This window comes from Pseudomonas sp. 5P_3.1_Bac2, assembly GCF_025465995.1.
Classification (GTDB): Bacteria; Pseudomonadota; Gammaproteobacteria; order Pseudomonadales; family Pseudomonadaceae; genus Aquipseudomonas.
On the sequence record NZ_JANLNY010000030.1, the window covers coordinates 111,695 to 438,227 of the forward strand.

Consider the following 326,533-nt stretch of genomic DNA (forward strand, 5'->3'; position numbering starts at 1 on the left):
GCTTGGCAAATGGAGTTTGTGGCAATGGGCTATGACATTGACGCAGCTGTCTGACAATGTCCAGAACAGCCTTTTCAGATCACGCGGCTGGCGCGGTGCGGCGCGTCTGACTAGTCTTGCCCGTTGATTGTGTGGCAATCAACCGCAGAGTACCGACCATCATCCGATTCCGAGCATGCTAAAGTTGCGCGCCATGAACCTACGCCGAACCGATCGCCGTCTGCTTGCTGGGTTGCTCTATTGCAGCCTGCTGTTCAGTGCGCTCGCCTGCAGTATCGGCCACGGGCAAATGGCTGCGCTGAAACTCAGTGGCTTGGCTGCGCAGTTCTGCGCCCTCGACGCCAAGGCCGGTGCGCCGCTGGATCTGAGCGCTGGCGACAGCCAGCACCTGCTCGCCGCCGCTGACGGCGGTTGTGTACTCAGCTCGGTGTTCAGTTCAGTGCTGCTCGCCGCGCTGTTCGGGCTGCTCGGCCTGCTGCCGTTATGGCGCGCGCTGCCGCTGCCAGAGCGGTGGCAAGGCTGGCGCGCACCGCGCGATGTATGGCCTTCCGCCAACCCTCGCGCCTCTCCTTGCTTGGCCTAATCAGCCGGGTGGCAGCCTGAGGGTTGCTGCCCAGCCTGCTTGAGCGCCGTGCGCAGATCATCCCTAGTGCCGGCGTTTGATTGAAATACGCAGCCTGTACTGCGTCAGCAATTAGCCATTTATGCCTGTGGGTCAGACCCACGCAGGAGAGCACCGATGTTTAAGCAAATCTTTCTGGCCAGCGCTTTGCTGGTCCCCAGCCTGTTCGCCAGCGCCCATGAATACCAAGCGGGCACTATCCATATCGATCACCCGTGGTCGCGCGAGATGCCGCCGGTAGCACCGACCGCAGCGGCTTATTTCGTCTTGCATAACCAAGGGCAGGAGGCGGATCGTTTGCTGGGTGCCAGCACCCCGGTGGCGCAAAAGGCCGAGATCCATGAACACCAGCATGTCGATGGGCTGATGAAAATGGGTCAGGTGGACAGCGTGGCGATAGCCCCTGGCGCCGAGGTGAAGTTCGCCCCCATGGGTTATCACGTCATGCTGTTCGGCCTTAAACAACAGGCCAAGGCGGGTGAGCGCTTCCCGCTGACCCTGAACTTCGAGAAGGCCGGCAAGGTTGAGGTGCAGGTGGCCGTGCAGAAGGATGAACCTGCCGCGGTGATGCCTGAACACCACCAGCACGCGCAATAACTCAGCGGGCGCCAGCGTGGCCATCATCACGGGTAGATATGGGCCAAATATGCTGCTGCAAAAAACGCCATATAGGGCGCAATCGCCGCACAGGCGCTTGCACCGATAGCGTCACGCAGAGGCTCGACTAGGGTGGACAAGACTGCACAGCGGTCTTGTCCACCGTTTTGGCAGCGCACAATAACGGCTGTAAACGTGCGAGCAATCCATCACCCGAGTGCTCACACCGCTCGACATTATTTACCGCGAAAGACGGCCTGCCATGTAGGGCGCAATCGCCGCACAGGCGCTTGCACCGATAGCATCTCGCAGAGGCCCGGCTAGGGTGGACAACGACCGCACAGCGGTCTTGCCCACCGTTTTGGCCGCGCACAATAACGGCTGTAAACGTGCGAGCAATCCATCCCCCGAGTGCTCCCGCCGCTCGCCATCACTTACCGCGAAAGACCAAGGCCAGCCCGGCCAGGATCGCCAACATGCCGAGCAGGCTTAAGCCCGGCAGGCGGTTATCCAATACCCAGTAATCGAGCAAGGCGGTGACCACCGGCATGAGGTAAAACAAGCTGGTGACGTTGACCAGATTACCGGCGCGGATCAGCCGATACAGCAGAATCTGCGCCAGTACCGAGATCATCAACGCCAGCCACAGCCACGGCACGATAAAGCCCCAACTCCAGTCGACGCTAAAGGGCTTAAACGGCACGAACAGCAGGCACAGCACCAGGCTCACCGCGTACTGCAAGGGCAGAATCTGTTGCGGCGGTTGCTGCAGTTTTTTCTGCAAGATCGCCCCCCAGGTCATCGCCGCCAAAGCCAGCAGCGCACAGCCCATGCCCCACGCCGACAGATGCGCGCTGAGTAAGCCTTGCAGCACCACCAGGCTTAGACCGGCCAAGGCCAGCAACAACCCCAGCAGGCGCAGCAGGGAAAAACGCCGTTCCATGATCACCAGGGTCAGGATCGGCTGCACCCCCAGCACCGTGGCCAGCACGCCGGGGGTTACCCCTTGTTCCAGGGCGAGGAAATAACAGATCGAGTAGGCGCCGATCAGCAGCACGCCGGTAACGGCCACCTGTTGTCGCGTGCCCGCTTGTGGCAACAGTGGCCCAAGCAAGGGTGCGAGCAGTAGCAAGGTGGCTAAGGCCAGGGCAAAGCGCAGGGTGAGAAAGGCAAAGGCCGAGCTGTGGTCGAGCCCCCAGCGCGAAAAAATCGCGCCGCTGCCCCACAGCAAAACAAACAAGCAGGTGCTGGCCAGGCTGGCCCACGTGGAAGTACGCAGAGTCATAGATAAACCTGTAAGTGTCGATGAACGACATCCAGCGAGCAGGAGAGCCTCAGGCAAACCGAACAGGAGCTGGACGTAAGTAACGCGCCGTTAGCCGTGGTTTGGCGGTGGCGGCGAGCCCGGTGGTGGGGCCATCGATACAGGTGGGGAAACACTGAACAGGCACGACAGCGCGGCTGCACTAAAGGCAGGCTGCAAGGTAATGCGGCGGCTGGCGTGGTTGGACATGGAGGCAAACTCTAATGCGCAGTGTCGGGCAACTGTAGTTGGCTTACCTGTGCAGGTCAAACGCCTAGTGCCGGCGTTTAGTGGCCGTGTGGACGGTGTCGATTGCAGGGTAACGCCCATGGTGGATGGATGAAGCGTCATCCCCCCTACGTTCTGATCCACACTATGGGCGCGGGGCATGACGTAAGGTGCAGTCGCCGCACAGGCGCTTGCACCGATAGCTTCACGCAGAGGCTCGGTAGGGTGGATAACGACCGCGTAGCGGTCTTATCCACCGTTATCGGCCAGGCACCCTGGGCTCAGGCCAAGCGTGCATCCAGGCTGTTTTGCGCCAGACGCAGGGCTTGCTCTTTGCTCATCTTGAGGCTGTCGTAAAGCGCGGCGAAGTTCTCTCCGACATAGCCGCCGAAGTACGCCGGGTCGTCGGAGTTGACCGTCACCTTCACGCCGCGCTCAAGCATGTCGAGGATATTGTGCTGGGCCATATCATCGAATACGCACAGCTTGGTGTTGGACAGCGGGCACACGGTCAGCGGGATTTGCTCGTCGATAATGCGCTGCATCAGACGCTCATCTTCAATGGCGCGCACGCCATGGTCGATACGCTGCACTTTGAGTAAATCTAGCGCCTGCCAGATGTACTCGGGCGGGCCTTCTTCACCGGCATGGGCCACCGCCAATAAGCCTTCGCTACGGGCCTTGGCAAACACTCGCTGGAACTTGCTTGGCGGGTGGCCCAGCTCCGAGCTGTCGAGGCCGACGGCGATAAAATCGTCACGAAACGGCATGGCTTCGGCCAGGGTGGCAAAGGCTGCTTCTTCGCTTAAATGGCGCAAAAAGCTCAGGATCAAACCATGGCTGATGCCCAGTTTGCTTTGCCCATCGCGCAGTGCCTGTTTGATCCCGCGCAGCACCACCTCAAAGGCAATGCCACGATCAGTGTGGGTCTGTGGATCAAAGAACGGCTCCACGTGGATCACGTTCTGTTCTTTGCACTTAAGCAGGTAGGCCCAGGTCAGGTCGTAAAAGTCCTGCTCGGTGCGCAGCACATTGGCTCCCTGGTAATACAGGTCGAGGAACTCTTGCAGGTTGTTGAAGGCGTAGGCACTGCGCAGGCTGTCGACGTCCTGCCAGGGCAGGGCGATTTTATTGCGCTCGGCCAAAGCGAACAGCAGCTCAGGCTCCAGCGAGCCCTCCAAATGCAGATGCAGTTCGGCTTTGGGCAAGGCGTTGAGCCAGTCGTACATGGATAGATCTCGTTATCAGGCAGATTCGCCGTAAAGTTTAACCGCTCAGCCAGGATTTATCCGCGCCGCTGGCCGGAAGGCCGCGCTCAGGTCAGGTGTAAATGCGTAAGGCGAAGGGCTCGGGCAGGGCGCGCAGAGGCGTTTACTCAGCGCTGGGGATAAGGCTTAACTGCGCACGGCCACGGCTGATATCGGCAACTAGCTGCGCCAAAGCCGGCTGCTGCTGAGGCGCCACCGCCAGACTCAGTTGAGCACCCTGGCCGTCGTAATCTTCTGCTTCAAGCAGGCAGTCGAACTCGGCTAAACGTGCCTTAAGCAGCGGTAACTCAGCAAACAACAGATGGCACTGATAGGTATCACGAGTAATCAGCAACTGCCGCTGTGCCCCTTGCAGGCACTTGTTGGCGCTGCCGCCATAAGCGCGGGCGAGGCCGCCGGTGCCCAGTTGGATGCCGCCGTACCAGCGGATCACCAGCACCGCCACCTGATCGCAATCTTGCGCCTCTATTGCCGCGAGAATCGGCCGGCCTGCGGTGCCGCCGGGTTCGCCGTCATCGTTAAAACGATATTGCTGACCGATCTTCAACGCCCAGCAGTTGTGGCTGGCGCTGGCATCGCTATGGCTGGCGATAAAGGCCATGGCCGCTTGCGCGCTGGTCACTGGGGCCGCGATGGCGAGGAAGCGGCTTTTGCGGATGTCCTCGCGGTAGTCGCAAGGTCCGAGCAGGGTAAAGGGCATTAGGCCGTAGTGGGCGGCGTCAGACCGCAGCCTCTGAGGATGATGCTGATCAGGTTAGCGGTGGCCTGGTCATAATCAACCTTAGTCAGCCGCGAGCGGCCGGTAACCCGGCAGATTTGCGAGCTGAAGTCGGCGTAATGCTGAGTGCTGCCCCACAGCAAGAAGATCAAATGGGCCGGGTCAACCGGGGCCATTTTGCCGCTGGCAATCCAGCGCTCAAACACCGCGGTGCGACCTTTAAACCAGTCTTGGTAATCCTGACCGAGGACCTTGGCCAGAGTCTCGCCGCCACTGATGACTTCCATCGCGTAAATCCGCGAAGCCTTGGGGTAACGCCGTGAATACTCCATTTTGGCGCGGATAAAATCTGCCAGCGCCTGGGCGGGATCGCTGTCGACGGTGAGGCTGTCGAAGGCGCCGTCCCACAGTTGCAAGATATTCAGCAGCACCGCCTGATACAGCCCCTGCTTACTGCTGAAGTAGTAGTGCAGGTTGGCCTTAGGCAGGCCAACGTTCTGCGCGATGGTGTTCATGCTGGTGCCCTTGAAACCGTGGCGGGCAAACTCTTCCTCGGCGGCCTTGATGATTGCTTCTTGGTTTTTCTGGCGGATACGCCCAGCAGGTTTTTCGGTGCTTGGTGGTACTGAGGCTGCGAGGATCATGGCAAATCTTTAAAGCTCTGATGACGGAATGACTGAACAGATACCGCAGCGCGCAGTGCATATCAAGCCTTTTGATGTCAAAAAGACATCATTGCGTGCTGGCTGTCTCTACAGGGTGGTTAAAACGGGTGCAATCATAGGGCGGCTTGAATCTTTTTGGTGCTTAAACAGTTGCTTACAGCACCAAACTTAGGTTTGGTGCGTTAGCCATTATTGCTCAGTATCAGACCTTAAAGGCGGCAATCAGACCATGCAGGTCACGGGTCATGCCCGCCAGTTCATCACTGATCTGCACCGCGTTGCAGGCTTCAGTGGCGTTGCTATCACTGAGCGCTTTGATCTGCAGCGTGTTTTGCTCCACGCCTTGCACCACCGCCGCTTGTTCCTCGGCGGCCGAAGCTATCTGGATATTGTGATCGATGATCTGCTCCATGCTACCGGTTATCTGCTCGAAGATGTTCGCCGTCAGGGTGATCTGCTCAACGCTCTGTGCTGCGCTCTGGTGACTGTCGTGGATGGTACGCACGGCATTGTTGACCTGCTGGCGCAGGCGCTCAATGGTCTGGTCGATTTCGCCGGTCAGTTGATGGGAGCGAATCGCCAGGCTGCGCACCTCATCCGCTACCACGGCAAAGCCCCGTCCTTGCTCGCCGGCGCGGGCGGCTTCGATAGCCGCGTTAAGCGCCAGCAGGTTGGTTTGCTCGGCCACGCTTTTGATCAGGTCGACCGCTTTGGCGATCTCGTGGCTTTCTTTTTCCACCGAATTAATCGCCGCGATGGAGTTGTCCATTTCGTTAAATAGCTGATTAATCCGCGCCACGGCGCCGTCCACTTGGGTACGCCCCTCGCGGCATTTGTCGCCGGCGGCATTGGCTTTGTCGGCGGTGATGTGGGAGTTCTGGCTGACCTCCTGGACGTTGCTCACCAGCTCGCTCATGGACGTGGCGATCAGCTCCAGTTCACGGGCCTGCTGCTGGATGCTCGACTGGCTGGTGGCGGCAATGCGGCTGACGTTTTGCGCCTTGCCTTGGGTCGATTCGGAGAAGCCGGCAACCTTACTGATCAGGCCGCTCATGCGCCGCTGCATCTCGTTGAAGTCGTCGGCCAGGTCGCCCAGTTCATCGCGGGCCTGGGTTTTGATTGGGTGTTGCAGGTCGCCTTCGGCCATCTTGCGGGTGGCGCCGGTGATGTTATGGATGGCCATGCGCACCGAGAGGAAGAAGCCAACAAACAGGTACACCAGCAACAGCACCACCAACAGCAACACGCTGAGCCAAATCAGCAGCGCGCTGCTGTTGGCGTCGATCCGCGCTTGCAAGCGGCTGCGCGTGTCTTGCAGCAGCACCTGCTCGGCGCGCTGCAAGGTTTCGACTTGTGGCAGCAGACGGTCGTATTGAGCGTGCCATTGATCGACGGCATCAAGATCGAAATAGCCGCTCTGGGTAAAGGTGCTGACCACCTCTTTTTGATAGTAACTGAGGGCTTGCTGCGCGGCCTCGGCCATCAAGCTGCGTGCCTGCGCATTGCCCTTGCCGTCATTGAGGTCGACGTACTGCTGCAAGCTGCCCACTTGATTGAGGATGCTCGAGGTGGAGGTGGCCTCCAGATAACCGTAAGCCGTCAGGTAACCGGTAAAGGTCCGGGTCTGGCTCAGCACGTCGTACAGCGGAATCAGCTTGTTGGTGAGCAGGGCGACGTTGCGGTAAATCTCTGCATCGCTGTCCTGGCTGAGTTTGGCCGTGGCGGCGATCTCATTCATGTTGCCGATCAGGGTGCTGAGCGAGCGACCGTGCTCGATCATCTGCGAGCTAAGGCCCTGCACGCGCAGTTTGTTTTTCTCGGCCTTGAGTCCGGGATCGTTCTCCGGGCTTTGCTGGTCGGCAAAACCCAGGCCGCTCAACTGCTGATTAAGGGCGCGGGCGTCGGCGATAAAGTCTTCGCCATGCTTAGCGATGGCTTGCTGTACGTCCGGCTTGTTGCGGCCGTAACTGATCACGTGCAGGCCGGACAACTCCAAGGATTTGCGATACACCGGCAGGTACTGCTCGATGGCGTCCAGACCATGCATCTCCTGGCGTGATTGTTCGAGCAGGCGATACATATCAGAGAGCTTACTGACGGCTAAACCGCAGTAAGGCAGCATAAAAACCATGAAGATCAGCATGAACTTATGTGCATAACGTGCACGGTTCATTAACTGCAGAACCGGGTTAAAAAAAAGCATCGTTTCTCTCTGTCTTATTGGCGTTATTGGCAGGCAAGCCCAGTGCTAGAGGGCTTGCTGATGAGGGCAGGGCGCTTATGTGCCACACCTGTGTGGCGAATTGCCAGCAAAAAGCTTGCCGCCAGCCAATTGGCGTCATCCACTCGACAGCGATTTTGCCGCGCGAAGCCTTAGCCGGCGCTGGCTAGTTCGGCGAGAAAGCTCTCCAGAACTAAATGCGGCCGGCGCCCTTTGCGGGTCACCGACGCCAGGCTGATGTCATAGAAGCGGCTCTGGGTTTTTAGCGCGCGCAAACGTCCTTCCTGCACCCAAGGTTTGGCGTAGTGGTCGGGCAGGTAGCCGATATAGCGTCCGGTCAAAATCAAAAAGGCCATGCCTTCGCGGTCCGAGGCGCTGGCGGTGCAATTGAGCGCTTGGTAGTGACTCAGCGCCTCGGGCGGCAAGCGGAAGGTCGGCGCGATGGCGTCCTGATCATTCAGGCGCTGGTCATCCAGTTGCTGGTCATCGGCATAAAACAGCGGGTGGCCGACGGCGCAATACAGCAGCGAGCGCTCGTCATACAGGGTTTGGTATTCCAAACCGGACAGCGCGCCGGACTGTGGCACCACGCCGATGTGCAAGCGGCCATCGAGTACGCCTTGCTCCACCTCACTGGGCGCTGTCATGCGGATATGGATCTGCACATCCGGGCCGGATTGCTTGAGCCGCGCCAGGGCGTTGGTGATGCGCATGTGCGGCACCGTTACCAGGTTGTCTGTCAGGCCGATATTCAGCTCACCGCGCAAATGCTGGTGCAGACCATTGACCTCGGTGCGAAAGCTCTCCAGCGCCGCCAGCAGTTGCAGGGTGCTCTGGTACACCTCGCGGCCTTCTTCGGTCAGGGCAAAGCCGGCGCGGCCGCGTTGGCACAGGCGCAAACCGAGGCGCTGTTCCAAGTCACTCATCTGCTGGCTGATGGCCGAGCGGCCAATGCCGAGGGCGCTTTCAGCGGCGGAAAAGCCGCCGCATTCCACCACGGTGCGATACAGCTTGAGCAGGCGGATATCAAAGTCGCTGACTTGCGCCAGAGGGTCGGGGCGGCGGCCATTCATTGTTTAGTGCTCGCTTAACTAAAGATAAGAAGAGTCATGTTTTACTGACTCTAAGCCTCTGGCACCTTTGCCTGCAACTCGGTTCTGTACGAGTCTGTGCTGCGCTGGCAACCCTGAGCCGGCTGGCAGCTGTTCGCACAGAACCTAAAAATAACAGTCAGCCTCGCGAGGTCGCCTCCATGAACATGCCGCAGACCGCTGTGCCGTCCATTACCAGCCAACTGAAGTTGGACGCCCACTGGATGCCGTTCTCCGCTAACCGTCAGTTCAAGCGCGACCCGCGCATGATCGTCGGTGCCGACGGTAACTACTTTATCGACGACAAAGGCCGGCGTATTTTCGACAGCCTGTCGGGGCTGTGGACCTGCGGCGCAGGGCACAACCGCACGGAAATCCAACAAGCGGTGGCCAAGCAACTGAGCACCCTGGATTACGCGCCGGGCTTCCAATACGGCCACCCGCTGTCGTTCCAACTGGCGGAGAAAATCGCCGAGCTGATGCCGGCCGGTCTGGATCACGTGTTCTACACCGACTCCGGCTCCGAGTGCGCCGACACCTCGGTGAAGATGGCCCGCGCTTACTGGCGCCTGAAAGGCCAGCCGAGCAAAACCAAATTTATCGGTCGCGCCCGTGGCTATCACGGCGTCAACATCGCCGGTACTGCGCTGGGCGGCATTGGCGGTAACCGCAAAATGTTCGGCCAGATGATGGACGCCGATCACCTGCCGCACACCCTGCAACCCGGCATGGCCTTCACCAAAGGCATGGCCGAAACCGGCGGCGTGGAGCTGGCTAACGAGCTGCTGAAACTGATCGAACTGCACGACGCCTCCAACATCGCGGCGGTGATCGTCGAGCCTATGTCCGGTTCGGCTGGCGTGCTGGTGCCGCCGGTGGGCTACCTGCAGCGTCTGCGTGAAATCTGTACGCAGCACAGCATCCTGCTGATCTTCGACGAAGTGATCACCGGCTATGGCCGTATGGGCAAGTGGAGCGGCGCGGAATACTTCGGCGTAACCCCAGACATCATGAACACCGCCAAGCAGGTCACCAACGGTGCCATCCCGCTCGGTGCCGTGATCGCCTCCAGCGAGATCTACAACACCTTTATGAATCAGGCCATCCCTGAGCATATGGTCGAGTTCGGTCACGGCTACACCTACTCCGGGCACCCGGTGGCCATGGCCGCTGGCCTGGCGACCCTGGAGCTGCTCAAGCGCGATAACCTGATCGAGCAATCGGCGGCGCTGGCGCCAATATTTGAAGACAAGCTGCACAGCCTTAAGGGCAGCAAGAACGTTATCGACATTCGTAACTGCGGTCTGGCTGGCGCGATCCAAATCGCCCCGCGTGACGGCGACCCGGTGATCCGTCCGTTCGAGGCCGGCATCAAACTGTGGAACGCTGGCTTCTACGTGCGATTCGGTGGCGACACCCTGCAATTCGGGCCAAGCTTCAACACCACGCCTGAGCAGCTCGACACCTTGGTTAACGCCGTCGGTGACGTGCTGGCGGAGCTCGATTAATGACCCAGCGCCCACAAGCAGTGCCGACCGTACAGGTGGATAACGATGAGGTGATCGTCACCGAGTGGCGCTTCGCCCCCGGTGCCGAAACCGGTCATCACCGCCATGGCTATGACTACGTGGTGGTGCCGATGACCAATGGCACCCTGCTGCTGGAAACCCCGGAGGGCGATAAGCGCGCTCCGCTGGTGGCCGGGCAGGCTTACTTCCGCAAGGCCGGGGTATGCCACAACGTGATTAACGACACCGACCATGAAGTGGTCTTTGTCGAAACCGAGATCAAGTAATTTTCCCGGGCTGCGCCAGCGCAGCCGGTACTAAGAACAAGTTAAGTGAGGTTTGCATGAGCATCGTTGGCCATTTGATTAACGGCGAAGTCGTCCAGGGCACGGGTCGCAGCGTCGACGTTTACAACCCTTCCACCGGCGCCGTAACCAAGAAGGTCGCCCTGGCGGATCGCGCCACCATCCAGCAAGCCCTGGACGTGGCCAAAGCAGCCTTCCCAGCCTGGCGCAACACGCCACCGGCCAAACGTGCTCAGGTGATGTATCGCTTCAAGCAATTGCTGGAGCAAAACGAAAGCAAAATCGCCCAGCTGATCAGCGAAGAACACGGTAAAACTCACGAAGACGCTGCCGGTGAGCTCAAGCGCGGCATCGAAAACGTCGAGTTCGCCTGTGGCGCGCCGGAGATTCTTAAAGGTGACTACAGCCGTAACGTCGGCCCGAACATCGACGCCTGGACTGACCTGCAACCGGTCGGCGTCGTCGCTGGCATCACCCCGTTCAACTTCCCGGCCATGGTGCCGCTGTGGATGTATCCGCTGGCCATCGTCTGCGGCAACTGCTTTATCCTCAAGCCGTCCGAGCGTGATCCAAGCTCCACCCTGTACATCGCGCAACTGCTGCTGGAAGCCGGCTTGCCGAAGGGCGTGATGACCGTGATCAACGGCGACAAAGAGGCGGTAGACGCGCTGATCGAAGCGCCGGAAGTCAAAGCCCTGAGCTTTGTCGGCTCCACCCCCATCGCCGAATACATCTACAGCGAAGGCACCAAGCGCGGTAAGCGCGTGCAGGCTCTGGGCGGTGCAAAAAACCACGCCGTACTGATGCCCGATGCCGATCTGGACAACGCCGTCAGCGCACTGATGGGCGCCGCTTACGGCTCCTGCGGCGAGCGCTGCATGGCCATCTCGGTAGCCGTGTGCGTGGGTGATCAAATCGCCGATGCGCTGGTGCAAAAACTCATCCCGCAAATCAAAGCGCTGAAAGTCGGTGCCGGTACTTCCTGTGGCCTCGACATGGGCCCACTGGTCACTGGTGCGGCGCGCGACAAGGTCAAAGGCTATATCGACGCCGGTGTGGCGCAGGGCGCTGAGCTGGTGGTCGACGGTCGCGATCTGGTGGTGGCCGGTAATGAAAATGGCTTCTTCGTCGGCGGCACCCTGTTCGATAAGGTGACCCCGGAGATGACCATCTACACCGACGAAATCTTCGGCCCCGTGCTGTGCATCGTCCGTGTTGGCAGCCTGGAGCAGGCCATGCAACTGATCAACGATCACGAGTACGGTAACGGCACCTGCATCTTCACCCGCGACGGTGAAGCGGCGCGGCTGTTCTGCGACGAAATCGAAGTGGGCATGGTCGGCGTCAACGTGCCGTTGCCCGTACCGGTCAGCTACCACAGCTTCGGCGGCTGGAAGCGCTCGCTGTTCGGCGACCTGCACGCTTACGGTCCGGACGGTGTGCGCTTCTACACCCGCAAAAAAGCCGTCACTCAGCGTTGGCCGCAGCGCGCCAGCCACGAGGCTGCGCAGTTCGCCTTCCCGAGCAACGGCTAAATGCACATGGCTTTGTCTTGCGACCTGTCGCTGAGTCAGGGGCTGGCCGGTACGGGCCAGTTCACAGGCCGCGCCATGGCGCAGGCAAAGCGCCAATATTTTTGCTAAAACAGCAGGGCTGCTCGCAAGAGCGGCCCTTTTTTTGCTGCATTAACCGCAGCAGCGATAACAAAAACCAGCCGCGCGGGCGCGGCGTTGGTGCAGTGGCCTCAGGTTAGCGTTGAGCGCTTGGCTTAAAGCGAATCTGGGTTATGGCACCCCTTGCGGGAACGGGCTCGAAGTATGCCCGTCACGCTTTTGAGACCGCTCCCCCAAGGGCAGCCCACTTCAATTAACAAGAGCTTGTTGGCAGTACCGAGGCACAGGGTTTAACGCACGCGGGCAGGGCAGTCGTCCTGCAAATGCGTCACGTTGAATCACTAATTGCCAAGGCGCGCCGCGACTCTTCAGAAGAGGACACCCTTGTAATGAGCAAACCCATGATTGGCCTTCCCCTGTGCCGCTGGCAGCTAACCGACCGCGATATCGGTTGGTTTCATCTGGTCGGTGAAAAGTACATCCAATCGGTCACCGGCTACGGCGCCTTCCCCCTGATGATCCCGGCCTACGGCGATGATCTGGATTTGGAAACCGTGCTGGATAACGTCGACGGCATCATGTTCGGCGGCTCCCTCTCCAACGTTCACCCCAGCTTCTACGGTGACGACCATCCCGGCCTCGGCCAGGCCGATATCCCCCGCGATAAAACCGTGCTGCGCCTGATGCGCGCCTGCATCGATCGCGGTATTCCATTCCTCGGCATCTGCCGTGGTGTGCAGGAGCTTAACGTGCTGCACGGTGGCACCTTGCACCGCGAAGTGCACAAAGTCCCCGGCCGCCTCGACCACCGCGAACGCAAAGACGTCCCCGACGACGTGGCCTACGGCCCGATGCACGACGTGACCTTCACCGAAGGCGGCATCATGCATCGCTTGATCGGCGAACGCGTGGTCAAGGTCAACTCCCTCCACGGCCAGGGCATCGACCGTTTGGGCGAAGGCCTGCAAATTGAAGCGGTCGCTGAAGACGGCCAGATCGAAGCCGTCAGCGTGATCGGCGCGAAGGCGTTTGCCTTAGGCGTGCAGTGGCATCCGGAGTATCGCTATTGGGAGAAGAGCGATTACAACGCGCTGTTGCAGGCGTTTCATGATGCTTGTGTGGAGTATCAGGCTAGTAAGAAGCAGAAGAGGGTGGTGGCGGAGGTGGCATAGATAGTGACTCTTCTATGAATGTAAAAGCCCGCCATTTTGGCGGGCTTTTACATTCATAGAAGCTTTAAAAATTGTCAATTAATAGATTTGCCTTTTTACTTATTAAAGCTATTTCATCCTGTGTAAATCCGATATCTTTTAGGATGTTTAAGGTGATGAAGTCTTTTAGTCTTTTGTTTAGCAAGTATAGTTCAAATCCGTAAGCTGATTTTGCTTTTATTTTTTCATTGTAGTGGGTGAGATAGTTTCTTGTGTTTGTTGTTGTATCTAAAAAGTCACCTAGATCGAATTTGAACAAGTGTGTGAAGGGTGTGGTGAGCGCTTCTATTCGGTTTCTGAAGTTTATGTTTTTTGTTTTTGATATGTTTCGTTGGTACGATTCACTAGCCTGTGATAGTGAAAGAAATGTGCTCTCCATATATCTGTGTGTTCCGTTGAGGGTTGAGATATATAGCCAGAATGAAGGGGTGGATGTTTCGTACAATTCAAGAAATTTATTAATTTTAGCTTCAAGCGTTTTTAAGACTTCTGATGTAGTGAATAAGACATGTTCTTTTTTAGTTTCTGCTGTTTCTGCTACTGAGGGAGGGCTTTCATAGTACCAGCTAACAGGAAACGGATATTCAGTTTCTTCGGCTTCGAGCCCGGTGATAAGTGTAGCCTTAATGTTTTTTATAGTAACTGTTTTCTGGATGGCGAAAGTTAAAAAATCTTGAATTTTCCTGATTAATCGAACTGCGTTCTCCATGTCTATTGGGTGTGTCGGTTCAATTTCAAAATAGGTAATCTGTCTTGAGTTTATCTCGGTTTTTAAAATAATTGGTCTGTTTGTGAATCCAATATTAAAAGCTCCTATATTGGTAAGTTCGGCTTGTATTTTTTCTGGCAAATTGTACTCAATGAGGAAGTTGTTTTGATTTTGTGTATGTGTTCTCTTAAATCCTGATATGTCCACCCATGATTCGGTGTTGGTAAATTCAAATCGTATTTTCTTATATTTTGGGGTGGGGTTTAAATCGTCAAAAGCTACTCCTAATATAACTCTTTGAGGTTTAATTATTGAGCTCGTTATGCCGCTATTGAAGCTCATGTTGTTTTTCTTGTAGTGGCAGTTGTAAAGGGTTGCGTAGTCGTCTGTATCTATGTTTCCGCAGATTGTAAAATTGGTTTCTAGGTTTCCTTCGAGGAATTTATATTGATCTTCATCAAGGCTTCCAATTATTTCTAGTTCGCACGTGCCACCGTTTTTTATGGTCAGTATTCCTGACGCTTTATGATCCTCACACCCTGCTTTCCAGAAAAATCCTTTTCTGATAATTGGCTCCGGTACGTACATAGCTCTCCTTTAAATTTAATTTTTTGAATGATAAGTGAGTTGATGGATAACGCCGCAGGCTTGTCCACAATGTCTTTAATTTTTCTCGTATTTATCATGTGTTCTTGCGAATGCCTTTCGCCTTTACGGCGAGTCACTTTCTCTTGCTTGCCCAAGAGAAAGTAACCAAAGAGAAGGGCACCCCGGCATTCGGGTTTGCCGGCTGCGCGGGCAAACTTCCCTCGTTGCGGTATTGCTCCGGGGGCCGGTTCGCAAGGGCCATCCATGGCCCTGCAAACCTCTCGCCGCATCCATGCGGCTCGTCCCCCTACACAACACCTCCACTCGGCCTGCTGACGGGGCTCGCGGTGTTTTCTCGCTCCGTAGGGTGCATGCGCCTGCGGCGCATGCACCATGGTTATGTGGCCACGGTTTGGGGCGCGGATTGGTGTTGGGGCACTAGTATTAGTGCGCTTGGTGGACTTTTATGTATATGCCATTTGCTTACATTGATTCTATCTCGCGCATCCGGCGAACATACTCTTCGTACGGCGGACTATCGTTATTCAACTGCTGAATGAGCTGTTGCTTGTACTGGTCTTTACTAAGTGCGGTGTTCTCTTGGTGGATTGGAACGCCGTGGCCGGCTCTCAACACCTCAAGGGCATCGGAAAATATCTCAGCGGACGATTGCGTCCTGAAGAATACTCGCCTTGCCGTAAATCCTGGTGATTGCCGAATAATTACGGCAAATCTGCCCTCACGCATATTCTTTTTCATGACCATTGAAGGCAGCAGCGTATCAAGATAGATGTGCTGTCCAGCGGCTATAGTCTTGCTATTACTAGCACCAATAACCACTGCGGCACCGTATACAGGAATCGCAGTGCCTGAATAGCTGCCAGTTGTAATGCTGCCATCGGAAAGCACAATGGCTTTGTCTGTTATCAAAATCGACTGCGTTTTTTGATCTCCGTAGTCTTCATGGAATCCACGCTCAACAATGGCCACAGCTTGATCCCAAGTCATGTTACCTGCGGATGGAGAGTACCCGATATTGGAGTGCCCACAGCCCGCAAGTAAAACGATAGCCAAGCTAGATACCAGCGCCTTTAACATCATATGCCTCCAATTACACGTGTTTAGCAGAGCGTAGGGTGGGTGGCGCTCCATTCATCCCCTATTTGTGAATACAACACAGTGGTGTGTGGCGCATGCACCATGGTCACTTGGCCTCGGTTTTGGGTACGGCGTGGTGCTGTGACACGCGGTGCAATATGCCGCTTCGCGGCTATTGGCACCCTACGGGTGGTGGTGGACCCGTAGGGTGCATGCGCCTGTGGCGCATGCACCATGGTTATGTGGGTACGGTTTGGCGCGCTGCTTGGTGTTGCGGCACGCGGTGCAATACACCGCGCGGCGGCTATTGGCACTCTAAGGGTTATGGCGGACATAGGTCTTCCTTGAGGTCTTGTCTGACAATAACTCGCAAAAGTGGCCTTATGCCATATAGCAATTGGTCGTGTTTGTTTAACTGTGCGCTTGTGGGCATTTCGTAGGGCGGGGCGCGTAGCTGGAGCTTTATCCGTCCACCGTTGTTGAGGGCGTGGGGCGGTGGTAAGGCGTGCGGTTACGACTGCTGGGTATTGCGGCACGCGGTGCAATACGCCGCGTTGCGGCTATTGGCACCCTACGAGGGGTAGGGATTGGGGAGGGCGGGGTTGGATCAGGCGCCAATGCCCTGTCAGGTAGGGCATTGGCGATGCGGCTGAGGCGGGCTATCAATAATCTTTAAGGGCGACGTCTTTGGCGGCGATGGGTTCGAGCAGCCATTCACTGTTGCCTTGGCCAAAGCCTGGGCCGCCGGGCACCATAAAGTAGCCGCTTACGCCCAATACGCCGTCGTCGTTACCATTTTTGCACACGCCAAATTTATCCCAACCCCAGACGTTGGCTTTGTCATCGTCGAGGCTGGCGAAGTAATAGGTGTCGCCGGTGCACATGGTCTCCCCGCTGGGGTCGCAGTCATCGTGGTAAACGTGCAGGGAGTCGTTATTACGCTGCACGCGTGGCAGGGCTTGGCCTGTGTCGCGGCTGCCGCACAGGGAAACATTCAATTGCACCAGCTTGTTGGGGTTGGCCGTTAGGAACTCATCCAGGGCGTCGACATCGGCGCGGCTATCAATCTCAACCTCAAAGGTTTTGATTTTGTTTTTCTGCAGGTTCAGGGCGTCAGGAAAAAAGATCGTGACCACGCCCGCAGCGCTCGCCAAAACCCCCAACAAAGACCCAATCTTTACGGCCAATTTCTTCATCGTGCCCTCTGTGCAATGACTTCTTATAGGTAGTGCGGCCGGCTTACAGCCGTTGCAGCTCGATGCCCAAGGTGGATGTTGGCGTTAGCAGGCAAAGAGTGGCCCTATGATGGCATAACGGCGCCCTGATTTTGTTGGATTGTCTGTCTATATGGATCTGGCTTGCCCTTGGCTGAGTGACGGCATTAGGGCGTGTCCGTGACCGGCTTATCCTCCTTTAGTCGTATAGCTTCGTCTGGGACAAAAGCGGCTTGGGTTTAGGGCGTGCGATCTGAGCCTTATGGGCTGGGGCTTACAAGACTTTGACCTGGATGGCGGGGCTGAGTCCGTGGGGAGCATTTGGCAATGTGGTTAATATTTTCTTCTAAGTGGCTGAAATTTTTTACAGCGGTGGCGGGTCGGATACCCATCGGCAGCAGCCGACTGCAAGCCGTGCAGCTCAATACGGCCGTAGACGAGCGGGCCCACAAGGCCGGCTGAGACTACCCAATAACAATTAAAGGGCCATCCCCATGTCAAAAGTTGTTCTCGCCTCCCAACTCAAATCTCAGGGCAGCACCTCACTGGCGCCGGGCCTCAAGCAGCGACACGTGACCATGTTGTCGATTGCCGGGGTGATCGGTGCCGGGCTGTTTGTCGGCTCCGGCCATGCCATTGCCGCCGCTGGCCCTGCGGTTTTACTCGCCTATTTGATTGCCGGCACCTTGGTGGTGTTGGTGATGCGCATGCTCGGTGAAATGGCCGTGGCCTCGCCGGATACCGGATCGTTCTCTACCTATGCGGATCGTGCCATCGGGCCCTGGGCGGGCTTCACCATCGGCTGGCTGTATTGGTGGTTCTGGGTGTTGGTGATTCCACTGGAAGCCATCGCTGCTGCGGCCATTTTGAACGCCTGGTTCCCGCTGATTGATACCTGGGTGTTTGCCTTGGCGGTGACGCTGCTGCTAACCGTAACCAACCTGTTTAGCGTGGCCCGTTACGGCGAGTTTGAGTTCTGGTTTGCCTTGCTCAAGGTGATCGCCATCATTGCCTTTATTGCGCTGGGTGCGCTGGCCATGGGCGGCGCGCTGCCGGATAGCCACGTCAGCGGCTTGGGCAACTTGATGAGCAGCTTTGGCGGGTTTTTCCCCAATGGCTATGCCGCTGTGGTGGGGGCGCTGCTGACCACCATGTTTAGTTTTATGGGCACCGAGATTGTCACCATCGCCGCTGCTGAATCGAAGGACCCGGCCAAGCAAATCACCCGCGCCACCAACTCGGTGATCTGGCGTATCGCCCTGTTTTATCTGGTGTCGATCTTTATGGTGATTTCCATCGTGCCGTGGAATGACCTGCAATTGATTGAGGTGGGCTCGTACCAGCGCGCACTGGAGTTGCTGAACATTCCCCACGCCAAGTTGATTGTGGATGTGGTGGTCTTGATCGCGGTGGCCAGCTGTTTGAACTCGGCGATTTACACCTCCTCGCGCATGGTCTTCTCCCTGGCCAAACGTGGCGATGCCCCGGCGCGCTTGGGCCGCACCAATGCACAACACGTACCGCGCGCGGCGGTGTTGGCCAGTACTGCGGTGGGCTTTTTGACCACCATCGCCAACTACTTTGCCCCGGATCAGGTGTTTACCTTCCTGTTGGCGACTTCGGGTGCGGTGGCCTTGTTGGTGTATTTGGTGATCGCCGTGGCGCAGTTGCGGATGCGTAAACAGTTGCTGGCCAGTGGCACGCCACCGCAGTTCCGCATGTGGTTGTACCCGTGGCTGACCTGGGCGGTGATCGTGTTTATCGTTGGCGCCCTGACCACCATGTTGATCATGCCCGAGCACAGCAGCGAGGTGCTGGGCACGGCGCTGCTGACGGTGTTGATCGTGTGCATCGGCATACTTAACGCCCGGCGCAAACGTAAGCTGGAAGGCAACCACAACCCAAGCCGCAACGTGCCATCGCCTAAGCCTCTGGCGCATTGACCTAAGAGGTCGGGTGCAATACGCCGCTGCATGGCTGTTGCACCTTGCGGAGGATCGGCAATTCCTGCCTTGAAACGTCGGCGATCCGGGTAGGGTGCAATCGCCGCACAGGCGCTTGCACCGTGGTGTCGTGGCGAGGTTTGGTGTGTGGTGTGGGGTTGCGATGTGTTGGTGCAATACGCCGCTGCGCAGCTGTTGCACCCTACGCGATTGCGTTGGCTGCGCACCAATCCCACCCACCACCGAAACCGCATCCTGCGTAGGGTGGACAACGCGAAGCTTGGCCACCATTCACGCCGAGCCTCGGCGAAGCCTTCATGGTTGCGGTTTTAGCCGGGTAGGGTGCAAGCGCCGCACAGGCGCTTGCACCGTGGTTTCGTTGCGAGGTTTGTTGTGTGGTATGGGGTTTCGATGCGTTGGTGCAATACGCCGCTGCGCGGCTATTGCACCATACGGGAGAGCGCAACCTACGAGCGCGCGCAGCCTGCGTAGGAGTCCCAAATTACGCGGTTTAGCCTGAGGCCGAGGAGCGTTGGTTGTTGCGGCACTGGCTCATATCCACGTTGCCTACATACCGATTGCCATGGCCCATCACGCAGGCCACTTGCTGGTTACGCCAGCGTTCCCACTGCGTCACCGGATACTGGCGGTTCCACGCTTCGTAGATGCGCCGGTCCTGCTTGGACAGGCGCAGCCTGTAACGCTCGGCCATATACAGATAAATTCGCGCCGCCGGGCCACGGGCGCGCTCCGGCGGCATGGCAGTCTTCGCTTTAAAGTCCACCACCATGGGGCAGGCACCATATTGGCTGGGTTTGCGGCTGAGCATGCCTAAGGCGAAGTTGGAGCGGTCGCCATTCACCTCGCCAATGCTCGGCACCAGGTTATGCAGGTCGGCCTCGGCGGCTTGGAATACCGGGTCTTTTCTTGCGCAATTCTTGCGTCCGCCTTTTTGCCAGCATTGCAACTGATGGCCGATCACCCAGGCCGGAACAATATGTTCCCACTCCACTCGCTTGGCGCGATTTAATTGTTTGCGCGGGCTGTAACCACAACTTTTTAAATCGACTCGGTTGCCTTGGTATTTGCAGCCGCAATAGAAAGTGGTCGGTTGCTCGGCATAAATCTTCCAAGCAACTTTTTTCGCGGCACTAAAGGTTTGGGGGGCGGCGGCATACGAGACGGGACAAATTAATAACAGGCTTAACAGGACACGCAACAACGGCATTGGTTAATCAACGGCAGGTAATAAGGGCGTGCATGATACAGGCTTGGCTGCTCTAGGACGGTGCTTTGGCCGCTTCGGGAAATTAATCGTCTAACTTTTTCCGCACAGTGCGGTCTGTTCACACACAACCTGAGCTTGGATGCGCAGGTCATTGAATTATCGAACAGACTTGATTTGTGAAGAAAAACCAGCCAAATATGGGGTTATTGCAAGCTTTTTCCCCGATTCAGCACAGCGGATAACCTCCACTGATGAACACTGTGAAGCGATTGCAAGGAATGATAAATCGCAGCGGTAGGCCGCCAGGCCGTACCGCGTTTTTCCAGTGCTGTCTGTTATTGCTGGTCATGAGCGTGACCGGTTGCTCCACCCGCCAAGACCACCAAACCATCGTAAGTAACCGCAGCTCGGCCAAGGCCAGCGAATTCTTCCAGTCTCACGCCGATCGCATGGCCACCTTGGGCATGCGCAACAATCTCAACAGCCTCTATCGCCTGATGGACAAGCTGTACCTGCGAAACCCCAGAGAGTGGCGCAAAACCGGCTTACCCAATGCTGCCGCCGCTGCCGCTGCGGTGCATAAAGCCATCGAAACCGACCAGCCATTAGCGCAGCTAGGTGGGCGTAAGGATGTGGTGGCGCTGAGTTACACCTTAAGCGCGCAGTACCAAGGTGACCGCGTCGGCGCTTTTATCTACTCCCTGGCGACGATGTTGATCACCGCCCACGGTGGCCGCACCGAGTACTACATGAGCGATACCCTGAACGTGGAATTTATCCACAACGCCGCGCGCAATTTGGAGAAAGCCAGCTGGATGTTGGCCCAACGCACCGACGCCGAGGGTCAGCCGTGGTTACTCTCCAATGAGATTTCAGCTGATGCGCGCAACCTCAGCTATGCCGTGGAGTTCGGCAAGATGGTGGCCCGCCTCGACCTGCTCACCGATGTGCTCGATGAGCGCTACCGGCGCATGGGCGTCAGCTATGCCCAGGGTCTGCTGTTTATGAACTTCTTGCCGGTGCAATAAGGCTCCATAGCGGCGGCGCTGCCCCCTCGGGATGCTCGAATTAGCTGTCTAACCAGCGCGCTTGCCGTGCCACTCGCCAGTTCAGCGCGCTCAGGGCCAGTAGCAGGAGCAGCAGGGTGTAGATGGCATAGGTGCCGATCTGATCATAGGCCCAGCCTGCCAGCAGGATGCCGACCAAGCCGGCAAAGCGACTGATGAAGTCGATTGAGCCATACCAGCTGCCGATGATTTCTTTCGGCACACTGAGCTGGATGGTGCTTGCCGTGGTGCGAAAGTACAGGGTGGCGCCGAGCTGGAAGATAAACATACCGCCCCCGGTGAGCCATAGATTGCCACGCAGACACAGGCTCAGGCTGATGCCTAAGATCATCACCCAGTGACTTCGCCACAGTGTCTGCGCCGTAGTGCTTGCGCCACCACTGCCGCGCAGTAACAGCCCGCCGGCAATTGAACCCAGCGCTGCGGCCGAGAACAGATAGCCGGTCTGCACCGCGCTAAATAAGTGAAAGCCGCGCAGCAGCGGCACCCATAGCAGTGTGAGCACACTGATGACCAGCAGGCAGGTGGCATACGCGGCGAGGAAGGCGCGCCAGCGCGCTGAGCGCAGCAGCTGCCAAGTGGCCCGTGAGGCGCCGCTGACGCCTTCTTGCAGGCGCTGGGCTAAGGAGCTGTGAGTTGTGTCCAGGGTGAGGGCTGAGTCATTCCGCACCCTAAGGCTGAGGCTTAACGCCAGGGCGACGAACAGAAATGCAATCGACGCCAGCAGCGAGATCGACAAGCCGAAATTAAAAATCACCACTGCGCCAATCACTGGGCCCAAGGCCCGGGCCACGCCGTTGAATGTCGCGAGCTGGCCATTAACGCGGGGAATTTGCTGCGGCTGGAACAGAAATGGAATCAGGGCAAACAGGATCAGCCGTGAATATTGGTGAACCAGGTCGATCATAAAGGCAAACACCCAGACCCACTGCACCGAGCGGGTATTGTTGCCGAGCACCAGCACTGCCAGGGCGAACAGCAAAATATTCAGCAACTGACAGGCAACAAACAGTCGCCACTTATCAACCCGATCAATAAACCCGGCGCCCAGCAGGGTGACGAGAATCTCGGCGCTGTAGCCAATGGCATAGGTGGTGGTCACGGCCAGGCTGCTGCCGGTGATGGAGTAAGCCAGGTTGGCAAACACCAGGTCATAGATAGCTTCGGCCAAGAGGATGCACACCCCTAAGGCGACGAAAAGTCCTGCTGGTGCTTTGCGCGAAGTGTGCATAGAAATTTAATCCATTAAATTTTTACGCTTAGGGTCCGTTGGGCCCTGAGCTGGCCCGCCGTGGCAGCCCATCCCAGGATGCCGTCGCTATGGTTGGGCGGTTGCGCGGCGTCTGTCCAGCGCTATCTGAAAACGAGTGCCCGCCGTGGTCGAGCCTGGCTGTGCTGAACTAACGGGCGTGGCGTGGCTCACTGCCAACGCTGGCTGATTTCCTGCAAGGTGCCGGCCTGGCGCAGGCGTTCGAGGGCTTCGGCGAATTGTTTGGCGCGCAGGTTATCGCCTTTGCTGAAGGCCACGTAGCGGGGCATTTTTACCAAGGGTGTCGGCAGAACGCGCACGCGCTCTGTGGCGTTCTGTTCTTGGGCAAAATACTTCAGCTGGGTTTCGTCGCCGACGATGATGTCGATGCGCCCGGCCAGCAGCATGGTGACTAACTGGCGTGGGGTTTGCGCGATGCTGTCGCGCTGCAGGGGGGCTCGATCAAAGTCCGCCGCGTAAGAATAACCACGCACTTGGCCGATGGTGTACGGCTCTAAGTCGGCGAGGCTGTGCCAGTCGTTGAGGGCTAGTTTGTCGTTGACCATAAACACCGTTGAGCCACTGCGCAGCGGCCCAACCAGCTCATATTGCTGGAGGCGTACTGGGGTGCCGGCGAACTGAAACGCCATGGTCACTTCTTGTCGTTCGAGCAGGCGTTTGACCCGGCCCCAGGGGTACAGGCGCAGCTCATAGTTAATGTGCGCCTCGGCCATGACGGCGTTAATCAACTCCACATCTAGACCTTGCGGCTGCTGGTTAAAAGCGGAGAGAAAGCTGTAGGGCGCGAACTGTTCGGCACCGACCACTAGCCAGTCTTGGGCACTGCCGGGGGTGCTGGCGAGCAGCAGGATTGAGCAAAGCAATCTGCGCATGGACAAACTCCTGAATGTTAGCTCAGCCAATGCTGAGCACTACTAACAACAAGCGGCCATTGCAGCGCAGTGGTGGGGCTGGTGGTATCAGCCTATTTTAGCGATAAAGCGATTAACGGCATTGAGCATATCTTCGTAGGAAGTGGAGTTCATCACAAACACCACAAAGCCTTCGATGTTTTGCGTTTTCAATGCAAAACGGATGTGAATCAGCAGCACCACGTGGTTTTGTACCCGGGTGCCGAGCACTCTGCGGGTATCGCCGGAGTCCACCGTCGGCAGGCTGCATTCAAAGGGCGTGTTGGTCATTTCTGAAAGCGACGCCAAACAGGCATTGAGCACCACGTTGCCGACTTCCAGCAGGGCATCGCGTTGTACTTGCAGCAGCTCGGTGCCGGGCGGGATGTCACCGATCAGCACCTTGACCATTTCCAGGCTTTTGTCCTCGGGGAAAATCAGCAAGGCATTGCCGGAGAAGGTGCCGTTGAAGGGCTGGCGGATGCAGTACATCGAGCGGCTGCGTTTGCCTAGGTGATCGGTCACTTCACTGACGGTAATGAAGTGCACTTCCGGCACGCTGAGCAGTACTTCATCTTGCAGCATCTCACTCATCGCCGCAGCCGCGCGGCCAATGCCGATATTGAACAGCTCACAGAGCAGGTCGGTTTGCAGTGAGGTGAGTTTGAGCATGTCAGTCTCCCAGCGCTTTTAGTAACGCCGGCCCCTTATCCGCAGTGATGGGTTTGGCCAAAAAAGGCAGGCCGAGGTCTTGGATTTGACTCTGAATTGCCGTTTGTACGTTGGCGGTGAGCATGACGATTTTGATGTGCGGGTGTTCCAGCAAAATCAGCGTGGCGGCTTCCAGGCCGCTTAGGCCAGGCATGTTGAGGTCCATGCTGATCAGCTCAATCGATTGTTCGCGGCACAGCTCAATGGCGGCCTGGCCGCTACCGGCTTCGAAGATGTTCCAGCGCGGCTGAAGGTTGGCGATGATGCTTTTGGTCATCATGCGCGAGACCATGCTGTCGTCGACTATCAGTAAGTTCTTGCTCATGGTTCTATAAAATCTCCACACGGTTGCGCCCGGCAATTTTGGCGCGATAGAGGGCTTTGTCTGCGTTGAGCAGCATCAGCTCAAGCGTAGCCAGCCGATCGGCATCAAACACGGCCACTCCGATAGAAATACTCATGCGTACTTGATGCTGTTCGGCGCTGATGGTTTTTTCTTCTACGGCGCGCCGCAAACGCTCGGCACTTTCCAGTGCCTGCTGCAAATCGGTGTGGGGCATCAGTACGGCAAACTCCTCACCGCCCATGCGGCCGATGATGTCGGCATCGCGCAGGCTCGCGCGCAGGGTTTGGCTCAGGCTGCAAATGGCCAGATCACCAGCGGCATGGCCGTAAGCATCGTTGATTTGCTTGAAGAGGTCGATGTCGACCATCAGCAAACTGCACGGGTGGCCATAGCGCTTGCAGCTGTCCAGCACCTGCCCGCCGAGTTGGTAAAAGGCGCGGCGGTTGTACAGCTGGGTCAGGGCGTCGGTGTTGGCTTGCTGTTCGAGCAAGTGCATGAGCTTGCGGTGCTCGGTGATGTCAAAGCCCCAGAGCAGATGGGCCAACTTGCCTTCGATCTCCACCAGCTTCACCGATACCGAGCACCAGTACGGCTTGTGCGGCATCAGCAGGGCCTCCCAGTTATCCACACGGCCGTAGGTTTCCACCTCGTCGATAAATTCCAGGCCCTTTTGCGGGTCGGCCAGCAGGTCTTTGAGGAATAACTGATCGGGTGCTACTTGCAGCTCCAGGCGATCAAGCATGGTTTTGTTGATAAACAGCACATCGCCGGTATCGGCATTGACCAACGCGGCTTCGCTGGGGCTGGCATCGAGAATAAACATCAGCAGCGCTTTGCTCTCGGCCAGTTGGCGGGTGCGGCGCTCGACGCGGCCCTCCAGGCGTTTATTCAGCGAGTGCATGTGTTTGAACAGGCGCTTCATCACCTGGCGGTCTTTGATCAGCTTGACCACCAGCAAAATAATACCGGCCAGCAGTGCGCAGAGAATCCAGTTCAGCAGGGCGAATTTATCGTGCAGATTGAGGCGCATTTGGTCCTGTTCCATCACCGTGGCGATGTGTACCGCGAGGACGATTTGGCGCATCTGCTCGGTCATGTCATCGACTTGCTCGGTGATCTGCCGGGCGATTGGGCCGGCATCTGCACCGCCCAGCAGAGCTTCACTCCAGGCCACTAAGCGCTGGTTGAGGTCCGTCAGCACCTGCTTGGTATCCGGCTGGCTGCTGCTGAGCATCTGCATAAAGTTGTTATTGAACTCGCCGGGGTTAAGCATGCTGGCGGCAACGTCCAGCTTAATGCGCAGATCGTCGTAGGCGTTGTCTGGGCGCGGCTGTTGTTGGGTGGTGCGGGCGGCGTGGCCTAAGTCATACAGGCCCAGAGTGGCATTGGTGATATGCCAGCGATCACTGAGCTGATGGGGTTGGGCCAGGGCGTGCATCTCTTGCTGGGTGATGCGCAGGGCGAACAGGGTCGCGATGGCCAGGGCGATGACAATCAGCAGCAGGCATTCGGTGAGCCAGCCGAGGCGCCCGTATTTATGGCCAGGATTGAATAGAGAGGATTTATTCAATATGGATTTCATTGATCTGCCAGACCGAGCGATTCATATAGAGTTGTTGGTTGAGCTCGTTGTACTGCTGAAACGGGTAGATCAACATGAATGGACCTTTGTCGCGAATGCTCAGTTTGTTGCCGTCGCGGTAATTGGCCAGCACTGGGTTGTAGTGCTCAATATCGCTGCGAGGCATGACGGTGTAATAGCCGTTAAGGGCCTGGATGCGCAGATTTTGCCCGTTACTGTCAGTGAGTTTGAGCAGGTCCTGCACGCTCACCCCGTGCCAGCTATGAAAACCTTCGATCCCCAATGCTTGTGGCAGTTGCAGGCTGATGCTGTGCGGCGGCAGGGCGTCGATTTGCGCTTGTTTAAGCTCCAGGCTGGTGGCTTCACCCAAGGGATTGAGCCAATGCAGGGTCAGCACGGTGCGCTCGGTCAGCGGGGCGCTGGTGGCGTTCTGCGCATGGACGAACAGCGGGCACAGCGCGGCAATTAAGGCGATAACTGCGAGTAACGGCAACCTGACTCTATCGATCATTAATGGTTCTACCCTTGGATTGGCTGACGCGGCCCGCATATGTGACAACAGCTGTACTTGCGTGTTGGCTAACGCACAGAAATTAGACGATGTGTAGACGAGCCCCATTGCAGCAAGACTAGCCGAGAATTTCCTCGGTGGTAGCGGCGCCCGCGCTTTAATCGGCGGGTTTGTTGCGGCTGGGGCATGGTTTGCGCGCATAAAAAACCCCAGCACTTAGGCTGGGGTTATGTGTCGCGGGGTCATCAGACCTTGCGGACAAACTCGGACTTGAGCTTCATCGCGCCGATGCCGTCGATCTTGCAGTCGATATCGTGATCGCCGTCACACAGGCGGATGCCCTTCACCTTAGTGCCGACCTTCACCACCAGCGACGAGCCCTTGACCTTGAGGTCTTTGATCACGGTGATGGTGTCGCCGTCTTGCAGCACATTACCCACCGAGTCTTTGATCACTTTGACGTCATCGCCGCCGTCCTGTGCAGCGTCTGCCGACCATTCGTGGGCACACTCCGGGCACACCAGCTGGCTGCCATCTTCATAGGTGTATTCGGAGTTGCATTTGGGGCAGGGTGGAAGAGTGCTCACTGTTATGTCCTTGAGGTTTCCAATAGAAAAGGCCGCATATTGTATAGGGTTTTGCGCCGGCGTGTTTTGCAGCCCTTGGCCTGCGTCCTAAGGCGCCACAGGACTGGGCCAGTCAAGGTTGCCACGGTCGCTGAAACGCACGCTGCCGAGCAGGCCGGTGGACAGTTTGCCGTTGAGCTCATAGGGCAGACTTTGCCCAGCGCGGTAGTTGCTCGCGGCCATGACCTGGCGCAGCGCCGAGTACGCCGAGAGGCTGACTGGAATGCGCAGCAAGGTTTCGCCATAACGCGGCACTTGGCCACTTTGATCACTCACCCCACTGAGCAACGGCTGCTGGTTAACCCGCAGGTTAAAGGCCATGCCGTTGAACTCGATGGCGCTGTCGTTGGGGTTTTGCACGCGCAAGGTCAGGGCAAAGCGCATCTCCAGGCCTTCGCCCGGCAAGGGCTCGACATTGACCAGTTGGATCTGCAGCGGATCGCGCAGGGGCCAGCTGCTGCAGGCCGCCACGCCTAGCAGCAGGCTGGCAAGCAGCAGATAACGCAGCAATGAGGGCAAGGTATGGCGCATGGTGAAAATCCGTAACCAATTGAAGTGAGGCAGAGGAACGCGTCCGCCGCCGCTGGGTCTATCCACTTTGCCTGAACAATAGCGCCTAAGGGGCTAATAGCTGAGGATTTCTCAGGTCGGCGATTAGCTCAGACGCCAAGCGTCACCTATAGTTTTTGCTGGCATGGTGCGCGACAGTGGCAGGCGCACGGACGTGACCAGGGCGAGTGATGTTCACAGGGAGCAGGACAATGGCCAAGCAGATCTTGGTTGTGGATGATTCCAGCAGTATTCGCCAAGTGCTTAGTCAGGCGTTGCAGGATGCTGCTTATGAGGTGTTGCAGGCCGACGATGGTCAGGCCGGCTTACGGCTGATGGATGGGCGCAAGATCAATCTGATCATCTCTGATCTCAATATGCCCAACATGGACGGCCTGAGTTTCGTCAAAGCCGCCAAGCAACTCAGCGCCTACCGCTTTACTCCAGTGATTATGTTCACCACCGAAACCAGCGAATCCATGCGTGCCGCGGGGCGCGCTGCCGGGGTTCGGGCGTGGTTGGTCAAACCCTTTCAACCTGCGGTGTTGCTCGATGCCGTGGCTAAGTTGATTGCACCTTGAGGGCATCAACGTGGCGCTGATCAATACTTACGAGACCGCTGGCCGCTGCATCTGCGCCCTGAGCGGCGAATTTAATATCTACAGCGCCCAGCGCCTTAAAGGTGAGTTGCTGGCGTTATTGGCCGAGCAAAACAGCCTCGATATCGACCTCAGCGGCGTCGACGATTTCGACAGCGCGGCCTTGCAGTTGCTCTTATTACTCAAGCGCGAGGCGCTGCAGGGCGAGCGCGAATTGCGTCTGACCGGCCACTCACCGGTGATCTGTGAGGTGTTGGATTTACTCAACCTGCGCGCTGAGCTGGATGCCCCGGCACAGGCCGGCGAGGCCCAGCCATGAATCTGGATCAGGCCCGCGCCATCTTGGTTCAGGAGGCTCGCGAGCTGCTCGCCGAGATGGATGCGGCGTTGCTGCAGATCGAGAGTGGCGGTTACGACCGCGAGCAGATCAATGCGGTGTTTCGTGCAGCGCACACCATCAAGGGCTCAGCAGGGATCTTTGCCCTAGACGGCTTGGTGGGTTTCACCCATGTGCTGGAAAGCCTGCTGGAGCAGGTGCGTGCCGGTCACACGGCGCTAGATGGCCGTCTGCTGTCACTGCTGCTGCGCTGTGGCGACTACATCGGCAGTCTGGTGACGGCGGTGGAACAGTCGCAGGAATCCCTAGAGCCCAACCCGTTACTGCGGGCGCAATTGCTCGAGGAACTGCAGGCCTATTTGACGCCCGCGCCGGCCACTGTTGCGCCACCTGCTCCAGTCAGCGCAGCGCCAACCGCGCTGAGCGGCCGTTGGCATATTTCTCTGCGGCCCTACGCCGATGTGCTGCGCAATGGCCTCGATCCGCTGTCGTTTTTGCGTTACCTGAGCAAGCTCGGGCGCATTGTCAGCCTGCATACCCTGAGCGATAACCTGCCCGAGGCGCAGCACTTCGATGCTGAGGCCAGCTACTTGGGCTATGAAATTGAGTTTGAAACCAGCGCCGATCAAGCCGCGATTGAGGCCGCTTTTGAGTTTATCCGCGACGACAGCCTGCTGTTGCTGTTGGCGCCGCACAGCTCTCTGGCCGACTACGAGCGGTTGCTGAGCCGCTTGCCTGAACCGCGGGCGCGCCTGGCGCAGATTCTTCATGACAGCGGCGCCATCACGGCCGCGCAGTTGCAACGACTGCTGGCCCAGGTCGAGGCGTCAGCGGGTATTACGGCCAGCGCCGGGCCTAAGCAGAGCAAGCCAGGCAAGCAACCGCGCGGCCAGGAGCAGCTGTTTGTCAAAGTTGAGGTGTGCAAGCTGGATGAGCTGATCAACCTGGTCGGCGAGTTGGTGATTGCCGGCGCGGCGGCCAGTTTATCGTTGCGCCAGGGCAGCCCGGTGGCGATGCAGCAAGCCAATGAGGTGGTCACCAGTCTGGTCGAGGAGATCCGCGATGTGTCGCTGTCGCTGCGTATGGTCGCCGTCGGCGAGGTGTTCCAGCGTCTGCCACGGGTGGTGCGCGACCTCAGCAAGGAGCTGGATAAAGACGTTGAGCTGTTGATTACCGGCGCCGATACCGAGCTGGATAAATCCATGGTCGAGCGTTTGGCCGAACCGCTGCTGCATATCGTGCGCAACGCCCTGGACCATGGCATCGAACGCGCGGCGCAGCGTGTGGCCAGTGGTAAGCGGGCGCGTGGGGTGCTGCGTCTGAATGCCTATCACGAGTCCGGCAGCATCGTTATTGAAGTCAGTGACGATGGCCGCGGTCTGGATCGCCAGCGCATCGCCGCCAAGGCCATCGAACAGGGCCTGCTGGCGCCAGAGCAGAACCTGAGCGACAGCGAGCTGTACCGGCTGATCTTCGCCGCCGGCTTTTCCACCGCTGAAGAGGTGACCAACCTCTCCGGGCGCGGGGTGGGCATGGATGTGGTGCGCAGCCATATCGAGCGCCTGCGCGGTGAGGTCGAGGTGCTCAGCCAGCCGGGGCAGGGCACCACGGTACGGATCCGGTTGCCGCTGACGCTGGCGATCATCGATGGCTTTCAGGTGCGCGTGGCCGATGAGGCTTTTGTCCTGCCGCTGGAGCAAGTCGTGGAGTGCGTGGATCTGGGCCAGCACCGCGATCTTAACGACCTGCTCAACCTGCGCGGCGAGCCGCTGCCCTTTGTGCGTTTGCGCAGCCTGTTTGGCCTGACGGCGCCGGCAGGCGGCCGGGAAAGTTTAGTGGTGGTGCAGTTCGGCAACAGTCGCGCCGGGGTGGTGGTCGATCAGTTGCTGGGCGAGCTGCAGGCGGTGATCAAGCCGTTGGGCCACATCTTCGCGCAAAACAAATTACTTAGCGGTTCGACCATCCTGGGCGACGGCAGCGTAGCCCTGATCCTTGATGTCGGCCATTTGATTCAACGCGCGGTCAGCCGCGCCGAAGCCTTTGCCCTCAGCCAGAGCGCTGCGGGCACAGGGCATACAACAGTGGGGTAATGCTTATGTTCGATAAGATGAGGGTGGCGACGCGCCTGCTCCTGCTGGCCGGAGTATTGATCCTGTTTTTGCTGCTGATTGGCGTGATGGGCATCTACGGCATGCGCGAATCCAATCAAGGCATGGAAACCGTCTACAACGACCGTGTGGTGCCGCTGCGTGAGTTGAAGATGCTGGCGGATAACTATGCGGTGAGCATCGTCGATACCAGTCAAAAAGTCCGCGTCGGGCTGTACAGCTGGGAGGATGGCCTGCGCAACGTGAACAAGGCGCAGGAGGCGATCAAACTGGATTGGCAGCGCTACACCAACACGCGCCTGGTTGGCCGTGAGCGTGAGCTGGTGGAAGAGCTGAAACCGCTACTCAGCGATGCCGATAACGCCACCAGCCAGCTGCGCCAGATTCTTGAGGACAAAGACCAGGCCGCCCTTGAGCAGTTTGTCGAAACCCAGCTGTATCAAAGTATCGATCCCGTCTCCAGACGCTTTGAGCAACTGGTGGAGGTGCAGTTGCTGGTGGCCAAGAGCGAGTACGACCAGGCGCACGAACGCTTCGGCGTGATTCTGGTGGTGGCGATCATCGGCGTGGTGCTGAGCATTCTGCTGGCGGTGTTGTTGGGCGCGTTGATTACCCGCAGCCTGCTGCGTCAACTCGGCGGCGAGCCGTTTACCGCCATGGAGTCATTGCAGCGGGTGGCCGCTGGTGATCTGACCGTGGATATCAAACTGCGCGATAACGACCAGGTCAGCATGCTCTACAGCTTGCAGCAGATGGTGCTGCGCCTGCGCGGGATTATGGCTGATGTGCGCATGACTTCCGACGCGCTGGCTTCGGCTTCCGAGCAGGTCGCGGCGTCGGCTCAGGCACTGAGCCAGAACGCCTCGGAGCAAGCCGCCAGCGTTGAGGAAACCAGCGCCTCGGTGGAGCAGATTGCCGCCACTGTGGCGCAGAACAGCGACAACGCCCGGGCCACCGATTTGATGGCGAGCCAGTCGTCTCAAGATGCCGTGCAGGGCGGCGCAGCGGTGCGCGAAATGGTCGAGGCCATGCGCCAGATCGCCGGCAAAATCGGCATCATCGATGACATCGCTTACCAAACCAATTTGCTCGCCCTCAATGCCGCCATCGAGGCCGCCCGTGCCGGTGACCACGGCAAAGGCTTTGCCGTGGTCGCCGCCGAGGTGCGCAAGCTGGCCGAGCGCAGCCAGGTGGCGGCGCAAGAAATCAGCGCGGTGGCTGCCGCCAGTGTCAACTCGGCCGAGCGCGCCGGGCAGTTGCTGGAGCAAATGTTGCCGTCGATTCGCAAAACCGCCGACCTGGTCCAGGAAATCTCTGCCGCTTCGCGCGAGCAAAACACGGGCCTGGAGCAGATCAATCTGGCCGTCAGCCAACTGGCGCAGATCACCCAGGTCAACGCTTCCGCCTCCGAGCAACTGTCCTCCACTTCCGAGGAAATGAGCAGCCAGGCGGTGCAGCTGCAGGACATGATCCAGTACTTCCAGTTGGCCGAGCACAGCTTGCGGCAGGCCCCGTTTGTGCCGCCTAAAGCCAGCAACAAAATGACCCAGCCGCTGCGCCGTCTGCCCCCGGATGAGCCGATTGATGAGTCGGCCTTTACCCGCTTTTAGGAGGCCGGGCCATGACCAGTCTGTTAGACCCGGTTGCCAGCGCTGCTGCTGCCGAGGTGCGGCAATACCTGACCCTGTCGTTGGGCGAGGAGCTGTTCGCCCTGCCGATTGAGCAGGTGCGGGAGATCATCGAGTTCAGCGCGCTGACGCACATCCCGCTCATGCCTGAATTTTTGCGCGGGGTGCTCAACCTGCGTGGCGCCGTGGTGCCGGTGATTGATCTGGCGGTGCGCTTTGAGCGTGAGCCGATGCGGATCGGCAAGCGCACCTGCATCGTGATCGTTGAACTGGCCCAGGGCGATAGCGTGCAGAGCCTGGGCATCATGGTCGACACGGTCAACGCCGTGCTCGATGTGCCGCTGAACCAGGTGCAGGCGCGGCCGACTTTTGGCGCGCGGCTGCGGGCCGACTTTATTGCCGGCATCCTCGAGCATCAGGAGCAGTTTATGGTGGTGCTGGACATCAACCAGGTGCTGTCCCTGCAAGAGCTGGCCGCCTTAGTGGCGAGCTACGCATGAGCGCCATGCCTAGCCCGCAACCACTGCATGCCTTTGGCTTGCCCGTTGCTCTGAGCGATGGCGAGTTTGTGCTGTTGCAGGCTTTGTTTTATGAGCAAATCGGCATCCAGCTGCCGCTGGTAAAAAAGCCCTTGGTCTGTGGCCGCTTGGCCAAGCGTTTAGCCGCACTGGGGCTGAGCAGCTATCAGCAGTATTACCAATATCTGCTGGCGCCCCAAGGCGCGGCCGAGCTGGAAATTGCCATCGATTTGATCACCACCCACGAAACCTATTTTTTTCGTGAGCCGAAGCACTTCGAGTTTCTTCAGCAGCGCATCCTCCCAGCCTATGCCCAGCAGACGGACTTTCGCGTTTGGAGCGCGGCCTGCTCGACCGGCGAGGAGGCTTATACCCTCGCCATGCTGCTGCACGAGGCTAGAAGCCATGCGCGCTGGCGGGTGCTGGGCAGCGATATCAGTCGTCCGGTGCTGGGCATGGCGCGCCGTGGCCTGTACCCACTGGAGCGTGGCAGCAAGATCCCCAATCCGTACCTCAAGCGTTATTGCCTGAAGGGCCAGGGCCAGTACCTGGGCTATTTTTTGCTGGAGCAGTGCCTGCGCGATGGCGTTGAGTTTGCCCAGGCTAATCTCAATTTAGCGATGCCGGCGCTGGGTATGTTTGACCTGATTTTGCTGCGCAATGTGCTGATTTATTTCGATCAGCCGACCAAGCTGCGCGTGCTGCACAACGTGGTGCAGCACCTAAAGCCCGGCGGCTGGTTGATGGTTGGCCACTCGGAGGCGCTGCACCAGCACGACTTACCGTTACAGCAGGTGGCGACCTCGATCTATCGCCGGGTTGGGCCATGAGCCGCAGTTGCTTTCTTAATCCTGGCGAGCTGTATTTCGGCGGCGGTGATGTGCGCGTGGAAACCTTGTTAGGCCCGTGCGTGGCTATCGTCCTGTGGTTTCCCCATGCCAGCAAAGGCGGCATCTGCCACTTTCAGTTACCGGGTACGGCGCGTAGCCAGGAGCCTAACCGCGAACTGGATGGCCGCTACGGTGTCGATGCCTGGCTGTGGTTGTGTCGGCAGATGCGACTGCATGGCCTGCGCCCGGAGCAAGCGCAGATCAAATTATTCGGCGGCGCGCGCAGCATAAGCAGCACTGACAGCAGCCTGCACAGTGATATCGGTGCGCAGAATATCGCCTTCGTCGAGCAGCTGCTGGCTGACCAGGGGCTTAAGGCGCAGGCCATGGATCTGGGCGGCGAGGGCAGTCGTTTTTTACGCTTTGAACTCGCCAGTGGAGAGCTGTGGCTGCGCCGTGGCGCGCCCTTGACGGTGGACAGCGGAGAACCCAGCTGATGACGATCAAGGTACTTATCGTCGATGACTCCGCGGTAATGCGTGAAGTGATGCAGCAGATGCTGGCGCCCTATGCCGACATCGAAGTGATTGGCGCGGCCTTCGATCCGTTACTGGCCATGCAACGCATGCAGCAGCAATGGCCGGATGTGCTGGTGCTGGATATTGAAATGCCGCGTATGGATGGCCTGACTTTTTTACGCCAGATCATGGCCAGCCGGCCGACGCCTGTGGTGATTTGCTCCAGCCTTACCAGCCAGGGTGCGGCCATGACTCAGCAGGCGTTGGCGGCGGGCGCAGTGGAGGTAATCGGCAAGCCCAGTGTCGGTCTGCGCGACTTTCTCCACGGCAGTGGCAAGCAGTTTGTGGCGTCGATCCGCGCGGCAGCAAAAGCGCGGCTAGCGCCTACACTGACTAAAGCGGCTCCGGATGTGGCCAGCCTTGCTGTGCCTGCACGGCACGCGCTGCCAGTGCCCTCTAGCGAGCGCTTGGTGCTGATGGGCGCGTCCACGGGCGGCACGCAAGCGTTGGAATATGTACTGCGGCAGTTGCCGGCCAGCGCCGCGCCGGTATTGATCGTGCAGCACATGCCCGAGGGCTTTACCGGCAGCTTTGCCGAGCGCCTTAATGGCTTAGCGGCCATCGAGGTGCGTGAGGCGCAGCACGGCGACTCCCTGCGCAGCGGTCTGGCGCTGATTGCGCCGGGCGGCCGGCATATGTTGCTCAAGCACGATGCCGGACGTTATTGGGTGGAGATCAAAGATGGACCCTTGGTCAGTCGGCATCGGCCGTCTGTGGATATGCTGTTCCGTTCGGCAGCGTTGCTGGGCGGGCGAAATGTGTTGGCGGTCTTGATGACAGGAATGGGCAATGACGGCGCGCGCGGCTTATTAGCTCTGCACGAGGCTGGGGCAAGCACCGTGGCTCAGGATGAGCACAGCTGCGTGGTATTCGGTATGCCCAAAGAGGCGATTAAATTAGGTGCCGCTGATCAGGTCTTAGGCTTGGATGAGATCGCTGCGCAGCTTTTGGCTTGGGCCTAGGGTGGGAGTTTATAACGCGATGTCCAACGGCTTGCCGCAGCATGTACTGGTGATCGATGACAGCGTGCTGCAACGCCAGTTTACTGCGGGCCTATGCCGCAAGCTGGGGATTGCCGAGGTGCTGCTGGCCGAAGATGGCCTCGATGGCATCGCACAGATGAGCCATAACCCGCAGATTGAAGCCATTGTGCTGGATCTGGAAATGCCCGGCTTAGATGGCGTGCAGGTGCTCAATGAAATGGCCCGCTTGCAGCTCAACCCCGCCGTGGTGGTGGTCAGTGGTCGTGAGAGTGTGCTGCTCAACGTGGTGCAGAGCATGGGCCATAGCTTGGGCCTGCGCCTGCTAGGGGTGCTGCAAAAGCCCATCAGCGAGCAGCAGTTAAGTGACAGCCTCAGGCGCTTTGCCATCGAGCCAACCCAGGCACAATCCAGCCTAAAAGTGGCGCAAGGGCCGCAGCTCAGTGAGCAGGACATTGTCCAGGCGCTGCATGAGCAGCAGTTCACCGCTTATTTTCAGCCCAAGGTGCGCCTCAGCGATGGTCTGGTTAAAGGGATGGAAGCCTTGGCGCGCTGGCAGCATCCGCAGTTCGGTGTGCTCAGCCCACTGCTGTTTATCGAGATGGTCGAAGGCAGCCCGTATATCTCTCAACTAACCTTGCAAATGCTCGACTTGGCTTTGCAGCACTGCCAGAGCTGGCATAGCGCCGGGCAAATGCTAACGGTGTCACTAAACATCAGTGCGCACTCTCTAGCCGATAGCAGTTTGGCCGATGAGATTATTGCCCGCGTTAGTGCCAGTGGCATTGCTGCGCAGTACCTGATTTTGGAAATCACCGAGGGGGCGTTAATCACCGACTTGGGGGTGACCTTGGGGACGTTGGCGCGGTTGCGCCTGCATGGTTTTGGCTTGTCGGTGGATGATTACGGCACTGGCTTTTCCAGCATGTTGCAGTTGGCGCGGGTGCCCTGTACTGAGTTGAAGGTCGACCGCGCCTTCGTCAATGGTGCCAGCGATAGCCACCAGTTGCGCATCCTCCTGGAGAGCGCTTTGGATATCGCTGACAAGCTAGGTTTAGGGGTAGTCGCCGAGGGAGTCGAAACCCTCGCGGACTGGAAGTTATTGCGTAATTTGGGCTGCGCCGAAGTGCAGGGGTTTTTCATTGCGAAACCCATGCCCGGTGAGCAAGTGCTGAGTTGGTTGCATAAGCACCAACCGCATTTGCAGGCCCTCACTAAGGAGTAAGGATCCATAGCTAGGCGGTAGGTCTGATGGAACAGGCTGCGGGCTAATAAGAAAGTACTTTGAGGGCAGCCCTATGTTCAGTTCCATCTCGGTAAAATTCCGTCTGCTATTACTGTTTGTCCCGCCGTTACTGGTGTTGGTGTTATTAGCCGGCGTGTCGTTGCAACAAATGGCTCAGCTTAATTCGGGCATCGACAGCCTGTATGTCGACCGTGTTGAGCCGATGCAGCAACTCAGCTCGGTGACCAATAACTACGCCAATGCGTTGATCGACCTGCCCAGTAAATTTCGGGCCGGGCTGATCAACGACGTCACCTATCGCACAGAGGTACAGGCTTCGCTGGAACGGGCCAATAAGTCGTGGAACGACTACTTGGTGACCTCTATTTCCGGTGAGGAGGCGCGCTTATTAGACGACGCCAAAGGGGTGCAGCCGGTAGTGCTGAAGTTGATTGAGGAGCGTCTGGCGCAAGTGGCCGATGGCTCCCTTCAAGGTCTCGACGACGCCAGCTTGAACCGCGAAACCTATGCTGTGTATGACCAGTGGTTGGGCGTGTTCGATGCCCTGTTTAACTATCAGGTGCGAATCGCCAGCGCATTCAATCAAGACTCGCGGCAAAGCTTTCATACCCTCTCGGCCAGCTATGTGATTGGCTGCGCCGTGGTGGTGGTGGTATTGGCTCTGCTGGCTTGGGCGATTTACCGCTCCATCAGCGCTCCGCTCAGCCATATGCACAGGGTGATCAGCGCCATTGCCGAAAACGCCGACCTGACTCGGCGCGTGGAGGTGGTCGGCAGCGATGAACTGGCCAGCACCGGGCGTGCCTTTAACCACATGATGGAACGCTTCCAGCGCTTGATCGCCGATCTGCGTGGCGCGGTCGAGCAACTGGCCTCGTCATCCGAAGAGATGAGCGCGATCAGCCAGCAGGTCAGCCAATCCGCCGGCGATCAGGAGCATCAGGTGGTGATGGTGGCGACGGCGATCAATGAAATGAGCGCCGCGATCCAGGAGGTCGCCGGTAACGCCTTGAGCGCCGCCCAACAAGCCACCTCGGCCGATGAGCAGGCGCGCCAGGGCAGCACTACGGTGCGCGGTAACGTGCAGGCCATGCAGTTGTTGGCCGAGAAGGTGGACAGCGCCACCCGCGTGATCGAGCGCTTGAATACCCAGTCGGAGAACATCAGCCAGGTGCTGACCACTATTCGCGGGGTGGCCGAGCAAACCAATTTGCTGGCCCTTAACGCGGCAATTGAAGCGGCGCGGGCTGGTGAGGCCGGGCGCGGGTTTGCCGTGGTGGCCGATGAGGTGCGCAGCCTGGCCGGTAATACCCAGCAAGCCACCGAGTCGATTCGCGGCATGATCGATGAGTTACAAAACTCGGCCCGCCAAGCGGTGGGCGCTATGGATGAGGCGCGCGGGCAGGCCCAGCGCAGTGCCAGCCAGGCGGCCGAGTCCGGCAGTTTGCTGGAGGCGATTACCCGGGCGGTGGAGATCATCGCCGATATGAACGCGCAGATTTCCACCGCCACGGAGGAGCAAACGTCGGTGGCCAACGAGATCAATGAAAACATCACGCGCTTTCAAAGCGGGATCAGTGAGGTGGGCGAGGGCTCCCGGCAAAGTGCGATTGCCAGCCAGGCGCTTGCCGAATTGTCGGTGCGTTTGCAGCAGCAAATCTCTTTATTCCGCGCCTAAAGGCCGCCGCACCGCCGCCGCGACATGCAGTTGGTCGGCGGTTGTGCAGCCTCTGTTGGCCTGTGCTTTGCTTTAAAAGGGCATCCATTATTTAGAGTGCAACCCGGTTGCTTGTTGGGTTGCACTTTTTTCTTCAGGGCTTGGCAGATGCCAGTAATGGTGGCCCGGTTATGGCCCTGAAGGCCGCTCTGAGGCCGCCTGTAGAGCCTTTTAGACTAAGGTCTGGCTGCGTATTAAGGTTATTTTCGACAGAATTCGACGGGTTGCACCTAGTTGCACCTTTGCCCGAAGTGGGTTTACTCTCTGCGCCGTTTTGCTACGCCCCACATCCCTAGACAGGACAATCCAATGGCTACCACCACCCTTGGCGTAAAGCTCGATGAAGCAACCCGTGAGCGCCTCAAACTGGCTGCCCAAGCCATTGACCGCACGCCGCACTGGTTGATCAAACAAGCCATCTATAGCTACCTCGAGCAGCTTGAGGGCGGTCTTACTCCTCCAGAGCTAAGCGGCTTGGCCGTGGCCGCGGGTGATGAGCCGTTAGAAACCCTGACCGAGCAAGGCTTGCAGGTGTTCCTCGACTTCGCCGAAAGCATTCTGCCGCAGTCAGTGCTGCGCGCGGCGATCACCTCGGCCTACCGCCGTCCAGAGCCAGAAGCCATTGCCATGCTGCTGGAGCAGGCGCGCCTGCCAGAAGACACCGCCGAAGCGGCCAACAAGATGGCCCTGGGCATTGCCGAAAAACTGCGCAACCAGAAGAACGCCGGCGGCCGTCAGGGCCTGGTGCAAGGTCTGCTGCAAGAGTTCTCGCTGTCTTCGCAAGAAGGTGTGGCACTGATGTGCCTGGCCGAAGCGCTGCTGCGTATTCCCGACAAAGCCACCCGCGATGCGCTGATCCGCGACAAAATCAGCGGCGGCAACTGGAGCCAGCATCTGGGCCAGAGCCCGTCGATGTTCGTTAACGCGGCCAGCTGGGGCCTGCTGATCACTGGCAAGCTGGTGGCCACGCACAACGAAGCCGGCCTGATGACGTCGCTTAACCGCATCATCGGCAAGGGCGGCGAGCCGCTGATTCGTAAGGGTGTGGACATGTCCATGCGCCTGATGGGCGAGCAGTTCGTCACCGGCGAAACCATTGCTGAAGCCCTGGCCAACGCCACCACCTTGGAAAACAAAGGCTTCCGCTACTCCTACGACATGCTCGGCGAAGCTGCGCTGACCGAGGAAGACGCCAAGTTCTACCTCAGCTCTTACGAGCAAGCGATTCACGCCATCGGCAAGGCCTCCCACGGCCGTGGCATCTACGAAGGCCCGGGGATCTCGATCAAACTCTCGGCCCTGCATCCGCGCTACAGCCGCGCCCAGCACGACCGCGTGATGGACGAGCTGTACCCGATCCTGCTCAACCTCACCGTGTTGGCTAAGCAGTACGACATCGGCATCAACATCGACGCCGAAGAAGCTGATCGTCTGGAAATCTCCCTCGACCTGCTTGAGCGTCTGTGCTTCGCCCCGGAACTGGCCGGTTGGAACGGTATCGGCTTCGTCATTCAGGCTTACCAGAAGCGTTGCCCCTATGTGATCGACTATGTCATCGACCTGGCCAAGCGCAGCCGCCATCGTCTGATGATCCGTCTGGTGAAGGGCGCGTATTGGGACAGCGAAATCAAACGCGCCCAGGTCGAAGGTCTGGAAGGCTATCCGGTGTATACCCGCAAGCCTTACACCGACGTGTCCTACATTGCCTGTGCGCGCAAACTGCTGGCCGTGCCGGAGGCGATCTACCCGCAGTTCGCCACCCACAACGCCCACTCCTTGTCGGCCATTTATCAAATCGCCGGGCGCAACTACTACCCCGGTCAGTATGAGTTCCAATGCCTGCATGGCATGGGTGAGCCGCTGTACGAACAAGTGGTGGGCAAGGTCGCGGACGGCAAATTTAACCGCCCATGCCGCATCTACGCCCCGGTTGGCAGCCACGAAACCCTGCTGGCCTATCTGGTCCGTCGCCTGCTGGAAAACGGCGCCAACACCAGCTTCGTCAACCGCATCGCTGACCACAGCATCTCCCTCAACGAGCTGGTGCAAGACCCCGTCGTTCAGGTTGAGCAGATGGCGGCGCAAGAGGGCGGCGTTGGCTTGCCCCATCCGCGCATTGCTTTGCCGCGCGATCTGTACGGCGCGGCGCGGCTTAACTCCAGCGGCATCGACCTGAGCAACGAACACCGCTTGGGTTCCTTGTCGTCGGCGTTGCTGAGCAGCGTTAACAGCGAATACAAGGCCCAGCCTCTGCTCGGTTGTGAACTCAGCGAGCTGAGCCCGGCGCAGCCGGTGCGCAACCCGGCCGATCAGCGCGACATCGTCGGCTATGTCCACCAAGCCACTGCCCAGGACGTGGAAAACGCCGTGCTGTGCGCCATCTCCAGCGGACAGATCTGGCAGTCGACCTTGCCGGCTGAGCGCGCCACTGTGCTGGAGCGCGCCGCCGACCTGATGGAAGGCGAGATTCAACAACTGATGGGCCTGCTGGTGCGCGAGTCGGGCAAGACCTTCGCCAACGCCATCGCCGAAGTGCGTGAAGCGGTGGACTTCCTGCGCTACTACGCGGCCCAGGCCCGTGAGCACTTCAGCAACGACAGCCACCGTCCGCTGGGCCCCGTGGTGTGCATCAGCCCGTGGAACTTCCCGCTGGCGATTTTCAGCGGGCAGATCGCCGCTGCGCTGGCCGCCGGTAATACCGTGCTGGCTAAACCGGCTGAGCAAACCCCGCTGATCGCCGCGCAAGCCGTGCGCATCCTGCATGAAGCTGGCGTGCCGGCGGGTGCTGTGCAACTGCTGCCAGGTGATGGTGAAACCGTCGGTGCAGGCCTGACTGGCAATGAGCGTGTACGTGGCGTGATGTTCACGGGCTCCACTGAAGTGGCCGGGATCATCCAGCGCGGTTTGGCGGGTCGTCTCGACGCCCAAGGTCGCACGCTGCCACTGATCGCCGAAACCGGTGGTCTGAACGCCATGATCGTCGACTCCTCAGCCCTCACCGAACAGGTGGTGGTCGATGTGGTGGCCTCGGCCTTCGACAGCGCCGGTCAGCGTTGCTCGGCACTGCGCGTGCTGTGCGTGCAGGAAGACGTGGCGGATCGCGTGGTCACCATGCTCAAAGGCGCCATGGCGCAGTACAGCCTGGGTAACCCTGAGCGTTTGAACACGGATATCGGTCCGGTGATTGATGCCGAAGCTAAGGCGGGTATCGATAAGCACATCGAAGCCATGCGCAGCAAAGGCCGTAAGGTTCACCAGCTGGCGCGGGTTAAAGGCGAAGAGATCAAGCACGGCACCTTCGTGATTCCGACCTTGATCGAGCTGGACAGCTTCAGCGAACTGCAGCGGGAAATTTTCGGCCCGGTGCTGCACGTGGTGCGTTATGCCCGTGCGGATCTGGCGCAACTGCTGCAGCAGATCAACGACAGCGGCTATGGCCTGACCCTGGGCGTGCACACCCGTATCGACGAGACCATCGCGCAGGTGGTGGACAGCGCCAAAGTCGGCAACCTCTACGTCAACCGCAACATTGTCGGGGCCGTGGTGGGGGTACAGCCGTTCGGTGGCGAAGGCTTGTCCGGCACGGGGCCGAAAGCGGGTGGCCCGCTGTATATGTACCGCTTGCTGGCGACCCGTCCGCAGGATGCCGTGGCCAAGCAACTGCAGCGCTCGGCAGATGAAACCCAGCGTCCGGCCGAGCACGCGGCGTTGCTGCAAAGTCTGCAAACCTGGGCCAAGCAGCAAGAGCCCAACCTGCTCAGCCTGAGCCAGCGCTACGCCGAGCTGGCCCAGTCCGGCACTGTGCAAGAGCTGCAAGGTCCGACTGGCGAACGCAACACCTACAGCTTGTTGCCCCGTGAGCACGTATTGTGTCTGGCGGATGAGCGTGCGGATCTGCTGGTGCAATTGGCTGGCGTGCTGGCCGTGGGTTCCCAGGTGCTGTGGCAGGACAGCCAGCTGACCCGCCAACTGCTGGCCGAGCTGCCGCAGGACGTGCAACGCCGCATCACTCTGCTGGCGCAGTGGCACGAGAGCGAGCTGAACTTTGATGCGATCATCCACCACGGTGACTCCGATCAGCTGCGTGAAGTTTGCCAGCTGGCCGCCAAGCGTCGTGGTGCCATTATCGGGGTCAGTGGTCTGGCCAAGGGCGAAACCGACATTGCGTTGGAACGTTTGCTGATTGAGCACGCTCTGAGTATTAACACCGCGGCCGCAGGCGGTAACGCCAGCCTGATGACCATCGGTTAACCCTGTATTGGCTGGGCTTGCTACAGGCTCAGTCAAGACGCGCGAGGGGCGTCATCTACGGGTCATTTCGCTGCGGCCATTATCTGGCGCAGTGGGTGACTGTGATGGTGCTCTTAGCGACTAAGCAAGAGTAGGAAATGGTGGGCATTGCTCGCCGAGCAGTCAGTAATCGCTGTATGCAACATCGGCTTACCGCCACCCTCAGGCGCTTTCGGGAGCCTGAACCCCACAGACTGTTATGCAACTTGGGTTATCCACCCGTTACAGCCTGTTTCTATCCGTGCATGTCTATGCACATCTGTGTGCAGCATTGGCTTACCGGTCAATGCGGGAACGGAGCTATCCGCTCCGTTCCAATCGCACTGCAGCCATTTAGGCCCAATTACAGCTTGGCAATCGACACTTCTGTGGACTTCACGAAGGCGATTACTTCGCTGCCTACGGCCAGCTCCAGCTCACGTACCGAACGGGTGGTGATCACCGAAGTGACGATGCCCGAAGCGGTTTGTACGTCGATTTCCGAGAGCACGTCGCCGAGTACGATTTCTTTGATGGTGCCTTTGAATTGGTTACGAACGTTGATGGCTTTAATAGTCATGGTGTAGCTCCTTTAAAATCACGATTTAGGGTTTAGAGCGCCCAACGCAGTTGCGTGGGCAAAGGGGAAACAGGATCAGGTTGGGGCGGCAACTCCGGCAGGGCCAGTACCCGGTTCAACACAAGTTCCTCGTAGGCCGCCAGGCGTGCCGAAGCGCGCTGACGTGGACGCGGCAAATCGATTTCAATATCCAGCCCAACCTGGCCGTCCTCGATCAGGATCACCCGGTCAGCAATGGCCACGGCCTCGCTGACATCATGGGTCACCAGCAACACGGTAAAACCATGTTGTTGCCACAGACGTTCGATCAGCTGCTGCATCTCGATGCGGGTCAGGGCATCCAGCGCGCCCAACGGCTCATCAAGCAGCAGCAAGCGCGGTTGATGGATCAGCGCCCGGGCCAAGGCCACGCGCTGCTTTTGTCCACCGGAAAGCGCCGCCGGCCACTCATGGGCGCGATCAGCCAGGCCGACAGCTTCCAGCGCTTGCTGGGCTTGCGGGCGCCAATCACCGGTCAGACCTAAACCGACGTTATCGATCACGCGTTTCCACGGCAGCAGGCGCGAGTCCTGGAACATCAGGCGGATGTCATCACGCACGTTGTTCAAGGTTGCCGCTCCGGCCAATAGCGCGCCTTGGGTCGGCTCATCGAGGCCCGCGAGCAAGCGCAGCAGGGTGCTCTTACCGCAGCCGCTGCGGCCTACCACCGCGACAAATTGGCCAGCCGGAATATTCAGTTGAATGTCGTTGAGAACTTCTCGTTCACCAAAGGCCTTGTGGATATTGTTAATCGCCAGCGGAATACCGCGTTTCAACGTATGCAGCGCGGTCATTGCTGATTCCCCTTGCTCTGATAAGCCGGATGCCAGCGCAACCACACACGCTCCAGACCCCGGGCGGCCACGTCAGCCAGCTTGCCCAACACGGCGTAGAGCAGAATCGCCAGCACCACGACGTCGGTCTGCAAAAACTCCCGGGCGTTCATGGCCAAGTAACCAATGCCTGAGCTGGCGGAAATGGTTTCCGCGACGATCAGGGTCAGCCACATAAAGCCCAGGGCAAAGCGCACGCCGACCAGAATCGAGGGCAGGGCGCCCGGCAGAATCACCTGGCGGAACAGGCTGAAACCAGACAACCCGTAGCTGCGCGCCATTTCCACCAGCGCCGGGTCGACGTTACGAATACCGTGGTAGGTGTTGAGGTAAATCGGGAACAGCGTGCCTAGGGCGACGAGGAAAATCTTCGCGCTTTCATCAATGCCGAACCACAGAATCACCAGTGGGATCAGCGCCAGGTGCGGCACGTTACGGATCATCTGCACCGAGCTGTCGAGCAGGCGTTCGCCCCATTTCGACAGGCCAGTGATGAAACCCAGTAGCAGACCTAAGCCGCCACCGATGCCAAAGCCGATACCGGCGCGCCAGCCGCTGATGGCCAGGTGGGTCCAGATTTCACCGCTGCTGATCAGTTGCCAGCCAGCACTCAGCACGGCGCTGGGGGCCGGCAAAATACGGGTGGACAGCAGGCCGCTGACCACCGCGATCTGCCAGAACGCCAGTAAGGCGATGGGCAGGGCCCAGGGCGCTAAGCGCAGCGCCAATTGTTTGGTTTTCGATGTGCTCATTGCCGCCCCTTAACTCGCCGAGGCCGATTTGGGCAGCAGATCGCTGGACATCATTTCACCAAACGGGCTGACGTAGCCGACGTTCTCCGGCAGCTGTGGACGGTTAACGTCCAAGTGCGGGAACAACAGCTCGGCGACTCGATAGGACTCTTCCAAGTGCGGGTAGCCGGAGAAGATAAAGGTGTCGATGCCCAGGTCGGCGTATTCCTTCACCCGTGCCGCAACAGTCGGGCCGTCACCGACCAGGGCCGTACCCGCACCACCGCGCACTAGGCCGACCCCGGCCCAGAGGTTCGGCGACACTTCCAGATTGTCTTTGCTGCCGCCGTGCAGGGCGGCCATACGCTGTTGCCCGACTGAGTCAAAGCGCGACAGCGAGGCTTGGGCGCGGGCAATGGTGTCGTCATCCACATGGCTGATCAGGCGGTCAGCGGCGGCCCAGGCTTCTTCGTTGGTCTCGCGCACAATCACGTGCAGGCGAATCCCGAAGCGCACTTCGCGGCCTTGCTTGGCGGCTTTCTCGCGCACTTGGGCAATCTTCTCGGCCACGGCGGCTGGCGGCTCACCCCAGGTCAGATAGAACTCCACTTGCTCGGCGGCGAGATCCTGCGCAGCTTCTGAAGAACCACCGAAATACAGCGGTGGACGCGGTTGTTGCAGCGGTGGGTAAAGCAGCTTGGCGCCTTTGACTTGAATATGTTTGCCGTCGTAATCGACGGTTTCGCCTTCCATGACCCGGCGCCAGATGCGGGTGAACTCCACCGAGGCTTCATAACGCTCGGCGTGGTTCAGGTTCAAACCATCACCGGCCAGTTCTTCCGGATCACCCCCTGTCACCAGGTTGAACAACGCGCGGCCACCGGACAGACGATCCAGGGTTGCTGCCTGACGCGCCGCCACGGTCGGCGAAATAATCCCTGGGCGCAGGGCGACCAAGAACTTCAGGCGCTGGGTTACAGGAATCAACGAGGCGGCGACCAGCCAGGAGTCTTCGCAAGAGCGTCCGGTTGGGATCAGTACGCCGCCAAAGCCAAGGCGGTCTGCGGCTTGGGCAATTTGCTGCAGGTAACCATGATCGACGGCGCGTGCGCCCTCGCTGGTGCCCAGGTATTTGCCGTCGCCATGGGTTGGTAAGAACCAAAAAATATTTAAGCTCACGGAGTGGTCTCCTTAAGAAATTAATGCCGCGTGGCCTGCCTGCGCAGGCCGCGCGGTTGTCTTACTGGGCTTTGGCGATATTGGCCGGCGGCGTCCAGATAACGTCCTTGATAACCAAGGCTTTAGGTAGCAACTTCAGTTGGGTGAAAGCATCGGCGATTTGTTGTTGCGCAGCGGTGACTTCAGGAGTGATGAACTGCGCACCGTATTGCTGGCGCTCCACCGAGGTACGGGTGATTGCTTCTGACAGGCCAAGGATCGGCGCGATTTGTTTGGTGGCGCTGGCGTAGTCAGATTTGATCTGCTCGCCGACTTTGCGTACTTCATCCACCAGCACGCTGAGCACTTGTGGGCTGTTCTTGGCGTATTTGCCGGTGGCCAGATAGAACTGGAAGTTGTTCACTAGGCCTTTGCCATCGCGCAAGGTGCGCGCTTGCAGCTGTTGCTCAGCGGCGGCGAGGAAGGGGTCCCAGATCACCCAGGCATCGACACTGCCACTTTCAAAGGCGGCGCGGGCATCTGCGGGCGGCAGGTACACCGGTTGGATATCGCTGTACTTCAGGCCCGCTTCTTCCAAGGCCCGTACCAGTTGGTAGTGAACGTTGGAGCCTTTGTTCAGGGCCACACGTTTGCCCTTGAGTTCGGCCACCGATTTGATCGGCGAATCCTTGCTCACCAGAATCGCCTCAGAGGTTGGCGAGGCCGGTTCGTAAGCGATATACAGCAGGTCCGCGCTGGCGGCCTGGGCGAATACTGGTGGGGTTTCGCCGGTCAGGCCGAAGTCCACTGAACCGACGTTAAGACCTTCAAGCAACTGCGGGCCACCGGGGAATTCGACCCACTTTACGTCGACATCCTGATCCGCCAGACGCTTCTCCAAGGTGCCGCTGGCACGCAGCAGGCTCAGGGTGGCGGCGGATTTTTGGAAGCCAATGCGCAGGGTTTCTGCCTGGGCCTGGCTAAAGCCGCTGATGGATACTGCCGCAACGAACAGGGCGGCCAAACTACGACGCGAAATAATGCTGCGCATAACGCACTCCTTATAGGTTTTGTGTTGGCGACCTGCTCGTCCGTTAGCGGACCAGTAAGGTGGTGTTGCGGTGTTCAGATGCTAAAGCGGGCGTTGATCAGTCGATCGTTCAACACCCCTGGTTCAATGACGCTGCTGCGTCTGGCCAAGGTCTGCTGGAAGTGCTGTAAGGCATCATCCAAACGCTGGGCCAGGGCCGGTGCCACCTGCACCGGTGTGTCGTGGTCGGCGTAGGCGATCTGGCTGTCTTCAGCAAAAATCGCATGGAGCATTTCTTGCGCTTTCAGGGCGGCTAACACCGGCTTTAAGGCGTAGTCCACAGCCAGCATGTGTGCGCTGCTCCCGCCGGTGGCGATGGGCAACACCACTTTGTGCTGCAGGGCGCGTTCGGGTAGTACATCCAACAGGGTTTTCAATGCCCCGGAAAACGAGGCCTTGTACACCGGTGTGGCAATGATCAAACCGTCAGCGCGCTCCACCTGTTGAATCAGTTGCTGGACTGCTGGGCTTGCGAAGTTGGCGAATAACAAATCTGCTGCGTCAAAGTCGCGAACCTGATAACTCACCACCTCAATGCCGTGTTGCTGGAGCCAAGCTTTGCTGCGATCCAACAAAATATTGCTACGGGACTTCTGGCTTGGGCTGCCACCCAGGGTAACCACCAGCATGCTGGCTCCTTAACGATTCGGTTGCGGGGTCAGACGCAGGTAAGGTTTAACGGCGCGGTAACCTTTGGGGAAACGCTGCTTGATTTCTTCTTCGTCCTTGAGCGACGGCACAATCACCACGTCATCGCCATCGACCCAGTTCGCTGGGGTGGCCACTTTGTGGTTGTCGGTCAGTTGCAGGGAGTCGATCACCCGCAGGATTTCGTTGAAGTTGCGCCCGGTGCTGGCCGGATAAGTGATGATCAGGCGGACCTTTTTGTTCGGGTCGATGATGAACAGCGAGCGCACGGTCAGGGTGTCGTTGGCGTTCGGGTGGATCAGGTCATAGAGGTCAGACACCTTGCGATCGGCGTCGGCCAGAATCGGGAAGTTGACCTTGGTGTTTTGTGTTTCGTTGATGTCATCGATCCAGCGCAGGTGCGAGTCGACCGGGTCAACGGAGAGGGCGATGGCTTTGACCCCGCGCTCGGCAAATTGCTCTTTGAGCTTGGCGGTATAACCCAGCTCGGTGGTGCACACCGGGGTGAAGTCGGCAGGGTGGGAGAACAGAATGCCCCAGCTGTTACCCAGCCACTCGTGGAAACGGATGCGGCCTTCACTGGAGTCTTGTTCGAAGTCAGGGGCGATATCGCCTAAACGGATGGACATGGTTGAGCTCCTAAGGTGAGTCGTTGCGTGGCGCTCACTATGCTTAGGCTCGTTAGATTTTAAAAAGAATAAATAACAATTTGTTTATAACTTTAAGGAATATTTATTGTGGGAAAATCCCCGGGAAATTTGGCCGCTAAGGCTCTACCGCGAGGTATGGCTGGCGCAGTGCCGGGCGGCTGGGATGGGCCGGACACGCCGGCGTGTCGATCGGCTTGCGTTAACCTGCTGCGCGCTGAACGTGGCCTGCCGATGAAGGCACTAGTCGCCGCCGCCCTGGTAGCTGTCACGCCAACGCAGTGACCGCGTCTCGACAAACTTGATGAGGCCATCACTCAGTTTGCCCAACACCGCCAGCAGCAAGATGGCCGCGATGACCAGATCCGGTCGCGAGGTTTCGCGGCCATCACTGAGCAGGTAACCGAGGCCGCGAGTGGCGGCGATTAATTCTGCCGCCACCACAAACATCCAGCTCAGACTCAAGGCGCCGCGCAGGCCGGTAAACAGATTGGGCAGAGCGGCTGGCAGCAACACGCGACGGACTAAGCCTAAGCGGCTCAAGCGATACAGCTGACCGACCTCGACCAGTTTGCGGTCAACGTTACGAATCCCGGCGAGTAAGGCCAGATACACCGGAAAGAACGCACCCAAGGCGATCAAGACCACCTTGGGTGTTTCATCAATGCCCAGCCACAACAGCAGCAGCGGCACCCAGGCCAGGCTGGGAATGGCACGCAGGCCTTGGAAGCTTGGGTCTAGGTAGGCCTCTGCACGGCGGCTGAGGCCGACCCAAATGCCAAACGCAATGCCTAAGCCTGCACCCAAAGTAAAACCTGTCAGCACCCGCAACAGGCTGGCGCCGACGTGTTTGCTCAGCTCGCCGCTGAGGGCCAGGCTGTAGAGGGTTTGTGCCACCTGCGAGGGCGCCGGTAATTGATGCGCCGGCACTAGATTGCTGCGTACCAATAGCTCCACCAGCAGCAGTAGGGCGATTGGCAGCAGCCAGCCGCGCAGCGCTTTAAGGCGACTGCGCTTGGCCGGTTGTGGCGGTTGCTGCGTCGTCGACATCAACATGCCTTATTGGCTCACCGCCTGGGTTTGCTTCAGGCTTGCGGCAAACTCTGGGCTGATCAACTCATCCACCACCTTGAGCACATCGGTGCCTGGGCGGACCAACTGTTCTTCCAGCAGAATCGGCGCAGCGGTTTTAAGTGCGTTGATGTGCTCGGCGCCCGGCACCGAGTTGCTGAAGTCCGTACGCGACAGTTGCAGCTTGGCCACTTCCAGCGGCAGCTTGGCTTCATTGGCGAGTAACTGCGCCAGCGCCTCGGGGTTGGCGATGGCCCACTGGCGCGCCTGTTCGTAAGCGCTGAGTACTTGCTTGATCAGCTCGGGCTGCTCGGCGGCAAACTTCTCGCTGACGCTGAGTACGCCATAGCTATTGAACTGCACATTGCGATAGAGCAGGCGCGAGCCGGCCTGCACTTGGCTGGCGGCCATCAACGGATCAAGCCCGGCCCAGGCATCCACATCGCCACGTTCCAAGGCGACGCGGCCATCGGGGTGCTGCAGATGAACGATCTCCACGGCGTTTTTGTTCAGCCCGGCTTGTTGCAAGCTTTGCAGCACAAATAGAAATGGATCAGTGCCTTTGGTGGCCGCGATTTTCTTGCCTTTGAGGTCGCTCAGGCTGTGGATCGGCGAGTCCTTGCCCACCACTAAGGCGGTCCATTCCGGGCGGCTGGCGATGTAGATGGTTTTGATCGGGCTGCCATTGGCACGGCTGAGCACTGCGGCCAGGCCTGCGGTGGAAGCAAAGTCAGTGCTGCCGCCGTTAAGGTATTCGAGGGAGCGGTTACTGCCTTGGCTAAACACCCACTTCACGGCAATGCCTTGTGGCTGCAAGGCTTTTTCCAGCAGGCCTTGTTGCTTCAGAACCAAACTGGTGGGGGCGTAATAGGCGTAGTCCAAACGGACTTCGTTAGGTGTGGCGGCATGGGCGCCGGCAGGCAGAATCGCCAAGAACAGGGCGGTCAGCCCCCGACGCAGATTGAACAGACCCATGGTCGTTTCCTCTGGTTAGGGTTGGCGCCTGTCGACCCGTGGTCGGGCACTTCAGGGCTGTTACAGCTACTAAGAAAACCGGCCTGATGACAGGCCGGTAGACAACGCTTGTAGGCAGCGCAGGCCCTTAGAACAGGGGCAGGCTGTAGCTGACGATCAGACGGTTTTCGTCTTGGTCGGTGCTGTCGTTGCCGCGCAGACTGGCGTTACGCCAGGAGAAGCCCAGACCTTTGAGGGCGCCATCCTGCAGCACGTAGTCGAGACGGAAGTCGCGTTCCCACTCTTTGTTATCACCGTTAGCGGCGTCGATATTGTCGCCGGACAGGTAAGTGATGGTGGCTTTCAGGCCCGGTACGCCGAGGGTGGCGAAGTCATAGCCGTACTCGGCCAGCCAAGTGCGCTCACCGGCATTGAGGAACTTACCGATCTGACGGTCAGTGATCAGGTAAGCAGTAGCACCTTCACCCTGGTTGAGGAACGGGAAGTCGCTCTTACCCGACAGTTGCTGGTAGCCGAGGCTCGCCGCATGACCGCTCAGGCTATAGGTGAACATGGCGCTCCAGGCTTGGTTATCCACTTCGCCGGATTTGCTGTCGCCAGCATGCCAGTAACCGTTGCTTCTGTAGCCCTCGCTACGGCCGCTGCCGCTGCCGTTTTTGCCGTCGGAGCTGCTGTTGAAGTAGCGCAGATCCGTCTTCAACGCACCAACCGGCAGAGCCCAGTTGTGGGTCAGACCCAGGAAGTGCTGTTTGTAGAAGTCTTCGAGGTTGCCGTAGTAGTACTGCAAGGTCAGATCTTTAGTCAGCTTGTAGTCGCCACCGGCGTAGTAGAACTTGTTGGTGTCAGCGTTAGCGCCGGCACCGGCCACTTTCAGCTGTACGTCATCGGTGGAGCTACGGCCTTTGCTGCTTTCCAGCTTACCGCCGAGCAGGGTCAAACCATCGATGTCGTTGGAGGTGACCTGGCCACCTTTAAAGGTTTGTGGCAGCAGGCGACCGTCGTTATAGGTCACCACAGGCAGCTTCGGCAGCAGGGTGCCGACTTGAGCCACGGTTTTGGCAAAACGCACTTTACCGGTTACCCCGGCTTTGCCGTAGCTATCTACCGCGCTGCCATCGTGGTCAGTTGGGAACACTTGGCCGGGGGTGCGGTCGCGACCGACTTTATTGTTGCGGCCACCACTGTCCAAACGAATACCGACCAAACCAATGGCGTCCAAACCGAAGCCCACAGTGCCTTCGGTGAAGCCGGAGGTGTAGTTAAAAATTAAGCCCTGGCCCCATTCGCGGGCTTCGCCGTTGTTGTTGTCGGTGTTTTTGTCGTTACGGTCGTAATAAAAGTTGCGCAGTCCAAGGGTGGCGGTGCTGTCTTCGATAAAACCAGCAGCAGTAGCTTGGTTTGCGAGTGCCGCTAGAGTTACTGCCACTGCCAGAGTGGATTTGTTCATTTCTAAGCTCCAAATGCAGGTCTATTACTGTTATTGATGGGCGCTGCAGAGGGGCTAAGGTGTGACGAAGGTAGGCGTCTGCCTTAGCAAAACACTAATGCCCCTTATTTTTCGGCCCGACTGTCCTGTGTCGGCTGGGGCGAACATTAAGGATTAATGAAAAGTCCCGAAAAGAATTTATTTTCACTTTGTAAGATCAAAACGGAATAAATCCTTTTAAGCAGGACACCTCTAAGCTAATAACCAAAAAATACTTGCTAAGGTTTTTTTAGATCATTTAGCTTGTGTTACAGCCGGATCACCGTGCTTCCCTATCCTAAGAAGTTGTCGTGAACCGGTTTGTAGAAATGGCCGGCACGCTAGTAATGAGGTCTGCCATGACACAACACTCCCAATTCTTTCTGCGGCCAATACTGGCTATGGGCCTAGTCGCAGCACTTTCCTTATCTTTTTCACTGCCTGCCACAGCAGCCGAAAAACTGCGTATCGGTTATCAAAAGTCTTCGACACTTATCAGCCTGCTTAAGGCCAACGGTAATCTTGAGCAAGCGCTGGCTAAACTCGACATTAGTATCAGTTGGCACGAGTTCTCGAGCGGCCAGCCTTTGTTAGAAGCTTTAAATGTCGGCAACATCGATTTATCCGCTGATGTGGCTGATACCGTGCCGGTCTTCGCGCAAGCCGCCGGGGCTGATTTAACTTACTTTGCCCAGGAAAGCCCGTCACCAACGGCACAGGCCGTGATCGTGCGTAATGACTCAGCGATTAAAAATCTACAACAGTTAAAAGACAAAAAGATTGCAGTGACCAAAGCCGCTGGCAGTCATTATTTGTTGATTGCCGCCTTGGCTAAGGCCGGCCTTAAGTTTTCGGATATTCAGCCAGCCTATTTAAGCCCGGCCGACGGACGCGCCGCGTTTGAAAACGGCAAAGTCGATGCATGGGTAACTTGGGAACCCTTCTTAAGTGCGGCGCAGCAACAGTTGCCTACGCGCACTTTGACGGACGGCACAGGTTTGGCTAACTACCAGCGCTACTACTTAACCAGCACCAGTTACGCCAAAGATCATCAGAAAGCGCTGAAGATAGTGTTTGCTGAATTGGTTAAAACCGGTGACTGGCTGCGGGCTAACCCGAAACAAGGTGCCGACATTCTTAGTCCGCTGTGGGGTAACTTGCCGTCGCAGATTGTTGAACTGGCTAATAGTCGCCGCAGTTATCAAGTTACTCTGGTGCAACCAGACAGTTTGAATGAGCAACAAAAAATCGCCGATGCGTTTGTCAGTGAGGGCGTGTTGCCCAAGGCTATTGATGCGCACGCAGTACCAATTTGGACGGATCATTAATCATGTCCATGCAGTTGCGGGGCAGCCCGGTGGCACTTGAGAGTACGGCCTCCTTATTTGACTCGCGACTGTTTCCCAGGGATTTCGTCAGCCGTAATGGCAAAGTCGAGCGCTTGGCCCGTAAGCTTGCCGCCACCGTGGTGCAACGGGAGCGAGAGGGCGGCAGTGCGCGGGCCGAACGGCAGTTACTGCGTGAAAGTGGTCTGCTGACCTTGGCCATCCCGCAACAATTCGGCGGCCAAGGTTTGGTCTGGCCTGAAATCTACCGCATCGTGCGCTACCTGGCGGCGGTGGACAGCTCCTTGGCGCACCTGTTTGCCTTCCAGCATTTACAGGTGGCGACCATCCTCCTTTATGGCAACCCAGAGCAGCAGCGCCATTGGCTTAGCCGCACAGTGCAAGAACGTTGGTTTTGGGGCAATGCCACCAATAGCCGGGGCAGTCGCCTACAGCTGACCCGGCGTGAAGAGCACTACGAACTTAATGGGCGCAAATCCTTTTGTTCTGGCGCGCTGGGGGCGGATGCCCTGGTGGTGAGCGCGCAGCGCAGCCATAACCCGGAAGACCGCGCTTTTATCGTGCTCCCCAGTCAGCGTGAAGGGGTGGCGGTGAATGATGATTGGGACGCCTTCGGCCAGCGCCAAACGGACAGCGGCACGGTGCAGTTTGAAGGGGTGTTTGTCGATAGCAACGAGGTGCTCGGGCCTAGTGGCAACAGTCCGCGGATTGGCCTGCGGGCTTGCCTGTCGCAACTGGTGCTGATTCAGCTCTACCTGGGCAACGCCCAAGGCGCGTTGGACGCGGCGCTGAATTACACCCGCGAGCACAGCCGCGTATGGCCGGCGTCTGGGGTGACGATCGCCACCGATGATCCTTTTATTCAGCAGCGCTATGGCGAGCTGTGGCTGCTTTATCGCAGTGCTTATCTGTTGGCTGAGCATGCTGCGCAGCGCTTGCAGCAGGCTTGGGAGAAACCCGCATTAACCGCGGCGGAGCGCGCCGAAGTGGCATTGGCGGTTAACGAGGCAAAGGTGGTGTCGGCGCGTTCGGCGCTGGAAATTACGTCGCGCATCTTCGAGAGCATGGGCGCCAGTTCCACCAGCGGCCAATACGGCTTCGATCGCTTCTGGCGTAACGTGCGGGTGCACAGCCTGCATGACCCGCTCGATTACAAAGTGCGCGACCTCGGTAACTGGTTGCTCAACGCCAAGCCGCCGACGCCTTCGCTGTATGGCTAAGCGCGTTAGCTGGTGGCTTCAGCGCGTTGCATCAGGTGGCGTTGGCGCCATTCCATAAAGGTCTTCAACAACAGCGTCAGCAGCGCCATGCAGGCCAGCAAACCAGCCGCGGTGAAGGCTGCCGCGGGCTTGTAGTCGTTGTTGAGCTGATCGACCAACAGTGGCAGGGTCAGGGTCTGGTTGATGATGGTGCCGGACACCACTGATACCGCACCGAACTCGCCGACTGCGCGGGCGTTAGTCACCACTACGCCATACAGCAGCGCCCATTTGATCTTCGGCAAGGTGATGTGGCGGAAGATCTGCCAGCCGTTGGCGCCTAGGCACAGGGCGGCGGTTTCTTCATCCTGACCTTGGCTCTGCATCACCGGAATCAGAATACGTGCGACATAGGGCGCGGTGACAAACACGGTGACCATGACGATGCCCGGCCAGGCGAACATCAGCTGCAGGCCGTGATCGTAAAACCAGCGCCCCAGCGCGTGCTCCAGACCGTACACCACCAAGTAGCAGAGGCCGGCCACCACGGGCGACACCGCATAGGGAATGTCGATCAGGGTGGTTAGCACTTTGCGCCCGCGGAAGTCGTAGTGGGTCACGCACCAGGCCAGCAAAATACCGAAGCACATATTGATCGGCACGGTGATGGCCGCCACCAATAAGGTCAGGCCGATGGCGTGCAGCATATAATCTTCATTGAGGTTGGCCCACAGCAGATCAAGCCCGCCGGACAGCGCCTTGGTGAAGATCAATGCCAAAGGAAAAAGCAGCAGCAGGGTGACCAGGCTTAAGCCCAGAGCAATCAGCAGCCATTGATGCCAGTGTTGAGGTTTTTTCATTTGCCTTGCCGTTGCCATTTAAACAGGCGGCCTTGCAGCACTTGCAGGCTGAATAACAGCAGCAGTGAGGCCAGCAGAATCACCGAAGCGATGGCCGCTGCGGCGGTGTGGTTGAACTCTTGCAGGCGGACAAAAATCATCAGCGACGAGACTTCGGTTTTAAACGGAATATTGCCGGCGATCATGATCACCGCACCGAACTCCCCGAGGCTGCGGATAAAGGCTTGCGAGGCCCCCGTGACCAGGGCCGGGGTCAGCGTCGGTAGCACCACATAGAAGAACGTTTGCAGGCGGCTGGCGCCGAGGGTGCGCGCGGCTTCTTCGTAGTCGCTGCCTAAGTCCTGCAACACCGGCTGCACGGTGCGCACCACAAACGGCAGGCTGGTGAAGACCATGGCAATCAGAATCCCGGGGTAGGCATAGGCCACCTTCCAGCCCAAAGGCTCCAGCCACTGGCCTAACCAGCCGCCGGGGGCGAGCAGGCTGGCCAGGGTCAACCCAGCCACCGAGGTGGGCAGGGCAAAGGGCAGGTCGACCAGAGCATCGACGATGCGCCGGCCGGGGAAGTCGTAGCGGGTGATGATCCACGCCAGCAACAAGCCGATCAGCACGGCGCCGATGGTTGAGTAGAACGCGCCACTGATGGTCACCTGGTAGCTGTGCAGCACCCGCGGATCACTGATCGCGCGCCAGTACTGGGCCCAGCTCATATCGCTGACATACAGCAGCAGCGCCGAAAGCGGGAACAGCAGCACTAATGACAGGTAGAAAGTGCTAAAGCCAAAGCTCAAACCAAAGCCCGGCAGCAACGGATTCTGTAAAAAGAAACGGGGGGTTTTAGACACGCAGCAAGCCCTAAATGCACAGGCCGCCGTAAGAACGGCGGCCTGTTGTTATTTCACCCTAGGGGCCTTGGTTGGCTCAAGAGCGGCGCTTGCAGCAGCACCACTCTCAGCTAGGCCTAGCGACCTTCGGCTAACAGTTGGTCAAGGATACCATCGGCATCGAAGTGCTTGGCAGTGATCTCATCCCAAGTGCCGAGAACTTCGGTGGGATTGATCAGGCGGATATCCGGGAACTGCTTGGCGGTTGCGGCCACCACTTCCGGGTTATGCACGCGGTAGCTGTACTTGGTCAGCAGTTGCTGGATTTCCTTGGTGTACTGGAAGTCCAGGTAGGCTTTAGATACTTCGCGGGTGCCTTTCTCGTCGACCACTTTGTCCACCAGCGCCACTGGGAACTCAGCCAATACGCTGACTGGCGGCACGACGATTTCGTATTCGCCGGATTTGAACTCAGCGCCGTTGGCGATGTTGACCACTTCCGACTCAAAGGTCAGCAGCACGTCACCTTGGCCGTTCTGGGCGAATGCCACGGTTGCCGCGCGGCCACCGGTGGGGAAGTTCTCCACGTTGTGCAGCACTTTGCCAACGAACGCTTTGATTTGCTTCTCGTCGCCCTTGAACTTCTCATTGGCATACAGCCAGGCGCCCAAGTAGCTGTAACGGGCGTTGCCGGAAGTTTTCGGGTTCGGGAATACCAGCTTCACATCAGCACGGGCCAGGTCGTCCCAGTTCTTGATGTTTTTCGGGTTGCCTTTGCGCACCAAGAAGGCCGTGGTGCTGTAGTAAGGCGAGCTGTTGTTGGGGAACTGCTTGGCCCAGTCCTTACGCACCAAGCCGCGCTTGGCCAGAATGTCGACGTCAGTGACTTGGTTAAAGGTGACGATGTCGACCTTTTTACCTTGGATGATGTCCTGGGCTTGGCGCGAGGAGCCGGCAAAAGACTGGTCAATCTTCTGCTCTTTGCCGCTCTTCTCTTGCCAGTAGGCGATGAACTTGGGGTTGATCTCAGCGAACAGCTCCCGGGCGATATCGTAGGAGGCGTTCAGAATTGGCTTATCAGCCGCCAGCGCTGCAGCGCTGCTCAGCAGGCTGGAAGTGATAGCAGTGGCCAGCAAAATTTTCTTTAGCATGGGGCAGACATTCCTCGTCACTGAGCCTGTGGGCAGGCGTCATATTGTTGTCTGGCTGTTGGCCAGTGTTCGCGGTGGATACTGCACATATTTTATATGCAGAAATAGTAATTTTTAACGCTATTTATATAGCTTTTCAGTAGGTGGTAATCCTTCCCCTTAAGCGCCGAGTTTTTCTTGCAGACGTTGCGTGCTGAGCTGTAGCACTTGCTGTAGGGCTTCAAGTTGCTCGCGACTGCCGTGCTCAAGCAGTTGCTCCAGGCTTTGGCTAACGCTTGCCAGTGGGGTTGACGATGGCGCGGCGCTGTTGAGCAGGTTGAGATGCTCGCTGCGGATCTCGTCGTTGGCGCATACCAGCAGGGCAAAGTGGATCACGTTTTCCAGCTCGCGAGTGTTGCCGGGCCAGTAGTGCTGTTCCAGGCTCCGTTGGGCGTCTTCGCTGATGACTGGCAGCGGCAGGCTTAAACGCTGGGCATAAATACCGAGGAAGTATTCGGCCAAGGGCAGAATGTCGCCGATCCGCTCGCGCAGCGGCGGCAGCGTTAAGCGGCCATCGGTGAGATAGCCGTAGAGGCGCTCGTTGAATTTACCGGCGGCCACCGCTTGCGCCAGATCGATGCTGGTGGCGGCGAGCAAACGCACAGTGGCTGGGCTGGGCTGCTTAGCGCCCACGCGCCAGGCTTCACCCGTCTCTAAGGCGCTGAGCAACTCGGCCTGCAGGGGTAGGGGTAAGTCGCCAATTTCATCCAAATACAGGGTGCCGTTATTGGCTGAACCGAACCAGCCGGCGCGGCTGCTGGCCGTGCCTTGATGGGCGCCGGCGGCATAGCCAAACAATTCGGCTTGGGCGTGTTGCGGACTTAAGCTGCTGCAACTGAGGGCGACAAACAGACCCGGCAGGTCGCTTTCACGATGAATGTGGCGGGCGAGTAATTCTTTACCGGAGCCTGATTCGCCTTCTATTAATAGGGCGATGGGTTGGGCGGCGAGCAGCTCGACCTGATCGCGCAGTTGCTTCGAGCGCGCATCAATAAATACCAAGGCCTTGGCGCGGATGCTTAACGGGCTTTTATCTGCGTCTGGAAAGGTCAATAGGGCCTGATTAGTAAAGCTATTCGGGTTCATCAAAAAAATCTCCGGCACAGGCGGCTAGTGATCAAGGTAGCAGGCCTGCCGGCGCTGTTTTATGTGGCCGCTGTTGCCGCTCAAGCGCGGCGACGGGCAGCCTGCTCAATACGGTTTTGCAGGCGATAGAGGTAGGCAAAACCTTGCTCCCAGCGTTGGTGCCCGGACTTCACATTGATATGTCCGGCGCCGCTGAGAATGGCCGCTTCGCTGTCCCAGTGGCGCGCCAGCTCAATGGCCCGCGCCGGGGTGGCGGCGCTGTCATTGTCCGAACCCACCACTTGGCTAGGGAACGGTAAGGCGTGGGTGGGGATCGGCGCGAAGTTACGCAGCTCGGCCGGGCAATTGCTGCGCTCCACATCTGCCGGGGCCACTAATAAAGCCGCACGGACACGACGGACTAATTCAACGGGTGCTTGCTGCGCCCAATGGGCCACAGTGATGCAGCCTAAGCTGTGGGCAATAAGGATGGTGGGGCGCGGATCGTTAGCGATATGACGCTCCAGTTCGGCCACCCAATCAGTCAGTTTTGGGGTTTGCCAATCGGTTTGTTCGACCCTGACGCTGTTCGGCAAACTGCGCTGCCAATGGCTCTGCCAGTGGTCTTCGGCCGATCCTTGCCAACCCGGGACGATCAGATAGCGGATGATTTCATTACCCATCACAGGTACTCCTGCACGTTTCAATGGGTGCAGTGTAGGTAGTGATTTTCCATATCAAAAAGAATAAGAACTTATTTGCTTATGCATTTATGTGTTTTTTCTGGAGGGGGTTGATCAGCTCCTCATATGTCTAAAACGAATATAAATGTGATCAAATAATATTTTTAAGAATATTCGTGGCTCACTACTATCCGCTCCACGCTCACTGACGACGGCATCTTGCGCCAGTTGCAGGGGGGGCAATTCAAGGAGCTAATAAAATGACAGCAACCCTGCGTAACCTTGAAACTCAAGATGACAGCAGCATCGTGCGTGAAATTCAGGCCGCCTTGCATGCCCTGAAGTTCGGCTCGGTAGAGATCACTGTGCACAACGGCCAAGTCGTGCAGATCGAGCGTAAGGAGAAGTTCCGCCTGCAATCGCCAGCCGGTCGCAGCGGGCAGTAACCAGCGCGACTCACCTGCTCAGCAGCAGTGAGGATTAATGTGCAGGGTTAAGCGCCTGCTCTGATCGTGCCGCAACGACTCACCAATGCGTTGTAACCACTAAACAAAAAACCAACACATTCTTGATTGACGATTTAGGAGCTACATCCATGTCCATTCGCCGTTTTGCTCTTGCCGCTCTAGCCAGTGCCCTGTTGGCAGGTCCAGTGGCCGCCGCTGAAACACTGCTCAACGTTTCTTACGATCCAACCCGTGAGCTGTACAGCGACTACAACGCTGCGTTCAACAAATACTGGCAATCCCAAGGCCACGAAGCCGTCACTATTCAACAGTCCCATGGTGGCTCGGGCAAGCAAGCCCGTGCGGTGATTGATGGCCTGCGTGCCGACGTGGTGACCCTGGCCCTGGCCGGTGACGTGGATGAGCTGCATAACATCGGCAAGCTGATTCCAGAAAACTGGCAGGAGCGTCTGCCACAGTCGAGCACGCCCTATACCTCGACCATCGTGTTCCTGGTACGTAAAGGCAACCCGAAAAACATCAAGGACTGGGACGACCTGACCAAGGCGGGTGTTGAAGTGATCACACCTAACCCGAAAACCTCTGGTGGCGCACGCTGGAACTTCCTCGCCGCATGGGCTTATGCCAAACAGAAGTTCGGCAGCGAAGAGAAGGCTCAGGAGTACGTAACCAAGTTGTTCAAGCAAGTGCCTGTACTGGATACCGGTGCTCGCGGCTCGACCATCACCTTCGTTAACAACGGCATTGGTGACGTGCTGCTGGCTTGGGAAAACGAAGCCTTCCTGGCGCTCAAAGAAGAGGGCGGCGAGAACTTTGAAATCGTCGCACCGTCGATTTCGATTCTGGCTGAGCCACCGGTTTCGGTCGTCGATGTCAACGTCGACAAAAAAGGCACGCGTAAAGTGGCTGAGGCTTACCTGAACTACCTGTACAGCGAAGAAGGCCAGCGCATTGCCGCCAAACACTTCTACCGTCCACGTAACCAGGACGTCGCGGCTGAGTTCTCCAAGCAATTCCCATCCTTGAAGCTGGTCACCATCGACCAAGACTTCGGTGGCTGGAAAACGGCACAGCCGAAGTTCTTTAACGACGGCGGTGTGTTTGACCAGATCTATCAAGCCCACTAAGCACGGGTGCTGGCGGTAGCGACTCGCTAGCCTTGCCAGCCAAGTACGGTCGGCCCTGTTACGCAAAGCATTGACGCTGAGCTGTGACAGGGCTGATTTGTGTCAAAGGTTAATTTAATTAAGGACAGCACATGTCTCGTCGTACGTCCCCCGTCATACCCGGCTTCGGGCTGACGCTGGGCTACACCTTGGTGTACCTCAGTTTGTTGGTGTTGATTCCGCTGGGTGCCATGTTTGTTCACGCAGCACAGCTTACCTGGGCAGAGTTCTGGTCGATTATTTCGGCTCCCCGGGTGTTGGCTGCACTTAAGTTAAGCTTTGGCACTGCCTTTGCGGCCGCGGTAGTCAACGGCATTATCGGCACCTTATTGGCATGGGCGTTGGTGCGTTACACCTTCCCCGGGCGTAAGGTTATCGAGGCCATGATCGACCTGCCTTTTGCCCTGCCGACCGCTGTTGCCGGTATCGCCCTGACGGCCCTGTATGCCCCCGGCGGTATGGTCGGCCAGTTCGCCACCGCGCTGGGCTTCAAGATTGTTTACACCCCTATCGGCATCACCCTGGCGCTGACTTTCGTCACCTTGCCCTTTGTGGTGCGTACCATCCAGCCAGTGCTGGCGGATATTCCCCGTGAAGTGGAGGAGGCCGCCGCTTGCCTTGGCGCCAAGCCTTTGCAGGTGTTCCGTTATGTGCTGCTGCCGGCCTTGTTGCCTGCTTGGCTCACCGGGTTTTCCCTGGCGTTTGCCCGGGGTGTCGGCGAGTACGGTTCGGTGATTTTTATCGCCGGTAATATGCCGATGAAAACTGAAATTCTGCCGCTGCTGATCATGGTCAAACTTGACCAATATGATTATCACGGTGCCACGGCCATCGGCGTATTGATGCTGGTGGTGTCCTTTATCCTGTTGCTGCTGATCAACTTGCTGCAGCGCAAAATTTCCAAGTCCTGAGGAGGTTGATATGTCTTCTGTATCCGTGACTGCAACAGCCTCAGCCAATGCCGCAAGGCGTGGCAACGTGCTGGGTCGGCGCCTGCTGATCGGTGCGGCGTGGCTGGTGTTTATCCTGTTTTTGCTGCTGCCTTTGGTGGTGGTGGCCAGTGAAGCGCTGAAGCAGGGCTTTGGCGCGTTCTTCACGGCTATCACTGAGCCTGATGCGATTTCCGCACTGAAGCTGACTCTGCTGGCGGTGGCCATCTCGGTGCCGCTCAACGTGGTGTTCGGCGTCGCCGCCGCTTGGTGTGTGAGCAAGTATGACTTTCGCGGCAAGAGCATCCTGGTCACGCTGATCGACCTGCCGTTTTCGGTGTCGCCAGTGATCGCCGGTTTGATCTATGTGCTGTTGTTCGGTGCCCAGGGCTTCTTCGGTGGCTGGTTGCGTGAGCACGATATTCAAATCGTGTTTGCTTTGCCGGGTATCGTGTTGGCGACCATCTTCGTCACCGTGCCCTTCGTTGCCCGTGAGCTGATCCCGCTGATGCAGGAGCAGGGCACCCAAGAGGAGGAGGCCGCGCGCTTGCTCGGCGCTAACGGCTGGCAGATGTTCTGGCACGTGACCTTGCCGAATATTAAATGGGGGCTGATCTATGGCGTGGTGCTCTGCACCGCCCGGGCCATGGGGGAGTTTGGTGCAGTATCGGTCGTATCGGGGCATATTCGCGGTTACACCAATACGTTGCCGCTGCATGTCGAGATTCTCTATAACGAATACAATCACGTTGCCGCTTTCAGTGTAGCCAGCCTGTTGTTGCTTCTGGCGCTGTTTATCCTGCTGCTCAAGCAGTGGAGCGAGTCACGCATTAACCGCCTGCGCCACAAGGCTGAGGACGAATAACCATGTCTATCCAGATTGCTAACGTCAGTAAAAACTTCAACGCGTTCAAGGCGCTGAACAACATCAACCTGAACATCAATAGCGGTGAGCTGGTGGCTTTGCTGGGCCCGTCGGGCTGCGGCAAAACCACCTTGCTGCGCATCATTGCCGGTCTGGAAACGCCAGACAGCGGCAGCATTGAGTTCCACGGTGAAGATGTCTCGAACCACGACGTGCGGGATCGCAACGTCGGCTTCGTTTTCCAGCATTACGCCTTGTTCCGCCATATGACCGTGTTCGATAACGTCGCTTTCGGCCTGCGCATGAAGCCCAAGGGCGAGCGCCCGAACGAAAACGTGATCAAGAAAAAGGTCCACGACTTGCTCGAGCTGGTGCAGCTCGACTGGCTCAGTGATCGCTACCCGGAGCAGCTCTCCGGTGGTCAGCGCCAGCGTATTGCCCTGGCTCGTGCCTTGGCGGTTGAGCCGAAAGTGCTGCTGCTCGATGAGCCCTTCGGCGCCCTCGACGCCAAGGTGCGTAAAGAGCTGCGGCGCTGGTTGGCGCGTCTGCATGAAGAAGTGCATCTGACTTCGGTGTTCGTTACCCACGACCAAGAAGAGGCCATGGAAGTGGCTGATCGCATCGTGGTGATGAACAAAGGCGTGGTCGAGCAAATCGGCTCGCCGGGTGAGGTGTATGAGAACCCGGCCAGCGACTTCGTCTACCACTTCCTCGGGGATGCCAACCGCCTGTATGTGGGCGAAGAGAAACACGTGCTGTTCCGCCCCCACGAGATTCACCTCTCGCGTCAGGCCGAAGAAGGCCATCAGGCCGGTGAGGTGCGTGATATTCGGCCGTTGGGCGCGATCACTCGGGTCACTCTGAAAGTGGCTGGGCAAAGCGAGCCCATCGAAGCCGAGGTGGCCAAGGATCACCTCAGCCTGGACAACCTCAGCCGTGGTCAAACGCTGTACTTCAAGCCTAAGGCCCAGTACAGCAACAGCGGCGTCTGAGGCCAAGCAGCGCACTAACAGGGCCAGCTTTCGCTGGCCTTTTTAGTGCAGCACACTCAGTGTCTCGCCCCTGGCCGCAGTGACTCCATGCAGGCCCATATAGGCCTGGAGTTGTTCCGCAGGCATGGGCCGGGCATAGATATGACCTTGTGTCAGGGTGGCGCCCAAGGCGAGGACTTGGGCGTGTTGCTGCTCGGTTTCGACGCCTTCGATGACCAGGTCGATCTCCAGCTCTTCAGCCATGATGATGCTGGCTTGAATAATGGCGCGACCGCGTGGTTGCTGCTGCAAGTTATGGACAAAGCTGCCGTCGAGTTTGATCTGGTTAAAGGGCAGTTCGCACAGGCGACGCAAGGACGAATAGCCGGCACCAAAGTCGTCCATGGCCAAACCACAACCGAGTAAGCGTAAGCGCACCAGATTTTCAAAACTGGTCGCGGGGGCGGTCAACAAGCCACTTTCGGTCACCTCTAGCATCACGGCGCCGGCGGGTAGGCGGTGTTCGAGCAAGGCCTGGCGGATGCTGTTAACCAGCTCGCGGGAGGCCAGTTGCGCCGGGTGCAGGTTGTACGCCAACTGCAATTGCTGGCCTTGGCGCTGCAGCTGTTGCTGTAAGGCACAGCCCTGCTTGAGCAGGCAGCTAAACAAGTCGCCATACAGGCTGTAGGCATTGATCACCGGCATAAACTGCTGGGGCGTGAGTAAGCCCCGATGCGGATGCTGCCAGCGTGCAAGGACTTCAGCGCCCTGGATGGCATTGGCGCGGATGTTCATTTTCGGTTGGAAATAAGGCTGGAACTCACCGTCGATGAGGCCCCGGATCACTTCCGTGATATCTGGCAGCTCTTGCAGCTCGGGCAGCAGTGGCTTGGGCAGGTCCCGGTTAAGTTGATACTGCATGAGGGATTTTTGCAGTTGTTCAGCCGGCATCGGTTTGCCCAGGTCGCCCAGAAACTGCAGACCGAGGAACTTGAGCATGCTCACCACGCCTTGGCGCACGCTCGGCTCTACGCTGCTGCTGATAATCACGGCTTTGATCAGGCCCAAAGAATAGGCCTGGCGCAGAAAGCTGGGACCGTCGCAGCCGGGCAAGTGCAGATCACAAATCACCACGTCGGCACCCGCGCAAGCTTGCAGTTGCTCGAGGGCTTGCTGGCCATCAGCGGCTTCAATGATGTGGTTGATACCGATTTGTTTGAGCGCCCCTACAGCCAGAGCGCGCTGGAAGCTGTGATCTTCTAAAACCAATACTTTAAGGGGCAGCATTTTCTAGTCTCCTGTTGCGTAGAGGCATGAGTCTAGGGGGCTGCCCGCAAGCAGTCTGTCGGGGGCGGGGTTATTCCTTGTAGGGGGTTTCGCAAGCGTGCTCAACCGGGTTTCAGTTCATTGGCAGCGCTTTGCGCAAGGATGGCCTGCTCCAGCTCCTGCAGCGCTTGAGCCACGGTCGTTGCGGCGCTTTGTAATTGGCTGGCACTGCAAGTGGCATCCTGGGCCAAGCGCTCCATGGCTTCACAGGCGGCGATCACATGGCGGGCCTGCACAATGCGCGCGGCGCCGCGGATTTTATGGGCGACGGCGCTGATGCCAAGGCGATCCTGTTGCTGGGCAAGCTGTATAAGCTCGGCAAGATCGTCACGGTTGCTGCTTAGCAGCTGCCCCAATAACTGCTGGCTACGGGCATGATCGCCTTGGGTCAGTTGCAGGGTCGTGGTCAGGTTAACCACCTCACTGCTGAAGGTCTTAGCAGGTGTTGCCGGTGCTACGAGCGGTGGCACCGTCGCGGTGTGGGCGGTCAGTTCGGTGAGGCTAATGGGTTTAAACAAACATTGATTCATTCCGGCTTGCAGGCAGCGCTCTTGCTCCTCCGGTTGGGCATTGGCGGTGTAGCCGAATATCGTGCAGGGCGGCAATTGGCGCTGCGCCTCGGCGGCACGTATGGTTTCGGCAAGCTGGTAGCCATTCATGTTGGGCATGTTGCAGTCGGTGATGACCAGATCGAAAGTCTGCTTGTTCCAACACTCCAGGGCCTGCGCGCCATCTTTGGCCTGGCTTACATGGTGGCCGAGAAACTCCAATTGCTGCGCCAGTAGCAGCAGGTTAGCGGGGTGATCATCAACGATCAGCACTTGCAAACTGCTCGCGGTGATTGGGCCCGCTTCAGCGGCATGTTGATCCCGTGGGCCTAGCGCCGGCATACAGCTGAGGGTCAGTTGCAGGCTGACTTGGGTGCCGGTGCCTGGCTCACTGTTAAGGCTTAATGTGCCTCCCATCATCTCGCACAGCGCGCGGCAAATGGCTAAGCCCAGACCCGTGCCGCCACGGGCTGCGCTGGTATGGCTACCGGCTTGGGCGAAGGGCTGAAATAAGCGGGCTTGATCCTTGGCCGAGATGCCAATGCCGCTGTCGCTGACCTGTATGTCCAGCTGAATGCGCTCCTCGGCGAGGAGGGTGCCGTTGATACGCAACTGCACCTGACCTTTGTCAGTGAATTTAATCGCATTGCTGATCAGGTTGGAGAGGATCTGTTTAAAGCGCACTGGATCGATCAATACGTCGATGGCGCTACCACTTTCAAAGTCGAAATCCAGGGTCAGGTTGAGCCCCTTTTGCCGGGCCAGGCCATCAAATACCCGCACCACCGACTCGGCCAGCTCGCGCAGATTGCTGCGCCGTGGGGCGAGGTTAAGGCGCCCGGATTCAATGCGCACGATATCCAGAATGTCGCCAATCAGCTCCAGCAAACCCTTCGCCGAGGCATAGGCTACTTCGATAGTGGAAGGATCAAAGCGGCCATCGCTGGCGCGTTTTTTCAGGGCCAATTCGAGCATGCCGATAATGGCGCTCATGGGCGTACGAATTTCGTGGCTCATGGTGGCGAGGAAGGTGGTTTTCGCCCGGCTGGCCTCGTCGGCTTCTTCTTTAGCCGATTGCAATTGCTCAATCAGTTGCTGGCGCTCGCTGATATCCAGCCAACCACAAATCACCCCTTGCACTTCGCCCTGGCGGTCGCGGTAAGGGTGAATCCAGTGATAAATGCGTAGCACCTGGTCGTTGAGGGTCAGCGTGCGATCCTGGGCCGAGGCCTGACCTGTGGCCATGGCTTGCAGGTATTCAGCATGAAAACTGCGCGCCTGTTGGTGATTGTTTTTCACCCCCTGCATGCTGGTTTTGCCCACGACATCGGCCTCGTCTAAGTCGACGGCGTTGAGATAAGACTGATTACAACTGAGCAAACGGCCTTGGCGATCACGCACGTAAATAGGCAGTGGGGTGCCGTCAATCAACGTGCGCATAAAGTGCAGTTGATCTCCCAGCGCTTGTTCGGCGGCGCGGCGTTGGCGCACTTGGCGCTGCAGGTTGAGATTCCACAGCACGGCTGCGCCAATCAGTAAGGCGATGCTGCCGGCGATTTGCAGAATCAAGGTGTGGTAGTCCATCAAGCTGGTATCGCGCAACGAGGTGTTAGCCCGCCAGCGGGTGCTGATGACATTCAACTCATCGGGCGGAATGTCTTGCAGGACCTTGTTCAAAATGGACTGCAACTCGGTGTCGGCGCGGCGCATGGCAAAGGAAAATAACGCGCTGTCCGGCTCAATAATGCCGACGATTTTTAGCTCGAGATCTTTGCCGTGCTGCAAGTAGTAGCGCGCGACATTCAAGGGCGCGATGGTCACGTCGGCTTGGTTGTTATGCACCAGGTTAAGGGTGTCGACGAAGTTCTTTGACTCCACAATGTTGACGTCATGGAGGACCGACTGCAGCCGCTCGAACAGGATGTGACCTTTGGAAATAGCCACACGATGGCCCCGCAAACTGTTCAAGTCGCTGAACTCGGTCCGGCCATCACGGGTGACCAAACAAAAGGGCATGGTCGAGAAGGGCAGGCTGAAGCGCATGGTCGCTTCGCGCGCCAGACTTTGCGTCAGCACCGTGAGATCGGCGCTGTTGTTGGCGAGGGCCTCGGACAAGTCGGTGATCTCATCAAAGCGCGTGGCTTCAAATTTTTGCCCGGTGCGCAAACTCACCATTTTGAGGATATCGGACATAATTCCGGCGAAGTTGTCGTCCTCATCAATAAAGGCCACCGGCGCCTGATCAATGCTCATGGCCACTCGCACAATGGGATGGCGATTGACCCAGTTCTGCTCGCTGGGCGAGAGATCCAGCTGTTGCCGGGTAAAGGTGCCACTGCCACCGCCCCAGCGCCTGATGATCTCGCTGGCCTGTTGCGGCGTGACCAACTGCAGGGCCTGATTGATGATCTGGCGTAACAGCTCGTCACTTTTGCGCAGGGCGAAGCTGGTGCCGCCGGGGGATATTTTGATAATCCGCTCGATGGTGACGTAGTTGAAATACTGCTCGTTGATCAACAGGTTGGCCGACAACGTATCCCCCAGGTAGAGATCGGCATGACCAAATGCCAGGGCCGCCAGCGCTTCTTGAGGGGTGTTGAAGGTTTGCAGCAGGGCGCTGGGGAAATACTCGCGAATGGCGCCGGGGGTCAGGTAATTGTCCGCCACGGCGATTTTGACCCCGGCGAGGTTCGCCGGAAACATGCGTTTTTCATTGAGCCGGCTGTACAGTGCGGTTTGCTCGGGCACATAGCTGTCGCTCAATACCCGTGACTGTTGCTCGGTATCCGTGAGGTTGGCGCTGGAGAGCAGGTCGATCTCGCCATTTTTCAGCGCCTCCCTGGCTTGCAGGCGATTATTGAATAGCGTGACTGAAATCGGCACGCCCAGCAGCTGGGCCAGTAACGCGGCATAGTCGGCACTCAAGCCTTCATAGCGCTGACCGCTGATGGTGATGTCGAAGGGACGGTTGTTTGGCTGCGAGACGCCCAGGCGCAAGGATTCCTTGTTACGCAGCCAGCGCCACTGTTGTTCGCTTAAGTTGAGCTTTTGCGCCTGCTTGTGACTGCGCCCCCATAGTTCGAGCTGCACAGGCGAGCTGAGGGCATAGCTGAGGTTGGGCAGGGCTAGGCACAGTACGATAAACCACGACAACGTTTTCATAGGGCACCGGGCTATATCGTACAAATAAATGGTTAGATGGCTTAGTTGTTAGCTTTTAGTAAATGCCTGTTTGGTTTTGCTATTAAGTTTAATCTTCGGCAGGGGCTGGCTTAGATAATTGAGTTGCGTTTGGCTATTTCAATTAATTCCGCCAGGTTGCTGACCTGAAGTTTAGTGATAAGCCGGGATTTGTAAGTGCTAATGGTTTTTTCACTGAGCAATAAGGTCTTGGCGATATCACGCACCCTTTGCCCGCGAGCCAAGTGGCGCAGCACCGTAATTTCCCTGGAAGACAAATGCTTGATGGCGTCCTGCTCGACACTGGAGTGGGTAGGCACACTGCTGGTCGATTGCGATAACTGGATGGTCGGAAACAGGGTGTAGCCGGCCAGAATAATTTTCACCGCTGTGAGTAATCCGTCCAGGTCATCGTCTTTGCTGACAAAGCCGGAAGCTCCGGCCCGTGAGCAGCGCACGGCGTACTGATCGGCGGCCATCCCTGAAAACACTAGGACTTTAGGTGCATCTTCGGCGTCGCAGAGGCGCTGCAACACGGCAAAGCCATCCAGTTTGGGCAGGTCGATATCGAGGATGATCAACTGCGGCTTGAGGTTACGTACTAAGCCAATGACGTCGACGCCACAGTCCGCCTCGCCGACTACTTGGTGGCCTGCATTTTCCAAGAGCATCCGTACTGCCATGCGCACTACTGCATGGTCATCGGCAATAAGTATTTGTGCCATTTAAAACCTATTTATCTAACGGCGAAGGATGTTTGACTGTTTGGGCTTGACGCGATTGGCGTATTAACTATTTGGCTTAATTTATAGATGAAGTAAAAGGTGCCTTCAATTTAGTGGGGAGTAAATAGTATGGAAGTGTGGGCGCGCAGTGTGCCTGCCCCGGTTTTTATCTGCCAGTGCTGTTCCAGTAGTTTGCGTTGAATAGGGAAATCCCTACAGGGCTGTCAGGCGTAGCCGGCTTATTAATTAAACCGGCTTGCCAATAATTCTCGCCATTGAAATTGCAGCAGAAATGGTGAAGACAGTGAGCAAACTACATCAGCAACACGGTGCACTGCGCCGCGATTGTTCAGCGAGTGGCCAGCGAGCTAAATGCAAACGCGCTTCGGCATGGGCGGGTATGGCCCTGTTTTTTTACGGCTATGAAGTGACCGTTGCGCCTTTGGCTATGGCTTCTGCTGCACTGGATAGCAGTAGCGAGCGTACGGCGTTGGATTCCCAACGGCAGTTTATTTTGCATGTGGCGCAGTCGGAGAGTCTGGCCCAAGTCGCCCAGCGTTTTGCCGTGAGCGAGGCGCAATTGCGCACGCTACAGGAGCAGAACCAAGCCCGTGGCTGGTCGCAGTCATTATGGCTGGTGCCGAAAAGCAGCAGTGGTGAGACGGCCAGCTATCCCGGTTATGTCCTGCATCAGATGCGCGCTGGTGAGAGTCTGGCGTCCCTGGCCCTGGCGAATAACCGCTCGGTGGCGGAGTTGCGCCGGTTGAATGCCATGGTCATGGGCGACTCCGCTGTGGCCGGGCTCAGTACGGGTGGCTGGTTGTTGTTGCCGGCCCCGGTGGCGAGTGTGGATCAGACTGCCCAGCAGGGTAATCAGCGCCAGTACCAAGCCTACGAGCAGCGGGTGGCGCAGCTGATGGCGGCGATTGGTGAGACCCATCAAAACCGTGCCGACAGCGATGTGGCAGGGCAGTCGGTAAGCGGCATGCTCGGTCAGCAGTTGGCCAGCGGTGCGGGCAATGCACTGGCCAATGAGGTGGAAGAGCTGCTGGGTAACCATGGCCGCGCCAGGGTGAATGTCAGCACTAACCTGGATAGCAAAGACGTCAACCTCGAGCTGGATTACCTGCACCCCTTGCTGCAGCACGATAAGGGCATCGCCTTCGCTCAGGTCGGCACCCGGCGTGTCGCTGAGCGGCATATCGGCAACCTCGGGGTGGGCTATCGGCATCAAGTGAGCGACAAGCTGATGTTGGGGGTGAACACCTTCATTGATCAGGACTTTACCCGTGACCACACCCGCGCCAGCATGGGCGTTGAGGCCTGGGGTGAAAGTGCGCGGCTGGGGGCCAACCTGTATGCACCGGTTAGCGGTTGGAAAGCCTCTGATGAAGACAGCCTGAATAAGGATCCTGAACTGTACGACCTGTTCGAGCGGCCGGCCAAGGGCTGGGATGCACGGGCGGAAATCGCCTTGCCGGGCGCGCCACAATTGGCCCTGACCGGTAAGTACTTCCAGTGGCAGGGGGAGTCTGTCGACGTTAGCGGCAGCGGCAGCCTGGAAAAAAATCCCAAGGGTTATAGCGCCGGGATTAAATGGCAGCCCGTGCCGTTGCTGGGCTTTGCGGCCGAGCACCAGAAAATCCAAGGTGGCGATTCCAGCTGGCAAGTGGGCGCCAGCCTGAACTGGAGCTTTGACCTGAGCCTGGATGAGCAACTGGACAGCAAAAAAGGCCGCGCCGTACTGCCGTTGGCGCAAGCGCGGACCGACTTTGTGCAGCGTGATTACAGCGTGGTGCTGGAATACAAACACAAAGATAAGAAGTTCGAGCCCTTTGTCTTCGCCCAAGCCCAACTGGAGCTGACCGCACCGTTGCCATCGGCTACAGGGCCCTTGGTCAGCCCTGGGCCAGAACTGCGTGGGGTGATCCCGAGCGCGCAGATTCGTTATGAAAAAGGTGCTGAAACCTTAGACACGACAACCCGTGGTGCTAAGGACGGTGAAGTGAGCGTAGATCCCGCAACTGGCTACGTCAGTGTGCCGCCCGGCTTAAGTGGGCGCACCGTACAGGTCATCGCCTACCGTGAAATCAGCGGTACGTTGAACGCCACGGCCAGCTATCAGCTGGTGGTGAAGACGCCGCTGGATAGCGATGGTGACGGTCTGTTCGACCTTGAGGAGGAGCAATACGGTACCGATCCGCATAATCCTGACTCCGATGGTGACGGCATGACGGATAAAGAGGAAGTTGATGCTGGCTTTAACCCGCTCGACCCTAGCGATCCAGGCCCCGCGCCGGAAGTGGATGTCACCGACATCCAAGGCACCCTGGAAGTTGGGCAAAGCCTGACCGGGGTGTACAGCTTCGACGACAAGGGCGGCGATGCGACAGATGCTTCGACTGTGCGTTGGCTTAACGGCGCCACTGTGGACAGCGATACCACCTACGAGCTGAGTGCAGAAGATGTGGGCCGGGTGCTGACCTTTGAAGTCGAGGCGAAAAACGCCAAGGGTGTGGTCGGCAATACTGATCGAATCAGCACTGCTGAAGCTCCAGGCGTGAGCGGTGGCGATAACGGCAGCATTGGCAAGAAAACACCTAAGGTCAGCAACCTGAGCATCAGCGGTTTGTTGGAGCCTGGGCAGACCCTGACCGGCAGCTATGACTTCATCGATAACGATGACGACAGCAGCAATGACGCAGCCAACGATGCCTCGGTGGTGGCGTGGCTGAATGGGGCACAAGCCGATAGCGATACGCAATATCTGTTGCATGCAGACGACGTGGGCAAGGTGCTGACCTTTGAAGTTACGGCCAAGCGTAAGAGCGATGGTTTAAACGGCAACGTCGAGCGAGTCGATACCGCGACGGCTATTGCCCCCCCGAGCGTTGATCCGCAAGCACCATTGGCGGTGGCCGTTAGTGGCCTGCAGCAAGGGCATCCGATCGTGGGTCAGGCGGTTACGGCAGAAGTCAGCTGCTCCGGGACCTGTGCGGCAGAGCTGCTGTATGACTGGCAGATCGAAACGGCTGAGGGCAGCGAGAGCTATACCAGCATTGGCCAACCCAGCAACAGCAACACCTATCTACCGCTGGGGACTGAACAGAAGCGCCGAATCCGGGTTGAGGTGACTAAGCCTTAAGTGTGGAGGCGATCAAAGGCGCGTGGAGCACATCCACCCATAGCTAAGCTCAAGGCTGTGGGTGGCATTAAAGACAAGTGCGTACGTTGAGCGATGACAGCACAACTTAAGCAGCTGCAGTGCCGCAGCAACAAAGAGGTAGGCGTTATGAAAAAGATTGTACTAACAACTGGCTTGATCTTGATCAGTAGCAGCTTGCTGGCCGCTAACCTTACGGAGCGAACCAGTACGGTTAAAGGCAGTAAGCCCGCCATCACCAGCACTGTCGGTATTTTCAACTACTCGATGCGGGGCTGGCCACCCACTGTGGGTGACGAGCTGCGTCATTACACGATTTCGGCCAAAGATCCCGATGGTGACCCTGTTTCCACCCGCATTGAGTGGCTGCGCGATGGGGTCGTAATACCGGGGGCTACGGCGCTTGCCTATAAAACCGTCAGTGCTGATATTGGCAGCAACTTAGTGGTGCGTATGTACGTCTGGTCACCCTCGGCCACGACTGATCCCTCTGAGGGAGATGTGGTTACCACGCCGACCTTGGGCGAGGTGCAGGGCGCTGAATTGCTGTATCCGCCAGCGCCGATCTATCGCCTCAATCTTGCGGCAACCACCGGCGAGGCGGCGAATGCAGCTTGTCAGGCCGATGGCGCACGTTTGCCCACCTCGGGGGAAACCTATCGCACTTATATGCAGTCCACGAGTGCCACTGGATCTACGGGCAATAACACGGATATGTGCACGCAATGGGGCTGGCCGCTCAATGGCCAGTGCGGTGGGACCACCGACACATATTGGATTAACTACAACGGCTATAAGGCCTACAGCATGCGCACGGGGTCCCAAGGCGGCACTACGGGCTATGTCATGTGTGTGAAAAACTAGTCTGATTGGCGCGGCACACCTTAACGGCGCCGGTGCGGTTGCCGTTAAGGCCTGTGGGCGGGTCTTGACCGCCTGTGAATGAGCGCGAGCCCCGCGCCGTGTGGCGCGGGGTGAAAAGCAGCACAGGCTATTTAGCTGCGGCCAAACTCAGCGGTTGAGATCCGCAAAATATTGCCCATCAAATACCAGGCCTTCCAGCAGCGGCGAGGGTTGCCAGAACAGGGGGTCGGTCTTGGCGTAGCGCTGGATATTGCTCAGCACCAGCTCCAAACCCTGGTGGTCGGCGTACCACATGGGCCCGCCTTGGTGGCGCGGGAAGCCATAGCCGTTGAGCAGCACCACATCCACATCCAGGGGGCGCAGCGCGATGCCTTCGGCCAACACATTGGCGCCTTCGTTGATCATCGCGGCCAGATAACGCTCGACGATTTCAGCGGCGCTGAAGGTCTTCGGCGTGATGCCAGCCTCGCTGCGCACTTGCGCGATGATCGCCTCCACCTCCGGATCCGGTGTGCCTTGGCGTGAGCCCGTGCTGTAGCGGTAATAGCCGCGTCCGCTCTTTTGCCCGAACCAGCCGCGCTCGCACAGCTGGTCGGCCACGCTGACATAACGCAGGCGCGGGTCGCGTTGCGCGGCTTTGCGCTTGCGGGTGGCCCAGCTGATATCGCCGCCCGCCAGATCGACCACTTCAAAGGGCCCCATGGCGAAGCCGAAGTCGCGAATGGCTTGGTCGATGGCATAGGGCGAGGCACCGTCGAGCATCATCAGCTCGGCTGCCTCGCGATAGACCGCGAGCATGCGGTTGCCGATGAAGCCATCACACAGGCCGGCGCGTACCGGCGTTTTGTTGAGGCTTTTAGCCAGGTTAAAGGCCGTGACAATGGTGCGTGCATCGGCCTTGCTGGGCACCACCACCTCGACCAGTTTCATGATGTTGGCCGGGGAGAAAAAGTGGATGCCAATCACCCGCTGCGGGTGCTTGAGATCCTGGGCCATGGCATCGATATCCAGGTACGAGGTGTTGCTGGCGATGATGCAATCGGTGCGGCAGCAAGCCTCCAGCTTGGCCAGCAAGGCACGCTTGACCGCCATGTCCTCGAACACCGCCTCGATCACCAGGTCAGCATCGGCCAGCACACTGTAGTCGGTATGGGTAATCAGCCGGGCCAGGCGTTGGTTTTTATCCTCAACGCTGATGCGCTGGCGCTCGACCAAGGTTTGATAGGTGGCGCTGATGCGCTCACGGCCATGTTCGAGGGCCGGTTGATCACGCTCTAGCAGCAGCACCTCGTAGCCGCCATCGAGCAGGGCGAGGCTGATTCCGACGCCCATGGTGCCCGCGCCGATCACGCCAATACGCTTGAGTTTGGCGGGGGTGGCGGTGCTCTGTTCGGCGATTTTGTCGCAGGTTTTTTCGGCAAAAAACGCATGCACCAGTGCCGCCCGTTGCGGACTGTTGAGGCATTTGCCAAACAGCTCGCGCTCGGTGCTCAGGCCTTCGGCGAAGGGCTGATGCAGCGCGGCGCTGACGGCGGCGACGATATTTTGTTGCGCCAGTCGGTCCGGATGACGCTTGGTTTTTTCTTGCGCTTGGGCAATTTGCTGGGCGGCCAGCACCTGATCGGCCAGACCTTGCTCATTGCAGGTGCGGCGCAGCGGCTCGGGATTGTGGCGGGCCTGCTGGGCATAGTTCAAGGCGCTTTGATGCAGGTTGTCAGCCGGCACTAAGCGATCAACCAGGCCTTCGGCCAAGGCTTGGCTGGCATTCAGGGGCTTGCCGCCGAGCATGAGCTCCAGGGCTGCTTTCGCGCCGATTAAGCGCGGCGCCCGTTGGGTGCCGCCGCCCCCTGGAATCAAACCCAAGTTCACTTCCGGCAAGCCCAGCTTGGCCAGCGGTGTGGCCAGCCGGTAATGGGCGGCTAAGGCCAGCTCCAGACCGCCGCCTAAACAGGCCCCGGTGATGGCGCAGATCACCGGTTTAGTGCAGCTCTCAATCGCTTGGCAGAGGTCGCTGAGGCTAGGGTGGGAGGTGCGGCCAAACTCGCTGATATCGGCGCCAGCGCAAAAGTGCCGGCCGGAGCCGTGCAAGATGATGGCCTGCACCTGCTCGTTGGCTTGGGCCGTTTCTAGGGCCGCACTCAAGCCTTGTTTGACCGCCGAGCTAAGGGCGTTGACGGGTGGGTTGTTAAGGGTGATGACGGCGATACCTTGTTCAAGCGTCACCAGAATGCAGTTTTGCGCGGGAGTTGTAGACATGCTCTTCACCGACTGAGTGCATGAAAGGGAAGGGCTGGGCAGTGACACTAAACCACTACCCAATCACTCGTGGCCTAGGCGCGTTGTGGCACGCCATGCTCAAGGTTAGGGGGGGTACCGGCGAGGTCCTTGGCATCGGCCTGCTCGGCGGTGGACAGGTCACTGGCGCGATGCCCGGTTTTACTTAACAACACCAGGGTCGCGAGCAGAGAAATCACCGCATAGCTGCCGGCGGCAATCGCCACCCAGAAAATTTCCCCGGTGGTGTTGAGAATCCACTGCGCCAAGACCGGGGTGCCGCCACCGATTAACAACGAACATAGTTGGTACGACATCGACAATCCCGTGTAGCGAATGCGGGTGGGGAAGGCACGGGCCAAAATGCCGCCCACGGCGCCGTAAAACATGGCATGGGGAATGGTCGCCAGTGCCATACCGAGGGCCGCTACCCAGTAGATGTGGGTTTCGATGGCGAAGAACATGGCCGGCATAAAGATCAGCTCCGGCACCAGCATCAGAATCACCGCCTTACGCATATCAATCTTAGTCGTAAGTAAGGCGCCAATGGGCTGGGAAATAAACTGGACGATTAACGCAATAATAATAATGCTGAGGAAAGTTTCCTGTGAATAACCCAGGCTCTTAGTTGCCCAAGATAAAGCGAAGGTGGTTTTAAAGTAAGTAACATGGATCGCCGGAATAACTAATGCGCCAATTAATACCAAGCGCCAGTGATTGCGCAGTACTTCAATGATGGGCATCTTTACGGTTTTGTTTTCGGCAATCAGTTTCTTCATATCGGCGGCTTCTTCCAGGCGCAGCCGGATCACCATGCCAACAATTACCAGCACCGCGGATAACAGAAACGGAATCCGCCAGCCCCACAGGATGAACTCGGGGGTGGGGATCGCACTTAAGGCCAGAAACACCACCGTGGCCAACAGGTTGCCAGTGGGTGAGCCTTGCTGCGCGAACGCCGAGTAGAGAATGCTTTTGCCCTTGGGCGCCTGCTCGCTGGCGATCAGCACCGCGCCGCCCCATTCGCCGCCGACGGCGACGCCCTGGACGATCCGCAGCAGCACCAGCAGCAGGGGCGCCCAGTAGCCTAGGGTGTCATAGGTGGGCAGCAGGCCAATCCCGGTGGTAGCCACCCCCATCATGATCAGGGTGATAACCAGGGTGTTCTTACGGCCGATCTTGTCGCCTAAGTGACCAAAGATCAGGCCGCCGATGGGCCGTGCGACAAACCCCGACCACAGGGTCAAGAAGGCCAGCAAAGTGGCCACGCCCGGTTCCAGGTCGGGGGAGAAAAAGATCTTGCCGAAGACTAACGCCGCGGCAAAGCCATAGATATAAAAGTCATACCACTCAATGGTGGTGCCAATAAAAGACGCAATACCAGCTTTGCGTGCTTTGGCTGCTTGAAGCTTGTATGCAGGGTCGGCGGTTTCGCTCATAAGTTTGACTCGTTATTGTTTTATATGCAGTGCCGCAGCCAGGCAGGTACGGCGTTGGATCGCTGGAGTCTAGGGGGGTGTTTTGTAAATAAATAATCTTTATTACTTATCGTTTGATAAGCGCAGCAGTGCAGCCACAGTCTGCTGTGGTGTGGCTGGGTTTATATAAGAGGATTCTTAATAAGTTGCCGGGGTGTATTAACCCGGCACTTACAGGCGCTTTACGCGCTGGCGGCGGGCAGGCATTGGCGCAGGGTGTCGATAAAGCACTGGTTGGCCTGCGATTCGTTGCCTTCAGCATAAATGGCGTGGGTTTCCGCCGGCATTCCAGGCTGCGCAATGGTGGCGTAGTGCACCGCCGCGGGCCAGGCGTGGCAAAGGGTTTGCGGCACCAGGGCGACCCCCATACCGAGGCTGACCATGCTGACAATGGTCTGCCACTGGCGCGCTTCGTGGCGGATGGCCGGGCTGAAACCGGCGCTGACGCAGCGCGCCACGATCAGGTCGTGGTAATGGGGCGAGGCGGTGCGTGGGAACAGGATAAAACCGTCGTCATGCAACTGACTAAGGTCCAGCTCCGTTTGCCCGGCGCAGCGGTGATCCTGTGGCAAGCAGCAAACGAAAGGATCGGTCATCAGCAATTGCGACGAAATCCCCGGCGCCGCCCGGCCCCAGTGCACGAAGCCAAGGTCGATCTGACCACGTTGCAGGGCGTGGGCTTGTTCTGAGCTGTTGAGCTCCATCAGCACCACTTCGATATCGGGCTGCTCACTCTGGAAACGGGCAATCGCCGCGGGCAGGCCGCGATGCAGCATGGAGTTGACGAAGCCGATACGCAGGCGTCCGCTTAGGCCTTGCGCCGAGCGCACGGTCAGGCGGCGCACTTGCTCCAGTTGCACCAGCAGGCTGCGGCTTTCGTTGAGCAAGGTTTCGCCGGCGCTGGTCAGCTTGACTGACTTGTTGTTGCGCAGCAGCAGCTGCACGCCGAGCTGTTCTTCGAGCTTTTTGATGTCGAAGCTCAGCGCCGGCTGGGAAATAAACAGGCGGGCGGCGGCCCGGCCGAAGTGCAGCTCCTCAGCGACGGCGATGAAATAGCGCAGCTGTTTGAAGTCCATGTCCGCTCTCCTTCGATTTAGATTGCTTATCGTAGAAGCCTTTTTTTGTATTGGATAGTTATCAATGTGACTCCTAGCATCAGGTCATTCCGAGCCACTAGGAGCAGCACAATGACTAATCACAGTTCCGTTTCGCTCAACCCCTCGAATGTTCCCGATAGTCACGGCATCAACCTGTTTAACGCTGACCGCACCTTGGCGCGCCTGCTGGCGGTGTATCTCAGTGAGGCCGAATTGACCCAGTGGACGCCGACCTTGGAGCGCCTGGGCGCCCGCGCCGGGGGGGAGTTGGATAGCCTGGCGCTGTCGGCCGATAAGAATCCGCCCGTGCTGCACCAACGCACCCGCAGCGGGGGCGATACGCAAAGCATCGAGAAGCATCCGGACTTTATCGCCCTGGAAAAAGTCGCCTACGCCGAGCTGGGTTTGTCGTCCTTAAGCCATATGGCCAACGCTCCGGCGCCACTGGTTAAGTACGCCCTCACGTATCTGTTTGTACAAGCCGAGTTTGGCCTGTGCTGCCCGGTCAGCATGACCGATTCGCTGACCCGTACCCTGCGTAAATATGGCGACCCGCAACTGGTGGCGCGTTATCTGCCGTCCTTGGCTAACCGCGACTTCGATCAGCTGTATCAGGGCGCCATGTTTATGACCGAGCAGGATGCCGGCTCCGACGTGTCGCAGACCGTTACCCAAGCCCGTCATGAGGATGGCCAGTGGAAGCTGTATGGCGAGAAGTGGTTCTGCTCCAACCCTGACGCCGACCTGGCCATGGTCTTGGCCCGCGCTGCCGACGGCCCGGCAGGGCTTAAGGGCGTCAGCCTATTTCTGCTGCCCAAGCGCCTTGAGGACGGCAGCCACAACGCCTATCGCATCGTGCGCCTGAAAGACAAATTAGGCACGCGCTCCATGGCCAGCGGCGAGATCAGCCTGGAAGGCGCCACGGCCTATCTGGTCGGGGAAATGGGCCGTGGTTTCCAACAAATGGCCGACATGATCAACATGTCGCGCCTATCCAACGGCGTGCGGGCGGCCGGCATGATGCGCCGCGCGGTGACGGAGGCGCTGTATATCGCGCGCAATCGCATGGCCTTTGCCAAGCACCTGATCGAGATGCCGCTGATGCAGCGTCAGCTCCTCAAGATGCAGGTGCCGACCGAGCAGGCGCGTTCGATGTTTATGCACACCGCAACGCTGCTGGCCAAGGCCGATAAGGGCGACGAGCAGGCGCAAAAATGCGTGCGCATCCTCACCCCGCTGATCAAGTTTCGCGCCTGCCGCGATGCCCGCCGGGTGACTGGCGATGCCATGGAGGTGCGTGGCGGCGTCGGTTATATCGAGGAATTCAGCGATGCCCGCCTGGTGCGCGACTCGCATCTGGGGTCGATCTGGGAAGGCACCAGCAATATCGTCGCGCTGGACATTGCCCGCGCCGTGACCCGCGAAGATGCCCTGCAACCCCTGCAGGATTATTTACACACGCTGCTCGCCGACAGCCTCAGCCTGGGCCTGCCCAACGCCAGTGCTAAATGCCTGGAGCACGTGCTGGAGCGGGCTTTCGCCGGCATGAACTACATGGCCCAGAGTCACTGCAGTGAAGACGTGCGCCGCGCCGGCAGTGCGGTGTACAACATCAGCAGCGCCATCTTTATGGCTTGGGAAGCGATGCAGGCCAACGACTTCGCCCGCTTGGGGCTGGTCCATCTGCTGCTGCAACACAAGCTGTTGCCCAAAGACCCATTGGTGCCTGGCTACACGCAAAAGCAGTTGGCCATTCTGGCCTTGTTGGCGGACGAGCAAACGCTTACCTCGGCGCAAGCCCTAGAGCTGCTGCCCGCTGTCGCGCAGAACGCCGTCAGAGCGGCGCAGCCCGCATAAGGACTATGCATGAGTATTCAAACTGGAGCCCTGGCGGGCATTAAGGTGCTGGATCTGAGTCGCGTCTTGGGTGGCCCTTACTGCACCCAGGCGCTGGCCGACCACGGCGCACAGGTGATCAAGCTGGAACCCCTGCGCGGTGATGAAACCCGTGGCTGGGGGCCGCCCTTTGTCGGTGACACGGCTGCCTATTACCGTGGCGTTAACCGCAATAAGCAAGGCATTGCCGTGGACCTCTCGCAGCCCGCCGGGCAGGAGGTGTTTCTGCGCCTGCTCAGCGAGGCCGATGTGCTGGTCGAGAACTTCAAGCCCGGTACTTTGCAGCGCTGGGGCTTGGGTTATAACGAAGTGCTCAGGGAGAAATTCCCGCGGTTGGTGCATTGCTGCGTCAGCGGTTTTGGCGAGCAAGGGCCGCTGGGTGGGTTGCCCGGTTACGATGCGGCAATCCAGGCCATGGCCGGGCTGATGAGCGTTAACGGCAGCCACCATAGCGGGCCGATGCGGGTCGGTTTGCCGATCGTGGATATGGTCACCGGGCTTAACGCCATGAACGGCATCCTGCTGGCCCTGCAAGAGCGTGAGCGCAGTGGACGCGGCCAGTTTGTCGACATCACCCTGTATGACTGCGCGGTGTCGCTGCTGCATCCCCATGTGCCCAACTACCTGGCCTCGGGCCACGAGCCGGTATTAACCGGCAATGCTCATCCCAATATCGCTCCTTACGACTGCTACCAAACCGGTGGTGAGCCGGTGTATTTGGCCGTGGGCAACGACAACCAGTTCGCCATCCTCTGCCAGCACATCGGCGCGCCGGACATGCCGCAGGATGGGCGCTTCGCCAATAACCGCGAGCGCTCGGTGCATCGTCAGGTGCTGAAGTACGAGCTGGAATTACATCTGGCCAAGCAGCTTGATGCGCAGCAGTTGGTGACGGCGTTAATCAACAAGGGCGTGCCCTGCGGTGTGATTAGCAGCGTGAAGCAGGTGATCAACCATCCGCACACCCAGTTCCGCCAGATGATCCAGCAACTGGGGGATTACCAGGGCATCGCCTCGCCGATCAAGCTGTCGCGCACTCCGGCGCAGTACCGCCTGGTGCCGCCAGCCTTGGGTGAGCACACCGTCGCGGTGTTGCAGGCCCATGGTTACAGCGCCGAGGACATTGCCGCGCTGGCCGAGCAGGCCGTGATCAACCGCTAAGCCATCTATTCAGCGTGCCGCGTGCCTGCATGGGGCGCGGTTTTTTTGTGAGAGTCCCTATGTCTGAAGCTTTGATTATTGATGCGATCCGCACGCCCATCGGTCGTTACGCCGGGGGCTTGAGTCAGGTGCGCGCCGATGACCTTGCCGCAGTGCCGATCAAGGCCCTGATGCAGCGCAACCCCGGTCTGGATTGGGCCGCCGTGGATGACGTGCTGTACGGCTGCGCCAACCAGGCCGGTGAAGATAACCGCAACGTCGCCCGAATGGCTGCCTTGCTCGCAGGCCTGCCGGTGACGGTGGGCGGTAGCACCATCAACCGCCTGTGTGGTTCCGGCATGGATGCCGTGGCCATGGCTGCCCGGGCGCTGCGCTGCGGCGAAGGGCAACTGATGATCGCCGGTGGCGTTGAGTCGATGACGCGCGCGCCTCTGGTCATGGGCAAAGCACAAACCGCTTTTGATCGCAGCGCTCAGGTATTCGACAGCACCATTGGCTGGCGCTTTGTAAACCGCCTGATGCAGGAGCAGTACGGTATCGACTCGATGCCGGAAACCGCAGAGAACGTGGCGGCGCAGTTTGCTATTAGCCGTGCCGATCAAGATGCCTTTGCCCTGCGCAGTCAGCAAAAGGCTGCCGCGGCCATGGCCGCAGGTTTTCTCGCCAGCGAGATCACCCCGGTACGGCATCGGCCGCGCAAGGGGCCGGCGGTTGAGCTGCTGGCAGATGAACATCCACGGCTCACCACCCTTGAGCAGCTCGCCAAACTGCCCACTCCGTTTCGCCAGGGAGGCAGCGTCACCGCCGGCAATGCCAGCGGGGTCAACGATGGTGCCTGCGCTTTACTGCTGGCGTCGGGCGCGGCGGCGCAGCGGCATCAATTGCGCCCCCGGGCGCGCATCGTCGCCTGCGCCACCGCCGGAGTCGAGCCGCGGATTATGGGCATTGGTCCAGTGCCTGCGGTGCAGAAGGTGTTGCAACTGGCAGGCTTAGGTCTGACGCAAATGGATGTGATCGAGCTTAACGAAGCGTTCGCCGCCCAAGGCTTAGCCGTACTGCGCGAGCTGGGGCTCAAGGATGATGATCCACGGGTCAACCCTTACGGTGGCGCCATTGCCTTGGGCCACCCGCTGGGCATGAGCGGTGCGCGGCTGATCACCACCGCGCTGTATCAACTGGAACGGCAAAACGGCCAATACGCCCTGTGCACCATGTGCATTGGCGTTGGCCAAGGTATCGCGCTGATTATCCAGCGCGTTTAAAGCATCGCCCGCGCGAGGGCACCTTTAGCAGCACCCCTGAGCTTGGGAGGACAGCTACCTGTCTGTTGCCTCTACCCGCTCCGCCAGCCCCAACCCACCCAGGGGCTGCCGGAGCGTTTTTTTTTGCCTGTGATTTAGCGCTTCAGAATTCCCCTACATGGGCGTAGGGGTTAACTGCTATTGACCATCACCGGGGTCGATGAAAATGAGCCCACATTGTGCAGCAGGCCGTGACTTAGCCGCCACACAGGGCCCATGTAGTTTGGGTCGCAAAGATCATCGCCAGCGTCAGCGCGCTAGCCTGAACAACCCTTGGAGAACGCTAAATGAAAGCTCAACTGTCGAAGAAAACCAGCCAACTGCTTGCCCTGAGCTTCGGTCTGGCTTTTACCGCTTCCTCGTTTGCCGCTGTAACTTCCAGCCCTACCGCAACCGTTATGGGCCACGCGCCGGAAGTGATCACCCCAGCGGTGATCAGCCTGAAAACTGACGCCGATGGCAACGGTTTGATCAACGCCGGTGACACCCTCAAGGCCGAGTGGAACATTGCCACCGACGTGACCGACGCTGACGGCGATGACATCTCCGCTAGCTCCTACGAGTGGTTTGCTGATGGCGTGTCGGTCGGCGACAGCACTGAACTGGTGATCACTGAGGCCCATCGCGGTAAGCAGATTACCCTCAAGACCACCGCGCTTACCGACCCGAGCATCACCGATCCGGTAATGAGCGAACCTGCCCTGGCCTCGATTGATCCGGCCATTGGCCCAGAGATCAGCATTCCGGGTGAAGGGACTGCCTTGGGTGTAACCATCAACGGTATGGTCGATGGCTCGCCTAAAGTCGGCACTGCGCTGACCGCCGTTGTCGCCTGTGAAGGCAGCTGTGGCACCTTGACCTACCAATGGCAGATTGAGTCGGCCGTGGGCAGCGGTAGCTTCAACAATATCGCTGGCGCTACCAGCCAAGCCTATACCCCGCTCAAAGGCGACCAGAAACGCCAGATTCAGGTGGTCGTAGGCAACTAAGCCAAGCCCCTGCGCTTAACAAGCCGGTGATTGCTCATGCAGTGACCGGCTTTGCCGCTGCCCAGGCCGGCATGGCACGACCTGGGTTTTGCGCTGCGAAGCGCTTTCGCCGCTCCCAACTTAGTGAGGTGCGTGATGCTGTCAGCATCCCCAGCAAAGTCATCAAGCGCTCGCCACACCTGGTGGGTAGCGCTCACTCTGTTGCTCTTGGCTGAGCTCGCCAGGCTGATCTGGCTGGAGTTGACGCAACTATGACTATCTCTCAATTAGTGCGCGGCTTAACCCTGGGCTGTGTATGTATGAGCGGGCTCGCAGTAGCCGAACCCGCCGCACGCGAGGCGCAGCTGCATCTGAATTTTCATATGGCGCTGGCCAGTAAAGGGCAGCGTATCGTTGGCGCCACCTTGATTAACCAAGGCGCTCAAGCCATCAGCCATGGCTACGTGGTGGTCACCTTGATCGACGACCACTGCCGGCCACTCAAAAGTATCCTGCACAGCTTTGGCAAAATCCCCGCGCAAGCCAAGGTGCAACTGCAAGTGCCCATTGATCAGGATTTCTACAGTTATCGCCTAGCCAGTCTGGCGGGCTTTGACAGCCAAGGTTTTAGCGTGCCGACAGTGGATGATAACCAGGCCATTCTTCAGGCCCGTGAGCCCGAAGCGCGGGAATATTGCGCGGCGATGAATGGCCAGGCGTGAGGTTGGTCATGGGCTTTATGCCGCCTAGGCAAAGGCCAGGCGGGCGACTGGCGCACGCTTAGATTGGGCTAAAGGTTTCCACTGGGCACGTGCATCGGTAGAGTCTGCACGATGTTATTGCTGCACTAATCAGCACCGGCGACAGCCCTAGTCGTCTACAGTGCTGCGCAGCCCTCCCGATGCCCAGCAGGAAACTTACCCATGCAGCAACTCAGCCCCGGCCTAATGGTGATCCACGGCAACCGTCTGGAGGCGCTGCGCACTCTGGCCGTGACCTGGATGCGCGAGCAGCCGCTGCGGCCGCTGGAAAACGAAGTGCTGCTGGTGCAAAGCAACGGCATCGCCCAGTGGCTTAAATTAGCCCTGGCTGAGGATGATGGCTGCGGCATTGCGGCGGCGCTGGATGTAGGCTTGCCAGCGCGATTTTTGTGGCAGGTGTATCGCGCGGTGTTAGGCAGCGAGGCGATTCCCAAGGTTTCGCCGCTGGATAAAGCGCCGCTGACCTGGCGCTTGATGCGCTTGCTGCCCAGCTTATTAGCCGAAGAATCCTTTGCGCCGCTTCGACGCTTTTTGGCCGACGACCATGACCTGCGCAAACGCTATCAGTTGGCCGAGCGTCTGGCGGACTTGTTTGACCAGTACCAGGTCTATCGCGCCGATTGGCTGGCCGACTGGAGCGAAGGCCGTGATCAACTGCGCAACGCCCGTGGCGAAGCGCGACCGTTGGATGCCGCGCTAACCTGGCAGCCGGCCCTGTGGCGCGCGCTCTTGGTGGACGTGGGCAGCGAGCATTTGGCCCAAAGCCGCGCCGGGGTGCATCCACGTTTCGTGCAGCGCATGGCCGAGTTAAACGAGGCGCCGCCGGGGTTGCCACGGCGGGTCAGCATCTTTGGTATTTCCTCATTGCCTGCGCAGGTACTTGAAGCCCTGGCCGCTATGTCGCGCTTTAGCCAGGTCATGCTCTATGTGCAAAACCCCTGTCAGCACCACTGGGGCGATATCGTCGAAGGCAAGGATTTACTGCGTCATGAGTACCGCCGTCAGCAGCGTAAGGGCGGGGCGGCGTTGGCCCTGAGCGAACTGGATTTGCACCAGCAAGCGCAACCTTTATTGGCCGCTTGGGGCAAGCAGGGCCGCGACTACATCAACCTGCTCGACCAGTACGATGAGCCGCAGCGTTACCGCGATCACTTTGATCGTATCGACCTGTTTATCGGCGCCGCACAAGACAGTCTGCTAGGCCAGCTGCAGAACGATATCCTTGAGCTCCGTCCGCCGGCGGAAAGCCGCAGCCATTGGCCTGCGGTGCGGCCAGATGATCACTCGCTGCGTTTTCATATCGCCCACAGCGCCCAGCGCGAAGTGGAGGTGCTGCACGATCAACTGCTGGCCAGCTTTAGTGCCGACCCCAGCCTGCGCCCGCGCGATGTGATCGTCATGGTGCCCGATGTAAATACCTATGCCGCCCATATCCAGGCAGTGTTCGGTCAATACGCCAGCGATGATCCCCGGCATATTCCCTTCACCTTGGCCGACCAAGGCCTGCGCGGTAAAGAGCCGCTGCTGATCGCGCTGGAGCATTTGCTGCAATTGCCGCAGAGCCGCTTTAGCGTCAGCCATGTCATGGACCTGCTGGATGTCGCCGCGCTGCGCGCGCGCTTCGCCATCGATGAAAGTGCCTTGCCAACCCTGCGCCATTGGCTTGAGGGCGCCGGCGTGCGCTGGGGTCTGAATGCCCGGCAACGGGCTGAGTTGGGCTTGGGCAGTGATCTGGAGCAAAACACCTGGCGCTTTGGCTTGCGTCGCATGCTCTTGGGCTACGCCATGGGCAGCGCTGGGGCTTATGCCGGGATCGAACCCTACGATGAAATCGGTGGCCTCGATGCCGCGTTGATCGGCCCCTTGGTGCGTCTGCTCGATGCTCTGGAGTTGCATTGGCAAGCCTTGGCCGAGGCCGCGCCGGCCGAGCAGTGGGGCGAGCGGCTGCGGCAGTTGCTGGCAGACTTTTTCCTGTCGCAGAACGAGCATGATGAACTGCTGCTCAACCAACTGCATGAAGGCCTGGAGGGCTGGCTGGAGCTGTGCGCCGAGGCGCAACTGGCCGAGGCCATCAGCCTGCCGGTGGTCCGCGAGGCCTGGCTGGCGGGGCTGGATCAGGGCCGCATCAGCCAGCGCTTTCTGGCCGGCGCGGTCAACTTCTGCACCCTGATGCCGATGCGCGCCATCCCGTTCCGCCATGTCTGCCTGCTCGGCATGAACGACGGCGACTATCCACGCAGCCCGGTGCCCCTGGACTTCGACCTGATGGCCGGCGACTATCGCCCCGGCGACCGCTCGCGGCGCGAGGACGACCGTTATCTGCTGCTCGAAGCGTTGCTCGCCGCCCGCGATCATCTGTATATCAGCTGGATTGGCCGCAGCATCCGCGACAACAGCGAGCGCCCGGCCTCGGTGCTGGTCGGCCAACTGCGTGACCACTTGGCCAGCGCCTGGACTTTAGCCGGTGGCGGCGACCTGCTGCATGCGCTGACTCTGGAACATCCGCTGCAACCCTTTAGCCTGCGTTACTTCAGCCAGCAACCGGGGCTGTTTAGTTATGCCCATGAATGGGCCGCGCTGCATCAACAGGCCAGCCCGGTCACGGCGGATGAGCCGCTGCCTTATTGGCCCGGCACCCAAGAACTCAGCCCAGAGCTGTTGCAAAGCTTTTTGCGCGATCCGCTGAAGTGTTTCTTCACCCGCCGGCTCAAGGTGTTTTTAGACGAACAGGAGCAGGCCGATTTGGATATCGAGCCCTTTGCTCTGGATGGCTTGCAGCGTTATCAACTGCAAGAGCGCTTGCTTAACGATGCCCTGCCACACGCCGACCGCGACAGCGCGCTGCTGGCCAGTGCCGAGCGTATGCAGCGCCAGGGCGTGCTGCCTCTGGCCGGTTTTGGCCAGCAATACCGCAGCGCTTTGCTGGCGCCTTTGCCCAAGCAGTTGCAGCGCTACGCCATGCTCTGTGAACTATGGCCACAGCGCCTGGATTCACCTCGGCAACTGAGCTTGCAGTGGGGCGAGGGCGCGTCAGCGATTCGCTTGGAGGGCTGGCTCAGTCATTTGCGTGAACGCGGCGATGGTGCTCTGGCGCAGGTGCAGGTCGTACCCGGTGCCTTGGCCAAAGGCAAAGCGCTGAAATGGCATCGCCTGCTGCGGCCCTTTGTGTTGCATGTGCTGGCGGCCGCCTGTGGCGTGCCGATCCATACCTTGCTGGTGGGGGAGGATCAGGCGCTGCATTTTGTCCCGCTTGAACAGGACGCCGCCGCGGCGATTGCCCACGGCTGGTTGCAGGCCTGGCAGGCGGGGATGCAAGCGCCGCTGCCGGTGGCACTGAAAACCTCGCTGTGTTGGTTGCAGGAGGACAGTCACGATAAAGCCCAGGCGATATATGAGGGTGGTTATCAGGTCAATGGCGAGGTGCAAAGCAGCGCCAGCCTGGCCCGGCAGTTCCCTGATTACGCGGCCTTAAGTCAGGGGGAAGGTTTTACTTATTGGAGCGAACAGTTGTATCGAGCATTACTGGTCAGTAACCCGGCGGTGGTCGATGACCTGGAGGTGCAGGCATGAGTAGCCCACGTCCGCTGGCCTTAACCTTTCCGCTGTTTGGCAGCCGCTTGATCGAAGCCAGCGCCGGCACCGGCAAGACCTTCACCATCTCGGCCCTGTACCTGCGCCTGATCCTCGGCCACGGTGGCGAGCTGGGCTTTAAGCAAGCGCTGCTGCCCCCGCAGATTCTGGTGGTGACCTTTACCGACGCGGCCACCCGCGAGCTGCGTGATCGGATTCGTGCGCGCTTGGTTGAGGCGGCCAAGGTGTTTCGCGCTGAGGCCGGGGGCGATGACCTGCTTAAGCTGCTCTGCGCCGATTTCCCCGCTGAACAGTGGCCAGCCTGCGCCCAGCGTTTGGAGCTGGCGGCGCAGTGGATGGACGAAGCCGCGGTGTCGACTATTCACGGTTGGTGCCAGCGCATGCTGCGTGAGCACGCCTTTGATAGCGGCAGCCTGTTTAGCCAAACCCTGGAAACTGACCACAGCGAACTGCTCGCCGAAGTGGTGCGCGATTACTGGCGCCAACACTGCTATCCGCTCAAGGAGTTGCCGCTGGATTGGGTCGCCGCTCACTGGGGCACGCCGGATCATTTAGGCCCGCGTTTGCGCCCGTTACTGGGCGAAGAGCTGCCTGTGGGGGCGCAGTCTTTAGCCGTGCTGCTGGAGGGCGCCTTGCAACAACGCCAGCAACGTCTGGCTGAGCTGAAAGCACCCTGGGCGGCTTGGGCTGATGAGCTGGAAAATCTGCTGGAACAGGCCGTTGAGGCCAAGCAGGTCGACGGTAAAAAAATTCAGCGGCGTTACTACCAGCCTTGGTTCAACAAGCTGCGCGACTGGGCCAGCAATAACGAGCTAACGCTGGATTTAGGCGGCGGTTTTAAGCGCCTGACCCCCGATGGTTTGGCCGAAGCCTGGAAGGGCAGTGCGCCGCAGCATCCGGCGTTGGATGCCATGCAATCATTGCCGGAGGCTTTGGCGGCGCTGCCTGACCCGGCCCATGGCGCCTTGAGCCATGCGGCGGCCTGGGTGCGCGAGCGCTTTGATCAGGAAAAACGCCAGCGTGCGCAGATGGGCTTTGACGACATGCTCACCCGTCTGGATCTTGCCCTGCGCGGCGAGGCCGGGCCGCGTTTGGCCGAGGTGATTCGTCAGCAGTTCCCGGTGGCCTTGATCGATGAATTCCAAGACACCGACCCGCTGCAATACCGGATTTTCGACAGCCTCTATCAGGTCGAGGCCAATCGCAGCGACTGCGGCCTGTTTATGATCGGCGATCCCAAACAGGCGATTTATTCCTTCCGTGGCGCCGATATTTTCACCTACCTCTGTGCTCGGCGCGCGACCGAAGGGCGCCACTACAACCTGGAGAAAAACTTCCGCTCCAGTGATGAGATGGTCGCTGCCGTCAACCGGGTGTTCGAGTTGGCCGAGCAGCGCGAAAGCGGTCAGGGCGCGTTTTTATTTCGCAGCCCTGAGCACAATGATCTGCCCTTTATTGCCGTGGATGCAGCCGGGCGCAAGGAGCGCTGGAGCGTCGATGGCACGGCGCAAAGCGCGCTTAACCTGTGGCATCTAGAGAGCCCCGAGCCCATTGCCAAAGGCGGCTATATCCAAGCCCTGGCCAGTGGCGCCGCCAGCGAAATCACCCGTCTGCTGAACCTCGGCCAACAGCGCCGTGCCGGCTTCGTTAAAGACGAGCAGCTGGCAGCGCTTAAGCCCAGCGATATTGCCGTACTGGTCCGCGACTTTAGCGAGGCCCAGGCCATCCGTGGCGAGCTGGCGGCGCGTGGCGTGCGCAGCGTGTACCTGTCGGATAAAGACTCGGTGTTCGCCGCTCAGGAGGCGCACGACCTGCTGCTGTGGCTGCGCGCCTGCGCCGAGCCGGATCAAGACCGGCCCCTGCGCGCGGCCTTGGCCAGCGCCACGTTGGGCCTGGAGTTAAGCGAGCTGGAGCAGCTCAATCTGCATGAGCGGCGCTGGGAGCAGCGCGTCATGCAGTTTCGCGAATACCGCCAGCGCTGGCAGCGCGTCGGTGTGCTGCCGATGCTGCGCAAGCTGCTGCAAGACTTCCATTTACCGCAGCGACTGATGCAGCGCGACAGCGGCGAGCGGGTGCTGACTAACTTGCTGCACCTGGCCGAGTTGCTTCAGCAAGCGGCCCTGGAGCTGGATGGCGAGCAGGCGCTGATTCGGCACTTGGCCGAACTGATCAAGGGCCACAGCGCTGGTGCCGATGAACAGGTGCTGCGCCTGGAAAGCGACGAAGCCTTGGTGCGGGTGGTGACCATCCACAAATCCAAGGGCTTGGAGTACCCGCTGGTGTTCCTGCCGTTTATTTGCGCTATGCGCCCGGTGGACGATAAAAAGCCGCTGCAAGTGCACGATGGCGAACGCCGTCGCTTGGTCTTGCAGGCCGATGAAGCAACCTTGCAGCGCGCCGAGCAGGAGCGCTTGGCCGAAGACTTGCGTTTGCTCTACGTGGCCCTGACCCGTGCCCGGCATGCCTGCTGGTTGGGCCTGGCGGACCTGAAAATCGGCAATGCTAAATCCTCACGCCTGCATGCCAGCGCCATCGGCTATCTGCTCGGCGGTGGTGCACAACTGGCGAGCAGCGCGGAGCTTTCGAGCTGGTTGGCGCCGCTTAATCAGCCCCTGCAAAGCGTGGTGCAAGCGGCGCCGCTGGCCACTGACGAACACTTCCAAGCGGAGCAAAACGGCCCCGTTGAACTGTCCTGGCGTAGCCCGCAACGACCCGCTGCGGAGCATTGGTGGATCGCCTCTTACAGCGCCTTGCGTGTGGCTGAAGGCGCAGAAACGCCGGGCCTGCGCCACGATGACGCGGCCCCGGATAGCCCGAGCCTGTACAGCGCCAGCGATGATGAGCGCTCGCTGAGCGAGCAGACCCCGGCCCAGCAACAGGCTCAGCAGCAAGCGCTGTTGGCCGCCTCCAGCGAAGGCCTGCACCGGTTTCCCCGTGGTCCCAATCCCGGCACCTTTCTCCATGGCTTGCTGGAGTTAGCTGCCACCGAGGGCTTCGCGCAAGTCGCCGGGCAGCCTGCGCAACTGCGCGAGTGGATCGCCCAGCGCTGTCAGCGTCGTGGCCTGGAAGTGTGGATTGAACCGCTGTGCCAGTGGCTGTTGGATCTGCTCAAACAGCCGCTGGCCTTGGGCGATGGGCGCAGCGTCAGCTTGGCGCAGCTGGCTGAGTACCAGGCGGAGATGGAGTTCTGGTTTGCGGCCAGCAAAGTCGATGTGCGCCGTCTCGATCAACTGGTGCAGCAGTATGAGTTGCCGCAGCTGGCGCGACCGCCGCTGCAAGCCGATCGCTTAAACGGCATGTTCAAGGGCTTTATCGACTTGGTGTTTGAACACCAGGGGCGTTATTACCTGGTGGACTACAAGTCCAACTGGCTCGGCGCCGATGACGCTGATTACAGCCAGGCGGCCATGGCCGAGGCGGTGGTGAGCCACCGTTACGACCTGCAATACGTGCTCTACGTGCTGGCCCTGCATCGCCAGTTACGCTTGCGTTTAGCCAACTACGACTACGACCTGCATATGGGCGGTGCTGTGTATTTGTTTATGCGTTCGCCGGGCCATGGCGTGTATTTCGCCAAACCCGAGCGGCACCTGATTGAACAACTGGATGCGCTGTTTCGCGGCGCCGCCCTGGAGGCCGCGCAATGAGTCCATATCTTGAACAACGGGGCGCGCTGTTTGAGCTGCTGGCGATCTGGAGTGAGCGCGGCTGGCTGCGCGAGGTGGATCGCGCCCTAGGGCAACTCTTAGCCGAGCTGGACCCGGCGGCCTCACCATTGCTGTTGCTGGCCGCCGCCCTAGCCAGCCACCAGCTGGGCAAGGGCCATGTGTGTCTGGATTTAGCCAGCACCCTGGCCGACCCGGACTTTGCTCTGTCGTTGCCGCCGGAAGGGGAGGAGGCCGCGCTATTGGCGCTGCTGCCTTCGCAAGTCCTGGCCGGTGTCAGTTTGGATTCTTGGCTGGCGGCCTGCGCCGGCAGCGGTTTATTAAGCGCAGAAGCTGGTCCCGTCGCCCCCTTAGTGCTGGCCGACAGCTGCCTGTATCTGCGCCGCTATTGGGATTACGAGCGGCAGGTGGCCGGGCATATCGCCGCCCGCTTGCAACAGGCCAGTGACGCGCCGGCGCAATTGGCTCAACGCTTACAGCAACTGTTCCCCGAACCTTTGGTGCTGGATGGCGAGCGCCTCACCGACTGGCAAAAGCTGGCCTGCGCCTTGGCCAGCCGCAGCCGTTTTACCCTGATTACCGGCGGCCCCGGCACCGGTAAAACCACCACGGTGGTGCGCCTGCTGGCGCTGCTGCAAGAGGCCGCCATGAACACGGGCGCGCCGCTGCGCTTAAGTTTGGCGGCGCCCACCGGCAAAGCCGCCGCACGCTTAACCGAATCCATCGGCGCCCAGGTCGCCAGCCTGCCGGTCAGTGATGCCGTGCGCGGGCAAATCCCCAGTCAGGTCACCACCTTGCACCGCCTGCTCGGCAGTCGCCCGGACAGTCGGCACTTCCGCCATCACCACGGCAACTTGCTGCCGCTGGATGTGCTGGTGGTGGACGAAGCCTCGATGATCGACCTGGAAATGATGGCCAATCTGCTGGATGCCTTACCGGCCCACGCCCGCTTGATTCTGCTCGGCGATAAAGACCAGTTGGCCTCGGTGGAGGCCGGGGCGGTGCTCGGTGATCTGTGTCGCGATGCCGAAAGCGGCGGCTACAGCGCGGCCACCTGCGCCTGGCTGACTGAGCAAACCGGTGAGGCGATCAGCGCGCCGCAACTGCAGAGCAGCAACCAAGCGCTGGCGCAACATATCGTCATGCTCCGTCACTCACGGCGCTTTGCCGGGGGCTCGGGGATTGGCCGTTTGGCGCGGGCAGTGAATGAGCGCAACAGCAGCGGCGCCCGCGCCATTCTCGCTGCCGGTAGCGCGGATTTGCATGACCTGCGCCTAAGCGGCGAACAGGACCGCAGCTTTGAGCGCTTGGTGCTGGATGGTCTGGCCGCTAAAGCCAATGGCCAAGGCCAGGCGCCGGTGGGCTATCGGCATTACTTGCAGGTGCTCAGCAGCCAGCGTCCCGCGCCTGAGGCGCCAGCGTCCGAGTGGGATGGCTGGGCCAAGCAGGTGCTCAGCGCCTTCGATCAATTCCAGCTGCTCTGCGCTGTGCGCAAAGGTCCTTGGGGCGTCGAGGCGCTGAATGAGCGGATCAGTCAGGCCCTGCAACGCCAGGGCCTGCTCAGTCAGGACCAAGGTTGGTATGAGGGCCGTCCGGTGCTGGTGACGCGCAATGACTACAGCCTGGGCTTGATGAATGGTGATATCGGCATCGCCCTGCGCCTGCCGGAGCCGGCCAGTCAGCCAGGCAGCGAGCCGCGTCAGGTGCTGCGTGTGGTATTCCCGCGCAACGATGGCAGTGGCGAGCTGAGCCATATCCTGCCGAGCCGGTTAAGCGCGGTGGAGACGGTGTTTGCCATGACGGTGCATAAGTCCCAGGGCTCGGAGTTTGCCCACTGCGCCTTGATTCTGCCGGATAGCCTCAACCCGGTGCTGACCAAGGAGCTGGTGTACACCGGCATCACCCGCGCGCGCAGCTGGTTTAGCCTGATCGAAAGTCGTGCCGGCGTGTTTGAGCAAGCCGTGGCGCGTCAGGTGGAACGGCGCAGTGGCCTGCGTGCGGCATTGCTGACGCAAACGCTGTAGCGCCTGCGAGTAAAACCAGGCGCCCATAAACAACAACCCCCGCACTTGGCGGGGGTTGTTGTTTAGTTGCTGGCGACCGGGCTGGCCGGCACCGGGGTGGTCCAGTCGCCGCCTAAGGCGGTGTACAGGTTCACCTCGCTGACCAACTGCGCCAAGCGGTCGTTGACCAGCGACAGACGTGCGCTGAACAGCTGACGCTGGGCATCGAGCAAGGTCAGGTAGCTGTCGACGCCGGATTGGTAGCGGCGTTCGGCTAGGTCAAAGTACGTCTCGTTGGTCTTGACCAATTGCCGCTGCGCCTCGACCTGGGACTGGTAAGTGGTGCGCGATACCAGTCGATCCGAAACCTCGCGGAAGGCCACCTGAATACTCTTCTCGTACTGCGCGACCTGCACTTGTTTCTGCAGTTTGGCGTAGTCGAGGTTAGCGCTCAGGCTGCCAGCGGTGAAGATCGGCAGGTTGATCTGCGGTTGGAACAGCCAGGTCCCGGAACCCCCCTCAAACAGACCGGACAGTTGGTTGCTCGCGGTCCCGGCATTGGCGGTCAGGCTGATGCTGGGGAAGAACGCGGCCCGCGCGGCACCGATGTTGGCGTTGGCGGCCAGCAACGAGTGTTCGGCTTGCAGCACGTCGGGGCGACGTTGCAGCAGGTCCGAGGGCAGGCCAGCCGGCACTTCGGCCAGCAGCGTGGCATCCAGCGGCAGGCCTTCTGGCAGGTTGTTAGGCAGGGTCGTGCCGAGCAACTGCACCAGGGCGTTGCGATCCAGCTCAACCAGACGCTGGAACTGGGTCAGGCTGACGCGGGCGCTGTCCACTGCCGACTGCGCTTGGCTCAGGGCCATGGCATCGGCGACGCCGACATCAAAGCTGCGCTTGGTCAGTTGATAGCTGTCCTCGAACGTCTTCAAGGTGTCCTGGGTCACTTGCAGCTGGGTGCGGTCGGCCTGCCATTGCAGGTAGGCCTCGGCAACGCTGCCAATCAGGCTGAGTTGCGCGCCGCGTGCGGCTTGCTCGGTGGCGAAGTACTGTTGCAGCGCCTGCTCATTGAGGCTGCGGATGCGGCCAAAGAAGTCCAGCTCCCAGGCGCTAACGCCCAGGGTGGCGCTGTACTGGCCGTTAATCCCGGCACTGCCACCGTTCAGGTCAGCCGGCATACGCTGCCGGCTGCCATTGACGTTGGCGCCCACTTGCGGGAACAGCTCGGCGCGCTGAATGCGATACAGCGAGCGGAAGGCATCCACGTTCAGGGCGGCAACGCGCAGGTCGCGGTTATTCTGCAGCGCGACATCAACGAGCTGGCGCAGGGCCGGATCAAGGAAGAACGCCTGCCAGCTCAGGGGCTGTGCGGCATCTTTTTGCTGGGCATTGACTGCTTGTTGTGCCGCGCCTTCCGGCCACTGCTGCTCGATCGGAGCAGCAGGGCGCAGGTAGTCCGGAATCAGGCTGCAACCGCTGAGCAGGCTAGCGCTCACGGCCAAGGCTATAAGCGACTGCTTCATTGCAGGGCCTCCTTATCGTCATCGCCATCCTTGGGCTTTGTCTTAAACAATGAGCTAACCAGTACGTAGAACATGGGCACCCAGAAAATGGCCAGCACCAGTGCGGTCAGCATGCCGCCGATTACCCCGGTACCGATTGCGTGTTTACTGCCCGAGCCGGCGCCAGTGGAGATCGCCAGCGGCACCACGCCGAGGATAAACGCCAGGGACGTCATCACAATCGGGCGTAAGCGCATGCGGCAAGCTTCGGCGGCGGCCTCGACCAAACTCATGCCCTGTTCGTGCAAATCCTTGGCGAATTCGACGATCAAAATGGCGTTTCGTGCTGACAGACCGATGGTCGTCAGCAAGCCGATTTTGAAGTACACGTCGTTGGTTAAGTCACGGCCGTAGGTAGCGAGCAGGGCGCCAATTACCCCCAGCGGCACCACCAGAATCACCGCGAACGGAATCGACCAGCTCTCATACAGTGCGGCCAGGCAGAGGAACACTACCAGCAGCGACAGGGCATACAGCGCGGTGGTTTGGTCACCGGCCATACGTTCCTCGTAAGACAGCCCGGTCCAGGCGATGCCCACACCCGGCGGCAGTTGCTTGGCGATTCTTTCGACTTCGGCCATGGCCTCACCGGTACTGTGCCCAGGCGCCGCGGCACCGAGGATTTCCGCAGCCAGTACACCGTTGTAACGGGCTAGCTTCGGCGAACCGTAGATCCACTTACCGCTGGCAAAGGCGCTGAAAGGCACCATTTTGCCGTCGGCATTGCGCACATACCATTTGTTCAGGTCTTCCGGGTTCATCCGTGCTTCTTGGATGCCCTGGACATACACCTTCTTCACCCGGCCACGGTCGATAAAGTCGTTGACGTAACCACTACCCCAAGCCGTCGACAGGGTTTGGTCGATATCGGCCAGGGACACGCCTTGGGCGCTGGCTTTTTCGTTATCGATCAACAGTTGGTACTGCGGTTCGTCAGCCAGGCCGTTAGGCCGCACCTGCGCCAGGATCGGGCTTTGCGAAGCCATGCCGAGGAACTGATACAACGCCGCGTTGAGGGCCTCGTGACCAATGCCGGAGCGGTCTTGCAGGAACAGGTTAAAGCCGGTGGCGTTACCCAGTTCCATTACCGCTGGCGGAGCGAAGGCAAACACCATGGCATCGTTAAAGCCAAAGAAGTGTTTTTGTGCCCGTTGCGCCAAGGCAAATACCGTGGATTCGGGGTCTTCACGGTCAGCCCAAGGCTTGAGACCGATAAAGGCCATCGCCGAGCTTTGTCCACGACCAGCGAAGTTAAAGCCGTTGACCGCAAACACCGAGCGCACGGTGTCAGTTTCTTCGGTGAGTAGGTAGTCGCGCATTTTGCTCACGACTTCATAGGTGCGTGCCGCACTGGAGCCTGCCGGCGTTTGTACCTGGGCGAACAGTACGCCTTGGTCTTCGTCGGGGAGGAACGAGGACGGGATCTTGGCAAACATCCACACCATGATCGCCACGATCACCAGATACAGCAGGACATAGGGCGCCTTGCGGGTAACCACGTGGCGCACGCCATTTTCATAACGCTGCACGCCGCGTTCAAAGGTGCGGTTAAACCAGCCAAAGAAGCCGCGCTTGCCTTTCTCATGGCCTTCATCGTGGGGCTTGAGCAAGGTGGCGCACAGCGCCGGAGTGAACACCAGAGCCACCAACACCGACAGGGACATGGCCGAGACAATGGTGATGGAGAACTGTTTATAGATCACCCCCGTAGAGCCGGGGAAGAACGCCATGGGGATAAATACCGCCGACAGCACCAGGCCGATACCGACCAGTGCGCCTTGGATCTGGCCCATGGATTTACGCGTGGCTTCGACTGGCGAGAGACCTTCCTCGCTCATCACCCGTTCGACGTTTTCCACCACCACAATGGCGTCGTCCACCAAGAGGCCGATGGCCAGAATCATGGCGAACATGGTCAGGGTGTTAATGGTGAAGCCAAATGCCGCGAGGATACCGAAGGTACCCAGCAATACGACCGGTACCGCCAACGTCGGGATGATGGTGGCGCGGATGTTTTGCAGGAACAGGTACATCACCAAGAAGACCAGCACGATGGCTTCGAACAGGGTGTGTACTACGCCTTCGATCGACTCGGAGATAACCGGAGTGGTGTCATACGGGTAAACCACTTTCATCCCTGGCGGGAAGAATGGCTCCAGCTCACCGATGGTGGCCCGTACTGCCTTGGCGGTTTCCAGGGCGTTAGCGCCGGTGGCCAGCTTCAGTGCGATACCCGTCGCGGGTTTGCCGTTGTACTCCGCATCGATACTGTAGTTTTCGCCGCCCAGTTCGATTCTCGCCACGTCGCCCATACGTACCAACGAACCGTCGGGGTTGGCTTTGAGGATGATCTTGGCGAATTCTTCCGGGGTTTGCAGGCGGGTCTTACCGATGATCGTTGCGGTCAGTTGCTGATCTTTAATCGCCGGCTTGCCACCCAGTTGGCCGGAAGAAATCTGTACGTTCTGCGCCAGAATGGCTTGGCGTACATCCACCGGAGTCAGGGCAAAGTTGGTCAGCTTGGCTGGGTCGAGCCAGATACGCATGGCGTACTGGGTACCGAACACCTGGAAGTCACCCACACCCTTGGTCCGCGACAGCGGGTCCTGCAGGTTGGATACGACGTAGTCCGCCAGGTCGTTCTTGTCCATGCTGCCGTCTTCGGACACCAGGCCAATTACCATCAGGAAGTTACGCACCGACTTGGTCACGCGGATACCCTGTTGCTGCACTTCTTGCGGCAGCAGCGGGGTAGCCAGTTGCAGTTTGTTCTGCACCTGGACCTGAGCAATGTCCGGGTTAACCCCTTGCTCGAAGGTAACGATGATCTCCATGCTGCCGTCGGAGTTACTCGACGAGCTGATGTAGCGCAGACCATCGATACCGTTCATTTGCTGTTCGATCACCTGGACCACGGTGTCCTGCACGGTTTGCGCAGAAGCACCTGGGTAGGTCACGGCGATACTGACAGCGGGTGGCGCGATGCTGGGGTATTGGTTGATCGGCAGCTTGAGGATCGACAAGCCGCCCGCCAGCATAATCACCAGGGCAATTACCCAGGCGAAAATGGGGCGATCAATAAAAAACTTCGACATCAGTTGCTCTCCGTCGCGCCTTCGCTGCTAGCTGGTTTCGGCTCGGATTGAGGCTTGCCGAGGTTGTCCGCAGGTTGTGCGTTCACTTCAACCCCCGGCTTGATGTACTGCAGACCTTGGGTGATCAAACGGTCACCACTTTTTAGACCTGCATTGACCAGCCAGGTGCTGCCGCTGGTGCGCTCGGCTTGCAGGACGCGGGCTTCAACGATGTTTTTGTCGTTGACCACCATGGCTGTCGCTTCGCCTTTGGAGTTACGGGTGATGCCTTGTTGCGGTGCCAGGATGGCTTGTTGATTCACCCCGGTGACCAACTCCGCCTGCACATACATGCCGGGCAGCAGCAGGTGATCAGGGTTGGGGAACACGGCCCGCAGGATTACCGAGCCAGTGCCTTCATCCACGCTCACATCGGAGAACTCCAGCTTGCCTTCGTGGGCGAAGGTGCTGCCGTCTTCCAGTTTCAGGCGTACTTTAGCGGCGTTGTCACCGGCTTGGCTCAGGCGGCCATCGCTCAGTTCTTTGCGCAGCGTCAGCAGCTCTTTGGTCGACTGGGTAACGTCGACGTAAATCGGATCGAGCTGTTGGATGGTGGCCAGGGCGTTCGCTTGGGCGTTGCTGACCAGCGCACCTTCAGTGGACAACGACCGACCGATACGACCGCTGATAGGTGCAAGCACCTTGGTGTAGCGCAGGTCGATCTGCGCCTGCTCTACCGCTGCTTGGGCTTGCAGGGCGGCGGCGCGGGCTTCGTCGTAGGCTTGTTGGCTGACTGCTTTGTCTTTAACGAGCAGCTCATAACGTTTGGCCAAAGCGCTGGCGGAAAGCTCAGTAGCTTGGGTGCTTTTATAAGTAGCTTGATAAGTTGCGGGGTCGATCTGATACAGCTGTTGACCCGCTTTAACGTCCGATCCTTCGGAGAATAGGCGCTTCTGCAAAATACCGTTGACCTGTGGCCGCACCTCGGCGATGCGATAGGCGCTGGTGCGCCCTGGGAGTTGGGTGGTCAAAGCGTAGGGTTGAGTTTGCAGCGTAACCACACCCACTTGAGGAGTCTGCTGTGGGGGCGGTGCGGAAGCTTCTTTACAGGCTGTAAGGGTAAGAGCCGTCAGCGTGACGGCGGAAACCAATACGGCGAAGGTTGGCTTCGAGAGCATCTAAGGAACCTCATTGTTCTGATCGACCCCGAATGGGCTGGAGAAGGCGGTGGTTCGCCATGGGCGGCGATTATACAGACAATCTTGTATGTTTGTTAGCATCCAAGTTCGCCTAATACTTGCAGCAAAGCCTGTATTTGAGCCATGTTCAAGGCAACTACTGGTGTATTCCCAGCTCTTGAAAGCGGTCTGTTGCCCCGCAATAAAAAGGCTTCAGTGGTGCATCCCGCGCACATAAAAGGTTAGTGATTGGGTGTGACAGAATGTTCACGATAGAAATTTAGCGTTACAAATCGTTAGTTTGCAGAAATATCTGCTTGGTTTAGCGGTGCCGTCAATCTTCAATTAAGAAGTGCAGTTAGATGTGCAACTTTTCAGTGTAGATCAGCCGTCGGCCAGCCATGTATGACATTAGGGTTGTGCGACGACTGGCGGCTCTGTTTCAGAACCACCAGTCAGCTATTGCGCGTTAGCCACTGCGCCCGGCTTGCCGCCAACGGCTGGCACTTAGCTCCAGCCGTTGGCCAAGAGCGGAGAGTAAGGCACCCAGCAAACCAACCACCACCATGCCGGCAAATACCTTGGCCATTTCAAACTTCTGCTGTGCGCCGAGCATATAACTGCCGATGCCAATGCCAGAGTTCATGAAGTATTCCGCGCCCAATGAACCCAGCCAGGCATATATAAGCGCCAAACGCAGACCTGCGAAAATCGATGGCAGCGCGCCGGGCAAAATCAAGCGAACCAAGCGCTGAGCAAAACTTAGGCGCAAGGTGCTGGCGACTTCATCCAGTTGCTTCGAGCGGTTGGCCACGCCGCGCCAGGTCGCTAGATACACCGGCAAGAAAGCGGCAAGGGCAATAAACACCACCTTGGCGAAGTCATAAATACCGGCCCAAGCGGTGATTAACGGCACCCAGGCGAACAACGCCACTTGCCGAAATGCCGCCAAGCTCGGCGCCAGCAGATGCTCCAGAGGGCGCCATAAGCCCAATAGCAAGCCGACGATAATCCCCAAACTGCTGCCCAGCAGCAAACCGAGCAAGCTGCGCCACAGGCTCCAGCCAATGGCGGCGCTCAGGCTGCCGTTGAGCAGTTCTTGCCAGGCGGTATGCAGGATGATCGCCGGCGAGGGCAGGATTGCCGGATTGACCCGGCCGCTATTGACCAGCGCACTCCAGCCGCCAATAAACAGCACGGGGATCAGCCAGCGGCGGATTTGCTGCGCCCACCACGCCCAGCCTTGAGTATTGCCGCGCCGCCCGTGGGCCGCTAAAGGCGGGCGTGGCCAGCGGATCAGCAGGCTGTCGAGGCTATGGATGCCGCGATCCATCAACCAGCCGGTCAGGCCAATGATCAGGATGCAGACGAACACCAAATCCAGTTGAAACAGTTGCCGCCCCCAAACCATCAGGTAGCCGATGCCATTGCTGGAGGCCAGCAGCTCCACCGCAATCAGGGTCATCCAGGCGGCGGTCAGGGCCAGGCGCAGGCCCGTGAGCAGCGCGGGCAGCGCCGCAGGTAAGGTCAGCCGCCACAGGCGCAGGTACCAAGGCAGACGCAACACTGCCGCCGACTCGCGCAGCAGCGCCGGCACATCGCGCACGCCCACTTGCACATGCACCGCCACCGGCACCACCACTGCTTTAAAGATCAAAAACAATTTGAGTCCGTCGCCAATGCCTAGATAGACGATCAGCAGGGGAATCCACGCCAGCGAGGGAATCTGCGCGAAGGCGTAAAAGCTCGGGGCGATAAGGTCTTCGGCGCGCCGGCTTAAGCCCATGGTCACGCCAATCAAGGCGCCGCCGATCACGCCATACAGCAGGCCCTTGACCAGTAACAGCAAGCTGATGCCCAACTGCGCCAAGCCGCCGCTGTGCCATAGCTGCTGCGCGGTGTGCCAGACCAAGGACGGCAGTGGCAGGATTTGTTGCGGCATCCAGTAGCGGCTGGAGGCCAGCCACCACAGCAACAACAACGCCAATGGCAGGATGAGTCCGAGCAGGGCCGGGCTTGGCTGGACCTGCCAGTGAGGCAGGCGCAGGCTGCGCGTTTCAGTGCCAAGGATCGACATACGCCTCCCGTTGCTGCCAGTAATTCGTCAGATTGAGTTGGTTTAAGGCCTGCTCAAGAAAGCGCGGCTCGGCCCATTGCTGCACATCCACCGGGCGCCGGATCAGCTGCTGCTTAAGCGCCGCGTTGGCGCCGAATTGCAGGTGCTGAATAAAGTAGCTATCCAGCAGCGGCGAGTTGCGCTGGGCCAAGGGTTCGCCTTGCAGCTCCTGGCTCATGATGTCGCGCGGCAGGTTGATCTGCTGGGTGAGCAAATCCACCACCGCCTGCTCGTTGCCGGGGATCGAACTCCAGTGCGCCGCCTCGACCTGCAAGCGCACCAAGCGCGCGACTATCTCGGGGTAGCGCTCAACAAAGGGCGTGGCGCCGAGCATGGTCCCCGCCAAGGTGCCGGCGCCATCGCCGCCTTGGGTCGACAGTGGAATTTCCGCCAGGCCGCGGCTGCGCAAGACCAACATGCCGGCAGCGCTCCACACCGCATCCACCCGCTTGGCCGCCAGTGCCGCCAGTGCCGCGCCGCCGTCCAAGTTGATCAGATTAAAGTCGGCATCGGTAAAGCCCTGACGGCTAAGCATTGCCTCAAAGGACAAGTGCATGGCCGTGCCCAGCCAGACACCGATGGTTTTACCGCGCAGCGACTCCAAACTCGTATGGCCGCTGCCCGGCACCACACCGAGGTAGCCATTGAGGCCACGGCTGCTGGCAGCGAGCAGGCGGGTTTGATTGCCGGCGGCCGTGCCAATAATCGCCGCCAGGTCGCCCAGATAGGCAATGTCGACTTGCTCGTTGGCCAGTGCTTCGTTGATCGCGGGGCCGGCGTTTTTAAAGAAGGCCCAGCGGATCTCGATGCCGTCCTTGGCAAACTCCTGCTCGAACAAGTGCTTTGTGTAGAGGTAATCCAGCGCCGCCGTGCCGCTGCTGGGGTGTGCGCCGGCGCTGGCGTCGGGCACGGCGATACGAATCACCTTGGGCGTCTCGCTGGCTTGGGCAGAGCCTAAGCCCAGCGTGGCGAGTACAGCGAACAGCAGCGCGGCGAAAAGTGGTGCGGGACGGGCCATGGTCAGAGCGTCCTCGGTTGGCGGGTAAACAAGCGGATGATGCCGCGCCCCAGTTCACGCAATAAACGCCCCGGATAGCCAAACTCGACCACCCCGGTTTCATCGACATAGCGTTGCCACTGCTCGATGAGTTTCGCCAAACGCTGCGGCTCAGTCTCGGCTAAGTCGTGGATCTCGCCGGGGTCATTTTTCAGGTTGTACAGCTGCCAGCGTCCGGGACCATTGGGCTTGGGGATAAACAACGCCTTCCATTGCCCCTGGCGAATCGCGCGGCTGCGGAACAGCTCCCAGCCGGTGCTGACCTCATCGTCATGTACCTGGGGGCTATGGCCTTGCAGGTAGCTGAGCATGGAACGGCCGCGTACGGGCAGCACCGCCCGGCCCTGGTACTGCGTGCCGGGATGCTCGGCACCGGCCAGCTCTAATAAGGTCGGCACGATGTCCATCACCGTGGCGAAGTCATGGCTGATCGCCCCTTGGCGCTGCAAGCCCGGCCAGGTAATAAAGGCCGGCACGCGGATGCCGCCCTGACTGGTAAACAATTTGAACTGCCGCGACGGCGCGGTGGCCGCCTGCGCCCAATGGGGGCCATACCACACATAGGAGTTGGGCCGGCCAATATTGCCGATGCTGTTGTCGTAGTGCTTGTGGATAAAGCTCTGCACCCGCTTGCCAATAATGGGCAGGGCTTCCAGCGCTGCACCTTCGGCGCCGTTATCGGAGAGGAAAATCACCAGGGTGTTGTCCAGCTCGCCGCTGCTGCGCAGGTACTCGACCACGCGGCCAACGTTCTGGTCGAGGCTCTCGACCATCGCCGCGTACACCTCCATAGCCTTGGCCGATTGCTGGCGGCCCTGTTCATCCAGCGCATCCCATTCCGGGGTATTGGCCACCACCGGGTGCGCCTCAACCTCCTCTGCTACTAAGCCCAACTCTTTGAGCTTGGCCAGGCGCTCCTCGCGCAGCACGCCGGGGCCGGCGTCATAGCGGCCACGGTATTTAGCGATCAGTTCATCCGGCGCCTGCAAGGGAAAGTGCGGCGCCGAAAACGGCAGATAAGCAAAGAACGGGCGCTGCTCATCTTGCGGGCGCTCCTGTAAGTACTGGAGCAGGCGCGTAGTGAAGCTCGTCGAGGAGTAGAAGTCCTGGGGCAGTTCGCTGATCGCCTCTAACCCTTCGCGGTAGGTGCCATCCACCGCATGCAACAGGCGCGGCATCTTGTGTGGCGGCACCGGTGGCGACCAGTTGAAGTGGTTATGCGCCGCGCCTTCGAGAATAAACGAGCGCTCAAAGCCCCGGGCCGCGGCGGAGGTTTGCGCGCTGCGGCCCAGGTGCCATTTGCCCGAGATCAGCGTGTGATAACCGGCATCGCGCAGCAGCTCGGCGATGGTCACTACGCGTTGGTTGAGATGGCCTTCGTAGCCAGGATGGCGGCGAATGGTTTCATCGCTGAACTCGGCCATGGCGCCGATCCCGGCCAGGTGATGGTCGGTGCCGGTGAGCAACATGGCGCGGGTGGGGGAGCAGGCGCTGGCGGCGTGGAAGTCAGTCAGGCGCAGGCCCTGCAAGGCCAAGGCATCGAGGTTTGGCGTAGCGATTTCGCTGCCAAAGGCACCGAGATCGGAAAAACCCAAATCGTCAGCGACGATCAGCAGAACATTAGGACGGCTGCTCATACAGTTCTCATTCTTCTAAGCCCGTGCACTGGGCTGATGGGTGGCGATGGGGAGCAAGGGATAAGGGGTGGGGGCTTAGCGCTGCCGAGCAGGCCTATCTAGCTAAAAAGCATATAAAAACCCTAGCCAATGCTTTCTGGTACTAAGGCGTCTTTTTTAAAGGGCTGCCGCTGACCAGGCCAATGCTTTGGCGGAATATTTTTAATGCGCCACGGGCATGCCCAGTCTGCGGCCTAGGGCTAGCGCTCTAGAGCGGGCTTGCGACCGTTTGCGGGCAGGGCAGAACAGGCGGGCGCGTTAATGCCTGGCTCGCCAATAGGCGGGCTAGGCGCTTTCCCGGGCGATTAGCTCGCAGTGCAGCAGATTCAGCCGTTGCAGCTCATCCTCTAACGGCGCGCTGTCCAAGGCTTGCAGCACACGCAGGGCGGCCAGCTCGCCGATCTCGCGTGACGGCGGGCGCACGGTGGTCAGGCTCGGCAACAGCATCTCGGCAAAGGGATAGTCACCAAAGCCGACTACGGCGATGTCCTCGGGCATCTTCAGGCCGGCCCGCTGTGCGGCGAGCAGACCGCCAGCGGCCAGGTTGTCGTTGGCGAAGATAATCGCATCGGGCCGTGGCGAGCGGCGGGTGAGGGCGTCCATGGCTTGCTTGCCGGCCTCAAAGGCACTGGCCGAGGCGGCCGGGACGAACACCCAGGGCTCGCGGCCCGCGCTACGCAGGGTGGCGGCATAACCGTCACGGCGCTCCAGCGCGCTGTAGTCGCCGGCGGCGCTGTTCTGCACAAAGGCGATGCGCTGATAACCCTTATCCAGCAGGTATTGGCAGGCCTGCACGCCGACTTGGTAATGCGCGAAGCCGATCTGCAGCGGCGCACGCTCGGGGCGGTAATCCCAGATTTCCACCACGGGGATATCGGCCTCGCTAAGCAGTTTCTCGGTGCCCGCACTATGGAAGTGACTGGTCACCACCAGCGCTGCCGGCGACCATCCCAGAAAGGCGCGCACTGCGCTTTCTTCTTGCTCTTCGCTGAAATAACTGGAGGCCAGCAGCAGTTGGTAGCCGTGGCGGCTCAGGGTGTCGCTAAAGGCTTGGATGGTCTGGGCAAAGATCGGCCCGGAGATATTGGGGATGACCATCCCGACAATCTTGCCCCGCGCCGAGGCCAGGCCGCCGGCAACCATATTCGGTACATAACCCACATCCGCCACCACCGCCTGAATGCGCTCGCGCAGCTGCGCTGAAACCTGCTCGGGCTGGTTGAAGTAGCGCGACACGCTAATCGCCGAAACACCGGCCAGCTTGGCCACTTCAGCCAAGGTCACACGGCCGGCGCCACGGCGTTTGCGGATGGGGGATGGAGCCTTGCTCATGCTGAATTCCTGCCCTAGGGAAGCCAACCTTAACCCATTGTTAGCGCTAACAAAAGATTGCGAAATGGCACGCAAAATCCTGTTTAGTGGAATAAGAATAAAATTTTTAAATATTGGACGGCCTAAGAGCTGTATCCAGATACTGATGATGTTAGCGCTAACAAGCGCATCGCAGCCGCATCCTCAGCACTGCCACTCGTACGAGCGAGACCAGACCCGGTAGCGGTAATTAAAGGCCCAGCACTAGGGCTTCGTCTGGCACAACAGGGCAGAGCATTTATGAGCATCCCCGCTAACTTTCTTCTTCCTCATCCGCCAAGGCACTTGGCCCGGCGCAGCGCCTTGGTCAGCACGGTATTACTGAGCGCGCTCGGGCAAAACCTGCACGCCGAGGACGCCAATCAAGAACAACTGACCAGCCTCAACACCGTGACTGTCACGGCCACCCGTCGCGAGGTAAGCCTGCAAGAAGTGCCGGTGGCGGTATCGGTGGTCGACGGCGAGCAACTGGAGCGGGAGAACCGCAACAGCGTGGCCAGCATCGCGCAGCAGGTGCCGACCCTGAATTACCGCGCCAGTGCCTCGAACAAAGACACTTCGCTGTTTATCCGGGGTGTCGGCACCATTTCCACTTCACCGGGGGTTGAACCGACCGTGGCCACGGTGATCGATGGCGTGGTGCTTGGCCGTCCGGGCCAGTCGACTCTGGACTTGCTCGATGTGCAGCGCATCGAAGTGCTGCGCGGCCCGCAAGGCACGTTGTTCGGCAAGAATGCCTCGGCGGGCGTGCTGAACATCATCAGCCAGGATGCGCCGGAGCAAACCCACGGCTATGTCGATTATTCCCACTACGGCGGCGGCAACGAAAACCGTCTGCGCTTTGGCATCGGTGGGCGCCTGACCGATACCCTCAAAGGTTCGCTGAGCACCCTGTGGGGCGACTACGACGGCAACGTGAAGAACGTCTACAACGGCCATGACGTCAACGGCTATAACCGCAAGGGCGTGCGCGGCAAGCTGGAGTTTGAGCCGAATGAGGCCTTCAAATTCACCCTGATCGGCGACTATCTAGACAGCGAAGACACCCTGCCCAATGGCGTGATCACGTCCTCCAGCAGCGCCGCCTTTACCAATCAATTGCGCCCCGTCAGCCCCGGCACCCATAGCCGCAAAGTGGTCAACGACTTCAACACCCACGTCAACGACACCAACACCGGGCTTTCCGGTCAGGCCGACTGGCAACTGGGTGACTACACCCTGACCTCCATCACCGCTTGGCGCGGTTGGAAAAACACCCAGTATCAGGATGGCGATCGCACCGCGCAGTTGCCGGTCACCGCCTCCCATGACAAAGGCGAAGTGGACTACAACCAGTTCTCCCAAGAGCTGCGCCTGACTTCACCCAAAGGCGAGTTCAACGAGTACGTGCTCGGCGCCTATTACTTCCATGGCCGCTCCGAGGAGACCTACCAGCGCTGGTCGACCAACGCCAGCGTGCTCGACCACGGCCGGGCTGATTACAAGGTGACCAACGACAGCTTCGCCTTGTTCGGCGAGAACACCTTTAACTTCACCGATGACCTGCGCGCCATCCTCGGCCTGCGCTGGACCCATGACGACCTCAAGTACGATCACCGCCGTGTGTCCACCTCGCCTGTGGCCGTCACCGGGATTCAGCCTTCGACGTCGAGCAAAGGTTCGGTGGATGAAGACGGCTTTAGCGGCCGCACCGGTTTGCAGTATGACTTTACGGCTGACCTGACCGGCTACATCACCTATTCCCGTGGCTACAAAGGCCCGGCCTACAACGCCTTCTTCAATATGCAGCCGCGTGACACCGCAGCGCTGAAGCCCGAGAAGTCCGACTCTTACGAAGTGGGGTTAAAGGCCACGGCGCTGGATAAACGCCTGAGCGCCAATATCGCGGTGTTCCATACCGACTACGACGACTACCAGGCCAACTTCTTCGACACCGTGGCCAATCAGGTGGTGACCCGCCTGATCAACGCCGGCAAGGTCAAGACCCAAGGCGTCGAGCTGGATGCCAGTTGGCAGGCCACGCGCCAACTCAAACTGTCGGCAGCGGCGGCCTACACCAAAGCGCGGATTGATCACTTCAACTGCCCGGCGGGCGCTGCCGCCAGCTGCAATATCGATGGCGGTCACTTGCCCTATACCCCGGATTGGAAGACTTACGTGCGCGCCGACTACAGCATCCCGCTGGGTAACGGCTTGGACGTGGAACTGGCCACCGATTACAGCTGGCAAGACAAGGTGCAGTTCAGCCTCGACCAGAACCCCGACACCGTGCAAGGCGCCTATGGCATCTGGAACGCCAGCGTCGCCCTGGCCAATTACAACGATGGCTGGCGCGTGGCGGTGCTGGGCAAGAACTTGGCGGATAAGTCCTACGCGCAGTCCTTGGCCAGCGGCGGCAGTTATATCTACCGCGCCGTCGCCCGGGACGATCAACGTTACTTCGGGGTGCAACTGCGCAAAGACTTCTAAGCCTGCGTGCTCACGCCTGCCGCGCGCCCACAGAGCCGTCGGCAGGCCTTTATGGATGACTCAGGAGCGATTATGAGCAGCACACGACAGATGAGTTTGGGCGCCTTTTTAATGGCCGGCGGGCACCATATCGCCGCCTGGCGCCACCCCAGCGTCAACCCTAATCCGTTGCAGTTTGCCGATTACCGCCGCGCTGCCCAGGTGGCCGAGGCCGCCAAGTTTGATGCGGTGTTTTTGGCCGACAGCGTGGCCGCGTCGAGCCATATCATCGCCAGTCGTCTCGCGCGTTCGGTGAATTTTGAGCCGCTGACCTTGCTGGCCGCCTTAAGCTCGGTGACTGAGCGCATCGGCCTGATCAGCACCGTCACCACCAGCTACAACGAACCCTTCCATGTGGCGCGTAAATTTGCCTCGCTGGATCATCTTTCCGCTGGCCGCTCCGGCTGGAACTTGGTGACCTCCGACGATGCCGCCGAAGCCTTTAACTTTGGCCGAGAAGCCCATATCCCCCACGCCGAACGCTACGCCCGGGCCCGCGAGTTTGAGCAGGTGGTGCGCGGTCTGTGGGACAGCTGGGCGGATGATGCCTTCGTGCATGACCAAGCCAGCGGCCAGTTTTATGACCCAGCCAAGTTGCAGGTGCTCAATCACACAGGCGAGCACTTTCGCGTAAAAGGCCCGCTCAACGTCGCCCGCTCGCCACAAGGTCGGCCCGTGTTGATCCAAGCGGGCTCTTCGGAAACCGGCCGCGAGCTGGCCGCGCAAACCGCCGAAGTGGTGTTTACCGCGCAAACTTCGCTGGCCAAAGCTCAGGCGTTTTATACCGACGTAAAAGGCCGCCTGGCCAAGTTTGGTCGTGCGGAGCATGAACTAAAAATCATGCCCGGCGCCTTTGTCGTGGTCGGCGCCAGCGAGGCCCAGGCGCGGGAAAAATTCGAGGAGTTTCAGGAACTGGTCGAGCCCCGTGTCGGCGTCGCCTTGCTGGGGCGCATGCTGGGTAATTTCGATCTGTCGGCATATCCACTGGACGGCCCACTGCCGGACTTACCGCTCACCGACAACGGCCAGCGTAGCCGCCAGCAATTGCTCACTGAGCTGGCGGGGGATGAAAACCTGACCCTCGCGCAACTGGGCCGGCGCATCGCCGGTGGCCGTGGCCACCATATGCTGATCGGCACCGCCACGCAGATTGCTGACGAGCTGCAAAGCTGGTTTGAAGGCCGCGCCGCCGATGGCTTCAACATCCTCGTGCCGCACTTGCCCCTGGGCCTGGAGGACTTCGCCCAGCAAGTGGTGCCCGAGCTGCAACGCCGTGGCCTGTTCCGCACGGAATATGAGGGCAGCACCCTGCGTGAGCATCTGGGCCTGCCGTATCCGCGTAACCCCTACTTCACCTGAGTGCTCGGGCACGGCGGCGCTGGGCTGCCGTGGGAGCCATCATCATTAAAAGGACTGTTATGAGTTATCTAGCCGCTGCTGATCGCTACAACCGTATCCCTTATCGTCGCGTGGGCCGCAGTGGCTTGCAGTTGCCGGCGTTGTCCTTAGGCCTGTGGCATAACTTTGGTGACGCCACGCCCATCGACACCCAGCGCGCCTTGCTGCGCACCGCCTTTGATCTGGGCATTAACCACTTTGATCTGGCCAACAACTACGGCCCGCCCTATGGCAGCGCCGAGACTAATTTTGGCCGCTTGCTGGCGGAGGATTTTGCCGCCTACCGCGATGAATTAATTATCTCGACCAAAGCGGGTTGGGACATGTGGCCGGGCCCGAACGGGCAGGGTGGCGGCTCGCGCAAATACCTGCACGCCAGCCTCGACCAAAGCCTTAAACGCCTAAGGCTGGATTATGTGGATATCTTTTATTCGCACCGCTTCGACCCCGACACGCCGCTGGAAGAAACCGCCATCGCCTTGGCCGATATCGTCCGTCAGGGCAAGGCGTTGTATATCGGTATCTCATCCTACTCACCGGGCAAAACCCGCGAGATCAGCACGCTGCTGCGTGAGTTGAACGTGCCGCTGCTGATCCATCAGCCGGCCTATAACCTGTTTAACCGCTGGATCGAAACCGAGCTGCTGAGCACCACCGATGAACTGGGCGCCGGCGTGATCGTCTTCACCGCTTTAGCCCAAGGCCTGCTCAGCGATAAATACCTAAACGGCGTGCCGCAGGATGCCCGGGCCAATCGCCCAGGCGGCGCGTCACTGCGCCCCGAGCATTTATCCGCGGCCAATATCGAGCGGGCGCGGGCGCTCAATGAGATCGCCCAGCGCCGTGGCCAGAGCCTGGCGCAACTGGCTCTGGCCTGGAGCCTGCGCGATCCGCGAGTGACCTCCGCGCTGATCGGCGCCAGCCGCCCGGAGCAAATTATCGAGAACGTCGCCGCGTTGGATAACCTGAGTTTTAGCCCAGCGGAGCTGGCTGAGATCGACCGTTATGCGGTGGAAGGTGGCATCAACCTTTGGCAGAAGTCCTCCACGGATTGGCAGGAGTGAGTATGAAAACCCTAACCACCGCCTGGCTGCTGTTGCTGTTCAGTGTTTGCAGTTATTGCGCGCAGGCCGCCCCGGCGCAGCTACGCATCGGCTTTCAAAAGGGCTCCAGCGCCTTGGTGTTGGCCAAGCAGCATGGCTATTTGGAGCAGCGTTTTGGCGATACGCAGATCAAGTGGATCGAGTTCCCCGCCGGCCCGCAGATGCTTGAGGCGCTAAATATCGGCAGTCTGGATATCGGCGCCACCGGCGATATTCCACCGCTGTTTGCCCAGGCAGCCAATGCCGATCTGGTCTATATCGGCGCCGAGCCGCCCAAGCCTAAAGCCGAAGCGATTCTGGTCAGCAAAGACAGCCTCATCAGCAGCGTGGCCGAGCTCAAGGGTCAGCGCGTGGCGGTGCAAAAGGGTTCAAGCTCGCATAACGTGCTGCTGCGCGCTCTGGCCAAGGCCGGGGTTAGCTTTAGCGATATCGAGCCCATCTACCTGCCACCTGCCGAAGCCCGCGCCGCCTTTGAGCGCGGTAGCGTGGCCGCCTGGGCCATCTGGGACCCGTTCTACGCTGCCATCGAGCTCGAAGGCAAAGCACGGGTCCTGGCCAATGGCGAAGGCTTAGGTTTAAGCGGGGCGTTTTATCTGGCGGCGCGCGCTTATGCCGAAGCCAACCCCGAGTTTATTGGCCAGGTGCTGGAAATCATCAACCAAGCCGAAGCCCTGACTCGCAGCGACGAGGCGGCCAGCCAAAAACTCCTGGCGGACTTTATGGGCCTCGACCCACAAGTGCTGGCCCGCGCCTTTAGCCGCCGCCCACCATCGCCGATTGGCCCGCTGACACCTGAGATAGTCGCGGCGCAGCAACAAACCGCCGACCTGTTTTTTGCCAACCGCCTGCTGCCGAAAAAGCTCAATGTCAGCGAATTGATCTGGCAGGCCAAGCCCTAGCTTGGCGCGCTTTACGCCTTGGGGTTAAGCTCGCGGGCCACCCCCAGGCGTACCCAACTGATGTGCGAAACCCCAGCCACCCCTGAGCCCAGCCCCAGCAAACCTTGGTTTGTCTACTTGGTGCGCGCGGCCAACGGCGCCCTCTACTGCGGCATCAGCGACGACGCCCATAAACGCTTCGCCAAACACCAAAGCGGCAAAGGCGCCCGCTTCTTCCACTCAAGCCCGGCCCAAGCCCTGGTCTATATCGAACCCTGCCCCGACAAAAGCACGGCACTGCGCCGTGAACGGGCGATTAAGAAGATGGGCAAGGCGAGTAAGGAGGCGTTGGTGGTGGGGTATGAAAAAGCCCCGGCTAGGTCTGGGGTAGTGAGGGGGGATAAGGCTGGTATCGACCAAGAGCGGTCATTAATCCCAACTGGTTGACATAGTGGGGTGCACCTCGATGGCACCGGGTGTTTTTGAGCAGCCAGCGGAGCACCGATGCGATGTTATAGAGCTCGCTTACGACGTGATCGCGTAAGTTGGCGGTGCCTTCGGGTTATAAGTGAGGGCCGCACGAACTTCCTAGGACTCCACTCCACCGCAGTACGTGATGCACGGCTGATTTCCCAACATCTGATGGCCGGTCACGGAGTTTTACGTTACCTTTTGATGGCATGAGGCCATGTTCACAGCGGACGCACTTCCACGGCTCGGGCCAATAGCTCCTTGCCGGTACCGTTCCTGAGAATTCATTTCGTGATAGGAACGACCATGTCAGGCGGCGAAACCGAAAAAATTGCGAGGCTCGCGGAGCTCGTTTCCAACGACATTTTCAATTTCTTCAGGTGGAAGAGAGAAGGGCCCGTTAGCCTCAACTTCTGCTGTGTGAAGCAGGAGACTCACGCGCCCTTGAAGAGGTCAGAGCACACGCACCCGGCTGACGTGGTGTTCAAGTACGCAGATCCTTACCTGAACAAGGTCATCTATCTTCATACCGATTTGAAAAGCTATGCGGTTGGCTCCATCACGCTGGACTCGATCAAGAAGGCCCTGAAGTCTCTGGGCAAGACCATCGACTGTGCCCGTGCTTCGGCGGAATGGCAGACTCGCTACCATTTAGCCAAGCGTGAGAAGTATGAAATTCGTGGGATGCTATTCGTCTTTAACCACGATGATGAGTACGACAAGAATTTCTACGATCACTTCAAGGATTACAAAGGTGAGAATCTGCACATCAAAGATTCTCAACAGGTTCATATCGTCGAACCTTCATTGATCAATTACCTGAAGACGCTGCAGCTCGATGTAAACACCCTCAGAGCAGAAGGGAAATTCCCGAAGGAGAATTACACCTTCTATTACCCTGACCTCGTCTTGCACAAGGCCAGTGGCGAGTACTGGGATCGTGCGGCAACCGCAGAGCTGATCGCCTCGCCGTATATGATCATTCACCACAAAGAGGTGATGTCGTACTGCGAGAAAGCCAAAGACGTGACTGAAACGTATAGAGAAGGCTATCTGATCTATTATCGCCGCGATGGCAGCTCCGAGATCGAGTTCAGATACCTTTTTGACGCGTTGTCTAGGTTCCAAATTCTTAACGCCAACAAGGACTTGAAGATCCGAATCAGGGTTGCCAATCGCTACCATCACAGCAGCATCCTCAGCAATTTCAATGCTGCCATTAATAGCTATGTGACCGAGTGGGGCGAAGACGAAAACCGCAAGCGGAAATTGCAGGCGATCGAACTGGAAGTCGTAAATCACGCGATTCCAAACTATAAGCCCGAAGTAATCGGATGGGAGCGAGACTGACATGAGAATGGGTAGTTTGTACTTTGCATCTGACAAAGCGATCTACGATGCTCTCACGCAGCGAAGCCTGACGAGCGCTGAGCTCAGGAAGGTCTTCCTCACAAGAGGGATCGTGATCTCCAATGAATCGGACAAAAAATTCCTAGCCAATCGATTCAGTGCCCTATTCCATGATTACTACGACTATCGAAACCTGTCCCTCTTGGTGGGTGGGCGTGACAGTCGTGAGAAAACCACCAATGTGCTCGTCACGACAGCGGTCACTAAAGGCCAGTTGACCGACGCTCTCACCTCCGTCAAGGAATGGCTGGTGGATGACCAGCATGAGCAGGCTGAGGTGGCGGTCCATGGTGATCAACTCAAGCTCACAGTTAAATACCAAAAGCTTGATCTGAGTCAGGCAGAGTTCCGCCAGGTGGTTGAGAAGACGGCGGAGGTGACCCTTGAGAAGCAGGGCAGTGGCTGGAAGATCACTGGCCCCATGAACGACAAGTTCAAGGACATTACAGATCAGTTGTATTCCCAGATCGAGATCGTCACTGATCAGGATGTGGCGACCCGAACCATTTCCTTGGAGGCGATCCCTGATGCGGGCATTAGAACGAATTTCCTTCGCAGCTTGATCCGCAATCTTAAGGACATGGAGGTGGTCGATGTTGTCGACGTCTCCATGTTCAATCCTAAAGACCAAGAAGATGATGACCTTGATCTCAGTGACGATGCGTTGGTGATCGAGGATTCGATTGAGGTTGAGTCAGACGGTGAGGGTGAGGAGGGAGAGGATGGCGACCCTGAAGTCGAACTGGCCAGGCCGCAGCCTGAAGCCAGGATTCACAAGATCATCCGCATCGATAAGGCGTCCCTGAAAGGTAAGGGGGTCTTGGAGTCGACGCAGTTGCTTGAGCTTGAAGGCCACGGGTTCTATATGTGGAAGATTCGATGGAAAGCTCGTGAGAAGCTCGTTGGGTCTGAGCTAGTCCTGTTTGAGGCGCAATTTGGTAACCAGGCTAAGTACTGCGATTTCTCTTACATCGTCAAAGGTGTCTACAACTATAACAACGGGAAATACGCCAAAAACCTGGTACGTGCCGAGCCAGTGTTCGAGAAGAGGCTCAAGATCCGCTTGGAGGAGGCGGCGCAGAAGACCTTGGATGAAATCGAAAGGAGTCTGAAAATATGAAGTCAAAGCGGCTGAAACTTTGGGTTCTGACCGCTCGCATAGACTTTCAGACACTAGTGCATGGGCTTCGACAGCAGCCATTCAACAACCAAAACCGGATCGGTGTCGAGGCTATTGAGATCTTGGATGGCAAGGCCACCTTTCGGTACCACGAGCAGCGGGATATCACCCAGTCGTTCACGAACCCTCTGGGCGAAACCGTCGAGTCCAGTTACTCCACGTTCATCAGCTTTGATATGGTGTTTGAAATGCTTGGGTCGGATCGTTATTCGATCTGCATGGGATCGCCACCGAAGGATCTGAAGCCGTTCGTGGAGCTTATCCGAGTGGCAACTGGGAGGAGCTTCGCGCTGGAGGTCGTGAAACTGGACATCTCTACGGTCTATCAGCAACTCAAGGCTGATAAGCGCTTCATGCGCGTCATGGCTAAACGGATCGTTTCTGGTGCGGTGACGTTTGATATCGAGAGCAGCTACCGGGTCGATATTGCATCGACGGGGAATGCGATGACTAAGTTGTTGGAGATCACAGGTGGCCGCGTTGCACCGATCGACAAGATAAAAATCGTATACACGTACGACTCAAGGCCTGTTCAAATTGAGCTTTCGCGCTCAGGTTCGATTGCCGTGTCCTGGGATGATGAGGAACACCTTCATCTTCTGACGGGACTCTTGATCCGTTAGATAGGCTGAGATTACGAGAAGTTGTGCGGGATGGGTCAATCTTACCTCCACTGGCTCGGTGTTTGGGGGCGCTCATACATCCGACTCCACCCGTTACATTTAGACTGCCTTTAACCAGAAGGGCGCTAATTTAAATTCTCCAGTCCCCCCTAGTAGCCGTTTGCTGCCAGTCATGATTGGAAAGCGACTAACTAAATTCGAAGCCCCTCGGCTCAAACCGAATACACGTGGCTGGTTAGTTCAAGTGAAGTCCTTCACTCGGTAGTCTGTAAGTAAGGTGGATTTGCCATTCAGGATGAGTTTCGAGTGGCTGGCGCAAACGGGACCACCGCGAAACAAATTCGCCGCTGTCCTAACCCTATGCCAAACTCCCTAAGCCAGTAACCACTTGGCCTCCAGCACTTACACAACGGATGGTTAGCGCTATGGATGATCTGATTCTGCACCATTACCCCACCTCGCCCTTTGCCGAGAAGGCGCGGTTGATGTTTGGTTTTAAGCAGTTGGCTTGGCGTTCGGTGGTGATTCCGGCGGTGATGCCGAAGCCGGACTTGCTGGCGTTAACCGGGGGCTATCGCAAGACGCCGGTGTTGCAAATCGGTGCCGATATTTATTGCGACACTTCCTTGATTGCGCGCCGCTTGGATCAGCAAAAGTGCACGCCGGCGCTGATCCCTGAGGGACAGTCGTTAAACGTCTTGAGCTTTGCGCAGTGGGCTGACAGCCAGGTGTTTTTAACGGCGGTGAGTTTGGCCTTTGCTCCGGATGCGGTGGAGGCGCGCTTTGGCCAGTTGCCGGCGGACTTTGTGCAGGGTTTTATTCGCGATCGGGCGGCGTTGTTCAGTGGTGGTACGGCCAGCCGCGTGCCATTGAATGTGGCGCAGCAGCAGTGGCCTACATTAATGACACGCTTGGAGCAGCAATTGCAGCAGCGCCCCGGTGAGTTTCTGTTTGGCAGTGTCAGCTTGGCCGACCTGGCCTTGGCCCACCCGTTATGGTTCTTGCGCGCTACGCCGGTAACGGCGCCTTGGGTTGATATTTATCCGACGGTGGCGCAGTGGTTGGATCGGGTGTTGGCTTTGGGCTATGGCCAGCCCTCGGTGTATAGCGCCGAGCAGGCTCTCGCTGTGGCTAAGGCGGCGACGCCCGCGCCGTTGCCTACTGCCGCGCAGCTTGTGTTCAATGGCTTAGCAGTGGGCCGGCAAGTGAGTGTGGCGGCGCTGGATTACGGGGTTGATCCGGTGGTGGGCGAGCTGCTGTACAGCAGCGCGGAGGAGTTGATTGTGCGCCGCGAAGACCCTCGCGCCGGTGTGTTGCATGTGCACTTTCCGCGTTTGGGGTTTGCCCTGACGGCGGTTTAGCGCGGTGGTGCGCGGCTAATAGGCAGCGCGCATCGCCGTGGGGTTATAGCCGTGGATCAGCTTGCCGTTGATCTGTAGCAGCGGTATGCCGTTGCCGCCGAGGGCTTTGTACTGCGCGGCGCCTGCGGCATCGCGCTCAATATCAATCTCTTGGTAGGGCACGCCATCACTGCTCAGTTGCTGGCGCGCTTTGGCGCAGTAGCCACACCACTGCGTGGCATACAGCACCACCTGCGGCGTGCCACGCACAGCGGCGGGTTGCAGCCAGAATTTGACGGTGGGCCAGTGCTGATACAGCGCACCGAGGATCACCAATAAAGCCAGTTTTTTCACAGGCAGCCCTGTCGTAGGTGGATAACGCAGCAGCTATAGCAGGGGCCGCTAATACACGCTGCGCCTTGGTTCGCAGCCTGAGCGATTTATCCACAGGCGCAACGCGCGGCAGGGGTTGTTGGCCGCGGTCAGTAAAGCGTCCATAGCACCGGGGCATGCTTGTGCATGCGTCTTGGAGGCGATTCCCTGAAGTGGCTGCCAATAGCAGCGCAGCAGGTCTTGGCGCCGTTGTTCATCCATTCGCGCGCGCTCTTCGACCGCAGTGGCGGCGTCTCTGGTTGGGCCATAGCGCCACTCTTTGGGCCGCTAATGTCTTAGCGCATGGGCTTTAACCCTGGGTAAATTGTTTGACCGACGGTAGTGATGATGGGGATTGTCTGATTGTTGAGTTATTGGTGGCGAGTAGGCTGGCAGGTGCTGGAACTAACCCTGTTGGTCGCCAAGGAAGCTCGCCATGACACTGCCCAAACCAACCAGCCGTCGCTGTGGATTACTGCTGTTGCTGATGTGTTGCCTGCCGGCCTTTGCCCATAACGACCCCGGCTATTTTCACGACAGCAGCGATCTGCCGGCGCAGAGTGACTGGATGCTGGCGTTCGATAACAACCAGCCGCTGCGCACCTTTAGCCTGCCGGGCAGCCATGACTCCGGCGCAACCGTCGGCGGGCCTATCGTGGCTACGCAAACCCTGTCGATCCGGCAGCAGTTGGAGGCTGGCGTGCGTTTTCTCGATATTCGCCTGCGCGCCACCGGCGACTCCTTGGCCATTCACCACAGCTTGGTGTTCCAGAAGCTGATGTTCGGTGATGTGCTCAATGCGGTGCAGGATTTTCTCGCCGGGCATCCCGGTGAAACCGTGCTGATGCGGGTCAAGGAGGAATATAAAGCGCAGAGTGGCAGCCAGCCTTTTGTGCAGATCTTCCACCGCTACTTCGAGCGTTACCGCCCTATGATCGCCGTGCCCGCGTCGCTGGATGTGCCGCTGGGGCAGGTGAGGGGCAAGCTGGTGTTGCTAATTGACTTTGCTGGCGGCAATGACATGGGCATTGCCTATTCATCCGCCACCTTGGCGATTCAGGATGATTACCAGATGAAGACCAATTGGAGCCTGTATGCGAAGTGGCTCAAGGTCAAAAATCATTTGCTGGCGGCGCAGCAAAACCCCAGGCAGATGCATATCAACTACCTGAGCGCCTCGGGCGGCAGCTTTCCCTATTTTGTCGCCAGTGGTCACTCCGACTCGCGCACCGGCGCGCCGCGATTACTCACTGGGCTGGTGACGCTAAAAGCCACGCGTTACCCGGATTTTCCGCGAGTGGGCTGTTTGGGCGCGTTGTGCAGCATTGCCTTTGAGGGCACGAATATCCTGACCAAGGACTATCTGAACGGGCATGTCGAGCTGACCCAGGTTGGCATTGTGGTGGCCGACTTCCCCGGGGCGGGGCTGATTCAGAGTGTGATTGCGCTCAACTTGCGCCTGGCCGCGCAGGGCGGCTGGCAGCGGCACGCGCGCGGGCTTTAGGTGTGGAGCAGGGCACGCCGGCGCGTGCCCGTTGGCGTTGGCGTTGGCTTAGCCTTTGCGGCGTTTCAGTTGATCGACCAACTGCGTCGGCAGATTACGAATCACCAAGGTGTCGCTGCTTTCGTCGTACTCGATCTTCGAGCCCAACAGATGAGCTTCAAAGCTGATCGACAGACCTTCGGCGCGGCCGGTGAAGCGCTGGAACTGGCTTAAGGTGCGCTTATCCGCCGGGATCTCTGGCGACAGGCCGTAGTCCTTGTTGCGGATATGGTCGTAGAAGGCCTTGGGCCGTTCTTCGTCGATCAGCCCGGAGAGTTCTTCCAGGGTGATTGGCTCGCCCTGCTTGGCCTGGCTGGTGGCGTAGCTGACCAAGGTTTTGGTTTTATCGCGGGCCTGTTCTTCCGGCAGGTCTTCGCTTTCGACGAAGTCGCTAAAGGCTTTGAGCAGGGTGCGGGTTTCGCCGGGGCCATCGACGCCTTCTTGGCAGCCGATAAAGTCGCGGAAGTATTCCGAGACCTTCTTGCCGTTCTTACCTTTGATAAACGAGATGTACTGCTTGGAGTTGGCGTTGTTGCGCCACTCGGAGATGTTGATCCGCGCGGCCAGGTGCAACTGGGCCAGGTCCAGGTGCTTGGCGGGAGTCACGTCGAGGGCGTCGTTCACTGCCACGCCTTCGCTGTGGTGCAGCAGGGCAATGGCCAGGTAATCGGTCATGCCTTGCTGGTAGTGGGCGAACAGCACGTGGCCGCCGGTGGAGAGGTTGGATTCCTCCATCAGCTTTTGCAGGTGCTCCACCGCTTGGCGGCTAAAGGCGGTGAAGTCCTGACCTTCGTCGAGGTAGTGCTTCAGCCAGCCACTGAACGGATAGGCCCCGGACTCTTCATGGAACAAGCCCCAGGCTTTGCCTTGCTTGGCGTTGTAGCTTTCGTTGAGGTCAGCGAGCAGGTTCTCGATGGCCTGGGAGGCGCCTAGCTCGGTATCCCTGGCGTGGAGCACGGCAGGGGTACCATCGGGCTTCTTGTCGATCAGGTGAACGATGCAGTGGCGGATCGGCATGGTGGTCTCGTGATGCGTAAGCGAAAGGCGGCCATGTTACCCGACCTGGGCCTCGTCAGTCCTGCGTTGCTTGTAGGCGGTGAGGCGCTCGATCATGTAGCGCACGTGCACATGCAACTGGTACAGCTCGCTGGAATAGGACAGCGGCACTTCGACCCGACCGAGTTCTTCCTCCAGGGCTTCGAGGCGTTCAATTTCGGCGTCCAGGCTGTTATTGAGCTGGCCTTTATAGAGCTGCTGATCGATCTCGCGCAGGTGCTTGTACCAGCGATAAATGCGCGCGCGGATACGCCACTGGTAAATCGGCCCAATGGCCTTAAACAGCGGGAAGAGCAGCACCAGCAGGGGGATGGCGAGGATGATGTAGCGATCCGCCAGGGAGGCAATACGAAACGGCACATAGCGCTGCAAAATCGGCAGGCCTTTGTCGTAGTAGTAATCGGCTTCGCTTAAGGTCTTTAGCGAGCGCGGCGGCTTGGCCGGATAGCTGCCCGCGGCGTCGAGCAGGCTGCCGGAGGCCAACACGGTTTTCGCGGCTTCAAGAATCAGCGGCGTCAGCGACGGGTGGAAGGATTCGCCAGCCACCAGCGTGGCCAGCGGGCCGACGGTGGTGATGTCGTGATCGGGGCTGTTGTGGGCCAAACTGAGCATGCCTTCGCCCACTGCCACTTGGCTCAGGTAAGGCAGGCGCGCCAGGTAGGCGGCGCTGCGCCCGAGGCTGATCAAGCGCACGCTGGGCTCGGCGGCCAACTGTTGAATCAAGGCGTTTTGCGCCGGGCCAATAAAAAACGCGCCATCCAATTCATCACTCAGCAGACCTTGTACCGCCCGGCTGCCACCGACTTGCTGCCAGGTGGCGGGGTACTGTTCGGCGCTCAAACCGTTGGCATTAAACAGCGCGCTGGTGATGGCCAAGGTGCCGCTATTGGCCGAGCCGATGGCCAGGCGCAGCTTGCTGAGGTCATCGAGTTTGGCAAACTCAACCGTGCTGCGCACAAACAGCCACAGCGGTTCCTGATACATCACGCCGAGGCCGCTCAAGGTCTCGCGCACCTTCGGTGGTAGCGTCAGTTCTTGGCCGCTTTGCACCAAGGCCAGATGCACCTCGCCCTGTACCAGCTTATTGAGGTTGTCTTGCGAGCCGCTGCTTTCAACTAAATCGAGGGTAAAGCCCTGATCCTTTAATTCGGCCTGCAACAGCTTGGCAAAAGCGTGATAGCCACCATTGGCGCTGCCGGTGGCCATGGTGGCATGCATAGGCGGTGGCGGTGCGACGAAGTAAAACAAGGCACCGACTAAACCGGCTAAGACTGGGACTATCCACAGGTTAGTGAGGATGAGAATTTTCAGGTCGTGCAGTATTCGGCGCATCCAACAATCCTTGTATTGAGCAAGTCTGGGAGCTAATTACTAGGACAGGCTATAGAGGGATATTTGTCTTTTGTCTAAAAAATAGGTTGTATGTCATATTGGCATTAGTTAATTTTGCTTTTTTTGAAATGGTTCAACGACATGTCCTTGTATAGGTTTATGGGGCGTTTATTCCCATTTGTCCAACAACAACAGAATTTACATATTTTTTCCGATGCAAACAGCAGCGCGAACGCCGTATTTAACGCTTTAGCCAACCCGCAAAACTTTGAAGAACGTCGCGCCTGCAACTTTATTACTGATGGCCAAGGCCAGTTATTTGTCAAAACGGTGACCTTGAAGAGCCTGGCCTCGCGCCTGCGAGTCACCTTTGGCTGGCGCCGCCGCAGCGGTCAATACGATTGGCCGGTGGCGGAGTTGTTGAATAACTTAGGTGCACATAACCAAGGTTCGCCGACGCCGAAACTGCGTGGCTTTGGTTTTAGGCGCAGCAGCTTGGGCTTGGTTCATGAGTTTTATCTGATTACTGAGGCCTTGGCCGGCTATCAAGATGCTCGGCATGCTTTAGCTTCAGGCGAAGTGGATGTGCTCAAGGCTGTTGAGTCGATCTTCAACCTGATGGTCGAGTTGCATAGCAAGAATGTTCACCATCTGGATTTGTGGTGCGCCAATATCATGCTCGACCCCCAGGGGCAGGCGCAGATTAAGGCCATCGACTTAGAGAACTGCTATGTCGGCGCTACTGAGCACCTCAGCCAAGTATTAGCCTTCCAGTTTGGCTTTTTATATTACGAGGGGCTTAAGGCTTATCTTTCTGAAGAGGAGTACGACGAGTTAGTTAAGCAAGCGCTGGGTTATTTCAGTCACATTGATTTAGCGGTATTTATGCCGATTTATAGCATCTGCAAACACCGGCATATCAGCCGCAAAGGGCGGATTAAACTGCTTAAGCGCGGGCATTTACCCTAACTCACCCTTGGCTGTCGGAGCAGGTTCAATCCGACTGAATCAGTGGTAGCCTTGTCGATTTATTGGCCCAAGCACAGCAGCAATTGCTGAGTCGGGCACTTAGGTTCAAGGCCAGCCCATGCGTATTCTGCACACTTCCGATTGGCACCTAGGCCAACACTTTATGGGCAAGACCCGCCAAGCCGAGCATCAGGCATTTTGTGCCTGGATGATCGAGCAGGTGCGCGCCCATGGGGTGGATGCGCTGCTGATTGCCGGGGATATTTTCGACACCGGCGCGCCGCCCAGCTATGCCCGCGAGCAGTACAACCGCTTTATCGTCGAGCTGCGTGCCACTGGCTGTGAACTGGTGGTGTTGGGCGGCAATCACGACTCCGTGGCCATGCTCAGTGAAAGCCAAAGCCTGCTGGCCGAACTGGGCACGCGGGTGATTCCGGGTGTGTGTAGCGAGCTCAGTGAGCAACTTTTAGTGCTGCATCAGCGTGACGGTCAGCCGGGCGCGCTGCTGTGTGGCATCCCCTTTATTCGGCCGCGCGATGTGCTGCACAGTCAGGCCGGGCAGAGCGCGCAGGACAAACAGTTGTCGCTGCAACAAGCCATCGCTGAGCATTATCAGCAGCTGTATGCCTTGGCTGAGGCCAAGCGAGTGGAGCTGGGCGGGCAGCTGCCGATTATCGCCACTGGCCATCTCACCACTGTCGGCGCCAGCGCCAGTGATTCGGTGCGGGAGATTTATGTCGGCAGCCTTGAGGCTTTTCCCACCAGTGCCTTTCCGCCAGCGGCCTATATCGCCTTGGGCCATATTCACCGGCCGCAGAAGGTCGGCGGCTTAGAGCATATCCGCTACAGCGGCTCGCCGCTTGCCCTGAGTTTTGATGAGGCTAGGCAACAAAAAGAAGTGCTGTTGGTTGAGCTGGATGCGGGCGGCCTGCGGCAGATTACGCCCTTACCGGTGCCGTGTTTTCAGCCATTGTTGTCGCTGCGCGGCTCGTTAGCCGAGTTGGCTGAGTCAATCAAACAAGCCGCCAGCCAAGGCACTGCCGAAACCCCGGTGTGGCTGGAAGTGCTGGTCACTAGCGATGATTATCTAACCGATCTGCAAGTGCGTATCGAGGCGCTGTGCCAAGGTTTGCCGGTGGAAGTGCTGCGGGTGCGCCGTGAAAGGGGGAGCGCCAGCGCAGGTTTAACCGCCAGCGCCGGGGAAACCCTGGATGAACTCAGCGTGAGCGAGGTGTTTAGCCGCCGCCTGCAGCAGGAGCAATTAGCTCCGGCTGAGGTGACGCAGCTCGAGGGTTTATACGGCGCGGTGCTGGAGCAACTGCGCAGCCCCGACAGTTAAACCGGCTAAGCCGCGCCTAAGTTACACGCGCACTGGCGGCAGTTTTTTCGGCAGGTACAAAAACAGCGTGGTGGCCAGCAAGGTCATCACCGCGAGGCCGATGTAAGTGCAGGAGAACGCATCCATCAGGCTGTCTTGCGCCAGGCTGCCTTGCGCGGGATTAAAGATCGCCAGCATGGCCCCGGCCAAAGACACTGCCAGACCAATTGCCAACTGAATGGTCACCGACATCAAGCTGGTGCCGCTGCTGGCCTGTTGGTTATCCAGATCGGTGAGGGTGAAGGTGCCGAGCGAGGTGTACTGGATATAGGTGCTGGCGCCGATCAAGCACAGCAGCAGTAACAACACGGGCCATGGCGTGGTGGGGCTGACCAGGGCCATGCAGGCCAGCAGCACGCTTTGGATCGGCGTGTTGAGCAGCAGCACTCGGCGGTAGCCGAAACGGGCAATCATCCAGTTCATCATGGTCTTGCTGGCCATGCCGGCGAGGGTCAGCGGGATCATGCTCATACCCGCCACCGATGGCGAATAGCCCAAGCCCACTTGCAGCATCAGCGGGGTGAGGAAGGGCATGGCCGAGCTGCCCAAGCGCGACAGCAGGTTGGCCAGAATGCCAACGGTAAAGCTGCGCACGCGAAACAGCGACAGGGCAAACAGTGGGTGTTTCTTGCGTGCGGCATGCAGGCCGTAGAGCAGCAGCGCCGCTAAAGCGATCAGCACCATCCACAGTGGGCTGAACATGGTGTTGCCGGCCAGGCTTTCGATGCCGAGGATGATCGACAGGGTAAAGGCGCCGAACAGGACAAAGCCCACTGTGTCAAAACGCCAGGTTTTTTCCGGGCGCAGATCAGGCATCAGCTTGTAGGTTGCCAGCGCGCCGAGCAGGCCGATGGGCAGGTTAAGGGCAAAAATCCAACGCCAGCTGGCGAACTCCACCAGCCAGCCTCCGATGGTCGGGCCGATCAGAGGGCCGACCAAGCCGGGCAGGGTGATAAAGCTCATGACCTTGACCAGCTCGCTGCGCGGATAAGCCCGCAGTACGACTAAGCGACCCACCGGCATCATCAGGGCGCCGCCGACGGCTTGGACGATCCGCGCCGCCATCAGGGTGTTAAGGCTGTTAACGAAGGTGCACAGCAGCGAGCCGAGGGTAAACAGCATGATCGCCATAAAGAAAATGCGCCGGCTGCCAAAGCGATCCGCCAGCCAGCCGGAGGCCGGAATCAAAATGGCCACGGTAATTAAATAAGCCAGAATCACCCCGTGCATGCGCAGCGGGTTTTCTCCCAGCTCGTGGGCCATCGCCGGCAAGGCCGTGTTGAGGATGGTGCCATCCAAGGCTTGCATAAAAAACGCCACCGCCACCAACCAGGGCAGAAAGCGCGCAGTGCGTGGGTCAAGCAGGCTATGCAGAGACACGAAGTACCTTGTCAGTCTGGGGATGAGGCCTGACTTAAGTGCACAGCCAGGTTTGCTCGGGAGGGCTAGGCAAACCTTGGAGTGCGATTAGTAGCCAGAGTTGCTTGCTGCGGGAGTGCCAGCGTCAGTTTTAAACTTAGCTAACAATGCCTTGGCTGCGTTGTTGAGCAGGGAGCTATCGACGCCTACGGCGACGAACTGCGCGCCTTGCTCGATATAGTGTTTAGCCAGCGCCTCGTTGGCACACAGGATACCAGCGGCCTTGCCGGCCTGGCGAATACGCTGGATGGCGTCATCAATCACCGCGCGCACGGCCGGGTGATCGGCCTGACCGGCATAGCCCATCGACGCCGACAAGTCCGCCGGGCCGATAAACACACCGTCAACGCCCTCGGTAGCGGCGATGGCATCTAGGTTGGCAATCGCCTCGCAGGTTTCCACCTGCACCAGCAAGCACACCTGCGCGTTAGCCTCGCTGATGTAATTGCTGAAGCGGTGCCAGCGCGAGGAGCGCGAAATGCCACTGCCCATGCCACGCACGCCTTGTGGCGGGTAGCGCATGTAGCTCACGGCCGCCCGGGCCTGTTCGGCTGTGTCGATCATCGGCAGCAGCAGGGTTTGCGCGCCGATGTCCAGATACTGCTTAACCAAGGTCATATCGCTGACCGGCAAACGCACCACGCCATGGCTGCAGACACTGCCCGGCACCGCTTGGGCGCCGCTGGCGATGGCTTGCAGTTGGCCGAGGGTACTGCGCAGATCGTTGGGCACGTGCTCGTTATCGATCAGCAGCCAGTCGTAGCCGGCGCCGCTGAGCAGTTCGGCTGAATAGCTATCGGCCAGGCCCAGCCACAGACCGATCTGGGTCTGCCCGGCGGCCAGGGCCGCTTTAAACGGGTTATGTAGACGCGGTGCGCTCATGATCAGCCCTTAGACGAAACGGAATGAGACGTTGCCCAGCGGGCCGTAGTCCGCATGGATATGATCGCCGGCCACGCAACCGACCGGGCGGGTGAAGGAGCCCGCGAGGACGACTTGTCCGGCTTCCAGACCCTCGCCATAAGGCGCCAGTTTGTTAGCCAGCCAGGCCACCCCCGTGGCCGGATGGTTGAGCACTGCAGCGGCCACGCCGGACTCTTCAATCACCGCGTTTTTGTACAGCAGCGCGCTGACCCAGCGCAGGTCCACCGCATCCGGCTTAACCGGACGCCCACCCAAGACGATGCCGGCGTTGGCGGCGTTGTCGGAGATGGTGTCGAAGACCTTGCGTGGCGCTTTGCTATGGCGATCGAACTGCTCGATGCGCGAGTCGATGATTTCCAGCGCCGGCACCACGTAATCGGTGGCGGCCAGCACATCAAAGATGGTCACGTTCGGGCCTTTGAGTGGCTTCGCTAGAATAAACGCCAGCTCTACTTCCACCCGTGGTGCGATAAAGCGCGATACCGGGATATCGCTGCCCTGATTGAAGAACATGTCATCAAGCAGGGTGCCGAAATCCGGCTCGTTAATCTGGCTGCTGATCTGCATGGCGCGGGAGGTCAGGCCGATTTTATGGCCTTTGATTACGCGCCCCTCGGCCAGCTTGAGTTGCACCCAAGCGCGGGAAATGGCGTAACCATCTTCGATGGTCATGTCCGGGAAGCGCTTGGAGAAGTGCTCGGTTTGTACCCGTTGTTGTTCGGCCTGATGCAGTTCGGCGGCCAGTTGGGTGATTTGTGCTTGCTCGAGCATGGTCAATCCTTAGGCGCAGGGTGGTGCCTGCGCGAATAAAGTCAGGCGCGCAGAAAGTTAATCGCGGCGGCGTTAAAGGTGGCGGCTTGCTCGTAGTGCGCCCAGATGCGGCACTCGGCGATTTCCAGCAGTTGGGCGTTGGGTGCCAGTTCAGCAATCTTGCGCGCGTTATCGACAAACATGTGTTGGATGCTCACCGCGGCGATGACCAGAATCGGTGTTTGCAGCGCGCGCCACTGGGCGTGACTCAAGAACTGTTCCGGCTGCGCCGAAGACATCATATTGGCCATGCGCACCGGCAGGTTGTCGCACTCATAGCAGTCGAGGCGGGCACTGACCAAGTCGGGCATCAGGCTTTTTTCGGGGTTATAGAACAGCGCCGAGACGATTTTTTCGACGTTTTCCCACGTCAGGTTTTCCGTAGCGGCGCCACGGCGCTCTTTGACCCCGGAGATAAACTTGCCGACTTCTTCTTCGTTCACCACCACGGCGCCCGGCGACACCATCACCACTTTATTGACCCGCTCCGGGTGGTGATGGGCCATATGGATGGCGATGGCTGAGCCTAGGGCCACGCCAATAAACGAGGCCTTGTCGATGGCCATGGCATCCATAAAGTCGCGCACGTGGGTGCGGTACACGCTGGGCGTGTAAGGGTAGTCCGGCGCTTCACTGAGGCCGTTGCCGATCATGTCCAGGGCGATCACCCGGTAGTGCTCGGAAAGTGCAGCAATGTTGGCGCAGAAGTATTCCAGGCTGCCGGTGGCGCCGTGCAGCAAAATCAGCACGGGCGCATCGGCTTTGCCGGCTTCCAGGTAGCGCGTGCTGACGCCTTGCACGTCGATCCAGGCCAGCTGGTGGGGCGTGCGGAACAGGTGTTTCCAAATGCTCTGATAGGACGACATAAATTTCGTATCCAAACACAGCCCGGGCGTCCTAAGGCTGGCTTAGGACGGGCAGGCTTTAGTCAATTAGGCCTGGGCTTGCAGGAACTCGATGCTCAGCTGATTAAACTGCTCAGCCTGTTCATACTGTGCCCAGTGGTCACAGCCGTGCATTTCCACTACTCGCGCATTGGGCGCGGTGTCACCGATGGCGTAGGCGTTACGCAGGAACATATTCGGTGCATCCACTGCGGCAATGCTCAGAATCGGCTGTTTAAGTTCAGCCCACTGCGCCGGTTGCAGATCCTGGCCGCCCAGGCTGAAGGCCAGCAGATGGGGCATGGCCGCTTGCATACGCGGGTCTTGATAGATGTCCAGGCGAATGGCGATGAGGTCGTCGATCAGGTCGGCGGGCTTGAGCATCAAACCGCTCATGGCTGTGCGCACTGTTTCCCAGGTCGGCGTGGTGGCCGCGGCGCTGCGCCGTTTACGCACGCCTTCGGCAACCCGGCGCTCTTCTTCGGCATCGACGATGATGCCGGCGGGCGCGACCATGATCAGTTTATTCACCCGCGCAGGTGCACTGTGTGCCAGTTGCGCAGCGACCCATGAGCCCAACGACACGCCAATTAAAGAGGCGCTGGCGATGTGCAGGGCATCCATAAAACCGCGGACGTGTTCGGCGTAATGCTCGATCAGGTAGTCGTAATCCGGTTTGTCGGTGGCGCCGCAGCCGAGCATGTCGATGCCAAACACATGGAAGTGCTCAGCGTAAGCGGCGTAGTTGGCGCAGAAGTTTTCCAGGCTGCCGGCGGTGCCGTGCAACAGAATCAGCACCGGTGCACCGGGCTTACCCGCTTCTAGATAGCGGGTGCTGACGCCATTGACGTCGACCCAGTTGAGGCGGTGGGGCGTGCGGAACAGGTACTTCCAAATGCTTTTATAGTTATCCATGGGGCGACCTTTTGGCTAAGCCTGTGCCCGGCACCTTATTCGTGGTGCCTGCACAGGTGACGGCATGGCTGTGCTCGCGCGAGGCTGGCAGTGCCAAGCGCGCGATACAGCGCAAATCTCATGCTGTGTATGGCATGTTTCGACAGTAGCCAAGTCGCTTATCGGGCTGCAACGCATACCGTATTTTTAGTGCACTGGGTGCACGTACTCCATCTGATCGGCCTCCAGCAGCAGCTTGTTGGAACTGTTCCCGGTTTCGAATTCTTTCCAGCTGGATTCGATCTGGCTGACGGCGTCTTTGAGCATCGGCAAATAGCGCCGCGCCGCATCGGGAATACTCATGGCTTTGGCCACGTAGACCAGGCTCAAGCAGGCCATGACTTGCTGCCCATTGGTGACCGGCAGGGCAATGGCGGCGATGCGTTTTTCCGATTGCCAGTGGGCGTAGTTCTCGCCGTAACCGGCTTTGCGCGTGTGCTCGATCAGGCGGCGGATGTAACTGGCGTCGCGGGCGAGGGCGCCTTCTTCGTCTTCACGGGCGCGCAACAGATCGAGTATGGCCTCGCGTTCTTGATCCGGGCAGAAGCTCAAATAGGCCCGGCCCACCGAGGTGTAAAGCATCGGCAAGCGCCGTCCGATCATCGCGCTATTGAAGGATAAGCGACTGAATTTATGGGTGGTTTCGCGGACCAGCATGGCGTCGCCATCCAGCGTGCAGAGGTCGGTCGGCCAGTGCACTTTTTGCAGCAGGCTGCCCAGCACCGGCGAGGCCATGGAGGAAATCCACTGGTCATCGCGGAAGCCCTCGCTCAGCTCACGGACTTTCAAGGTCAGCTGATAAAGGCTGTCCTCTGAGTTGTGGCGCTTGATGTAACCCTCCTGCTGCAAGGTCTCTAGCAAGCGGCGCACCGTGGTGCGATGCAGGCCAGTTTCCTGGCTGATTTGGCTAATGGCGGCGGAGCCATTAGCGCGGCTCAGGTAGTGCAGGACGCTGAGGCCACGAATCAAACCGCGGACGGATTTGTACTCAGTTTCTTTTTCTTCTTGTGCCATTTCTTATTATCCAAGCTGCGTGCACTGGGTGCACAACGTGCGGCTTTGTGATTGCTGCGTTTTTTTTCTTGTTTCTATACTCCGGCCCATCCCTGAGCAAGGGCTCTGGCACTAAGGCTGCAACCTTATGTGTCCGCGCCCCAACCGCTAAGACTGCTTTGCCTGGGCATGCAGGCTTCAACGCAACCTCGGTGATCCACTTTTAGCGCCTCCCCTGCGGCAGTCGAGCTGTGCTGACACAGTTCGCCGTACCACGGCGCGTACAACTCTGGCGGAGAATAATAATGAACCCGAGTCCACAACAGCCTAACGAATCGAGCTTGCAAGCTGAAGTCGTAGTGCTGGGCGCAGGCCCTGTAGGCCTAGCCATCGCCAACTATCTTGGGCAGATGGGTGTGCAAGTTCTGCTGATCGAAAAACTCGACGCGCTGATCGATTACCCACGGGCCATCGGCATCGACGATGAGTCGTTGCGCACCATCCAGTCCTTCGGTTTGGTTGAGCACGTATTACCGCACACAACGCCGTGGCATGCCATGCGTTTCCTGACGTCTAGCGGTCGTTGCTTTGCCGATATCCAACCGATGCTGGATGACTTCGGTTGGTCGCGGCGCAACGCCTTTATTCAGCCGCAAGTCGACGGCGTGATGTACGAAGGGCTCAAACGCTTTACCAATGTACGCTGTCTGTTCTCCCGCGATATGTACGACTTTAGCCAGGATGATCAGGGCGTCAGCCTGAGCCTGCGCAACAGCGATGGCACTGAAGAGCAGGTGCGCGCCGCGTATATGGTCGCCTGTGACGGCGGTAACAGCTATGTACGGCGCACCTTGAACGTGTCGTTTGACGGCAAGACTGCCCCCAATCAATGGATCGTGATCGACATTGCCAACGACCCGTTGGGCACGCCGAATATTTATCTGTGCGCCGACCCGGTGCGCCCGTATGTGTCGGCAGCGCTGCCCCATGGCGTGCGTCGTTTCGAATTTATGGTGATGCCGGGCGAGACCGAGGAGCAACTCAGCCGCCCGGAAAACATGCGCAAGCTGCTCGCCCAAGTGTTGCCAGAACCGGATAAAGTCGAGCTGATCCGCCAGCGCGTGTACAACCACAACGCACGCTTGGCTGGACAGTTCCGCGTGGGACGCATTCTGTTGGCCGGCGACGCCGCGCACATCATGCCGGTGTGGCAGGGGCAGGGTTACAACAGTGGCATGCGCGATGCCAGCAACCTGGCGTGGAAACTGGCGCTGGTGGTCAAAGGTCTGGCTAAGGCGCAGCTGCTGGATACCTATGAGCTGGAGCGCCGCGACCATGCGCGGGCGATGATTGATCTGTCGGTTATGGCCGGCCATGTGCTCAATCCACCGAAGCGCATTTACGCCACCTTGCGTGACGGTATCTCCTGGCTGCTCAACTACGTGCCACCGGTGAAGCGTTACTTCCTTGAAATGCGCTTTAAGCCGATGCCCAAATACACGGCCGGCGTGGTGGTGGCCGACAGCATTAAAAACTCGCCAGTGGGCAGCATGTTTATCCAGCCCAAGGTGGAGTTGGAAGACGGCTGTCAGGTGCTGCTGGATGAAGTGATCGGCAGCAACTTCGCGATTATCGCCTGGGGCAGCAACCCTAAGTGGGGCATGAGCGCGGCGCAGATCAGCGCCTATGAAGCCCTCGGCGTTAAGTTTATTCAGGTACTGCCCGCCGTGCAGCTTAAGGCGCAGCGAGCGGCCATCGATGGGGTGATCACCGTCGGTGACTTCAATAACCGCCTGAAAACTTGGTTTGGCCTGTATCCGGCTTCGGTGGTGATTCTGCGTCCGGATCGCTTTATCGCGGCCCTGACCATCCCGCAAACCTTGGACCAAGCTGCCGCAGAAGTCCTGCGCCGTTTGCATGCCAATGACGTTCTGGCGCCCAGCGCTGTCCAGGCGCAGGTGGCCTGAGATGACGGCTTTAGTCGAGTGCCTGTCGCACACGCCGCTGGTGGGGCATGTCGACCCTCAGCAAGCGGTGCTGGATGAAGTGGCCGCCGTGATCAGCGCGGCGCGTGAGCGTGTTGCGCAGTTCCAGCCGGACTTGGTGGTGCTGTTTAGCCCCGACCACTACAACGGTTTTTTTTACGACGTGATGCCGTCGTTTTGCATCGGTATGGCCGCCCACGCCATCGGCGATTTCGGCACCTTGGCCGGCGCGTTGAGCGTGCCCCAAACCCTGGCTGAGTCCTGCGCCACTGCGGTGTTGGAGCAGGGCGTGGACGCGGCCGTGTCATACCGCATGCAACTCGACCATGGAGCTGCACAGCCACTGGAGTTGTTGTTTGGTGGCTTGCGTGAGGTGCCGGTGATCCCGGTCTTCATTAACTCGGTGGCGACGCCGCTGCCGAGTTTTCAGCGTGCCCGTCTGCTTGGTGCGGCGATTGGCCGGTGGGCCCGAGAGCAAAACCTGCGGGTGTTGTTCTTAGGCTCCGGTGGTTTATCCCACCAGCCGCCCGTACCGGAATTAGCCCAAGTTGAAGGGCTGATGGCCGACCGGCTTAAAGGCAGTGGCCGGTATTTACCGGCCGATGAGCGCGAAGCTCGCACGCAGCGGGTGATCCTCGCGGCGCAGCGTTTCGTGCACGACCAGAACTCGCTGCACCCACTCAACCCTGAGTGGGATCAGCAGTTCCTCGACACCCTGAGCCGCGGCGAGTTAGCCGCGTTCGACTCGTTAAGCAATGCCGAGCTATCCGCTGTGGCCGGTAAGTCGACCCATGAGGTGAAGACCTGGGTCGCCGCTTTTGCCGCGTTGCAAGCCTTTGGCCCATACCAGTGCAGCGGGCGCTATTACCGCGAAATACCTGAGTGGATCGCCGGTTTCGGCGCCCTGAGTGCCCAGCCCTGTGCTGCCGGGCTGTGATCAAGAAATCATTAGGGAAGACAGAGCCATGAGCCGATTCAACGAAGAAAGCAGCAGCCAGTTTGTCACCATCGAAGATGCTGGCCGCTCGCTGCGGGTTCACTACAACGAGCTTGGCAGCGGCGATAAAGTCGTGGTCATGCTCCACGGCTCAGGCCCGGGTGCTACCGGTTGGGCCAACTTCAACCGCAATATCGATCCGGTGGTGGATGCCGGTTTTCGCGTGCTGCTGATCAACTGCCCAGGTTGGGGCAAGAGTGATTCGGTGCTGTGCGCCGAGTCCCGTTCCGACTTCAACGCCCGTGTAGTCAAGGCGGTGATTGACCAGTTGCAGATCGACAAGATCAGCCTGCTCGGCAACTCCATGGGTGGCCACAGCGCCGTGGCCTTTGCCCTGACTTACCCACAGCAGGTCGACAAACTGGTGCTGATGGGCGGCGGTACGGGTGGCATCAGCGCCTTTGTGCCGATGCCCACCGAGGGCATCAAACTGATCGGCGCGCTGTACCGTGAACCGACCCTGGAAAACCTCAACCGCATGATGCAGGTGTTTGTTTACGACGCCAGCGACCTGACGCCAGAGCTGATGCAGGCGCGTCTGGACAACCTGAAAGCGCGTCCTGAGCACCTGGAAAACTTCGTCAAAAGCCTGCAAGCCCATCCGCTGCAGTTCCCTGACTTCGGCCCGCGCTTGCCCAGCATCCAAGCCGAGACCTTGATCGTCTGGGGCCGTAATGACCGCTTTGTGCCGGTCGATACGGGCTATCGCCTGAATGCGGGGATTCTCAATTCGCAGCTGCACGTCTTTAACCAATGCGGCCACTGGGCGCAGTGGGAACATGCCGAGCGCTTCAACCGCCTGGTGGTGGATTTCCTCAGCCATTAATTGCTGCTAACGCCGTGAGGTCAGCATGACTGTTTCCCGTGACACCCTCGAACAACTGGCGGCCGAGCTGCGCCGTGCCGAGCAAACTGGCCAGGGCATGGCGCCTGTGCGCGAGCAACTCGGCGTGGAGAACGCCGAGGCGGCCTATGCCATCCAGCGTCTCAACGTGGCCCATGGCGAAGCCAATGGCCGGCGTATCGTCGGGCGCAAAATCGGCCTGACCAATAAAAAAGTCCAGGCGCAGCTTGGGGTGGATCAACCGGACTTCGGCACCCTGTTCGCTGACATGTGCTACGGCGACAACGAAACCGTGCCGTTTGCCCGCGTGATGCAGCCGAAGATCGAAGCGGAAATCGCCCTGGTGCTGGAGCGTGACTTACCCAGCGGCGACACCACCTTTCTCGATGTGCTGAATGCCACTGGCTGGGTGCTGCCAGCGCTGGAAATCGTTGGCTCGCGCATCCAGGACTGGAACATCCGCTTTGTCGACACTGTGGCGGACAACGCCTCCAGTGGCTGCTTTGTGCTCGGCGGTCCGGCGCGGCGTATCGCCGATACCGACCTGCGCAAGGCCAGCATGAGCATGAGCCGCAACGCTGAGGTGGTTTCGCAAGGCTCTGGCGCCGAGTGCTTGGGCCATCCGCTGAATGCGGCCGCCTGGCTGGCCTCGACCATGGCCCGTTTGGGCACGCCACTGAAGGCCGGCGACGTGATTCTCACGGGCGCATTGGGGCCGATGGTGGCCGTGGCGCCGGGGGATCATTTTGAAGCAGTTATCAGCGGTATCGGTCAGGTCGGCGTGCAGTTCAGCGCTGAATAACCTTTGCCTTGCGTGCACCTGAGGTCAGAACAATGAAAAAATTAAAAGTCGCGATTATCGGGCCGGGCAATATCGGCACCGATTTGATGATCAAGATCATGCGTAACGCCAAGTACTTGGAAGTGGCGGCCATGGTCGGCATCGACCCTGCTTCCGATGGCCTGGCCCGCGCTGCGCGTATGGGCGTGGCCACTACTGCCGAAGGCGTACAGGGCCTGATCGATCTGCCGCAGTTTGCTGAAATCGACTTCGTCTTCGATGCCACCAGCGCCGGCGCCCACGTGAAAAACGATGCGCAGTTGCGCGCGGCGAAGCCGGGTATCCGCCTGATCGACCTGACGCCAGCGGCCATCGGCCCGTACTGCGTGCCGGTGGTTAACGGCGCCGAGCATGTGGATAAGCTCAACGTCAACATGGTCACCTGCGGCGGCCAGGCGACCATTCCGATGGTGGCGGCAGTCTCCCGCGTGGCCAAGGTGCACTACGCCGAAATCATCGCCTCGATCGCGTCGAAGTCCGCCGGCCCTGGCACCCGCGCCAATATCGATGAGTTCACCGAAACCACCAGCAAGGCCATCGAAGTGATCGGCGGCGCGGCCAAGGGCAAGGCGATCATCGTGATGAACCCGGCAGAACCACCGCTGATCATGCGCGACACCGTATTTGTGCTGTCCGAAGCCGCGGATCAAGCCGCCGTGGAAGCCTCGATCCTGGAGATGGAGAAAGCCGTCAACGCCTACGTGCCAGGCTATCGCCTGAAGCAGAAGGTGCAGTTCGACGTGATCCCGGCAGAGGCGCCGCTGAATATTCCTGGCCACGGCAAATTCTCGGGCCTGAAAACTTCGGTGTTCCTCGAAGTGGAAGGCGCCGCCCACTACCTGCCAGCTTACGCCGGCAACCTCGACATCATGACCTCCGCCGCGCTGGCTACTGCCGAGCGTATGGCTGAATCGATGAGCCAAGGCTGAGGAGCGCCCCATGACTTTTGATCCAAGCAAAAAACTCTATATCTCCGACGTCACCCTGCGCGACGGCAGCCACGCGATCCGTCACCAGTACTCGCTGCAGAATGTGCAGGACATCGCCCGCGCCCTGGATGAGGCCCGTGTCGATGCCATCGAAGTGACCCACGGCGACGGCCTGCAAGGCTCCAGCTTTAACTACGGCTTTGGCGCCCACAGCGATTTAGAGTGGATTGAAGCGGCCGCCGATGTGATTAAGCACGCACGCATCACCGTGCTGCTGCTGCCCGGCATCGGCACCGTGCATGACCTTAAGGCGGCTTATGACGCCGGTGCCCGTTCGGTGCGCGTGGCGACCCACTGCACCGAGGCCGATGTGTCCAAGCAGCACATCGAATACGCCCGCAGCCTAGGCATGGACACCGTGGGCTTTCTGATGATGAGCCATATGATCCCGGCCGAAAAACTCGCCGAGCAAGGCAAGCTGATGGAGTCCTACGGTGCCCAGTGCATCTACATGGCCGACTCCGGCGGCGCGATGAATATGAACGACATCCGCGACCGCATGCGTGCCTTTAAAGCCGTGCTCAATCCTGAGACGCAGACCGGTATGCACGCGCACCACAACTTAAGCCTCGGCGTGGCCAACTCCATCGTCGCGGTGGAAGAAGGCTGTGATCGGGTGGACGCCAGCCTTGCCGGCATGGGCGCTGGCGCCGGTAACGCGCCGTTGGAGGTCTTTATCGCGGCGGCTGAACGTATGGGCTGGAACCACGGCACCGACCTGTATCGTCTGATGGACGCGGCCGATGATCTGGTGCGGCCACTGCAAGATCGCCCGGTACGGGTCGATCGCGAGACCTTGGGTTTGGGCTATGCCGGGGTCTACTCCAGCTTCCTGCGCCACGCCGAAGTGGCCGCGCAAAAGTACGGCCTCAAGACCCTCGACATCCTCGTTGAGCTGGGCAAGCGCCGCATGGTCGGCGGCCAGGAGGACATGATCGTCGATGTCGCCCTGGACCTGCTCAAGCGCTAACTCATTTGCCCCCATTCCTCTCGTGAGCAATGCCGTGGTTAGCCACGGCATTTTTTTAGCGGCACTGGCCGCAGGAGCCTCCCATGCAGTTACAAGACCCTAGCCTGTTTCGTCAGCAGGCCTATATCGACGGCCAGTGGCTGGATGCCGACAACGGCCAGAGCATCAGCGTCAACAACCCCGCCACTGGAGAGATTCTCGGCGTGGTGCCCAAGATGGGCCGCAGCGAAACCCAGCGCGCCATCGATGCGGCTGAGCGCGCCTTGCCGGCCTGGCGTGAGCTGACCGCCAAAGAGCGGGCCAATCGCCTGCGCAAATGGTACGAGCTGATGTTGGCCAACCAGGAAGACCTGGCCCAGCTGATGACCTTGGAGCAGGGCAAGCCGCTGACGGAATCCCGTGGTGAAATCGCCTATGCCGCATCGTTCTTCGAGTGGTTTGCCGAGGAAGCCAAACGCGTATACGGCGACACCATTCCCGGTCATCAGCCGGATAAACGCCTGCTGGTGCTCAAGCAGCCGATTGGCGTAACCGCTGCCATTACGCCGTGGAACTTCCCCTCGGCCATGATCACCCGTAAGGCCGGCCCAGCGCTGGCAGCCGGCTGCACCATGGTGCTTAAGCCGGCGTCGCAAACCCCGTATTCGGCCTTGGCTTTGGCCCTATTGGCTGAGCGTGCGGGGATTCCGGCCGGGGTGTTTAGCGTGGTCACCGGCAGCGCTGGCGAAGTCGGCAGCGAGCTGACCGGCAACCCCAAGGTGCGCAAGCTGAGCTTTACCGGCTCCACCGAAATTGGTCGGCAGCTGATGGCCGAGTGCGCCCAGGACATCAAAAAAGTCTCGCTGGAGTTGGGCGGCAACGCGCCGTTTATTGTCTTTGATGACGCTGATTTGGACGCCGCCGTGGAAGGCGCGTTGATCTCCAAGTTCCGCAACAACGGCCAGACCTGCGTGTGCGCCAACCGCCTGTATATCCAGGACGGCGTGTACGACGCCTTTGTCGAGAAGCTGGTCGCTGCCGTGGGCAAACTGCAGATCGGTAATGGTCTGGCCGCAGGGACTACCACCGGCCCGCTGATCGACAACAAGGCCGTGGCCAAGGTGCAGGAACATATCGCCGATGCCCTGAGCAAAGGCGCGCGTCTGGCCAGCGGCGGTAAGCCTCATAGCCTCGGCGGCAGCTTCTTTGAGCCGACCATCTTGGTCGATGTGCCGAACAGTGCCGCGGTGGCGAAAGAGGAAACCTTCGGCCCGCTGGCGCCGCTGTTCCGCTTTAACGATGAAGCCGAAGTGATCGCCATGGCCAACGACACCGAGTTCGGCTTGGCCTCGTACTTTTATGCCCGTGATTTGGGTCGCGTGTTCCGCGTGGCGGAGGCCTTGGAGTACGGCATGGTCGGCATCAACACCGGGTTGATCTCCAACGAGGTGGCGCCCTTTGGTGGCATCAAGGCCTCGGGCTTGGGTCGTGAAGGCTCCAAGTACGGCATCGAGGATTATCTGGAAATCAAATACCTGTGCCTGTCGCTGTAAACGCTGCCTGAAAAAGCCCCACGCCGTTAGCGCTGTGGGGCTGTTTAGCCGCTAAATTGACCAGCGCGGCCAATGATGGACGGTCTCGGGCTAGCCAGCTCGTGGCTTATCCAACAGATTGAACAACAGCATGCCGGCGACCATGCTCAGCGCAAAAATCCAGCCTTCGCCCATATTCATTCCCACCAGTACAAGTGCAGGCCCCGGGCAGATGCCCGCGATGCCCCAACCAATCCCGAAGATCGCCGCGCCACTGAGCAAGCGCCGATCAATCCCGCGCCGTGCTGTCGCAGGTTTCGGCTGACGCCTGCGGGCCAGGGCAAAGCCGATGGCCGCAACGCTCACCGCGCCGCCCATGACCAAGGCCAATGACGGGTCCCACCGGCCAAACACATCAAGAAAGCCCAGCACTTTACTGGGGTTGCTCATCCCCGAAATGATCAGCCCCACGCCGAATAACAGACCGCAGAGTAGCGCCGTTAGATTCTTCATACGGCACCTCCCAGTACGTGGCGCATCAGGTAAACCGTGGCCGCCGCGACCAGCATAAAGGTCAGCACAGCGGCCCAGGAGCGTGGTGAGTTTTGCGCTAAGCCACACACGCCATGGCCGCTGGTACAGCCGCTGCCCAAGCGGGTGCCGAAGCCGACCAATAAGCCGGAGAGCACTAACAGCGGCACTGGGGTGTCGATATGGATGGCGGGCAGGGCGTTGAACACATAGTAAAGGCTGGGTGCCAGCAACAGGCCGGCGATAAAGGCGATGCGCCAGGCGCGATCGCTGCTGTGCAGACGTAAGGCCTCGCCGAGAATACCGCTGATTCCGGCGATCTTATGGCTGTACAGGATCAGGGCCGCGCTGGCCAAACCGATCAGCAGGCCGCCCAAAAGTGCCGAAGCCCAGGTGAAATGTGGCCAGTCAATCGTCATGCAATTCTCCTCGGCGTCTGCTGTTGCAGGGCGCCATGGCGGGGCGGAGTCGGGTTTCAATATGTATTTTTACAATATTTTATTTTGCATAATGAAGGCTAGTGCCGTTGCTCTGTCTGCCGCGTGCAGGTTTTCCGTTTATTTGTGGTCTAACCCCGGTGACGCGGCGCTATATGCGCGTACGCCTTATTTTTCTGCTAAATAACTTTTCCTTATACAATCCACTCCTTCTGCGATTTGCGAGATTTTGCCGCCCATATGGATCTTCAGTTGATGCGTCAGGCAGCCACCGAAGCTGCGACGGTTTTGCGCTCATTGAGCCACCCGGATCGCTTGATGCTGCTCTGCCAATTGAGCCAGGGTGAACGCTCGGTGGGTGAGTTGGAAGAGTTGCTCGGTATTCAGCAGCCCAATCTGTCCCAGCAATTGGGCGTGTTGCGGGCTGAGGGGCTGGTCAACACCCGCCGCGAAGGCAAGCGTATCTTCTACTCAATTAAAGACCCCAAGTCCTTGGTGCTGCTCGGCACCCTCTACGAGCTGTACTGCCCCCAGGGCTGAGCAGCTGTGCCGATTAGCGGCAGCAGTTACAGCGCTTCCTCATATGCACTTTAGTGATAGAAGTAGTATTTAATATTATTATTAAACACTATGTATTTTGTTTAAGTATTGCCTCCTGAACGGCGCAGACCGCCTGTTATCAAAGGAGCGATACCCTTATGAACGGCCGATTTTTGACTGTTTCACTGGCTTTATTAAGCGGATTAAGCAGCACCTCTGTCAGCGCCACTAACGGCTACTTTATGCATGGTTATGGGATCAAGGCGCAGGGGCAGGCCGGGGTCAGTATTGCCCAACCCCAAGACGCCTTGGCCGCCGCGAACAACCCGGCCGGCACGGTATGGATTGGTGATCGGCTGGACATCAGCGCAACGATTTTTTCTCCCGACCGCAGCGCCAAGATTGAGGGTAACCAGGCGGGCGCCGATGGCACTTACGGTGGCAATCAAAAACGCTATTTCTTGCTGCCGGATATTGGTTACAGCAAGCAGCTTAACGACCGTTGGGGGGTAGGCATTTCTGCCTATAGCAACGGCGGCATGAATACCGACTACAAACGCAATCCCTACGGCGCCTTCGGCAATACCGGCAGTGCCGGGGTTGATCTGGCGCAGTTATTTATCACCCCCTCCGTGGCTTACAAATTTACCGAGCGGCAATCCTTTGGGATTGGCCTCAACTTTGTGTATCAGCGCTTTGCCGCCAAGGGCTTGAATGCCTTTGCCAACCCGATGTTTTCCAGTGATCCCGACAACCTCAGTGACCGGCATCACGACACCTCCACCGGTTGGGGGCTGCGCTTGGGCTGGCAGGGTCAGGTCACGGATAATCTGACCTTGGGCGCGGCCTGGTCGTCGAAGATCAAGGCCCAGGATTTTGACCGTTATGCGGGCTTGTTTGCCGATGGCGGCAGCTTTGATGTGCCGGAGAACTATGCCGTGGGCCTGTCGTATAAGCTCACTCCGGCCTTAACCATTGGCGCGGATGTGCAGGAGATCAAATACGGCAGCGTGCGCTCGGTGGCGCGCGACTTTGATATCCAGTCGGTGTTCGCCGGGGATCGTTTTGGCTCGCGTAACGGCCCCGGTTTCGGCTGGCAAGATGTAACGGTTTACAAGCTCGCGGTCAGCTATGTGCTGAACCCGCAACTGACCTTGCGCAGCGGCTTTAGCCATGCCGACCAACCGGTGCAGAAGGATCAAACCTTTCTCAATATCCTGGCGCCGGGGATTATTCAGGATCACCTAAGTGTGGGCCTGACCTGGACCCCTTCGCCGGATAACGAGCTGAGCCTGGCCTATACCCATGGCTTTGAAGAAACCGTCAACGGTCGCAACTCCATCCCCGGGGCATTTGGGGGCGGCGAAGCCAAGCTAAAAATGAGCGAGGACATTCTGGGCGCGGCCTACGCTTGGAAGTTCTGAGCTTTAGCTGCGCCTTGATTAAGCCTGCGCGGACAACTTAGGTTGTTGCGCAGGCCCGCTCCGCACACAAAAAAAACGCCGCACGGCCCTTGGCAGTGCGGCGTTTTTGCGTTGCAGCGCAGCGCATAAGCCCCCCCCCGCAGGGGGGGCTTTTACGCTTAGCTTGTGGCTGCCAAAGGCTTGCCAGTTGCTGCCTCGGCGTCGTGGCTGGCCTGGATTTTCGCCTCGTTGTCATCCGCTACGCGCTGCATTTCTGGACGCAGGTAACGCAGGCTGATGGCCAATACGATAATCGCCAACACCACGCTGGTGGCCGAGACGCTGATCAGCGAGTAACCGAGCATGGCCTGATCTTTAAACACGTGCTCGGTGATGGTTGCCACCAGAGGTGGCGACAACGTCGGAGCCACAGTGCCGACCACCAGAATAAACATGCCCATCACCCGGCCACGCAGGTGGGTCGGCGCCATCAGTTGGATGGTGGCACTCACGTAGAACACAGAGTTGAGCAGGATGACATCGAGGGCGGCATAGGCCACCACAAACACCTTGAAGTCATCGGTGGTGAAGGCGATGCCAATGGCCGGCAGGGCCAGAACCAGGATAAAGGTGTAAAAACGCACGTGGGCATCTTTGTAGCCCCGCTTGTACAGCCAGTCGATGATTATCCCTTTGAGCAGCATGGTGCAGGCACCCACGGCGTAAAGAATGCTCAGCGCCGGCGCATATTCCTTAGGCGTCAGACCAAAGTGGCGGGTGATGTAAGTCGGCACCCAGGACAGTGAGGCCAGGGCCGCCATCGTGGTGCAGGAGAAGCCCAGCAGAAGCAGGATATACAGCGTCTTGCGCTGCTTGATGTAGTCCTTGAAGGCGATCTCGCCGACCTGTTCAGTGACCTGCTTAGTGCGGCTGGTGAGGTCGCTGATGCCGCGGCGAATCGGCTCGCGGAAAGTGAACACTAAAAGCGCCAGCAGTACACCAGGTGCACCTAACAGAATCAGCGCGGAGCGCCAGGCACTCATTTCACCGACCATAGGGAAGGTCATGGTGCCGACACTGGCGGTATAGGCGATGACCCAGCCACCCACACCAAAAGCAAAGGCGTTACCGAGCTTAGGACCCATGCCGAAGATCGACATGGCGGTGGTCATGCGGTGCCGCGGCACGCGGTCGGCAATCATCGAATAAGCGGCGGGCATCAGCGAGGCTTCGGCGGCGCCGACTACCACGCGGCTGGCGAAAAGCATCGGGAAAGTTTTCGCCAGGCCAGCGGTTACGGTGGCTGTGGACCAGACCACAAAGCCGCCAAACAGCACCTTGCGGCGTGATAGGCGATCGCAAGCCCAACCCAGCGGGAAGGCGAACAAGCCGTGGGCAATGGCGAACGCCGGGCCAATGATCAGACTCATCTGTACATCGGTAAAACCCATTTCTTTTTGAATCGGCACCACCAGCATGTTCAGCGCCAGTCGATCGAGAATCGACATCACATAAAGCATGAGGAGAACCATGACCATCCACCATGGCTCGATGTGATCCCAGACAGAGGCTAGAGATCGTTGTTGTTTCTGCATACATCACCATTTTTTTGTTGTAGTGGTGGGCCGTTTGCCGCGCAGGGCTATACGCCTCAGATGTCCCGGCATTGTTATTTTTTGGGGCGCAGCGCAGGGGGTTGCACCAAGTCAGTACGGGAGGCGAATACTAGGCATGAGTTTTTATTGGGAGGAATGGAAAAATCTGCATGCGTGCACTTAATGCACCGGATTTAGCGCTGCGGTTGCTGGGGGCGCAAACGCCTCGCTAGAGTTCGACGCCACTACGCATCGATCCACATGCGTCACCCACAATAAGACTCACTAAGGCGGCCCTATGTTTTTGCAGCAGATCGCTCAACACATCACCGACACTCAGTTTGAACAGCTCCCGGCAGAGGTGGTGCAAGCCGCAAAGTTGCGCTTGATCGATGCCCTGAGTTGCTCGGTGGGTGGTTACCAAGCGCCCAGCAACGATGCCTTTATCAACCTCTATCGCAGTTGGGGTGGTGCCGCCCAGGCCACGGTGTTGGGCTACGGTGATAAGTTGCCGCTGGCACAGGCCGCGCTGATGAACTGCTTGACCGGGCGCTCCTTCGATTTTGAAGTGTGTGGTCCATCGCCGGAAGGTATCAACCGCGGCAAAATGGTCGGTCACGTGTGCAGCACCACCGACCCGACCGCTTTGTCGGTGGCAGAGTTTCTACAGGCGGATGGCAAGGAGTTGATCGTTGCCGTGGTACTCGGCGGTGATATCGGCGCGCGCCTGGCAGTCTCGGAAGAATTCAACTTCGATAAGTGCTTCGAGGTGTGTGGCACCGCCAACGCCTTCGGCGCCCTGGCCGTGGTGGCACGACTGATGAAGCTGGATCAGGCGGCAATCATCAACGCCTACGGCATTCTGCTGCACATGATGTCCGGCTCTTACCAGTCGCTGTGGGACGGTGCCGACAGCTTCAAACTGCCAGGTGCCCTGGCGGCCTATAACGCGGTCACCGCAGTGCAACTGAGCCAGGCAGGTTTTGGTGGGGTCAAGGATGCACTGACCAGCCCCTTGGGCTACTACAACCTGTTCTCGGTTAACTACAACCCGGAGCATCTGGTGGCTGAGCTGGGCCAAACCTTCTACGTGAAAGGCATGCACAAAGTTCATCCGTCCTGCTATGGCAATCACAACCCCATCGAGTGTGCGCTGGATATCGTGCGTGCCCATGAGTTTGCCGCCGCCGACATCGAGCTAATCACCATGGATGTGCCGCCCCACCGTTTGGTGCACTTCCTCAATCAGACCATGAGCGCCAACGATACCCAGGCCCGCTCGCTGTTCAGCATTCCCTATGCGGTGGCGAACGTGATGATCAACCGCAGTGTTGAGATTGCCCACTACAGCCATGCCCATGCCTACCAGCCAGAGGTCATGGCTCTGACCGAGAAGGTCAAGATGCTCCCGGCCAGCGACCTGACGAATCATCTGACGCGCTTGGCGGTGCATCTTAAAGATGGCCGCGTGCTGCGTGCCGAACGCAATCAGTTGCCGTTGGGTTGGGCAGAAAACCCTGTAGGCGAAGAGCAGGTGATCGAGAAGTTCTGGCGCAACATCCGCTTCGCCGGCACGCTCGATCTGTCTCGCGCTGAACTGGCCCTGGCCGCCTTGCAGGATCTGGAAAACCAGACCGATATGCAGGTGATTACCCGCAACCTGTGCTGATGCCCAAGGCCGCCATGGCTGACATGGCGGCCTTGATTGGCCTATTCGAATTTAACTCGCGCGGCCTAGGGCTTAGCTCGCCTAACGCTGCGTGCAGATTGAAAGCAAGACGCAGTAAGCGCCGCTCAATATGAGTGGGCGGCCTGCTTTGGTGTTGCCCACCGCGTATTGGCAAGGCGTTCTTTCAATAAGGGGGATGCTGGGCGCGAGTGGAGCGCAATTGCCCCGGCGCGCTCAGGGCCAAAGCCCCACTCCGGCATCGGTGTGGGGCTTTTGTGTTGCGTTTAAGCGTCGAAGGCTTCGAGGTTGGCCTGAACCCCGGCGCGAATCTTGGCTTGCCACTCTTCGCGGCTGCAGAAGCCGGGTTGCTCTTTGGCTTTGGCTTCGGTGCGGGCGTAAACCTCTTCCACTGATTCATTGACCAGGTCCATTTCCCACCAGGTGGGTTGCGGCACATACCAAGGGGAAGGGGTGTAGCACTCGATACGGTTACCTTCGGGATCGCCGACGTAAACGCTCCAGGTATTGCCGTGGTCCTTCTGTTGCAGGATCGGCACCCCCGCTTTGTGGAACTCCACAGCCATGCGCTTGAGGTCTTCTAGGTTGTCGTAAACGAAGGAGATTTGCTGCATGCCAGGGTGGCCATCGCGGCGCAGGTTGGCGAAGGCAATTTGGTGATGCTCATCGGCATCGCCAGTCATAAACACCACGCGGGCACCGTCACCACGGCCATTGCCGGTGTCGGATACGACGAAGCCAAACCAGCGGCTGTAAAACTGGCCCAGCGCATCGGGTTCAAATGCAGGAACGCCAATATGGCGGAAGCGGCCTTGTGGAAGTGCCATGGTTATTAACCTCTTATTTAGGGGTGGAATTTTCAACCTGAAACAAGCCGATCAAGTGCACTCAACGCCCAGCGCCTTGGCTTAGGCCAAACGGGCCTCGGGCTCGTGCGCTGAGTCGTGGTGCTGAACCTTTAGCTGCACCAGAGTGCCGTGCTAAGGTTGATTGAACCGTTGTCGTGAGCTTAGTGGCGCCAAATTAGGGCGTGCTATAGCGCGAATTAGACGGCTCAAGTGCACGTGCTCAACCGCTGCGTACCTAGCGCCAGGCCGACTTCTTGGTTTGGGCAATCTTATCTGCAATGTTCCAGGCACTATTCATAGCAGCTTGCGCGGTGCAGGCGGCTGAAATTGTGCGCGTTGTGCATAGGGTGCACTACTGAGTAAGTTTCAATTGAAGCTTTTTGCAGCGATTTTGATACTGCTGCCCAAGCTCGGTGCAAGGGACTGTTTTTATTCACGGCATGGAGGGCATAAGCCGGGCGTTACTACAAAAACAAGAGAAAAAACATGTCCGGTATTAATAAGTTTCCAGGCACTCTCTCGCGCCTGAGCTGTGTTGTCTGCGTGGCCATTGGTTGTTCTGTTGCGGGTAGCGCAAGCGCCGCAGGTTTTTTGGAAGACTCTCAAGCCACGTTACGCCTGCGTAACCTCTACTACGACAATGACTTCCGTTCGGGCCATGGCGCCGGCGGTTCTCGACTGACCGAATGGGGCCAGGGATTTATCCTCAATGCCCGCTCTGGTTACACCGAGGGCACCGTAGGCTTCGGCGCCGATGTGACGGCTTTTTATGGCCTCAAGCTCGACTCCGGCGGCAAGGCCGGTGATCCCAATTCATCACGCCAGCCGGCGATTTTGTTCCCTCGCGAGAGCGATGAAAGCTCGGTGGATGATTTCTCCTGGGCGTACCTGAACCCTAAAATCCGCGTGTCGAAAACCGAGATCGTCTACGGTGCGCACCAGCCCCGGATGCCGATTGTGCAGGCCTCGACCGGGAGCATCGCGCCACAGCTATTCGAAGGCACGATGATTACTTCGCGCGAGATCGATGACCTGCTCATCATCGCGGGGATGTTTGATAAGTCCAAGGGCCGCGCCTCTAGCGACGGCATTTCGATGAGCATCAACGCTGCCAACCCGGGCCGCCGTGGCTATGCCTCCCCAGCTAACGTGGCTAAGTACGGCGCGAGCATTCCTGGCACCCCGCAAGACAGCAATAAATTCTGGTTCTTCGGCAGTGAATACACCGTCGATCCGAGCCTGACCCTGCGCTACTACTACGCGCAGATGGATGATTTTTATTCCCAGCATATGGTCGGCGCCCTGACCCAGTGGCGCGTTGGCGATGGTGTGTTGTCCGGTGATTTTCGGCATTACGACAGCTCCGGCCACGGTAAAAACCGCAGCTTCGACGGTCAGATGGAGGGGTATCTGGTCAGCGGTTTCTACGCCAACGACGTGACTTTGGGTGAAGTCGACAATCAGCTAACCAGTGCGTTGTTCAGCTACAAGTACGGTGCGCACACCTTTGGTGCGGGTTATCAGCACAGTGAAGGCGACAGCGACTTCGTCTGGCCGAACCAGGGCGACGGCAGTATCGCGCCGATCACCAGTGACATTCAGGTGAACAAGTTTGCCCGCGCTGGCGAACGCACCTGGCAGGTCCGTTATGGCTACGACTTCACGGCGTTGGGCGTGCCGGGTTTGAACCTCAACTGGATCTACCTCAAGGGCTCCAACGCGCTCTCTGCCGAAGGACCGAAAAAAGAGCAGGTGCAGATCGTCTCGATGACCTATGCGGTGCAGCAAGGCGGCCTGAAAGGCCTGGCGTTCCGTCTGGATCAGGGCAAGCTTAAAACCGAGATGCCTGGCGCCCGTGACATGACCGAAACACGCTTGACCACTGAGTACAGCATTCCTCTGCGCTAAGTCTGTCGCCACTTAGCGGGCACGCTTTGGTCTGCCCGCTAAGCCTGAGGTCGCGTGATAATTACAATTCTGGAGATGTTCCATGTCGTTCAAGCCAATTGCACCTTTGCAGCAAACCTGGTGGCAGCGGATCGAGCCATGGTGGATGGTCGGCGTACTGCTGATGTTCTATGTGATCTCGATTCTCGATCGTTTGGTGATCAACATGCTGGTGATCCCGATCCAGAAAGATCTGGGCTTATCTGACTTTGAAATCAGCCTGTTGATGGGGCCGGCTTTCGCCATTTGCTTCGGCCTATGCGGTTACCCGTTGGGTTGGATGACTGACCGTTTTTCGCGCCGTGGGGTGATTTTTGGCGGCATCGTGTTCTGGTCCGCAGCCACGGTGATGACCGGCCTGGCGAAAAGCTTCCCCGTCCTGTTCGCCGCGCGTATGGGCGTTGGCGCTGGTGAGGCCGGTCTGCAGCCGGCGGCTTACTCGCTGATTGCCGATAAATTTCCTAAAGAGCGCATGACCACCGCCTTGTCGATTTTCGGCATGGGGCCGAAAGTAGGTACTGCTTTCGCCTTCGCCGTCGGCGGTTGGGTGATTGCCTATTCGGCGGCCCACGAAGGTTTGGTGCTGCCGCTGGTGGGCGAAGTGAACTCCTGGCGTCTGGCCATGTTGCTGATTGGTGCGCCGGGCATTCTGCTGGCGTTGCTGGCCTTTACCTTTAAAGAGCCCGCGCGTAAAAACCACGTTAAACCGGCCGCTGGCAACGTCAACGTGTTCACTTACATGGGGCAGAACAAGCCACTGTTTATCAGCCTGTTGCTGGGCTTTGCCTTCTCCGCCGTGGCGGCTGCGAGTCTCGTGAGCTGGGTGCCCACTTACATCACCCGTGAGTTTGGCTGGTCGCCGAAGGAATATGCGCCGGTGATGACCATCGTCAACGTGATCAGCGCGTCGAGCATCCTCTTCAAAGGCGTCATCATCGACTGGCTGTACAAGCGCGGCATCCGCGATGCCCATGTGCGTTTCTACACTTGGCTGCTGGCCGTGACACCACCTTTGGCGATCGCTGCTTTCTGCATGACTAATCCGTACTGGTTTATGGCCATGTATGCGGTGGTGGATGTGGTGCTGGTGTCGTTCCTGCTGTATATCGCCGCCACCGTACAACTGTTGGTGCCGAACAATATGCGCGGTCAGACCACGGCCATTTTCATGCTGGTTACGGCCACTATTGCGGCAGGCATTGCGCCGACCATCGTCGCTTCGCTGACTGACTTCGTATTTGCTGATCAGCAGCAACTGGGCAAGTCGCTGATGATCGTCACCACCACGGCGAGCATCATTGCCTTTGTGGTATTGCGTTATTCTCTGCGCCATCTGCGTCCGGCTCTGGAGCAGCAGGAACGTGACAATGACGCCTTCACCCAGCAACAGGCTGAGGCCAAACCGGCTTAATAGCCGTTAAGCTAGACCCAAGCCCGCCCGGTTATGCCTGGCGGGCTTTTGTGTCATCTGAACTTAAGTCAGCGGAAACCATGGCCTATGCAGCGTTTACCTTCCCTTAATGCGATCCGCAGCTTTGTCGCGGCCGCGCGGGCGCAAAGTTTCACTGTGGCTGCGCAGCAGTTGCACGTCACCCAAGGGGCGGTGAGCCGCATGGTGCAAGCGCTGGAGCAAGAGTTGGGGGTGCAGCTGTTTAACCGCAATGGCCGCTTTATCACCTTGACCCACGCCGGCCAGGCCTATTACCAAGACGTCAGCCAGGCGCTGCTATTGATCGAAGAGGCCACCCACAAGCTGCGTCATGAGCAGGCGGGGCAGGCGTTGCAGTTGGTGGTTAACTCCGGATTTGCGATCCGCTGGCTGATGCCGCGCTTGCCGGCGTTTCAGCAGCAGTATCCGAATATTGATGTGCATATTCTCGGTGGCGAGGCGGAGCTGGCTCAGGTCAGTGATCAAGCGGATTTGTTTATCCGCTACGGCACCGGCACCTGGCCGGGAGTGCAGTGTGAGTTCCTGGCCGTGGGGAATCTGATGGGCGTGGTGTGCTCACCCACGCTTAAAGCACGGCACGAACTCAGCGGCCCGGCGGATTTAATCCAGGGCCCGCTGCTAACCCATACCCCCAGCAGTGGGTTTTGGGCTGAGTACTTTGCGCACTTTGATTTGCCTGCACCAGATTTAGGCGTGGCGCCGCGCTTCTATCAACTGATGCTGCTGGCCGAAGCAGCCATGGCGGGTTTAGGTTTCGCCCTGGTGCCACTGTTTTTATTTCAGCAGGAATTAGACAGCGGCCGTCTGGTGCTGGCCGTACCGCAAACCTTCGACTCGGCGCGCGGCTATTGCACCACCCATGCTCCCGGTGCCGACAGCGACCCCAAGGTGCGGCTGTTTAAAACCTGGTTGCAGGAGCAGGCGCAGCAGTGTCAGGGACAAACCGAAGCGCGCTGGCGATACAGCCCTGAGTAGTTGGTGAGGGCTGAATCAAGAGCGCTCAGCAGCAGGCAAAAAAAATGGCCCCGCAGGGCCATAAACACTAAGTAACAGGCGCGTAACTGGATTCAGCCGCGCCTCACTTAGCTCACGCTCAGTTGCTCAGAAGTTTGCGCAGCACCCGCTTGGCGGCGGCCAGATCAGCTTCGGGGATGCCTGCCAGCTGCTGCGCAGTAAATTCAGTGGCGCGGGCAATCAGGGCCTGGCGCAGCAGCAAGCCGGCCTCGGTCAAGGCGTATTCGCCGGCGTTGCTTTGCACCAGGCCTTGCTTGCTCAGCTCATTCAGCGCGTCCTCAATCGCGCCACGGCCCAGCAGCGATTCGTGTTCGATGGCATCCAGGCTCGCCGCGCCCAAGGCCAGGATATTCACCAAGCGCGCACTGGCGGCGGTGACGCCCAGCTCTTGCCGGTGGGCATGGAACAGGCGCGACATATGCTGGGTGGCGCTGTTCAGCAGGCTGGTGAACAGACCGTCGCCGTCACCGGCTGGGCTGTTTTGACTGGCTTGATTGTCCGCGAGCTGCGGGTGGTTTTGCGTGACCGCGTACTGGCCTTGGGCGAAGACCAGCGGCTCACCGGCAAAGCGCGCGTAGTGCTCGACCTGGCCGAGCAAAATCCAGTGGTCGCCGCCTTCATAGACCTTCACCAAGCGACACTGCAAGTGGGCAATGGCGCCGTCAATCAGTGGCGCGTTGCCTGCGCCGGCGGTCCAAGGTACTCGGTTGAAGCGTTCTTCGTGACCGCTGCCAAAGAGCTGCGAAACCTCGACCTGATCCGCCGCCAGCACGCTGATGGCGAAGTGGCTGGCAGCCATAAAGGTGGCCGCACTGGAAGATTCGCAGCGCACCGACCAGAGCACCAGGGCTGGGTCCAGGGACACCGCAGCAAAGGAGTTGGCGGCCATGCCGACACGTTTGTCGCCATGTTGCGCGGTGATCACCGACACGCCGGTAGGGTATTGCCCCAGGCAGCGGCGGAAGGCACGCCCATCGCTGAGTGGGTCGCCTTGTTCGAGCAGGCGCGAGTCGGTGGATAAAGCAGCGGGCTGCGACATTGCAGGAGTCCTTGTCCGGCCTGTGGCCGGCGATCTTGTTATTAGTGGTTAAGCCGCAAGGTGGTGGGGCGCTGCGGGTTGGCAGCGCCACGAGGGGGGCTTATTTGTAATAGGCGAGGGTGCCGAAGTCGCTGAACGGCGCCGGCTCCATACCGAACATGGTCTTGATGTACTGCCCAGCGGCCAGTTCGCGACCAGCCGAGCCGTGGTTACGGGCGGCCATCAGATCGCGGAAAACCTGTTGCAGGACGTTATCCGAAGCCGAGGCGGCAGCGCCGGCAATCGGCCACAGCAAGGCGAAGCTTTCAAAGCAGGTGGCGTTGGCGTCGGCCGACTCGAAGCGAATGCGCATGCGCTCTAAGGGGGTGGCCTCTTCGCCCTGGCAAGCCAGCTCGAACAGCGACTTCCAGTTGTTCAGGTGACGCTCACGCACGCCATGGACCTTGGTCAGCACGTCGGCCAGCTTCAGGTGCAGGAATGGGTTTTGCGCAATCGGCGCGCCGGTGCCCTGGCGGGTCAGGCGTACGCGGGACTGTTCGATAAAGGTGTTGATGCCGCACAGCGCCGTGCCGATCACCGTGTTGGTGGCGGTGGAGTTGAAAATGCCCAGGAACGACATCCAGTACAGCGGGCGGTTGTTCACTTCCCAGCCTGGGTTGGCATCGTTGTAGGTGTCGACCAGCTCATGGATACGGTAGTCGGGGACGAACACATCTTTCAGGGTCACCGACTTGCTCCCCGTGCCTTTCAGGCCCGAAACATCCCAGCTGTTGTGGTCGATGCTGAGGTCGCTGACCGGTACCACGAAGTTACGTGCGGCGCCGCCTAAGATCACCCATTGGGCGTGGTCTACGCCGCTGGAGAAGGTCCAGGTGCCATTGAGCAGGTAGCCGCCTTCAACCTTCTCCGGTTTGCCAATCGGTGCGTAGGAGCTGGAAGCGCGGGTATCCGGGCCGTCGGCCCAAAACTCATCCTGCATGCGCTTGCTCATCAGGGCGATTTCAAAGGCGTGGCAGTTGAGCTGGCCGGCAATCCAGGCCGCCGAGCTGTCGGCCGAGCCGATTTTCATAATGCCTTCGAAGAACGACGCCGGATCAATTTCCAGGCCGCCGTATTGCAGAGGAGTGAAGGTGCGGAACACGCCGGCGTCGATCATCGCCTGCACGCTCTCATCCGGCACGCGACCCAGGGTTTCCGACTCAAAGCGCCGCGCATTGATGACCGGCAGTGCAGCATCGACCGCTGCGACAAATTCGCGACCCGCGCTCAGGGCGCGCTGACGATATTGCTGCCAGCAGGCTTGGCGAGGATTAGTGTCGTTGACAGTCATTTGCAGGGAGGCGGAGGACATGGCGGGTTACCTTGGGTTGTTTTTATAGGCCCAGAATTTAGGTGGCCTGACCAACCCCACTCAAACCATATTTATGCAGGATGAATGAGAAAACCTCATGCATGGCTTTTTCTGTTCAGCGCCAAGATGGTTTATCCATCAGTTAGCCACCTACCGCTCTTACGCACTTGCCGGCAGGTTTAACTTGTTTGAAGCCTTAGCCAATTAGCGCTTTTCTAGAATTAGCGTGGACAGCCTCTGGATATATCGCTAGCTTGCTTGGTTGCCGCTAATGGCTAATTGCCCTTATGACTTTGTCATTAGTTGTGTAGGTGCCGCCAAGTGCTTGAAGGCACTGTTGACTAACAAGAACTCTCACTCGGTAAGTGTTAATGGGGACTGTATGAACGATTCTGTACAAAAAGGCGCCGACCAGAAGTTTTGCAGCGAATGCGCTGCGGTGATCAGCATCAAGGCCGAGTTGTGCCCTAAATGTGGCGTGCGCCAGACTGCTGCTGTTGGCTCATTAGGAGTGGTTGCGCCCAACGGTAAAAGCCGTATCGCCGCCGCTTTGCTGGCGTTTTTCTTGGGCGGTTTTGGGGTGCACAAGTTCTATTTGGGCAGTATTGGTCTGGGCCTGTTGTATCTGCTGTTCTTCTGGACCTTTATCCCGTCGATTGTGGCTTTCATCGAATTCATTATTTACCTGACTATGAGCGATGAAGCATTCGCACAAAAATACGGGCAAAAAGTTTAGTGCCTGTATAGATCGCAAACAGCCCGTTTATACGGGCTGTTTTGTTTCTGCGATAAGCCCTCGCAGCCTTGCTGGTGGCTTTAGTGGTGTTGGCGGGGCGACTTTAAGGGCTCATATCTTAAGCCGCGTGGTTGGGCTTAAGCTGGCGACTCATTGCATCACGACCGATGAAGCCAGTTCGCAAGCGTACGCCTGAGTGCCTGAGCTTTGGCCGCGTGCAGCAGCCGGGTATTTCAGGCAATGCCTGAACGTCGGGAATGACTTGTGGGCCGCTGGTTTTTGCAGCCTGATGAGTCGGTATCTATGGGCTGGCATAACTGCTCGGTCACTGACTTTGAGTGGCCGCTAACAGTCCAAGCCAAGGAGAGGCGCAGATGTTGCAGATATGGGGCAGACGCAGCGCGTTTAACGTGCAAAAAGTGTTGTGGTTGTTGGATGAATTACAACTTGATTACCAGCATATCGATGCTGGCGGTGATTTTGGCCTACTCGATACGCCTGAATTTTTAGCCATGAATCCTCATGGTCGGGTGCCGCTACTCAAGGACGGTGACAGCGTACTTTGGGAATCCCATAGCATATTGCGTTACTTAGCTGCGCAATATGGCGCCAGCCAATTCTGGCCAGCGGCAGCGGCGCAGCGGGCAGTCGCCGAGAGCTGGATGGATTGGGCGCAGTGCAGCTTGCAGCCGTGTTTTATCGGCGGCGTATTTTGGCTGGGCTATCGCACCCCAGAGGCGCAACAGGATAAAGCGGTATTGCGCGCCAAACTTGAGCTTTGCAATCAGTACTTTGTCTTGCTCGATGGCGTGTTAGCGCAGCGCCCCTTTTTAGCCGGCGAGCAACTGTCATTGGCCGACATCCCGGCCGGTACTCATCTGTATCGCTATTTTGAACTGGAGATCGAGCGGCCCAGCCTGCCCCATGTCGAGGCTTGGTACGCGCGCCTGCAAACGCGTCCGGCGTATCGTCAGCATGTGATGCGGCCGTTTGCTGAGCTGCGCGGTAAGTTGGCTTTTTAATCCTTTGCGCAAAGGCTGGTACGCTGATGGATCCTCTAACGGAATGCTTGGTGGCGCTTGAGCGAGAGCTGCATAAGCCTGCCGTACGGCTTGACCGGCAGCGAGTTGATCAACTGCTGCATGCGGAGTTTCACGAAATTGGCCGTTCTGGGCTTCGCTATTCGCGCGCGCAAATACTCGCTCATATGCTGGCTGAAGGGGCTTTTATGCCTGTGTACAGTCAGGCTTTTAACCTGAGCCAGTTAGCTAAAGGTGTCTGTCTACTCACCTATAAAAGTGCCGTCCTTAGTTCTGCTGGGGACTTTTTACAGCATACTCATCGATCCTCTATTTGGCGGCTGGAAGCGCAGGGTTGGCAGTTGTTCTTTCACCAAGGTACGCCTGCGGCGCAGCCATTTACGTTCGAGGTTTGCAGTAAAACCTAACGGATGCATGGCACCGCCGAATTATTGGGTGCCTCTGCATAACCGCTCAAACAGTGACAAAATGCTCGTCTCATCTGCACTGATCGGCGACCTGACCTGCATGAAAATCCTGAGCCTGCGCTTAAAGAACCTCAACTCGCTCAAGGGCGAGTGGAAGATTGATTTCGCTGGCGAGCCCTTTAAGGACAACGGTCTGTTTGCCATTACCGGGCCCACCGGTGCCGGCAAAACCACGTTGCTGGATGCCATTTGCCTGGCGCTGTATCACCGCACGCCGCGTATGAGCACGCTGTCGGCCAGCGCCAATGAGCTGATGACCCGGCACACTGCGGACTGCTTGGCCGAGGTTGAGTTTGAGGTTAAAGGTGTTGGCTACCGCGCCTTCTGGAGCCAACGCCGCGCCCGCGATAAAGCCGATGGTGCGTTGCAGGCGCCCAAGGTCGAGTTGGCGCGAATCGCCGATGGGCAAATTCTCACCGATAAGATCAACGACAAACTCAAGCAAACCGAGCAACTCACCGGTTTGGACTTCGAGCGCTTTACTAAGTCCATGCTCCTGGCCCAGGGTGGCTTTGCCGCGTTTCTAGAGGCCAACGCCAACCAGCGCGCGGAGCTGCTGGAGGAACTGACTGGCACCGATATCTACGGGCAGATTTCCCAGCGCGTGTTTGAGCAAACCCGTGAGGTGAAGGCGCAGCTGGATCAACTACGCGCCCGCGCCGAAGGTGTTGAGCTGCTCAGCGCAGAGCAGCGCGAGCAATTGCAGGAGGACGCGGCGCAGGTGCAAGCCCGCGAAGCACAGCTACAGCAGCAGAACACTGATCTGCAACGCCAACGCCAGTGGCGCAGTGAGTTGGATAAAACCCAACAGCAATTGGCACAGCTTGCCCAGACTGAGCAGTTGGCGCACAGCGAGTTACAGGCTGCGCAGCCGCAGCTTGCTAGGTTGGCCAGTAGTGAGCCGGCACAAGCGTTGCAGCCACTGCATCAGGCCGTGCAGCAAGCACGTCAGGCTTTGGCGCAGACTGAGCAGGCGCTGCGCGTTAATGAGTCCGAGAGCCGCCAGGTTGAAGACCTGATCGCCAGCCATACCTGGCAGGCGTTGCAGGCCAGCACTTATCTGCTGGGCCAGCAACAGCAAATCCACGCTCAGCTCAGCGGCCAGTTACAGCAGGTGCAGCGTCAGTTGGCTGAGCATCCCCAGCATGGCCAATTGGCTGAGCAATTGGCCGGCTGGCGCGAGCAGTTTAAAGCCCGGGCCGATATGCAGCAGGCCGTTAGCCTGGCAGAGGACGAGCACCGCTCAGGCCGGCAGGCGAGCAACCAGTGCCAGGCCAGGTTGGCGGAACAGCAACAGCGCTTACAACTTGGCCAGCAGCATTGCGACAGCGTCCGGTTGGCGGCAGAGCAGGCGGCTCAGGCGCTGCACGAGCTGCTGGCCGGCCAGGATGAGCCCGGCTTGCGCGCGGATTGGCAGCGCTTGCATGGGCAAGCCGGCGTGCTCGCGCAATTGCTAGAGCTAAGTGGCCATCGTCAGCGCCATGAGCAGGAGCAATCACAACTGCGCGCCAGTGTCGCCAACCTGGCCGAGCAGCATCAGCTTAAGACTCAGGAGCGCGAGCAGCTGCGCGGCAGCTACAAAGACCTGAAAGAACAGGTCCGAGCCCAGGAGAAACTGCTGGAACAGGAGCAGCGTATTCAGCAACTGGAAGCTTATCGCGCGCAGTTGCAGCCTGATGATGCCTGCCCGCTGTGCGGTTCTCATCAGCATCCGGCCATTGAGCGCTATCAGGCGCTGGATGTGACTTCCACACAAGGCGTGCTTGAGCGCAAACGCCGCGAGCTGGAAAGTCTGACGGAAAAAGGTCAGCAGCTGGCGGCTGAGCTGAGCGGCATCGACGCCAGCCTGGCGCAGCAGGAGCAACAGCTGGCGCGCGGCCAGCAAAGCGGCACAGAGTTGGCCGCTCGTTGGCACAGCTTAAGCGCGCAGCTCGCCACGCCGGTGGCAGCTGTCAGCGAGTTGGCAGGCCACCAACAGCAAGTGGCTACGGCAATGCAGGGACTTGAACAGCGCCTGGATCAGTTGGAGCAGCGTAAGCAGGCCCATGAGCAGGCCCGCCAACAGCAGCAAAAAGCCCTGGATCAATACAAGGCCGTCGAGCACGAGGTAAAGCTGTTGCAGCAGCAGCTGCATAGCGTCGATGAGCGCCAGCGCAAAGTCCAAACGGATCTGGCGCAGCTGCAGCAGCGAGCGCAGGTGCATGAACAGCAATTGGGCGAATCCCTGTCCGCCTTCGGTTATTCACTGCCGGATGACGGTGAGCGTTGGCTGGCCCAGCGCCAAGCGGATTGGCAAGCCTGGCAGCAGGCGCAAAGCCAAATCCAGCAGTTGCAGCAGAGGCTGACTGAGTTAAACCACGAGACGCAACAGCTTGCGCAGCATCAGCAGCGCTGGCAACAGCGCTGGACGCAGTTGCAGCTCCCCGAACGCAACGTTGCGGCCTTGAGCCAAGACGCGCAGACCCTGCTGCAACAAATCGAGCAGCAGGTGGAAGACGCCCAGCGTCGCCAGCAAGCCCTGAACGGTAGTCAGCAGACCTTACTGGCCCGCCAGCAGGACGAACAAACCCGGCTTCAGCAGGCTGAACAAGCGTGGCAGGCTGGGTTGCTGAGCAGCCCGTTTGCCACTGAGGCGGACTATTTAGCGGCCTTGCTGGGCGCCGAGGAGCGCGCCGGCTTGCAGCAGTTGCAGCAACGCCTGCACAAGGCCCTGAGTGACGCCCAAGCCTTACAGCAGGCGGCTCAGCAGCAGTGGCAAGCCTTGCAGGCAGCTCCGGCGACGCAGCTGAGCGCCGAGCAGCTTGCCGCCCAGCTCGCAGAACTGGCCGAACAGTTGAAACAGTTGAGTCAGCGCCAAGGCGAAATCCGCGCCCAGCTACAAGGCGATGACCAGCGCCGCGTCAGTCAGCAAAGCCTGTTTGCCGAGATCGAACAGCAGCAAGGCCAGTTTGATCTGTGGCAAAAACTCAATAGCCTGATCGGTTCCGCCGATGGCGCCAAGTTCCGCAAGTTCGCCCAGGGGCTGACGTTGGATCACTTGGTCTATCTGGCTAACCAACAGCTACAGCGCCTACATGGCCGCTATCAGCTGGCGCGTAAAGGCAGTGGTGAGTTGGAGCTGGAGGTGCTCGACACCTGGCAGGCCGATGCCGCCCGCGACACCCGTACGCTATCTGGCGGCGAAAGCTTTTTGGTCAGCCTGGCCCTGGCTTTGGCGCTGTCGGATCTGGTCAGCCATAAAACCAGCATTGACTCGCTATTCCTCGACGAAGGCTTCGGCACCTTGGATGGCGAAACCCTGGAAGTGGCGCTGGATGCTCTGGATAGCCTCAATGCCAGCGGCAAAATGATCGGCGTGATCAGTCACGTCGAAGCCCTGAAAGAGCGCATCCCGGTGCAGCTCAAAGTGCACAAGAGCCTGGGCATGGGCTACAGCCAGCTGGATAAACGCTATGCGGTAACGGGCTGAGCCGTAAACCTTAGCGCGCGGCATTAGCCGAATGATTGGTGTGCCGATGGTGGATGGCTTCGTCCATCCACCCTACGCGATAGATGGTGTGCCCTGAGTTTTCGTAGCCTGGATGAGCCGCAAAGCGGCGTAATCCGTGAGAGCCCACCAGGGTGCAGTTATTCACTCTGAGTTATTCAGGGCTGCGCTGGCGGTGGGGTTCGCTGCCGGCTTGCTGACGCGACTCACCTGCGTACGCGGATCAAACAGCAAGCGCAGCTAAACCGGCAGGTCGAGGGACGCGGGTTTGTTCGAGGGGGCTGGCAGGGTTGGCGTCTGAGGGCGATGACTTAGGCCAAAGCGGTGTTGTGGCTGCCCGACAAGCTGATTTTTCTGCTGGACAGTTTTCCCCAATCATTTGGACCAGTAGAGTGCCCGTTTGCATTGATTGAGTGCGGCGGACTCCATGGCGTTTTGGCTGGTAACAAGTTTATTTGTTCTTACCTACTTAGGCATGGCCCTGGGCCGGCTGCCGGGGCTGCGGGTGGATCGCAGTTGGCTGGCGGGGGCCGCAGCGGTGTTGTTGCTGTTTAGCGGCGCAGTGACGCCGCAGCAGGCCGCCAGCCATTTGGATGCCGGCGCTTTATTGCTGCTGCTGGGGCTGATGCTGATCAGTGCGCAGTTTGATTTTTCCGGGGTGTATGCCTGGCTTAATCAACGCTTAAGTCACTGGGCCGATCGCCCGGCGCTGTTGCTGTTGGGGGTGGTGCTGTTATCTGGCTTGCTGTCGGCCATCCTGGTCAATGACATCGTCGCTTTCGCCCTGACGCCGCTGCTGTGCCATAGCTTGCTGGCGCGCCAGCTCGACCCACGGCCGTTTCTGTTGGCCCTGGCGTTGGCGGCCAATGCCGGTTCCAGCGCGAGCTTGATCGGCAATCCGCAAAATATCCTCTTGGGCCAGGCCGGTAACTTGGATTTCTGGGGCTATATGGCGGTGGCGGCGGTGCCGGCGTTGGCCGCATTGGTTATCAGCTATGGCGTGATCTACTGGCAGTGGCATAAGCGCTGGGGCGTGGCGCAGCCCGTGCCGCCGGCGGATGAGGGCGCCCCGGCGCAGCAGGTGTATGGCGCGCGTAGCTACCTCAAACCTTTGCTCGCCAGTGCGGTGCTGCTGATGCTGTTTTCCAGCAGCTTGCCGCGGGAGTTTTCTGCCCTGGCCGTGGCCGCGGCATTGATGATCTCGCGACGTTTTGCCAGCCGCGACTATGTGCAGCAGGTGGACTGGAACCTGCTGCTGCTCTTCGCCGGGCTGTTTATTGTCACCGGCGCGGCCGTCGAGCTGCCGCAGATCACCGCGCTGGCGCAGCAGTTGAGTGAGGCCGGCTGGCTGCCTGAGGGGCTCTGGTCGTTAACCGGGGTGGCGCTGGTGGGCGGCAATCTGATTGGCAATGTGCCTTTGGTTATTTTGCTGTTGGGCGTGCTCCCGGAAGCCAGCCAGGGGTTGCTGATCAGCTTGGCGATTCTTTCCACCTTGGCCGGCAACCTGTTGATTATCGGCAGCGTGGTTAACTTGATCGTGGCCGAAAGTGCCCAGCGTCAAGGCGTGCAACTGGGCTTTATGGACTTCGCCCGCAGCGGCCTGCCGGTCACGCTGCTCAGCCTGGCGGTGGCCGTGGCCTGGTTGGGTCTAGGCGGTTGGTTGCCTTGGTAGGGCTGGGCGGCGGGCTGCCCGGCTAGCGATTAGCTGGCAGGCAGCCCATCAGCGTTTTACTCGGCCCAGTAATGCTGGCGCCAGGCTTGCTGTTGTTCGGTGCTGTGGAAGGTCCAGGCGACAAAACGGCTGATTTTTTGCCCTTGGGCCATCTCCACGGTCTTCACTTGTACGGCGCCGGCCTTGGCCAGTGCGGCGTAGACCAAGGGCAGGTTAGCGGCCTTGGAGATCAGGCTGCTAAACCACAGCACCTGCTTAGCCACGGCCACACTTTGTTCGATCAAACGACTGACAAAGGCCGCTTCGCCCCCCTGACACCACAGCTCGGCTGCCTGGCCGCCGAAGTTCAGCACCGGCAGTTTGCGCTTAGGGTCGAGCTTGCCGAGGTTCTTCCATTTGCGCTTGCTGCCGCTGCTGGCCTCGGCGGCGCTGGCATGGAAGGGCGGGTTGCACAGGGTCAGATCAAAGCGTTCATCCGCGTTAAGGAGGCCGTTAAAGATCTGCTGGCTGTCAGCTTGCTTGCGCAGCTCGATCAGCTTGTCTAAACCATTGCTGTGCACGATAGCCTTGGCCGAGCTAAGGGCGCTGTCGGCAATATCAGCGCCGACAAACTGCCAGCCGTATTCACGGTTACCCAGCAGCGGATAAATACAGTTGGCGCCTACGCCGATATCCAGTGCGCGCAGGCGTGGCCCCCGGGGGATCACGCCGTCATTGCCCAAGGCCAAGAGGTCGGCTAAGTAGTGCAGATAATCGGCGCGTCCCGGAATGGGCGGGCACAGATAATCCGGCGGAATATCCCAGTGCGCGATGCCGTACTGCTGCTTGAGCAAGGCGCGGTTAAACGCCTTGACTGCCGCCGGGTTGGCGAAGTCGATGGACTGTTTGCCGTAGGGGTTAAGAATCACGAACTCGGCCAGCTCCGGGCTTTTGGCGATCAGCGCGGGGAAGTCATAGCGACCTTGATGGCGATTACGCGGGTGCAGCTCACCCTTGCTCGCCGCCAGTTTGGCCGTTGGCGCAGAGGCCTTGGTTGCCTTGGCGGGCTTGCTGGGGTGGCCACCAGCGGCTGGCGGGCGGACGTTACGGGGAGCTTTCGGCGACTTGGACATAACTCGGTATCTAGACAATCAAGGCGCGGATTTTCCCATGCTTTGCCCGCGCCTGCTTGCTCAATCGCCAGCGCGCCTGATCAAAGGCCCGCGTTGCGCATCACAGCGGAAACAACCAGGGCACCAGCAGCACGCAAACCAGCATCACCAGCAAGGTAAAGGGCACGCCGACCCGGACAAAATCACCAAAGCGGTATTGCCCCGGCCCCAGCACCAACGTGTTCACGGGAGAGGAAATCGGCGTCATAAAGGCCGCTGAAGCCGCCAGCGCCACGGTCATGGCAAAGGGCAGGGGTGATGCATCCAGGGCTTGGGCAGTGGCGATGGCGACTGGCGCCATGAGCACGGCGGTGGCGGTATTGGAGATAAACAAGCCAATCACCGCGGTGAGGGCAAACAGGCAGCCGAGCAGCAGGTGCGGGCCGGCAGCGCCGAGGCTGCCGACCAGGGTTTGGACGGCCAGATCAACCCCGCCGGTTTTCGCCAATGCTTGGGCAAAGGGCAGCATGCCGACGATCAAAATCAGCGTCGGCCAGTGAATGGCGCGGTAGGCGCTGGGCAGATCAATGCAGCGAAACGCGCCGAGCAGCAGGCAGGTGATCAGCGCGGCCTGCACATTGGGCACCACACCGCTAACCATCAAGCCGACCATCACCAGCAAACACAGCAGGGCGTAGGGGGCCTTGCGCGCCGCGGGCGCCACCTCGGCCACTTCAGCAGGCAGGCTAAGCACTAAGAAGTCGCGGCTTTGCCCTTGCAGGCGGTGGATGTCAGTCCAGTTGCCGGCGACCAGCAAGGTGTCGGCGGCATGCAGTTTTTCATCCACCAAAACGCCTTCCAGCGCCTGGCCCTGACGGCGCACGCCGACCACATTGAGTTTGTGCTGTGAGCGGAATCCCAGCTCTTGGATGGTCTTGCCCGGCAGTTGCGACTCCGGCGGCAAGGCCACCTCCGCCAGGCCGAGCTCGTGGGCATGCAGGCTGAAGTAGGAGTGGGGCAGGGCGCGCGGCTCCAAGCCCAGTTGCTGATAAGCGCCGAGCAGGCCAATGGTCGGGCTGGCGATATCCACCAGCAGCACATCGCCCGGCTCCAATACCGTGTTGCCGGTGGCGTTAAGCAGTAAGGTGCGCAGGCGTTGCCGGCGTTCAATGGCGATCACGTTAATGGCGTAATCGCGGCGCAGCTCCAGCTCATTTAAACGCTGGTTAACCAGTGGCGAGTTAGGCTTGAGGCTCAGGCGCCGCTCCCGTTCGGTCAGGCGATAGCGCGCGGCCAAATCGGCCATCGTCAGTTGCGGGATTTGTCCGCCACGCTGCTCGGCACGTTGCCCTAGCCAACGCCTGGCCAGCAGCATATACACCACGCCAAGGACTAACACGGTGAGGCCAATCGGGGTAAAGGCGAAGAAGCTGAAACCTTCCAGACCGGCGCGGCGCAGCTCGGCGTGCACCACCAAATTGGGGGGCGTGGCGACTAAGGTGAGCATGCCGCTGATCAGCCCGGCAAAAGCCAACGGCATCATCAAGCGCGCAGGGGCAATGCGCAGGCGGGCGCAAACACCGAGTACCACCGGAATAAAGATCGCCACCACGCCGGTAGAACTCATTACCGAGCCCAGCCCTGCCACAGCCAGCATCAGCAGAATAATCAAGCGTGTTTCGCTGCTGCCGGCCCGGGCCACCAGCCAGTCACCGAGGTGATAGGCAATGCCGGTGCGCACTAAGGCATCGCCGATCACAAACAGCGCGGCAATCAGAATCACGTTGGCGTCGCTAAAACCGGCCAGCACCTCGTCCATGCTCAGCACGCCGGTCAGCGGCAGGGAGACCAGCATCAGCAAGGCCACCACATCGGTGCGCGGCTTGTTCAGGACAAACATGCCGACGGCCACGGCCAGCAGGCCGAGGACGCTGATTAGGTCGATACTCATAACCGCTTAGGGATAGCCCAAAAGGGTTTTGATCGCGTTGAGGTTAGCGCTGATCCACTGCGGGTTAATCGCGCCCCAGTCGCGGATCTGGTAGTGCCCGGCGTTATTGCGCTCGCCGGCTTCTTGCTGAAATTCGCAGAGAATATCCAACTCGCCCAGTGCGGCCAGGGTGTCCTGGGCGGTGCGCCGCGGCATGCCGGTGGCTTCCATCAAGGCTGGCACGCTGGTGGCTGCGCCGCTATGGATCAGCCAGGCCACGTACAAGCGGCGGTAAAAGCTGGTTTTAGTTTTGCTGACTTCCATTGCATGTCCTTAAGCACAGGTGACGGCTGCGTGGATAAAAAAGGCCCGCTAAAGAGCGGGCCTTGGACGCTTACAGGTTGGCGATTTTGCCGCGCTGCTCGACCATATTGCGCAGAGCCAGTTCTGCTTCGGCCAATTTGGCCCGCTCCTTCTCCAGCACCTCGGCTGGGGCTTTCGCGACAAAACCTTGGTTGCTCAGCTTGCCGCCGACGCGTTGCACTTCGCCGTCGAGACGGGCGATTTCTTTATCCAGACGCGCCAGTTCGGCGTCTTTATCGATCAACCCGGCCATTGGCACCAGCACCTGCATCTCACCGACCAGTGCGGTGGCGGACATCGGCGCTTCTTCACCGGCTTCCAGCACCCGTACCGATTCCAGCTTGGCCAGCTTGTTGAGCAGCGGCAGGTTGTCGGCCAGGCGGCGACGGTCTTCGTCGTTGGCGTTGGCGAGGATGATGTCGATGCGCTTGGCCATGGAGATTTTCATCTCGCCACGGATCTGACGCAGGCCCAGCATCAGTTGCTTGACCCACTCGATATCGCCTTCGGCAGCCGCGTCGATGCGCTCTTCATTGGCCACAGGCCACTGCTGCAGCATGATGGTGTCACCGCTGACGCCGGCTTGGCCTTTGATGCGCTGCCAGATTTCTTCGGTGATAAAGGGCATAAACGGATGGGCCAAACGCAGCGCCACTTCCAGCACGCGTACCAAGGTGCGACGGGTGCCGCGCTGGCGTTCGAGCGGTGCGTTCTCGTCCCACAGCACTGGCTTGACCAGTTCCAGGTACCAGGCGCAGTACTCGTCCCAGATAAATTCGTACAGCGCCTGTGCGGCCATATCGAAGCGGAACGCGTCCAGCTGACGGGTCACTTCGGCTTCAGTGCGCTGCAAGGCCGAGATGATCCAGCGATCCACCGACGACAGCTCGACGGGCTCACCGTTAACGCCGGTGTCCTGGCCATCGGTGTTCTCGATGACGAAGTTGGCGGCGTTCCAGATCTTGTTGCAGAAGTTGCGGTAACCCTCAACGCGGCCCATGTCGAACTTGATGTCACGACCAGTAGAGGCCAGCGCCAGGTTGGTGAAGCGCAGGGCATCGGTGCCGTAGGCGGCGATGCCTTCGGGGAACTCGGCGCGGGTCTGCTTGGCAATTTTTTCGGCCAGCTTAGGCTGCATCATGCCGCTGGTGCGCTTGGTCACCAGGGCTTCCAGATCGATACCGTCGACGATATCCAACGGGTCCAGCACGTTGCCCTTGGACTTGGACATCTTCTGGCCCTGGCCGTCGCGTACCAGGCCGTGCACATACACGGTCTTGAACGGAATCTGCCCGGTCAGGTGGGTGGACAGCATGATCATCCGGGCAACCCAGAAGAAGATGATGTCGAAACCGGTCACCAACACGTCGGTGGGGTGGAAGGTCTTGAGGAAGTCGGTCTGCTGTGGCCAGCCGAGGGTGGAGAAGGTCCACAGGCCGGAGCTGAACCAAGTGTCGAGAACGTCTTCGTCCTGACGCAGGTTGGCGTCGCCCAGGTTATGGGTGGCGCGCACTTCGGCTTCGTCGCGGCCGACGTAGACATTGCCGGAGTCGTCGTACCAAGCCGGGATACGGTGGCCCCACCACAGCTGACGGCTGATGCACCAGTCTTGGATATCACGCATCCAGCTGAAGTACATGTTCTCGTACTGTTTGGGCACGAACTGGATTTCACCGCTCTCTACCACGGCGATGGCTTTTTCTGCCAACGGCTTGGTGGAGACGTACCACTGGTCCGTCAGCCATGGCTCGATGATGGTGCCGGAGCGGTCGCCTTTCGGCACCTTGAGGGCGTGATCTTCGATTTTTTCCAAAAGGCCGGCGGCGTCGAAGTCGGCAACGATTTGCTTGCGTGCTTCGAAGCGATTCAGGCCTGCGTATTTCGCCGGCAGGCTGCCGTCGAACTGGTCATTCACACTGCCGTCGAGGTTGAACGCTTGGGCGGTGGCCAGCACGGCGGCGTTCTTGTCGAAGATGTTGATCAGCGGCAGGTTGTGGCGCTTGCCGACTTCATAGTCGTTGAAGTCATGGGCAGGGGTGATCTTCACGCAGCCGGTGCCGAACTCAGGGTCGCAGTAATCGTCAGCGATGATCGGGATGCGCCGGCCAACCAACGGCAACTCGACGAAGCTGCCGATCAGGGCCTGATAACGCTCATCCAGCGGGTTCACTGCGACGGCGCTGTCGCCGAGCATGGTTTCCGGGCGAGTGGTGGCGACGATCAGGTAATCCAGACCTTCAGCGGTCTTCTTACCATCGGCCAGGGGGTAACGCAGGTTCCACAGGCTGCCTTTCTCGTCGTGGCTTTCCACTTCTAGGTCAGAGATGGCGGTGTGGAACTTGGTGTCCCAGTTCACCAGACGCTTGCCGCGATAGATCAGGCCATCTTTATGCAGGCGCACGAAGGCTTCTTTCACCGCCTCCGACAGGCCTTCGTCCATAGTGAAGCGTTCGCGCGACCAGTCGACCGAGCTGCCCAGGCGCCGGATCTGCCGGGTGATGGTGCCGCCGGATTGTTCCTTCCATTGCCAGACTTTCTCCAGGAACTGGTCGCGGCCCAAATCGTGCCGGCCAATGCCTTCAGCAGCGAGCTGACGCTCAACCACCATCTGGGTGGCGATCCCGGCGTGGTCGGTGCCCGGCTGCCACAGGGTGTTACGGCCCTGCATGCGGCGGAAACGGATCAGCGCGTCCATGATCGAGTTGTTAAAACCATGGCCCATGTGCAGGCTGCCGGTGACGTTCGGCGGCGGGATCATGATGGTGTAAGGCTCGCCCGAGCCTTGCGGGGCGAAGTAATTATTCGCCTCCCAGTTTTGGTACAGGGCAGTTTCAATGGCGTGCGGCTGGTAGGTCTTGTCCATCGCGGCGGGACCCTTATGACGGCTAATCGGGAAAACCGCGGAGTATAGCGGGGAAGGCCCCGCTGGCGTAAGGCCAAAGGCATTGGGACGGACAGAGGGGGAGTGGCGCCAGCTGTTGAGCCGCCACAGCCTGGTCTTGTGTGGCGGTGCATGTGGCCACCTTTATCCACGGCGGCCAAGCGGCTGCGCCGTGTTAACCGCGCGACCGGGCGTATCTCAAGGCCGGTTACGCCTGTGGATAATCCAGGCGACGGAGGCGGCTGCTGTCCTTGCTTCAGAGCAGGGTCGCAAGGCCCGAAAGCGAGTTTTAACGGCGAGGCGGCAAGAGGCGGGCGAGGCGGGCTTGTAGGCGCTGCTTAAGTTCGGCTTCGATCTGCGGCACGAAGTCGTCGATCACGTCTTGCAGGATCAGTTGGGCGGCGGCGCGTAGCTCGTTATCCAGGCGGTTAACTTCACTGTCGCGGCTGATGCTTTGCGCCACGGTTTCGCGCAGGGCCTGTACTGCCGGGGGCACGCTGGTGGGCAGGTTGGCTTGGTCGATAGGGGCTTGGTGCGGTGCGTTGACCACATCGGACAGCAGGGGAATGCTGTTGGGGTCCAGGGAGTCGATTAACAACGGCGGCTCGACCTGTTCGTCGCCCAGCAGTTGGCGGATCGACTCCAGATCATTGAGCAGGTGGGCGGGCTTTTGCGTGGGCTTCGGGTTATCCATGGTGTTTTATTACAATTCGACTCGTTTGGGATCATAGCCGCGCTGGCGGTAACTGCGGAAATTCTCCCGGCAGGCGGTCAGTAACTCGGGCTCTTGGTTGACGATTTCAATCACCCGGCTGAAGTGCTCAACCTGTGGTGACAAACTGCTGGCTAGGTTGATCAGCACGGATTGGGCCACCTCGGGCTGCTCATCCAAACCAATCACAACCGGCGCCTGGGCGTCGTCCTGATACAGGCTGTGGGGCACAAAGCTTTCAGCGCGAAAGCGCCACAGCCAATCATCCAGCTCCTGGCACTGCTGCGCATCACTGCCGCGTAAAAACACCGGTACGCCCGCGCGCCAGGCTTTACCCGCGAGTTGGCAGGCGGCGCGGATACGTTCGGCCGCAGTAGCGGAGGACAGTACGTAGAATTCGATGCGAGGCATGGGCTGTGGATTGCGCCAGTAAAAATGCCCACGCCACAGGGCGAGGGCAGGGAATAGATGAACGCTGTACGGCGTAAGACACAGTCTAGAACGCCTATAGGGCTGGCATTCTAGACTGATTCGCCGCTGTTAGGCTTGGCTGCGATCGAGCAAATACTGAGTCAGCAGCGGCACCGGACGACCGGTAGCGCCTTTATCCTTACCGCCGCTGATCCACGCGGTGCCGGCGATATCCAAATGCGCCCAGTTAAATTTCTTCGCGAAGCGCGACAGGAAGCAAGCCGCGGTGATGGTGCCGGCTTTCGGCCCGCCGATATTGGCGATGTCGGCAAACGGGCTGTCGAGCTGCTCTTGGTATTCGTCAAACAGCGGCAGTTGCCAGGCACGGTCGTCGGCTTGCTGACCAGCTTTAAGCAACTGGCCGATCAGCTCATCGTTGTTGCCCAGCAGGCCCGAGGTGTGCGAGCCGAGGGCGACGATGCAGGCGCCGGTGAGGGTGGCGATGTCGATCACCGCTTGCGGCTTAAAGCGCTCGGTGTAGGTCAGGGCGTCGCACAGTACCAAGCGGCCTTCGGCGTCGGTGTTGAGGATCTCGACGGTTTGACCGCTCAGGGTGGTGACGATATCGCCAGGGCGCGAAGCGGTGCCGCTGGGCATGTTCTCGGCACAGGCCAGCACGCAAACCAGGTTGATCGGCAGTTGCAGCTCAAGCACCGCACGCAGGGTGCCGAATACGCTGGCGGCGCCGCCCATGTCGTATTTCATTTCATCCATGCCGGCGCCCGGCTTGAGGCTGATGCCGCCGGTGTCGAAGGTGATGCCTTTACCCACCAGCGCGTAAGGCTTCTGGCTCTTCTTGCCACCGTTGTACTGCATCACGATCAGGCGTGGCGGTTGCGCACTGCCTTGGCCGACGGCATAGAAGGAACCCATGCCCAGTTCTTTGATCTTCTTCTCGTCCAGAACTTCAACCTTCAGACCTTTGAACGCCTTGCCCAGGGCCTTGGCTTGTTCAGCGAGGAAGATTGGATGGCAGATGTTTGGCGGCAGGTTGCCTAAATCTTTGGTCAGGCTCATGCCGTTGACGATGGCCTGAGCGTGCTGGCTGGCGCGTTCAACGTCAGCCAAATTGGCTTTGCCTGCCAGCAGGGTGAGTTTTTTCAGGCTGATGGCTTCAGCCTTGGTGCTCTTGAAACGGTCGAAGCAATAACCGGCGTCGGCCAGGATTTCGACCAGCAGTCGGGTTTTGCTGTAGCTGTCACGACCTTTGACTTGCAGCTCGTCGAGAGCCAGCACGGCGTCGCTGCCGGCCAGGGTTTTCAGGTTGCTGTAGATAGCACTGGCCACTTTACGCAGCTGGCGGTCAGTTAATTCGCTATCTTTACCGATGCCGACCAGCAGCACGCGTTCGGCCTTAAGGGCAGGCAGGCTGTGGATTAGCAGGGTTTGCCCGAGCTTGCCGGCCAGGTCGCCACGTTTGAGCAGGGCACTGATCGCACCGGCGCTGGCACTGTCTATGGCTTTAGCGCTAGCGCCTAGTGCGCCGCCTTCGCCAACAGGGACGACCAGGGTGGCGGTTTTCAGTGTTTCCGGACGAGCGTTCTTAACAATAAATTCCATTAGGTGGCGTCCCCAAGACAACAAGTCGGTATTTCAGGATAATGCCGGCAATTTCCGATGGTTCGCCCCGAGGGCGAGCCGGCAGCAGTGCGGCTAGTGTGAGCTTAGCCGCCTGAGCCTGACAACCCTGGAGTGTCTGGTTTGATTGTATTCCGCTATTTGTCCCGCGAAGTCTTGCTGACCATGAGCGCCGTAAGTGCGGTGCTGCTGATCATCATTATGAGTGGCCGTTTTATTCGCTACCTGGCGCAGGCTGCGCAGGGGGCGTTGGATCCCGGTGTGCTGCTGTGGATCATGGCCTTCCGCATTCCCGGCTTCCTTGAACTGATTTTGCCGCTGGGCTTGTTCTTAGGCTTCCTGCTCGCATACGGCCGTCTGTACCTTGATAGCGAAATGACTGTGCTCAGCGCCACCGGCATGAGCCAGCAACGGCTGCTTGGCTACAGCATGCTGCCGGCGGTGGTGGTCGCGGTTTTGGCCGGCTGGCTGAGCATGGGCTTGGCGCCGCAGGGGGTTGGCCATGTGGCGAAGATTCTCAACCAGCAAAGCACCCTGACTGAGCTGGATACCCTGGAGCCGGGGCGCTTTCAGTCGATGAAAAACGGCCTGCGGGTGACCTACGCCGAGTCCCTGGCGGATGACCGCAAGGAGTTGTCGGGGGTGTTTATCTCCGAGAAGCAACTGACCCGCGCCGGCGATAAAGAGCGCGGCATTGCGGTATTGGTCGCGGACAAAGGTCACCAGGAGATCAAGGCCGACGGCAGTCGCTACCTGATTCTGCAAAACGGCTATCGCTTTGACGGTAACCCCGGTCAGGCTAACTACCGGGCGATTAAGTACGAAACCTACGGGGTGTTGCTGCCCAAGCCAGAAGTGGCGGCTGACGTGACCGAGCGTGAAGCGATGCCGACCCATGCATTATTGGGCAGCGACGATAAACGCCTGCAGTCGGAACTGCAGTGGCGCTTGTCCATGCCGATTCTGGTGTTTGTCGTCACCTTGCTAGCCGTGCCGCTGTCGCGAGTGAACCCGCGCCAGGGCCGCTTCCTCAAATTGCTGCCGGCCATTCTGTTGTATATGGCCTACCTGTCCTTGCTGATCGCCGCCCGTAGTGCCCTGGATAAGGGCAAGATTCCACCGGTCTTGGGCCTGTGGTGGGTGCATCTGATTTTCGCTGCAGTAGGTGCCTTGCTGCTGTATTGGGAGCCTCTGCGTCTGCGCTGGGCGGCTCGTCGTGCCGGGAGGGCCGTCGCTCATGCGTAAGCTGGATCGCTATATCGGAACCCAGGTGTTTGTCGCCATCCTCGGCGTGCTGGGCATTATCGTTGGCTTGGCGCTGCTGTTCGCCTTTATTGATGAATTGAGCGATGTCGATGAGACCTACGGCCTGCTCGATGCCCTGTGGTACGTGCTGCTGACCGGGCCACGGCGTCTGTATGACATGTTGCCGATGGCGGCTTTGATCGGTTGCTTGATCGGCCTTGGCTCGCTGGCCAGTAACAGCGAATTAACCATCATGCGCGCGGCCGGGGTTTCCATCGGGCGTATCGTCTGGGCGGTGATGAAGCCCATGTTGGTGCTGATGCTGGTCGGCCTGCTGATTGGCGAGTATCTGGCGCCTTATACCGAAAACCAAGCTCAGGCCAGCCGTGCCTTGGCTCAGGGTGGCGGCGAGGCGCAAAGCGCCAAGCATGGTCTGTGGCATCGCCAGGGCCGCGAATACATCCACATCAACGCCGTGCAGCCCAATGGTGTGTTGTTCGGGGTGACGCGCTACCAGTTCGATGAGAACAAGCGTTTGTTGTCCTCCAGCTTTGCTCGGCGTGGCCTGTACCAGGGCGACCACTGGGAGCTGCAAGATGTGCAGAGCACCTTGCTGCATGAGCGCAGCAGCGAAGTGGTGAACAAAGACAAAGAACGTTGGGATATTGCCCTGACCCCGCAATTGCTCGGCACCGTGGTGCTGGCGCCGGACGCCTTGTCGATGACCGGCCTGTGGAGTTATATCCATTACTTGGCTGCCCAAGGCTTGAATAACAACCACTACTGGCTGTCGTTCTGGACCAAGGTGCTGCAGCCGCTGGTGACCGCTGCGTTGGTGCTGATGGCGATTTCCTTTATCTTCGGCCCGCTGCGCTCGGTAACCCTCGGTCAGCGGGTATTTACCGGGGTGTTGGTGGGCTTTGTGTTCCGCATCGCCCAAGACCTGTTGGGCCCATCGAGCTTAGTCTTCGGCTTCTCGCCACTGCTGGCGGTGTTGGTGCCGGCGGGTATTTGTGCCTTGGCCGGGGCTTGGTTGCTGCGCCGCGCAGGCTAGCCTGAAGATGAATAAAAAAGCCGGCAAATATGCCGGCTTTTTTCTGCGCGCTTACTTCTTATGGATGTTCTTAGGTAGCTGCACCACTTGGCTGTCCGAGTACTTATCGTGCCAGGTGCGCTTGTCCTTATCCCACAACAGCCATAGGTAACCCAGACCACAGGCCAGCCAAGAGGGGACGGCCACGAGAAAACGCAGCAGCGCCTGCCACAGGCTGATGGCGCTGCCATCGCTGTTTTGCACGCGTATACCCCACACTTGCATGCCCAGCGTTTGGCCGTTGTGGGTCCAGAACTTGGCGAAGAAGCCAAATAGGCACAACACCAGGGTGGTCGACAGCAGCGGATCACCATCTAGGGCGCCGGCATCGGACAGCTGACGTAATTTAGCTTCGCCGTAGATACCCATCTGGATCAGCTTGTAGATAAAACTAACGACAATCAACAACGCCAGGCACAGCAGGGCGTCATAGAACATGGCGGCAAGGCGGCGGGGCAGGCCAGCGCTGGGGAATTCACCCTGCGGGCGCAGCAGGTGTTTCGGCATGGTTGACTCTTAGCTAAGGCAAACGGAGCGCCTAGGGTAGCAAAGAGCGGGCTGCGGGCATAAAAAAACCCCTGATGCGTGCATCAGGGGTTCTTCACAGCAGCAGACTTATTGTTCGATTTGAACTTCGTCAGCCTGCATGCCTTTTTGACCTTGGACAGCGATGAAGCTGACTTTTTGGCCTTCTTTCAGGCTCTTGAAGCCGTTGCCCTGAATAGCGCGGAAATGTACGAACAGATCCGGACCGCTTTCTGGAGTGATAAAACCAAAACCTTTTTCGTCGTTAAACCACTTGACGGTACCGTTCTGACGATTCGACATTTTTATATTCCTTGAAACTTGAGTTGGTGACAGCCGCTACTCGTTATGAGGGGCTGAATACTGGTTGCAAGGAGTATTGCGACGTCGAGCGGGATGTAGCGGATCAGCAATGATCTACTGCATCAGGTCACGATTTCCGGCGACCCATGCAAACACAGTGCGGAAACTCTACGCTAACTATTAGGCAAATGCCAACCCCTGCCAAAGTGCCAAGTTGCGCGCTATATGCCCTAAGTCGCGAACAGCTAAGTTGATTCGCGCAGTACTGGTTTTTATTGGGCGTGGATGCCCGCGCAGGCGTAGGTGCAGGCTGGGCCTAGGTTAGGGCTGAGATTGCAGGCAATGCCGAACAGTTAGTTGAGAAATACTGGCCAATAAGCGCGATCTAGACAATTGGCATGCAATCCATATGTAAGCCAGTCAGCGTGGTAAGTGTCTGTTTGTAAGTCATTATTCTTATATGTTTAAGGCTTAATACATATGCAACTTGTTATAAACATTCGTACTTAATACTGACTCAGCCTTGCACTCGTGCTTACAGTTGATACACCCGCTTTGTGGGCAGTCCTGTGTGTCGGGATATGTTGAGTGCTGGTCATTACGCTGTCATGAGTTGGGCGTTGCGCCTAGTCTGGGGCAATCCGCCAACCTAATAGTGTTTGAGTGGCGGCGACCTAATGAAACGCCGCTGACCAAAATACGCGGCCAATGATAACAATGCCGCTTAGGCGCATTTGCTCGGCGCTGTACTCTTCATCAGGATGCTCGGCCTGGTTGTAGCTGCGCAGGCGAATGCCGCCACCGGGCAGGCGATAAAGCACCTTCACGCGTAATTGGCCGTCATGTTCGAGCGCGTAAATCTTGCCGTCATTAACCTGGGTGGCGCCGGTGTTGACTGCCACGGTGCTGCCGTCCGGCAAGACCGGGTCCATGCTATTGCCATGCACTGGCACGCAGATGGCTTGATCAAATTGCACGCTGTGCTTTCTGAGGGTCATTTTGCCGAAGCGCAATTTGCCCTGGCTGCTTTGCTCGATAGCCGTTCTACCGCTACCGGCGGACAGTTGCACTTCACGCAGAAACGGCACTTCCACTTCATCGTCGTCTAGCGGGGTGTCTTCATCCCAGGGGCTGATTGAGATGAGCTCCGGGTGCCGGGTACGCAGAGCCTGCCCGCTGCTGTCGGCGGAGGATGCCGGTGAGTTGCCCCACATCAGCCATTCGGGAGATACCCGCAGAAAAGCGGCCAGGCTGTGCATTTTGGCTAAGGCCGGGATCGACTCTTCATTGAACCATTTGGATACGGCTTTGGGGGTCACCCCTACAGCGCGCGCGATGCGTGCCGCCACGCCGTAACCCTCAAGCCCTGCATCGCTGCAGGCCTGCTTTAGGCGTGTGGTGAAGGCTTGGCGAATTTCCGATGTTTGTACCATGGGTTCCATTGTCTACGGCCTTGACTGTACTTTCAGTACGTCAATAGTATGTACCAATAGTACATGATTTGTCAGCAGGGCTGGCGCTGCAGCGAATTAAGGCCGGGCTGTAAGACGCAGCCTTACTGTCAGGTGGGGTGGTGCCATGCATCCCTTGGGTTGGATAACTAAATGGCCGGCAGGCGAGATATGACTTGTTTGGCATGGAATGCATAACCGTCAGGGAGAATTTGAGGATGAAGAAACGTCAGTACAGCAACAAGCCTTTGGGGGATACCGAGTGGTTGCTGGAGCAGTGGGGTTGGTGGCGTATGGATGGCGAGGGCGTACCTGGTTATGTCTCGCCGCTGTACCGACTGATTCGCGATAACAAGGGTGGTGCAGGGACTCGGTACAACATTGCAGATGCTATGGCCTTGGCTATCGACAGCGCAGTGGCCAGGCTCTTTAAGCGGGATCAGCAGATGGGCGAGTTTGTATGGCTGTACTTCGGCGCTAAATGGACGGCGCTACGAATTGGGCGCGAAAACGGCCTTAGCGAAGGGTCGGTGCGCCAGGCGCTGCGCGCTGGCGTGGCGTGGGTAGACAGTGCATTGGAGAGCCTGCGCGAGAGCGCTTAAAAAAGTTCTTTGCGTACGGATAAACAACTGGTTTTATGTAAATGTGTCCGGTTGTTAGGCAATACCGGACACCCTTTTAAGCCTCGGCATCTCGTCGGGGCTTTTTATTGCCTGCAATAAAGCGTCAGCACATCCCATTTGGGGCTGACTTGGGCACCCCTAAGGAGGCCGCAGATGTTGAAAGAGTGCCGGTGCGGTAAGTGCAACAAACTTCTCGCCCGTGTGGGTGAGTTCAGTCGTATCCAGATCAAGTGCCCGCGCTGCGGAACCTTGAACCACGTGAAGACCATGAGTCTCGCTAATGCGCCATCGAGCCTTTTAACTTCGTTGGAGAACAGTGATGACTAAGCAAAATCAAACCACCCCAGTAATAGTTGGCGACGGCCCACAATATGCGTTGCCCCATGTGTTTATGTATCCCGATCAACTGCCGGTGTTTATCGACAAATTCCTTGCCGTGTTTGGCGGTACGGCGGATCCGATCAGTGACGTCAACCTAGCCGCCGTGCCGGCGACGATGCAGTTCACTGATCTGCAAACCAGCGTCGGCGCCATCTCGGCGCAGGCATACAAGGACAACGCTGCGCCGTTCCCCATGGGCAAGGAGGCCGTTGGTTTCGGTGTGGCGGATATGGACACGGCGGTGCAGGTGGCTCAGGCCGCAGGGGCAAAAATCCTGCGGCGCTGGACCGTGTTTGGTAACCAAGAGGCGATGATCGAATGGCCGGGCGGCGTGCGGATTCAGTTCTACGCCTACGCCGGGGAAGTCCCGGTTATTGAGATCAAGGAGTCGACCTCCAATACCCGCTACTACCTCGAACCGGATGCCGCTGCGCAGTTTGTCGGCACCTTTGTCGCGGCCACGGGCGGCACTGTGCTCAGTGATGCCTATTACCCCTCCGAGGAAATCGGCATCGCCGGCACTATGTTCCGCCGCGCGCAGCTGAGCTCCAGTTTGGGGCTGGTCAATGTGATCGAGTTAACCCGCGAGTTACGCGACCAGCTGCGCTATCCCCACAGCGAGATCAAAACCGACTTTGTCGTGGCCGATCTCAATGCGGTGGTGGCCAAAGCGCGCGAGGCGGATGTGGATGTGCTGGTACGCCCTGAGTACAGCGATCCTAATAGCCGCCGCGCCGTGCTGCGCTTCCCCGGCGAATATGTGATTGAGATTCGCCAGCAAGCGGCGAGCTGAGTGACTAGCTAAGCACTCAATTAAGTAAGACCTAAGCGAAAGCCCCGAGCTTCAACACCCCATCTATCTAGGCTGCGGCCACGAATTTTTCAGGCTTGAGTGGGATACAGCCGGCGTTTATGACCGGCGGTACAGGCTCTACTCAGCTGTTCGGCGTTGCTTGTGGCAATGTCCCGTCAACTTGGCTAAGTGTCAGATATTGGCACCGAGCGTCATTTCCCCCGGCGCGTCCAGCGCCAAATCCCATAAAGCACCAGCAATCCCAATAATCCCGCGACTATCAGCAGATAAGGCATCGCCTTAAGCAGCAGCGGCGGCTCGCCGCCTTTACGCAGGCTGGCCACATCCGCAGCGCTGATGCTCAGTTGCGGATTGCCGAAGGTTTGCAGGCTGTAGTTGGCCACGGCGGCGATTTGCTCATCGTTCAGATCCGCGCCCAAGGCCGGCATATTCACGGCTAGATCCGCGCCTTGGCGCTGCACACCATGAACAATGGCCATCACCAAGTTGTTGGCTTGGTTGCCGTTGAGTGAGCTGTTCTGGCTTAGCGAGGGGTAGAAGGCATCCGCGCTGCCTTGCCCATCGCGGCCATGGCAGCTGGCGCAGGCGGAGTTATACAGACGGGCGCCGTCCAGGCCGCTGCTATCCGCCAGCGAGGCTTGATCGCCTTGCCCCGTTTCCAGGCTGTGCATCGCCACCGGCTTAACCTCGCGCCTCACCGGTGCAGTCGCTTGGCTGGCGCGGCGGGCAGGAACGCTGAGCAAATAGCTGGCCATGGCGTGCAAGTCGCTGTCGGTTAAGTAGCGCAGGCTGTTTTCTACGGCTTCGGCCATGCCCCCGGCTGCCTGGGCTTTGTCGGTGAGGTGGCCGGTCTTGAGGAAGTGCATCAGGTCCGCCTCGCTCCAATTACCCAGCCCGCTGACTTTGTCGGAAGTGATGTTGGGCGCGATCCAGCCGCCCAGCGGCGCGCCGGCTAAATACTGTTGCGGGTCTTCAGCCATCAACAGGTTGCGTGGTGTATGGCAGGTGCCGCAGTGGGCCAGGTGATCGACTAGGTATTGGCCGCGGCTAAGTGGCTCGGAGGCGCCGGGTTTGGCGGTGAAGCCGGGCGGGTCGAGAAACAGCAGATTCCAGCCCCACATCAGTTGGCGCAGGTTAAACGGGAAGGCTAATTGAGTGGGCGGCACTGCCTGCTCCACCGCCTTAACCCCATTTTGCAGGTAGGCGTACAGCGCGTGGATATCCGCATCGCTCATGCCGCGGTAGGCAGTGTAAGGCATGGCGGGGTAGAGATATTGCCCCTTGGCGTTGATGCCCTTGCGCAGGGCATCGGCCAGTTGTTGCTCGCTGTAGTTACCGATGCCGTACTGTTTTGACGGGGTGATGTTGCTGGCAATGATCGCTCCCATGGGCGAGTCGATGGCGTAACCACCGGCCATGGCCGGGCCGTCCGCCGCTGGCGTGCGGTGACAGGCTACGCAGTCAGCCGCGCGGGCGATATAAGCGCCGCGCTCGATCAGGTTGGCGTTATCTTCAGCGGCCACTGCCGGCAGGCTGATGCATAGCAGCGTGAACAGGGCGCTGCACGGGTTGAACAGGGCCATGGCTTAGATCTCCCGCGCGATGATGTCAGCGGCACGAATGCTCAAGGCCACCCCCGTGAGGGTGGGGTTGATGGTGCCTGAGGCGGGAATCACCCCGGTGGTGGCGAGAAACAGATTGGCGTGGTCGTGACAGCGACACTCGTGGTTAACCACCGAGTCTTTCGGGTCATCGCCCATGATCACCGTACCCATCAGGTGGTCGCGGTTCTGCCAGCCGGTGTTGTCTTCCACCACCGTGCCGCCCATCAATTTGATGAACTGTTGATAGTCTTCCGTCACCCCGGCCTTGGCTGCCTGCACGTAACCATCCACTTCGTAATTGACCACCAGCATGGGGATGCCTAAAGCATCTTTGCGGGTTGTGCTGGGGCGCACGGTGTTGGTCGGCAGCGGCAGGGTTTCATAGACCGTGGAGATATCCACCCAGCGCGCCGCGTCATGGCGGATGCGCTCATCCAGCTGCTTGCCGAACACGCCTTGGCTGATCAGGCGCTTAGCCACTGCGATGTTAGGCACGTTATTGGCGATGGCGTGTTTGACCGCAGCGCGCTGTCTGCGGAAGTCGCCGTCGCGGCGGTTAAAGATACCGCCTTGTTGCACCGCGCCGCGCCCAGGCCAGAGTGGCTCGTCGGCGAGAAACTGGAGGCCCTGACCGGTGTGGTCCATGAGGTTGCGACCGACTTGATCAGAGGAGTTGGCGACATCGGAAAGCAGCAACAGCTTTGGCGTTTCTAAACCATGGGCGGCGATCACAAAGTATTTGGCGCTTAAGCGCACATCGGCGCCCTTGGAGCTGCGGTAATGCACGGCAGCGATCTTGCCGTCGGCGGCTTTCTCCAGCTTGTAGGCGGTGGCGTCGGTAATCAGCCGCGCTCCGGCTTGCTCGGCGTGGCGGGCGTGGGTGTCGCCGCTGTACATGGCACCGATGGGGCATACCGGCATGCAGTTGTTATTGCCGCTGCAAGCCGGGCGGCTGTCGTAGGGCTGGGTGGCTCTGGCGTTAGGTTCGTGGACGAAGTGGTAGCCCGCTGGGGCGAGGCGTTCGCGCAAACGCTGAAACAGATAGGTGTCGGCCTCAGGCGGCATCGGATAGGGCTGGGAGCGCGGCGGAAAGGCGCTGCCACCCTGGCCACTTTGGTCCTGCTCGCCGTTACCGCACACGCCCATGGCGATCTCGGCGCGCACGTAGTAAGGCTCCAGCTCGCTGTACTCAAGGGGCCAGTCGCGGCCTACGCCATACAGGCTGCGCAACTTCATGTCGTTGGGTAAATAACGCCAGCAGGCGGCGGCCCAATGCCAGGTGGTGCCGCCCACCAATTTGAGCATGCCCGGACGAAAATCAAACGAGCCGGTGTTCTCGATATATTGCTCGTCGTAGGAATGATGAGCCCAAGGTTGATTAGGGTAGGGCGAGTTGTAATTGGCCTTGTTCGAGGAGTTGCGATAGTTCTCGACTATCTTCCAGCGCGGAATACGCTCACCGGCCTCCAGAATAATTACGGACTTCCCTCGTTTGGCTAACTCATAGGCAGCATTGCTGCCCAGTGCCCCGGAACCCACCACAATTACGTCGGCATCGAATTGCTGAGTCATATCTATCCCTGGTAAACCCTGCAGGCGCGCGGCCTGCCTAAAGGGCAACGGTGCATATACGGACTAAACAGCCTTGGCTGCTCAGGCTGGCGTGACTGGCGATTGGCTAAGCGCGATCTAGTCGCTGGCGAGGCTGTTAGGCGGCCGGCTCCAGTAATTGGTCTGGCCGCGCGAGTAAGTGGGGATGACCGTGGCGTCGAGGGTGGGGCTATAGGCCAGGGCGCCGGTAAAGCTGACCAGGCGGGTATCGTCCACCGCGCGCAGCGACACCGGCGTGCCGGTGTAACCCAGGTACCAGGCGCTGACTATCTTCTGTACGACGGTTTGAGTGCGCTTATCGTCCTGATACAGCGGGCTGGCAGAGAACTGGCTGACGCTGCTGAGGCCTTGTTGCTGGACGCTATGCCAAAGACTTCTGACCTGCTCGGGGAAACCGGGGTCGGCCTCGGTACACTGCGCCAAAATGCGCAAAGACAGCTCGGGGTCTAGGTTCTCGCGCTCGGTGAGAAAGAGTGAAAATTGCTGGAAAGTGGCGACGTCCTGTTGCGCGCTGAGGCCCTCGGCTGCGAGCAAGCGGCCGGGCCAGAGTGGCGCGAATAAACCGGCACCAGTCAGCGCTGCACCTGAGTAAAACAATTGTCTGCGGGATATCACGGCTACTTCCTTGTCAGCCGAAGGTGCCAGGTTGATGCAGCAGGTAAGGCGGCGCGTTGAGCGCTGCATACATCACTCCCTGATGCGACCTAGGCCTTAGCTGGCGATTGTTTTATAAGGTCCTGATTCTAGCAAGCTGCGGCTGTAGAGCCCGAAATATCTATTTTTTATAACAGCGAACTAACTACTGTGCAGGTTAATCCTATAGGCGCGAAAAATTCCCTACGCCTAATGATTCACTGCGAGTTGTGGATTAATTAGCCGGTAACTGCATACAAGTGAGCTGCTATGCAGAAGCGTATATGTCCGGGCAGTGGAGACTATTGCGGTTTTTGGTTCAGCTCGTCTCGGTACAACCTAAGAGGATTTTTGGGGGGGGCTGGGGGGATTCGATACATCCGTAAAATTTGTGGCTTGCAGGTCGATTATAAAGCTTGGGATACACAGTAGCGGGGGAGTCCACTCCTTTTCCACGGACGTGCAGCATGACCGCGGCACTACCGTCAGCAGCATGAGTCGAATCATCCTTGAGCTTTCCAGGGACCCTCAACTCCAATGACCTTACCCTAGAGTCGGACGATGACCGTGGATCACTCAGCTTTCATGCTGCAAGCGCTTGAAGTTTCAAAGCAGGCACTGCCCGAGTGCCGTCCGAATCCGCCTGTCGGCTGTGTGATCGTACGAGGCGGCCAGGTCGTTGCTACGGGATACACGCAGTCGCCAGGCCATGCCCATGCCGAGATTGATGCAATGAGCAAGCTGACAGGGTCACTGGAGCATTGCACCTTGTATGTGACCCTAGAGCCTTGCTCATTTCACGGACGCACACCCGCCTGTGCACTCAAACTGATCGAGCGTGGGGTCAAGAAGGTGTATGTGGCAATGCTAGACCCCCACGTCAAAAACCAAGGAAAAGGCATTGAACTGCTCCGGGCCGCAGAGGTTGAAGTGCAGGTCGGGCTGGAGCAGTCTGAAGTGGAGAAGTACCTTAAGCCTTATCTTTTGTCAGTGTGAATGTCGAGTAGGCGGCTTCGCTATTCCATGCGGCAATTTCGGCGCGAATGAATGCGTTGAGTGTGGCCGCCTTACTCAGCAATGAATGAATAAAACGGCTGAAAACGCTAGACGGCGCTGCCAGAAAGCGATTGAGTTGATCCAGTGCTGTAAAGAATTAGGTGAGTCACTGGGCGCCAATTCGATCTGCATACTGATTTAATAGCGGATACAGCGAGTAGGGTGAATGGCGCTTTACCCATCCGCGATTGTGTGGTGACGCTTGGTGGCCAAGCTGGGCGTTGGCCACTCTACGTTCGATGCCTGGCTCAGGGAAACTCGCTGTAGCTGCTGACAAGGATGTGGAAGTAAGGAATCTGTGGCCAGTTTTCCCGCTCACTCACGCTGGTGTCATCAGAGAGCATGGTTATGGTGTAGCTATATCCTGTCTTCTCGTCTGCGTAGGAGCCGTTTGGTGCATCCCATCTACAGCATGAGCGTTTGAGTGCGGGCATGTTGAACTGCGTACTCAGATATTTTTCGACTTCAGCTGCATGGCTGCCTTTTACGCGATAGAGGGCAGTGGATGGCGTGCCTTGTTTGTCTTTTTCTATTTCGCAGCTTTGGTACTCAATGGCCGCTGGTTTGTGGCCAATGCGGGCCAGCAGGTCGCCGCAGGTCGGCTCCGATCGGGCGCAGCCTGAGAGGGCTATTAGTGCTGTTAGGCAAATAAGGTGTAGTGCTTTTCTCATATTTCAGGCCGTTACTATCAGGTCGCCGATGAATTTGCCGTTTTGGCCTTTTTCACGTTTGTTGATGAGGTAGTCGTAGATGGCGTTCCATTTGAGCAGTTCGTAGAAGGTGACGCAGCCTTCTGAGCTCTTTGGTTCTGCCTGGGCTTTGTGCGGATGGGCAATGTTATAGTTCTGTTTTTCCCCGTGCTAGAGCCTCTTTTTAGGTAAAGCCGCTGGTTGGCGTGGGCGGTTATTTAGTCGGCTGGTGGCTTATTTTTTTCTGAGCTGCCCGCTTATGCTGGGTGCACGTACAGTGTAAGTGGTACGTGCAATACCCTTCGATACTCGGGTGATCACCAGGGCAGCTGTGGAGGGTGTTGAGCTGATATTTAGAGAGGAGCATGCCTACGCAAAAGCTGAGGTGCGGCTAATCGATCTCTGCCAGCGCGGGAGTATAAAGACGATCTCTTCGCGATTGCCCAACCGGCAACTTCAGAGATGGTTATGAGGGGCATGGACAGCATTAAGGCCTGTTGGGGCTGGGCGCCCTACGTCCCGGCGGTGCTCTCGCCGCTCCAGAATGGGCGATGCGCCGCGAACTACTAAGTGCATGTTACACAGCGAAGTTGGATCAGTTGTAGGCGGTGAAGGCTAAGTGCGGTGAGTATTCACCCAGAATGGTTTTCCCGTTACGCCAACTTTACGCCAGACGAAAAAAAGGCCTTGATAATCAAGGCCTTTCTTCGAGTTTTTGGTGCCCCGGGGGAGACTCGAACTCCCACTTCTTTCGAAAACGGATTTTGAATCCGCCGCGTCTACCGGTTCCGCCACCGGGGCACAATGGCGGCGCAGTATAGGGATGGTGTCGGGGTTGGTCAATCCATTACGTGGAAAGAATTTACGATTTCCGTTAAGCTCTGCCGCCCTGCTAGATGACCCCCTGCCGACCATGCGTGTTGCCGACTTCCACTTCGAGCTGCCAGATGCTCTGATTGCCCGCCATCCCCTTGCTGAACGCCGTGCTAGCCGCTTGCTGGTATTGGACGGTCCTACGGGGGCGTTGGCTCATCGGCACTTCAGTGATTTGCTCGAGTATCTGCGCCCGGGCGACCTGATGGTGTTTAACAACACGCGGGTAATTCCGGCGCGCCTGTTCGGCCAGAAAGCTTCGGGCGGCAAGTTGGAGATTCTGGTGGAGCGTGTGCTCGATGAGCATCGCGTGCTGGCCCATGTGCGCTCGAGCAAGTCGCCTAAGCCCGGCTCGATGATTGTGCTGGATGGCGCCGGCGAAGCCGAGATGCTGGCGCGTCACGATGCCTTGTTTGAGCTGCGCTTCAATGAGCCGGTGCTGGCGCTGCTGGAGCGTATCGGCCATATGCCGCTGCCGCCCTATATCGATCGCCCCGATGAACAGGCCGACCGCGAGCGTTATCAAACCGTCTACGCCGACCGTGCTGGCGCCGTCGCGGCGCCGACTGCCGGCCTGCATTTTGATCAGGCGATGCTCGATGCCCTGGCGGCCAAGGGTGTTGAACGCGCTTTTGTCACCCTGCATGTCGGCGCTGGCACCTTTCAGCCGGTGCGGGTTGAGCGCATTGAAGATCACCATATGCACAGCGAGTGGCTGGAGGTCAGCCAAGAGGTGGTCGATGCCGTCGCCGCCTGCCGTGCTCGCGGTGGCCGGGTGGTCGCAGTGGGCACCACCAGCGTGCGTTCGCTGGAAAGCGCGGCGCGCGATGGCGTGCTTAAGGCCTTTAGTGGCGACACCGATATCTTTATCTACCCAGGTCGGCCGCTGCATGTGGTCGATGCCTTGGTCACCAACTTCCACTTGCCTGAGTCGACCCTGCTGATGCTGGTGTCGGCCTTTGCTGGCTACGGTGAAACCATGGCGGCGTATCAGGCCGCGGTGGCTCACCAATACCGATTTTTTAGCTACGGTGATGCCATGTTTATCACCCGTAACCCCGCCCCGCGCGGGCCAGAGGAACAGCTATGACGCGCACTTGCCGCATGTCTTTTGAATTGCTCGCCACCGAAGGCAAGGCGCGGCGCGGTCGTTTGACCTTCCCCCGGGGCGTGGTGGAAACCCCGGCCTTTATGCCGGTGGGGACCTATGGCACGGTCAAGGGCATGCTGCCGACCGATATCGAAGCCATCGGCGCGCAAATCATCCTCGGCAACACCTTCCACCTGTGGCTGCGTCCCGGCACTGAGGTGATCAAGCGTCACGGCGACCTGCACGACTTTATGCAGTGGCAGGGGCCGATCCTCACGGACTCCGGTGGTTTCCAGGTGTTCAGCCTGGGCGCGATGCGCAAAATCAAAGAAGAGGGCGTGTACTTCGCCTCGCCGGTGGATGGCGCCAAGGTCTTTATGGGGCCGGAAGAATCCATGCAGGTGCAGCGCGACCTGGGCTCCGATATCGTGATGATCTTTGACGAATGCACGCCATACCCGGCGGAGTTCGATGTGGCTAAGCGCTCCATGGAGCTGTCGCTGCGTTGGGCTAAGCGTTCGAAAGAGGCCCATGGCGATAACACCGCCGCGCTATTCGGGATCGTCCAGGGCGGCATGCACGAAGAACTGCGCATGCACTCGCTGCAAGGCCTGAATGAAATTGGCTTCGATGGTTACGCCATTGGCGGTTTGTCGGTGGGCGAGCCGAAAGAAGAGATGATCAAGGTGCTGAATTATCTGCCGGCGCAATTACCGGCCGATAAGCCACGCTATTTGATGGGCGTCGGTAAGCCGGAAGACTTGGTCGAAGGCGTGCGCCGTGGTGTGGATATGTTCGATTGCGTGATGCCGACCCGCAATGCGCGCAACGGTCATTTGTTTATCGACACTGGGGTGTTGAAAATCCGCAACGCCTTCCATAAACAGGACAACTCGCCGTTGGATCCAACTTGCGATTGTTACACCTGCAAACATTTCTCCCGCGCCTATCTGCATCATTTAGATAAATGCGGCGAAATGCTCGGTAGCATGCTCAATACAATCCACAACTTACGGCACTATCAGGTGCTTATGGCTGGTTTGCGTGAGGCTATTCAACAGGGTACATTGGCCGCCTTTGTCGATGCCTTTTACGCTAAGCGTGGCTTACCCACGCCGCCGCTGGATTGATCCCCGACTGTATTAACGGCCCTTTAATAGGAGTGTTACATGAGCTTTTTTATTCCCGCTGCCTTTGCAGATGGTGCTGCGCCTGCTGCTGGTGCCGCTGGCACTGGTTTTGAGTGGGTGTTCTTGGTTGGCTTCCTGGTCATCTTTTATCTGATGATCTGGCGTCCGCAGTCCAAGCGCGCTAAAGAGCACAAAAACCTGCTGGGCGCCTTGCAAAAAGGTGATGAAGTGGTCACCAGTGGTGGTATCGCCGGTAAAGTCACCAAGGTCTCCGATGACTTCGTGGTGATCGAGGTGTCCGATACCGTTGAGCTGAAGATTCAGAAAGCGGCCATCGCCGCCTCGCTGCCTAAGGGCACGCTGAAGGCGATCTAAGCAACAAACATTCAACATCATGCGGGGCGCTTATTAGCGCCCCGCGTCATAACGGGCGGCTCCATGCTGAACAAATATCCCCTGTGGAAATACTTGCTGATTGTGGCGGTTTTGGCGATTGGCTTGGTGTATTCCACTCCTAATCTCTATCCCGATGATCCGGCTATTCAAGTCAGCGGTGCCAGCACTGCGCTGAAGGTCGATCAAGCGACTCTGGATCAGGCGAGCAAGGCACTTGCTGACGCGGGTATCGAGGTCAAAGCCGCTGAGGTTAGCGAGCGCGGCGGCCTGCTGCGTTTGACCCGTATGTCTGACCAGTTGCCCGCCAAAGACGTGGTGCGCAAGGCCATGGGCGATGACTACGTGGTGGCCCTGAACTTGGCGCCGACTACCCCTGCGTGGCTGCGTGCCTTGGGCGCGAGCCCGATGAAACTTGGTCTGGACCTGTCCGGCGGGGTGCACTTCCTGCTTGAAGTGGACATGGAAAAAGCCGTTGCGGCACGTATCAAAGTGTATGAGGGGGATGTTAAGTCCCTGCTGCGCAAAGAGCGTATCCGCTACCGCAGCCTGCCTGCTAACCAAGAAAACGCCTTCCAGTTAGGATTTGCTGATAGCGAAACGCTGGAAAAAGCCCAGGCCCTGATCCGTAAAGAATTTACCGATTTCGATCAAACCACCACTGTGCGTGGCGATCAGCAGGTTCTCAATTTGGCGCTGACGCAAGTGCGCCTGGCGGAGATCCGCGAGTATTCGATCAAGCAGAACTTGACCACCGTGCGTAACCGGGTCAACGAGCTGGGTGTGGCTGAGCCGCTGGTGCAGCGTCAAGGCGCCAACCGTATTGTGGTTGAGCTGCCGGGCGTGCAAGACACCGCCGAAGCCAAACGTATCCTGGGTAAAACCGCGAGCCTTGAGTTCCGCTTGGCTGCTGAGCCGGACGCTGCCCGCGCGACCACTGAATCCTTTGAATTCCGCGAGCCGGGTCGTCCTGCCGTACCGCTGGAGCGCAGCTTGATCATCACCGGTGATCAGGTAACCGACGCCCAGGCTAGCTTCGACGAAAACGGTCGCCCGCAAGTGAACATCCGTCTGGATGGTCATGGCGGTGAGCTGATGAGCCGTGCTACCCGCAACAACGTCGGGCGCAGCATGGCGGTGATCTTCATTGAGCAGAAGCCCGTCACCCGTTACGTCAAGCAAATGGAGGCGGGTGTAGAAAAAGAAGTCGCCATCCAAAGCTTTAAAGAAGAAAAACTGATCATCAGCCTGGCCACTATTCAGTCGCCGTTGGGTAGTCAGTTCCGTATTACCGGTCTGGATGGTAAGGGTGAGTCCTCCGAGCTGGCGCTGCTGCTGCGCGCGGGTGGCTTGGCGGCGCCAATGTACTTTGCTGAAGAGCGCACCATTGGCCCAAGCCTGGGTGCGGAAAACATCAGCAAGGGTATTGATTCGACCTGGTGGGCGATGGTGTTCGTCTCCATCTTCATCATCGCTATCTACCGCTTCTTCGGTCTGCTGGCGACTGTGGCGCTGGCCTTCAACTTGGCCTTGCTGGTCGGTCTGATGTCGGTCATCGGTGCCACGCTGACCCTGCCGGGTATCGCCGGTATCGTCCTTACGCTGGGTATGGCGGTGGACGCCAACGTGTTGATCTACTCACGGATTCGTGAGGAGTTAAACGCTGGTCTGTCGGTGCAGCGGGCTATTCATGAGGGCTTCGATCGCGCCTATACAGCGATTATTGACAGTAACCTCACCACCTTGCTGGTTGGCGGCATTCTGTTCGCGCTGGGAACTGGACCGATCAAAGGCTTTGCTGTGACCATGTCGCTAGGGATTCTGACCTCCATGTTTACGGCGATCATGTTTACCCGCGGTATGGTTAACCTGATCTTCGGTGGTCGTAACTTCAAGAAACTGTGGATCTGAACATGGCCCTCATTAAATCAACCATTCGTTTCATGGCGATCCGCAATCTTGCCTTCGCCATCACCGTCCTCCTGACTGTCATCGGTTTGGGTGCGCTGTTCGCCAAGGGCCTGAACTTTGGCCTGGACTTCACTGGTGGCACCCTGATTGAGCTGCAGTACGAGAAACCGGCTGACCTCGAGCTGATCAAGCGTGAGCTGGGTCAGGCTGGCTATGCCGATGCCGTCGTGCAGAGCTTTGGTGCTACCACCGACGTACTGGTGCGTCTGGCTGGTGATGATCCGCACCTGGGTAATTCGGTTTCGGCCGCGCTGCGCAAGATCGATCCAACAGTCGGTTTCGAAGTGAAGCGCGTTGAGTTCGTCGGCCCGCAAGTGGGTGAAGAGCTGCGCGATCAGGGCGGCCTGGCCGCGCTGCTGGCGCTGGCTGGGATCATGGTCTATCTGGCCTTCCGCTTTCAGTGGAAGTTCGGCCTGGGTGCCATTGCTTCGCTGGCGCACGATACGGTGATCGTGCTGGGTATTCTGGCGTTCTTCCAGATTCCCTTCGACCTCACTGTGTTGGCGGCGGTGTTGGCCATGATCGGTTACTCGCTCAACGACACCATCATCATCTACGACCGTATCCGTGAGAACTTCCGCGTGCTGCGTAAGGCTGATCTGATCGAGAACATTGATGTGTCGGTGACTCAGACCCTGCTGCGTACCATGGCCACTTCCTTCTCCACCGCGCTGGCGTTGATCGCTCTGCTGGTGTTTGGCGGTGACACCCTGGCCAACTTCGCTCTGGCGCTGCTGGTGGGTGTGGTCGTCGGTACTTACTCTTCGGTTTATATCGGCGCCACCGTACTGGTGTGGCTGAAGCTGCGGGTTGAGGATCTGATCCCGCCGGCGGTGACCCAGGAGGTCGATGAGCGCCCATAACTTTGTGCGTTTGATCGCAATCAGCTGAACAAGCCGGGCCGGTGCTGAACTTGCCCGGCTTTTTTGTGCTCTAACCCTACAACTTAGCGGGTTTGAGGCGGCCACCATGAAGTCGTCTAAACGCCAGCTAAAGTGCTCAGGAATAAGAGGATACGGCTATGAATAAGTCCATGCTGGCAGGGGCGGTGTTAGGTGCGGTTGGGGTGACCGCTGGTGGGGCGGTGGCCACTTATAACATCGTCAGCGCGCCGCAATATGCGCAGGTGTTGGCGGTCACGCCGATCAATGAAAAGATCAAAACCCCTCGTGAAGTGTGTAAAGAAGTGCCTGTGACCCGCAAGGCTGCGGTGAAGGATCAGCATCAAATTGCCGGTACCGCTATTGGTGCGGTGGTCGGTGGCTTGCTGGGTAATCAAATCGGTGGCGGTACAGGTAAGAAAATTGCCACCGTAGCGGGTGCCGTGGGTGGCGGTTATGCCGGCAATAAAACCCAGGAACATCTGCAGAACAGCGACACCTACACCACCACTGAGACCCGTTGTAATACGGTGACGGATGTCAGTGAGAAGCTGGTGGGCTACGACGTTAAGTACGAGCTCGATGGCAAGGTCAGCAAGGTGCGTATGGCCAATGACCCGGGCCGGCAAATCCCGGTGCGTGACGGTCAGCTGGTGTTGGCAGACGAAACCGCGCAATAAGCTCGAGGTGGATAAAACACCGGCAATAAAAAACGCCCCGCGGGGCGTTTTTTATTGGGCGCTCGAGCGAGGTGTTTAGCGCTTCAGCGAGGCCGACAGGTGTGGTTGAATCGCCGTCAGTACGGCTTTAAAACACTTGGTGTTGCCCGCAACGATCTGGCCTTTTTCGAGGAATTCGTGGCTGCCGCTGAAATCGCTGACCAAGCCGCCTGCTTCCTGGATCAGCAGGGCGCCAGCCGCCATGTCCCATTCGGACAGACCAAACTCCCAGAACGCATCAAAACGACCGGCTGCCACATAGGCCAGGTCCAGGCTGGCGGCGCCGGCGCGGCGGACGCCGGCAGTCTGGCCGACCAGGCTGCGGAACATGCCCAGATAGTTTTCCAGGTTGTCCATTTGGCTGTCGCGGAACGGGAAGCCGGTGCCCAGCAGTGCCCCTTCCAGGCTCTTGCGTGTGCCAACGCGCAGACGGCGGCCGTTCAAGGCAGCGCCACGGCCACGGCTGGCAGTAAATTCTTCTTGGCGGACTGGGTCGAGGACCACGGCGTGCTCAAGGCGGCCGCGGTATTTGCAGGCGATGCTGACGGCGTAGTGTGGGACGCCGCGCAGGAAGTTGGTGGTGCCGTCCAGTGGATCGATGATCCACAGGTAGTCGGCGCCGTCGCCAGTGCCTTCGCTCAGGCCGCTTTCTTCACCAAGGATGCCGTGGTTTGGATAGGCCTTGCGCAGGGCTTGGATAATCAGTTGCTCAGCGGAGCGATCAATCTCGCTCACGTAATCGTTGGCTTCTTTCTCGTTGATCGAGATGACGTCCAAGCGTTCGGTTGAGCGGAAGATCATTTCGCCGGCGCTACGGGCTGCGCGCAACGCGATATTCAGCATGGGCTGCATGGATGTTCACCTGGGTCGTTAAAGAAAGCCGGCCATTCTAGCAGAAAAGCCTGACGGTTGAAGTGCCTCCTGTAGCTCCATGGCGCAACTTTGCCTGCTTCTGTAAGATTTGCCGCTCTAAGCTTGGTTTGAGAGCGTCTGCGGTGCTGGAAAATATTAGGGTCGTGTTGGTTAATACCAGTCATCCGGGAAACATCGGTGGGGTGGCGCGGGCGATGAAAAACATGGGCCTGAGCCGCTTGGTGTTGGTCGATCCGCAGGATTTCCCCAGCAGTGAAGCGGTGGCGCGTGCCTCCGGTGCCAGCGATATTCTTGATGGTGCGCAGATCGTCGAGACCCTCGAACAGGCGCTGGTCGGCTGTAATCTGGTGATGGGTACCAGTGCCCGTGATCGACGTATCCCGTGGCCTATGTATGATCCGCGAGAGTGCGGGGTGGCCGCCTGTGAACAGGCGGCTCAAGGTGCGCAAGTGGCGCTGGTGTTTGGTCGTGAGTACGCCGGCCTGACCAATGAAGAGCTGCAGCGCTGTCACTTCCATGTGCATATCCCTTCGGACCCGCAATTTAGTTCGCTGAATCTGGCGGCGGCGGTGCAGGTCTTGGCTTATGAGGTGCGCATGGCTTGGTTGGCGGCGCAGAATCGACCGGCCAAGCAGGTTAAGGTGGAAGCGCTGGATGAGCAGGATGGCCAGCCAGTGACGGTGGATGAGATGGAGTCCTTTTATAGTCACCTTGAGCAGTCGCTGGTGGCTATTCAATTTCTCGATCCGGCCAAGCCGCGGCACCTGATGAGTCGTTTACGGCGTTTGTATGGGCGCAGTGCGGTAACTAAGTTGGAAATGAATATATTGCGCGGCATCTTGACTGAAACCATCAAGGCCGCGCGTGGCGAGCACCAAGGGCGGAGTAAGGCTGATGTTTGAGCGCATGCGAGAAGATATTCAGAGCGTATTTCATCGTGATCCGGCTGCGCGCAATGCCTTTGAGGTGGTGACTTGTTACCCGGGACTGCATGCCATCTGGCTGCATCGCCTGGCTCATGGTTTGTGGGTGTCTGGCTGGAAGTGGCTGGCGCGGTTGGTGTCGAACTTTGGCCGTTGGTTGACGGGGATTGAGATTCACCCTGGGGCGAAAATCGGCCGGCGTTTCTTTATCGATCATGGTATGGGCATCGTCATCGGGGAAACCGCTGAAATTGGTAATGACGTCACCCTCTATCAGGGCGTAACCCTGGGGGGGACCAGTTGGAACAAGGGTAAGCGTCACCCCACATTGGAAGATGGAGTGGTGGTGGGCGCCGGTGCCAAGGTGCTGGGTCCCTTTACCGTGGGCGCGGGGGCGAAAATCGGCTCCAACGCTGTAGTGACTAAAGCGGTGCCGGCGGGTGCGACGGCTGTGGGGATTCCCGGGCGGATCATCGTTAAGGCGGATGACGACGAGCAGGAAGCTAAGCGCCAGGCAATGGCTGAGAAGCTCGGTTTTGACGCTTATGGTGTGGGGCAGGACATGCCGGACCCAGTGGCTCGTGCCATTGGTCAGTTGCTCGACCATTTGCATGGGGTCGATGGCCGTCTTGAGGGTATATGCGGTGCGCTCAAGAACCTTGGTAGTGACTACTGTGCCGAGGAGCTGCCGTCGTTGCGTGATGAGGACTTTGCCGGCGTGGTCAAGGAGTCCGGCAAGCCGGCGGCCTGAGTCTCGCTAGTAACTAAGTGCGTGGCTTGCTATGATTCGCGCCCTGCTTTTAGGGTAATTCCCGAGTGATTCAGTAGGTCTTATAGTTGACTTAAATACTCGGGAATTGCATACTCGCAACCTATTGCGATCACGCGGTAATCCCCTCATGCGATTGACCACCAAAGGCCGTTACGCTGTCACTGCTATGCTCGACTTGGCGCTGCATGCGCAGCGTGGGCCGGTATCTCTGGCGGATATTTCGGAGCGTCAGGGCATTTCCCTTTCCTATCTGGAGCAACTGTTTGCCAAGCTGCGGCGTGGCAATTTGGTTTCCAGTGTGCGCGGTCCTGGTGGTGGCTATCAGCTGTCGCGCGACATGCGCCGCATTCAGGTGGCGCAGGTGATCGATGCGGTGAATGAGTCGGTTGATGCGACCCGCTGCCAAGGGCAGGGCGGTTGCCACGCTGGTGATACCTGCCTGACCCATCATCTGTGGTGCGATCTGAGTGATCGCATTCATGAGTTTCTAAGCGGCATCAGTCTGGCTGACTTGGTGACCCGCAGCGAAGTGCAGGAAGTTGCCCTGCGCCAAGACCAGCGCCGTTGTAACGGCGGGTCCGCCCACCCAGATAAAATCCAAGCGTCAGCCGTCGATTGAGCGCAAGGCGCCGGCCATTAGGCCAGATACCTGATTAGGAGAAAGTTGATGAAATTGCCGATTTATCTCGATTATTCCGCTACTACGCCGGTTGATCCGCGTGTCGCTCAGAAGATGATTGAGTGCCTGCAGGTTGACGGTAACTTTGGTAACCCGGCTTCGCGCTCCCATGTGTTCGGCTGGAAAGCCGAGGAAGCGGTAGAGAACGCCCGTCGCCAAGTCGCTGAGCTGGTCAATGCTGACCCCCGTGAAATCGTCTGGACCTCCGGTGCTACTGAATCTGACAACCTGGCGATCAAAGGCATCGCTGAGTTCTACAAGAGCAAGGGTAAGCACCTGATCACTTCGAAAATCGAGCACAAAGCTGTGCTGGATACCATGCGCCAACTGGAGCGTCAGGGTTTTGAAGTGACTTATCTGGATCCGACTGAAGACGGTCTGATTACCCCGGCGATGATCGAAGCGGCGCTGCGTGAAGACACCATTTTGGTTTCGATCATGCACGTCAACAACGAAATCGGCACCATCAACGACATCGCCGCTATCGGCGAGCTGACGCGCTCCCGCGGTGTGTTCTTCCACGTTGATGCAGCCCAGTCCACGGGCAAAGTGGCGATCGACTTGGAAAAACTCAAGGTCGACCTGATGTCCTTCTCGGCGCATAAGACTTATGGCCCGAAAGGCATCGGCGCGCTGTATGTACGTCGTAAGCCGCGTGTGCGTCTGGAAGCCCAGACCCATGGCGGTGGCCATGAGCGCGGCATGCGTTCGGGCACCCTGGCAACCCACCAGATCGTTGGTATGGGCGAGGCGTTTCGTATCGCTAAAGAAGAAATGGCCCAAGAGAATCAGCGTCTGCTGGCTCTGCGCGATCGTTTCTACAAGCAGGTCCAAGGCCTTGAGGAGTTGTACATCAACGGCAGCATGACTGCTCGTGTGCCGCACAACCTCAACCTCAGCTTTAACTATGTGGAAGGTGAGTCGCTGATCATGGCCCTCAAGGACCTGGCAGTGTCTTCCGGTTCGGCCTGTACTTCGGCGTCCCTGGAACCTTCCTACGTGCTGCGTGCGCTGGGACGTAACGATGAGCTGGCGCACAGCTCGATTCGTTTCACCTTCGGCCGCTTCAGCACCGAAGAAGAAATCGATTATGCCGCGCAGAAAGTCTGCGAGGCGGTAACCAAGCTGCGCGAATTGTCGCCGCTGTGGGATATGTTCAAAGAAGGTGTGGACCTGTCCAAGGTCGAGTGGGCAGCACACTAAAGCTGTCGACGAACAGCACCTGATGAGAGAGGAATACCAGCATGGCTTACAGTGAAAAGGTCATTGACCACTACGAGAACCCCCGCAACGTCGGCAAGATGGATGCTCAAGATCCGGATGTCGGCACTGGCATGGTCGGCGCTCCGGCGTGCGGCGACGTCATGCGTCTGCAAATCAAGGTGAACGAGCAGGGCGTGATTGAAGACGCCAAGTTCAAAACCTACGGCTGTGGTTCGGCCATCGCTTCCAGCTCCCTCGCCACTGAGTGGATGAAGGGTAAAACCCTGGATGAGGCCGAGACCATCAAGAACACCCAGTTGGCCGAAGAGTTGGCACTGCCGCCGGTGAAGATTCACTGCTCGGTGCTCGCAGAGGACGCCATCAAGGCGGCCGTACGCGACTACAAGCAGAAGAAAGGCTTGCTCTAAGGAGAGTTGTCGATGGCTATCAGCATGACCGAAGCTGCGGCGCAGCACGTGCGTCGCTCCCTTGACGGGCGTGGCAAAGGCGCAGGTATTCGCCTGGGCGTGCGCACCACTGGCTGTTCCGGTCTGGCCTACGTGCTGGAGTTTGTCGATGAAGTGGCCAGCGAAGACCAAGTGTTCGAGAACTTTGGCGTCAAGGTGATCATTGATCCTAAGAGTCTGGTGTATCTCGATGGCACTGAGCTGGACTTCGTCAAGGAAGGGTTGAACGAAGGCTTCAAGTTCAATAACCCCAACGTGCGCGGCGAATGTGGCTGCGGCGAAAGCTTCAATATCTGAGGCGCCTGTGGGTACTCCTTGTCACTTCGCTTTATTCGACCTTAAGCCCAGCTTTCGCCTCGACCTCAACCAGTTGGCCAGCCGCTACCGCGAGCTGGCCCGCCAGGTGCATCCTGATCGTTTTGCCGATGCCGGCGAACGTGAGCAGCGCTTGGCGCTGGAGCGTTCGGCGAGCCTTAATGAGGCGTATCAGGTGCTGAAAAGTGCACCACAGCGGGCGCGTTACCTGCTGGCTTTAAATGGCGATGAGTTGCCGCTTGAGGTCACGGTGCAGGATCCTGGCTTCTTGCTGCAGCAAATGCAGTGGCGTGAGGAGCTTGAGGATCTGCAAGACAGTGCTGATCTGGCCGGTTTGGCCCAGTTTAAACAGCGCTTGAAGCAGGCTCAGGAAGAGCTCAACGAACAGTTCGATGCTTGCTGGGAAGATGCTGCGCGCCGCGAAGAGGCCGAGCGCCTGATGCGCCGCATGCAGTTCCTCGATAAGCTTTCCCACGAGGTGCGTCAGCTCGAAGAGCGCCTCGACGATTAACGCGCGTGCGCCTGTCGCGCCGTCCCCGATTTAAGCACTGATTAATCATGGCCCTACTGCAGATCGCTGAGCCCGGACAAAGCCCCCAGCCCCACCAGCGCCGCCTGGCGGTGGGTATCGACCTGGGCACTACTAATTCCTTGGTTGCCGCTGTGCGCAGCGGCCTTGCTGCGCCCTTGGCCGATGCTGATGGGCAGGTGATTTTGCCGTCGGCGGTGCGTTATCACGCGGATCACGTTGAAGTGGGCTTGTCGGCTAAAGCCGCGGCGGCCCGTGATCCGCTGAATACCGTGTTGTCGGTTAAACGCCTCATGGGGCGCGGTTTGGCTGATGTTAAGCAGCTGGGTGAGCAGCTGCCCTATCGTTTCGTCGAGGGCGAGTCGCATATGCCCTTTATCGATACGGTGCAGGGCGCGAAGAGTCCGGTGCAGGTGTCGGCCGATATTCTCAAGGCGCTGCGCCTGCGTGCTGAACAAACCTTGGGTGGCGAATTGGTCGGCGCGGTGATCACTGTGCCGGCGTACTTCGATGACTCCCAGCGCCAAGCCACCAAAGATGCCGCGCGTTTGGCCGGTTTAACCGTGTTGCGCTTGCTCAATGAGCCGACGGCGGCGGCGGTGGCTTACGGTCTGGATCAAAAAGCCGAAGGTGTGGTGGCGATTTATGATCTGGGCGGCGGTACTTTTGATATTTCGGTGCTGCGCCTCACCGGTGGTGTGTTTGAAGTGCTGGCCACCGGTGGCGATAGCGCTTTAGGCGGCGATGACTTCGACCACGCCATTGCTGGCTGGATCGTGCAGCAGGCGGGCGTGTCGGCTGACTTGGACCCGAGTCAGCAGCGTGTGCTGCTGCAAATTGCCTGTGCGGCCAAAGAAGCCCTGACGGATAGCGACGTGACCAGCCTCAGTTATGCCGACTGGCAGGGTGAGTTGAGTCGCGCCCAGCTTGATCAACTGATCGAGCCTATGGTTGCCCGCAGCCTGAAAGCTTGCCGCCGCGCTGTGCGCGATGCCGGCATTGAGCTGGAAGAGGTTGAGGCGGTGGTCATGGTGGGTGGCTCCACGCGCGTTCCACGAGTGCGCGAGGCCGTAGGTGAGCTGTTTGCCCGCGAGCCATTGACCGATATCGACCCTGATCAGGTGGTGGCCATTGGCGCGGCGATCCAGGCTGATGCGCTGGCCGGTAATAAGCGCGGCGATGGTGAAGAGTTGCTGCTGCTGGACGTTATCCCGTTATCGCTGGGCCTGGAGACCATGGGCGGCCTGATGGAGAAGGTGATTGCGCGCAACACCACCATCCCGGTTGCTCGTGCCCAGGAGTTCACCACCTACAAAGATGGCCAAACGGCCATGATGATTCATGTGCTGCAAGGCGAGCGTGAGTTGGTCAGTGACTGCCGCTCGTTAGCGCGCTTTGAGCTGCGTGGCATTCCGCCGATGGTTGCCGGTTCGGCGAAGATTCGCGTGACTTTCCAGGTGGATGCCGATGGTTTGCTCAGTGTGGCAGCCCGTGAAATCGCTTCTGGTGTGGAGTCGAGTATTCAGGTTAAGCCGTCCTACGGCCTGACCGATGGTGAAATCGCCCGCATGCTGCAAGACTCCTTCAGTAATGCCGGAGACGATAAAGTTGCCCGCGTGTTGCGTGAGCAGCAAGTGGATGCCCAGCGTTTGCTGGAGGCCGTAGAGGCCGCGCTGTTAGCTGATGGCGAGCGCTTGCTCAGCGCCGACGAGCGCTTGGCCATTGATGCGCAAGTCGAAGAGCTGCGCGGTTTGCTGAGCAGCACTGACGGTTTGGCGATTGAGCAGCAAACCAAGCGCCTGACCCAGGTGACCGACGCCTTTGCGGCGCGTCGTCTGGATGCCACGGTTAAAGCTGCTCTAGCTGGCCGTAGTCTTAATGAGATTGAGGAATAAGCATGCCGCAAATCATTTTTCTCCCCCATGCCGTGTTGTGTCCGGATGGCTTAGTGGTGGAGGTGGAGCCTGGCGTGTCGATCCTCGACGTGGCCCACGATAACCACATCGAAATTGAAAGCGCCTGCGGCGGCGTGTGTGCCTGCACCACTTGCCACTGCGTGATTCGTGAAGGTTTTGACTCGCTTAATGAGACCGACGAGCTAGAAGAAGACATGCTCGACAAGGCGTGGGGCTTGGAAGCCCAGTCGCGTCTGTCGTGCCAGGCCATCGTCGGCACTGAAGACCTCACCGTCGAAATCCCTAAATATTCGCTGAATCATGCTGCCGAAGCGCCGCATTGATCTTGGGAGCTAATATGAGTCTGAAGTGGGTTGATGTGCTGGAAATCGCCATTCAATTGGCTGAAACCAAGCCTGATGTGGATCCGCGTTACGTGAATTTCGTTGACTTGCAGCAGTGGGTCATCGCCCTGCCGGAGTTCAGCGACGACCCGGCGCGTAGTGGCGAAAAGGTCCTGGAGGCGATCCAGGCCGCCTGGATCGAGGAAGCCGACTGACGCCGGCAATCCCCCTAGCTACGCATTTAACCGGAACCCGCGTATAATTCGCGGGTTTAATTTTTGCTAAATCCCTATTTCTGGAGTTTCACATGGCTGTTCAACGCACTTTCTCCATCATCAAGCCTGACGCTGTTGCTAAAAACGTCATCGGCGAGATCACTAGCCGTTTCGAAAAAGCCGGCCTGCGTGTCGTGGCTTCGAAAATGGTTCAGCTGTCCGAGCGTGAAGCTGCCGGTTTCTATGCTGAGCACAGCGAGCGCGGCTTCTTCAAAGACCTGGTGGCTTTCATGACTTCCGGTCCAGTGATCGTTCAGGTTCTGGAAGGCGAAAACGCCGTTCTGGCTAACCGCGAACTGATGGGCGCGACCAACCCGAAAGAAGCTGCTGCTGGCACCATCCGTGCTGACTTCGCCGTTTCCATCGACGAAAACGCTGTTCACGGTTCCGACTCCGAAGCTTCCGCTGCGCGCGAAATCGCTTACTTCTTCGCTGCTACTGAAGTTTGTGCCCGCATTCGCTAAGCGAATTGGGGTGAGGGTGAAGACATGACAGACGTGACCGGTAAAACCAATCTGCTGGGCCTGACTCAGCCAGAAATGGAGCAGTTCTTCGAACGCATCGGGGAAAAACGCTTCCGTGCCGGTCAGGTAATGAAGTGGATTCACCACTTTGGCGTCGAAGATTTTGACGCCATGAGTAACGTCAGCAAGGCCTTGCGCGAAAAGCTCAAGGCCTGTGCTGAAATCCGCGGCCCAGAAGTGGTCAGCGAAGATATTTCCACTGATGGCACGCGCAAGTGGGTGGTGCGGGTGGCGTCAGGCAGTTGTGTGGAAACCGTGTATATCCCCCAGGGCTCGCGGGGCACCCTGTGTGTGTCGTCGCAAGCGGGCTGTGCGCTGGATTGCAGTTTCTGCTCAACCGGTAAGCAGGGCTTTAACAGCGACCTGACTGCCGCTGAAATTATTGGCCAGGTGTGGATCGCCAATAAGTCGTTCGGCACCGTGCCGGCGAAGATCGACCGTGCCATCACCAACGTGGTGATGATGGGCATGGGCGAGCCGCTGCTGAACTTCGACAACGTTGTGGCCGCTATGCAGCTGATGATGGATGACCTCGGTTATGGCATCTCCAAGCGCAAAGTGACCCTGTCGACCTCCGGCGTCGTGCCGATGATCGACAAGCTCGGCGAAGTCATCGACGTCTCCTTGGCCCTGTCGTTGCACGCGCCGAACGATGCGCTGCGCAATCAGTTGGTGCCAATCAACAAGAAGTACCCGCTGGAGATGTTGCTGGCGGCGTGCAAGCGCTATGTCTCGCGCTTGGGCGAGAAGCGTGTGCTGACTATCGAATACACCCTGCTGAAGGATGTGAACGATAAACCGGAGCACGCTGAGGAAATGATCGCACTTCTCAAGGATGTGCCTTGCAAGATCAATTTAATCCCGTTTAATCCCTTCCCACATTCGGGCTACGAGCGGCCTAGCAATAACGCTATCCGCCGCTTCCAGGACTCGCTGCACCAAGCCGGGCACAACGTCACCGTGCGCACCACCCGTGGTGAAGACATCGACGCGGCCTGTGGCCAGTTGGTCGGTCAGGTCATGGATCGTACCCGTCGTAGCGAGCGCTATATCGCTGTACGTCAGTTGAATGCCGATGCTGAAGCAGTGACTAGCGCCAATCAAACCTGAGGGGAGGGTATCCATGAGTTTGCGTCCCGTAGTGCTGCTGTTGCTGGTCGGCCTGTTGGCTGCATGCGTTTCCACCGGCAGCGTGGACCCGATGCGCACCGATAAAGGTCGCAATGAGGCTCGTGACGCATATATTCAGTTGGGTATTGGCTATTTGCGCCAAGGCGAGACCGAGCCGGCCAAGGTGCCGCTGAAGAAAGCCCTTGAGTTGGATCCCTCTAACGCTGATGCCCATGCGGCGCTGGCCTTGGTGTTTCAGATTGAAATGGAACCCAAGCTGGCTGATGAGCATTATCGCAAAGCCATTTCTCAGCGCGGCGACGATGCCCGTCTGCTGAACAACTACGGCAGCTTTTTGTTTGAGCAGCAGCGCTACGACGAAGCCCTTAAGCGTTACAGCCAGGCCGCGCAAGACACCATGTACCCCGAGCGGTCGCGGGTATTTGAGAACTTGGGCATGACTTCGTTGAAACTAAAACAGCCCGAGCAGGCCAAAGGCTACTTCGAGCGTTCGTTGCGTTTGAACAGCCGCCAGCCCCGCGCTTTGTTTGAAATGGCCCAGTTGTCCTATGACGAGCGCCAATATGTGCCGGCGCGCGGCTATTATCAAAGTTACATTGCTCTGACTGAGCAAGACGCCCGCAGCTTGCTGCTGGGCATACGTTTGGCGAAGATTTTTGAGGAGCGCGACAATGCCGCGAGCCTCGGTTTACAGTTGAAAAGACTCTATCCGGGCACTCCGGAATATCAGCAATACCTGTCGGAGCAATGATGAAAGCGGCGCATCCTGAAGTTGTAGCAGCTCCTCGAGTGAATCCCGGCGAGACCTTGCGCAAAGCCCGTGAAAGCAGAGGGTGGACGGTTGCTCAAGTCGCTGAGCAGCTGAATCTGACGCCTCAGCGTTTGACGCAGATTGAACAGGGTGCCTTTGACCAGCTGCCAGGGCATACCTTTGCCCGTGGTTATGTCCGTGCCTACGGCAAATTGCTGGAAATCGACCAGGCGCGCTTGGTTCAGGAATTCGACCAGTTCACTGGTAGCGATGCCGCCGGTGCCAGTGTGCACAGTCTGGGGCATATCGAAGAGCCGGTGAGCTACTCCCAAGGCGTGTTGCGGGGATTCACCTTTGTCTTGCTGGTGGCCTTGGCCGGTCTGGGCTACTACTGGTGGCAAGAACAGGCAGAGCGCCGTGCTGAGCACCTGAGCAGCACCAGTATTGAACATGTCGAAGTCGAGGGAGCCGACGGCACAACGCAGATTCATGCGTTGGATGAACCTGAGGACCAGGCCGTGGCGGATGCCCAGGGTGAAGCTGAAGAACTGCTGCTGCCAGGTACTGAGTCTGAGGCCAGCGCCAATGCTGATGCCGCTGCACCGGTTGGAGCAAGCCCCGAAGCTGCGGCAGTACCCACTGCACCGGTGGCTAATGCCGCTGCGCCCACCGCACCTGTAGCTGCTGTACCTGTACCGGCTGCGGTAACTGCCGCACCGGCACCTGCCGCGCCTAATGCCGCTGCGCCTGCGCCAGCCGCGCAGCCGGTAGTCGCTGGGCCCGGCGAAGGGCAGGTTGGCATTAATTTCGTCGCCGATTGCTGGACCCAAGTTACTGATGCCAATGGCAAAGTACTGTTTAGCGGGTTGAAGCGTAAGGGTGACAGCTTACAAGTGGCGGGTAAGGCGCCTTTAGAGCTGCGTTTGGGCTATGCCCGTGGCGCTCAGGTGAGCTTCAATGGCGGCGCTTTTGACGTCGCTCCGTTTATTTCTGGTGAAACCGCGCGTATCAAGTTGGGTGGGCAATAACATGCATGGCGAGTCTCCCATCAAGCGTCGTCTGTCGCGCAAAATCTGGGTAGGTAATGTGCCGGTCGGCGGTGATGCGCCGATTGCCGTGCAGAGCATGACCAACAGCGATACCAATGATGTCGCTGCCACCGTCGCGCAGATTCAGCGACTGGAAGCTGCCGGCGCCGATATCGTGCGGGTCTCGGTCCCGGATATGGACGCCGCTGAAGCGTTCGGGCGGATCAAGCAGCAGGTCAAAGTACCGCTGGTGGCGGATATTCACTTCGATTATCAGATCGCCCTGCGCGTGGCTGAACTGGGCGTCGATTGCCTGCGTATCAACCCGGGCAACATTGGCCGGGAAGATCGCGTGCGTGCGGTGGTGGATGCTGCGCGTGATAAAGGCATTCCGATCCGTATCGGGGTCAACGCGGGTTCCTTGGAAAAGGACCTGCAAAAGAAGTATGGCGAGCCTACGCCTGAGGCCTTGGTCGAATCGGCCCTGCGCCACGTCGAGCACCTAGAGCGTCTGAACTTTGCCGACTACAAAGTCAGCGTGAAGGCCTCTGATGTATTCATGGCCGTGGAAGCCTATCGCCTGCTGGCCAAGCAAATTCAGCAGCCCCTGCACTTGGGCATCACCGAAGCCGGCGGCCTGCGCTCCGGTACGGTGAAGTCAGCGGTCGGTTTGGGCATGCTCCTGGCTGAGGGGATTGGCGACACCATCCGCATCTCCCTGGCTGCGGACCCGGTTGAGGAAATCAAGGTCGGTTTCGACATCCTCAAGTCTTTGCGTCTGCGTTCGCGCGGCATCAACTTTATTGCCTGCCCGAGCTGCTCGCGGCAGAACTTCGACGTGGTGAAAACCATGAATGAGCTGGAGCAGCGCGTTGAAGACCTGTTGGTCCCCTTGGATGTGGCGGTGATCGGGTGCGTGGTCAACGGCCCGGGTGAGGCCAAAGAGGCCCATATCGGCTTAACTGGTGGCCAACCCAACCTGATTTATATCGACGGTAAGCCTGCGCAAAAGCTCAGCAATGACAACCTGGTCGATAATCTGGAAAAGCTAATTCGTGAAAAGGCCGCCGCCAAAGTGGCTGCCGATGCCGCCCTGATTCTGCGCAGCTAGCGCCTTAAGGATTTGATGTGAGTAAGCCCCTGCAAGCCATCCGTGGCATGAATGACATCCTGCCTGAGCAAACGCCGCTGTGGCGTTACTTTGAGGGCACTGTGAGCAGCCTGCTGGATGGTTACGGCTATCAGCAAATTCGCATGCCGATCGTCGAGTTCACCGAGCTGTTCAAGCGCTCCATTGGTGAAGTCACCGACATCGTTGAGAAAGAGATGTACACCTTTGAGGATCGCAACGGCGATTCCCTGACCCTGCGTCCAGAAGGCACTGCGGCCTGCGTGCGCGCTGTGCTGGAGCACGGTTTGGCCGGCGCAGGGCAAACCCAAAAGCTCTGGTACATCGGCCCGATGTTCCGCCACGAGCGCCCGCAAAAAGGTCGCTACCGGCAGTTCCACCAGATCGGCGTGGAAGTGTTCAATATCAACGGTCCGGACATCGATGCCGAGCTGATTCTGCTCACTTGGCGTCTGTGGGGCCTGCTCGGTATCCGCGACGCGGTCAAGCTCGAGCTCAACAGCCTCGGCACAGCGGCCGCCCGTGCGGTGTATCGCGATGCCCTGGTGGCGTTCCTCAGCGAGCATGCCGAGCAGTTGGATGAAGACAGCCGTCGTCGTATGCACAGCAACCCGCTGCGTGTGCTCGACAGCAAGTCGGCCGATACTCAAGCGCTGTTGAGCAACGCGCCGAAGCTGGAAGACTACTTAGACGAAGAGTCGCGCGTGCACTTCGCCGGCCTCAAAGCCCGTCTGGATGCCGCAGGCGTGCCTTATGTGATCAACACCAAGCTGGTACGTGGCCTCGACTATTACAGCAAAACCGTGTTCGAGTGGGTCACCGACCAACTCGGCTCGCAAGGCACTGTCTGTGCCGGCGGGCGTTATGACGGTCTGGTTGAGCAAATGGGCGGCAAGGCGACCCCTGGTGTTGGTTTTGCCATGGGCATCGAACGTTTAGTGCTGTTGTTGGAAACTCTAGGTAAAGTACCGGCGGCAATTGCCCGCACGGTGGATGTATACCTCTGTGCCTTCGGTGAGGCTGCTGAGTTGGCGGCCGTGGCACTGAGCGAACAAGTGCGTGACCAAGTGCCGGGCCTGCGACTGCAAGTCAACGCCGGCGCGGGTAGCTTTAAGAGCCAGTTTAAAAAGGCCGACAAGAGCGGGGCACTGTACGCGTTGATCTTGGGTGAAGACGAATTGGCCCAGCAAGTGGTAGGTTGCAAACCGCTGCGCGGTCAGGGTGAACAACAAAGTATCGCCTGGTCGGATTTAGCCGATCATCTGGCGACCTACGCCAACCAGGCCTAAGCCTGTTAGGTGATTTAGCGAATAGGAGTGTTGGGGTGGTTTCGCGTACTGATGATGAAGAACTGGCAGTAATCAAAGACTGGTGGCAGCGTAACGGCAAGCCTCTGCTCAGCGGCGTGACGCTGGCCTTGGTGGTCGTGCTCGGCTGGCAAGCCTGGCAGAAGTACCAGAGCAATCAGTCCTTTGGCGCTTCGATCCTGTATCAGCAATTGCTCGAAACCGCGCTGCAGCCTGAGGGCAAGCCGGACGCGGGCAAGGTGGCGGAGCTGGCCGGTAAGCTCAATAGCGAATACGGCGGCACTCACTACGCGCAGTACGGCAGCCTGTTTGTGGCGAAAGTGGCTGTAGAGTCCGGCAAGCTGGACGATGCGGCAAGCGAGCTGCAAGCCATTGTCGACAAGCCCGCGGATGCCAGCTTGGGTGAATTGGCGCGCCAGCGTCTGGCCCGGGTCTTGGCTGCGCAGGGTAAAGCCGAAGATGCCCTGAAATTGTTCCAAGGCGATGTAGCTTCAGCGTTCGCCGCCAGCCGTGAAGAAGTCAAAGGTGACCTGCTGGTGCAGTTGGGTCGTGCCGATGAGGCTCACGCAGCTTATGAAAAAGCCAAGGCCGCGCTTTCCGATGAGGACGCTGTCGGTGGTCTACAAATGAAGCTGGATGATTTGGCCAAAGGGGATGCATGACGTGATGCGTTGGAAGAATGCCGCAATGCTGGCCCTGGCCGTTTTGGCCGTAGGTTGCAGCAGCAATAGCAAGAAGGAGTTGCCTCCGGCTGAACTGCCTAAGATCCAGGAAGAAGTCAGCCTGGAGAAGCAGTGGAGCCGCTCGATTGGCGAAGGCCAAGGCGAAACTTTCAACATGTTGGTCCCCGCTATCGATGGTGAGCAGATTTATGCTGCTGACGTCGAAGGCCTGGTCGTGGCTATGGATCGCCTGACCGGTAAAGTTATCTGGAAAGAAGACCTTGAGCTGCCGGTTTCCGGTGCGGTGGCGGCCGGTTACGGTCTGGTCGTGGTCGGTACGCTCAAAGGCGAAATCATCGCTCTGGACAGTGCCAACGGCGAAGAAAAATGGCGTGCCAGGGTTACCAGCGAAGTGCTGGCAGCTCCGGCCATGAACGGCGATGTCGTGCTGGTGCAAACCCAGGACGACCGTCTGATTGCCTTGGATATCAACACTGGCGAGCAGCGTTGGATCTTTGAAAACACCCCAGCGGTGCTGACCCTGCGCGGTACCGGCAGTCCGCTGCTGACCAATCGTTTGGCCGTAGCCGGCCTGTCTACTGGTAAAGTGATCGCCCTCGACGCCCAGCGCGGCATCCCGGTATGGGAGCAGCGCGTGGCAATCCCGCAAGGTCGCTCGGAGCTGGATCGCGTGGTCGACATCGACGGCGGCTTGCTGCTGTCCGGCGGCACGCTCTATGCGGTGAGCTATCAGGGCCGTGTCGCGGCACTGGATCTGGAAAGCGGGCGCGTGCTCTGGCAGCGCGAAGCCTCTAGTTCCGTAGGGCTGGCCCAAGGCTATGGCAGCGTGTACGTGAGTCTGGCCAGTGGCACCATCGAGGGTATCGATGAGCGCTCGCAGTCGGCGCTGTGGAGCAACGATGCTTTGGCTCGCCGCCAACTGTCGGCACCTGAGGTGTTCTCCAGCTACGTGGCCTTTGGCGATCTGGAAGGCTACCTGCACTTGGTCAGCCAAGTCGACGGACGCTTTGTCGGTCGTATCCGCATCGACAGCGATGGCATGCGGGCCCGCCCGCTAGTGGTGGGCGACTGGTTGTATGCCTTCGGTAACGGCGGCAAGTTGGTGGCGCTGACCATCAAGTAACGCTCGCGCCACGCATTGCTCAGGCTGTTGCATAACAGCCCTGAGCAAGCAATGAATTGCGGCCGCTGCCCTTGCAGCGGCTTTTGTATTTTCTGAAATAACGAAGTGGAGAGCCTGATGGTTCCCGTAATAGCCCTGGTGGGCCGCCCGAACGTTGGCAAGTCCACCCTGTTTAACCGCTTGACCAAGTCCCGTGACGCGATTGTCGGCGACCTCTCTGGTCTGACCCGTGATCGCCAATACGGCGAGGCCAAGTGGCAGGGGCGAACCTATATCGTCATCGACACCGGTGGTATCTCCGGTGACGAGGAAGGCATTGATGCGAAGATGGCTGAGCAGTCCCTGCAAGCCATCGAAGAAGCGGATGCGGTGCTGTTCCTGGTGGATGCCCGTGCCGGGCTGTCGGCTTCGGATCAGATGATTGGTGAGCACCTGCGCCGGCGTAACAAGCGCAGCTTCTTGGTCATCAACAAGGTCGACAACCTCGATCCGGACCTGGCCCGTGCCGAGTTCGCCAGCATGGCCATGGGCGAGTCCCTGGCGATTGCCGGTGCCCACGGCCGTGGCATCACGCAGATGCTGGAAACCGTGCTCGGCAGCTTCCCTAAGGATGCCAACGAGCTGGAAGAGGGCGAGGAAGAGGAAGAAGTGCTCGAAGGTCAGGAAGCCAAGCGCATCCCCGGCCCGAGCGAGAAAGACGGCATCAAGCTGGCCATTATCGGCCGGCCTAACGTCGGCAAGTCGACTCTGGTTAACCGCATGCTCGGCGAAGAGCGCGTCATCGTCTATGACCAAGCCGGCACCACCCGCGACAGTATCTACATCCCCTTTGAGCGCGATGAAGAGAAGTACACCTTGATCGATACCGCCGGCGTGCGGCGGCGCGGCAAGATCTTCGAGGCGGTGGAAAAGTTCTCGGTGGTGAAAACCCTGCAGGCGATCCAAGACTCCAACGTCGTGGTGTTCGTCATGGACGCCCGCGAAGGCGTGGTCGACCACGACCTCAACCTGCTCGGTTTCGTGCTGGAAAGCGGTCGTGCGTTGGTGATTGCCCTGAACAAATGGGACGGCATGGAGCCCAGCGAGCGTGACTACGTGAAGACCGAGCTGCAGCGCCGCTTGTTCTTCGTCGACTTCGCCGACATTCACTTTATCTCGGCCTTGCACGGCACCGGCGTGGGTAACCTGTACAAGTCGGTACAGGCTTCGTTTAAGTCGGCGATCACCCGTTGGCCGACCAACCGCCTGACGCAGATTCTCGAAGACGCGGTCAGCGATCACGCGCCACCCATGGCCAACAACCGCCGTATCAAGCTGCGTTACGCCCACTTGGGTGGGGCTAACCCGCCCTTGATCGTGATCCACGGTAACCAAGTGGATGCGGTGCCGAAGTCCTATGTGCGCTATCTGGAGAACACCTACCGCCGTGTGCTGAAGCTGGTCGGTACGCCGATCCGCATCGAGTTCAAAGGCGGTGAGAACCCCTATGAGGGCAACAAAAACACCCTCACAGACCGTCAGGTGAACAAGAAGCGCCGTTTGATGAGCCACCACAAAAAAGCGGAGAAGAAGCGTAAAGACAAACGCTAAGTCTGGCTGTGTAACGCTCTAAAAAGGCACCTGCGGGTGCCTTTTGCGTATTTGGGTGATCGGCTATCCTGCGCCTTCAATTGTCTTAAGCTGCACTGCCGCGCCTGAGGATATGCCCGCATGATCACCAGCAAGCTGCCGAACGTCGGCACCACTATTTTTACTCGCATGTCGCAGCTAGCCGTGGAAACCGGCGCGCTCAACCTATCCCAAGGCTTCCCCGATTTTGACGGCCCGCAAGCGCTGCGCGACGCTGTAGCGCAGCACATCAGCGCCGGGCACAACCAATATGCGCCCATGACCGGCCTGCCGGCGCTGCGCGAGCAGGTCGCGGCGAAAATCGCTCGCCTGTATGGTCGCGCCGTCAGTGCCGACACGGAGGTGACTATCACCCCGGGCGCCACCCAGGCGATCTTCTGCGCGATCCAGGCGTTGATCCAGCCCGGTGATGAAGTGATCGTCTTCGACCCCAGCTATGACAGCTATGAGCCTTCGGTGGAGCTGGCTGGCGGGCGCTGTGTGCATGTGCCGCTGGCACTGCCGGGCTTCGGCATCGATTGGCAGGCGCTGAGTGATGCCCTGAGCAGCAAAACCCGTTTGATCATTATCAACAGCCCGCATAACCCCAGCGGCGCGTTGATTACCCGGGCCGAGCTGGATCAACTGGCCGCGCTGATCCGGGATCGCGATATCTACCTGATCAGCGATGAAGTCTATGAGCACTTGGTGTTCGACGGCGCCCAGCACGCCAGCATCCTGGCCCATGAGGAGCTGTATCAGCGCGCCTTTGTGGTCAGCTCGTTCGGCAAGACCTATCACGTCACTGGCTGGAAAACCGGCTATGTGGTGGCACCGCCGGCCCTGAGTGGCGAGCTACGTAAGATTCACCAGTACGTCAGCTTCTGCGGCGTCACCCCGCTGCAATGGGCGCTGGCCGACTATATGGCGGCGCACCCTGAGCACGTCACCGAGCTGCCGGGCTTTTATCAGGCCAAGCGCGATCTGTTCTGCGATTTGCTCGGCAACTCGCGTTTCAATTTTAAGCGCACACCGGGCACTTACTTCCAGTTGGCTGACTATTCGGCGATCCGCCCGGATTTGGACGATGTGGCCATGTCGGAATGGCTGACCCGTGAACATGGTGTGGCGACTATTCCGGTATCGGTGTTTTATCAACAGGCGCCCAAGGATTTACGTCTGGTGCGCTTCTGCTTCGCCAAGCGCGAAGACACCTTGCGTGAGGCAGCGGAGAAGTTATGCGCGATCTAACCGCACTCAGCCAGTTACCTGATCTTGAACTGGCGCTGATCCAAACCGAGCTGGCCTGGCAGGATGCTGCCGCTAACCGCGCGCACTTCGCGGCGTTGTTTGAGCAGGCCCGCGGCGCTGACCTGATCCTACTGCCGGAGATGTTCACCACCGGCTTTAGCATGGAGTCGGCGGCCCTGGCCGAGCCGGAAAACGGCCCCAGCACTGTGTGGCTGCAAGAGCAGGCGCAGGCGCTAAATGCGGTGATCATGGGCAGTCTGATCATTCAGGCGGCCGACGGCAGTTACCGCAACCGTCTGCTGTGGGCGCGCCCGGATGGCAGCCTGGCCCATTACGACAAGCGTCATTTGTTCCGCATGGCCGGCGAGCACAAGCACTACAGCGCAGGCGATCAGCAGGTGCTGCTGGAGGTCAACGGCTGGCAAGTGCGCCCGCTGATTTGCTATGACCTGCGCTTCCCGGTGTGGAGCCGCAGTGCCGGCGATACCGACTTGCTGATTTACACCGCCAACTGGCCAGCAACGCGGCGCAACCACTGGAACCGCCTGCTGCCGGCGCGGGCCATCGAAAATCTCTGCTACGTGGCGGCGGTCAATCGCGTCGGTGAAGACGGCAAGGGCTACGCCTACAGCGGCGACAGCCAGGTGCTCGACTTTCAGGGCGACAGCCTGCTGGCTCCGGGCGCGGCCAGTGGCGTTTTCCGCCAGCGCTTAAGCGCGCAGGCCCTGGCCCAATACCGCGAGCGCTTCCCGGCGCATTTGGATGCTGATGAGTTTGTCATCAGCACCCGCAGCTAGCCTTTCCCCAAGGCAACCTGTGCAGCCGCGCTCGCTTCTAAACGCTTCTGCTCGCTGCACAGGAAATCGCGCAAACGCTGTAGATCGTTGATCTTTTGTTCCACCTCAGCCAGCTTGCGGCGCACCAGTGCCGCACCCTGGGCGCAGTCGAGCATTTGCTCACGCCTGGCTTGGATAATTTCGCCAATCTCTGCCAGCGAAAATCCCATGCTTTGCCCCTGTTGGATAAAGTCCAAGTCGGTGAGCGCTTGCGGGCTGTATTCGCGATAGTTGTTAGCGCTGCGAATGGTGCTGATCAGCCCCAGCTTTTCGTAATAACGCAGGGTGTGCCGGCTGGCCCCACTGCGCTTTTCTAACTCGCCAATTCGCATGCTGATCTCGCTTGACTGTTGAGTGTGCTCGATAGTTTAGCCTACGTGGCTCAATCACTAGGTAGGCGGATGAGTCATGCACAAACATTGTTTGATCACAGGCGGTAGCGGCTTTGTCGGTCAACACCTGTTGGCGGCGTTAACTCGCCAGGGGCACTCTGCCACTCTGCTGATGCGCGAGCCGCAACGATTACCGGCTTTGGCGCAGGCAATTGAGCGCCTAGGTGGCCGGGCCGACTTACTCAGCGCAGTGGGTGCTGATCTGAGCAGTCCGGGTTTGGCTCTGTCGGCGGCTGATCGAGAGAAGGTCAGTGAGGCTGGAGTGGTGTTTCATCTCGCTGCCCTGTTTGGCTGGAATTTGACGACGGCGCAGGCACGGCAAGTGAATGTGACGGGAGCCTTGCAGGTGGCTGAGTTGGCCGTGCAGCAAGGCAGCCGAATGCTGTTGGCCGGAGGATTTATGCTGGCTAACCATGCTCACCTGCAGAGCCTAGGGGTTGATCTGCAGCAGCCTGAGCGCACTGATTGGGATGCGGTCTATCGCCGTGCGGGTGGCTATGAAGGCAGCAAACTGGAGGCGTATTTTCGTGTGCGCGCCTATATGGCGCAGCACCAAGGGGCTTTAACGGTCGTGCATCCGGCCACGGTATGCGGGCATAGCCGCAGCGGCCACATCCTGCCGGGTCAGCCTCTAGCCAGCTTGATCGGAACCTTGGCTGCGGGCCAATTGGGGGCCATACCGGGTTCTGCCAAGCATTGGCTGCCGCTAGTGTCCGTAGACTTTCTGGCTGAGTTGATAATGGCGGTGGGGTTTGATGAGCAGCAAGTCGGGCAGGATGTCCTCGCCTTGGATGCGGCTACGCCTAACTTGCGTGCTCTGGTGCAGGAGCTGGCGGCTGTGCTGAAGGTAAGCGCGCCGCGTTGGCATATTGCGATACCGCTACTGCGTGCGTTACTGAAAATTCCAGGCATGCCACGTCTGTTGCATAGTGATGCGCAGGCGCTGGATTTTATCCAGACCAAGGTCTTCGATACATCGGCCACCCAGGCTTTAGCGCGGCGCTATCAATTAACGTGGCCTGATATCAACGAGGCTCTGCGTGCGAGTGCGCGTTATCTGATGGAGCGTGGTTAACAGTGGGCGCTGATCGTAATGGAACACAGCTCAGGCCGCGCTTTTCACCGTATAAGAAGGCTTAGGCTAAACCCACAGACCTTCTTAGAGGGCCTGTGGGGTAGCGTTAAAACTTACTGCTGCAGAGACGCCATATCGATCACGAAGCGGTACTTCACATCGCTTTTGAGCATGCGCTCAAAGGCTTGGTTGATCGATTGGATAGGGATCAGCTCGATGTCGGAGACGATGCCGTGTTCGGCGCAGAAATCGAGCATTTCTTGGGTCTCGGCAATGCCACCGATTAACGAGCCGGCCAAGCGCCGACGTTTAAAGATCAAGCCAAACACTTGCGGCGAAGGGTGGGGCGTATCTGGGGCGCCGACCAAGGTCATGGTGGCGTCGCGCTTAAGCAGATTGAGGAATGGATCGAGGTCGTGGGGCGCCGCCACGGTGTTGAGAATAAAGTCGAAGCTGTTAGCGTGGGCGGCCATTTCTTTCGGATTTTTTGATACCACCACCTCGGCTGCGCCTAAACGCAGGGCGTCTTCGCGTTTGTTCGCCGAGGTGGTGAACAACACCACATGGGCGCCGAGCGCGGCAGCAATCTTCACGCCCATATGGCCCAAGCCGCCCAGGCCGACGATGCCGACTTTCTGCCCAGGGCCGACATTCCACTGGCGCAGTGGCGAGTAGGTGGTGATGCCCGCACACAGCAGTGGGGCGACCGCCGCCAGATCGTCCTTGGAGTGGCGAATGTGCAAGGTGAACTTCTGGTCCACCACGATCTGCGATGAGTAGCCACCATAGGTGTTGGCGCCACCGAATACCGGGCCGTTATAGGTGCCGGTAAAGCCGCTTTCGCAATATTGCTCAAGGCCCTCGGCGCAGGAAGCGCAGTGCCGACAGCTGTCGACCATGCAGCCAACGCCGGCGATATCGCCGACTTTAAATTGAGTGACATTACTGCCCACCGCCGTGACGGTACCGACTATTTCATGGCCGGGGACCGAGGGGTATAGGGTGTTTTTCCATTCGTTGCGGGCGGTGTGCAGGTCAGAGTGGCAAACACCGCAGTAGAGGATGTCGATGGCCACATCGTTGGGGCCGACTGCGCGGCGTTGAATCTCAAAGGGAGCGAGGGCGGTGCTGGCATTCTGGGCGGCGTAGGCAAGGGTCTTGCTCATGGAAATCTCCTGGGTGGAGGTGGTTAGCCGGCGCCTAGGCTAGCACTCGTTTTAAGCGCTGCGGGCAGTTATTTGGGCCTATACTTTTTCACTATTGGTGACCATAACCTATGGCCATAAAAAAGGGGGCCGAAGCCCCCTTTGTGCAGCTTGCAGAGGTTTACGCGGCCTGTACTTCAGTTTGTTGTAAGGCGCGATTCAAGGCGCTGAACAGGGCGCGGAAGCTCGCCGTGGTCAGGTTCTCGTCGATGCCGACGCCGTGCAGGGCGCGTCCACCATTAACGCGCAATTCGATATAGGCCGCGGCCTTGGCATGGCTGCCGGCACCGATGGCGTGCTCGCTGTAATCCATGATTTCCACGCTGACTGGCAGGCCGGCAACCAACGCCTCTAACGGGCCTTTGCCGGTGCCTTGCCAGTGTTGGCTGTGGCCGTTGTGCAGAACCTCAACGCTGACCGCGCTGGTGCCGTTTTCTTCTTGCAAGCGATGGCCTTTGAGCTCGTAAGGCGAGGTGGCCTGCAAGTATTCGCTGACTAACAATTTGTGGATTTGTGCGGCCGTCATCTCCAGACCCAAGCGGTCGGTTTCGCGCTGCACCACCTGGCTGAATTCGATCTGCATGCGGCGGGGCAAGCTGATGCCATATTCCTGCTCGAGCAAGAAGGTGATGCCGCCTTTGCCGGACTGGCTGTTCACGCGGATCACTGCTTCGTAATCGCGACCAATGTCGGCCGGGTCGATAGGCAAGTAAGGTACTTCCCACACTGCATCGGCTTGTTGTTGGGCGAAGCCTTTGCGGATGGCATCTTGGTGCGAGCCGGAGAAGGCGGTGTGGACCAAGTCGCCCACATATGGATGGCGTGGGTGCACTGGGATTTGGTTGCAGTCTTCGACGACTTTGCGCACGGCGTCGATGTCGGAGAAATCCAACTCAGGGTCTACGCCTTGGGTGTAGAGGTTCAACGCCAACGTCACTAAACACACGTTACCAGTGCGCTCGCCGTTACCGAACAAGCAGCCTTCGACCCGGTCAGCACCGGCCATCACGGCCAACTCCGAGGCAGCGACGCCAGTGCCACGGTCGTTGTGGGTGTGCACGCTGATCGACACGCTGTCGCGCTTGTTGACATGGCGGCCAAACCATTCGATTTGGTCGGCATAGTTGTTCGGTGTGGCGCATTCGATGGTGGCCGGCAAGTTGAGGATCAACTTGTTCGCCGGAGTCGGTTGGAACACCTCGATCACGGCGTTGCACACTTCTACCGCGAAGTCGATTTCGGTGGAGCTGAACACTTCTGGCGAATACTCAAAACCCCACTGGGTTTCAGGGGCCGCATCGGCCAAACGCTTGATGGTTTTACCCGCGGCAACGGCAATGGCTTTGACGCCTGCCTGGTCTTGGTTAAAGACGATTTTGCGGAAGGCCGGGGCGCAGGCGTTGTAGTAGTGGACGATGGCCTTCTTGGCACCTTTAAGCGACTCAAAGGTGCGCTCGATAAGATCATCGCGGGCCTGGGTCAACACTTGGATGGTGACGTCGTCCGGGATGTGACCGCCTTCAATCAACTCACGCACAAAGTCGAAGTCGGTTTGCGAGGCGGAAGGGAAGCCCACTTCGATTTCTTTCAGACCCACTTGGACCAAGCATTTGAAGAAACGCATTTTCTTCTCTGCGTCCATTGGCTCGATCAACGACTGGTTACCGTCACGCAGGTCGGTGGACAACCAAATCGGTGCCTTGTCGATGATTTGATCTGGCCAGGTGCGATCCGGAATACGGATCGGGGTGAACGGACGGTACTTGCTGGACGGGTCTTTAAGCATGCTCATGGGGTAATCCTTAACGGCTGCGGCAACGACTTGCCGACTGAATTCTGGGGTAGTTCTGGGCGTTAGATGGGGCTATCGATTAGCCACGCAGTCGCTGGCTCACCAAACAAAGGTTGGCGTGTTGGCGCAGCAGGAAGAGGTTTTGCATAAGATTCATAGCGTCAACCCTAATGCTTGGGGTTAAAGCTGGCAAGCAATGATGAAAATTTGATGATTTGCAGCGCTTAAATTGAATTAATTAAGTTTTATTGCCGCGAATTGCGCATTATTTTGCTGAAGATTGCGAGGGGGATGCGCTAGGTACAGCCGGGCGCCTGCTCAACTCCGTCAGGCGCCCGCCGTATTGGCCGCTTAGCTGCGGGGCGTGGCGTTCAGCACTGCGTCATCGTGCTTTTGCCACTCACGCATATCCGCACCACTTGGGCTTTGGAATACGCGCAGGCCAAACTCGGGAAGGATGGCCAGTAGGTGGTCAAAGATGTCCGATTGGATGTTCTCGTATTCGGCCCAGGCCACGGTGGAGGTAAAGCAGTACAGCTCCAGCGGCAGGCCATCGCTCGTGGGCTGCAACTGGCGGACGATCTGGGTCATGTTCTGATGAATGCCTTGGTGCTTACGCAGGTAGTACTGCACATAGGCGCGGAAGGTGCCGATGTTGGTCACTCGACGGGTATTGGCTGGCTCTTGGCTGGCTTCGGCCAGTTGGCTGTTCCAATCGTTAATCTCGTTTTGCTTATCGTTTATGTACTGCGAGAGCAGCCTAAAGTTTTGCAGGCGCGCGATTTCTTCAGCGCTTAAGAAGCGCACGCTGGTTTGATCCAGATACAGGCTGCGCTTAATCCGCCGGCCGCCGGACTCTTGCATGCCGCGCCAGTTTTTAAACGGGTCGCTGATCAGGCGCTTAGTGGGAATGGTGGTGATGGTTTTGTCGAAGTTTTGCACCCGCACGGTGTGCAGGGCGATGTCGATCACGTCGCCGTCGGCATTCAGTTGCGGCATCTCGATCCAGTCGCCGACGCGCACCATATCGCCAGAGGAGATCTGCACGCTGGCCACCAGCGACAGCAAGGTGTCCTGGAAGATCAACATCAACACGGCGGCCATGGCGCCTAAGCCAGAGAGCAGAATCAGCGGTGAGCGGTCGATTAGGCTGGCGACGATCAGGATCGCGGCAATGGCGAACAGCAAAATCTTAATGACCTGGATATAGCCCTTGATGGGTTTTAAGTGGGCATCCGGGCGGCGTTGATACAGGCTGTTGATGATGGTCAGTACGCCGCTGATGGCCAACGCGATGGTCAGCACCACGAAGGCGCTACAGACGTTGCGCACAACGGTCACCGCCATGGCTGGCAAGTGCGGAATAGCGCCGATACCGGTGGATATGACCAGCGCCGGCACGATATTCGACAGCCGCGCAATCACTCGCGAGTCGCTAAGCAGTGAGTCATTGCCTAGCGGAGTGGCCTTAAGGGCCCGATACAGGCCGCGCAGGAGGATGCGCTTGACCACAAAGTTGGCCAGCCAGGCGGCGAGCAGCAGCAAGATAACTGCGGTCACACTATAGAGTTCGGGGTACTGCACCAACCAAGCGTGGGCTTCGTTATACAAATCTTTCATGCCGTTCTTGTAGCTCCTAAGCAATGCGCAAACAGACGCGCGTGGGCCTTAGAGTCCGCTTGGCTGGCGTAGTGCCCTACAAAGTATGCGACCGATTGTCCTGCGGCTAGCGCTGTAGCAGTTCTGCGTCGGTAGCGTGACTGGCCCAGCTCAGGGGATTGCGGCCGGCGCGCTAACGAGGAACGTGCGGCATTGGGTCGTGGACATGCCCAGAGCGGCCACTCAGTGGCGCGCTTGGGGAGTGACTTAGCAGGGGCGTGGCGGGAGTCAGTTGGCCGTGCTGCTTAGGGTTTGAATTCACCGATAAAAATCGCCGGATCGACCCGTGCATCGTTGAGGCTGACGTTCCAGTGCATATGCGGTCCTGTCGCCCGCCCGGTAGCGCCAACGCGGCCCACCACGGCGCCACGGGCCAGTTCCTGGCCAAGTTGCACATCAACTTTCGACATATGACAGAACATGCTGATCAGGCCCTGGCCATGGTCGACGAACACGGTTTTGCCATTAAAGAAGTAGTCGCCTATCAAGGTTACCTTGCCGGCCGCCGGCGCTTTGATCGGCGTGCCTTGGCCGACCGCGAAGTCCAACCCGGAGTGGGGGTTACGCTCTTCGCCGTTAAAGAAGCGGCGCAGGCCAAAGGGGCTGGACAGCGGACCGTTGACTGGCTTGTCGAACAGCAGGTTGCTCGGCTGCCGCGGGCTGAACTGGCGGTACGCCGTGGTTTGCTCGGCCAGTTCGCGCTCGATGCGCTTGAGGTTGGCCGCGTTAGGGTTGACCTGTTGGGTGTTCTTCAAGGTGATGCGCTGCTCGCGGTAATGCTTGCTGGCCACGTTAAAGCTCAGGTTGCGCTGCTGGTCGACGCTGATTTGCTGGCTGCCTGGTTTGACGCTCAAGGGGATGCCGACAATGGCGATCCAGCGTTGTTGCTCCTCATGCACCACTAGTACGGGCTTACCTTGATACGTCACCTTCGGCGCACTGGCGGCCGGGCCTAAATCCACCACGGCAACACCGCCGGGCACCGGCTTATTCAGCAGGCGGCTGATAAAGCCTTCGGCATGGGCGGGCAGGGTGCAGATGGCGAGCAAGAGCAGGGCATACAAACGCATGGATAAACCTTGTTGAGAGCGCCTGCCACGCTTAATCAAACAGCGGCAGGGTGGTTGGGGATGGTTCTGGGCTTTCAACGCGCAGCTGCAGTTCGCCTTCACCTAAGCGTGCGTGCAGGCGCTGGCCGGGACGGGTTTCAGCGGCGCGGCGGATCGCTCGGCCACGCTCATCGAGCAAAATGCTGTAGCCGCGCCCCAGAGTGGCCAGCGGGCTGACGGCATGCAGCGTGTGCATCTGGCTGCTGAGCTGCTGGCGGCGCGACTTGAGTCCTTCGACCATGCTGCGCTGTAGGCGTTCGTGGAGGTTTTGCAGGCGCAGCCCTTGCAGCTTCAGGTTGCGTTCGGGGTGCACCGCCAGTAAACGGCCTTGCAGCAAGGTCAGGCGCTCTTGGCCTTTGCCCAGTTGCCGGGCAAAGGCGCGGCTTAGGCGCATCTCCAGATCATCCACGCGCTGGGCGTGCTGACGCAGGCGTTCGCCAGGGTGGCGCAGGCGCCGTTGCAGGCCATCGATGCGCATGCGCTCGCGCTCTAGGCGATGTTGCATGCGCAGTTGCAAGCGGCGCTTGAGGTTATGCAGGCGTTGCACCAGCTCGCTGCTGTCCGGCGCCAGTAGCTCGGCGGCGGCGGAGGGCGTGGGCGCGCGCACGTCGGCCACGAAGTCGGCGATGGTCACGTCGGTTTCATGGCCCACAGCGCTGACGATGGGCGTGATGCAGGCAGCAATGGCCCGCGCCACCGGCTCTTCATTGAAGCACCAGAGGTCTTCCAGGGAGCCACCGCCACGGGCCAGGATCAGTGCATCGAAGCCTTGGCGGTCGGCCAGTTGCAGGGCTTTAACGATCTGCGCCGTGGCGTCGCGGCCTTGTACGGCGGTGGGCAGCAGGTTCAGCTCGACTTGCGGTGCGCGGCGGCGGAACACGCTGATGATGTCGCGGATCACCGCGCCGGTCGGCGAGCTGATAATGCCGATGCGCTTGGGGTGCGGCGGCAGGCTGATTTTGTGCTCGGCGGCGAACAGACCTTCGTTGCCGAGTTTTTCCTTGAGCGCTTCAAAGGCCAGGCGCAAGGCACCGTCACCGGCCGGCTCGAGGTTATCCACAATCAACTGATAGTCGCCACGGCCTTCAAATAACGAGACCTTGCCGCGCACCCGCACCGCCAACCCATCGCGCAGGGCCTGACGCACCTTAAGTGCGTTCTGGCGGAACAGTGCACAGCGGACTTGGGCCTGACTGTCCTTGAGGCTGAAGTAGATATGCCCGGAGGCCGGCTTGGCCAGGTTGGAGATTTCCCCCTCGACCCATACCGCGCCGAAGACGTCTTCGAGCAGCAGGCGAGCGCGGTTGTTCAGTTGGCTGACGCTAAGCACCTCGCGGTCGAGGTTCAGGCGTTGAAAAGGGTCTTTGATCATGTTGCGCATAGTAAAGGCTTTGTTTGCCTTACCCTAGGGGTTGTTACTGTTGCATTGACACGCAAGATAGCCCAGTGCATTAAGCACTGTTCCACCCTTGACCCGCAGGCGCAGCTGATTAAGCTGCGCGGCCGCCCATTGCGCCTTGAGCCTGTTATGACCGAGCAACAAGCCATTATCGTCCCGCAAATTTCCTCACTGCCTGAGCATGAAGCGCGGGCGCGTTTGCTGGTGCGTTGGCTCAGCCAGCAGAACATCATCGAAGCGCAGCTGAGTACCTGTGGCCGCACCGGCCTGCGTATGGGCTACGCCATCGGTCCTGGTGCACGCAAGGTGGTTAAGCACCCCGAGCACCTGCCCTATGCGCAGCCGGTGAATGGCTTGGAAATCATCAGCAAGCGCTGCATCTATACGCCAACCCGAGACTTTGCCGAAGAGGCTGGCTGTCCTGAGTGCCGGCAAGAGGTGGGCGAGGCGCTGTTTGAAAGTCTGGATGAGTGGATGCCCGGCGCCACCGATAACTTCCAGTGCCCGCTGTGTGGCCATGAGGACGACATCAACGGCTTTCTATTCCTGCAAAGCTGCGGTTTTTCCAATCTGGGCCTGGTGTTTAATAACTGGGCCGACGCGGAATTTACCGGCGATTTCCTTGCTGAACTGGCCGAACGCCTCGGCTTTAAGGTGCGTTTGGTACGCGTGGACCTATAAAAGAAGCGCCGTTGAGCGAATTAGCTGCGTTTATGTCGATACTTTGCGTTGAGGCGTACAGGCTGTCTGAGTATAATGGCGCGCTTCCAATTTTCCCGTCTGGGAGCCCCCGCCATGCTGCGTATCAGTCAAGAAGCTCTTACCTTCGACGACGTTTTACTTATTCCTGGTTATTCCGAAGTTCTGCCGAAGGATGTCAGCCTTAAAACCCGCCTGACCCGTGGCATTGAACTGAACATCCCGCTGCTGTCTGCGGCAATGGATACTGTCACCGAAGCCCGTCTGGCGATTGCCATGGCGCAGGAAGGTGGCATCGGTATCATCCACAAGAACATGACCATCGAGCAGCAAGCTGCCGAAGTCCGTAAGGTCAAGCGTTTCGAGTCGGGTGTGGTGAAAGATCCCATCACCATCGAGGCAGATGCCACGGTGGGTGATCTGTTCGAGCTGACTCGGCAGAACAACATCTCCGGCGTTCCGGTGCTCTACAACGGTGACCTGATCGGTATCGTCACCAGCCGCGACGTGCGTTTTGAGACCAACATGGACGCTAAAGTCCGCGACGTGATGACGCCGAAAGAGCGTCTGGTCACCGTCAAAGAAGGCGAAGACAAGCAAGTCGTGCGCAAGCTTTTGCACAAGCACCGCATCGAGCGCGTGCTGATTGTCGACGACCAGTACCGTCTGACCGGCATGATGACCGTTAACGACATCGAAAAAGCCAAAGCCTACCCGCTGGCCAGCAAAGACGAGCATGGCCGTCTGCGCGTAGGTGCTGCGGTTGGCACTGGCGCCGACACCGGTGACCGGGTTTCCGCTCTGGTGGCTGCTGGTGTTGACGTGATCATCGTCGACACCGCCCACGGTCATTCCAAGGGCGTGATCGACCGCGTTCGTTGGGTCAAAGAAAACTTCCCGCAAGTGCAGGTTATCGGCGGCAACATCGCCACTGGCGCAGCCGCTCTGGCGCTGGTTGAAGCCGGCGCTGACGGGGTGAAAGTCGGCATCGGCCCAGGCTCGATCTGCACCACCCGTATCGTCGCAGGTGTTGGCGTGCCGCAAATCAGCGCCGTGGCCAATGTGGCTGCCGCTCTGGCCGGTACCGGTGTGCCGCTGATCGCTGACGGTGGTATCCGCTTCTCTGGTGACCTGTCCAAGGCCATCGTTGCTGGGGCTTCGGCGGTGATGATCGGCTCGATGCTGGCTGGTACCGAAGAAGCGCCAGGTGAAGTTGAGCTGTACCAAGGCCGTTCCTACAAGGCTTACCGTGGTATGGGCTCGCTGGGCGCGATGGCGCAGGCGCAAGGTTCCTCCGACCGTTACTTCCAAGACAGCTCGGCTGGCGCGGAGAAGTTGGTGCCGGAAGGTATCGAAGGCCGCGTGCCGTACAAAGGTGCCATGGGCGCTATCGTCCATCAGCTGATGGGCGGCCTGCGTGCCTCCATGGGCTACACCGGCTGTGCCACCGTTGAAGAGATGCGCACCAAGCCTGAATTTGTGCGTATCACCGGGGCGGGTATGGCTGAGTCGCACGTACATGACGTGCAGATCACCAAAGAAGCACCGAACTACCGGGTCGGCTAAGGCAGTTAGCTGGTGACGATTCACCAGCACTGCTCAGGTGGCGGCTCTAGGACGCCACCTTTCGCACGGGGCTGTTGCTGACTAAAGCGTACAGCCCCTTGTCATTTGTGAATTCCGCTACGAGAGATGGCCATGGCGCATCAAGATATCCACGCTCACCGCATCCTGATTCTGGACTTCGGCTCCCAGTACACCCAACTGATCGCCCGTCGTGTACGGGAAATCGGCGTGTACTGCGAACTGCACCCGTTCGATATGAGCGATGACGACATCCGCGCCTTCAACCCGCGCGGCATCATCCTCGCCGGTGGCCCTGAGTCGGTCCACGAAGCCGGTAGCCCGCGGGCGCCGCAAGCGGTGTTCGACCTGCAAGTGCCGGTGTTCGGCATCTGCTATGGCATGCAAACCATGGCCGAGCAGCTCGGCGGCAAGGTCGAAGGTTCCAACCTGCGTGAGTTCGGTTATGCCAAGGTCGACCTCAACGCCGCGACCCGTTTGTTCGACGGCATCACCGATTACGGCACTGAGCGCGCGCTGGACGTGTGGATGAGCCACGGCGATAAAGTCACCGCCATGCCGCAAGGCTTCGCCATCACCGCCAGCACCCCAAGCTGCCCGATCGCCGCCATGGCTGACGATGCGCGCAAATACTTCGGCGTGCAGTTCCACCCGGAAGTGACCCACACCAAGCAAGGCGGCGAGATCCTCTCGCGCTTTATCTTGGAAATCTGTGGCTGCGCGGCGCTGTGGACCTCGTCCAATATCGCCGAAGACGCCATCCGCCAAGTGCGTGAGCAAGTCGGCGACGCCAACGTGCTGCTGGGCCTGTCCGGCGGTGTGGACTCGTCCGTGGTTGCCGCGCTGCTGCACAAAGCCATCGGCAAGCAACTGACCTGTGTGTTCGTCGATAACGGCCTGCTGCGTCTGCACGAAGGCGACGCGGTGATGCAGATGTTCGCCGACAACATGGGCGTTAAAGTGATCCGCGCCAACGCCGAGGAAAAATTCCTCAGTGCCCTGGCTGGCGAAAGCGACCCAGAGAAAAAGCGCAAAATCATCGGCGCCAAGTTCATCGAAGTGTTCGATGAGGAGTCGAGCAAGCTGGACAACATCCAGTTCCTCGCCCAGGGCACCATCTACCCAGACGTGATCGAGTCGGCTGGCGCCAAGAGCGGCAAAGCCCACGTGATCAAGTCGCACCACAACGTCGGCGGCCTGCCGGACGACATGAAGCTCAAGCTGGTTGAGCCGCTGCGCGAACTGTTTAAAGACGAAGTACGTAAGCTCGGTCTGGAGCTGGGCCTGCCGTACAACATGGTCTACCGTCACCCGTTCCCAGGCCCGGGTCTGGGCGTGCGCATCCTCGGTGAAGTGAAGAAGGAATACGCCGACCTGCTGCGTCAGGCCGACCACATCTTTATCGAAGAGCTGCACAAGGCCGACTGGTACCACAAAGTCAGCCAGGCCTTCGTGGTGTTCCAACCGGTTAAATCGGTGGGCGTGGTCGGCGATGGCCGTCGTTACGCTTGGGTTGTAGCCCTGCGTGCGGTCGAAACCATCGACTTTATGACCGCCCGTTGGGCACACCTGCCGTACGAACTGCTGGAAACCGTCAGCGGCCGTATCATCAACGAAATCGACGGCATCTCCCGCGTCACCTACGACGTATCGAGCAAGCCGCCAGCGACTATTGAGTGGGAATAACCGGCATCCGCCATTAGGCTCCGCTGAGCTGCTGTAAGGCTAAGAAGCCCGCTTAATCGCGGGCTTTTTTCTGCCTGCGATTTGTTGTTTTACAGGCGTGCCTTGGGCAGCTGTCTACGGTGGGCATGCCCGCAAGGTAGAGATTTGTATACCAGCGGAATCCTCGGCAGGCGGCAATGTCCATAAATCATCCTGAGCACCTCAACCAAGGCGTAGTCAGTTGTCGAGCCGCTTGATCAGGGCATTGGCCTACAGTTTGGTAGGCCAGACGCGGACTTAACTGCCCCGCCTTGTTGGGGTGTGGCCCTGTAACTGCGTACCCAGTGACGCTCTGCCAGGGGTTGATTTGTGAGGGTTTTGGCAGCGCAACGCTGCTTTAGCTGGCTCTGATTTGGAGTCTTAGCACGACCAAGTGGAGGGATGGACGATGGTGGAGGCAAGGCTGTTTAAGCGTGTCGAATCGTTGTTGCAGGAAGCTGGAGTGTTGATCGGTGGCGAGCGTGCCCAAGATATTCAGGTACACGACCCACGCTTGTATGCCCGGGTGCTGGCGCAGGGGTCGCTGGGTTTGGGTGAGAGTTATATGGATGGCTGGTGGCAGGCCAACCATCTGGATGCCTTCTTATTCAATCTGATCAATGCCCGTCTCGATGAGCGGGTGCATGGCACGGGTGAAGTGTGGGATGCGCTCAAGGCCAAGCTGTTCAATCTGCAAAGCGGGCAGGGCAGTTATGAGGTCGGCAAGCGCCACTACGACCTAGGCAATGACCTCTACCGCATCATGCTTGGTAAGCGCTTGGTCTACAGCTGCGGTTATTGGCGCGACGCCAAGGACCTCGACGCAGCACAAGAAGCCAAGCTCGATTTGGTCTGCCGCAAGTTGCAATTGCGCCCCGGCATGCGTGTATTGGATATCGGCTGTGGCTGGGGTGAAGCGCTTAAGTTTGCCGCCGAGCGTTATGGTGTTGAAGGGGTGGGGATCACCATCTCGAAGGAGCAGGCCGCCTTTGCCCAGGACCTGTGCCGTGGCTTACCGGTGGAAATCCGCCTGCAGGACTATCGCGATCTCAATGAGCAGTTTGATGCGATTTTCTCTATCGGCATGTTTGAGCATGTCGGGGTGAAAAACTACCGCACCTACTTTGAGGTCGCCCAGCGCTGCCTGCCGCCCCATGGTTTGTTCCTGCTGCACAGCATCGGCACCAATATCAGTGACGACCACACCGACCCGTGGATTGCCCGCTATATCTTCCCCAACTCGATGCTGCCCTCGGCGGCGCAGATTACCGATGCGATGGAGGGTTTGTTTGTGCTGGAGGATTGGCACAACTTCGGCACGGACTACGACCTCACTCTGCAGGCTTGGCGCAATAACATCGATGCCGCCTGGGGACAGTTGGACACTGAGCGTTATGACGAGCGCTTCCAGCGGATGTGGAGCTTCTACCTAGCCGGCTCGATGGCCGCCTTTCGCACCCGCCATGCCAATCTCTGGCAGTTGGTGTTGTCCCCGTCTGGGGTGCCCGGCGGCTATATCGCGCCACGTTAATACCCTGCGCAGTACCATCACTCGGGCCGCTTACGGGGAGCCCGGGTGACGGTGGCAACGTCTCTCTATCTATTATTTCTGCCGTCTGCGCTGGCGAAATTCGCGCGCAGGTAAAGCGCTTGACCTAGAGCGCGCTCTAACTTTTAGGATCGTTTTATGGAAGTCGATCTGAGCATTGCCCAAGTTGCTAAGCGTACCGGCCTGTCGGTGCATACCCTGCGCTATTACGAGCGTATCGGTCTGATTGCACCGGTGGCACGGGCCAGTGGTGGGCAGCGGCGGTATGCAAGCAGAGACATGGCCTGGATCGACTTCCTCTTGCGGTTACGCACGACTCATATGCCCATCGGCACCATGCAGTTGTTCGCGACCTTGCGAGGCGAGGGGGAGGTCACGGTCCCGGCGCGGCGGCAACTGCTGCAAACCCACTTGGCTGACGTGTTGGCCGAGATTCAGGTGCTGCAGCAATGCGCTCAAACCGTGCAGGCGAAAATCGAGCATTACCAAGCGCTTGAGTTGTCCCCATCGCCGCCGATCGAAACTGTTGGAGATAATCCCGATGAACACGCTGAATCGCTACGAGCGCGGCCTGAGCAAGCTGCGCGAAATCGACGGGGAAGCCGGTGAGCGCGTACTCGAAAGCCTAAAAGATATTGCCCCGGACTTTGCCCGTTACCTGATTGAGTTTCCCTTCGGCGATATCTACAGCCGAGCACAGTTGGATTTACGCAGCCGCTAAATCGCCGTAGTGGCCGCACTCACCGCCATGGGCAACGCCGCACCGCAGCTTAGGGTGCATATTCAAGGCGCGCTGAATGTGGGGGTGTCGCGAGTCGAGGTGGTGGAAGTGATTATGCAGATGGCTGTCTATGCAGGCTTTCCCGCAGCGCTAAATGGCTTGGCAGCGGCCAAAGAGGTGTTTGCTCAGGCGGGAGCCAACTCGGCAAAGGTTTAGCGCTTTATGTTGGCGGGGGGTTAAGACTGGATAGGGGAGGCAGGCGACTCGCAATATGTTGCCAAAACGCCTGCACCACCGAGCTTTGCGCCGCCGCTTGCGAGCGCACCAAGGCAAATTTGCGCTGGATAACCGGGGCCAGAGGCAGCGCCCGAAGCTGTTGCATATCGGCTGGCAGTGTTGACTCCGGCAGGATTGCCACGCCTAGGCCTTCCCGGACCAGCACGCTGGCGCTGGTCCAATCTTTAACGCTCAGGCGAATGTTATTGAGCTCAAGGCCTGCCTGTTGCATCAGGCTCTGGGCGTGAACCGAGCAACCGCCGGTGGCCAGGATAAACGGCAGATCGACCATTTCCTTAAGCGCCACGCCTTGGGCTAAAGCACGGCGCGCCAAGGGGTGTGAGTGCGACAGCAGTACCCTCCATTGATCACGCCCCAGAATTAGAGCGTGCTGAGTGCGCTTGGGATTAAGCACCACCCCCAGATCCACCGTACCTTGAGCGAGCCAATCGAGGACTTCTTCATCAGTGCCTTCCACAGCCACCACTTCAATCCCCGGATAGCGCTGCGCAAAGCTATGCAGCAGGTCGGGTAATACATGGGCAATAACTGAAGGGAAACTGCCCAAGCGAATTCGCCCGCTACCCAGGCCCAAGTTGTTAGCGGCCAGGGCGCGGATAGCATCCAGCTCCTGCAGCATGCGGCGGGCATGCGCCAACACCTCTTCACCAAAGGCGGTAAGGCTCAATTGCTGACGTGCGCGAGCGAATAACGGCAAACCCAGATGACTTTCTAGTTGGCTGAGAGCCTGACTGGCACCGGACTGAGTAATGCCCATGTGCTCGGCGGCACGGGTGATGCTGGCCGAGTCAGCAATAGCCACCAATAGGCGCCAGTGGGTGAGGTTGTGCATATCAGTAGCTCAGCTTATGGATATTTGGTTGATGATTAATTTTACAGATTTAGCCCGCCCACGCATGTTGTGCAACTCATCTGCTAAGTCATTAGGGAGGCTTTATGAAGCTTTATTACGCCCCGCACACTTGCTCGCTCTCTCCGCACATTGTGCTGCGAGAGTTAGGGCTGCCCTTTGAGTTGGTCAAAGTTAATAACCAGACCAAGCAAACGGCTGATGGCCGCGACTTTTTGCGCATCAACCCCAAGGGCTATGTCGCTGCGCTGCAGTTAGGCGATGGACAAGTTCTCACGGAGGGGCCCGCCATCGTGCAGTATTTGGCGGATTTACGTCCTGAGCTGCAGTTGGCGCCTGCAGCGGGTAGTTGGCAGCGCGTGCGCTTGCAGGAGTGGCTGAGTTTTATCAACAGTGAAATCCATGCCGGCAGCGCGCCGCTGTTCAACCAGGCGTTGTCTGAGGAGGCTAAAAATTACTTTCGTGAACGCTTATTTAAGCGCTTTGCTTATCTGGAGGCTCATCTGCAAGGGCAGGCCTTTTTGCTCGGCGAGCGGTTCAGTGTGGCTGATGCGTATCTATTTACAGTGCTAGGTTGGTGCCGCTTTTTTGCGATCGACCTTCGCCGTTGGCCGGCAGTTTTGACCTATTTTGACAAGATTGCCGAGCGACCTGCAGTGCAGGCTGCGCTGCACGCTGAGGCGGTTGGTTGAGGTGGTGACGGGTATAACCAGGACCTCTGCGTAGCTCACTAACCCACTTGGCTATGGACTGGGAGTTGGCGGTTGTCAGCGGCTAATCCGCCTCCGTATGCTGCAGCAATGCCGACTTATCTCGAGCCGGTCTTTGTTTTAGAGAGATCTATGAGCAGCCAACGTTTGCCTTACCAGACTCTATCGCCGGATGCCTATAAGGGCTTTGGCGCGGCCAAGTTGGCCTTGGATAAAAGCAGCCTCGGCAAGCCGCTGATTGAGTTGGTGTACCTGCGGGTGTCGCAGATCAATGGCTGTGCTTTTTGCCTGGAGTTGCACAGCAATGCGTTGCGCGCCGGCGGCACCGCTCAGGCTAAGTTGGACAGCCTCGCCGGCTGGCGGGTTAGCAGTCAGTTTAGTGCGCGCGAGCGGGCGGCGTTGGCTTGGGCTGAGTCGTTGGTGGATGTGGCCAACACCCATGCGCCGGACTCCGAGTTTGCCCCGCTTAAGGAGTATTTCAGCGACGCCGAAATCTCCGATCTGAGTTTTGCCATCGCCTTGATGAGCGCCTTTAACCGTTTAGCCGTGGGCATGCGTCAGTAACGAGTTGTGGCAGGAGGGCTGCGGCAACCTGACGGTTCGCCGGGGTCGTCAGGGTGGCGGCTTAAATGAGAAGATAGTGCAATTGCCATGACGCAGTTGTTGCGTCGCAGGACTTCCCCGATGCCACCGGGCTAAGGACGCAACATGCACGTTACTCGCAGACAAATGCTTATCGGCCTCGCTGGCCTTGGTGTGGTCGGTCTCGGCGCCGGTGGTGTGCGCTATTGGCTGGGCCGCCCGGCAAATGTCGCCACTCACGACTATGAGCTGATCGCCGCGCCGTTGGATGTCGAGCTGGTCGCCGGGCATAAAACCCCGGCCTGGGCTTATGGCGGACAAGCCCCAGGTGTGGAGCTGCGTTGTCGCCAAGGCGAGCGTTTGCGCGTGCGCTTTATCAATAAGCTTGAGGTGCCGACCACCATTCATTGGCATGGCATTCGTTTGCCGCTGAACATGGATGGCGTGCCCTATGTGTCGCAAGCCCCAGTGCTGCCGGGCGAGTACTTCGACTACAACTTTATAACCCCCGATGCTGGTAGCTACTGGTATCACCCCCATGTCAGCAGTGGCGAGCAACTTGGCCGTGGCCTGGTCGGCGCGCTGATTGTGGAAGAGCGTGAGGCCACCGGCTTTGCGCATGAACGCACGCTGAACTTGAAAAGTTGGCACATCGATCAGCAGGGCGCCTTTACCGATTTTAGCGTGCCCCGTGAGGCGGCTCGTGGTGGTACACCGGGGCGGCTCAGTACGATCAATGGCGTGGCCACGCCGACCTTGGATTTACCCGCTGGGCAAGTGGTGCGGCTGCGCATCCTGAACCTGGATAACACCCACACCTATCGCCTGAATTTACCCGGTGCCGAGGCGCGCATTTATGCCCTTGATGGCAACCCGGTTGAGCCACGGCCACTGGGCAAGGAGTATTGGTTGGGCCCTGGCATGCGCCTCGATCTGGCCTTAAAGGTGGCCACCGCTGGCACTGAGCTGTCGCTGCGTAACGGTCCTTTGCGCTTGGCCACCCTGCGTGCCGTCGCCAGCAGCGAGGCGCCGGGCACGTGGCCGCCGGCGTTACCGGCGAACCCCGTGGCTGAACCGGATTTGGCCCGCGCCGAGACCGTTCGTTTTAATTTCGAGTGGGCGGGTGCCGTGTCGGTGGGCTTGGAGCAGGGCGCAGCGCACAGCTTTTGGCAGATCAATGGCAAGGCCTGGGACATCAATGATAAGACCTGCGCTGACCGGCCTATCGCCCGCCTGCAGTTGGGTAAGAGCTACGTTTTTGAGCTGCGCAATATGACTCAGTACCAACACCCGATTCATCTGCACGGTATGACCTTCAAGGTGTTGAGCTCTGATCGCAAGGACATCATCCCGTATTTCACTGACACCTATCTGCTGGGTAAAAACGAGCGCGCCAAGGTCGCTTTGGTCGCCGATAACCCGGGGGTGTGGATGTTCCATTGCCATGTAATTGATCACATGGAAACCGGCCTGATGGCTTCCATCGAGGTGGCTTAAGCGTGCGCCAGCCGGTGATTATTGATCGCAGCCGCGACCCGCACTTTATGCGCGAGGCCTTGGCCTTGGCGGCCCAGGGCGCAGCCAAAGGCGAGGTGCCGGTGGGCGCGGTGGTGGTGCACAACGGCGAGATTATTGGCCGGGGTTTTAACTGCCCGATCACCACCAGCGATCCCAGCGCCCATGCCGAGATGGTCGCCATCCGTGCTGCCGCGCAGCATCTGGCCAATTACCGCCTGCCGGGCTGCACCCTGTATGTGACGCTGGAACCGTGCAGCATGTGCGCCGGTTTAATCGTGCACTCACGCGTGCAGCGGGTGGTCTATGGCGCCACTGAGCCTAAGGCCGGAGTGGCGCACAGCCGTGGCGAGTTCTTCACCCAGAGCTTTCTCAACCACCGTGTATTGGTTGAAGGCGGGGTGTTGGGCGAGGAGTGCGGCGCGGTACTGAGCGCCTTCTTTAAGGCGCGCCGCGAGCAGCGTTAAGCTGCTTTACAGCGGTGTGGTCTGCGGCGGTTGTGGGCGTTTATCAATGCCAGGCACATGCTGATTGCCTTCAGCAAACTGCGTGCCTTCCAACTGCGGCTGGGTGACCCACGTGAGGATGTCGTAGTAGCGGCGGATGTTGCGCACAAAGTGCACCGGCTCGCCGCCGCGGGCATAGCCGTAACGGGTCTTGCTGAACCACTGCTTCTGCGCCAGGCGCGGCAGGATCTTCTGCACATCCAGCCATTTATCCGGATTGAGCCCCTCGGCCTTGGTCAGCTTGCGCGCGTCTTCCAAGTGGCCGCTGCCGACGTTGTAGGCGGCTAAGGCAAACCAGGTGCGATCCGGCTCCTGAATGCTCTCCGGCAGCTGTTCCTTCATATACACAATGTACTTGGCGCCGCCGACGATGCTCTGCTTGGGATCGAGGCGGTTGGATACGCCCATCGCCTGTGCGGTGCGCAGGGTCAGCATCATCAATCCGCGTACCCCGGTTTTCGACGTGGCGCCGGGCTGCCAAAGCGACTCTTGGTAACCGATGGCTGCCAGTAGGCGCCAGTCGATCTTGTGCGCCTGGGCGGCATCACGGAAGAATTTTTCATAACGCGGCAGGCGTTGCTGCAAGTGCTGGGCAAAGGTGTAGGCACCGACATAACCGAGTACGTCGACATGGCCGTAATAACGATCCTTCAGGCGTTGCAGGCTGCCGTTGTCTTTGGCACGTTTAAGGAAGGCGTTTACTTCATCGAGCAGGCTGTGATCTTCCCCGGGGGCCACGGCCCAGGCCAGTTTCTGCGCCTCGCCAATGTCGAAGCCAACGCGCACGTTCGGGAAATACACCTGGTTCATGGCCAACTCGTTGGAGTCCACCAGAGTTATATCGATCTGACCTTCATCGACCATGCGCAGCAGGTCGACCACTTCGACGGCGGCCGACTCTTCGTAATTCAATTCAGGATATTGCAGTTTAAGCGCGGCGAGCTGCTCGGCATGGCTGCTGCCCTTGAGCACCAGAATGCGCTTGCCGATTAAATCCTCCGGGCCGGTAGGGCGACGCTGCCCGTTGCGGTAAATCACCTGCGGGGTGACTTGCAGGTACTCGTCCGAAAACAGCGCGGATTGACTGCGCCCCGGGGTGCTGACCAAGCCCGCGGCGGCTAGAACCGGGCCGTCAGGCTTTTTTAGGCTGCTGAACAGATCATCCAGACTGTCGGCGGTCTGAATTTCCAGTTTTAGGCCTAAATCTTCGGCGAAACGCTTGACTAATTCGTACTCGAAACCGGTTTCACCGTTGCGATCTTCGAAATAAGTAGCGGGGCTGTTACGGGTTATCACCCGCAGCGTACCCTCCGCCTGAATGCGCTCTAGCGTGCTGGGTTTAGTTTCCTCAGCACAGCCGCTAAGCAGCAGGAGGATGCCGATCGCTGACAGCCAGCCGGCGCAGCGGGTACGGAAAACGGATTGGGCAAACATCCGCGCAGTATACGCAAACGATCAGGTCGACCATATATCGACAGGGAATAGCTTCTCTGCTAGCGATATCGCAGGGTTTGGCAAGCGTCACGGGTGCCCTTGGCGAGCGTTTAGGCTAGAATGCACGGCCTCAAAGCACACCCCCTTCCCAGAGGCTGTCTCCCGATGTTGATCCTGCGCGGCGCTCCCGCTCTTTCTGCTTTTCGTCACGGCAAACTGCTTGAACAACTGACCAGCAAGGTTCCCGCTGTCACCGGCCTGTATGCCGAGTTCGCGCATTTCGCCGATGTCACCGGCGTGCTGAGCGCCGACGAACAGCAGGTACTGGCCCGTTTGCTCAAGTATGGCCCTAGCGTACCGGTGCAGGAGCCAACTGGCCGCCTGTTCCTCAGCATCCCGCGTTTTGGCACCATCTCGCCGTGGTCGAGCAAAGCCAGCGATATTGCCCGCAACTGCGGTCTGGCCAAGATTCAACGTATCGAGCGTGGTCTGGCCTATTACGTCACCGGCGAACTCAGCGCCGCCGATGTGCAGCACGTCACCGAGCTGCTGCATGACCGCATGACGCAACTGGTATTGGATAACTTTGAAGGCGCTGCCGCGCTGTTCAGCAATGCTCAGCCGAAGCCGCTGACCGCTGTGGATATCCTCGCTGGCGGTCGTGCGGCTCTGGCACAAGCCAACGTGGATCTGGGCCTGGCCCTGGCTGAAGACGAAATCGATTACCTGCTCACCAGCTTCCAAGGCCTGGGGCGCAACCCCCACGACATCGAGCTGATGATGTTTGCTCAGGCCAACTCTGAGCACTGCCGCCACAAGATTTTTAATGCCAGCTGGGACATCGACGGCGAAGGCCAAGAAAAATCCCTGTTTGGCATGATCAAAAATACCTACGAAATGCACAGCGAAGGTGTGTTGTCCGCGTACAAGGACAACGCCTCGGTGATCGTCGGTCACCGCGCTGGGCGTTTCTTCCCGGACCCGCAAACCCGCCAGTACGGCGCGGTGCAGGAGCCGGTGCATATTCTGATGAAGGTCGAGACGCACAACCACCCGACGGCTATCGCGCCGTTCCCCGGTGCGTCCACTGGCTCCGGTGGTGAGATCCGCGACGAAGGCGCCACCGGTCGCGGGGCTAAGCCGAAAGCGGGTCTGACTGGTTTCACTGTCTCCAACCTGCAAATTCCAGGTTACGAGCAGCCTTGGGAAGTGCCGTACGGCAAGCCTGAGCGCATCGTCAACGCGCTGGACATCATGATCGAGGGCCCGCTGGGCGGCGCTGCGTTCAACAACGAATTCGGTCGTCCGGCCCTAACTGGCTATTTCCGTACCTTCGAGCAAGCCATCCAAACCCCTCGTGGTGAGGAAGTGCGCGGCTACCACAAGCCGATCATGCTGGCCGGCGGTCTGGGTAACATCCGCGCCGAGCACGTGCAGAAGGGTGAGATCAGCATCGGCGCCAAGCTGATTGTGCTGGGTGGCCCGGCCATGTTGATCGGTCTGGGCGGTGGGGCGGCTTCGTCGATGGCCACTGGTGCCAGCTCGGCGGATCTGGACTTTGCTTCGGTCCAGCGCGAGAACCCAGAAATGGAGCGCCGCTGCCAAGAGGTGATCGACCGCTGCTGGCAGCTGGGCGACGCCAACCCAATCAGCTTTATCCATGACGTCGGCGCCGGCGGTCTGTCCAACGCCTTCCCTGAACTGGTGAATGACGGCGGTCGCGGCGGGCGTTTCGAGCTGCGTAATGTGCCTAACGATGAGCCGGGCATGGCGCCGCACGAAATCTGGAGTAACGAATCCCAAGAGCGTTACGTGCTGGCCGTAGATGCCGCCGATTTCGAGCGCTTTAAAGCCATCTGTGAGCGTGAGCGTTGCCCGTTCGCCGTAGTCGGTGAAGCGGTTGAGGAAGCGCACCTGACCGTGACCGACAGCCACTTCGCCAACAAGCCGGTGGACATGCCGCTCAACGTGCTGCTCGGCAAGCCACCGCGCATGCATCGTTCGGTGACGCGTGAAGCTGAGCAGGGCGATGACTTTGCCGCCAGCCAAGTGCCGCTCGCCGAGGCCGTCAGCCGCGTGCTGCAACACCCGGCCGTGGCCAGCAAGAGCTTCCTGATCACCATTGGCGACCGCACCATCACAGGTTTGGTCGCTCGCGACCAAATGGTCGGGCCATGGCAGGTGCCGGTAGCGGACGTGGCTGTGACCGCCACCAGCTTTGACGTGTACACCGGCGAAGCGATGGCGATGGGGGAGCGCACCCCGCTGGCGCTGCTGGATGCCGCTGCATCCGGGCGTATGGCGATTGGTGAAACCATCACCAACCTGGCCGCCTCGCGCATCGAAAAACTCAGCGACATCAAACTCTCCGCTAACTGGATGGCCGCTGCCGGTCACCCGGGTGAAGACGCGCGTCTGTACGACACCGTTAAGGCGGTTGGTATGGAGCTGTGCCCGGAGCTGGGCATCACCATTCCGGTGGGCAAGGACTCCATGTCCATGCAAACCCGCTGGCAGGACGAAGGTCAGGACAAGAGCGTGACTTCGCCGCTGTCGCTGATTGTCACCGGCTTTGCCCCGGTTAACGATGTACGCCAGACCCTGACGCCACAGCTGCGCATGGATAAGGGCGAAACCGATCTGATCCTGATCGACCTGGGCCGTGGCCAGAACCGCATGGGCGCCTCGATCCTTGCGCAGGTGTACGGCAAGCTGGCGCAGCAAGCGCCGGACGTTGACGACGCCGAAGACCTCAAGGCGTTCTTTGCCGTAATCCAAGGCCTGAATGCCGACGGCCACATCCTCGCCTACCACGACCGTTCCGACGGTGGTCTGCTGACCACCGCGCTGGAAATGGCTTTTGCCGGCCACTGTGGTCTGAACCTGGTGCTCGATGCGCTGGCGGAAGGCCGTGACGGCGTGGCGGACGTGCTGTTCAACGAAGAACTGGGCGCCGTGATTCAGGTTCATCAGGACGCCACCGAGCTGGTGCTGTCGCAGTTCAGCGCTGCGGGCTTAGGCGACTGCGTGGCGGTGATCGGGCAGCCGGTCAACAGCAACAAAGTCTCGGTGCGTTACAACGAGGCGCCGGTATTTGAGGGTGAGCGCAGCGAGCTGCATCGTCTGTGGGCGCAAACCAGCTACGAGATTCAGCGCCTGCGTGACAACGCCCAGTGCGCTGAGCAGGAGTTCAATGGCCTGCTGCAAGAAGACAACCCTGGCCTGTCGGCCAAGTTGACCTTCGACGTTAATCAGGACATCAGTGCGCCATTTATCCGTACCGGCGTGCGGCCGAAAATCGCCGTGCTGCGTGAGCAGGGCGTCAACGGTCAGGTGGAAATGGCGGCGGCGTTTGACCGCGCCGGTTTCAGCGCCATCGACGTGCACATGAGCGATATCCTCGCTGGCCGCGTTGACCTGCAAGACTTCAAAGGTCTGGTGGCTTGCGGTGGCTTCTCCTACGGCGACGTGTTGGGCGCCGGTGAAGGTTGGGCCAAGTCGATCTTGTTCAACAGCCGTGCCCGTGATGGCTTCCAAGCCTTCTTCGAGCGCAAAGACAGCTTCGCCCTGGGCGTGTGCAACGGTTGCCAGATGATGAGCAACTTGAGCGAGCTGATTCCCGGCACTGAGTTCTGGCCGCATTTCGTGCGCAACCGCTCCGAGCAGTTCGAAGCGCGCGTGGCCATGGTTCAGGTGCAAGAGTCGGCGTCGATCTTCCTGCGCGGCATGGCCGGTTCGCGCATGCCAATCGCCATCGCCCACGGTGAAGGGCATGCCGAGTTTGCCAACGAAGAAAGCCTGCTCGAAGCTGATCTGTCTGGCAGCGTGGCCCTGCGCTTTGTCGATAACTTCGGCAAAGTGACCGAGACCTATCCAGCTAACCCGAATGGTTCGCCGCGTGGTATCACCGGTCTGACCAGCCGCGACGGCCGCGTGACCATCATGATGCCGCACCCGGAGCGGGTGTTCCGCGCCGTGCAGAACTCGTGGAAACCGGATGACTGGCAAGAAGATGCTGGTTGGCTGCGTATGTTCCGCAACGCCCGGGTTTGGGTCGACTAAGCCAAGGAGGCGCAGGCGATGGATAAACCTGCGCCGATTCGTCCGCTGGTCCGCCGGGTACTGCCCGGCGACCAGTTGCGTTTATGTCACTGCGGGCAGTCGGCCACTTTGCCGGATTGTCCTGCTTCCTGTCCCCAGAGCTTGCAGATCCAGGTACAGCGCGAGCAACTATTGCTGCTGTGCCACTGCGGCTTATCGCAACAATTGCCTTACTGTGATGGCCGCCATGCCGGTAGCGGGCAAAGCCTGGCCGAACGTTGGCGGCGCTTTCGTCACGACTGATCAGCCTTTAGCTTGTTGCTCCTGCTGATCGCGCAAGGTCTGCCCGGCCACGGCCCAGTTCTCGGTGGCGATCTCTTCGATGACGATGCTGGTCCATTCTGGCTTTTTATCCAGCACCCGTTCTAAGGTTTCGGTGAACTCTTTGACCACTTGAGCTTTTTGCTCACGGCTGGCGCCGGGTGTCATACGCAGGGTGATAAAAGGCATTGGCGCAATCCTCAGATGATTTCAGTGGGCTGAGCCTTAAACGGTGGCGACCCAGCTCAATAACAGACCGCGGCCACGAGGTAAGTGTGATGTTCAAATTGTGTTTTTATGTACCGCCCAGTCATCTCGAAGTGGTCAAGCAGGCGCTGTTCGCGGCAGGCGCCGGGCAGATCGGCAACTATGCTCAGTGCTGCTGGCAAACCCTAGGGCAGGGGCAGTTCCGTCCGTTGCCGGGGAGTCAGGCGTTTATTGGCGAGCAAGGGCAGCTGGAGCAACTGGCCGAGTGGAAGGTCGAGATGGTGCTGGAAGATGCGCGGGTACAGGCGGTGGTGCAGGCGTTAAAGCAGGCCCATCCCTATGAGACGCCAGCCTTTGATCTGTGGCGCTTGGCCGTAAGCCGTCGCTGGCAGTACTCGGGCGCCAGCGACGGGGTTGTCTAGGCCGATCAATTTTGATTGTGTTCGTTGGTGCTTTGTTTCAGGTAAGTGACGCTGCGCACTTGGTCGTTGTGGTCCAAGTAGAGCATTTTCACTGTGCTGATCTGATTCTTGGTGCCAGGCTCTTCATGAATCGAAAGCACCTTGGCCACCTCCAGAGCCATGCCGTAGTGATAGTTCTCACTGGTGGGCTGTATATCCTCGGCTTGGGCCAAGCTGGCTACGCCACCTAACAGGCTCAGCGCAGCCACACTCATCAGAGTAAGTTTCATCATCTATCTCCTCATGGGTAGCTGGCTTACGCCAGCTCTAAGTTGACGGCGATATTGCCGCGGGTGGCGTTGGAGTAAGGGCAGACTTGGTGAGCGGCGGAGATCAGTTGCTCGGCGCTGGTACGCTCAAGACCGGGCAGGCTGATCAGCAGATCGACAGCCAAACCAAAACCGCCTGGGATCTGCCCGACGCTGACTTTGCCGGTTACTGACAGGTCATTAGGCAGTTTGAGTTTTTGCTGGCTGGCCACGTATTTCATTGCACCGATAAAGCAGGCCGAGTAGCCGGCGGCGAACAGTTGCTCGGGGTTGGTGGCGCTGCCACCTTGGCCGCCGAGTTCACGGGGTGTGGTCAGTTGCACATCGAGGAAGCCATCGGAAGACACGACCCGGCCGTCGCGGCCGCCGGTGGCAGTGGTAGTAGCGGTATACAGAGCGGTGATGGTTTGCATGGTGAATCCTCTTTGGTTAGTTCGATAATGTTTTGCGTGGTAAGTAGCTGCTGGTGAGGATTCTATGTGCGCATATGTTTTGCGCGCAAGATAATTATTAGTGTTTATCTGAATAGATTTTTATATTTTTGGAATAAGAAGCTGGACTAAACCAGCAGACCGCGCGGCGCCAAGCTGAGCGTTGTGGGGAGGGCTCAGTTGGCGCGCAGAGGAATTAGCTGTGGCGCTGTAATTGATCGCGCAGCGCGGTCAGCTGATCTTTGATCTGGCCCAATTGCTCAAGGCTATGACCGCTGGCTTGCAGAATGCAGGAGGGGAAACGTCGGGCTTGGTCTTGCAGGGCGCGCCCCTTATCGGTCAGGCGCAGCTGCACGACGCGCTCATCTTCTTTGCTGCGAGTGCGCTGTAGCACGCCTTCTGCTTCTAAGCGTTTGAGCAGTGGAGTGACGGAGCCGGGGTCGGTAAGCAGACGTTGGCTCATCTCGCTGACGGTGATGCCGTCTTGTTCCCACAGCACCAGCATGGCCAGGTATTGCGGGTAGGTCAGACCAATGCTTTGCAGCAGGGGCTTGTAAGCCTTGGTCATTTGCAGCGAGGTGGAGTGCAAGGCGAAGCACAGCTGATTGTCCAGCTGGAGCGCATCGCAGGAGTTAGGGTCGAGCATGGTACTGTCCAAGGAGTTAAGAGGAAAACAACTTAACGCGCAAAATGCATGCGGGCAAGTTGTTATCACTCTCTATTTCCTGGACTGGGCCTTTTAGGCGCGCCGTTTAGCCTTGCGGTGTGGGCTTAAGGGCGAATCTCGATCAGTGTGCCGTCTTTGACCAAGCTCCAGACTTCACGCATGTCGGTGTTCTTCATGGCGATGCAGCCTTCGGTCCAGTCCAGGGTGTTGAAGTACCACTCTGGGTATTCTTCATCCAGCGGCGTGCCGTGGATCATGATCATGCTGCCGGCGGAAACCCCTTTGGCACGGGCGCGGGCTTGGTCACGGGCATTGGGGTAAGAGACATGCATGGCGAGGTTGAACTTGTCGCTGTTCTTGCGCCAATCCAGCCAATAAAAGCCTTCCGGGGTGCGTTTGTCGCCTTCGCGCTCTTTCGCGCCGTTGGGCTGCTTACCGAGGGAAATACGGTAAGTCTTCAGCGTGTCGCCACGGCTGATCAGGTGCAATTGACGTTCGGATTTAACCACCAGCACCTTGTCGATGGTCTTGCCATCGAGGCTCGCGGTGCTGCTGGCGTGGGCATGCAAAGCAGTGGTCAGGCAAAGGAAGATAAACAGCCAACGCATGGTCGAATCCGCAAGTCAGGGAGTGTGGTTGAAGTGGGCACGCAGCTCGGTCAGAGACTCTAGGCGCAGCGGATACTGCTGGCTCAGGCGGTCAGCGAAGAAGCATTCTAAAGTACGCCCAATGGTCGGGAAAGCCAGCTCTGACCAGGGGATTTGCGCCTGGCTAAACAGCTTAACCTCAAGGCTTTCTTCGCCAGCGGCAAAATCCAGGTCGCGTAACTGGGCGCGGAAGAACAAATGCACCTGATGGATATGGGGCAGATCAAACAGGTTATACAGCTGCAAGTTGTCGACCCGGGCACAGGCTTCTTCAGCGGTTTCACGGGCGGCGGCTTGGGCTACGGTTTCGCCGTTTTCCATAAAACCTGCTGGTAGGGTCCAGTAGCCGCGGCGCGGTTCAATGGCGCGGCGGCACAGTAGCACTTGCTCACCCCAAACGGGCAGGCAGCCGGCAATGATTTTCGGATTGTCGTAAAAGACCTGATGACACTGCTCACAGCTGTAGCGCAAACGGCTGTCGCCGGGCGGGATCGTCTGTGTGATGGGGGCGCTACAGTTGCTGCAGAACTTCATGCGGGCACCTTTGTTTGAGGTGCCTATCTTGGCCGGCCAGCGCCTGCTCGACAAGGGTTGAGCAGGCTTGGCTGATTGCCGCGCGACTTAGTTGGCGATATGGGCGAGCAAGGCATCGCTCAGCGGCTTGGCTTGGGCGCCGAGCAGTACGTGGCAGATACCGTGATCCAGGTAGCTAATCCCTAGGGCGCCGAGGGCCGAGAGTTGCGCGGTGTTGATCCGCTTAATATCGGTAAGGCGCAGGCGCATGCGGGTTATGGCGACGTGCTCAATCAGCTGCACATTGTCGCTGCCGCCCAAAGCGCTCAGCCACTTATCCAATAAGGCTGGTTCTAGCTCAGACTGGCGGACTTGCGGCAGCGGCGCTGCTGCAACCACGACTTCGCTCTGCGGCACGGCCGGTACCGGTGCTGGAAGGTCGTTGGGCAGTGCTTGGCGGATCTTATCCGCCAGGCTATCGGCTTGCGGACCTACCACCACTTGCAAGCTGCCGCTGGTGCCAGGCTTAACCACGGCCATGGCGCCTAAGGCTTTGAGCTGCTGCTCATTGGCAAGCTCGCGATCGGCCAGTTGCAGGCGCAGGCGGGTGGTGCAGGCATCGATCACGATCAGGTTCGCTGCACCGCCTAAGGCACTGATATAAGCCGCCGTGCGGTCGGCAGGAGTGGCAGCGCTGGCCGGCTCTTCATCGGGGCGTGGTTCCTGTACCTCGCGTCCCGGGGTGGAGAGGTTAAACCGGCGGATAAACTGATCAAATATCAGGTAGTACAGGCCGCCGTAGAGCAGGCCCAGCGGCAGCAGCATCCAGCCGTTATGGGACTTGCCCCAGCCCAAAGCCAGGTCGATGGCGCCACCGGAGAAGGTGAAGCCCAGGCGGATATTCAGCCAGTCGGTCAGCGCCATGGACAGCCCCGTGAGCAGGGCATGCACCAGATACAGCAGCGGTGCGAGGAACATAAAGGCAAATTCTACCGGCTCGGTCACGCCGGTTAAGAAGGATGTCAGCGCGGCTGACAGGAGCAAGCCGCCGGTGAGTTTGCGCCGTTCTGGCCGCGCGTTGCGATACATCGCCAGGCACGCCGCCGGCAGGCCAAACATCATCATCGGGAACATGCCGGCCATAAACTGCCCGCCCTTGGGGTCGCCAGCAAAGTAACGGGCCAGATCACCAGTGACCAAGCGCCCCGTCTCCGGGTCGGTAAAGCTGCCAAAGACAAACCACACCAGGTTATTGAGGATGTGGTGCAGGCCCGTGATGATCAGCAAGCGGTTCAGCGCGCCAAAGGCGAAGGCACCGATGCTGCCGCTGTCGAGCAGCAGTTGGCCCAGGCTGTTGATGCCATGTTGCAGCGGCGGCCAAATCAGCCCCAGCAGCAACCCCAGGCACAGCGTACAGAGGCCGGTGGCAATGGGCACAAAGCGGCGCCCGCCAAAAAACGCCAGATACTCGGGCAGCTTGATGTCTTTAAAGCGGTTGTACAGCGCACCGGCAGTAAGGCCGCTGATGATCCCGGCGAGCACGCCCATGTCGATGCTGGGGTCGATGGTTTTCAGTACCGCCAGCAGCACCAGATAACCAATGGCCCCTGCTAGCCCGGCGGTGCCGTTGTTATCGCGGGCAAAGCCGACAGCAATACCGATGGCAAAGATCAGGCCTAGGTTGGCCATGATCGCCGTACCGGCTTGGTGAATCAGCGCGATGTTGAGCAGATCGGTATCGCCTAAGCGCAGCAAGAGGCCGGCAATGGGCAAAATGGCGATGGGCAGCATTAGGGCGCGGCCGAGGCGTTGCAGACTATCCATAATCACGGGTGGCATGCGCATTCTCCTTATTAGTTATTACACCAGCGGCCAATAGCTGTGGCACTGTTCCCTGACTTGCGCGGCGCTGCTGAGGCTCAGTAGCGTCTGGCTGCGTTGCCGGCAGTCCGCAGCGTCGAGGGTACGGACTCGGGCTTTAAGTTCACCGATCAGGCCGGGCCCCACCGACAGCTCTTGCACGCCAAGGCCGATTAACACCGGGGTGGCTAAGGTGTCGGAGGCCAGTGCGCCACACACGCCGACCCAGCGTTGGTGCTTGGCCGCGGCGCTACAGGTCTGTTGGATCAGGCGCAGTAAGGCCGGGTGGAGAGCATCGATACGCGGCGCTAAACCGGCATGGCCGCGATCCATGGCGAGGGTGTATTGCGACAGGTCATTGGTGCCGATGGAGAAAAAGTCGGCATGCAGCGCCAGTTGATCCGCCAGCAAGGCCGCCGACGGCACTTCGATCATCACGCCCAGTTGCGGCAGCTGGCTGATGTTCAGTTCCGCGGCCAATTCTTCTAAGCGTTTACGGATGGCGATCAGCTCATCCACTTCGCTGACCATCGGCAGCAGGATGCGGCAGCGTTGCAATGGCTTAACTTTGAGCAGGGCGCGTAACTGCTGATCGAGCAGGGCCGGGCGGGCTTGGCCTAAGCGAATGCCGCGCAGGCCCAGCGCAGGGTTTTCTTCCACCGGCAGTGGCAGGTAACTCAGGTGTTTATCGCCGCCTACATCGATGGTGCGGATAATCACCGGCTGCGGGCTTATGGCATCCAACACGCTTTGGTAGGCCGCCTGTTGCTCGGTTTCATCAGGGGCGTATTGACGGTCGATAAAGAGAAACTCGGTGCGCAGCAAGCCAACGCCATCGGCGCCATTGCCCAAGGCTTCACTGGCCTCGTGGTGTGAAGCAACGTTGGCGGCGATTTCTATAGGCACGCCATCGCGGGTCAGGGCCGGCTCGTGGGCATGGTGTTGTTGCTGCTCGCGGCGCGCTTGGCGTTGCTGCTGGTAACTGAGCACTTGCTCTAGGCGTTGCGCGTTGGGGCTTAGTTCCAAGCGGCCGTTTTCTGCATCGAGCACCATGATCTGCCCGCTGTCTTGCTCCAGCAGTTGTGCCCCCAGCGCTACCACGCAGGGCAGGCCACGGCTGCGGGCAAGAATGGCGACGTGGGAGGTGGGTCCGCCTTCGGCCATGCAAATGCCGGCGACGCCGCTTTCGAGCAGTGGGCCGAGGTCCGAGGGGGTGATCTCATGGGCGGCGACAATCGCGCCGGGGCTGATTTGCAGCGCGTCGTGCTGGTTGAGCAGCACGCGCAGTATGCGTTTTTCCAGATCGCTGAGGTCGTTGGCGCGCTCTGCCAGCAGCGGGTTGTTGAGGCTACGCAAGATGTTGCGCTGGGCCTCAATCGCGCGGTGCCAGGCATGGGGCGCGGAGATGCCCTGATCGATCAGCAGGTCGGCGGCATCCAGCAGGCTCGGGTCTTCAAGCAGGGCTTGGTGGGCGGCGAAGATCGCGGCTTCGGCTTCATCATCGCGTAGTTCCGCTTGCACTTGGTTGGCCTGGACGTCGCGGCGCACCTGTTGCAAAGCCTGGTCGAGGGCGAGGTGTTGCTCGTGTGGGTTGTGTTCGCCGTGATCCTCGCTCAACTCGATGCTGCCCAGCAGAGTCAGCGGCCCACTGACCAGCCCCGGCGAGGCGCACACACCACTGAGACTGCCGGCCACCGGTTGCGCCTTAACCGGTAGCGCAATGCTGGTGGGTGGCAGGTTGGGGGCGCTGTCATGGGCGGTGCCGATGGCGTCGAGCAGGGCGGCTAAGGCTTGCTGACAATCGGCGCCGCGGCAGATCACCTCGACCTCTTCGCCCTCTGCCACGCCTAAGCCCATGATGCCCAGCAGGCTGTCGAGGCTGGTTTGCTGTCCGGCAAAGTGCAGTTCGCAGCTGCTGCTAAAGCCTTGCGCGGTTTTACGTAATAAGGCGGCAGGGCGGGCGTGCAGGCCGCCGCTATGGGCAACACGGGCATGCCCTTGGGCTTGTGGCTGGGGGACGCTGGCTTGGGCTTGCGCTTCAGGCCGCTCGAGGGTGTCGTCGAGTGGGCTGAGCATCAGTACTGGGGTGCCGAGGGTGACCGTTTGCGTGGTCATGGGCCGCACCTGCCAGCCCTCGGCGTTGTTGACCACCATCACGGTGATCAGGCTTTTGCAGCGCTGCGCTACCCGATCCAGATCAAAGCACAGCAAGGCTTGCCCTTCGATTACCCGCTCACCCGGTTCGACCAGCACGGAAAAACCTTCGCCTTGCAATTGCACCGTGTCGAGGCCGACGTGCAGCAGAATCTCGACCCCGTTATTGGCGCGGATGCCGATAGCGTGGCGGGTCCGGGCGATATGGCTGATCACGCCGGCGCAAGGGGCGTGCAGACGGTTGCTGGTGGGGTCGATAGCGATCCCTTCGCCCATGGCATTGCTGGCGAAGACCGGGTCGGGAACACGGTTTAGGGGTAGCAGCGGGCCGTTCAGTGGCGCTTTAAGTGCCAAGTTCTTGTTGTACATGATGATGGCCTTAGTGAGTGCGAGTGACTTTGCTCAGGTGCCGCGGCTGATCCGGGTTCATGCCGCGGGCTTGGGCCAGATGCGCGGCCATGACGTAAAAACTTTGAATGGCCAAAATCGGGTCCAGCAGTGGGTGCGCGGCACGTTGTAAGGTGAGTTGGCGCTCGCGCACATCATCGGGAGCGGCCAGCAATACTTCGGCGCCGCGCTGGCGCATATCGGCGGCCAAAGCGAGCAAGCCGGCTTGCTCGGGGCCACGTGGGGCGAAGATCAGCAGGGGATAGTGGGCTTCGATCAATGCCATGGGGCCGTGGCGGACTTCGGCGCTGCTAAAGGCTTCGGCTTGAATGGCTGAGGTTTCTTTGAACTTCAGTGCGGCTTCCTGGGCAATCGCCAGGCCGGCGCCACGGCCAATCACCAGTAAGCGCTGACAATCGCGCAGTCTGTGGCTGGCCAGACTCCAGTCGAGGGTGCTGGCGCTGTGCAGGTCATCCGCCAGACCTGCACCAGCGTCCAGTAGCGCCGCGTCGCCTTGCCAGTGGGCGAGCAGGCGCACGGCGGCGGTGAGACTGGCCACAAAGCTTTTAGTCGCCGCCACACTGCGCTCGGCGCCAGCGCCTAACGGCAGGGCGAACTCACTGACCGCTGCCAGGGGCGAGTCGGGTGCATTGACCAAGGCCACGCTGGTGGCGCCGTGTTCACGCAGGCCGCGCAAGGTGTCGACCAAATCGGGGCTTTGCCCGGACTGCGAGAAGGCAAAAGCGGCTTGGCCGCGCACTTGCAGCGGGGCGTTGTGCAGGGTCAGAAGCGACATTGGCAGCGACAGCGTCGGCAAGCCCAAGAGCTGCATGCACAGGTAAGCGAAGTAGCTGGAGGCGTGATCCGAGCTGCCGCGTGCCACCGTCAAGGCCAGCTGTGGAGGCTGTTGACGCAAGCGCTCAACCAAGGACGGTAGCTGTTGATCGAGGATCTTGAGTTGCTGGCGCACGACATCGGCGCAGGACAGCGTTTCTTCAAGCATGAGAGAGGTCAAGGCGAGGTTCCTTCCACAATGACGCGTTGTACTTCGAGGTTTCTATCCAGTTGCACCACATCCGCCCAAGCGCCCACGGCCAGGCGCCCACGATCCGTCAGGCCGAGGTAGTCGGCAGGGAATTGCGCCAGGCGCTGCGCGGCTTCGGCCAAGGGCAAGCCGATCTGCACCAGATTGCGCAGGGCTTGGTCCATGGTCAGGGTGCTGCCGGCTAAGGTGCCGTCGGCCAGGCGCACGCCGCCTAGGCATTTGCTCACGGTATGGCTACCCAGCTGGTAGTCGCCGTCGGGCATGCCGGTAGCGGCGGTGGAGTCGGTGACGCAGTACAAGCAGGGGATGGCGCGCAGGGCGACCTTGATCGCGCCGGGGTGGACATGCAGCAGGTCCGGGATCAGCTCGGCATAGCGTGCGTGGGCTAGGGCGGCGCCGACTATGCCCGGCTCGCGGTGATGCAGGCCGGTCATGGCGTTATACAGGTGGGTAAAGCCGCTGGCGCCAGCTTCCAGTGCCGCCACGCCATCTTCGTAACTGCCCAAGCTGTGACCGATTTGCAGGCGAATGCCGCGTTGGCTGAGGGCGCGAATCAGTGGCAGGTGGCCGGCCATTTCCGGGGCGATGGTGATGATGCGGATCGGCGCGCGGCGCAGATGCTCATCCACTTCGGCAAGCAAGGCGGTGTGGGCAAAGTTAGGTTGGGCGCCGAGTTTGCCGGGGTTGATATAAGGCCCCTCGAGGTGCACACCGAGCACCCGGGCGCCATCTTCCAGGGGCAAGTCGCAGTAGTCACCGAGTTCGGCCAGCACGCTGGCGATCTCGATATTCGGCGCGGTCATGGTGGTGGCCAGCAGCGAGGTGGTACCAAAGCGCCGATGGGTGCGGGCGATGGTGGCAAAGGCGCTGCTGCCTTCCATGATGTCGCGGCCACCGCCGCCATGTACGTGCAGGTCGATAAAGCCCGGCAGCAGATAGGGCGCGTTGTTGCTGGCCGGGTCGCATGGATGGCCGTCGATCTGGGCGATGCGGCCATGGGCCAAATGCAGACGGCCCAACACCCAGCCATTGGCTGTGAGGATATTGCCTTCGAGCATGGGAGGCTCCGTGGAGGTCAGCGTCGCAGTTCGGCGACGAAGTCGTAGTAGTCGTTACGGCAGTAGGTGTCGGTCAGCTCGATGGGCGTGTTGCCGTCGAGGTAACCAATACGGGTCATCAACAGCATCGCGGTGCCGGGAGCGATGCCCACCAGTTCGGCATCGTCAGCGCTGGCGTTGATTGCGCGGATGTGCTGCAAGGCGCGCACCACCGGGCGGTTGATGCTGTCGAGGTGCTCATAAAGGGAGTCGCCCACGGCCTGTGGGTTAGGCAGTAAGCGCGTGGGAATCGTGCTGCGTTCAATCGCCATCACCATGCCGTCGGCTTTGCGCAGGCGGTGCAGGCGGGTGACTTTTTCGGTGGGCGAGAGGCCTAGGCGGATCACCTCTTCATGGCTGGGGCGGTCGATATAACGCTCCAGCCAGGTTGAACTGGGGGTTAAGCCTTTTTGCCGGAGCATCTCGCTAAAGCTGGAGAGGCGTGACAGCGGTTGCTCTAAGCGCGGACTGATATAGGTGCCGGAGCCTTGGTTGCGGCGGATCAGACCTTGCTCCAGCAGGACTTCCATCGCCTTGCGCGCGGTCACCCGGGAAATTTTCAGGCCTTCGCTCAGGCAGCGTTCCGAGGGCAGCGCTTGGTCGACTTGCCATTGGCCGCTGTGGATGGCGTTTTCTAGGTTGCGCGCCAGTTGCAGGTACAGCGGGGTGGGCTGTGCTTCATCGGGGCGCAGGGTCAACAGCAAGTCCAGTGCGTGTTTCATGCAGTGCGTCCATGGCAGGGCGAATGAGCGGAGTGCCGGGAAATTAATACCACCTAAATACCATGTCAATAACACTTTTTTGTCTCTTAAAGCAGGTATTAAGACAGGCTTTTTTGACGCGTTTATTAGCTAAGAAAGGCTTCTATCTCAAGTGTTTGAGCCCTATATAAAAATCAGGATTGTTAGACGAGGATGTGCCGGCTTGGGCGGGGCTTGATCGAGCAAGTGGTATTAATGTGGTCTGATGGCAAATGTTTGCCGATTGGCTGGCGCTGGGTTTTAGCGATACGCCTCTTTAAACCAGGTCGATACGTGCTTTGCAGCAGGGCAGGGGCTGGATATTTGGGCTTGGCACGCTTTCGTGCGATTATCCGCGCCAGCCTAATTCACTGAGAATGCCATGCTGGACGAGTTGCTCCTGCGCATGCGCGGATATACCCCGCGCCTGTTGCCGCCCGCTGATGCCTATCCAGAAGCCGCTGTGCTGGTGCCGATCACCCGCAGTGATGAGCCCGAAGTGGTGCTGACCCTGCGCGCCGATGGCTTATCCACCCACAGCGGTGAAGTGGCATTCCCTGGCGGTCGCCGCGATGCCGAGGACGTCGATCTGATCCGCACCGCTCTGCGTGAAGCACAAGAAGAAATCGGCCTGCCTCCTGGTTTGGTCGAGGTGGTCGGGCCGCTGAGTACGTTGATCTCGCGCCATGGCATTCAGGTCACGCCCTATGTGGGGGTGGTGCCTGATTTCGTCGAGTACGAGGCCAATGATGGGGAGATTGCCGCGGTATTTAGCGTGCCGCTGGCGTTCTTTCGCGACGATCCGCGCGAAACCACGCACCGTATCGATTACCTGGGCAAGAGCTTCTATGTGCCCAGCTACCGTTATGGCGAATACAAGATATGGGGGCTGACCGCGATCATGTTGGTTGAGCTCATCAATCTGGTGTTCGATGACGTCAATATCGATCTGCATCAGCCGCCCGAGCACTTTATTAAGCTCAATTGAGCCACGTCTGAGGAGCCAATCATGAAGTACAGCCTGGGGCAGTCCCGCGTTGAATGCCATGCCGAGAGTTGGGTTGCACCCAATGCCACCCTGGTCGGCAAAGTTAAGTTGGAGCAGGGCGCCAGTGTTTGGTTTAACGCGGTGCTACGTGGCGATAACGAGCTGATTACGATCGGTGAGAACAGCAACGTGCAGGACGGCAGCGTGCTGCATACCGATATGGGCTTCCCGCTGACCCTCGGCAAGGGCGTCACCATTGGCCATAAAGTCATGCTGCATGGCTGCACGGTGGATGACTACAGCCTGATTGGCATCAACGCGGTGATCCTCAACGGCGCGAAAATCGGCAAATACTGCATCATCGGCGCCAATACCCTGATTGCCGAGGGCAAAGAAATCCCCGATGGTTCGCTGGTGATGGGCTCCCCTGGCAAGGTCGTGCGTGAGCTGACTGATGCGCAAAAGAAGATGCTTGAAGCCAGTGCTGCCCACTATGTGCATAACGCCCAGCGCTATGCCCGCGAACTCACCCCGCAGGACGATTAATGGAACAGTCACGCCCCGTCGCTTCGCCTTGCGTGCATGTGTGTGCGTTGGACGATGCTGATATTTGTCTTGGCTGCCAGCGCTCGGTCGCCGAGATCAGCCGCTGGAATCAAATGGACAACACTGAGCGGCGCGCCGTGCTGCAACGCTGTTATGAGCGTGCTCAGGCCCAAGGTATTTTGCTGTAACCCCATCCTTTATTGATTAGTTTGAGGAGTCGCCATGCCCCGTATTGGAACCCCTTTATCGTCGAGCGCCACCCGTGTGCTGCTGTGTGGCTCGGGCGAGCTGGGTAAAGAAGTGGTGATCGAGCTGCAACGCCTGGGGGTAGAGGTGATTGCCGTGGATCGTTACGCCAATGCGCCGGCCATGCAGGTGGCCCATCGCAGCCATGTGATCAATATGCTCGATGGCGACGCCCTGCGTGCGGTGATCGAGTTGGAAAAACCGCAGTACATTGTTCCGGAAATCGAAGCCATCGCCACGGCTACTCTGGTTGAGCTGGAAAACGAGGGCTACACCGTGATCCCCAGCGCCCGCGCTGCGCAGCTGACCATGAACCGCGAGGGGATTCGGCGTCTGGCTGCTGAAGAGCTGGGCCTGCCGACTTCGCCATACCGCTTCGCCGACTCCTTCGAGCAGTGCCAGGCCGCCGTGCAAGAGATTGGCTTCCCGTGCCTGATCAAGCCGATCATGAGCTCCTCGGGCAAAGGTCAGTCCGTGCTGAAAAGCATCGACGACCTGCAAGCCGCATGGGATTACGCGCAAGCCGGCGGTCGCGCTGGCAAAGGCCGGGTGATCGTCGAGGGCTTTATCGACTTCGATTACGAAATTGCCTTGCTTACCGTGCGCCACAGCGGCGGCACCACCTTCTGTGCGCCGGTTGGCCACCGTCAGGTCAAAGGCGATTACCAGGAATCCTGGCAGCCGCAGGCCATGACCCCGCAAGCCCAGGCTGAGGCCGAGCGTATCGCTCTGGCAGTGACCGGCGCCTTGGGTGGTCGCGGTCTGTTTGGCGTGGAGCTGTTTGTGAAGGGCGATCAGGTGTGGTTCTGCGAGATTTCGCCGCGTCCCCACGACACCGGTTTGGTTACCCTGATTTCGCAAGATCTGTCTGAGTTTGCCCTGCATGCGCGGGCCATTCTCGGTCTGCCGATCCCGGTGATTCGCCAGTTCGGTCCATCCGCCTCGGCGGTGGTGCTGGTGGAAGGCGAGTCGACTCAGGTCAGCTTCGGCAACCTCGGTGCGGCTCTGGCTGAGCCAGACACCATGCTGCGCTTGTTCGGTAAGCCCGAAGTCAGCGGTCAGCGCCGCATGGGCGTGGCCCTGGCGCGTGATGAGTCGCTTGAGGCGGCCCGCGCCAAAGCTACGCGTGCGGCCCAAGCCGTCACCATCGAGCTGTAATGCCGGCGCGCCAAGCGCTTAAAGGCTCAGGACTTAAAGCCTGGGCCTGGTGGTTGGGGTTGCTGGTGTTGGCCCCCGTCGCCTTGCCGCTGGCGCTACATACCCGTCGTCATGCACTGCGCCTGCCGCCTGCGGCAGGTCCGCAGCAGGGCGTGGCGGGAGCGCAGTTCGTGGCGAAGCCGCTGCGACTATTATTGCTGGGGGAGTCGACCATCGCCGGAGTGGGCGTTGCCAGTCAGGCGGATGCCCTCGCTGGGCAGCTGGCCGCGGCTTTGGCCGTGCGCTGCGGACGGCCAGTGCATTGGCAGGCGCTGGGCGAAAACGGCATCACCGCCGCGCAAGCGCAGCAGCGTCTGCTACCCCAGGTGTTAAGGCAGCCGGTTGATCTGGCTGTGCTGGCCTTGGGCGTCAACGACAGCAGTCATTTATCTTCTTTGCACAGCTGGTGCCAGGCCCAGGCGGGTATGGCGCAAGCGTTGCAGCAGCAGGGCGCGCGCGTGGCTTTTTGTGCGGTGCCGCCGCTTGAGCATTTCACCGCCTTGCCCTGGTTGCTGCGGCGCTTATTAGGCGCCCGGGCCAGGTTGCTGGATGGCTGCTTAGGGCGTGTGGCCGGGCAGTTAGGTGCCAGTCACCATCCGCTTCAGCTGGAATTTACCGCCGAGTTTCTCGCCGAGGATGGCTATCACCCCTCGGTCTTAGGCTATCGGGTATGGGCGCAAGCGTTGGCGGCTGAGCTGGGCTTAGAAGAGTTGCGCTAGCGCTCAGGCCAAGGATTGGACTTGGCCTGATAGGACAGGGCTTAGATATGCAGGATAAATTCGCGCACCAGCTTACTGCCGAAGTAGGCCAGCATCAGCAGGCAGAAGCCGGCTAGGGTCCAGCGAATCGCCTTGTGTCCGCGCCAGCCGAGCTGATGGCGGCCCCACAGCAGCACGGCAAACAGAATCCACGCAAACAGCGAGAAGAAGGTCTTGTGCACCAGGTGTTGAGCGAACAAGTCCTGCACGAATAGCGCGCCAGACACCAGCGACAGGGTCAGGGTCAGCCAGCCACCCCAAAGGAAACCAAACATCAGGCTTTCCATGGTTTGTAGTGGCGGGAAGTTTTTGATCAGTCGCGATGGGCGTTTGTGCTTGAGCTGGTAGTCCTGCAAGAGCACTAGCAAGGACTGGAAGACGGCGATGGTCAGCAGTCCATAAGCGGTCAGCGACAGCAGAATGTGGGCGAGGATGCCGGGCTCTTCATCGATGATCTGAGAGGTGCCGGTGGGCATAAACTCAGCCAGCAGCACGGTGATCACGCCTAGCGGCAGCATAAAGATCAGCAGGTTTTCCACGGGGATGCGGATGCACGCTATGAGCGTGAGGAAAATCACTGCGGCGGCGACCAAGCTGGCGGCATTGAAGAAGTCCAGTGCCAGCACGCTGCCCGTAAACATCTGGTGCCAGAGGCTGCCAACGTGCAGCAGCAGACCGAGGGTGGCGAGGCTGATCAGCAGGGTGCGGTGAACGTTGCTGCCCTGATTCAGGCGCAGACCTTGATAGAGTGCGGCACCGGCATAAAGGCAGGCGGCGGCGAGGCTGGGGAGCATTGGCTGCATATTTATTAGCAAAATTACCCGGGAAAACAGCAGTGTGGCATACAACCGCGACGCCACGAAAGCGTCAGGCGGTGTCGGTGTGCGGCAGTCTTCGCTATAATCCGCGACCTGTTGCAAGACCACCCTCGGCTCCCGTGAGCCTGAAAGGAACACGCATGTTCGAAAATTTGACCGACCGCCTCTCGCAGACCCTGCGTAATGTCACTGGCAAAGCCAAGCTCAGTGAAGACAACATCAAGGACACTTTGCGTGAAGTGCGCATGGCCTTGCTGGAAGCCGACGTGGCGTTGCCGGTGGTCAAGGACTTCGTCAATAAGGTCAAAGACCGTGCGGTCGGCACCGAGGTGTCGAAAAGCCTGACTCCAGGCCAAGCCTTCGTCAAAGTGGTGCGTGCCGAGCTGGAAGAGCTGATGGGCGCAGCCAACGAAGATCTCGCGCTTAACGCCGCACCGCCAGCGGTGGTGCTGATGGCCGGTCTGCAAGGTGCGGGTAAAACCACCACCGTGGGCAAGCTGGCGCGCTTCCTGAAAGAGCGTAAGAAGAAGTCGGTGTTGGTGGTTTCGGCCGACGTTTACCGTCCGGCAGCGATCAAGCAGTTGGAAACCCTGGCCAACGATATCGGCGTGACCTTCTTCCCGTCCGATATCAGCCAGAAGCCGGTGGCCATCGCCGAGGCGGCGATTAAAGAAGCCAAGCTCAAGTTTATCGACGTGGTGCTGGTGGATACCGCCGGTCGCTTGGCCATCGACGCCGAGATGATGGCTGAGATCCAGGCCCTGCACGCGGCGATCAAGCCGGTCGAGACGCTGTTCGTGGTCGATGCCATGACCGGTCAGGACGCCGCCAATACCGCCAAAGCTTTTAACGAGGCGCTGCCGCTTACCGGCGTGGTGCTGACCAAAGTCGATGGCGACGCTCGTGGCGGTGCTGCGCTGTCGGTACGTCATATCACCGGTAAGCCGATCAAGTTTATCGGTATGGGTGAGAAGACCGAGGCGCTGGAGCCATTCCATCCGGATCGGATCGCCTCGCGCATCCTTGGCATGGGTGACGTGCTCAGTCTGATCGAACAGGCTGAGCAGACCCTGGACCGGGAAAAAGCCGAGAAACTCAGCAAGAAGCTGAAGAAGGGCAAGGGCTTCGATCTCGAAGACTTCCGCGATCAGCTGCAGCAAATGAAAAACATGGGCGGCTTAGGCGGCCTGATGGACAAGTTGCCGCAACTGGGCGGCATGAACATGGCGCAAATGGGCAATGCCCAGGGCGCCGCGGAGAAGCAGTTCAAGCAAATGGAGGCCATCATTAATTCGATGACCCCGGCTGAACGACGCGATCCGGACATCATCAGCGGTTCGCGCAAGCGCCGCATTGCCTTGGGCTCCGGCACTCAGGTGCAGGACATTGGCCGCTTGATCAAGCAGCACAAACAAATGCAGAAGATGATGAAGAAATTCACTGCCAAAGGCGGGATGGCGAAAATGATGCGCGGCATTGGTGGCATGATGCCGGGCGGCCTACCCAAGATGTAATAGGCAGTAATAAGGGTTGCAGGCCGTGCTGGGGAGACTTGATCAGCATGGCTTACAGCTTGTACCGACCGGCGGCTTGAAAAAGAAATTTGCAAAAAGCCGGATAATCCTTAGAATATGCGGCCTTTCGGGCCTAGTGCCCTATGCTTGCATTTCAGTTTTGCAGCACCGACTACAGGAACGAAGTTCAATGGTAACCATCCGTCTTGCCCGTGGCGGCTCCAAAAAGCGCCCATTTTACCACCTGACCGTGACCAACAGCCGCAATCCTCGCGATGGCCGCTTCGTTGAGCGCATTGGCTTCTTCAACCCGATCGCTTCGGGTGCAGAAGTTAAACTGTCCGTGAACCAAGAGCGTGCCGCTTACTGGCTCGGCCAAGGTGCACAGCCGTCTGAGCGCGTTGCTCAGCTGCTGAAGGAAGCTGCTAAGGCTGCAGCCTAAGCATTATGAGCATGACGCCAGCCCCCACCGAGGACCTCGTGGTTCTCGGTAAGATTGTTTCGGTGCATGGCGTGAAAGGGGATGTGAAGGTCTATTCCTTTACCGAACCCTTGACCAACGTGCTCAATTATCCTCGCTGGACGCTTAAGCGTGACGGTGAGGTTAAGCAAGTTGAAGTAGCCAGTGGACGTTTGCAAGGCAAAGTCCTGGTAGCCAAACTCAAGGGTTTGGATGATCGCGAAATCGCCCGTACTTACGCCGGTTTTGAGATTTGCGTCCCCCGTGACGCCCTGCCAGATCTAAGCGATGGCGACTACTACTGGTATCAGTTGGAAGGTCTTAAGGTTATCGATCAAGCAGGGCAACTGCTCGGCAAAATCGATCACTTGTTTGAGACCGGCGCCAACGATGTGATGGTGGTTAAGCCCTGTCTCGACAGCCTGGATGACCGCGAGCGCTTGTTGCCCTATACCGAGCAATGTGTGCTTTCGATTGATCTGGCCGCTGGCGAAATGCGGGTGGACTGGGACGCGGACTTCTAAGCCTGATGCCAAATCTGCGCGTTGAAGTCATCACGCTGTTTCCGGAAATGTTCTCCGCCATCAGTGAATACGGCATTACCAGCCGAGCGGTAAAGCAGGGCTTGTTGCAACTGACCTGCTGGAATCCGCGCAACTACACCAGTGACCGGCACCACACTGTGGATGATCGGCCATTTGGCGGTGGTCCTGGCATGGTGATGAAGATCAAGCCGCTGGAAGACGCTTTGCTTGAGGCGAAGCAGGCAACCGGTGGTGCGGGCAAGGTGATTTACCTTTCTCCGCAAGGTCGCCCGCTGACTCAGTCAGCAGTACGCGAACTGGCCAATGAGGACGCTTTAATCCTGATTGCCGGCCGCTACGAAGGCATTGATGAGCGCTTTATCGAAGCGCATGTCGATGAAGAATGGTCGATTGGGGATTACGTCCTGTCTGGCGGTGAGCTGCCAGCTATGGTGCTGATCGACGCGGTAACGCGCCTCTTGCCTGGTGCATTGGGTCATGCCGATTCGGCCGAGGAAGACTCCTTTACGGATGGCTTGCTCGACTGTCCGCACTACACACGCCCGGAGGTGTATGCGGATAAACGTGTTCCCGAGGTGCTGCTTAGCGGCAACCATGAACACATCCGGCGCTGGCGTTTACAGCAGTCCTTAGGTAGGACCTGGGAACGACGCGCTGATCTTCTGGAAAGCCGCTCGCTTTCTGGAGAAGAACACAAGCTGCTGGAGGAATACATCCGCCAGCGGGACGATAGTTAACGTATCGATGACCGGCCAAAGGCCCGTCTTAGGAGCGCAGCATGACCAACAAAATCATTCAGCAGATCGAAGCTGAACAGATGAGCAAAGAGATCCCGACTTTTGCTCCGGGTGACACTGTTATTGTTCAAGTGAAAGTGAAAGAAGGCGACCGTCAGCGTCTGCAGGCTTTCGAAGGCGTTGTTATCGCCAAGCGTAACCGCGGTCTGAACAGTGCTTTCACTGTTCGTAAGATCTCCAGCGGTGTTGGCGTTGAGCGTACTTTCCAGACTTACAGCCCGCTGGTTGACAGCCTGACTGTTAAGCGCCGCGGTGACGTGCGTAAAGCCAAGCTGTACTATCTGCGTGACCTGTCCGGTAAAGCAGCGCGCATCAAGGAAAAACTCAGCTAAGTCTGATTTTTCTGAAAAAAGCAGCCTAAGGGCTGCTTTTTGCGTTTCTGGGCAGGGTGTTTTTTGTTTGGCTTACGTGTCCTTCGTGCGTGAATACAACGACAACAACCGGCACCGCACCGTGGCCCCTCATTCGATATTTGCAGGTGCAGTGCTATGACCCCCAGAGAGCAAGAGATTCAGCGGCGCAGTGAGTTGTCGGAAACCCGCGTGACCAAGGCGGTGTTTCCGCCGACCACCAACCACCACAACACCCTGTTTGGTGGCACCGCGTTGGCCTGGATGGATGAAGTGTCGTTTATCGCGGCCACTCGTTTTTGCCGCTTGCCGTTGGTGACGGTGTCCACCGACCGCATTGATTTCAATCACCCGATTGCCGCCGGCTCCATCGTCGAGTTGATCGGCCGCGTGGTCAAAGTTGGCAACACCAGCCTTAAGGTCGAGGTGCAAGTGTTTGTCGAGAGCATGCACAGCGATGGCCGGGAGAAGGCTATCCACGGGGTGTTCAGCTTTGTCGCCATCGACGCCGATAAGCGTCCGGTGCCGGTGCTGCCAGGCTTCCCAGCTTAGTGCCTGAGCTAACGCCAGCTTGCGGCTGGCGTTAGCGGCGGGGGTTATGGCGCTGGCGGCTGAATCAGGGCTAACAGTGTCCAGCCCGCGTTTGGTTGCAGTTGACTGTCGCTACTGAGCACATGCACCCAGCCACTGGTGTCGCGGGCGAACAGAAGGGTCGCGCGCTCACCGTGCAGGGCCTGGTAGTCCTGCCAGGTGAAGCCTTCGGTCAGCGTGGTGCTGTAAAACTCCGCGCCTTGGGCGAGTAAGCTGGCCAGCTTGCTGTAACTCAGGCTGTCGTTACCCAACAGCTTGCCGCGATGTTTATGGCTGGTGCGGTGCTTGTCGCTGCGCCGGCTTTCTTGGCTATTGGCCAGGCTAAACAGGCGCTGATCACCGAAGTCGTGGCGAAAGCGCATCACGGCCAGGGTGTTCAGCTCGCCTGAAGGCGACAGCGCCAACAGATGGCCCAGACCAATCAAATCCAAATGCGCATCGGCGTGCTGCGAGGCGGGGTTGCCGAAGTAGGTCGGCAGGCCCTCCATGCGCGCGGCGCTGATGTTTTCCCAGCTGGAGTCGGTGAGCAGAACGCGGCTGCCCAGTTGCTGCAAGGCTTTGCCGATCTGCCGTGCCGGACTATTTGCGCCGACGATCAGGAAGCCGCTGGGGGCGGGCTCTGCGACCTTGAGCAGACGGGCGATAGGCCGGGCGGTGGCGCTCTGCAACACCACGGTGCCGATGATGACAGCGAAGGTCAGGGGCACCAGCAGCAGCGCGCCTTCATAGCCTGCTTCATCCAGGCGAATGGCGAAGATCGCCGACACCGCCGCGGCGACGATGCCCCGTGGGGCGATCCAGGCCAGCAGGGCGCGCTCACGCCAGTTGAGGTTGGAGCCGGCAGTGGAGATCAGAATATTCAGCGGGCGGGCGATCAGTTGAATCACCAGCAGCAGAATCAATACCAGTGGCCCCAAGGCCAGCATGGCGCTTAGGTCCAGCCGCGCGGCGAGGAGGATAAACAGCCCGGAGATCAGCAAGACGCTGAGGTTCTCCTTGAAGTGCAGGATGTGGCGCACATCGACGCCGCGCATATTGGCCAGCCACATGCCCATCAGGGTCACGGCAAGCAGACCGGACTCATGCATGATTTGGTTGGAGCCGATAAAAATCCCCAGCACCGCCGCCAGCGCAGCGAGGTTATGCAGGTATTCCGGCAGCCATTGGCGGCGCAGCACCACGCCCAGCAACCAGCCACCGGCAATGCCCAGCAGCGTGCCGCAGGCAATCACTCCGGCGAACACCAGCAGGCTGTGCTTGAGCCCTTCGCCCGAGGCGCTGGCGATAATAAAGCTGTACACCACCACGGCCAGCAACGCGCCGATGGGGTCGATGACGATGCCTTCCCAGCGCAGGATATTGGCAATCGAGGCGCGCGGACGGACTACCCGCAGCATGGGCACGATCACCGTCGGCCCGGTGACCAGGGTCAGGGTGCCCAGCAGCAGCGCCAACAGCCAGTCAAAGCCGAGCAGCCAGTGGGTGGCCAGGGTGATCACCACCCAGGTGGACAGCGCGCCAATGGTCACTAGGCGATGCACCACGCTGCCAATCTCGCGCCACTGCGAAAGGTGCAGGGTCAGACTGCCTTCGAACAGAATCAAGGCTACGGACAGCGACACCAATGGCATCAGCAGTGGGCCGAACAGCTCCTGCGGATTGAGCCAGCCCAAGACGGGGCCGGCGAGAATGCCGCTTAGCAGCAAAAACAAAATCGCCGGCAGCTTCAGGCGCCAAGCCAGCCATTGGCAGGCGAGGGCGGCCAGTCCGATACCGCCAAAGGCCAATAGAATCTGAGTCTCGTTCATTAATGCTCCTGTTCCTTGTCTGAGCGGGCTATGAAAGACTAGTCAGCCGCTAGTCGGTTCACTGAATTATTTGCGTTTTGCCTTCACCGCCGGTTTGAGAATCTATGTCCGCCCTTGACCATCCCCTGATCGATCGCTTCCTTGAGGCTCTGTGGCTGGAGAAAGGCTTGTCGGCCCACACCCGCGTGGCCTACCGCAGCGACCTGGCGTTATTTAATGGCTGGCTGGATGAGCGCGGCGTGCAGTTGCCCAGCGCTGGCCGTGATGTGCTGCTCGACCATTTGGCCTGGCGCCTGAACGCCGGCTACAAAGCGCGCTCTACCGCGCGATTGTTATCAGGTTTGCGTGGCTTTTACCGTTACCTGCTGCGCGAAGGGCTGATTCAGCTTGATCCAACCCTGCAAGTGGATTTGCCGCAAATCGGCCGGCCACTGCCCAAGTCGCTATCTGAGGCCGATGTGGAGGCGTTGCTGGCGGCGCCGGACCTGGATGACCCCATTGGCCTGCGTGATCGCGCCATGCTCGAAGTTTTGTATGCCTGTGGCTTGCGCGTCAGTGAGCTGATCGGCCTGACCCTCGAGCAGGTCAACCTGCGTCAGGGTGTACTGCGCGTTTACGGCAAAGGCAGCAAGGAGCGCTTGGTGCCGCTGGGCGAGGAAGCGATTAACTGGATTGAGCGCTACAGCCGCGAGGCCCGCGGATTTTTACTCGCTGGCCGGCCCAGTGATGTGCTGTTTCCCAGTAATCGTGGCGAGCAAATGACCCGGCAGACCTTCTGGCACCGCATCAAGCATCAGGCGCAGGTGGCTGGGATCAGCAAAAGTCTGTCGCCGCATACCTTGCGCCATGCTTTTGCCACTCATTTGCTCAACCATGGCGCCGATTTACGGGTGGTGCAGATGCTTTTGGGCCACAGTGATTTGTCGACCACGCAGATCTATACCCATATCGCCCGCGCGCGTCTGCAAGAGCTGCACGCGCAGCACCATCCACGCGGCTGAATCGCCCGGTGGCCGCTCGCTGTGGTCGGTGTGGGCGGCCTTATATGGTAGGCTGTGGCAAATTTTTCCCACGCGTCCGTAGTTATAGGAGTTGGTATGGGTTTCAAGCGCATTGTTATGACGTTGGCCATCGGCCTGGCCAGCCATAGTGTCTTCGCCGCTGACGCGGGTGACGCTATCCGCAGCACCTTGAAAGCACTGGATCCGGAGATGACCATCGAGGCTATCGCCGAGGCGCCGATGCCAGGTGTTTACCAAATCGAATTGACCGGTGGCCGCCAGCTGTACTCCAGCGCCGATGGCAAGTTCTTGCTGCAGGGCAACCTGTATCAGATCAAAGACGGCAAGGCGGTCAACCTCACCGAAGGCGCGGAAATGCGCGGTGTGGCCAAGCTGATCAACGCCATCCCCGCCTCGGAAATGGTGGTGTTCGCCGGCGACAAGCCGAAGACCCATATCACGGTCTTCACTGATACCGACTGCGGCTACTGCCAGAAGCTGCACAGCGAAGTGAGCGAGCTCAATAAACTGGGCGTTGAAGTGCGTTATGTGGCCTTCCCGCGTCAGGGCCTGAACAGCCCAGCGGCCAAAGAACTGGCCAACGTCTGGTGCGCCAAAGACCGCCAAGCGGCCATGACCCGCGCCAAGACCCAGAAGGGCGTGCCGGATGCCACTTGCGATAACCCAGTGGCCAAGCAGTACAACCTCGGTCTGTCCTTGGGCGTGAGCGGCACGCCGGCGATCATTCTGGCTAATGGCAAGATGATTCCAGGCTACCAGCCTGCACCAATCCTGGCCAAAGTCGCTTTGGAAGCCAATTAAGCCCACGCCGGGTTGATTGACTATCAAACAGCCGCTTCGTAATGTGCGGCTCTTTCTTCTTGGCCGCAGCTTGCTGCGGCCGTTTTATGCAGTGCAGATGGGGAGTTCAGTGTGAAACCGGTCAAAGTAGGCATCTGTGGGTTAGGCACCGTCGGTGGCGGTACCTTTAACGTGCTTAAGCGCAACGCTGAGGAAATTGCTCGGCGTGCTGGGCGCAGCATTGAAGTGGCGCAAATTGCGCTGCGTTCGGCCAACCCTCAGTGCGACATTACCGGTATTAGCACCACCAGCGATGTATTCGAGCTGGTCAACAACCCTGAAATCGACATCGTGATTGAGCTGATTGGCGGCTACACCCTGGCCAAAGATCTGGTGCTCAAAGCCATCGAAAACGGCAAACACGTGGTCACTGCCAACAAGGCGCTGATCGCCGTGCACGGCAATGAAATTTTCGCTAAAGCCCGCGAGAAGCGCGTTATCGTGGCCTTCGAAGCGGCAGTGGCCGGCGGTATTCCGGTGATCAAGGCGATCCGTGAAGGCCTGGCGGCAAACCGCATCAACTGGCTGGCCGGGATCATCAACGGCACCGGTAACTTTATCCTCAGCGAAATGCGTGAGAAGGGCCGTACCTTTGACGACGTGCTGGCCGAAGCCCAAGCCCTGGGTTACGCCGAAGCCGACCCGACTTTCGACGTGGAAGGCATCGACGCGGCGCACAAGCTGACCATCCTGGCCTCCATCGCCTTTGGTATTCCGCTGCAATTCGCCAAGGCCTACACCGAAGGCATCACCAAGCTGACCACCGCTGACGTCAACTACGCCGAAGCGCTGGGCTATCGCATCAAGCACCTGGGTGTGGCACGTCGCACCGAGGCCGGTATCGAACTGCGCGTACACCCGACGCTGATCCCGGCGGATCGCCTGATCGCCAACGTCAATGGCGTGATGAACGCGGTGATGGTCAATGGCGACGCTGCTGGCAGCACCCTGTATTACGGTGCCGGCGCCGGCATGGAGCCGACGGCTTCGTCGGTGGTGGCGGATTTGGTTGATGTGGTTCGCGCCCTGACCAGCGACCCAACCAACCGCGTCCCGCACCTGGCCTTCCAGCCGGATTCCTTGTCCGATCACCCGATCCTGCCGATCGAGGCTTGCGAGAGCGCCTATTACCTGCGCATCCAGGCCAAAGACCATCCGGGCGTGCTGGCGCAAGTAGCGAGCATCCTCTCGGCCCGTGGCATCAACATCGAGTCGATCATGCAGAAGGAAGTCGAGGAGCAGGACGGTCTGGTGCCGATGATCCTGGTCACTCACCGTGTGGTTGAAGCGCAAATCAACGAGGCGATTGCTGCCTTGGAAGCGCTGGATGATGTGGTCGGCAGCGTGGTGCGCATCCGCGTCGAGCAGCTGAACTAATCCCTAGTTGGCCGCTGTTGTGCGCAGCAGCGGCTTTACCCGATTCGAATCGAAGGTTTGTCCCATGCGTTATATCAGTACCCGTGGCCAGGCTCCGGCCCTGAATTTCGAAGACGTCCTGCTCGCCGGTTTGGCCAGTGATGGCGGCCTGTACGTACCTGAAAACCTGCCGCGCTTCACCCAAGAAGAGATCGCCTCCTGGGCCGGCCTGCCGTACCACGAGCTGGCCTTTAAAGTGATGCGCCCGTTTGTGACCGGCAGCATCCCGGATGCCGACTTCAAGAAGATCCTTGAAGACACCTACGGCGTATTCGCCCACAACGCGGTGGCGCCGCTGCGTCAGCTCAACGGCAACGAGTGGGTGCTGGAGCTGTTCCACGGGCCAACCTTGGCTTTTAAAGATTTCGCCCTGCAGCTGCTCGGCCGCTTGCTCGACTACGTATTGGCCAAGCGCAATGAGCGCGTGGTGATCATGGGCGCCACCAGCGGTGACACCGGCTCGGCGGCCATCGAAGGCTGCAAGGCTTGTGAGAACGTCGACATCTTCATCATGCACCCGCACAACCGGGTGTCTGAAGTGCAGCGCCGGCAGATGACCACCATCCTGGGCGACAACATCCATAACATCGCCATCGAAGGTAACTTCGATGACTGCCAAGAGATGGTCAAGGCCAGCTTCGCTGACCAGGGCTTCCTCAAGGGCACGCGCTTGGTGGCGGTGAACTCGATCAACTGGGCGCGGATCATGGCCCAGATCGTTTATTACTTCCACGCGGCCCTGCAGCTGGGCGGCCCGGCGCGCTCCATCGCGTTCTCGGTGCCGACCGGCAACTTCGGCGACATCTTCGCCGGTTACCTGGCGCGCAACATGGGCCTGCCGATCAGCCAGCTGATCGTGGCGACCAACCGCAACGACATCCTGCACCGCTTTATGAGCGGCAATCAGTATGTGAAGGACACCCTGCACCCGACCCTGTCGCCGTCGATGGACATCATGGTCTCGTCCAACTTCGAGCGCCTGCTGTTCGACCTGCACGGTCGCAACGGCGCAGCGATTGCCGGGCTGATGGATACCTTCAAGCAAGGTGGCGGTTTCAGCGTGGAGCAAGACCGTTGGAGCGAAGCGCGCAAGCTGTTCGACTCCCTGGCCGTGGACGACGAGCAAACCTGCGCCACCATCGCTCAGGTTTACCAAGAGTGCGGTGAGCTGCTCGACCCGCACACCGCCATTGGCGTGCACGCGGCTCGCGAGTGCCGCCGTAGCCTGAGCACGCCGATGGTGGTGCTGGGCACGGCGCACCCGGTGAAATTCCCGGAAGCAGTCGAGAAGGCCGGCATCGCTGCCGTACCGGCACTGCCTGCGCACCTGAGCGATCTGTTCGAGCGCCCAGAGCGTTGCACCGTACTGGCCAACGACCTGAAAACCGTGCAGGGCTTTGTCGCTCAGCATGGCAATCGCGGTAAGCCGCTGTAAGGCTTAGCTTGCGTTAAACAAACCCGCCTATATGGCGGGTTTGTTGTTTCTGCGCGCAATAAAACCGCGCGGAGGCAGCTTTACGCCGGTTGTTGTCCGCCATCGCTCTGTTTTGCCGGACGCCTGTGCCATTGAATAAGCCCTGCCGATTTTTAATCAGTGTAGGAGCTGCGTTATGGCGAAGTCCGCGAGTGCCCGCTTGATCGCGGCCGTGTTGGCGGTGGGGTTCTGGGTGATGTTTTTATCCAGCGCGATCAAGGGCCTGTACCAGGTGTACTTCGTTGATCTGAGTGCGCACTTCGGCGGCAGCCGTTCGGATATGGCCTTGGCCGGCAGTTTGTTTGTGCTCAGTATCGGTTTGCTGTCGCCTGTGGTCGGCGCCCTGAGCGATCGCTGTGGGCCGTTGTGGACGGTGGCCTTCGGCAGTTTTTGTGCCGGGGTGATGCTGCTGGGCGTTAGTTACTGGCCGCACAGTCAACTGCTGTTTGTGTTGCTGTATGGCCTGCTCGGTGCCTTCGCCTTGACTGCCATGAGCTTTGTGCCGATGGGGATTTTGGTCGACCGCATGGTGCAGTCGCGTAGCAAAGCGCTGGCCTTTGCCGTGGTCAGTAACGGCACGGCGATTGGTTTTATTGTGCTGTCACCGCTGTGGATCTGGTTGCAGCAGTGGCTGGCGTGGCCTGTGTTGTTTAACCGGGTGGGTTGGCTGTTTTTGCTGCCCTTGACCTTGGCCCTGAGCTGGGTGGCGTGGCGCGTGCCATTGCTGGCGCAAGCCGAGCCGACCCCTGCGCCTGGCGTTCTGTGGCAGTTAGGTAAGGACCCACGGCTGTATTGGCTGGCCCTGAGCTTTTTTAGCTGCGGAGCGAGCATGGCGTTTATCGATGTGCATTTGCTGCCGTATTGGCAGGGCAATGGCGTGCCGCCCTCGGTGCAGGCCAGTGGCTTAAGCCTGCTCGGTGTGCTGGAGCTGGGCAGCGGTTTGCTGGCCGGCTGGTTGGCCACACGTTTTAACAAGGCTGGGCTGCTGGCCGGTTTTTATCTGCTGCGCTGCGCCGCCGTGCTGGTGTTGTTAGCCTCGCCCACGCCTTACAAGGTATACCTGTTTGCCTTGCTGTTTGGTGCCAGTTACTTGGGCACCGTGGTGCTGACCTCGGCGTTTTGTTTCGATCTATTCGGCGCTCGCAACAAAGGTCAGGTGTTCGGCCTGCTGTTTCTAGTCCACCAACTGGGGGCTCTGACGCTGACCCAGCTGGCCGCGCTGGACTTTGATCGGCATCAAAACTACCAACTGAGCATCAGTCTGCTGGCCGGGCTGACCTTGGCCGCCGCCGGTTTTGCCCTATGCATGCTACCCAGTGCCCGAGGCGTGGCGAAGAGGGTCGAACAATGAGGCTATTATGCCGCTGACGTTGGCTGTGGCTGCGCTGGCGCTGCTGTGCACTGCTCTGAGTTTATGGGGCGTGGCGGCCAAGCTGGATCTGCGCTGTGTGCTGAGTGCGGGGTTCGGCCTGCTGCTGGTGCTCGTCGTGCTGCTCTGGCTAAGCGCCGAGGCGCCGCTGGCTGCCAGCCTATGGCAGGTGCAGCACGCCGGGCCGCTGCTGCATTGTCACTAGCTGCGGCTAAGGCTATTGCGGTACTGCAAGGGCGTCAGGGCCATCTCTTTGCGCCAGGCTTGGCGCAGGGCGTGGCTGCTGGCAAAACCGCAGCGCTCGGCCAACAGTTCAATGGCGATACGCCGTTGGCTGAGCAGCAGTTTGGCCTGCTCGATACGCAGTTGGCGTAGGTAGGTGTGCAGGGTAATGCCGGTATTGCTGCGAAACAGCCGGGCCAAGTGGCGATAGCTGAGGTTAAAGCGGTTGGCTAACTCTTCGACGGTCAGTGGCTGGCAAAACTGCTCATCCAGATAGTCCTGCACCTGATGAATCAGCGGATGGATATGGTTACGCGTCAGCTCGCGACTGCTCAGTTGCGGGTCGTTGTCGGCGCGGCGGCGGTAGATCACCAAGTCCTGGGCAACACGCTCAGCCTGCTGGCGACCGAGTTTTTCGGCGATCACATGCAGGCTCAGATCAATGCCGGTGGATACGCCCGCGGAGCTGTACAGCTCGCCGTCCTGCACAAACAGGTGGTTGCTCAGTACCTTGGCGTGCGGATAAAGCTGCTGCAGTTGAGCCACATAGGCGTGGTGGGTGGTGCACTGCTTGTGATCGAGTAAGCCGGCCTGGCCTAAGACAAAGGCGCCGGTGCACACCGAGCAAATGGTTAACCCTGCGGTGCTGCCAGCCACCTGCTTTAGCCACAAGGCCGCTTGATGTAAAGCGGCTTGGGTTGGCGCGTCATCGAGCAGCTTATGGCCTATGACAAACAGCCAGTCACCCGCTGCCAATTGTGCCGGCAAGGGTTCCAGGCCTGCGAGACTGAGGTTCTGGAAACAGTTGATCTGGCTGCTCACGGCAATGCAGCGGGTTTTCAGTGGCGCCAGACCTAACTCGGCGCAACTGGCCATGGCTTGCAGCGGCCCGGCCAAGTCGAGGATGTGGGTATTGGGCAATAACAGAAACCACACAGTGCGCATCCAGCACTCCTCGGACTCGGTCGTTTTACTCAGACGCTAGTTATATCAGTCCAGCCCTGAGTCGGGCTGCTAAGCCGCCGTGCTTTGTTTAGTTGGCCAGCGTCCAGCTGTGTTGATAGTGCAGCCCACCATGCTGTTCACGGGCGTCATAGGTGGCGTAGTGCAGTTGGTTTACGGGCAGTTCGAGTGGCTGGCTGGGCAGTTGCGCTAAGCGCTGTTCGATCAGCTCACGGCGGATGCGTTGACGATACAGGCCCAGGGTCAGATGGGGCACATAATTGCTCTGGCGTATCTCTTGGCAGGAACCGGCGAGGGCTTGGCGCAGGGGCGCTAACTGCTGGTGGGCGTCCAGCACCTCCAGGTAGGCGGCGCTGCTAAAGCTGCGTGCGGGGCCGATCTGCAGGCTAAAGCGCGGCGGGCTTAACGCCTGCAAAGCGTTCAGTTGTGCGGCGAGCTGTTCATCGGTGAAATCATCATCATGCTCGGCTTGCGCTGCACTAAAGCCGCAGACGAACAAGGTGATATGGGCCTGGCGGGCGCCGGGCGGGTGCAGCCAGTCGCCGAGTAGCTGGCGCGCCTCTTGGATGCGCGCCAGAACTGCCTGGTTATCCACTTGCAGAACCCACACGCCATAGCGGCTACGGCCCTTGTGCCACTCGGGGTAGTCGCGCAGCTCGCAGGCCAGGCTGTGGCTAAACGACTGGGGCATCAGAGCGCGCCGTCTTGTTTCAGCGCGGCGATTTGCTCCTCGCTATAGCCCAAGGCGCTCAGGATGCTGTGGTTGTGTTCGCCCAGTTCTGGGCCGATCCACTGCACATCGCCCGGAGTGGCGCTGAGCTTGGGTACGATGCCGGGCATCTTGAATGGCTTGCCATCGGGCAGTTGCGCGCTCAAGAGCATTTCGCGGGCGAGAAACTGCGGGTCGCTGACCATATCTTCCACGCTGTAAATGCGACTCGCCGGCACTTCGGCCTGCTTGAGCAGGGCTTCCACTTCAGTAAGTGGCAGGCTGTTAGCCCAGCGGTCGATCACACCGTACAGCTCATCGCGACGGGCATCGCGGCCATCGTTGCTGGCCAGGGTCGGGTCGTTGGCCAGATCGTCACGGCCGATGGCCTGCATAAAGCGTTTGAAGATGGCATCGCCGTTGGCGCCGATCTGGATATGTTTGCCGTCGGCGCTGGTGTGGATGGAGGACGGCGTGATGCCGGGCATGATGTTGCCGCTGCGCTCGCGGATAAAGCCCATGACGTCGAACTCCGGCAACATGGATTCCATCATGGCGAAGATCGCCTCATACAGCGCCACGTCGACCACTTGGCCAAGGCCGCCGTTCACTTCCCGTTGGCGCAGCGCCATCAGCGCGCCGATCACCGCCCACAGTGCGGCAATCGAGTCACCAATGGAGATGCCGGTGCGCACTGGCGGACGGTCCGCGAAACCGGTGATATAGCGCAGCCCGCCCATGGACTCGCCCACTGCGCCAAAGCCCGGTTGTTCCTTCATCGGTCCGCTCTGGCCAAAGCCCGACAGGCGCACCATCACCAGTTTGGGGTTGAGCGCGTGCAGCACCTCCCAACTCAGGCCGAGTTTTTCCAGCACGCCGGGGCGGAAGTTTTCGATCAGGATATCGGCTTCGCTGAGCAGTTTTTTCAGCACGGCCAGCCCGTCAGGGTGTTTCAGGTTGAGGGTCAGCGACTGCTTGTTGCGCGCCTGGACGAACCACCACAGCGAAGTGCCTTCATAGAGCTTGCGCCATTTGCGCAGTGGATCGCCGCCATCGGGGGACTCGACCTTGATCACCTCGGCGCCAAACTCGGCGCAAATCCGCGCGGCAAAAGGCCCGGCAATCAAACTGCCGAGTTCGATTACTTTAAGACCTGCGAGGGGTTTGTTCGGCGTTGCCATTACGACTCCGGAGCATTGGGCTTTTACCCATTATGCCACTGGCGTGCTGCTGGCAGAGGTCGAGGGCTGATAGAGGATGGCCGATTGCGGATGGCCAATACGGATGGCTGATGCCAGCGCTAAAAAGTTACGGGCGCCCAAGGGCGCCCGTAAGTCTGCAGGGGGTAATGCTCGGCGGATTAGTTGCAGGAACCTTCATCGCGCCAAACTTTGCCGCTGCCTTCTGGGCCGGTAAACGCGGGGTTGCCCGGTTCGTTACCTTGGGTCCACCAGCGGGCGGTATAGCGCTTGCCCTTGTGGCTGACTTTGCTGCCGGTTTGGTACGCCGTTTTCGCGCTCCAAGGACCTTGGCAACTGCTGGGCTGACCACTCGTTTCGGCGCTGACTTTGACGCTGTGTTCCTTAAGCGTGTTTTTCTGGCCGTTACTGAGGTCCAGCTTGAAGCGATAGGTGACGTCCTGGCTGTTTTGCGGGGCGACGAAGGTCAGCTGCGCGCCATTGGCATTGAAGCTCAGGTCAGGGCTGACGCTCCAGCGATAGGTCAGCGCTAAACCAGCCGGGTCGGTGGAGCCGGAGGCATTCAGAGTGACTTGCTCGCCAGCCTTGGCCTGCGCTACCCCAGTGATTTTCGCCACTGGTGCGGCGACTTCAGCGTTGTTGTTCGAGCCGTTGCTGTCGCAGGTGCCCAGATCCTTCCACACCTTGCCGCTGCCGTCCGCTCCGGTATAGCTCGAGTTGCCGGGCTCACCGCCCTTGATCCACCAGCGGGCCATGTATAGGCGGCCATTGTGCTGCACTTGGTCGTTTTCCCAATAGGCTTTAGTGGCTTCCCACTGCGGTTTGCAGCTGCTGGTGGCAACACTGGCTTTGATCAGCACATCGTGGTTGGCGATGCTCGCTTGTTTGCCGTTACTCAGCTTCAGGATGAATTTATAACGGGTGTCACTGCTCAGCTTCGGTGCGACAAAACTCAGACGTGTGCCGTCGATTTTGAAGTCCAGCGCCGGTGTGACCCGCCAAGAGAAGTCCAGCGCGTGACCTTTGGGGTCGCTGGAGGCCGAGGCATCCAAGACCACCTGCTGATCGGCAGTGGCCTCGCTGACGCCGCTGATCACCGCAACTGGCGGCAATACGCTGTCCTGAGGTTTCAGGGGCGCCGACTTAACCTCGTTATCAGCGCTGAATTCGCCACTGGCGATCGGTGTCCACGGACCTTCGGCTTTAGCGGCGGCATAGACTTGGTAAGCCTTGATATTACCGCTCACCCCCTGATCCTGACGGGGCAGGTAGTGCAGCTGGGAGAAGCGGGTATCTTGGCCCAGGTCGAGCACCAGTTGGTGTGGATAGGTGCTGCCTGTGGTGGAAGCCCAATAGGATTTCGGGTTGCCGTCGAGGATGTTACTGGCTGGCGCCGTGCTTAGGGCGCTGCTGGCCGAGTGGATATTCCAGGTGCGCGGGAGCGATTTGCCATGGGCATCGGCCAGGTGCAACTCGGCGATGCTGGCATTGGCTTGACCATCCACTGACGAGTTGGCGACCAGTTTTACAAAGCGCGCCTTGACCGTCTCCTCCTTCAACGCAAAGGATTTGCCGTCCAGTACTAAGTGGCTGGCGGCTTTACTAGTGTCGCCGCGCAGGCCCAGATACCAGCGGCCCGCTTGCGGGTTGTTGACCGCTAAGGACACGCTGTTGCGCTGGACGGAGCGGAAGTCGTAGTCGCTGGTGGTGGGTTGGCTGCCTTGCTTAAGCAACAGCTGAACATTGCTGGGGGACTCGTAACCCAGGCCCGGCACGACGTTAAAGACTAAGCGTTGGGTGCCCGCAGGAATATCCAGCGGGAAGTAGCGGATTTCATTTTTGGCCAAGTCGAGATTCTGGCTGAGCAGAGTGCTGGCTTGTTCGCCGTCCAGGGGCACCACGGCAGGGGCATAAGCGGATATCTTCGCCGCCCGTTCACGCCACAGGCGCGCCATGTTGGCGGTTTGCGCGTTGCCTAGCGGCACACCTTGGGAGTCCGAGATATCCGGGTTGGAAAAGTAGGGGATAGTGTTGCCGCAAAGAATGGTTCTGACCCGGCCATTGTTATGACCGAAGCGATAGTGAGTGCCGTCCGAGCAGTGGCCGCCGCCGACGTTATGGGCCATCTCATGGCGAAACACGTTCGAGCTGGTGATGTCGTTGATCGTGTAGCGGCCATTCACGTAACCCCAACCGGATGCGGAGTCTTGCCCGGAACCGCTGCGTACGAAGCTGGCGATCAAGTCGGGGCTGTACTGTTTAATGCCCTCGGCGAACAGTTCCTTCACCTGGGCCAGTGCCGGCGTGGTGATGGGCATATCTTCGGCAACGATTTGGATACCGACCAGACGAACGCGCACCCCCTCGATCTGGGTGTTTTTGATGGCTTGGTTGACGACCGCCACCTGGCTCAGGGCATAGGCTTCGGCGTCGCCGATGTACTGCGCGGATTTTTCCGAGAACCCCGCGAGCAGGTCGATGACCAGCTCACCGGCCTGGTTGCGTTCGAGCTGGTAGCTCAGTTGACCGCTACGTGCTTGCAGCACTTGGGCGACGGCTGGCTCCGGCGCTTCTAGGGAGTCCTGGCTATGTTCGTTATTCTCCGGGCCCTCATAGCGCAGCAGGGTCTGCTGACCGTCTTCGCTGCCACGGATAATGGCGTTGGCTTGCGGCAGCAGGGCGACAAAACTGCCGTCCGCACGGCTGCTGATAACCACATCATCTTCGCTCTGTTGCTGGCTGCGGCTGAGCTTAAAGGTTTTACCGACCTGGACACTGAGGCCCTTGTAGGTGTCGCCTGTGGCCGGTGCGAGGTTACGGATGCTCAGGCCGGTGGCTTGGCGCAGCTGATCGGTGCCGATCTCAGCGCTACGGCGGTTGCTAGCAGCTGCACCTAGGTTGAGAAAGTGCCCGGTCAAGGCCGGCTGCTGTTGTGTCGTAGGGCTTGGGGCGGCGCTAGGGTCAGCCTGCAGCTCTGTGCACAGGGGCAACAAGATGGCTGCAGCGAGACCGACCCGGTGTAGGGCTGTGGCGCGGGAAAGCGCACTGAGTGTGAAGCGAGGCATAACATTTCCTAATACGTACAGACACCCGCTTGTCGATCGCCATCGACAAGGTGCGTACTGCTAAAAATTAAACGGGAAAGTGTGCCGGCGCTGGCATCTTAGGCAGCGCACAATCGCCCTGTATAGCAAGCGGGATGCTTTTAGTACTGGTACTAGGCCGCGAGCTAAAACGCCGCGCCTTGGCGGGTTTTTTCGTTTTTGTCCGCTTGTGCCGTAAGGGTTTTGTGCGCTGTATTGCCTCAGCCCAACGCTTGCGTCGACGCCCGTTAATCCGCGCTTAGACGGGCAAGGCGACCGCTGAGGATTTCCCCGCTGTGGGGCGCGGCACCCTAGGGGCTTTTCGCGGTAGACTTGCGCCCCTCATTTGATTAACCAAGAAGCCCTGTTCATGGCCCTGCCGTCTACCACCTACAAAATCGAGCTCAACCTTACCGACATGGACCGCAGCGTCTATGAAAACCTGCGCTTCACCGTCGCCCGTCACCCTTCGGAGACCGAAGAGCGGCTGGCCGCGCGGCTGGTGGCTTACGCGCTGTTCTACCACGAGCAACTGGCCTTTGGCCGTGGCTTGTCGGATGTGGACGAGCCGGCGCTGTGGGAAAAGAGCCTGGACGACCGCGTGCTGCATTGGATCGAAGTCGGCCAGCCGGACAGCGAGCGCATCACCTGGTGCTCGCGCCGCACTGAAAAATTCAGCTTGGTGGCCTACGGCAACCTGCGCGTCTGGCAAACCAAAGCCCTCGATCCTGTGCGCAGCCTGAAGAACATCAACGTGGTTGCCTTAGGCCAAGAAGCTCTGGCCAGCCTGGCGCTCGACATGCCGCGTTCGCTGAACTGGAGCGTGATGATCAGCGACGGTGAGTTGTTTATTACCGATGAGCGCGGCCAACACGAACTGCCTTTGGAATGGTTGGCTGGCGAGCGCTAAGTTCGGTCTAACAGGCTAGGGCTTTGAACATGCGCTTAAGCCGCGCCTGTGCAGAGCCGCATAGACGCCGCCTGCCATTGCATCGCTAAGCGCCATGACGCGCTTGTTACCTGTGTCACCAGTGGAACCCTTATGCGTATCGAAGCCCGTCCATTACCCGCCCAACTGCCTGATTTAGGTCCGCTGCCCCCCTTGCTCACGCGTCTGTACGCCAGCCGTGGCGTGCAGTCGGCCGCAGAGTTGGATAAGGGTCTGGCGCGGCTGATTCCCTATCAGCAGCTCAAGGGCATGGATGCGGCGGTGCAGTTGTTGGTCGAGGCCTTGCAACAGCGTCAGCGCATTTTGATCGTGGGCGACTTCGATGCCGACGGCGCCACGGCCAGCAGCGTCGGCGTACTCGGTCTGCGCATGTTGGGGGTGGCCCATGTCGATTATCTGGTGCCCAACCGCTTTGAATACGGCTACGGCCTGACCCCGGAAATCGTCGCCGTGGCCCTGGAGCGGCGGCCTGATTTGCTGCTCACGGTGGATAACGGCATCTCCAGTGTTGATGGCGTAGCGGCGGCGAAGGCGGCGGGTCTCAAGGTGCTGGTCACCGACCACCACTTGCCCGGTCCGCAGTTGCCGGCAGCCGATGCCATCGTTAATCCCAATCAGCCGGATTGCAGCTTCTCCAGCAAAGCCCTGGCCGGGGTTGGCGTGATGTTTTATGTGCTGCTGGCGCTGCGCGCGCGCCTGCGTGAGCTGGGCTGGTTCACGCTTGAACGGCCAGAGCCGAACCTGGCCGAACTGCTCGACTTAGTGGCCCTGGGCAGCGTAGCCGACGTGGTGCCGCTGGATGCCAATAACCGCATCTTGGTGCATCAGGGCTTGGCACGGATTCGCGCCGGACGGGCCCGCCCGGGCTTGCGGGCGATCCTGCAAGTGGCCGGGCGTGACCATCGGCGCATTACCTCCACTGACCTGGGTTTTATCCTCGGGCCACGGCTGAATGCCGCTGGGCGCTTGGATGATATGGCCCTAGGCATCGAGTGCTTGCTCTGCGATGACGAGTCCTTGGCCAGCGACATGGCGGTGCAGCTGGATCAGCTCAACCAAGACCGCAAGGCCATCGAGCAGGGCATGCAGCGTGAAGCCCTGGCCCAGCTGAAAGACCTGCCGGTGGATGACATGCCCTTCGGTCTGTGCCTGTTTGAGCCGGACTGGCACCAAGGGGTGATCGGCATCCTGGCCTCGCGCCTGAAAGAGCGTTATCACCGCCCGACCATCGCCTTTGCCGATGCCGGCGATGGCCTGCTGAAGGGCTCGGCGCGCTCGGTCCCCGGTCTGCATATTCGTGATGCACTGGATGCGGTGGCGGCGCGTCATCCCCAGTTGATCAGCAAGTTCGGTGGCCATGCCATGGCAGCCGGCCTGTCGTTACCGCAAGAAAATTTCCCGGCCTTCGCGGCGGCCTTTGATGCCGAAGTACGCCGCCAGTTGGAGGCCGACGACCTCACCGGGCGTTTGCTCAGCGACGGCAGTTTGTCCATCGAGGAATTCCACCTGCCTTTGGCCAAAGAGCTGCGCAATGCCGGGCCGTGGGGCCAGCACTTTCCCGAGCCGCTGTTCCATGGCGTGTTCCAGTTGGTGCAGCAGCGCATCGTCGGTGAGCGCCATTTAAAGGTAGTGGTGAAGACCGAATGTGGCAGTCGTCAGTTGGACGGCATCGCCTTTGGCGTGGACCGCGACGTTTGGCCTAACGCCAGCGTGCGTTGGGTCGAGCTGGCTTACAAACTGGACGTTAATGAGTTTCGTGGCCAGGAAAGCGTGCAACTGCTGATCGCGCATATCGAGCCGCGCTAAGCCGGGTGTTTAGGTCTTAGGTGTGAGCGCGAAGGCCCGGTGCTTGTCCTTTCGTCGTCGTTCGGTAACTTTTTGCAGCACTTGGTTGTGAGGTGGGTGAAACCCAGCTATCACCAATCAATCTATTATGCTCAAACCTTACTGTGAGACACGCCGATGAATACCCGTGGACTGCTGGACCAACTGCTTAAATCCGGTCAAGAACTGTTGCAGCAAAAGGGCGCCGCTGGTAGCAAGACCTCGGCAGGCGCGGGCGGCGGCTTAGGCGGCCTAGGTGATGTGTTGGGCGGCGTGCTTGGTAACGGCAAGCCGGGCAACCTCGGCGGCCTGCTCAACAGCGCTGGTGGCAAGGCCTTGGCCGCTGGTGCGCTGGGTATTTTGTTAGGCACCAAGGGCGGCCGTAATGTCGGTGGCAAAGCCCTGACCTATGGCGGTTTGGCCGCGCTCGGCATGGCCGCTTACAAGGCTTACAGCAACTGGCAGGCGCAACAAGGGGCGGCCGCCAGTGCGCCATTGCCGGCGTTGGAGAATCTGAGCAGTGCCGAGGCCGAAGCGCACAGCCAGGCAATCCTCAAAGCTCTGGTCGGGGCGGCCAAGGCCGATGGTCATATCGATGAGCGCGAGCGTGAGCTGATCGAAGCGGAGCTGCACAAACTGACCGCCGATGTGGAGCTGCGTCAGTGGCTGCAAAGCGAGCTAAATAAGCCGCTGGACCCCGTGGAAATCGCCCAAGCCGCCAGCAGCCCGGAAATCGCCGCGCAGATGTATCTGGCCAGCGTGCTGATGGTGGATGAAGAACACTACATGGAGCGCGCCTACCTCGATGAGCTGGCGCGCCAACTGCAACTGGCGCCCGGTCTCAAGGCCGAGCTGGAAGCGCAGGTACGGCAGGGCTAAGTACCGCTGTGCTGGCTCTGGCCATGGAATTTTATGCTGTTGCGCCCAGCCGCTTTGGCTTGATACAGGGCGCGGTCCGCTAATTCTAAGGCCACATCCAACTGAGCGCTGTCCTGGGGCCAGATCGCCCCGCCGATGCTGCAACCCACCTGCACGTCCTGTTCCAGCTGCACGGGCTGGCGCAGGGCGGCGAGGACGCGCTTAGCCACTTGCAGGGCTTGTTCCTGGGCGGTGTTGGCCGGTACTTGCAGCACCATCAAAAACTCGTCACCGCCTAGTCGGGCAACCAAGTCACCGTCACGGGTGCTGGCGCGCAAGCGCAGCGCCAGTTCTTGCAGCAGCTTGTCCCCGGCGGCGTGGCCATGCTGATCGTTAATCGGCTTGAAGCCATCCAAATCCATATACAGCAGGGCTAGGCAATCATTTTTGTTGCGGCTGTTTTGCCGCGCGTGGATCAGATAGTTGTCCAGGGCAATGCGGTTGGGCAGGCCGGTGAGGGCGTCGTGGTGGGCGAGATCCTGCATCGCTCCTAAGGCCGTTTTTTGGTTTCTGAGGCTTTCCACCAACCGGCGGATCGACTGACTCAGGCTTTGGATTTCGCGGGTGCCCTTAAACTCAGGGATTACGCTGACCTTGCCGGCACTCAAACGATTCGCTGCACGCACGATCTGCCGCAGCGGACGGGTGTAGTAGCCGGCCAACAGCCAGCCAAGGAAAGCAAACAGCAGCGCCAGGAGGCTACCGAGCAGCAGAATATTGCGCGACATCACACGCGCCGGCGCATAGGCCTCATGCACCGGCTGGCGGGCCAATATATGCCAGCCCAACCCCGGGTAATCCTTGTAGCCTTCGCTAAAGGCCAGGCCGGTGAGGTAGTCCTGCTGATCGGGCCAGGTCTGCACCATCCAGGTTTCCTGACGCTCTTTCGGCAGGCTCAGAATGGGCAGCTCGAGGGGCTTGCCGAGGCTGTCCGCCGGGCCCATGAGGACACGGTGATCATGGCTGAGGATAAAGAACTCCAGCTTCCGCTGCGGATCGAGAGGACGCAGAATCGAGCGGCGTATTTCATCGGCCCAAGACCACGATATATGGGCCGCCAGCACGCCCAGCAACTGGCCGTGAGCATTATTGATCGGCAGGCTGATATCGATAAATTGGTCGGCGGGCGAGCCGGCAGCGGTCAGCGCCTTGGCCAACTCCGGGTCGCAATACACATCGCCGATCACCTGTTGCCTTAAGGCCTGCTGAAAGACCTCGCGCGCGGCGATGCTGCGCCCTTCAAACAGGCCGTTGCTGGAGGCCAATACCTGGCCTTGGGCATCGGTCAGGCCGACCCAGGCGACACTGGAAAACTCTTGGTTGATCTCTTCGAGGATCTGCCGCACTTGCTGGGTTTGCCCAGGCTGGTGCAAGACCTCCAGGCTGGCGATTATCTCCAGCATGGCAATGCGGTTTTGCAGGCCGCGGTCGAGACGGTCGCTAAGGTTATGTCCGGTTTCAGCCAGATCACGGCCCACTGCGGCATGAATCCGCTGGCTGGCGTCGTGACCGATCAGGCTGCCAAACAGCCAGCTGAGGCAGATAATCAGTAAAGCGATAACCAGTGCAAAACGGCTACGCAGGCTGGGAGGGTGCTGCATAGATTTTTATAAGCCTCTGCTAGCGACTACGGTGTTCATATATAGCACCGTCGGTCTAGCTTTGCCGCTGACACGGCGTATTGCCTGCTGCCAGCCGTGCCGCGACTCAGGTATACTCGCCGGCTTTTCCGAAAGTTTGACCTGTGAGTGCTGCCAGCCATGGAAATCAACCCGATCCTGAATAGCATCAAGGACCTGACCGAGCGTACCCAGACTATTCGGGGGTATCTTTGACTACGATCATAAGCATGATCGCCTAGTTGAAGTAAATCGCGAGCTCGAAGACGCCAACGTCTGGAACAACCCAGAGTACGCCCAGAACCTGGGCCGCGAACGCGCCCTGCTGGCGCAAATCGTCGACACCATCGATGACCTCACCGGCAGTCTGGCGGACTCCCGTGACCTGCTCGACATGGCCGTAGAAGAGAACGACGAGGCTGCGGTCGGCGATATCGTCAGCGAGATCGAGCGCCTGCGTGAAATCCTTGAGCAGTTGGAATTCCGCCGCATGTTTAGCGGCGAGATGGACCCCAACAACGCCTATCTGGATATCCAGGCCGGCTCCGGCGGCACCGAGGCGCAAGACTGGGCCAACATGCTGCTGCGCATGTACCTGCGCTGGGCGGATAAGCGCGGGTTCGACGCCACCATCATGGAACTGTCGGCGGGTGAAGTCGCCGGCATCAAAGGCGCCACCGTGCATATCAAAGGCGAATATGCCTTCGGCTGGCTGCGTACCGAAATCGGTGTGCACCGCTTAGTGCGTAAGAGCCCGTTCGACTCCGGCAACCGCCGCCACACCTCGTTCACGGCGGTGTTCGTCTCGCCTGAGATCGATGACAACATCGAAATCGAGATCAACCCGTCGGACCTGCGTATCGACACCTACCGTTCCTCCGGGGCCGGTGGTCAGCACGTTAACACCACCGACTCGGCGGTACGTATCACCCACGTGCCGACCAACACCGTAGTCAGCTGCCAGAACGAGCGCTCGCAGCACGCCAACAAAGACACCGCGATGAAAATGTTGCGGGCCAAGTTGTACGAGCTGGAAATGCAAAAACGCAGTGCTGCCTCCCAGGCCTTGGAAGACAGCAAGTCGGATATCGGCTGGGGTCACCAGATTCGTTCCTACGTTCTGGACGCCTCGCGGATCAAGGACCTGCGCACGAACATCGAGCGTAGTGACTGTGACAAGGTGCTCGACGGGGACCTCGACGAGTACTTGGTGGCGAGCCTTAAACAGGGGCTCTAAGCACCGCATTGAGATAAGCGGGCGCCGCGTCTAGCGCGCCTGCAGCCGGCCCAGGCCCAAGCAACGATTTACAGGACAGACAAACACCATGAGCGACCAACAACTCGACCCGCAAGCGGTAACCCACGAAGAGCGGCAGCAGGAAGAAAACAAGCTGATTGCCCAGCGCAAAGACAAGCTTGCGGCCATCCGTGCCCAGGGTAACGCCTTCCCTAATGACTTCCGCCGTGCTGACTACTGCAACGATCTGCAGAAACAGTACGCCGAGAAGACCAAGGAAGAGCTGGCCGAAGCGGCCATCCCGGTTAAGGTCGCCGGGCGCATCATGCTCAACCGTGGCTCCTTTATGGTGATCCAGGACATGACCGGGCGGATCCAGGTCTACGTCAACCGTAAAGTGCTGTCCGAGCAAACCCTCGAAGCGGTGAAAACCTGGGACTTGGGCGACATCATCAGCGCCGAAGGCACCCTGGCGCGCTCCGGCAAGGGCGACCTGTACGTGGAAATGACCGACGTGCGCCTGCTGACCAAGTCGCTGCGCCCGCTGCCGGACAAGCACCACGGCCTGACCGACACCGAGCAGCGTTACCGGCAGCGCTACGTTGACCTGATGGTCAACGAAGAAACCCGCCACACCTTCCGTGTGCGCTCGCAGGTGATTGCCCACATCCGTGCGTTCCTGGCCAAGCGTGACTTCCTCGAAGTGGAAACGCCGATGCTGCAAACCATCCCCGGTGGCGCCGCAGCTAAGCCGTTCGAGACCCACCACAACGCACTGGATATGCAGATGTTCCTGCGTATCGCCCCTGAGCTGTACCTCAAGCGCCTGGTGGTTGGCGGCTTTGAGAAGGTTTTCGAGATCAACCGTAACTTCCGCAACGAAGGCGTTTCGACCCGGCACAACCCCGAGTTCACCATGCTCGAGTTCTACCAGGCTTACGCTGACTACGAAGACAACATGGACCTCACCGAAGAGCTGTTCCGTGAACTGGCCCAGTTGATCCTTGGCACAACCGACGTGCCTTACGGCGACAAGGTGTTCCACTTCGGCGAGCCGTTCGTGCGCCTGTCGGTGTTCGACTCGATCCTCAAGTACAACCCGGATCTCACCGCCGCCGATCTGCAAGATATCGACAAGGCCCGTGCGATCGCCAAGAAAGCCGGCGCCAAGGTGCTGGGCTTCGAAGGCCTGGGCAAACTGCAGGTGATGATTTTCGAGGAGCTGGTTGAGCACAAGCTGGAGCAGCCGCACTTCATCACCCGCTACCCGTTTGAAGTGTCGCCCCTGGCCCGCCGCAGTGACGATGATCCAAGCGTCACCGACCGCTTTGAGCTGTTTATCGGTGGCCGTGAAATCGCTAACGCTTATTCCGAGCTTAACGATGCCGAAGATCAGGCCGAGCGCTTTATGCAGCAGGTGGCCGATAAGGACGCCGGCGACGACGAAGCGATGCACTACGATGCCGACTTCGTCCGTGCCCTCGAATACGGCATGCCGCCTACCGCCGGTGAGGGGATCGGTATTGACCGCCTGGTCATGCTGCTGACCAACTCGCCGTCGATCCGCGATGTGATCCTGTTCCCGCACATGCGACCCCAGGCGTAAGCCGCCTCGAGCTCTACCAAGCCGCCTTCGGGCGGCTTTTTCTTTGCGGCGATTGGATTATTTGCCCGATTTATTGACTAAGTCATGAATCACCGAGCAATCACCGACAAAGGAACGTCATCAGTGACCGAGAACCCTATACCAGAGAGTGCCGTCGTAGTGGCTAATGCCGTTGTTGAAAGTGTGCAGTATCAAGGCCGTAAGGCGAGTCGCCGCGGTAGTGAGCAACGTCGGCAGAATATCCTCGACGCAGCTATGCGTCTGATCGTGCGTGAAGGTGTACGTGCCGTTCGTCACCGTGCGGTAGCTGCCGAAGCTCAGGTGCCGTTGTCGGCAACCACGTATTACTTCAAAGATATAAATGACCTCATCACTGACACCTTTACCCAGTTTGTTGAGCGCAGCGCCGCCCATATGGGGCAGTTGTGGGGCAACACCGAGGAAACCCTGCAAAACCTCACCCGTCAGCTCGATGGCAGCGTGCAGTCGCGGCGTAAGCTGGCCGATGAAATTGCCCGTCTGAGCGTCGAGTACATCCGTCAACAGCTGCAAGAGCGCCGCGATCACTTAGTGGCGCAGCGGGCTTTTGAGCAGGAAGCGCTGATTAACCCACGTTTGCATGACTTGGTACGTGCCCATCGCAAAATCCTCCTGCAAGGCGCCAACCGTTTTTTCGAGGCCTTAAGCTCGGAGCAACCGTTGCATGATGCTGAGGTGATGACCGCACTGATTATGCGAATGGAGTATCAAGGCTTGCTTGATGGGGTTGAACAGCTGGACAGTGCCGATATGTTAGCCAGACTGAAGCGCTATATGTATCTGGTGCTGGGTCTGTAGCCTGGCTATTGCTAAGCAAGGAGAACCCCATGAAGGCCTGGCGCGCGCTGTTAGTCGTGTGCTTTGCAACCCTCAGCGGCTGTCTGGTGACCTTCACCGACCCGATCCCGGCTAATGAGGCTGCACCGATCCCGCTGCTGGGCCTATGGCAGCGGCAGGACGAATGGGGTGAGCAGGTCTACCTGCAGATTACTCGGGCCGGCTCCAATGTGTACAAGGCGCGGGTCTACAGTGGCAGCGCGGATAACTTAAGCACGGCCCATGAGTATGGTTTTACCGTGGCTCATCATGGCCGCCGCTGGTACTTCTCCGCAGGCTTGCCTAAGCGACTGGGCGCTAATTTCACCATCGCCGGCTTCGAGTTGACCGCGCACAATGAGTTGGTACTGTTCAACTTGGATGTTGCACGTATCAAGCATGAGCTGGATAAGGGTAATCTTAAGGGCGAATTGATCGACAATGAGCTGGGGCAGATGGCCTTGGTCACTAGTCCGTTATCTCAGGTACTGGACTACCTCAACGATCAGGCTAATTCGGATGTGTTTATCGAAGTCGCTCGCTATCAACGTTCAGGGGATTAGTGAGTTTTGGGGGCTGTGTGAATAGTTTTGCCGAATTGGACCCGTATCAACTCACCGTCCGCGCGTTGTCTGACCGGATTGTCGAGGCGCAAACGCCGATCCGTGTGCTCGACGCGGTGAAGTGGGACGACAACATCCGCGATGAGTTCTTCAAGCACAAAGGCAAGCAATTGCCCGCGGTGGACCGCAGCTACTACCAAAGCCGGCCCCTGGCTTTTGATGCGGCGGCGAAGAAGCTCGAATTCCAGAATATCGAGCGCGACATCACCCGCCAGTTGGGCCAGTTCAACCCGGTCGGGCAGATCATGCGGCGCATGTGTCGCGAGTACCGCATGGTCGTGCGTATGCTCGAAGCCCGCGGGACGGAAGACTTTGGCTTGATCAGCCAGGAGCTGTACGGCGCCGCCAGCGATGCCTTCCATGCTGGTGATCCGACCTTGGCCGATCTCGGCCTGATGTTCTCCGACTTCCTGAATAACATCGATAAGCGTGGCGACCTCAAAGATGAGGCGAAAAACTTAAGCGCCAAAGAGGCCGTCGACTTGCTGCAAGGGCGCCTGAATAAGGTGTTTGGCGAGCACGAAGACACCATACGCGTGTTCGAGTCCGACGGCATTCTTGCCGATGCGGCGGCGGGTGCCGATTACATCAAGATTCGCAGCGATGCGCGGTTTAACGAGCGTGACGTCAAGGCCTTGGAAGTGCATGAAGGCTTAGTCCACGTGGCGACCACCCTCAATGGCCTTAATCAGCCGATCTGTACCTTCTTAGCCAAAGGCCCGCCCTCATCGACCGTGACCCAAGAGGGGTTGGCGATCTTGATGGAAGTGATTGCCTTCGCCTCCTACCCGACACGCCTGCGCAAGCTGACCAACCGGACTCTTGCCATTCATATGGCGGAGGAGGGCGCTGACTTCCTGGAGGTGTTCGAGTTTTACCGTGGCCAGGGCTTCAGCATGGAGCAGAGCTACAGCAACGCGGGCCGCGTGTTCCGTGGCTCGACCCCGAGCGGCATGCCGTTCACCAAGGATCTGTCGTATCTCAAAGGCTTCATCATGATTTACAACTACATCCAGCTGGCCGTACGCAAAGGCAAGTTGGAGCAGATCCCCTTGCTGTTCTGCGGCAAGACCACCCTGGAAGACATGCGCACCCTCGGCAAGTTGGTGGAGGAGGGCCTGGTGGTGCCGCCTAAGTACCTGCCGCCGCAATTCAGTGACCTCAACTCGCTGTCGGCCTGGATGTGCTTCTCCAACTTCCTCAATAACCTGAGTCTGGACCGCATCGAAGCGGACTACGCCAATATCCTCTAGGTTTTGTAAGAAAGGTGCCTGCGCTCGATGATGCGTCGTTAAAACATAGTTCGCAGTGCTCATTGACCGCTCGTAACGGCGAGTGCGAGCCCGGTGCGCTCCTCATTGTTTTGGCTTTGCCTGATCGGCGCTCGGCGATTTTTCATATAACAGGCCTGGCTGCACCAGGCTGTTCAATTGTTTAGTGGGAATTAACTGATGCCCAGCCATCAACTCGAATACGAAATTCTCGGCAGCGGCGCGCAGAGCGTGGAAATCATCCTCGACCCGGATGAAACGGTGATCGCCGAAGCCGGTGTGATGAATTACATGACCGAAGGCATCCGCTTCGAGACGCGCATGGGCGACGGCTCTAGCAGTGGCGTGCTGGGTAAGTTGTGGGGCGCCGGCAAGCGCATGCTTACCGGTGAATCCTTGTTTATGACGCACTTCACCAACAATGGCGCCACGCCTGCGCGAGTGGCCTTTGCCGCGCCTTATCCGGGCACTGTCGTGGCGGTGGATTTAAATCAGGTGGGCGGGCGTTTGATCTGCCAAAAAGACGCCTTCCTCTGCGCCGCTTACGGCACGCAAATCGGCATCAGCTTTAATAAGCGTATTGGCGCCGGTTTCTTTGGTGGTGAAGGTTTTATCCTGCAAAAGCTTGAGGGCGATGGTCTGGCCTTCGTCCATGCCGGCGGCACGGTGATTCGCAAGGAACTGAATAACGAGACCCTGCGCCTCGATACCGGCTGCCTGGTGGCCTTTACCAGTGGCCTGGATTACGACATTGCCTTGGCCGGCGGCCTGAAGAGCATGCTGTTTGGCGGCGAGGGCATGCTCTTGGCGACCCTTAAGGGCACCGGTACCGTGTGGGTGCAGAGCCTGCCGTTCTCGCGCCTGGCCCAGCGCGTGTACGAGGCCACCTATAACGCCCAGGGTGAGATTCGCGCCGGCGGCAAGTAAACTGCGACATCGCTGCGCTGGGCAGTGGCGCTGAGATAGCGCAAGCTGCGCCGCCGATGCCTTAATCCTCGCCAGGCCCTGTGACTGGCGACATTCCCTGTTGAGAGCTTGATATGCGTGAGCTAAACCCGATTCCATTGATTCTGACGGCTGTGGCCAGTGTCTGTGCCACGGTGGCCGTGCTGGGCTTTTACGGCTATCTGCACATTGCCAAGCCGGAAGACGCGCTGCTGTTGGCCGACTTCACCATGCTGAAGACCGTTGAAGGTGAGGACTATAAAGTCTCCATCGAGCCCGCCAGCCAAGTGGCGCAGTGCATCGATAACGTCCTGGTCTTGTTTGATACCGAACAGCGTGGCCTGACTGGCGTGCTGGTGAACAACAAGAAGCGCGCGGTGCGCTGCGTCATGCCGCAACCTGCGGGCGAGCACTCCGCCCAGGAGCCTGGCGCAGCCGGGCAGGCCGTGCCCGCGCAGTAACGTGCGCGGCGAATTACCGGAATAAAAAAACCGCCCCTAGGGGCGGTTTTTTCTGCAACCGACTTAAGCCTTAGTAGCCCACGGAAGAACGTGGTGCGACTGGCTTGCTGTCGTTGGAGATGGTGACTTCAACGCGGCGGTTCATGGCACGGCCAGAAGCGCTGCTGTTGTCAGCAACTGGGTATTCCTTGCCATAGCCTTTGGTGACGATGCGGCTTGGGCTAACGCCCATTTTGATCAGCGCCACTTGTACCGAGGTGGCACGACGCTCGGACAGGGTCTGGTTGTAAGCAGCCGAGCCGGTGCTGTCGGTGTAGCCTTCAACGATCACTTTGCGATCTGGGTTTTCTTGAAGGAACTGGGCCAGTTTGTTGATGTTGACCAGACCGCCGGATTTCAGCTCCGACTTGTTGGTGGCAAACAGCACGTCACCGAAGGTCACCAGGGTGCCGCGTTCGGTTTGTTTGGCGTTGAGGCTGTTTTGCAGTTGACGGATTTGCGCGTCACGGGCTTCCAGCAGCGCGCGGGCACGTTGGTCGCCGGCATCTTTGAGCTGGGTTTCGGCAGCACGCAGAGCGATGGTCTGCTTAGCCACTTCAACACGCTGGTTGGTCAGGTAAGCCAGTTGATCAACTTTCTCTTCGTCTTCGTCATCACGGAAAGCCTGTTCGGCTTTGTTCAGCCAATCGCTGGCGTCTTGGGTTTCCAGCGCGGCGACTTTGGTCGCTTGCGGGTTGGCTTGCAGGCTCGAGTAGTTGCTGCGCGCGGCTTCCAGATTGGCGTTGGGGGTGGTTGAGCAGGCGGCCAAGGCTACGCTCATGGCGAGCACGGCAGGGATCATGATTTGCTTACGCATAATTTTTTCTTCCTTAGATCAATTACCAGATGCGGGCGGGTGGTGGCGCTTATTGAGCGCTACGCAGGCCTTCCTGACGCAGTTCCTGTACGCCTTTGTGGGCATCTTGCAGGGCACGATCAGCCTTGCCAGCTTGAGCTTTACGCTCGGCTACGCGGGCGTCCCACTCGGCTTGTTCGGCCAGGCGCTTGGCTTCTTGGTAATCCTTGTCATGCAGGGCAATTTCGGCCAGTTTCAGTTTGTCTTGGGCAGCCTTCATCTCTACGGCGGCATACTCAGTAGCACCAGCAGAAACTGCGCTGTTGACAACTGATTTGGTCACGGCAAGTTGCTCAGTTGGCGGATTACCCGCGCAACCAGCCAGCACCAGGCTACTCCCTAGAACCAGTGCGGCGATTTTCAGCCCGCGAAATGGGCTAACTGAGGTTTGTGCAGTGTTGGTTTTCATAGTCATCAACTCCGTTGTGCGACTCTTTTGAAACATCTCGATCCATCCTGGTTTGGCATTGGTTCGCCCATGCGCTAGGGAAATCGACGCGCACGATGCAACCTTAAACAGTGATGGCAAGGGGTAAGACCCAAGGTTTTTTTAAATAGTTCAGCACTTTCGGCCCAATTGCCTAACAAATGGTTGTCTGGAGTTCGCAGTGTAGGCGGCGAATTGACCGGCGCTGGGCGGGCTTACCAACGGCAGCCAAGGTGTCGGGAATTTTCTGAATATCAGGTAGTGTGCACAGGGTCATACTGGCGAAAAGCTCCCTTGTTAAAGCCTGCGGTGCGGGTCAACCTGCATTTTTAAGGGAGTTGCACGAGCCGACGGAGGGTAGTGTGATGAGCGATTTTGAAGGGCGCTTGCGCGAAGATGTGCACCTGCTGGGTGAGCTATTGGGTAATACCATTGGCCAGCAATACGGCGAGGAGTTTGTCGCCAAGATCGAGCTGATCCGGCGCAGCGCCAAGGCCGATCGCCGTGGCGCTGCCCAAGCCCAGCTCAGTGCTAGCTTGGCCACCCTCAGCGATGACGAATTACTGCCGGTGGTCCGCGCCTTTAGCCAGTTTCTTAATCTGGCCAACCTCGCCGAACAATACCAGTTGGTCCGGCGCCGTCCGGATAATCAGCCCAGCGCCCAGCAGGCCGCGGATCTTGGCCATCTGCTCAAGCGCTTAATAGCCGCCGGGCATAGCGGCAAGAGCCTGGCTCAGCAGGTGGCGCAGCTGCAGATTGAGCTGGTGCTGACAGCTCACCCGACCGAAGTGGCGCGGCGTACCCTGATCCAAAAATACGACGCCATCACTGCCCAGTTGGCGGCCCTCGATCACAGTGACCTCAGCCCCAGCGAGCGCGACAAGATTGCCCAGCGCCTGCAACGCTTAATTGCTGAGGCCTGGCACACCGATGAGATCCGCAAGCAGCGGCCCACTCCGGTGGATGAAGCCAAGTGGGGCTTTGCCGTGCTGGAGCATTCGTTGTGGCAGGCACTGCCCAACACCTTGCGCCAGGTTGACCAACTGCTGCATGAGGCCACCGGCGAGCATCTGCCCCTCGACGCTGCGCCGATCCGCTTCGCCTCGTGGATGGGCGGCGACCGTGACGGTAACCCCAATGTCACCGCCGTGATCACCCGCGAGGTGCTGTTGCTGGCGCGCTGGATGGCCGCCGATCTGTACCTGCGGGATATCGAGGCGCTGGCCGCTGACCTGTCGATGCAGCAGGCCAGCCCCGTCTTGATGGCGGTGACGGGGGCTAGCCCCGAACCCTATCGGCAGTTGCTTAAAGCCCTGCGCGAACGCCTGCGCGCCACCCGCAGCTGGGCCGAGGCGGCGCTGCACGCTGAAGTGCCTGCCAGCCCTGAGGTGCTGCAGCACAGTGATGAACTGGCCGCGCCGCTTCAGCTTTGTTATCAGTCCCTGCATGACTGCGGTATGGGTGTGATTGCCGACGGTCCGCTGCTGGATTGTTTGCGCCGCGTCGCCAGTTTTGGCCTGTGCTTGGTGCGTCTGGATATCCGCCAGGAGTCTTCCCGACATAGCGCCGCGCTGAGTGAAATCACCCTGCACTTGGGCTTAGGCGACTATCGCCAATGGTCTGAGGCCGAGCGCCAGGCCTTCCTTCTCCACGAGCTGGACAATCCACGGCCACTGCTGGGGCGGGATTTTCAGGCCAGCAGTGATACTGCCGAGGTGCTCGCCACCTGTCGTGCGATTGCTGCCGCGCCACCGGCATCCTTGGGCTCTTATGTGATCTCCATGGCGGGTGCGGCTTCCGATGTGCTGGCCGCGCAGCTGCTGCTCAAAGAGGCCGGTGTCAGTTGGCCGATGCGCGTCGCGCCGCTGTTCGAGACCTTGGCCGATTTGGATAACGCAGGCCCGGTGATCAGCCAGTTACTCAGCCTGCCGGCCTATCGCGCAAGCTTGGCCGGACCGCAGGAGGTGATGATCGGCTACTCCGACTCGGCTAAAGATGCCGGCACCACCGCGGCGGCCTGGGCCCAGTACCGTGCCCAGGAGCGTTTGGTGGCGATCTGTCGGGAACAGCAGGTCGAGTTGGTTCTGTTCCATGGCCGTGGCGGCACCGTCGGCCGTGGTGGCGGCCCGGCCCATGCAGCGATCCTCTCGCAACCGCCGGGCTCGGTGGCCGGGCGCCTGCGCGCCACTGAGCAGGGCGAGATGATTCGCTTCAAGTTCGCCCGCAGCGATATTGCCGAGCAAAACCTGCACCTGTATTTAAGCGCGGTGCTGGAGGCGACTTTACTGCCACCGCCGAGCCCTGAGCCGGCCTGGCGTGAGCAGATGCAACGCCTCGCCGAGGATGGCTTAGCGGCATATCGTGGCGTGGTGCGTGAGCATCCGCAGTTTGTCGAATACTTTCGCCAGGCCACGCCGGAGCAAGAGCTGGCTCTGCTGCCGCTGGGCAGTCGGCCGGCCAAACGACGGGCGGGCGGGGTGGAAAGCCTGCGGGCGATTCCGTGGATCTTTGCCTGGACCCAGACCCGTTTGATGTTGCCGGCCTGGCTCGGTTGGGAAACTGCCTTGAATCAGGCCTTGCAGCGCGGCGAGCGGCAGTTACTGGTGCAGATGCGCGAGCAGTGGCCGTTTTTCCGCGCACGTTTGGATATGTTGGAGATGGTTTTGGCGAAAACCGACCCGGCGCTGGCGCAGTTGTACGACGAGCATTTGGTCGAACCTAAGCTGCGTCAATTAGGTCAGGATTTACGCGTCTTATTGTCGCAGGCGGTGTCCGCCGTGCTGGCTCTGAGCGGGCAAGGCAGAGTGTTATCAGATAACCCGCAAACCCTGGAGTCAATTCGCCTGCGCAACACCTACCTGGACCCCTTGCACCTGTTGCAGGTGGAACTCTTGGCGCGCTCTAGGGCGCGGGAAAATCAGTCTGATAGCGCCTTGCAACAAGCTTTGTTGGTCAGCGTGGCAGGAATTGCCGCCGGTTTACGTAACACCGGCTAAGTGCATAAGCCGCCCTGAAGGCACTTGGCCGGCCGCGAAGATGGGCGCCAGCCATGGACTAATGGGCGCCTGCACCGTACGCCGCCTGCTACTTTGGATGGCTTGTGCGCTATGGGTGCGCTGTGTATCTTGATCGACCTTTTGGCGCATTGGCCATTATGTCGATGCCGCTTAGACCATTCTGAGATTGGCCCCATGAGGCGAGTCCAACGATCTTCGTTTTTAACATTTGAGGAGCACTTCGATGCGCGTGATTCTGTTGGGGGCGCCCGGTGCCGGTAAAGGTACCCAAGCTGGCTTCATCACCAAAAAATTTGGTATTCCGCAGATTTCCACTGGCGACATGCTGCGTGCTGCGGTCAAGGCGGGCACTGAATTGGGTTTAGTGGCCAAGAGTGTGATGGATAGCGGTGGCCTGGTTTCCGATGAGCTGATCATCAATCTGGTCAAAGAGCGTATCGCCCAAGCCGATTGCGCCAATGGTTTCCTCTTCGATGGCTTCCCGCGCACCATTCCGCAAGCCGAAGCGCTGAAAGAAGCCGGTGTTGAGATTAACCACGTGGTTGAGATCGCCGTGGATGACGAAGAAATCGTCGGCCGTATCGCTGGCCGTCGTGTGCACCCGGCTTCTGGCCGTGTTTACCACACCGAGCACAATCCACCGAAAGTTGCCGGCATCGACGACGAAACCGGTGATGAGCTGATCCAGCGCGAAGACGACAAAGAAGAAACCGTGCGTCATCGCCTGTCGGTCTACCACTCGCAGACCAAGCCACTGGTGGATTTCTACCAGAAGCTGGCCGCTGCTGACGGCTCGCCGAAGTACAGCTCCATCCCAGGCGTTGGCTCGGTCGACGAAATCACCGCCAAGGTGCTTGCCGCCCTGAGCTAAGGCTTAGGCGTCATCTGCTTGTGCCAACGGCCCGCGATTGCGGGCCGTTGTCGTTTACGGCGCAAGCAAAGCGGCCACGCGGGCCGGGCAAGGCCCGCCACTAGGCAGCAAGACTGGCCAAAACAGTGCTAAACCGTTTTAATGCCCGCCCATTTCTCACACTGCCCATATTGCCAATGACCACTCTGCTGGCCCTGGATACCGCCACCGAAGCCTGTTCCGTTGCTCTGTTGCATAACGGCCAGGTGCTCAGTCACTACGAAGTGATTCCGCGTCTGCACGCGCAGCGCCTGCTGCCGATGATCAAGCAACTGCTGGCCGAGGGCGGTGTGGCGCTCAGTGCGTTGGACGCCATCGCTTTTGGCCGGGGGCCAGGTGCTTTTACCGGTGTGCGCATTGCCATCGGGGTGGTGCAAGGCTTGGCCTTTGCCCTTGAGCGGCCGGTGTTGCCGATCTCCAACCTGGCCGTGCTGGCCCAGCGCAGCCTGCGCGAGCATGGCGCGCAGCAGGTGGCTGCGGCCATCGATGCGCGGATGGATGAAGTGTATTGGGGCTGTTACCGCGCCGAGGCGGGGGAGATGCGTCTGCTGGGCACTGAGGCGGTGCTGCCGCCGGAACAGGCGGTGTTGCCCCGTGGCGGCGCCGGTCAGTGGTTTGGCGCCGGTACTGGCTGGGGCACCTATGCCGCGCGCATCGCCACTGCCGTCAGTGGCCAGGATGGGCAGATGTTGCCGCACGCCCAAGACCTGCTGAGCCTGGCCCAATTCGCCTGGGCCCGCGGTGAAGCGGTGCCGGCGGATCAGGCCCAGCCGGTGTACCTGCGTGATCAGGTCGCCACGCCGAAGGGCAGTCTGTAAACCGCGGCTGGCTGCTTTAAGGCTTTATTTGGCACGTTCGAGCCATTAGCACATTGCCAAGTCATACCTCGGCAGCTAAATTGCTCCAGCTAAGCTAGGTGTTTCTACAGTTTATGAGCAGTGATTGATGCGTATCGACGGTTTTGCCTCGTCCTATATACCTGAGCGTGGTGCACGCTCCCAAGCGGCCGTGGCGCCGTTTCGGGAAGTGCAACGCGAGGTAGAGGCGCGGCCCGAACAGCCGAATCAGTCTACCAGTGGTCAGGACCGTGGCTCGCTCGCTCCGGCGGTTCAGAGCACGGCGAGCAGCGCCAGTGCGGCCGGCTACTTTGCCCGCAGCCCCGAGCAGCTCTATCAGGCGCCGTTATCCAATCAAGTGGCGCAGGCGCTGGCCAGCTACAGCAGCACCGCCAGCTTCGTCACCGAAGGCGATGCCAATCAGGTCATGGGCCTCGACCTGTACGTCTAGTCCGGGCTATAACAGCCGACCTTACGCAATAAGCCCGTTGTTAAATCCTATGTTGCCTTATTACCTTGGCTGCCCGTCGTGGAGCGAGCCGGCCTGGCGTGGCGTGTTATATCCACAGGGCTCGGCCAGCGCCGAGCGTCTTAGTTACTACGCTCAGGTGTTTAACGCGGTTGAAGGCAATACCACCTTTTATGCTGCGCCGAGCCCCGACACCGTCGCCCTGTGGGCGCAGCGAATGCCTGCCCATCTGCGCTTTTGCGCCAAGTTGCCACGGGAAATCAGCCACGGCGGCGACCTGCGTGAACACATCGACGCGGTGAGTGATTTTCGCCAATTGCTGGCGCCCTTAGGGGCGCGGGTCAGCCCCATGTGGTTGCAACTGTCAGCCAGTTTCAGTCCGCAACGCTTGGCCGAGCTGGCCGCCTTTATCGAACCCTGGGGCAGCGGCGAGATAGCTGTGGAGGTGCGTCATCCGGCGTTTTTCGCCAAGGGCGAAGAGGAGCGTCAGCTCAATCGCCTGCTGCATGAGCGCGGGATCGAGCGCATCAGCCTGGATTCACGGGCCTTGTTCAGTTGTGTGTCGACTGATCCGGCGTTGCTGCATGCGCAAGCGAAAAAACCGCGCCTGCCGGTACGGCCCACGGCGTTTAGTCAGGCGCCGCAGGTACGCTTTATTGGTCATCCTGAATTGGCGGCCAACGACCGTTTTATGCAGCCTTGGCTGGCCAAGGTGGCGGCGTGGATCGAGGAGGGCCGCACGCCCTATGTGTTTCTGCACACCCCGGATAACCACCTGGCGCCGCAACTGGCGGCGCGCTTTCACCAGCAGTTGCAACTGCGTTTGCCGGGGCTGGCGGATTTACCGGCCTGGCCCGAAGCTGACACCGAGGCCAGTCAGCAGCTAGGCCTGCTCTAGGCTTGGCGCGTGGCCAATAACAGATCGGCGGCTTGGCCGCTGCGGCCATCGGCAAAGTCGAAGTGGCCCAACTGGGCGATGCGGTCATAAGCGCCTAAGGCAACATTCACCTCGCGGTTGTGCAGGTAAATCGCGCTGACGCCTGCATCACTCAGGCGTTGTTGCGACTGTTGGCCTTGGGCATTAAAACGCAGCAGGCTGAGTTGTTGATAAATCGCGTCTTGGCTGTCGATGCGCCCATCGTGGTTGTCATCGAACCTGGCCAGTTCGGCGAAGCCATGACTTGCGCCATGCTGATCGCCAAACAGCTCGCGGCCATCGTCAATACTGCCATTACCGTTGCGATCCCAGGCCAAGAGGGCATCGTCGCCGGTGGGGGCGCTGATTTGCTCGCGGTGGCCGTCAGCGTTGAGGTCAAAGCTGACGCTGCGTTGCAGGCCGCTGGTGCGAAAGCCGTTGCTGGCTAGATCGAGCACCAAAGGGTCAACCACTGCCGGTTCGGCCTGGACTTCCACCTTGAGTGACAGCGTGCGTTGCTCCAGCACGGCGCTGAATTGGCTGGCCGAGACGCTGCTATTGGCCGCGCTGAGTTGCGTATCTTCAGGGCTGGGCTCAGTAACCGGCACTGCGGTCTCGGCGGCCTCTTCGGGCATCAAGGTGCGGCGCAGAATTTGGTAGTTCAGCGAGTCTTCCAGGCCCGCGTCCAGCTCTTGACGCAGGTTGCCGGGGGCGGGGCTGGCAGCAGGCAGGTTGGTGGAAATGGCGGCAAACATACGCACCTCGCGGTCGGCTCTGGCAAAATGGCGGTTTGGTTGGTTATCGGCTGCATGTACAGCCCTTTGAGTGTTTTTTGAGCAGATTGCCTAATGAGTGATGAGCGGTTAGTTGCGCGGATTCGGATGCAGGCCCTGGCGCCGCAGTTTGCTGAGGCCGCCGCCGAATGGGCGCAGCGTCTGGGTCTGCCGTTAGAGGGCGACAGCGAGTACGCCTTGCAGGTGGGCGAGGGCGGTTTGCAGCTGGTCGAGCTGGGGCCGCAGGCGCCCGGGCCGGTGCGGGTGGATTTCGTCGAGGGAGCCGCTGCGCACCGGCGTTTATTCGGTGGCGGCAGCGGGCAGATGATTGCCAAGGCCGTTGGCGTGCAGGCTGGGATTCGCCCTCGGGTGTTGGATGCCACGGCGGGCTTGGGTCGCGATGCGTTTGTGCTGGCCAGCCTCGGTTGTTCGCTGACTCTGATCGAGCGTCAGCCGTTGATTGCCGCCTTGCTGAGCGATGGCTTGGCCCGCGCCGCGCGTGCCCCGGAAGTGGCGCCGATCTGCGCGCAGATGCAGTTACTGCAAGGCAATGCCATCGAGCTGATGCAGGGCTGGCAGGGTGAAGCACCGCAGGTGATCTACCTCGACCCGATGTTTCCCCATCGCGACAAAAGCGCTTTGGTGAAAAAAGAAATGCGCCTGTTCCGCCCCTTTGTGGGGGATGACCTCGACGCCCCGGCCCTGCTCGCCGCCGCTCTGGCATTGGCCACGCACCGGGTGGTGGTTAAGCGCCCGCGCAAGGCGCCGCTGATTGACGGAGCTAAGCCCAGCTATGCGCTGGAAGGCAAGTCGAGCCGTTACGACATCTATCCGAAGAAGAAACTGCAGGCCGATTAGTCGGCGCGAAAGGCGCGCAGGAACACACTCACTGCGTCGCGCACATGCTGTGCCGCGGCTTTTGCGCTCGGTGGTTCGGCGCAGCCCATCAACAGGCGGAAGTTGCAGCCGCCCTTGAGCAGGCTGAAGAAATGATCGGCCGCGCTGCACGGGTCGCTGACCCGCAGTTTGCCGCTCAGATCAGCCTTGCGCAGCAGCTCTTCCATGCCCAACTGCAAGCGCAGGGGGCCGGCGTCATAGAACATCTTCGGCAGTTTCGAGCCCTGCGCCGCCAGGCTCATCATCACCCGATGTAGCTCCAGGGACTCGCGGCTGTTGATCAGGTCGCTAAAACCCAGGCCGATGGTGAGCAGGGACTGTTCAAGGCTGACGTTATCGTCGAGCTCGAACATCAGCTCCGGCAGTTGCTCCTCGCACTTGGACTTTACCGCCTCGACAAACAGGTTCTCTTTGTCGCTGAAGTGGCTGTAAACCGTCAGCTTAGACACCCCGGCCTCGGCGGCGATGGCATCCATGCTGCTGCCTTCATAGCCCTTGGCGAGGAACAGGGTTTTCGCTGCCTCAAGGATGGCTTTGCGTTTGGCCGGGTCTTTGGGCCGACCGGGACCAGAGTTTGGTAATACTTTGTGGGTCATTGCGCTTTTTAATACTGGACTAGTGAGTTTGCTATTTTTACTATACTCGCCAGTACAAGTATTCCAAAGCCTCCTGAAAGGTTATTCATCATGTTTCGTCACGTTTTAGCTGTCGCGTTGCCCGTGAGCCTGATTCTGACTCTCGCCGCTTGCGGCAATAGCGAGACCACTGCGGTTGCCGTACGCCCTGCCATGGTGGTGCAACCGCAACTGGCCGGTGAATTGATGGATGCTTATCCCGGCGAAGTGCGCGCGCGCTACGAGCCGGAGCTGGCGTTTCGCATCGGCGGTAAGGTGATCAAGCGCCTGGTCGATGTCGGCGACCTGGTGAAGAAAGACCAGCCCCTGGCCGAGCTAGACCCGCAGGACGTGCGCCTGCAGCTGGAAGCCAATCGTGCCCAGCTCACCGCCGCCGAAGCCAACTTGAGTCTGGTTAAGGCCGAGCGTGATCGCTACAAGGTGCTGTTGGATCGCAATCTGGTCAGCCGCTCGCAATTTGATAACGCCGAAAACACCTATCGCGCCGGTGAGGCACGCCTCAAACAGGCCCGCGCCGAATTTAATGTGTCCAATAACCAAGCCGGTTACGCGGTGCTGCGCGCCTCGCAAACCGGGGTGATTGCCCAGCGTGCGGTGGAAGTGGGACAAGTGGTGGCTGCCGGGCAAACCGTATTTACCCTGGCCATTGATGGCGAGCGGGAAGTGCTAATTGGCCTGCCTGAGCAAAGCTTTAAGCGCTTTAAGGTTGGCCAGGACGTCAGCGTCGAACTGTGGTCGATCCCCGGCCAACTGTTTAAAGGGCGCATCCGTGAGATGTCGCCGGCGGCTGATCCGCAATCGCGCACATTCGCTGCCCGGGTCGCCTTCACCGATAACAATGTGCCGGTCGAGTTAGGCCAGAGCGCGCGGGTGTTTATCGCCCAGCAGCACCAAGTGCCACTGGCGGTGCCGCTGTCGGCGATTAGCGCGGAGAAGGGCAAACCTTTTGTTTGGGTTGTGGACCCGGCCGAGCACAAGATTAAGCGTACGTACGTGGTGATCGGCGCCTATGGCGAGAAAACCGTGCCGGTGCTTGAGGGCTTGAGTGCCGATGATTGGGTAGTGGCCGCTGGCGGTCAGGTGTTGCAGGAAGGGCAGCAGGTGCGCCCGGTGGATCGCGAAAACCGCGCTGTTCAACTGACGGCTAAGGAGTAATCCCGATGGATTTCAACCTGTCCGCCTGGGCCCTGCGCAACCGTCAAATCGTTCTGTATCTCATGTTGTTGCTGGCCATCGTCGGGGCCCTGGCTTACACCAAGCTGGGCCAGAGCGAAGACCCGCCGTTCACCTTCAAAGCCATGGTGGTGCGCACCAACTGGCCGGGGGCGAGCGCTGAGGAAGTGTCGCGGCAAGTCACCGAACGCATCGAAAAGAAGATGATGGAGACCGGCGAGTTCGACAAGATCATCTCCTTCTCCCGTCCTGGTGAGTCGCAGGTGACCTTCCTCGCCGATGACGCCATGCATTCTTCGCAAGTTCCCGAGCTGTTCTACCAGTTGCGTAAGAAGGTCGGCGATATCCGCTATACCTTGCCCCAGGACATTCAGGGGCCGTTCTTCAACGACGAATTCGGCACCACCTTCGGCAATATTTACGCCCTGACCGGCGCCGGCTTCGACTATGCGGTGCTCAAGGATTACGCCGACCGCATCCAGCTGCAATTGCAGCGGGTTAAGGATGTGGGCAAGGTCGAGCTGATCGGCCTGCAGGATGAGAAAATCTGGATCGAACTGTCCAACACCAAGCTGGCCACCCTCGGCCTGCCCTTGGCTGCGGTGCAGCAAGCGCTGCAAGAGCAAAATGCGGTGGCCACGGCCGGCTTCTTTGAAACCACCAGCGAGCGCGTCCAAGTGCGCGTCACCGGGCGTTTCTCCAGTGTCGAAGAGATCCGTAATTTCCCTATTCGGGTCGGTGATCGCACCTTCCGCATTGCCGATGTGGCGGAGGTGAAGCGCGGCTTCAATGAGCCACCGGCGCCGCGCATGCGCTTTATGGGCGAGGATGCCATTGGCCTGGCCGTGGCGATGAAGCAGGGCGGCGACATTCTGGTACTGGGCAAGGCCCTGGAAGACGATTTCGCGCGTATTCAGGAGACCCTACCGGCCGGCATGAGCCTGAGCAAAGTATCGGATCAGCCCAAAGCGGTGAAGGCGGGCGTCGGTGAGTTCGTCCGGGTGTTGGCTGAGGCCGTGATCATCGTCCTGCTGGTGAGCTTCTTCTCCCTCGGTTTGCGCACCGGGCTGGTGGTGGCGTTGTCGATCCCACTGGTCTTGGCAATGACCTTCGCCTCCATGTATTTCTTAGGCATCGGCCTGCACAAAATCTCCCTCGGCGCCCTGGTGTTGGCTTTGGGCCTGTTGGTGGATGACGCGATCATCGCCGTGGAGATGATGGCGATCAAAATGGAGCAGGGCCTGGACCGGATCAAAGCCGCCAGTTATGCCTGGACCAGTACCGCCTTCCCCATGCTCACCGGCACCCTGATTACGGCGGCGGGCTTTTTGCCGATTGCCACCGCGCAGTCCGGCACTGGCGAATACACCCGTTCGATCTTCCAAGTGGTGGCGCTGGCGCTGTTGGTGTCGTGGATCGCCGCAGTGATGTTTGTACCCTACCTGGGCGCCAAGTTGCTGCCGGACTTAGCCGCCATTCACGCGGCCAAACACGGCGATGGCCACAACCCCTACGGCACGCCGTTCTATCGGCGGGTGCGCGGTGTGGTCGAGTGGTGTGTGCGCCGGCGTAAAACCGTGATCTTCCTGACCCTCGGGTTGTTTGTCGCCTCGATCCTGTTGTTCCGCTTTGTGCCGCAGCAGTTCTTCCCGGCCTCCGGGCGCATGGAACTGATGGTCGATTTCAAGCTCAGTGAAGGCTCATCGCTGGCGGCCACCGAGGTGCAGGCTAAGCGTTTCGAAGAGATGCTTAAAAACCACGAAGGCGTTGAGAGTTATGTGTCCTATGTCGGCACCGGCTCGCCGCGCTTCTACCTGCCGTTGGATCAACAACTGCCGGCTGCCAGCTTTGCCCAGACCGTGGTGCTGGCCAAGAGCATTGAGGATCGCGAGAAGCTGCGCGATTGGCTGATCAAGATGCTGCCGGAGGAGTTCCCCAGCGTGCGGACTCGGGTGGCGCGTCTGGAAAACGGCCCGCCCGTGGGCTATCCGGTGCAGTTCCGCGTCTCCGGCGAGCATATCGATGAAGCCCGGCGCATTGCCCGCTTAGTCGCCGAGAAAGTGCGCGAGAACCCCCATGTGGTCAACGTGCATCTGGATTGGGAAGAGCCGAGCAAGGTGGTGCGCCTGAATATCGACCAAGAGCGCGCCCGTGCCTTGGGCGTTAGCACCCAGGACCTGTCGCGCTTTATGCAGAGCACCCTGACGGGTTCGCCGGTGAGTTACTACCGCGAAGACAACGAGCTGATCGAGATGCTGTTGCGCGGCACCCCTGCCGAGCGTGAGCAGTTGAGCTTGCTGCCGAGCCTGTCGGTGCCGACCGATAATGGTCGCAGCGTGCCGTTGTCGCAGATCGCCACCCTCGAATACGGCTTTGAGGAAGGCATCATCTGGCACCGTAACCGCTTGCCTACCGTGACGGTACGTGCCGATATCTATGGTCAGGAACAACCCGCCACGGTGGTGCAGCAGGTGCTGCCCACTCTGGAAGGCATCCGCGCCGATCTGCCGGATGGCTTCCTGCTCGAAGTCGGCGGCACAGTAGAAGACTCCAGCCGTGGTCAGCGTTCGGTTAACGCCGGTATTCCGCTGTTTATCGTGGTGGTGCTGACGTTGCTGATGCTGCAGCTCAAGAGCCTGTCGCGCTCGGCTATGGTGTTCCTCACGGCGCCATTGGGGCTGATCGGCGTGACCCTGTTCCTCTTGGTATTCCGCCAGCCCTTCGGTTTTGTCGCCATGCTCGGCACCATTGCGCTGTCGGGGATGATCATGCGCAACTCGGTGATCTTGGTCGATCAGATCGAGCAGGATATCGAGGCGGGGCTGGACCGTTGGCGCGCCATTATCGAAGCCACCGTGCGGCGTTTCCGGCCCATCGTGCTGACCGCACTGGCGGCGGTGTTGGCGATGATTCCGCTGTCGCGCAGTGTGTTCTTCGGGCCGATGGCGGTGGCGATTATGGGCGGGTTGATCGTCGCCACGGCGCTGACCCTCTTGTTCCTGCCGGCGCTGTATGCCGCTTGGTTCCGGGTTAAGGAAAGCGAGCGCGACCAAGCCTAAGCGCAGCTGCAGTAAGTAAAAAAGCCAGACCGTGAGGTCTGGCTTTTTTATGTGCTCAATAGCTCCTCTAAAGGCGTGCCAGGTGGTGGTAGCAGGCGTTGCCGGGCCGCACGACGCAAGCATTCGTGTAGCTCCAGCAAGCTGCTGGCGGGGTCACTTTCGTCCCGCCAGCACATGCCCAGGGCGCCGCTAGCATCCAGGCTAAAGCCACTGTCGACGATCAGGCCGCGCTGGCTGAAGTGCTCAGCCACACGCTCGGAGGCCACCGAGAGCATGTCGTTACCTTGCAGCAACCACAGGTTGCCGAGCAGCGATGACGACTCGATGCGGTAGTGCAACGGCCGGGTCCCAGCGGCACTGATGGCCGCGTCCAGGCGCGCGCGAATCGGCGTGCCCTTGGGCCAGACCACCCACTCGTACTCGGCGAGCACCTCCCAGCTCAGTTCACGGCGCTGCGTCAGCGGATGGCCGGGGCGGCAGATCACGCGCATGGCCTCCTTATACAGCACCTCATGGCGCAGGCTGGGACGCGGGATGTAGTTGTCCAGGCGGCCGATCACCACGTCTAGCTCGCCTTGCTCCAGGCGTTCGAGCAGGTGATGCATGGTGTCCTCTTGCAGTTCGATACTGGCTTTGGGGTACTTGGCGAGGAACTGCAGGATCGCCGCTGGCACCAGGTTGGGCGCTGACGCTGGCGAGGCGCCAATGGTCATGCGCAGCGCATGGCCCTGGCTGATCGACTCCAGTGATTCGTGGGCACGCTTCATCTCGGCGATCACCCGCTGGGCGTGGTGGATCAGCATCTGCCCATGTTCAGTCGGGGTGAGGCCACGGGCATGGCGGGCAAACAGCGGCGCGCCGATGCCGTCTTCCAGCTCCTTAAGCCATTTGGATAACGCCGGCTGGGCGGTAAAAGTGAGCCGAGCGGTTTCACTGATGCTGCCGGTTTGTGCCAGTTTGAGCAGCACTTCGAGGTGCTGTACGCGGATACGGCGAGTCCAATCCATGGTTTACCTATTCAATTTTCCATATAGGTGGATCGCAAAATAGCATTGTTCCGATATTTCTAAGCCGGCCAATAATCGGTCGAAGCCGCGATGGCACCATTCAGTTTGGTGAATCCAATGACCGATAAGAAACAGAACCAGCGCGCCGACTTTTATCGACGCCTCGATGAGCAGCATATGTTCCCGTTGTGGCAGCAAATGCATAGTTTGGTTCCGGCACAGCCGGCCGATGCTTGTGTGCCAGCTATCTGGCGTTACAGCCAAGTACGTGATTACCTCGCCGAGGCGGGTGAAATCATCAGCAGTGAAGAGGCGGTGCGGCGGGTGCTGATCCTGGAGAACCCAGGCCTAAGCGGTCAATCCTCCATCACTTCAAGCCTCTACGCCGGCCTGCAAATGCTCCTGCCAGGGGAAACCGCACCGAGCCACCGGCACAGCCAGTCGGCCCTGCGCTTTGTCATGGAAGGCAGCGGTGCGTTCACCGTGGTGGATGGCGAACGCACCACCATGCATCCCGGGGATTTCATCATCACCCCGTCCTGGGCCTGGCACGACCACGGCAACCCCGAGGCGGAGCAGGGCGGCGAGAAGGTGGTGTGGCTGGATGGGTTGGACATTCCTATTGTGCGCTTCTTTAACGCCGGCTTTGCCGAGGTCCATGAGGAACTGGTGCAGCCCATACAGCGCGCCGAAGGCACCAGCCCGGCACGTTTTGGCCACAACCTGATGCCCGTGCGCCATGAAGTGAATGGCCGCACCTCGCCCATTTTTAACTACCCCTATGCGCGCTCGCGGGAAACCCTCGACATCTTGCTGCGTCAGCAAGCGCTCGACCCTTATGAGGGCATCAAGCTCAGTTACCGCAATCCGCTGACTGGCGGTTGGGCGATGCCGACCATTGCCACCTTTATCCAACTGCTGCCTGCCGGCTTTAACGGCCTGCCTTCGCGCAGCACCGATGCCACGGTGTATTCGGTGGTGGAGGGTGAGGGCGTGGTGCGTATTGGCGAGCGGCAGTTCAGTTTCAGCCCACGCGACATCTTCGTGGTGCCGAGCTGGGCGGCGGTGAGTTTTAGCGTCTCCAGCGAGACGGTGCTGTTTAGTTTTTCTGATCGGCCGGTGCAAGAGGCCTTGGGCCTGCTGCGTGAAGCCCGTTAATTATTGACCAGTTAATTATTGAGGAGTCTCGACATGTCTTATGTAGTAGCGCCACCTGCCATCACCACATTAGCGGTAGCCGGTCAGGATGGTTTGTTTCCGGTACGCCGGGTTTACTGTGTGGGCCGAAACTACGCGGCCCATGCCCGCGAAATGGGCTTTGATCCGGATCGCGAGCCGCCGTTTTTCTTCGCTAAACCCGCCGATGCAGTGGTGCCAGTGGCCAGTGGGCAGACCTTAGAGCTGCCGTACCCCAGTGAAACCAGCAACTATCACTATGAGATCGAGCTGGTGGCGGCCATCGGCAAGGGCGGGCGCAATATCAGCGCCGAGCACGCCCTCGAGCATGTCTGGGGCTATGCCGTGGGCCTGGATATGACCCGCCGTGATCTGCAAATCAAAATGCGCGAAATGGGCCGGCCGTGGGAAATCGGCAAGGCCTTTGATCAGTCCGCACCCATTGGCCCACTGCATCGCGCAGAGGATATTGGCCATCCGCAGCATGCGGCGATCTGGCTGCAAGTTGAGGGCGTGGATCAGCAGCGCAGCGATATCGACCAATTGATCTGGTCGGTGCCAGAAACCATCGCCTGGTTGTCGCGTTACTTCGAGCTGCAGCCCGGTGATCTGATCATGACCGGTACACCCGAAGGCGTCGGCGCAGTGCGGGCCGGAGAGTTGCTGACTGGTGGCATCGACGGTCTGGGCCAGCTGTCGGTACGTGTGGTGTAAGGCTGCGCCAGGAGCGGCTGTTTAATTGATGGAAAAGGAAGCGACTTATGCAGTTGTATAGTTTTTGCCACAGCTCGACGTCGCAACGGGTGCGCATCGCCCTGGCCCTTAAGGGCCTGGACTACGACTACTTGCCGGTCAACTTGCGCGCCGGCGAGCAGCGCAGTGCCGAGCACTTGCAGCGTAATCCGGGGGGCAGCGTGCCGGTGTTAGTCACTGAAGATGGCCAGCAGTTGAGCCAGTCGCTGGCCATCATCGATTACCTCGATCGGCTCTATCCCAAGCCACAGCTCATCCCCACTGAGCCTTTGGCGCGGGCGCGGGTGTTGGAGGTGGCCAATCTGATCGGCGCCGATATCCATCCGCTGAACAATCCACGGGTGTTGGCTTACCTGAGCAACACCTTGCAGATCAGCACTGCACAGCGCCAGGCTTGGTATGAACATTGGGTGCTGATGGGCTTGGGGGCGGTTGAGCAGTTATTGACTCGCCACGGTAGTGGGCCGTACTGCTTCGGCGAGCAGCCTAGTTTGGCCGATTGTTGCGTGCTGCCCCAAGTGATCAATGCCCAGCGCAACAAGGTCGATCTGACACCCTTTAAGCGGGTGTTGGCGGTCACTCAGTACTGTTCGGAGCAACCGGCGTTCGCCAGGTCGGCGGCGATATTTCAACCCGATTACGTCGAGTAGCACTTAAAGCTTATCTCCCCAGATCCGTAGCCGTGAGCCGCAGCACAGCTTGAAGATTTAGTCCGCCTTGGGCCTAGGCGTCTGAATTAGTCTGAGCAGCCACGCAGTTAAGCATCTACGTCTGGGGAGGCGCTGATGAAGCAGGCTCGGCGGTTAGGGTTAGGGGCAGTCTTGGTGGCGCTGTGCTTACTCAGCATCAGCGCTCAGGCACAGGCGCTAAAGTGGATCTCCACGCAACTTAGTCAGGCCGAAGAGGCTGAGGTCGACAGCCTGGTGCTGCCGGTGCCGCTGCCTTGGCAGGGCGACTTCGATGGCATGCGCGAGCGCCGCTTGGTGCGCATCTTGGTGCCCTATAGCAAAACTTTCTACAGCGTTGATCGCGGCCAGCAGCACGGCATCAGCTACGAGCTGGGTAAGGCCCTGGAAACTTGGCTTAATCAGCAGCAGCCACAGGCGCAGAAGTCGCTACGCTGGCATGTGATGTTTATCCCGGTGGCGCGCAATGAGCTGTTGCCCAAGCTGCAAAGTGGCGTGGGCGATATTGCCGCCGGCGGCCTGACCATCACCGATGGCCGGCTCAGCCAGGTGGACTTCGCCGAGCCCTTTACCAAAGAAGTGCGCGAGGCGCTGATCACCGGGCCCAACAGCCCGGCGCTGCAAAGCTTGGATGACTTATCCGGGCAAGAGGTGACGGTGCGTGCCTCAAGCAGTTACTACGAACACCTCGTCGCGCTGAATCAGCAGTTTAAGCAGCGCGGCCTTAAGCCGGTGGAGATCATCGCTGCCGATGAGAATCTGGAGTCCGAAGACCTGCTGGAGATGCTCAACGCCGGACTATTAAACGCCGTGGTGGTGGATCGTTATATCGCCGAGGTGTGGCAGCCGCTGTACCAAGAGCTGCGTATTCACGATGAGTTTTATCTGCATCAGGGCGCGCACTTCGCGTGGGCGATTCGGCACAACAGCCCGCTCCTTAAACAGCAACTGGCGGCTTTTGTCGCCAAGCACAAAGGCGGTACCGCATTCGGCAACAGCCTGTATCGCAAATACGTGAAGAACAGCAAGCGCGTGCTCAATGCGGTGTCCCAGGGCGAGCTGAAAAAGTTTAATGAGTTGGTCGGTCTGTTTGAAAAGCACGCCGGCACTTATGAATTCGACTATTTGATGCTGATGGCCCAGGGTTTTCAGGAATCACAACTGAACCAGTCGGCGCGTAGTCCGCGCGGTGCGGTGGGGGTGATGCAACTGTTGCCCAGCACCGCCGCGGACCCCAGCGTCGGCATTCGTGGCATCGACAGCAGCGCCGACAAGAACATCGAGGCCGGTAGCAAGTACATGCGCGTGTTGGCCGACAAGTACCTTAACGAGCCCGAGCTGACCCCGGTCAATCGCACCTTGCTGAGCTTTGCCGCGTACAACGCGGGGCCGGGTAATTTGCGCAAATTCAGGCGATTGGCGGAGAAGTCCGGGCTGGATAAAAATGTCTGGTTCGGCAATGTTGAGCACGCCGCTGCGCGGGTAGTGGGCCGTGAGACGGTCGACTACGTGGGCAATATTTATAAGTACTACGTGGCCTATAAGCTGGCGCAGGACAAAAGCCGCAAGCGCAGCCAGAGCAGCCCGCAAGCGATGGCCAGGCGTTGAGGGTTATTGGCTTAAACGCTGTAGTTCGCGGCGGACCATCTGCGCATAGGCGCTGGGTTTGAGCTGGTACAGCTCACGGGCCACCCAGCTTAGCCAACGAGGCCCCAGCTCGGCTTTGGCCGCCAGCAAACGCTGCGCCTCGGCCTCGGCACGGGCTTGATGGGCTTGATGAAACGCCGCCCGCGAGGGCGGCGTAAGCGAGGCGGACATCAGGCTTAATCCTGCGGCTCAGGCGCCGGTTCGGCATCCTGGCCACGGTCCATGGCCACCTGCTGAATCGACAAGCGAATCTCCGCTGGCAGCACCCGTTTAGCCGCGCCTTCGGCCAGTTCTCGGAGGCTTGGGTGATGGCTGAGCTTGCCGGCTTCATCGCGGCGCAGCACGCCTTGATCGAGCAGACTCTGGATAAAGTGGCGGAACAGGCTCTTGTCGAAAAACTCCGGCGCGTTGAGGCCATGCAGAATCGACAGACGCTGCGCCATCACCGTACAGAGGGTTTCCAACTCTTCGGCGGTCAAGGTGTTTTGCCCGGCCTTGAGCAACAACGCAGTGGCCATGTAGAAGCGCTGCAGGGTCTGCACGATGGCCCGCGAGAGCAGGGTCAGCAAGACAAATTCACGGGAGCTCGGCGCCGGGCGCGAGTAGTTGTCGCCATCCACTTTGAGCAGGCCCTGCTCAACAAAGGCGCTCAGCCACTGATCAATCACCGCATCCAGTTCATCTTGCTGCCAGCGGATAAACAGCTCGGCTTGCAGATACGGATACAGCGCGTGGCAGTAGCGCAAAATCTGTTCGCGGCTGATCTTCGAGCTGTTTTGGAAGAAGCTCGCCAGCAGCGCCGGCATGGCAAAAATATGCAGCACGTTGTTGCGGTAATAGGTCATCAGGATGGCGTTTTGCTCGTCCAGATAAACGATATTACCCAGCTGATCTTTTTGCTCGGCGAGCAGACTCATGGACTTCACGTGCTCGATCAACTGTCGGCCATCGCCCTCAGGCAAGGTGGTGTGCGGCGAGTAGGGGACCTTGCGCAGCAGTGTCAGGAACACATCGAGAATGCGCGCCAAGCCTTGGTCGTCGATGGCCAGTTTGCTGGTCGACAGCATCGCCAACGCCACCAGATTGACCGGGTTGATCGCGGCGGCTTCGTTGAGGTGCTGCGCCACGCGCTCACCCAGTTTATGGGTGGTTTGGCTGAGCCACTCTGGACGGTACTGGTTGTCGTATTGCTGCTCGCGCCAATCCGGCTGGTGCTGGTCGAGGAACTCGGCCAGTTTGATCGGCTCGCCGAAGTTCACCGCCACTTGGCCAAAGCGCTGCTTGAGGGCGCCGATGACTTTGAAGATGTCGAAAATCGATTCTTTCTTCTTGCTGGCGCCACGTAGCTCGCCCAGGTAGGTGCGGCCTTCAAGCACGCGTTCATAGCCGATATACACCGGCACAAAGACAATCGGCAGGCGGTTGCTGCGCAAGAAACTGCGCAGGGTGATGGCCAGCATGCCCGTCTTCGGTTGCAGCATGCGCCCGGTGCGCGAACGGCCGCCTTCGACGAAGTACTCCACCGGGAAGCCCTTGCTAAACAGGGTGTGCAGATACTCGTTAAACACGGCGGTATACAGCGGGTTGCCCTTGAACGTACGGCGCATAAAGAAGGCGCCGCCACGGCGCAGCAGACCGCCAATCACCGGCATATTGAGGTTGATCCCGGCGGCGATATGCGGCGGGGTCAGACCGTTACGGAACAGCAGATACGACAGCAGCAAGTAGTCGATATGGCTGCGGTGGCAGGGCACGTAAATCACTTCGTGGCCGTGGGCAATGTCCTGCACACCCTCGATGTGGTTGATCTTGATGCCGTCGTAAATCTTGTTCCAGAACCAACTCAGCACCAACTCAAGAAAGCGAATGGCGGTGTAGGTGTAGTCCGAGGCGATTTCATTGCCGTAGCGCAGGGCCTGGGCTTCGGCTTTCTCGACTGTGATCTTCTCGCGCTCGGCCTCTTCGCTGATGGCTTGGCGCACGGCCGGGCCATTGACCAGGCCCTTGACCAAATTGCGCCGGTGCGACACGTCCGGGCCGATCACCGCGGCTTTTTGATTGCGGAAGTGCACCCGCAGGATGCGTTGCACCATGCGCAGGGTGCGCTCGTGGCCTTTGTCCTGGGCGATCAGTTCGCGCATGTGGATCGGCGTGGAGAACTGCACGCGGGTCTTGCGCCCCAGAATCAAGATGCTGACCAAACGGCGCAGGCGCCCGGTCACTGCCCAGCTATCGGCGAACAGCAGCTTCCATGGGCTGGTTTCACGGTCCGGCGACTGCCCCCAGAACACGCTGACCGGAATGATCTGCGCATCGTCCACGGCATGTTGGCTCAGGGCACTGACTAGGCGCTGTAGGGTCGGTGAGCTGCCGCGTTTGTCCTGCCGGCCCAGCCAGTCGGCCTCTGCGGTGAGGTAAAAGAACGCGGCGGGTTCTTCCAGCTTGCCCACCGTTACCGGCAGCACTGGGCGTGGTAAGCCGGCTTTGCGGCACTCGGTATCGACCACCGCCAGATCACTCAACGACGAGCGCTGCAGCACATAAAACACCGGCTTGCTGCGGTCGAGTTTGAGCGTAAAGGCAGATTGGTTGATGGTTTCCGAGCGCACCCAGAGATACAGCAGGCGGCGCAAGGTACCAAACACAAAGCGATGCAGCGGCGATCGAGTCATGGGTTCTGAGCAGGCTTAACAACGAGCAAAACGCCCGGGGGGCTAAGTGTGCCGGATCGGCTGGCTAACTCCAAGTTAGCAACGGCTGGCTTGCCTACGACTAAGGCCCGGCCTGTGATTATTTCACTAAGTTGCATAGTCACAATCAAGCGATAAGCTGGCGAGTTTCCTTATTATTTATCGAAGTTAAAAAACTATTTTTAATTAAATTTTTATCTAAATGCAGTCTCGCTGAAATACTCCCCCGCGAAGATTCCCAGCAGCACGAACGAGCCAACAGCGCTCGGGTGTCTCCCAACACTTAAGTCGATTAGAGGAATCTGTAATGCTGCGTAAGCACTTCGCGGGTTGTGTGGTTAGTGCCCTGACGTTGGCCGTAAGCGCCCAGGCGCTGGGCGGGACGGTGACGTCAGATGGCGCTGACCTGGTCATCAAAACCAAAGGTGGCCTGGAAGTGGCCACCACTGACAAGGCCTTCGCCTTCAAGCTCGGTGGCAAGCTGCAATGGGACGCCACCCAGTTCGATGGCCTGATGGCCGCCTCGCAAAACAAACCCTTCGATGACACCTTCAACACCTTTATCCGCCGTGGCGAAATCGGCCTGGAAGGCATCGCCTACACCGATTGGGACTGGGGCCTGCGCCTGAGCTATGACGACTCGGCAGACGGTAGCAAAACCGTGGTCGACCGCGCCTTTATCGCCTACAACGGCCTGGGCGAAACGGAAATCACCATCGGCCGCTTTGGTGTTGACTACGGTCTGGAGAACAGCACCAGCTCGTCGTGGATCACCGCCATCGAACGGCCGTTTATGTACGACTTTTTAAATGGCGATGAAGACACCAAGTTCGGCGTCAACGCCAAGTACTACGGCGACAACTTTAGCCTGATGGGGCAGGTGGCAACCTTCGACGACGGCCACCGCGAGAGCGATGGCAACAACGAACGCTTCGGCTACACCTTCCGCGCCCATTGGGCACCGTACCTCGAAGGTAACGACGTGGTGCATATGGCCGCCAACTACCACAACAGCAATGCCGACGACGACCGCTCCCGCGTGCGCACCCGCATGGGCATCCGCAGCGACGACAATATGCGTCTGACCTTAGGTGACGTGAGCAGCACCGACAAAGACAGCGAATGGTTACTCGAAGCCGCGGCCCAGTTCGGCGGCCTGCGCGCCCAAAGTGAATACTTCCAGCGCACCATCAGTGGCGACAACGCCGCTCAGGCCAAGGCCGATGTCGACCTCAGCGGCTATAACGCCCAAATCTCCTATATGTTCGGCACCCAGCGTGGCTATAAAGGCGGCGCCGGCTACTGGGATAAACCGCTGGACATGAAAGGCACCTGGGAAATCTTCGCCCGCTACGAAAGCACCACCGTCGACGCCGATGCCGGCGCCATCCCAGGCAACTTAGGTGTCGCTGATCTGGTGGCGAAAAACACCAGCGACGACTTCACCGCCAGCGCGATGGTCATCGGCGCCAACTTCTTCGCCACCCCCGCCGTGCGCCTGAGCCTCAACTACATCGACTACGAAATGGACAACATCAACACCCAACGCGAAATCAAAGGCAAGCGCGTCGAAGACGACGGCCAGGCCATCGTCGGTCGCCTGCAATACGTGTTCTAAGCGTCACCCCGTAAGTAAGCTCCTACTTGTGGTTGCCCCGCCTAGTGCGGGGATTTTTTTGGGTTGGGGAGGGCTGCTGTCGGCGAAAAACGGCCTTTAACTTGGGCCCTAATGGCATACGGGCATTTGATGCCTATATTGCTATTGATTATGTGCATAAGATTTAGAATCAACTATCGAGACTGAGGCAACATCAAGGTAAATAGTTTTGGACGAAAAAAACGAAAAGAGGTCGCCGCTTCTTTGTTAAAGGATATGGAAGCCACTGCTGCCCGCATGCGTGAATTGATTGTTGCCATGCCCCCGCATGATCTGCTCGGCTACATCTATGCTCAGTACGTAATGAAAGCGATGGCAGACCAAGGCCTCTCTCAGTCGCAAGACGAAGCGGACGGCTCGGATAATCTGATCAACGAAAATCAGTTCATGTTGGAGTACGTACACGCGGTTCTCGCATCAGATGTTGCCCCTGCGGAGATGGCATTCGACGAAGCTCAGTGCGCCGAGCTGTTTGAATGTAGTCGCAAGCTGCGAGAGCAGGCCATGTTTTTCGCCATGGTCACGTCCGCAGACACCAAAGACGGCGTCTTCGGTCCAGATACGGCCGACATTGAGTACCGCGCAAAATCCACATGGGTCATGCTACGTGGGAACCGCTACCAAGTTTTGGAAGGCGAGTTCTACCGCTACGTTCTCGCTCCTCACAACGATGTCCTGCAAGAAGTGTACGGCGTCAGTGCCACCGACATCGCGGAAGGTTTCCAGGCCATGGCCGACGCCACGCGTTCTGGGCATGCCGACGCTATCGCGGTTATGTTGGGGCAGTTTGAGGCTGCACAGTCCTTCGCTGCGGCACAAGACAAGCCTCTGGAACAAGTCATGGAGGCTTGGGTTGCCGCCAATACAGATCAAATGAAAGCTGCGAGGTGGGCGATGGATGACATGTTCCGGGGCGGCATCGCCAACGTCAGCCTTCACACGAAGCTTCCGTCGACGCTGCTGGCGGATCTGGCTTACCGGCGCGGGGAAGAAACCGAGTTCTTTGCAGCGGGTGATTTCACGGGGACACCCTACCGGACACTACCCGCTCGGAAAAAACCACTGATTCAACTTGGATCGGACTACTACGCCGTCGACCCATGCTTCACTCGCGATGCGGGATATCGTGCGCTTCTCTACAACCTGCTTCGACGAAAACCGGACTACAAGAAGACGTTTGAAAATCGGCAGAAGACGATGAGTGAAGCTGCCTTCCCCGACATTCTGTCCGCCCAACTTCCCAGTGCCACGGTTTTTCAAGAGGTCTACTACAAAGACCCTACCAGCAAGCAGTGGTCCGAAAACGACACTCTCATCCTAGTGGATGATGTGCTGCTCCTAGTTGAGGCCAAGGCCGGCGCGGCCGCTACCATCGCATCGCCAGCGCTTGATTTCGGCCGTCATGCCCAATCCGTTCAGGACTTGGTAATCAAGGCCTACAAGCAATGTGAGCGCTTCTTCAATTATCTTAACTCTGCGGATGAAGTGCCGCTTTACCAACTGGTGGACGGTAAATACGAAGAGTGCGGCCGTGTTCGCCGCGCCAACTACCGAGTGATGGTGCCGATTGGGCTAACGGTCGAATCGTTCTCTCCCTTCTCGGCGTACTGCAAGGAACTGCCGCAGATTGAGCCGCTACTTGGGATGCATGCCTTCGTTTCACTATCCATCGACGATCTATTCGTGCTCCAGCGCTTCCTACCCACACCTGGCGAGTTCTTCCACTACATGGAGGTACGGCAGGCCGTAGCGGGAATGCGCCAGGCTCATCTTTTCGATGAGTTCGACCATCTAGGCGCGTATCTGAAGAAAAACCGTTTCGATCAGGATATTGCCGACCAGTTGAAGGGGGGCAAGGTGAACATGCTCATCTGGGATGGCATGAGCGACATTATTGATAAGAGCTTCGAGGGTGAAGACTGGTCAAGCAGGCCGTTCCCAGCGCAGGACTTCCCGGAGGAGGTGCTGAAGCTGCTTGAGGCGTTTGACGCCACCCGAGCAAGCGGATGGCTTGCAGCCGAGAGCCATATCCGTGATCTAGGAGAGGAAGGCCGTAATAACCTGGCCAAGCTGCTGTCCGATCTTCGCCAAACCCTGAATCAGCATCCTGCTCGTTACTTTCTTCTGTCCGGGGACGGCGAGCCCCTATTCGTTTGGCTTCAACAACACGACCATCAAATTGATTGGATTAAGGTAAATGACAAGGCAAGCGCAGCTGCGTTGGCAGTCACGGCCTCTAACATAACCGGAGTTGCGGCAGAGGTTAGTGCCGATGGAACCTACTACCGGGCGCAATCTTTCGCGGTCCATGTACCGAAGGAGCAAACGGAAGAAAACGCTCACATTTACGAAGATGCCGCGCGAATGGCTCAACCCAATCGGGCGGTGAATCTGGATCAACCGAAAAGCATCATCCCTCCTTTGAAGATCAAAAAAACAGGACGGAATGATCCGTGCCCATGCGGCATTGGAGCAAAGTTCAAAAAGTGTCACGGCCGTTGAGTGCGCGCCGCTACGTTGATCGAGACCAGATATTATTTGTGTGGTCTTTGTGTCGGTATTCGATGGCTAACTGATGTTCGAGTTTTGGAGGATCGAAAGGCCGCTTCTGGCCGTTAACTGCCCCAATACATTTTTATATGCGTGTCTGTTTCACCCGTTTGGATAAATCCCAGACGTTTATAAAACTTTAGCGCCGATGCATTGGGGCGGAAAACACTGAGCTCTAGAGGCACTTTTTCAGCGGTAGCCTTCTGTTGCAGCTCTCGCAGTATCTGTGTGCCAATGCCTTGACCCTGGAAGGCTCGTGAGATTGCGATGTTTAGCACATAGATCTGGTTCGGCTTATCCACTATCTGGACGTATCCGGCGATCTTCTCGCCGATCTCAATAACCGATGTGACCGCATCTGTGAACTCTTCGGCAAACTTGGTGCGTTGCCAGTTTTCATCCCAGCCCCATAGTTGAGTGATGTGTTCGTAAAAGGCTTCGCGGTGCAGTTCAAAGAGCGTGGGGCGGTCGATATCGGTTGCTGGGCGTAGCTTCATGTTGGTTTTTCCATGCGTTGCAGTGCTTAACCGAATCGACCTTGAGCGGCCTGGGATAATCCTGACACGGTAAAAATCGGCCACTTACTGAGTAGTTTTTTGAATAAGCAGCAGGGTGAGCGAGCGTGCTGCGTAACGACTTATCTTGGCAGTGCACTGTGTGTTTCGCTGTGAATGCGCCGGCGTTTTTAGAGGGCATAAGTAGCGTCTTTAAACCTGGCGAAGGCTCAAAGCTTGACGCCGCAAAAGTCGTCTATTTTACGGCGAAACCCTGAGCGACTGAGCGCGTGAGAGGGTGTCTTTAAACCGCCTCAGGTAACTCAAGGCCGCAGTACTGCCCTTTGAAATAAAGCAGGGGCTGAGCAGTGGATTGTTCTTGTAGGTGTAGCGCCTTTACCTCGCCGATTACGATCAGGTGATCGCCGGCTGGGTATTCGGCGTGAATTTCGCAGTCCAGCCAGTAGAGGCTGTCGCTAATCAGGGGGTTGCCCAGTGGTGAGGACTGGCAGTGGATACCCTGCCATTTGTCTGTGCCACGCCGTGCGAACTGGTTGGAAATATGGGCCTGCTCGGCGCTCAAAATATTCACCGCAAAGCGGCCGGTTTGGCGGATATGGGGGTAGCTGGCTGAGCCGGCCATCACACTGAACGACACCAGCGGCGGGTTGACCGAGACGCTATAGAACGACTGGCAGGTAAAGCCGACCGGCTCATCGTTAATGCGTGAAGTAATGACGGTGATGCCGGAGGCGAAGTGCCCGAGCGCGTGGCGAAAGCTCAGTGGCTCGATGGCAGGCTTGGCGAGTGACATGGTCGATCCTAAAAGTGGGGGCTGCCCGTCAGGTGTAAGGGGCGCTTAGCGTTGGCAGGGGGGTTGGGAGACGGTGCTTGTGCGATCAGCAGGCCGCTTGCGGGGCATTAGCCAGGGTATGGGAAATGCCTAGCGGGCCAATGGCTACCGGGCGTGAGAGGTGGCAGCGCATTGTTGAATGCTGCTAAGCCGTAAACGCTGTACACATCAGGGGATGGGCACAGCGTGGGCTCGCGAGCGCAAGGCGACAGCTCAGCGCTTGTTCGGCTCTTGGCGCACGATGGCAGCGCCGGCGCTGAGGGCATGCAGCTTGCCTCTGGCTACGTGGCGCGGTAACGGCGCCATGCCGCAGTTGGTGCACGGGTAGAGTTTGTCGGCATCGACAAACTCAAGGGCCTTGCGCAGGGTGGCGGCCACTTCTTCGGGTGTTTCGATCATGTCGCTGGCCACATCAATGGCGCCGACCATGACCTTTTTGCCGCGGATCAGCTCGATCAGGTCCATCGGTACGCGGGAGTTGTGGCACTCTAGGGAAATGATGTCGAGCTTGGATTTTTGCAGCTTGGGGAAGGCCTCTTCGTATTGCCGCCACTCGGAGCCTAGGCTCTTCTTCCAGTCGGTGTTGGCTTTGATGCCGTAGCCGTAGCAGATATGCACGGCGGTTTCGCACTTAAGCCCTTCAATGGCGCGCTCAAGTGTAGCCACGCCCCAGTCATTGACCTCGTCGAAGAACACGTTAAAGGCCGGCTCATCAAACTGGATGATGTCCACGCCTGCCGCTTCAAGCTCTTTGGCTTCTTGGTTAAGAATCTTGGCAAATTCCCAGGCCAGTTTTTCGCGGCTTTTATAGTGAGCGTCGTACAGGGTATCGATCATGGTCATAGGCCCCGGTAAGGCCCATTTGATCGGCTGATCGGTTTGCTTGCGCAAAAACTTAGCGTCCTCGACAAACACCGATTTGGGCCGGGATACCGCACCGACCACGGTGGGCACGCTGGCGTCGTAGCGGTTACGGATTCTGACCGTCTCGCGTTTCTCGAAGTCCACGCCATCGAGGTGTTCGATAAAGGTGGTGACGAAGTGTTGGCGGGTCTGCTCGCCGTCACTGACGATATCTATGCCGGCGTGCAGTTGTTCCTGCAAGGCGATGCGCAGGGCGTCTTGTTTGCCTTCCGCCAATTGCTCAGCTTGCAACTTCCACGGTGACCACAGTTTTTCCGGCTCAGCCAGCCAGGAGGGTTTAGGCAGGCTGCCAGCCGTGGAGGTGGGGAGTAGTTTTTTCACAATAAAAGACCTTGTTGATGCTTAGGCGGCGTAGTTGGCGGACCACTGCGCTAGAACGGATTGGTAGGGCTTGATGAATTTCTCTTCGACAAACTTGCCTTGCTCAATGGCCAGGCGGCTGCGTTCTTCGCGGTCGTAAACAATCCGCGTGAATGAATAGTCCTGGTTGTTCAAGCTAGGTTGGTAGCACTTGCCGGCCGGCGAGTTGGCGTTGTAAATCTCGGGGCGGTAGATTTTTTGGAAGGTGTCCATGGTGCTGATGGTGCTAATCAGCTCCAAGTCGGTGTAATCCACCAGCAAGTCGCCTGCGAAGTAAAAGGCGAAGGGCGCGACGCTGTTGGGCGGCATAAAGTAGCGAACCTTCAAGCCCATCTTCTGGAAGTACTCATCGGTTAATGAGTATTCATCCTGCAGGTATTCAAAGCCCAAGACCGGGTACTGGTTTTCGCTGCGGCGATAGGTGCGGCTGCTGGACACGCTGAGGCAGATCACCGGCGGCTTGTGGAAGTGATCTTGGTAGGCACTGGAGCTGACGAACTTCTTAAATAGCTTGCCGTGCAGCTCGCCAAAGTTAGCGGGCGTGCTGAATTGTGTTTGGTGTTTGTTGTGCTCAAGTAGCAGCACGCTGAAGTCGTAATCGCGCACGTAAGAAGAGAAGCTATTGCCCGTAATCCCCTCAATGCGCTCACCTTTATGGTGGTCGACGATATTGGTTTTTAGGATCTCGATCAGGGGCAGGGCAGCGTCGCCGTTGCTTAAGTCAACGTCTAGCTCTGCCGAGATGATTTCCAGTTCAACGCTGTAACGATCACCCTTGGGGTTATCCCAATGAGCCAACGCATTGAAGCGATTGTTGATCATCTTCAGGGTGTTGCGCAGGTTCTCTTGACGGCTGCTGCCACGGGCCAAGTTGGCAAAGTTGGTGGTGGCGCGGGTGTTTTCTGATGGAACGTAGTTCTCATCAAAACTAATGCTCTTAACCGTGAAATTAAATGCGTTGCTCATGTTGATCCGGTGCCCCCAACACTTGAAAAAGCCCCGCGCTTATCAATGGCGTGGGCTTTTATGCGGAAAATGTCTGCGCACTGTGTGGCGCTCAGTAAAGACACGAGCGGTTCTGCGCAGAGGAGATGGTGTGGGGGTATTGTCCGGTGTGCTTATGCGTGAGACAAACTCATAGAATTTGAGATCAAAACAAGTATCGCTCATGAAGTGGGGGTGATCTGCGCAGCGTTTAGGCCCTGTTCAGCCCTGAGGCTAGCCAAGGCCAACGCGGCACAGCCCCGGCGTACTTAGGCGTCTACTTGCTCGATTAGCTCTGCTTTGGACTCAGGGCGCTGGGCATAACGCTGTGCCAGCACCGCACAGACCATCAGCTGGATCTGGTGGAACAGCATCAGCGGCAGGATCAGCATGCCCACCCCGGCGCCGGCAAACAGTACCTGGGCCATGGGTACGCCTGTGGCCAGGCTCTTCTTCGAGCCGCAGAAGACGATGGTGATGCAATCCTCGGTACTGAAGCCTAAGCGCTTGCCCAGCTGCCAGGTGCACAACAGCACCAGCGCCAGCAGGATGCAGCAGACCACAAGCAAGCCGCCGAGGGCCGGCAGCGGAACTTTGTGCCAAAGGCCGCCGACCACCGCATCGCTAAAGGCGCCGTACACCACCAGGAGGATCGAGCCCTGGTCGACGAACTTCAGCCAGTTTTTGTTGCGCGCCACCCACTCACCAATCCAGCGCCGGGCGATTTGCCCAGCAATAAACGGCAACAGCAGTTGCAGGGTGATGGTGCCGATGGCGTCTAGGGTCGAGCCACTCTCACCTTGGGTACCCAGCAATAGCGCGACCAAAAGCGGGGTGAGGAAGATGCCAAACAGGCTGGAGGCCGCGGCGCTGCAAATCGCCGCCGGCACATTGCCGCGCGCCAAGGAGGTAAAGGCGATAGCCGATTGCACCGTGGCCGGCAGGGCGCAGAGGTACAGCACGCCCATATACAGCGGCGCGGTCACCAGCGGCGCCAGCAGGGGTTTGAGCGCCAAACCGAGCAGCGGGAACAGCACAAAGGTGCAGAGGAATATCAGCAGGTGTAAGCGCCAGTGCAGCGCTCCGGCGACTATGGCCTGGCGGGATAGTTTGGCGCCGTGGAGGAAGAACAGCAGGGCAATGGCCAGGGTCGTGACCCAGGACAGCCCCGCTGCCGCCTCGCCGCTGGCCGGCAACAGGCTGGCGCAGATAACCACGGCGAGCAGGCTAAGGGTGAATCGATCAGGGAGCAGGCGGGCTAGGGACATGCAGGGTTCTCGCACTTGCAGGCTAAAGGTCGCGACACTACCTTGTTGTACTATTACCGACTAACGCCAAAGAGCCTGACAATGTCGTCTAACGGACAGCAGAAGCCCTTGCGCCGCAGTATTCCGCAGTTAAAAAGCCTGCCTAGGCCGCTGTTTCGGCGCTTTGAGTCGTTGCCCAATCGCACGCGCACCCATCGTCATAGCCACCCTTGGGTGCAGCTGTCGTACGCCATTGCCGGGGTGCTGGAGATCCATACCGACGCCGGGCGCTTTGTCGCGCCGCCGCAGCGGGCCGTGTGGATTCCTGCCGGTCTGCCGCACCAAGTGTTCAGCTCACCCCATACCGAGATGCGCAGTCTGTATGTGGATTGCAGTGTGGCTACGCGCCAGACCAGCAGTTGCCAGGTGCTGCAGGTCAGTCCATTGCTGCGTGAACTGATCGACGCCTTCAGTGACCTGCCCGTGGAATATGAACTGCAGGGACCACAGGGACGCATCGCCCAGGTGCTGCTCGACCAACTCGCCGCCGCGCCACCGGTTGACCTGATGCTGCCACTGCCGCAAAACGAGCGCCTGCGCAGCCTGTGCCGGCGCTTACAAGCCCAGCCGGATACACAGACCACCCTGGCGCAGTGGAGCCAGCGCATGGGCCTCTCGGAAAAGACCCTTAGCCGTTTGTTCCTGCGCGACACCGGATTAACCTTCCGCGCCTGGCGTCAACGCCTGCGCCTATTCAGCGCCCTGACGCCATTGGAGCAGGGGCAGCGGGTCACCGACGTGGCGCTGGGCTGCGGCTACGACTCGACCTCCGCCTTTATCGCCGCTTTTCGCCAGCAGTTTGCCTGCACGCCGAGTGAATTCTTCCGCGCGGGCTGAGCTTCAGTGAGGGGGAATAACGCTAGCGCGGGCTCGACAAAATCAGGGGCGACTCACTGGCATCATCAAGCACGGGCCAGTAAAGGCCCCGCTAAGATGCGGGGCTTGGTTTATCAGCGGTTTTCCTCAGTTCTTCTTGCTGTAGTTATCCAGTGCCGTCTGGATGATTTGCTTAGCCTGCGCCGCATTGCCAAAGCCGTTTAGCTCAACTTTTTTGCGGCCTTCTGGCAGGTTTTTGTAGACCTTGAAGAAGGCTTCGATACGCTGCCGTTCGATGCTGGGCAGATCGTTGATGTCTTGGATGTTGTCGTAGCTGGGGTCGATATCGCTGCTGGGTACGCCGATGATTTTTTCGTCTTGTTCGCCGCCGTCGATCATCTTCAGATAGCCGATGGGGCGGAATTTGATCAGCACGCCGGGGTAGAGGCTTTCACGGGTCAGGACTAAGGCGTCGAGCGGATCGTTGTCGCCGCCGAGGGTGCGCGGCAGCGAGCCGTAGTTGGCCGGGTAGACTACGGGCATGGACTGGAAGCGGTCGACAAACACTAGGCCTTCTTCGTTGATTTCGTACTTGGTAAAACTGCCAGCGGGGATTTCTACAGCCATGTGCACGTCATTCGGCGCATTCTTGGCCTGAGCGGCGTGGAAGGGATGCACAATGGATTTCTCTGCCATGGCCGCGCCGCTACCTAACAGCAGTGTAAGACCTAAAGCGAGCAGGGACTTTTGCATGATGGCTCCTTAGTTATTGGGTTATGTGTTGGGAGCGTCATGCTGATTGGCAATTGTTAGAGATATATTTCAGCGCCACCTCGGCGTGATTTTGACTGTGGGATAAGCCAGTGCCGCTGATAACCCTTGATTCGCTAAACACACTTTCTGCTCAAGAGTGGGATGGCCTGTGTGCCCGCCCGCAGCCGTTTTTACGCCATGCCTTTCTCAGTGCCCTGGAGGACAGCGGTAGTGTGTGTGCCGAGACCGGTTGGCAGGTCGCCCACGCGCTGTGGCAGGACGACAGTGGCCGCACGTTGGCGGCGATGCCGGGCTACGTGAAGAGCCATTCCTTTGGTGAGTATGTGTTCGATCACGCCTGGGCGGATGCCTGCTACCGCGCCGGCATTGATTACTACCCCAAGCTGTTGGGCGCGGTGCCGTTTTCGCCGGTTACCGGCGCGCGCCTGCTGGGTGATCCAGCCGCGGCCGGTTGGTTGCTGGATGCGCTGACGGCGGGCTTGCCGCAGCGTCAGTTAAGCAGTCTGCATATCAACTTCACCACGCCGGCCGAGGGGGATTTGCTCGCCGGGCGCGAAGGGTGGTTGCAGCGTTTGGGCTGTCAATTTCATTGGCAAAACCGTGGCTACCGTGACTTCCAGGATTTTCTCGACGGGCTCAGTTCGCGCAAGCGCAAACAGATGCGTAAAGAGCGCGAGCAGGTGGCCGGGCAGGGCATTAGTTTTGAGTGGCTGCATGGCCATGAACTCAGCGAACTGCAGTGGGATTTTGTCTACCAGTGTTACGCCAATACCTACTATGTGCGCGGCCGTGAGCCCTATCTGAATCGGCAGTTTTTTAGCTTGCTGGCCGAACGTATGCCGCAGCTGATTCGCGTGGTGTTGGCCAAGCAGGGCACGCGGCCGGTGGCCATGGCGTTTAGCTTGATCAAGGGCGATAGCCTGTATGGCCGCTATTGGGGCTGCTTGGCCGAGTTTGATCGGCTGCACTTTGAGACCTGTTTCTATCAGGGCATGCAGCACGCCATTGAGCAGGGTATCCAGCGCTTTGATGCCGGCGCCCAGGGCGAGCATAAATTGATTCGTGGCTTTGAGCCGGTGCTCACCGAGTCGTGGCATTACCTCTGTCACCCGGGGCTGCGCGAGGCGGTGGCGCATTTTCTGGCGGAAGAACAAGCCGGCGTGCGCCGTTATGCCGAGCAGGCGCGCGAGTTGTTGCCGTATCGGCACGGGGCCGATTAAGCCAATACCCGAGTGCTTTGCCTATCGATGGCTTTGGCGGTCCCCGTAGGGTGGATGACGCTCTTCTCATCCACCAATGGCCCGTGAAAGTTACCAATCAGGTCAGGCTGATGTGTGGGGTTGGCGCTTTGCTTTTGCGGCGGTTCACGGTCTTGCGACAAAGGTGGATGGATAAAGCGCCATCCACCCTACTGACTGACGCGCGGATTACGTCTCTTCTGATGCGTCTGGTGGTCGCCCGTAGGGTGGATGACGCTCTTCTCATCCACCAATGGGGGCGTGAAAGTTGCCAATCAGGCTGATGTGCGGGCGCTGGTGCTTTGCTTTGTGGCGGTTCACGGTCTTGCGATAAAGGTGGATGGATAAAGCGCCATCCACCCTACTTAATTGATGCGCGGGTTACTTCTCTTCTGACGCGTTTGGTGGTCGCACGTAGGGTGGATGACGCTCTTCTCATCCACCAATGGGTCGTGAAGTTTGCCAATCAGGCTGATGTGCGGGCGCTGGCGCTTTGCTTTTGCGGCGGTTCACGGTCTTGCGGCAAAGGTGGATGGATAAAGCGCCATCCACCCTACTTACTGATGTTCAGGTTACGTCTCTTCTGACGCGTTTGGTGGTCGCCCGTAGGGTGGATAACGCATTTCTCATCCACCAATGGCCCGTGAAAGTTACCAATCAGGCTGATGTGCGGGCGTTGGTGCTTTGCTTTGTGGCGGTTCACCGTCTTGCGATAAAGGCGGATGGATAAAGTGCCGTCCACCCTACTTAAAAGGTGGATGGGTAAAGCGCCATCCACCCTACGCAAGCCGCGCCTGTGGCGTTTAATCGGTGCCGACAAAGCCGCCGGTTTGGTGTTGCCACAGGCGGGCGTAAAGGCCGCCGCGCTCGATCAATTCGGCATGGCTGCCGGTCTCAACGATACGGCCCTGATCAACCACAACCAGACGATCCATGCGGGCGATGGTGGAGAGTCGGTGGGCGATGGCGATCACGGTTTTGCCTTGCATCAGGCTGTCTAAGTTCTCCTGAATCGCCGCTTCAATTTCTGAGTCCAGCGCCGAGGTGGCTTCGTCCATGATCAGAATTGGCGCGTTCTTAAGCAGGGCGCGGGCGATGGCGATACGTTGCCGCTGACCACCGGAAAGCTTAACCCCGCGCTCACCCACCATGGCCTCAAAGCCCCGTCCGCCTTGGCCATCATCCAGCAATGGAATAAAACTGTCGGCGCTGGCTTTGCTCACGGCGGCGAGCAGCTCCTCTTGTGTGGCATCCGGCTTGCCATACAGCAGGTTGTCGCGGATTGAACGGTGCAGCAGGGCGGTGTCCTGGGTGATCATGCCGATCTGCGCGCGCAGGCTGTCTTGCGTCACTTCGGCGATGTTCTGCCCGTCGATATAGATCGCCCCGCCTTGCAGGTCATACAGGCGCAATAGCAGGTTAACCAAGGTCGATTTGCCGGCGCCGGACGGGCCGACCAGACCGATTTTTTCCCCCGCTGCCACGCTCAGGCTTAGGTCGCTGAGCACGCCGCGTTCTTTACCGTAGTGGAAGTGAATCTGCTCGAAACGAATGGCGCCGTGTTCCAGCTTGAGCGCTTTGGCCTGCGGCTGATCAAGCACCTTACGCGGCTGGACGATGCTCTGCATGCCGTCCTGCACGGAGCCGACGTTATCGAAGATGCCACCGACCACCCACATGATCCACTCGGCCATGCTGTTGATGCGGATCACCAGGCCTAAGGCCAGGGCAATGGCGCCGGCACTGATTAAATCCTGCCCCCAGAGCCACAGCGCCAGGCCACCGGTGCTGACGATCAGCACCCCGTTCATGCTGGTGATCAGGAAGTCCAGAGTGGTGATGATGCGCGCTTGCTGGCGGGTCTTGTCGACCAGCTCCTGCATGGCGTCGCGGGCGTATTGTTCTTCAACTTGGGTGTGAGCGAACAGCTTGAGGGTCGCGATATTGCTGTAACCATCGACCACGCGCCCCATCAGTATTGACCGCGCTGCCGAGGCGGCAGCAGAACGCTCGCGAATGCGCGGCACGAAGTAATACAGCGCAGTGCTGTAGCCGGCAATCCATAGCAGCAGCGGTACGACTAAACGCAGGTCGGCTTCGGCGAACAGGTACAGGGCGCTGCCGGCATACACCAGCACATGCCACAGCGCATCGATCACCTGCATAGCCGACTCACGCAGGGACGTGCCGGTTTGCATGATGCGTTGGGCAATCCGCCCGGCGAAGTCGTTCTGAAAGAAATTCAGGCTTTGTTTGAGCACGTAGATATGGTTTTGCCAGCGGATCAGGTTGGTCAGGCCAGGGTTGATGCACTGATGAGTCAGCAGGTCGTGCAGACCAATAACCAGCGGGCGAATGATCAGCGCCACCAGCAACATCCACAGCAGCTCGTTTTGATAGGTGCTGAAGAACTCATGGCTCGGCGTGGTCTGGGTCATATCGATCAACTGACCAAGGAAGCTAAACAGCGCCACCTCAATCACCGCGGCGAAAAATCCCACCACTAGAACCGTCGTCATCACGGGCCAGGCCTGGCGCAGGTAGTGGATATAGAAAGCCAGCATCCCGGTGGGCGGTTCCACATCCGGAGTGGGCTTGAATATGTCGATCAGCGACTCGAAACGGCGAAATATCATGGGGTCAGACATCCTGTCCTTGTGAGGGTGAAGCATCTACGTGGGGGGCTGGGCGCTTTGCCGCAAGTGCCAAAGCCGTTTAGTCGTTACTGAAAAATCTAATGGGCAGAGGTGTGCATAAGACTGCACGTGAGCGCATTTGCTCAAAATTTTTACTGTGAGGGAAGGGCCGCAACGCTTGCCGGAGCAACGCGGGCAGGGCTCGGCGCTGTTGTTGCAGAGGGGGCCGGGGCGAGTGCCCCGGCGGGAAGGATCAGAGACGCTTGGCGCTGGTGATCAGCACCGGCTCCTGCGGCACATTCTGATGCATGCCACGGTTGCTGGTGGGGACTTGGGCGATCTTGTCGACCACGTCCATGCCACGGGTCACCTTGCCGAATACGGCATAGCCAAAGTCGCGACCACCGTGGTCGAGGAAGGCATTGTCGTTGTGGTTGATAAAGAACTGACTGGTGGCCGAGTCACGCACTTGGGTGCGGGCCATGGCCAAGGTGCCACGCACGTTGTGCAGGCCGTTGTCGGCTTCGTTCTTGATCGGCGCGCCGGTCTTTTTCTCTTTCAACTGCGCGTCAAAACCGCCGCCTTGCACCATAAAGCCGGGGATTACGCGGTGGAATTGGGTGCCGTTATAAAAGCCGCTGTCGACGTACTTGAGGAAGTTGGCGGTGCTGATCGGTGCTTTGTCGGCACTGAGCTCTACTTCGATATCACCCAGGCTGGTGCTCAGCAGCACCTTAGGGTTTTCTGCGGCCAACAGATTGCCGGCGAACAACACAGCGCAGGTGGTCAGCAGGAGTTTTTTCAGCATGGAGAGTTTTCCTTATGGGTAGTAGCAGAGGCCTATTCGACTTCAGCGAGGAAGGCTAACAGGCTACGGTTGAAATGTTCGGGTTGATCCAGCGGCGTGGCGTGGCGCGAGTCTTCGATGACTAATAAGCGCGCTGTCGGCATCTTTGCCACGTACGCCTGCTTGTCGGCTACCGAGGTGTAATCGCGCTCGGCAGCGACCACCAGGATCGGACAGGTAATGCGCCCCAAGTGTTCAGTCACGCCCCAGCCAATAATGGCGTCGAGGCTGGCGATATAGGCGCGCTTATCATTTTGCGGCCAGCGCTCGGCGATTTTTTCGCGAAGCAGGGCTTGCTCAGGTTTGGGGAAGAGGATCTGCCCCAGGCCCTTGGCAATGCTGTCCAGACTCAGCAGGCGAACCAGGGTCCAGCGCTTGCCCGCTTCGATCCAGTGGCGCAGGGTTTTCAGTTTGACCTCTGGCGCACTGTTGACGATGCACAGGCTGAGCAGGCGCTGCGGCTGTTCGACGGCGAGCTGCAAGGCAATCATGCCGCCCATGGAAATGCCCACCACATGCGCCTGGGGCAGTTGCAGGTGATCGAGCAGGGCCAGGCAGTCATCGGCAAAGGTTTTGATGCGGTATTTTTCCCGCGGCTTATCCGAGCGGCCATGGCCGCGCACGTCCAGGCAGATCACCCGGTAATGGCTGCTCAGCGCGGGGATTTGGTATTCCCAGTCTGCACTGCTGGAACCCAAGCCGTGGAGCAAGATCAGCGGCGTGCCTTGGCCCCATTCTTGGTAATACAGCTGGCAGTTGTCGCGGCTGAAATAGCTCATTTAGTCGGCCTCGGCTTCGAGGGTGGCCTCGGGAGCTGCGTAGTGAGCGTCTAGTGGCAACTGGTCAAAGCGCTTAATCAGCTCGATCAGAATCTGTGTGGCGGGGCCCAGGGTTTTATCTTTGCTGGTGTACAGATAAAACAGCGGCTTGCGCAGGCAACCCTGATCCAGTGGCAGTGGCTTGAGCAAGCCGTCTTTCAGCTCGCGCTCAATCAGGTGCTTAGGCAACCAAGCGAAGCCCAAGCCATTGCTGATAAAGGTCGCCGAGGTGGCCAGGCTGCCGACCGTCCAGCGTTGCTCGGCACCGAGCCAGCCGGCATCGCGCGGCTGCTGCCGGCCGGAATCGCGCACCACCACTTGCATCTGGGTTTGCAGGTCTTCGTGGGTGATGGTGCGTTGCAGGCGATGCAGGGCGTGATCGGGGTGGGCCACGGCGATAAATTCGATGGGGCTTAATTCAGCGCCGAGAAAGCCAGGGATATTCAGCGCGCTGATAGCCAAGTCGGCGACGCCTTCGTTGAGCACATCTTCCACCCCGGACAGCACTTCCTCGCGCAGGCGCACGCGGCAGCCGCGGCTTTGCGGCATAAAGGCGGTGAGGGCGCGCACCAGCCGGGCGTTGGGGTAGGCGGCATCGACGACTAAACGCACTTCGGCTTCCCAGCCTTGCTCCATGTGGTGGGCGAGGTCTTCCAGTTGGCTGGCTTGTTTAACCAAGTGGCGTGAGCGGCGCAGCAGCACGTCGCCAGCATCGGTGAGCACGGCTTTACGTCCGTCGATGCGCAGAAGTGGCACGCCGAGCTGCTCTTGCATGCGCGCCACGGTATAGCTGATAGAGGATTGAGAACGGTGCAGCAATTCTGCCGCTTGGGCAAAGCCACCTTGATCAACCACGGCTTGCAGGGTGCGCCATTGATCAAGGGTTACGCGGGGTGCCTTCATAGTCGCTTCCTGTTCGCACCCCGCGTGCAGGGTGCCAATATCTACGCAATCAACCTAAACTGGCCATCCTCTAGCGGAGACGACCCTGATGAAAAAGCTTTGTTGTGCCTTCCTGGCCTGCCTACCCCTGACAGCCTTGGCTTATCCAATCGAAGTGGAGAAACAGCTCAACGGCGCTGAGGTGTCGGCTTCGACCCAAGAAATCGACCACAATATGGCTGGCGTGCAGTTGTACAACTATGGCCAGCGCGATGCCAAGTGTAGTGCGGTGTTCCGCAGCGGGCCTGAGGCACCGCGCACACGCAAGGTGAGCTTGAATGCCGGGCAGAGCAGCACGCTGACCCTGAAAACCAGCCGCAGCATTATCAAAATGCGTATCGCCCTGACCTGTGAACCTGTCTGATTGGAGAGGTACTATGGCTGAAGCCTAATTGGCTTTAGGTTACAAATCAATTTAATCGATAGTTTAATGCGAATAAATCGGCTTTTTAATCGATGTATTCGTTTGTAATCTCTGCTCCATCGAATTCAACTTCTCCGATGGAGCAACATCATGGCAAAAGTTCTGATCATTGAAAGCAGTGCTCGTCAGCAAGGTTCGTCCAGCCGCGAGTTGACTCAAGAGTTCATCAGCCGCTGGAAGGCTGCGCATCCCAATGATCAGATCACTGTCCGTGACCTGGCTGTGGAGCAAGTACCGCACCTCGACCTGGATCTGCTGACCGGGTGGATCGCGCCGGCCAGTGAGCACACCGCGCTACAGGCCGAAGCCCTCGCACGCTCCAATCTGCTGACCAACGAATTGCTCGAAGCCGATGTGCTGGTCATGGCGGCGCCGATGTACAACTTCGCCATCCCGAGCACCCTCAAAGCCTGGCTCGACCATGTGCTGCGTGCCGGCGTGACCTTTAAGTACACCGCTAATGGCCCGCAAGGCTTGCTCTCCGGTAAGCGCGCCATTGCCCTGACCAGCCGTGGTGGGGTGTATGCCGGCACGCCGCTGGATCACCAAGAAGGTTACCTGCGCCAAGCCATGGCCTTTATCGGCATCCATGACGTCAGCTTTGTTCACGCCGAAGGCCTCAACCTCAGCCCAGAGCACAACGCTAAGGGCATGCAGGCGGCCAAGGCGCAACTGGCGGCGGTGGTACAGCCGACCCAGGCCGCTTAAGCCGAGCGCTTAGCTGTCGATTTAGCTGCGAATGTAGTCCCTTCTGCGTCTTACCGCTCCTTGGACGCCTCACCCGACCTGCCTTGCGGCGGTCGGGTTTTTTAATATGCAGCGCTCGGAATTTGCTCGAAGTCGTATTTAAGCTTCGACCTTGGCGCGAATGCAGGCAAAATGCCGCTGCGCTGAATTATTCCAAGTACACACATGGCGCAGGTGCTAGCGGACTGAGGGGGCGTGATGCATTTATCTGGGCGTGGGGTCGGGCTGTCGTTGCTCGCCTCCGTACTGTTTGCCGTAGTCCCTGGGTATGTGCAGCAACTCTCGCCGTTGGACGGCCTGCAAGTGTTTGCCCAGCGCGTCTTGTGGTCGATTCCGGCGGTAATGCTGTTAGTGCTGGTGAGCGGCCAATGGCCGGACTTCAGGCTCGCCTGCGCGCGGTTGCGGCGTGAGCCTTTATTGCTTGTGGCCTTGCCGCTGGCGGCACTGCTGATGGGCGTGCAGTGGTTTTTATTTCTGTGGGCGCCGCTGGCCGGGCGCATGCTCGATGTGAGCATGGGTTACTTCCTCTTGCCGCTGGCGATGGTGGTGGTCGGGCGGCTGTTCTATGGCGAGCGCCTGCGGCCGCTGCAAACCTTGGCGGTGCTGTGCGCCTTGCTCGGTGTGGGCCATGAGTTGTGGCGAGTGCAGGGCTTGTCGTGGGTGGTACTGGTCACGGTGCTGGGTTACCCACCGTACTTTATGTTGCGCCGCTGGATGCGCTTGCACGCCTTGCCGGCGTTTGCCTTTGAGATGCTGTGCATGGCACCGGTGGCGATCTGGGTGACGCTCTGTTGGAGTTCGGTGGATGCCTTCAGCCTGCGTCCGCAGCTATGGTGGCTGGTGCCGGGGCTGGCGCTGCTGAGCTCCATGGCCTTTGCCGCGATGATGACGGCCAGCCGCTTATTGCCCATGGGCCTGTTTGGCATCCTCAGTTATGTCGAGCCGGTATTGCTGTTTGTCGTCGCGCTGCTGTTTTTGGGCGAAACCTTTAATGCCGCGCAGTGGCTGACTTATCTGCCGATTTGGCTGGCCGTGCTGCTGGTCGGATGGGACAGCGCGAGCGTGTTAATCAAGCAGGCCAAGGTCGCTTCTACTTAGCTGGGCGGGGTGGTTAGGTGCTGAACAGCTCGGCAAAAGAGCATCATTAAGTGCCGATGAGCGCTTTTATCCGGGCGAATGTGCAAAGAAACTCGGCTCCAGCGCCGGAAAACGGTAGGCTATGCGGCTGATTTTTCGCTTTATTGTCGAGGTTACTCCGTGTTTTCCCAATTCGCCCTGCATGAACGCCTGCTAAAAGCCGTGGCTGCGCTGAACTTTGTCGAGCCCACCCCGGTGCAGAGCGCGGCCATTCCGCCGGCGCTGGAGGGAAAAGATCTACGGGTAATCGCCCAGACCGGTAGCGGTAAAACCGCCGCGTTTGTCTTGCCCATGCTTAACCGTTTGCTCGGTACTGGCGCGTCGCAGCCGCGGGTGAGCGTGCGCGCGCTGATCATGCTGCCGACCCGTGAGCTGGCCCAGCAGACGCTTAAAGAAGTCGAACGCTTCGCCCAGTTCACCTTCCTCAAGGCTGGCCTGATCACTGGCGGTGAAGACTTTAAAGTGCAGGCCGCGATGCTGCGCAAAGTCGACATCCTGATCGGCACGCCCGGGCGTTTGATCGAACACGCCAACGCCGGCAACCTGCAGATGGATGAAGTCGAGGTGCTGGTGCTCGATGAAGCCGACCGCATGCTCGACATGGGCTTTGCCGAAGACGTGCAGCGCCTGGCTGAGCTGTGCAATCAACAGCGTCAAACCCTGCTGTTTTCCGCCACTAGTGGCGGCGCAGGCCTGCGCGAAGTCGTGGCCAAGGTGCTGCGCGAGCCTGAGTACCTGCAACTGAACCGGGTCAGCCAGCTCAACGAAGGCACCCGCCAGCAAATCATTACCGCTGACCATAACCACCATAAAGAGCGTCTGGTGGATTGGCTGCTGGCCAACGAAACCTACGACAAGGCCATCATCTTCACCAACACCCGGGTGCAGGCCGACCGCCTGTACGGCAAGTTGGTCGCCAATGGCGTGAAGGTGTTTGTGCTGCACGGTGAGAAGGATCAAAAAGACCGCAAGCTGGCCATTGATCGCCTCAAGCAAGGCGCGGTCAAGGTGCTGGTGGCCACTGATGTGGCGGCGCGTGGGTTGGACGTGGATGGCCTGGATCTGGTGATCAACTTCGACATGCCGCGTTCCGGTGACGAGTACGTGCACCGCATTGGCCGTACCGGTCGGGCTGGCGCTGAAGGCCTGGCGATCTCGTTGATCTGCCATACCGATTGGGCGCTGATGTCGAGCATCGAGCGTTACCTCAAGCAGCGTTTTGAGCGACGGAATATCAAAGAACTCAAAGGCATTTACCAAGGCCCGAAAAACCTCAAGGCCTCGGGCAAGGCTGCTGGGCCGAAGAAGAAAAAGGTCGATCCGAAAACGGGCAAGAAGCTCGCCGCGAAAAAACCAGCGGCCAAGGCGCCGAGCAAGCGCAACACCATCAATAAGCCAAAGCCGGCGGCCAGCACCTTGGTCAGCCAGGATGGTTTGGCCCCGCTGAAGCGGCGTGCGCCTGCCGCTGAATAAGGCTTAGGGCAAAGCAAAAACGGCGGCTAGTCCAGTGGATTAGCCGCCGTTTTTTATGGGCGTGGTTTAGGGCGTGCTGTCGCTTTCGGCATTAGCGTTTTGTGTGGCCAAGAGTTCATCTTCGCTGGGCAGGGCGGTGCTGCTGACGCTGAAGTCGAGGATCTCGATATCGCCTTCACCTTGACCCAAGAGGTGGAAGGAGAACGCCTTGCGCTGCACCGGGTTGTCGAAGCTAAAGCTCAGCTCTACAGGTTGCGCGCTGGTTAGCAGCGGAATTTCCGGGATGCCCAGCGCGACATCGCGATCGTATTCCTTGGTTTTCAACTGCAGACGCGCGCCTTGCTCACCTAAGTCGATACCGCGCACCTTGAGGGTCACCGTGGTTTGCGTGGCGGGCTTAAGGCTCAGGTACTGGGCGCCGATCAGGTTATCGGTCCAGTCGTTGCCCAGTTCGGCACTAAGGCTGATTGGCTGGGCGTTGGCGAACTGATAATGCTCGGCATTGAGCAGGCCGCTGACGGATTGGTCGAGCAGGGCCGCTTGCTGGCTGACTAGGCGTGCTGGCCGGCCGCTGATGCGCTGCACGTAGCGGGCTTTATCCGCGATAAAACCCGGACTGGCGTAACGGCGGCAAATGTCCTGAAAGTCGCACTCGGTGAAGTTGCCCTGACCGTCGTGCAGGCGCAGCAAACCATTGGTGTAGGAGATGATCTGCCGGCCGCTGCTGTAGTCGCGCAGCAGCGAGCGCCCCGTGAGGTTGGCTGGCACCGGGAAGGCGAAGTAATCCAGCACCGAGGCGGTGAGGTCGACATGGCCGTAGACGCCATGCTTGAGCTTGGGCAGCTGCTCCTGCTCTGGCGCGAGCAGCAGGTTAAAGCCCCAGGCCGAGGCTAAGCGCACATCTTCCAGGCCATGGGATTCGTCGCTGGTGACGATGACCAAGGTGTCGTCGAGCACGCCTTGCTGTTTCAGCGCATCGAGGAAGTCGGCGATGGCGTCATCCAGATAGCCGATGGCGGCCAGCTTGGCTGTCGGATAACGCTCTAGGTAATTAGCCGGGGCAGAGTAGGGCTGGTGGGTGCCGACGGTGAGCAAGGTGAGCATCCACGGCTGCTGTTGCTTGCGCAGTTGTTGCACGTAAGTCAGGGCGCCCTCGAAGTAGGCTTTGTCGTCCATGCCCCAGGGAAATTCCAGATAAGGCTTGTTGCGAAACCAGTCGCGGCCCAGGGTGTGGTCAAAGCCCATGCGCGGCATGATTTGATCTTTGGCCATAAAACGCAGGCCCGCGCCTTGCAAAAAGTGTGTGCTCAGACCGCGTTCACGCAGTTGGGCGGGTAGGCATTGTTGGCTGCGCTCGGGGTTATTGAGCAGCTCCAGGCCTTTCGGGGTGCCGGTGTCGAGTTTGCTGTAATCGCCGCAGAGCATGGCGTACAGGCCACGAATAGTCTGGTGGCTGTGCAGCACGTAGTCATAAGTGAGCATGCCGTGCTGCGCCCACTGACTGAGACGCGGCATGGGGTCGGCCTGGTAGCTGCTGCCAATCGCCTCACGGCTGCCTTGCAAGTAGGCGCCAGTAACGCCCTCTAGGGTGATGATCAGCACATTGCGCGCGTTGCCTGCTTGGGCCAGTAGCGGCGTGCCGGTTAAATCCAGCTGGCTGAGGGCGCTGATGTCCACGGGCGCGCTAGGGGTGTCGCGCTCGACCCAATCAACCAGTGTTTGTTGGGCGTTGCTGGTGGCTTCGGCCAGCAACTTGTGCGAGAGGTTGAACTGCAGCCACTGATCCGCACTGCTGGGCTCGAGTTGTTGCTCTAAGCCGTGCACGGCAAACAGGCTGAGGGGTAACAGCAGCCAGCGCCGCGATAATGGCTTAGGCGCGGTGGTCGTGCGCGGCTGGCGCAAGCGCAGCAGCCAGTAAACCAGCAAGCTGACCAGCAACATCGCCGCCAAATAGGGATGGCTGAGGCCGTCGCCCTGGGTGGAGTGACTGACAAACTGTGGATCGAGCAGATATTGCAGATCGCTGGGCTCAGGCATACGCCCCACCGCATTGACCAATTCAATGTTGCTCAGACTAAACAGTGCCCACACCATCAGTACCGGCAGTGCTAGCCAGCTGCTACGGCGATGCAGCAGCACCAGCAGCAAGCTGCCCAAGGCTAAGTCGGAGAGGTAGCCGTACAGGTGTGACCAGCCCAATGCGTAACGCCCAAGCATGGGCACTACCAGCAGCAGTACAGCCAAAGCCAGTAATGCGCCAGAGGGACGTGGCAGCCGGTGGATGAGAGCCTGCACGAATACTCCTAAGAGAATTGGTCGGAAAATTTCGCTTGCCCGCTGCTGGCGAGTGCACGGTCGAAGAGCCGCAGGGCTCAGTAGCCAGTCAAGTACGCGGGATTAACCAAGCGCAGTTATAACAGTGGCAATATGATCGTCACGATTTTGAAACATGACTGTGCGCAGCGCTAGGGGTAATCAGCGAAAGTGACGAAAGAATGACGCCGGAAATAATTGGCTAATTCGATTTATTAGCCAGGGGAACAGCGCAGAGATAATCAGTTACGCGGGGGCTAGAGCGCTGGGGAGTGGCCAGCGTTTTGTCAGTAAGAGCAAAACGCCGCATGGCCAGCCCATATTATTTTTTGCCGATGCTGATTTGTTTAGTGGCGCCATAAACTTGACCACTAACACCTTTGGCAATTTCTTGAATCTTACCGCCAGATTTCAGAAAGGCTTCAATTTGCGCATCGATGGAGGCGCTGGTTTCGACAGCAGGAGCCGGTTTGGGTTTGCTGTTGGAGGCTTTTACACGCATGGCGGCCATTAACCTTGAATAAATTTAAGTTGGCCGTTCAGGTTACCTGATTTGCTTGACAAATGCTCGTTAAATAGCGGTCGAATATTTAAATCAAGCATTAAGAAAACTCTCCTGGTGCTCGAATTAATTAATAAATTGGGCTGTAAGTTTTTGTTTTATGTCTAATTTAGCTGGCCGGCCAAGGCCGCTGGCGGCGCCTGGCGACTGCCCGCCATTGGTCGTCTGCTCCAGCTGAATGGCCTTGTGGGCGGCAGGGTGCGCGGCTGTGGGCAGAAATCGAGCGGCGACTCGGCTAGAATGGCGGCCTGTTAATGAGGGTAGGTCAGCATGGCTGTAATTGGACGGATGAATAGTTTGCAGGTGGTGAAGCACACCGACTTCGGCCTGTATTTGGATGGCGGCGCAGATGGCGAAATTTTATTGCCCAAGCGCTATATCCCGAAAAACATACCCAGTGAAATTGACGATTGGTTAAACGTCTTTATTTATCTAGACAGTGAAGACAAATTAATCGCGACCACGGAGAAGCCGAAAGTTCAAGTGGGCGGCTTTGCCAGTTTAAAAGTGGTCGATATTAATCGCGTCGGTTTATTTTTAAACTGGGGATTAACTAAAGATCTGCTGTTGCCGCATTCCGAAGAAAAACGCCCGCTGCAAATTGGTGATTATTGCGTGGTGCATGTTTTTGTCGATAAGCGTTCACGCCGAATTACTGCTACTGCCAGATTAGATCGCTATTTAGATAACACCCCAGCTAATTATAAAGTCGCTGAGGAAGTTGACCTGTTGATCGTCGAGTCTACTGACATGGGCTTCAAGGCCATTATTAATGGTAAGCACTGGGGGCTGCTGCACAAGAATGAACTGTTTAAGTTCGTGCGGGCCGGCATGGAAGAAAAAGGCTTTATCAAAGAGGTACGTGCTGACGGCAAAATTAGTTTGAGCTTGCAGCCCGTAGGTCAGGCTGCGGCCAGTAGCTTGTCTGAGCAAATCCTGGCCAAGCTGCGTGAGCAGGATGGCGTGCTCAAACTGAGTGATAAGAGCCCGGCGGAAGAAATCGCAGCGCTGTTTCGGGTGAGCAAAGGTAATTTCAAAAAAGCTATAGGTGGTCTTTATAAGCAAGGTTTGATTGCCATTCATAGCGACCATATAAAATTGATAGACAATTAAACAATCCGTTGATCGGAAGTTAAGATCGACATGCTACCAGTGATTGTCAATTGTCCTACTGTTGTTTTCTGGAGGCTGCGCAGGGCGGGGCTTCCAGAGAAATATTACTCTTCGAGTCGGCATTGTCTTACGGTGCCACTTAGTACCACCTGATACCCTTCCAACAAACCAACAAGAACAACCTGTTGGCGATAAGTTGCACCTTTCAATATCTTTTTGATCAGGAGTGGCGCATTAGAGCCATTGCGTGCATTTCTGGATGATCCTTTCTTAACCGTTTTCCTAGTCTAAATAGGCGATTCATTAAGTCGCTCACATAGTGTGTGGCTATTGGGTTGGCTTGGCTAGTTGCTGTCTAAGCTATTAGATATTTAATACTTGGGGTGATTTATTGTAGAGCTTGCTAATTAAGTTGGTGGACTTTTTGGCTAGCTTTTTAATTCGTCGCTAGTGCTTTTGTTGTAAAGGACTTAGACGTTTTGTCGGGATGATAAAACGCTGGCGTTGATTTATCGGTAGTTCTGCTAATTTTATATTTGTCGAGCAGTGCTTATAGGAAGCTCAGTTGTCGCAATAGGAGAGTTGCAGCTATGTCGAGTCAGGTTAAAGTTAGTCCCCTCGCCCAAGAAGTTTCATCCGCCCCAATTACCCAGCTTGCTAACGATAACGTTCTTACGTTAACCCAAAGCAGCAATGTCGCTATAAACATCGATCCAGACGCTGTGCAGGGCTACTCCAAGAGTGGTGCTGACTTACTGATTAAATTAGATTCTGGCGAAACTATTCGCATCGTTAACTTTTATGCGCCAGGGCAGGAGCCCAGCCAGTTGTTCTTAGTTGACGACGACAAACTGGTGGCCGTGTATTTGCCACCTGTGGCAGCGGATGGTGCGTTAGCGGCTCAATACATCCCGCAAGAGACTTTGGCGGGTTTTGAATCGCTGACTACCGCTAGCGAGGAGGGCATTACCGCCGGTATGGCCTGGCTGATTGGCGCAGGCGTTGTCGGTGCTGGTGCGGCAATCGCCAGCGGTGGTGGCGGCGGTGGCGGTGGTCACGATCCGCAACCCAACCCAGGGGAAGAACCCGACGTTACTGCACCTGCCCCAGCCTCTGACTTGCAGGTCGCGCCCGATGGCAGCAGCATTGGCGGTAAAGCTGAGCCCGGCGCCTCCGTGGGGGTCGACACCAATGGCGATGGCAAGCCCGATGTCAGCGTAATTGCTGGCCCCGACGGCAGCTTCAATCTGCCGTTGCAGCCGCCTTTGACTAACGGCGAGACCATCACCGTTATCGTCACTGACCCTTCAGGCAACTCCAGTCCGCCCGCGCAAATTGATGCGCCTGACAGCACCGCCCCGGCGCCAGCGAGCAATCTGCAAGTGGCTCCAGATGGCAGTAGCGTTTCCGGTAATGCCGAGCCGGGCGCCACCGTTGGCATCGACACCAACGGCGATGGCGAGCCCGATCAAACGGTGGTCGTCGGTGGCGACGGCAGCTTTACCGCGCCGTTGCAGCCGCCGTTGACCAATGGCGAGACCATCACCGTTATCGTCACGGACCCCACCGGTAACAACAGCCCGCCCGCGCAAGTTGGTGCTCCAGATAGCACCGCCCCGGCTCCGGCCAGCAACCTGCAAGTAGCTCCGGATGGCAGCAGCGTTTCCGGTAATGCCGAGCCGGGCGCCACCGTTGGCATCGACACCAACGGCGATGGCGAGCCCGATCAAACGGTGGTCGCTGGCACCGACGGCAGCTTTACCGCGCCGTTGCAGCCGCCGTTGACCAATGGCGAGACCATCACCGTTATCGTCACTGACCCCACTGGTAACAACAGCCCGCCCGCGCAAGTTGGTGCGCCTGACAGCACCGCCCCGGCGCCAGCGAGCAATCTGCAAGTGGCTCCGGATGGCAGCAGCGTTTCCGGTAATGCCGAACCTGGCGCCACCGTTGGTATCGACACCAACGGCGATGGCGAGCCCGATCAAACGGTGGTCGCTGGCACCGACGGCAGCTTTACCGCGCCGTTGCAGCCGCCGTTGACCAATGGCGAGACCGTGACGGTAATCGTCACCGACCCGACTGGCAACAGCAGTACGCCAGCGCAAATTGATGCGCCGGACTCCACGGCGCCAGCGCCCGCCAGCAACCTGCAAGTGGCAGCCGATGGCAGCAGCCTAAGTGGCACTGCCGAGGCGGGTGCCACTGTATTAATTGATCTCAATGGCGATGGCACGGTCGATACCACTGCGCTGGTCGCGGCTGATGGCAGTTTCACGGTGGCATTGACTCCGCCGCTGCACGATGGCGAAACCATCAGCGTGGTGGTGCGTGACCCTGCCGGTAATGGCAGCAGCGCAGCGACTGTTCTGGCGCCTGACTTCCCTAACGCGCCGCTGGTTAATCCGAGCAATGGCGCCTCGGTTAGCGGCACCGCTGAGGCCGGAGTGGGCGTCGTGGTGCGTGATGCCAGTGGCAACCTTATCGGTCAAACCACTGCTGATGGCACGGGCGCTTGGTCAATCACCCCGGCAGTGCCAGTGGCTGATGGTGTCACCCTGAATGTGCAGGCGGTGGATGTTAACGGCAATCCCAGCCCGACTGTGTCGGTGGTGGTGGATGCTATTGCGCCGCCTGCGCCGGTGATTGCCCCGAGTAACGGTGAGGCTATCAGCGGTAGCGCTGAGGCCGGTGCGACTATTACCCTGACCGACGCTGGTGGGACCGTGCTGGGTGAAGTGACC

At 59.1% G+C, this 326,533-nt stretch carries 282 protein-coding genes, 1 tRNA gene and 5 pseudogenes; 164 read left to right on the forward strand and 124 right to left on the reverse strand.

Annotated elements, in window-relative coordinates; genetic code table 11:
- Positions 1–193: 193 nt before the first annotated feature.
- Positions 194–583: a DUF2946 family protein gene (locus tag NTD81_RS19925; protein WP_262184480.1), complete on the forward strand. Its 390-nt coding sequence runs from the start codon at positions 194–196 to the stop codon at positions 581–583.
- A 156-nt stretch (positions 584–739) separates the two neighbouring features.
- Positions 740–1,219: a copper chaperone PCu(A)C gene (locus tag NTD81_RS19930; RefSeq protein ID WP_262184481.1), complete on the forward strand. Its 480-nt coding sequence runs from the start codon at positions 740–742 to the stop codon at positions 1,217–1,219.
- A gap of 430 nt (positions 1,220–1,649) precedes the next feature.
- Here the strand turns inward: NTD81_RS19930 and NTD81_RS19935 are convergent, their stop codons facing one another.
- The 7 genes and pseudogenes from NTD81_RS19935 to NTD81_RS19960 all read right to left on the reverse strand — a co-directional run bounded on the left by NTD81_RS19935 (position 1,650) and on the right by NTD81_RS19960 (position 8,695).
- Complete coding sequence (locus NTD81_RS19935; protein WP_262184482.1) at positions 1,650–2,504, reverse strand: DMT family transporter; 855 nt, start codon at positions 2,502–2,504, stop codon at positions 1,650–1,652.
- 527 nt (positions 2,505–3,031) lie between these two features.
- Positions 3,032–3,979, reverse strand: a complete 948-nt coding sequence (locus NTD81_RS19940; protein ID WP_262184483.1) for an adenosine deaminase — start codon at positions 3,977–3,979, stop codon at positions 3,032–3,034.
- Between the two features lie 142 nt (positions 3,980–4,121).
- Positions 4,122–4,718, reverse strand: coding sequence for an IMPACT family protein (locus NTD81_RS19945; RefSeq protein WP_262184484.1), 597 nt, complete (start codon positions 4,716–4,718; stop codon positions 4,122–4,124).
- Positions 4,718–5,380 (reverse strand): TetR/AcrR family transcriptional regulator, encoded by a 663-nt coding sequence (locus NTD81_RS19950; protein WP_262184485.1) that lies wholly within the window; start codon positions 5,378–5,380, stop codon positions 4,718–4,720. The genes NTD81_RS19945 and NTD81_RS19950 overlap by 1 nt, the downstream gene beginning before the upstream one ends.
- Positions 5,381–5,603: 223 nt before the next feature.
- Positions 5,604–6,467, reverse strand: coding sequence for a methyl-accepting chemotaxis protein (locus tag NTD81_RS21530; protein ID WP_410017196.1), 864 nt, complete (start codon positions 6,465–6,467; stop codon positions 5,604–5,606).
- A pseudogene (locus NTD81_RS21535) lies at positions 6,465–7,604 on the reverse strand (HAMP domain-containing protein); the annotation flags it as partial. The pseudogene NTD81_RS21535 and the gene NTD81_RS21530, both read right to left, overlap by 3 nt.
- 170 nt (positions 7,605–7,774) lie before the next feature.
- Positions 7,775–8,695 (reverse strand): LysR family transcriptional regulator, encoded by a 921-nt coding sequence (locus NTD81_RS19960; RefSeq protein WP_262184487.1) that lies wholly within the window; start codon positions 8,693–8,695, stop codon positions 7,775–7,777.
- A 179-nt stretch (positions 8,696–8,874) separates the two neighbouring features.
- Between NTD81_RS19960 and NTD81_RS19965 the strand changes: the two genes are divergently transcribed.
- The 4 genes from NTD81_RS19965 (at position 8,875) to NTD81_RS19980 (ending at position 13,311) form a co-directional block, all read left to right on the forward strand.
- On the forward strand, positions 8,875–10,221 hold the full coding sequence (locus NTD81_RS19965) for an aspartate aminotransferase family protein (protein ID WP_262184488.1): 1,347 nt from the start codon (positions 8,875–8,877) through the stop codon (positions 10,219–10,221).
- Positions 10,221–10,508, forward strand: a complete 288-nt coding sequence (locus tag NTD81_RS19970) for a cupin domain-containing protein (RefSeq protein ID WP_262184489.1) — start codon at positions 10,221–10,223, stop codon at positions 10,506–10,508. Before NTD81_RS19965 ends, NTD81_RS19970 begins: the two co-directional genes overlap by 1 nt.
- A 56-nt stretch (positions 10,509–10,564) precedes the next feature.
- Positions 10,565–12,061, forward strand: a complete 1,497-nt coding sequence (locus NTD81_RS19975) for a CoA-acylating methylmalonate-semialdehyde dehydrogenase (protein WP_262184490.1) — start codon at positions 10,565–10,567, stop codon at positions 12,059–12,061.
- 479 nt (positions 12,062–12,540) lie between these two features.
- Positions 12,541–13,311 (forward strand): gamma-glutamyl-gamma-aminobutyrate hydrolase family protein, encoded by a 771-nt coding sequence (locus NTD81_RS19980; RefSeq protein ID WP_262184491.1) that lies wholly within the window; start codon positions 12,541–12,543, stop codon positions 13,309–13,311.
- Positions 13,312–13,375: 64 nt separating this feature from the next.
- Here NTD81_RS19980 and NTD81_RS19985 read toward each other — a convergent pair whose 3' ends face one another.
- The 3 genes from NTD81_RS19985 to NTD81_RS19995 all read right to left on the reverse strand — a co-directional run bounded on the left by NTD81_RS19985 (position 13,376) and on the right by NTD81_RS19995 (position 16,881).
- A complete protein-coding gene (locus NTD81_RS19985) occupies positions 13,376–14,647 on the reverse strand; it encodes a HEPN domain-containing protein (RefSeq protein ID WP_262184492.1) in 1,272 nt (423 codons plus the stop codon).
- 483 nt (positions 14,648–15,130) lie between these two features.
- Positions 15,131–15,745, reverse strand: a complete 615-nt coding sequence (locus NTD81_RS19990; protein WP_262184493.1) for a hypothetical protein — start codon at positions 15,743–15,745, stop codon at positions 15,131–15,133.
- 662 nt (positions 15,746–16,407) lie between these two features.
- Complete coding sequence (locus NTD81_RS19995; protein ID WP_262184494.1) at positions 16,408–16,881, reverse strand: hypothetical protein; 474 nt, start codon at positions 16,879–16,881, stop codon at positions 16,408–16,410.
- A 572-nt stretch (positions 16,882–17,453) separates the two neighbouring features.
- Here NTD81_RS19995 and gabP point away from each other — a divergent pair.
- A complete protein-coding gene (gene gabP / locus NTD81_RS20000; RefSeq protein ID WP_262184495.1) occupies positions 17,454–18,902 on the forward strand; it encodes a GABA permease in 1,449 nt (482 codons plus the stop codon).
- A gap of 511 nt (positions 18,903–19,413) precedes the next feature.
- On the opposite strand, the gene NTD81_RS20005 is transcribed toward gabP, so the two are convergent.
- Positions 19,414–20,130, reverse strand: a complete 717-nt coding sequence (locus NTD81_RS20005) for an endonuclease I family protein (RefSeq protein ID WP_262184496.1) — start codon at positions 20,128–20,130, stop codon at positions 19,414–19,416.
- A 278-nt stretch (positions 20,131–20,408) separates the two neighbouring features.
- On the opposite strand from NTD81_RS20005, the gene NTD81_RS20010 reads away from it, so the two are divergent.
- Positions 20,409–21,158 (forward strand): hypothetical protein, encoded by a 750-nt coding sequence (locus NTD81_RS20010; RefSeq protein ID WP_410017190.1) that lies wholly within the window; start codon positions 20,409–20,411, stop codon positions 21,156–21,158.
- A gap of 40 nt (positions 21,159–21,198) precedes the next feature.
- Here the strand turns inward: NTD81_RS20010 and NTD81_RS20015 are convergent, their stop codons facing one another.
- The 8 genes from NTD81_RS20015 to NTD81_RS20050 form a co-directional block, all read right to left on the reverse strand.
- A complete protein-coding gene (locus NTD81_RS20015; RefSeq protein ID WP_262184497.1) occupies positions 21,199–22,428 on the reverse strand; it encodes an MFS transporter in 1,230 nt (409 codons plus the stop codon).
- A gap of 188 nt (positions 22,429–22,616) precedes the next feature.
- Positions 22,617–23,339 carry a substrate-binding periplasmic protein gene (locus NTD81_RS20020; protein WP_262184498.1) on the reverse strand — a complete coding sequence of 241 codons (723 nt, stop codon included), beginning with the start codon at positions 23,337–23,339 and terminating at the stop codon, positions 22,617–22,619.
- Positions 23,340–23,426: 87 nt separating this feature from the next.
- Positions 23,427–24,029: a chemotaxis protein CheC gene (locus NTD81_RS20025; protein ID WP_262184499.1), complete on the reverse strand. Its 603-nt coding sequence runs from the start codon at positions 24,027–24,029 to the stop codon at positions 23,427–23,429.
- A gap of 1 nt (position 24,030) precedes the next feature.
- Positions 24,031–24,393: a response regulator transcription factor gene (locus NTD81_RS20030; RefSeq protein WP_262184500.1), complete on the reverse strand. Its 363-nt coding sequence runs from the start codon at positions 24,391–24,393 to the stop codon at positions 24,031–24,033.
- Positions 24,394–24,397: 4 nt separating this feature from the next.
- A complete protein-coding gene (locus tag NTD81_RS20035) occupies positions 24,398–25,984 on the reverse strand; it encodes a GGDEF domain-containing protein (RefSeq protein ID WP_262184501.1) in 1,587 nt (528 codons plus the stop codon).
- The gene (locus NTD81_RS20040; RefSeq protein WP_262184502.1) at positions 25,977–26,489 is read right to left on the reverse strand and encodes a hypothetical protein; all 513 of its coding nucleotides are present in this window, start codon (positions 26,487–26,489) and stop codon (positions 25,977–25,979) included. The genes NTD81_RS20035 and NTD81_RS20040 overlap by 8 nt, the downstream gene beginning before the upstream one ends.
- 263 nt (positions 26,490–26,752) lie before the next feature.
- Complete coding sequence (locus NTD81_RS20045; RefSeq protein WP_262184503.1) at positions 26,753–27,094, reverse strand: zinc ribbon domain-containing protein YjdM; 342 nt, start codon at positions 27,092–27,094, stop codon at positions 26,753–26,755.
- Between the two features lie 87 nt (positions 27,095–27,181).
- Positions 27,182–27,664: an LEA type 2 family protein gene (locus NTD81_RS20050; RefSeq protein ID WP_262184504.1), complete on the reverse strand. Its 483-nt coding sequence runs from the start codon at positions 27,662–27,664 to the stop codon at positions 27,182–27,184.
- Between the two features lie 230 nt (positions 27,665–27,894).
- Between NTD81_RS20050 and NTD81_RS20055 the strand changes: the two genes are divergently transcribed.
- The 12 genes and pseudogenes from NTD81_RS20055 (at position 27,895) to putA (ending at position 42,474) form a co-directional block, all read left to right on the forward strand.
- The gene (locus NTD81_RS20055) at positions 27,895–28,263 is read left to right on the forward strand and encodes a response regulator (RefSeq protein WP_262184505.1); all 369 of its coding nucleotides are present in this window, start codon (positions 27,895–27,897) and stop codon (positions 28,261–28,263) included.
- Positions 28,264–28,273: 10 nt separating this feature from the next.
- Positions 28,274–28,600: a lipid asymmetry maintenance protein MlaB gene (locus tag NTD81_RS20060; protein ID WP_262184506.1), complete on the forward strand. Its 327-nt coding sequence runs from the start codon at positions 28,274–28,276 to the stop codon at positions 28,598–28,600.
- Complete coding sequence (locus tag NTD81_RS20065) at positions 28,597–30,708, forward strand: chemotaxis protein CheA (RefSeq protein WP_262184507.1); 2,112 nt, start codon at positions 28,597–28,599, stop codon at positions 30,706–30,708. Before NTD81_RS20060 ends, NTD81_RS20065 begins: the two co-directional genes overlap by 4 nt.
- A 17-nt stretch (positions 30,709–30,725) precedes the next feature.
- Positions 30,726–31,244: pseudogene (locus NTD81_RS21540) on the forward strand (MCP four helix bundle domain-containing protein); the annotation flags it as partial.
- A gap of 330 nt (positions 31,245–31,574) precedes the next feature.
- Positions 31,575–32,336 (forward strand): annotated as a pseudogene (locus NTD81_RS21545) (methyl-accepting chemotaxis protein); the annotation flags it as partial.
- An 11-nt stretch (positions 32,337–32,347) separates the two neighbouring features.
- Positions 32,348–32,854, forward strand: a complete 507-nt coding sequence (locus tag NTD81_RS20075; RefSeq protein ID WP_262184510.1) for a chemotaxis protein CheW — start codon at positions 32,348–32,350, stop codon at positions 32,852–32,854.
- A complete protein-coding gene (locus tag NTD81_RS20080) occupies positions 32,851–33,702 on the forward strand; it encodes a CheR family methyltransferase (protein ID WP_262184511.1) in 852 nt (283 codons plus the stop codon). Before NTD81_RS20075 ends, NTD81_RS20080 begins: the two co-directional genes overlap by 4 nt.
- On the forward strand, positions 33,699–34,199 hold the full coding sequence (locus NTD81_RS20085; RefSeq protein WP_262184512.1) for a chemotaxis protein CheD: 501 nt from the start codon (positions 33,699–33,701) through the stop codon (positions 34,197–34,199). The genes NTD81_RS20080 and NTD81_RS20085 overlap by 4 nt, the downstream gene beginning before the upstream one ends.
- Entirely contained in the window at positions 34,199–35,242 is a 1,044-nt protein-coding gene (locus NTD81_RS20090) for a chemotaxis response regulator protein-glutamate methylesterase (RefSeq protein ID WP_315974705.1), read from the forward strand. The genes NTD81_RS20085 and NTD81_RS20090 overlap by 1 nt, the downstream gene beginning before the upstream one ends.
- A 19-nt stretch (positions 35,243–35,261) precedes the next feature.
- Complete coding sequence (locus NTD81_RS20095; protein ID WP_262184513.1) at positions 35,262–36,485, forward strand: EAL domain-containing protein; 1,224 nt, start codon at positions 35,262–35,264, stop codon at positions 36,483–36,485.
- Between the two features lie 73 nt (positions 36,486–36,558).
- Positions 36,559–38,184 carry a methyl-accepting chemotaxis protein gene (locus NTD81_RS20100; protein WP_262184514.1) on the forward strand — a complete coding sequence of 542 codons (1,626 nt, stop codon included), beginning with the start codon at positions 36,559–36,561 and terminating at the stop codon, positions 38,182–38,184.
- Between the two features lie 348 nt (positions 38,185–38,532).
- Positions 38,533–42,474 carry a trifunctional transcriptional regulator/proline dehydrogenase/L-glutamate gamma-semialdehyde dehydrogenase gene (gene putA / locus NTD81_RS20105; RefSeq protein ID WP_262184515.1) on the forward strand — a complete coding sequence of 1,314 codons (3,942 nt, stop codon included), beginning with the start codon at positions 38,533–38,535 and terminating at the stop codon, positions 42,472–42,474.
- A gap of 382 nt (positions 42,475–42,856) precedes the next feature.
- On the opposite strand, the gene NTD81_RS20110 is transcribed toward putA, so the two are convergent.
- From NTD81_RS20110 to NTD81_RS20155, 10 genes are all read right to left on the reverse strand, one after another.
- Positions 42,857–43,072 (reverse strand): molybdopterin-binding protein, encoded by a 216-nt coding sequence (locus tag NTD81_RS20110; RefSeq protein ID WP_262184516.1) that lies wholly within the window; start codon positions 43,070–43,072, stop codon positions 42,857–42,859.
- A gap of 32 nt (positions 43,073–43,104) precedes the next feature.
- Positions 43,105–43,905 (reverse strand): aliphatic sulfonates ABC transporter ATP-binding protein, encoded by an 801-nt coding sequence (gene ssuB / locus NTD81_RS20115; RefSeq protein WP_262184517.1) that lies wholly within the window; start codon positions 43,903–43,905, stop codon positions 43,105–43,107.
- Entirely contained in the window at positions 43,902–44,696 is a 795-nt protein-coding gene (ssuC, locus tag NTD81_RS20120) for an aliphatic sulfonate ABC transporter permease SsuC (RefSeq protein WP_262184518.1), read from the reverse strand. Before ssuC ends, ssuB begins: the two co-directional genes overlap by 4 nt.
- A 9-nt stretch (positions 44,697–44,705) precedes the next feature.
- Complete coding sequence (ssuD, locus tag NTD81_RS20125; protein WP_262184520.1) at positions 44,706–45,854, reverse strand: FMNH2-dependent alkanesulfonate monooxygenase; 1,149 nt, start codon at positions 45,852–45,854, stop codon at positions 44,706–44,708.
- Between the two features lie 61 nt (positions 45,855–45,915).
- Positions 45,916–46,884 carry a sulfonate ABC transporter substrate-binding protein gene (locus NTD81_RS20130; protein ID WP_262184521.1) on the reverse strand — a complete coding sequence of 323 codons (969 nt, stop codon included), beginning with the start codon at positions 46,882–46,884 and terminating at the stop codon, positions 45,916–45,918.
- 74 nt (positions 46,885–46,958) lie between these two features.
- Complete coding sequence (ssuE, locus tag NTD81_RS20135) at positions 46,959–47,552, reverse strand: NADPH-dependent FMN reductase (protein ID WP_262184522.1); 594 nt, start codon at positions 47,550–47,552, stop codon at positions 46,959–46,961.
- 9 nt (positions 47,553–47,561) lie between these two features.
- Entirely contained in the window at positions 47,562–48,200 is a 639-nt protein-coding gene (locus NTD81_RS20140; protein WP_262184523.1) for a peroxiredoxin, read from the reverse strand.
- A gap of 261 nt (positions 48,201–48,461) precedes the next feature.
- The gene (locus tag NTD81_RS20145; RefSeq protein ID WP_262184524.1) at positions 48,462–49,274 is read right to left on the reverse strand and encodes an ABC transporter permease; all 813 of its coding nucleotides are present in this window, start codon (positions 49,272–49,274) and stop codon (positions 48,462–48,464) included.
- A gap of 3 nt (positions 49,275–49,277) precedes the next feature.
- Positions 49,278–50,264, reverse strand: a complete 987-nt coding sequence (locus NTD81_RS20150) for an aliphatic sulfonate ABC transporter substrate-binding protein (protein ID WP_262184525.1) — start codon at positions 50,262–50,264, stop codon at positions 49,278–49,280.
- A 127-nt stretch (positions 50,265–50,391) separates the two neighbouring features.
- Positions 50,392–51,711 (reverse strand): OprD family porin, encoded by a 1,320-nt coding sequence (locus NTD81_RS20155; protein WP_262184526.1) that lies wholly within the window; start codon positions 51,709–51,711, stop codon positions 50,392–50,394.
- A 377-nt stretch (positions 51,712–52,088) separates the two neighbouring features.
- Between NTD81_RS20155 and NTD81_RS20160 the strand changes: the two genes are divergently transcribed.
- Positions 52,089–53,057, forward strand: coding sequence for an aliphatic sulfonate ABC transporter substrate-binding protein (locus NTD81_RS20160; RefSeq protein ID WP_410017191.1), 969 nt, complete (start codon positions 52,089–52,091; stop codon positions 53,055–53,057).
- 8 nt (positions 53,058–53,065) lie between these two features.
- Positions 53,066–54,295, forward strand: coding sequence for an acyl-CoA dehydrogenase family protein (locus NTD81_RS20165; RefSeq protein WP_262184775.1), 1,230 nt, complete (start codon positions 53,066–53,068; stop codon positions 54,293–54,295).
- A gap of 5 nt (positions 54,296–54,300) precedes the next feature.
- Here NTD81_RS20165 and cysW (NTD81_RS20170) read toward each other — a convergent pair whose 3' ends face one another.
- The 5 genes from cysW (NTD81_RS20170) to NTD81_RS20190 form a co-directional block, all read right to left on the reverse strand.
- Positions 54,301–55,134 (reverse strand): sulfate ABC transporter permease subunit CysW, encoded by an 834-nt coding sequence (gene cysW / locus NTD81_RS20170; protein WP_262184527.1) that lies wholly within the window; start codon positions 55,132–55,134, stop codon positions 54,301–54,303.
- Positions 55,131–55,979, reverse strand: coding sequence for a sulfate ABC transporter permease subunit CysT (gene cysT / locus NTD81_RS20175; RefSeq protein ID WP_262184528.1), 849 nt, complete (start codon positions 55,977–55,979; stop codon positions 55,131–55,133). The genes cysW (NTD81_RS20170) and cysT (NTD81_RS20175) overlap by 4 nt, the downstream gene beginning before the upstream one ends.
- 116 nt (positions 55,980–56,095) lie before the next feature.
- On the reverse strand, positions 56,096–57,109 hold the full coding sequence (gene cysP, locus NTD81_RS20180; protein WP_262184529.1) for a thiosulfate ABC transporter substrate-binding protein CysP: 1,014 nt from the start codon (positions 57,107–57,109) through the stop codon (positions 56,096–56,098).
- A gap of 159 nt (positions 57,110–57,268) precedes the next feature.
- On the reverse strand, positions 57,269–58,234 hold the full coding sequence (locus NTD81_RS20185) for a sigma 54-interacting transcriptional regulator (protein ID WP_262184530.1): 966 nt from the start codon (positions 58,232–58,234) through the stop codon (positions 57,269–57,271).
- Positions 58,235–58,314: 80 nt separating this feature from the next.
- Positions 58,315–58,896 carry an alpha/beta hydrolase gene (locus NTD81_RS20190; RefSeq protein ID WP_262184531.1) on the reverse strand — a complete coding sequence of 194 codons (582 nt, stop codon included), beginning with the start codon at positions 58,894–58,896 and terminating at the stop codon, positions 58,315–58,317.
- A 260-nt stretch (positions 58,897–59,156) separates the two neighbouring features.
- Between NTD81_RS20190 and oscA the strand changes: the two genes are divergently transcribed.
- From oscA to NTD81_RS20215, 5 genes are all read left to right on the forward strand, one after another.
- Positions 59,157–59,342 carry a sulfur starvation response protein OscA gene (gene oscA, locus NTD81_RS20195; RefSeq protein ID WP_262184532.1) on the forward strand — a complete coding sequence of 62 codons (186 nt, stop codon included), beginning with the start codon at positions 59,157–59,159 and terminating at the stop codon, positions 59,340–59,342.
- Between the two features lie 149 nt (positions 59,343–59,491).
- The gene (locus NTD81_RS20200; RefSeq protein ID WP_262184533.1) at positions 59,492–60,490 is read left to right on the forward strand and encodes a sulfate ABC transporter substrate-binding protein; all 999 of its coding nucleotides are present in this window, start codon (positions 59,492–59,494) and stop codon (positions 60,488–60,490) included.
- Between the two features lie 131 nt (positions 60,491–60,621).
- Positions 60,622–61,440, forward strand: coding sequence for a sulfate ABC transporter permease subunit CysT (gene cysT, locus NTD81_RS20205; RefSeq protein WP_262184534.1), 819 nt, complete (start codon positions 60,622–60,624; stop codon positions 61,438–61,440).
- A 10-nt stretch (positions 61,441–61,450) separates the two neighbouring features.
- Positions 61,451–62,323 carry a sulfate ABC transporter permease subunit CysW gene (gene cysW, locus NTD81_RS20210; protein WP_262184535.1) on the forward strand — a complete coding sequence of 291 codons (873 nt, stop codon included), beginning with the start codon at positions 61,451–61,453 and terminating at the stop codon, positions 62,321–62,323.
- A gap of 2 nt (positions 62,324–62,325) precedes the next feature.
- A complete protein-coding gene (locus NTD81_RS20215) occupies positions 62,326–63,315 on the forward strand; it encodes a sulfate/molybdate ABC transporter ATP-binding protein (RefSeq protein ID WP_262184536.1) in 990 nt (329 codons plus the stop codon).
- A 42-nt stretch (positions 63,316–63,357) separates the two neighbouring features.
- On the opposite strand, the gene NTD81_RS20220 is transcribed toward NTD81_RS20215, so the two are convergent.
- The 3 genes from NTD81_RS20220 to NTD81_RS20230 form a co-directional block, all read right to left on the reverse strand.
- The gene (locus NTD81_RS20220) at positions 63,358–64,581 is read right to left on the reverse strand and encodes an EAL domain-containing protein (protein ID WP_262184537.1); all 1,224 of its coding nucleotides are present in this window, start codon (positions 64,579–64,581) and stop codon (positions 63,358–63,360) included.
- 101 nt (positions 64,582–64,682) lie between these two features.
- A complete protein-coding gene (locus NTD81_RS20225) occupies positions 64,683–68,330 on the reverse strand; it encodes an ATP-binding protein (RefSeq protein WP_262184538.1) in 3,648 nt (1,215 codons plus the stop codon).
- A gap of 110 nt (positions 68,331–68,440) precedes the next feature.
- Complete coding sequence (locus tag NTD81_RS20230) at positions 68,441–69,073, reverse strand: response regulator transcription factor (protein WP_262184539.1); 633 nt, start codon at positions 69,071–69,073, stop codon at positions 68,441–68,443.
- Between the two features lie 400 nt (positions 69,074–69,473).
- Here NTD81_RS20230 and NTD81_RS20235 point away from each other — a divergent pair, with 400 nt between their 5' ends.
- Positions 69,474–72,218, forward strand: a complete 2,745-nt coding sequence (locus tag NTD81_RS20235; RefSeq protein ID WP_262184540.1) for a ZirU family protein — start codon at positions 69,474–69,476, stop codon at positions 72,216–72,218.
- Between the two features lie 147 nt (positions 72,219–72,365).
- Positions 72,366–73,100 carry a hypothetical protein gene (locus NTD81_RS20240; RefSeq protein ID WP_262184541.1) on the forward strand — a complete coding sequence of 245 codons (735 nt, stop codon included), beginning with the start codon at positions 72,366–72,368 and terminating at the stop codon, positions 73,098–73,100.
- 147 nt (positions 73,101–73,247) lie between these two features.
- Here the strand turns inward: NTD81_RS20240 and NTD81_RS20245 are convergent, their stop codons facing one another.
- The 3 genes from NTD81_RS20245 to NTD81_RS20255 form a co-directional block, all read right to left on the reverse strand.
- Positions 73,248–75,356, reverse strand: a complete 2,109-nt coding sequence (locus tag NTD81_RS20245; protein WP_262184542.1) for a 3-hydroxyacyl-CoA dehydrogenase NAD-binding domain-containing protein — start codon at positions 75,354–75,356, stop codon at positions 73,248–73,250.
- Between the two features lie 74 nt (positions 75,357–75,430).
- Positions 75,431–76,813: an MFS transporter gene (locus NTD81_RS20250; RefSeq protein ID WP_410017192.1), complete on the reverse strand. Its 1,383-nt coding sequence runs from the start codon at positions 76,811–76,813 to the stop codon at positions 75,431–75,433.
- 221 nt (positions 76,814–77,034) lie between these two features.
- Complete coding sequence (locus tag NTD81_RS20255) at positions 77,035–77,928, reverse strand: LysR family transcriptional regulator (protein WP_262184543.1); 894 nt, start codon at positions 77,926–77,928, stop codon at positions 77,035–77,037.
- A gap of 111 nt (positions 77,929–78,039) precedes the next feature.
- On the opposite strand from NTD81_RS20255, the gene NTD81_RS20260 reads away from it, so the two are divergent.
- From NTD81_RS20260 to recD, 8 genes are all read left to right on the forward strand, one after another.
- Positions 78,040–79,806 (forward strand): acyl-CoA dehydrogenase family protein, encoded by a 1,767-nt coding sequence (locus NTD81_RS20260; RefSeq protein WP_262184544.1) that lies wholly within the window; start codon positions 78,040–78,042, stop codon positions 79,804–79,806.
- Positions 79,807–79,815: 9 nt separating this feature from the next.
- Complete coding sequence (locus NTD81_RS20265) at positions 79,816–81,006, forward strand: CaiB/BaiF CoA transferase family protein (protein WP_262184545.1); 1,191 nt, start codon at positions 79,816–79,818, stop codon at positions 81,004–81,006.
- 59 nt (positions 81,007–81,065) lie between these two features.
- Positions 81,066–82,268 carry a 3-oxoadipyl-CoA thiolase gene (pcaF, locus tag NTD81_RS20270; RefSeq protein ID WP_262184546.1) on the forward strand — a complete coding sequence of 401 codons (1,203 nt, stop codon included), beginning with the start codon at positions 81,066–81,068 and terminating at the stop codon, positions 82,266–82,268.
- A gap of 326 nt (positions 82,269–82,594) precedes the next feature.
- Positions 82,595–83,296, forward strand: coding sequence for a ZirU family protein (locus NTD81_RS20275; RefSeq protein WP_262184547.1), 702 nt, complete (start codon positions 82,595–82,597; stop codon positions 83,294–83,296).
- Between the two features lie 299 nt (positions 83,297–83,595).
- The gene (locus NTD81_RS20280) at positions 83,596–83,997 is read left to right on the forward strand and encodes a hypothetical protein (RefSeq protein ID WP_262184548.1); all 402 of its coding nucleotides are present in this window, start codon (positions 83,596–83,598) and stop codon (positions 83,995–83,997) included.
- A gap of 201 nt (positions 83,998–84,198) precedes the next feature.
- Positions 84,199–87,606: an exodeoxyribonuclease V subunit gamma gene (gene recC / locus NTD81_RS20285; RefSeq protein ID WP_262184549.1), complete on the forward strand. Its 3,408-nt coding sequence runs from the start codon at positions 84,199–84,201 to the stop codon at positions 87,604–87,606.
- Positions 87,603–91,274 (forward strand): exodeoxyribonuclease V subunit beta, encoded by a 3,672-nt coding sequence (recB, locus tag NTD81_RS20290; protein WP_262184550.1) that lies wholly within the window; start codon positions 87,603–87,605, stop codon positions 91,272–91,274. Before recC ends, recB begins: the two co-directional genes overlap by 4 nt.
- Positions 91,271–93,316, forward strand: coding sequence for an exodeoxyribonuclease V subunit alpha (gene recD / locus NTD81_RS20295; RefSeq protein WP_262184551.1), 2,046 nt, complete (start codon positions 91,271–91,273; stop codon positions 93,314–93,316). Before recB ends, recD begins: the two co-directional genes overlap by 4 nt.
- A 62-nt stretch (positions 93,317–93,378) precedes the next feature.
- Here the strand turns inward: recD and NTD81_RS20300 are convergent, their stop codons facing one another.
- The 7 genes from NTD81_RS20300 to NTD81_RS20330 all read right to left on the reverse strand — a co-directional run bounded on the left by NTD81_RS20300 (position 93,379) and on the right by NTD81_RS20330 (position 105,287).
- Entirely contained in the window at positions 93,379–94,815 is a 1,437-nt protein-coding gene (locus NTD81_RS20300) for an efflux transporter outer membrane subunit (protein WP_262184552.1), read from the reverse strand.
- Complete coding sequence (locus NTD81_RS20305) at positions 94,812–97,949, reverse strand: efflux RND transporter permease subunit (protein WP_262184553.1); 3,138 nt, start codon at positions 97,947–97,949, stop codon at positions 94,812–94,814. The genes NTD81_RS20300 and NTD81_RS20305 overlap by 4 nt, the downstream gene beginning before the upstream one ends.
- Positions 97,949–99,106 (reverse strand): efflux RND transporter periplasmic adaptor subunit, encoded by a 1,158-nt coding sequence (locus NTD81_RS20310; RefSeq protein ID WP_262184554.1) that lies wholly within the window; start codon positions 99,104–99,106, stop codon positions 97,949–97,951. The genes NTD81_RS20305 and NTD81_RS20310 overlap by 1 nt, the downstream gene beginning before the upstream one ends.
- Positions 99,107–99,575: 469 nt before the next feature.
- Positions 99,576–101,183 (reverse strand): ABC transporter permease, encoded by a 1,608-nt coding sequence (locus NTD81_RS20315; protein ID WP_262184555.1) that lies wholly within the window; start codon positions 101,181–101,183, stop codon positions 99,576–99,578.
- Positions 101,164–102,240, reverse strand: a complete 1,077-nt coding sequence (locus tag NTD81_RS20320) for an ABC transporter substrate-binding protein (protein WP_262184556.1) — start codon at positions 102,238–102,240, stop codon at positions 101,164–101,166. Before NTD81_RS20320 ends, NTD81_RS20315 begins: the two co-directional genes overlap by 20 nt.
- Positions 102,241–102,242: 2 nt before the next feature.
- Positions 102,243–103,916 (reverse strand): arylsulfatase, encoded by a 1,674-nt coding sequence (locus NTD81_RS20325; protein WP_262184557.1) that lies wholly within the window; start codon positions 103,914–103,916, stop codon positions 102,243–102,245.
- Positions 103,917–104,240: 324 nt separating this feature from the next.
- A complete protein-coding gene (locus NTD81_RS20330) occupies positions 104,241–105,287 on the reverse strand; it encodes a LacI family DNA-binding transcriptional regulator (RefSeq protein WP_262184558.1) in 1,047 nt (348 codons plus the stop codon).
- Positions 105,288–105,566: 279 nt separating this feature from the next.
- Between NTD81_RS20330 and NTD81_RS20335 the strand changes: the two genes are divergently transcribed.
- From NTD81_RS20335 to NTD81_RS20375, 9 genes are all read left to right on the forward strand, one after another.
- A complete protein-coding gene (locus tag NTD81_RS20335; protein WP_262184559.1) occupies positions 105,567–107,795 on the forward strand; it encodes a TonB-dependent receptor in 2,229 nt (742 codons plus the stop codon).
- A 72-nt stretch (positions 107,796–107,867) separates the two neighbouring features.
- Positions 107,868–109,193, forward strand: a complete 1,326-nt coding sequence (locus tag NTD81_RS20340) for an LLM class flavin-dependent oxidoreductase (RefSeq protein WP_262184560.1) — start codon at positions 107,868–107,870, stop codon at positions 109,191–109,193.
- 59 nt (positions 109,194–109,252) lie between these two features.
- Positions 109,253–110,296: an L-glyceraldehyde 3-phosphate reductase gene (gene mgrA, locus NTD81_RS20345; RefSeq protein WP_262184561.1), complete on the forward strand. Its 1,044-nt coding sequence runs from the start codon at positions 109,253–109,255 to the stop codon at positions 110,294–110,296.
- Positions 110,297–110,298: 2 nt separating this feature from the next.
- Complete coding sequence (locus NTD81_RS20350) at positions 110,299–111,234, forward strand: aliphatic sulfonate ABC transporter substrate-binding protein (RefSeq protein WP_262184562.1); 936 nt, start codon at positions 110,299–110,301, stop codon at positions 111,232–111,234.
- A gap of 60 nt (positions 111,235–111,294) precedes the next feature.
- Positions 111,295–111,660: a GIY-YIG nuclease family protein gene (locus tag NTD81_RS20355; protein ID WP_262184563.1), complete on the forward strand. Its 366-nt coding sequence runs from the start codon at positions 111,295–111,297 to the stop codon at positions 111,658–111,660.
- 330 nt (positions 111,661–111,990) lie between these two features.
- Positions 111,991–113,034: a hypothetical protein gene (locus NTD81_RS20360; RefSeq protein ID WP_262184564.1), complete on the forward strand. Its 1,044-nt coding sequence runs from the start codon at positions 111,991–111,993 to the stop codon at positions 113,032–113,034.
- A 7-nt stretch (positions 113,035–113,041) separates the two neighbouring features.
- A complete protein-coding gene (locus tag NTD81_RS20365) occupies positions 113,042–114,214 on the forward strand; it encodes a hypothetical protein (protein WP_262184565.1) in 1,173 nt (390 codons plus the stop codon).
- Positions 114,211–114,897, forward strand: coding sequence for a hypothetical protein (locus tag NTD81_RS20370; protein ID WP_262184566.1), 687 nt, complete (start codon positions 114,211–114,213; stop codon positions 114,895–114,897). The genes NTD81_RS20365 and NTD81_RS20370 overlap by 4 nt, the downstream gene beginning before the upstream one ends.
- A gap of 425 nt (positions 114,898–115,322) precedes the next feature.
- Positions 115,323–116,258 carry a glutathione S-transferase family protein gene (locus NTD81_RS20375; protein WP_262184568.1) on the forward strand — a complete coding sequence of 312 codons (936 nt, stop codon included), beginning with the start codon at positions 115,323–115,325 and terminating at the stop codon, positions 116,256–116,258.
- Between the two features lie 15 nt (positions 116,259–116,273).
- On the opposite strand, the gene NTD81_RS20380 is transcribed toward NTD81_RS20375, so the two are convergent.
- Positions 116,274–116,591: a glutaredoxin family protein gene (locus tag NTD81_RS20380; protein ID WP_262184569.1), complete on the reverse strand. Its 318-nt coding sequence runs from the start codon at positions 116,589–116,591 to the stop codon at positions 116,274–116,276.
- A gap of 454 nt (positions 116,592–117,045) precedes the next feature.
- On the opposite strand from NTD81_RS20380, the gene NTD81_RS20385 reads away from it, so the two are divergent.
- The gene (locus tag NTD81_RS20385; protein WP_262184570.1) at positions 117,046–118,113 is read left to right on the forward strand and encodes a phosphatidylinositol-specific phospholipase C; all 1,068 of its coding nucleotides are present in this window, start codon (positions 117,046–117,048) and stop codon (positions 118,111–118,113) included.
- Positions 118,114–118,161: 48 nt separating this feature from the next.
- On the opposite strand, the gene yejK is transcribed toward NTD81_RS20385, so the two are convergent.
- Together yejK and NTD81_RS20395 are read right to left on the reverse strand one after the other, a co-directional pair.
- Positions 118,162–119,169 carry a nucleoid-associated protein YejK gene (gene yejK / locus NTD81_RS20390; protein WP_262184571.1) on the reverse strand — a complete coding sequence of 336 codons (1,008 nt, stop codon included), beginning with the start codon at positions 119,167–119,169 and terminating at the stop codon, positions 118,162–118,164.
- Between the two features lie 36 nt (positions 119,170–119,205).
- On the reverse strand, positions 119,206–120,540 hold the full coding sequence (locus NTD81_RS20395; protein ID WP_262184572.1) for a TAXI family TRAP transporter solute-binding subunit: 1,335 nt from the start codon (positions 120,538–120,540) through the stop codon (positions 119,206–119,208).
- A 141-nt stretch (positions 120,541–120,681) separates the two neighbouring features.
- Here NTD81_RS20395 and NTD81_RS20400 point away from each other — a divergent pair, with 141 nt between their 5' ends.
- Both NTD81_RS20400 and sbcD read left to right on the forward strand, forming a co-directional pair.
- A complete protein-coding gene (locus NTD81_RS20400; protein ID WP_262184573.1) occupies positions 120,682–121,509 on the forward strand; it encodes a lipopolysaccharide kinase InaA family protein in 828 nt (275 codons plus the stop codon).
- Between the two features lie 118 nt (positions 121,510–121,627).
- Positions 121,628–122,848 (forward strand): exonuclease subunit SbcD, encoded by a 1,221-nt coding sequence (gene sbcD / locus NTD81_RS20405; protein ID WP_262184574.1) that lies wholly within the window; start codon positions 121,628–121,630, stop codon positions 122,846–122,848.
- Positions 122,849–122,869: 21 nt separating this feature from the next.
- Here sbcD and mdtD read toward each other — a convergent pair whose 3' ends face one another.
- The 6 genes from mdtD to NTD81_RS20435 form a co-directional block, all read right to left on the reverse strand.
- The gene (mdtD, locus tag NTD81_RS20410) at positions 122,870–124,267 is read right to left on the reverse strand and encodes a multidrug transporter subunit MdtD (RefSeq protein WP_262184576.1); all 1,398 of its coding nucleotides are present in this window, start codon (positions 124,265–124,267) and stop codon (positions 122,870–122,872) included.
- Positions 124,268–124,354: 87 nt separating this feature from the next.
- Complete coding sequence (locus NTD81_RS20415; RefSeq protein WP_262184577.1) at positions 124,355–125,188, reverse strand: aldolase/citrate lyase family protein; 834 nt, start codon at positions 125,186–125,188, stop codon at positions 124,355–124,357.
- 9 nt (positions 125,189–125,197) lie between these two features.
- Positions 125,198–126,001 carry a 2-oxo-hept-4-ene-1,7-dioate hydratase gene (gene hpaH, locus NTD81_RS20420; RefSeq protein WP_262184578.1) on the reverse strand — a complete coding sequence of 268 codons (804 nt, stop codon included), beginning with the start codon at positions 125,999–126,001 and terminating at the stop codon, positions 125,198–125,200.
- Positions 126,002–126,042: 41 nt separating this feature from the next.
- Positions 126,043–126,906 (reverse strand): alpha/beta fold hydrolase, encoded by an 864-nt coding sequence (locus NTD81_RS20425; RefSeq protein WP_262184579.1) that lies wholly within the window; start codon positions 126,904–126,906, stop codon positions 126,043–126,045.
- Between the two features lie 66 nt (positions 126,907–126,972).
- Entirely contained in the window at positions 126,973–127,839 is an 867-nt protein-coding gene (locus NTD81_RS20430) for an alpha/beta fold hydrolase (protein WP_262184580.1), read from the reverse strand.
- Between the two features lie 186 nt (positions 127,840–128,025).
- On the reverse strand, positions 128,026–128,892 hold the full coding sequence (locus NTD81_RS20435) for a DNA-binding transcriptional regulator (protein WP_262184581.1): 867 nt from the start codon (positions 128,890–128,892) through the stop codon (positions 128,026–128,028).
- Positions 128,893–129,176: 284 nt separating this feature from the next.
- Between NTD81_RS20435 and NTD81_RS20440 the strand changes: the two genes are divergently transcribed.
- The 7 genes from NTD81_RS20440 to gabD all read left to right on the forward strand — a co-directional run bounded on the left by NTD81_RS20440 (position 129,177) and on the right by gabD (position 137,029).
- A complete protein-coding gene (locus NTD81_RS20440) occupies positions 129,177–130,838 on the forward strand; it encodes a bifunctional 3-(3-hydroxy-phenyl)propionate/3-hydroxycinnamic acid hydroxylase (RefSeq protein ID WP_262184582.1) in 1,662 nt (553 codons plus the stop codon).
- A 1-nt stretch (position 130,839) separates the two neighbouring features.
- Positions 130,840–131,793, forward strand: a complete 954-nt coding sequence (locus NTD81_RS20445; RefSeq protein WP_262184583.1) for a 3-carboxyethylcatechol 2,3-dioxygenase — start codon at positions 130,840–130,842, stop codon at positions 131,791–131,793.
- A 28-nt stretch (positions 131,794–131,821) separates the two neighbouring features.
- Positions 131,822–132,679, forward strand: coding sequence for an alpha/beta fold hydrolase (locus NTD81_RS20450; RefSeq protein ID WP_262184584.1), 858 nt, complete (start codon positions 131,822–131,824; stop codon positions 132,677–132,679).
- 25 nt (positions 132,680–132,704) lie between these two features.
- Entirely contained in the window at positions 132,705–133,499 is a 795-nt protein-coding gene (gene mhpD, locus NTD81_RS20455) for a 2-keto-4-pentenoate hydratase (protein WP_262184585.1), read from the forward strand.
- Between the two features lie 32 nt (positions 133,500–133,531).
- On the forward strand, positions 133,532–134,467 hold the full coding sequence (locus tag NTD81_RS20460; protein ID WP_262184586.1) for an acetaldehyde dehydrogenase (acetylating): 936 nt from the start codon (positions 133,532–133,534) through the stop codon (positions 134,465–134,467).
- A gap of 10 nt (positions 134,468–134,477) precedes the next feature.
- Positions 134,478–135,497 carry a 4-hydroxy-2-oxovalerate aldolase gene (gene dmpG / locus NTD81_RS20465; RefSeq protein ID WP_262184587.1) on the forward strand — a complete coding sequence of 340 codons (1,020 nt, stop codon included), beginning with the start codon at positions 134,478–134,480 and terminating at the stop codon, positions 135,495–135,497.
- An 83-nt stretch (positions 135,498–135,580) separates the two neighbouring features.
- A complete protein-coding gene (gabD, locus tag NTD81_RS20470) occupies positions 135,581–137,029 on the forward strand; it encodes an NADP-dependent succinate-semialdehyde dehydrogenase (protein ID WP_262184588.1) in 1,449 nt (482 codons plus the stop codon).
- 90 nt (positions 137,030–137,119) lie between these two features.
- Here gabD and NTD81_RS20475 read toward each other — a convergent pair whose 3' ends face one another.
- Together NTD81_RS20475 and NTD81_RS20480 are read right to left on the reverse strand one after the other, a co-directional pair.
- On the reverse strand, positions 137,120–137,521 hold the full coding sequence (locus NTD81_RS20475; RefSeq protein ID WP_262184589.1) for a DUF6691 family protein: 402 nt from the start codon (positions 137,519–137,521) through the stop codon (positions 137,120–137,122).
- Positions 137,518–137,958 (reverse strand): YeeE/YedE family protein, encoded by a 441-nt coding sequence (locus NTD81_RS20480; protein ID WP_262184590.1) that lies wholly within the window; start codon positions 137,956–137,958, stop codon positions 137,518–137,520. The genes NTD81_RS20475 and NTD81_RS20480 overlap by 4 nt, the downstream gene beginning before the upstream one ends.
- A gap of 273 nt (positions 137,959–138,231) precedes the next feature.
- Between NTD81_RS20480 and NTD81_RS20485 the strand changes: the two genes are divergently transcribed.
- Together NTD81_RS20485 and NTD81_RS20490 are read left to right on the forward strand one after the other, a co-directional pair.
- On the forward strand, positions 138,232–138,516 hold the full coding sequence (locus tag NTD81_RS20485; protein WP_262184592.1) for an ArsR/SmtB family transcription factor: 285 nt from the start codon (positions 138,232–138,234) through the stop codon (positions 138,514–138,516).
- Between the two features lie 158 nt (positions 138,517–138,674).
- Positions 138,675–139,940 carry an OmpP1/FadL family transporter gene (locus NTD81_RS20490; RefSeq protein ID WP_262184593.1) on the forward strand — a complete coding sequence of 422 codons (1,266 nt, stop codon included), beginning with the start codon at positions 138,675–138,677 and terminating at the stop codon, positions 139,938–139,940.
- A gap of 158 nt (positions 139,941–140,098) precedes the next feature.
- On the opposite strand, the gene NTD81_RS20495 is transcribed toward NTD81_RS20490, so the two are convergent.
- Positions 140,099–141,451, reverse strand: a complete 1,353-nt coding sequence (locus NTD81_RS20495) for an MFS transporter (RefSeq protein WP_262184594.1) — start codon at positions 141,449–141,451, stop codon at positions 140,099–140,101.
- 361 nt (positions 141,452–141,812) lie between these two features.
- Here NTD81_RS20495 and NTD81_RS20500 point away from each other — a divergent pair, with 361 nt between their 5' ends.
- Entirely contained in the window at positions 141,813–143,183 is a 1,371-nt protein-coding gene (locus NTD81_RS20500) for an MmgE/PrpD family protein (protein WP_262184595.1), read from the forward strand.
- Positions 143,184–143,467: 284 nt separating this feature from the next.
- On the opposite strand, the gene NTD81_RS20505 is transcribed toward NTD81_RS20500, so the two are convergent.
- The gene (locus NTD81_RS20505) at positions 143,468–144,028 is read right to left on the reverse strand and encodes a VOC family protein (RefSeq protein ID WP_262184596.1); all 561 of its coding nucleotides are present in this window, start codon (positions 144,026–144,028) and stop codon (positions 143,468–143,470) included.
- A gap of 507 nt (positions 144,029–144,535) precedes the next feature.
- On the opposite strand from NTD81_RS20505, the gene NTD81_RS20510 reads away from it, so the two are divergent.
- The 3 genes from NTD81_RS20510 (at position 144,536) to NTD81_RS20520 (ending at position 148,421) form a co-directional block, all read left to right on the forward strand.
- Positions 144,536–145,957 (forward strand): OprD family porin, encoded by a 1,422-nt coding sequence (locus tag NTD81_RS20510; protein ID WP_262184597.1) that lies wholly within the window; start codon positions 144,536–144,538, stop codon positions 145,955–145,957.
- An 82-nt stretch (positions 145,958–146,039) separates the two neighbouring features.
- On the forward strand, positions 146,040–147,407 hold the full coding sequence (locus tag NTD81_RS20515; protein ID WP_262184598.1) for a spinster family MFS transporter: 1,368 nt from the start codon (positions 146,040–146,042) through the stop codon (positions 147,405–147,407).
- A gap of 87 nt (positions 147,408–147,494) precedes the next feature.
- Positions 147,495–148,421, forward strand: coding sequence for a LysR substrate-binding domain-containing protein (locus tag NTD81_RS20520; protein ID WP_262184599.1), 927 nt, complete (start codon positions 147,495–147,497; stop codon positions 148,419–148,421).
- Positions 148,422–148,539: 118 nt separating this feature from the next.
- Here the strand turns inward: NTD81_RS20520 and NTD81_RS20525 are convergent, their stop codons facing one another.
- Both NTD81_RS20525 and NTD81_RS20530 read right to left on the reverse strand, forming a co-directional pair.
- A complete protein-coding gene (locus NTD81_RS20525) occupies positions 148,540–149,499 on the reverse strand; it encodes a flavin reductase (RefSeq protein ID WP_262184600.1) in 960 nt (319 codons plus the stop codon).
- Positions 149,500–149,599: 100 nt separating this feature from the next.
- On the reverse strand, positions 149,600–150,850 hold the full coding sequence (locus tag NTD81_RS20530; protein WP_262184601.1) for a hypothetical protein: 1,251 nt from the start codon (positions 150,848–150,850) through the stop codon (positions 149,600–149,602).
- Between the two features lie 382 nt (positions 150,851–151,232).
- Between NTD81_RS20530 and NTD81_RS20535 the strand changes: the two genes are divergently transcribed.
- The 5 genes from NTD81_RS20535 (at position 151,233) to NTD81_RS20555 (ending at position 158,252) form a co-directional block, all read left to right on the forward strand.
- Complete coding sequence (locus NTD81_RS20535; RefSeq protein ID WP_262184602.1) at positions 151,233–151,586, forward strand: TM2 domain-containing protein; 354 nt, start codon at positions 151,233–151,235, stop codon at positions 151,584–151,586.
- A 374-nt stretch (positions 151,587–151,960) separates the two neighbouring features.
- Positions 151,961–152,608: a glutathione S-transferase family protein gene (locus NTD81_RS20540; protein ID WP_262184603.1), complete on the forward strand. Its 648-nt coding sequence runs from the start codon at positions 151,961–151,963 to the stop codon at positions 152,606–152,608.
- A gap of 26 nt (positions 152,609–152,634) precedes the next feature.
- Positions 152,635–153,033 (forward strand): DUF4440 domain-containing protein, encoded by a 399-nt coding sequence (locus NTD81_RS20545; RefSeq protein WP_262184605.1) that lies wholly within the window; start codon positions 152,635–152,637, stop codon positions 153,031–153,033.
- A gap of 100 nt (positions 153,034–153,133) precedes the next feature.
- Positions 153,134–156,562, forward strand: a complete 3,429-nt coding sequence (locus NTD81_RS20550) for an AAA family ATPase (RefSeq protein WP_262184776.1) — start codon at positions 153,134–153,136, stop codon at positions 156,560–156,562.
- A 445-nt stretch (positions 156,563–157,007) separates the two neighbouring features.
- Entirely contained in the window at positions 157,008–158,252 is a 1,245-nt protein-coding gene (locus NTD81_RS20555) for an SLC13 family permease (RefSeq protein WP_262184606.1), read from the forward strand.
- 56 nt (positions 158,253–158,308) lie between these two features.
- On the opposite strand, the gene rlmF is transcribed toward NTD81_RS20555, so the two are convergent.
- The 7 genes from rlmF to NTD81_RS20590 form a co-directional block, all read right to left on the reverse strand.
- Positions 158,309–159,364 carry a 23S rRNA (adenine(1618)-N(6))-methyltransferase RlmF gene (rlmF, locus tag NTD81_RS20560; protein WP_262184607.1) on the reverse strand — a complete coding sequence of 352 codons (1,056 nt, stop codon included), beginning with the start codon at positions 159,362–159,364 and terminating at the stop codon, positions 158,309–158,311.
- A gap of 100 nt (positions 159,365–159,464) precedes the next feature.
- Positions 159,465–161,294 (reverse strand): SLC13 family permease, encoded by a 1,830-nt coding sequence (locus NTD81_RS20565; protein ID WP_262184608.1) that lies wholly within the window; start codon positions 161,292–161,294, stop codon positions 159,465–159,467.
- A 6-nt stretch (positions 161,295–161,300) separates the two neighbouring features.
- On the reverse strand, positions 161,301–161,597 hold the full coding sequence (locus NTD81_RS20570; protein ID WP_262184609.1) for a winged helix-turn-helix domain-containing protein: 297 nt from the start codon (positions 161,595–161,597) through the stop codon (positions 161,301–161,303).
- Between the two features lie 70 nt (positions 161,598–161,667).
- Complete coding sequence (locus NTD81_RS20575; RefSeq protein ID WP_262184610.1) at positions 161,668–164,499, reverse strand: valine--tRNA ligase; 2,832 nt, start codon at positions 164,497–164,499, stop codon at positions 161,668–161,670.
- A gap of 307 nt (positions 164,500–164,806) precedes the next feature.
- Complete coding sequence (locus NTD81_RS20580; RefSeq protein ID WP_262184611.1) at positions 164,807–165,211, reverse strand: DNA polymerase III subunit chi; 405 nt, start codon at positions 165,209–165,211, stop codon at positions 164,807–164,809.
- Positions 165,212–165,220: 9 nt separating this feature from the next.
- On the reverse strand, positions 165,221–165,640 hold the full coding sequence (locus tag NTD81_RS20585) for a DNA polymerase III subunit chi (protein WP_262184612.1): 420 nt from the start codon (positions 165,638–165,640) through the stop codon (positions 165,221–165,223).
- Positions 165,641–165,769: 129 nt separating this feature from the next.
- A complete protein-coding gene (locus NTD81_RS20590) occupies positions 165,770–167,260 on the reverse strand; it encodes a leucyl aminopeptidase (RefSeq protein WP_262184614.1) in 1,491 nt (496 codons plus the stop codon).
- Positions 167,261–167,401: 141 nt separating this feature from the next.
- Between NTD81_RS20590 and lptF the strand changes: the two genes are divergently transcribed.
- Positions 167,402–168,523: an LPS export ABC transporter permease LptF gene (gene lptF, locus NTD81_RS20595; RefSeq protein WP_262184777.1), complete on the forward strand. Its 1,122-nt coding sequence runs from the start codon at positions 167,402–167,404 to the stop codon at positions 168,521–168,523.
- A complete protein-coding gene (lptG, locus tag NTD81_RS20600) occupies positions 168,516–169,577 on the forward strand; it encodes an LPS export ABC transporter permease LptG (RefSeq protein ID WP_262184615.1) in 1,062 nt (353 codons plus the stop codon). Before lptF ends, lptG begins: the two co-directional genes overlap by 8 nt.
- Positions 169,578–169,628: 51 nt before the next feature.
- Here the strand turns inward: lptG and NTD81_RS20605 are convergent, their stop codons facing one another.
- The 3 genes from NTD81_RS20605 to NTD81_RS20615 form a co-directional block, all read right to left on the reverse strand.
- A complete protein-coding gene (locus NTD81_RS20605) occupies positions 169,629–170,123 on the reverse strand; it encodes an RDD family protein (protein WP_262184617.1) in 495 nt (164 codons plus the stop codon).
- A 108-nt stretch (positions 170,124–170,231) separates the two neighbouring features.
- Entirely contained in the window at positions 170,232–170,444 is a 213-nt protein-coding gene (locus NTD81_RS20610; protein WP_058066694.1) for a cold-shock protein, read from the reverse strand.
- A 674-nt stretch (positions 170,445–171,118) separates the two neighbouring features.
- Complete coding sequence (locus NTD81_RS20615; RefSeq protein ID WP_315974707.1) at positions 171,119–171,886, reverse strand: S24 family peptidase; 768 nt, start codon at positions 171,884–171,886, stop codon at positions 171,119–171,121.
- A 227-nt stretch (positions 171,887–172,113) separates the two neighbouring features.
- On the opposite strand from NTD81_RS20615, the gene NTD81_RS20620 reads away from it, so the two are divergent.
- The 3 genes from NTD81_RS20620 to NTD81_RS20630 all read left to right on the forward strand — a co-directional run bounded on the left by NTD81_RS20620 (position 172,114) and on the right by NTD81_RS20630 (position 173,692).
- Complete coding sequence (locus NTD81_RS20620) at positions 172,114–172,497, forward strand: antiterminator Q family protein (RefSeq protein ID WP_262184618.1); 384 nt, start codon at positions 172,114–172,116, stop codon at positions 172,495–172,497.
- Positions 172,498–172,671: 174 nt separating this feature from the next.
- Positions 172,672–172,845 (forward strand): Com family DNA-binding transcriptional regulator, encoded by a 174-nt coding sequence (locus tag NTD81_RS20625; protein ID WP_262184620.1) that lies wholly within the window; start codon positions 172,672–172,674, stop codon positions 172,843–172,845.
- Positions 172,838–173,692, forward strand: coding sequence for a hypothetical protein (locus NTD81_RS20630; protein WP_262184621.1), 855 nt, complete (start codon positions 172,838–172,840; stop codon positions 173,690–173,692). Before NTD81_RS20625 ends, NTD81_RS20630 begins: the two co-directional genes overlap by 8 nt.
- Positions 173,693–173,904: 212 nt before the next feature.
- On the opposite strand, the gene NTD81_RS20635 is transcribed toward NTD81_RS20630, so the two are convergent.
- The 3 genes from NTD81_RS20635 to NTD81_RS20645 form a co-directional block, all read right to left on the reverse strand.
- Entirely contained in the window at positions 173,905–175,296 is a 1,392-nt protein-coding gene (locus tag NTD81_RS20635; RefSeq protein WP_262184623.1) for a cytochrome c, read from the reverse strand.
- A 3-nt stretch (positions 175,297–175,299) separates the two neighbouring features.
- Positions 175,300–176,889 (reverse strand): GMC family oxidoreductase, encoded by a 1,590-nt coding sequence (locus NTD81_RS20640; protein ID WP_262184625.1) that lies wholly within the window; start codon positions 176,887–176,889, stop codon positions 175,300–175,302.
- A 117-nt stretch (positions 176,890–177,006) separates the two neighbouring features.
- Entirely contained in the window at positions 177,007–177,612 is a 606-nt protein-coding gene (locus NTD81_RS20645; protein ID WP_262184626.1) for a sorbitol dehydrogenase family protein, read from the reverse strand.
- A gap of 510 nt (positions 177,613–178,122) precedes the next feature.
- Between NTD81_RS20645 and NTD81_RS20650 the strand changes: the two genes are divergently transcribed.
- Positions 178,123–178,557: a bifunctional diaminohydroxyphosphoribosylaminopyrimidine deaminase/5-amino-6-(5-phosphoribosylamino)uracil reductase RibD gene (locus NTD81_RS20650; RefSeq protein WP_262184628.1), complete on the forward strand. Its 435-nt coding sequence runs from the start codon at positions 178,123–178,125 to the stop codon at positions 178,555–178,557.
- Between the two features lie 308 nt (positions 178,558–178,865).
- Here the strand turns inward: NTD81_RS20650 and NTD81_RS20655 are convergent, their stop codons facing one another.
- The gene (locus NTD81_RS20655; protein WP_262184629.1) at positions 178,866–179,288 is read right to left on the reverse strand and encodes a DUF4952 domain-containing protein; all 423 of its coding nucleotides are present in this window, start codon (positions 179,286–179,288) and stop codon (positions 178,866–178,868) included.
- Between the two features lie 515 nt (positions 179,289–179,803).
- Between NTD81_RS20655 and NTD81_RS20660 the strand changes: the two genes are divergently transcribed.
- Entirely contained in the window at positions 179,804–179,911 is a 108-nt protein-coding gene (locus NTD81_RS20660) for a DUF4113 domain-containing protein (RefSeq protein WP_262184630.1), read from the forward strand.
- Positions 179,912–180,022: 111 nt separating this feature from the next.
- Here NTD81_RS20660 and NTD81_RS20665 read toward each other — a convergent pair.
- Positions 180,023–180,107: transfer RNA gene (locus tag NTD81_RS20665), tRNA-Leu, on the reverse strand.
- Positions 180,108–180,219: 112 nt separating this feature from the next.
- Between NTD81_RS20665 and queA the strand changes: the two genes are divergently transcribed.
- The 6 genes from queA (at position 180,220) to NTD81_RS20695 (ending at position 186,324) form a co-directional block, all read left to right on the forward strand.
- On the forward strand, positions 180,220–181,269 hold the full coding sequence (gene queA / locus NTD81_RS20670; protein WP_262184631.1) for a tRNA preQ1(34) S-adenosylmethionine ribosyltransferase-isomerase QueA: 1,050 nt from the start codon (positions 180,220–180,222) through the stop codon (positions 181,267–181,269).
- Positions 181,270–181,283: 14 nt separating this feature from the next.
- Positions 181,284–182,399, forward strand: coding sequence for a tRNA guanosine(34) transglycosylase Tgt (gene tgt / locus NTD81_RS20675; protein ID WP_262184780.1), 1,116 nt, complete (start codon positions 181,284–181,286; stop codon positions 182,397–182,399).
- Between the two features lie 39 nt (positions 182,400–182,438).
- Complete coding sequence (gene yajC, locus NTD81_RS20680) at positions 182,439–182,774, forward strand: preprotein translocase subunit YajC (RefSeq protein ID WP_262184633.1); 336 nt, start codon at positions 182,439–182,441, stop codon at positions 182,772–182,774.
- Between the two features lie 63 nt (positions 182,775–182,837).
- Positions 182,838–184,703, forward strand: coding sequence for a protein translocase subunit SecD (gene secD / locus NTD81_RS20685; RefSeq protein WP_262184634.1), 1,866 nt, complete (start codon positions 182,838–182,840; stop codon positions 184,701–184,703).
- A gap of 11 nt (positions 184,704–184,714) precedes the next feature.
- On the forward strand, positions 184,715–185,626 hold the full coding sequence (gene secF / locus NTD81_RS20690) for a protein translocase subunit SecF (RefSeq protein ID WP_262184782.1): 912 nt from the start codon (positions 184,715–184,717) through the stop codon (positions 185,624–185,626).
- A gap of 158 nt (positions 185,627–185,784) precedes the next feature.
- Entirely contained in the window at positions 185,785–186,324 is a 540-nt protein-coding gene (locus NTD81_RS20695) for a glycine zipper 2TM domain-containing protein (protein ID WP_262184635.1), read from the forward strand.
- A 75-nt stretch (positions 186,325–186,399) separates the two neighbouring features.
- Here the strand turns inward: NTD81_RS20695 and suhB are convergent, their stop codons facing one another.
- On the reverse strand, positions 186,400–187,215 hold the full coding sequence (gene suhB, locus NTD81_RS20700; RefSeq protein ID WP_262184636.1) for an inositol-phosphate phosphatase: 816 nt from the start codon (positions 187,213–187,215) through the stop codon (positions 186,400–186,402).
- A 107-nt stretch (positions 187,216–187,322) separates the two neighbouring features.
- Between suhB and trmJ the strand changes: the two genes are divergently transcribed.
- The 21 genes from trmJ to NTD81_RS20805 all read left to right on the forward strand — a co-directional run bounded on the left by trmJ (position 187,323) and on the right by NTD81_RS20805 (position 205,970).
- Positions 187,323–188,138 carry a tRNA (cytosine(32)/uridine(32)-2'-O)-methyltransferase TrmJ gene (gene trmJ / locus NTD81_RS20705; protein WP_410017197.1) on the forward strand — a complete coding sequence of 272 codons (816 nt, stop codon included), beginning with the start codon at positions 187,323–187,325 and terminating at the stop codon, positions 188,136–188,138.
- Positions 188,131–188,910 (forward strand): serine O-acetyltransferase, encoded by a 780-nt coding sequence (gene cysE / locus NTD81_RS20710; protein WP_262184640.1) that lies wholly within the window; start codon positions 188,131–188,133, stop codon positions 188,908–188,910. Before trmJ ends, cysE begins: the two co-directional genes overlap by 8 nt.
- Positions 188,911–189,058: 148 nt before the next feature.
- Positions 189,059–189,550: a Fe-S cluster assembly transcriptional regulator IscR gene (gene iscR / locus NTD81_RS20715; protein ID WP_262184641.1), complete on the forward strand. Its 492-nt coding sequence runs from the start codon at positions 189,059–189,061 to the stop codon at positions 189,548–189,550.
- Positions 189,551–189,598: 48 nt separating this feature from the next.
- Positions 189,599–190,813 (forward strand): IscS subfamily cysteine desulfurase, encoded by a 1,215-nt coding sequence (locus tag NTD81_RS20720; protein ID WP_262184642.1) that lies wholly within the window; start codon positions 189,599–189,601, stop codon positions 190,811–190,813.
- Positions 190,814–190,854: 41 nt separating this feature from the next.
- Positions 190,855–191,241, forward strand: coding sequence for a Fe-S cluster assembly scaffold IscU (gene iscU, locus NTD81_RS20725; protein WP_090442874.1), 387 nt, complete (start codon positions 190,855–190,857; stop codon positions 191,239–191,241).
- A gap of 12 nt (positions 191,242–191,253) precedes the next feature.
- Entirely contained in the window at positions 191,254–191,577 is a 324-nt protein-coding gene (gene iscA / locus NTD81_RS20730; protein ID WP_262184643.1) for an iron-sulfur cluster assembly protein IscA, read from the forward strand.
- 7 nt (positions 191,578–191,584) lie between these two features.
- Positions 191,585–192,106 (forward strand): co-chaperone HscB, encoded by a 522-nt coding sequence (gene hscB, locus NTD81_RS20735; protein WP_262184644.1) that lies wholly within the window; start codon positions 191,585–191,587, stop codon positions 192,104–192,106.
- A gap of 47 nt (positions 192,107–192,153) precedes the next feature.
- Positions 192,154–194,019: a Fe-S protein assembly chaperone HscA gene (gene hscA / locus NTD81_RS20740; RefSeq protein ID WP_262184645.1), complete on the forward strand. Its 1,866-nt coding sequence runs from the start codon at positions 192,154–192,156 to the stop codon at positions 194,017–194,019.
- Positions 194,020–194,021: 2 nt separating this feature from the next.
- Positions 194,022–194,363, forward strand: coding sequence for an ISC system 2Fe-2S type ferredoxin (fdx, locus tag NTD81_RS20745; protein ID WP_262184646.1), 342 nt, complete (start codon positions 194,022–194,024; stop codon positions 194,361–194,363).
- Between the two features lie 14 nt (positions 194,364–194,377).
- Positions 194,378–194,578 (forward strand): Fe-S cluster assembly protein IscX, encoded by a 201-nt coding sequence (gene iscX, locus NTD81_RS20750; protein ID WP_262184648.1) that lies wholly within the window; start codon positions 194,378–194,380, stop codon positions 194,576–194,578.
- Between the two features lie 92 nt (positions 194,579–194,670).
- A complete protein-coding gene (gene ndk, locus NTD81_RS20755) occupies positions 194,671–195,102 on the forward strand; it encodes a nucleoside-diphosphate kinase (protein WP_262184649.1) in 432 nt (143 codons plus the stop codon).
- A 24-nt stretch (positions 195,103–195,126) separates the two neighbouring features.
- On the forward strand, positions 195,127–196,272 hold the full coding sequence (gene rlmN / locus NTD81_RS20760; RefSeq protein WP_262184650.1) for a 23S rRNA (adenine(2503)-C(2))-methyltransferase RlmN: 1,146 nt from the start codon (positions 195,127–195,129) through the stop codon (positions 196,270–196,272).
- A gap of 13 nt (positions 196,273–196,285) precedes the next feature.
- Positions 196,286–197,044 carry a type IV pilus biogenesis/stability protein PilW gene (pilW, locus tag NTD81_RS20765; protein WP_262184652.1) on the forward strand — a complete coding sequence of 253 codons (759 nt, stop codon included), beginning with the start codon at positions 196,286–196,288 and terminating at the stop codon, positions 197,042–197,044.
- A complete protein-coding gene (locus NTD81_RS20770; RefSeq protein ID WP_262184653.1) occupies positions 197,044–198,072 on the forward strand; it encodes a helix-turn-helix domain-containing protein in 1,029 nt (342 codons plus the stop codon). The genes pilW and NTD81_RS20770 overlap by 1 nt, the downstream gene beginning before the upstream one ends.
- Position 198,073: 1 nt before the next feature.
- Positions 198,074–199,183 carry a flavodoxin-dependent (E)-4-hydroxy-3-methylbut-2-enyl-diphosphate synthase gene (gene ispG, locus NTD81_RS20775; RefSeq protein WP_262184654.1) on the forward strand — a complete coding sequence of 370 codons (1,110 nt, stop codon included), beginning with the start codon at positions 198,074–198,076 and terminating at the stop codon, positions 199,181–199,183.
- Between the two features lie 17 nt (positions 199,184–199,200).
- On the forward strand, positions 199,201–200,490 hold the full coding sequence (gene hisS / locus NTD81_RS20780; protein ID WP_262184655.1) for a histidine--tRNA ligase: 1,290 nt from the start codon (positions 199,201–199,203) through the stop codon (positions 200,488–200,490).
- 35 nt (positions 200,491–200,525) lie between these two features.
- A complete protein-coding gene (locus NTD81_RS20785; RefSeq protein WP_262184656.1) occupies positions 200,526–201,170 on the forward strand; it encodes a YfgM family protein in 645 nt (214 codons plus the stop codon).
- Entirely contained in the window at positions 201,163–202,314 is a 1,152-nt protein-coding gene (gene bamB, locus NTD81_RS20790; RefSeq protein ID WP_262184784.1) for an outer membrane protein assembly factor BamB, read from the forward strand. Before NTD81_RS20785 ends, bamB begins: the two co-directional genes overlap by 8 nt.
- A gap of 117 nt (positions 202,315–202,431) precedes the next feature.
- Complete coding sequence (gene der / locus NTD81_RS20795; RefSeq protein ID WP_262184657.1) at positions 202,432–203,904, forward strand: ribosome biogenesis GTPase Der; 1,473 nt, start codon at positions 202,432–202,434, stop codon at positions 203,902–203,904.
- Positions 203,905–204,024: 120 nt separating this feature from the next.
- Positions 204,025–205,173 (forward strand): pyridoxal phosphate-dependent aminotransferase, encoded by a 1,149-nt coding sequence (locus NTD81_RS20800; RefSeq protein WP_262184658.1) that lies wholly within the window; start codon positions 204,025–204,027, stop codon positions 205,171–205,173.
- Positions 205,161–205,970 (forward strand): amidohydrolase, encoded by an 810-nt coding sequence (locus NTD81_RS20805; protein WP_262184659.1) that lies wholly within the window; start codon positions 205,161–205,163, stop codon positions 205,968–205,970. Before NTD81_RS20800 ends, NTD81_RS20805 begins: the two co-directional genes overlap by 13 nt.
- On the opposite strand, the gene NTD81_RS20810 is transcribed toward NTD81_RS20805, so the two are convergent.
- Complete coding sequence (locus NTD81_RS20810; RefSeq protein ID WP_262184660.1) at positions 205,967–206,341, reverse strand: MerR family transcriptional regulator; 375 nt, start codon at positions 206,339–206,341, stop codon at positions 205,967–205,969. The genes NTD81_RS20805 and NTD81_RS20810 overlap by 4 nt on opposite strands.
- A 76-nt stretch (positions 206,342–206,417) precedes the next feature.
- Here NTD81_RS20810 and NTD81_RS20815 point away from each other — a divergent pair, with 76 nt between their 5' ends.
- Positions 206,418–207,476, forward strand: a complete 1,059-nt coding sequence (locus NTD81_RS20815; RefSeq protein WP_262184661.1) for an SDR family oxidoreductase — start codon at positions 206,418–206,420, stop codon at positions 207,474–207,476.
- 113 nt (positions 207,477–207,589) lie between these two features.
- Here the strand turns inward: NTD81_RS20815 and NTD81_RS20820 are convergent, their stop codons facing one another.
- The 5 genes from NTD81_RS20820 to xseA form a co-directional block, all read right to left on the reverse strand.
- Entirely contained in the window at positions 207,590–208,642 is a 1,053-nt protein-coding gene (locus NTD81_RS20820; protein WP_262184662.1) for an NAD(P)-dependent alcohol dehydrogenase, read from the reverse strand.
- Positions 208,643–208,802: 160 nt separating this feature from the next.
- Positions 208,803–210,473, reverse strand: a complete 1,671-nt coding sequence (gene leuA, locus NTD81_RS20825) for a 2-isopropylmalate synthase (protein ID WP_262184663.1) — start codon at positions 210,471–210,473, stop codon at positions 208,803–208,805.
- Positions 210,474–210,824: 351 nt separating this feature from the next.
- A complete protein-coding gene (locus tag NTD81_RS20830) occupies positions 210,825–212,093 on the reverse strand; it encodes a mechanosensitive ion channel family protein (RefSeq protein WP_262184664.1) in 1,269 nt (422 codons plus the stop codon).
- A gap of 284 nt (positions 212,094–212,377) precedes the next feature.
- Positions 212,378–213,202, reverse strand: coding sequence for a peptidoglycan DD-metalloendopeptidase family protein (locus tag NTD81_RS20835; RefSeq protein WP_262184665.1), 825 nt, complete (start codon positions 213,200–213,202; stop codon positions 212,378–212,380).
- 31 nt (positions 213,203–213,233) lie between these two features.
- Entirely contained in the window at positions 213,234–214,613 is a 1,380-nt protein-coding gene (xseA, locus tag NTD81_RS20840; protein WP_410017193.1) for an exodeoxyribonuclease VII large subunit, read from the reverse strand.
- A 156-nt stretch (positions 214,614–214,769) separates the two neighbouring features.
- Here xseA and NTD81_RS20845 point away from each other — a divergent pair, with 156 nt between their 5' ends.
- From NTD81_RS20845 to NTD81_RS20865, 5 genes and pseudogenes are all read left to right on the forward strand, one after another.
- Positions 214,770–215,321 (forward strand): sugar ABC transporter ATPase, encoded by a 552-nt coding sequence (locus tag NTD81_RS20845; protein ID WP_262184667.1) that lies wholly within the window; start codon positions 214,770–214,772, stop codon positions 215,319–215,321.
- Positions 215,322–215,435: 114 nt separating this feature from the next.
- On the forward strand, positions 215,436–216,905 hold the full coding sequence (guaB, locus tag NTD81_RS20850) for an IMP dehydrogenase (RefSeq protein ID WP_262184668.1): 1,470 nt from the start codon (positions 215,436–215,438) through the stop codon (positions 216,903–216,905).
- 132 nt (positions 216,906–217,037) lie between these two features.
- Positions 217,038–218,609, forward strand: a complete 1,572-nt coding sequence (gene guaA / locus NTD81_RS20855) for a glutamine-hydrolyzing GMP synthase (RefSeq protein WP_410017194.1) — start codon at positions 217,038–217,040, stop codon at positions 218,607–218,609.
- A gap of 427 nt (positions 218,610–219,036) precedes the next feature.
- Entirely contained in the window at positions 219,037–220,158 is a 1,122-nt protein-coding gene (gene cfa, locus NTD81_RS20860; RefSeq protein WP_262184670.1) for a cyclopropane fatty acyl phospholipid synthase, read from the forward strand.
- Between the two features lie 156 nt (positions 220,159–220,314).
- A pseudogene (locus tag NTD81_RS20865) lies at positions 220,315–220,446 on the forward strand (MerR family DNA-binding transcriptional regulator); the annotation flags it as partial.
- A gap of 36 nt (positions 220,447–220,482) precedes the next feature.
- Here the strand turns inward: NTD81_RS20865 and NTD81_RS20870 are convergent.
- Complete coding sequence (locus NTD81_RS20870) at positions 220,483–220,659, reverse strand: hypothetical protein (protein ID WP_262184789.1); 177 nt, start codon at positions 220,657–220,659, stop codon at positions 220,483–220,485.
- A 58-nt stretch (positions 220,660–220,717) separates the two neighbouring features.
- Between NTD81_RS20870 and NTD81_RS20875 the strand changes: the two are divergent.
- Positions 220,718–221,113 (forward strand): annotated as a pseudogene (locus tag NTD81_RS20875) (carboxymuconolactone decarboxylase family protein).
- A gap of 4 nt (positions 221,114–221,117) precedes the next feature.
- On the opposite strand, the gene NTD81_RS20880 reads toward NTD81_RS20875, so the two are convergent.
- Positions 221,118–222,026, reverse strand: coding sequence for a LysR family transcriptional regulator (locus NTD81_RS20880; protein ID WP_262184671.1), 909 nt, complete (start codon positions 222,024–222,026; stop codon positions 221,118–221,120).
- A 104-nt stretch (positions 222,027–222,130) separates the two neighbouring features.
- Between NTD81_RS20880 and gstA the strand changes: the two genes are divergently transcribed.
- From gstA to tadA, 4 genes are all read left to right on the forward strand, one after another.
- Positions 222,131–222,736, forward strand: a complete 606-nt coding sequence (gene gstA, locus NTD81_RS20885; RefSeq protein ID WP_262184672.1) for a glutathione transferase GstA — start codon at positions 222,131–222,133, stop codon at positions 222,734–222,736.
- A gap of 150 nt (positions 222,737–222,886) precedes the next feature.
- Positions 222,887–223,318: a carboxymuconolactone decarboxylase family protein gene (locus tag NTD81_RS20890; protein ID WP_262184673.1), complete on the forward strand. Its 432-nt coding sequence runs from the start codon at positions 222,887–222,889 to the stop codon at positions 223,316–223,318.
- 144 nt (positions 223,319–223,462) lie between these two features.
- The gene (locus NTD81_RS20895; protein ID WP_262184674.1) at positions 223,463–224,833 is read left to right on the forward strand and encodes a multicopper oxidase family protein; all 1,371 of its coding nucleotides are present in this window, start codon (positions 223,463–223,465) and stop codon (positions 224,831–224,833) included.
- 2 nt (positions 224,834–224,835) lie between these two features.
- On the forward strand, positions 224,836–225,318 hold the full coding sequence (gene tadA, locus NTD81_RS20900) for a tRNA adenosine(34) deaminase TadA (protein WP_262184675.1): 483 nt from the start codon (positions 224,836–224,838) through the stop codon (positions 225,316–225,318).
- 6 nt (positions 225,319–225,324) lie between these two features.
- On the opposite strand, the gene mltF is transcribed toward tadA, so the two are convergent.
- Positions 225,325–226,791 carry a membrane-bound lytic murein transglycosylase MltF gene (mltF, locus tag NTD81_RS20905; RefSeq protein WP_262184676.1) on the reverse strand — a complete coding sequence of 489 codons (1,467 nt, stop codon included), beginning with the start codon at positions 226,789–226,791 and terminating at the stop codon, positions 225,325–225,327.
- Positions 226,792–226,956: 165 nt separating this feature from the next.
- Between mltF and purL the strand changes: the two genes are divergently transcribed.
- On the forward strand, positions 226,957–230,853 hold the full coding sequence (gene purL / locus NTD81_RS20910) for a phosphoribosylformylglycinamidine synthase (protein ID WP_262184677.1): 3,897 nt from the start codon (positions 226,957–226,959) through the stop codon (positions 230,851–230,853).
- A gap of 18 nt (positions 230,854–230,871) precedes the next feature.
- On the forward strand, positions 230,872–231,135 hold the full coding sequence (locus tag NTD81_RS20915; protein WP_262184678.1) for a CDGSH iron-sulfur domain-containing protein: 264 nt from the start codon (positions 230,872–230,874) through the stop codon (positions 231,133–231,135).
- Here NTD81_RS20915 and NTD81_RS20920 read toward each other — a convergent pair whose 3' ends face one another.
- Positions 231,136–231,342, reverse strand: a complete 207-nt coding sequence (locus NTD81_RS20920) for a tautomerase family protein (protein ID WP_262184679.1) — start codon at positions 231,340–231,342, stop codon at positions 231,136–231,138.
- Positions 231,343–231,431: 89 nt separating this feature from the next.
- Here NTD81_RS20920 and cutA point away from each other — a divergent pair, with 89 nt between their 5' ends.
- Entirely contained in the window at positions 231,432–231,782 is a 351-nt protein-coding gene (gene cutA / locus NTD81_RS20925; protein WP_262184680.1) for a YqfO family protein, read from the forward strand.
- 5 nt (positions 231,783–231,787) lie between these two features.
- On the opposite strand, the gene NTD81_RS20930 is transcribed toward cutA, so the two are convergent.
- The 10 genes from NTD81_RS20930 to NTD81_RS20975 all read right to left on the reverse strand — a co-directional run bounded on the left by NTD81_RS20930 (position 231,788) and on the right by NTD81_RS20975 (position 241,613).
- Entirely contained in the window at positions 231,788–232,051 is a 264-nt protein-coding gene (locus tag NTD81_RS20930; protein ID WP_262184681.1) for a DUF2790 domain-containing protein, read from the reverse strand.
- A gap of 26 nt (positions 232,052–232,077) precedes the next feature.
- Entirely contained in the window at positions 232,078–232,503 is a 426-nt protein-coding gene (locus tag NTD81_RS20935) for an organic hydroperoxide resistance protein (RefSeq protein WP_262184682.1), read from the reverse strand.
- Positions 232,504–232,717: 214 nt separating this feature from the next.
- Positions 232,718–233,167 (reverse strand): MarR family winged helix-turn-helix transcriptional regulator, encoded by a 450-nt coding sequence (locus NTD81_RS20940; RefSeq protein ID WP_262184683.1) that lies wholly within the window; start codon positions 233,165–233,167, stop codon positions 232,718–232,720.
- A gap of 125 nt (positions 233,168–233,292) precedes the next feature.
- Positions 233,293–233,796 carry a murein L,D-transpeptidase family protein gene (locus tag NTD81_RS20945; protein ID WP_262184684.1) on the reverse strand — a complete coding sequence of 168 codons (504 nt, stop codon included), beginning with the start codon at positions 233,794–233,796 and terminating at the stop codon, positions 233,293–233,295.
- A gap of 15 nt (positions 233,797–233,811) precedes the next feature.
- A complete protein-coding gene (locus tag NTD81_RS20950; RefSeq protein WP_262184685.1) occupies positions 233,812–234,369 on the reverse strand; it encodes an NUDIX hydrolase in 558 nt (185 codons plus the stop codon).
- An 87-nt stretch (positions 234,370–234,456) separates the two neighbouring features.
- A complete protein-coding gene (gene nagE / locus NTD81_RS20955) occupies positions 234,457–236,187 on the reverse strand; it encodes an N-acetylglucosamine-specific PTS transporter subunit IIBC (RefSeq protein ID WP_262184686.1) in 1,731 nt (576 codons plus the stop codon).
- 21 nt (positions 236,188–236,208) lie between these two features.
- Entirely contained in the window at positions 236,209–238,731 is a 2,523-nt protein-coding gene (gene ptsP, locus NTD81_RS20960; RefSeq protein ID WP_262184687.1) for a phosphoenolpyruvate--protein phosphotransferase, read from the reverse strand.
- Positions 238,732–238,741: 10 nt separating this feature from the next.
- A complete protein-coding gene (locus NTD81_RS20965; protein ID WP_262184688.1) occupies positions 238,742–239,764 on the reverse strand; it encodes an SIS domain-containing protein in 1,023 nt (340 codons plus the stop codon).
- A complete protein-coding gene (gene nagA, locus NTD81_RS20970; protein WP_262184689.1) occupies positions 239,761–240,852 on the reverse strand; it encodes an N-acetylglucosamine-6-phosphate deacetylase in 1,092 nt (363 codons plus the stop codon). Before nagA ends, NTD81_RS20965 begins: the two co-directional genes overlap by 4 nt.
- 17 nt (positions 240,853–240,869) lie before the next feature.
- Positions 240,870–241,613, reverse strand: a complete 744-nt coding sequence (locus tag NTD81_RS20975) for a GntR family transcriptional regulator (RefSeq protein WP_262184690.1) — start codon at positions 241,611–241,613, stop codon at positions 240,870–240,872.
- 400 nt (positions 241,614–242,013) lie between these two features.
- On the opposite strand from NTD81_RS20975, the gene NTD81_RS20980 reads away from it, so the two are divergent.
- The 5 genes from NTD81_RS20980 to NTD81_RS21000 are packed head-to-tail and all read left to right on the forward strand — an operon-like array spanning position 242,014 to position 245,327.
- On the forward strand, positions 242,014–242,619 hold the full coding sequence (locus NTD81_RS20980) for a CoA pyrophosphatase (protein WP_262184691.1): 606 nt from the start codon (positions 242,014–242,016) through the stop codon (positions 242,617–242,619).
- Positions 242,620–242,640: 21 nt separating this feature from the next.
- Positions 242,641–243,165, forward strand: coding sequence for a gamma carbonic anhydrase family protein (locus tag NTD81_RS20985; RefSeq protein ID WP_262184692.1), 525 nt, complete (start codon positions 242,641–242,643; stop codon positions 243,163–243,165).
- Entirely contained in the window at positions 243,165–243,353 is a 189-nt protein-coding gene (locus NTD81_RS20990; protein ID WP_262184693.1) for a DUF1289 domain-containing protein, read from the forward strand. Before NTD81_RS20985 ends, NTD81_RS20990 begins: the two co-directional genes overlap by 1 nt.
- Positions 243,354–243,387: 34 nt before the next feature.
- Positions 243,388–244,569: a formate-dependent phosphoribosylglycinamide formyltransferase gene (purT, locus tag NTD81_RS20995; protein ID WP_262184694.1), complete on the forward strand. Its 1,182-nt coding sequence runs from the start codon at positions 243,388–243,390 to the stop codon at positions 244,567–244,569.
- Positions 244,569–245,327: an SGNH/GDSL hydrolase family protein gene (locus NTD81_RS21000; protein WP_262184695.1), complete on the forward strand. Its 759-nt coding sequence runs from the start codon at positions 244,569–244,571 to the stop codon at positions 245,325–245,327. Before purT ends, NTD81_RS21000 begins: the two co-directional genes overlap by 1 nt.
- A 41-nt stretch (positions 245,328–245,368) precedes the next feature.
- On the opposite strand, the gene NTD81_RS21005 is transcribed toward NTD81_RS21000, so the two are convergent.
- Positions 245,369–246,169: an inner membrane protein YpjD gene (locus NTD81_RS21005; RefSeq protein WP_262184696.1), complete on the reverse strand. Its 801-nt coding sequence runs from the start codon at positions 246,167–246,169 to the stop codon at positions 245,369–245,371.
- A 155-nt stretch (positions 246,170–246,324) separates the two neighbouring features.
- On the opposite strand from NTD81_RS21005, the gene ffh reads away from it, so the two are divergent.
- From ffh to NTD81_RS21035, 6 genes are all read left to right on the forward strand, one after another.
- Positions 246,325–247,698 carry a signal recognition particle protein gene (ffh, locus tag NTD81_RS21010; RefSeq protein WP_262184697.1) on the forward strand — a complete coding sequence of 458 codons (1,374 nt, stop codon included), beginning with the start codon at positions 246,325–246,327 and terminating at the stop codon, positions 247,696–247,698.
- Between the two features lie 190 nt (positions 247,699–247,888).
- Positions 247,889–248,140: a 30S ribosomal protein S16 gene (gene rpsP / locus NTD81_RS21015; protein ID WP_262184785.1), complete on the forward strand. Its 252-nt coding sequence runs from the start codon at positions 247,889–247,891 to the stop codon at positions 248,138–248,140.
- A gap of 5 nt (positions 248,141–248,145) precedes the next feature.
- Complete coding sequence (gene rimM / locus NTD81_RS21020) at positions 248,146–248,682, forward strand: ribosome maturation factor RimM (RefSeq protein ID WP_262184698.1); 537 nt, start codon at positions 248,146–248,148, stop codon at positions 248,680–248,682.
- Positions 248,683–248,687: 5 nt separating this feature from the next.
- Positions 248,688–249,440, forward strand: coding sequence for a tRNA (guanosine(37)-N1)-methyltransferase TrmD (gene trmD / locus NTD81_RS21025; RefSeq protein ID WP_262184699.1), 753 nt, complete (start codon positions 248,688–248,690; stop codon positions 249,438–249,440).
- 41 nt (positions 249,441–249,481) lie between these two features.
- Positions 249,482–249,832 (forward strand): 50S ribosomal protein L19, encoded by a 351-nt coding sequence (gene rplS, locus NTD81_RS21030; RefSeq protein WP_262184700.1) that lies wholly within the window; start codon positions 249,482–249,484, stop codon positions 249,830–249,832.
- 156 nt (positions 249,833–249,988) lie between these two features.
- Positions 249,989–250,402 carry an acyl-CoA thioesterase gene (locus NTD81_RS21035; protein WP_262184701.1) on the forward strand — a complete coding sequence of 138 codons (414 nt, stop codon included), beginning with the start codon at positions 249,989–249,991 and terminating at the stop codon, positions 250,400–250,402.
- 44 nt (positions 250,403–250,446) lie between these two features.
- Here NTD81_RS21035 and NTD81_RS21040 read toward each other — a convergent pair whose 3' ends face one another.
- Positions 250,447–252,249 carry a cation:proton antiporter gene (locus NTD81_RS21040; RefSeq protein ID WP_262184702.1) on the reverse strand — a complete coding sequence of 601 codons (1,803 nt, stop codon included), beginning with the start codon at positions 252,247–252,249 and terminating at the stop codon, positions 250,447–250,449.
- 104 nt (positions 252,250–252,353) lie between these two features.
- On the opposite strand from NTD81_RS21040, the gene xerD reads away from it, so the two are divergent.
- From xerD to NTD81_RS21070, 6 genes are all read left to right on the forward strand, one after another.
- Entirely contained in the window at positions 252,354–253,250 is an 897-nt protein-coding gene (gene xerD / locus NTD81_RS21045; RefSeq protein ID WP_262184703.1) for a site-specific tyrosine recombinase XerD, read from the forward strand.
- A gap of 96 nt (positions 253,251–253,346) precedes the next feature.
- Positions 253,347–254,072: a thioredoxin fold domain-containing protein gene (locus tag NTD81_RS21050; protein WP_262184704.1), complete on the forward strand. Its 726-nt coding sequence runs from the start codon at positions 253,347–253,349 to the stop codon at positions 254,070–254,072.
- A 111-nt stretch (positions 254,073–254,183) separates the two neighbouring features.
- Entirely contained in the window at positions 254,184–255,488 is a 1,305-nt protein-coding gene (locus NTD81_RS21055) for a homoserine dehydrogenase (protein ID WP_262184705.1), read from the forward strand.
- A 64-nt stretch (positions 255,489–255,552) separates the two neighbouring features.
- Positions 255,553–256,962: a threonine synthase gene (gene thrC / locus NTD81_RS21060; RefSeq protein WP_262184706.1), complete on the forward strand. Its 1,410-nt coding sequence runs from the start codon at positions 255,553–255,555 to the stop codon at positions 256,960–256,962.
- Between the two features lie 175 nt (positions 256,963–257,137).
- Positions 257,138–258,352 (forward strand): MFS transporter, encoded by a 1,215-nt coding sequence (locus tag NTD81_RS21065; protein WP_262184707.1) that lies wholly within the window; start codon positions 257,138–257,140, stop codon positions 258,350–258,352.
- 7 nt (positions 258,353–258,359) lie between these two features.
- Entirely contained in the window at positions 258,360–258,575 is a 216-nt protein-coding gene (locus tag NTD81_RS21070) for a hypothetical protein (protein ID WP_262184708.1), read from the forward strand.
- Here the strand turns inward: NTD81_RS21070 and NTD81_RS21075 are convergent.
- From NTD81_RS21075 to NTD81_RS21090, 4 genes are all read right to left on the reverse strand, one after another.
- Complete coding sequence (locus NTD81_RS21075; protein ID WP_262184709.1) at positions 258,572–259,537, reverse strand: GlxA family transcriptional regulator; 966 nt, start codon at positions 259,535–259,537, stop codon at positions 258,572–258,574. The genes NTD81_RS21070 and NTD81_RS21075 overlap by 4 nt on opposite strands.
- Positions 259,538–259,625: 88 nt before the next feature.
- Positions 259,626–260,246 (reverse strand): 2'-5' RNA ligase family protein, encoded by a 621-nt coding sequence (locus tag NTD81_RS21080; protein ID WP_262184710.1) that lies wholly within the window; start codon positions 260,244–260,246, stop codon positions 259,626–259,628.
- A complete protein-coding gene (locus NTD81_RS21085) occupies positions 260,246–261,445 on the reverse strand; it encodes a CaiB/BaiF CoA transferase family protein (RefSeq protein WP_262184711.1) in 1,200 nt (399 codons plus the stop codon). Before NTD81_RS21085 ends, NTD81_RS21080 begins: the two co-directional genes overlap by 1 nt.
- A gap of 179 nt (positions 261,446–261,624) precedes the next feature.
- Positions 261,625–264,528 (reverse strand): discoidin domain-containing protein, encoded by a 2,904-nt coding sequence (locus tag NTD81_RS21090; RefSeq protein ID WP_262184712.1) that lies wholly within the window; start codon positions 264,526–264,528, stop codon positions 261,625–261,627.
- 388 nt (positions 264,529–264,916) lie between these two features.
- On the opposite strand from NTD81_RS21090, the gene NTD81_RS21095 reads away from it, so the two are divergent.
- The 3 genes from NTD81_RS21095 to NTD81_RS21105 all read left to right on the forward strand — a co-directional run bounded on the left by NTD81_RS21095 (position 264,917) and on the right by NTD81_RS21105 (position 268,198).
- Positions 264,917–265,456 carry a YaeQ family protein gene (locus NTD81_RS21095; protein ID WP_262184713.1) on the forward strand — a complete coding sequence of 180 codons (540 nt, stop codon included), beginning with the start codon at positions 264,917–264,919 and terminating at the stop codon, positions 265,454–265,456.
- Between the two features lie 132 nt (positions 265,457–265,588).
- Entirely contained in the window at positions 265,589–267,301 is a 1,713-nt protein-coding gene (gene recJ, locus NTD81_RS21100; protein WP_262184714.1) for a single-stranded-DNA-specific exonuclease RecJ, read from the forward strand.
- A 156-nt stretch (positions 267,302–267,457) separates the two neighbouring features.
- Positions 267,458–268,198 carry a tellurite resistance TerB family protein gene (locus tag NTD81_RS21105; protein ID WP_262184715.1) on the forward strand — a complete coding sequence of 247 codons (741 nt, stop codon included), beginning with the start codon at positions 267,458–267,460 and terminating at the stop codon, positions 268,196–268,198.
- On the opposite strand, the gene NTD81_RS21110 is transcribed toward NTD81_RS21105, so the two are convergent.
- Positions 268,195–269,838, reverse strand: a complete 1,644-nt coding sequence (locus NTD81_RS21110) for a GGDEF domain-containing protein (protein WP_262184716.1) — start codon at positions 269,836–269,838, stop codon at positions 268,195–268,197. The genes NTD81_RS21105 and NTD81_RS21110 overlap by 4 nt on opposite strands.
- Before the next feature lie 159 nt (positions 269,839–269,997).
- On the opposite strand from NTD81_RS21110, the gene prfB reads away from it, so the two are divergent.
- The 7 genes from prfB (at position 269,998) to NTD81_RS21145 (ending at position 276,854) form a co-directional block, all read left to right on the forward strand.
- A protein-coding gene (prfB, locus tag NTD81_RS21115; protein WP_262184717.1) for a peptide chain release factor 2 occupies positions 269,998–271,093 on the forward strand; the annotation gives its coding sequence in 2 pieces (ribosomal slippage) (positions 269,998–270,069 and positions 270,071–271,093; 1,095 coding nt in all).
- An 88-nt stretch (positions 271,094–271,181) separates the two neighbouring features.
- Positions 271,182–272,699, forward strand: coding sequence for a lysine--tRNA ligase (gene lysS, locus NTD81_RS21120; protein ID WP_262184718.1), 1,518 nt, complete (start codon positions 271,182–271,184; stop codon positions 272,697–272,699).
- Between the two features lie 84 nt (positions 272,700–272,783).
- A complete protein-coding gene (locus tag NTD81_RS21125; RefSeq protein WP_262184719.1) occupies positions 272,784–273,536 on the forward strand; it encodes a TetR/AcrR family transcriptional regulator in 753 nt (250 codons plus the stop codon).
- 29 nt (positions 273,537–273,565) lie between these two features.
- Positions 273,566–274,117, forward strand: coding sequence for a hypothetical protein (locus NTD81_RS21130; RefSeq protein WP_262184720.1), 552 nt, complete (start codon positions 273,566–273,568; stop codon positions 274,115–274,117).
- A 35-nt stretch (positions 274,118–274,152) separates the two neighbouring features.
- Positions 274,153–275,430 carry a flavohemoglobin expression-modulating QEGLA motif protein gene (locus NTD81_RS21135; protein WP_262184786.1) on the forward strand — a complete coding sequence of 426 codons (1,278 nt, stop codon included), beginning with the start codon at positions 274,153–274,155 and terminating at the stop codon, positions 275,428–275,430.
- A 198-nt stretch (positions 275,431–275,628) separates the two neighbouring features.
- Positions 275,629–276,375, forward strand: coding sequence for a TIGR00266 family protein (locus NTD81_RS21140; protein WP_262184721.1), 747 nt, complete (start codon positions 275,629–275,631; stop codon positions 276,373–276,375).
- 113 nt (positions 276,376–276,488) lie between these two features.
- Positions 276,489–276,854, forward strand: a complete 366-nt coding sequence (locus NTD81_RS21145; RefSeq protein ID WP_262184722.1) for a hypothetical protein — start codon at positions 276,489–276,491, stop codon at positions 276,852–276,854.
- A 70-nt stretch (positions 276,855–276,924) separates the two neighbouring features.
- On the opposite strand, the gene NTD81_RS21150 is transcribed toward NTD81_RS21145, so the two are convergent.
- Positions 276,925–277,710 (reverse strand): OmpA family protein, encoded by a 786-nt coding sequence (locus NTD81_RS21150; RefSeq protein WP_262184723.1) that lies wholly within the window; start codon positions 277,708–277,710, stop codon positions 276,925–276,927.
- 49 nt (positions 277,711–277,759) lie between these two features.
- The gene (locus tag NTD81_RS21155) at positions 277,760–278,194 is read right to left on the reverse strand and encodes a DUF4398 domain-containing protein (protein ID WP_262184725.1); all 435 of its coding nucleotides are present in this window, start codon (positions 278,192–278,194) and stop codon (positions 277,760–277,762) included.
- A gap of 347 nt (positions 278,195–278,541) precedes the next feature.
- Between NTD81_RS21155 and ppc the strand changes: the two genes are divergently transcribed.
- The 5 genes from ppc to NTD81_RS21180 all read left to right on the forward strand — a co-directional run bounded on the left by ppc (position 278,542) and on the right by NTD81_RS21180 (position 284,306).
- Positions 278,542–281,172: a phosphoenolpyruvate carboxylase gene (gene ppc, locus NTD81_RS21160; protein ID WP_262184726.1), complete on the forward strand. Its 2,631-nt coding sequence runs from the start codon at positions 278,542–278,544 to the stop codon at positions 281,170–281,172.
- A 244-nt stretch (positions 281,173–281,416) separates the two neighbouring features.
- Positions 281,417–282,064 (forward strand): adenylate kinase, encoded by a 648-nt coding sequence (gene adk, locus NTD81_RS21165; RefSeq protein ID WP_262184727.1) that lies wholly within the window; start codon positions 281,417–281,419, stop codon positions 282,062–282,064.
- Between the two features lie 176 nt (positions 282,065–282,240).
- The gene (gene tsaB, locus NTD81_RS21170) at positions 282,241–282,921 is read left to right on the forward strand and encodes a tRNA (adenosine(37)-N6)-threonylcarbamoyltransferase complex dimerization subunit type 1 TsaB (protein WP_262184728.1); all 681 of its coding nucleotides are present in this window, start codon (positions 282,241–282,243) and stop codon (positions 282,919–282,921) included.
- Positions 282,922–283,048: 127 nt separating this feature from the next.
- The gene (locus NTD81_RS21175) at positions 283,049–283,390 is read left to right on the forward strand and encodes a hypothetical protein (protein ID WP_262184729.1); all 342 of its coding nucleotides are present in this window, start codon (positions 283,049–283,051) and stop codon (positions 283,388–283,390) included.
- Positions 283,391–283,439: 49 nt separating this feature from the next.
- The gene (locus tag NTD81_RS21180; protein WP_262184730.1) at positions 283,440–284,306 is read left to right on the forward strand and encodes a DUF72 domain-containing protein; all 867 of its coding nucleotides are present in this window, start codon (positions 283,440–283,442) and stop codon (positions 284,304–284,306) included.
- Here the strand turns inward: NTD81_RS21180 and NTD81_RS21185 are convergent.
- Positions 284,303–285,079, reverse strand: coding sequence for a hypothetical protein (locus tag NTD81_RS21185; protein ID WP_262184731.1), 777 nt, complete (start codon positions 285,077–285,079; stop codon positions 284,303–284,305). The two genes, NTD81_RS21180 and NTD81_RS21185, sit on opposite strands and share 4 nt — an antisense overlap.
- 93 nt (positions 285,080–285,172) lie before the next feature.
- Here NTD81_RS21185 and NTD81_RS21190 point away from each other — a divergent pair, with 93 nt between their 5' ends.
- On the forward strand, positions 285,173–285,955 hold the full coding sequence (locus NTD81_RS21190) for a class I SAM-dependent methyltransferase (RefSeq protein WP_262184732.1): 783 nt from the start codon (positions 285,173–285,175) through the stop codon (positions 285,953–285,955).
- Here NTD81_RS21190 and NTD81_RS21195 read toward each other — a convergent pair.
- On the reverse strand, positions 285,952–286,590 hold the full coding sequence (locus NTD81_RS21195) for a TetR/AcrR family transcriptional regulator (RefSeq protein ID WP_262184733.1): 639 nt from the start codon (positions 286,588–286,590) through the stop codon (positions 285,952–285,954). The two genes, NTD81_RS21190 and NTD81_RS21195, sit on opposite strands and share 4 nt — an antisense overlap.
- A 90-nt stretch (positions 286,591–286,680) precedes the next feature.
- Between NTD81_RS21195 and NTD81_RS21200 the strand changes: the two genes are divergently transcribed.
- Positions 286,681–287,784 carry an efflux RND transporter periplasmic adaptor subunit gene (locus tag NTD81_RS21200; RefSeq protein WP_262184734.1) on the forward strand — a complete coding sequence of 368 codons (1,104 nt, stop codon included), beginning with the start codon at positions 286,681–286,683 and terminating at the stop codon, positions 287,782–287,784.
- Between the two features lie 5 nt (positions 287,785–287,789).
- Positions 287,790–290,861, forward strand: a complete 3,072-nt coding sequence (locus NTD81_RS21205; RefSeq protein ID WP_262184736.1) for an efflux RND transporter permease subunit — start codon at positions 287,790–287,792, stop codon at positions 290,859–290,861.
- Positions 290,862–290,908: 47 nt separating this feature from the next.
- Here NTD81_RS21205 and NTD81_RS21210 read toward each other — a convergent pair whose 3' ends face one another.
- Positions 290,909–291,868 (reverse strand): LysR family transcriptional regulator, encoded by a 960-nt coding sequence (locus NTD81_RS21210; protein ID WP_262184737.1) that lies wholly within the window; start codon positions 291,866–291,868, stop codon positions 290,909–290,911.
- 117 nt (positions 291,869–291,985) lie between these two features.
- Here NTD81_RS21210 and gtdA point away from each other — a divergent pair, with 117 nt between their 5' ends.
- The 4 genes from gtdA to NTD81_RS21230 all read left to right on the forward strand — a co-directional run bounded on the left by gtdA (position 291,986) and on the right by NTD81_RS21230 (position 296,091).
- A complete protein-coding gene (gtdA, locus tag NTD81_RS21215) occupies positions 291,986–293,026 on the forward strand; it encodes a gentisate 1,2-dioxygenase (RefSeq protein WP_262184738.1) in 1,041 nt (346 codons plus the stop codon).
- A gap of 33 nt (positions 293,027–293,059) precedes the next feature.
- On the forward strand, positions 293,060–293,758 hold the full coding sequence (locus NTD81_RS21220; RefSeq protein ID WP_262184739.1) for a fumarylacetoacetate hydrolase family protein: 699 nt from the start codon (positions 293,060–293,062) through the stop codon (positions 293,756–293,758).
- Between the two features lie 47 nt (positions 293,759–293,805).
- Positions 293,806–294,447, forward strand: coding sequence for a maleylacetoacetate isomerase (gene maiA, locus NTD81_RS21225; protein WP_262184740.1), 642 nt, complete (start codon positions 293,806–293,808; stop codon positions 294,445–294,447).
- A gap of 135 nt (positions 294,448–294,582) precedes the next feature.
- Positions 294,583–296,091 (forward strand): lytic transglycosylase F, encoded by a 1,509-nt coding sequence (locus NTD81_RS21230; protein ID WP_262184741.1) that lies wholly within the window; start codon positions 294,583–294,585, stop codon positions 296,089–296,091.
- A gap of 3 nt (positions 296,092–296,094) precedes the next feature.
- On the opposite strand, the gene NTD81_RS21235 is transcribed toward NTD81_RS21230, so the two are convergent.
- Together NTD81_RS21235 and plsB are read right to left on the reverse strand one after the other, a co-directional pair.
- Positions 296,095–296,301: a hypothetical protein gene (locus NTD81_RS21235; protein WP_262184742.1), complete on the reverse strand. Its 207-nt coding sequence runs from the start codon at positions 296,299–296,301 to the stop codon at positions 296,095–296,097.
- A gap of 5 nt (positions 296,302–296,306) precedes the next feature.
- Positions 296,307–298,802: a glycerol-3-phosphate 1-O-acyltransferase PlsB gene (gene plsB / locus NTD81_RS21240; protein WP_262184744.1), complete on the reverse strand. Its 2,496-nt coding sequence runs from the start codon at positions 298,800–298,802 to the stop codon at positions 296,307–296,309.
- 325 nt (positions 298,803–299,127) lie between these two features.
- Between plsB and NTD81_RS21245 the strand changes: the two genes are divergently transcribed.
- Both NTD81_RS21245 and NTD81_RS21250 read left to right on the forward strand, forming a co-directional pair.
- Positions 299,128–300,438, forward strand: coding sequence for an OprO/OprP family phosphate-selective porin (locus NTD81_RS21245; RefSeq protein ID WP_262184745.1), 1,311 nt, complete (start codon positions 299,128–299,130; stop codon positions 300,436–300,438).
- Positions 300,439–300,714: 276 nt separating this feature from the next.
- Complete coding sequence (locus NTD81_RS21250) at positions 300,715–302,979, forward strand: YecA family protein (protein ID WP_262184746.1); 2,265 nt, start codon at positions 300,715–300,717, stop codon at positions 302,977–302,979.
- A gap of 113 nt (positions 302,980–303,092) precedes the next feature.
- Here the strand turns inward: NTD81_RS21250 and NTD81_RS21255 are convergent, their stop codons facing one another.
- From NTD81_RS21255 to NTD81_RS21275, 5 genes are all read right to left on the reverse strand, one after another.
- Complete coding sequence (locus NTD81_RS21255; protein WP_262184747.1) at positions 303,093–303,524, reverse strand: GNAT family N-acetyltransferase; 432 nt, start codon at positions 303,522–303,524, stop codon at positions 303,093–303,095.
- A gap of 301 nt (positions 303,525–303,825) precedes the next feature.
- Positions 303,826–304,335: a flavin reductase family protein gene (locus tag NTD81_RS21260; protein WP_262184748.1), complete on the reverse strand. Its 510-nt coding sequence runs from the start codon at positions 304,333–304,335 to the stop codon at positions 303,826–303,828.
- A 252-nt stretch (positions 304,336–304,587) separates the two neighbouring features.
- Positions 304,588–305,619 carry a methionine synthase gene (locus NTD81_RS21265; RefSeq protein WP_262184749.1) on the reverse strand — a complete coding sequence of 344 codons (1,032 nt, stop codon included), beginning with the start codon at positions 305,617–305,619 and terminating at the stop codon, positions 304,588–304,590.
- A gap of 21 nt (positions 305,620–305,640) precedes the next feature.
- A complete protein-coding gene (locus NTD81_RS21270; RefSeq protein ID WP_262184751.1) occupies positions 305,641–306,624 on the reverse strand; it encodes a DUF1852 domain-containing protein in 984 nt (327 codons plus the stop codon).
- A gap of 287 nt (positions 306,625–306,911) precedes the next feature.
- On the reverse strand, positions 306,912–307,910 hold the full coding sequence (locus NTD81_RS21275) for a bile acid:sodium symporter family protein (RefSeq protein WP_262184752.1): 999 nt from the start codon (positions 307,908–307,910) through the stop codon (positions 306,912–306,914).
- An 81-nt stretch (positions 307,911–307,991) separates the two neighbouring features.
- Between NTD81_RS21275 and NTD81_RS21280 the strand changes: the two genes are divergently transcribed.
- The gene (locus NTD81_RS21280) at positions 307,992–308,786 is read left to right on the forward strand and encodes an AraC family transcriptional regulator (RefSeq protein ID WP_262184753.1); all 795 of its coding nucleotides are present in this window, start codon (positions 307,992–307,994) and stop codon (positions 308,784–308,786) included.
- A 126-nt stretch (positions 308,787–308,912) separates the two neighbouring features.
- On the opposite strand, the gene NTD81_RS21285 is transcribed toward NTD81_RS21280, so the two are convergent.
- Entirely contained in the window at positions 308,913–309,518 is a 606-nt protein-coding gene (locus NTD81_RS21285) for an inorganic diphosphatase (RefSeq protein WP_262184754.1), read from the reverse strand.
- 110 nt (positions 309,519–309,628) lie between these two features.
- Between NTD81_RS21285 and NTD81_RS21290 the strand changes: the two genes are divergently transcribed.
- Positions 309,629–310,759, forward strand: a complete 1,131-nt coding sequence (locus tag NTD81_RS21290; RefSeq protein WP_262184755.1) for a GNAT family N-acetyltransferase — start codon at positions 309,629–309,631, stop codon at positions 310,757–310,759.
- A gap of 821 nt (positions 310,760–311,580) precedes the next feature.
- On the opposite strand, the gene NTD81_RS21295 is transcribed toward NTD81_RS21290, so the two are convergent.
- From NTD81_RS21295 to NTD81_RS21310, 4 genes are all read right to left on the reverse strand, one after another.
- Positions 311,581–313,413, reverse strand: coding sequence for an ABC transporter ATP-binding protein (locus NTD81_RS21295; RefSeq protein ID WP_262184756.1), 1,833 nt, complete (start codon positions 313,411–313,413; stop codon positions 311,581–311,583).
- Between the two features lie 253 nt (positions 313,414–313,666).
- Positions 313,667–314,221, reverse strand: a complete 555-nt coding sequence (locus NTD81_RS21300; RefSeq protein ID WP_262184757.1) for a peptidylprolyl isomerase — start codon at positions 314,219–314,221, stop codon at positions 313,667–313,669.
- Positions 314,222–314,253: 32 nt separating this feature from the next.
- Positions 314,254–315,039 carry an alpha/beta fold hydrolase gene (locus NTD81_RS21305; protein ID WP_262184758.1) on the reverse strand — a complete coding sequence of 262 codons (786 nt, stop codon included), beginning with the start codon at positions 315,037–315,039 and terminating at the stop codon, positions 314,254–314,256.
- Positions 315,040–315,981, reverse strand: a complete 942-nt coding sequence (locus NTD81_RS21310) for a LysR family transcriptional regulator (protein ID WP_262184759.1) — start codon at positions 315,979–315,981, stop codon at positions 315,040–315,042.
- An 88-nt stretch (positions 315,982–316,069) separates the two neighbouring features.
- On the opposite strand from NTD81_RS21310, the gene NTD81_RS21315 reads away from it, so the two are divergent.
- The 4 genes from NTD81_RS21315 (at position 316,070) to NTD81_RS21330 (ending at position 319,801) form a co-directional block, all read left to right on the forward strand.
- The gene (locus NTD81_RS21315) at positions 316,070–316,384 is read left to right on the forward strand and encodes a 3-phosphoglycerate kinase (RefSeq protein WP_262184760.1); all 315 of its coding nucleotides are present in this window, start codon (positions 316,070–316,072) and stop codon (positions 316,382–316,384) included.
- Between the two features lie 150 nt (positions 316,385–316,534).
- Entirely contained in the window at positions 316,535–317,152 is a 618-nt protein-coding gene (locus tag NTD81_RS21320; protein WP_262184761.1) for an FMN-dependent NADH-azoreductase, read from the forward strand.
- 237 nt (positions 317,153–317,389) lie between these two features.
- Positions 317,390–318,289: an EamA family transporter RarD gene (rarD, locus tag NTD81_RS21325; RefSeq protein ID WP_262184787.1), complete on the forward strand. Its 900-nt coding sequence runs from the start codon at positions 317,390–317,392 to the stop codon at positions 318,287–318,289.
- 159 nt (positions 318,290–318,448) lie between these two features.
- Positions 318,449–319,801: a DEAD/DEAH box helicase gene (locus tag NTD81_RS21330; RefSeq protein ID WP_262184762.1), complete on the forward strand. Its 1,353-nt coding sequence runs from the start codon at positions 318,449–318,451 to the stop codon at positions 319,799–319,801.
- Between the two features lie 66 nt (positions 319,802–319,867).
- Here NTD81_RS21330 and NTD81_RS21335 read toward each other — a convergent pair whose 3' ends face one another.
- Entirely contained in the window at positions 319,868–322,096 is a 2,229-nt protein-coding gene (locus NTD81_RS21335) for an LTA synthase family protein (protein WP_262184763.1), read from the reverse strand.
- 340 nt (positions 322,097–322,436) lie between these two features.
- Complete coding sequence (locus NTD81_RS21340; protein ID WP_262184764.1) at positions 322,437–322,625, reverse strand: hypothetical protein; 189 nt, start codon at positions 322,623–322,625, stop codon at positions 322,437–322,439.
- Positions 322,626–322,946: 321 nt separating this feature from the next.
- Between NTD81_RS21340 and NTD81_RS21345 the strand changes: the two genes are divergently transcribed.
- Together NTD81_RS21345 and NTD81_RS21350 are read left to right on the forward strand one after the other, a co-directional pair.
- On the forward strand, positions 322,947–323,789 hold the full coding sequence (locus tag NTD81_RS21345) for a S1 RNA-binding domain-containing protein (RefSeq protein WP_262184765.1): 843 nt from the start codon (positions 322,947–322,949) through the stop codon (positions 323,787–323,789).
- Between the two features lie 590 nt (positions 323,790–324,379).
- Positions 324,380–326,533, forward strand: a 2,154-nt coding sequence (locus NTD81_RS21350; protein ID WP_262184766.1) for an Ig-like domain-containing protein, incomplete at its 3' end; no start/stop codon positions are given.

Excerpts from the sequence above, each read along its gene's own strand:
- fdx (WP_262184646.1), top strand. The coding sequence starts at position 194,022 with ATGCCGCAAATCATTTTTCTCCCCCATGCCGTGTTGTGTCCGGATGGC.
- NTD81_RS21205 (WP_262184736.1), top strand. The coding sequence starts at position 287,790 with ATGGATTTCAACCTGTCCGCCTGGGCCCTGCGCAACCGTCAAATCGTT.
- NTD81_RS21250 (WP_262184746.1), top strand. The coding sequence starts at position 300,715 with ATGCGTGAATTGATTGTTGCCATGCCCCCGCATGATCTGCTCGGCTAC.
- yajC (WP_262184633.1), top strand. The coding sequence starts at position 182,439 with ATGAGCTTTTTTATTCCCGCTGCCTTTGCAGATGGTGCTGCGCCTGCT.
- NTD81_RS21235 (WP_262184742.1), bottom strand. The coding sequence starts at position 296,301 with ATGTCCGCCTCGCTTACGCCGCCCTCGCGGGCGGCGTTTCATCAAGCC.
- NTD81_RS20280 (WP_262184548.1), top strand. The coding sequence starts at position 83,596 with ATGAGCGGGCTCGCAGTAGCCGAACCCGCCGCACGCGAGGCGCAGCTG.
- NTD81_RS20635 (WP_262184623.1), bottom strand. The coding sequence starts at position 175,296 with ATGGCCCTGTTCAACCCGTGCAGCGCCCTGTTCACGCTGCTATGCATC.
- ssuC (WP_262184518.1), bottom strand. The coding sequence starts at position 44,696 with ATGAGCACATCGAAAACCAAACAATTGGCGCTGCGCTTAGCGCCCTGG.
- putA (WP_262184515.1), top strand. The coding sequence starts at position 38,533 with ATGGCTACCACCACCCTTGGCGTAAAGCTCGATGAAGCAACCCGTGAG.
- NTD81_RS20580 (WP_262184611.1), bottom strand. The coding sequence starts at position 165,211 with ATGGATAACCCGAAGCCCACGCAAAAGCCCGCCCACCTGCTCAATGAT.
- NTD81_RS20245 (WP_262184542.1), bottom strand. The coding sequence starts at position 75,356 with ATGTCTACAACTCCCGCGCAAAACTGCATTCTGGTGACGCTTGAACAA.
- thrC (WP_262184706.1), top strand. The coding sequence starts at position 255,553 with ATGCGTTATATCAGTACCCGTGGCCAGGCTCCGGCCCTGAATTTCGAA.
- NTD81_RS20450 (WP_262184584.1), top strand. The coding sequence starts at position 131,822 with ATGAGCCGATTCAACGAAGAAAGCAGCAGCCAGTTTGTCACCATCGAA.
- NTD81_RS20015 (WP_262184497.1), bottom strand. The coding sequence starts at position 22,428 with ATGCACACTTCGCGCAAAGCACCAGCAGGACTTTTCGTCGCCTTAGGG.
- NTD81_RS21260 (WP_262184748.1), bottom strand. The coding sequence starts at position 304,335 with ATGTCACTCGCCAAGCCTGCCATCGAGCCACTGAGCTTTCGCCACGCG.
- NTD81_RS21310 (WP_262184759.1), bottom strand. The coding sequence starts at position 315,981 with ATGAAGGCACCCCGCGTAACCCTTGATCAATGGCGCACCCTGCAAGCC.
- ppc (WP_262184726.1), top strand. The coding sequence starts at position 278,542 with ATGAGCGATTTTGAAGGGCGCTTGCGCGAAGATGTGCACCTGCTGGGT.
- NTD81_RS20145 (WP_262184524.1), bottom strand. The coding sequence starts at position 49,274 with ATGTTGATGTCGACGACGCAGCAACCGCCACAACCGGCCAAGCGCAGT.
- NTD81_RS20305 (WP_262184553.1), bottom strand. The coding sequence starts at position 97,949 with ATGTCGAAGTTTTTTATTGATCGCCCCATTTTCGCCTGGGTAATTGCC.
- NTD81_RS21125 (WP_262184719.1), top strand. The coding sequence starts at position 272,784 with ATGAATCACCGAGCAATCACCGACAAAGGAACGTCATCAGTGACCGAG.
- NTD81_RS19960 (WP_262184487.1), bottom strand. The coding sequence starts at position 8,695 with ATGAATGGCCGCCGCCCCGACCCTCTGGCGCAAGTCAGCGACTTTGAT.
- NTD81_RS20880 (WP_262184671.1), bottom strand. The coding sequence starts at position 222,026 with ATGCACAACCTCACCCACTGGCGCCTATTGGTGGCTATTGCTGACTCG.
- NTD81_RS20990 (WP_262184693.1), top strand. The coding sequence starts at position 243,165 with ATGGAACAGTCACGCCCCGTCGCTTCGCCTTGCGTGCATGTGTGTGCG.
- NTD81_RS21085 (WP_262184711.1), bottom strand. The coding sequence starts at position 261,445 with ATGGCAACGCCGAACAAACCCCTCGCAGGTCTTAAAGTAATCGAACTC.
- NTD81_RS21200 (WP_262184734.1), top strand. The coding sequence starts at position 286,681 with ATGTTTCGTCACGTTTTAGCTGTCGCGTTGCCCGTGAGCCTGATTCTG.
- NTD81_RS20425 (WP_262184579.1), bottom strand. The coding sequence starts at position 126,906 with ATGTCGTCCTATCAGAGCATTTGGAAACACCTGTTCCGCACGCCCCAC.
- NTD81_RS20915 (WP_262184678.1), top strand. The coding sequence starts at position 230,872 with ATGGATAAACCTGCGCCGATTCGTCCGCTGGTCCGCCGGGTACTGCCC.
- lysS (WP_262184718.1), top strand. The coding sequence starts at position 271,182 with ATGAGCGACCAACAACTCGACCCGCAAGCGGTAACCCACGAAGAGCGG.
- hpaH (WP_262184578.1), bottom strand. The coding sequence starts at position 126,001 with ATGCTCGAGCAAGCACAAATCACCCAACTGGCCGCCGAACTGCATCAG.
- pilW (WP_262184652.1), top strand. The coding sequence starts at position 196,286 with ATGAGTTTGCGTCCCGTAGTGCTGCTGTTGCTGGTCGGCCTGTTGGCT.
- cysW (WP_262184527.1), bottom strand. The coding sequence starts at position 55,134 with ATGAAAAAACCTCAACACTGGCATCAATGGCTGCTGATTGCTCTGGGC.
- NTD81_RS20890 (WP_262184673.1), top strand. The coding sequence starts at position 222,887 with ATGAGCAGCCAACGTTTGCCTTACCAGACTCTATCGCCGGATGCCTAT.
- NTD81_RS21315 (WP_262184760.1), top strand. The coding sequence starts at position 316,070 with ATGAAAAAGCTTTGTTGTGCCTTCCTGGCCTGCCTACCCCTGACAGCC.
- NTD81_RS20415 (WP_262184577.1), bottom strand. The coding sequence starts at position 125,188 with ATGAGCGCACCGCGTCTACATAACCCGTTTAAAGCGGCCCTGGCCGCC.
- NTD81_RS20395 (WP_262184572.1), bottom strand. The coding sequence starts at position 120,540 with ATGCGCCGAATACTGCACGACCTGAAAATTCTCATCCTCACTAACCTG.
- NTD81_RS20220 (WP_262184537.1), bottom strand. The coding sequence starts at position 64,581 with ATGCTGCCCCTTAAAGTATTGGTTTTAGAAGATCACAGCTTCCAGCGC.
- NTD81_RS21275 (WP_262184752.1), bottom strand. The coding sequence starts at position 307,910 with ATGTCCCTAGCCCGCCTGCTCCCTGATCGATTCACCCTTAGCCTGCTC.
- NTD81_RS19945 (WP_262184484.1), bottom strand. The coding sequence starts at position 4,718 with ATGCCCTTTACCCTGCTCGGACCTTGCGACTACCGCGAGGACATCCGC.
- oscA (WP_262184532.1), top strand. The coding sequence starts at position 59,157 with ATGACAGCAACCCTGCGTAACCTTGAAACTCAAGATGACAGCAGCATC.
- NTD81_RS20630 (WP_262184621.1), top strand. The coding sequence starts at position 172,838 with ATGACTAAGCAAAATCAAACCACCCCAGTAATAGTTGGCGACGGCCCA.
- NTD81_RS20310 (WP_262184554.1), bottom strand. The coding sequence starts at position 99,106 with ATGCTCTCGAAGCCAACCTTCGCCGTATTGGTTTCCGCCGTCACGCTG.
- NTD81_RS20085 (WP_262184512.1), top strand. The coding sequence starts at position 33,699 with ATGAGCCGCAGTTGCTTTCTTAATCCTGGCGAGCTGTATTTCGGCGGC.
- NTD81_RS21105 (WP_262184715.1), top strand. The coding sequence starts at position 267,458 with ATGAATACCCGTGGACTGCTGGACCAACTGCTTAAATCCGGTCAAGAA.
- NTD81_RS20430 (WP_262184580.1), bottom strand. The coding sequence starts at position 127,839 with ATGGATAACTATAAAAGCATTTGGAAGTACCTGTTCCGCACGCCCCAC.
- rlmF (WP_262184607.1), bottom strand. The coding sequence starts at position 159,364 with ATGTCCAAGTCGCCGAAAGCTCCCCGTAACGTCCGCCCGCCAGCCGCT.
- NTD81_RS20025 (WP_262184499.1), bottom strand. The coding sequence starts at position 24,029 with ATGCTCAAACTCACCTCACTGCAAACCGACCTGCTCTGTGAGCTGTTC.
- rpsP (WP_262184785.1), top strand. The coding sequence starts at position 247,889 with ATGGTAACCATCCGTCTTGCCCGTGGCGGCTCCAAAAAGCGCCCATTT.
- NTD81_RS21320 (WP_262184761.1), top strand. The coding sequence starts at position 316,535 with ATGGCAAAAGTTCTGATCATTGAAAGCAGTGCTCGTCAGCAAGGTTCG.
- NTD81_RS20585 (WP_262184612.1), bottom strand. The coding sequence starts at position 165,640 with ATGCCTCGCATCGAATTCTACGTACTGTCCTCCGCTACTGCGGCCGAA.
- NTD81_RS20200 (WP_262184533.1), top strand. The coding sequence starts at position 59,492 with ATGTCCATTCGCCGTTTTGCTCTTGCCGCTCTAGCCAGTGCCCTGTTG.
- NTD81_RS20355 (WP_262184563.1), top strand. The coding sequence starts at position 111,295 with ATGTGCGAAACCCCAGCCACCCCTGAGCCCAGCCCCAGCAAACCTTGG.
- NTD81_RS20365 (WP_262184565.1), top strand. The coding sequence starts at position 113,042 with ATGGGTAGTTTGTACTTTGCATCTGACAAAGCGATCTACGATGCTCTC.
- tgt (WP_262184780.1), top strand. The coding sequence starts at position 181,284 with ATGTCTTTTGAATTGCTCGCCACCGAAGGCAAGGCGCGGCGCGGTCGT.
- bamB (WP_262184784.1), top strand. The coding sequence starts at position 201,163 with ATGCATGACGTGATGCGTTGGAAGAATGCCGCAATGCTGGCCCTGGCC.
- NTD81_RS20020 (WP_262184498.1), bottom strand. The coding sequence starts at position 23,339 with ATGCGCAGATTGCTTTGCTCAATCCTGCTGCTCGCCAGCACCCCCGGC.
- NTD81_RS20350 (WP_262184562.1), top strand. The coding sequence starts at position 110,299 with ATGAAAACCCTAACCACCGCCTGGCTGCTGTTGCTGTTCAGTGTTTGC.
- NTD81_RS20005 (WP_262184496.1), bottom strand. The coding sequence starts at position 20,130 with ATGCCGTTGTTGCGTGTCCTGTTAAGCCTGTTATTAATTTGTCCCGTC.
- NTD81_RS21035 (WP_262184701.1), top strand. The coding sequence starts at position 249,989 with ATGACCCCCAGAGAGCAAGAGATTCAGCGGCGCAGTGAGTTGTCGGAA.
- NTD81_RS20625 (WP_262184620.1), top strand. The coding sequence starts at position 172,672 with ATGTTGAAAGAGTGCCGGTGCGGTAAGTGCAACAAACTTCTCGCCCGT.
- NTD81_RS20260 (WP_262184544.1), top strand. The coding sequence starts at position 78,040 with ATGACTAATCACAGTTCCGTTTCGCTCAACCCCTCGAATGTTCCCGAT.
- NTD81_RS20975 (WP_262184690.1), bottom strand. The coding sequence starts at position 241,613 with ATGAAACACGCACTGGACTTGCTGTTGACCCTGCGCCCCGATGAAGCA.
- NTD81_RS20605 (WP_262184617.1), bottom strand. The coding sequence starts at position 170,123 with ATGCCGAAACACCTGCTGCGCCCGCAGGGTGAATTCCCCAGCGCTGGC.
- NTD81_RS21175 (WP_262184729.1), top strand. The coding sequence starts at position 283,049 with ATGCGTATCGACGGTTTTGCCTCGTCCTATATACCTGAGCGTGGTGCA.
- NTD81_RS20815 (WP_262184661.1), top strand. The coding sequence starts at position 206,418 with ATGCACAAACATTGTTTGATCACAGGCGGTAGCGGCTTTGTCGGTCAA.
- NTD81_RS21255 (WP_262184747.1), bottom strand. The coding sequence starts at position 303,524 with ATGAAGCTACGCCCAGCAACCGATATCGACCGCCCCACGCTCTTTGAA.
- NTD81_RS19935 (WP_262184482.1), bottom strand. The coding sequence starts at position 2,504 with ATGACTCTGCGTACTTCCACGTGGGCCAGCCTGGCCAGCACCTGCTTG.
- tsaB (WP_262184728.1), top strand. The coding sequence starts at position 282,241 with ATGACCACTCTGCTGGCCCTGGATACCGCCACCGAAGCCTGTTCCGTT.
- NTD81_RS21340 (WP_262184764.1), bottom strand. The coding sequence starts at position 322,625 with ATGGCCGCCATGCGTGTAAAAGCCTCCAACAGCAAACCCAAACCGGCT.
- NTD81_RS21110 (WP_262184716.1), bottom strand. The coding sequence starts at position 269,838 with ATGCAGCACCCTCCCAGCCTGCGTAGCCGTTTTGCACTGGTTATCGCT.
- NTD81_RS21270 (WP_262184751.1), bottom strand. The coding sequence starts at position 306,624 with ATGAGCAACGCATTTAATTTCACGGTTAAGAGCATTAGTTTTGATGAG.
- NTD81_RS20590 (WP_262184614.1), bottom strand. The coding sequence starts at position 167,260 with ATGGAATTTATTGTTAAGAACGCTCGTCCGGAAACACTGAAAACCGCC.
- purT (WP_262184694.1), top strand. The coding sequence starts at position 243,388 with ATGCCCCGTATTGGAACCCCTTTATCGTCGAGCGCCACCCGTGTGCTG.
- NTD81_RS20445 (WP_262184583.1), top strand. The coding sequence starts at position 130,840 with ATGACGGCTTTAGTCGAGTGCCTGTCGCACACGCCGCTGGTGGGGCAT.
- NTD81_RS21345 (WP_262184765.1), top strand. The coding sequence starts at position 322,947 with ATGGCTGTAATTGGACGGATGAATAGTTTGCAGGTGGTGAAGCACACC.
- NTD81_RS19985 (WP_262184492.1), bottom strand. The coding sequence starts at position 14,647 with ATGTACGTACCGGAGCCAATTATCAGAAAAGGATTTTTCTGGAAAGCA.
- NTD81_RS20550 (WP_262184776.1), top strand. The coding sequence starts at position 153,134 with ATGAAAATCCTGAGCCTGCGCTTAAAGAACCTCAACTCGCTCAAGGGC.
- NTD81_RS20110 (WP_262184516.1), bottom strand. The coding sequence starts at position 43,072 with ATGACTATTAAAGCCATCAACGTTCGTAACCAATTCAAAGGCACCATC.
- gabD (WP_262184588.1), top strand. The coding sequence starts at position 135,581 with ATGCAGTTACAAGACCCTAGCCTGTTTCGTCAGCAGGCCTATATCGAC.
- ptsP (WP_262184687.1), bottom strand. The coding sequence starts at position 238,731 with ATGTACAACAAGAACTTGGCACTTAAAGCGCCACTGAACGGCCCGCTG.
- ssuB (WP_262184517.1), bottom strand. The coding sequence starts at position 43,905 with ATGACCGCGCTGCATACGTTGAAACGCGGTATTCCGCTGGCGATTAAC.
- NTD81_RS20165 (WP_262184775.1), top strand. The coding sequence starts at position 53,066 with ATGCAGTTGCGGGGCAGCCCGGTGGCACTTGAGAGTACGGCCTCCTTA.
- yejK (WP_262184571.1), bottom strand. The coding sequence starts at position 119,169 with ATGCCGATCCGCCACTGCATCGTTCACCTGATCGACAAGAAGCCCGAT.
- adk (WP_262184727.1), top strand. The coding sequence starts at position 281,417 with ATGCGCGTGATTCTGTTGGGGGCGCCCGGTGCCGGTAAAGGTACCCAA.
- NTD81_RS20250 (WP_410017192.1), bottom strand. The coding sequence starts at position 76,813 with ATGAGCGAAACCGCCGACCCTGCATACAAGCTTCAAGCAGCCAAAGCA.
- rarD (WP_262184787.1), top strand. The coding sequence starts at position 317,390 with ATGCATTTATCTGGGCGTGGGGTCGGGCTGTCGTTGCTCGCCTCCGTA.
- NTD81_RS20190 (WP_262184531.1), bottom strand. The coding sequence starts at position 58,896 with ATGGGTAATGAAATCATCCGCTATCTGATCGTCCCGGGTTGGCAAGGA.
- NTD81_RS20980 (WP_262184691.1), top strand. The coding sequence starts at position 242,014 with ATGCTGGACGAGTTGCTCCTGCGCATGCGCGGATATACCCCGCGCCTG.
- NTD81_RS20055 (WP_262184505.1), top strand. The coding sequence starts at position 27,895 with ATGGCCAAGCAGATCTTGGTTGTGGATGATTCCAGCAGTATTCGCCAA.
- NTD81_RS21070 (WP_262184708.1), top strand. The coding sequence starts at position 258,360 with ATGCCGCTGACGTTGGCTGTGGCTGCGCTGGCGCTGCTGTGCACTGCT.
- nagE (WP_262184686.1), bottom strand. The coding sequence starts at position 236,187 with ATGCCACCCGTGATTATGGATAGTCTGCAACGCCTCGGCCGCGCCCTA.
- recD (WP_262184551.1), top strand. The coding sequence starts at position 91,271 with ATGAGTCCATATCTTGAACAACGGGGCGCGCTGTTTGAGCTGCTGGCG.
- NTD81_RS21095 (WP_262184713.1), top strand. The coding sequence starts at position 264,917 with ATGGCCCTGCCGTCTACCACCTACAAAATCGAGCTCAACCTTACCGAC.
- NTD81_RS21285 (WP_262184754.1), bottom strand. The coding sequence starts at position 309,518 with ATGCAAAAGTCCCTGCTCGCTTTAGGTCTTACACTGCTGTTAGGTAGC.
- NTD81_RS20080 (WP_262184511.1), top strand. The coding sequence starts at position 32,851 with ATGAGCGCCATGCCTAGCCCGCAACCACTGCATGCCTTTGGCTTGCCC.
- NTD81_RS21230 (WP_262184741.1), top strand. The coding sequence starts at position 294,583 with ATGAAGCAGGCTCGGCGGTTAGGGTTAGGGGCAGTCTTGGTGGCGCTG.
- NTD81_RS20075 (WP_262184510.1), top strand. The coding sequence starts at position 32,348 with ATGACCAGTCTGTTAGACCCGGTTGCCAGCGCTGCTGCTGCCGAGGTG.
- NTD81_RS19940 (WP_262184483.1), bottom strand. The coding sequence starts at position 3,979 with ATGTACGACTGGCTCAACGCCTTGCCCAAAGCCGAACTGCATCTGCAT.
- NTD81_RS20800 (WP_262184658.1), top strand. The coding sequence starts at position 204,025 with ATGATCACCAGCAAGCTGCCGAACGTCGGCACCACTATTTTTACTCGC.
- NTD81_RS20695 (WP_262184635.1), top strand. The coding sequence starts at position 185,785 with ATGAATAAGTCCATGCTGGCAGGGGCGGTGTTAGGTGCGGTTGGGGTG.
- NTD81_RS20950 (WP_262184685.1), bottom strand. The coding sequence starts at position 234,369 with ATGAAGTTCTGCAGCAACTGTAGCGCCCCCATCACACAGACGATCCCG.
- mltF (WP_262184676.1), bottom strand. The coding sequence starts at position 226,791 with ATGTTTGCCCAATCCGTTTTCCGTACCCGCTGCGCCGGCTGGCTGTCA.
- NTD81_RS20835 (WP_262184665.1), bottom strand. The coding sequence starts at position 213,202 with ATGCGTTTGTATGCCCTGCTCTTGCTCGCCATCTGCACCCTGCCCGCC.
- NTD81_RS20510 (WP_262184597.1), top strand. The coding sequence starts at position 144,536 with ATGTCCGGTATTAATAAGTTTCCAGGCACTCTCTCGCGCCTGAGCTGT.
- NTD81_RS20030 (WP_262184500.1), bottom strand. The coding sequence starts at position 24,393 with ATGAGCAAGAACTTACTGATAGTCGACGACAGCATGGTCTCGCGCATG.
- NTD81_RS20620 (WP_262184618.1), top strand. The coding sequence starts at position 172,114 with ATGAAGAAACGTCAGTACAGCAACAAGCCTTTGGGGGATACCGAGTGG.
- recB (WP_262184550.1), top strand. The coding sequence starts at position 87,603 with ATGAGTAGCCCACGTCCGCTGGCCTTAACCTTTCCGCTGTTTGGCAGC.
- NTD81_RS20330 (WP_262184558.1), bottom strand. The coding sequence starts at position 105,287 with ATGAGCAAGGCTCCATCCCCCATCCGCAAACGCCGTGGCGCCGGCCGT.
- NTD81_RS21140 (WP_262184721.1), top strand. The coding sequence starts at position 275,629 with ATGCCCAGCCATCAACTCGAATACGAAATTCTCGGCAGCGGCGCGCAG.
- NTD81_RS20940 (WP_262184683.1), bottom strand. The coding sequence starts at position 233,167 with ATGCTCGACCCTAACTCCTGCGATGCGCTCCAGCTGGACAATCAGCTG.
- NTD81_RS20895 (WP_262184674.1), top strand. The coding sequence starts at position 223,463 with ATGCACGTTACTCGCAGACAAATGCTTATCGGCCTCGCTGGCCTTGGT.
- gtdA (WP_262184738.1), top strand. The coding sequence starts at position 291,986 with ATGACCGATAAGAAACAGAACCAGCGCGCCGACTTTTATCGACGCCTC.
- NTD81_RS19930 (WP_262184481.1), top strand. The coding sequence starts at position 740 with ATGTTTAAGCAAATCTTTCTGGCCAGCGCTTTGCTGGTCCCCAGCCTG.
- NTD81_RS20870 (WP_262184789.1), bottom strand. The coding sequence starts at position 220,659 with ATGCTCGATTTTCGCCTGCACGGTTTGAGCGCATTGCTGCAGCACCTG.
- secD (WP_262184634.1), top strand. The coding sequence starts at position 182,838 with ATGCTGAACAAATATCCCCTGTGGAAATACTTGCTGATTGTGGCGGTT.
- sbcD (WP_262184574.1), top strand. The coding sequence starts at position 121,628 with ATGCGTATTCTGCACACTTCCGATTGGCACCTAGGCCAACACTTTATG.
- NTD81_RS21075 (WP_262184709.1), bottom strand. The coding sequence starts at position 259,537 with ATGCGCACTGTGTGGTTTCTGTTATTGCCCAATACCCACATCCTCGAC.
- plsB (WP_262184744.1), bottom strand. The coding sequence starts at position 298,802 with ATGACTCGATCGCCGCTGCATCGCTTTGTGTTTGGTACCTTGCGCCGC.
- NTD81_RS20185 (WP_262184530.1), bottom strand. The coding sequence starts at position 58,234 with ATGAACCCGAATAGCTTTACTAATCAGGCCCTATTGACCTTTCCAGAC.
- ffh (WP_262184697.1), top strand. The coding sequence starts at position 246,325 with ATGTTCGAAAATTTGACCGACCGCCTCTCGCAGACCCTGCGTAATGTC.
- NTD81_RS20100 (WP_262184514.1), top strand. The coding sequence starts at position 36,559 with ATGTTCAGTTCCATCTCGGTAAAATTCCGTCTGCTATTACTGTTTGTC.
- NTD81_RS20495 (WP_262184594.1), bottom strand. The coding sequence starts at position 141,451 with ATGGTTCTCCTCATGCTTTATGTGATGTCGATTCTCGATCGACTGGCG.
- NTD81_RS20805 (WP_262184659.1), top strand. The coding sequence starts at position 205,161 with ATGCGCGATCTAACCGCACTCAGCCAGTTACCTGATCTTGAACTGGCG.
- NTD81_RS21295 (WP_262184756.1), bottom strand. The coding sequence starts at position 313,413 with ATGATATTTCGCCGTTTCGAGTCGCTGATCGACATATTCAAGCCCACT.
- NTD81_RS19975 (WP_262184490.1), top strand. The coding sequence starts at position 10,565 with ATGAGCATCGTTGGCCATTTGATTAACGGCGAAGTCGTCCAGGGCACG.
- NTD81_RS20335 (WP_262184559.1), top strand. The coding sequence starts at position 105,567 with ATGAGCATCCCCGCTAACTTTCTTCTTCCTCATCCGCCAAGGCACTTG.
- NTD81_RS20555 (WP_262184606.1), top strand. The coding sequence starts at position 157,008 with ATGGCGTTTTGGCTGGTAACAAGTTTATTTGTTCTTACCTACTTAGGC.
- NTD81_RS20985 (WP_262184692.1), top strand. The coding sequence starts at position 242,641 with ATGAAGTACAGCCTGGGGCAGTCCCGCGTTGAATGCCATGCCGAGAGT.
- ssuE (WP_262184522.1), bottom strand. The coding sequence starts at position 47,552 with ATGCTGGTGGTTACCCTGGGTGGCAGCCCAAGCCAGAAGTCCCGTAGC.
- cutA (WP_262184680.1), top strand. The coding sequence starts at position 231,432 with ATGTTCAAATTGTGTTTTTATGTACCGCCCAGTCATCTCGAAGTGGTC.
- NTD81_RS21245 (WP_262184745.1), top strand. The coding sequence starts at position 299,128 with ATGCTGCGTAAGCACTTCGCGGGTTGTGTGGTTAGTGCCCTGACGTTG.
- NTD81_RS20525 (WP_262184600.1), bottom strand. The coding sequence starts at position 149,499 with ATGTCGCAGCCCGCTGCTTTATCCACCGACTCGCGCCTGCTCGAACAA.
- NTD81_RS20485 (WP_262184592.1), top strand. The coding sequence starts at position 138,232 with ATGCGTCAGGCAGCCACCGAAGCTGCGACGGTTTTGCGCTCATTGAGC.
- NTD81_RS20530 (WP_262184601.1), bottom strand. The coding sequence starts at position 150,850 with ATGTCCTCCGCCTCCCTGCAAATGACTGTCAACGACACTAATCCTCGC.
- NTD81_RS21180 (WP_262184730.1), top strand. The coding sequence starts at position 283,440 with ATGTTGCCTTATTACCTTGGCTGCCCGTCGTGGAGCGAGCCGGCCTGG.
- NTD81_RS21155 (WP_262184725.1), bottom strand. The coding sequence starts at position 278,194 with ATGTTTCAAAAGAGTCGCACAACGGAGTTGATGACTATGAAAACCAAC.
- mhpD (WP_262184585.1), top strand. The coding sequence starts at position 132,705 with ATGACTGTTTCCCGTGACACCCTCGAACAACTGGCGGCCGAGCTGCGC.
- NTD81_RS21145 (WP_262184722.1), top strand. The coding sequence starts at position 276,489 with ATGCGTGAGCTAAACCCGATTCCATTGATTCTGACGGCTGTGGCCAGT.
- NTD81_RS20275 (WP_262184547.1), top strand. The coding sequence starts at position 82,595 with ATGAAAGCTCAACTGTCGAAGAAAACCAGCCAACTGCTTGCCCTGAGC.
- maiA (WP_262184740.1), top strand. The coding sequence starts at position 293,806 with ATGCAGTTGTATAGTTTTTGCCACAGCTCGACGTCGCAACGGGTGCGC.
- NTD81_RS21000 (WP_262184695.1), top strand. The coding sequence starts at position 244,569 with ATGCCGGCGCGCCAAGCGCTTAAAGGCTCAGGACTTAAAGCCTGGGCC.
- NTD81_RS19950 (WP_262184485.1), bottom strand. The coding sequence starts at position 5,380 with ATGATCCTCGCAGCCTCAGTACCACCAAGCACCGAAAAACCTGCTGGG.
- NTD81_RS20920 (WP_262184679.1), bottom strand. The coding sequence starts at position 231,342 with ATGCCTTTTATCACCCTGCGTATGACACCCGGCGCCAGCCGTGAGCAA.
- NTD81_RS21080 (WP_262184710.1), bottom strand. The coding sequence starts at position 260,246 with ATGCCCCAGTCGTTTAGCCACAGCCTGGCCTGCGAGCTGCGCGACTAC.
- NTD81_RS19980 (WP_262184491.1), top strand. The coding sequence starts at position 12,541 with ATGATTGGCCTTCCCCTGTGCCGCTGGCAGCTAACCGACCGCGATATC.
- mgrA (WP_262184561.1), top strand. The coding sequence starts at position 109,253 with ATGAGTTATCTAGCCGCTGCTGATCGCTACAACCGTATCCCTTATCGT.
- NTD81_RS20265 (WP_262184545.1), top strand. The coding sequence starts at position 79,816 with ATGAGTATTCAAACTGGAGCCCTGGCGGGCATTAAGGTGCTGGATCTG.
- NTD81_RS21190 (WP_262184732.1), top strand. The coding sequence starts at position 285,173 with ATGAGTGATGAGCGGTTAGTTGCGCGGATTCGGATGCAGGCCCTGGCG.
- NTD81_RS21185 (WP_262184731.1), bottom strand. The coding sequence starts at position 285,079 with ATGTTTGCCGCCATTTCCACCAACCTGCCTGCTGCCAGCCCCGCCCCC.
- NTD81_RS20490 (WP_262184593.1), top strand. The coding sequence starts at position 138,675 with ATGAACGGCCGATTTTTGACTGTTTCACTGGCTTTATTAAGCGGATTA.
- NTD81_RS20520 (WP_262184599.1), top strand. The coding sequence starts at position 147,495 with ATGCAGCGTTTACCTTCCCTTAATGCGATCCGCAGCTTTGTCGCGGCC.
- NTD81_RS20235 (WP_262184540.1), top strand. The coding sequence starts at position 69,474 with ATGGCCCTGTTTTTTTACGGCTATGAAGTGACCGTTGCGCCTTTGGCT.
- NTD81_RS20480 (WP_262184590.1), bottom strand. The coding sequence starts at position 137,958 with ATGACGATTGACTGGCCACATTTCACCTGGGCTTCGGCACTTTTGGGC.
- NTD81_RS20095 (WP_262184513.1), top strand. The coding sequence starts at position 35,262 with ATGTCCAACGGCTTGCCGCAGCATGTACTGGTGATCGATGACAGCGTG.
- NTD81_RS20770 (WP_262184653.1), top strand. The coding sequence starts at position 197,044 with ATGAAAGCGGCGCATCCTGAAGTTGTAGCAGCTCCTCGAGTGAATCCC.
- NTD81_RS21210 (WP_262184737.1), bottom strand. The coding sequence starts at position 291,868 with ATGGATTGGACTCGCCGTATCCGCGTACAGCACCTCGAAGTGCTGCTC.
- hscA (WP_262184645.1), top strand. The coding sequence starts at position 192,154 with ATGGCCCTACTGCAGATCGCTGAGCCCGGACAAAGCCCCCAGCCCCAC.
- NTD81_RS20820 (WP_262184662.1), bottom strand. The coding sequence starts at position 208,642 with ATGAGCAAGACCCTTGCCTACGCCGCCCAGAATGCCAGCACCGCCCTC.
- NTD81_RS20935 (WP_262184682.1), bottom strand. The coding sequence starts at position 232,503 with ATGCAAACCATCACCGCTCTGTATACCGCTACTACCACTGCCACCGGC.
- NTD81_RS21195 (WP_262184733.1), bottom strand. The coding sequence starts at position 286,590 with ATGACCCACAAAGTATTACCAAACTCTGGTCCCGGTCGGCCCAAAGAC.
- pcaF (WP_262184546.1), top strand. The coding sequence starts at position 81,066 with ATGTCTGAAGCTTTGATTATTGATGCGATCCGCACGCCCATCGGTCGT.
- NTD81_RS21530 (WP_410017196.1), bottom strand. The coding sequence starts at position 6,467 with ATGCAGCGGCGCATGAGCGGCCTGATCAGTAAGGTTGCCGGCTTCTCC.
- NTD81_RS20575 (WP_262184610.1), bottom strand. The coding sequence starts at position 164,499 with ATGGACAAGACCTACCAGCCGCACGCCATTGAAACTGCCCTGTACCAA.
- NTD81_RS20340 (WP_262184560.1), top strand. The coding sequence starts at position 107,868 with ATGAGCAGCACACGACAGATGAGTTTGGGCGCCTTTTTAATGGCCGGC.
- cysE (WP_262184640.1), top strand. The coding sequence starts at position 188,131 with ATGTTTGAGCGCATGCGAGAAGATATTCAGAGCGTATTTCATCGTGAT.
- rlmN (WP_262184650.1), top strand. The coding sequence starts at position 195,127 with ATGACAGACGTGACCGGTAAAACCAATCTGCTGGGCCTGACTCAGCCA.
- NTD81_RS21090 (WP_262184712.1), bottom strand. The coding sequence starts at position 264,528 with ATGCCTCGCTTCACACTCAGTGCGCTTTCCCGCGCCACAGCCCTACAC.
- NTD81_RS19970 (WP_262184489.1), top strand. The coding sequence starts at position 10,221 with ATGACCCAGCGCCCACAAGCAGTGCCGACCGTACAGGTGGATAACGAT.
- NTD81_RS20240 (WP_262184541.1), top strand. The coding sequence starts at position 72,366 with ATGAAAAAGATTGTACTAACAACTGGCTTGATCTTGATCAGTAGCAGC.
- NTD81_RS20010 (WP_410017190.1), top strand. The coding sequence starts at position 20,409 with ATGATAAATCGCAGCGGTAGGCCGCCAGGCCGTACCGCGTTTTTCCAG.
- NTD81_RS21300 (WP_262184757.1), bottom strand. The coding sequence starts at position 314,221 with ATGCTGAAAAAACTCCTGCTGACCACCTGCGCTGTGTTGTTCGCCGGC.
- NTD81_RS19925 (WP_262184480.1), top strand. The coding sequence starts at position 194 with ATGAACCTACGCCGAACCGATCGCCGTCTGCTTGCTGGGTTGCTCTAT.
- NTD81_RS20460 (WP_262184586.1), top strand. The coding sequence starts at position 133,532 with ATGAAAAAATTAAAAGTCGCGATTATCGGGCCGGGCAATATCGGCACC.
- NTD81_RS20065 (WP_262184507.1), top strand. The coding sequence starts at position 28,597 with ATGAATCTGGATCAGGCCCGCGCCATCTTGGTTCAGGAGGCTCGCGAG.
- guaA (WP_410017194.1), top strand. The coding sequence starts at position 217,038 with ATGGCGCATCAAGATATCCACGCTCACCGCATCCTGATTCTGGACTTC.
- NTD81_RS20375 (WP_262184568.1), top strand. The coding sequence starts at position 115,323 with ATGGATGATCTGATTCTGCACCATTACCCCACCTCGCCCTTTGCCGAG.
- NTD81_RS20505 (WP_262184596.1), bottom strand. The coding sequence starts at position 144,028 with ATGGCACTTCCACAAGGCCGCTTCCGCCATATTGGCGTTCCTGCATTT.
- NTD81_RS20050 (WP_262184504.1), bottom strand. The coding sequence starts at position 27,664 with ATGCGCCATACCTTGCCCTCATTGCTGCGTTATCTGCTGCTTGCCAGC.
- ndk (WP_262184649.1), top strand. The coding sequence starts at position 194,671 with ATGGCTGTTCAACGCACTTTCTCCATCATCAAGCCTGACGCTGTTGCT.
- NTD81_RS20540 (WP_262184603.1), top strand. The coding sequence starts at position 151,961 with ATGTTGCAGATATGGGGCAGACGCAGCGCGTTTAACGTGCAAAAAGTG.
- NTD81_RS20325 (WP_262184557.1), bottom strand. The coding sequence starts at position 103,916 with ATGAGCAGCCGTCCTAATGTTCTGCTGATCGTCGCTGACGATTTGGGT.
- NTD81_RS20155 (WP_262184526.1), bottom strand. The coding sequence starts at position 51,711 with ATGAACAAATCCACTCTGGCAGTGGCAGTAACTCTAGCGGCACTCGCA.
- cysW (WP_262184535.1), top strand. The coding sequence starts at position 61,451 with ATGTCTTCTGTATCCGTGACTGCAACAGCCTCAGCCAATGCCGCAAGG.
- NTD81_RS20440 (WP_262184582.1), top strand. The coding sequence starts at position 129,177 with ATGAACCCGAGTCCACAACAGCCTAACGAATCGAGCTTGCAAGCTGAA.
- NTD81_RS20230 (WP_262184539.1), bottom strand. The coding sequence starts at position 69,073 with ATGGCACAAATACTTATTGCCGATGACCATGCAGTAGTGCGCATGGCA.
- NTD81_RS20475 (WP_262184589.1), bottom strand. The coding sequence starts at position 137,521 with ATGAAGAATCTAACGGCGCTACTCTGCGGTCTGTTATTCGGCGTGGGG.
- queA (WP_262184631.1), top strand. The coding sequence starts at position 180,220 with ATGCGTGTTGCCGACTTCCACTTCGAGCTGCCAGATGCTCTGATTGCC.
- NTD81_RS20255 (WP_262184543.1), bottom strand. The coding sequence starts at position 77,928 with ATGGACTTCAAACAGCTGCGCTATTTCATCGCCGTCGCTGAGGAGCTG.
- NTD81_RS20140 (WP_262184523.1), bottom strand. The coding sequence starts at position 48,200 with ATGTCCATCCGTTTAGGCGATATCGCCCCTGACTTCGAACAAGACTCC.
- NTD81_RS20515 (WP_262184598.1), top strand. The coding sequence starts at position 146,040 with ATGTCGTTCAAGCCAATTGCACCTTTGCAGCAAACCTGGTGGCAGCGG.
- NTD81_RS20650 (WP_262184628.1), top strand. The coding sequence starts at position 178,123 with ATGACCGTGGATCACTCAGCTTTCATGCTGCAAGCGCTTGAAGTTTCA.
- NTD81_RS20385 (WP_262184570.1), top strand. The coding sequence starts at position 117,046 with ATGACACTGCCCAAACCAACCAGCCGTCGCTGTGGATTACTGCTGTTG.
- NTD81_RS21130 (WP_262184720.1), top strand. The coding sequence starts at position 273,566 with ATGAAGGCCTGGCGCGCGCTGTTAGTCGTGTGCTTTGCAACCCTCAGC.
- NTD81_RS19990 (WP_262184493.1), bottom strand. The coding sequence starts at position 15,745 with ATGTTAAAGGCGCTGGTATCTAGCTTGGCTATCGTTTTACTTGCGGGC.
- nagA (WP_262184689.1), bottom strand. The coding sequence starts at position 240,852 with ATGCTCGAAGGCAATATCCTCACAGCCAATGGCTGGGTGTTGGGCCGT.
- iscA (WP_262184643.1), top strand. The coding sequence starts at position 191,254 with ATGGCTATCAGCATGACCGAAGCTGCGGCGCAGCACGTGCGTCGCTCC.
- NTD81_RS20535 (WP_262184602.1), top strand. The coding sequence starts at position 151,233 with ATGAACGATTCTGTACAAAAAGGCGCCGACCAGAAGTTTTGCAGCGAA.
- NTD81_RS20610 (WP_058066694.1), bottom strand. The coding sequence starts at position 170,444 with ATGTCGAATCGTCAGAACGGTACCGTCAAGTGGTTTAACGACGAAAAA.
- NTD81_RS21065 (WP_262184707.1), top strand. The coding sequence starts at position 257,138 with ATGGCGAAGTCCGCGAGTGCCCGCTTGATCGCGGCCGTGTTGGCGGTG.
- NTD81_RS20645 (WP_262184626.1), bottom strand. The coding sequence starts at position 177,612 with ATGCAGCGCTCAACGCGCCGCCTTACCTGCTGCATCAACCTGGCACCT.
- NTD81_RS21050 (WP_262184704.1), top strand. The coding sequence starts at position 253,347 with ATGGGTTTCAAGCGCATTGTTATGACGTTGGCCATCGGCCTGGCCAGC.
- xerD (WP_262184703.1), top strand. The coding sequence starts at position 252,354 with ATGTCCGCCCTTGACCATCCCCTGATCGATCGCTTCCTTGAGGCTCTG.
- NTD81_RS21040 (WP_262184702.1), bottom strand. The coding sequence starts at position 252,249 with ATGAACGAGACTCAGATTCTATTGGCCTTTGGCGGTATCGGACTGGCC.
- rplS (WP_262184700.1), top strand. The coding sequence starts at position 249,482 with ATGACCAACAAAATCATTCAGCAGATCGAAGCTGAACAGATGAGCAAA.
- NTD81_RS20215 (WP_262184536.1), top strand. The coding sequence starts at position 62,326 with ATGTCTATCCAGATTGCTAACGTCAGTAAAAACTTCAACGCGTTCAAG.
- NTD81_RS20400 (WP_262184573.1), top strand. The coding sequence starts at position 120,682 with ATGTCCTTGTATAGGTTTATGGGGCGTTTATTCCCATTTGTCCAACAA.
- NTD81_RS20225 (WP_262184538.1), bottom strand. The coding sequence starts at position 68,330 with ATGAAAACGTTGTCGTGGTTTATCGTACTGTGCCTAGCCCTGCCCAAC.
- recJ (WP_262184714.1), top strand. The coding sequence starts at position 265,589 with ATGCGTATCGAAGCCCGTCCATTACCCGCCCAACTGCCTGATTTAGGT.
- gabP (WP_262184495.1), top strand. The coding sequence starts at position 17,454 with ATGTCAAAAGTTGTTCTCGCCTCCCAACTCAAATCTCAGGGCAGCACC.
- NTD81_RS20090 (WP_315974705.1), top strand. The coding sequence starts at position 34,199 with ATGACGATCAAGGTACTTATCGTCGATGACTCCGCGGTAATGCGTGAA.
- der (WP_262184657.1), top strand. The coding sequence starts at position 202,432 with ATGGTTCCCGTAATAGCCCTGGTGGGCCGCCCGAACGTTGGCAAGTCC.
- iscU (WP_090442874.1), top strand. The coding sequence starts at position 190,855 with ATGGCTTACAGTGAAAAGGTCATTGACCACTACGAGAACCCCCGCAAC.
- dmpG (WP_262184587.1), top strand. The coding sequence starts at position 134,478 with ATGACTTTTGATCCAAGCAAAAAACTCTATATCTCCGACGTCACCCTG.
- lptG (WP_262184615.1), top strand. The coding sequence starts at position 168,516 with ATGCGTAAGCTGGATCGCTATATCGGAACCCAGGTGTTTGTCGCCATC.
- NTD81_RS20565 (WP_262184608.1), bottom strand. The coding sequence starts at position 161,294 with ATGAGTATCGACCTAATCAGCGTCCTCGGCCTGCTGGCCGTGGCCGTC.
- NTD81_RS20930 (WP_262184681.1), bottom strand. The coding sequence starts at position 232,051 with ATGAAACTTACTCTGATGAGTGTGGCTGCGCTGAGCCTGTTAGGTGGC.
- guaB (WP_262184668.1), top strand. The coding sequence starts at position 215,436 with ATGCTGCGTATCAGTCAAGAAGCTCTTACCTTCGACGACGTTTTACTT.
- NTD81_RS21280 (WP_262184753.1), top strand. The coding sequence starts at position 307,992 with ATGTCGTCTAACGGACAGCAGAAGCCCTTGCGCCGCAGTATTCCGCAG.
- cysP (WP_262184529.1), bottom strand. The coding sequence starts at position 57,109 with ATGCTAAAGAAAATTTTGCTGGCCACTGCTATCACTTCCAGCCTGCTG.
- rimM (WP_262184698.1), top strand. The coding sequence starts at position 248,146 with ATGAGCATGACGCCAGCCCCCACCGAGGACCTCGTGGTTCTCGGTAAG.
- NTD81_RS20435 (WP_262184581.1), bottom strand. The coding sequence starts at position 128,892 with ATGGCACAAGAAGAAAAAGAAACTGAGTACAAATCCGTCCGCGGTTTG.
- NTD81_RS20320 (WP_262184556.1), bottom strand. The coding sequence starts at position 102,240 with ATGGCCCGTCCCGCACCACTTTTCGCCGCGCTGCTGTTCGCTGTACTC.
- purL (WP_262184677.1), top strand. The coding sequence starts at position 226,957 with ATGTTGATCCTGCGCGGCGCTCCCGCTCTTTCTGCTTTTCGTCACGGC.
- NTD81_RS21005 (WP_262184696.1), bottom strand. The coding sequence starts at position 246,169 with ATGCAGCCAATGCTCCCCAGCCTCGCCGCCGCCTGCCTTTATGCCGGT.
- NTD81_RS20720 (WP_262184642.1), top strand. The coding sequence starts at position 189,599 with ATGAAATTGCCGATTTATCTCGATTATTCCGCTACTACGCCGGTTGAT.
- NTD81_RS20160 (WP_410017191.1), top strand. The coding sequence starts at position 52,089 with ATGACACAACACTCCCAATTCTTTCTGCGGCCAATACTGGCTATGGGC.
- gstA (WP_262184672.1), top strand. The coding sequence starts at position 222,131 with ATGAAGCTTTATTACGCCCCGCACACTTGCTCGCTCTCTCCGCACATT.
- NTD81_RS20370 (WP_262184566.1), top strand. The coding sequence starts at position 114,211 with ATGAAGTCAAAGCGGCTGAAACTTTGGGTTCTGACCGCTCGCATAGAC.
- iscX (WP_262184648.1), top strand. The coding sequence starts at position 194,378 with ATGAGTCTGAAGTGGGTTGATGTGCTGGAAATCGCCATTCAATTGGCT.
- NTD81_RS20655 (WP_262184629.1), bottom strand. The coding sequence starts at position 179,288 with ATGAGAAAAGCACTACACCTTATTTGCCTAACAGCACTAATAGCCCTC.
- NTD81_RS20810 (WP_262184660.1), bottom strand. The coding sequence starts at position 206,341 with ATGCGAATTGGCGAGTTAGAAAAGCGCAGTGGGGCCAGCCGGCACACC.
- NTD81_RS19965 (WP_262184488.1), top strand. The coding sequence starts at position 8,875 with ATGAACATGCCGCAGACCGCTGTGCCGTCCATTACCAGCCAACTGAAG.
- NTD81_RS20830 (WP_262184664.1), bottom strand. The coding sequence starts at position 212,093 with ATGAAAGATTTGTATAACGAAGCCCACGCTTGGTTGGTGCAGTACCCC.
- NTD81_RS20360 (WP_262184564.1), top strand. The coding sequence starts at position 111,991 with ATGTCAGGCGGCGAAACCGAAAAAATTGCGAGGCTCGCGGAGCTCGTT.
- suhB (WP_262184636.1), bottom strand. The coding sequence starts at position 187,215 with ATGCAGCCCATGCTGAATATCGCGTTGCGCGCAGCCCGTAGCGCCGGC.
- cfa (WP_262184670.1), top strand. The coding sequence starts at position 219,037 with ATGGTGGAGGCAAGGCTGTTTAAGCGTGTCGAATCGTTGTTGCAGGAA.
- NTD81_RS21150 (WP_262184723.1), bottom strand. The coding sequence starts at position 277,710 with ATGCGTAAGCAAATCATGATCCCTGCCGTGCTCGCCATGAGCGTAGCC.
- NTD81_RS20130 (WP_262184521.1), bottom strand. The coding sequence starts at position 46,884 with ATGCGCAGCATTATTTCGCGTCGTAGTTTGGCCGCCCTGTTCGTTGCG.
- NTD81_RS20945 (WP_262184684.1), bottom strand. The coding sequence starts at position 233,796 with ATGCGTTGGCTGTTTATCTTCCTTTGCCTGACCACTGCTTTGCATGCC.
- NTD81_RS20150 (WP_262184525.1), bottom strand. The coding sequence starts at position 50,264 with ATGGGTCTGTTCAATCTGCGTCGGGGGCTGACCGCCCTGTTCTTGGCG.
- cysT (WP_262184534.1), top strand. The coding sequence starts at position 60,622 with ATGTCTCGTCGTACGTCCCCCGTCATACCCGGCTTCGGGCTGACGCTG.
- NTD81_RS20300 (WP_262184552.1), bottom strand. The coding sequence starts at position 94,815 with ATGAAGCAGTCGCTTATAGCCTTGGCCGTGAGCGCTAGCCTGCTCAGC.
- NTD81_RS20570 (WP_262184609.1), bottom strand. The coding sequence starts at position 161,597 with ATGGAAGTCAGCAAAACTAAAACCAGCTTTTACCGCCGCTTGTACGTG.
- NTD81_RS21305 (WP_262184758.1), bottom strand. The coding sequence starts at position 315,039 with ATGAGCTATTTCAGCCGCGACAACTGCCAGCTGTATTACCAAGAATGG.
- trmD (WP_262184699.1), top strand. The coding sequence starts at position 248,688 with ATGCCAAATCTGCGCGTTGAAGTCATCACGCTGTTTCCGGAAATGTTC.
- iscR (WP_262184641.1), top strand. The coding sequence starts at position 189,059 with ATGCGATTGACCACCAAAGGCCGTTACGCTGTCACTGCTATGCTCGAC.
- ispG (WP_262184654.1), top strand. The coding sequence starts at position 198,074 with ATGCATGGCGAGTCTCCCATCAAGCGTCGTCTGTCGCGCAAAATCTGG.
- NTD81_RS20545 (WP_262184605.1), top strand. The coding sequence starts at position 152,635 with ATGGATCCTCTAACGGAATGCTTGGTGGCGCTTGAGCGAGAGCTGCAT.
- recC (WP_262184549.1), top strand. The coding sequence starts at position 84,199 with ATGCAGCAACTCAGCCCCGGCCTAATGGTGATCCACGGCAACCGTCTG.
- NTD81_RS20615 (WP_315974707.1), bottom strand. The coding sequence starts at position 171,886 with ATGGAACCCATGGTACAAACATCGGAAATTCGCCAAGCCTTCACCACA.
- xseA (WP_410017193.1), bottom strand. The coding sequence starts at position 214,613 with ATGATCAAAGACCCTTTTCAACGCCTGAACCTCGACCGCGAGGTGCTT.
- NTD81_RS20315 (WP_262184555.1), bottom strand. The coding sequence starts at position 101,183 with ATGTCGATCCTTGGCACTGAAACGCGCAGCCTGCGCCTGCCTCACTGG.
- leuA (WP_262184663.1), bottom strand. The coding sequence starts at position 210,473 with ATGAGCATGCTTAAAGACCCGTCCAGCAAGTACCGTCCGTTCACCCCG.
- NTD81_RS20640 (WP_262184625.1), bottom strand. The coding sequence starts at position 176,889 with ATGACTCAGCAATTCGATGCCGACGTAATTGTGGTGGGTTCCGGGGCA.
- NTD81_RS20845 (WP_262184667.1), top strand. The coding sequence starts at position 214,770 with ATGACCGAGCAACAAGCCATTATCGTCCCGCAAATTTCCTCACTGCCT.
- NTD81_RS20500 (WP_262184595.1), top strand. The coding sequence starts at position 141,813 with ATGTTTTTGCAGCAGATCGCTCAACACATCACCGACACTCAGTTTGAA.
- NTD81_RS21220 (WP_262184739.1), top strand. The coding sequence starts at position 293,060 with ATGTCTTATGTAGTAGCGCCACCTGCCATCACCACATTAGCGGTAGCC.